We start from the raw sequence: 403,703 nt of genomic DNA on the forward strand, positions 1-403,703 counted from the left end.
AGCAGGCGAAGGAGCTCGGGATCAGCGAAGAGGAAGTGGTGAAGAAGGTGATGCTCGGCAATACGGTCGACGGCGTGTTCACGACCGTTCAGGACGTCGCGCAGACGGTGCTGTTCCTGTCGGCCTTCCCGAGCGCCGCGCTCACGGGCCAGTCGTTCATCGTCAGCCACGGCTGGTTCATGCAATGAAGCCGCACGCCCGCACCGAAAAGCAGGCCGTCGATGCGGCGGACCTGCATCACGAGGCCGGCGCACCAGCCGCCGCGCGCACGCTGCCGTACGAGACGATCGCGCTCGTGCTGCAAGGCGGCGGCGCGCTCGGCGCGTACCAGGCCGGCGTGTTCGAAGGGCTGCACGAGGCGGGCATCCCGCTCGACTGGATCGCGGGCATCTCGATCGGCGCGCTCAACACCGCGCTGATCGCGGGCAATGCGCCCGAGCATCGGGTCGAGCGGCTGCGCGAGTTCTGGGAAACGATCTGCAAGCCGGCGTTCTTCCCGACGATTCCGGCCGCATTCGAGTTCGCGCTGTTCAACAGCATCGACCAGGTCCGTACGTTCTTCACCGCGTCGCAAGCGGCGAGCGCGATGATGCAGGGCCAGCAGGGCTTCTTCGTGCCGCGCTTCCCGCCGCCGCTGCCGGGCGTGTCGGATCACCCGGAGAAGATCAGCTGGTACGACACGTCGCAACTGCGCGCGACGCTGCTGAAGCTGTGCGATTTCGACCGGATCAATTCGGGCGAAACGCGCGTGTCGGTCGGCGCGGTCAACGTCGGTACCGGCAACTTCGTGTACTTCGACAACTCGCGCATCCGTCTCGCGCCCGAGCATTTCATGGCGTCCGGCGCGCTGCCGCCCGCGTTCCCGCCGGTCGAGATCGACGGCGAGTACTACTGGGACGGCGGTGTGGTGTCGAATACGCCGCTGATGGAAGTGCTCCGCGCCCGGCCGCGCCGCGACACGCTCGCGTTCCAGGTCGATCTGTGGAGCGCGCGCGGGCCGCTGCCGCGCACGATGGCCGACGTCGCCGAGCGCACGAAGGACGTGCAGTATTCGAGCCGCACGCGTTTCGTCACCGACACGCTGCAGCGCGAACAGCGCTACCGCAACGTGCTGCGCCACGTGCTCGACCAGGTACCGGAAGCGCAGCGCAAGGCGGATCCGTGGTGCGTCGAGGCCGATGCGATGTCGTGCAGCAAGAAGTACAACATCCAGCACCTGATCTACCAGCAGAAGGCGTACGAGCATCACTACAAGGACTATCAGTTCGGTCTGTCGACGATGCGTGACCACTGGTCCGCGGGTCTCGACGACATCCGCAAGACGCTCGCGGTCAAGGACGGCCTCGCGCTGCCCAACAACGACGCGGGCTTCGTGACGCACGACATTCACCGCAAGCGGTAATGCCGTGTGCGACGGATCGGCGCGATGCATGCGCCGGTCCGTCCTCTTCTCCGTTCAGACATGCCGATTTTCATTGCACTGTTCGCGCTCATCGCTCTCGGATGGGGCGCGGTTCACCTGTTTCACGTCATCGCCGCGCAGTTCGGCCAGCCGGTCGCGATCGCGGCCGCCGTGCTCGCCGCCGCGATCCTGATCGCGCTGGTCGTGTGGTGGATCAAGCGCCGCCGCGATATCGCACCGAATACGAAGGAGGAAGGCTGGACCCACGTCGTGCATCGCGCGTGGGGCGAGTTGCGGCTATCCGCGACGCAGGGGTTGCTGTGGTTGTCGCACGACGGCGCGGACGGCCGCTATACGCTGTCGCAACTCGATGGCTGTCAGGCCGCACCGATCGGCGGCCGCTGGCATCTCGTCGTGCGCGTGCGCGACGCCGTGCGCAGCGAATGGAAGCTGCCGATGACGGACAAGCGCGATGCGCAGCGCTGGGCACGCGTGCTGACGCTCGCGAAGGACAACCGGCTCTGGAACAGCGCGCGGCCGATATGCACGTGCGCCCGGCACGAGCCGCCGCGCCGGCTGTCCCGTCGTGCGCGCGCTAGCGCGCCTTCAGCGCCCACAACGCATCGAGCACGTGCTGGGTCGCCCGCTCGACCGGCCCCGCCCGATGGGCAATCCCCAGCTCTCGCCACAGCGCCGGGCGCAACGCCCGCATGACGATGCGTGCGTCGGGTAGCGGCGCACCCGCCTCGTGCGGCAGCAGCGTCGCGCCGTAACCCGCCGCGACCAGGCTCTTGATCGCATCGTTGTAGTTAAGTTCGATCCGCGGCTCCGGCCGGTGGCCGCCGAGCGCGAACCATTCCGTCGTGAGCCGCGACAGGCGCGTGGTCGCATCGTTGAGAATCAGCGGGCGGGCGGCCAGGTAGCCGGGCGTCACGCGCGCCGGAAGCGGCCAGTCCGCCGGCAGAAACGCCATCACCGGATCGCGCCGCCACGCACGGATCGACAGCCCCGCGACCGCCGTCTGCGGCAGCGCCACCAGTCCGACATCGAGCGTGCCCTGCGCAATGCGCGCCAGCGTGTCGTGCGACGTGAGCACCGCGATCTGGACATCGATGTCCGGATGCGCATCGCGTAACCGGGCCACCGCCTGCGGCAACAGATGCGCGATCGCCCCGGTCGATGCACCGAGGCGTACGCGCCCGGACAGCCCCTGCACCTGCCGCTGCACATCGTCCAGCGTGGATTCGACCTCGGCCAGCAGGCGGCGCGCCCGTTCCACCAGCACTTCGCCGATCGGCGACGGCCGTACGTTGCCACGCGTGCGGGACAGCAATGGTGCGCCGATCCGGCTTTCCAGTTCGGCAATGTGAAGACTGACGGTCGGCGGCGCGAGATGCAGCCATTGCGCCGCCGCGACGAAGGACCCGTGGTCCGCAATGGCGACCAGCGTGCGCAGGCGGTCCAGGCTGATCTCTCGCATCCTTCACCTCTCGTTCAAGAAAACTGAATCTGGCAGTCAGCAAATTCAACTTTTCCTATTCTAGGTGTTCGGCGGACGATACGGCTTTCCCGACGACCGAACCGAAGGAACGCGACCCTCATGAGCCAGCCCATTGTCTACATCGACGGCGATCAAGGCACGACCGGATTGCTGATCCACGAACGCCTGCGCGGGCGTGACGACCTGCAGCTCGTCACACTGCCGGACGCCGAGCGCAAAGACCCCGTTCGGCGCGCCGAAGCGATCAACGCAGCCGACATCGCGATCCTGTGCCTGCCCGACGCGGCCGCGCGCGAGGCGGTCGCCTTCATCCGCAATCCGGCGGTGCGCGTGATCGACGCGAGTTCGGCTCACCGCACGCAGCCGGATTGGGTCTACGGCTTTCCCGAGATGGCCGACGGGCACGCGCAGACGATTGCGCACGCGCGGCGTGTCACCAATCCGGGCTGCTACCCGACCGGTGCGATCGCACTGCTGCGGCCCCTGCAACAGGCCGGCCTGCTGCCGCGCGACTACCCGGTGAGCATCCATGCCGTCTCCGGGTACTCGGGCGGCGGACGGGCTGCCGTCGACGCATTCGAGTCGAACGATGCTTCGCAAGCCAAACCGCTACAGGTCTACGGCCTCGCACTCGCGCACAAGCATGTGCCGGAGATCCAGCTGCATGCCGGCCTGACGAGTCGTCCGATGTTCGTGCCGGCCTACGGTGCCTATCGGCAAGGCATCGTGCTCACCGTGCCGATCGAGTTGCGCCTGCTGCCTGCCGGCGTCACCGGTGAGCAGTTGCATGCGTGTCTTGCGCACCATTACGCCGGCGCGCGTCACGTCGACGTCACGCCGCTCGCGGCGACGCAAGCGATCACGCATCTCGATCCGCAAGCGCTGAACGGCACGAACGACTTGCGGCTCGGCGTGTTCGTCAATGCCGAACACGGCCAGGTACTGCTGTCCGCCGTGTTCGACAATCTCGGCAAAGGGGCATCCGGCGCAGCGGTGCAGAATCTCGACCTGATGCTCGGCGCGGCAAAAGCGGCGTAAGCCGCGTGCGGGCACCATCGTCGGCCGGCCCTACACATCGCGGAAGCGATGCGAGGGTCACCGTTCGACGCGACCGGCTCGCGACGCGATGGTGAGCCGGAAACGGGGCTTGCCGACGTTCCGCACATGCCCCCGTAAAAGCTCACCTTTAGCCGGTTTCAGGCCGTCTCGTCACCCGCGGCGGCATTCAAGCCGGCCAGCGTCTCCACCAGAAAATCCACGCACACGCGCACTTTCGCCGACGCCGCCACGCGTTCCGGATACACGGCCCAGATGTTCGCGGGCTGGATTGCGTCCGGCAGCACGCGACACAGCGCGCCGCGTTCGATCAGCGGCGCGGCTTCCCAGATCGAACGCAACACGATGCCGCGCCCGGCCAGTGCCCACTGCACGGCCACTTCGCCATGGTTCGTCGACAGCGCGCCGCCGACCTTCACCGTTGCCGTTTCGCCGCGCACGTTCAGCCGCCACACGCCGAACGGGTGATCGCGCTCCTTGATGGCCAGACAGTCGTGCGACGCGAGATCCGCGAGCGAACGCGGCGTGCCGCGTCGTGCGAGATAGTCGGGCGCTGCACACAGCACGCGGTAGTTCGCGGCGAGGCGGCGCGCGATCAGATGATCGGCGATCTCGTCGCCGATGCGCACGTCGAGGTCGTAGCCTTCACCCGCGACGTCGACGAGCCGGTCGAACAGATCGAGCCGCACGTTCAACTGCGGAAAGCGTGCGGTGAAGTCGAGCAGCGCCGGCGCGACGATGTGCCGGCCGAAGCCGAAACTGCTCGAAATGCGCAGCGTGCCGCGCGGCACCGTGCGCGTGGTCGACACGTCCTCGACGAGATGATCGACGTCGTCGAGGATCTTCTCGGCGCGCGCGTACACGCGTTCGCCGGCTTCCGTCACCGTCACGCGGCGCGTCGAGCGATGCAGCAGGCGCGTGCCGAGCTGCGCCTCGAGCAACGCGATGCGCTTGCTGACATAGGCGGGCGACACCGCGAGCTGCTCGGCGGCCGCGCTGAAGCTGGTCAGGCGGACAACCAGGCTGAACACGCGCAGGTCGTCCAGATTCGGCGATTTGTTCACGATTCGTGGAAAGTCGATTAACCTTTCGCACGATTTTAATCTGAATGGAAATAAATAGAATGATGTAACGCGCCGCTACCGCCCGAGGCAGCCGGCCGCCCAGCCAAGGAGATTTGCATGACCGACAGGACTTACAAGATCGCCGTGATTCCCGGCGACGGCATCGGCCGCGAAGTGATGCCCGAGGGCCTGCGCGCACTCGACGCCGTGACCGCACGCTTCGGCGTGCGCTTCGACTTCGTCCAGATCGACTGGGCGAGCTGTGACTACTACGCGCAGCACGGCACGATGATGCCGGACGACTGGAAGGCGCAACTGTCGGGCATGGACGCGATCCTGTTCGGCGCGGTCGGCTGGCCGGCGACGGTGCCCGATCACATTTCGCTGTGGGGCTCGCTGCTGAAATTCCGCCGCGAGTTCGACCAGTACATCAACCTGCGTCCCGCACGCCTGTTCGACGGCGTGCCGTCGCCGCTCGCCGGCCGCCGCGCAGGCGACATCGACTTCATGATCGTGCGCGAGAACACCGAGGGCGAATATTCGTCGGTCGGCGGCACGATGTTCGAAGGCACCGAACGCGAGATCGTGATGCAGCAGTCGATCTTCACGCGTCACGGCACCGAGCGCGTGCTGAAATTCGCGTTCGACCTCGCCCAGCGGCGCGCGAAGCGCCTCACCGTCGCGACGAAAAGCAACGGCATCGCGATCAGCATGCCGTGGTGGGACGCGCGCACGGCCGAGATGGCCGAACGCTATCCCGACGTCGCCGTCGACAAGCAGCACATCGACATCCTGTGCGCACGCTTCGTGCTGCAGCCGGACCGCTTCGACGTCGTCGTCGCGTCGAACCTGTTCGGCGACATCCTGTCGGATCTCGGGCCGGCCTGTACCGGCACGATCGGCATCGCGCCGTCGGCGAACCTGAACCCCGACCGCAAGTTTCCGTCGCTGTTCGAACCCGTGCACGGCTCCGCGCCCGACATCGCGGGGCAATTCATCGCGAACCCGGTCGCGATGATCTGGTCGGCAGCGTTGATGCTCGACTTCCTCGGCAACGGCGCGGGCCCCGAACGCGAAGCGCACGACGCAATCGTCGCCGCGATCGAGGACGTGCTGCGCACGGGGCCGCATTCGCGCGATCTCGGCGGCAACGCGGGGACGCAGGAAGTGGGTGAGGCGATCGCCGCGCGGATCGCGGGCTGACGATCGTGCCCGGCGTGATCGCATGCGCCGGGTGGTGACTGCGCGAATCGGCGAGCGGTGATAGGCGAGCGGTGAGCGGTGAGCGGTGAGCAACACGCAACGCATTTGCGCACGCGTGCGAATTTCGTCGCCTGCACTGTGGAGTCGAGTGGTGAGCAACGCCGCACCGCAACGCGCACGGCTCTCGCTATCCGTCGACGTTGACGTCGACACGATCGGTGAGTTGCACACCGCGCGCGTGCACACCGATCGTCAATCCACTGCCGGTGCTGTGCGATCGGTGAGATGCGTCACGCCGTGAAGCACACCGTTGCATGCGGACACGTGCATCACGAGATGCCAACATGTGCGGCGCGTTGGCTTTGCCCGATGCGATGCCGCGTCGAACGGCTCACTACACACAGTCCGACGCGACATTTCACCTCCTCCCGAAAAATCTCACCCTCAGCGCACCGACTCCCGAATTTCCTCACCGTTGCATCTCGGTGACGTGTTCGTCGATCCGCCGAGTCGAGCCGACGCGCGCGTCACAGCCCGAGATCGGACAGCCCCGGATGATCGTCCGGACGGCGGCCGAGCGGCCAGTGATAGAGACGATCCTGCTCGCGAATCGGCAGGTCGTTGATGCTCGCGTGACGATGCGCCATCAGGCCATTCTCGTCGAACTCCCAGTTTTCGTTGCCATACGAACGGAACCAGTTGCCGGCGTCGTCATGCCATTCGTATGCAAAGCGCACCGCGATGCGATTGCCGTCGAACGCCCACAGCTCCTTGATCAACCGGTAGTCGAGCTCGCGCGCCCACTTGCGCTGCAGCAGCCCGACGATCTCGTCGCGGCCGGTCACGAATTCCGCACGGTTGCGCCATCGGCTTTGCGGCGTATAGGCGAGTGACACGCGCTGCGGGTCGCGCGTGTTCCACCCGTCCTCGGCGGCGCGCACCTTCTGGCGCGCCGTTTCGAGCGTGAAGGGCGGAACGGGCGGACGGACTTCAGGGGAAGCGGACATGGGTTGCTCCTGGTCAGGTTCTGGCCACGGACGCCCGCGGCCGGTTCGGATTCGCTGCTTCGACTAGCGGGACACCGTGTCGAGCAGCAGTTCGGCCGTTGCGCGCGCGTCGCGCGCAGCGTTTGCATCGCCGTTTACGAGCGCCACGCCGATTGCACCGTCGATCAGCACGAGCCATTGGCGCGCCAGACGCGCGAGCCCGCGGCGCTCGATGCCGGTTTCGTCGGCATACGCATCGAACCGCTCGCGTACGAATGCCAGCAGGCGTGCCTTGTGCTCGCGTGCGACGACGCGCACGGGGTCATCCGCGTCGGGAATCTCGCCCGATGCGTTCAGGAACGCGCAGCCGTGAAAGTCGGGCTGCCCGAACCAGTCGCGCAGCACGTCGAACATGCCGAGCAACTGCACGCGCGGCGCCTTGCCGCGCGCCAGCGTGGCATCGACGAACCAGCGCATCCAGCGCTCGTCGCGACGTTCGAGCGCGGCCACGACCAGCGCCTCCTTCGATTCGAAATGCGAATAAAAGCTCTTTCGGGCCGCGCCGGATCGCTTGACGATCGCATCGACGCCGGTGGCATGGATGCCGCCCGAATAGATCAGCGCTTCGGCTGCATCGAGCAGCCGGTCGCGAACGCCCGGTTCGGCGGAGGAGTCGTGAGGTGTGTTCATGGGTTTACGGTAGAACGATCGTTCTCCGTCGTCAACACCCGCATGGAAAAGCCCTGTCGGCGAGAGGGCTGAATCGCGGCCTGGCCGCGTGACGTGGCCCGCCGCGTTTACGACATTTTTGCTTGAAGCGGACGCGCGACGCTCACTACACTTCGGTCACCCTGTCTGGGCGAAAGGACATCATGCAGCGACCGGAATCCGCGCGCCCCGCGCGCGCCTATGCGGCTTATGCGAAGCGGCTCGACGGCCGCGTCGTCGTGCGGCGCTTCGACCCGCGCAGCGATTCGTACGACGCGCTGACCGCGCTGCTGCATCGCGCGTTCGCATCGCTTGGCGCACTGGGCTTCAATTGCCCGGGCGTCGATCAGCCGGCCTCGGCGACACGCGAACGCGTGCTCACCGGCGAGTGCTTCGTCACGCTCGGCAATGCGCACCTGGTCGCGACGATGACGATGCGTTCGCACGATCCCGATTCCCGCTGCGATCCGTACCGCAGCCGGCACGTCGCGACGCTCGGCCAACTGGCCGTCGATCCCGTCTGGCAGGATCGCGGCATCGGCCGTTCGCTGCTCGCGTTCGCGCAACGGCGGGCCGCCGCGCGCGGCGCGACACACCTCGCGCTCGACGCGCCATCTGCGGCCGTCCGGCTCATCGATTTCTATCGACGCGAAGGATTTCAACCGGTCGACGTGATGCGCTTTCCGGGACACAACTACGACAGCACGATCCTGTGCAAATCGGTCAGCGTCGGGAGCGGTCGCATCGTTGCCGGCGATACGACGCAGTTCGACGTTACGCGGCACGTCGGAGCCGCTTCGTGAAACACGATATGCCGAAGCGCGAGGGTGACGACGATCACACCGGGCTCGACGTCCGGCAGGCACGGTTGCGAGCGGCGCAGCGGCTGCGCGGCGTGTTGAAGCTGACGCTTCTCACGATCGCGGTCGCCCAAGCGCTGGCGTTCGCGTTCGAAAGCCTGCTGGTGATGGCCGGCTTCGCGCCGGATGCCGCGACGGTGCTGCTGTTCCGCTTCGTCACGTGCGCGCTCGTCAGCTTCTGGCTGCAGGCGGACGCGTTGCGCGCCTATCAATACGCGGCGCAACACGGGTTCGTCACCGTTCCCGGCGCGCACGGCGATCCGGCCGACATCGCGCCGCAATGCCCGAAGCGCTGGCTCGTCATGTTGAGTCTTCAGCTCGACCCGCGAGGGGCGAATGGTGAGCGGATCAAGTAGCGGCCTGCGCACCGGTCGATATCCATCGATGTCGATCGCTTTACGCATGAGTGAGTCGCAACGACGCGTGAAGGCTCACGGTTGATGGTGCGGTTCGGCGAGGCATCGCATGGCGTACGTAGCGAACCATCGCGCCGCAAGCCAGGAGGGAAGTGCCCGGAAGAGGGGGAGCAAGTGCCGAACGGCGTGATGGCGCGTAGCGGGACGACTGCCGACAGGTGAAGTGAACGTGCGATTGCAGGTCACCGATGTGCGACGGTACCGCGATTCGGTGCGCAAACACAGCTCCCGAATAATCTCACCTTGAGCGCGGCTTCGCATGCTTCGACTCGCACACGCAGACGTAAAACAGAAACGGGGCGGGCGGCAAACACGCCGCACCGCCCCTTCTCGGCACTCAGGCCGTCCAGTCGAGAATCACCTTGCCGCTTTCACCCGACAACATCGCGGCGAAGCCTTTCTCGTAATCGTCAGCCGCAAAGCGATGCGTGATGATCGGCGACAGGTCGAGGCCGCTCTGCAGCATCGCGACCATCTTGTACCAGGTCTCGAACATCTCGCGACCGTAGATGCCCTTGATCTCGAGCCCCTTGAAGATCACCTGGTTCCAGTCGATCGCCGTCTGCGCCGGCGGAATGCCGAGCAGCGCGACCTTGCCGCCGTGGTTCATCGCCTCGAGCATGCTCGTGAACGCGCTCGGCACGCCCGACATTTCGAGGCCGACGTCGAAGCCTTCGGTCATGTGCAGGTCGGACATCACGTCGCGCAGAGACTCGCGCGCGACGTTGACCGCACGCGTCGCGCCCATCTTGCGCGCGAGTTCGAGCCGGTAGTCGTTGATGTCGGTGATGACGACGTTGCGCGCGCCGACGTGCTTCGCGATCGCGACGGCCATGATGCCGATCGGGCCGGCGCCGGTGATCAGCACGTCTTCGCCGACGAGGTTGAATGACAGCGCCGTGTGCGTCGCGTTGCCGAACGGATCGAAGATCGATGCGAGGTCGTCGGAAATCTCGGGTGGAATCTTGAATGCGTTGAACGCGGGAATCGCCAGATACTCGGCGAACGCGCCTTCGCGGTTCACGCCGACGCCGACCGTGTTGCGGCACAGATGCCGGCGCCCCGCGCGACAGTTGCGACAGAACCCGCACGTGATGTGGCCTTCGCCGGACACGCGATCGCCGATCGCGAAGCCGCGCACTTCCTGCCCCATCTCGACGATCTCGCCGACATATTCGTGGCCGACGTGCATCGGCACGGGAATCGTCTTCTGCGCCCAGTCGTCCCACTTCCAGATATGGATGTCGGTGCCGCAGATCGCCGTGCGGCGGATCTTGATCAGAACGTCGTTGTGGCCGACTTCGGGGCGCTTCACGCGCGTGAGCGTGAGGCCGGGGCCGCGCTCGAGCTTTGCCAGTGCTTTCATGATCGCGCCTCCGTCAGATGATGCCGAGCGACTTGCCGACGCGCACGAACGCGGCGACCGCCTGGTCGATCTGCTCGGGCGTATGCGCGGCGCTCATCTGCGTGCGGATGCGCGCGCGGCCGCGCGGTACGACAGGGAACGAGAAGCCGATCACGTAGACACCTTCGTCGAGCAGCTTGTCGGCCATGTTCGTCGCGAGCTGCGCGTCGCCGAGCATCACCGGGATGATCGGATGCGCGCCGGGCACGAGCGTGAAGCCGGCTTCGGTCATCTGCTGGCGGAACCGCGCGCCGTTTTCGCGCACGCGCTCGCGCAGCTTCGCGCCTTCGTCGCTGCCGAGCAGCTCCAGCACCTTCAGCGATGCCGCGGCGATGCTCGGCGTGAGCGTGTTCGAGAACAGGTACGGGCGCGAGCGCTGGCGCAGGAGTTCGATGACCTCGCGACGCGCGGCGACATAGCCGCCCGATGCACCGCCGAGCGCCTTGCCGAGCGTGCCCGTGATGATGTCGACGCGGCCTTCGACGCCGCAGTGCTCGGGCGTGCCGCGGCCATGCGTGCCGATGAAGCCGACCGCGTGCGAATCGTCGACCATCACGATCGCGCCGTAACGATCGGCGAGATCGCAGATGCCTTTGAGATCGGCGATGATGCCGTCCATCGAGAACACGCCGTCGGTCGCGATCAGCTTGTGGCGCGCGCCCGCCGCGTCGGCCTCCTTGAGCTTCGCCTCGAGGTCGGCCAGGTCGTTGTTCTTGTAGCGGAAGCGCTTCGCCTTGCAGAGGCGAACGCCGTCGATGATGCTCGCGTGGTTCAGCTCGTCGCTGATCACCGCGTCGTTCTCGTCGAGCAGCGTCTCGAACAGCCCGCCGTTCGCGTCGAAGCAGCTCGAATAGAGGATGCTGTCCTCGGTGCCGAGAAACGCGGCCAGCGCGCTTTCCAGTTGCTTGTGCACGGTTTGCGTGCCGCAGATGAAGCGTACCGATGCCATGCCGAAGCCGTCCTGGTCGAGGCCGGCCTTCGCCGCGTCGATCAGGCGCGAATCGTTCGCCAGACCCAGATAGTTGTTCGCGCAGAAATTGAGCACGCCGGCACCACCGGCGAGCCGCACGTCCGCCGCCTGGGGACTCGCGATCTCGCGCTCGGTCTTGTAAAAACCGTCCGCACGGATCTGGTCCAGCGTCCCGCGCACCTGGGCGAGAAAGGCATCACGCATCGCAAAGCTCCTGACAGGGTTTCGCATTCCGCAACGCGCCACTCGTGGCGGCGGGGCAGCGGCCTGCTACTGTTATAGTCGGTCGTTCGGTTGACCGCATTTATCCGATATTCCGAACTAGAATTCGAAATATCGAACAACTCTAAGCGAACGGAATCCAAATGGCAAGTTCCTCCGGTTCGCGGCGCACGCCCGCCAGCGCCGCCCCGCAACCGTCGGCCGCAACGCCGCCGCGTGTCGGCGAGCAGATCCAGCGGCTGCGCAACGAACGCAAGCTGACGCTCGACGACCTGTCGCGCGCGGCCGGCGTATCGAAATCGATGCTCTCCGAGATCGAACGCGACAAGGCCAACCCGACGATCGCCGTGGCGTGGCGGCTGACGAACGCGCTCGGCATCACGCTCGACGAGCTGTTCTCGCAGCCGAAGGCGCCCGAGACGATCCGGGTAGACGGCCCGCACGACATCCCGACACTCGCCGGCCACGACGGCCGCTACCAGTTGCGTGTGTGGGGCCCGATCGACCTCGCCGGCAAGTTCGAGTGGTACGAGCTGACGCTGCCGGGCGGCGGTGCGCTGGTGTCGAACGCCCACGAACCCGGCACGCGCGAACACCTCACCGTGCTGCAGGGCGCGATGGAAATCGAAGCCGCGGCCGCCAGCCGGCGCCTGAAGGTGGGCGACACCGCGCGCTACCCGGCCGACGAGCCGCACGCAATCCGCAATCCCGGCAAGACCGAAGCGCGGGCATTGCTGATCGTGATCCATCGCTGACGGCGCGCATAGCTGGCCAAACGGCCAAAGGATCTGTTGCAGGCCAGTTGCGGAAAGTACTGTATGTTTGTACAGTATACGGACATTCCGCCATGCATGGGCCGGAGCCGGCGCACCGAGGCGCCAGCCCGGTCGACAGGAGCCTGCAATGACAGAAGAACAAGATTTGGCCGCGCTCAGCTTCAAGGCTGCCGCGCACGACCTCGAGCTGATCGTCCGGCATATCGCCGGGCGCTACATCCACCAGCGCGTCCCGCTGACGTGGCGGCTGCTGCACGCCATCGAGGCCGAGGCGCTTGCCGATCTCGGCTTTGCCAGCCGGCACGAGGCCGGCATGCGTCAATTGTTCGAGCGACCGTTGGACATGACGTTTCCCGAAACGGACGATCCGATCGACTTCGGGCGCTCGAATGCGCTGCCCGCCGTATTTTCGTTCGCGGTTCTCGCGTATGAAGCGGCGTCAGCCGCGTCGAACGACACGGCGGCGCCCGCGCGCGTTCATCGCCCGGCTAAGGCGTGGGGCGACTGATTCCCAGCCCGGGCGCCGCCGATGGCGACCTTGCCCAGCCTCTTGCTGCCCGAGACGTTGCGGAAAGGGCTACCATATACGCAACTAACGGAATAATTCACATGTCTCTTCCCGCCTCTCCCGACACCCCGGCACGCCCGGAAGAAACAGATCTGTTCGACCGCGGCGCATCCGACTGGATCGTCTCGCCGGAAGCCGCATTCGATGCCTGGCTCGCAATGCAGGACTATCGCCGCTCGTCAGCCGACGTCTACCGCGCTCAATGGGGCGCGTTTCTCACCTGGATGCGCGCGCACCAGAAGAATCTGGCCACGGTCGATACCGCAACCATCGCGAATTTCGTCGGCGAACTGCCGATCCGGAAAACCCAGCGAATGCGCTATTTGCGACTGATCGAGCGCGTGCTCGACCACATCCGCCGCACCGAATACGCGTCGACCAACCCGGCCCGGTTCATTGCTCAGGACGGCGAAGCGAACTGGCGCAAGGCGCGCGACAACGAACCGACCGGTTTCCTCACGCCGGCCGAGCGAGCGACGTTGCTCGCGTACCTGTTCTCGCCGATCGGCGTATCCGGTTCCGCGTACTGGAAAGAGCGGCGCGACCGCGCACTCGTTGCCGCCTTTCTCGGTGCCGGCATCAAAACCGGCGAAGCGCGCGCGCTTACGATTAGTTGCATCAATACGAGTGGAACGTCACTGCGGATCGAGTCGACGCATCCGGATTTCGCACGCGAAACCCACCTGGCATCGTTCGCGATCGCCCTGCTGGAAGCCTGGCTCACCGAGCGCAAGCGTCAGGAGATTCCGGGGGAGCTCGTGTTCCCGGCATCCCATGCCGGGCGGCCGATGCACAAGGCGACGATGCTGCGCGCGATCGACGCGATCGTCGAATCCGCCGGGCTCACGTCGTCGCGCACTGCGCGCGCGAGCCCGCAAACGCTGCGCAATACCTACGCGGCCGAGCTGTTCGAACACGACGTGCCGCCCGAACGGGTCGGTAAATGGCTGGGCTTCATGCGGCCGATCTCGTCGAATCGCCTGCATCGTGCATGGAAGAACTGGCGTGACGGTCTGGCCGACGGCAACAGCAACGGTGACGCGTCCGACCGCGACGAAACTCACTGATCACGAATGGGCTGCTCACGCGAAGCGATCCGTGAGCAGCCTTGTGTGGCGTAGCCTCACCGTTTCACAGCTCCCGAAAAACCTCACCTCAAGCTCCCCGGATCGTCTCACCTGTGCCGCACGGCCTGTTCGGGCGTCACGTACGCGCGAATCGCGCGACCGCTTCGAATCGGGACGGCCATGCGCCCGAAGCATGCTCGCACTCGGGGCAGGCCACTTCGAAACCCTCGTCGCCGTGTGACAGCTCCGGCTCACCGTCGCAATGCGGACAATGGGCCGGCACTGGAATCTCCTGATCCAGCGACGTGCCGATCGCGGCAAACGCCTCCGCATCCAGTTGCCCGGCATCGGCCAGACGGCGGATCAGCGCGGCGATTTCCGGACTCATGCCGCGGCTCGCGCGCAACGAACTCACATCGCGCGTCGCACGTTCCAGTTCATCACCCTGGCTGCGCAACTGTTCTTCGAGCCGGTCGGCACGTGCCTTGGCCGAACTCAACTGCTGCAGGAAATCGAACTCCTTGCGCTGAACGTCGCGCAAACCGCTCTGGTAGGTCGACGCCATGCTGCGCAGCGAATCCAGCTCGACCAGCATCGGCTTCACGCGGCGTTCCGCTTCAGCCACGGCGTCCTTGATTTGTTGCGCGTAGTGCTCGGTGCGCTGCTGCAGTTCGGCCTGCAGCGCATCGATGCGGTCGCGCAGCGCCGCATTTTGCGTCTGCTCGGCTTCGACGCGTCCGGCGGCCGCGGCCAGCTCCTTCTCCAGTCGGGCGACTGTGGTGAGCAACGTCGCCTCGCTGGCCGAACCGTGCGTCGTTTGCGACGCGAGCTGGACCTCGAGTTCGGTCACGCGTGCCTGCAACTGCTCGTTTTTCGCTTCGCCACGCGCGAGCGCGGCTTCGAGCGTCTCCTGGCGGACGGTTGCGTCGCGCAACCGCTGTTCGGCGTCGGCAACGCCGGCGCGAACCTGCTCGCGATCTGCATCCAGACTGTCCGTCGCGGCTTTCAACGCTTCTTCATAGAGTGCGCCGAGCAGTGCACCTGCCTTTTCCTCGACGGCTTTCGGGATTGCGGCACCGTCGAGCCTGATTTTGGAGGCGGAACGGATGCGCTCCCAGAAATGGTCGATGTCTTTCGGGATGTCGCTGGCGCTGCCGGTCTGGGTGAGATCGCGGACATTGGCAGCCGACGGCCTGATGCCAAGATCGAAGAACAACCGCTTGCATGCGTGCAGCGACAGTTCCTGCCGTCGCGCACCGTTCGCACGCAGCGATTCCAGTTCGTCCCGAATGGCCTGGCGTATTTCGTCGAGGGTCATCGCTGTGCTCGCAGACATTCAAATGTTGCAATCATAACGAAATACGTATCTATCGATACTTGTTTCGGCTTGCCGTTGTGAATTTACGTCGCTTTGCACAGAAAGCGGGTCTGTGAGCCGATCCAGACGACTGCGGCCGAAGATTCCGTGAAACAAAGCGAAGAAAGTCAGCCAAGTCCTTGTCTTGCAAGCATTTTCCTGCGGACCCCGAATTTCGGCATTTGTTTCACATGACAGCGGATCCGATTGCCTGTCGGTGGTCAGGGGTTGGGGTGTCTGTGGAAAACTCGTCAGCCGATGTCTTGAGAGTATTAGAAGTAAACACCCTTGAACCCTTAGTTAAAAACGTTAACGCCACGGCACAGCCTTATGCGGCAAGGCTTTCCGGCCGACAAGGTGAAGTTTTACGGGAGCCAAGGTGATCTCCTGCGGGAGCTGACGTGATGGGGTTCAGGGAGCTGCGTGAGCCGTTGCGGGAAAGGTCGTGAGCGGATTCGGGATCACAGTGAAACACGAGATTTACCAAAGGTGAGGTTTTTCGGGGCCTCACAGCCACAGAACCCACGCGGTGCCTCGCTGCACAGTTTTCTGCCTGTGCAGACACAGGTGAGAATTTGCGGGACCTTCTTCGTGCCCCGATTCTGCTCATCTTTTAGGCAGTTTTTCTGAAAGGTGAGGTTTCACGGGACTCCACGGGAATTTGGTGTGAGGATTTCCGGGAAACGACCGCCATTTTGCACAGCAAAAGCGCCTGTGGGGGCCTGTGAAGCCCTAAAGGTGAGGTTTTTCGGGAGGGAAATTCGGGTTTTCCTGCCCGGATCTCCTTGAGGTGAGATTTTTCGGGGCCCCGATCACAGGCTGTGATGCCGGCCACAGGTGAGACTTTTCGGGAATGGAATTTGCCCGAAAAATGGGCAAAGGTGAGGTTTTTCGGGACCGGTGAACGGCTGAATTCGTCGAAAAGCCCGCCAGGACTGGAAGAAATCTCGTTTTTGCTGTGCCACTTTTTGGCACAGGTGAGATTTTTCGGGGCCCGACATGAGGTTGTCGTACGAAGGATTTCCGTCGAAAGGTGAGGCTTTTCGGGGGATGTCGGCGGTGCACAGCCAAATGCCATTTGTGCATAAGTATCGGAAGGCATTGGGGTTTTTGATACCGAGGCGGTTACGGTGAGGTTTTTCGGGAGTCGTTTCCCTGCCTGTAGCAGCACAGCGATTTTTGGGTAAGGTGAGCGTTTTCGGGAGGCCTTGGGAGTGAATCCCCCGCGTGTCGGGCATTCGCCGATATCCGGACGAATGCAATCACCGTGCTCAAGGTGAGTATTTTCGGGGCCCGATACGGTTTGTGCGCTGTACAATGCGCGCCCGGCCCGGAAAAGCATGCTTGATCGGGTCGCGCGGGCCGGTTTCGCAGGCGTCTTTCGGGATGTCGGATCCGATTCCGATTTCCTGCCAGGTCACGCCTGTACATGCATACAGGCCGATGGAGGGCGATCGGGGACGCGTGCCGACGTGGGATCGCAACGCTGTGCCGAACGCACAGCTGCGCAGTCGTAAAATTGCGACAAATCGAAAGGTGAGCCGATACGGGAGCTCATTCCGCACGTGTCGTGCACAGGTGAAATTCTGTGAATCGGCGCATCCCGCAGCACGTCTGGACGAGTCCGGAACGCTGTAAATCAGGAGCGGTGAGAGTTTTCGGGAGCGCCTGGGGTGAGTGCCGTTTTGCACGCGCACTTCACCCGCTATGGTGAGCATGTCGTTCTGGACGCACTTCACCGCAGGCGCTATCCTTCCGGAAAACTTCTCCTCCGACCCGACGTATGGCCACGACGAAGCGCGCCAAGAAAACCGATGTGGATGTGGTGAGTGCCAGTTCAGCCGAATTGCGGAAGGCCGTCGAGGCGATCGCAATTCAGCCGAAGAGCGGCAAGATCACGCTCCTCACTCGCAAGCTGTTCAATGTCCTGCTGGCCGTGGCGCAGCAGGCCGACGACTCGGGCGATACGTATCGCGCGCTGCTGTCGGACATCGTCGCCAACTCCGCCTTCGATTCGAACGACACCGCGCTGGTGAAGGAACACCTGCGCCGCATGGTGTCGGTGCAGGTCGAATGGAGCACTGGGACGTCGAGCCAGAAGCCGGGCCGCAAGTGGGGGATCTCGACGCTGATCGCCGACGCGGAAATTCTCGAGGATCCGACCACCCGCCGCGTATGGGTCGAATTCTCGTTCGCGCCGAAGATCAAGAAGAAGCTGCTCGACCCGGTCCAGTACGCGCGCTTGAGCCTGCAGTTCCAGAGCCAGCTGCGCAGCAGCGCCGGTCTCGCGCTGTACGAAATCTGCGTGCGCTACCTGACGAACCCGAGCCACCTGACGATGCGCGAGCCGTGGGAATGGTGGCGGCCGATCCTGTCGGGCACGCCCGACACGGAAGCCGGCGACGAGGCGAAGCGCGAGTACAAGTACTTCAAGCGCGACTATCTGCGTCCCGCGATCGCGGAAGTCAACGCAGTCACCAACATCTTCGTCGAGCTGATCGAGCACCGTGAAGGGCGCCGGGTCGCGGAGATCCAGTTCCGCGTGACCGAACGCAAGCAGCCGATGCTCGCGCTCGACGAACACCCGAACGTGTTCGACAGCACGCTGGTCGACCGGATGGTGAAGCTCGGGATCCCGTTGAAGGAAGCGCAGACGCTCTATGCGGACAGCGAGGAGAACCGCATTCGTGCCGCACTGCAGATGACCGAGCAGCGGATGCGCAGCACGACGCTGCCGCCGGTGCGCAGCGCGCCGGCGTTGTTCAAGGATGCGCTGAAGAAGGGGTATGCGCCGCCGGTCGAGTCGGTCGACACGCTGCCTGCCGGCACGCCGTCCCCGAAGATTGCCGCGGCCCAGCCGGACGATCTGAAGGCACGCCTGCTGAGCGAGTTCGCGGCGTTCCGCCGCAAGGAAGCGAAGGTGCTGTACGAAGAGCAGGGCGACGCGGAGCGCGAAGTGGCGCGCGAGTCGTTCGAATCGGAGGCGCTGCCGACGATGGGCACGCATCTGCGCGATGACTGGCGCAAGCGCGGCCTCGATTCCAAGCTGGCCGAGACGGCCTTTTTCGACTGGCTGGCCCAGAGGACCTGGGGCGAGCCGACGGACGGCGACCTGCTGTCGTTCACGCTGAATCAGTCGCGGGCCGCCTGAGGCCCGCTCGGGCCCGCTGACGGGCCGCCGCCGGCCCCGCCCTCGATGGCGGGCCCGGCGTCCTCACCAGGCCCTGCCGGCCGTTTCCATCACTCCGACAACAGCATCCGCTCGAGCTGCTCGAGGATCGCGTCGCGCTTGTCCTTCGGGAGACCGCGCAGGCGCAATTCGATGCGATCTTCACCATACGACTTCAGGTCGCCGACCGACTTGCCGCCGAGCTTGATCTCGAGACGCTGCGCATAGCGCTGACGGCCCGCGGCCTTCGGCGTTTCCTGCGCCGCGACGCGGCCCTTGACGATGTCCGACACCTGGCGCGTGCTGAGATCGTCGGACACGATCTTGTTGATCAGCCGCAGCGTCGCCTCGGTGCCGCGCGCATTGTGATAGCGGCCGACCTGATACGCCATGTTCGAACCGAAGCGATCGGGGCGCGCGACCATTTCCTGCATGATCGCTTCCGGCAGCTTGCCGATCGACAGCGCGACGGCCACCGTCGATTCGTCGAGGCCGAGGTGCTCGGAGAGCTCCTTCTGGCTCTGGAAATGCTTGTCGTCGAGGAAACGGCGCCACACGACGGCGTTGTCGAACACCGTTTGTGAATCGCGCTGGACGTTGAGATCGTAGCCGAGCTTGTAGCTCTGGATGCCGATCGGCACGTCGATCACGATCGCCTTGACCGATTCCTTGTTCGCTTCCTTCAGTGCCCGCACGCGGCGGCCGCCGTCGCTGACGAAATACGTGCCCGGGTTCTCGTAGTCCGGAATCACGTGGATCGCCTGCTGCTGTCCTTGCTTGGCGAGGTTGACGGCGAGTTCGGCAATCGACGACTTCAGATAGAAGTGCCGCGGATTGAACGGGCTATGCTTGATCGCCTTCAGCGGCAGTTCGATCACCTGCCCCGGCGCATAGCGATTCTCGAGACGCCACGCGCGATATTGCGCCGATTCATCGATCGACGAATCGAGCGTGAGTTCGGGAGCGGGCGATGGTGCGACGTCTTTCTTCGCGGATTTGGTCGGTGCCGGAGTGGGGGTCTCGGACTTGACGATGCCGTCGATCGCATTGAGTCGATCAAGCGCCGTGCGCTTCTCGCTCGTCGTGATATCCGGGCGCGCTTGGAATCCTTTGGCAAATTGGGAGGGTTTCATGTGACTCCTTTGTGCGCATAAAGTCAGGGCAGCATGGCGACGATTTCGTCGGCGCATGCGCGAATTTCTGCGGCGGCCAGCTTGCCGCCACGATCGTTCATCTGCAGTACGGTCTGACCGAGCGCCATCGCCTGCTTGTACGCCTCCCGGGTCGGGATCTGCGTTTTCAGCAACGGGAAGCCGAGTTCCTCCAGCGCACGCTTGAGCTCGCGGGTCAGCATGCGCTTCTCTTCGGTCTTGTTCAGCAGGAAGACGGCGCGGAGGTCTTCGTTCATGACCTGCGCTTGCTGGATCAGTTTGACCAGCCCGACGCTCGACCAGTAATCGGCCGGCGACGACGACGTCGGGATCACGGCAATCGATGCGGCGAGCAGGACCACGCCCGATACCTTCTCGGTGATCGACGGCGGGCAGTCCACGACGATGATGTCGTAGTCGTTGATGAACTTCTTGATCTCGCGATGGATCTGGCCATCGGCTTCGGCCAGGTTGACGACCGGAAACGGAATGCCGGTGTCGCTGTCGCCGGATGCGCTCGACCAGTGAACCAGCGTGTTTTGACGGTCTGCGTCGATGACGAGGACGCGCTTCCCTTTTTCATGGAACGCGGCACCGAGGTGCATGGCAATCGTGCTTTTGCCGACGCCACCTTTTTGTTGAGTGACTGCAATGATTTCCGCGGCCAATTTTCACTCCTATTTTGGTCGTTGGAATTCTACAGGACGATATTTGGATTTCAATGAAATTGTCGTTCAACAACTACGCATTGGCCGTTTGGACTATCGGTTTATGCGCATAAACGAAGCGACGATGGAAGATGACTCGATCGGATGGTGCAGCGGATGCCTAGGAAGTCGGTGAGCGAGTCGGTGGCATTGCGTGCGGTGACGTCGGTGTGAGTGGCGAGTTGCCGCGCGTGTCGCAGTGCGCTGCCCTATCGTTCGAGGGGGTAAGCCCCGGCTGAGGGCCGCAGAGTTTGTGCGCATAAACTCTCCGCGGAAAGCGTGGCGCGTGATCGTGCCGGGAAGGTAGGCGCTTCTGATCTTGGTTGTGAGTGGTACATCCTGGCTGGGTATGGGCGCATCGAGATATGCCACTTGACCTGCATGAGTCGCCCGAACGCGCTATCGAGGCACCGCGTTTATGCGCATAAACCGCGAGCGATAGACGGCGAGTAACGAAGGCCACCTCCCGGCCGCGCCGAAATCCAGTGCTGGGCGGCCAACCTGCGAGGCAGCGTACCGACGCTTCAATCCCACCGAAGGCAGGCATCCCACCGAAGCGCTGAAGCGTCTGCATTCGCCGCGCCGCGAATCGCGAGATCCCCGTGCTCGCCAGTCGCCCGCTTTATGCGCATAAACCAACCGGCCTGCGGCACCACCGGCTACACGCTTTGCAGACCGAACCCCATCGTATCGGCCAGGCGCGTGGACCTCTGATCACCATCCCGCGATAGAGTCCTACGTGCCTTTATGCGCATAAACCCACCAATTCATTGAAGCGCGTCCCGACCAGCACTCCCCTTTCGCGATCCATCACACCGCATCATCCGTCGGCGTCTACGAAGCTGCGAATCCGTGCCCGATCCCCCGATTCCTCGTCGTCCGCCCCACCAAGCCCCCCAATACAGACTGGCTACAATACAGGGCTCTACCCTTCAGGCCTGAATGATGATCACGATCTACCACAACCCCCGATGCTCGAAGTCGCGCGAGACGCTTGCGTTGGTCGAGTCGCTGAATACCACCGGTGCGCCGTTGAATGTTGTCGAGTACCTGAAGACGCCGCCGACGGTCGAGGAACTGGAAGCGCTGCATCGGCAGCTTGGCCGCCCGGTTCGCGACATGCTGCGCGACGGTGAGGAGCCGTACAAGGCGCTGAATCTGGCCCGCGCCGATCTGACCGATGCGGAAGCCTATGCGGCAATTGCCGCTCATCCGATTCTGTTGCAACGACCCATCGTCGTTTACCGCGGCAAGGCCGCTATCGGCCGGCCGCCCGAATCGGTGCAGGCACTGTTCGAATAATTCTTGCCCGCCGTATTTTTCTGATTGCGTCAGCCCAGCGCAAGCACCAGCAAGAGCGTCGGCAATCGAAACCAGCGCGAGCGCCGGGCAGCATGCCAGCACCGCCCTGACACTTGCCGTCACGCGATCCGCGCCTAGCCTTCCCCGGACACCGCACCGTCATCATCCGGGGCAGGCCCCCGCCCCGCCGCCGCTTTCGCGGCCGTCCGCAGCAGTGCGATCTGCCCGCGGTAGGCTCTGCAGCCACTGCAGGTCGGCAGGTGTACGCGCACCTGCAGGCGCTCATGCAGGGTCAGATGCCGATCGAGCGCATCCGACAGCAGTCGCGTCACGTCAGTACATTTCCCCGGCAGCATCTTCGGTCGTCAGTCCTTGTTCACTCAGGCAGGTTCGCAGGCGCGTGCGCGCCCGGTAAAGCAGCACGCTGCAATGATTCGTCGTCAGCGTCAATTCGCTGCAGATGTCGGTCATTTCGAAGTCGAGGAATTCGCGCATCATGAACACGCGCCCGATCTGCTCCGGCAGGTGGTCGAGGCACGCCTCGAACAGCGTCCAGAACTGCTGCTGCTGCAACAGCGTTTCGGGGCGGGGCCACGGTCGCGGCTTCGCATGCGCGGCCCAGTGCCCGTTTTCCTTGAATAGCTCGCGATCGAGTACCGATTCGCCGTCGAGCTCGGCATCGAGCGCGGACAGGCTCACCGTCCGCTGCCGCGCGCGCAGCACGTCGATCAGCTTGTTGCGCAGGATGCCGAACACCCAGGTCTTGTGCGCCGACAGCCCGGCGAAATCGCCCGCATGCGACCACGCGGCGGTGAGCGCTTCCTGCACGGCGTCTTCGGCCGCATCGGCGTCACGGAGCTGGAGCCGCGCGAAGCGCAGCAGATCGCGCCGCAGTTGCGCGAGATAAACGGGATCGTCGTAGGCGGACGGCATGGATGGGTTGCAAGTGTCTCGAAGCGATCGCGCGTGCGCCACAGGGCGCGCACATCGCAGTGCGAGCAGCTTACTGGGCGCGGTGCCGGCCTGCAATGCATGTTCCGTCACGAATTCACGAAACCGGCCGGCGCGCTGCGCTATGCTTGCCGAACCCTGTGTCGCGGGTCGGCAACGACTCGCGGTAGGCAATCTGTCATGTCGGAACATAACGGCCGAGTTATCCACAATTTCTGTGGAAAACCTTGTGGAAAGTCGGCCGGACGGCCCCGTCGGGCGGTTCGCGGGCTGGCTTGCCTATAAACAGACCTTTGTCGCTCGTTCGGAAGCAATCGATCCGATTCCTCACTCACCGGAAGGAGAATGCCATGTCCTATCGCATCGCTGTGGTGGTCGGCAGCCTGCGTCGCGCTTCGTGGAACCGCGCGCTCGCACACGCCGTGATCTCGCTCGCCCCCGCCGATTTCTCGTTCGAGTTCGTCGAGATCGGCGAGCTGCCGCTGTACAGCCAGGACTACGACGCGGATTTCCCGGAAGTCGCGAAGCGCTTCAAGCAGTCGATCGAGGCCGCCGACGCGCTGCTGTTCTTCACGCCCGAATACAACCGCTCGATTCCGGGCGTGCTGAAGAATGCGCTGGACTGGGGCTCGCGCCCGTGGGGTTCCAACTCGTGGTCGGGCAAGCCGGGTGCCGTGCTCGGCACGTCGCCGGGTGCGACGGGCACCGCGCTCGCGCAGCAACACCTGCGCAACGTGCTCGCGTATCTCGACGTGAAGACGCTCGGGCAGCCCGAGATGTTCATCAAGCACGATCCGGCGCGCATCGACGACCAGGGCCAGATCGTCAGCGAAGACACCCGCAAGTTCCTGCAAGGCTTCGTCGATCGCTACACGGGCTGGGTGCGCTTGCTGAAGTCGGCCTGAGCGCCCCACCCGATCACGCCGGCGGCACCGGCGCGGGCCCGCACGCAGCGGGTCACGTGCCGGTGTGCCGCGCGTGTCGTGCATCGCGCGCTTCACGGATGCCCAGCAGGATCTCGTCGAGCAGCGCGATGTCGAACGGTTTCGACAGCACGCGGACGTTGACGGTGCGCGTGCGGTCGAGCTCCTCCGCGTACCCCGTGACGAGTATCACGGGCAGTTTCTCCGGCCGTTGTTCGACCGCTTCGGCGAGGTCGATGCCGTTCAGGCGGCCTGGCATGTGGATATCCGAAATCACGAGATCGAACGCGTCGTTCGCGGCCGCGCCTTCGATCAGGCGCAACGCGTCGTCGGCGGTGGGCGCGTAGGTCACGCGGTGCCCGAGCAGCGACAGCAGCGCTTCGGTGCCGGCCGCGACTTCGCTGTTGTCCTCGACGAGCAGCACGTGCAGCCCGGCGAGCGCCCCCGCTCCCGCATCGTGCACGACCGCCGGCGGCCGCGCGACGACATCCTCGACGCGTGCGCGCGGCAGGTAGAGGCGCACCGACGTGCCGGCACCGACCGCGCTGTCGATCGTCGCGAGGCCGCCCGAGCGTTCGCAGAACGCGAACACCTGCGGCAGGCCGAGCCCGGTCCCCATCCCCTGCGCCTTCGTCGTGAACAGCGGCTCGAACGCGCGCGCGAGCACGTCGGGCGCCATGCCCGAACCCGTATCGTCGAGCGAGATCTGTACGAAATCGCCGGTGAGCGGAAAACCGTCCTCGCGACGCAGCGTCACGTTGCGCGCGCCGACCGTGAAGCGGCCGCCGGTCGTCATCGCGTCGCGCGCGTTGACCGCGAGGTTGATCACCGCGAGCTCGAGCTCCGCGACGTCGACGCGGATCGGCCAGACACCGGGCTCGATCGCGACGACCAGCGACGATTTCGAACCGAGCGATGTCTTCAGCAGTTCGCGGCACGTGCCGAGCCATTGCCCGACGTCGATCGTTTCGTTGTGCAGCGGCTGCTTGCGCGCGACACCGAGGAGCTGGCGCGTGAGCGACTGCCCGTTCTTCAGCGCGCGTTCGATCGCGCCGAGTTCCTTGTCGAGATGCTGGACCCCGCGCCGCCGCGCGATCTGCACGTTGCTCGAGATGATCATCAGCAGGTTGTTGAAGTCGTGCGCGACGCTGCCGACGAGATTGCCGAGCGCCTGCATCTTGCGCGACTGCCGGTACGCCGATTCGATCGAGCGCCGCATCGACGCTTCGGCCTGCCAGCGGTCCCACGCTTCCTCTTCCGCCTTCAGCCGCTTGAGCGACAGCCAGATCACGGACCACAGCGCGACCGACGGGGCGAACATCGAGATGAACAGCACGCTCAGGTGTTCGTACCATTCATGCCAGATCGCCGACGTGCGGTACGCGCACGTCACGTAGACGGGATAGCTGCCGACCTGGCGATACGCGACGATCTCGCTGCTCGCGCCGTCGTGGCGCACGCGCACGACGCCGGCGCGCGGATCGTTGCGCGCGTCGCCGAACGTGACGGTGCGATCGGTGTGCGCGAGTGCCGGCGGCGGCGGATAAGACGCGATCACCGCGCCGTCCGAGCGCGCGAGCGCCATCGTCATCGGCGTGCTCGCGCCGCCGAGCAGGTCGCGGTAGAACGCGTTGAAATACGACGACTTCAACGCGATCGACACCATCCCGGCGAACGAACCGTCGCTATGGCGTCGCGCGACGCCCGTGTTGAACACGGGAATGTTCTCGAGCTTGAGCGGCCCCATCATCAGCCGCGAGATGTGTTCGATGACCTTGCCGTCGCGGATGCCGGCGAAGTCGTCGCGGTTCGCGATCGACGCATAGGGCGCCGGATAGTAGAGGCTGTTCGCGAGCAGCATCCCGCTCGCGCCGAAGATCGACACGGCGGCCACCTGCGGATAGCCGCCGCCGATCGTGTTCAGCGCTTCGTGGATGTCGGATTCCCGGTTGCGCACGGTCGCGTCGTCCATGTCCTGCACGAGATCGACGATGCGCGCATCGAGTGTCTCGCTCAGGTCGAACACCTTGAGCGCGTGCTCCTCGGCCACCCGCACCGTGCGCATCGTCACGTCGCTCGCGGCGGCCTCGCGCGTCTTCAGGTCGTTGTACGCCATCACCACGACGTAGATGCACGGCAGCACGATCGCCGCGACGAGCAGCACGATCAGCGTCATGCGACGCACCGCGAAATCGTGCTCGGGCGCACCGGCCGCATAGTTGCCGTCGTCCTGCCAGTCGTCGGCGGGCGGGGAGGCGGGAGCGTGGGAATCGGCGGGCCGGTCGGACGTCATCGAGGAAGCGGGTGAGGCAGAGGTGCCTGCCATCATAAACGAGTTGCGACGGGCCGCCGCACGGCCCCGGACGCCAGCCATCCTGTCGATTTCGACAGGGGGAAATTGTCAGATTGAAAACGCGACGAATCCGGCAGCGCAAACGTACACAAGGAAAAATTTTGCGTGCTTATCTCGAAAATGCTCGGGGCTATTTTCGGAATGGCGCGTGTTTGGACCAATTTTGTTCGAAATGCTGAAAATGGCGAGTTGCATCGCCTCCGGTTTACTCAGAGAATCGCGCCTTGCTTTCCCTATGACAGATATATGCGCCCGCCGGCGTTCGCCGCGCGGTGCGTCGCGCGCACCTGCGTCGCGGCGCCCGCGCACGGCTGCCGGACGGTTGCCCGCACCCGAACGCATGGCGCCTAAAGAAGTGCGCCGCGCGGTCGTTAACGCGAGAGAGACCATTCCGTATACCGCATCGCCCCATGCCTTTGCCGATTGTAATTGCCGACGATTCGCTGCTCGCTCGCAAACTTCTGACAAAGGCGCTGCCGGGAGGCTGGGACGTCGAAGTCGCGTATGCCGCGAATGGTCGAGAGGCCTTGGCGCTCTATCGTGACGGCAAAGCTTCCGTAATGTTTCTGGACCTGACGATGCCCGACATGAGCGGATATCAGGTCCTGGAGACACTGCGCCACGAAGATCTGAACACGTTCGTGATCGTGGTATCCGCCGATATTCAGCCGCAAGCGCAAGCTCGCGTGCGCGAATTGGGCGCGATCGCATTCGTAGCCAAGCCCGTGACGTCGGAGGCATTGCTGCCCATTCTCAAGGAGTATGGGTTGTATGCCTGACTCGGTGTTCACGGCGGAGCAACGCGACGCGTTGCAGGAGATCGCCAACCTCGCAATGGGCCGTGCCGCCGCGCGGCTCGCGTTGTTGCTCGGGCACTTCATCGAGCTGTCGGTGCCGCGCGTGCGGGTCGTGAAAGCGACCGACGCGGGTGACGCGCTGCGCGAGATGACGGGTATTCACGACAACGTGACCGCCGTGCGCCAGGGTTTTCGTTCCGACATCAAGGGCGAAGCGATCGTGTTGTGCCGCACCGCGAGCATCGCGCGGCTCATGTCGGTCGTCGACCGGACGTTCGGCGATGGCGTGTACGGCGGGATGGCGTCCCCCGACGAAGTCGTGTTCGACGTCGCGAACGTGCTGATGGGCGCGTGCGTCGCGTCGATCCTCGACGAGCTCGGCCGCAAGCCGGTGTTCTTTCCGCCGGGGCTGCTCGGCGCGAACGTGTCGTTCGACGACGTATTCCAGCCGACCGAGCTGGCCTGGAGCGTGGCATTGCTGCTGGAAGTGAACTTCGGGCTCGAGGACCACGCGTTCCGCGCCCACTTCGTGATGCTGATGGCCGAGGATTCGATCCGGCTGATGGGCGACGCGCTCGACGCGTTGCTGTCCGCGCTATGACGGCCGCCACCTCGTCGCTGAGCGACCTCGTGATCGAGCGGGTGGGCTTCGGCCTGTTCGTGCTCGACCGCGCGATGACCGTGCTGATGTGGAATCGCTTCATGCAGGACCACAGCGGCATCCCCGCCGCGGACGTGATCGGCCGCAACCTGTTCGACTGTTTTCCCGACCTGCCGCGCGCGTGGCTGTCGCGCAAGCTCGAGAGCGTGTTCCAGCTCGGCAGCTTCGCGTTCAGCTCGTGGGAGCAGCGGCCCTACCTGTTCCGCTTCGAGCACGACCGGCCGATCACGGGCGGGGTCGACTACATGCAGCAGGACTGCACGTTCATGCCGCTCACGCGCGGCCGCGACGTCGAAGCCGTGTGCGTGACGATCTCGGACGTCACGCATGTGAGCGTGATGCAGCGCGAGCGCGAGGAAGCGGTCGCGAAGCTGCGCGAGCATGCGAATCGCGATGGCCTGACCGGCATCGCGAACCGGCGCTTCTTCGAGGCGCGGCTCAGCGACGAATTCGCGCGCTGGCAGCGCTATGGCGGCGACCTGTCGGTGCTGCTGTTCGATCTCGACCATTTCAAGACGATCAACGACCGTTTCGGGCATGCGGCCGGCGATGCCGTGCTGCGCGAGACCGCGCGTCGCGTCGCGTCGATCGTGCGCGCGCAGGATACGTTCGGCCGCTTCGGCGGCGAGGAATTCGCGCTGCTGCTGCCGTGCACGACGCTCGACGAGGCGATGCTCGTGGCCGACAAGGTGCGCGATGCGATCGGCAGCGTGCCGGTCGATGCCGAGGGGGTCAGCGTGCCGGTGACGGCGAGCGTCGGCGGCGCGTGTGCGAAGGCGGGCGCGCCGACCAGCGACGTGCTCGTCAACGAGGCCGATGCCGCGCTTTATCGCGCGAAGCGGCTCGGGCGCGACCGCTCGGTCGCGTATGCATAGGTAGCGTATCCGCCCCGCTGTTCGTGGAGCGGATGCGCCGGGCGCGTATCGCGCTCAGATTTTCGCGATGTCGGCCAGGACGCCGGCGAGCACGGCCGGCTGCGACATGAACGGCGAATGGCTGCTGTCGAGCTGGTGCACGTGGGTCGGGTTGCCGGGCGCGAATGCGTCGGCTTCGTCGATGAAGCGCTGCTGCAGCGCGGGCAGGACCACGCGATCCTGCAGGCACTTGATGTAGTGACGATCGATCGCGCCCCAGCGCGCGGCGGTCGTCGGGATCGCGGTCGCGAACGGCGCGGCCGGCACGTCGCAGCTCATCAGGTTCGCGACGGCCTCGAAGTCGGCCTGCGGCACGTCGTCGTACAGCGCGCGCTTCGCGAGCTCGCGATACGCGGTGTCGCCGCTGCGCGGATCGATGCGCAGCGCACCGGCAACGCGCGGGCTGGCCAGCATCAGCGGGCCGAGCATTTCACCCTTGTTTTCAGGTGCGCGCACGTAATCGAGGCCCGGCACGCCCGACGCGGGCATGAAGGCCGCGAGATAGACGATCTTCGCGATCTTGTCCGGCGCGCGTTCGGCGGCCGCCGTGATCGCGAGGCCGCCCATGCTGTGCCCGACGAGCACGACCTTGCCGCGCCCGAGTGCGTACGCGTCGTCGACTGCCTGCATCACCTGCGTCGCGTAATCGTCGAGCGTCGTGTTCGCGACCGGCGACGGCTCGGCGCCGAACGCGTCCTTGTCGAGCGGGCGCGCGAAGTAGGAAGCGGGAAAGCGGGCGTTGATGCCGTGCGCGGGCAGGTCACGCGCGATCGACAGGTGGCCGCGCGCGGCCAGCGCGGCCGCGACGTGCGCGTAGCACCATGCGCCGTGCCAGGCGCCGTGCACGAGCACGAAAACGGGATGATCGGACTGCGGGGTGGCGCTTGCGTTCGTCTCCATGGTGTCCGGGTCTTCAGATCTTGAGAAAGGTGTCATCTTAGACGAACCTGTATAGGCCCAGACGGACCGAATTCGATCTGTCCCTCTTGTCTCGTACAGGCCACATTTCGTTCGTATCCGATTTGAATTTATCGCGAAGCACGCTAATTTGTTGCTTTGCCTGCGATTGCGCCCCATGAACGTCGACTACCTCTTCTACCGGAGGCCGGACAAGCCCGGCCCCTATTCGCTCGACGACCTCGGCGACATCGCGCCGCCGATCGGCCCGGGCGACCTGGTGCGTGCGGGCATCGCCCGCGTGTTCGCGCAGATCGACTGGCAGGAATCGCCCGATGTGCCCGGCGCGTGGTTCGGCACGGGCGGCGCGACATTCCAGTTCACCGCGGAGCCCGACGGCCGCGTGACGAGCTTCATGGGCTCGCGCCTCGAACGCCGCTCGATGCTGCAGCTCACCCGCGAAATGGGGCTCATTGCGCTCGACCTGCAACGCGACATCGTCTACGGCTGACGCGCCGCCGGCGCCGGGGCCCGCCCGGGCCGGCCGCGCTTGCCGGTCAACGGCTTCCGGCCTGCCGCCGCATGCGGCGCGTGTCCGCCATCGAACTTCAAAGATTGCTATACTTTCGCCCAATTCCGGCTTCCGGCCGGCAATTTGTGCCTGTCTGTGTCGATCGTTCGCATATCTCGCACGCATTTGACACCCTGACCATCCCAGCCGGGCATGGCTTCTTCAATCGCCCCGCGTGGGTGTCTCCGTGGAGCTCGTCTTGGCCGTTTCCCATTCCGTCGTGAACGAACAAGAAACCGACGCCGCTGCCGTCACATCGGGCAGTTCTTTCTATCTTGCGATGCGCATCCTGCCGGCTGCGCAGCGCGATGCGATGTTCCAGGTCTACGCGTTTTGCCGCGCGGTCGACGACATCGCCGACAGTGACCTGCCGCGCGCCGAGCGCCACGCGGGCCTCGACCGCTGGCGCGCGGACATCGACGCGTGCTTCGCCGGCCGCCCGCCGCGCCACTTGGCCGCGCTCGATCGCGAGATCCGCGCATTCAACCTGCAGCGCGACGACTTCCACGCGATGATCGACGGGATGGCGATGGATGCGGTCGAAGACATCTGCGCGCCCGACGAACCGACGCTCGACCTCTTCTGCGATCGCGTGGCGAGCGCGGCCGGCCGGCTGTCGGTGAGGATTTTCGGGATGCCGGAAGCCGAAGGGATCAAGCTGTCGCATCACCTCGGCCGCGCGCTGCAACTGACGAACATCCTGCGCGACATCGACGACGATGCGGCGATCAACCGTTGCTACCTGCCGCGCGAGCTGCTCGCGCGCGAAGGCATCGCGATCACCGACCCGGCGACGATCGTGCGCGATCCGGCGCTGCCGCGCGTGTGCGCGACGCTCGTCGAGCGCGCGCTCGAGCACTTCCGCCAGGCCGACGCGGTGATGGACACCTGCGCGCGTGCGCAGGTGAAGGCGCCGCGCATCATGTCGGGCGCGTATCGCTGCATCCTCGAAGCCGCGATCGCACGCGGCTTTGCGTTCCCGCGCGCGCCGCTGCGCAAGCCGAAAGCACGCATGCTGATGATCGCCGCGCGCTACGCGCTGTTCTGAGCCGACCGAGTCGATGCCCAGGACCGTCCACGTGATCGGCGCCGGCGTTGCCGGCCTGTCGGCCGCGGTCGAACTGCAACGCCGCGGGCGACGCATCGTGCTGCACGACGCGCACGCGCATGCGGGCGGCCGCTGCCGCTCGTGGTTCGACGGGACGCTGAACACGACGCTCGACAGCGGGCTGCACACGGTGTTCGCGGGACAGCCCGCGACGCAGCGCTACCTGCGCGCGATCGGCGCGGCCGACCAGCTCACGGGGCCCGCACTGCCTGAATTCCCGGTCGTCGACGTCGCGTCGCAGCAGCGCTGGACGCTGCGCTTCGGCAACGGGCGCTGGCCATCGTGGCTGTTCGATGCCGCGTCGCGCGCGCCGGACACGACGCCGCTCGACTACCTCGCGCTCGCCCCGCTCGCGTTCGCGCGCATGGGCCGCTCACTCGCACAGACGATGCGATGCGACGGCATGTTGTGGGAACGTTGGCTGCGGCCGTATTTCCTCGGTGTGCTGAACGTCGAGCCGCGTCACGCGAGTGCCGAACTCGCGCGCGCGGCGCTGTGCAGCACGTTTTCCGCGGGCGGCCCCGCTTGCCGTCCGCTCGTCGCGCGACACGGCCTCGGCAGTGCATTCGTCGAACCGGCGCTGCGGATGCTGCAGCACGGCGGCGCGCAGATCCGGCTGAATTCGAGGCTCGACGCATTCGAATTCGGCGCGCACGGCAACGCGGTCGATGCGGTTTCTGTCGGCGGCGAGCGGATCGATCTCGCGCCGGGCGACGCCGTCGTGCTGGCCGTGCCACCCGAGGTCGCGCAGCCGCTCGTGCCCGAACTCACCGCGCCCGACACGTTCAGTGCGGTCGTGACCGCGTATTTCGCGGTCGAAACCCCGGCCGGCAATCCGCTGCAGACCACCGTCATCAACGGCGTTGTCGATACGGTGCGCACCGGCGGCGGCCAGCTCGCGGCGACGATCCGCGACGCGGGCCGCTGGCTCGACACGCCGCGCGACACGCTCGCGCGGCGCATCTGGGAAGACGTCGCGCGCGTGACCGGCGCGAACCCGGAAACCATTCCCGCGTGGCAGCTCGTCGTCGAGCCGCGCGCGGGCTTTGCGGCGGTGCCGTCGCAGGAAATGAAACGTCCGGCCGTGCGTACGCGCTGGACCAATCTCGTGCTGGCGGGCGACTGGATTGCCACCGGCTTGCCCGCCACGATCGAGGGTGCGATCCGCTCCGGCCAGCTGGCCGCGGACGTGCTCCAGACACAGTAAGTAAAAGAGGGACCGATGAACGATCTCACCGAAATGGCTACCCTGTCCGCCGGCGCCGTGCCGGCCGGCGTCGATACGGCCGTCGTGCGTGCGACCGACGCGCTGCTGGCCGCGCAGAACGCGGATGGCCACTGGGTCTACGAACTCGAAGCCGATTCGACGATTCCCGCCGAATACGTGCTGCTCGTCCACTATCTCGGCGAGACGCCGAACCTCGAGCTCGAACAGAAGATCGGCAAGTATCTGCGCCGCATCCAGCAGGCCGACGGCGGCTGGCCGCTGTTCACCGACGGCGCGCCGAACATCAGCGCGAGCGTGAAGGCGTATTTCGCGCTGAAGGTGATCGGCGACGACGAGAACGCCGAGCACATGCAGCGTGCGCGCCGTGCCATCCACGCGATGGGCGGCGCCGAGATGTCGAACGTGTTCACGCGCATCCAGCTCGCGCTGTACGGCGCGATTCCGTGGCGCGCAGTGCCGATGATGCCGGTCGAGATCATGCTGCTGCCGCAGTGGTTCCCGTTCCATCTATCGAAGGTGTCGTACTGGGCGCGCACGGTGATCGTGCCGCTGCTCGTGCTGAACGCGAAGCGCCCGCTCGCGCAGAACCCGCGCGGCGTGCGCATCGACGAACTGTTCATCGATCCGCCCGTCAACGCCGGGCTGCTGCCGCGCCAGGGCCACCAGAGCCCCGGCTGGTTCGCGTTCTTCCGCGTGGTCGACCATGCATTGCGCGCGGCCGACGGCCTGTTCCCGAACTACACGCGCGAACGCGCGATCCGTCAGGCCGTGTCGTTCGTCGACGAGCGCCTGAACGGCGAGGACGGCCTCGGCGCGATCTATCCGGCGATGGCCAACGCGGTGATGATGTACGACGCGCTCGGCTACGCAGAAGATCACCCGAACCGCGCGATCGCGCGCAAGTCGATCGAGAAGCTGCTCGTCGTGCACGATGACGAAGCGTATTGCCAGCCGTGCCTGTCGCCGGTGTGGGACACGTCGCTCGCCGCGCACGCGCTGCTCGAAACGCGCGACGCGCGTGCCGAGGATGCCGCGATCCGCGGCCTCGAATGGCTGCGTCCGCTGCAGATTCTCGACGTGCGCGGCGACTGGATCTCGCGCCGCCCGCACGTGCGGCCCGGCGGCTGGGCGTTCCAGTACGCGAACGCACACTACCCGGACGTCGACGATACGGCGGTGGTCGCGGTGGCGATGGAGCGCGCGCAGCAACTCAAGCAGAACGACGCGTATCGCGATTCGATCGCGCGGGCGCGCGAGTGGGTCGTCGGGATGCAGAGCAGCGACGGCGGCTGGGGCGCGTTCGAACCGGAAAACACGCAGTACTACCTGAACAACATCCCGTTCTCGGATCACGGCGCGCTGCTCGATCCGCCGACGGCCGACGTGTCGGGCCGCTGCCTGTCGATGCTGTCGCAGCTCGGCGAGACGCCGCTGAACAGCGAGCCGGCGCGTCGCGCACTCGACTACATGCTCAAGGAGCAGGAACCGGACGGCAGCTGGTATGGCCGCTGGGGAATGAACTACGTGTACGGCACGTGGACGGCACTGTGCTCGCTGAACGCGGCCGGCCTGACGCCGGACGATCCGCGCATGAAGCGCGGCGCGCAGTGGCTGCTGTCGATCCAGAACAAGGACGGCGGCTGGGGCGAGGACGGCGACAGCTACAAGCTGAACTATCGCGGTTTCGAGCAGGCGCCGAGCACTGCGTCGCAAACCGCATGGGCGCTGCTCGGCCTGATGGCGGCCGGCGAGGTGAACAACCCGGCGGTGGCGCGTGGCATCGACTACCTGATCGCCGAGCAGAACGACGAAGGCCTGTGGGACGAGACGCGCTTCACGGCGACGGGCTTCCCGCGCGTGTTCTACCTGCGCTACCACGGCTATCGCAAGTTCTTCCCGCTGTGGGCGCTCGCCCGCTATCGCAACCTGAAGCGCGACAACACCACGCGCGTGACGGTCGGGCTGTAACGGGTGGCGCCGCAATCCACCGGCTCGCTGCCCGTCATCGCCGTGACGGGGATGGCGTTCGAGGCGCGCATCGCGCGCGGCGACGGCGTCGAAGCCGTCTTTGCCGCACGGGCCGACCGCCTCGAACGCGCGCTGACCGAGGCGACCGCGCGCGGTTGCGCGGGCATCGTGAGCTTCGGCACGGCGGGCGGGCTCGCACCCGACCTGGCGCCCGGCGCGCTCGTGGTCGCGAGCGCGATCGACGGGCCGTTCGGCCGTGTCGAGACCGACGCAGGCTGGAGTGCACGGCTCGTCGCCGCGCTGCACGACACGCCCGTCTGGGCGCGCGTCACGCGCGGCACGATCGCGGCCGTCGGCGCACCGGTCATCAGCGAGCAGGACAAGACGTCGCTGCATCGCGCGAAGGACGCGCTCGCCGTCGACATGGAGTCGCATATCGCGGCGGCCTTCGCGGCGGCGCGCGGCGTACCGTTCGCGGTGTGCCGCGCGATCGTCGATCCGGCGTGGCGCACGTTGCCGCGCGCGGCGACGGCCGGCCTGCGCGACGACGGCAGCACGGCGATCCTGCCGATCCTGCGTGAACTGCTGAAGCAGCCGTCGCAGCTCGGCCCGCTGCTGCAGGTCGCGAGCGATGCGCGCGCGGCGCGCACGACGCTGATCCAGGCGCGACACGCGTTCGAGCGTGCCGGTGCGATGCGGATCGCCTGAGCGGCGCGCGCCGCCCGTCTCGCCCTTCTCCCCCGGTTTTCCGTTTCTCGCGGACAAAAAAAGAGCGCTGCATTTGCAGCGCTCTTTGTCTTTGCGGCGGTGGCCGCTGCAACGTTACTGCTGCACGGCCGGCGCGCTCGCAGGCGTCGCGGGTGCGGCCGTCGATGCCGCAGCAGGCGCAGCAGCAGGCGCGCTCGCGGGCATCGCGTTGTCCGCGCCCGGATCGTCGTACTGCGGCAATCCCGGCGCGGCCGGTGCATTGTTCGGCGTGGCGCCCGATGCGCCGCCCGACTCGCCCGGATCCTCGTAGTTCGGCAACCCCGGCACGGCCGGCGTCGCGGCCGGCACGGCGCCCGCTTCACCCGGCTCGTTGTAGGTCGGCAGCGCGGCCGACGACGACTGGCTGCGATACGTCAGCGACTTGCGCTGCTGCAGGTACGCGTCGCGCACGAACGAATACGGATCGAGCGCGGCCTGTTTCAGCAGGTCGGTTGCACCGAGCAGGTCCGAACGCGCGCTGATGAACTGCGCGATGTACATCGGGTTGCGTGCGGCCGGCTCGATGTAGTTCAGCAGGTTGAAGCGCACGTCCACCGCGCGGCCGACGCCGTCGCGGATCGTGCTCGGCCCGAACACGGGCAGCACGAGGTACGGGCCCGACGGCACGCCCCAGCGCGCCATCGTCAGGCCGAAGTCCTGGTGATGCTTCGGCAGCCCGGCGGGCGTCGCGATGTCGATCAGGCCGGCGACGCCGAACACCGAGTTCATCGCCACGCGCATCAGATCCTCGGTGGCATCGGTGATGCGGAGCTGCAGCAGGTTGTTCGCGATGTTGCCGAGATCGCCGAGGTTCGAGAAGAAGTTGCTGATCGCGGTGCGCACGGGCGTCGGCGTGACCTTCTGGTACCCCTTCGCGATCGGCTGGGCGATGTTCGTGTCGACGGTGTCGTTGAACTTGTACATCGCCCGGTTCATCGGCTCGAGCGGGTCGTTGGGGTTGCGGTTCGGCCCCGTCGCGCAGCCGGTCAGCGCCGCGCTGGCGGCAACGGTCGCCGCAATGATTCGCACCTTATTCATTGATTCCTTGCGATTGGTTCTTGGCGCGTTTGACGCGCGGTTTGCCCATCAGGACAGGCTGGAACACCACGGCGCCGATCAGCGTGCAGGTCAGGGCCAGCGCGAGCAGCTTGCCCATGCTCGACGTGCCCGGGTGGTGCGACAGCCACAGGCTGCCGAATGCGGTCGCCGTCGTCGCGGCGCTGAACAGGACGGCATGCGTGAGGCTCGAGTGCAGCAACCCGGTTTGCCCCGCGCGCCACGCCATCACGAAATACACCTTGAACGCGACGCCGACGCCGAGCATCAGCGGCAGCGCGATGATGTTCGCGAAGTTGAGCGGCATGCCGAGCACGACGCACAGCTCGAGCGTCACGACGCCCGACACGAGCAGCGGCACCAGCGTGCGCAGCACGTCGCCGAAGCGGCGCAGCGTGACCCACAGCAGGACCGTGATCGAGATGATCGACCACAGCGCCGCATGCAGGAACGCGTTGATGATCGTGTCGGCCGAATGCAGGATCGAGATCGGCCCGCCGGTCGTGCCCGGCTCCGCGGCTTTCACGGCCTTCGCGAAGCGGCGCAGCATCGTGTCGTCGCCCGGGTCGACGCCCTTCGGCACCTTCGGCGAGATCTGCACGAGCGCATGGCCGTCCGGCGCGACCCAGTCGCGCACCAGCTGCGGCGGCAGCGATTCGCGCGTGACGTCCTGCGGTTGCAGCAGCGACGCGAGCTGGTTCAGCGCGATGCGCAGCGTGTCGGAGAACGCGCGTTCGGCGCGGTCGCGCGTCGCGGCATCCGCGGCGGCGAGCTTCGCGAGCGACGCGGACAGGTGCTGCGCGGCGGCCGCGCCCGGGCCCGGGTGATCTTCGGCCGCATAGCTCAGCAGGTCCGACACGCGCTTGAGCGCGGCGACGCGCTGCGCGTCGGTCGCGGGCGGCGCGGGCGGCTGCGTCAGCGCGGGCAGCAGGTCGCTCGCGGCCGCGGCGATCGCCGCGCGCTTGGCCGGCTGGTCGGCGGGGATGAAGGTCGACAGCGTGGTCGTGCGGCCGACTTCGGGCAGCGCGTCGAGGCGCTTCGCGGCCGCATCGGCCTCCGCGAGCGACGGCGCGAGCAGCGTGACGTCGTTGACGGCGGCTTCCGGCGAATCCTTCAGCGCGAGCAGCGTCGCCATCGATTCGCTGTTCGGATCCTTCAGGTGCAGCGGGTTGAAGTCGAAGCGCAGGAACGCGAGCAGCGGCAGCGCGCCGATCACGACCACGAGCGTGCCGATCAGGATCGGCTTGCGATGGCGGTCGAGGTAATCGTCGACCGGCGCGAGCCACGGAAAGCCCGGCGTCTTCGATTCGCCCGGCGGCGCGAACAGGCGCAGCAACGCGGGCAGCAGCGTGAGCGTGGTGAGCAGCGCGACGAACATCCCGACGCCCGCGATCAGGCCGAGCTCGGACACGCCGCGATAGGCGGTGGGGATGAACGAGAAGAAGCTCGCCGCGACGGCCGCGGTGGCCAGCGCGAGCGGCATGCCCATCGAGTGCGCGGCGCCGATCAGCGCGTGGTCGATGCGCGGATCGCGGAAGCGCTCCTCGCGGTACTTCACGCCGTACTGGATCGAGAAATCGACGCCGAGGCCGACGAACAGCACCATGAACGCGACCGAGATCATGTTCAGCGAGCCGACCATCGCGAGGCCGAGCGCGGCGGTCACGACGAGGCCGACGAACAGCGTGACGAGCACCGAGCCGATCATCCGCTTCGAGCGCAGCGCGAGCCACAGGATGACGAGCACGGCGAGCAGCGTGAAGACGCCGTTGAGCGCCGCGCCGTCCTCGACCGACGCGAATTCGTCGTCGGCGAGCGGCTGTTCGCCGGTCAGGCGCACGACCGCGCCGTAGCGCTTCTCGAGGTCGATCGAACGGGCCGCGTCGCGGATCACCTGGCTGGTTGCCGCGCCGGCCTTCAGCGCGCCGTAGTTGACCACGGGCTGCACGGTGACGAACGCGCGCGCGGGCTGCCGCGCGGCATCGTTGTCGACCAGCGCGCGCCACGAGAACGCGGCCGGCTTGCCGGCCAGCACGTCGTCGACCGTCGCGGCGCTGCGCGCGAGCAGCTTCGCCATCGCGGGCAGTTTCACCTGGCCGGTCAGCAGCGGCTGGCCGAGCGTGGTGGAGAGCGTCGTGGCGAGCCCGGTCAGGCTCGGGTTCTTCGCGAGTTCGTTGACGAGCGGGCGTGCGCTCGCGAGCTGCGCGGTCGTGTCGGTGACTTCCTGCGGCGACAGGAACAGCAGCCCGTTGTGCTCGAAGAACGGCCCGCCGCCGGGCTCGGCGACCTGGCCGATGCGGCCGGCGGCGGCATCCTTCTGCAGCGCGTCGGTCAGCGCCTGCGCGGCGGCATTCGCGAATTCGGGCGCGGGCGCCTCGACGACCGCGAGGATCGTGCCGTTGCGTTGCGGGAACGCTGTGTCGACCGCGTGGCCGAGCGCGGCAAATTGCGGTTCCGCATCGACGAGCTTGCTGATGTCGGTGTTGATCTTGAAATGCTGCGCGACATAGACGCCGCTGAGCGCGGCGATGATGAGCGACAGCACGACGACCCAGACGGGCCGGCGTACCGACCATGCAACGAGTCGGACGATGAGAGATGTCACCATGTGGCGGTGGGGAGCGGCTGGAAAGGGCAAAGTAGCCAAGTATACCGGCGCAGCGTGGCGGCGGTCGTGACGTTGGGGGTTACGAGAAGGGAAGGAGAATTGTTCGTGGCGGCGGAATCGATACCGATGGCCGGCCGGTTTGTAAGGGGATATTTACATAAACGGCGCCGCGCTGCTTCGACGCCCCGCCGCGGGCCTGTGACAAAGGATCTGAAAGGTAACAGTCGGTCACGGCGGCGCACCGAGGCGTCGAGCCCGGTATACTTTGCTCCGTCGGCCGGTGCAATGAACCGGTCGTTTTTTCTCATCGAGCGATATTCGTATGAAACGTCATCTGTTTGCTTTCGTCGCGGCGGCCGCCGTGTCGGTTTCCGCTTTCGCGCAGAGCGCGCCGGTCGATATCGTCCGCAATGCGGTCGAGGGCACCGTCAACGCGATGAAGGCCGATCCGGCCGCACGCGGCGGTGACATGGCGAAGGTCTCGGCGGTCGTCGAGCAGCGCTTCCTGCCCGCGACCAACTTCGAGCGCACGACCCGCATCGCGGTCGGTGACGCGTGGAAGCAGGCCACGCCGCAACAGCAGCAGGAGCTGTACAAGCAGTTCAGGCTGCTGATGACGCGCACCTACGCCGCGTCGCTCGCGCAGCTCGGCAGCCAGGACGCGAAGTTCTCGTTCAAGGCGGGCGGCGCGTCAGGCGCCGACGCGCTCGTCCAGTCGACGGTCACGACGCCGGGCGACAGCCAGTCGGTCGGCTATCGTCTCGGCAAGGTCGGCAACGACTGGAAGATCTACGACATCGACATGTCGGGCGCGTGGCTGATCCAGGTCTACCAGGGCCAGTTCAAGAGCCAGCTCGCATCGGGCGGCATCGATGGGCTGATCGCGTACCTGCAGAAGCACAATTCGCGGACGAACTGATCGGCCGCTGAGCGATCCGGATTCCGGATGCACGAAGGGCGCCCTCGGGCGCCCTTTTTCATGGCGGTGCGCTGGCGGCGCGTTACGCGCCGACGCCGAGCATCCGCAGGCAATCGTCGACGACCGCATCGACGAACGCGGCACGATCCGCTTCCGGCGTCGCGATGATGTGATCGGTCGCACCATGCACGCCCGCATAGATCAGCAGCGCGGTGACCTGCGGGTGCGCGAGCCGCCAGGTGCCGGCCCGTGCGCCGCCGTCGAGAATCGCGCCGAGCTGGTCGAGGATCGCGTTCTTGTCGGCATTCGCGCGATCGTGGTGATGGTGGTTCGTATAGACGATGTCGTGCGTGCGGTAGGTCGCCGCGTAGGTTTCGATGTTGGCGCGGATCCACGCGCGCAGGCGCGCGAGCCAGTCGTCGGCGTCGCACGAGTCCACCGCGTGCTGCAAACGGCCGAGGAACGACGCCGTGTAGCGCTGCGCGAGCGCGGCGAGCATGTCGGACTTCGATTCGAAGTAGTGATAGAACGTGCCCTTCGCGACCTGCGCGTGTTCGACGATCTCGCTGACGGTCGTCGCTTCCACGCCCTGCGCGAGAAACAGCGTCTCGGCCGCCGCCATCAGTTCCTCGAGGCGCACTTCCGCCGGCTTCGTGCGCGGCTTGCCTGCCGGCGTGTCGTCTTTCACTGTCCTGTGTCCTGCCTTGGTCCTGTCCGTCATCGCGCGGCTCGACGCCCGTTCATGCAAAGCCCGCAGTTTAGGCCAGCGTCCTGCTCACCGCCAACGCAATCCATTGACCGACGGTCGGTCGATATATATGATGAGAATCATTCTCATCTCGATGCCCGTCAAGGGCTGACCACCATGCCTCGCTACCGTCGCGCCGCACTCGTCCTGGCCGCCTGTCTCGGCACCTTTCTCGCCACGCTCGACATCAGCATCGTCAACGTCGCGCTGCCGACGCTGCAGACGGCGCTCGATACCGATATCGGCGGCCTCCAGTGGGTCGTCAATGCGTATGCGCTGACGCTGTCCGCATTCATGCTGTCGGCCGTGCCGCTTGGCGATCGCTACGGACACAAGCGCGTGTGGCTCGCCAGCGTCGTCCTGTTCACGGTGGGGTCAGTGGTGTGCGCATGCGCGGGCAGCACCGAGCCGCTGCTGATTGGCCGCGCGATCCAGGGGCTCGCCGGTGCGTTGCTGATACCGGGCGCGATGCCGATCCTCACGCATGCATTTCCCGATGCGCGCGAGCGTGCCCGCGCGATCGGCGGGTGGTCCGCGTTCAGCGCGCTCGCGCTGATCCTCGGGCCGCTGGTGGGCGGCCTGCTCGTCGAGCATGGCGGATGGCAGAACATCTTCCTCGTCAACGTGCCGATCGGCGTCGTGACCGTGCTGCTCGGCGCATGGGGCATTCCGGAGCGCCGGCATCCGCAGCATGCGGCGTTCGATCCGCTCGGCCAGGCGCTGAGCGTGATCTGGCTCGGGTTGCTCACGTACGGGCTGATCGGTATCGGCGAAGCCGGCGCGTGGCACGCGAAGGTGCTCGCGCCGCTGGCGGGCGCCGCGGTGGCGTTCGTCGTGTTCGTGCGAGTCGAGACGCGTGTCGAGCGGCCACTGCTGCCGGTCTGGCTGTTTCGCGATCGGCGGCTGGTGCGCGCCAATCTCGCGTCGTTCGTGCTCGGGTTCTCGGGGTACAGCAGTTTGTTCTTCCTGTCGCTGTTCCTGCAGCAGGCGCAGGGGCGCACGCCGGCCGAGGCCGGCTGGCAACTGATGCCGCAGTTCGTGATGACGGCGATCACGTCGATGCTGTTCGGGCGCATCGCGGCGCGTATTCCGTTGCATGCGCTGATGGTGGGGGGATACGGGTTGATCGGCGCGATGCTCGCGGTCATGGCCGGCTTCGGTGCGGGCACGCCGTATGGGCCGGTCGGTGTCGCGCTGGCGGTGCTCGGCGTCGGCATGGGGCTCGCGGTGCCCGCGACCGGCATGACCGTGATGGAACGGGCGCCGGCCGAACGCGCGGGCATGGCGTCGGCGACGATGAACGCGTTGCGCCAGACGGGGATGAGCATGGGCATCGCGGTGCTCGGCAGCATGATGAGCGTCGGTGCGCTGCACCGGATGACGGCCGCGATGCAGGCGGCGGGTAGCGCACAGGCGGATACACTTGCGCGGCAGGCGGTGATGGAGCATGTGTTTGCTGCGGGGCGGCCGGCGCAACTCGGTGCGTATCGGGACGCGATGGCGCACGGGTTTTCGATCGCGGTTTTGTGTTCCGGGATCCTCAGTATTGTAGTTGCGGTAATGCTGATGATGCGGCGTGAAACGGAGAAGCAGCCGGGACGCGCGGCGGCGTGCGTGACGTCGTCACAATCGGAATGACAGTGGTCGATCAACTTTTCATGCGTGTCACGACACGCACGGCGGCGGCAAGAACGGCTTTCAGATCACGTCATCCGACGAAGAGCGCATTCTCACCGCTGTTCATTCGACCAAGCTATCGAATGACATATGTGCCGATGTACATGAGCATCGTGGGAACTGCCAAGGCGACCAACGAAGATGCCAATTTTTTTGCCGTGACGCGGTGGCGACTGATTCTCCAACCCGTGAAGGCGAATGCAAGTGATGGCCCGATCAGAAACGCAATGAGCAGAATGGTAGTCGGCCACGGCGGAGAGCAGAGATCGATTTCATGGCAAGAATTCCGATCGGAAGGCCACTGCAAACCGGTATGAATGCGCCAGCCGATTCGGCTCCCGATCCAGCATGCAAACCAGGTCGTGATCAGGCCCGCGGTCCAGTACGCAAGTGAAAATCCGGCGCGTTTCACCTGATCTCCCAGAAAAGGATGGTTTTCGATTTTGCCAGATCGGAGTAGCCGAGATCCGTGAGTGGAATCTGCAGGCTGGATATTCCGATTCGTCGACCTATCGACGCGAAGATACCTCTCGTACTGGATACCGGGAGGCGAGAACCGTTCCAGAGGTCGATATGTCCGCCGCTAAAGTCGTCGGCAGCGTCGCCCTGTTGTTGCCAGTACCCGAAGAAGAAAATGATGCCGGTGCGATTTCTGACCCGGTTTTCCCAATCGGGGCCGGTCACGTTCTCCGGAGCGGGTAATCCTGCAATCGGGCGCAGCTTTAACCATTCAGCAAACTCGTATGCGCGTGTGGCCGTCGATTTGCCGTTGAGCTAGAGGCGGCCCAGTGTCGGCTTGCCTGGCATTGGCCGGACCCGTTTCTGCGAAAACGACTTCATCTCGATGCCGACGTTGTGCAGCGTTACACTCATCCGGATGGCGCACTGGTTCTGGTACTGTCCGTTTGGATCGGCGTACGGATTCCCGTGAGCATAGTTGTTCCAGAGTTCGGAAAACGTCACCGACTTCAGTTGGACTTCCTTGTGCGAGTTTTGCAGGGTGGTCGTCCTCACGACTGTTTTTGCGTTTGGCATTACGCATCCTCGCTCAGTCGTGCGAGCGCTTCGTCGCCCCAATAGACCGTGTACGTGCCCTCATGGCTCGTATGAACACGCGGCAGGTATCCGGTGGCATCGAGTCGGCCCGAGTGAACACGCCCGTCCGATGTTTCGATGATGTACGGATAATCCGGCACTGCGCCGTTTCCGACGGCGCGAACGCATTCGTCATAGACGCCCACGGCTATGGCCGCCGTATTGCGTTGCGGATTCGATCCGGAAGAAACGACGCCTTCCGTTTCCGCTTCGTCATCGCACCATGAATTGCCGGAGAGCACCGCAACGATGCGTGGCGGTGTCGCACATCGACATAAAACGACGTCGCCATCGGCTGCCGTTTCGCGCATGAATTTGATGCGCTTCGGTCCGCCAGCCTTGGCAATCTGTCCAGTACTTCCGCATGCTTCGCAGAACGCGAGGCCGCCGATCAGCGCAACCTGATGGCCAGCGTCGCCAAACGTGAATCGTGGCCCTGCGTAGGCAATGACGTGTCCCCCGGTTTCCAACTCGTCGCCGACAACGGCGATACGGCGCATCATGATTTCGCTCCTTGGTCCAGGTCACCGATATCTGCCGGTGATGCCGGTTGCCGCGCAACGAGTTCATGCAGGCGTCATGCGAATCACGAGCACGATGCTCGTTCCGGCAAGCGAAAGGATTCCATCGACCCGGGGAGCGGTCGATTGGACGAGTATGAAATTGGACGGCGAATCGTGAGGTGGGCGCCGTTGACGTGCTGGCCTACCTCCGCCGATGCTCCACCGCGAACTTGATCAGCTCCGCCTGCCCTTCGATTTCCAGCTTGCGCTTCAGATTGAGCCGGTGCGTCTCGACCGTGCGCACCGACAGCCCCGTCTGCTGCGCGATCTGCTTGCTCGACAGCCCTTCCGCCAGCGCGTCGAGGATGTCGCGTTCGCGTGGCGTCAGCCGGTCGAGCGGCGATGCGGTCGCGCTCGCGTGGATCATCCGCGCGGCGAGCCCTTCGCTGAAGAACGTCTGGCCTGCCAGCACCGCGCCGATCGCGCGCACGATCTCGCTCGCGGGCGAATCCTTCAGCAGGTAGCCGCTCGCGCCGGCACGCACGGCCTGCGTCACGTATTCGATGTTGTCGTGCATCGACAGCATCAGCACGCGGATGCCCGGAAAGCGCTCGTGGAACACGCCCGCGAGCGTGATGCCGTTCATCCCGTTCATGCCGACGTCCATCAGCGCGAGATCGGGTTCGAGCGACGCGGCGAGCGCGAGCGCCTCGTCGGCGTTGCCGGCTTCGCCGACCACGGACAGGTCGGCCGCTTCGAGCCGCATCCGCAAGCCGTCGCGCACGAGCGGGTGGTCGTCGACGAGCAGCAGTCGGGCGACGGGCCGGGCGGTGTCGGGGGCGCTCATGCGTGAAAGGTCTCCTGTGATGGGGCGCGTCATGACGCGGCGCCGGGCAGCGGCACGTGCGCGCCGACGACCGTGTGGCCGACCTGCGACGTGATCGTCAGCATGCCGCCGAGCGCGTCGAGGCGCTCGCGCATGTTGCGCAGGCCGATGCCGCGTCGCGCGTCGGCCTGCGAGCGTTCGGCGTCGAAGCCGCAGCCGTTGTCGGCGATGGTCAGCGTGACGGATTGTGCGCCGACGTCGAGCGTGACGGCCGCGCGCGACGCCTGCGCATGATGCACGATGTTGCTGAGCGCTTCCTGGGCGATCCGGAACAGCGCGGTGTTGACGGCTTCGGGCAGCGGCCGGGCGCCGCTGTGCGCGACCTGCGTATAGCCGATGTCGATGCCGCTTTCGGCGCCGAGCTCGCGCACCAGTTGCTCGAGCGCGGCTGCCAGGCCGAGGTCGTCGAGCATCGACGGACGGAGCGCATGCGAGATGCGCCGCACTTCGCGCAGCGTGTCGCCGAGCCGCCCGACGCCCGATGCCAGCGCCTGCTCGGCTTCGGGCAGGCGCGCCGTGCCGCGTTCGAAACGGGCGAGCGCGGATTCGAGCATCAGCTTCGCGGACACCATCATCTGGCTGATCCCGTCATGCAGCTCGCGCGACAGCCGCGCCCGCTCCTGCTCCTGCGATTCGACGACACGCTGCGCGAGCAGCTTGAGCTTCGCGTCGGCGCTGCGCGACTCGCTGACGTTCAGCACCAGCGCGCACACGACGATCGCCGCCGCGCCGGTGAGCGCGATCGCGGTCAGCCAGCTCATCGTGCGCTCGATGTTCGCGGACGCGCGTGCGTCGATGCGCTGCAGTGCGGTGTCGACGTCGTCGAGATAGATGCCGGTGCCGACCATCCAGCCCCAGCGCTCGAGCGCGACGACGTAGCCGAGCTTCGGCGCGACGCGGCCCGTCGACGGCCGCTGCCACGCGTAGCGCACGTAGCCGCCGCCGCTCGATGCCGCGCCGATCAGCTTCTGGATCGTCAGCGCGCCCTGCGGGTCGCGCATCGACCAGTAGTTGTGGCCGACGCGCTCGGGCTCGCGCGGATGCATCAGCGAATTGCCGTGCAGGTCGTACACGAAGAAATAGCCGTCCGGGCCGAAATCCATCTTCTGCAGCATTGCGAGCGCCTGCGTGCGCAGCATCGCGTCGTCGCGCGCGTTGCGGCCGCTCGCGTCGTAGAGCGGCATGATCGCGCTGGTCGCCAGCTCGACGTAGTGCTTCAGTTCGACTTCCTTGCTCGACAGGTACGCGGCCTGGATCGTCGCATGCTGCGTGCGCGCGAGGGACGTCGCCTGCTGGCGCACGCCGAAGCCGATGCCGGCGATCGCGAGCAGGAACGGCACGATGGCCAGAAGGAAGATCTTTGCCTTGAGTCTCATGGTGGTGCGAAGCAGCCGCGCACCCGCGCGGACGGGCCGGGTGCGTCAGCCGTGCGGCGGCAGGTCGAGGCGACATTGTCGGCGATTTTGCGCACGGGCGGCGACGGCGGGCCGGCGGCCGCCCGGCCGTCGCTTGGCCGTTGCTCGGCCGTTGCTTGGCCGTCTCGGCGGCGCGGCGTGTCCGGCCGTTCAGGCCTGCCGCGCCGCGAGGCCGCCGGACGCGGCCGGGTGCACGACGATGCGGTTGCGTCCGCCTTCCTTCGCGCGATACAGCGCGTCGTCGGCGAGCTTCAGCGCGCCCTGCATGTCGTCGTCGTGTTCGGGGTAGCTGGTCGTCACGCCGATGCTCACCGTCAGGCGGCCGGCGGCACCGGCGTCGTGCCGGATGCCGAGATCGAGGATGCCGGTGCGGATCGTCTCGGCGATCGTCACCGCGCCGTCCGTGTCGATGTCGGGCAGCACCACGACGAATTCCTCGCCGCCGTAGCGCGCCGCGTAATCGGCCGGGCGGCGCAGGCAGCCGGCGATGCAGTGGCCGACCGCGGCCAGCGCGTCGTCGCCGGCCTGGTGCCCTTGCGTGTCGTTGTAGCGCTTGAAGTAGTCGACGTCGATGAACAGCAGCGACAGCGCATGCTGCGAGCGCGCGGCACGGCGCCATTCGCGCGCGAGCGTGACGTCGAGCATCCGGCGGTTGTCGAGGCCCGTGAGGCCGTCGGTGCGCGCGAGCGCCTGCAGTTCGGTTTCCGCGCGGTGGCGCTTGCGCAGCTGCACGTCGAGCAGCAGCGACAGGCCGACGAAGCCGATCGCGAGCGCGGCCATCGCGGAGCCGATCGGAATCGCACGGTCGTACCACGCGGCGTAGGTATCGGCTTCCGAGCGCGCGACCATGATGATCAGCGGCAGGTTCTCGAGGTGCCGGAACACGTACAGGCGCCGCACGCCGTCGATCGACGCGGTGTCGGCGAAGCTGCCTTCATTGGCGGTCATGAACCGCCGGAACGTGCTGGCACGGCTGATGTCGCGGCCGACGATCTTAGGGTCGTACGGCTCGCGCGCGAGCATCCTGCCGTCCGTGTTGATCAGCGCGATCGAGCCGCGATCGCCCAGCGACAGGCGCGAGAACAGGTTCTGGAAATATTCGAGCCGGATCGACATCACGGCGACGCCGCCGAACGAGCCGTCGGGCCTCGTGATCCGCCGGCTGAGCGCGATGCTCGGCGAGCCGCCGCGCATCCGCGAGCGATACGGGGGGCTGACGTACAGGCCGGCGTCGGGGTGATCGCGGTGCACGACGAAGTAAGGTTCGTTGCTGAAGTTGGCCTTGCGCGGCACGTCGCTCTTGCCGTCGACCGCGATGTCGCCCTTCGCGTCGAGCACGTAGATCCCGCCGAGGTACTTCGCCGTCGTCGCACGGTCGAACAGCACCTGGCGGCGCAGCGGCATCGGCAGCTTGACGACCTCGGGGTCGTTCTCGCCTTCGACGACGGCCTGCAGCGACAGCGAATAGATCTCGATGTTGCGCTCGATGTCCCACGACGCCATCAGCGCCAGATTCTGCTGCATCGCGATCGAGCGGTCGCGCGCATCGATGCGGCCTTCGTACAGCACGACCCCGCACAGGAGCAGCAGGACCAGCGCGATCAGCAGCCCGGTATAGAAGATCAGGTGCGGCAGCAGGAACCGGCGCAGATGCGCGGCGACGCGGCTCGTCAGGCCGGATTCGCTGGGCATTGCGTAGTCGGTTTCTGCCATGGTCGGTGGATCGGTGGGCATTGCCGCCGGGAGGCGGGCCGATGCGATTGTTCGTATGTCGTGCCGGCGGCGATCCGGTACGCGGCCATTCCGACGCCTTCCTGCCGGCCGGCGGGGAAAATGGACGCCGATTATCGTTAATCGCGGCCAGATATACCGGTAAATCACGCATTCACCGGTGACATCTGCGCCGATTCAACGATCCGACGAATCGGGCAACGCGAATTCAACGGAGTATAACGCGCGCGTCCGAACGCGCGAGAAATGTTGCGGACGGTTGATCCCGATCAAATTACCGTGTAATCCCGTGCTTGCGGATTCCGGGCAGAGCGTTGCTGCACAAGGCTTTGCGGCATGAACGGTCGTGGCGTGCGACATGCAGCCGCCGATTCCCGCCGGTGAGCGACACACACACGCGAAAAATGAAGGTATGCGATAGGCGCCGATTATTCGTTTCAACGGCCGGGCGAACGTGAAAACGAAAAACGGGCGGCCGTGGCGGCCGCCCGTTTCGTGAAGCACGCCTGCGCTTAACCGCCGTGCTGCTGTGCCTTGAACGCGAGGCGGAACTGGTGCAGCAGCGGCTCGGTATAGCCGCTCGGCTGCGACGTGCCCTGCAGCGCGAGCGCGCACGCGGCCTTGAACGCGGTCGACTGATCGTAGCCGGGCGCCATCGGGCGATAGTTCGGGTCGCCGGCGTTCTGCTGGTCGACGACGCGCGCCATCCGCTTGAACACGTCGAGCACGAACGCCTCGGTGATCACGCCGTGGCGCAGCCAGTTCGCGATGTGCTGGCTCGAGATGCGCAGCGTGGCGCGGTCTTCCATCAGGCCGACGTCGTGAATGTCGGGCACCTTCGAGCAGCCGACGCCCTGTTCGACCCAGCGCACGACGTAGCCGAGGATGCCCTGCGCGTTGTTCTCGACTTCGCTCAGGATCTCGGCCTCGCTCCACGCGGCGCGCTCGACGACCGGCACGGTCAGCAGGCCTTCGAGCAGCGCGTCGCGTTCGCTGGCGTACGGCGTCTTCTCGAGCTCCTGCTGGACGGCCTGCACGTCGACGAGGTGGTAGTGCAGCGCGTGCAGCGTCGCGGCGGTCGGCGACGGCACCCATGCGGTGTTCGCGCCGGCGCGCGGATGCGCGATCTTCTGCTCGAGCATCGCGTGCATCAGGTCCGGCATCGCCCACATGCCCTTGCCGATCTGCGCGCGGCCGCGCAGGCCGGCCGACAGGCCCGCGAGCACGTTGTTGCGCTCGTACGACTGGATCCACGCCGACGACTTCATGTCGCCCTTGCGGATCATCGGGCCCGCTTCCATCGCGGTGTGCATCTCGTCGCCGGTGCGATCGAGGAAGCCGGTGTTGATGAACGCCACGCGTGCGGCGGCCGCGGCGATACATGCGGCGAGGTTCACGCTGGTGCGGCGCTCCTCGTCCATGATGCCCATCTTCAGCGTGTTGCGCGGCAGGTGGTACAGATCCTCGATGCGCGCGAACAGCGTATCGGCGAACGCGACTTCGACCGGGCCGTGCATCTTCGGCTTCACGATGTAGATCGAGCCGGTGCGCGAGTTGCGCTTCGCCTTCAGGTCGTGCAGCGAGCACAGCACCGTGACGACACCGTCGAGGATCCCTTCCGGAATCTCGTTGCCGTCGCGGTCGAGCACCGCGCCGTTGGTCATCAGGTGGCCGACGTTGCGCACGAACAGCAGCGAGCGGCCGTGCAGCGACAGCGTGCCGCCGGCGGGCGTGGTGTACTCGCGATCGGCGTTCAGGCGGCGCGTGAAGGTCTTGCCGCCCTTCGCGACTTCCTCGACCAGCGTGCCCTGCATCAGGCCGAGCCAGTTGCGGTAGAGCTGGACCTTGTCTTCCGCGTCCACCGCCGCGACCGAATCCTCGCAGTCGATGATCGTGCTGACCGCGGCTTCGAGCACGACGTCCTTCACGTTCGCGAGATCGGCGCGGCCGATCGGCGTCGATGCGTCGATCTGGATCTCGAGGTGCAGGCCGTTGTGCTTCAGCAGGACCGCGGACGGCGCGTCGGCCGCGCCCTGGTAGCCGACGAACTGCGCCGGCTGCGCGAGGCCTACGATGCCCTTCGCGGTTTCGACGGCGAGCTGGCCGTCCTGCACGCGGTAGCGCAGTGCGTCGCGGTGCGAGCCGCTCGCGAGCGGCGCCGCGTTGTCGAGCACGTTGCGCGCGTAGTCGATCACGCGCTGGCCGCGCGTCGGGTTGTAGGCCGTGGTGCGTTCGGCGCCGCCGTCTTCAGGCAGCGCGTCGGTGCCGTACAGCGCGTCGTACAGGCTGCCCCAGCGGGCATTCGCGGCGTTCAGCGCGTAGCGCGCGTTCGACAGCGGCACGACGAGCTGCGGGCCGGCCTGCGTGGCGATCTCGCTGTCGACGTTCGCGGTGGCTGCCGCGACGTTCGACGGAGCCGGCACGAGGTAGCCGATCTGTTCGAGGAACGCGCGATACGCGGCGTGGTCGCGCACGGGGCCGGGGTGCGCACGGTGCCAGGCGTCGAGTTCCTGCTGCAGGCGGTCGCGTTCGGCGAGCAGCTCGCGGTTGCGCGGCGCCAGGTCGTGCACCAGGGCCGAGAAACCGCTCCAGAACGCGGCCTTGTCGATGCCGGTGCCCGGCAGCGCTTCGTTTTCAATGAACTGGCTCAGCGCTGGCGCGACTTGCAGTCCTGCTTGGTCGATCATCGTTAATCCTCCCGGGGAAAAAATCGCGCGCGGCTTTGGCTGGTTACGCTGCGACGCTTTGTGTGCCGGCGCGGGCGATCTGCGCGTCCTGTTCGGACTTTACGCCAGACACGCCGATCGCGCCCGCGATCCGGCCGCCGACCGTGACGGGCACGCCGCCTTCGAGCAACCCCGTCAGCGGCGCGCTGAGAAACGCGGTGCGGCCACCGTTGATCATATCCTCATACGCCTTCGTCTCGCGCCGGCCGAGCGCTGCCGCGCGCGCCTTGTCCTGCGCGATATACGTGCTGGCCGGCGATGCACCGTCCAGGCGCGCAAAAGCGAGCAGGTGGCCGCCGTCATCGACGACGGCGATCGACACCGCCCAGCCGTGGCGCTCCGCTTCCGCGCGGGCGGCGGCGAGCATGCGGTCGGCATCGGCGAGTTCGAGTTCGGGTTTCGTCTGCATGGCAATCCTCCGGAATCCGGTCAGTTGACGAGGTGGTTGTCGACGAGCTCGATCCAGTGGCGCACAGGCGTGCGGCCCGCGCCGTTCAGGTGAGTCTGGCAGCCAACGTTGGCCGTGACAATCAGGTCCGGCCGTGCGGCCTCGAGCGCGTCGAGCCGGTTGTCGCGCAGTTTCGTCGCGAGTTCGGGCTGTGTCAGCGCATACGTGCCGGCCGAGCCGCAGCACAGATGGCCGTCGGCGACATTCGTCAGATCGAAGCCGAGCTGCGTCAGGATGCGCTCGACCGCGCCGCCGAGGCGCTGTGCGTGCTGCAGCGTGCACGGGCAGTGCACCGCGATGCGGCGTGGCGTCGACCCCGCCAGCGCGTCGAGCGGCTCGGCCGCGATCACTTCGGCGAGATCGCGCGCGAGCGCGCTGACGCGCTGCGCCTTCTCCGCATAGACGGGGTCGGAGCGCAGCAGGTCGCCGTATTCCTTGACGAAGGCGCCGCAGCCGCTCGCCGTCAGCACGATCGCTTCCGCGCCGGCTTCGATCGCGGGCCACCAGACGTCGATGTTGCGGCGTGCGCGGGCGAGGCCGGCCGCCTGCGCGTTCAGGTGATATTCGGTCGCGCCGCAACAGCCGGCTTCGCGTGCCGGACTGACGCTGATGCCGAGCCGGTCGAGCACGCGCGCGGCCGCCGCATTGGTGTTCGGCGACAGCGACGGCTGCACGCAGCCTTCGAGCATCAGCACGCGCCGTCCATGGCGCACGGGCGGGCGCGGCGCGGCCGCGGGGACGGCGGCCGGGATCTTGTCCTGCAGCGTGCCGGGCAGCAGCGGGCGCAGCGCACGGCCGGCCTTCAGCAACGCGGCGAACGTCGCCGGGCGTGGCACGACATGCCGCAGCCCGGCGCGCAGCAGGCGCTCGCGCGAGGGCCGCTGCACGCGCTTCTCGGCTTCCGCGCGGCCGATGTCGAGCAGCGTGTGATAGCGCACGCCGGACGGGCAGGTCGTCTCGCAGTTGCGGCATGTCAGGCAGCGGTCGAGATGCTGCTGCGTGCGCTCGCCGCACGGCTCGCCTTCGAGCAGCTGCTTGATCAGGTAGATGCGCCCGCGCGGCCCGTCGAGCTCGTTGCCGAGCACCTGGTAGGTCGGGCAGGTCGCGTTGCAGAAGCCGCAGTGCACGCACGCGCGCAGGATCGCTTCCGCTTCGTCGGCCCGGGCGAGGGCCTTGCTTGCTTCGCTGAGATTGGTTTGCATTGGCGGGTCGGGATCGGGTCGCGTCAGAAGTCGGCGTACAGGCGGCCGGGATTGAAAATCGCATGCGGATCGAGCTGCGCCTTGAGCTGCCGGTGTACGCGCAGCAGCGCCGCCGGCAGCGGCTGGAACGGCTCGCGCGTCGCGCCCGGCGTGAAGCAGGTTGCATGGCCGCCCCACTGCGCGGCGAACCGCTGTACGTCGGCCGGCGCGGCATCGCTCTTCAGCCAGCGCTGTGCGCCGCCCCAGTCGACGAGCTGCGCGCCGGGCAAGGCGTCGAGCGGTGCGGAGGCCGGCACCGACACGCGCCACAGCGGGCGCGGATCGTCGAAGAACGGCAGCGCCAGGTCGCGCAGCCGAGCCCAGAACGCATCGTCGCGATCATCCATGCGCTCGCCGCCGATCGTGTCGCGCGCGGCCTTCACCGAGCCCTCGCCGCCTTCGATCCGCACGCGCAGCACGCCGTCCGCGTGGCATGCGCCGGCGAGCGGCAGCCCCGCGCGCCGCCAGGCGGCGACGCGCTGCACAGCTTCGTCCACGCCAAGCTGTAACGCGAGATCGCCCGTCGCGCGCGGCTTCGGCAGCACCTTCAACGACACCTCGGTCACGACGCCGAGACAGCCGAAGCTGCCTGCGAGCAGCCGCGAGACGTCGTAGCCCGCGACGTTCTTCATCACCTCGCCGCCGAAGCGCAGGTGCTTTGCGTGGCCGGTGATCACGCGGCAGCCGAGCACGAAGTCGCGCACCGCGCCGGCCCACGGGCGGCGCGGGCCCGACAGCGCCGCCGCGAACATGCCGCCGACCGTGGCCGAGCCGCCGAACGTCGGCGGCTCGCACGGCAGCATCTGGCCGGCCGCGTCGAGCATCGCTTCAAGATCGGCGAGCGGCGTGCCCGCGCGTGCGGTGACGACGAGCTCGGTCGGGTCGTACGACACGACGCCGCGATGCGTGCGCACGTCGAGCGTGCGGCCTTCGACGGGGCGGCCGAGGAACGCCTTCGTGCCGGCGCCGCGGATGTGCAGCGGCTGGCGATCGTGGATCGCCGCGTCGACCTGCGCGACGAGCGCCGCGCTGTCGTCGATCGATTCGATTTCGCGTCGCATCAGAAGCGCTCCAGTTCGGGAAACGGCAGCTTGCCGTGATGGACGTGCATGGCGCCGAATTCGGCGCAGCGGTGCAGCGTCGGGATGTTCTTGCCGGGATTGAGCAGGCCCTGCGAATCGAACGCGGCCTTCACCGCGTGGAAGAACGTGATTTCGTCGGCATTGAACTGCACGCACATCTGGTTGATCTTCTCGCGGCCGACGCCATGCTCGCCGGTGATGCTGCCGCCCGCCGCGACGCACAGCTCGAGGATCTTGCCGCCGAGCGCTTCCGCGCGGTCGAGTTCGCCGGGCCGGTTCGCGTCGAACAGGATCAGCGGGTGCATGTTGCCGTCGCCCGCGTGGAACACGTTCGCGACCGGCAGCCCGTATTCGGCGGACAGCGCGGCGATGCCTTCGAGCACGCGCGGCAACTCGCGGCGCGGGATCGTGCCGTCCATGCAGTAATAGTCCGGCGACATGCGGCCGACTGCCGGGAATGCGTTCTTGCGGCCGGCCCAGAAGCGCTGGCGCTCGGCTTCGTCGCGTGCGACGCGGATCTCGGTTGCGCCCGCGTCGCGTAGCAACGTGGCGACGCGTTCGGCGTCTTCGTCGACGTCGGTCGGCGAGCCGTCGAGCTCGCACAGCAGGATCGCCTGCGCGTCGACCGGGTAGCCCGCGTGGATGAAATCCTCCGCCGCGCGGATTGCGAGGTTGTCCATCATCTCGAGGCCGCCGGGGATCACGCCCGCGCCGATGATTCGCGCGACCGCCGCGCCGGCTTCCGCGACGTCGTCGAAGCTCGCCATCAGCACCTTCACGCTCGGTGGTTTCGGCAGCAGCTTCACGGTGACTTCCGTGACGATGCCGAGCATCCCTTCCGAGCCGGTGAACAGCGCGAGCAGGTCGAAGCCGGGCGCGTCGAGCGCGTCGGCGCCGAGCGTGAGCGTCTCGCCGTCGATCGTCAGGATCTCGACCTTCAGGATGTTGTGCACCGTGAGGCCGTATTTCAGGCAGTGCACGCCGCCCGCGTTCTCGGCGACGTTGCCGCCGATCGAGCAGGCGATCTGCGACGACGGATCGGGCGCGTAGTAGAGGCCGTAGGGCGCGGCCGCCTGCGAGATCGCGAGGTTGCGCACGCCGGGCTGTACGCGCGCGATGCCGGCATCGGGGTCGATGTCGAGAATCCGGTTGAACTTCGCCATCACGAGCAGCAGGCCTTTCTCGAGCGGCATCGCGCCGCCCGACAGCCCGGTGCCCGCGCCGCGCGCGACCACCGGCACGCCGAGCGCGGCCGCGACGCGCAGCACCGCGCGCACCTGCTCGACCGTGTCGGGCAGCACGACCGCGAGCGGCACCGTGCGGTACGCGGCGAGGCCGTCGCATTCGAACGGCTTGAGCGCCTCGCGCTCGTGCAGCACGTCGAGGCCGGGCGCCGCCGCGTGCAGCGCGGCGACGAGTGTGTCTCGGCCGACGGTCGCCAGCGGGCCGTCGATCCGTTCGTCGTAGATGAAACTCATCGGGGTTGTCTCCACCATGCAGGCGGCTGCGCGAGGCGCGGCACGCCGGAAGGGAGGGATTCTTGGCGGGCGGCGCGTGTGTGTCTAGATGTGGCGCCAGTGGTCATACCAGTTTTTATGGGGCGGCCGGAAAGTGGCTGTATCGGTCTCCGTAAAACTGAATGGGTACAAGGGTTTGTGGGAAAATCGCCGATATCCTTCCGAGGTGGTCATACCAGTATGGAAATACAGGAACAGGCAGGCCCGGCGCGGAACGTGGCCGACGTCGTCGCCGAGCGCATCGAGCAGCTGATCGTCGACGGCGTGCTGAAGGCCGGGCAGGCGCTACCGTCCGAACGGCGGCTGACCGAGAAGCTCGGCGTGTCGCGCACGGCCGTGCGTGAAGGGATGAAGTTGCTGCGCGCGCGCGGGATCATCGACACCACGCACGGCAAGGGCTCGTTCGTGGCGAGCCTGACCCCGCAACGCGAGATCACGCCGATGATGCATCTGCTCGGCTCGCAGCCGCGCACGCTGTACGACCTGTTCGAGGTGCGCGGGATGCTCGAGACGGAGGCCGCGCGGCTCGCGGCGCTGCGCGGCACGCCGGCCGATTTCATCCTGATCAAGCGTCGCTATGAAGAGATGACCGCGGCCGATGCGCAGGATCTCGACCCGGCCGCGCGCGCGAAGCTCGATCACGCGTTTCATCTCGCTATCTGTGAGGCTTCGCATAACCCGGTGCTCGTGAATACGCTTCAGTCGTTGACGGATTTGTTGCTGAGTTCGGTGTTTGCGTCCGTGAACAATCTCTATCACCGCGAGCCGTTGAAAAAGCAGATCGATCGGCAGCATGCAAGGCTCTATAACGCGGTGACGGGGCGGTTGCCCGATCAGGCGCGCAAGGCGGCGAGCGAGCATATCCGGCAATGCGTCGAGTATCTGCGGGAGATCGAGCAGGAGGAGCAGCGGTTGGTGCGGTCGACGTTGAGGCTCGAAGGGTGGACGTGAGGTCGGCTGTGCGTGGCGGTGTGTGTTGATGCGCATCACGCACAGCGGGTCGGCTGCAGACGCGTGTCACGGAGGCATGTCAGACTGTGAGCCATTCTTCGTGTGGCCCCCGCTGCTGCCTGCCGTGATGCGTGGATGCCGTCGGGTGTGCAGTGCCTGACGGAACCACGCCGGACGAACCGGTGCGCCACGCTTCCTGAAACGGAGGACATCGCATGTCGAACCGGACCCACGACGACGGGCACGACGCCCGTCCCGCCAAAGCAGCGGACGAATCCGCGGATGCGCAGCGCGACGCGTTGCTCACGTTGCTGAATGAGCTGCTGGAAGCCGAGCGCGCAGGTGCGCGGGTTGCATCGGAGACGGCGGCGGAAATCGACGATCCCGAACTTCATCGGCTCGTGGCTGGGATTCGCCAGGATGAGGCGCACTGGTGTGCGGTGCTGGTCGATGCGATTCGGTCGCTCGATGCGACGCCGACGCATGCCACCGGGGCGTTCTATGAGAAGGCGATGGCGATCGATGGTCTGCCGGAGCGGTTGGCGTTCTTGAATCGCGGGCAGCGCTGGGTCGTGCGGAAGCTGCAGGCGTTGCTGCCGACGCTGGCGCAGCCCGACATGCACCATGCGCTCACGCAAATGCTGGTGTCACATGAGAAGAACATCGGGTCGGTTGATGTGCAGTTGCGGATAAAGGGTGGTGGCCCGAGCGCGGCATAGCGACGATGGTGCGAAAGACGTTGTTTGCGGATGCCCGCCGATGTCGGACCCGCAAGGAACGGTCGCCCATATGCAACGCGGCCGTTCAGACAGATTCCGCCGGGCGCAGTGTTCAACGAAATGCCTGCCGGATTCCCAGCGCAATCATGAGCCCGCCACATGTGAGGTCGATCCACGCCTTCGCGCGACGATATGCGGTCGCGATCGCCGCGTGCGACAGAACGAGCGCGACTGCTCCGTACCAGCACGTCGCCGATGCACCGACAGTAGCCAGCATCGCGACGAACGTCGGCGTGGAAACATGGGAGGGCACCGCTGAGGAAAACACCGCCGCATAAAAGGCGATGGACTTCGGGTTCGCGATATTTGTCGCGATGCCTTGCAGGAACGCGCTGCGAAACAGCGGCGCCTTCGTTGGGTGACGTGACGCTGGCGGGGTTGAACGTGCCGACGCAACGAGCCGTAGCCCGAACCAGATCAGATAAGCCGCGCCAGCAAGCCTGACGCCGACAGCGAGCCACGGGAAAATGGCGAACACCATTCCGAGACCCAGGATGGCGCAAGTCGCCCAGAACAGATTTACCGTCACGATTCCGGCGACAAGCGCGAGCGCATCGGCGCGTGTGCCAGTTACCGCCTTGTGCGTGATTGCGACGAAGTTCGGCCCGGGTACGACGGCCCCTGCAGCATAGACAGAAGCGACCGTCGCAATAGCAGATCAATCAACCATTTGACGCCTCACTGAAATGGGGTCGTACAAAACGTGGCGTTGCTTCATCAGCCGGTATTCTGAAGCAATTCACGACGGACCGCTGGTGGCAGCCGACATCTGGCTAATTTGCGTTGCCGAAAAATTGCTGACGCATTTTCGAGAATGCAGTGGGGTTGGGTCGAGTCCGCAACCATGCCAGTACGGACTGGCCGCACTCGAGTGCGTTTGTGAACGACGTATCGATGACGTGATCGTAGTGCCGGTCAGCATGAATCGAGTGGAATTGAGACTTTGCCAATCCGATCTTACGGTCGCCACGGGCAAGCTCGCGCTCGATCAGAATCTCGAGCGAACAAAAGACTCCGACGATGAAGACCGGGAGACCGACCAAGTCTTCGAGCATGTAGTGCCATGCATCGGATGAAAGGACATGGTCAACGATCACTAGCTGACCATGCCTGGAAAAAGTCGCGGCAGTGGCATTGATTGCTCGGCACAGCGCGGCCATACGAATCTCTATTTCCTGCTTCTCAACTTCCCAGTAGTTTGCTGGCTCCATGTGTCGGAACACGTCCAACTCCACGTGCAAATGATGCTCAATCAAGTTCTCGCATAAATACCTGGCCAGCGTACTTTTTCCTGCACTACTCGGACCGTTGAGCACAACGACGGCCCCGTATGGTCGATGCGGCAATTCCGTGATCGGCATAGAGGTACCCGTCAGTGGTCCGTGAATGCAGGCGGCGCTCAATTGTCGGCGAACCGAGATGCGATGTCGAACGGCTGCTTGCGGTTGAAAATGAGCGCATATACCGCGCTCCCAGTCAATTTACGCCAACAAAAAAAGCCCGCCGAAGCGGGCAACCTCACGATGCGGAGGGGGAGATACGAATAAGCGTGGCCGCGTGCTTAACCTTTGGTCGCACCGAACGTCAGCCCCGCCACGAAATGCTTCTGCATTGCGAAGAACATCGCGACGGACGGCAACGCCGCCAGAATCGACCCGGCGGACACGAGGTTCCACGACGTCGTCCATTGCCCCTTCAGTGCGGCAACGCCAGCGGTAATCGGCGCAGCCTCATCCCCTTGCGTGAGACACAGCGCCCAGAAGTAGTCATTCCACACGAACGTAAAAACGAGAATCGCCAGCGCGGCCAACGCGGGCCGAATCAACGGCAGCACGATCCGGTAAAACACCGTCCATTCCCCCGCCCCTTCGATTCTTGCCGCCTCGATCAACTCGAACGGCAACTGCTTGATGAAGTTGCGCAAAAACAGCGTGCAGAACCCCGTCTGAAACGCGACATGAAAGAGAATCAGCGCCTCGACCGTATTGAACACACCGAGCCTGAGCGACAAATCCCGCACCGGAATCATCAACACCTGCACGGGCACGAAGTTACCGGCAACGAACGTCCCGAACAGCGCCGTACTCCCGCGAAACTTGTAGGTCGCCAGCGCAAAGCCCGCCATTGCCGCCAGCGCAATCGACCCGACCACGGAAGGCACCGTGATCTGCACGCTATTCCAGAAGTAATGCAGCATCGGCGATGTCGTGAGCGCGTCGCGATAGTTCTCGATCATCGAGAAGTGCCGTGGCCAGCCCCAGTAGTGGCCCTCGACCAGTTCCTCGGTCGAGCGCACCGACGTGACGAACACCGCGATCATCGGCAGCAGCCAGATCAGCAGCGCAACCGGCAACGACAGCTTGTACAGCCTGCGCGAGACAGGCTTCCATTGAGCAACGGGAGTCGGAAACATGATGGCCACCGGTCAGGTTATTGCTCGTTGCGCAGCAGGCGGCGCAACTGGAACACGATGTAGACGAGCATGATCGCGAACAGCACGACCGCAATCGACGCGGAATAGCCGAGCCGGTAGTACTTGATCGCCTGGTCGTACATGTAATACGCGAGCACGGTCGAGCTCTCGAACGGGCCGCCGCTCGTCATCACCGAGATCAGGTCGAAGCTGCGCAGCGCGCCGATCACCGTGACGACGATCGCCATGAAGGTGGTCGGCCGCAGTTGCGGCAGCACGACGTGCCACAGCAGCGCGAAGCCGCGCGCGCCTTCCATCCGGGCGGCTTCGATCTGTTCCGGGTTGAGCGACGTGAGGCCGGTGAGGTACAGGATCATGCAGTACGCGGTCTGCGGCCACAGCGCGGCGAACACGATGCCGAACGTCGCATAACGCGCGTCGCCGAGCACCGGGATGCCGTGCCCGGCGATCAGCGCGAGCAGGCCGAACGTCGGATCGTAGAACCACGAGAAGATCAGCCCGACGACCACGCCGGACAGCACGAACGGCGCGAAGAACAGGGATTTCACGAGCCGGATACCGGCCACCACCTGGTTCAGGTACAACGCGAGCGCGAGGCCGAGCGGCGGCGCGAGCATGAAGAGCGCGAGCCAGATCACGTTGTTGCGCAGCGCGGTGTAGAACGTCGGCGCATGCAGCAGTTCGACGTAGTTCGCGACCCCGACGAAGGTGCGCTCGGTCATCCCGTCCCAGTTGTACAGGCTCAGCCACAGCGTCGACAGGATCGGCCAGATCACATAGACGGCCACCATCGCGCACGCCGGCGCGAGAAAGAGCCACGCGGCGCGCTGTTGCCGCCGCACGGCAGGCGAGGGGCGACGCGCGGGCAGGGCGGTGGCGGCGGATGCGCTGCGCGGCGGCGGCGCGGCGCCCGCGCCGGCGCCGGCGGGCGGGGGGGACGTGATCGGACTGGACACGGCAAGCCTCCTGAACGGGCACGGCGGCACGGGGCCGCCGGTTGGGTCACACGGTCACTTCTTGTAGATGCGCTTGCGGGTCTGTTCGAGTTGCGCGAGCACGGTATCGAGCTGCGCGGGATTCGCGACGAACTGCTGCATGCCCTTCATCCCCTCGTCCGCCATTTCCTTCGTCATGTCGCGGTCGTAGAACTGCGCGACGCCGCCCTTCGTGTCCGCAAGGATCCGGAAGCCGATGCGCGAGATCGGATCGGCCGGCTCGGGCGACTTGCTGTTGGCCGACAGCGAGCCGAGCCCCTCCGCGAGCTTCGCGCCCATCTCGGGCGTTTCGACGAACGCGAGGAACGTGTGCGCGTCGGTCTTGTTCTTCGCCTTCGCCGGAATGTGCAGCGATTCGACCGGGCCGTCCTCGGCGGTCGGTACCTTCGGGTCGATGATCGGGAAGCGGTAGTAGCCTATTTCCTGCTTCACGTTCGGCGGAAAGCCCGCCGCGATGAAGGTGCCCATCAGCATCATCGCGGCCTTGCCCTGGAACAGGAACGGCTGCGCGCCGTCGAGATCGTAGGACAGCGCGTTGTCGATGAAGTAGCCCGCATCGATCAGCGATTTCCACGTCGTGTAGACCTTCTTCACGCGCGGGTCGGTGTACGGCACGTCGCCGGCCATCAGCTGCTGGTGGAACACGTTGCCGTTCACGCGCAGGTCGAGATAGTCGAACCAGCCGGCGAGCGTCCATGCGTCGCGACCGCCGACCGCGATCGGCGTGATGCCGGCCGCCTTCAGCTTCTTGCACGCGTCGAGAAACTGGTCCCACGTCTTCGGCTCGTCGGCGATGCCGACCTTGTGGAACAGATCCTTGCGGTAGAACAGCCCCCACGAGTAGTAGACGGTCGGCGCGGCGTACTGCTTGCCGTTGTACGAGGATGCGTCGCGCGTCGACGCGTACATCGCGCCCCAGCCGTTCTTCGTCCAGTCGCCGCTCAGGTCCTCGAACAGCCCGCGCTTCGCGTAGTACGCCATCCGTTCGCCCGCGTGCCAGTTGACGACGTCCGGTGCGACGGTCGTGAGCCAGGCGGGGAGCTGCACCTTGTACGCTTCCTCGTCGACGAAGGTCGCCTTCACGTCGATGTCGGGATGCGCCTTGTGGAACGCTTCGATCGTCGACTGCCAGACCGCGCGCTGGCTGGCGCCCTTGAACGCGATGTTGATCGTCAGCGTGCCGGCATCGGCGGGCGCCGTCATGCCGAGCGATGCCAGTGCGACAGCGGCGGCCGTGGCGAGCCGGGCGGCGGTGCGAAGGGGGCGATGGGTCATACGTGTCTCCAGTCCTGGGTGTCGTTGTGCGTGACCGGCGCGTCGTGGCGCCGGTCGCGGTTGCTACGAACGGCTTCGATACACGGCCACGTCCTGCGGCCCGACTTGCGCCGCGCCGAGCACGAACGCGGACGGCGGCACCCCGTCGATCGTGTGCGGTGCGTCGCCGTAGTTGAAAACGTAGGTCAGGCCGCCGCGGCGGCTCACGCGCACGCCGTCGCCGAGCGGTGCGGGCGCGAGGCCGGCTTCGGCCGCGACATCGGCGAACAGCCGAACGGTGGTCGCGTCGTCGAACAGCGCGGCCCAGTAGTGCAGCGTGCCGTGCGATATGCAGGCCGGGTGACCGTCGGCGAAGCGCGCACGCACGACGCTGTGCGTATCGTCGTGCAGCTCGACGAAGTCGCGCCAGTGGCGTGCGTTGCCGGTGAGCCGCGCGCCGTCACGCAGCGTGCCGTCGACCCGCTCGGTCACGTTCGGCCGCAGCGATTCGACGCGCCACACGCGCACCGGCAGGATCGACGCCAGCGGGCCGGGCGGCAGCGTCGGCGGGATCTGCAGGTCGACGGTCTTCGAACCGGTGCGCGGGCCGAACACGACATGCGCGCCGGAGGCGGCGAGCCGCGCGGCGAAATCGCTCGGCACGACCGGCAGCGGCGGCACGACGACGAGGCGGTAGCCGTCGAGCGGCGCGTGCGCGGACACGATGTCGACGTCGAGGCCGAGCGAGCGCAGCGCCGAGTAGTACTCGAACGCGAAGCGCGGGTAATGGAAGTCGGCGCCCTGCGGCTGCACTTCGAACAGCCACTTCGCTTCGTAATCGAAGATCAGCGCGACGGGGGCGCGTACGTTACCGTCCGCATCCGCGCCGGCGTCGTGCACGGTCGCGATCTCGTGCGCGACGCGCTGCGCCTCGCGGCCGCCTTCGTCGAGCTGGTCATCGGGGGTATGCAGGCCCGCATGCATCTGCTCCTGAGCGAACGGCGCCTGCCGCCAGCGGAAGTACGACACGCAGCCGGCGCCGTGCGCGAACGCTTCCCAGCTCCATAAGCGCACCATGCCCGGCAGCGGTGCAGGGTTCCACTGCGCCCAGTTCACGGGGCCCGGCTGCTGCTCCATCACCCAGAACGGCAGCTTCGACATGCCGCGATAGAGGTCGTGATTGAACGACGCGAAATCGGGATGGCCGGTGCGCAGCCAGCGCGCCTTCACGTCGGGTGCGAACCACTGCTCCTCGAGCGCGCCGAGCGGATAGCTGTCCCAGGTCGCGATGTCGAGGTCGCGTGCCACCTTGTAGTGATCGAACTCGGTGAACAGCTGCATGAAGTTGTGTGCGACCGGGCGGCCCGGCGAGTGCGCGCGGATCACGTCGACCTGCATCCGGTGATAGCGCGCGACTTCGTCCGACGCGAAGCGTCGGTAGTCGAGGCGGTGCGACGGGTGGGCCTCGGTCACGGTGCCGACAGGCGCATCGACTTCATCGAAATGGCGATACTCCATGCTCCAGAACACGGTGCCCCACGCGCGGTTCAGCGCGTCGATCGTGCCGTAGCGCGCCTTCAGCCACGCACGGAAGCGCACGAGCGCGGCCGGCGAGTAGCTGACGACGGTCTGGTGGCAGCCCAGCTCGTTGTCGGTCTGCCAGTAGCGCACGGCCGGGTGGCGGCCGTAGCGTTCGGCGACCGCCGTGCAGATCTGGCGCGACGCGTCGAGATAGGTCGGCGACGAGAAGTCGTAGTGGCGGCGCGAGCCGAACGTGCGCGGCCGGCCGTCCGCACCGATCGCGAGGATGTCGGGGTGGCGATCGACCAGCCATTTCGGCGGCGTCGCGGTGGGCGTGCACATCACGATCTCGAGGCCGGCCGCGCCGAGCACGTCGACCGCGCGATCGAGCCAGTCCCAGTCGTATTCGCCCGGCGACGGCTCGATGCGGCTCCACGCGAATTCGGCGATCCGCACCTGCTCGATGCCGAGCGCTTTCATCCGGCGGGCATCGTCGGCCCACATCGTTTCCGGCCAGTGTTCCGGGTAGTAACAGACTCCGAGGCGCATGCCCGATCCTTATGCGTAATGGTGAACGTGGACGTCGGCGCACGCGGGCACCGCGCGGCCGTCTTCGGTGAAGAGATGGCAGGCCGCGGCCGGCGCATGCACGCGCACGCGTTCGCCGCTGCGCACCTGCGCGTCGCCGGGCACCTTCGCGATGATCGAGTGGCCGCCGGGCTGGTCGAGATGCACGTAGGTCTGTTCGCCGAGACGTTCGACGAGTGCGACGTCGCGCGCGAGCGACGTCGCGTCGTGCGCGGCGCCGAGCGTCAGGTGTTCGGGGCGAATGCCGAGCGTCACGGTGGCGCCCGCGCCGAGCGCCGAGCCATCGCGTGGCAGTACGAAGGTTTCGCCGGACGGTGTGAGCGTGACGGTCGTGCGACGCGCATCGCAGGCGGTCACGACGGCCGGCAGGAAGTTCATGCGCGGCGAACCGATGAAGCCCGCGACGAAACGGCTCGCCGGGTGGTGGTAGAGGTCGAGCGGCGCACCGACCTGCGCGATGCTGCCGTGCTGCGCGGTATCGGCGCCGGCGTGCAGCAGCACGATCTTGTCGGCGAGCGTCATCGCTTCGGTCTGGTCGTGCGTCACATAGACGACGCTCGCGCGTTCGAACTGGCGGTGCAGCTTCGCGATTTCGATGCGGGTCTGGCCGCGCAGCGCGGCGTCGAGATTCGACAGCGGTTCGTCGAACAGGAACACGCCGGGCTCGCGCACGATCGCGCGGCCGATCGCGACGCGCTGCCGTTGCCCGCCCGACAACGCCTTCGGCTTGCGATCGAGCAGCGTGTCGAGCTGCAGGATGCGCGCGGCATCCCGCACCTTCCGGTCGATCTCGGCCTTCGGCACGCGCGCGAGCTTCAGCCCGAACGCCATGTTCTCGTAGACCGTCATGTGCGGAAACAGCGCGTAGCTCTGGAACACCATCGCGACGCCGCGTTCGGCGGCCGGCACGTCGTCGTCGACGCGGCGGCCGTCGATCGACAGCTCGCCCGCGCTCAGATCCTCGAGCCCGGCGATCATCCGCAGCAACGTCGACTTGCCGCATCCGGACGGCCCGAGGAACACGCAGAACTCGTGCGCGCCGATCTCCAGATCGACGTCGCGAATGACCGGCGCGTGGTCGCCATAGGCTTTCTGCACGCGCCGCATCGAGATGCTCGCCATTGTCTCCGCTCCATGTTCTAATGCGCTTTCATCAGTGATTAAGCGCTTAATCATCGCGATCAAAAAAAGAGGCGATACGATCGCGGCCGAGTCGCGCCCGTCGGTCGGGCGGCAGGGTGTGCGGCGATAGTGCGCCGCTTCGGTGAGCGAAGCAAATACTGGATAGACGTCTCATATAGTGAGCAAGCAATGGCAACCCTGGATGAAGTGGCGCGACGCGCCGGCGTGACGGCCGCGACCGTGTCGAACGTGCTGCGCGACCGCGGCCGGGTGGGTGAGGCGACGCGGGCGCGGGTGCTGGAGGCCGTGGCGGCGCTCGGGTATCGCCCGCATCTCGCCGCGCGGGCGCTGGCGGAGGGGCGTGCGCCGACGGTCGCGCTGATGGTGTCGAGCATCGCGAACCCGTTCTACCCGGAGTTCGCGCTGGCGGTCGAGCGCGCGGTGCGGCGTAACGGGCAGTTCCTGATCGTCTGCAACACGAACGAAGATCCGTTGCAGGGGCGTGCATATCTCGACCAGATCGCCGGCACGATCTCCGAAGGCATTCTTGTGACGAATGCGAACCTGCATCTGCCGGATCTGCTCGATGTGGCGGCGCGTGGCGTGCCGGTCGTGCTGTGCCTGTGGGAGCGGCCGGAGGCGCCGCCCGATGGATTGCCGTGCGTGGCGGTGGACTTCCGCGAGGCGGGGCGGATCGCGACGCGGCACTTGCTCGAACTGGGCCACGAGCGCATCGGCGTGATCATCGGCGGGTCGGCGAGCGGCGTGCAGGCGGCGCGCTACGACGGCTTCGTCGACGTGATGCGCGAAGCGGGGCTCGATGCGTCGATCGTCGCGGCCGAGCCCGATTCGATCGAAGGCGGCGTGCGCGCGGCCGGGTGGTTGCTCGATGCGCACCCGCGGTTGACCGCGCTGGTCGCGACCAACGACCTGCCGGCGATCGGCGCGATGCATGCGGCGGCCGATCGCGGCCGGCGTGTGCCGGATGATCTGTCGATCGTCGGGATTACCGACATTCACCTGGCGAGCGACACGCGGCCCACGCTGACGACCGTCGCGATCCCGACCGCCGAGGCCGCCGGGCTCGCGGTCGAGCTGCTCAATGCGCTGCGCGAGGCGGGTGGCCAGCGCGACGGGGCACCGTGCGTGCGGATCGCGCCGCGACCGAGGCTGGTGGTGCGGGGGACGACGGGGCGTGTGGCGGGCGGGGGCGCGGCGCCGTCGACATGATGCGTGGTGGGATGAGTACGTCGAGGTCGCCGACGTGCTCAACGCGATCCGACATGGCGTTGCGCACGCTGTCGCGAACGGCGAACCTCCCCTGTCTCACCCGCCTTCGACGAGCCGCATCACGATGCTTCTGGCCGATTCCAGATGCGCGACCGTCATCGAGCGCGCCGCGCGCGCATTGCGTTCGCGGCACGCCTGCAGGATCTCCTCGTGCTCGACCTGGAACGACGGCGTATCCGCAAGCAGCGTGGCCTGCAGGCGCTCGTACCGTTCGACCTGGCTGCGCAGCTCCGCGATCGTCTTCAACTGCCGCGCGTTGCCGCAGCACGAATACAGCAGCGCGTGGAATTCGCGGTTCAGTTCGCCCTGCCGGCGCGGCACGGCCGCGTCGCCGAGCAAACGATGGACGAGCTCGGCGCGCGCGAGCGTCTCGTCGTCGAGCCGCTTCACGCTCCGGTAGATTGCGTCGCCTTCGAGCAGCGCGCGCAGGTCGTAGATTTCCCGCACGTCAGACGCACTCAGCATGCGCACGACGGCGCCGCGATTCCTGAAGATGTCCAGCAAGCCTTCGCGCTCCAGGCGTTGAATCGCCTCGCGCATCGGAATCCGGCTGATGCCGAACCGGTCGGCCAGGTCGCGCTCGACGAGCCGCTCGCCGGCTTCCAGCTCGCCGTTGATGATCATGTCCCGCAACGAGGCGGCGACCGCGTCCGCGGTGGAATCGAGTTTGGCTTCCATGCCTGCATGTTCCTTCAATTTGGAATAATGGTATACCAAACGGGAATCCGGTGCCAAAATGGCGAGCGCAGGCGGGCTTCGCAAAACGACATCCGGCCCGGCCGAAGCAACCCACATCAATGGAGAGCGAGATGGCATCTGGCGAACACAAGTATCGCGTCGCAGTGGAATGGACAGGCAATCGTGGCACCGGCACGTCGGGGTATCGCGAGTACGGGCGGGATCATCTGATCCGGGCCGGTTCCAAGCCGGATATTCCCGGTTCGTCGGACGCGGCGTTTCGCGGCGATGCGTCGCGCTGGAATCCCGAGGATTTGCTGCTCGCGTCGGCGTCGGCGTGCCACAAGCTTTGGTATCTGCATTTGTGCTCGGAAGCCGGTATTCGCGTGCTTGCGTATGTCGACAACGCGGAAGGCACGATGGTCGACAGCGCCGATGAAGGCCGTTTCACGGAAATCGTGCTGCGCCCGCACGTGACGATCCAGGCCGGCGACGATCGCGAACGGGCGGAGCATCTGCATCACGATGCGCACGCGAAGTGCTATATCGCGAACTCGGTCAATTTTCCGATTCGCTGCGAACCAGTGATCGAGTTCGCCGCCGCGTAGTCGACTGGAACCGCCGCGGCGACGTCACAGCGCGACACCGTAAACCTCCCGCGCCGCCGCGCGAATCGCATCGGCCATCATCGCGACGGCCGGCGAATGCAGCCGGTCGGTGCGCGTGATGATCCCGAAGTCGTCCATCCGGCAATCCATCTCCAGCGGCAGCACCGTGACGATCCCGTGCCGCGCGTAGTAACGCGCGACGTCCTCGGCCAGCACCGCGATCATGTCGCTCTGTTCGAGCAGTTGCGTGATGAACAGCAGCGCGGACGTCTCGACGAGGTTCGCCGGCGGCGCGAGACTCGCGCGCTGGAACACGAGATCGAAGCGGTGGCGCAGCACGCTGCCGGCCGGCGGCACGACCCATGCGGCGCGCTGCACGTCCGCGAGCGACAGCGGCGCTTGTGCGAGCAGCGGATGGCCGGGCCGCACGACCGCGGCCACCGGCTCGCCGGTCAACGGCTCGTAGCGCAGCCGCAGCTTGTCGTGTTCGGCGGAGAGCCGGCCGATCACGATGTCGATTTTTTCCTGCGCGAGATGTTCGAGCAGCACGTTGCTGGTGTCGATCTCGACCGACACGTGCAGGCCGGCATGCGTGCCCTTCACCGCGGCGACGGCCGGCGGCACGAGCCGCAGGCCCGGTGACGTGATCGCCCCCACCGCCACGTGCCCGAGATGGCCGGCCTTCAACGCGGCCAGTTCCTCGTGCGCCTGGTCGAGGCTGCCGAGCGCCGCGCGCGCATGGCGGATCAGCGCGTCGCCGTAGAGCGTCGGCCGCATCCCGCGCGGCAGGCGCTCGAACAGCACCGCGCCGATCGATTCCTCGAGTTCGCGCAGCAGCTTCGACGCGGCCGGCTGCGTCATGTTCAGCGCGGCCGCCGCGCGGTGAATGCTGCCTTCGTCGGCGAGCGCGACGACCAGCAGAAGCTGGCGCGTCTTCAGGCGGCCACGGTTTCCCCACGGGCTGGCTTCGGGCATCGTACGGGTTTATATCGATATCGGAATCGATATCGTAATCGCCAAAAACGTCATTAGCCAGTTATCAAAATTCTGCCTAGACTGCGCCGGTATCCCGTCACCACAGGACTGACGATGTCGGCAACGAAACCCAGGCTGCGCTCCACCCAATGGTTCGGCACGAACGACAAGAACGGCTTCATGTACCGGAGCTGGATGAAGAACCAGGGCATCCCCGATCACGAGTTCGACGGCCGGCCGATCATCGGCATCTGCAATACGTGGTCCGAACTGACGCCGTGCAACGCGCACTTCCGCAAGCTCGCCGAGCACGTGAAGCGCGGGATCTCCGAGGCCGGCGGCTTCCCGGTGGAGTTCCCGGTGTTCTCGAACGGCGAATCGAACCTGCGCCCGTCGGCGATGCTCACGCGCAACCTCGCGTCGATGGACGTCGAGGAGGCGATCCGCGGCAACCCGATCGACGCGGTCGTGCTGCTCGCCGGCTGTGACAAGACGACACCCGCGCTGCTGATGGGCGCGGCGAGCTGCGACGTGCCGGCGATCGTCGTGTCGGGCGGCCCGATGCTGAACGGCAAGCTCGAAGGCAAGAACATCGGCTCCGGCACCGCCGTGTGGCAACTGCACGAAGCGCTGAAGGCCGGCGAGATCGATGTCCATCACTTCCTGTCGGCGGAGGCCGGGATGTCGCGTTCGGCCGGCACCTGCAACACGATGGGCACCGCGTCGACGATGGCGTGCATGGCCGAGGCGCTCGGCGTCGCGCTGCCGCACAACGCGGCGATTCCGGCCGTCGATTCGCGTCGCTACGTGCTCGCGCACATGTCCGGCATCCGCATCGTCGAGATGGCGCTCGAAGGGCTCGTGCTGTCGAAGATCCTCACGCGCGCGGCGTTCGAGAACGCGATCCGCGCGAACGCGGCGATCGGCGGCTCGACCAACGCGGTGATCCACCTGAAGGCGATCGCGGGCCGCATCGGCGTGCCGCTCGAACTGGAAGACTGGATGCGCATCGGCCGCGACACGCCGACGATCGTCGACCTGATGCCGTCCGGGCGTTTCCTGATGGAAGAGTTCTATTACGCGGGCGGGCTGCCGGCGGTGCTGCGCCGGCTCGGCGAAGGCGGGCTGCTGCCGAACCCGGATGCGCTGACCGTGAACGGCAAGTCGTTGTGGGACAACGTGCGCGAAGCGCCGAACTATGACGACGAAGTGATTCGCCCGCTCGACCGGCCGCTGATCGCCGACGGCGGCATCCGCATCCTGCGCGGCAATCTCGCGCCGCGCGGCGCGGTGCTGAAGCCGTCGGCGGCGAGCCCCGAGCTGCTCAAGCATCGCGGTCGCGCGGTCGTGTTCGAGAACCTCGACCACTACAAGGCGACGATCAACGACGAGGCGCTCGACATCGACGCAAGCTCGGTGATGGTGCTGAAGAACTGCGGGCCGCGCGGGTATCCGGGGATGGCCGAGGTCGGCAACATGGGGCTGCCGCCGAAGCTGCTGCGTCAGGGCGTGAAGGACATGGTGCGGATTTCCGACGCGCGGATGAGCGGCACCGCGTACGGCACGGTCGTGCTGCACGTCGCGCCGGAAGCCGCTGCCGGCGGGCCGCTCGCGGCCGTGCGCAACGGCGACTGGATCGAGCTCGACTGCGAGGCCGGCACGCTGCATCTCGACATTACGGACGACGAACTGCAGCGCCGCCTGTCGGACGTCGATCCGACCGCGGCGCCGGGCGTGGCCGGCCAGCTCGGCAAGGGCGGCTACGCCCGGCTGTACATCGATCACGTGCTGCAGGCGGACGAGGGGTGCGACCTCGACTTCCTGGTCGGCACGCGCGGCGCGGAGGTGCCGAGCCATTCGCATTGAGCGGCTGCGCGGCAGCCGGTTGCGGGCTCTCCCGGCCCGCGCAACGTGAAACCGTAAACGCATGACGGCCGGTCGTCACCGAGGCCGAAGCAGGACGCGAACCATGACATCGAGCAGCACGCCGCGTTATCGCGGCATTTTCCCCGTCGTTCCGACGACGTTTACCGATACCGGCGAACTCGATCTCGCGAGCCAGAAGCGCGCGGTCGATTTCATGATCGACGCGGGCTCGGACGGGCTGTGCATCCTCGCGAACTTCTCCGAGCAGTTCGCGATCACCGACGACGAACGCGACGTGCTCACGCGCACGATCCTCGACCATGTCGCGGGCCGCGTGCCGGTGATCGTCACGACGTCGCACTACAGCACCCAGGTGTGCGCGGCGCGCAGCCTGCGCGCGCAGCAGCTCGGCGCGGCGATGGTGATGGCGATGCCGCCGTATCACGGCGCGACGTTCCGCGTGCCCGAAGCGCAGATCTTTGATTTCTATACGCGCGTGTCCGACGCGATCGCGATCCCGATCATGGTCCAGGACGCGCCCGCGAGCGGCACCGCACTGTCGGCCCCTTTCCTCGCACGGATGGCACGCGAGATCGAACAGGTCGCGTACTTCAAGATCGAGACGCCGGGCGCCGCGAACAAGCTGCGCGAGCTGATCCGGCTCGGCGGCGATGCCATCGAGGGGCCATGGGACGGCGAGGAGGCGATCACGCTGCTCGCCGATCTGCACGCGGGCGCGACCGGCGCGATGACGGGCGGCGGGTTTCCGGACGGCATCCGGCCGATCCTCGAAGCGTGGCGCGAAGGGCGCCATGACGACGCCTACGCGCGCTACCAGGCCTGGCTGCCGCTGATCAACCACGAGAACCGCCAGTCCGGGATCCTCACCGCGAAAGCGCTGATGTGCGCAGGCGGCGTGATCGCGTGCGAGCGGCCGCGGCATCCGATGCCGGAACTGCATCCGGACACGCGCGCGGAACTGCTCGCGATCGCGCGCCGGCTCGACCCGCTCGTGCTGCGCTGGGCGCACTGAACGGTTACCGAACGATTCGCGAAGGAGGCATGCACGATGAGTGATCAGGTTTCGCTGGGGGTCGTCGGCATCGGCAAGATTGCGCGCGACCAGCATCTGCCGGCGATCGACGCCGAACCGGGTTTCAAGCTGACCGCGTGCGCGAGCCGCCATGCGGAAGTCACCGGCGTGCGCAACTATCGCGATCTGCGCGCGCTGCTGGCCGCCGAGCGCGAGCTCGACGCCGTGTCGCTGTGCGCGCCGCCGCAGGTGCGCTACGCGCAGGCGCGCGCCGCGCTCGAAGCCGGCAAGCACGTGATGCTCGAGAAGCCGCCGGGCGCGACGCTCGGCGAAGTGGCCGTACTGGAAGCGCTCGCGCGCGAGCGTGGCCTCACGCTGTTCGCGACCTGGCATTCGCGCTGCGCGAGTGCGGTGGAGCCCGCGCGCGCCTGGCTCGCGACGCGCGCGATCCGCGCGGTGCAGGTGCGCTGGAAAGAGGACGTGCGGCGCTGGCATCCGGGGCAGCAATGGATCTGGGAGCCGGGCGGCCTGGGCGTGTTCGACCCGGGCATCAACGCGCTGTCGATCGTCACGCGCATCCTGCCGCGCGAGCTCGTGCTGCGCGAGGCGACGCTCATCGTGCCGAGCGACGTGCAGACGCCGATCGCTGCCGAGCTCGATTGCGCGGATACCGACGGCGTGCCGGTGCGTGCGGAATTCGACTGGCGGCACGGCCCGGTCGAGCAATGGGAGATCGCGGTCGACACGGCCGACGGCGTGCTCGCGATCAGCCGCGGCGGCGCGCAATTGTCGATCGCGGGCGAGCCGATCGAGCTCGGCCCCGAACGCGAGTATCCGGCGCTGTATGCGCACTTCCATGCGCTGATCGCGCGTGGCGAAAGCGACGTCGACGTGCGGCCGCTGCGGCTCGTCGCCGATGCCTTCCTGTTCGGCCGGCGCGTGCAGACCGACGCGTTCGGGCGCTGATCACGCGGTCGCGCCGCGGCGCGATCGCATACGACGAATCATTACGGCACGAGCCGACACAAAGGAGACACCGCATGAACCGCACGACTCACACGATTCGCCGCCATACCCTGCGCGCGCTGCTGGCCGCGCTGTGCATCGCGCCGCTCGGCATGCAGGGCGCCGCGCGCGCCGACGCGCCGCTGAAGATCGGCTTCCTGGTGAAGATGCCCGAGCAGGCGTGGTTCATCAACGAGCAGAACGCGGCGTCCGCGCTCGGCCAGAAGGAGAATTTCTCGGTCGTGAAGATCGGCACGCCGGACGGCGAGAAGGTGCTGGCCGCGATCGACAACCTCGGCTCGCAGGGCGCGCAGGGCTTCGTGATCTGCGCGCCGGACGTGCGCCTCGGCCCGGCGATCGCCGCACGCGCGAAGCGCTACAACATGAAGTTCGTGACCGTCGACGACCAGCTCGTCGATTCGACCGGCAAGCCGTTGCCGAACGTGCCGCACCTCGGGATGTCGGCGACCAAGATCGGCAACCAGGTCGGCCAGGCGATCGCCGACGAGATGAAGCGGCGCGGCTGGAAGCCCGAGGAAGTCGGCGCGCTGCGGATCACGAACTACGAGCTGCCGACCGCGAAGCTGCGCACCGACGGCGCGACGCAGGCGCTGCTCGCGAACGGTTTCCGCAAGGAGAACATCTTCGACGCGCCGCAGAAGACGACCGACGACGAAGGCGGCTTCAGCGCGGCCGCGCCGGTGCTCGCGCGCCATCCGAACGTGAAGAAGTGGGTGGTCTACGCGCTGAACGAGGAAACCGTACTCGGCGCGGTGCGTGCGACCGAGCAGCTGCATATCCCGGCGGCCGACGTGATCGGTGTGGGCATCAACGGCGCGGGCGAGGCGTTCGCCGAATTCCAGAAGAAGGAGCCGACCGGTTTCTACGGGACGATCGCCGTCAGCTCGACGAACCACGGCAAGGACAGCACGCAGAACCTCGTCGACTGGATTCGCGGCGGCAAGACGCCGCCGGCCGACACGCAGACGAGCGGCAAGCTGATGACGCGCGCGAACTGGCAGGCGGTGCGCGCCGAGCTCGGCATCTGAGCGCACGAGGCGAGAACGCGATGACGACGCAGACGATGACGGCCGTATCCGGCAACGATGTCGCCGAGACGCCGCCGGGCGGCCCGCTGCTCGCGCTCGACGGCATCACGGTGACGTTCCCGGGCGTACGTGCGCTCGACGCCGTGTCGCTGTCGGTGCGCGCGGGCGAGGTGCACGGGCTGATGGGTGAGAACGGCGCGGGGAAGTCGACGCTGCTGAAGGTGCTGTCCGGCGTGAACCAGCCGCAGGCCGGCACGCTGACGCTGAACGGCACCGAGCAGCGCTTCACGTCGACGCGCGCGGCGCTCGAGGCCGGCATCGCGATCATCTACCAGGAACTGCATCTGGTGCCCGAGCTGACGGTCGCCGAGAACCTGATGCTCGGGCAACTGCCGAGCCGGCTCGGCGTGGTCGACGAACGCACGCTCGCCGCGCGCGCGCTCGACGCGCTGGAGCGGCTCGGCGAGCACATCGATCCGGGCATCCCGGTGAAGTACCTGTCGATCGGCCAGCGCCAGATGATCGAAATCGGCAAGGCGCTGATGCGCGACGCGCGCGTGATCGCGTTCGACGAGCCGACGAGTTCGCTGTCCGCGCGCGAAACCACGCAACTGTTTCGGATCATCCGCGCGCTGCGCGCGGAAGGGCGCGCGATCATCTACGTCACGCACCGGATGGAGGAAGTGTACGAACTGTGCGACCGCGTGACGGTGTTCCGTGACGGCCGCCGCATCGACACGTTCGATGCCGTGACCGATCTCGACCGCGACCGGTTGATCGGCTGCATGGTCGGCCGCTCGATCGAGGACGTGTACGGCTACCGGCCGCGCCCGGCCGGCGACGTGCTGATCGAGGCGAAGGGGCTGGCGGGGCCCGGGTTGTCCGAGCCCGTGTCGTTCACCGCGCGGCGCGGCGAGATCGTCGGTTTCTTCGGGCTCGTGGGCGCGGGCCGCTCCGAGCTGATGAAGCTGCTGTACGGCGCCGCGCGGCCGAGCGCGGGGCACGTCGAGCTGAACGGCAAGCGCGTGGCGTTCGGCAGCCCGCGCGACGCGGTGCGCGCCGGTCTCGCGCTGTGCCCGGAAGACCGCAAGCAGGAAGGCATCGTCGCGATCGCGTCGGTGGCCGACAACCTGAACATCAGCGCGCGCCGGCATTTCAGCCCGGCGCGGGTGCTGCTCGACGGGCGGCGCGAACGCGAACTCGCGCAACGCTACATCGAGCGGCTCGCGATCAAGACCCGCGACGGCGACACGCCGATCGGCGCGCTGTCCGGCGGCAACCAGCAGAAGGTCGTGCTCGCGCGCTGGCTGGCCGAGCGCATCGACGTGTTCCTGATGGACGAGCCGACGCGCGGCATCGACGTCGGTGCGCGCGCGGAAATCTACAACCTGTTCTACGAACTCGCGGAAGCGGGCCGCACGGTGATCCTCGTGTCGAGCGACCTGGCCGAGGTGATCGGCGTGTCGGACCGGATCATCGTGATGAAGGAAGGGCGGATCGCGGGCGAGGTCGCGAAGGCGCAGGCGACGCCCGACGCGCTGATCAAGCTCGCGCTGCCGCGCTAGCGCCCCGCAACGATCAACCGGATGCAAACGACATGAGCCAGGCAATGCAACCCCAACGCACTTCCCCGTCCCCCGATGCCGCCGTCGTACCTGCGCGAGCGCGCGGCGGCGTGTGGCAGCTGATCAACCGCTCCGGCATCGTGATGGTGTTTGTCGTGCTGTTCGCGACGCTGTCGCTGACCGTGCCGGACTTCCTCACGCCGCGCAACATCCAGGGCCTGCTGCTGTCGGTCACGCTGATCGGCTCGATCGCGGTGACGATGATGTTCGTGCTCGCGCTCGGCGAGGTCGACCTGTCGGTCGCGTCGATCGTCGCGTTCTCGGGCGTCGTCGCGTCGACGCTGATCACCGCGACGCACAGCGTCGTGCTCGGCGTCGCGGGCGGCGTGCTCGCGGGCGGGGCGGTCGGGCTCGTCAACGGCGTGCTGATCGCGCGCTGGCGGATCAACTCGCTGATCGTCACGCTCGCGATGATGGAAGTCGTGCGCGGGCTCGCGTTCATCACGTCGAACGGCGACGCGGTGATGATCTCCGAGGAACGCTTCTTCGATCTCGGCGGCGGATCGTTCCTCGGCATCTCGTATCCGATCTGGAGCAACATCGTCGGCTTCGTCGTGTTCGGCTTCCTGCTGCGCAAGACGGTGTTCGGCAAGAACGTGCTCGCGGTGGGCGGCAACGGCGAGGCCGCGCTGCTCGCGGGGCTGCCGGTGATGCGCATCAAGATCACGGTGTTCGTGCTGCAAGGGCTCGTGACGGGGTTTGCCGGCGTGATGCTCGCGTCGCGGATGAGCCTGGGCGACCCGAAGACGTCGGTCGGGCTCGAGCTCGGTGTGATTTCCGCGTGCGTGCTGGGCGGCGTGTCGCTGACGGGCGGCGTCGCGACGATCTCCGGCGTGCTGGTCGGCGTGCTGATCATGGGCTCCGTGCAGGATGCGATGAGCCTGCTGAACGTGCCGACGTTTTACCAATATCTGATACGCGGCGGAATTCTGTTGCTCGCGGTGCTGTTCGACCAGTATCGTCGCAACCAGCGGCGCGCGATGAAGATCTGACCCTGGCGAACGCGCGGCCGCCTGCATAAGCGACAGATATCGGGAGACGGCATGCAACAGATTCATCCGGCCACGCAGGCGACGCTGCTGGCGGACACCCGCAACACGCTCGGCGAAGGCGCGACGTGGTGCGACAGGACGCACGCGCTGTATTGGGTGGACATCGAAGGCGCGCAACTGTGGCGCTGCCGTGGGGATGGCTCCGACCTCACGCCGTGGGCGATGCCCGAGCGGCTCGCGTGCTTTGCGCTGACCGACGACCCGGATGTGCTGCTCGTCGGGCTCGCGACGCATCTCGCGTTCTTCAATCTGCGCAGCGGCGCGTTCACGCGGATCGTCGACGTCGAGGCAGAGCTGCCGACGCGGCTGAACGACGGGCGCTGCGACGGCTCCGGCGCGTTCGTGTTCGGGATGAAAGACGAAGGCAGCGAGCCGCCGCGCGCGGTGGGCGGGTTCTATCGGCTCAATGCCGATCTCACGCTCGAACGGCTGGCGTTGCCTGTGGCCGCGATTGCGAACAGCATCGGGTTCTCGCCGGATGGCGCGAAGATGTATTTCTGCGATTCGCTGGTGCGCGAGATTTTCGTGTGCGATTACCGTGCGGGCGGCGATGTCGCGAACGTGCGGTCGTTCGCGCGGCTCACCGATGCCGACGGCGACCCGGACGGCTCGATCGTCGATCGCGACGGCGGCCTGTGGAATGCGCAGTGGGGCGGCAGGCGGGTGGTGCGCTACGGGCCGGACGGTGTCGAAACGGATCGCATTGCGGTGCCGACCGCGCAGCCGAGTTGCACGGCGCTAGACGGCGAAGGCCGCCTGTACGTGACGAGCGCGCGCATCGGGTTGAGTGACGGTGCGCTGGCCGACGACCCGCATGCGGGCGGCGTGTTCGTTGCGCAGACGCGGCACGCGGGGTTGCCGACGGCGCGGTTTGCAGGGACACCGCGCGGCTGATCGCTTACGGGATGCCGTTCATGGGATGCCGCTGACGCAGCGGGTTTCGCGGCCAGGCCGGCGGTCCGCCACGCGCGCGTGAGTGCGCAGCGGCTGTCCGGCATGCCTGGCACCCTCCGTTCGCCTCCCGACGTGCTGGTAAGATGGCCCGCAATTCCATCCTGCCCGCACCATGAGTTCCGCACCAACCAAACCCGCGAATCCGAAGCCCGCCACGAAGCCCGCCACCCGCGCGACCGGCGACAAGCCGAAGGCGCGCGTGCAGCAGCGCCTGACCTACGTGATCGGCGGTCTCGACCGGCTGCTGCGCCGCCACATGACCGACGCGCTCGCCCCGCTTGGCATCACGCTCGCGCAATACACGGCGCTGTCGGTGCTCGAGGCGCGCGGCGCATCGTCGAACGCGCAACTGGCCGAGCGCTCGTGGATCACGCCGCAATCGGCGAATGAAGTGATGAGCGTGATGGCCGCCCGCGGTTTCGTCACGCGTGAAGCGGACCCGTCGCACGGCCGCATCATCCTGCTGACGCTGACCGACGAAGGCGCGGCGATGCTGCGTGAATGTGAAGCCGTGCTGCGCCCGCTCGAGACGCGCATGCTCGGCGACGTCTCCGCCGACACGGCCGCGGACGTGCAGCGCGCGCTCGAACTGTTTTCGCGCAACCTGCGCGGCTGACCGTTTCCCCGATTTCACGACACGGGCCCGCCGGGCCCGCGCTCGCTTCGTCCGCGCCATCGACGGCCGGCCGACCGCTCCCTGATTTCCCCGCCGCTTTCTCCGCTTTCCGCTCCGGGTTTACACCGGCGCTCGTGCCGCTTGCAATATCAGGTAGCCTGATATTAAATGAAGCCGTCCGCAGCAGGAATGCTGCGCACCGAATCGCACAGGAACGAACGACAGGAACCGATATGAGCAAGTACGACAACCGCTGGCAGACCGTTGAAGTGAAGGTGGAGGCCGGCATCGCGTGGGTCACGCTGAACCGTCCGGACAAGCGCAATGCGATGAGCCCGACGCTCAACCAGGAGATGCTGCAGGTACTCGACGCGGTCGAATTCGACGACGAAGCAAAGGTGCTCGTCCTCACCGGCGCGGGCGCTGCATGGACGGCCGGCATGGATCTGAAGGAGTACTTCCGGGAGATCGACGGCGGCTCCGATGCGCTGCAGGAAAAAGTGCGCCGCGACGCATCGGAATGGCAATGGCGCCGCCTGCGGATGTACAACAAGCCGACCATCGCGATGGTGAACGGCTGGTGCTTCGGCGGCGGTTTCTCGCCGCTCGTCGCGTGCGACCTCGCGATCGCGGCCGACGAAGCGGTGTTCGGGCTGTCGGAGATCAACTGGGGCATCCCGCCCGGCAACCTCGTCAGCAAGGCGATGGCCGACACGGTCGGGCACCGCCGCGCGCTGCACTACATCATGACCGGCGACACGTTCACCGGCGTGGAAGCGGCCGACATGGGCCTCGTGAACAGCAGCGTGCCGCTGGCCGAACTGCGTGACGCGACGATCGCGCTTGCGGCCCGCCTGATGGACAAGAATCCGGTCGTGCTGCGCGCGGCGAAGCACGGCTTCAAGCGCGCGCGCGAACTTACGTGGGAACAGTGCGAGGATTACCTGTACGCGAAGCTCGACCAGGCCCAGCTGCGCGATCCGGAACATGGCCGCGAGCAAGGGTTGAAGCAGTTCCTCGACGACAAGACGATCAAGCCGGGCCTGCAGGCCTACAAGCGCTGATACAAGCGCGGACGCAGCCGCCGGCTTCCCCGCCGGCGTATTCGCAAGAGACAGGCATGGCAGGAGACAACATGACCGACAGACGGATGCTGATCGCGGGCGAGTGGTGTGCGGCCCGCGACGGGCGCACCTTCGACCGATTCAACCCCGCGACGGGCGCGCTGGCGTCACGGGCGCCGGCGGCCGGCCTGGCCGACGCCGACGCGGCGATCGACGCCGCGCACCGCGCGTTTCCCGCCTGGTCGGCGCTCGCGCCGACCGAGCGTCGCCGGCTGCTGCTGAAGGCGGCCGACCTGATGGACGCGCGCATCGACGCGTTCATCGCGACGGGCGTGGCCGAAACCGGCGCGACGCCGGGCTGGATCGGCTTCAACGTGACGCTCGCGGCGAACATGCTGCGCGAGGCCGCGTCGATGACGACGCAGATCGCCGGCGACGTAATCCCGTCCGACGTGCCCGGCAATCTCGCGCTGGCGATGCGCGTGCCGTGCGGCGTCGTGCTCGGTATCGCGCCGTGGAACGCGCCGGTGATCCTCGGCACGCGCGCGCTGGCGATGCCGCTCGCGTGCGGCAACACGGTCGTGCTGAAGGCATCCGAAGCGTGCCCCGGCGTGCATGCGTTGATCGGCGCGGTGCTGGACGAAGCGGGGCTCGGCGCGGGTGTGGTCAACGTGATCACGCACGCGGCGGCTGACGCACCCGAACTCGTCGAGCGGCTGATCGCGCATCCGCACGTGAAGCGCATCAACTTCACCGGGTCGACGCATGTCGGGCGCATCATCGCGCGTCACGCGGCCGCCCACCTGAAACCGGTGCTGCTCGAACTCGGCGGCAAGGCGCCCGTGCTCGTGCTGGACGATGCCGATCTCGATGCAGCCGTCGATGCGATCGCGTTTGGCGCGTTCTTCAACCAGGGGCAGATCTGCATGTCGACCGAGCGCGTGATCGCGGCGCGGCCGATTGCCGACGCACTCGTCGAACGCCTCGCCGCGAAGGCGCGCACGCTGGTCGCGGGCGATCCGCTGGCCGGCCATCCGCTCGGCACGATGGTCGACGCGTCGGCCGCCGCGCGTGCGGCGTCGCTCGTCGAGGATGCGCGTGCGCATGGCGCGCAACTGCCGCTCGGCTGTCGCGTCGAAGGCGCGACGATGCAGCCGGCGATCGTCGATGGCGTCACGCGCGACATGCGGCTGTATCGCGAGGAATCGTTCGCGCCGGTTGTCGCGATCCTGCGCGCGGACAGCGACGACGAAGCGGTCGCGCTTGCGAACGACAGCGAGTTCGGGCTGTCGGCAGCCGTGTTCAGCCGCGATGTCGAGCGCGCGATGGCGGTCGCACGACGGATCGAATCGGGGATCTGCCACATCAACGGGCCGACCGTGCACGACGAGGCGCAGATGCCGTTCGGCGGCACGAAGGCGAGCGGCTACGGCCGCTTCGGCAGCCGTGCGTCGATTGCCGAATTCACCGAACTGCGCTGGATCACCGTGCAGACAACGCCGCGGCACTACCCCATATGAGCGAGGCGACGATGAATGATGCGATGCTCGCCAGCGGGCCGGTGAACGACACGGGCGGCGTGCGCTATCGCGCCGCGGCGGTCGCCGTTGGTGCGGCAGAGATTCGTCGCGCGGAAAACGGCGCGTGGTACCTGCGTTCGCGCGAACCGCTCGGCGACTACCCGACGCGCCTGACCGACTGCCTCGTGAACGGCGCGCAAGCGCATCCCGATCGCGTGCTGGCCGCGAAGCGCGGCGACGACGGCCGCTGGATCGAGATCACCTACGCGCAGATGCTCGAACGCGCTCGCGCGCTCGGACAGGGCCTCGTCGATCTCGGGCTGTCGGCCGAGCGACCGCTCGCGGTGCTGTCCGGCAACGATCTCGAGCATCTGCAGCTGATGTTCGCGGCGATGCTGGCCGGCGTGCCGTACTCGCCGATCTCGCCCGCGTATTCGCTGGTATCGACCGACTACGGCAAGCTGCGTCATACGCTCGGTGTGCTGAAGCCGGGTGCGGTGTTCGTCGCCGAACGCGCGCCGTTCGTGCGTGCGCTCGACGCCGTGTTGCCGGCCGATGCGGCGCTGATCGTCGCACGCGACGACGATGCCGATGTCGACGCCGACGGAAAGGGCCGCGCGGTGCCGCTCTCGCGCCTGCTCGCCACCGCCCCGCGCACGATCGACGCGATCCACGCGGCGGTCGGCCCCGATCATCTCGCGAAGATCCTGTTCACGTCCGGTTCGACGAAGCAGCCGAAGGCCGTGCCGACCACGCACCAGATGCTGTGCAGCAACCAGCAGATGCTGCGCCAGACGATGCCCGAACTGACGCGCGAACCGCCGGTGCTGGTCGACTGGCTGCCGTGGAATCACACGTTCGGCGGCAGTCACAATCTCGGCATCGCGCTGTACAACGGCGGCACGCTGTATATCGACGATGGCCGTCCGATGCCGGGCCGCTTCGACGAAACCGTGCGCAACCTGCGCGAGATCGCGCCGACGATCTACTTCAACGTGCCGAAAGGCTGGGAAGAACTGACGGCCGCACTCGAACGCGATGCCGAGTTGCGCGACACGTTCTTCTCGCGCGTGAAGCTGTATTTCTTCGGCGGCGCGGGCCTGTCGCAGGCCGCGTGGGACCGGCTCGACCGCGTGACCGAAGCGCATTGCGGCGAGCGGATCCGGATCATGGCCGGCCTCGGGATGACGGAGGCGTCGCCGTCGTGCCTGTTCACGACGGGGCCGCTGATGCGCGCCGGCTATATCGGGCTGCCTGCGCCCGGCTGCGACGCGAAGCTCGTGCCATGCGGCGGCAAGCTGGAACTGCGTTTCAAGGGGCCGAACGTGATGCGCGGCTACTGGCACGCGGACGTCGATCCGCGCGACGTATTCGACGACGAGGGCTATTACCGCAGCGGGGACGCGGGCGTGTTCGCCGATCCGGCGCGGCCGGAGCTCGGGCTGCTGTTCGACGGGCGGCTGACCGAGGATTTCAAGCTGAGCAGCGGCACCTTCGTGAGCGTCGGGCCGTTGCGCGCGAACGCGGTGTCGAGCGGCGCGCCGTACGTGCAGGACGTGGTCGTCACCGGGATCAATCGCGACGACATCGGGCTGCTGGTGTTTCCGCGCGTCGACGCATGCCGTGCGTTGGCGGGGCTCGCCGCCGATGCGTCGGTGACCGACGTGCTGCGCGCGCCGGCCGTGCGCGCGGTGTTCGAGCAATGGCTCATCGAGCTGAACCGGCAGGCGAGCGGCGGTTCGACGTTCGTCGCGCGCATCCGGCTGATCGACACGCCGCCGTCGCTCGACCTCGGCGAAGTGACCGACAAGGGTTCGTTGAACCAGGCGGCCGTGCAGCAGCATCGCGCGGCGACGATCGACGCGCTGTATGACCCGGCACGGCGCGATCCCGACGTGATTTACGCGTAACCGGAAGCACATCGCATCACGCAGACACAACGACCTGCCGGCCACGATACCGGCAGGCATGCTTGCGGCCAGTGAATCAGGCTGCCTGATAAAGGCGGCCGTTCGGACGACACCTTGCGCGCTGCTTCGCCACTGGCCGGCGACGGCGCGCGGCGGCCGTTAGCGGGCCGACCGACTACAAGACATGGGACTGGAGACAGGATGAACACTTACGTTGCCGAAAAACCCACGGTCGCGACCACGCTCGCGCTGTGTTTCGCGATCGCCCTCCTCGAGGGGCTCGACCTGCAGTCGGTCGGCGTCGCCGCGCCGCGCATGGCGCGCGAATTCGGGCTGTCCGTATCGCAGATGGGCATCGCATTCAGCGCGGGCACCTTCGGGCTGCTGCCGGGCGCGATGCTCGGCGGCCGGCTCGCCGACCGGATCGGCCGCAAGCGCGTGCTGATCGCATCGGTCGTGCTGTTCGGGCTGCTGTCGATCGCCACCGCGCAGGTATCGACGTTCGCGATGCTCGTCGTCGTGCGCGTGCTGACCGGCATCGGCCTCGGCGGCGCGATGCCGAACCTGATCGCGCTGTCGTCCGAAGCGGTCGAGCCGCGCTCGCGCAGCAGTGCGGTCGCGACGATGTACTGCGGGATCCCGTTCGGCGGCGTGATCGCGTCGCTGATCGGCGTGCTGCTCGCCGGCGACACCGAATGGCGGCACATCTTCTACGTCGGCGGCGTGGGGCCGTTGCTGCTCGTGCCGCTGCTCGTGTGGTTCCTGCCGGAATCGCGTGCGTATCTCGACGTAGCGGGCACGCAGGCCGCGCGCACCAGCGTCGCACGCACGCTGTTCGGCGACGGCCGCACCACGTCGACGGTCGCGCTGTGGGTCAGCTACTTCTGCACGCTGATCGTCCTCTACTTCCTGCTGAACTGGCTGCCGTCGCTGATGGCCTCGCGCGGGCTCGATCGCGCGCACGTCGGCCTCGTGCAGATCGCGTTCAACGTCGGCGCGGGGCTCGGTGCGCTCGGCATCGGGGCGGCGCTCGACCGGATGCGCGCGTCGCGCGTGGTGGGCGGCATGTATGTCGGGATCGTGCTGTCGCTCGCCGCGCTCGCGGCCGCGCCCGGCTTCGCGTCGCTCGCGGCGGCCGCGTTCGCGGCCGGGATGTTCGTGGTCGGCGGGCAGTCGGTGCTGTACGCGCTCGCGGCGATCTACTACCCGACCGCGATGCGCGGCACGGGTGTCGGCGCGGCGGTGGCCGTCGGCCGGCTCGGCTCCGTCGTCGGGCCGCTCGCGGCCGCGACACTGCTGGCCGCCGGCCGCAGCGCGCCGGTCGTGATCGGCGCGAGCATCCCCGTCACGCTTGTCGCGGCCTTCGCTGCGTTCGTGCTGATTCGCCGCCCGCAGGCAGGCGACTGATGGTTCGATTTTTTCAATGCGCGCCGTCAGAGCGCGCTTACTCAAGGTCTGGAGACGCAACGATGAAGACGAAGACAAGGAACGGCCTGCTGGCCGCCGGCGCGTGCTGCGCGCTCGCCGCGCCCGGTGCGTATGCGCAGTCGAGCGTGACGCTATACGGGATCATCGATACGGGCGTCGAATACGTGTCGCACGCGAACGCGGCAGGCGACCACGTCGTGCGGATGCCGGGCGTGACGGGCGAGCTGCCGTCGCGCTGGGGGCTGCGCGGCACCGAGGATCTCGGCGGCGGCTATCAGGCGGTGTTCACGCTCGAAAGCGGCTTCAACGTGCGCGGCGGCGATCTCGGCCAGGGCGGTCGGCTGTTCGGGCGCCAGGCGTTCGTCGGGCTGAAGAGCGGCTTCGGCACGCTCGCGTTCGGGCGCCAGTACACGATGACCTATCTCGCGCTGCAGGGCGCGGACATCATCGGCCCCGACATCTACGGGCTCGGCTCGTTCGACGCGTACGTGCCGAACGGCCGCGCCGACAACGCGGTGACCTACGTCGGCGCGTATCGCGGCGTGACGTTCGGCGCCGCATATTCGTTCGGCCGCGACGGCGCGGGCACCGGCAACTCGCCGGGGCAGGGCACGTGCGCGGGGCAAGTGCCGGGCGACGCGGTGCAGTGCCGCAACTGGTCGGTGATGCTCAAGTACGACAGCGCGTACTTCGGTGCGGCGGCGTCGTACGAGGAACAGCGCGGCGGCACCGGCGCGGCCGCGAACTTCTTCGACGGCGTGGCGCCCGTTCCGTTCACCAGCAGCGGCGGCAAGGACGCACGCACGCACGTGAGCGCGTATGCGCAGGCCGCCGGCGCGAAGATCGGCGCGGGCTGGATCGGGCGGCGCGTGTCGACCGGTTCGCCGGCCGCGCCCGGCGCGCATTCGGATTTGTTCTTCGTCGGCGCGTCGTATGCGGTGAAGCCCGATTTCGTCGTCGACGGCGAAGGCTACCGGATCGTCAACAGCGCGCACGACACGCGCGCGACGATGGCCACGCTGCGCGCGACCTATCTGCTGACGAAGCGCACGGCGGTCTACGCGCAATCGTCGTATCTGTGGAACAGCGCGCATGCGCGCTACTCGGTCAGCGGCGGCGGGCCCGGCACGACGCCCGGCGAAGGGATGGGGCAGCTCGGCGCGATGGTCGGCGTGCGGCACATGTTCTGATTCACCGGCGTGACGAACCGAACGGGAGTTATCTTGAACAGGAAATCTGCATTCCTCTGTATTGCGCCGCTGTCCGCCGCCGCGATGCTAGCCGGTTGCGGCGGCGACGATTCGGTGAATTCCGCACCGACGCACCTGAGCGCCGCGACACCGGCCGCGATGGCGCAGACCTGCGACGCGCTCGCCGCGAAGCTCGCGTATGCGAACACGTCGTTCACGTCGGTGACGACCGCGGCTGCCGGCGCGCTCACGGTGGCCGGCAAGCCGATCGCCGAGCACTGCGTGATCGAAGGGAAGATGAACGAGCGCGTGAGCCCGGTCGACGGCAAGACCTATGCGATCGGCTTCGAAATGCGCTTGCCGAAGGCGTGGAACGGCCGCTTCTTCTACCAGGCGAACGGCGGCCTCGACGGCAACGTCGTGACGGCGACCGGCGAGATCGGCGGCGGCGGGCCGCTGACCGATGCGCTGAACCAGGGCTTCGCGGTGATCAGCTCGGATTCCGGGCACAGCGCCGCGCAGAACCCGCTGTTCGGCCTCGATCCGCAGGCGCGCATCGACTACGGCTACGGCGCAGTCGATGCGCTCACGCCGATGGCCAAGCAGGTGATCCGGCTCGCGTACGGCAAGGCGCCCGACCGCAGCTATTTCGGCGGCTGCTCCAACGGCGGCCGTCACGCGATGGTCACGGCGGTGCGCAACCCGGCGGACTACGACGGCATCATCGCGGGCGATCCGGGCTTTCACCTGCCGAAGGCGGCCATCGGCGAGATGTACGGCGCGCAGCAGTTCGCGAAGATCGCATCGGCGACCGGCTCGAACGGGCTGCCGGATATCCGCAGCGGCTTCACCGACGCGGAGCGGCAGTTCGTCGGCGCGAAGATCCTCGAGAAATGCGATGCGCTCGACGGCGCGGCCGACGGGATGGTGCAGGACGTCGCCGCGTGCCAGGCGCACTTCAGCGTCGATGCGGACATTCCGACCTGCGCGAACGGCACGCGCACGGGCGCGTGCCTGACGACCGCGCAGAAGACCGCGCTCGAGAACGTGTTCACGGGCGCACGCAACAGCGCGGGCACGGCGCTTTACGCGGGCTTTCCGTACGATCCGGGCATCGCCGGCGGCGGCTGGGCCGCGTGGAAGCAGTCGAATTCGATCACGCTCGACCCGGCCGCGATGGCGTTCACGTTCATGTCGCCGCCGAAAACCGCCGCGGCGCTCGCGAACCTGCCCGGCTTCGCGCTCGGCTTCGACATGGACAACGACGCGCCGGCGGTCTTCGCGACCAGCGGCGTGTACACGCAATCCGCATGGACGTTCATGACGCCGCCCGACGAGACCAACCTGTCCGCGCTGAAGACGCGCGGGGCGAAGTTGCTCGTCTATCACGGCACCGGCGATCCGGTGTTCTCGTTCGACGATACGCGCGACTGGTACTCGCGGGTTGCGCAGACGAACGGCGGCGATGCGTCGGATTTCGCGCGCTTCTATCCGGTGCCGGGGATGAACCATTGCTCGGGCGGGCCGGCGGCCGACCAGTTCGACCTGCTGACGCCGCTCGTCGCGTGGGTCGAGCAGGGGCGGGCGCCGGGTGCGGTGGTGGCCGCCGCGCGCGATGCGACGAACGCAGTGCCGAATGCGGATGTGCCGGCGTCATGGGGCGCGGGGCGTACGCGGCCGTTGTGCCCGTACCCGCAGGTGGCGCGCTACAACGGATCGGGCGACGTGAATTCGGCGGCAAATTTCAGTTGTCGCTGACGTAGCCGTCGATGGGAGGCGGCCGGCGCATGCATTCGTGCGCCGGTCGCCTCATGTGTGCAACCGCTCACTTACTCGCCCGGTTCGACCGGCACCTCGAGCCCGACCTTCACGCGGCTCATGCTCACCAGCGTCTTGAACCGCTTCACGTTGTTGTTCGCGAAGAACAGCTCGCGCGTGAGCGCGTTGTACTGATCCATGTTGCGCACGGCCAGGATCAGCACGAAATCCCATTCCCCCGTCACGTAGTAGCACTGCTGGATCTGCGGGCAGCGCTCGAAGGTGCGCTTCATCGCGTCGAGCTGGTCGATCTGCTCGCTTTCGACCTCGACGTTGACGACGATCGTCAGCGGATGATCGACCTTGTCCGGCGCGACGACAGCGGTATAGCGCTCGATCACGCCTTCGTCCGCGAGACGTTTCAGGCGCCGGTTCACGGCCGCGGTCGACAGGTTGACGCGCGCGCCGAGCTCGCTTTGCGGCGTTTGCGCGTCGCGCTGGATTTCCATCAGCAGCTTGCGATCGAACGCATCGAGTGGGGTGGTCATGATGGCGCGTGAAGCCTCGGAGGAATGAGAAATTTTTGCGTGGCGGCCGCCGATTTGGCGATTTTATTGACCGGCGTGCGCAATATTATTTTTCGAACCGGCGGCGCGTGCAACCCGTGCGCGCCCGACCCGAACCGACTCACGGAGCGCTGCCCCCATGCTGATCGCCAACCCCCGCGCCTCGCGCGTCGCCTATCCCCACGCACTGCGCCGCGTGATGAACATCGCATCGGCCGACGAAAGCGGCGCGTGGCTGTCGCACTGGCCGCTCGTCGGCAACCTGCGCACGCCGCTGCGCGCGCTGCCGGATCTCGCCGCACGGCTGGGTGTCGCGTGCGTCAGCGTGAAGGACGAGTCGTGCCGCTCGCCGCTTGGCAGTTTCAAGGCGCTTGGCGCGCCGATCGCGCTGGTGCGGCTCGTGAAGCGGCTGCGACGCACGCAGGATCTCGATCCGCAACGGCTCGTCACCGGCCGCTACGCGGCGGAACTGGCCGACCTGACGGTGATCAGCGCGACCGACGGCAATCACGGCCGCGCGCTGGCCGCCGCCGCGCGGGCGATCGGCTGCGGATGCGTGATCGTGCTGCACGCGCACGTCGACGCGGAGCGCGAACGCGCGATCTCCGCGTACGGCGCGCGGATCGTGCGCATCGAGGGGAACTACGACGAGTCGGTCGTCTGCGCGGCGCAGCTCGCACAGGCGAACGGCTGGTATGTCGTGTCGGATACGTCGTACGACGGCTACGAAGCGATTCCGCGCGACGTGATGCAAGGCTATGGCGTGATCGCCGCCGAGGCGGCCGCGCAGGCGGCTGAGGACGACGGGCGGCCGTTCACGCACGTGCTGCTGCAAGGTGGCGTGGGCGGCCTCGCCGCGGGCGTCGCGAGTTACCTGTGGGAGCGCGACGGCGTGCAGCGGCCGCGTTTCATCGTCGTCGAGCCGCGTCAGGCCGACTGCCTGTACCAGAGTGCGCTCGCGGGGCGCGCGTCCAGGGCGACCGGCAGCGTCGATTCCGTGATGGCCGGGCTCGCGTGCGGCGAGGCGTCGCCGCTGGCATGGGACTTCCTCGAGATGTGCATCGACTACTTCATGCTGATCGACGACGAAGACGCGGTGCAGACGATGCGCGGCCTCGCGGCCGGCAGTGAACGCGACGTGCCGCTCGTGGCCGGCGAATCGGGCGCGGCCGGCGTCGCGGGGCTCGAGGTGCTGATGCGCGACCCGGCGCTCGCGCGGCAGGTGGGGCTCGATGCGCACTCGCGCGTGCTCGCGATCAATACGGAAGGCGCGACGGCGCCCTCCGTGTACCGGAACTGCGTCGGCGAAACGGCCGACGCCGTGCTCGCGCGGCAGCGCGCCTGGCTGGACCGCACGGCAGTGGCGGCCTGAACGACATCCCGACCGATCCCGATCGATCCCGATCGACTACGACTGACGAGGCCAACGCGATGGACGCAACCGAAGAAAGCACGCTGCAGGGGCAACTGAAGGCCTGGCGCCGCCACTTGCACCAGCATCCGGAGACGGGTTTCGAAGAGGTGAACACGTCGGACTATGTCGCGCGCATCCTGACGACGCTCGGGCTCGACGTGCATCGCGGGATCGGCGGCACGGGGCTAGTCGCGAACCTGACGGCCGGCACCGGCAAGCGCGCGATCGGCATCCGCGCGGACATGGACGCGCTGAACATCGCCGAGCACGCGCCGGGCCGCGAACACGCGTCGCGCACGCCCGGCAAGATGCATGCGTGCGGGCACGACGGCCACATGTCGATGGTGCTCGGCGCTGCGCAGCTGCTGGCCGAGCGCAAGGATTTCGACGGCACCGTGCGTTTCATCTTCCAGCCGGCCGAGGAGCACGGCCGCGGCGCGAAAGCGATGATGGCCGACGGGCTGTTCGAGCGCTTTCCGGTCGACGCGATCTTCGGCGCGCACAACATGCCGGGGATGCGCGCGGGCACGTTCTCGACGCGTGCGGGCGGCATCATGGCGAGCGAGGACAACTTCGTGATCCGAATTGACGGGCGCGGCACGCACGCGGCGCGCCCGCACATGGGCATCGATCCGATCGTGATCGGCGCGCAGGTCGTGCTCGCGCTGCAGACGATCGTGTCGCGCAATCTCGATCCGGGCCAGCAGGCCGTGATCTCGTGCACGGAGTTCATCACCGACGGGCTGCGCAACGTGCTGCCGTCGACGGTGACGATCAAGGGCGACACGCGCAGCTACTCGCGCGACGTGCAGGCGCTGTTGGCCATGCGGATGCGCGAGATCAGCGAAGGGATCTGCCGCACGCACGGCGCGACCTGCGCGTTCGAGTACACGCACGAGTTCGCGCCGACGGTGAATTCGCCGGAATGGGTCGACACGGTCGTGCGGGCCGCGGCACAGGTGGCGGGCGCGGAGAACGTGGACGCGAACGTCCAGCCGATGATGATCTCGGAAGACTTCGGCGCGTTCCTGCAGGCGGTGCCCGGCAACTTCGTGTTCATCGGCAACGGCGAGGCCGCCGGGCGCGGCGGCGTGCCGCTGCATAACGCGGGCTATGACTTCAACGACGAGATCCTGTCGATCGGCGCGCGGTATTTCGCGGAAGTGGCGCGGCGGGCGTTGACGGCGGCGTAGCGCATCGCTGCATGATGCGGATGCGACGGGAAACGGCTCGCTGTGTGGCGGTCCGTTTCACTGTCAGGCGACACGAGCGGCGCCGCAGCCGCAGGCAACACATCGTGGCCGCGCTCGCGCGATGTGTTGCCTACCGCGAATGTCACTGCATCACACCAGTTCGCCCAGACACGCGTCGAACTGCGCGACGAGCCGGTCGACATCATCGGCCGTCGTCTGCGGACACACGAGCATCATGTTGTGGAACGGCGTGATCAGCACGCCGCGATTCAGCAGGTACAGGTGCACGATGTGCTCGAGTTCGCTGTCGAGCTGCGCACCGGCGATCGTGCCGTTGCGCGGCGGCGTGGGGGCGAACTGGAACTCGGTGCGCGCGCCGATGCGCGTCACGCACCACGGCAGTCCGTGTTTCGCGATCGCCTGCTCAAGCCCCGTCGCCAGCCGCGCGGCGAGTTCGAACATATGCGCATAGGCCGCGTCGGTCGCGACTTCGGCGAGCGTCGCGCGCATCGCATGCATCGCGAGCATGTTCGCGGTGAGTGTCGTACCGATCCCCGAATGGCCGGGCGGCGCGTTCAGCTTCGCCTGCTTCGCGCGTTCCGCGAATTCGGCGCTGAACCCGTACACCGCGCACGGCACGCCGCCCGCGATCGGCTTGCCGACCACCAGCATGTCCGGCTCCAGATCGTGTGCGACCGCATAACCGCCCGGGCCGCTGCTGATCGTGTGCGTCTCGTCGATCACGAGCAGCGTGCCATGGCGGCGCGTCAGTTCTCGGGCCGCCTCCCAGAAGCCCGGATCGGGCAGCACCATCCCGATGTTCGTCATCGCGGGCTCGGCGAGTACGCAGGCGACATCGCCGCCTTTCAGCGCCGCTTCGAGCGCGGCGAGGTCGTTGAATTCGACGACGCGCGTGTTCGCGAGCAGGTCGTACGACTGCCCGAGCAGGCTGTCGCGCTGCACGGGGCGGCCATCGACGAGATCGACGAACACGTCGTCGACCGTGCCGTGATAGCAGCCGTTAAACACCACGATCGTGTTGCGGCCGGTGGCCGCGCGCGCCCAGCGCAGCACGAAGCGGTTCGCGTCGCTCGCGCTCAATGCGAACTGCCAGACCGGCAGACGGAAGCGGCGCGCGAGTTCGCGCGACACCCACGCGGCATCCTCGCTCGGCAGCATCGTCGTGTAGCCGCGCATGGCCTGCTCGATGAGTGCCCGCGCGACGGGTTCGGGAGCATGGCCGAACATCGCACCGGTGTCGCCGAGGCAGAAGTCGGCGTAGCGGTGGCCGTCGACGTCGGTGAAGGTCGCGCCGCGCGCTTCTTTCACGTATAGCGAGAACGGCGTCGACCAGTCCTGCATCCAGTGCAACGGCACGCCGAACAGCAAGTGCTCGGACGCTTCCGCGGACAGGGCGCGGGAGACCGGCATGGCTTCGGTGAATGCGCGGCGCTCGCGATCGAACAGCGCGCGGGCGCGGATGAGGTCGACTCCGTGGCGGGAAGGCAAAGGCAGCTCCTGGGCTGTGAGGATGACGAAGACGATAGCGCGGAGCGCGGGGGGCTGAATAGAGGCGGAATTACCGAGGCGGACGCAGGTGCTCGGACGCGGCGATTCAATGATGCGCACGTTGACATGCGAGCAGCACGACGACCCGGCTCAGGTTTCCATTCGATGCAATTTGATTGAGAGATAGCATAGGTAAATAAAAAACGGAAATCGGCATAAAGGTTTCCATGTATTTGATTCCGGTTTTTCGCAACCTATCGTTGACGCATGTCGTTGCGTGAATATGTCCACATGGCTAGGTGAATACTGCCTTAATGGAGGATGACGGCAGGGTGGGCAGGCCGGCGAAAGGGCATTGCCGGCCCCATGCGCGCAATGGCGTAAATGGCATTCCATGGGGATATTGCATTCAAATTTCGAGATACTGGAATATCGAATTTGAATGGAATGGGCGGAATGTTTTGTCCGAAGCGAACCGCTAATGGGCGGCGTTCGGATTTCACGAAACGGCCTGAATACGGAATAGAAAAATGAAGATCGGCAAATACATCATCGCGGCGGGCGCATGCATTGCATTCACCGGCCTCGCCCAGGCGGGCCCGACGGCGCCGCACGCCGTCGTCAAGACGATCCGGCTGACGGCGCACATTGGCGACAGCCTGTTCGTGTCGACCTCGGGCGGTGCGGCCGCCCATGGCGTGGTCGAGCTGAATGCGACGGACGGCTCGCCGCAGACGTTCGGCGCAACGTTGCCGATCCGCGTCTACACGACGAATCCCGACGTCCGCGTCGCGCTGCTGCAGCCGCTGAGGCTGTCGAACGGCCGCTACGACATGACCGACGCAAAGGTCGTGCTGGCGGACAAGGCCGGCGGCGCGGACATCGCGCACGACGGCGCGCGCACGCTCACCCTGGTCAAGCCCGGCATCAATGGCTACGACGAAACCCGCAACCTGACGATCAGTGCCAATGCGCCGGCTACGCGCGGGGCAGCCGGGGTCAACGGAAGCTACCGGGGCGATCTGGTGCTGATGTTCGAACCGGTCGCGTCGGCGGGGGACGATACGGTACCGGGCGGCAGGGTGGCAGCGGTAGACAAGTAAGGATCTGGCCGGCCGGGTTGCTGCAATAAAAGTTTTTGCGCATAAACCGACAGCGGCACGACTGGCCGCTGTCGTATTGCATGGAAAGTTAGTGGACGCTCACACTTGGGCCGTTTCGGTCGGCGTGCGTTCGACGCCGGTCCATGGTGTGCCGACGTCGCTGCGAATGACGGGAGCGCCGACGCGCGGTGCCGGTGAGTAGGCGCTCGCCTGGCGGTGCCTGGCGCTTCCCGTTCGCAGCAGCGGCACGCTACGCCAGCGTCTTGACCATGTGGTGTTCGTCGTAGAAGCGGCCATCGACGAACATCGAGCGCGGTTCCGTACCGAACCGCACGAACCCCTGCGATGCATACAGCCGCTCCGCGGTGGCGTTGACCTCGTTCACGCACAGCATCAGCTGCTTGCAGTCCCATTCCCGCGCCGCGTGCGCGGTCGCGCTTTCGAGCAGCGTTTGCGCGATGCCTCGCCCGCGATACGCGGGATCGACGAACACGCCCCAGATCGTCGCCTTGTGCGCGATTTTCACGCGCGCATCGCGGCGCACGCCGGTGATGCCGACGAGCGTATCGCCGTCGAACGCGCCGAACACCGCACGTTCATGGGTCGGCGTGATGCGCGTCGCGAATTCGTCGACCGGCACCTGCGATTCTTCGTCGAGCGTCGGCAGGAAGGAGGTGGGGGCGGTGTCGACCGCACGCAGGCGAACGGTCTGGAAACGGGCGGCGTCGGCCGCATCGAGCAGGCGGGTGGTGATCGTCATCGGGGGCGTTCCGGTTGAAGGTCGTGCATGCCGGCGCGAGCCGCTGGGGCCGCGGGATGCATCGTCCTTATCGTAATAGGAATCCCGGTGTTGCGCGGTGGCGTTCGGCACCGCCGCGTGATCGCATTCAGACCGTCAGATCGTCAGATCGCGTCGCGCGGCCGCCTGGCATCGCCGTCGACGCAGCACGCGAGCACCTCGGCATCGGTGTCGCCGAGGCTCAGGTACACGTGGCCGACCGCGCTGTCGAGCTTCAACGGCATTGTGTTTAGCGGCGCGCGCGTGCTGTCGGGCATGGCCGGCAACGGCGTCACACGCGTGTCGGGCCCGGCGTCGAGCGTGTGTGATGGCCAGCGGTCGGGGCGCGGCAGTCAGTACTGCAGGAGAGAGGTCGTGCGACGGGGGGCGTTGGAGACGGAGGAGTGGTATCGCGGGAATATCGGCTGGCGTGATGCGCGCCGCGGCATAAAGAACAGGAACGAGGTGCAACTGGCGCGCCGTCGCGCCGAACCGGTGCCCGACGTCGAACGCGCGACGAGGCGCCCGATCAGCTCAGGCGCGCCGCATCCGAATCAATACCGCGCCAATTGATTGCCGTTGATCTGCACGCGATCGCCCGGACGCAGGTTGCCCGGCGACTGCACGTCGAACGAGCGCATGGAGCCGTCGCTGACCTGCACGTCGATCCGGTAGCTGCTCGGGCCCTGCGCGGCGCCCATCTGCTGGCCGATCTGGTTGCCGGCCACCGCACCGCCGAGCGCACCGATCACGGTGGCCGCATCGCGGCCGTGACCGCGGCCGAACTGGTTGCCGACCAGGCCGCCGACCAGCGCACCGACGACGGTGCCGGCGACGCCCGACGGGCCGACCGAGCCGTTGACCGGCTGGATGTTCGAGACCGTGCCGTACTGCGTGCCGTAGCCGTTGCCGTACTGCTGCTGATTGCCGTACTGGTCATACGGCTGCGACCCGTATTGCTGCGGGTTGCCGTACTGATCGTACGGCTGCGGCGCCTGGTTCGGATACGGCTGTTGCTGCTGGACGTAACCCGGTTGCGAATACGCGGGCTGCGCGTAGCCGGGCGTCGCGTATTGCTGCTGTTGCGGATACCCCGGCTGCGCGCCGTAGTAACCCGGCGCGACGCAGGCGGTCAGCGGAAGCGCCGCGACGGCGACGAGCGAGGCGAACAGAACGGTCTTCGTGGAAGGCATGCGCATCATGATGATTCCTGCATCGGCAACGGGTTCGCCGACGAATGCCGGAACGGGTGGCGAACTCGGCGTGAGTATAAGGAATGGCCGGAGGCGCGTCCGGTGCGGCCGGGTAACAACGTGTAAAGTCTGTTGCCGCGTAAATCGCCGCGCGGGCGGCGCGCGAAAGCGACGCCCGGCAAGGGCGCGACGCGGCTTCCCGACGCCCGCCTTCCGGCGATGCCGATGCCGCGCGGTCGTCGGTTTTTCCGTCACATTTCCCGCGATCCCGCCCCATCGCCGTGCCGGGCCCGGCGGCCGCGCGCGCCGCGCATCGCGAAATCGAATGCGCGGCATCGCGACATTTAATTGGCCTCGGGCGACGGCGTCCGATATCGTGGCCGGATTCCCTGCCAACGGTCGCGCCGTGCCGGCTGCGGTGCCTTCCCCTGTCCGCGCCGGTGACGTGCCGCGACCGCCCCACATTCCGAGCCATGACCGATCGTCTCTTCATCAACGCCGTCGACACCGGCGGCCAGCCCATCCAACTCGTCGTCCGTGACGGCCGCTTTGCCGCGATCGGCGCCGCTTGCGCCGCCGCGCCAGGCGCGAAAACGATCGACCTCGACGGCCGCGTCGTGCTGCCCGGCTTCGTCGACGGCCACATCCACCTCGACAAGAGCTTCGTCGGCGATCGCTGGGTGCCGCACGAACCGGTCGGCACGCTGCGCGAGCGTCTCGCGGTCGAAAAGCGCCAGCTCGCGGCCGCGCCGCCGATCGTCGAGCGTGCGAACGCGCTGATCGCGCAGGCCGCCGCCTTCGGCACGGTCGCGATGCGCAGCCACGTCGACGTCGATGCGACCACCGGTCTGTCGAACCTGCAGGCCGTGATGGCCGCGCGCGAGCAATGGCGCGGCATCGTCGATATCGAACTCGTCGCGTTCCCGCAGGCCGGCGTCGTCACGTGCCCCGGCACCGCCGAGATTCTCGATGCAGCCGTGCGCGAAGGCGCGGACGTGGTCGGCGGGATCGACCCGACGACGCTCGACGGCGATGCGGACGGCCAGCTCGACATCGTGTTCGGTATCGCCGAGAAGCGCGGCGCGAAGATCGACATCCACCTGCACGAGCCCGGTGAAGCGGGCATCGCGCAGCTGCTGCGGATCGCGGCGCGCACGCGTGCGGCGGGGCTCGGTGGCCGCGTGAACGTGAGCCATGCGTACGCGCTCGGCCAGGTGAGCGATGACGACGTGCAGCGCACCGCGGCGGCACTGGCCGACGCCGGCGTGTCGATCCTGACGAATGCGCCGGGCGACTGCGCGTTTCCGCCGGTGCAAGCGCTGCGCGACGCGGGCGTGCACGTGTTCGCGGGCAACGACAACATCCGTGACGCCTGGTGGCCGTTCGGTAACGGCGACATGCTGCAGCGCGCGATGATGGTCGGCTATCGGTCGGGCTTCTACACCGACGAAGCGCTCGGCATCGCGCTCGACATGGCGACGCACGCCGGCGCACGCGTGATCGGCAAGGAGAACTACGGAATCGCAGTCGGCTGCGATGCGACGTTCGTCGCGGTGCGCGCGCCGAATGCGGCGGCGGCCGTCGCGGGCGTGCCGGCCGAGCGCTGGGTGTTCCGTCGCGGCGAAAGCGACACCGGCGCACCGTTCGCTCCCGCGCTGCGCTTCACGCGCTGACCCATCTGACCGGCGGCACGGCGTGCGCCGTGCCACCTTCGCACTGACCGCACTGACCGCACTGACTGCACTGGCCGACCTCACCGGAACCGACATGACGAACCTGCTGATCCGCAACGTCCGCCCGAACGCCGACGCCGCGCTCGACATCCTGATCGAAGGCGATCGCATCGTGCGCATCGGCCCGTCGCTCGACGCGCCCGCCGGCTGCGCGATCGAGGACGGCGCGGGCGCGCTCGCGCTGCCCGGCCTCGTCGAAGGCCACACGCACCTTGACAAGACGCACTGGGGGATGCCGTGGTATCGCAACCAGGTCGGGCCGCGCCTCGTCGACCGCATCGAGAACGAGCGCCACTATCGCGCGACGAGCGGCCATGACGCCGGCGCCGCGTCGCTCGCGCTGGCGCGTGCGTTCCTCGCGGCCGGCACGACGCGCATCCGCACGCACGTCGACATCGATACCGAAGCCGGGCTGCGGCATCTGCACGGCGTGCTCGCGACGCGCGAGACGCTGCGCGGGGAAGTCGAGATCCAGATTGTCGCTTTTCCGCAATCGGGCGTGCTCAAGCGGCCGGGCACCGCTGCGCTGCTGTCCGAAGCGCTGGCCGCCGGGGCCGATCTGCTCGGCGGGCTCGACCCGTGCGCGATCGAAGGCGATCCGGTCGAGGCGGTGGACGTGCTGTTCGCGATCGCCGAGCGCCACGGCCGCGGGCTCGACGTTCATCTGCACGAACGCGGATCGATGGGCGCGTACTCGCTCGACCTGATCCTGCAGCGCACGGCTACGCACGGCATGCAGGGCAAGGTGACGATCAGCCACGGGTTCTGTCTCGGCGATATTGCCGAACGCGAGCGCGATGCGCTGCTCGCGCGGATGGCCGAACTCGGCGTCGGGCTCGTCACGACCGCGCCCGCGGCGGTGCCCGTGCCGCCGGTGGCCGCGTGCCGCGCGGCGGGCGTGACGGTCATCGGCGGCAACGACGGCGTGCGCGATACGTGGACGCCGTATGGGTCGCCCGACATGCTCGAACGCGCGATGCTGATCGGCATGCGCAACGATTTCCGCCGCGACGATGCGCTCGAGGTCGCGCTCGACTGCGTGACGCACGGCGCGGCGCGCGGTTGCGGTTTCGACGGTTACGGGCTGCAGCCGGGCAGTCGCGCGGACGTCGTGCTGGTCGACGCGCTGACGTTCGCCGAGGCTGTCGTCGCGCGGCCGGTGCGGCGGCTCGTCGTGTCGTCGGGGAAGATCGTTGCGCGCAACGGCGCGCTGGTCTGAGTGAAGCGTGAGCGCAGCGTCGCCCCGGTATGATCGGGTTTTCAGCGGGATTTCCCGGGAGACGACGATGCGACGCACGACAGCGGCACGGGCCGCACGATGGATGGCGGCGGCCCTGTTCGCCGTGACCACCGCGCACGCGGTGGCGGCCGGGGCAACGGACGCGCAGCAGGAAGCCAACCGGCGGACGGTGCTCGCGTTCTACGAAAAAGGCCTGAACGAGAAAGATGCCGACGCCGCGCTCGCGTACGTCGGCGATCGCTACGTGCAGCACAACCCGAACGCGGCCGACGGCCGCGACGGCTTCCGCAAGTTCGTTGCGTTCCTGCGCGACAAATATCCGCAGTCGCATAGCGAGATCAAGCGCTCGTTCGTCGACGGCGACTACGTGATCCTGCACGTGCATGCGGTGCGCGAACCGGGCACGCGCGGCAGCGCGATCATGGACATCTTCAAGCTCGAGAACGGCAAGATCGTCGAGCATTGGGACGTCAATCAACCCGTGCCCGAGCAGACCGCGAACGGGAACACGATGTTCTGACGGGGGGCGGGCGCGCGGGCGTGTCGACGTGCCCGCGGTCTCGTTGCATCGGCCGTGCCGCGGCGTCCTTCATATTGCCGCCGCATCCCGCCTGCTCGCTACTCCTCCAACTCCAGCATCGTCGCCAGCGCCTTCGTCAGTTCGCTGACCATCGGGTCGGCCGTCGGCCGATGCAGGATCGCGATGTCCATGTGCTCGATCGGCGCGAAGCCCTGCTTCGCGGTCAGCACGACGTGCTCGTCCGTCACCACGCGCGCGGGCAGCACGCTGATGCCGAGCCCGTCCGCGACGGCGGCCTGGATGCCGCTCAGGCTCGACGTCGTGAAGCTGATCCGCCAGCGGCGGCCGCGCTCCTCGATCGCCTTGATCATGTCGTCGCGATAGAGCCCGCGCGGCGGGAAGACGACGATCGGCACCGGGTCGAGATCGATCGTCGGATGCTTCGCGCTGTCGATCCAGCGCAGCTTCTCGGGCCAGCGCACGACGGCCTCGCGGCTGTCGCGTCGCTGCTTGATCAGCACGAGATCGAGCTCGCCGCGGTCGTATGCCGCGCTGATGTCGCGGCTCAGCCCGCACGTCACTTCGAGCTTCACCTGCGGATGCGCGCGCTTGAACGCCGCGAGCGCATGCGTCGTGCGGCCTGCCGCGAAATCGTCGGGCACGCCGAGCCGGATCGTCAGCGCCACCGTGGCGCCCGACAACGCTTCCAGCATCTCGTCGTTCAGCGCGATCATGCGCCGCGCATAGCTGAGCACCGTCACGCCCGCGTCGGTCGGCCGCACGTCGCGCGTGCCGCGGTCGAGCAGGCGGTGCCCGGCGATTTCCTCGAGCCGGCGCACCTTCTGGCTGACCGTCGACTGCGTCGAATGCAGGCGCGCGGACGCCGTCGTGAAGCTGCCGCAGTCGGCGACCATCACGAGCGCGCGCAGCAGGTCGAGGTCGAACAGGGGTCTATTCATTTATGCACTTCTGCGGATTCGAACATTTCATTTCCAAATGCGTGCGACGACTTTTAACATGGCCGGACGGAGTGGGCAATCGCGGTTTCGCCGGACGCGGCGCGGCGTTGTGCGGGCTGTTGAGGCGTCTGGCGCATACTCCAGTGGCGGTATAGGTCGCTTTACTGGAGCGATCTGAACCGCGCTTGGAAAGTGCTGCGCCAATCGCCCGTGTAGACGTCGCCGTTCGCGAATATCCGGGGAAATACGCTGTGTGTCGGATGTGCATCGCGCAGAGTAAACACGAAAAAGTCATTGTTTTAGCCGTAGATCAGCCACTGCACTAGCCTTCAGGCTCGCCTCCGCCTTCACCGCCTTTCTATTCCCATTCCCCCCGCTTGCGCTCAAAAATAGAGCGGTCTAGACTGCATCGCAGTTTCATCGAAGTCCCTGTCTTTCGCGCACCGCGCCGGGCGATCCGGCGCATCGCTCCCCACCGGACGCCGGCGTTCGCCCGCCGCGTCGAGACCTACAAGGACGCACCATGAACCGCATTGCAAAGCTCCTCGTTACCGCGCTCGCGTTCGCGCCGCTCGCGTCGTTCGCCCAGGACACGTCGACGATCCGCTGGGGCATCGACCCCACGTATCCGCCGTTCGAGGCGAAGCAGCCCGACGGCTCGCTCGCCGGCTTCGACATCGACCTGCGCAATGCGATCTGCGAGCAACTGCATGCGAAGTGCGTGTGGGTCGAGCAGGGCTTCGACGGGATGATCCCGGCGCTGCGCGCGCGCAAGTTCGACGTGATCATGTCCGCGATGACGGCCACCGACGAGCGGCTCAAGCAGATCGACTTCTCGAACAAGCTGTATGCATCGCCGGGTGCGCTCGTCGCGCCGGTCGGCTCGACGCTGCTGCCGACCGCCGCGTCGCTCGCGGGCAAGCGCGTCGGGATCGACCAGGGCACGACGCAGGAGGCGTACGCGAAGGCCGAATGGGCGACCAAGGGCGTGACGATCGTCTCGTACCAGAACCAGGACCAGGTGTATCAGGATCTCGTCAACGGCCGCCTCGACGCGACCTTCCAGGACAAGACGCAGGCCGGCTACTCGTTCCTGAAAACGCCGCGCGGCAAGGGCTACGCGTTCGCGGGCCCCGACGTGACCGACGTGCGGATCACCGGCTACGGCGTCGCGATGGGCGTGCGCAAGGGCGATGAGGCGATGAAGAAGCGGCTGAACGACGCGATCGTCGCGATTCGCGCGAACGGCACGTACCAGAAGATCGCCGCGAAATATTTCGACTTCGACATCTACGGCGCGAAGCAGCAACTGACTTCCGCACCGTGAATCAGTGATTCCGTGATTCATTCCATCGACAGGCACACCATGACGAGTATCCAGGACCGCGTCGCGCAAGCCGTGACCCCCGAACTGATCGCCGCGTTCCGCGAGGAAGGCGCGGTCTGCATCAAGGGCATCTTCTCGCCCGACGAAGTCGCCGCGCTGCGCGCCGGCATCGACACGAATCTCGCGCACCCGAGCGAGCGCGCGAAAGTCGCGAGCCGGCCCGACGATCCAGGCTGGTTCTTCGAGGATTTCTGCAACTGGCAGCACAACGACGCGTATCGCGACTTCATCGTGCGCTCGCCGGCGCCGTCGGTCGCCGCCGCGCTGATGGGCACCGAGCACGTGCGGCTGCATCACGACCACCTGCTCGTGAAGGAGCCCGGCACGCGGCAGCGCACGCCATGGCACCAGGACCAGCCGTACTACAACATCGAAGGCGACGACAACGTCAGCATGTGGATTCCGGTCGATCCGGTGCCGCTCGAATCGACGCTGGAATTCGTCGCGGGCTCGCATCTCGGGCCGTGGCTGATGCCGCGCACGTTCATGGACAAGGAAGCGAAGTGGTTCCCGGAAGGCAGCCTGGCTGACCTGCCGGACATCGAGGGCGACCGCGCGGCGTTTCCGATCCGCCGCTGGGCGCTCGAGCCCGGCGACATGGTGTGTTTCCGGATGCTCACGCTGCACGCGTCGGGTGGTACGCAGAACCGTCGGCGCGCGTTCTCGATCCGCTTCGTGGGCGACGATATCCGTCACGCGGCGCGCCGCTGGAAGACGTCGCCCGATTTCCCGGGGCTCGCCGAGCAGCTGCCCGACGGCGCGCCGCTCGATCACCCGCTGTTTCCGGTCGTGTGGTCGCGTGACGCGGGGCAGGCCCGCGCGATCTGACGTGGGCCGCTGTACATGACGAACGCGGCGGCCGTTTCCTGACGAAACGGCAGCCGCGTGCTTTTGTACGTGGGAAAAGGGATCAGGTCGGGTGGCGTCCGGCGCCAGGCTTGAAACGCGAGCCGAGCCGGTATCGGTTGCCCGGATGCAGGAAGTGCACGAACGTGACGGGCTGCCCGTTCGTCCAGGTGCGGCGCGTGAGCGTGAGGCACGGCTCGTCGGCGCGCATGTCGAGCAGCCGCGCCTGTTCGCCGGTCGGCAGCGACGCATCGACCACGTGTTCGATCTCCAGTTCGTCGTGCGACACGTTGTTGAACAGGTACTCGGACGGCGGCTCGACCTGGAAATCCTGGTCGATGAACCCGGGCGCGGCGGCCGGGTTCACGTAGCGATCCTCGAGCTGGATCGGGCGGCCGTTTTCCTCGTGCACGCACACCACATGAAACACCGGCGTGTTGACCGGCAGGCCGAACGCGGCCGCGACGTCGAACGATGCGGGCTCGCTCGACTGGCTCAGCACGCGGCAACGATATTCGTGCCCGCGCGCGCGGATTTCGTCGCGGATGTGCGCGATCATCAGCAGGTTCGACTGCGGCTTCATTTCGGCGACGAACGTGCCGACGCCCGCGATGCGCTTCAGCACGCCTTCCTCGGTCAGCTCGCGCAGCGCGCGGTTGACCGTCATGCGTGCGACGCCGAACTGGGCGGCGAGATCGAGCTCGGACGGGATGCGATCCCCGGGGCGCCAGTCGCCCGCTTCGACGTTCTGGCGAACGAGCGTCTTGATCTGCTGGAACGGTGCGGTGGCCTTCGTGACCATCGGGGATCCTTGCGCGAAAAGGTGACGATGCTAGTCGTCGTGACTGACGATGACCAGGATCTCCGCCTGCGCGGTGCCGAGGCTGCGCGTGCGGTGCGGGATGAGTGCGTTGAAATAGACTGAATCGCCGGTCTTGAGTTGCACTGTCTCGTTCGGAAATTCGATTTCGACGCGACCCTTGTGCACGAACAGGAATTCCTCGCCTTCGTGCTCGCGGAACGTCGACGCGACGAATTCATGCGGCGGATGCACGACGAACGGCAGCATCTTCTTCGGCGCGACGCCGGCCGCGATGCTTTCGAAGCGGTGGGCCTGGCTGTCGGCTGCCGCGCCCATCGCCGTGCGCTCGCCGGCGCGCGTGACCGTGATCAGCTCGCGGTTGTGGCTTTCCGAGAACAACTGCTCGACGTCGACGTTCAGTGCCTTCGACAGCTTCAGCGCGACCGCGATCGACGGCACGCTCAGGCCGCGCTCGACTTTCGACAGGTAGCTCTTGGTGAGGCCCGTCTCGTCGGCCAGCACGTCGAGCGTCCAGCCCTTCTGTTTTCTGAGCAGCTTCAGGCGAATCGTCATGGGGCGCCAGGTGTCCTTCGAAAAACCGATTGTAACGCATGACACAATGTGTCCTGTGGTGTATTGTGTGTCATGTATTGCCGGGGAAACGGCCGCGGACGGCGCGACCGACCCGATCCATTCAGGAGGTGAACATGGCGGAAACGCTGAATCTGACGAAGGAGGCGCTGGTCGCGCTGGCGGAGCGGCGTCTGGACGACGCGGTGGGCGACAGCGGCTGGTCCGCGCGGCAGAAGCTCGCGCTCACGTGCCGCATCCTGTTCGATGCCGGCCACGACTCGGGTCTGGCCGGGCAGATCACCTGCCGCGCGGGCGAGGCCGGCACGTACTACACGCAGCGGCTCGGGCTCGGTTTCGACGAGATCTCGGCGGCGAACCTGCTGCGGGTCAACGAGGATCTCGACGTCGTTGACGGCGAGGGCATCCCGAATCCGGCCAACCGGTTCCATACGTGGATCTACCGCGAGCGCCCGGACGTGAACTGCATCATCCATACGCATCCGGCGCATGTCGCGGCGCTGTCGATGCTCGAGCAACCGCTCGTCGTGTCGCACATGGATACCTGCCCGCTGTACGACGATTGCGCGTTCCTGAAGGACTGGCCCGGCGTGCCGGTCGGCAACGAGGAGGGCGAGATCATCTCGAAGGCGCTCGGCAGCAAGCGCGCGATCCTGCTGTCGCATCACGGCCAACTCGTGGTCGGCAAGACGATCGAGGAAGCGTGCATCCTCGCGCTGCTGATCGAGCGGGCCGCGAAGCTGCAACTGCTCGCGATGGCGGCCGGTGAAATCAAGCCGGTGCCGCCGGCGCTGGCGCGCGAAGCGCACGACTGGATTTCGAAGCCGAAGCGCGATGCGGTGACGTTCGACTACTACGCGCGCCGGGCATTGCGGACGCATCAGGATTGCGTCGCATGAGCGGGCGATTCGTCGTTCTTGTCCCAGATCATCATTGAGGAATACGTATCGTGTCCATCTTGCTGAAAGGCATCATTGCCTATCCGGTGACGCCGTTCTCCGCTGACGGCGGCGTCGACCTGAAAACACTCGAAGCGCTGATTGAACGGCTGATTGCCGACGGCGTCCACGCGATCGCCCCGCTGGGCAGCACCGGCGAAAGCGCGTACCTGTCCGACGCCGAATGGGAGGCGGTCGCCACCGCGTCGATTCGCGCGGTGCGCCGGCGCGTGCCGACCGTCGTCGGCATCTCCGATCTCACCACGGCGGGCGCAGTGCGCCGCGCGCGCTTCGCGGAACAGGCCGGCGCCGATGCGGTGATGGTGCTGCCGGTGTCGTACTGGAAGCTCGCCAACGACGAGATCGTCGCGCACTATCGCGCGATCGGCGCTGCCATCGGTATTCCGATCATGCTGTACAACAACCCCGCGACGAGCGGCGTCGACATCTCGCCGGACCTGATCGCGACGATCTACCGGACCGTCGACAACGTGACGATGGTGAAGGAGAGCACCGGCGACATCGGGCGGATGCACCGGCTCGCGCAACTGAGCGACGGCGAGATTCCGTTCTACAACGGCAGCAATCCGATGGCGCTCGCCGCGCTCGCGGCGGGTGCGGCCGGATGGTGCACGGCCGCGCCGAACCTGAATGCGGCGTTGCCGCTGGCGCTGTTCGACGCGATGCAGGCGGGCGACCTGGCGCGTGCGAGGACGGTCTTTCATGCGCAGTTGCCGCTGCTGCAGTTCATCGTCAACGGCGGATTGCCGGTGACCGTGAAGGCCGGGTTGCGCCTGCGCGGCTTCGATGCCGGCGAACCGAGAAAGCCGCTGATGCCGCTCGGCGACGCGCGCACGCGCGAACTCGAACGCCTGCTCGCGGCGCTGCCCGACGGTGTGACGACATGATCGATACGGCACGACCGCTGGTCTCGGCCGCCATCGGCGCGGTGCGGGTCGGCAAGCGCCGGCCGCTGGCCGGCACGCCGCACGCCAGCGCGATCGACAAGCAGCCTGTCGACACGCGTCTGTGGCTGGGTACGCTCGGCTTCGCCGGCGACGAGCAGGCCGATGCACGGCATCACGGCGGGCCTGACAAGGCGGTGCACCACTATGCGCGCGATCACTATGCGTGGTGGTCGGCGCAGATCGGCGCGCGCGACGTGCTTGCGCAACCGGGCGCATTCGGCGAGAACCTGTCGACGCACGACGTGACCGAGCGCGACGTGTGTCTCGGCGACGTATTCACGCTGGGCGGCGCCGTGCTTCAGGTGTCGCAGTCGCGGCAGCCGTGCTGGAAGCTGAACGCGCGCTTCGATCATCCGCGGATGGCCGCGCTCGTGCAGCAAAGCGGCCGGACCGGCTGGTACTACCGTGTGCTGCAGGAAGGCTGGGTGGAATCGGGCGACGTGCTGACGCTGCAGGCGCGCCGCCACCCGCAATGGCCGCTGGCGACGGTGCTCGACGTGCTGTACCGGCGCACGCTCGACATGGTCGCGCTCGATGCGCTGTGTGACGTGCCGAACCTGCCGCCCGCCTGGCGCACGATGCTCGAAAGGCGCCGGACGGAGCGGCAGGTCGAAGACTGGACAAAGCGGCTAGAAGGGCGATGATGTGCCGCGTGCCGCGTGCCGCGTGCCGCGTGCCGCGTGCCGCGTGCCGCGTGCCTCAGTGGCTCGGCAGTTCCCGCACGTCGGCTGTCGGCACCGAGCCGAACGCGTCGCTCAGCGCATAGCCGATCAGCTGTCGCGCGGCCGCCTCGGGCGTCGCGAGTGCGCCGCTCGACTTCAGCTGGTCGAATTTCTCGCGCATCGGGAAGTTGTCCTCGCTGGTCGAGCGGATCGTCGCCTGCATGCCCGTATCGACGACGCCCGGCGCGACGCTGCAGATCCGCAGCGCGCGGTTTGCGTCGAGCGCGACTGCGCGCGCATGGTGATCGAGTGCGGCCTTGGTCGCGCAGTAGACGCTCCAGCCCGCGTATGCGTTGCGTGCCGCGCCGCTCGACACGTGCAGGATCCGGCATTCGGTCGTGGCCCCCGCTGCTTGCGTGAGCGCGGCGGACAGCATCAGCGGCGCCGCGACGTTCACGCCGACCGCGCGTGCAACGATCGCCGGGTCTTGCGCAGCGAGCGGGCCGATCGGGTCGACGATGCCCGCGTTGTTGAACAGCAGCACGATCGACGCGCCGTCGACGAAGCGGCGCAGCGTGTCGCCGGCCAGCCAGGCCGCGACGGCCGCCGGGTCCGACAGGTCGAGTTCGATTTCGGCGAAGCGGTCGCCGGCTTGCGACGCGAGCGACGGATGGCGGCTGCGCGACACGCCGAGTACGGCGACGCCTTCCAGCAGCAGTTGTTCGGCGAGCGACGCGCCGAGGCCGCGCGTGTGTCCGGTGACGATGGCGCGTACGTGCGGGGCGGAGGAGGATACGGTCATGGCGATGAACGGAGCGAAGGGGTGAACGGGATGAGCGGCGTCGACGAGCGGTGCGCATGCGTGGCGGCATGGCGTGCGTGACGGGCGATGCGTGGTATTGCGTGCGAAGGCGGTCGCGCGGCGCCGCGGGCGTCAGGGTGACGCATATCGTAGCGCTCGCCTGCGCGGCTTGCAAACGCGGAATCCCCGGTGCCATGCGTATCCCTCGCCGCGCGGCACCCACTCGCCGATACGTTGGACGAAGCCCTGCTGCGGCAAGTGCGCGCGCCGGCACGCCGCGCGGCGCCGGGCCACGCGACGCGAGCTATCATATGGCTCGCCCGTGCGCGATGCCGGACGGGCCGCGATCGTTTCCCTTCACCTGCTTCACGCTGCGACGCCACCATGAACACCACGCCGGATACGCCCACGCCACGCGCCCTTCGCGAACTCACACCCCTCGAGGCCCGCATTCTCGGTGTGCTCGTCGAGAAACAGCACACGGTGCCGGACACCTATCCGCTGTCGCTGAACGCGCTGACCGCGGGCTGCAACCAGAAAACCGCGCGCTCGCCGGTGATGAACGTCAGCGAGGATGAGGTCACGACCGCGCTCGACGGACTGAAGCACCTGAGCATCGTGATGGAAGGCAGCAGCAGCCGCGTGCCGCGTTTCGAGCACAACATGAACCGCGTGCTCGGCATTCCGAGCCAGGCGATCGCGCTGCTGACGATCCTGCTGCTGCGCGGCCCGCAGACGGCCGCCGAGTTGCGCCTGAACAGCGCGCGCCTGCACGGTTTCGCAGACATCTCGTCGGTCGAGGCGTTCCTCGACGAACTCGCGGCGCGTGCGCAGCCGCTCGTCGTCCGGCTACCGCGTGCGCCGGGCGCGCGCGAGAACCGCTGGATGCACCTGATGTGCGGCGAAGTGAACCTGGCCGACTTCGCGAGCACGGAGGCCGGCGGCGCGGATTCCGTGCCGCCTTCCGAATTCGAAGCGCTGAAGGCCGAACAGAAGCGCCTCGCGGATGAAGTGGCGCGGCTGAATGCGCTGGTTCTGCGGATGGCCGGCGAACTGGGCATCGACGTCGACGCGCAAGGCGCGTCCTGACATCAGCGGCTGCGGTGCGTATGCATCGCCCGGCCCCGTCGCCACACGGCCGGGCCGGTGCGCGATGCGGGTACCGCCACGCACCGCCGCGTTACTTCAGCCTGACACCCGGTACGAGATAACGCGAACCGCCCGGTTTCAGGATCGGCGCGAGCGCCGCAAAGGGCGCATCGAGTTGCGGCCCGAGACAGGCACCCATCGCGTGCCCGATGCCGGAGACGCTGAACGACAGCTTGCCGGGGGCATCGAATTCGAACGCCAGATACTGCGGGAACACATCAGCACACGCCATCGAATCGCCGTCGCCGTCCGTCGGGTGAGCGCTGGATTCGGCCTTGTCACGCAACCGCGTAATGAAGTTCACCAGCGCGGGGCTCGTACCCGAGTCGCCGTCTTTGCTCACCGTCGTTGCGTCGATCACGCGATTCCAGTCGAGATACGTACCGCGCAACAGGTCGAACGTGACCGGATCGTAGTGATTGTTCGGATGGGCGCCGCCGCAGTACGTACTACCCGATTCCACGATGCCGAGTGCCGCAGGTGACAGCCACGTGACCCTCACCTGTTCGTCGTCGAAGCCGCCGAGCGAACCGGCGGCCGGCCCGTCGTCGGAATAGCGGGTCGACGCGCATTCGAGCGCGGCGAGATTCATCTGCCAGTGCTGTTGCTCGAGCAGGCGGTTGACCCGTGCCATGACCGTCGGATCGGGATGACGGCTCAGACGCGGATACATGAGCTTCGTGCGCGGGTCGCTCCACATCCGGTACGCAACGGTGCCGTCGCCGATCTCGGGGCCGGCCGGCTGCGCGTGCCCGGCAAGCTTCAGCGTGGCATAAGGCGCCTGCCGCATGTCGATGACCACGCCGCTTGCGATACCGCTGCCGACGCCGCCGGCGATGCTGTTGGTGACGGCTTCGACGGGGCCGGGCGCAACCGCGTCGGGATCGTATTCCGCAACGCGCCGCAGCGTGAAGCTGCGCGTCTTGCCGGAGCGCGCATCGGTCCAGCGGCCGCGATAGCCGGCCTTGTCCCGCGTGCCCTGCCAGGTGGCCGCGGCATGATCGAAATTGGCCTGCTCGCGGAATCCCAATGGCGTGCGCGCGTCGTCCGGCAACTGCGTTCGCACGAGCGGCTCGGTCAATTCCGCGGGCGTGCCGTGCAGCGGAATGTCGATGCCGTGCTGCGCATAGAAGTAGCGGCCCGAGATCGAACCATCCGCAGCCGGGCGATCGTCGAGTTCCATCACGACGGCGCCCGCACCTTGCAGCGTTCCTTCATAGACCGTGCGCGGCGCGGCATCGACACAGCCCGAGCGCAGCGCGATCATCACCAGCACGATCCGGATCAGCGGGCGCATCACCAGCGGCACCCGGTTTGTTCGGACGCGTCGACGTCCAGTACCCTGCCGAACGCGGTCTGCTTGCCGGTGCGCGCGCTGGTATAGGTCATCGAATAGATCATCGCGCCTTGCGACATCATCTCGTACCGTCCGTTGATTCTGCCGTCGACCATCTCGACCCAGGTCGTCGTGAACTGGTGCGGGCGCCCCTCGGCGAGCACTTCCTCGTCCACGTGCTCGACCACCAGCGGCAGCGCCGTTTTCGCTTTCGCGTAGCGGACCATGCCGCCCGACCAGTCGACGGCGTCGTCGTAGTAGGTGCGCATCTCGAAGCGTACGGGTTTGTCGCTGTCCGACTTGAAGCAGTACACCTCGGTGGAGACCTTCGCGAACGCGGGCAGCGACGCGCAGAGCAGCAGGGTGGCAGAGATTTTTTTCATGATGAGCCGGTGAAGAATGAAGTGCGGCATCAACCTAGCACGATCCGCGTCGCGCCTGCATCGACGAGCCGGAACAGCAGATCCTCGACGGCCGTCTCGGGCGCGGAGCCGAGATCCGCATTGACGCGCCACCCCTGTTCCGTGCGAACCGGTTCCGACAGGTAGTGAGCGATGCCGTGCAGGCCGTCTTCGGCCGGCGTGTTCTCGTCGTCGACATCGAACCACGCGAAGAACCACGCTTTGAACGCCTCGACGGCCGCGCTTTCGTCGAGACCGCCGGCCTCGATCGCGGCCCAGTCCCACACGAACGGGCGGATCGACACGGCCGCTGTTTCGAGGTCGAATTCCAACGGCTCGAACGCCAGCTGCGTGGCGGAATCGACCATCGCCGGCTGGCCCGCCGATTTGCCTTCGGTGGCGATGAGGTCGGCCCGGCACGGCAACGCGAGCGCCCCTTCGGTGGCGAGCGTGCCGTCGGCCCGCCGGTAGGCCGGTTCGACGATCACGGCCGGTTGCGCCGCCGCTTTCGCGAGCAGGTCGGCATACGGTTGGCGGATGGCGTGGAGCAGTTCTGAGACGGTCATCGTGGCGTATCGGTTGGGCAGGGAGCGATCGTTGCAGACAGCCAGTGTGCGGCGCGGCCGGCATCGCACGACGTGGCCTGCGGTACCGGACAGACTTGATCGTACGGCACTTCGGCAACACGCGGACAGTCGGCCAAATGGCCTGCGCAACCCGCATCGTGCGCAACCGATTTAGACGTTTACCTTCAAACAATCGAAATCGCCCGTCGAGCGCGCGCGCGTTGTGCTTCAATTCATCCGGTTTGTAGTCCTACTAAAAATTAAAGGTTCAGAACAGGCCGGATTACTCATTCACAGGAGACAGTCGATGGCTCGGAAACCGTTTTGAAGCGGCACACGCGATGGTCTGCAACACCGCCGAACTTCCTTCGATGAAAGCAGGTTATCCCAGGGGCCCCCACCATGTCCTCGAGACGTTTCATGATGGCCGCGGCAGCGATGTCCGCCACGTTGGCCATTACCGCGCCGGCAGCCAGCGCCGGCGCGCCGACCCTATCCGACCCGTTCTACACGTACACCGGCACCACGCCGTTGGCATCGATTCCACCGGGCACGGTGCTCAAGACGCGCAACGTGACCTATCACGTGGCCGGCATCCCCACCGCGCTGACCGCGCAGCAGTTGCTGTATCGCACCCTTAACGCGCTGAACCAGCCGGTCGTCAACGTGACGTCCGTGATCCGGAGCCCGGTTAGCAACGGCCAGGCCATCTCGTACCAGTCGGCCTACGATTCGCTGAACCCGTACGACGAGCCGTCGCAGGTGATCGCCGGCGATCGTGACGTGACCAAGGTCATCAACGTCGGCACGCTGCTCTACAGCGCGGAATCGATTCCGCTGTCGACGCTGCTGCTGCTCGGCTACAACGTCATCGTGCCCGACACGGAAGGCCAGACGGCCGATTTCGCCGCCGGCCCCGAATACGGGATGACGACGCTCGATTCGATCCGCGCGGCGCTCAATACGCCGTCCACGGGCTTGAACCCGTCGAGCAAGGTCGCGATGATCGGCTATTCCGGCGGCGCGATCGCGACGAACTGGGCCGCGCAGCTCGCGCCGAGCTATGCGCCCGAGATCAACAAGCAGCTCGTCGGCGCGGCGGAAGGCGGCGTGCTGGTCGACCCCGCGCACAACCTGCGCTACGTCGACGGCAGCATCGTGTGGGGCGGCGTCGCCGCGGCCGCGCTGGCCGGGCTGTCGCGCGGCTACGGCTTCGACCTGACGCCGTATCTCAGCGATACCGGCGTCGCCGTGTTCAAGGACATCCAGGGCCAGTCGCTCGCCTACATCCTGCCGAAGTACACGGGGCTGCGCTGGGGCACGCTGTTCAAGCCGCAATACGCGAACGACATCAACAGCATTCCCGTGTACGTGACGTATGCGAACAAGGTGAATGCGGGGCTGGCCGTCTCGCCGACGATCCCGATGTTCATCGGCCAGGGCACGGCGGGTGCGCTGGACGGCACGTTCAGCAGCCAGGTGGGCGATGGCGTGATGATGGCGTACGACGTGCGCGCGCTGGCGCAGAAGTTCTGTGCCAGCGGCACGCCGGTCACGTACAACGAGTATCCGCTCGAACATGCGGGCGCGATCGTGCCGTGGGTGGCCGGCATGCTGCCGTGGCTCTACGACCGCTTCAACGGGAAAACCGCGCCGAGCAACTGCTGGCTGACGTCGCTGCTGCCGAGCAATTCGCTGGCGCCCGAGACGCTGCACTAGCCGTAACGCCGCGCGTGATGCGGCACATGGCCGGGCGACCCTCCGCGGGTCGCCTTTTGCTTTTTGGCTTTTGATCTGCGTCGCGCTGCGGCAAGGCCGCCGCGTCGGTCCCCCCGCCGCGAGCCGTCACCGTCCCGTCCGGGTGCCATAATCGAGTCTGCCCATCATTCCAGACGTCCCCCGGAGAATCACCATGCAGAACCTCGACAATCCTTCCCACGATCGCGAGGTAGGCAGCGCCGACGCGACGCAGGACACCACGCGCATTGACGACGTCCGCATCGGCGCCGTGCGCCCGCTGATTTCGCCGGCGCTGCTGCTGGACGAACTGCCGGTGCCGGCCGCCACGCAGACGCTCGTCGAGGATACGCGCCGCGCGATCGGCGACATCCTGCACGGCCGCGACGACCGGCTGCTGCTCGTCGTCGGCCCGTGCTCGATCCACGATCACGACCAGGCACTCGACTACGCGCGCCGCCTGAAGATCGCCGCCGATGCGCTGAAGGACGACCTGCTGATCACGATGCGCGTCTACTTCGAGAAGCCGCGCACGACGGTCGGCTGGAAGGGCTACATCAACGATCCGCGCCTCGACGGCAGCTTCCGCATCAACGAAGGGCTGCGCGCCGCGCGGCAACTGCTGCTCGACATCAACGCGCTGGGCCTGCCGGCGTCGACCGAATTCCTCGACCTGCTGAGCCCGCAGTACATCGCCGACCTGATCGCGTGGGGCGCGATCGGCGCGCGCACGACCGAGAGCCAGAGCCATCGCCAGCTCGCGTCGGGCCTGAGCTGCCCGATCGGCTTCAAGAACGGCACCGACGGCGGCGTGCAGGTCGCGTCCGACGCGATCGTCGCAGCAGCCGCGAGCCATGCGTTCATGGGGATGACGAAGATGGGGATGGCCGCGATCTTCGAGACGCGCGGCAACGATGACGCGCACGTGATCCTGCGCGGCGGCAAGAACGGCCCGAACTACGACGCCGAGCATGTCGAGGCGAGCTGCGCGGTGCTGCGCAAGGCCGGGTTGCGCGAGCAGGTGATGGTCGACTGCTCGCACGCGAATTCGAACAAGTCGCACGAGCGGCAGATCGAGGTCGCGCAGGATCTCGCGCGGCAGCTGTCGCAGGGCGAGCAGCGGATCGTCGGCGTGATGGTCGAGAGCCATCTCGAGGCCGGGCGCCAGGACCTGAAGCCGGGCGTGCCGCTGAAGTACGGCGTCTCGATCACGGATGCGTGCCTGAGCTGGACGCAGACGGAGCCGGTGCTCGACGTGTTGGCGGAGGCGGTGCGGCAACGGCGCGCGCAGTCGCGCAGCGCGTGACGAGGGCGATGTACGCGATTCGCTGCGGTGTCCGTAATGTCGCGATGGCAAGAGACGCCTGACAGCGGCTGCGTCATCACGTCCGATGCAGCGTTTCGCGAGTGGCGCTAACATGGGCCGGTGTGATGCGTCGTACAAAGGCCTTCCCGTTTCACGCGACGCATGCACGGAGGCGGCTTGGCCGGCCGCCGACACCGACAACAATTCACCGGAGTGCATAACAGCATGGCTTTCTACAAGACCCTCATCGCAGCAACCGTCCTCGCCTCGAGCGTCAGCGCACACGCGCAGATCGCGGGTGCGCAGCCGATCAGCGTGACCGTCGAGCAATCGCAGGCGCTGCTCGAAGGCTGGAGCGTGAAGAAGAGCGTGCTCGGCAAGGCCGTCTACAACGACGAGAACCAGAAGGTCGGCACCGTGCGCGACCTGATCGTCGCACCGGACGGCTCGGTATCGGCGGCGATCGTGTCGGCCGGCGGCTTCCTCGGCGTGGCCGCGCACGACGTCGCGGTGCCGATCGCATCGCTCGACGTGCGCAACGGCAACATCTACCTGCCGGGCGCGACGAAGGATGCGCTGAAGGCGACGCCCGCGTTCCAGTACGCGAAGGTGCCGTCGCCGCCGAAGCCGAAGAAGCTCGACGACAAGCACTGAGCAAACATTGATTTGCTCGGCCCGGCGTGCAACGCGCCGGGCCTGGCCCGGCCGGCCGCACGCCCGAGAGGCTCGCGCGTCGGTCCGGACACTCAGGCCGCGGGCGTCTGCTCGCCCGGCCAGTTTCCGCTGAATCCGAACACGACCGGCCCGCTTAACAGCACGCTACCGGCGCCATCCCAACGCACCGTCACGTCGCCGCCGTCGCATTCGACCCGCACCGACGCATCCAGCAGCCCGCGCCGGATGCCATTGACGACCGCCCCGCACGAACACGATCCCGAACCGAGCGGCACGCCGCCGCCGCGCTCCCAGATGCGCAGGCGAATATGCGTGCGATCGATGACCTGAACGAAATGCACGTTGGTTTTCTGCGGAAACAGCGGATGCGTCTCGATGGCCGGGCCGAGCGCCGCGACATCGATCGTGCCGAGATCGTCGACGAAGAAGGTGCAGTGCGGATTGCCCATGTTGCACGCGGCCGGCGCGCCGGGCAGCGGCAGTGCGAGGGTGTCGAGTGCCTCGGCGAGCGGCACGTCCCGCCAGCCGGTGAGCGGCCTGCCCATCTCGACGGTGATCAGGCCGTTCGCCTCCGTCGAGCACACGAGATACCCGCGGGGAGTCCGCAGCACGAGCGACGACAGGCCGGTTTCCCGCATCAGTTGCCACGCGACGCCGCGCGTCGCGCTGCCGCAGGTGTCGAGCGGCGAGCCGTCGGCGTTCCAGAACGCGACGCGGGCCGCCGCGTCGTCGCAGTCCGACACGATCGCGAGCTGGTTGAAGCCGATGCCGCGCTTGCGATCGCCCATGCGCCGCGCGAGGTTGCCATCGATCGCGTATGCGTGATCCTGGCCGCGCAGGTCGACGATGGCGAAATCGTCGCCATTCGCGTTCATCTTCTGAAATCCGAGCGGCATGACAGTTCCGGAAGGGAGGCAGGCGAACACTGTACGTGGCTCGCCGTTCGCGATCAATCGCCGCACGATGCCGTGCTCGCGCCGCGCATCTACGTAATTCTACGTAGCTCCGCATACGTAGTTATCCGCTTGTAAGCCGCCCCGGTCGCGCGGAATACTACGGCCCATCGCCGCGACCTCTGCGAGGCTGCGGCACGACGCATCGACGTCACGCGGGTTCGGCCCCTCGCCGCATCCACTCAAAAACACATTGGAGACCAGGAGACGCCATGAATCGGGCTTCCAGTACCCTGCTCTGGATCGCGGTCGCGCTGCTCGGCGCGTTCGCGTTCGGCACGATCGCACTCGCACACGGCGAGCGCGTCAGTGCCCTCTGGATCGTGATCGCCGCAGTCTGCGTGTATCTGATCGCGTATCGCTTCTACAGCCGTTTCATCGCCAGCAAGGTCATGCAGCTCGACGGGCTGCGGATGACGCCGGCCGTCAAGTACAACGACGGCCTCGACTACGTGCCGACCAACAAGTACGTGCTGTTCGGCCATCACTTCGCCGCGATCGCCGGCGCCGGCCCGCTCGTCGGGCCCGTGCTCGCCGCGCAGATGGGCTACACGCCCGGCATGCTGTGGATCCTGGCCGGCGTCGTGTTCGCCGGCGCGGTGCAGGACTTCATCGTGCTGTTCATCTCGACGCGCCGCGACGGCCGCTCGCTCGGCGATCTCGTCAAGATGGAGCTCGGCACGGTGCCCGGCGTGATCGCGCTGTTCGGCGCGTTCCTGATCATGGTGATCATCCTCGCGGTGCTCGCGCTGATCGTCGTGAAGGCGCTGACGAATTCGCCGTGGGGCACGTTCACCGTCGCCGCGACGATTCCGATCGCGCTGTTCATGGGCGTCTACACGCGCTACATCCGTCCGGGCCGCATCGGCGAAGTGTCGATCATCGGCTTCGTGCTGCTGATGGCATCGATCGCGTTCGGCCAGCACGTGCACGATTCGCCGACGCTCGCCGCGTGGTTCACGTTCACGGGCACGCAGCTCACGTGGATCCTGATCGGCTACGGCTTCGTCGCGTCGGTGCTGCCGGTGTGGCTGCTGCTCGCGCCGCGCGACTACCTGTCCACCTTCCTGAAGATCGGCACGATCCTCGGCCTCGCGATCGGCATCCTGGTCGTCGCGCCGGAACTGAAGATGCCCGCGCTGACGAAGTTCGTCGACGGCACGGGCCCGGTGTGGTCGGGCAACCTGTTCCCGTTCCTGTTCATCACGATCGCGTGCGGTGCCGTGTCGGGCTTCCATGCGCTGATCTCGTCGGGCACGACGCCGAAGCTGATCGACAACGAAACCAACGCGCGCTTCATCGGCTACGGCGCGATGCTGATGGAATCGTTCGTCGCGATCATGGCGCTGGTCGCCGCCTGCGTGATCGAGCCGGGCATCTACTTCGCGATGAACGCGCCGGCCGCCGTGCTCGGCTCGACGCCGGAAGCGGTGGCCAACACCGTCACGCAATGGGGCTTCGTGCTGACGCCCGACATGCTGACGCAGACCGCGAAGGCCGTCGGCGAAACGACGATCATCGCGCGGGCGGGCGGCGCACCGACGCTGGCCGTCGGCATGGCGCACATCCTGCACCAGGTGATCGGCGGCGAAGCGATGATGGCGTTCTGGTATCACTTCGCGATCCTGTTCGAGGCGCTGTTTATCCTGACGGCCGTCGACGCCGGCACGCGCGCGGGCCGCTTCATGCTGCAGGACCTGCTCGGCACGTTCCACCCGGCGCTCAAGCGCACCGAGTCGCTGCCCGCGAACCTGGTCGCCACCGCGCTGTGCGTGGCCGCGTGGGGCTACTTCCTGTACCAGGGCGTGGTGGATCCGCTCGGCGGCATCAACACGCTGTGGCCGCTGTTCGGCATCTCGAACCAGATGCTCGCCGCGATCGCGCTGGTGCTCGGCACCGTCGTGCTGTTCAAGATGAAGCGCGAGCGCTATGCGTGGGTGACGATCGTGCCGACCGTGTGGCTGCTGATCTGCACGCTGACCGCCGGCTGGCAGAAGATTTTCGACGCGAACCCGAAGGTCAGCTTCCTCGCGCACGCCGCGAAGCTGCAGGCCGCGGTGGACGAAGGCAAGGTGCTCGCGCCGGCGAAGTCGATCGCGCAGATGAAGCGGATCATCTTCAACGACTACATCGATGCAGCGCTGGCCGGGCTGTTCATCTTCGTCGTCGTGGCGATCGCGGTGTACGGCGTGATCGCCGTGCTGCGCGCGCGCCGCGAGTCGAAGCCGACGGTGCGCGAGACGCCGTACGAAGCGATGCCGGCCGCGCAGGCGCTCGGCAGCGGACGTTAAGGGGAGGCCGCGATGTTCAGCGATCTTGGCAGCGACCTGCGCAGCGCGGGGCGTTACCTCGGGCAGGCGTTGCGGCTGATGGTCGGCCTGCCCGACTACGACACCTACGTCGCGCACATGCGCGCGACCCATCCGGACCGCGAGCCGATGACGTATGAGGAATTCTTCCGCGAGCGTCAGAACGCGCGGTACGGGTCAGGCGCGGGGAAGTGCTGCTGAACCGGGCTGCCCAGGCCGTTCGGTCATCGAAAGGGAAGCGCCGCGATGCATGTCGCGGCGCTTTTTTCTTTGGCGGGCCGGCGGCGTGCTTCGCCGTTTGCCTGAACGCAGCACGGCAAATTCCGCCGGCCGGTATCATAGGGTTTCCTCTTTTCCCGATGGACCCGCAGGAGAACACGTCGTGCATGTCGGTGAGCGTTTCAACAGCATTTCCCATCTCGTCGGCGCGGTGCTGTCGGTGGTCGGCCTCGTCGCGCTCGTGACGATGGGCGCGCTCGAAGGCGATCCATACAAGGTGGTGAGCTTCAGCGTGTATGGCGCGATGCTGATCCTGCTCTATGCGATCTCGACGCTGTATCACAGCGTGCGCAATCCGCGCCTGAAAGCGATCCTGCAGAAGTGCGACCACTCGGCGATCTACCTGCTGATCGCCGGCAGCTATACGCCGTTCACGCTGGTCACGCTGCGCGGCCCGTGGGGCTGGTCGCTGTTCGGCGTGAGCTGGGGGCTGGCCGTGTTCGGGATCGTGCAGGAGCTGACGCTCGGGCGGCGCACGCGCCTGCTGTCGATGATCCTGTACGTGGCGATGGGCTGGCTCGCGCTCGTCGCGGTGCGTCCGCTGATCCACGCGCTGCCGCCGGTCGGTACCGCGTGGCTCGTGGCCGGTGGGTTGATCTACAGCGCGGGCATCTACTTCTTCATCAACGACGAGCGCATTCGCCACGGGCACGGCATCTGGCATCTATTCGTGCTGGCCGGGAGCCTGTGCCAGTTCGTCAGTGTCGCGATGTATGTCGCGTGAGCGACGGGCGGCGTTGAGACAATGACGGCGCGCAGCGCCGCCGCGCGTGCACCTGCCGGAGCATGCGTTACCGGCGCGTGGCGGCCCGCAGCTGCGCGGCCGGTTCGCCGGATGCCGGTGTCGGCCTCGCCGTGATCCACCACGTCGCGGCGGCGAGCGCCGACAATCCGGTCGCGATGCCGAGCGCCACCCGCATCGCCGCCGGAAACGGCTGCAACGTCGCGATGCACGCACCGAAAATCGCCACCCCGAGCGCCGATCCACTTTGCCGCGCCGCGTTCAGCGCGGCCGCCGCCACGCCGGCGCGGCGCCGGTCGACCGTCCCGAGCGCCGGCGACGTCGCAGCCGGCGAGATGAATCCCGATGCGAAGCCGATCGCGAGCATCGGCGCGATGGCGAGCCACGCGGGTGTCGTCGCGCCGATGCCCGTCATGCCGAGCGCGCCGGCCGCATAGAGCCCAAACGCCGCGCACATCGTGCCGCGCGCGCCAAAGCGTGCAACCAGCTTGCCCGAACCCAGCCCGCCGAGCGCGACCATCGCGGTCATCGGCAGGAACGCGAGCCCCGTATCGAGCGGGCTCGCGCCGCGGACCTGCCGATAGAACAGGCTGAACACGAACAGCAGGCCGTAGAACACGAACGCCGACGCCATCGACACGAACGTCGAGCCGGCGAACAGCCGGTTGCAGAAGAACGCGAGCGGCAGCATCGGTTCGCGGCGCTGCGCTTCGATCACGATGAACGCGCTCCACGCGACGACGCTCGTCACCGCACCGCCGATGATCGGGCCCGAGCGCCAGCCGAGCGACGGGCCTTCGATCAACGTGCCGATCAGGGCCGCGATCGCAACGATGGCCGCGGCCTGGCCGCCCCAGTCGAAATGCCGCGAGGCGTCGACGACGGCGGCGCGCACGACAGAGCGGCCGAGCCAGATGCCGGCCAGCCCGAGCGGCAGGTTCACGAAGAAGAGGCTGCGCCACCCGAACAGATGGATCAGCAGGCCGCCGATCAGTGGGCCCGACGCCATCGCGATGCCACCGCAGCCCATCCACAGGCTGATCGCCGACGCGCGCGCGGCCGGTTCGGGGAACGCGCGGTTGAGTAGCGCGAGCGAGCAGGGCACCAGCATCGCGCTGCCGACGCCTTGCAGCACGCGGGCGATCGCGAGTGCCGGGAGCGTCGGCGCGACGCCGCACAGCGCCGACGCGGCGACGAAGACCGCGAGCCCGGCGATATAGACGTCGCGATCGCCGAGCCGGTCGCCGAGCGTGCCGCCTGTCATCAGCAGACTCGCGAACGCGAGCGTGTACGCGTTCACGATCCACTGCAGGCCGGCCACGCGGCTGCCGAATGTCTGGGCGATGTCGGTGAGCGCGACGTTGACGATGGACGCGTCGAGCAGCACGAGCGTGTAGCTCACGCAGGTCGCGGCGAGCACGCGGCGCGCGGCGACCCGATCCAGTGCGGCGGCCGTCATGCGCGTTCGGGCGACGGTGTGGCGGCCCGCAGCGCATTGAACCCGACCCATCCCCAGTACACGCGATGATGCGCGATCAGCCCGTCGCGCAGATCCATCACCTCGACGAGATCGACCTGGTCGCCGTCCGGCGTGGCGCGCGGATATTCCCACGTGAGCTGGCGGCCGTTCGAGAAGAACAGCCCGGTGCGGTACCAGCGCCCGAGCTGGCTGCCCGGGTTGCGTAGGCCCGCTTCGAAGAATGCGCCGATCGCGGCCTTGCCGTGCAGCACGCCGGAACCGTGAGCGGGCAGCGTGACGACGATCAGCGGCGTTTCGAGCACCGCGTCGTCGGCATACAGCGCCATCAGCGCATCGATGTCGTGCGCGACGACGGCCGCGTGCCAGCCTTCATAAATGTGCCGGGCATCGGCGTCGGTCTGTGACATGGCGGGTTCCCTGAAGCATCGATAACGGAACCCACTGTATGGCCGCGCCGCCGCGGGACGTTTCACGTCGACCCGAAACGTGGATGTCGCCGCGCCGCAGGCGGCCGCGTGACGGCCGTTATCCGGCCAGCGCGTCGAGATTCAGCTGATACGACTTCCCGATCCACACCGCGCAATCGCGATGGTCGCGCAGTTCGTCGTTCGTATTCGGATGCAGGAAGATATCGAGCGCGCCATGGTTCAGCACGAGCCACGGCACGATTTCGTCGAAGCGCGCGGCGTCGAATGCGATCTGGTACGACCAGGCCGGATGCGGGCCGACGAGGCGTTCGTGAAAGCGGCCGAGTTCGATGACCGCGCCGAACCGTTCGTCGACGACCTGGCGAAACGCCCAGGCCGCGTCGCGGCTGGCCGCATCGAAATAGACGTGGGCGTGCCAACTGTGGATGGCGGTGATGTCGAGGGCGGCCATGGAAGGACTCGATGAAAAGGGAATGCATGAGGTGCCGTGCGAAACGGCCGATGCATGATTATCGCGCGTCCTTGCCGTGCGCGTCGTGTCGCGATCCGGCAATCCGGGTGCGATGACTTGTCCTGAATCACGAAAAACGTTCACTTCGATTGGGCCGGCGATTGGGGGTCCGCACGCGCGATATCACGCCGGAAGCCTTGTCGGCGGGTGCGCCGGTGGTGATCGCATCGGCAACATGTCATTTCCGAAATTGAAAAAGCGCGGCGTGCGCTGCTTCGGATCGTCTGAACAAACGCGATCAGGGCGTTGAATGAAATAAAGAAATGCCTGTTTGGCGGGATTCGCGCATGACGCGGTTTGCGCACCGGGTGTCGACACCGAAAATATCAATTGCGGAATCGGCTATTCATACGGAATGCGGCGCGTCATACGATGGTTTCAACGCATCGTCGATCATGATCGATGCGGGGACAACCATCTGGAGGCCACTATGCGATCCCTCGTTCCCGTTGCGGTACTTTCCTGCGCACTCGTTGCGCTGCCCGCTGTCAGTTTCGCTCAGTCTGCCGTGACCGACGGCGCATCGAATGCGTCGCTGTCGAGCTGGTCGGCGGCGCGTGCCGAAACCGACGCGCAACTGCTGCAGATGACGCGCGCCGGTTATCGCGCAACGTCGGCCGGCAACCAGAACTATCCGCTCGCGATGCAGCGCGCGCTCGAACGTATCCACAACCCGGTGCCGGACCGGTCGCGCGAAGCGCGTGCCGAGATGGAAGCGCGCGCCGCGCGCGACGTGCAGGGCGGCCATCCGGTCAAGGCGTTCTTCGTGAAGACCGCGTACTACCTGAAGGGCGAGAACACATTCTGATGCAGGAGGCGAGCATGGCTTGCACGATCCGATTTGCAGGCGTCGCTCGCGCGTCGGCGCCGCGCCGGCCGCCGGACACACGAGCGACGCCACGGCGCGACGATGGGCACAACGCGCGGCGTCGTGCGAAGCATCTGCGCGATGCGCACCGCGACGCCGTTGCGTGCCGCCTCGCATGGCCGGCTTTCGACGCGAGCGATGCGCCCGTCGACGGGAGCCCATCATGAAAGGCACCCGGAAGCACCGTCGCCACGTGCCGCTGACCCGCGAGTGGCTGCTGCCGCTGCCGCCCGTGCATGCGCGCGACATTTCGCTGAAATGCCACATGGCGCTCGTCGCGCTGCGTAGCGGGCATGGCAGCGAGGCGCTGCTGATGCGCTTGCGCACGAGCGTCTACCTGGTGTTCCTGGCGCTCGACGATGCGGTATGCGCGGACGCGGACATCGACCTGTGCGTCGATGCGGAACGTGCGCTCGACGCGGGTGTGGCGCGCGCGGTGCAAAGCGGCGCATGGGCGCTGCATGACGACGAATGCGCGGTACTCGAGCATGTGCTCACGGCGCACGACACGTGCGTCACGACGCTCACGCGGCATCGGCTGGCCGAGCTGTGGGAGCACGTCTGCGCGTTCGCATCGAGCGGCCAGCCGGCGCTCGTCGCGGGCGCGGCGCAGAAGATGCGCGTGCATGCGGCCGAATCGCTGGCCGCGTAGCGTCGCACCGGTTTCGCAGGGAGGATGGAGGAGACAGGGCCGGCCGCACCGGCGCAGCCGACACGGTCGCGTTGATTCAGCGCAGGCGTGGCTGTCGCGGCAATCGATACGGCGGCGGCGAAATGCGATGCAAAATCGCGGCCCAAAACAAAAGCGCCACGGAGCGGACTCCGTGGCGCTTCATCTTTTCCCGCCGGCGCGGAGGCGTGGCCTCCGCGTGGCGAAACGCGCTTAAGCGGCTGCTGCCGGCTTCGCCGCCTTTTGCAGCTTGCCCTTGCCGGCGCGCTGGATTTCCTCGAGCTTGATCTCGACGTGACGCGAGAACACGTACTCGGCCGGGCGCTGCTTGTCGATCGGAATGTCCGGAGCGAACGGGCCGTCGGTCTTGATGCCCTTGCGGCTCACGGCGAACGCCTTCAGCGGATGCGCCATCGTGTCCATCACGGCGGTCGCTTCGAAGCCGCAGTGGACCATGCAGTCCGCGCACTTCTCGTAGTTGCCGACGCCGTAGTTGTCCCAGTTCGTGTCTTCCATCAGTTCCTTGAAGGTCTTCACGTAACCTTCGCCGACCAGGTAGCACGGCTTCTGCCAGCCGAACACCGTACGCGCCGGGTTGCCCCACGGCGTGCACTTGTACGTCTGGTTGCCGGCCAGGAAGTCGAGGAACAGCGACGACTGGCTGAACGACCAGCGCTTGCCGCCTTCGCCGCGCTTCAGGATTTCGCGGAACAGGTTCTTCGTCTTGTCGCGGTTCAGGAAGTGCTGCTGATCCGGCGCGCGCTCGTACGCGTAGCCCGGCGACACGGTGATGCCGTCGACGCCGATCGGCTTCAGCGTATCGAAGAACTTCGCGACGCGCTCGGGGATCGCATCGTTGAACAGCGTGCAGTTGATGTTCACGCGGAAGCCGCGGCGCTTCGCTTCCTTGATGGCCGCGACCGCCTTGTCGTACACGCCTTCCTGCGACACCGAGTGATCGTGCATCTGCGCGTCGCCGTCGAGGTGGACCGACCAGACGAAATACGGGCTCGGCTGGTAGTCGTCCATCTTCTTTTCCATCAGCAGCGCATTCGTGCAGAGGTAGACGAACTTCTTGCGCTTCATGATGCCGCGGACGATTTCCGGCATTTCCTTGTGCAGCAGCGGCTCGCCGCCCGCGATCGACACGATCGGTGCGCCGCACTCGTCGACCGCTTCCAGGCATTCCTGGACGGACAGACGCTGGTTCAGGATGGGGTCCGGGTAATCGATCTTGCCGCAGCCGTTGCACGCGAGGTTGCAGCGGAACAGCGGCTCGAGCATCAGCGCGAGCGGATAGCGTTTGTTGCCGGACAGGTGTTGGCGCGTGATGTACGCGCCGACGCGGACTTGCTGGAGCAGCGGAATAGACAAGAGATGTCCTCCTTAAACTTCGCGGGCGACAGCTTGCGTGAGCTTCGCCGGCAGCTTGAATTCGACTTTTTCCTCACGGCCCGCCATCGTCGTGACGTCGACGGGACCCAGCGCGCGCAACGCGCCGATGACATCTTCGACCATCTCCTCGGGCGCGGACGCCCCGGCGGTCAGGCCCACGGTTTTCGCATTCGCGAACCATTCGGCCTTGACTTCCGAACCGTCGGCGACGAGGTAGCTCGGCACACCGCTTTCGGTGCCGATCTCGCGCAGGCGGTTCGAGTTCGAGCTGTTCGTCGCACCGACGACCAGCAGCACGTCAACCTGTTCGCTCAGCTCGCGCACGGCGGCCTGGCGATTTTGCGTCGCGTAGCAGATGTCGCGCGTGTCCGGGCCGACGAGGTCGGTGAACCGGCGCTGCAACGCTTCGATGATGCCGCGCGTATCGTCCACCGACAGCGTGGTCTGCGTAATGTACGCGACCGGCGTGTCGACGGGCAGCGTCAGCGTATCGACTTCGGCTTCGCTCTGCACGAGGATCACCTCGGCCGGAATCTGGCCGATCGTCCCCTCGACTTCCGGGTGGCCCGCATGGCCGATCAGGATCAGCCGGCGGCCCGCCGCGACATACTGGCGGCCTTGCACGTGCACTTTCGTGACGAGCGGGCAGGTGGCGTCGAGCACGTCGAGCCCGCGCGTTTGCGCGTCGCGCTCGACCGTCTGGGCGACACCGTGCGCGCTGAAGATCGCGACAGCGCCGTGGGGCACCTCGTCGAGTTCCTCAACGAATCGGGCCCCTTTATTACGCAGATTTTCGACGACATGCCGGTTATGCACGATCTCATGACGCACATAGACCGGCGCACCGTGCTGTTGCAGCGCGCGATCGACGATCTCGATCGCCCGGACAACCCCCGCACAAAAGCCGCGGGGCTGGGCAAGGATGACTCGCATAAGTGAGCGAACTCCGACGACAGACGCCGGGGTTCGAGGAGCTGGCACTCGCTCGCTCGCCCCGGCTTGATGTTATGAAGGCAGGAACGAACCGGCCGGCCAGGCCCCGGAACCCCGAATTAGTCGCGCATTTTAACTCTATCGGGAAGTCCTTGCTCTGGTGCTGTTTCCGGCGTGTTGCATTTGCGGGAGAACCGCGTCGGCGCTGGCGCGCGCGGAACCCAGTAAACTACGCGGTTTCGCGGGCAGCCGCTCCGGCTGCCCGGCGTCGCGCTCATTTCAAGGCCATTCGATGACCGTCGATTCTTACGCGTATTGCCCGGCCGCCCATGCGGTTTCGGGCGTTGTGTTCCTGACCCTTATTGATTTCGCCGATGCCGGCGCCCGACAGGAGGCGCGCCGATGATGCTGGTGCTTGCATTCCTGGTGTCCGGCCTGTCGCTGATGATCTGGATCGTGCTGCTCGTCGCGCGCGGCGGCTTCTGGCGCGCGGTGCCCGCGCGGCCGCTGCCGCCCGAGGCGCGCGGCGCGGCGGCCGAGGCCGGCTGGCCGGCCGTCGTCGCGGTCGTGCCGGCGCGCAACGAGGCCGACGTGATCGCCCGGGCGGCGACTTCGCTGCTCGAGCAGGATTACCCGGGCGACTTTCATCTGATCATTGTCGACGACCACAGCGACGACGGCACCGCCGACGCGGCCCGCGCGGCCGCGCTCGCGATCAACCGCGCCGACCGGCTGACGGTGCTGGCCGCGAAGCCGCTGCCGGCCGGCTGGTCGGGCAAGGTATGGGCGCAGTCGCAGGGGATCGCCGCGGTGCAGACGCTCGGCCTGCCGGCCGACTACCTGCTGCTGACGGATGCCGACATCGGCCATCCGCCCGACGCCGTCGCGCAGCTCGTCACGCGCGCGCAGGCCGAGAACCGCGATCTCGTGTCGCTGATGGTGCGGCTGCGCTGCGATTCGTTCTGGGAAAAGGCGCTGATCCCGGCGTTCGTGTTCTTCTTCGCGAAGCTCTACCCGTTCTCGTGGATCAACAACCCGCGCAACCGGACGGCCGGCGCCGCGGGCGGCTGCATGCTCGTCAAGCGCACGGCGCTCGAGGAAGCGGGCGGCATCGAGTCGATCCGCGGCGCGCTGATCGACGACTGCAGCCTTGCCGCGCAGATCAAGCATCGCGGCGAAGGCCGCCATCCGATCCGGCTCGACCTGGCCGACCGCAGCGTGTCGCTGCGCCCGTACGACAGCTGGCGCGACATCTGGAACATGATCGCGCGCACCGCGTTCACGCAGCTGCACTATTCGCCGCTGCTGCTGGCCGGCACGCTGCTCGGGATGACGATCATCTATCTCGTGCCGCCCGCCGCGGCGCTCGTGTACGGCGCGCGCGCATGGCCGGCATGGCTCGCGTGGGCGTCGATGTGCGCCGCGTATGCGCCGATGCTGCGCTACTACCGGCGCTCGCCGCTGTGGGCGCCGGCGTTGCCGCTCGTCGCTCTGTTCTACGTCGGCGCGACGTTCGCGTCCGCGTGGCGCTACTGGCGCGGCAAGGGCGGCCAGTGGAAGGCGCGCGTGCAGGCGCCGGTGGATCGCTGAGTCTTGCCCGGGAGGCGTGCCTCCCGGCAGCCGGAAAGCACACAGCCCGATCGGTGGAATCCGGTCGGGCTGTTTCGTTTTCGGCCGTGCCTGTCCGGCGGGCGGTGCGGCTTGCCGGCGTTCAGCGCTGCGTCAGCATCATGTACATCTGGACCACGACGTCCGGCGAGAACGTGAACGGCACCCAGCCGTAGCCCGTGTGGCGGGCCACCAGCAGGCGGTCGCCGTTCGACTGTTTCTGCACGGCCATCATCGGGTTCTTCGTCGTCACGAAGCGCCAGCCGGCCGGGATGCCGGGCGGCGGCTCCGGCTGCATCGACGCACGCGCATGCGCGAGTTCCTCGATCAACTGGCCCAGTTGTTCCGGGTGCAGCGTGATCGATTCGCCGTTGATGGTCAGCGTGAGTTCGTTCTGCGTCGGGCGCGACACGTGCAGCGTCGCTTTGTCGGACGGGGCCGGGGCGGTGTCGACGTCGGCTTCGGCTTCAACCGGCGTTTCGGCTTGCGCCGTCGCGACGATGGCCGTGTCAGCGTCGGCCGTCGCATCCACCGTGTCGGCCGCGGCAGGCGCGGGCGCGATCACGGCCGGTTCCGCCGCCGGCGTACCCGCCGGTGCAGGTTCGACGACTTCGGCTGCCACTGCCGTGGCGGGGACTGCGCCCGTCGCGGCTTCCTTGACGACGGCCTCGACCAGCGCCTCGGCGTCGGCGATGGCCTTCGCGTGGTGCTGCGCCGCCGCTTCGGCTTGTGCGATCGCTTCGGCATGACGCTGCGTGACGGCCTCCGCCTGCGCGGTGGCATCGGCGTGGCGCTGCGCGGCGGCCTCGGCCTGCGCGATCGCTTCGGTATGGCGTTGCGTGACGGCTTCGGCCTCGGCGGTCGCCTCGGCATGACGCTGCGCAGCGGCCTGCGTTTCCGCGATCGCCTGCGTGTGCTGCTGCGAGAGCGCTTCGGCTTCCTTGATCGCAGCCGTGTGGCGCTGCGCGGCGGCTTCGGCTTCGGCGATGGCAGCCGCGAGACGCTGCGTGGCCGCTTCGGCTTCGGCAGTGGCTTCCGCGTGCCGCTTCGCGGCGGCCTCGGCTTCGACGGTCGCGGCTGCATGGCGCTGCGCGGCCGCTTCGGCTTCGGTGGCTGCCGCGTGATGGCGCTGCGCGGCGGCCTCGGCTTCGGCGATCGCTGCCGCGTGGCGTTGCGACGCCGCTTCGGCATCCGCGTGACGCTGCGCGAGCGCTTCGGTCAGCGCGGTGGCTTCCGCATGGCGCTGCGACGCGGCTTCGGCTTGCGCGGTGGCATCGGTATGACGCTGGGCGGCGGCTTCGGCCGCGGCGGTCGCGCTGGCGTGGCGCTGCTGCGCCGCCTCGGCATCGGCTGCTGCTGCCGTGTGGCGTTGTGCGGCGGCCTGCGCTTCGGCTTCCGCGGCGGCGTGACGCTCGGCCGCGGCCCGGGCCTCCGCTGCCGCGGCGCGCGCGAAGGCTTCCGCGCTGCGGGCCGCCTGCTGCGCGGCGTGGTGATCGTGGAGGAGCTGATCGACGCCCGTGGCGAGCGAAGCGATCTGATCGTTCAGGTTCATGCGTGTCTTCTCTGCGTAAGACCCGCGATTTTAACCGCTGCGCCGGTAGCGGGCCGCCCGCGACGTGTAACAAAGTGCGCAAAGCGGCGTGAAGCACGCCGCTTTGTGTTACTTCAGGTAGCCCGCGGAGCCGAACCAGTCGAGCGCATCGCGCAGCCCTTCGCGGTACGGACGCGCCCGGTAGCCGAGTTCGCGCTCGGCTTTCGCGGACGTGAAATACATCTTGTTCTTCGACATCCGCAGCCCGTCCACGGTGACGAACGGCTCCTTCTTCGTGAACTTCGCGACCGCTTCCGCACCGACCGCGAGCGGGTAGAGCGGCCAGCGCGGCAGCGCGATCGTCGGCGCCTTGCGGCCCGTCATCTGCGCGATGTCGGCCAGCATCTGCTGCAGCGGCAGGTTCTCGCCGCCGAGGATGTAGCGCTCGCCGATCCGGCCGCGCTCGAGCGCGAGGAAGTGGCCGTGCGCGACGTCGTCCACATGCACGAGGTTCAGCCCCGTGTCGACGAACGCGGGAATCTTGCCGAGCGCGGCTTCGACGATGATGCGGCCGGTCGGCGTCGGCTTCACGTCGCGCGGGCCGATCGGCGTCGACGGATTGACGATCACGGCCGGCAGCCCTTCGTCGGCGATCATCCGCTCGACCGCGCGTTCCGCCAGCACCTTGCTGCGCTTGTAGACGCCGATCGCCTGCTCGGCCGTGAGCGGCCGGTTTTCGTCGGACGGATCGCCGGCGCTCGTCACCTTCAGCGTCGCGACGCTGCTCGTATAGACGATCCGCTCGACACCTTCCGCGCGCGCGGCGCGCATCGTCGCGACCGCGCCCTCGAGGTTCGCGCGCTCGATCTCGTCGGGGTCGGGCGCCCACAGCCGGTAGTCGGCTGCGACGTGCAGCAGGTAGCGCACGCCGTGCAGCGCGGCGCGCATCGACGCCTCGTCGCGCATGTCGCCGGTGACGATCTCGGCGTCGAGATTCGCCACGTTCGTGCGCGGGCTGGTCGGGCGCACGAGCACGCGCACCGCATAGCCCTTCTGCTGCGCAATGCGCGCGACGGCCGAGCCGACGAAGCCGGATGCGCCGGTGACGAGAACGAGATCGCGGGAGGTATCAGTCATGCGTTTCCTTCAGGGCCGCGCGCGGGCGGCGCGGCGGTTGAGCATCGGCGAGATTGTACGTGGTCGGCGCGGGCGGCGACGCCAGGCCGCGACGGGCGTGAAGCGGCTCCGGCCCGTGTGCGAAGCGGCCGACGCGACTACAATGCCGGGCTTGAATGCAACGGGAGGGCGACGCGATGAGCCGCAATGAACTGGACGAACGGATCGAGACCTACTACGTGCGGGTGCGCGGCGTCGTGCAGGGCGTCGGCTTCCGTCATGCGACGGTGCGCGAGGCGCATGCGCTGAAGCTGCGCGGCTGGGTCGCGAATCTCGAGGACGGCACCGTCGAGGCGATGATCCAGGGCCCCGGCGCGCAGATCGACCGGATGCTCGCGTGGCTGCGCCACGGGCCGCCGGCCGCGCGCGTGACCGAGGTGACGTTCGAGGAACGCAAGACCGAGAAACGCTTCGAGCGCTTCCAGCAGCAATAAGAAGAGGCGCGGAACGATCATGACGGGGTATCCGGAGGCCGGGCGCGGCCTCATGTTGTCGGTGATGGCGTCGACACTGTTCGCGCTGATGTCCGTCTACGCGAAACTGCTGGCGCCGCTCACGGGGCTCGACATCTTCGCGTGGCGCGTGTTGTGGACCGCGCCGGGCGCGCTCGCGCTGATCGCGTTGCGCGGCCGCTGGCCCGCGCTCGTCGACCTCCTGCGGCGCAGCGTGCGCGACTGGCGCCTGCTGATTGCGCTGCCCGTGAGCGCCGCGCTGCTCGGCGTGCAGTTGTGGCTGTTCCTGTGGGCGCCGCTGCACGGCCGCATGCTCGAAGTGTCGCTCGGCTATTTCCTGCTGCCGCTGACGATGGTGCTCGTCGGCCGCTTCTACTATCACGAACGGCTCGATCCGCTGCAATGGGCGGCGGTCGCGTGCGCGGCGCTCGGCGTCGCGCATGAAGTGTGGGCGACGCGCGCGTTCGCGTGGCCGACGCTCGTCGTCGCGCTCGGCTATCCGCCGTATTTCGTGCTGCGCCGGCGGATCAACGCCGATTCGCTCGCCGCGTTCGCGGTCGAGATCGTGCTGCTGTGCCCGGTCGCGTTCGCGATGGTCGCGACGAGCACGACGCAGGTGGCCGACCATCCGGTGCTGTGGGCCGCGCTGCTGCCGGGCCTCGGCGTGCTCAGCACGCTCGCGCTCGCGAGCTACCTGAAGGCGAGCCGGATGCTGCCGATGGCGCTGTTCGGGATCCTCGGCTACGTCGAGCCCGTGCTGCTCGTCGCGGTGTCGCTGCTGCTGCTCGGCGAGACGCTGAGCATCGCGGAGCTCGCGACCTACGGGCCGATCTGGGTCGCCGTCGCGCTCACCGCGTGGCACAGCGCGATGCTGATGCGGCGCCTGCCCGCGCGCGGATAAACGTCGATAGCGAAGCGGCGGCGCATGCGGCGTGCCGCGTCGCGCATCGCAAAACACCCGCGCCACAGCGGTCGAACCCATCGATGCTGACCGCAAACTGGCATCGCGCTGACGCGAGTCTGGCGACGCTGCCTGCCTTGCGCGACAAGGCTCGCGCCTGTAATCGAACAGAAGATTCGGTTGCACTTTGTTACTTAGGGTCTCCCCGGATCGGCCATTAGACTGGCCTTACCGACTTCCCTTCGTATGCAGCCTTTCAATGAACGGTCATCTCCGTGCCTGGCCGGCCGGGTTGGCGCGATGCGGGCATACGCGTATCGCCGCTGATCGCGCTCGCCTGCTTCTCCCCGATCCATTCTCCGGTGCGTGCCGCACCGCCGTCGTGCAGGGGGGCTCATGTCGTTGAGCCCGCCGCCTTCCGCCACGTTTGCGCCGCCGCGCAGCGGCCGCCTGATCGAAGTCGATTTCTTCCGCGGCATCGTGCTGTTGATGATCGTCGTCGATCACATCGGCGCGAGCGTGCTGTCGCGCGTCACGCTGCACGCGTTTGCGCTGTGCGATGCGGCCGAGGTCTTCGTCTTTCTCGGCGGCTTCGCGACCGCGAGCGCCTATGGCGCGATCGCCGAACGGCACGGCGCGCGCGCCGCGCAAAAGCGCTTCGTGCGCCGCGCGATGCAGATCTACCGCGCATTTCTCGCGACCTCGACGCTGATGCTCGTCGTGTCGGCCGTGCTCGACCACTACGGGATCGATGCGCCGAACCTCGCGCTCGACGACGTCAGCGTGATGCTCGCGTCGCCGCTCACGGGCGCAGCCGAGCTGCTGACCTTCCAGCGCCAGCCCTATCTCGCGTCGGTGCTGCCGATGTACGTGCTGTTCGCGCTCGCGTCGCCGGTGCTCGTGCCGTTCGCGCGCCGGCATCCGTGGCTGCTGGTCGCGCTCAGTATCGCGTCGTGGCTGACGGCGGGCTGGCTCGGCCCCGAGCTGCTGGATGCCGACGGGTTCCGCTGGAGTTTCAATCCGTTCGCGTGGCAGCTGATGTTCGTCGCCGGCGTGCTCGCACGCTGCCAGCCGTTCTACCGGCGCATCGCGCTCGGGCGCTGGGGGGCCGCCGCGACGGGGCTCGCATGCGCGGTCGTGCTCGGCTGCGCGAGCTACAAGCTGTTCTCGGGGCTGCCGCTGCCGGAAGGCGTGTTCAAGCGCGATCTCGCGCTGCCGCGTGTCGTGAGCTTCGCGGCCATCGCGTGGCTGATGGCCGATTGCGTGCGCTTCGGCTGGATCGCGCGGATCGCGCAGGGTGTGCGGCCCGTCGTGGCCGTGGGCCAGCGCGGGCTGATCTGCTTCGTCGCGGGCGCGGCGATCTCGCTCGTCATCGATTCGCTGCTGCATCCGGTCGTGCGCAGCGCGGATCTGCGGCACGTCGGCGTAGGCCTCGTGGCCGACGCATGCGCGCTCGGGCTGATGATGGCCGTGGCCGGTTCGGGAACGTGGATCGCGCGGTGGCGCGGCGCGGCCGCATGAGCGGCGCGTGCGGCACGGAATGTGCCGCGCGACGTCAGTGAGGTGAGTCGATACGGGAGCGGGGAACGGGGGTGGCGTCGTCGGATTCGGCGTCGTCGCGTTCGTCGGGCGCCGGATCGTCGCGTTCCGCGAGTACCGCGTCGGCTTCGGCCGCGGCGCGCGCGGCACGTATCGCGGTGCAGCGCTGAGCGTGCCGGATGTCCGACAGTATCCTCAAGAGCCGCGTTGCTTTGCTTTTCATCGTCTTCTCCCGCCAGTGCGCCTCTCGCGATGCGGATGCGCTTCCTGCAACCAGTGTAGGACGCGTTCGCGTGCCTGGCGGGAGAATGTGGCGTGCACGCCGCACGCCGAGGGATATTACTTACTGCGCGGTGGCGACGCCCTGCGCCTGCGGCGCTTCTTCGCGGCGCTCTTCCGCACAACGCTGGTGCTGGCGCGACAGGCGGTTCATCAGCGGCAGCAGCAGCAGTGCGAGCACCATGCCGATCGCGGCGAGCCAGCCGAGCTTCTCGAACAGCGACAGGTACAGCGGCAGCGATTCGGTGGCCGGCAGTTCATGCGACGGCATCTGCGCGAAGTTCGCGACGACGCTGCCCAGATACTGAGACACGCCGGTCGCGACGAAGTACGCACCCATCATGAAGCCGCTCATGCGCGCCGGCACGTAGCGGGCGATCATCGCGAGGCCGAGGCCGCTCACCAGCAGTTCGCCGAGCGAGTAGAGGCCATAGCCCCACACCATGAACCACGACGACACACGGCCATCGACCGCGTAGCGGCCGCTGATCGTGAACACCAGGTAGCCGGCGGCCACCGCGCCGAAGCCGAGCGCGTACTTCGCGGCGACCGGCAGGTCGCGGCCGCTCTTCGCGACGGCGTTGTACACCCACACGAGCACCGGGCTCAGCAGCATGATCCAGATCGGGTTCAGCGCCTGGAACTGTGCGGCGCTCCACGTGAACAGCGTCGTGTCGAACAGCATGAAGCGCGGATCGACGTTGCGCAGCGCGAACAGCGTCAGCGACGTCGACATCTGCACGTAGAAGATGAAGAACAGGATCACCTGGCCGATCAGCACGAGCGCCGCGATCAGGCCCGCGCGCTCCGAGCGCTCCGACTTCGCGATCATGTACGCGAAGATCGCGAGGATCGCGAACGCGGCCGTCCACACGCTGGCGACGGCGAGCTGCTTGTGCTGCAGCACGTACAGCGTGATCAGCGCGAGCCCGACACCGCCCAGCGCGACCGCGCCGAGGCGCTTCCAGCGGATCGGCTGGTCGTCCGGCAGCGAGCCGACGTGCGCGAGCGTGCGATGCATCAGCATGAAGTTGAGGATCGCGAGCAGCATGCCGCCGCAGCAGACCGCGAACGCGGCGTGCCAGCCCCAGTGATCCTTGATCCACGGCGTCGCGAGCATCGACACCGTCGAGCCGATGTTGACCGCCATGTAGTAGATCGTGAACGCACTGTCGATGCGCGCGTCGTCGCCTTCATAGATGCGGCGCACGAGGTTGGCCGCGTTGGCCTTGAACAGGCCGTTGCCGACGACGATCACGCCGAGCGACGCGTACATGTACGTCAGCTGATCGTTCGGGACCGACAGCATCAGGTAGCCGGCGCACAGCACGGCCGCGCCGATGATCATCGTGCGACGGGCGCCGAGCACCTTGTCGCCGATCCAGCCGCCGATCGACGGCGCCGCATAGACGAGTGCGGTGAACGCACCCCAGGTCAGGTTCGCATGGCTGTCGGTGAAACCGAGCCGGTCGACCATGAAGAGGACCAGGAGCGCGGCCATGCCGTAGTAGCCGAAGCGCTCCCACATTTCGATGAGGAAGACCGTCGTGAACGATCGGGTTTGTGAAACGGGTGGTTGCATCATCAATCTCGTTTGAAACGGACGGCACGGATCACGCGTCGTCTTTTTGGGGTCGAACTGGCGCCGGTGCACAATGGGGCCGGGTAGGCTTCGTGCTGGCGGTGGAACAGTCGGGCGGTTAGCCCGGGCCGGGGTCTGACTCCACCAGGAATGGCGGAGAGGGGCCCCGACCGGCGCGCGCATGGTAGCGGCTACCGGTCCGGTGCGTCACGTATCTGCCACCTAGGGAAACTCCCAATGTGGCAGCAGCTTTCAGGAACATTCGTCTCATCATCTATTTGTAAGCTTTCGTGCAGGCCCTCCGAAGATTCCCGGAGAGCCGCTTGCAGCTTGCCTGTGAAGCCGGCGAGTCTGGCAAGATAGCGCGTCGTTTCGCTCGCTTCGTGTCCCGTTTAGTGCACCGGGCTCGACACCGAAGAGGTGGGCGAACCCGAAGACTAAGCTATATCGTTCTAACTTAGTTATTTTCCATCAAACATTTTTTGACGATCACTTTTCGGCCTGCTATGGTTCCCCCCACTGAAAACTCGCGGGCTGCAGATGCTGCCGCGCTGGGCAGCAAGATTCGCGCGTTGCGCCAACGACTCAAGCGCACGCTCGACGACACCGCTACCGCCGCGGGGATTTCGAAGCCGTTTCTGTCTCAAGTCGAACGCGGGCTCGCGTCGCCGTCGCTGACATCGTTGGCCGGTATCGCGCACGCGCTCGGTGTGACGGTGCAGTACTTCGTGGATACGCCGAGCGAGGAACGCTCGGTTTGCCGAGGCGAGCAGCTGCGCTTCTTCGGGTTTGCCGATTCGGCGAACCTGTTCGCGCGGCTGACGAACGTGTCCGAAGGGCGCCAGCTGGAGGCGATCCTGGTGAGGATGCCGCCGGGGCAGAAGCGGTCCGAGGTGACGACACATGCAGGAGAGGAGTTCCTGTATGTGATTGAAGGGGAAGTGTCGCTGACGCTGGAAGGCAAGACGTTCGTCCTGCAGGCCGGCGACAGCTCGCACTATCAGTCGACGGTCCCGCACAGCTGGGTCAACACCGCGAAGATCGAGTCGGTGGTGGTCTGGGTCGGTACACCGAGGCTGTTCTAACGCACAGGTATTCCTTCGTTTCGAAGACGGAATACCTGTCGAAAGAAACGTAAGGAATACTAAAATGCAATACGAGAATCACGGGCCTCCTCAATCGCTGCGCCCGTCAGCGTCTCAAGCGTAATCCGCGGCATCCGCCGCGCGACGCTCACCGAACAACCTTTCTCAAGACTGCCACGATGAAATCCTTGCATGCCATGTCGGCCGTGCTGGCCGCGCTCGCCCTGACGCCTGTCGCCCACGCCGTTACCGTTCCGTCGAACGTCGCGCTCGCGCCTCAACAGGACCTGACGCGACAGGTGCCCGCCGAAGTCGAGTCGCTCGACCCCGCGCACATCGAGTCTTGGACCGGCAACACGATCGGCCTCGACCTGTTCGAAGGGCTGGCCCGCATCGATGCGGCCGGCCAGGTCGTGCCGGGCGTCGCGCTGTCGTGGGAGCGCAAGTCGCCGACGACGTGGATCTTCAAGCTTCGCCGTGACGCGAAGTGGAGCAACGGCCAGCCGGTGACGGCCGCCGATTTCGTCTATTCGTGGCAGCGCCTCGTCGATCCGAAGACGGGCTCGAAATACACGATCCTCGTCGAGTTCATCAAGAACTCGAAGGACATCATCGCGGGCAAGGCCGCGCCGTCGACGCTCGGCGTGCGCGCGGTCGATCCGTACACGCTCGAAGTGACGACCGACGTGCCCGTCGCGTTCTTCCCCGAGCTGACCGCGATGGCGCCGCTCGTGCCGGTGAACAAGGACGTGGTCGCGAAGTTCGGCGATGCATGGACGCGCCCGGGCAATATCGTCAGCAACGGCGCCTACCAGCTCGTCGACTGGCAGCCGAACAACCGCATCGTCGTGACGAAGGACGCGAAGTACTGGAACGCGCCGAAGGTCGTGATCAACAAGGTCACGTACCTGCCGATCGAAAGCGACGAAACCGCGATGCGCATGTACCAGGCCGGCCAGATCGACTACAGCTACTCGATCCCGTCGGGCATCTTCCAGCAGGTCAGCAAGCAGTTCGGCGGCGAGCTTCGCCAGGGCCTGCAGCTCGCGACGTACTACTACTACCTGAACAACAGCGACGCGGCGCTGAAGGACAAGCGCGTGCGCCAGGCGCTGTCGATGGTGATCGATCGCGACGTGCTCACGTCGAAGCTCACGCAGGCCGGCGAGAAGCCGATGTACGGCCTGATGCCGAACGGCACGAAGGGCGTGCAGCAACCGTTCACGCCGGAATGGGCGTCGTGGCCGATGGCCAAGCGCGTCGCGGCCGCGAAGGATCTGCTCAAGCAGGCCGGTTACTCGGACGCGAAGCCGCTGTCGTTCACGCTCACGTACAACACCAACGACCTGCACAAGAAGGTCGCGCTGTTCACCGCATCGGAGTGGCGCACGAAGCTCGGCGTCAACACGAAGCTCGAGAACGTCGAATTCAAGGTGCTGATGAAGCAGCGGCATGACGGCAAGGTGCAGATCGCGCGCGACGGCTGGTTCGCCGACTACAACGACGCGATGACCTTCTTCGACCTGATCCGCTGCGGCAGCGCGCAGAACACCGTCGGCTACTGCAACAAGCAGGTTGACACGCTCGTCGACGAAGGCAACCAGAAGCTCGACGACCAGGCGCGCGCCGCGCTGCTCACGCAGGCGCACGACACGGCGCTGAACGACACGCCGATGGTGCCGCTGTTCCAGTATTCGGCCGACCGTCTCGTGAAGTCGTACGTGGGCGGCTACTCGCTGAAGAACGTGATCGACATGCGTGCTTCGCAGGACATGTACCTGATCAAGCACTGAGCGGAGCGATCATGCTGGCCTACGCACTGAGGCGCACGTTGTGGGCGGTGCCGACGATCCTCGCGGTCGTCACCGTCTGCTACCTGCTCCTGCATTTCACGCCCGGCGGCCCGTTCGATACGGAGAAGCAGCTGTCCGCGGCCACGCTCGCGAACCTGAACGCGAAGTACCACCTCGACGAGCCGCTGTGGAAGCAGTACCTGCTGTACCTGAACGCGCTGCTGCACGGCGATCTCGGCCCGTCGTTCCGTTACGTCGACTGGTCGGTGAACGATCTCGTGAAGAAGGCGCTGCCTGTGAGCCTCGGCGTGGGCGGCGTGTCGATCCCGATCTCGATCGTGTGCGGCGTGCTGCTCGGCACCGTCGCGGCCGTGCGCCGCGACAGCTTCATCGACCGCTTCGTGATGCTGATCGGCAACTTCGGCAACGTCATCCCGCCGTTCGTGCTCGGCCCCGTGCTCGTGTGGATCTTCGCGATCCTGCTGAAGACGTCGTCCGGCAACGGCTGGCTGCCCGCGGGCGGCTGGGGTGACGGCGGCTGGGAGTACCGGCTACTGCCGATCGTGCTGCTGACCTTCATCAACATGTCGCTGCTCGCGCGCGTGATGCGCGGCTCGATGATCGAGACGCTGTCGAGCAACTACATCCGCACCGCGCGCGCGAAGGGCCTGCCGGGCTCGACGATCGTGCTGCGCCATGCGCTGAAGCCCGCGCTGATGCCGGTCGTGTCGCTGTTCGGCACGGTCTGCATCACGTCGATCACGGCGGCCGTCGTCACCGAATCGGTGTTCGCGCTGCCGGGGCTCGGGCAGCTCGTCGTGAACGGTGCCATCAACCGCGACTACACACTGGTGCTCGGCCTCGTCGTGCTGACGACCGTCTGCGCGGTGCTGTTCAACCTGCTGGTCGACCTCGCGTACGCGTGGCTCGATCCGCGCATCCGTTATTGAGCGAGGCACAGCGATGACTCCGACTACACCTGTCGTCGGCCTGCCCGTGCAGACCGACTCGCCGCCGCGTTCGCGCTCGCCGTTCGCGCTTGCGATGGCGCGCTTTCTTCACAACCGTGCGGCCGTGTTCAGCCTCGTGCTGCTCGCGCTCATCACGCTCGCCTGTTTCGTCGGCCCGTGGCTGCTCGCGGCCGATCCTTCGGCAAGCGACTGGGGCTCGATCAGCCTGCCGCCGACCTGGGCGAACCAGCACTGGTTCGGCACCGACGAACTCGGCCGCGACCTGCTGGTGCGCACGCTGATCGGCGGGCGCGTGTCGATCGAGGTCGGCCTGCTCGGCACGCTCGTGTCGGGCCTGTTCGGCGTCGCATGGGGCGCGACCGCGGGCTTCGCGGGCGGCCGCGTTGACTCCGTGATGATGCGCATCGTCGACATGATGTACGCGATCCCGTACCTGCTGATCGCGATCCTGATGATGACCCTGTTCGGCCGCTCGTTCATGCTGGTCGTGCTGACCATCAGCGCGTTCTCGTGGATCGACATGGCGCGTGTCGTGCGCGGCCAGACGCTGTCGCTGCGCAGCCGCGAGTTCGTCGATGCGGCACGGGCGATCGGCGTGACGCCCGCGTCGATCGTGCTGCGCCACATCGTGCCGAACCTGCTCGGCGTGGTCGTCGTGTACGCGACGGTCTCGGTGCCGGGCATCGTGCTGACCGAATCCGTGCTGTCGTTCCTCGGCCTCGGCGTGCAGGAACCGATGACGAGCTGGGGCGTGCTGATCCAGGACGGCGCGCAGAAACTGGAATCGACGCCGTGGCTGTTGCTGGCCCCGGCCGTCATGCTGTGCGTGACGCTTTACTGCGTGAACTTCGTCGGCGATGGCCTGCGTGACGCGCTCGACCCGAAGGATCGCTAAAGATGGTCGCACTGCTTGAAGTAGACAACCTCGGCGTGCGCTTCACGCGCAAGGACGCGCCGCCGGTGGACGCCGTGAGCGGCGTGTCGTTCTCGCTCGAAGCCGGCAAGACGCTCGGCATCGTCGGCGAATCGGGCTCGGGCAAGAGCCAGACCGTGATGGCGATGCTCGGCCTGCTGGCCGGCAACGGCGCGACCACCGGCGCCGCGCGCTATCGCGGCGACAACCTCCTCGAGATGGATTCACGCGCGCTGAACAAGATACGCGGCGACCGGATCGCGATGATCTTCCAGGATCCGATGACGTCGCTCAATCCGTTCCTGACGATCGAGCGCCAGATGACCGAGACGCTGCAGCTGCATCGCAAGCTGTCGCGCAAGGAAGCCACGAAGCGCGCGATCGAGGCGCTCGAATCGGTACGGATCCCGGACGCGGCACGCCGCATCCGCATGTATCCGCACGAGTTCTCGGGCGGCATGCGCCAGCGCGTGATGATCGCGATGGCGCTGCTGTCCGAGCCGGAAATCCTGATCGCCGACGAGCCGACCACCGCGCTCGACGTGACCGTGCAGGCGCAGATCATCGACCTGCTGCGCGAGCTGAACCGCGAGCGCGGCACGGCGATCGTGCTGATCACGCACGACATGGGCGTGGTCGCGGGCCTCGCGGACGACGTCATGGTCATGTATGCGGGCCGCACCGTCGAATACGCGCCGGCCGAATCGATCTTCGCGGCGCCGTCGCATCCGTACACGATCGGCCTGCTCAACGCGCTGCCGCGCCTGACCGACGCGGACGATGCACCGCTCGTCGCGATTCCCGGCAATCCGCCGATGCCCGGCACCGCGCCGGCCGGCTGTGCGTTCGCGAAGCGCTGCACGTATGCGGAAGAACGCTGCGGCGGGGCGCGCCCCGCGCTCGAAACCTATGGCGCCACAGGCGCGGTGCGCGCGTGCCACCGTCCGGTGGCCGATCTGACGGGAGGTCTGCGATGAGCGTCGATGAACGCCGCCAAGCCGGCGCGACGGACGACACGCTGCTGTCCGTCGAAGGTCTGAAAGTGCATTTCCGCGTGCCGCTCGGCGGCTATCCGTGGTCGCCAAAGGGGACGCTGCGCGCCGTCGACGGCGTGTCGTTCGACGTGAAGCGCGGCGAGACGGTCGGGCTCGTCGGCGAATCGGGCTGCGGGAAGTCGACGCTCGCTCGCGCGCTGATCGGCCTCGTGCCGATGACGGCCGGCACGGTGAAATGGCGCGGCGAAGCCGTCGCGCCCGACCACCTGCGCGGCACCGCGATGCGGCGCGAAGTGCAGATGATCTTCCAGGATCCGCTCGCGTCGCTCGATCCGCGCATGACGATCGAACAGGTCGTCGCGGAGCCGCTCGTCACGCACCAGGCCGGCCTCGGCCGCACCGAGGTGCGCCGCCGCGTGGTCACGATGCTCGAACGCGTCGGCCTGAACGCGCATCACCTGCTGCGCTATCCGCACGAATTCTCCGGCGGGCAGTGCCAGCGCGTCGGCATCGCACGCGCGCTGATCGGCGAGCCGAAGCTCGTGATCTGCGACGAACCCGTCTCGGCGCTCGACGTGTCGATCCAGGCGCAGATCGTGAACCTGCTGCGCGACCTTCAACGCGAACTGTCGTTGTCCTATCTGTTCGTTGCACACGATCTGGCGGTGGTGAAGGCCATCAGCCAGCGTGTGCTCGTGATGTATCTCGGCCGCGTGATGGAGTTCGGCACGCGGCATGACGTGTACGGCGTGCCGCAGCATCCGTACACGAAGGCGCTGCTCGACGCGGCGCCGACGCCGGAGCCGGCGCGCGAGCGTGCTCGCCGTCCGATGCTGCTGGCGGGCGAGATGCCCTCGCCGCTCAACCCGCCGTCCGGCTGCGCGTTCCGCACGCGTTGCCCGGTCGCAATCGACGCGTGCGCGCAGGACGTGCCGCTGCCGGAAGTTCGGCAGGGGTCGGCCGCGCGTGTCGCGTGCATCCGCGCGGGTGTGGCGTGAGCTGAAGTGACGCAGCAAACATAACCAAGGCAGGTCAACAGGGGTAGGTGCGGCGCGAACGATCTTCGCGCCGCGGGTACAGGCGCGTCCTTGATCGGGCGCGCCGGGGGGCCGGGCGCTGATCGCAACCGGCGTGGACGATATCAACACAAGACGAGAATTACGATGAAAAAACAGAAGACGATCGGGACGGCATCGAAAATGCTGCTTGCCTGGGGGCTGCCGGCACTCGCCGGTGTCTCGCTGACGGGCGTCGCGCACGCCGACGACGCGGCCCCCGCACCGCTGACGCTCGCGCAGGCCGCACCGGGCACGACCGTTGCGCAGGCAACGACCCCGAACGCCGTCATCAACGCCGAAGCGAACCAGGCCGTCACGCCGCCCGACGAGCCGTCGGCGCAGTCGCAGTCGAAGGGCTTCATCGCCGACAGCCATCTCAACTTCCTGTTCCGCAACTACGCGGACGTGCTCGACGCCAAGGGCGGGCCACATCGCCACGCGTGGGTCCAGGGCGCGATGGCGAACTTCGAGTCGGGCTACACGACGGGCCTGATCGGCATCGGTTTCGACGCATCGCTGTACGCGGCGCTGAAGCTCGACGGCGGCCAGGGCGCCGGCAGCATGGTGCACATCGCGAAGGGCGGCGGTGGCGGCAACCAGCTCGCGTGGGCCTATCCCGGCATCTACGACGTGAAGGCGCGCATCTCGAACACGGTGGTCAAGTACGGTCTGCAGGCCGTCGACAACCCGTTCATGGAACAGCACGACAACCGTGCGCTGCCGCCGACGTTCCTCGGTGCGACGCTCGTCAGCAATGAATTCAAGAACGTGATGCTCGAGGCCGGCAGCTTCACGAAGACCGACGCGCGCGGTCACACGACGCTCACGAACCTGACGACGCAATACGGCGGCACGCGCATCAACCGCCTGTCGTACGTCGGCGGCACGTGGGACTACTCGCCGAACGGCGAAATCGCGCTGTACGCGAACCAGGCCGACGACGTGTGGCACCAGTACTACGCGTCGGTGAAGCACAGCATCGGCAGCCCGCAGACGATCAAGTGGACGGGCTTCGGCAACGTCTATTCGACGCACGACACGGGCGATGCGCTGCAAGGCAAGATCAACAACAACGCCTACAGCCTGTCGCTGGCCGCGCAGCACGGCCCGCACGAGCTGCTGCTCGGCTTCCAGCAGGTGCTCGGCGACCAGTTCTTCGACTACCTGAACGAAACGAACGGCATCTTCCTGACCAACTCGATGGACGTCGACTACAACGCGCCGCACGAAAAGTCGCTGCAGCTGCGTTACACGTTCTACGGCAAGGAAGCGGGCCTGCCGGGCTTCAAGGCGATGGTCTGGGGCGTGACGGGCTGGGGGGCCGACGGCAGCGCGGGTGCGGCGAACGACCCGAGCAAGTCGAGCATCTACTGGAGCAACGGCGCGCCGGTGCAGGGCCGTCACCACGAGTTCGGCTTCATCCCGTCGTACACGTTCCAGAGCGGCAAGCTGAAGGACACGAAGGTCACGTTCATCGCGATGTGGCACGCCGGCTCGGCACACTACTCGGATGCGACGAACACCGAGTACCGCCTGGTCGTGAACCTGCCGCTGCACGCGTTCTGATCGAAGGGGGCGCAGGCGCCCCCGCCTCGCACGGCCGGCCTTCGATCGACGCGATCAGGCCGGCTTGTGCAGCCCCGCGACCGGATCGTTCGCAGCGGGCATCTCTTCCACGAGCGACGTGAGCTGGCGGCCGGTATCGCGCCATGCATCGAGGCCGCCGCGCAGCGCGAGCGCATCGGTGAAGCCGGCGTCGAGCAGGCGCTTCGCCATCAGCGCGGCCGTGAACTCGTTCGGGCACGAGCAGTACACGACGAACTTCTGCGAGAACGGATAACGCGCGACGATGTCGCCGACCTGGCGTTCGTCGGCGAACTGCGCGCCGGGAATCGTGAACGGGTCGAGCTTGCGGTGCTCGGGCGAGCGCACGTCGAGGATCACCGGCGCGGCCGTATCGTGCAGCATCGCGTCGAGCTCGTCGACGCCGACCCGCGCGCTCGCGAGCTGGCGGATCAGCGCGCGGCGGCGCATCCAGCGGATCGCCGCGTACACGGCCAGCACCGCGACGGCCACCAGCAGCGCCGCGCGGCCGAGCTGGCCCGCACCGGCGAACAGCCAGTCGATCTGGCGAGCGAACATCAGCCCGACCATCAGCCCGACGATCGTCCACAGCGCGGCGCCGAGCGCGTCGTAGCCGAGGAACGTGCGATAGCGCGTGCCGAACGCGCCGGCCATCGGCACCGACACGAGCGACAGCCCCGGAATGAAGCGCGCGACGGCGAGCACGCGCACGCCGTAGCGGCCGAAGAAGCGTTCGGTTTTCTTCACGCAGCTGTCACGCGACAGCGACAGGCGGCAGATCGTCTTCAGCGTCGTGCCGCCGAAGCGCCGGCCGGCGAGGTACCACACCGTGTCGCCGATCAGCGCGCCGAGCACCGACAGCACGACCACCGTGACCAGTTGCGAGCCGATCATCGCCGGATGCATCGCGGACATCGCGCCGAACAGCACGAGCGTCGGCATCGCGGGCACCGGCAGCCCGATGGCCGCCGCGAGCACGTTGGCGAAGACGAGAAGCGGCCCGTATTGGGCGACGAGGTCGCGGAGGAGCATGACGGCTGGCCGAAAAGGAAGCGCGCGCGGAAAGCACGCAGATGGGCCGATTATCGGCCTTTTTCAAGTCAGCGGCGGGAATAACGCAAAGTGCCTGACGGCGGCGGCGGGTGCGGTGAGCCGGCGCGTTGCGCGCGGCTCACCGTTCGAAATCAGGAGGAGGTGCGGGCGAGCGACGCGGCGCCGTGGTTTTCGCCGGGGAGCTCGGCGCCGTGCGAGCGGATCGCCGCGATCAGTTCGGCCGGCGTGATCTCGTAGCGGACTTCGCGGTGGATGCCCGGCTTGCGTTCGTCGATCTCGATCAGCAGCACGCTCTTGCCGTCGCCGGTTGCTTCGAGCCGGAGCGAGCGCAGTTCGCGACCGTCGGTCGGGTCGTGTTCGGTGAGCAGGGTCATTGCCCCGGATGAGCCGGTAGTGCGCATCGAACCTATCCTCGTATCGTGGATGCCGTAGTGGCGAAGATGTCTTTGTTGAAGGCAGCTTGGCGCAGTTTAACGCGAACGGGCCGCAATTCGGAGCAATTTCGTTGGGGGGAATTGAGGGCTGAACCAGGGATCCATCTGATGTTTGAGCCGCGCGGGGCGGGCGTTTGCGCCGGATCGGGCACAGCCGCGGCCGGCGCCTGACCGCCGTTCGCGGCCGGGCCGGCCCGGGCGGCGACACGCGGTGCAGCGCGGGTCGCCGCGGCGGCATCAGAAGCGGTCGGCGAGCCCCATCGCCGGGTCGCTGACCGAGTGGCGGCCGGTTTCGACACGGCCGGCGACGCGGCGCGAGAAACTCGCGTCGCTGTCCGCGGTGACGATGAAGTCGTACCAGTGGCCGGTCGAGTCGAGTTGCCAGTGCAGCTCGGCCTGGTCGCCGGCGCGCACCGTGACCGTCCACGTGGTGCCGGTACGGTGGCCATGACCCTGGCTGTTGCCGTCCTCGTTGCCGTGGCCACGACCGCGATCGTCGTGCGCACCATGGCCGGACAGCGGCCCGTAGACCTGGTTCGACTTCACGGTGAAGCGCACCGTCCCGCCGCCGTGGTTGCGCAGCTTCAGGTGGAGGTTGCCGCTCGCGCCCGCATAGCCGACGCGCACTTCCGGCTGCGGCGCGTGTGCACCGGCCAGGCGGCTGAGGTCGCCGGTGAAGCGGCGGTGATAGCCGTTCGGGCCCAGCACCCACAGGTCATATTTACCGCCGTTGTCGGCGCGCGCGACCCAGTCGCCGTGCAGCGTCTTGCCCGGTTCGACGACGTAGCGCCGCGGCAGGCGGTCGAGGTGCAGCTTGTCATAGACGTGAAACACGGCGGCGGCGCGGCCCGTGTTCGCGAACTTCAGCGTGACCGTGCCGGCGCCGGCATCGGTACGCGCGCTGGCATGCAGTTCGTAAGGCAGCGCGCGCGACGGACGCACGCCGCTCGCCTGGGCGGGCAGCGACGGCGCGGCCGGCGGCACGATCTTCGGCGCGGCCTGTTGCGCGGCGCTCAGCGCGTCGACCTGGCTTTTCGTCGTATGGCCCGCGAGCGTCGGCAGCGGTTCGTGGTTCGGCGAGCGGAAGTTGAACGCGCTCGTCAGGTCGCCGCACACCGCGCGGCGATACGCGCTGATCTGCGGCTCCGCGACGCCGAAGCGCTGTTCGAGGAAGCGCAGCGTCGACGTATGGTCGAACACCTGCGAGTTGACCCAGCCGCCGCGGCTCCACGGCGACACGACCCACATCGGCACGCGCGGGCCCGGGCCGTACGGGCGGCCGTCGGTCGCCGGCTGGCTCGACGTGGCCGGCGTGAAGTCGTGGTACTCGGCGGCGACGTCGGCGTCCCGCAGCGTATGGCCGCCCGCGAGCGTGCCGTCGGCGTTGCGCGACGGCACGGCCGGCGACGGCATGTGGTCGAAGAAGCCGTCGTTCTCGTCGTAGTTCACCAGCAGCACGGTCTTGCTCCACACCTCCGGGTTCGCCGTCAGCGCATCGAGCACGGCCTGCACGTACCAGCCGCCCTGCGCGGGGCTCGACGGCCCCGGATGTTCGCTGTACACGGACGGCGGGATGATCCACGACACCTCGGGCAGCGCGCCGTTGCGGATGTCGTCGCGCAACGATTCGAGGAAGCCGTACGGCATCGTGTTGCCGAACCCCTTCGCGAGCGGGCTCAGCGGATCGTCGATCGCCGGATCGTAGAACGCGCCGGCCGCCGTCACCGGCTGCGTGATGTCGGTCGACGCGACGTACGCGGGCCGGCGCGCGGGCGGCATCTGCTCGATCGCCGCGCGCCAGTGGCGGAAGCTCATCATCTCGTTGCAGCCGAAGTTGTCGATCAGGCTCTGGTAGACCTTCCACTTCACGCCGGCCTGCTGCAGCCGGTCGGCGTAGGTGGTCCAGGTCCAGCCCTGGCTCGACGGGCCGATGTCGTTGCCGCCGTTGAACTGGTTGTTCAGCGCGGCGATCTTCACGCGGCTGCCGTCGGCCGGGCTGATGCCGTTCGGGCCGTTGGTGCCGCTCCAGTAGAACAGGCGGTTCGCGATCGTGCCCGTGTGCATCCCGCAGTGGTAGTGGTCGCACAGCGTGAACGCATCGGCGAGCGCGCGCTGGAACGGTACTTCCGCCGCGTCGTAATAGCCCATCGACAGCGGCGTCTTTGCGTCGGGCCAGCGGTTCATCCGGCCGTGGTCCCACGCGGCCTGCGCATCGGCCCACGTGTGCGGCGTGCCGCCCGCGCGCTGCGCGTTGCCCTGGTTTGCGTCGAGGTGATACGGCGTGACGGTGGTGGCGGGCGTCGCTTTCGTGTACGTCTGGTAGAACACGTCGCGGCCGTTCGGCGACGGCACCGCGAAGCGGTCGCCGTAGCCGCGCACGCCCTTGAACGTGCCGAAGTAGCTGTCGAATGCGCGGTTCTCCATCATCAGCAGCACGACGTGCTTCACGTCCTGGATGGTGCCCGTTTCGTGAAACGCGGGAATCGCGAGCGCGCGGCGGATGCTCGGCGGAAACGCGGACAGCGCGGCGGCGGCGAGGCCGGAAGTGGCGGTTTGCTGGAGGAATTTGCGGCGTGACGTCATGGCGTTCGGGTCCTGTGATGATGGGAGCGTTCGTGACTTCGTCTGGCGGCGCCCGTGCATCGCCCCCCTGGGACGATTCGCGCGGCGTGTGCGTTCGAGTGCATCGGCCGCGCGTGGCGGAGGTGCGCGCATCGCGCGCGATGCGTGGTGGCGCGCGGATGCCTTGGCCGTCGCCGCGATCCCGTGCAACGCGCGCTCGTGATGCGCGGCCAGGATGTCGGCACACGCCGGCCCGGCGCATGCCGGGTTGGGCGGCGCCCAGTCTAGGGAGGCGGCGTGACGTCGACGTGATGAAGACATGACATCGCATGTCGCGCGTATGACGTTGTGTGCGCAACGATTAATCGGGAAGCGATGCGCGACGGAATGGGTCAGGAATTACCGACTGCGGTATGAGAATCGGTCAGTTTTTTCCGGTTCGCGATGGCTTGGCGTGGCGTGATCGCGCATCGTTGCGGGTGCAACGGCATCGCATGACGCCCATGTTTCAAATGCGTGAAATCGGATAAGCTCGACACGTTGCTGCGCAGGTGCGCAGCCCGCGCGACTGGCGCGACTTTTCGGACCCGGCCCACCCATGACCGACATCACGATCCGGCACAGCGAGACGCACGACGTCGACGCGATCCGGCAAATCGCCGCGCATCCCGCGGTGTACGCGAATACGTTGCAGCATCCGTTTCCGTCGCTCGAGAAATGGCAGAAGCGGCTCGACGGCGTGCGCGAGCACGGCGTGAGCCTCGTCGCCGAAATCGACGGCGTGGTGGTCGGCCATCTCGGCCTGCACCCCGAACAGAATCCGCGCCGTCGCCACGCGGCGGGGCTCGGCATGATGGTCGACGCGACGCACCATGGGCGAGGCGTCGGCAGCCGGCTGCTCGCGGCCGCGATCGATCTCGCGGAAAACTGGCTGAACGTCACGCGTCTCGAGCTGACCGTGTTCACCGACAACCGCGCGGCCGTCGCGCTCTACGAGAAGCATGGCTTCCGGGTCGAGGGTGAATCGCCGGGCTATGCATTGCGCGATGGCGTGCATGCGTCCGTGTATCACATGGCGCGGATCAAGGCACGGCAGTGAAGGCCCGGCCGACACGTATCTGACAGCACGCGCGGCTGCGATGCCGCGCGTCATATTCATTTGAGAATTCGTTCGTTTTCTCCCGGCTGTGCCCGTCGTATCGTCGAAGGATTTGCCGGCAGCCTCGGCCGGTGTGCGTTTTCCGAAACGATCATGCGCGGCGTTGCACGTCGGCAGGCTTCATCGTCATCGCTTCATGGTTGTGACTTCGCAGCCATCGCTTCGCGCGCCGCACCTTCCCGCAACCGTCTCTTTCAACGGACCCGCTTCGATGAAAACTGCTCTCCGGAATCTGACTGCCGCCTGCCTGCTTGCCGCCGCGGGTGCGGCGCTTGCCGCTGCCACGCCCACAAACGCCCCGGCGGCGAGCGCCGCGCCTGATGGCGCGCACCTGCCGCCCGGCATCGCGTGGCAGCACGGCGACGTCGACGCCGCCTTCGCGCTGGCGAAGCGCACCGGCAAGCCGCTGCTGCTCTACTGGGGCGCGGTGTGGTGCCCGTCGTGCAACCAGGTGAAGTCGACGATCTTCAGCCAGCAGGCATTCAAGACCCGCTCGTCGTTCTTCGTGCCCGTGTATCTCGACGGCGATACCGAAAGCGCGCAGAAGCTCGGCGAGCGTTTCAAGGTGCACGGCTACCCGACGATGATCCTGTTCCGTCCCGACGGCACCGAAGTGACGCGGCTGCCGGGCGAAGCCGATCTCGATCGCTACATGCAGGCGCTGTCGCTCGGGATGACGGCCGCGCACCCGGTGCGGCAGACGCTCGCGACCGCTTTGAAGAATGGTGCGTCGCTGACGCCGGACGAATGGCGCCTGCTGGCCGACTATTCGTGGGATACCGACGGCGCGCTGCCGGTGGCGACCGATCGCGTCGCCGAGACGCTGCAGTCGCTCGCGCAACGCGCACGCGCGGCCGGCGCGAAGGCCGAATCGGCGCGTTTTGCGCTGAAGTCGGCCGTGGTCGCCGCTTCCGACGATCCGACGCAGGCCGGCGCACTCGACAAGGCGGCGCTTGCCGATTCGTTGCGCACGGTGCTGCAGGATCCGGTGTTGTCGCGCGCTGATTCGGACGTGCTGGTTGCGGCGCCCGCGCGCGTGGTCGCGTATCTCGGCGGCGACGACGCGCAGCGCGCGAAATTGCGCGGCGCCTATGACACGGCCCTCGCGCGCTTGTCGACCGATACCACGCTGTCGTCGATCGACCGGCTGATGGCGCTGCACGGCCGCGTGCTGGTCGCGCGCGGCGAAGCACGCAAGGGGGCACCGCTGGCCGCGCCGGCGCTGGTCGACGCGGCGCGCAAGCAGATCGCCGCGTCGGTGCAGGGCGCCGCGAATGCCTATGAGCGGCAGGCGCTCGTCAGCGAAGGGGCCGACACGCTGACCGACGCGGGGCTGTACGACGAGTCGGATGCATTGCTGAAGACCGAGCTGACGCGTTCGTCCACGCCGTACTACTTCATGTCCGGGCTGGCTGCGAATGCGAAGGCGCGCGGCGACAAGGCCGCGGCGCTCGACTGGTACCGCAAGGCCTATGACGCGGCGAGCGGGCCGGCGACGAAGCTGCGCTGGGGCGCGACCTACTTTGCGAATGCGGTCCAACTGGCGCCGGACGATTCGGCGCGCATCGAAGGGATTGCCGCGAGCGTGCTCGCGCAGGCCGACAAGACGCGCGATGCGTTCTACGGCGCGAACCTGCGCGCGCTGACCAAGGTCGTCACGCAGCTGAACCAGTGGCGCGGCAGCGGTGCACACGAGGCATCGGTCAAATCGATCGCGAAGCAGTTCGACGGCATCTGTGGGAAACTGCCCGCCGGCGATCCGCAGGCAAGCGCCTGCGCGCGCCTGATCCAGCCGGTCAAGGCATAGATCCGGTGGCACTGCGTGGGCTGTCGGGATGCCTTCCGGCGCTTGTCCCGATACCCACGAGGCCACCGACACCATGCCCCACCTGACGCTCGAATATTCCGCGAACCTCGACGGGTTCGACGCCGGCGCGACCTTGCGCGCGCTCAATGCCGCGCTTGCCGCGTCCGGTCATTTCAACGAGCTCGACATCAAGAGCCGCGCGCTGCGCTTCGATGCCTTCGCGGTCGGCACGTCGCCGGCGCCGCGCGCGTTCGTCCACGCGAAGCTTGCGGTGCTGAGCGGCCGGACGACCGACGTCAAACGTGAATTGTCGGAGCAGGTGCTGGCGGAACTGAAGCGGCACGTCGTTGCGCCGCCCGGCACGCACCTGCAGCTGAGCGCGGAAATACTCGACCTGGAACGCGAGTCCTACGCGAAAGCGAGCATCGAGCCGCGCTGAGCGGACGGTGCGGTGCGTGCTCCGTGAGCCGCGAACGAGGCGCTGATGCGCGCACGGCCGGCGGATTCGAAATCGGACTATTGACCCGTGGAGTACGTGCCGCGATTGCCGTCGCCGGCGCCCGCGGCCCGCGGCGCACCCTGCTGCCGCGCGATCTTCGCTTTGGCGGCCTGAATGCTGGCCGGGTAGAACCAGTCGCTTGGCTGGAAGCCGGCCTTTCTCAGTGCAACCACTTCGGCATGAACTTCTGCGCGCGTGAGCGGCTGGCTGGTTTGCGCCTGTGCGGCGAGCGGCGCGGCGAAGGCGGCAGCGACGGCGATGGTGCGGATGAGCGGGTTCATGAGCGGATACCTCCAGGTTTTCGACGGTGCCGATCGCATGCGGTCACCGTTGAAAGCAGTGTAGGCCTCGCCCGACGCGCGAAAAATGCCGCTGCGACCAACGTAGTGTTCTGCTGCGGATAACAATGCGTGAGCCGGCGAGCGCGCGTGGGCGGCGTGCGGCGAAAGGGGGGCGGAGTGGAGAGTGGAGGAGCGGCCGGCCGCATCGACGCGGCCGGCGGGCGGCGGCCCGGAGACGGGCCGCCGTGGGGTGTTACACGAGCCCCGTCGTGTAGTACACGGCGATCACGAAGAACACCGCGAGCGTCTTGATGATCGTGACCGCGAAGATGTCGCGATACGACTCGCGGTGCGTGAGGCCCGTGACCGCGAGCAGCGTGATCACCGCGCCGTTGTGCGGCAGCGTGTCCATGCCGCCGCTGGCCATCGCGACGACCCGGTGCAGCACGTCCAGCGGGATATTCGCGGCTTGCGCACCCTTGATGAACAGATCCGACATCGCGGCGAGCGCGATGCTCATGCCGCCCGATGCCGAGCCCGTGATGCCGGCGAGCGAGCTGACCGACACGGCTGCGTTGACGAGCGGGTTCGGGATGCTCTTCAGCGCATCGCTGACGACGAGGAAGCCCGGCAGCGCGGCGATCACGCCGCCGAAGCCGTATTCCGACGCGGTGTTCATCGCGGCGAGCAGCGCACCGGCGACGGCGGCCTTCGAACCCGCCGCGAAGCGGCCGCTCACGCGCTTGAATGCGGTCAGCACGACCAGCACGATGCCGAGCAGCAGCGCAGCCTCGACCGACCAGATCGCGACGACCGTCTTGATCGACGTCGTGACCGGCGCGTGCACGCCGGGCAGCACGTCCGGCGCGACCGTGTACGACGCGGCGCCGTACCACTGCGGAATCAGCTTCGTGAACGCGAAGTTCGACACGCCGACCAGGATCAGCGGCAGGATCGCGAGCGCGGGATGCGGCAGCGACGTGGTCTCGACGCGTTCCGGCTCGTTGACGAGCGACGTGCCGTAGCCTTCACCCTTCGCCATCGCCGAACGGCGGCGCCATTCGAGATACGTGAGGCCGACGACGATGATGAACAGCGAGCCGATCGTGCCGAGCACCGGCGCGGCCCAGGCAGTCGTCTTGAAGAACGTGGTCGGGATGATGTTCTGGATCTGCGGCGTGCCGGGCAGCGAATCCATCGTGAACGAGAACGCGCCGAGCGCGATCGCGCCGGGCATCAGCCGTTTCGGGATGTTGCTCTGGCGATAGAGTTCGGCCGCGAACGGATAGACCGCGAACACCACGACGAACAGCGATACGCCGCCATAGGTGAGCAGCGCGCACACCGCGACGATCACCGCATTCGCGCGCGATCGGCCGATGTAACGGATCGCCGCATGGACGATCGACTCGGAGAACCCGGAGAGTTCGATCACCTTGCCGAACACTGCGCCGAGCATGAACACCGGGAAGTACAGCTTGACGAAGCCGACCATCTTCTCCATGAAGATGCCGGAGAAGACCGGTGCGACGGCGGCGGGTTCGGTCAGGAGCACCGCGCCGAGCGCGGCGATCGGCGCGAACAGGATCACGCTGTAGCCGCGATACGCGGCAAACATCAGGAACGCCAGCGCGGCGAGGACGATCACGAAAGACAAGGGAGTCTCCTAATGGCTTTGGTTGTTGTTCGATCGCGGGACGCGCCGCGGACCGGCTCAGGTTCGTGCAGGTTTCGTGCCATCGGCCGGAGTGCGCCGCCGGACATGGGTCCGCCGGAGACCGGCGGGCCCGCGCCGGTCGTTGTCTGAGGATTCTACATAAAACGTCTCCATCCGGAGACGAAATGGCCGTTCGGCCAGCCCGCGGAATCGGGCAGGGCTTTCCCGGACAACGCGTTGCGGCGTGTCTCCAGAGTGAGATAATCCGTCTCGATTCGGAGACAACCCGCCCAAAATACACGGAGACGACGACACGATGATGAATGACTGGGCCCGCCTGCCCGTCAACTACGGCGACGTGCTGCGGCGCGCCGCCGAGTCGCTGTTCCGGACCTTCGAGGATTCGAGCGCGGGCACGGTGGTCGTCGATCGCGATGCGCGCGTCGTGTGGATGAACGAGCGGTACGCTGCGCGCTTCGGTTTCGCCGATCCGCAGCAGGCCGTCGGCCTCGACTGCGAGGCGGTGATCCCGAACAGCCTGATGCGCGAGGTCGTGTCGACCGGGCAGCCGATCCTGCTCGACATCATGGAGACGGGCCGCGAGCCGCTCGTCGTCACGCGCCTGCCGCTGAAGAACGAGGCCGGCGAGACGGTTGGCGCGATCGGCTTTGCGCTGTTCGACCAGTTGAAGACGCTCACGCCCATCTTTTCCCGCTACGCCCAGCTTCAGCAGCAGCTGATCGCGACGCAGCGTTCGCTCGCGCAGGCGCGCCGCGCGAAATACACGTTCGCGAGCTTCGTCGGCACGAGCGCCGCGAGCCTCGAAACCAAGCGCCAGGCGCGCCGCGCCGCGCAGGTCGATTCGCCGGTGCTGCTGCTCGGCGAGACGGGCACCGGCAAGGAACTGCTTGCGCATGCGATTCACGCGGCGTCGGCGCGTGCGCTCCAGCCGCTCGTGACCGTCAACGTCGCCGCGATTCCCGACACGCTGCTCGAAACCGAATTTTTCGGCGCGGCACCCGGTGCGTACACGGGCGCCGATCGCAAGGGGCGCATCGGCAAGTTCGAGCTGGCCGATCGCGGCACGCTGTTTCTCGACGAGATCGGCGACATGCCGCTACCGCTGCAGGGCAAGCTGCTGCGCGTGCTGCAGGACAAGGAATTCGAGCCGGTCGGCTCGAACCGGATCGTGCGCGCCGACGTCCGGATCATCGCGGCCACGAGCGCCGACCTGCCGGCGCTGGTCGCGGCCGGGCGTTTTCGCGCGGATCTCTATTACCGGCTGAACGTGCTGACGATCCACGCGCCGCCGCTGCGCGAGCGCGCGTCCGACATCGCGGCGCTCGTCTACGCGACGCTCGAGGAGCTGGCCGCGCAGCACGGGCGTGCCGCCCATTGCGAGCTGACCGACGATGCGCTGCGGATGCTGTGTGTGTATCCGTGGCCGGGCAACGTGCGCGAGTTGCGCAATACGCTCGAACGCGCGCTGATGCTGTCGGACCGGTCGGTGATCGATGCGCGCGCGCTCGCGCCGTTTCTTGGGCCGATGCGCGTATCGCAGGACGCGGCCGCAGCGGCGCAGCCGCCGGCCGTGCCACCGGTCGAACGGCGCGCGGGCGAGCGCCTTGCTGCGCCGGCCGCTTCGTATGCCGATGCATTGGCGGCGTGGGAGCGCCAGTTCCTGACCGATGCGCTGGCGGCCTGCGACGGGAAGGTGGTGGAAGCGGCCGCGCGCATCGGGATCGGCCGCGCGACGCTGTACAAGAAACTGGCGGCGCTGGGCATCGACCGGTAAGCCGGACGGCCAGGCCGACGCGCTCGGACGTGAAGCATCGAACAGGAGATCACGATGAAACGGATCGGCATCGCAGGGTGGCTGACCATGTTGCTGGCGACCGCTGCGTTCGCGCAATCGGGCGACACCGATGCACCCGAGGCGCGGCGCAACTGGTACAACGATCCGTTCATCGCGCTGTCGCGGGACGTGGCCGAATGCCCGTTGCCGCTCGGCCCGTGGATGACCCGGGCCGAGATGACGGACGACGCGCATTACCGCGCCGAACGCGGCACCACCTGCTGGCTCGCGCATCGCTGCACGAAGCCGAATTCCTATATGTATGACGCACCGATCGCCGACGCCGTGAAGGCGCACTTCGCCGGCTCCGATCGGCTGCATGGCACGAGCCTGTGGATCACCGTGCAGCGACGTTTCATTTACGTCGAAGGATGTGCGGATACGGCGTTCGATCAACCGGCGTTGCAGCGCGAACTCGAGGCGCTTCCCGACGTCGAGCAGGTGTTCGTTCGCATCACCGACGATCCACGCAAGCGCTTGCCGTACAAGGCGCGCGGGCAACCCGACCGTACGCCGAACTGACGGCCGACGGGCCGCGCATGGCATACTCGCGACATTCAAAAAAAGGTTGACGGGAACCATAATGAAACACATGCTTGCGTCGGTCTGTCGGCGGCCTCGGGCGGCCGTTGTTTTGGCTCTGGTTGCAGGGCTCGGCGGGTGTGGCGGCAGCGCGCCGCTGTTCACTTCGGACGGGCGTCCGACTACCCAGGTGCAATGCACCGGTAGCGACTGGAGCAATTGCACGGACAACGCGCGGGCGATCTGCAACGGCGATTTCGAAGTGATTCAGCAATCGAGCGATGACGCCACGCGAAATCTTCTCTTCGCGTGCAAGAAAAAGAGCGGTTATTGATCCCGAGATAACCGGCTGAGGCGGTCACGATCGGGCGAAGTGTTTTTCTGTTGGCTGAGCGTCATCTATTTTTCACGAATAACACTCACGGAGTCCCATCCATATGGCGACCTACAGGCAACTGACCGCGCAGCTCGAACGGCTTCAGCAAAAAATCGACAAGGAACGTGAAAAGGCGATTGCCGATGCGATTGCCGAGATCCGCGCGAAAATCGAGGAATACGACATTACGCCGGAAGAGCTCGGGTTTCGTCCGGTGGGCGCAGCCAAGCCGAAGCGTGTGTCGCCGCCGAAATATCTGAATCCGAAGACGGGTGAAACCTGGAGTGGCCGCGGGCGCTCGCCGACCTGGCTCGGCAAGAATCGCGAGCGTTTCCTGATCAAGGACTGACTCCCGAAAAACCTCACCTTTCGCGTACTGACTGACGGTGCGAACGGCCATGCGGCCGTCGCACCGTTTTGTTTTTGTGCATGTCCGGCGCGATTCCCGATGGCGTATTGAACTGCGACGCCGCGCAATGAACGGATCCCGTTTTGTGAATTCGCTGCGATTCGACGGGATATCGCGGCGAATTCCGGTAAACAGCCGTGCAATTGCGCAGCACATGCGCATTGGCCTGCGCGATTCCCGTGGTGCACGCGTGCTGCGAATTCCGATCACCTTTCGTGTGTTGGCGCGTGGCGCCGTGTAATTCCCGAAGAGTCTCACCATGGCTCCTGTAAATCCTCACCTTTGACGAAGCGCACGCAGCGTCGCGCTGCATGCCTGCACCGTGTGCGCCGAGCGAAGGTGCTCGGCCGGCGCGCGGCGACGGCTTCCATACTGGTGTTGCAGGCGCATGATGCGAGCGTTGACGTGGGTCGAACAGTCGGCCGTTCGGCATATAGGCAGCCGCATGCGCTTCGCCTATGCTTGGGGTTCGCGTCGATCGGCGTTTGGCCTGCCCGTGCCGCATGCCGATCGGGTCGTCTTTCGTTACCGCAGGGAGCCGATGTGACCGTTCGCCATCTCGATGCGTTGTTCCAGCCCAAGTCCGTTGCGGTCGTCGGTGCGTCGTCGCGCGCGGGCAGTATCGGCGCGATGGTGTGGTCGCGCGTGCTCGACGGTGCATTCGAGGGGCCCGTGTGGCCCGTCAATCCGAAGTATCGTGAGCTGCACGGGCATCCGGTCGTTGCCGATGTCGGCCGGCTGCCCGCGCCGCCGTCGGTGGCCGTGATCTGCACGCCGCCCGCGACCTGGGCCGGCATCGTGCGCAAGCTCGGCGAGCTCGGCACGCGCGTTGCGGTGATCGTCGGCGAGGCGCGCACCGATGCCGATCGCGCCGCGCTCGATCGCACGCTGAAGGCGGCGAAGCCGTTCGTGCTCCGTATCGTCGGGCCGGGCAGCCTCGGCGTGCTGTCGCCTGCACGGCATGCGCATTTCGGCGCGCCGGCCTACACGGCGCGATCGGGCGGCGTTGCGTGGGTGTCGCAATCGAATGCGCTGACGAACGCGGTGCTCGGCTGGGCCGACGCACGGGGCCTCGGCTTTTCGCATGTCGTCGCGCTCGGCGGCGAGTCCGACGTCGATGCGGGCGACGTGCTCGACTATCTCGCGAGCGATCCCGGCACGCGCGCGATCCTGCTCGAACTCGATACCGTGCGCGCCGCGCGCAAGTTCATGTCGGCCGCGCGCGCGGCCGCACGCAACAAGCCGGTGCTCGCATTGCGCACCGGCCGCGCCGATCCGGGCGACGCGCTCTATACGGCAGCGTTCCAGCGCGCGGGGATGGTGCGTGTGGATGCGCTCGACGATCTGCTCGACGAGATCGAGACGCTCGGCGTCGGCCGCGTCACGGCGCGCGGCGCGGCCACGCTCGTGACGAGCGATGCGGGTGTCGCGAAACTCGCGGTCGATGCGGTGGCCGAGGTGCGCGATGTGCTGACCGACTGGTCGCCCGCGGCCACGTCGGCGGTGGCCGCGGCGCTGCCGCATCTCGCATCGCCCGGCAATCCGCTGACGCTGGGCGACGATGCGCGCCCCGAGCATTTCGCCGCGGTGATCAAGGCGCTCGCGCCGTTCCCGCAAACGGGCACGCTGTTCGTCGTCCATTCGACTTCCCACAGCGCGCCGGCCGAGGCGGTGGCGCATACGCTGATCGAATCACGGCAGTACGCGCATCGCGGCATCCTCGCGTGTTTCTTCGGCGCGGTCGACGCGGCGACGCGCGATGCGCTGCACGCGAACGGCATTCCGGTGCACACCACGCCGCAGCGGCTCGCGCGCGCGTATGCGCGTCTCGTCGACTACAACCTCGGGCGGCAACTGCTGATGCAAACGCCCGAGGGCACGCCGCCGCAGCCGGCCGAGTGCGTGGCATCCGCGCAGGCCGACGCGCGCCGGAAAGTCGAAGCCGGCCAGCATGAACTGACCGGCGAAGCCGCGCTGCACTGGCTGTCTCATTTCGGGCTGCAGGGGGAGCCTGCCGTCGAGCCGGCCGGAAAGAAAGTCGTCGATGTCACCGTCGACATGTACGACGATTCGAACTTCGGCCCGGTGTTTCGCTATGCCGTGCCGCCCGCGGACGGCGTATCGGCGCCGTTCGTCGTCTATGGCCTGCCGCCGCTGAACACCGTGCTTGCCCGCGCGGTGATGGAGCGCTCGCCGTATGCACGCAGCACACCCATCGAGCCGACGCTCGATGCGTTGACGGCGCTGTCGCAGGTCGTCTGCGACGTGCGTGAAGTCGTTGCGATGTCGGTCACGCTGCGCGTGCTGTCCGACCGCGCGCACGTGATCGCGCCGCGCATCACGCTGGCGGCGGGGCGCAGCCGGCTCGCGATCATGCCGTATCCACGCCACCTCGAGCAGACGCTCGAGTGGCGCGGCGAGACGGTGACGATCCGCCCGATCCGTCCGGAAGACGAGGCCGCGCACAACGAACTGCTCGGCGCGATGACGCCGGAGGATTTGCGGATGCGTTTCTTCGGCGCGGTGCGCAGCTTCGATCATTCGCAGGTCGCGCGCATGACGCAGATCGATTACGACCGTGAGATGGCCTTCATCGTGTCGTTCACCGATGTGTCGGGGCGCGACCACACGCTCGCGGTGGCGCGCGCGGTGGCCGATCCCGACAACGAGACGGCGGAGTTCGCGATCGCGGTACGACCCGATCAGAAGGGCAAGGGGCTTGGCCGGCTGATGATGACGCGCATCATCGACTACGCGCGCTCGCGCGGAACCGCCTGGATGATCGGCGAGGCGCTGCGCGAGAACACGGCGATGATCTCGTTGGCGAAGGCGTGCGGGTTTGCGGTGTCGACGACGGAGGAGCCAGGCGTCGTGGGGTTTAGGATGAAGTTGCAGCCGTAGCGCCTGTCGGCGGCCCGACGCCCGGGGGCGCTGCGTGCGGTGGAAGTCTCCGGTCTCCTGGCGCGTTCGGCATGTTGCCGGTCAGGAACGCAGAGCATTCACGCCTGCGTCGCGAGCGAAGCAACCGAGAACGTGTCGGCGCCGGTTCGCAGCGGAAATATCGACGCACGAATGGCACCGATCCGGCACCGCGAGACGCGTACCGCTTGCCGCGATATCCGCCCCGCAGTGCTGTTTCAGACAAGGTGTCCGCACGCATTTACCGCCGCATTCCACCCTCGAAAATTCAAACTTGCCCAAAAGGTGAGACTTTTCGGGAGCTGCCGGTGAGCTTCTCCGGGAAGGTTGGGGTGAGTCGATACGGGAGCGCTTGGTGAGCCGATACGGGAACACTCGGTGAGCCTTCCCGGGAACGGCCGGTGAGCACGTTCGGGAGCCGCCGGTGAGCCTTTCCGGGGCGCATGGGTGAGGCTCTGCGGGAAGTGTCGGTGAGGACATCCGGGACGCTTGGGTGAGAGTCTCCGGGAGCCTGGGTGAGCTTATTCGGGAGGGTCAGGTGAGCGCTTGCGGGATGCAAAGGTGAGGCTTTTCGGGAGCGTCCGGATGCACGTCTCCCGCAAGCGCAACGCCGGCCTGGGCCGGCGTTATGCGGGTGCGGGCACGCATGAACCGTGCCCGTGGCGACATTCAGGCAGCGAGTTTCGACGCTGCGTCGTTCACCTGGTCGCGCGAAATCGCGAGTTCCTCGAGGTGCGGATCGGCATAGACGGCGCCGGTTTCGCGTTCGAGGCGGGCGATCGTCAGCGCACAGCGCGCGGTGTCCTTCGGCATCGCGATGAAGCGCTTGACCGATTCGCCGGACGTGAACGCTTCGAACAGCGCGCCGCGCACGTCGTCCGGAAGCGTCTTGGTCCACTGGTACGGCTTGCCGTTGAACGTGATCGACGGCGGCAGCGTGCGTTCCTTCTTGGTCGCCGTGATGAGCCCGTAGGTGCGAGCCGCGTCGCCGATCTGTTCGGGCGAGAAGAGTTCGTCGGGCGTGATGTCGAACTGCTCGATGTAGCTCTCGATCGCCTGCATTGCAGCGGTACGATCGTCGCGCTTCTTCTGCGCGCGCGCGACGATATCGCGCAGCTCGTCCGCCTCATCGGGCGTGATCGTGAAGCTTGCCTGCTTCTGCTGAAGTTCGGAGAAACGCTGGAATTCTTGATCGTTCAGAAGTTTGGCCATGACATCCATCGGACACGACGGCCGCGACAACCGGCCGCCGTAGTTTTTGAGAGGGCCGCTATTTTAGCGTAGCGCCGTGGGGGCACGATATGGCACCGTGCATCGCGCTCCGCGGAAGGGTTGCGCGCGACCGGGGGCAACGCAATAGCGCCCCCGGTGCGCTCCGCCGAGCCTGCGCGTCAGCAGGTCTCGTCGCGGCACATCGACAGATGGGCGGCCGTCTCGCGCACCCCTTCGACGACCGTGTCGACGGACGGCGCCATATGCGCGTCGATCCGGCGCATGTACGGGCAGGTCAGCACCGCGATCGCATGGCCCGACGGCCCGAGGATCGGTGCGCTCAGGTCGGTCACGCCGTACGCCTGGCGGCTGTCCTCGCGCAGGTAGCCGTCCTGCCGGATGGACTGGCACGCATACGCGAGTTCCTGCTCGTTCAGTGGCGCTTCGCCCTTGACCTTGCGGTGCTCGGCGAGCATGTGCGCGCGCTGCTCGGCACCCTGGAACGCCAGCATCACGCGCCCCGATGCCGTATCGGCGAGCCCGACACGCGAGCCGAGCCGGACCGACACGCCCCACGGGCCTGGCCCGTCGACCTGCGCGATCACGAGCAGGTTGCCGCGATCGTAGACGGACAGGTGGCACGATTGTTCGGAGGCATCGGCGAAACGCTGCATCGGCGGCAACGCCTCGGCGATCAGCCGGCTCATCGGCGGATGGCGGTGCGCGAGCGAGAACAGCTTGAGGCTGAGCGTGTAGCGGTCGCCGCCGGTCGAGCGCATCACGTAGCGGCGCGCGACGAGGCGTTCGAGCATCCGATAGATTTCGCTCGCGTTGCGGCCGAGTTCCTTCGTGATTTCAGTGCGGGTGAGGCCTTCTTTCTGCTCCGACAGGAGTTCGAGAATGTCGAGACCCTTGTCGAGCGCGGGTGCGCGATAGCGGTCGATTGCGCCCATCGATTCCCGTGCGTCGCAGCCGGGAAGCAGGTCGTTGGTTGTTTGCATTGTCGGTGTGAAGTTGGGGGGATTACTTTCGATCGATTGGCGACGCACGCTGACCGATTTTGCAACACGCTTGTGTCGCGCCCGCGTGTGGCGACGAACGCCATCCGTTTGAGCTTAACAACAAACATTTAGTGTGCAATGCAGCGTCTTTTTACCGATCGTTACCGGATAAGAACGGATCGATTCCCGTTCGGGATGACAGGGAAGCCCCGAATACCCGGTATTCATGACAGGTGGCACCGGTTCAAGGTGTTCGAAAGGAAATCGGGCGGTGGCGCTGCCCGCGATGCTGCGCCGCAGCGCCGGCGGGCGCACCAATAGTCGGTATCCGTCGCGCGTCATTTCACGGCGCGCGGCCGATGGTACAAAGGCTGGCGGGCCAGCGACGGTGCGGCCGCGCGTGAAGCCGGCCGGTATCGGCCGGACCATGTCGCGGGTGCCGGGCCGTCGTCGCCGATGCGCAGACCGGCGGCCGCCCGTTCGATGCGCGCCATACTTCCGTGCGGCGCCGCGATCGCTGCGCCCGCGCGACCCTCGCGCGTCGACGGTATGCCGGATGCGGCGTCGACGCGCGCAATCGACGATCGACAATCAGTCCGGCGCGCGGCCGCGAATGGCCGCGTCGGCCGGTATCCTGTCCCATTCGACAACAGAGGTTGACCACGATGAAACTGCTTCGCTATGGCCCGTCCGGCCAGGAAAAGCCCGGGATGCTCGACGCGGATGGCCGGATTCGCGATCTGTCCGCGCAGGTGCCGGACCTGTCCGGCGATGTGCTGTCCGACGCGGGTCTCGCGCGGCTGCGCGCGATCAATCCGGCCACGCTGCCACTGGTGTCGGGCGAGCCACGCATCGGCGCGTGCGTCGGGCAGGTCGGCAAGTTCATCGGCATCGGCCTGAACTACGCCGATCACGCGGCCGAAGCCGGCATGCCGGTGCCGAAGGAGCCGGTCGTGTTCGGCAAGTGGACGAGCTCGATCTGCGGCCCGAACGACGGCATCGATATCCCGAAGGGCTCGGTCAAGACCGACTGGGAAGTCGAGCTGGGCGTCGTGATCGGCGCGACCTGCAAGGACGTCGACGAAGCGCGCGCACTCGATTACGTCGCGGGCTACTGCGTCGTCAACGACGTGTCCGAGCGCGAATGGCAGATCGAACGCGGCGGCCAGTGGGACAAGGGCAAGGGCTTCGACACGTTCGGCCCGATCGGTCCGTGGCTCGTCACGCGCGACGAGGTGCCCGATCCGCAGCGTCTCGACCTGTGGCTCGAAATCGACGGCCACCGCTATCAGAACGGCAACACGCGCACGATGGTGTTCACCGTTGCGCAGCTGATCGCCTATCTGTCGCGCTGCATGACGCTGCAGCCGGGCGACGTGATCACGACCGGCACGCCGCCGGGCGTCGGCATGGGCATCAAGCCGTCGCCGGTATTCCTGAAGGCCGGCCAGACGGTGCGCCTCGGTGTCGAAGGACTCGGCGAGCAACTGCAGCACACGCGCGACGCGCGGTAGCCACGCACCCGGCGATTCCGTCGAGCGACCGCCGCCAGCAGTTCAATAGCAAGGGCCCGATTCCGCATGGCGCGGAACCGGGCCCTTGTCTTTGGTCAGGCGAGCGCGATTACACGACGTTGTCGAGTTCGCAATGCGCTTCCAGCCGATATCCGTCGGGATCGACGACGAACGCCGCGTAGTAGCCGGGGCCGTAGTGGTCGCGCTTGCCGGGCCCGCCGTTGTCCTGGCCGCCGTGCTCGAGTGCGGCACGGTAGAACGCGTCGACTTCGACGGGCGAAGCGGCCTTGAACGACAGGTGCATCCCCGAGTCGGGATCGGGGGCGACAGGGCGACGCGCATATTGCAGCCACAGCTGCGGCTCGGTTGCGCCGTATCCGATGGATTCGTCGTCGGTATGCAGCCGTTTGTAGCCGAGCGCGCCGAGCGTGCTGTCGTAGAAGGCTCGGCTGCGGCCGACGTGTGCAACGCCGAACGAAAGGTGATCGATCATGTGTGGCTCCTTGGACCGAAGAGGGACGTCAGTGCGGCAAGCCTGCTCATAACCACCATGCCAGCCGCTTGTAGCGGAGTGTGCCGAGTGTGCTGTCGTAGAACGCGCGGCCGCGGCGGTTGTGGATAACGCCGGACAAAAGACGATCGATCATCTGTGGCTCCTTGAACTGAGGCGGGTGTCAGTGCAGCAAACCTTTTATAACTACCATGCTGGTTATGTTAGGAATCACTCGCGGGCTTGTCAACCGGCATGGTGGTTAGATACGATCCGGGCATGAGCGATACGCAACCTTCCGTCACGATGGACTGCCTGATTCCGGCGCCGCCCGAAACCCTGAGCATCGATTTCGCGAACACGCTGTACTGGCGCGGCAGCGATCCGCCGACGGAAACCTTCGGCACGATGGACGACCTGCTGGTGTGGTGTCGCGACCACGCCGGCGTGCCGGCCGGGCTGGCGCAAGCGTGTCAGGCGCACGGCGAAGAGGCCGGTGAGCCGGCGATGCTCGCGCACGCGCTCGCGTTGCGCGAGGCGCTGTATCGGCTCTTTCTTGCGCAGGCCGAACAGCGCGAGCCGCAGGCGGACGATCTCGCGCTGCTCGGCGGCTTCCTGGCGGAAGCGGCGCCGCGTGTCGCGCTGGCACGCGTCGATGGCGGTTATGCGTGGCGGATCGGGGAGGGGCGTGCGACGCTGGCCGGGCTGCTGAGCCCGGTATTGTGGTCGGCGATCGACCTGCTCGGCGGTGCGCGGCTCGCGAAGGTCAAGCGTTGCGCGAACGACGCCTGCCAGTGGCTGTTCATCGACGACAGCAAGAACGGCAGCCGCCGCTGGTGTTCGATGTCGTCGTGCGGCAATCGCGCGAAGGCATACCGCCACTATCACAAGGCCGACTGACGGTCGGCCCGTTCACCGCGCGGCAGCCGCCCGAGTTATTTCACCGACAACTTCCGCCACAGCGTCGTCTTGCTGATGCCGAGCATCGCGCACGCGCGGTCGCGGTCGCCGCCGCATGCGTCGAGCACCGCGCGGATCTCGTCGGCTTCCGCGCGACGGCGGCGCGCGTGCAGTGTCTGCGCATCGTCGCTGTCGGCCGCGTCGGGTGGTGCGGCGAACAGCTCGGGTGCGATCGCCTGCAGCGCGTCGGGATCGAGCGCGCCGCACGCGGCGGCCGGATCGTTTTCATCGGCTTCTTCGGCGAGTTCCACTGCGATCCGCTCGATCACGTTCTGCAGTTCGCGCACGTTGCCGGGCCACCGGTAGCGCGCAAGCGCGGCCTGCGTCGCGCCGAGCACGCGCGCGGCATCGGCGGCGTCGCGCAGCCGCTCGGCGAGCCGCGGTTCGCGCCGTGCGGCCTGCACGAGCAGCGTGGCCGCGAGTGCGGGGATGTCGGCGGCGCGCTCGCGCAGCGGCGGCAGGCCGACATTCAGGATGTTGAGCCGGTAATAGAGATCCGCGCGGAACGTGCCGGCCTCGACGGCCACGAGCAGCGGACGGTGCGTCGCGGCGATCACGCGCACGTCGATGCGGATCGGCTCGGTCGAGCCGAGGCGGATCACCTCGCGCTCCTGCAGCACGCGCAGGAGCCGGCTCTGCAGCGACGGCGGCATCTCGCCGATCTCGTCGAGAAACAGCGTGCCGCGGTGGGCGGCTTCGAACAGGCCGGTCTTGCCGCCGCGCCGCGCACCGGTGAACGCGCCTTCCTCATAGCCGAACAGCTCGCTTTCGAGCAGCGCTTCCGGAAACGCGCCGCAGTTGACCGCGACGAACGGGTAGCTGCGCCGCGCGGACAGCGCGTGCAGGCTTTGCGCGATCATTTCCTTGCCGGTGCCGCTTTCGCCGAGCACGAGCACGGTCGCATCGGATTTCGCGTAGCGGCGCACGAGCTCGCGCACACGCGCCATCGGTGCGGATGCGCCCACCACGTCGTCGAGCGCGTAGCGCGCGGCGAACTGCTGCGTGGTGGGCTGCGAACGCAATGCGCGGTCGAGCCGTTCGACCGCGCGCGATTCCTGGAACGTCAGCACGCTGCCCGACGTGACGCCGCGATCGACGAGCGGCCCGCGATGCACGACGTAGCGCACGCCGCGTACGGTCGCGAGCGCGTCGCCGTCCTCGCCGCGCAGCGTGCGCAGCTCGGGCCGCAGGTCGACGAGCGCGCGGCCCACAGCGGCTGCGGGTTCGACCCCGAGCGCCGACGCAAGCCGTTCGTTGATCGCTTCCACGCGGCCGTGTGCGTCGAGCGCGACCACGCCGTCGCGCAGGTGCTGGAGCAGGTTGTCGAGCCGCTGGCGGCGGAACGCCTCGGCGTGCGTCGCATACGCGACTTCGAGCGCGGTCTCGACGGCCTTGCGCACCGACGCATGCGAATACAGGAACACCGCGCCCATGCCGGCGCTGGCTGCGAGATCGGTGACGAGGCCGGGGCCGACGATCGTCTCGATGCCGCGGTCGTGCAGGTCGTGCACGCAGGCTTCCGCTTCCTGCGCGGACTGATATGACGCGAACTGCACGTCGAGGCCATACGCGGCGACGAAGCGGCGCACTTCGGGTGGCGTTTCCCCGGCGCTGACGAGCGCGATGCGCGACGCGTCGCGCCGGGCGCGTGCGAGGGCCTGCATCACGTCGAAACCGGTCGGCGACACGACCACCACCGGCACCTGCGCACGCGTCTTCAGGAAGCCGCCGTTCGAGCCGGCCGCGACGATCACGTCGGGCCGCGCGGTGCCGGCCTCGGCGATCGCGCTGAGCGCATCCTCATAGGCGCGCGTCACGATGCGCACGTCGGCGCGTTCGTCGAATTCGCCGGCGATTTCGCGAAACAGGTCGCGCAGGCGGCTGATGCCCATCGCCCAGATGCGCGGGCGCGCCGCGCGATCGGCCGGGCCGACGGGCTTGGTCGAGGAGAGGTCCATGACGATCGATTATGCGCGCGCGATTTCATTTTTGAAACATGAAATTGCTGAATTGAAATCCCCGGGCACGTCGACGCCCGTGCCGGTTGCTTAAGAATCAGTGGGTTAGCGACGTTGGGCGAGCTGGCCCGGTCCTTGCTGTTAATGGTCGTTCCTTCAGGAGGCCGTTCATGAGCAATACGCATCTTCAGAGCGCCGGCGCGAAATTCCGCGCGGCAGTCGCGGCGGAGCAGCCGCTGCAGGTGGTCGGCGCGATCACCGCCTACGCAGCCAAGATGGCGCAGGCCGTCGGCTTCAAGGCCGTGTACCTGTCGGGTGGCGGCGTCGCCGCGAACTCGCTCGGCATCCCCGACCTCGGCATCAGCACGATGGAAGACGTGCTGATCGACGCGAACCGGATCACCAACGCGACCGACCTGCCGCTGCTGGTCGACATCGATACCGGCTGGGGCGGTGCGTTCAACATCGCGCGCACCGTGCGCTCGTTCATCAAGGCCGGCGTCGCGGCCGTGCATCTGGAAGACCAGGTCGGCCAGAAGCGTTGCGGCCACCGTCCGGGCAAGGAAGTCGTGCCGATCGAGGAAATGGTCGATCGCGTCAAGGCAGCGGTCGATGCGCGCACCGACGACCAGTTCGTGATCATGGCGCGCACCGACGCCGCCGCCGCCGAAGGGATCGACTCGGCGATCGAGCGCGCGGTGGCCTACGTCGAAGCCGGCGCGGACATGATTTTCCCGGAAGCGATGAAGACGCTCGACGACTACCGCCGCTTCAAGGCCGCCGTGAAGGTGCCGATCCTCGCGAACCTGACCGAATTCGGCTCGACGCCGCTGTTCACGGTCGACGAGCTGCGCGAGGCGAACGTCGATATCGCGCTGTACTGCTGCGGCGCGTATCGCGCGATGAACAAGGCCGCGCTGAACTTCTACGAGACGGTGCGCCGCGACGGTACGCAGAAGGAAGCCGTGCAGACGATGCAGACGCGTGCCGAGCTGTACGACTTCCTCGGTTATCACGAATACGAGCGCAAGCTCGACGAGCTGTTCGCGCAGGGCAAGAAGTAAGCGCCTGCGCGCCGGGACACGATTCCGGAGCGTTTTGCATGGGGCTGGACCAGGCGCTGAAGCGCCAGGTCCGGCCGACGGCTTTGCAGCGGTCGGGCCCGGCGCCGAGGCGCCGGTTGAACCGACCTCTGATACCCCCGATACACATTGGAGAGCAGAAACATGAGCGAGACGAAAGACGCAGCAGCACCGGCCGCCGCAGGCGCATTCAAGCCGAAGAAGTCGGTGGCGCTGTCGGGCGTGACGGCCGGCAACACGGCGCTGTGCACGGTCGGCAAGACCGGCAACGACCTGCACTATCGCGGCTACGACATTCTCGACGTCGCCGAGTCGTGCGAATTCGAGGAAATCGCCCACCTGCTCGTGCACGGCACGCTGCCGAACCTGACCGAACTGGCCGCGTACAAGACGAAGCTGCGCGCGCTGCGCGGCCTGCCGAACGCGCTGAAGGCGGCGCTCGAGCAGATCCCGGCGTCCGCGCACCCGATGGACGTGATGCGCACGGGCGTGTCGGTGCTCGGCACCGTGCTGCCGGAGAAGGACGACCACAACCTGCCGGGCGCGCGCGACATCGCCGACCGCCTGATGGCATCGCTCGGCTCGATGCTGCTGTACTGGTATCACTTCTCGCACAACGGCAAGCGCATCGAGACGGAAACCGACGACGACTCGATCGGCGGCCACTTCCTGCACCTGCTGCACGGCAAGACGCCGTCGAAGTCGTGGGTCGAGGCGATGCACACGTCGCTGATCCTGTACGCGGAGCACGAATTCAACGCGTCGACGTTCACCGGCCGCGTGATCGCGGGCACGGGCTCGGACATCTACTCGGCGATCACCGGCGCGATCGGCGCGCTGCGCGGCCCGAAGCATGGCGGCGCGAACGAAGTCGCGTACGAGATCCAGAGCCGCTACAGCTCGCCGGACGATGCCGAAGCCGACATCCGCCGCCGCGTCGAGAACAAGGAAGTCGTGATCGGCTTCGGCCACCCGGTCTACACGATCTCCGATCCGCGCAACAAGGTGATCAAGGGCGTCGCGCACAAGCTGTCGAAGGAAGCGGGCGACCTGAAGCTGTACAACATCGCCGAGCGCCTCGAATCGGTGATGTGGGAAGCGAAGAAGATGTTCCCGAACCTCGACTGGTTCAGCGCGGTGTCGTATCACATGATGGGCGTGCCGACCGCGATGTTCACGCCGCTGTTCGTGATCTCGCGCACGTCCGGCTGGAGCGCGCACATCATCGAGCAGCGCATCGACAACAAGATCATCCGCCCGAGCGCGAACTACACCGGTCCGGAAGACCTGCAGTTCGTGCCGATCGAAAAGCGCTGACATGCCCACCGCGCACACCGGCCTCCCGCGTGACGGGGGCCGGCGTGCGCCGGACGCCATACCCGAGTTCCCCACACCATGAATACCGCCAACCGCAAACCCCTGCCCGGCACGTCGCTGGACTATTTCGACGCGCGTGCCGCGGTCGAAGCGATCGCGCCCGGCGCCTATGACACGCTGCCGTACACGTCGCGCGTGCTCGCCGAAAACCTCGTGCGCCGCTGCGATCCGGCGATCCTTGCCGATTCGCTGAAGCAGATCATCGAGCGCAAGCGCGAACGTGATTTCCCGTGGTTCCCGGCGCGCGTCGTGTGCCACGACATCCTCGGGCAGACGGCGCTCGTCGATCTCGCCGGCCTGCGCGACGCGATCGCCGACGGTGGCGGCGACCCGGCCAAGGTGAACCCGGTCGTGCCCGTGCAGCTGATCGTCGACCACTCGCTCGCGGTCGAATGCGGCGGCTTCGATCCGGACGCGTTCGCGAAGAATCGCGCGATCGAGGATCGCCGCAACGAGGACCGCTTCCACTTCATCGAGTGGACGAAGAAGGCGTTCGAGAACGTCGACGTGATCCCGCCGGGCAACGGCATCATGCACCAGATCAACCTCGAGAAGATGTCGCCGGTGATCCAGGTGCAGGACGGCGTCGCGTACCCGGACACCTGCGTCGGCACCGACAGCCACACGCCGCACGTCGACGCGCTCGGCGTGATCGCGATCGGCGTCGGCGGCCTCGAAGCGGAGAACGTGATGCTCGGCCGCGCATCGTGGATGCGCCTGCCCGACATCGTCGGCGTCGAGCTGACCGGCAAGCGCCAGCCCGGCATCACCGCGACCGACGTCGTGCTCGCGCTGACCGAATTCCTGCGCAAGGAAAAGGTGGTCGGCGCGTACCTGGAATTCCGCGGTGAAGGCGCGGCGAGCCTCACGCTCGGCGATCGTGCGACGATCTCGAACATGGCGCCGGAATACGGCGCGACGGCCGCGATGTTCTTCATCGACGGCCAGACGACCGACTACCTGCGCCTCACCGGCCGCAGCGACGAGCAGGTGAAGCTCGTCGAGACCTACGCGAAGGCGGCCGGCCTGTGGGCCGATACGCTGAACAACGCGCAATACGAGCGCACGCTGACGTTCGACCTGTCGAGCGTCGTGCGCAACATGGCCGGCCCGTCGAACCCGCACAAGCGGCTGCCGACGTCCGATCTTGCCGCACGCGGGATCGCCGGCCAGTGGGAAGAGAAGGCGGGCGAGATGCCCGACGGCGCGGTGATCATCGCCGCGATCACGAGCTGCACGAACACCAGCAACCCGCGCAACGTGATCGCGGCGGCCCTGCTCGCCCGCAACGCGAATGCACGCGGCCTCACGCGCAAGCCGTGGGTGAAGAGCTCGCTTGCGCCCGGCTCGAAGGCGGTCGAGCTGTACCTGGAGGAAGCGAACCTGCTGCCCGAACTCGAGAAGCTCGGCTTCGGCATCGTCGCGTTCGCGTGCACGACCTGCAACGGGATGTCGGGCGCGCTCGACCCGAAGATCCAGCAGGAGATCGTCGATCGCGACCTGTACGCGACGGCCGTGCTGTCCGGCAACCGCAACTTCGACGGCCGCATCCACCCGTATGCGAAGCAGGCGTTCCTCGCCTCGCCGCCGCTGGTGGTCGCGTATGCGATCGCCGGCACCATCCGCTTCGACATCGAGAAGGATGTGCTCGGCCACGACCAGGACGGCCAGCCCGTCACGCTGAAGGACATCTGGCCGACCGACGAGGAGATCGATGCGATCGTCGCGTCGAGCGTGAAGCCCGAGCAGTTCCGCAAGGTCTACGAACCGATGTTCGCGCGTAGCGCGGATGCGGGCGAGCGCGCGGCGCCGCTGTACGAGTGGCGCGCACAGAGCACGTACATCCGCCGTCCGCCGTACTGGGAAGGGGCACTGGCCGGCGAACGCACGCTGCAGGGGATGCGCCCGCTCGCGGTGCTCGGCGACAACATCACGACCGACCACCTGTCGCCGTCGAACGCGATCCTGCTGGACAGCGCGGCCGGCGAATATCTCGCGAAGATGGGCCTGCCGGAAGAAGACTTCAACTCGTACGCGACGCACCGGGGCGATCACCTGACCGCGCAGCGTGCGACCTTCGCGAACCCGACGCTGGTCAACGAGATGGCGATCGTCGACGGCGCGGTGAAGAAGGGCTCGCTCGCGCGCGTCGAGCCGGAAGGCAAGGTCATGCGGATGTGGGAAGCGATCGAGACCTACATGAATCGCAAGCAGCCGCTGATCATCGTGGCCGGCGCCGACTACGGCCAGGGTTCGTCGCGCGACTGGGCCGCGAAGGGCGTGCGGCTCGCGGGCGTCGAGGCGATCGCCGCCGAAGGCTTCGAGCGGATCCACCGCACGAACCTGATCGGCATGGGCGTGCTGCCGCTCGAGTTCAAGCCGGGCACGAACCGGACGACGCTCGGCATCGACGGCACCGAGACCTTCGACGTGATCGGCGAGCGCACGCCGCGCGCCGACCTGACGCTCGTGATTCATCGCAAGAACGGCGAGCGCGTCGAGGTGCCGATGACGTGCCGGCTCGACACGGCCGAGGAAGTGTCGATCTACGAGGCGGGCGGCGTGCTGCAGCGCTTCGCGCAGGACTTCCTCGAATCGTCGCAGGCGGCTTGACCGGGTCACACAGGGATAACGCACACATGGCTCACACTCCTCAAATCAGGATTCCCGCGACCTACATTCGCGGCGGCACCAGCAAGGGCGTGTTCTTCCGGCTGCAGGACCTGCCGGACGCCGCGCAGGCGCCGGGCGCCGCGCGCGACGCGCTGCTGCTGCGCGTGATCGGCAGCCCCGATCCGTACGGCAAGCAGATCGATGGGATGGGCGGCGCGACGTCGTCCACCAGCAAGACGGTGATCGTGTCGAAGAGCGCGCGGCCCGGCCACGACGTCGACTACCTGTTCGGCCAGGTGTCGATCGACAAGGCGTTCGTCGACTGGACCGGCAACTGCGGCAACCTGTCGGCGGCGGTCGGCCCGTTCGCGATCAGCGGCGGGCTGGTCGATCCGGCGCGCGTGCCGCGCGACGGCGTCGCGACCGTACGGATCTGGCAGGCGAACATCGGCAAGACGATCGTCGCGCATGTGCCGGTGACGAACGGTGCGGTGCAGGAGACGGGCGACTTCGAGCTGGACGGCGTCACGTTCCCGGCGGCCGAAGTGCAGCTCGAGTTCATGGACCCGGCTGCCGAGGAAGAAGGCGCGGGCGGGTCGATGTTCCCGACCGGCAACCTGATCGACGATCTCGCGGTGCCGGGCGTCGGCACGCTGAAGGCGACGATGATCAACGCGGGGATCCCGACGATCTTCGTCGAGGCGGAAGCGATCGGCTACACGGGCACCGAGTTGCAGGACGCGATCAACGGCGATGCGAAGGCGCTCGAGAAGTTCGAGACGATTCGTGCGCACGGCGCGCTGCGCATGGGCCTGATCGACACGCTCGATGAAATCGCGACGCGGCAGCACACGCCGAAGATCGCGTTCGTCGCGAAGCCGGCCGACTACGTCGCATCGAGCGGCAAGCGCGTGAACGCGGGTGACGTCGACCTGCTGGTGCGCGCGATGTCGATGGGCAAGCTGCACCACGCGATGATGGGCACGGCGGCGGTCGCGATCGGCACGGCCGCGGCGATCCCCGGCACGCTCGTCAACCTGGCGGCGGGCGGCGGCGAACGCAACGCGGTGCGTTTCGGGCATCCGTCGGGCACGCTGCGCGTCGGCGCGGAAGCGCAGCTCGAGAACGGCGAGTGGACCGTCACCAAGGCGATCATGAGCCGCAGTGCGCGCGTGTTGATGGAAGGCTGGGTGAGGGTGCCTGGCGACGCGTTCTGAGCGTGGCCGGTTCCGGCAAGGCAGCCGCCCCAATCCCTGCGAAGCGGACCCCGCGACGCAGGGATTTTTCATTTGACGCGTTGACGCACGCGTGACAGGTGCGATCCGATGCGAGGCGTATGGCATCGGAGACCGTCGCAATACGCGACACGGACAGGAGAATCGCATGCCGCTCGATGCACCGCTTTCCGGCATCCACATCGTCGAATTCGAAGGTCTCGGCCCCGGCCCGCTTGCGGGCTGGATGCTCGCCGGGATGGGCGCGCGGATCACGCTGATCGCCCGCCCATCCGGCCGCACGAGCGCGCCGGACGCGTTGCAGGCCCGCGATGGCGACCTGCTGCGCGAAGGCAAGACGATCGTCGAACTCGACCTGAAGTTGCCGGCCGGCCGCGACGCCGCGCTCGACCTGATCGCGCAGGCCGATGCGCTGATCGAGGGGCTGCGGCCCGGCGTGATGGAACGGCTCGGCCTCGGGCCCGACGATTGCGCACGCCGTCATCCGACGCTCGTGTACGGGCGGATGACCGGCTGGGGCCAGCACGGCCCGCTCGCGGCCGCGGCCGGACACGACCTGAACTACGTCGCACTGACGGGGCTGCTCTCGCTGTCCGCGCCGCGCGACGGGCGGCCGGGGTTGCCGCCGACCGTCGTCGGCGATGCGGGCGGCGCGCTCGGGCTCGCGTTCGGGATCGTCTGCGCGCTGTTCGACGTGCGCGGTGGCGGGCCGGGGCGCGTGGTCGACGGCGCGATCGTCGACATCGTGTCGATGCTCGGCTCGCTCGTGCTGTGGGCGCGCGCGAACGGGCAACTCGACGGCGCGCAGCCGAGCCCCTTTCACGATGCGCCGTTCTACGACGTGTATCGCTGCGCGGATGGCGAATGCGTGACGATCGGCGCGCTCGAGCCGCCGTTCTATGCGCTGCTGGTCGAACGGCTCGGGCTGACCGACGTCGATCCGGCGTCGCAGTACGACCGCGCGCGCTGGCCCGCGCTGAAGGCGCGTTTTGCAGAGGTATTTGCGCAGCAGCCTTCCGCGCACTGGCGTGCGCTACTCGAAGGTACCGACGCGTGTTTCGCGCCGGTGCTGAATGTGGCCGACGCGGCTGCGCACCCGCACAACGCGGCGCGTGGGATCTATCGGACGGATGAGAACGGCAACGTGCGGGCGCGGGTGGCGCCGCGATTTTTGCCGCTGGCGGGGGACGGGGTGGAGTAGACGGACTGACACGTCGAGGTCGTTGAGCCAGTCTCGAAACGCACTTAAACGAAAGGCTCGCAGAATATTTGGTGCCAAATAGAGCACAATCGATTTCCTGTTGAAGAAGGAGTCGACATGCCTCATACCATCCTGGCCAACGTTGCGGCGAGCGTTTCGGAACTGAAACGGAACCCGATAGGCACGGTTGCGGCGGGAGAGGGTTTCCCGGTCGCGATCCTGAACCACAACGAACCTGCGTTCTACTGCATCCCGGCGAAGATGTGGGAGGCGATGGTCGAACGCTTTGAAGGTATCGAAGACAACGCGCTGGCCGACAAGCGCGCCAAGGAGAAGGTCGTCAAGGTCAAGCTGAATGACCTCTGAGCTCGCCTTTCTCGATCCTATGAAGTGCGCGATTCGGAAGTGCTCGTACTGGTCGTGGCGGTCGGTCGACGCGAGCGCGATGCGGTCTATCTTGCCGCGATGAAGCGTTAGATCCCGATGCGCCGCATGGGGAGCGGCCAGCTTGTCCGCATGTCTGACCGCTTGGCGCGGCTACGCGCTCATCGACTTCTGGAAGGACGGGCGATCCACCAAGTGCGGAGAACCGCTCACGCCGTTTCCTCCGGGGCATCCGGCATCTTGCCGTCGCCGACGCGGTTGATCGTGCCCTGCGCGATCGCGACGAGCCGCTCGTGATCGCCGTCGATGACGAACACATGACACTGGCAGGTTGCCTGATGCCGCCCCGCGTAGACGAGCTTCGCCCGGGCGACGAGCGTGCCGTTCACGGCCGGCCGCAGGTAATTGATCTTGTATTCCGCGGTGATCACGCGTGGGCCGAGCACGAGCGCGCCGGCGAACGTCAGCGCGTTGTCCGCGAGGTAGCTGATGACGCCGCCGTGCACGAAACCGTGCTGCTGCCGCAGTTCTTCGCGCACGGGCAGGCACAGCGACACTTCGTTGTCGCCGATATGCATCAGCTCCGTGCCCAGCAGCATGCTGAACGGTTGCGCGCGCAATGCGCCGCGCGCGTGGTCCGTGATGTCGGTCATCGACTTTCCTCGAAATGAGTGCCCGCTTGCGCTGAACTCTAGGAAGGGGGATGCCGATAAGCAAGGAAATTCGTCCGCGTTTCGTGCAATTTCCAGCGTGATGCGACGCGATTATTGCGTCGAATGTCGTGGATTTCCCTGTTTGCGGGTGATTCCGCTGGAATGCGCGGCCAACGTGAATTTCGTTGCCGTCCGCACCTAAAGTCGGACGAAGAAATGCCGCTAATGCCGGGGCATTGCCTCATCGTCCGCTTTCCAGGAATCTCCCCCATGTTCGGAAAAATCAAGCTCGCGTCGGGTCTGCTCGGCGTGTTGACCGTGTTTTGCGTCTTCCTGTTCGCGATCGAGGCGCTCGGCTTCTGGGCGCTCAAGTCGACGCGCAGCGGCGTCGACGATCTGTCGAACGTCGCGATCACGCAGGTCGAGGCGGCCAGCCAGGCGACCCAGCAGTTGCTCGACGCGCGCATCAACCTGTCACGCGCCGGCACGCGGATGGTGCGCGGCGGCCCGAAACCCGACGACATCATCCGCCATGCCGGCGCGTCGCTCGCGGAAGCCGACAAGGCGTTTGCCGCGCTGACGGCCGCGCAGCCGGTCGACGATGCCAACCGCGCGCGCGTCGCGGCGCTCACCGAGCGCTATCGCGCGCTGCGCGGCGCGCTCGGCGAACTCGTGCAGTTCCTCGACGCCGACAACATCCAGGCTTTCCTCGACCAGCCGACGCAGAGCATCCAGGATGCCTATATCGCCGAGTTGCGCCGCTTCACCGACTACGGCGGCGCATCGAGCCGCACGGCGCTCGACACGATCGACGGCGGCATGCTCTGGTTCAAGTCGGTCGGCATCGTGCTGCTGGTGGCGATGCTCGTGGCGAGCGCGGCGATCTACGCGGCCGCGCGGCGCGCGGTCGTCGCGCCGCTGGAAGAAGCCGGCCGCCATTTCGAGCGGATCGCGCAGGGCCGGCTCGATGAAGTCGTGCGGGCAGGCGGCGTGTTCGAGATCGACCGGATGCTGCGCGGCCTCGCCACGATGCAGACGAGTATCGCGGGCACCGTGCGTACGGTGCGCCAGGCGTCGGATGCGATCCACCTCGGCGCTGGAGAGATCGCGGGCGGCAATGCCGACCTGTCGGCGCGCACCGGCACGCAGGCCGCGTCGCTCGAGGAAACGGCCGCGAGCATGGAGGAACTGACGGCGACCGTCCGGCAGAACACCGACAGCGCGCGTGCGGCGAGCGCGCTGGCCGACGCGGCGCTCGAGGCGACGAGCCACGGCGGCGGCGTGGTCGACAGCGTGATCGATCGGATGCGCGGCATCGCGCAAAGCTCGGGGCGGATCGCGGAGATCATCTCGGTGATCGACGGCATCGCGTTCCAGACCAACATCCTCGCGCTGAACGCGGCCGTGGAAGCCGCCCGCGCGGGCGAACAGGGACGCGGCTTCGCGGTCGTCGCGGGTGAGGTGCGCTCGCTCGCGCAGCGCAGCGCGCAATCGGCGAAGGAGATCAAGGCGCTGATCGAGGATTCGGTTTCGCAGATCAACGGCGGCGCGGAGCTCGTCGAGCGCGCCGGCGACGCGATGCGGACGGTGTCGGCGTCGATCACGCGCGTCGTGCAGACGATGTCCGAGATCACGGCGGCGTCGGTCGAGCAGAGCGTCGGGATCGAGCAGGTGAACCAGGCCGTCACGCAGATGGATCAGCTCACGCAGCAGAACGCGGCGCTGGTGGAGGAGGTCGCGGCGGCGGCCGCGTCGCTGAACGACCAGACCGCGCACCTGATGCAGGCGGTGTCGGTGTTCGAACTGGGCGACGGCCGCGCCGCACGCGGCGAGCGCGCGGCGCCGTCGTTCGACGACGCGGGTTACGCGCCGGCCGGCAGCGCCGCGTAGGCGGTCTCGAGGTGGTAGGGCGTCGTCGACGGCATGTCGGCGCGCGCTACCCGCCCGTCCGCCGTCTTGCACTCGAACCAGCCGCGCGGATGCAGGAAGCGCGCGGCGAAGCGTTCGATCTGCCGCGCGAGCGGCGCGGAGGCCGGCGTGCCGCCGTGCGTCGCGAGCGCGCGCAGGTACTCGGTCTGCGCCCAGATCCGCTGCGTGCCGTCGATGCACGCGCCTTGCGCGTCGAGCGCCGCGCAGACGCCGCCCGTCTGCGGATCGACGCCGTATTGCTCCGCGAACACGAATGCGCGCGCCAGCGCGCCGGGGAGCCCGGTCTGCGCGAGCCGCGCGCCGGCCGCATCGACCAGATAGAACCACTCGAACTGATGGCCGGGCTCGAACCGGTTGTCGGCTGCGCCGAGCGGCAGCTCGGCCACGCAGCCGGTCGCCGCATCGACGAACGTGCGCTCGACGGCTTGCGCGGTGCGCGCGAGCGCGTCGTCGAACGCCGTGTCGCCGAACGCAGCCGCCGCCGCGAGCCACGCTTCGGTCAGGTGCATCAGCGGATTCTGCAGCGCCCCGCTGCCGGATGACGAGAAATCGGCGTGGCGTGCCGCGTCGAGCAGCGCGTCGCCGCGGTGCGGCGCGAAGCGGTCCTGAATCAGCGCGGCGGTCTCTTCGGCTGTCTTGCGCGCGGCGGCGTCGCCCGACGCCGCGTACCACGCGGCGCACGCGAACACGATGAAGGCGTGCGTGTAGAGATCCTTGGTCGTGTCGAGCGGGGCGCCCTGCGCGTCCACGCTGTAGTGCCAGCCGCCGTGGCGCGGGTCGCGAAAGTGGCGGCCGAGCGCGTCGAACAGCGTGGCCGCGTGCGCGGTGTCGCCGGCCTGTGCGAACACGAACAGTTGCCGTGCGCAGGCCATCGCGCGATAACGGGTCACGGGCAGCGGCGCGTGGGTGGTCGGATCGACGGCTTCGAACGGCAACTGTAATGTCTGGTCGAACCCTGAACCCCGCCAGATCGGCAAGACGACGTGCGCGAAATGGTGGCGCAGCTGGGCGGCCTGGGCGGAAGCGGAGTCGGAAACGGACATGACGGGGTTGAGCGCTGGGTTCGAAACGTGTCGGCGCGGCCCGGAGGATCGGCGCGGCCGGGGCCAAGGATAAAACATTCCGCACCGCCGGCACCAAAAAAGGAGATAAATCGCATGCTGAGCAACCTGGAACTCGTGATGCGGCTCGTCCTCGCGGCGGCGCTGGGCAGTGTCATCGGCTTCGAGCGCGAGCGTCTGTCGTGGGCGGCAGGCCTGCGGACGCATATGCTCGTCTGTGTCGGTTCGACGCTGATCATGATCGTGTCGGCGTTCGGGTTCGCCGACGTACTCGGCAGCAGCGAGCACATCGTGCTCGATCCGTCGCGGATCGCCGCGCAGGTCGTGTCGGGCATCGGCTTCCTCGGCGCGGGCTCGATCCTGCTGCGCGGCGAGATCGTGCGCGGGCTGACGACCGCCGCGAGCCTGTGGTCGGTCGCCGCGATCGGCCTCGCGGTGGGCGGCGGGCTCTACGTCGCGTCGATTTCGGCGACGATCGTCATCCTGATCATCCTGGCCGGCATCAAGCCGCTGGAGCGGCGCTACTTCACGGCTCGCCAGCGGCGCCAGCTCGCGCTGACGGTCGTGGGCGGCACGCTGAACTTCGATTCGCTGCACGCGGCGCTGGGTCCGGACAGTGCGCGGGTGAAGCAGTTCATCGTGCAGCGTGCCGACGACACAGGCGAGCACGACGAGGTGCGCATCGCGCTCGCGCGGGTGTCGGAACTCGAATACAGGGCGATCTGCGACAAGCTGCGCGCGCTGAAGGGCGTCACGCGTTTCGAAGAGGGCAACGGCTTGTCGGGCGACGAATAGGCGGAATCGGCGACGGGGCGTGCGACAATGGCCGACCACCGATTCCGTTCGACATCCGGTTCCGCGCTTGTGGGCCTGGCCATCCGATTTTCCTTGATCTCCGCCAAATACGAGTCGAAATTGTCGTGATTTTCAAGGGTTTGCGGAGAATTGCTTTTCGACCCTTCAATCGCGAGAGGCTTTGCTTCAAGTCAGTCGATCCATCTGGGGATGGCCGGAAAGAGGTGAGGGTGGGGCACCGATACGATTCGTCGGGCGTGGGCGACCTTGCGCCAGTCGAGCGCTGTTTGTGGGGCGCTATCATCTCGCCACTTCAAAGACTGGGGTCCGTCCGCATCCAGGTTGCAAGCAATCGCGGGAGATGGGGCGGCGCCGGCACTTTGTCGGCACCTTTCACAAGATCATTCATTCTCAGCCCGATTGTCGTGGCTGGCGTGGCCGCTGCTTCAATCGCTTTGAGGGTTTCATGTCGATCGAGTGCGACTTCCCATTTTGTCGTCGCAAGCATGCACTTGGGAAGTTGTGCGGTCATTTTTTCTTTGGTAATGCGTATCTATTGCTGAATTCGGCGACGTCTTTATATCCATGCCTGGATGCAAGAAAATGCTTAATTCTTGCCTCGGCATCTCGATGTTTGATCGTCCGAAATGAGTGGGTTTCGACGGCGCAACCATAAAAGAACGACATTCAATGGAATCATCGTCTGTCATTTTCGAGTAGAGCGCTTTACTTCGACGTGAGTGGGTTGCCTGCCCGCTTGCGGCGAACTTAAGGTAAGCTGGCGGAGCATGACCGTGCTTGCCGAAAGGCACAGCATGACTGTCGATGTGCTGGATGACGGGCGCCGCCCCAAAGTGGGGCGATTATTCCGAACAGCGTGTGCGGTATGCCCCTTTAAGAGGGAAAGCCGTTCTTCCGCGCCACATTCACAACCCACTATTGCGACACATGTCTTGTCCTTACTCGATTACGGTTCGCGGCGCGTTGAATTCGGCAGGAGCCGAAGTCGTTCGATCCATGCAATTGCCGTCGGGCATAACCCTGTCAGAATGGACAGGTCGCAATACGTTGACCGAATATAAAAGCTCGGCGGAGAACGTGCTGAGTATCTATTTGTCGGGCGGCGAAAATTGTGCACAGGTCGACGGAAGGCAGGTCGTTCGCCGGGGATTCAAAAGTGCAGTCTGTCTGTTTCCGGTTGGTGAAGGCGAATCGCAGTGGCAAATCACCGAGCGCCTCAATTTTCTGCATATCTATTTCGACATGCGCAACTTCGAGCCCAGCCTGCTTCGGGCCTTGCGCCAGCCACCGGAGGCCTACCGGTTCCGCGAGGTCTTCCAGGAAGCCTCCCCCGTCATCAGTGCGGCGGCGCACAGCATTGCGCAGTCCGACTGGAACGACGAGACGCTGTCGCTCGGCATCGATAGCCTGATGAGCTGGATTCTGCTCAACGCGATCCGCGGTTACGCCGAGGCCGATCTGGAGCCCGTGGATACGCGGGGGTGCCTGTCGACGAAGCAGGCCGACATGATCCGCGAGTATTGCAACGCCAATCTCGGCGAGATGGTGCGGCTCGAACATCTGGCGGATCTCGTGAGTCTCAGCCGCTACCACTTTCTGCGTAAATTCAAGAACACGTTCGAACAGTCTCCGCACGCGTTTTTGACCGGATTGAGGATGGCCCGGGCACACGACCTGCTGAGACACACCGACCAGAAGATCATGAGCATCGCACTCGAGTGCGGCTATGCGCAGCACAGCCGGTTCTCGACCGCATTCAAGCGACATTACGGCTATTCTCCCGGCGCGGTGCGCGGAAAGTGATATCGCTCAAGTCAGGGGCCGTTTTGCGCGTCGCGGATCAAGCCGGCCAAGTCGGCTGATCTCAACTTGCGATGCGAGAGGGCGGGGACGCGAAGTTCCTGTGCGAGATTGCGCACCTGCTGCTTGTGGGCAGCCTTGAGGTTGTCGTGAAACGCGATCGCATCGACACCGCCCTTGATCGACCGGGCGCACGCAATCAGGTCCTTCAATCGTTCCGGCGAGTCGTAGTCGTGCGCGACCAGCCAGTGATTGGGAAGCACGTGGGACAGCGCGAGTCCTTGCGTGTCGCCGTAATCGCGCAGCAACTGCGTGAATCCGGGCTCGAAATGGGTTCCGCCGATACAGAGCAGCGAGATCGCCGGTTGAGCCGCGTGTTCCCCCGCCGCCAGCAGTGCACGCACTAGCACGTCGGCGGCATCCGGGTTTGTCCACGCGTCCGCCTTGCTGCCGATTTCCAGATCGATGACCGATGGCGTCACCGCGGAGACGAGGCTGCCGGGCTGGGCGCCGTAGAGCGGGCCGGACCAGTGCGTGGCTTCCATCCACGTCGAATACGAATCCAGGCCCGCTTTCCGACGCTCGTGTTCGACCGCCAGAAACAGGCTGCGCGTGATGGCGGGATCGACCGGACTGAACGTGCCGCTTTCCATGTCGCCGGTCGTCTGGATCGTGAAAATGCGGTCGGGCGCATTTTTCCCTTCATGCCAGTTGACGATAACGATCGCGTCGGCGTCGCCGAAGGCCTCGTTCAGCCGTGGCGCGTAGCGTCGGTAGTCGTGGCTGAGCACCTGGTCGAGCTGCAGCAGGTCGTAGCGCACGCCGCCGGATTGCGCGCGCAGTACCGGATGTCCGTCCAGGGTGCCTTCGGCTTGCCAGTCGATGCCGGAGGCGAGGAGCCGGGCCAGCACGTGCGCCGACACCGGATCCTTGTCGAGATCGGTGCAGAAAGCCAGAACGATGTGCTTCACGGGTGAGTTTTCCTGAAGTGGATCATGGCGAACGTTCAGAACAGCAGAAACGCGATCGAAGAGGCGGACAGCAGGGCCAGTGTTCGTTGGAGTGCCCTGCCGCGCAGGACTTGCGCCATCACGAGGCCGAATACGGCCCAGATCGAGTTGCACGGGAAGAAAATGATCCCGAGCGTGAGCGACAGGAGCGTTGCGTCGACGTACAGGTTGCTGGTCAAGGGCAGGAACGTTGACGTCGCGCTGGCGCCGAGCAGCCAGATTTTCGGATTCAGAATCTGGAGCAGCGCGGCCTCACCGAACGTGATGGGATGCTCGATCGAGAGATTCCCGGCATGCGTCGGCTGCGACGTGTACAGCTTGTAGGCCAGGTACAGGATGTACGCGGTGCCCACCACCTTCAGCGCCGGGTGCAGCAACGGGTATCGGCTCAGCACGCTGGACAGCCCGAGCGCGATGACCATGAACAGGACGAATACGCCAACCGAAATGCCGGTTAGCGACGGCAGCGTGCGTCGATACCCGAACTGCGCGCAGTTGGCGGTCGTCATCAGGTTGTTCGGCCCCGGAGAGATGATCAGCGGGATCGAGAACAGTCCGATCTGGAGCAACTTGGCGACAAGCGCGGCGTCGACGTTCATCTAGCCTCTCACCTTGTCGCGATTCGCGCCTGCCGCTGTGCGCCGTCGGCGAATTGCGCCGAGGTGATGGGCAAGCTCGACGAGCGGGCCGCGGTCGCGCATGCGGTAGGTCGAGCCGACGTCCGGTTGCGGTTCGCTGTGCCACGTCGCGAGATCGGCGTTCTGCTTCAAGCGGGCAACGAGACTGTCCACTGCGGCTCGTTCGGCGCGCGAATAGAGCGTTTCCGAATTGTCGCCGTCGGAGAACCGGACTGGATGACGGCTGATGATGGCGCCCGTATCGAGGCCGGCGGACACGCGATGAATCGTCGTGCTCAGCTTGTCGAATTCGCCGTGATGCAGTGCGAAGAAGAAGCAGTGATTGCCCCGGTAGTACGGCAGGTGACCGCCGTGGATGTTGATGATGCGCCCGGGCGGTACGAGCGACAGCAACGCCTCGCCGATCTTCTTGGTGCCCATCACGATATAGACGTCGGACACGTCCTCGCGCAGTGCGTCGAGCACGCTCGTGTCGTTGATCCACGACGTTTCCAGATATTGAACACCGGCGTGACGTCGAAGTGCGTCCCAGGTCCGCAGTTCGTCGTCGCGAAGAAAATAGCGGCGGCGGTACGCGTCGTATCCTGATAGTCTGCGTCGCCATTCGTGATAGCGAGTCCACAGATACGCACGATAGTTGCCGTTGCGAAACAAGCGAGATGCCTGTTCGCGCCCGGGTTCGACGATGACGCGAACGCGTCCGAACGCGGTAACAAGCTCCGCGGCGAGATAGAGATGATGCGGACCGTCCGAACAGAGCAACGTGACGTTGGTCATGCGAGCATACTCATGAAGCGGCGATCGAGCGCCTGTTGTGTCGCAGCGGTGCGGGACTCGCAGGATCGCTGGCGCCGGCGCTGATCCAGCAGGCGCGTGGCGAGTACTGCTACCGCCGTGTGCGTGTTCCGCGTCGATGGCCCACCGCCGCCGTCGAGCGCGTCGAACACGTTTGCACTTTCCAGCCGGGCATGAACGCGGTCGAGCATCGCTGCCGCCGTGGCGTCGAGCGAATCCGACGTGGCGCCGGGCGCGCCGGACAGTGCGCGTCCGACTGCCGCATGGGCATCCCTGAATGATGCCGCGCGTTGCTGCACGAGCGATTCCGCGACGAGCGTCGCGCCTGCATTCCCGATTTCGATCGCGCGGCGTGCGGCGTCGGCGTCGAACCGGATCTCGTTCATCGCATAGACGAGCACCTTCAGCATGTCGATGACGAGACCGCTCATCTCGGCGACCGTTTCGACCGCGGTGCGGCTGGCCTGATACGAGTTGCCGGTCGGCAGATGCGATAGCGACGACAGTGCCGCGGCGCAATGTCCGACGATGCGGTCGTGACCGAGACGCAGCCATTCGAGCAAGTACGGGTTGCGTTTCTGCGGCATGTTGGACGAGCCGCCGTACATGCCGTCCGGCAATGTGACGAGCCCGATTTCGCGCATCGACCAGAGCTGCAGGTCGGTCGCGATACGGTTCAGATTGCCGCTCAGCTCCGCCAGCAGGCACACGCAGCGCAGTGCCGGATTCTTGTCGGTGATCGCGCTCAGCGAATTGAGCGGGCCTGCCGAAAAACCCAGCAGGGTCGCCGTGCATTGCGGGTCGGTGGCGAACGTCGTGCCCGCGCCGGCGCATGCGCCGAGCGGGGAAACCGTGAGGCCGTCGCGCAGCGAGGAGAGCGCGTCAAGCGTGCCGAGCAGTATTTCGCACTGCGCGACGAGGTAATGCCCTGCCGATCCGGGCATCGCGGTCTGGTACTGGCTATAGATCGGCAGCAGGATGTCGGCCGAATCGGCGGCGCGTCGCATGAGCGCCGTGCCGAGATCGACGGCCTGGCCCGTGACGTGCGATAGCGCCTGGCGAATGGTCAGCAGAAGGTGCGTGCCGTTGATGTCGTTGCGTGAGCGCGCCGCCTGAATCATGCCGCCGGTGTCCCGTCCGCAGCGGCTGATCACATACTGTTCGTAATCGAAGTAGTCGCCGCGTCCGGAAACGTGTTCGAGCAACAGCGCCGGATTCGCTTCGAGTGCCATGACCGCATCGCGCAGCGAGTCGAACTGCTCGGCGTTCAGGATCGATCGTTCGCGCAACATGATCAGATGGGCTTTTTCGATCGCGAGAAGATGGGTCTTGAGCTTGCCGAAGCACGCGGGCGTACGTTCGTAGACGATGTCGTGAATCGTGTCGCGGTTCGGCACCGCCCGATCCGGTTCGTCGTAAAGCACGCGTGAACGCCTCCGGAGCGACAGCGCCTGCCGGAGCACCGAAGCAGCGCTTCGGCCGAACGCAATGACGTAACCGGCGCGATCGGAGAAGTCGAACTTGCCGGCGTTGACGCCTGCTTCGCGAAACAGGCCGGCGTCGGCGCAGTCGTCCGGAAAATCGATGCCGACATAGCGGCGCCCGACCTCCGGCACGACGAACGCGACCGCGCTATGCAACGCGGGCGTCGGCACGACGAACTGGCTGCGGCGCGCAAGATGGCTGCGCACGTACAGATCCGCGATCGACCATCCGTATGCACGCTCCATCAAGCGGGGAATCATCCCGCCGGCAAGGCGCGCGTTGATTTCGATGACGGTGATCGTGCCGTCGTGAACTTTCAGTTCCGTGTGCGCGGGACCGAATGCATAGCCGACCGCATCGAGTGCGCGACGTACCGTATCGACGATGCGGGCATGGGTGGCTGCATCGAGATCCGCCGGCAGGACGTGCGCGAGTTCGAGAAAATGCGGCGGCTTGGTCACGAACTTGCGCGTGACCGCAAGCACATGATGGCCGTCTGCATCGCTGAACGATTCGACCGAGAACTCCGTTCCCGGAATGAAGCGCTGGCAGATGAGCGCGCCATCGGACGCATCCGGAAAATCCGGCGCGTGTTCGACGAGGCGCACGCCGATGCTGCCCGTGCCTTGCCTCGGCTTCACGATGACCGGATAGGTCAGATTGTGCGCCGCCTCCGCGGAATCGATCGCAGCGGTATACGGGTACGGGACGCCGTGGTCGCGCAACACGTCCTGCAGTCGCAGCTTGTCTCGACACAGCGCGACCGTGGCGCCCGGATTGCCGGGCAAGCCGAGCCGCTCGGACAATCGTGCCGCGTTCTCGATGAATGCATCGCTCGTCGATACGACGTAACGTACGTTGTCGATTTCACCGGCGACACGCTCGAGTGCATCGACCGATTGCGTGTCGCAATCGATCACGCGAACGCCGGGCGGCAACCGATCGATAAACGCGTAGCGCGCACGGTCGCGCACGAGGAAGCAGGTTTCATCGTAGTGCAACGACGCGTCGAGCAGCATCTGCCCGAACCCCGTGGTGTTCGATTCGATGTAGATGATCGCCATGATTCACTGAAACCTGTGGATGTCCGAGCGATTCCAGTTCATCCACGCCCATTCCGTCTCCACATCGTAAGCCGTCGGGTGCCCGATCTCGATCGGACGAAGTCGATCGTATGCGGGACTGTCGGGATGCGCGGTGAAGGTCGAGCCGACGTAGCGTGAACCGTCGTCCGGGCTCAGGAAGACGATCGGCGTATCCGGACATCTGTCGCGCACGGATCGGACGACCGCGTAGGCGGCGCCGGTGGTCGGCCCGCGGAAATGTCCGGTGGACGCATAGAGCTTGCGCGTGAAATGATCGGCAAGCTCCGCGCTGACCCAATGTACTTCGTCGAACAACGCATGCTTCAGGTTTCCGGGCATGATCGTGTTGCCGAGACCACGCAGTTTGCGCGGGCCGTCGACCTGGCCGAACAGGACGCTGTTGAAGGTGTCGACGCCGACGAGCGTGCAGTCGGCGCCTGCCGCGCGCAGCGATGTCGCCATGCCGCAGCTCGAGCCGCCGGAGCCGACCGGCGCGACGAGAATCAGGCGGGGGCCGATCCGGTCCAGCAGCTCGTGGGCGATGTTGGCGTAAGCGAGCGCGTTGTTCTCGTTGTCGTACTGGCGGCACCAGAACGCCCCTTGCTCGGCATCGAGAATTTCGTGCAGTCGATCGAGTCGCGCCTTCTGGTACCCCTGGCTACCCTTTTTATCCGTGACGATTTCCACCCGACCGCCCAGCATTTCGAGCTGGCGCTTGAATGTCGGATCGATCACGGGATCGCCGATCGCCACGAAGGGGTGGTTCAAGCGGTTGCACACGATGGCCATCCCGAGCGCGAAGTTGCCGCTCGATGTTTCCACGACCGTTCCGCCCGGCTGCAGTTCGCCGCGGGCGCGTGCCGTGCTGATGATGTAGTTGGCAGGCACGATTTTCATCGCCTTGAACGACACCATGTGCAGCGAACGCTCGATTGGAAACAGCACTGCGTCCTGCATCGCGTCGAGCGACGATTCGTATTGAAGCATGTACGTTTCCTATACCGTTGTGTATTGAGTGGATTCGATTCGAAGTGCGTGCAGTCGCTTCCGTGCATAAGCGGCCGCGTCGGCCGTATCGGCTGCGTTTGCGTCGTAGAGCAAGCCGACACACGTTCCCGAATGCGTCGCGGCGAGGCCGAGCGCGCCGGTCTCGGCGCGCAGCTTGCGCAGGACAGGGATGTGCGGGTGAGGATTGAATGCCTGTGACAGCTCGCAGCTTCGCGTCGCGATCTCGCCGAGCGCGTGCAGATCCGAGGTACGGATCGCTGTTTTCATGCGCGCCAGCATGCTGCGGTATTCGTCACGCACTTCCGCGGGCGGATCGCGTTTCTTCCGGTTGAATTCGATCGTGTCGCATTCTCCGCCGCGATCCGCGCTGACGATCATGAGGGCAGGCGTCTTGCCAAGCTGCTCGTCGAGTTTTACCTCGCGGTGGTAGAACGAGACGATGCCGTCATACATCACGCCGTCCGTCGGTTCGATGAAACGGAGGATCGATTCGATCGTCTCGGGCGTCGGCGTCCGGCCATATGCCGACGCAGCGGCACGGATCGACGCGACCATATCCGCCGACGAGCTCGCCAGTCCCTTGCCGACGGCGAACATCGACTTGAAATGCAGCATGCCGCCCGGCGGCAAGTCGTGAAGCCGCAGGTAGTCCTGAACCGCGCGACACGCCTTGGTCTTGAACCCGACATCGACCGCGACATGATCCGAATGCGTGATCTCGAATTCGACAATGCTCTTCAGGTTGACCGGCAACGTGACCAGGAAGTGCCGGTCGTCCGGCAGCACGCCTTGCATCAGCTCGCCGAAGGTCCCGTGGCATTCGCCTTTGGGAAACGGTGACAGGTGTCCGTCGTTTCGTAGCGCGTCAGCTTGCTCTGAGAGAACGGCCATTTCTCCCCCTCGAAATGAAAAAAATTTTGAGTGTCGAGCTGGAAGCATAGCGACGGCAGCTCCCCATCTTCTTTGCAAAAATTGCTCACTAGTATCGAAATATTGCTCCGGAACAGGGGGGCGGGGAGGGTGCCGACGGCTTGGAAAGTAGCCTCGATTCGATCGGCCGGCCCCGCTCGCAACGTGGTGAAAAAGGCCGCCGGATTGTTGTCGCGAAAGGGTTTGCGGCTGCGTGAACGGCGCGGTATTCGGGCTCGCCGATCGGCGTGCCATTGCGTGGCGATGCGTGTCGAGTCGCGCGATCGCGCGATGGCCCGGCACTTTACGTGCGCGGTGGGGCCGGGATAGAGTATTTCCACGACGATGAGGATGTGCCGGGCAGGGAAACGCGGACCAACAGAATTGGAACCGACGTTCCCTCCTGGAGCCTGTTCCGCAGAACACGGCATCACGTGCCGCCGAAAAATCAATCGCGGCTTCTCCGAATTAAATGGAATCGATGGAATTCGAACGCTCGGTTCGAAAGCCGCTCCATTGATTTGTCATCCTTATCAAGTTTGAAAATCAATCAGACTATCCGGGAAACGTGAAATGGAAACGATGTTCGCTGGCCGGTTCATGACGTTCGACGGGCGGGACGTGAGCAGGAACATGACGCTGCGCGACGCCGTCGAATGCGTGCGCGATCGGGAAGTCGCCGCGGCACTGCTTGACGTGGTTGCGCCCGCCGACATCGATACGTGGTGGAACGATCGCGGCTTTCCCGATATGCGCGGCCACCAGTACCATCGCGCCCTGAATGCGACGGGCATCACGCTCGGCCAGTTGCAACGTTCAGGATCCGAAGCGCTGGTCAGCAATATTGCCGAGTATTTCGGGCACGCCGGCGTGGCGAATCTTCACATGCGCGAGACGCATTTCATTCAGCTGTTCATCAAGGAGTTGGGTGCGGAAACCCTGCGATTCGGCAACTGGAGTCAGTTCATGCTGGCCACGAAGCGTGAATATCCTCCCTTCGAAGGGGATCCGTTCAGCTTTGCGCCGCATTGCGATTGCATCGACTTCGGGCGCGAGGTGGAGCGTTGGCCATTTCGACTCAATCTCGAGCAGCTGGGTGCATTCATCACGATCCAGAAGGCCGAGAACGAAGCGGGCTTCGTTCTGTGGAACATCCGCCCGGAATCGCGTCGTCAGCTCGACCAGTGGGCCGAGGAGTATGCGCAGCACAAGACGCTGGGCGTGCTCGAGGGCGTCGATGCGCTGACCGTGCGGCCGAAGAGTGGCCAGCTCTGCGTCTTCAACAGCCGCAATCTGCATGCGGTCGAGCGATGCTCGTCGCTGCGTCGCACGATCGGTACGTTCCTGGTGTATCACGAGGCAGGCTGGAAATTGCTGCACTAGTCAGGCCGACGCGCATCGTGTTCAGCCGATGGTCGTACGAGGCATCCCATTTCATTCGCAAACCCAGCATATGTACGAATCGTTCGTGACGGCGTCTGACGGAAAGCGGCTGCGAGTATTTCGCGGGGATTGGCGTGAAGCGAAACCGTTCTTGACGCTGATACTACCGTTCGGGCTTCGCCTCGATGCGGCCGGAACACTGTGCGCGATGCTGTCGGGCGAATTCAACGTGGTGACCTGGCAAGGTCGCTCGCTATGCGACCAGCCGCCCGCCGCGCACGAAAGCGGGATGACACCCGAAGTCCATGTTCAGGACATGTGCTCGGTGCTGGACGCGTTGGGCGTACGCAAGACGGATGTGGTCGGATTCTGTTCGGGTGCCGGCATCGCACTCGTCGCTGCGCGCATCGAAGGGCATCGAATCGATCGTCTCGCGCTGGTTTGCGGAGAGTACATGCTGAGTCCCGCGGTCTGCCCTCAATCGAATTTTCAGCGGGAAGTGGACAGTCTGCTGCCGTTGGCGGCGGAAAGCCTGAACTATGCGGCCGCGTTGTGCGAGAAGCTCACGGCGAGCCGGGTAGGGGTTCCCGCCAAGACCGAGTTCGATGAAGAAGTTCTCGTGCCGTTTTCATCGGCCGCTCGCCTGCATCGCCACGGGCTGAACTACCTGTCGTATCGCGGCACCGACTTCATGACGCTCGCCGGCGAAGTCCCGCACCGCACGCGCGTGATTTCGACCGATGGCGACGAGCAGGTCTGCCCTGCCAGCTCGCGGGTCATTGCCGCGCTGTTGCGCAATGCCGAGCGACATGTCGTGGTGCCGGGAGACCACTACGAAATTCTGCGCGAAAAGAACGCCGTCAACGATTCGATCATCGAGTTCTTCGGTCGCCGGGAGGCCGTATGACGGCATGCACCGTGGTTCGCGTCGGGCCGTCTTGCCGCCCGGAGACGAGCGTCTGCCTTGTGTCGACCTGGAGCCGGCGATGAGCATACTCGAGCGATTCGGACAGGTGGTCCGGCTTCATGCGACGCACACGGCGCTTGCCGCGCGAAGCGCGCGTTACACCTACGATCAGCTTGACGCGCTGTCCGATCGGTTGGCGGCCTGTCTCGACGGATTCGACGTGGCCGCCGGTTCGCCGGTCGTGCTGCTTCTGCCGCGCTCGCCCGGTGCGGTGATCGCGATGATCGGGGTGTTGAAGATCGGCGCCTATTACGTTCCGGTCGATCCGGCCGGTCCGACCGCGATAGTGAACGAGCATCTGCGGGAGCTCGGCGCGCGCGTCGTACTGACCTTGCCCGAATACGCCGCGCATCTGCAGCTCGATCCGGATCTCGAAGGCATCGTGCTCGTCGAGGTCGGTCGGGACGGGGTGTTGTGGACCCGGCATGACGTTCTCGACAGGCGTGCATGTTCGCGGGCGGTGGCGCCGGATTCGCCCGCCTACGCAATGTTTACCTCCGGCAGCACGGGCAGGCCGAAGGGCGTGCTCGTGCCGCATCAGGCGATCCGGCGGCTGGTCGTCGAGACGAACTACATCGAGCTGAATGCGCAAGATCGTGTGCTGCAAATGGCGCCGATTACGTTCGATGCGTCGACTTTCGAAATATGGGGCGCGTTGCTCAACGGTGCGACCTTGGTGGTCGAGGAATCGCCGGTGCTGGATCTGAATGCCATGGGCTGTCTCGTACGCGAAGAACAGGTCACGGTCATGTGGTTGACGGCTGCACTTTTCCATCTCGTGGTTCGCAACCGCCTCCCGTTGATGGCGGGGCTTCGCGTGCTGCTGGCGGGCGGCGACGTGCTTCAGCCGGAGTCAGTCAGAACCGTGCTTTCCGCGTTCCCGTCGCTCACCGTGATCAATGGGTACGGGCCGACCGAAAACACGACCTTTACCTGCTGTCATGCGATGACGGCGGCTACGCCACCGGGCGCAACGGTACCCATCGGCAAGCCGATCACGGGTACCACCGTACGCGTACTCGACGAGAACGGGCGGCCGGTACGCCGAGGCGAGGCGGGCGTGCTGTATGCGGGCGGGATCGGCCTCGCGCTCGGCTATCTGAACGATCCGGAACGGACCCGTGCCGCTTTCGTCGACGATCCCGACGGTCAGGATCGGAAACTGTATCGGACGGGTGATCTCGTGCGCGAACGTGACGACGGTACCTACGAATTCATCGGTCGTCTCGACAGGCAGGTGAAGATCCGCGGGTATCGCGTCTCGGTGGAACAGGTGCAGCAGGTGCTCGCGATGGCCGACGGTGTCGAGGACGCGATCGTCGAGGTCGGCCAGGACGAGCTGGGGGAGAAGCGGCTCGTCGCATTCGTACAGTCGCCCGGGGATCCTGCCAAGGTCCGGGCGGCGGTCCGACAGTACCTTCGGCAGCGTCTGGCGGGTTACATGATCCCCGACGTGATTGAAGTGCAAGCGGCGCTGCCGTTGACTGCCAACGGCAAGGTCAACAGGAAGCGTCTGATGAGTTCGCGGGAGACCCGCAACACTGGAGAGGAGCATGAGCGAATCGCTGCAGTTCAAGGAGCCCATTCGGAAACGGCTGGCGGGGTTGTTGAAGGATCGTGAGGTCGGCGACGACGACGATTTTTTTGATCTCGGCGCAAGTTCGCTGTCGATCGTCGAACTGCAAGTCAAGATCGAAGCGGATCTGGGGGTGACCGTACCCACGGCCAAGCTGATGCTGACGCCGACGCTGGCCGGCTGGGCCGAGCTTTATCGCGCGGCGGCCGTCGCTGCGACGGCCGTCGAGAAATAGCACGAAGTGACTCAATCAAGAGGACCGACATGACGCAGTTTTCATTGACTCCGGACGAACTCGCTCAATTCCGCGCACAGGGCTTCTTCGGGCCGTTTCGCGTGTACTCGCCCGAGGAGGCGCGCAAACGCTACAGGGCAATCCGGGCCGAGCTGTTCGACAGGGAATACGCGATTTACGACCTGCCGGCAACCAGCCCCATCGCCAATTACGATCGTCACCTGGACGTGAACCTGCTCAGCGAGCATATCGGCAAGCGTGAGATCGTCGATCGCGTGGCGGGCATGCTGGGCCCGGACCTGCTGTGCTGGCGATCGGAGATGTTTCCGAAGTATCCGGGCGACGAGGGTACGGACTGGCATCAGGCCGACACGTTCGCGCATGCGTCGGGCGAACCGCAGATCGTCTGGCCCGGGGACAGCCGGTTCGGCGGTGCCATTACCGCATGGACGGCATTTACCGACGCGACCGAGGAGAACGGTTGCCTTCGCTTCATCCCCGGCACGCACGAGGAGATGTTCTACGACGAGTCGAAGAAGATGGCCTACGACTCGTCGAAGATCAATAACCAGGAAAAGGACGGGATCAAGCGCGGCTTTTTCGGTTACGACTACCGCACCCTTCAGAAGGATCCGTCGTGGAAGCCGGACGAATCGCAGGCGGTGTCGATCAAGATGCAGGCAGGCGAGTGCGTGATCTTCTGGTCCACGTTGATGCATTCGTCGTTTCCAAATTCGACGACCGACACGACGCGACTTGGATACGCGAGCCGTTACGTTCCGACCGGTGTGAAGGTGTATCCGAATACGGATGTCGTTGAGGAGTACGGCAGTTCCATCTCGCTCGACAAATACGGCGTGGTCCTGGTGTCGGGGGAGGACCACTACGGGCATAACAAGCGTGTCCATAACAATGCGAGAGGGCAGGTGTTCGCCTTCGAGGGTCGCGGCTGACGGCCCGGCACGGGAAATATCCGGAGCGCCGCATCCTGCGGGATGGCAAGGACGGCGGCGTTCCGATCAATGCGACGGAGTGGACATGCAGACAACCAGGGCACTCGTGAAGCGCCTTTTTTCCGAATCGCTCGGTATCGAGCACATCGCTTCCGATGCGGATTTCTTTGTGCTGGGAGGCGGATCGCTGGCAGCGGCGGTGCTGGTGACGAAGGTCGAGCAGGCATGCGGCATCGAAGTATCGCTGCTGGACTTCATGAACCATTCGACGATCGATGGCTTCGCCGGTATCGTCGAACAGCGCCTGAGCAGCGTCGCATGAGCCACGCTACCTGCTCGCCGGCCCTCACGGACGGAATGCGCGGCGCGGTCGATGCGGACGACGTCGAGATACATTACCTGAAGCGAGGCAGCGGCCCGTTGGTCATATGCTCGCATGGCTTTCCCGACAATGCCTTCACTTTCCTGCCGCTGGTCGACGCACTGGCGGAAGCCGGCTTTACCGCGGTCGCTCCGTACCTGCGCGGGTATGCGCCGTCGGGCGCAGCGCCGGTGGATCAGTACCACACCTGCTATATGGCCGGCGACCTGATCGCGCTGATCGACGGGCTTGGCTTCGAGCACGCGATTCTGGTCGGACACGACTGGGGCGCGCAGGCGTCCATCGCGGCCTCGATCCTGTTTCCGGAGCGCGTGACGAAGCTCGTCGCGCTGGGTTGGAGTCGTCCCGATGCCGCGCAGCGATTGCACTACGAATACCTGAAGGGAATCTGGCATACGTTCTTCTTCCAGTCGCCGTCGGCCGAGCAGGTACTGGCCCATGACGATTTCGCCTTCATCGAAGCGTGGTGGCGTGATGCTTCCCGCAACTGGGACGTGCCGCGAGACACGATCGAATCGGTGAAGCGCACGTTTCGCCAGCCGGGCGTGCTCGAGGCTGCGCTCGCGCAATATCGTTGCCGCCACGTCCCGTTGCGTGATCCGCGGCGGCATGCGGAGCAGGCACGCATCGCCGCCGGGCCGGTACCGGTGCCGACGCTGCTGATGCATGGCACGCACGATCGGGAAGGGCGCCTCGACGCCTTCGTCGGCGACGGCGTGCCGGGGTATTTCTCGGCGGCCCTGACACGCAAGGTCGTCGAGGGGGCAGGGCATTTCCTTCACCTTGAAAAGGCAGCCGAGGTGAATCGCTCGATCATCGACTTCATTCTGGCGCAATCATGAACCGGATTCATCTGTCGGATATCCACGTGGACGACTTCATCGAGCAGGACATCGCCCCCTGTCTCGACTACTGGTATCGCTCGCCTTCGGCCCTGATGGAGTCGATGAATGTCGATGTCGACAAGCTGCCGAGCGAGCGCCGGATGCGGGAGCTGCTGACGATTCTGGTGCGATGGAACTGCAGCGGTGCCGCACCTGCGCCGATCCTGGCGATCCGGCACATGGGCCGCGCAATCGGCGTACATGAACTGACGCATCTCAGCCCGGGATGCAGCGCCGTCATGCATGCTCATATCTGGCAGGCCCGGTATCGCGGCATCGGCATCGGGTCGGTTTCGTATCCGGCGGCCATGCGCATTTTCTTCGAAAGATTCTCGCTGAAATGCATCCGCTTCGAAACGCCGATCGACAATCTCTCGGCGCAAAGCGTCAAGCGCAAGCTCGGGATCGAGCCGCAGGGTGAAGGCACCATCGATATGCCAATGCTTCGGACTCCGGTAAAAACGATCAGCTATCGCGTGCTGCGGAAAGAGCTGGAAGAAATCGAGAAATTCGTCAACCCGATCGCAGGTTGACCGCGATTCACGATCAACGCCCGCTGCCTCCCGGCAGCCATTGCAATCCTATCCGTCACGAGGCACTTCATGTCGTTTGCTCTTTCATCAGGGATCGACCAATTCAAACCACTGGCGGTCGCTGCGTATATTCTCGCGTTGTCGATTACGCCGGGCCCGAACAACGTCATGCTTGCTGCGTCGGGGGCGAACTTCGGATTCGTGCGCACGTTGCCCCATCTGCTGGGCATTACGGTGGGCGCGACCGTTCTGGTGATGCTGAGCGCAACGGGGCTCGGGGTCGTCTTCATCGAGTATCCGGCGGCGAGGCTGGCGTTGTTCGTGATTGGCGCGCTCTACCTGGCGTACCTCGCCTACAAGATTGCGAACGCCGGGCGTCCCGCCGCGAAAGAGGCGGAAACGAAGCCGTTTTCGTTCGTTCAGGCCGCCATGTTCCAGTTCGTCAATCCCAAGACCTGGCTCATGGCCGCGAACCTGATCGTTCTGTTCTCGGTCGATGGCCAGGGATTCGTTTCATCAGTGATCGGCATCTGCATCCTGATGATCGTGATCAATTTCCCGGCGGTGTCGGTGTGGGCGGCGCTGGGCGTCGGCATGCAGACCCTGTTGCAGACCGAACGCGCGCGCGTGATCTACAACCGCACGATGGCGCTGCTGCTGCTGGCGTGCGTGCCGTTGCTGTTCTGGAAATAAGCTCGATCGAGCGCATTCGCCATGCCGGAAATCGTCAAGTCGAGCCGCGGTCTCGTGTCTTTTTCCGCGAACGGGAAACCTGACGCGCGGATTTATTGCCTGCCCTACGCGGGCGGCAGCGCCTCTATTTTTGCCGGTTGGCGGCAGGCGCTGCCGGCGAACCTCGAAGTGTGCGCGATCGAGTTGCCCGGGCGGGGGGGCCGGTTTTCCGAACCCGCGCTGACGCACATGGATGCCGTCGTCGATGAACTGGTTCGTGTCGTCGGCGACCGCGCGGACATTCCGTTCGCGCTGTTCGGCCACAGCATGGGGGCCGTCATCGCGGTCGAGCTGGCACGTCGGCTCGTCGACCTGGGACGTCGTCCGACTGCACTCGTCGCGTCCGCATGTGCCGCGCCGCACCTGCCGCTGCGCCGCGAGCACGTGCTGCACGTCCTTCCGCGCGATGCGTTGATCGACGCGTTGATACGTCTCAACGGGTTGCCGGCCGTCGCGCTCGAGCGGAGAGACTTCATCGACACCTTCATGCCGACCATCCGTGCCGATCTGCAGTGTCGGGAAACATGGCGCAGTACGCCGCGCGACCTGGGCATACCGGTCCACGTGCTCGCCGGGAAGGACGACGAACTGGTGTCGGAAGCGGATGCGCTGGCGTGGCAGGTATTCACGTCGACGCAATTTTCGATCACGCGCTTCGACGGTGGGCATTTTTTCATTCAGTCGGCAATGCAGGCCGTACTGGATCACCTGGCCACGATCGTCCTGCGGTCGCTGCAGCCTTGTCACGGCAGCCCGGCTTCGCCCGCACGCGTCACGTGCGCCCTCAATCACGACAGAGGCATGAAGTGACTCACTTTGAAAACTGGCAGATCAGGAAACCCGTGGTTTCGGCTTCCGGCGGCATCGTTGTCAGTCAGCACTACAAGGCATCACGCATCGGGGCAGCGGTGCTGGAGGAGGGCGGAAACGCCATCGACGCGGCGATCGCCGCGAGCTTTGCAATCGGTGTGCTTGAACCCTGGCAAAGCGGCTTGGGCGGCGTGGGGCATATGGTCGTCGCGCCGGCCGACGAAACCGCATTCAATATCGACTTCGCGGCGAGGGCCCCGTTGGCGCTCGAGCCCGACGACTATCGCCTGACCGGAGAATCTGCACGGGGCATGTTCGGGTGGCCAGCGGTCGTCGACGATCGAAATCTCGAAGGCCCGTTTTCAATCGGCGTGCCGGGGCAGGTTGCCGGCATGACGCTGGCCCACCGTGAGTTCGGTTCGCTCCCGTGGCGGCGGCTCGTGGAGCCGGCGGTTCGCTGTGCTCGCGAGGGGCTCGAAGTCGATTGGTATCTGACCTTGAAGGTGGCGTCGGCTGCCCCGGGGCTCGCACGTTATCCGGCGAGCGCGGCATGCTATCTGCCCGGTGGGCACGTGCCCGCGTCGGACTGGTCCGGCGCCGCCCCGCCCATCATGCTCGAGCATCAGGCCGCCACGCTGGAGGCGCTTGCCGAGCGTGGCGGCGAGGATTTTTACCGCGGCGCGCTTGCCCGCCGGATCGCTGCCGATTTCGCGGCGGTGGGATCGCGCCTGTGCATCGACGATCTGGCCGCCTATGGCGCCGAGATCAAGCAGATCGAAGCACTGTGCTACCGCGATGCGGCCATCCTGACCTCATCGGAACTGACCGCGGGGCCCGCGCTGGCCTGCGCGCTATCGCTGTTCGCACGGCAACCGGCCTGCGACGGCATGGCGGTTCCGGACGCGCGATTCTTTTCGCGCATTGCCGACGCGCTGGCGCAGACCTATGCCGAGCGTATCGGCGCCGGGGCACCTACGGACGACGCACGACGCGGTACGTGCACGACGCATATCAGTGTCGTCGACCGACATGGCAACGCGGTCGCGTTGACACAGACGTTATTGTCGATGTTTGGCTCGAAAGTGACGTTGCCGCAAACCGGCATCGTCACGAACAATGCCGTCATGTGGTTCGATCCCCGGCCGGGGACAGCCAATTCGATCAGGCCCGGTGCGGTGCCGCTGTCGAACATGTGCCCGACGGTGATCCGGCGAGCGAGTGGCGACGTGCTTGCGCTGGGCGCGTCGGGTGGTCGACGGATCATGCCGGCCGTCATGCAGCTCATTACGTATCTGGTCGATTGCGGCATGTCGGTCGAGGACGCGATTCACTTTCCGCGCCTGGACGTGAGCGGCGACCCGTGGGTCACGGCCGACGAGCGTATCGAAGCATCGGTCGTGAATGCGATCGGCGCGACGCACGAGGTTCGGCGCGCGGCCAACCTGATCGCGCCGAATCTGTTCGGTTGCCCTAACGTCGTACTGCGCCATGCGGAAACCCGACAGCTGACGGGCGGTGCGTTCGTCTCGTCGCCATGGTCGGCGGCAGCGGCGGAGCGCGACACATGTCGGGACCGCCACGATCCAGTTCATGATTGATCACGCCATGCATGCAGAATTCAACTATCTGACCGGTATTTTGAACGCACCCGTCTACGACGTCGCGGTCAAGACGCCGCTCGAATGCCTGTCCCGGCTTTCCGAGCGTTTCGGCAGTCGCGTGTTGCTCAAGCGCGAGGACATGCAGCCGAGTTTCAGCTTCAAGGTGCGGGGTGCCTACACGCTGATGGCACGGCTGTCGAGCGACGCGCTCGCGCGCGGGGTGGTGACCGCTTCGGCCGGCAATCACGCGCAAGGCGTGGCGCTCGCGGCGCACACGCTGGGCTGCAAGGCCAGCGTGTTCATGCCTCACACGACGCCTGCGATCAAGGTGCAAGCCGTGAAGCGCTACGGTGCCGAGGTGGTGCTGTGCGGTGACAATTTCGACGACGCGTGCGATGCCGCGCTGTCCTGCGCGAACGATCGAAAGCGTACTTTCGTCCCACCGTTCGACCATCCTCATGTGATTGCGGGGCAGGGCACAGTCGGGATGGAGATTCTGCAGCAGACGACCCAGCTCGATGCGATTTTCGTGCCGATCGGCGGCGGAGGGCTGGCTGCCGGCATTTGCGCGTACGTCAAGCGCGTGAAGCCGCAGATCAGGATTTTCGGCGTGGAGCCGAACGATGCCGACAGCATGAGTCAGGCGCTCGCCGGCGGCGCGCCGGTGCGGCTCGCGCACGTCGGTCGCTTTTGCGACGGTGTGGCGGTACGCCAGGTCGGGGCGCACAGTTTCGCGTTGTGCAAGCAGTATCTGGACGGCATCGTGCTGGTGAACAACGACGAAGTCTGCGCGGCGATCAAGGACGTCTTCGTCGATACCCGCTCGATTCTCGAACCGTCGGGCGCACTGGCGCTCGCCGGATTGAAGGCCTGGCAGCAGCGCGAACAGCTGCAGGGGGCGACGCTGGTTGCGATTGCGTCCGGGGCCAACATGAATTTCGATCAGCTGCGCTATATCGCCGAGCGCTCGACGATCGGTGAACACCGGGAGGTGCGGCTTGCCGTATCGATCGCCGAGCGTCCCGGGAGTTTTCGCGCACTCATCGAGCAGCTCGGCGAGCGTGTCGTGACGGCATTCGACTACCGCCGCACGACCGGACGCGACGCGCAGGTTTTTGTGGGGGTGCAGACGCCGTGTGCCGAGAACGCGCAAAGCATCATTCACGACCTGGAAACGGCTGGCTACCGGGCCACGGATCTTGGCGGCAGTACGTTGTGGAAGACGTATGGGCATCAGCTCGTCGGCGCGGACGCATGGCATCTCGAGCAGGAAAGGCTCTTTCAGGTGATGTTTCCGGAGCGCCGCGGCGCGTTGCTGGAGTTCCTGCTGACACTCGACGATGCGTGGGATATCAGCCTGTTCCACTATCGTAACGAAGGGTTCGACTACGGGCGGGTGCTGATCGGGATACGATGCGATCGCGCCGATTCGTCCCGGCTGACCCGCGCACTAGAGGCGACGAATTTCGAGTTCAGCGAACAGATCGATGCGCGACCGTATCTGGCATCGCTTCGTCATCCGGAATACTGATAAAAGGCGGCTAACACGTCGTTCGAGGCTACGTTGAATACTCACCAATTGATCACGATGTGTTTTTACGCGGCTCTGGTGCTGGTTGTCCCGGGGCCGACCAACACGTTGCTGTTTTCATCGGGCATCAGTGTCGGCTTGGCGCGAACGCTGCCGCTTGTGCTTGCCGAGGCGGCAGGCTATGTCATCGCCATCTCCGTGTGGGGATTTTCGCTACTGACGTTCGCGGTGGCGCATCCTCACGTCCTGACCGTGATCAAGGTCGCATGTTCGTCGTACCTGCTGTTGCTGGCGATCAACATGTGGACGCAGGGCCGGATGGAAGAGGACAAGCGCGCGAAGGCCGTAACGTGGCGGAACCTGTTCGTCGCCACGCTGTTGAATCCGAAGGCCTTTCTGCTGGCCAGCACGGCATTTCCATTGCAGGCGTTCCATGATGCCGGCAACGGGGTCGTGGCATTCGGTGCGTTTCTACTGGTGCTCGTGCCTATTGGGACGGGGTGGGCCAGCCTGGGGCGCGTGACGAGCGTCCTGGCATCCGGGCCGCGGCATATTACGACGCTGCTTCGTTCTGCGTCGATGCTGCTGGTGTTGTTTTCCGGAACCCTCCTGTATTCACTCGTCAAATGAGCCTCCGGTGATCGTGCTGCTCGCCATTTAGGGGGGGCGGCCTTTGCGGGTGCAGATGTCCCGGATACCCTGCCGCCCATCCGCGAGCGCTCGCGACAAGGCTTTCGACTGATGCATTGCCTCACTTTGGTATAGACGGAGCGCTGCGCCGGCGTTAGCGTGCGCGCAGTTCGCCCGCCGGCTGGATCAGCCAGGCCCTCGGTCGACATCGGGTTGGTGACATCGTCGACCTTGCGATCGAGCGCCGCACCCATTCCGGCATTGACCTCACGCCGGAAGCAATTTCCTTTTTGATGGTGCCGGCAGGCGGCAGGACGTCGAGTCCTATGGCATGTCGCAGTTGGGTGAAACAGTGCACCTGGATCCGGGCCTTTCGTTCGACCCGGTGTGTGCTGTGCAAGGTGAGTCGCGACGAATTGCGGCACCAGGGGCCACGGCATTGCCGGTTGGTGTGTCGCTTGGGTCGACTGTTTTGGAGGGGTGTAGTCGACTGCCATGACAGGATTCGCTGCGATGTGACCGTGTGCCCGCGTCCACTGCATGACGGCATGCATGCGTTGACGAGTGCGGCTGGCCGTAACAGTCTTCGTCAGCCAGATCGGGTGTAGGGCGTCTGCACAAGTAGCCCGGTCAATCGCGTCGAGCGTCCGGTTGCCGAGCCGGGGAAAGACGTCGCCTTCCAGGCTGCTGATCCAGCGGATTGCATGCTTTTTACTCGTTCACCTGGGCTCACGTTCGTCCTGGACTTGGCGGGCGGCTTGCTCGAACGCAAGGGCCGCCGCAACACTGGCGCCTCTCGATCCCGATTGCGCGGGTCGATGCGGTCTGCGCCGCTCAGTAGTCCGGTCACTTTTCCGGCGAAGCCGGGTTTGTCGGGTGGTTTGAGCGTTTTGGCTTGTTTGTCGGTTAGCATCGGTTTCAGGCCCATCACATCGCCCATCGGAAATCACTGGATAGGGTGGAATTCTGTCAGCGTAAAATGGACAGGTTGATGATGCAAATTATTGATTTGTTTAGAGATAGTTGGAATTCGATAGATGTTCTTGGACAGTAATTTGGCAGAAATGACCGAATCCGTTTCCTCGCCTCGCTTCCGTTCCAATCGTTCGTCGGCCCGTTCGCGCCCGCGCTCGGCTGCTGCCGCGGGCAGTACGTCCGCGAGGGCGACGGTGCGGTCCGGCAGTGCGCCGGCCGGCGACGCGTCGCGAGACGAACGGACGCTCGACCTGTTCGGCGATCCGGTGCTCGAGCCGGGCGAGCGTGTGCCGGCCGCGGCGCGTGACGAAGCGGGCGCGCAAGCCGAGGCGGCTATCGATGTCGCGGACGATGTGGCGTCAGGGCGGCAGGCTGCGCTGGACGGGTTCAGTGCGCCGGATGGAGTCGCCGCGGCAGGGCATGTTGAAGCAGCGGAAGGTGCCGTGACGCCTGGAGACGCGACGGTGGCGCATGGCGTTTCGTCGCCTGAAGGTCGTGGTGACGCAAACGTCGACGTCGCGCCGGCTTCTGGCGCGGCTGCGATGAAGGCGGTCGATATTTCCCTGGGCGATGGCGTCGCAACGAAGGCCGCCGACGGGCCTGCGGGCGATGGCGCCGCAACGGCGGCGACCAAGCTGCAAGCAGATGAGGGTGCTGAGGTGAAGGCGACCGGATCTCAAGCGGCTGATGGCGAAGTAGAGAAGGCTGTTGCTGCTGCCGCCGTTAAATCCCGCGAAGGGCGGTCCTCCGGTGATGCCGTGAAGGAACGCCGTGCGTCGTCGGGCGGCAAACGGCGGGCGGCTGCCGGTGCGGGCGACGCGACAACGGAGCAATCCGCGCCGATCGTGACGAGCGTTGGCACGGCGGCGGAGGCGGCCGGTGCGAGCCCGGTGTCGGACACGGTGACGACGGTCGAGCCGCAAACGTCGGCGCAGCCGGCCAAGCCGGTGATTGCCGCCAACACGGCGAACACGGCGAACACGGCCGACGCCGCGAAGGCCCATGACGCCGCGCCGCGGGCCGACGTCACCGTATCCCCCGTCACCCAGCCGCTGGCTTCCGCTGCCTCCTTTGTCACGAAGCCGTCGGCGGAGCGCACGCAACCGCCCGCGCCGGCCTTCGATCCGGATACGCACCTGCGCCCGCTGACCGACCGGCTGGCCGCCCTGCAGGCCGATGTGGATGGCCTGACGCGCACGGCCGATCGCGAGATGCGCCGCGTCAACCGCCTGCTGCTGGCGTTGGCCGTCGTCGTGCTGGCCGGGCTCATCGCGCTGGTGATGCAGACGCGGCAGATCGCGCACCTGAAGCAGGACGTCGCGACGAAGCAGCAGCGGATCGATCGCCTCGCGGCCGATCTGTCGACGCAGCAGGCAACGCTGATGACGCTCGAGGAGCATCACGAGGCGCTTCTGTCGCAGGTCGACCGGCTTCAGCGCAACGCGAACCGCGAAGCCGCCGTTGCGAAGCGCGCTCGCCGCACGCGGTAATCGTTTCGACCCTATCCTGAGAGCTAGACGGAGCAAGGATCGCCGTGATGTACCGGCGATCCGCCGTCGCGCGCATGCGGCAAACTGATGCGGTGCGCTGGCAGAGTTCAGGGAAAACCCTTAGAATGGAGTCCATCTAAGGGAAAACCCTAGCCACATCTGTCAGGAGTCTCACATGAGCTTCATCCTCGCCCTGCTGCAAAAGATCGACGACCTTTTCGTGTCCCCGCACCTGCCCCTCGACGCCGAATACTCGTACGCTGCGCGTCGTGCCGAAGCCGAGCGCGTGCGTCGTGCGCACCTCGTGCCGATCGTCCTGTACCGTCGCTGATTCGCTGATTCGCTGATTCGCTGATTCGCTGATTCGCTGATTCGCTGATTCGCTGCCAGCGCGGCGCCTGCCGCACCTGCCTGTCCGCTTTCCGCCGCTGCATCGCGCGCCGGCGCGACTGTCCCGCTACACTGGAAGTCCGATTCCGTTCACGGTGACCGCGCCATGCTGCAGATGCGGCCGATGACGGCCAGCGAATTCCACGCGTACCGCACGCGAGCCATCGACGGCTACGCGAGCGATCTCGTTTCATCCGGACAAAATGCTGTCGAAGACGCGGCCAGCCGGGCGCGCGCCTGTTTCGACACGCTGCTGCCGGACGGCCTGCGTACCTCCGGCCAGACCCTCGTCGTGCTCATCGACGGCGCCAGCGGCGACGCGGTGGGCGACCTCTGGTACGCGATCGTGCCTGAAGGGCCGAACCGCACGCTGTTCATCTACGACCTCGACATCACCCCGTCCCGGCGCCGCCAGGGCTGGGCCACGCGGACGCTCGAGGCGCTCGATGCCGAGGCACGTCGGTACGGCGTCACCGAGATCGGGCTGTCGGTGTTCAATCACAACGCGGCGGCCCGCGCGCTGTATCGTGCGTGCGGCTTCGCGCCGATCACGACGACCTTGATCAAGCCAGTCATTTCGGACTGAAGCCACCGGCCGGCGCCGCGTTGTCGTGCGCTGGCGTTTTGACTCGCCATCGGCCAATGCCGGCCGACCTCACGATCCTGCCTGTTTGCCAAGCGCCAAGCGCCAAGTGCCAAGCGCCGAACGCCGAACGCCGAACGCCGAACGCCGAACGCCGAACGCCGAACGCCGAACGCCGAACGCCGAACGGCCGTTCGGCACACGTCACCGGCACACGTCACCGGCACACGTCACCGGCACACGTCACCGGCACACGTCACCGGCACACGTCACCGGCACACGTCACCGGCACACGTCACCGGCACACGTCACCGGCACACGTCACCAGCCCACGCCCTCGCCACACATCACCGCGCGCGCCCCTTCCATCTCCGCAACAGCAACGCGTTGGTCACGACGCTGACGCTGGAAAACGCCATCGCCGCGCCCGCGATCACCGGGTTCAGCCAGCCGAGCGCCGCGAGCGGCACGCCGACCAGGTTGTAGACGAACGCCCAGAACAGGTTCTGCTGGATCTTCCGGTACGTGCGTCGGGAGATGTCGATCGCGTCCGCGACGAGCGCCGGGTCGCCGCGCATCAGCGTGATGCCGGCCGTGTGCATCGCGACGTCCGTCCCGGTCGCCATCGCGATGCCGACATCGGCCGCGGCGAGCGCGGGCGCATCGTTGATCCCGTCGCCGACCATCGCGACGATCCCGCCGTGCGTGCGCTTCAGCTCGGCGACGACGCGCGCCTTGTCGTCGGGCAGCACCTGCGCATGCACCTCGCCGATCCCCAGCGACGCCGCGACGGCGGCCGCGCTGCCGCGGTTGTCGCCCGTCACGAGCACGCTCGCGACGCCGCGCGCCGACAGCGCCGCGATCGCGTCGCGGGCGCCCGGCTTCACGGTGTCGCCGAAAGCGATCAGCGCGAGCAACGCGCGCGGCGCGTCGGCGCGCATCAGCCACGAGATCGTATTGCCCGCGCGCTCGAGCTCCGCCGCGCGTGCGTCGAGCGCGGGCGGCGCCGCGATGCCGAGCTCGTCGCGCCAGCGCGTGCTGCCGAGCGCGAGCAACTGCCCGCCGACACGTGCTTCCACGCCGCGTCCGGCCACCGCACGCGCATCGGCGGCGACAGGCGACGACACCGCACCGCCGCGTGCGGCCAGGTCGGCGTCGTGCGCGGCGACCACGGCGCGCGCGAGCGGATGGTCGCTCTGGCGTTGCACCGCCGCCGCGAGCGCGAGCGCTTCGTCATGCGGTACGTCGACCGCTTCGAACGCGGTCACGGACGGCTTGCCTTCGGTCAGCGTACCGGTCTTGTCGAACGCGATCACGGTCGTGCGCTGCGCGAGTTCGAGCGCCTGCGCATCCTTGATCAGCACGCCGTGCCGGGCCGCGACGCCCGTGCCGGCCATGATCGCGGCGGGCGTCGCGAGGCCGAGCGCGCACGGGCACGCGATGACCAGCACCGCGACCGCGTTGAGGATCGCGGTTTCCGTGCCGGCGCCGGCGATCAGCCAGCCGACCAGCGTCAGCAACGCGATGCCGAGGATCGCCGGCACGAACACCTCGCTCACGCGATCGACGAGCCGCTGGATCGGCGCCTTCTCGGCCTGCGCGGATTCGACGAGGCGGATGATGCGCGCGAGCGTCGTCTCCGCGCCGATCGCGGTGGTTTCGACGACGAGCGCGCCTTCGCCGTTGATCGAGCCGGCCGTGACGGGGTCGCCGTCGTCCTTCGGCACGGGCAGGCTTTCGCCGGTGATCAGCGATTCGTCGATGTGCGAGCGGCCCGACACGATCCGGCCGTCGACCGGCACGCGCTCACCGGGACGGATGCTGACGCGGGTGCCGACGCGTACCTGCGCCAGCGGCACGTCGCGCTCGACGCCGTGCTCGACGACGCGCGCGCGGTCGGGACGCAGCGCGTTCAGCGCGCGGATCGCGTCGGTGGTCTGGCGCTTCGCGCGCGACTCGAGCCACTTGCCGAAGCGCACCAGCGTGACGATGACGGCCGACGCCTCGAAATACAGGTGGCCGGGATGCAGAGGATCGCGCAGCAGCATCCACAGGCTCAGCCCGTACGCGGCCGACGTGCCGAGCGCGACGAGCAGGTCCATGTTGCCGGTGCGCGCCTTCACCGCATGCCAGGCCGCGCGATAGAAGCGCGCGCCGTAGCCGAACTGGACGATCGATGCGAGCATGAGCTGGAGCCAGCCGGGCAGCATCAGGTCGATGCCGAACGGCGCGACGAGCATCGGTGCGACGAGGGGCGCGCTCAGCACGGCGGACCAGATCACGAGGTCGCGTTCGCGAATCGCTTCGAGGTGCTTGCGGGTGTCGGGGTCTTGCGCGGGGCTGCCCGGTTGCGCGTCAGCCCCGGCGGTGGCGCCGGCTGATGAGGCGGCGGAGAGCGACGCGCGGTAGCCGGCTGTGGTGACGGCCGCGATCAGCGCCGCGGCGTCGAGCGCGCCAGCGCCGTGCACCGACGCACGCTCGGTCGCGAGGTTGACGGAAGCGCGCGCGACGCCCGGCACGGCGGCCAGCGCCTTCTCGACGCGGCCGGCGCACGATGCGCAGGTCATCCCGCCGATGTCGAGTTCGAGATCGGCGGGGGCGATGGCGGCTGCCGGCGGGATCGCGGCGCCGGCCACCGGCGTCGCGCCATAACCGGCTTGTTTCACGGCTTCGGCGAGCCGGGCGGCGGTTACATCGGGCGCGGCGTCGACGGTGGCCCGTTCGGTCGCGAGGTTGACCGACGCGCGCGTGACGCCCGGCACCTTCGCCAGCGCCTTTTCGACACGCGACACGCAGGACGCGCACGTCATCCCGTCGATGTCGAGTTCGATGCTGGCGGGCGCGGCAGGCAGCGAAGGCGCGAACGCGGCGACGCCGGCATCCGTTACCGTCGGCGTCGCGCCGTAGCCGGCCTGCTTCACGGTGTCCACCAGTTGCGCGGCGGAAACGTTCGCCGCGGCATCGACGGTGGCGCGCTCGGTCGCGAGGTTGACCGACGCGCGCGTGACGCCCGGCACCTTCGCCAGCGCTTTTTCGACGCGCGACACGCACGATGCGCAGGTCATCCCGTCGATATCGAGTTCGATGGTGGTGCTGTCGGCCGGAAGCGGGTGGCGGGCAGTGGGAGCGGCTGCGGCCAGCGGCGCGGGTGAGGCTTCGACAGGATGGGCATGCGGCGTCGCGGCGCCCCCGAGCAGCGGGTCGCGCACGGCGGCGCGGTAGCCGGCTGCGCCGACCGCCTCGACGAGTTGCGCGGCGTCGACCGTTTCCTGCGCAGTCACCGTCGCGGTGTGCGTGTCGAGGTCAACCGCCGCCTCGACGACGCCAGGCACCGCGGCCAGCGCCCGTTGCACGCGGCCCGTACAGCCGCCGCAATGCATGCCGTCGATGCTCAGCTCGATCGTATGCAGCGCTGCGGAGGCAAGTGGTTCAGTCATGTCGGATTTCCTGAATGCGCGGCTCATGCCGCCAATGATCCCAGTATCAACATTCCCACGATGGTAAGGTCAAGCGGTGGATGATGCATGCGATGCAAGGCGGGCGGATCGGCTCAAGGCCATCCCTGTTCACAGGGTGCCACGGCCCGGAAAAAGCGAACGCCCGCCTTCCACGAGGAAGGCCGGGCGTCACGTGCTTGCACGCGATCGCGTGGCTGGCTACGCGCAGAGCTTGGCGCTGGCGAGACGGTTCAGGCTGACGCCCTGTTCGGCGGCCTGGATCACCAGCGCGCGGTGAGCTTGCGGCGGGATGCGGACCTTGAATTCACCGCTATAGGTTCGGTCGGCGATCGGTTCGGGCACCTTTTCGCCGTTCGCGGTCATGTCGCGCACGACCTCGGCGACGAGTCGGCGGATGCCGGCGAGCGCGCCTTCCGGCGTCGCGTCGAGCCGGTGTCAATAATGACACCATTTGTCCATCCAGATGGCAACTCGAACTCCGCTGAGACAGATCCAAAGCCAGCCGAAACCGCTTTGATGTCGCCCCAATTTCCCTGAAGATCCGACGAATCATTTGGGACCGGTCAGCCCGCGAATACGCGCCACCCGCTAATCGGCATATTGGGGGATGCCCTGAGGCGCTATGATACCGGCCTGACATCAGCGCCCACCGTTATGAACCGTAGCGAGACGGTTGTCCGGGCAGGCTGGGGTGCCTTGCTTTCGCCATTCGCAAGTCGAACAAGGCGTTGACTGAAAAGAATGATATTCGGCCAGTAATCGATGATTGAAAACCAGCAGGAATCAGTTTCTCTGCGGCGCGCGTGCGCGTCGCTCGCCATCATGGCGTTGCTAGCGGGGTGCGCGTCGCAACCGGACGCCATCCAGCGGAAAACCGGCTGGATGCGCGCGGAAGTCGCCGACTCCTACGTCTACGCGTATCCGCTCGTGCTGATGGACGTCGCGAAGGAAGCGGCGACGGGCGGCGACGGTGCGCAGCCGGGGCAGGCGCCGCTCAACACGCTGCGCCATGCGCAGGCGCTGCCGCCCGTCGGCGCGGTCAATCCGCCGCTGCCGGGCGTCGACACGCTCGACTCGACCGGCTGGCTGGACGTCGCGACCGAACCCGTGATCGTCACGTTGCCCGACACGCGCGGCCGCTACTGGGATGCGCGCGCCCTCGACATGTGGACGAACGTGCTGTGGTCGTCGTCGAGCGTGGCCGCACGCGGGGCACGCGGCGGCGCACGATCGCAAACGATTGCCTTCGCCGCGAAGGACTGGCAGGGCACGCTGCCGAAGGGCGCGGTCCGGATCGACGTCCCGTCGGCCAACGCGTGGCTCGAAGTCCGGCTGCAGACGAGCGGCGGGCGCGACCTCACGAACGTGAAGAAACTGCAGCGCGCGATCCGCGTGGTGCCGCTGTCCGTCTACACGGGCGCGGCGCGCGGCGCGTCGGTCGCGGTGCATGCGGGCAGCGCGCCGTCCGAAGCAGTGGGCGGCGGCACGCCGGCCGAGCAGGTGGCCGCACTCGATCCGAAGGCGTTCTTCACGCGCTTCGCGCAGGCGCTGCAGGACAACCCGGCGCCGGCCGACGATGCGCACGCACAGGCACTGCTCGGCGACATCGGCGTGTCGGCCGGCTACCCGGTGCTGTGGACGGGCGACCGCCTCGCGGCCGCGACAGCCGGCGTCGCCGAGGCACGCGCGCGGCTCTCGACCCCGCCGTCGAACCTGCTGAACGCGAACGGCTGGAGCTGGATCGGCGATACGGCCGGCAAGTACGGCCAGGACTACACGCTGCGCGCGTACGCGGCCTACACGCAGTTCGGCACCGCGACGCGCGACGACGAAACGCTCGCGGTCGTCCGCGTCGACAGCGACGGCCATCCGCTGAACGGCGCGAACCGCTACGTGCTGCATTTCGCGCCGGGCGCGCTGCCGCCGGTGCGCGCATTCTGGACGCTGACGCCCTATGCGACCAACGGCGCGCTGCCCGACGTCGGGTCGGCGCGCCGTTCGCTCGGCGATCGCGACCGCCTGCGCCGCAACCACGACGGCTCGATCGACATCGTCGTGTCGGCGTCGCCGGGCGGCACGCAGGCGGCCAACTGGCTGCCGGCGCCGCGCGCCGATTTTGCACTCGCGTTGCGCCTCTATGCGCCGAAGCCGCAGGCGAGCGACGGGTCGTGGATGCCGCCCGTCGTCGTCCGGAAATGAACGGATGACCGGCGGCGTTGTCCGACCGGCGGGCGCGACGGCGCCCGAACCTCGTCCCGTCCCCTCCTGAGCCTATACTTTCGGGATAGCGTGCGCGGCCGCCCGGTTCTCCGGCGCGGCCCGGCATTCCATCCCGAGGCATTCAAGCATGGCAAGCGCAGACAAAGAAACCGTACCCTCCACCCTCCATGCCCTCGGTGGCGTTGCACGCTCGCGCCGGGCCCGGCGCATTGGCATCGGCCTGCTGATCTTCATCGTTTTATTCGGACTGCTCGGGTTCTTCGCGGCGCCGCCGCTGATCCGCCATATCGCCGAACAGCAGTTGAGCAAGCAGCTCGACCGGCCCGCCACGATCCAGCGCATCGCGCTGAACCCGTACACGCTGAACCTCGAAGCCGACGGCATCCATCTCGGCGACAAAGGCGGGCAGGGCGACTTCATCGACATCGCGAAGCTCGTCGTGCGGCCGTCGTGGTCGTCGCTGTTTCGCGGCGCGCCGATCGTCAATGAAGTGCGCCTCGACTCGCCGCGCTTTCATATCGTTCGCTACGACGCCCAACGCTTCAACTTCACCGACCTGATCGAGAAGTTCTCGACGCCGTCGCCGAAACCCGAAAGCAAGCCGACGCAGTTCTCGGTGTCGAACATCCAGATCAACAACGGCCGGATCGATTTCGACGACCGTCTGCTGAACGAACAGCACGTCGTCGACAACTGGACGCTCGGCATTCCGTACATCGCGACGCTGGCCTCGAAGACCGACATCTTCGTGGAGCCGAAGCTGCGCGCCCGCTTCGACGGCAGCCCGATCGCGATCGACGGCAAGACCAAGCCGTTCGCACAGTCGCGCGAATCGGAGATCGCGCTGAAATTCGACGGCCTCGACGTGCCGAAGCTGATCTCGTACGTGCCGGCGAAGCTGCCGGTGGCCGTGACGAGCGGCCTCTTGAGCAGCGACCTCGCGGTCAATTTCGTGATGAGCGGCGAGACGCCCGCGCTGCGCGTGTCGGGCACCGTCGACCTGAAGGACGCGAAGGTGACGGATCATGCGTCCGCACCGTTGTTCGCTGCGCGCGGCGTGCACGTCGCGGCGGCCAGCCTCGAACCGCTGCGCAACGCGATGCATTTCGACGAAATCCGGATCGACCAGCCGGTGGTCGACCTGTCGCGCGACAAGCAGGGCGTGCTGAACGTCGAGAAGCTCGCCGGGCAGCCGGCAGCCGCCTCGAAGCCCGCCGAAGGCAAGCCGGCGGCGTCGGGCGCCGCCGCTTCCGCCGCTGCCGAAGCCACCGCCAGCGGGGCGAAGGCCGAAGCCGGCGCCGGCGAGAAGGAGGCGCCGCCGCTCGACCTGACGATCCGCCATTTCGCGATCGACGGCGGCACGGTCAACGTCGACGACCGCGTGCCGGCGACGCCGACCGCGCTGTCGCTCACGAAGCTCGCCGCGACGCTAGACGGCTTCACGATGCAGGGCAAGACGCCCGCGAAATACACGCTGTCGACGTCGCTGTCGCGCGGCGGCGACGTGACGGCCGAAGGCGCGTTCAATCTCGCGCAGAAACAGGCCGAGAGCAAGCTGACGGTCGCCGCGCTCGCGCTGCCGGCGCTGCAGCCGTACCTCGGCGAGGCGACGCGGGCGCGCGTGCTCGACGGCACGCTCGGCGCGACCGTCAACGCGAAGGCCGACTGGGGCAAGACGCCGCTCGCCGCGCAGGTTGCCGACAGCACGGTCAGCCTGAAGTCGCTGAAGATCGCGACGCCCGACGCGAAGGCGCCCGCGATCGTGCTGCCCGACGCGCACGCGAAGATCGCGAAGGTCGACGTGGCCACGCGCATCGCGGAGATCGCCAGCGTCGACGTCAGCGGGCTCGCGCTCGACGTGCAGCGCCTGAAGGACGGCAAGATCGACCTCGCGGCGCTGGCCGAACCCGCGCAGGCCGCGGTGCCCAAGCGCACGGTCGCGCGCAAGGCCGAGGCCGCCGCGCCGTCGTGGCATTACCGGATCGACGCGCTGAACGTGAAGGATTCCGCCGCGAACTTCACCGACCTGTCGACGCCGCGCCCCGTGAAGCTGGCGATCAAGCCGCTGGACCTGTCCGTGCAGAAGATCAGCGACGACATGACCCGGCCGCTGCCCGTGCAGCTGAAGGCGACGCTGAACCGCAAGGGCTCGCTGAACGTGACGGGCGACGTGACCGCGCAGCCGCTGAAGCTCGGCCTGAAGATCAACGGCAACCGCCTCGACGCGGCCGCGTTCGAGCCGTATTTCGGCAGCGCGCTGAACGCGACGATCGCCAGTGCGCTGCTCAACGCGCAGGGCAACCTGACGTTCGCACAGGTGAAGGGCGCGCCGCGCGCGACCTACCGCGGCGATGTCGCGCTGGTCGACGTGCGGATGCTCGACAAGGCAACCTCCGACCCGTTCGCGGGCTGGCGCTCGCTCGCGCTGACGAACCTGAAGGCGAACTACGACGAGAAGGGCACCGACGTCGATGCCGCGCGCGTGACGTTCTCGAACTTCTACGGCCGCGTGCTGCTCGACGCGCAGGGGCGGTTGAACCTGAAGGACGTGGTCGCGAAGGAAACGGGCCCCGCGCAGTCGCTCACGCGTGACGCGAGCAAGGGCGAGCCGGTGCCGCTGTCGCCGGGCGTGACGCCGCCGGCCGCCGCCCAGGCCGCGTCGGCCGCGGCCGCGCAGCAGGCATCCGCGCCGGCCGCCGCTTCGGCGACGGTGGTCGTGAAGGCCGCGCCGCCGCCGCAGAACCCGGTGCGCATGCATTTCGGCGAGCTGCTGCTGCAGAACGGCCGCGTGACGTACACCGACAACTTCATCAAGCCGAACTACACGGCGAACCTCATTGCGATCAAGGGCACGGTCGGCGCGTTCGGCACGGATTCGACGACGTCCGCGCCGGTCGACGTCGCCGCGAACCTCGCGGGCAACGGGCCGATCTCGATCAAGGGTTCGGTGAACCCGCTGATCGAGAAGCCGGCGCTCGACCTCACCGCGACCGCGCACGACATCGAGCTGACCAACCTGACGCCGTACTCGGCGAAGTACGCGGGCTACCCGATCACGAAGGGCAAGCTCAACGTCGACCTGCATTACGAACTGGCGAACGACCAGCTGAAGGCGAACAACCACATCTTCATCGACCAGCTCACGTTCGGCGACCACGTGGAGAACGACACGGCGACCCGGCTGCCGGTGAAGCTCGCGATCTCGCTGCTGAAGAACACGCGCGGCCAGATCGACGTGAACCTGCCGGTGTCGGGCTCGCTGTCGAATCCGGAGTTCAGCGTCGGCGGGCTGATCTGGCGCGCGGTGCTGAACCTGATCGCGAAGGCCGTCACGTCGCCGTTCTCGCTGCTCGCGCATGCGTTCGGCGGCGGCGGCGAGGATCTCGGCTACGTCGAATTCGCGCCGGGCTCGTACCAGCTCGACGACGCGCAGCAGAAGAAGCTCGACACCGTCGTGAAGATGCTGATCGAGAAACCGTCGATCCGCCTCGACCTGATCGGCCGCGTCGATCCGTCGAAGGACACCTCGGGGCTGGGTGATGCGTACGTCGAGCGGCTCGTGCGCCAGCAGAAGCTGAAGGATGTGATCGGGCAGGGCGAGAGCATCGACCCGATGTCGGTGAAGGTCGAGCCGGCCGAGTACAGCAAGTACCTGACGCGCGCGTACAAGGCCGCCGACTTCAAGAAGCCGCGCAACGTGATCGGCCTGCAGAAGACGCTGCCCGACGCCGACATGAAGAAGGCGCTCGCCGAGCACGCGCCGGCCGACGACAACGCGCTGCGTGCGCTCGCGCAGCAGCGCGCGCAGGCCGTGCGCCAGTACCTCGACGGGAAGATCGATTCGAGCCGTGTGTTCATCGTCGCGCCGAAGCTCGATGCGAAGGGCATCGAGGACAAGGGCGCGACGACCCGCGTCGACTTCGGCCTGCAGTAAGCAGGCCATCCGCTGCCGCGCCCGTTCATCCGTTCGGGCGCGGCGGCGCGTTTCCTTCAGCGCGCGGCGATCGCCGGTTCCTCGCGCTTGCCCAGTTCCTTCTTCGCAGCCAGCGGCAGACGCGCGTCGTCCCACTGCGCCAGCCATTCGACTTCCTTCGCGGTGAACACCTGTCCGTAGTTGCGCAACGCGTACTGCAACGCGTCGACGACGTGGTGGCGAATGATTTCGGGGGTGCGTGCATCGTCCAGCACGAACCGGAGGGCTTCCAGGGTCGACATACTCGTGCTCCGGGTCAGGGAAAACCCTTTATCACACGCCAATAGTCGCGCGCCAAGCCGGAAAAAAAATCGTACGACCGATGACGCCGCGGACGGATCGACCGATGCACCGGCGGCGTGCCGGCAGGCGAGCGCGCCTTTCGCAATGTGCGCCAGGCCACCTTGCTTTGCGACCGATTCGTGTCACTTGCGATTGGTTACGTTTGATAGAAAACAGAAAGCCCCGCTTCATGCGAGCGACCCACGACGCGCCCATATTCTTGCGCGCCTGATGGCAAGTCACGCAGTTCAACGTCAATCGAAGAGGTGGGGTGATCATGTCTTTCCTTGGTAAGCAGCGGAAGGTGGTGGCGATGGTCGCGAGCGCGCTGGCGCTCGCCGGTGCGGGTGCGCACGCCGCGCAGCAGGACGACGACAGTCACGGCGAGGACCGCGGCCACGCGAGCCGCGTCGTGAAGCACGTGCTGCTGATCAGCGTCGACGGCCTGCACGAGCAGGATCTCGCGCGCTGCATCGGCGCGAACACGTGCCCGAACATCGCGGTGCTCGCGAAGAGCGGCGTGACGTACACGAATGCCTATACGCCGGGCCTGTCGGATTCGTTCCCGGGCCTCGCGGCGCTCGTGACGGGCGGCTCGCCGAAGACGGCCGGCCTGTTCTACGACGTGTCGTACGACCGCAACCTGTACGCGCCGGGCGATACGAGCTGCTCGGGCAAGCAGGGCTGGAACGTCGTGTTCGACGAGACGACCGGCATCGATGCCCAGAACGGCGGCGCGCTCGTCCACCTGAACGGCGGCGGCGCGTTCAACCCGCAGGCGATCCCGAACGCGAAGGTCAACGGCAAGTGCGTGCCGGTCTATCCGCACAACTACGTGAAGACCAACACGGTGTTCGAGGCCGTGAAGGCCGGCATCCCGAACGCGACCACCGCATGGGCCGACAAGCACGCGTGGGGCTACGACTGGCTGAACGGGCCGTCGGGCACCGGCGTCGACGACCTGATGCGCACCGAGATCAACTCGATCGACCCGGTGACCAAGACGAACTACACGGACGTCTATTCGCATACCGCGCAGTTCGACAACCTGCACGTGCAGGCGCTGATCAACCAGATCAACGGCCGTGACTCGACGGGCACGAAGAGCGCGCCGGTGCCGACGCTGTTCGGCGGCAACTTCCAGACGCTCAGCGTCGCGCAGAAGGCGCCGGTCGCGAAGGGCGGCGGCTATCTCGATGCGAACTTCACGCCGAACGGCCAGGTCGCGAACGCGATCACGTACGTCGACAACTCGATCGGCCATATCGTCGCGGCGCTGAAGCAGGCGAACCTGTATGCGTCGACGGCCGTGATCGTCACGGCGAAGCACGGCCAGTCGCCGACGGATCACACGAAGCTCGTGAAGAACGGCGACACGCTGACGAAGCTGCTCGAAGCGAACAACTACATCGACCCGAACGGCAACTTCGGCCAGAACAACACGACGACGGGCAACCTGAACGACGGCTCCGGCCTGGTCGACACCGGCTTCGTGCAGACCGACGACGTCGGCCTGATCTGGCTGCGCGACCGCAACCAGCGCACGGCCGTGGTGCAGACGCTGAAGGCGAACCTCGGCTGCAACGCGCCGGGGATCTGCGCGGACGGCCCGCAGGCGTACGTGCTGTACGGCGCGGCGCTCGCCGAGCGCTTCGGCGATCCGGCCAATGGCCGCACGCCGGACATCATCGTCCAGCCGAATCCGGGCGTGATCTACACGTCCAGCACGAAGAAGGACGAGGAGCACGGCGGCAACGCGCCGGACGACAGCCACCTCGGCCTGCTCGTGTCGTATCCGGGCCTGCATCGCGCACGCACGGTGACCGACACGGTCGGCACGAAGCAGGTCGCGCCGACGATCCTCGGGCTGCTCGGTGCCGACCCGCGCCTGCTGCACGCGGTGGTGGCCGAGGGCACGGAGGTGCTGCCGGGGCTCGGCATCCGCCGCTGACGGCGACAGCCGGACGCCGCTGCCCGGTGGTGTCCGGTGGGGCGGCGGGGCGCGCGGCCAAGCGCGTCCTGTCGTCTGACGAATGCGGGCCGGCTTACGCCGGCGCGCATTCGTCCAGCATCCATTCCCTGAAGTGCCGCAATGCTTCGCTCGTCTCGAGGCGTTCCGGCGCATAGCACAGGTAGTGCCCCTGCGCGTCGACCTCGACGGGCGCATCGAACGGTTCGACGAGCGTGCCGGCCGCGAGATTGTCCGCGATCAGGAAACGCGGCACGAGCGCGAGCCCGAGTCCCGCCTGCGCGGCCTGGATCAGCACCGAATACTGTTCGAAGCGCGGCCCGGCGAGCGCGTTCATCTGCGTCGCGCGATGGCGTTCCGCCCACGCAGACCACGCGATTTCCGCCTGCTCGTGCACGAGGCGCGGCGCCGGCGCGGCGTCGGCGGGCGTGCGCAATGCGTGCCGCTCGCCGAATTCGCGCGTACAGACCGGCACGAAGGTTCGTCCGTCCAGGTAATCGCTTCGCACCCCTTCCCATGCCCCGTCGCCGTAGCGGATCGCCGCGTCGAGCCCGAACGGAAAGATGTCGCCGTGCGCGAGATGGCGGCGAAAGCTCAGCGTGACGCCCGGCGCGACGGCCAGGAAGCGCGAGAGGCGCGGCACGAGCCACTTGGTCGTAAACGTCGGCACGCTGGCGATCGTCAGCAGGTCGCCGTTTTCGCGCGCGCTCAGCAGTTCGATCGACGCGTTGCCGATCTCGCGCAGCGGGCCGGCGACGCGCGCGTGGTACACCTGTCCGGCACGCGTGAGCACGAGGCTGCGCCCCTCGCGCACGAACAGCTTCACGCCGAACAGCGCCTCGAGATTCGCGATCTGCCGGCTGACCGCGCTGGGCGTCAGGCCCAGTTCGCGGGCCGCGTACGAGAAATTCAGATACTTCGCAGAACAGGTGAATGCGTGCAGTTCCGAGACGTTCGGATACAGGTGCTTCATCGCGACTATTCCTTCGGCGCACAGATCGATGCGGGCTTTGTACGTTTTTTTCATGACGATGCCATGTCGACTCTGCACACTGCGGCCATCCATAAAACGCGTGACAGCCCCGCCCGGCGGGCGTTGCGCGGTGTCTTCGTCTCTTGTCCGCGAGTGTTTTCATGCCTGCGTCTACCGCCCCGGCCCTGGCCGATGGTGTTCCGATTTCGCGTAACAGGCCGGTGCGTCCGCGTGTCGGACGTCTCTTGCTGCACGCGCTCGTCGCGGTGTTCGGGCTCTACCTGTTGCTGCCGATCGTGCTGCTGCTGATCGGCTCGGTAGGCCAGTCGTGGACCAACACGCTGCTGCCGACCGGCTTCACCTGGCACTGGTTCGCCGATCTCGCCGGAAATCGCAGCTTCACCCGCGCATTCGGCGTGAGCCTGACGGTGGCGCTGGCGTGCTGTGCGCTGAACGCCGCGGTCGGCCTGCCGCTCGCATATGCGCTGCATCACCGTGCGCAGGCCGGGCGCGGCATGGCGACCCGCGTCGTGATGCTGATGCCGGTGGCCGTGCCCGCGCTGACGCTCGGCTTCGGCTATATCGCGATCTTCAGCGGCGACACGCTGCCGTGGCTCGGCACGCTGCCGCTGATGATCGCGGCCCACGCGGTGCTGACGCTGCCGTACCTGCTGCAGACGCTGCTCAGCGATCTGCGCCACCTCGGGCTCGCGCGCCTCGAGGCCTGTGCGGCGACGCTCGGTGCGACGCCGCTGCGCCAGTTCGTCACGATCGTGCTGCCGAACCTGCGGCACAGCCTGTTTTCGGGGCTCGTGATGGTGGCCGCGCTGTCGATCGGCGAATTCCAGATCTCGAACCTGATCGCGGGCTTTCGCTATCGCAACTATCCGATCGTGCTGCTGCAGGCGTTCTACGGCGCGTCGGGGATGGCGTGCGCGGCGACCGTCGTGCTGCTCGTCCTCGCCGTGCTCGCGACGCTCGTATCGGTCGGCACCGTGCAACGTATGAAGTGAGTCCGTCATGAGTCTCGAGTTCGAACACGTCAGTTTCCAGTATCCCGGCGCGCGGCATGGCGTCGACGACGTCACGCTGTCCGCCGCGCAAGGCGAGCTGCTCGCGGTGATGGGGCGCAGCGGCTCCGGCAAGTCCACGCTGCTGCGGCTCGCGGCCGGCCTGCTCGACGGCGGCAGCGGCCGCATCGCGATCGGCGGCGCCGACATGGCCGGCGTGCCGGTGTGGCGGCGCGAGGTCGGCATGGTGTTCCAGCACTACGCGCTGTTCCCGAACCTGTCGGTGGCCGACAACGTCGCGTACGGGCTGAAAATGCGCGGCGTCACGGCCGATGCGCGGCGGCAGCGCGCGCATGACATGCTCGAGCGCGTCGGCCTCGCGGCGCATGCGGAACGCGGCATCGCGATGCTGTCCGGCGGGCAGCAGCAGCGTGTCGCGCTCGCGCGTGCGCTCGTGATCGAGCCGAAGCTGCTGCTGCTCGACGAGCCGCTGGCCGCGCTCGATGCCGGCATCCGCCATCAGTTGCGCGACGAGATTCGCGCGCTGCAGCGCGCGTGCGGCGCGACGACGCTGCTCGTCACGCACGACCAGGACGAGGCGCTGAGCATGGCCGACCGCGTCGCGATCGTCGACGGCGGGCGCGTGCTGCAGGTGGGCGCGCCGCGCGACCTGTACGAGCGGCCTGTGTCCGCGCGGGTCGCGCGCTTCGTCGGGCATTCGACGCTGCTGCGCGGCCGCGTGACCGCGCCCGACACGGTCGACGTGCGGTTCGCGACGCTGCGCGTCGAGACCGGCGGGCACCGGCCGGGCGCCGAGGTCGAGGTGCTGGTGCGGCCCGAGCACGTGGAGGCCGATCCGCCGGCGCACGGCGTGAACCGCATCGACGGCGCGCCGGGCGACGTGCGCTACTTCGGCGCGACGCAACGCTACGACTTCATTCCCGCCGGCTCGGCCGACCCGCTGCTGTGCGAAGGCCGCGTGCCGGCCACCCGGCGGATCGCGATCGACCCGCGCCATCTGCTCGTGCTGCCGGTCGCGCCGGACGCGCAATGACCCCTTTCATTCAACGGAGATCCCCGATGCCTGCAGGCCACCCTCTTGTGAAAACCCTACGCGCCGGCGTGCTGGCGCTCTGCGCGTTCGCGGCGCTGGCCGCCGCGCCGGCGCACGCCGCGCCGCTGTATCCGGGCGAGGACGCGCTGTATGCGAAGGCCGCCGACGAAGGGCTCGTCGTGTCGTTCGACACGGGCCCCGAATGGGCCAACTGGAAGGCGCTGTTCGCCGAGTTCCGCAAGCGCTATCCGAAGGTCGAGATCACCTACAACGACATCGGCTCGGCCGCGACCGTGGTGTCGCTCGACAAGTCGCGCCGCCGTCCGCAGGCCGATACCGCGTACTACTTCGCCGCGTCGGCGCTCGACGCCGAAAGCAAGGATGTCGTCGCGCCGTTCAGGCCGGTCAACTTCGACAAGCTGCCGGACGTGTTTCGCTCGGCGGACGGCCGGTGGTTCGCGGTGCACTCGCTGAACATCGCGTTCCTCGTCAACCGCAAGCTCGTGAAGAACGTGCCGCAGCGCTGGTCCGACCTGCTGAAGCCGGAGTATCGCAACGCGGTCGTCTATCTCGACCCGCGTTCGACCGGGCAGGGGCAGGTCGCCGTGTTCGCGGCCGCCTATGCGAACGGCGGCAGCGTCGAGAACCCGAAACCCGGCACGGAATTTTTCGGCAAGCTGAAGCGTGCGGGCAACGTGCTGCGCGTCGAAGGCACGACGCCTTATGCGAAGTTCGTGAAGGGCGAGATTCCGATCCTGATCGGCTACGAGAACGACGGCCTGAAGGCGAAGTACGTCGACGGCATGGGTGACGCGGCCGACGTCGTGATTCCGCAGGACGGCAGCGTATCGGCGCCGTATGCGATGAGCCTCGTGAAGAACGGCCCGAACCCGTCCGCCGCGCAGCTGTGGCTCAACCTGGTGATGAGCGACGTCGGGCAGGCGCTGTTCGCGCAGGGCTTCGTGCGGCCGGCCGTACCCGGCACGCCGGTCGCGCCGGACGTCGCGGCGAAGCTGCCGAAGGCGCCGCAGGTGCGTCCGCTCGACGTGGCGAAGGCGGCCGCGCGCAAGGCCGAGGTCGACCAGCTCTGGTCGCAGGCGACGCTCGGCCAGTAAGGGGCACGCGATGCAGACCTCCCTGGCGGAACGCGGCGCGCTGCGCCGCTTCGGCGCGGTGCCGGCGGCGGTATTGCTGGCGGTGTGCTTCGCGCTGCCGCTCGCCGCGCTCGTCGGCTCGGCCTTCACGGATGGCGGCCGTGCGTTCGGTGCGGTGCTGCGCGATCCGCTCGTCGCCGATGCGATCGCACATTCGCTGGCACTGGCGGTGGGCGCCGGCACGCTGTCGGTCGGCATCGGCGTGCCGGTCGCATTCGCGCTGGCGGGGCAGTCACCCGCCCGCCGCCACTGGACGCTCGCGCTGCTCGGCGTTCCGCTCGCGTTCTCCGGGCTGGTGATCGCGTACGGCTTCATCCTCGCGTTCGGCCGCGCCGGCTTCGTCACCACGCTCGCGGCGTCGCTGGGCGCTGACCCGACCGTGCTCGGCGGCGCGATCTACACGATGCCGGGGCTGGCGGTCGCGTATGCGTACTACCTGATCCCGCGGGTCGCGCTGATGATCTACCCGGCGCTCGCGAATCTCGACCGGCGGCCGCTCGAGGCGGCACTGACGCTCGGCGCGCGCCCGTGGCGTGCGTGGCTCGACGTCGCGTGGCGCGAACTGTGGCCGTCGGTCGCGTCCGCGTGGTGCCTCGTCACGGCGATCGCGCTCGGCACCTACGGCACGGCGCTCGCGCTGGCCGGCACGCAGATCAACATCCTGCCGCTGCTGATGTATCTGAAGCTGTCGGACGGGCAAACCGATTTCTCGCAGGCGGCCGTGCTGTCGATCGTGCTGACGGCGATCTGCACCTGCGTTCTTGCATTGGGGGAAGGCCTTGTACGGCAACGACGTCATGGATGAGTGGTCGGAAGCGGCGTCCGACGCGCTGGCGCAACTCGCGCAACGGCAGCGCGGCACGCGGCGGCACCGCATGCCGGTCGGCGTGATCGGTCCGCGCGAGGCGACCGACGAACAGATGCGGGTCGCGCAGCGGATCGCGCATGCACTCGCGGCGGCGGGTGTCGCCATCGTCGGCGGCGGCAAGCAGGGCGTGATGGAGGCGGCCGCGCGCGGCGTGCATGCGGCCGGCGGGTGCGCGATCGGGCTGCTGCCGGAGGACGATGCGACGCTCGCGAATCCCTACCTGAGCGTCGCGCTGCCGACCGGGCTCGGCATCACGCGCAACGCACTGGTCGCGCGGGCATCGCTGTGCCTGATCGCGGTCGGAGGCGGGCTCGGCACGCTGTCCGAGATTGCGCTCGGGTTGCAGTGGGGCAAGCCGGTGTTCGCGATTTGCGACGCGCCGCGCGTGGCGGGCGCCGAATGCTTCGATGAAGCGGATCCGCTCGTGGCGCGGGTCGCGCGGTGGCTGGCCGACGCGGCTTAGGTCGATGGGATGAGGTTGAGGCTTCTTGTCCGGGGATCGCCGGCAGCGGACTTGAAATGGCGCGGGCAACTCGCCATATTGGCGATGCGTGAACCTTCAACGACGCCTCGAAAGGAGTCCAGATGCGCCTTCTGCTTGCCCTGCTGCTGCCGTGGTTCCAGTTCTTCACGATCGGCCGCCCGATCGCCGGGATCATCTGCCTGATCCTCCAACTCACGATCGTCGGCTGGCTGCCGGCCGCGATCTGGTCGGTGTATGCGCTGAGCCAGTACAAGACCGATCGGAAGATCGAGGCGGCGTTGCGCGAGCGGCGATAGGTCGTTGAACGAGAATCCGAGCGCTTTCAGCACTGCCTGAAGTAACGGCAAGGATTCATGTTTCGGCAGAAATCTACATAAGTTGTATGTGCTATTCGTTGCAATTTGTATAGATTTCCACCGAAATGACGGTATTTCCAATAATTGACGACTTCTGATTTCAAGCTGGAGCACGATGTCCATGCCTTTCTGAAGCCGGGGCTCGAGCGGCTGGCGCGTGAGCGGGATGCGTTGCGCTAGGCACGGGTGACGCAATGGACAAACGCTATAACGCGCTGCCGCTTCCCGAACAGCTTTCGCTCCGACGACAAGCGATCGAAGACGTGCTCGCGCATCCCGAGTGGTCGTTGCGCGAATCGGTACGTCATCTGAAGAAAGCGATGCGGCTGACCAGCGCGGAAATGGCCAAGCTCGCCGGTGTGTCGACGAAGACGATTCAGGATATCGAGCAAGGCCGCAGCGACGGGACGGTACAGACGATGAACCGCATCTTCGGCATGCTGGGATTGAAGCTCGGTGTGGTGCGACAGAACGCCTAGGTGGACGTGACGGTGCAGCCGCCTTGGGCTGCTTCATCGGTTCCTGCTTTCTACCCCTCGCCGGCTATCCCGGCGGCGCCCCCTCCAGCGCCTCCGCCCGCGCGAACAGCCAGTCGACGAACGTGCGCAGCGACGGATCGTCGTCGTCGCGATACAGGCAATGAAACGGCGGCGCTTCCAGGTGGACTTCCGGAAACAGCGCGACGAGCCGCCCTTGTTCGATGTCGTCGCGCACCACCGCGCGCGGTGCGAGGCACACGCCGAGCCCGCTTGCCGCAGCCTTGATCATCAGGAAGAACTCGCGATAGAACGGCCCGCGCAGCGTCTCGGTGACGACCGAGCCCGCCTGATGGAACCAGTATTGCCACGCCTGCGGCAAACCCGCGTAATGCAGCAGCGGCGCGTTGCGCAGGTCGGCCGGCGTGCGTGCCTGGTCGAGCACCGGGTGGCCGGGCGCGCACACCGGCACCGCGACGGTCGCGAGCAGCGGCCGCGACACGAACCCCTTGCGGCGCAACTCCGGCGTATAGCGACGAACCACGATGTCGCAGGTTTCGTCGAACTGGTCGCGCTCGTTGTCGGGCGTCGTGACGAGTTGCACGTCGATGTCCGGATGGTCGGCCTGGAACGCAGCCAGTTGCGTGAGCAACCATCCGTGCGCGAACGAGATGGACGCGTTGATCCGCACCGGATGGCCGCCGCCGGGTTCGAACATCTGCCCCGTGGCCTGAGCGAGCCGGCCGAGGCAGCTCGCGACGTCGACGAGATAATGCCGCGCGCGCGGCGTGAGCCGCAACGAGCGTCCGTCGCGCTCGAACAGCTTCTGCCCAAAGAACGATTCGAGCACGCGGATTTGCTGCGCGACCGCGCTCTGGGTCACGTTCAGCTCGTCGGCGGCGAGGGTCAGGCTCTGCAGGCGGCCGGCAGCTTCGAAGCTGCGCAGCGCGTTCAGGGGCGGCAATCGGCGCATCGTGAGATCGCGAAGAAAAGCTACACAGTGGGTCAAAAAATGTCGTTTGTGGCGGTCGGGGCGCGTCCCTATGATGGCGCCGACAGGAGAACACCGCGATGACGATCATAGCGCCACCCGATTGCCGATCAACCGGAATTCGCCGCCGACTTCGCGCCCGGCGCGCGATGCGTCGCGAGGCAGCGGTGCCGCCGGCGCGCGGCCGCGGCGCGCTGGCGCTCGCCTGTGCCGGGCTGCTCGCGCTACTGGCCGGATGTGCGTCGAAGCCGGAAAGCGAACGCCAGATCGGCAGCGGCGGATCGCTGGTGCGCTACAGCTCGAGCCAGACCGAAGTCGACCTGTCCGAAAGCGAGCAGCAGACGCTGCGCATGATGACCGATCGCCGCTATGCCGGTGCGACGCAGGGGCGCGCACTCGACGCGGTGGCCGGCGTGCTGCGCGCGCAAGGTTATGCGCCGGTGACGGTCGATCGCGATTCGGGGCTGGTGGAAGCGGGGCGCAGCGATACGCTGATCCCGAAGTGGCGGCAATTGCTGCGCGGCGCGCTGAAGGCGCGCATCGGCGGCTTGCCCGCGAAGCCGGATCACGAGCGGGTGGCCGCCGTCGTCACGGTTCGCGTGACGGCGGCGCACGACGCGATCGTGCGCGCGCGATTCGACCGCACGATATGGGACAGCAACGGCGACTCGCGGATGAAGACCATCGTCGAGCCCGATTTCTACCAGACTTTCTTCAGCGCGATGGACAAGGCGATGGACAAGGCGATGTGCACGACGTCGTGCGAGCGGTGATCGGCACGCAGGTGCCGGCGCCGGGAGCGTAAGGGGGAACGGGAGCGGAGTGCGCGCCGCCGCCGACCGGAGAATGGCCACGGATGCCGGCGCGTCGCCCGGTGCATCCGGCCGGAGCGGCAGCCGTCGACGAGAAAACGGCTGCCGGATCGTCGCCCGACCCGGCAGCCCGCTTCGCCTACTTCACCGCAAACAGCGTCAGGTTCATGAAGATCTTGAACGCATAGCCGAGCGTGACGGCGCCGAGCACGCCGCCCGCCCACAGGACGACGAACCACATCCAGCCGCGCATGCGCGGCTTCGGCGCAGCGGGCTGGCCATCGGCGGAATCAGTGGTGGTAGTAATGCTGGTCTTCATGGCGCACCTTGCCTCGGAATACCCAGTAACCCATCGTCGTGTAGGCGATGATGATCGGGAGGATAACCGCTGCGCCGACCAGCGTGAAGGTCTGGCTGGAACGCGGCGCCGCGGCTTCCCAGATCGTCATCGTCTGGGGAATCGCATACGGGAACAGCGTGACGAGCAGGCCGACGTAGCCGAGCAGCACGAGCGCCAGCGCGAGCACGAACGGGGTCATGTCGTGCCGGGCGCGCACCGCGCGGCGCATCCACACCGCGCAGCCGGCGACCAGGAACGGCACCGGCAGCAGGCGCCAGAACAGCCCCGAGTCGAACCAGCGCTGCGCGATGGCCGGATCCTGCAGCGGCGTCCACAGGCTGACGACCGCGATGAAGCCGAGCAGCACGACCGTCAGCGGCCACACGACGCGATGCAGGCGCCGCTGCAGGTCGCCTTCCGTCTTCGCGACGAGCCAGCAGCAGCCGAGCAGCGCATAGGTCACGATCAGGCCGAGGCCGGTCAGCAGGCTGAACGGCGTGAGCCAGTCGAACGCATCGCCCGCGAACACGCCGTCCTTCACGTTGATGCCTTGAAGGAACGCGCCGAGCGCAATGCCCTGGAAGAACGTCGCGCCGGCCGAGCCGCCGATGAACGCGAGATCCCACAGCTGCTTCGTGCGCCGCGCCTTCGCGCGGATCTCGAACGACACGCCGCGGAAGATCAGGCACACCAGCATGAAGATCAGCGGCAGGTACAGCGCCGACAGCACGGTCGAATAGACGACCGGAAACACCGCGAACAGCCCGGCGCCGCCGAGCACGAGCCACGTCTCGTTGCCGTCCCACACGGGTGCGACGGTGTTCATCATCAGGTCGCGTTCCTTCTCGTCCGGGAAGAACGGGAAGACGATGCCGATGCCGAGGTCGAAGCCGTCGAGCACGACGTACATGAAGAGCCCCAATGCGATGATCGCGGCCCAGATTACGGTGACGTCCATAGGTTTTCTCGTATGCGAAAAGAGTGGGCTCAGACGGTCTCGAGCGGCTCGTCGACGGCCGACATCGGGCGGCGCGCGGTGTGGTCGGGGCGCGTGTCGGGCGTGTCGTCGTGCTTCACGTCGGGCAGCGCTGGGCCCGCCTTCATCAGCTTCAGCATGTAGTACACGCCGGTGCCGAACACGAGGAAGTACACGATCACGAACGTCATCATCGACAGGCTGACCTGCTGCACCGACAGCGGCGATACCGCATGCGCGGTACGCATCACGCCATACACGACCCACGGCTGGCGGCCCGCTTCGGTCGTCACCCAGCCCGCGAGCAGCGACACGAAGCCGGTCGGGCCCATCACGAGCGCGAAGCGCTGGAACCACTTCGATTCATACAGGCGGCCGCGGCGGCGCAGGAACCACGCGAGCGCGGCGAGGCCGATCATCGCGAAGCCGAGGCCGACCATGATCCGGAAGCTCCAGAACACGACCGTCGAATTCGGGCGGTCTTCCGGCGGGAATTCCTTCAGGCCGCGGATCTCGCCGTCCCAGCTGTGCGTGAGGATCAGGCTGCCGAGGTGCGGCACCTTCACCGCGTAGCGGGTCGTTTCCGCCTGCATGTCAGGGATGCCGAACAGGTTGAGCGCGGTACCGCCCTTTTCCGTTTCCCACAGCCCTTCGATCGCGGCGATCTTCGCCGGCTGGTGCTTCAGCGTGTTGATGCCGTGCTGGTCGCCGATCACGGCCTGCAGCGGCGCGAGTACCAGCAGCAGCCACAGCGCCATCGAGAACATCTTCTTAACGCCCTTGTCGCGGCGGCCCTTCAGCAGGTGCCACGCGCCGGTCGCGGCCACGACCAGCGCGGCGACGATGAACGCGGCGATCGCCATGTGGAACAGGCGGTACGGGAACGACGGGTTGAAGATGATCGCGAACCAGTCGGTCGGCACGACGCGGCCGTCGACGATCTCGAAGCCCTGCGGCGTCTGCATCCAGCTGTTCGACGCGAGGATCCAGAACGTCGAGATCAGCGTGCCGATCGCGACCATCAGCGTCGCGCCGAAGTGCGCGCGCGGGCTCACGCGGTTCCAGCCGAACAGCATGATGCCGAGGAAGCCGGCCTCGAGGAAGAACGCGGTCATGACCTCGTACATCAGCAGCGGCCCGGTGACGGCGCCCGCGAAGCTCGAGAAGCCCGACCAGTTCGTGCCGAACTGGTAGCTCATCACGACGCCGGAGACGACGCCCATCCCGAACGCGACCGCGAAGATCTTCGACCAGAACAGGCAGAGGGTTTTGTAGTACTGCTTACCGGTTTTCAGCCAGCGATATTCGAGCACGGCGATGAAGCTGGCGAGACCAATGCTCAGCGCCGGAAAGACGATGTGAAAGGAGACGGTGAACGCGAATTGCAGGCGGGCCAGATCGAGGGCCGAAAGAGCGGTGTCCATACCAGTTGACCGAGGCTGACGATACCCGCCGGCGGGTGCCGGCGGACCCCGGCAGACGGGCGTCGGGGTTGGCTGGAGTATGGGCCGCGATGTTGCACCGCGAAATGCGCCAACTCGTCGCAGATGTCCAGCCCGTCGCGCGCATTTCCGGGGTAAATCGTTGATTCGTATCAAGAAGGCTGCTTGTGATGCGCGCGGCCGCGGCGTGGCGGTCTGACGCACGTGCGGCAATATGGCGCGTCGCGTCATCGGAACGGTTGGGCGCGGGCGCCAACGTTGGGTGACACCGCGCGTCACGGCGACCGCGCGCAGCCGTTCCGTTTCAGTGCGTTATCGCGTAACGCACGCGGTCGTGCCGGCGGGCCGCGGCCGATGGCGGCTGTCACATGGGTAACGCCGCGCAACATTGGCGCGCCGGCCCGTAATGGATGACGGATCGCGCGCGGCGTAGCGTTCGGGATGTGGGTTCGCATCGACGAACCGCCAGCCGGAGAACGTGACGTGAATGGATTGAAGCTCGCACTGGGCGCGGTGGCCGCAGCGGCGATCGCGACGGGCGGCGTCGCGCATGCCGCCCGGGTCGGGGTCTATATCGGCCCCGGCTACCCGTATTACTACCCCGTCGTCCCCGCGCCTTACTACTACCCGCGGCCCGTCGTCGCCGTGCCCGTCGATCCGGGGCCGCCGCCCGAGTACGTCGAGAAGGGGCAACCGCAGGACGAAGGCGACGCGAACCTCTGGTACTACTGCGACGCGTCGAAGCATTACTACCCGTATGTGAAGACCTGCAAGTCGGGCTGGCGATCGGTGCCGGCGCGGCCGCAGTGACGGAGGCGCGACGATGAAATCCGTATTTCGACCGCGGCGCGTGCCGGTCGCGCTGGCGCTGGCCGGCCTGCTCGGCGCGTGCGCATACATGCCGACCGGGCCGAGCCTGATGGCGCTGCCGGGCACCGGCAAGTCGTTCGACCAGTTCCGCGCCGACGATGCGAACTGCCGCCAATACGCGTTCGAGCAAGCGGGCGGCGTGAGCGCCGGGCAGGCGTCGACCGCGAGCGCGGTCGGCAGCGCGGCCGTCGGCACCGCACTGGGTGCGGCGGCCGGCGCGGCGTTCAACGGCGGCACGGGTGCGGCCGTCGGCGCGGGCGCGGGGCTGCTCGCGGGCAGCGTGGTCGGCGCCGGTGCGGCGCAAGGCTCGGCCTACGACATCCAGCGCCGCTACGACTATGGCTACCTGCAATGCATGTACGCGACCGGCAACCGCGTGCCTGTACCGGGCGGGATGAGCGGCGGTGGTGGCAGTGGCGGGTATGGCGGTGGCGGATATGGGGGCGCACCGCGCGCGGCGCCGCCGATGCCGCCGGCGGGCGTTCAACCGCCGCCGCCGCGCTACTGACGGCGGCCCGGACGGCGTCGTACGGCATCGCGCGCACGTGCGCCGGTGAGCCCTACGTGCTTCGACCGTCGATACGCATGCGCTGCATGAATTGCGTACACTCTGAGTCTCGTTTCGGCAGGGCCGGACGCATCGGTTCCGGTCCGCGTTTACCCAGGACTCAGCGATGATCGATTTACGCAGCGATACCGTGACACGTCCGAGCCAGGCAATGCTGGCCGCGATGACTGCCGCCGAAACCGGCGACGACGTATGGGGTGACGACCCGACCGTGCTGCGCCTGCAGGCGGTGACGGCCGAGCGGGCCGGCAAGGAAGCCGGTCTGTTCTTCCCGAGCGGCACGCAGAGCAACCTGGCCGCGCTGATGGCCCATTGCGAGCGCGGCGACGAGTACATCGTCGGCCAGCTCGCGCACACCTACAAGTACGAAGGCGGCGGCGCGGCCGTGCTCGGCAGCATCCAGCCGCAGCCGATCGAGAACGCGCCGGACGGCACGCTGCCGCTCGCGAAGATCGCCGCGGCGATCAAGCCGCTCGACAATCACTTCGCCCGCACGCGCCTGCTCGCGCTCGAAAACACGATCGGCGGCCAGGTTTTGCCGGAAGGCTATGTGCAGGAAGCCACCACGTTCGCGCGCAGCCGCGGGTTGTCGCTGCACCTCGACGGCGCGCGCGTATGCAACGCGGCCGTCGCGTCGGGCCGTTCGATCGCCGAGCTGGGCGCGCCGTTCGACAGCGTGTCGATCTGCTTTTCGAAAGGGCTCGGCGCGCCGGTCGGCTCGGTGCTGGTCGGCAACCGTGCGCTGATCGAGCGCGCGCAGCGCTGGCGCAAGGTGCTCGGCGGCGGGATGCGGCAGTCGGGCATTCTCGCGGCGGCCTGCCTGTATGCGCTCGACCACAACGTCGAGCGGCTCGCGGACGATCACGCGAATGCCGCGCATCTCGCCGAAGGCCTCGCGCGGATCGACACCGTGAAGGTGCTGTCGCACGCGACGAACATGGTGTTCGCGCAATTCCCCGAAGCCGATTGCGCGCCGCTCGAGGCGTGGCTCAAGGAACGCGGGATCCTCACGCAGATGCTGTACGCGTCGCGTTTCGTCACGCACTGCGACGTGTCGCGTGCGGACATCGATACGTTCATCGACGCGGTCGGTGCGTATTTCGCGCAACGTCGCGCGTAAGGTGGAATGCGCCGGCCGGCGGGGACGCCGGCCCGATATGGCGCGAAGCAGGGAGCGGAGAGGCGACGGGGGCGATGGGGCAACCCGTCTGTCGATATCGGGCGAGCCGGCGGATCATGCTTGCCGGGGTGCATCGGCGGGCGGTGTGCCGTCGTGGAACAGCGCTTGCAGTTGCGTGCGCAGTTCGGCGCTGTCGGTGTGCTGGTGAACCTGGACCGCATGTTGCACTGCGGCCTCCAGCAGTTCGTTGTCGGAGTCGGCGGAAATCGCGACCGAGCAATTCATCGTGCTGGGAAACTCGCGGCAATCGATGTAGCGGCGAGACATGACGTTCTCCTTGCGGGAAAGGGCGCGGCCGGACAGGCGTGATCGGCCGCGCGGCGCGTTCGCGAGGCCGATGGAAAAAGTATAGGCGGCGCGGCGGGGATTCTCGTCGTTACTCTTGCCGCAGACGGCATCGGCGGTGCCGCTCAAACACGCGTTACGGCAGCGGCGCGAGCAGCCGCCGCGCAGCTTCGACGACCCGCTCGGACAACGACGCCATCGTCGGCGACTGCACGGTCCACGCGTGCCAGTACAGCGTGACGTCGGTCGGATGCGCGGGCGCGAGATCGACGAGTCCCTGCGTGTCGAGCGGTGCGCTGCCGATCAGCGGCTCCGGCACCATCGCGTAGCCGAGCCCGTGCCGCACCGCCGCGAAATGCGAATGGGTGCCCGGCACGTAGTGGCACGGGTACGCGCCTTCGGGCAACCCGAACTTCTCCTTCAGGAACGACGACTGCAGCGTATCGCGCCGCGAATACGCGACGACGGGCGCCTTGCGCGCGCTCGTCCGGTTCAGCCCGCGCGGAAACCAGCGCACCGCGAACGCGGCGGCCGCGAGCAGCCGGTAGCGCATCGTGCCGAGCGGCGTCGCGAGGCAGCCGCGCATCGGCTTCGGCTCGGTCGTCACGCAGCCGACCGCCATCCCGCTTTCGAGCAACGCGAACGTGTGGTCCTGATCTTCGACGATCAGCTCGAACAGGATGCGCTCGCCGGCGAGCACGGACGTCAGCGCCGGCAGAAACCACGTGCCGAGGCTGTCCGAATTGAGCGCGATCGTCACCGAGATCGGCGATTCGCGCTCGGTTGCGAGCGTGCTTTGCAGGTCGGCCTGCAGCAGCGCGACGCGGCGCAGGTGCTGCAGCACGCGCTGCCCGGCCACCGTCGGGCGGCACGGCCGCGTGCGCAGCACCAGCGGCGTGCCGAGGCTCGCCTCCAGCGCGCGGACCCGCTGCGTGACGGCGGACGCGGTCACGTGCAGGCGCACGGCGGCCTGCTCGAAGCTGCCCGTGTCGGCGACGGCCAGCAGCGCGGCGGCCTGCTTCGGATCGATCGTCATCGACATGTCGGTGGAATTCCTGTGAACGTAAGACGAGAACAGCCGGTAGTGTAAGTCAGCACGTACCGGCGGCCGGGAGCGGCGCAAGGTTCTGCCGCGCCGCATTCATCGTCGGAATGGGCCACGTTACGCAAGCACGCCGTGTGCTCGATACCGGTGGCGCGCGCATTTTGACCTACGCTGTATGAACGCGCGGACCCCGGCATGTGCCATGCCGGCCCTTCGCGCGCGGACGATCGCGCGTCGCGCAAGCCGCGGCGCGGGCGTCGTGACGATTCCCCTTTCACGGAGACGAACATGTCGATTCGACTAGGCGAGGACGCGCCCGATTTCACCGCGGAGACCACCGAGGGAACGATCCGCTTTCATGAATGGATCGGCGACCACTGGGCGATCCTGTTTTCCCATCCGAAGGATTTCACGCCGGTGTGCACGACCGAACTCGGCTACATGGCCGGGCTCAAGCCGGAATTCGACAAGCGCAACACGAAGATCATCGGGCTGTCGATCGATCCGGTCAGCGATCACCGGAAGTGGGTGGCCGATATCGCCGAAACGCAGGGGCATGCGGTCAACTATCCGCTGATCGGCGACGACGAACTGAAGGTCGCGAAGCTGTACGACATGATTCATCCGAATGCGAGCGGCGGCCCGCGCACGGCGGTCGACAACGCGACGGTTCGCTCGGTCTTCATCATCGGGCCGGACAAGAAGGTCAAGGCGATGCTCGTCTATCCGATGAGCGCGGGGCGCAACTTCGACGAGGTGCTGCGCCTGCTCGACGCGCTGCAGCTCAACGCGAAGCATACGGTGGCGACGCCGGTGAACTGGAAGCCCGGCGACGATGTCATCATTCCGACGTCGGTGTCGGACGATGCGGCGAAGCAGAAGTACCCGGACGGCTTCCGGACGTTGAAGCCGTACCTGCGCTACGTGGCGCAGCCGCGTTGACCGCACCGTGCCGGCCGGATGGTGGCCATGCACGACCACGACGCGGCGGCCCGCGCGACGGCGACAGTCGCGGCGCGGGCCGGACCACAGCATCAGGTACGCATCGAACAAGCCTTAACCAGCGACGGAGCAACTTCGCGATGATCTTCCGGCAACTCTTCGACCCGCAATCGTCGACGTACACGTACCTGCTTGCCGACAGCGCGTCGCGCGAAGCGGTGCTGATCGACCCCGTGTTCGAGCAGGTGCGCCGCGACGCGGCGCTGCTCGACGAGCTCGGGCTGCGGCTCGTCGCGACGGTCGACACGCACGTGCATGCGGATCACGTGACGGGCGCATGGCTGCTGAAGCAGCGCACGGGCAGCACGATCGCGATCTCGGCCGCGAGCGGCGCGCAGGGTGCCGACCGCTATCTGAACGACGGCGACCGCTGCGCGTTCGGCGCGCGCTACCTGACCGTGCGCGCGACGCCCGGCCACACGAGCGGTTGCATCAGCCTCGTGCTCGACGACGAATCGATGGCGTTCACCGGCGATTGCCTGCTGATCCGCGGCACGGGCCGTACCGACTTCCAGCAGGGCGACCCGCGCGCGCTGTATCGCGCGGTGCACGGCCGGCTCTTCACGCTGCCGGCCGCGTGCCTGCTGTATCCGGCGCACGACTATCGCGGGCTCACGGTGACGAGCGTCGGCGAGGAACGGCGCTTCAATCCGCGTCTCGGCGGCGACCTGAGCGAAGACGATTTCGCGGGCTACATGCGCAACCTCGGGCTCGCGCATCCGCGCCAGATCGACGTCGCGGTGCCGGCGAACCTGCAATGCGGCGTCGCCGCGAACGCGCCCGATGAGCAGGCCGCGCCCGACTGGGCGCCGCTCGTCTATACGTTCGCCGGGTTCTGGGAAATCGATCCGCAATGGCTCGAGGATCATCTGCCGGCGGTGCAGGTCGTCGACGTGCGCGAGCCGGACGAATTCACCGGCCCGCTCGGCCACCTGCCCGGCGCGACGCCGATTCCGCTCGGCGAACTGGCCGCGCGCGCCGGCGAGATCGCGCGCGACCGGCCGGTCGTGACCGTGTGTCGGGCCGGCGGGCGATCCGCGCAGGCGACCGTCATTCTGCTGAAGGCCGGTTTCGACACGGTGGCGAATCTCGGCGGCGGAATGCTGCGCTGGCGTGCCGAAGGGCGCGTCGTGATGGACGGGCGGTCGTAACGCCCCCAGTCGCACGACAAAGAAATTCCGACTCGCTGTCGAAACGGCCGCGTGCCGTTCGTCGTCAAGGTATCCGATCACGTGGCGCCGCATCACGCGGCGCCGAAACCCAGAGAGACCGCACGATGAAGCCCACGCTCTACGCCCATCCCTTTTCGTCCTACTGCCAGAAGGTGCTGACCGCGCTGTACGAGAACGGCACGCCGTTCGCGTATCGCGTGCTTGCGCACGACGATCCGAAGCCGATGCAGGAGCTGGCCGCGCTGTGGCCGCTGAAGCGCTTTCCGGTGCTCGTCGATGCCGGCCGCACGGTGATCGAGGCGTCGATCATCATCGAGTATCTCGGCCTGAACCATCCTGGCCCCGTGCGCCTGCTGCCCGACGATCCGCACGCGGCGCTCGAGGTGCGGACGATGGATCGTTTCTTCGACAACTACGTGTCGACGCCGCAGCAGAAGGTCGTGTTCGACGCGCTGCGGCCGGAGGCCGAGCGCGATGCGCGCGGGGTGGCCGATGCGCGCGCGATGCTGGAGACGTCGTACGCGTGGCTGGACAAGAAGATGGCCGATCGCGAATGGGCGGCCGGCGACCGTTTCAGCCTCGCCGACTGCGGCGCGGCGCCGTTCCTGTTCTACGCGGACTGGACGCACCGGATCGATCCGTCGTTCGCGAACGTGCTGGCGTATCGCCGGCGTCTGCTGGCGCGGCCGTCGTTCGCGCGCGCGGTCGACGAGGCGCGGCCGTTTCGCCCGTTCTTTCCGCTGGGTGCGCCTGATCGCGACTGATCGGCATGGCCGTCGCGCGGCGCGACGTTGCCGCGCAGGGCCGGCAGCGCGTGCCGGGGCGACGGAACGTAAGCAGCGGCAGCATCGCGGTCTCTCCTCGTCACATCGTGTGGGTGGCCGACTGCGCGAGCGTCAGCAGTTCGTCGAACTGCGTGATCAGCTCGAAGCACAGCAGGAACGCGAGCGTATAGGCGGGCGCGGGGAAGCGCTGGATCGTCGCGAGTACCTGCGGCGCAAAGCGCGAGCGGATTGCATCGCGCGTCAGCAGCCACGCGAGCGCGATGCCGATCGCGGCGCCCGCGATCAGGTCGGTCGGGTAGTGAAAGCCGAGATACGCACGCGGCACGCAGATGAACACGACCGCGTACAGCAGCGCGAACACGCCGACGCGGCGCGCGATGATGAAGATGCCGGTGGCGATCGCCATCCACAGCATCGCGTGATCGCTCGGAAACGAACTCCATGCCTGCAGCGTGGCTGCACGTAATCCTGCCGACGGAAAGTGCAGGTGCAGGTCGGGGTTGTAGATCGGCCGCACGCGGAACGGCAGCACCTGCGCGAGCAGCCGGCCGATCGCGAGCGCGATGAGCCCGCTCGCGATCGTCGCGACGACCAGTTCGCGCTGCCGCTCGCGGTTCGGGCCCGGCTGGAACCACAGCCAGCACAGCACGGGAATGAGCACGAAGCCCTTGAACGTGTACAGGCCCGCGATCACGCGGATCGCGTGATTCATCAGCGGGCCGAACGTGATGTGGGTGAGGAAGGTCTGGATCGGGGTGTCGAAATCGTTCATGTTCTGTGCGACCCGGGCGGACGCTCAGCGCATGACATGCGGCCGGCAGGATCGAAAGGCGCGCTCGTACCGGAGCGCAACGGGGGGCAAGTATGTCACCCGATATTTCGAAGAAAATGCGAAAAAATACCGGGAATCCCCTGATAAAACGGGGCTGTGCGGTGGGGCCGGATGGGCGAGCGCCATGTGGCGGGGCGCGTCGAATCGTCCGACGTTTTCGCGTCGATGCGCACGGCCGCCGGAAAAATAATCGGTTGAACTGGACATTCGTTCGAGCGGGTGCGGACCGTGCGCGGAATGGGAGCTTTTCGTGCCGAATGCGCACGAATCGGCCGGGTTGCGCCGCGTCATGCGTGCGGCGATCGAAAATAAAAGAAAAGGCGGGCAAGCCCTGTGGGCCTGCCCGCCTTGTGCGTGCGATGCGGAATTTCAGCGGCGCCAGATCCGCACGGCGAGCGCGGCGAGCGACGTCACGACGGCCAGCCCGGTCACCGCATTCCAGCCTAGTTGCGCAAGCAACAAACTGCCGATCGCGGCGCCGGCCGCCATCCCGATGAACATGCCGACGAACAGCACCGCGTTGAGGCGGCTGCGCGACGCGGGGTCGATCCGGTAGACGATTGCCTGGTGCGCGATCAGCGTGGCCTGCACGCCGAGATCGAAGCCGATCGTCGCGACCGCGAGCAGCACGAGCTGGGCATGCGCCGACATCAACGGTGCGGCGGCCATTGACGCGAACGACACCGTCGCGATGCCGATGCCGATGCGCGTGACGCGCTCGGGGCCGTGATGGTCGGCCAGGCGCCCGGCAATCGGCGCGGCCAGCGCACCAGCCGCACCTGCGAGGCCGAACGCGCCCGCGGCTGCGCTGCCGAGGTGGAACGGCGCGCCGTGCAGCATCACCGCGAGCGTCGACCAGAACGCGCTGAACCCGACGGCCAGCAGCCCCTGCGCGAGCGCGGCGCGGCGCAGCGCCGGATGCTGGCGCCACAACGCGCCGAGCGACCCGATCAGCGCGCGATACGGCAGGCGCGTGGTCGGCTCGAAGTGCGGCAGCCCGCGCGCGGCCACGACGCCGATCACGGCGACGCTGGCGGCCGCAAGCGCGAACATCGCGCGCCAGCCGGCTGTTTCCGCGACGAACCCGGCCACGACCCGCGACAGCAGGATGCCGAGCAGCAGCCCCGTCATCACCGTGCCGACGATGCGGCCGCGATGCGCGTCGTGCGCGAGCGTCGCGGCGGCCGGTACGACGTCCTGCGCCATCGTCGCCGCGAGGCCGATCGCGAAGCTCGCCGCGAGCAGCAGCCCGAGCGACGGCGCGATGGCGGCGAGCAGCAGCGCGACGACCAGCGTCGCGGCCTTGGTCACGATCACGCGGCGGCGGTCGAACCGGTCGCCGAGCGGCGCGAGGAGCAGGATGCCGAGCGCATAGCCGAGCTGCGTGAGCGTCGGCACGAAGCCGATCGCGCGTGCCGATGCGCCGAGATCGGGCCCGAGCGCGCCGAGCATCGGTTGCGCGTAGTAGAGCGGCGCGACGCCGAGGCCGGCGGCGGCCGCGAGCAGCAGCACGAGCCGGCGATCGGGCATCGAATGGGTGGCCGCCGAGTGGGCCGGGGCGTGGGCGGCGCGGGGCGCGGCATCGAGACGGGACGGGGTGGACATGGCGTGCATCCTGGTTGCGATGAAGGAATGGACGCGAGTGTGGCGGCATGCGGCCGGCCACGGTAGTGCCGCCCTGCGCAGATTTGTTATACGCTCCACGAATGACCGAAAAATCTCCCTTCTCTCCCACTGCTGGCGGGTCTGCGCGCATTCAGGCGGTGCCGGTGGACGGCGCCGGCTATCGTTTCGAGCTGATGGAAACCTTCGTACGCATAGTCGAGGCCGGCAGCCTGTCGGCCGCGGCCGCGCAACTGCATACGACGCAGCCGACGATCAGCCGGCGGCTGCAGGCGCTCGAACGCTCGCTCGGCATGCGGCTGCTGCAGCGGACCACGCACACGATGCGGCTGACCGTCGACGGCGAGCGCTGCTTCAAGCGCGCGAAGGAGCTGCTGGCGAACTGGGCGGCGTTCGAGGCCGATCTGCGCGGCGCGCAGGAGGAGCCCGACGGGCTGTTGCGGGTCGCGGTGCCGCACGCGTTCGGTCAGGAGCGTTTCGTCGAGCCGCTCGCGCGGTTTCTGCGCGACTATCCGCGCGTGTCGGTGGAGTGGCTGCTGCAGGACGAGGTGCGGGACTTCGTCGGCAGCGGCATCGATTGCGCGATCCAGGTGGGCGAGCCGACCGATCCGGCCGTGGTCGCGATCCGGCTCTCGAAGGTGCCGCGCTTCGTGGTCGCCGCGCCGTCCGTGCTGAACGGCGCCGACGTACCGGCCGACCCCGACGCGCTGGCCGGGTTGCCGTGGCTCGCGCTGCGCACCTACTACCGCACGGAGCTGGCGCTCACGCATTCGGTCACGGGCGAGACGCGCCGCATCGCGATTCGCCCGCGTATCACGACCGCGAACCTGTACGCGCTACGCAGCGCGGCGCTGCTGGGGGTGGGCGCGTGCGTCGGCTCGTCATGGATGCTGGCCGACCACCTCGCGCGCGGCGAGCTCGTTCATCTTGCGCCCGAGTGGCAGGCCGCGCCGCTGCCCGTCTACCTGACCTACCCGCATGCGCAGTTCTATCCGTCGCGGCTCGTGCGGTTCGTCGCGATGATGCGCGAGGCCGTGCCGGGGCTCGTCGAAGGGCGCGATACCTGACCTCTGACGCGGGATGTGTCGCAAGCGGAGGGCGGCGGGCGGCCGCAGCGGCTTCAGCCGCGCCGGATCCCTTCGGGCAGCGCGCTGATGCGGCGCACCTCGGGCGAATCGAGCCACGCGCGCGACGTCGCGCAGTCGGCGAACATGTCGGTCGCATCCTCGCCCCAGAACAGGTCGCCGTCGAGTGCGAAGGTCGGCACGCCGAATACGCCGTGCGCGATCGCATCGTCGGTGTTCGCACGCAGTGCGTCCTTCACCGGCTGGGCGTCGACGGCCGTCACGCCTTCCGGAAAGCCGACCGCTGCGCACAGCGCGGCGAAGCCTTCCGGCGTCGACACGTCGTTGCCGTCGCGCCAGATATGCCGAAAGATTCGTTGAATCGCATCGAGTGAATTGCCCATCGCGATCGCGAGGCGCAGCGGCTTGATCGGATTGAACGGGTGCGCGGGCGGCATCCGGAACGCAATGCCGAGCTTGTCCGCGCGGTATTGCGCGTGGCGATAGGTGAAGACGCGTTTCGCCGCGATCTCGGCCGGTGCTTTCTGGCCCCAGTGGGCGAGCAGTGCGCCGAGCACGATGGGCTTCGGCTCGAACGCGGCGGCGGCCGGCAACCGGTCGAATTGTTCCTGCTGCAGATAGGCGAACGGCGAAACGAAATCGAAATACCAGGTAGCGGTGCGCGCGGCGTTCATGGTGGCGGCCCTCAAGCGTGGCTGGTTGGCGGTGGCTCGCGCGGCATGCCAGCAGGCGGCGCGCGACGCATGCATCGGCGGCCAGTGTCGCACGCGGCCGCCTTTCGCGCAGTGGCGTGGCCAGGCGCGCGCTGCTGCCGGTTATGACTCCGCGTCGCCGTGGTCCGCTGGCGATGCGAGCCGCGCGAGGCTGTCGCGCACGGCTGCTGCGTCGTAGCGTGCGCCCGAGCCGCCGAGCGCCACGGTCGCCTTCTGCGCGAGCGGCAACAGCATCGCGAGCGCTGCCGCCATGGCCGGTGCGTCGGCGAGCCGCGATTTCGGGCCCGATACGGTCAGCGCACCGACGCACTCGCCGGCGGCGCCGAACACGGGCACGGATGCCGACGCCGTCTCCGGGTCGCGCTCGCCGTACGACGCGGCCCACAGCTGTTCGCGCACGTCGTGCCATTGCGCATCCTGCATGTCGGTGAACGCCAGCAGCACCTTCCCGGACGCGCCCTGGCGCACCGGAAACTCCTCGCCGACCCGAATCGACACGCGCACCGCACGGGCGGGCTCGACCCGGTACAGCACCGAGCGCATGTCGCCCTGGCGCACGTAGAACGACGCCGTTTCGCCGAGTTCGCGGCTCAGCGTCTCGAGCAGCGGCTCGACCACCGGGCCGACCCGGAACGAACGCTGATACAGCGCGGCGAGCCGCAGCGGCTCGTGTCCGATCGCGTACTGGCCGTCGTCGAGCTTGCGCATGAAGCCGCCATGTTCGAGCGCCGTGAGCAGGCGCAGGATCGTGCTCTTGTACAGCCCGGTGCGGCGCGACAGCTCCGCGAGCGACAGCCGGTCGTCGGTCGGCCCGAACGCACGGAGGATCGCGAACGCGCGATCGAGCACGGCGACGCCGCTGGACGCTTCTTCGGCCGGCGAATCGGGCTCGCTGCCGGCGTGATCGGTGTGAGTCTTGGGCACTGCGTGCTTCCTTCTGAGGATGATCGATCGACTATATCGTTCTGTCTGGCAGAACTCAAGTTCCAAAAAATCGCAATTTCACGGGTATACCCCGCTTACAGCCCATTCGATGCGCGCATAGAGTTCTATCAAGCAGAACGATGTTCTTTCAGATAGAACAATGGAGTGTCAAATGAGCGTTTCCGAATATCCGAAGGTGCTGGTCAGCGAGGTCGGGCCGCGCGACGGCCTGCAGAGCATCCAGGCCGTGATGCCGACGGCCGGCAAGCTGCGCTGGATCACGGCGCTGGCCGCGGCCGGCCTGCGCGAGATCGAGGTCGGCTCGTTCGTGCCGGCGAAGCTGTTGCCGCAGATGGCCGATGTGCGCGAAGTCGTCGCGCACGCGCTGGCGATTCCCGGGCTGCATGTCGCCGCGCTCGCGCCGAACCTGCGCGGCGCCGAGGGCGCATTCGAGGCCGGCGTGCACAAGCTGACGCTGCCGGTCTCGGTCACGGAAGCGCATTCGCTGGCGAACATCCGCAAGACGCCCGCGCAGATGATCGACGAGGTGCATGCGATCGTCGCGCTGCGCAATGAGCGGTTTCCGTCGGTGCAGATCGAGGCGGGCGTGTCGGTCGCGTTCGGCTGCACGATCGCGGGCGCGGTGAGCGACGACGAGACGATCGCGATGGCGGTGGCGATGGCCGAATGCGGCGTCGACGAGATCGGGCTGTCCGACACGAGCGGCTATGCGAATCCGGCGCAGGTGCGCCGGCTGTTCCTGCGCCTGCAGCGCGAAGTCGGCGACAAGGCCGGCGGCGCGCATTTCCACAACACGCGCGGGCAGGGGCTCGCGAACGTCGTCGCGGCGCTCGACGCGGGCGTGATGACGATCGACGCGAGCCAGGGCGGCCTCGGCGGTTGCCCGTATGCGCCGGGTGCGACCGGCAACATCGTCACCGAGGATCTCGTGTTCCTGCTCGAGGCGATGGGATTCGACACGGGTATCGACGTCGACGCGCTGCTCGCCGCGCGCGCGATCCTGCACGCGGCGCTGCCGGCCGAGGCGTTGTACGGCCATGTGCCGGACGCCGGGTTGCCGAAGGGCTTCCGTTACGCGGACGGCCGCGCCCCGAGCGCGGTGCAACCGGAAGGATGCCTGACGGGAGTCGCGCAATGAACGACCACCAACCGGCTTCGACGCTGCCGTACGCAGGCACGCGCGTGATCGAGATGACGCACATGGTGATGGGCCCGACCTGCGGAATGCTGCTCGCGGATCTCGGCGCGGAGGTCATCAAGATCGAACCGATCGCGGGGGACAGCACGCGCGCGCTGCGCGGTTCCGGCGCGGGCTTCTTCGGGATGTTCAACCGCAACAAGAAGAGCCTCGCGGTCGACGTGAAGGATCCGCGCGGGCTGGAGATCGTGCTGCGGCTCGTGGCGACCGCGGACGTGTTCAGCGAGAACTTCAAGAGCGGCACGATGGACCGGCTCGGCCTCGGCTATCCGGCGCTCTTCTCGCTGAATCCGCGCCTCGTGTACGTGTCGCACAAGGGCTTCCTGCCGGGGCCGTACGAGCATCGCACCGCGCTCGACGAAGTGGTGCAGATGATGGGCGGCCTCGCATACATGACGGGCCCGGAAGGGCGGCCGCTGCGCGCGGGCGCGAGCGTGAACGACATCATGGGCGGCATGTTCGGCGCGATCGGCGCGATGGCCGCGCTCGCGCAGCGCGAACGCACCGGCCGCGGCCAGCAGGTGCAGAGTTCGCTGTTCGAGAACAACGTGTTCCTCGTCGCGCAGCACATGATGCAGTTCGCGGTGACCGGGCAGGCCGCCTCGCCGATGCCGAGCCGGATTTCCGCGTGGGCCGTCTACGACGTGTTTTCAGTTAAGGATGACGAACAGATCTTTCTCGCGGTCGTATCGGACACGCAGTGGGCGCTGTTCTGCGATGCGTTCGGCCTCGCCGCGCTGAAGGACGATCCGCGCCTCGCGACCAACAACCTGCGCGTGCAGGCGCGTGAGTGGCTGCTGCCCGAATTGCGCGCGCGGCTCGCGCCGCATTCGGCCGCGGAGATCGGCGCGATCTTCGAATCGAACGGCCTGCCGTACGCGCCGATCACGAAACCGCAGGACCTGTTCGACGATCCGCACCTGCTCGCCACGGGCGGCCTCGAGGCCGTGACGTTGCCGGCCGACGCGAGCAGCGCCGGGCGGCCGGTCGACACGCGCACCGCGCTGCTGCCGCTGACGCTTGCCGGCGAACGCCTGCGGCTGCGCGCGGCACCGCCCGCACTCGGCCAGGACACGCGCGCGCTGCTCGGCGAGCTCGGCTATACGCCGGACGATGCGCGTGCACTGATCGAAGCCGGCGTCGTCGCGGGCCAGCAGGGCGCGGACGATGCGGCGCCGGGCGGCGCGCCGTCACCGAACGAACTGGCGAGCGCGTAGCGCGGCCGCGATTCACCGAACGAACAAAGGCGTCCCGGCCGTGCCACGCACGGGCGCGGCCGCCCCTTCCACGGAGACAACCATGACATCCGCTTCCCCGGCACTGGCCGACGATCGCGAGACCGATGCGTCGATCGAGCAACGGGCCGTGCGCAAGGCCGCGTGGCGCTTCATTCCGCTGCTCGCGCTCGCGTACTTCTTCAACTACCTGGACCGCACGAGCGTCGGCTTCGCGGCGCTCACGATGAACCGCGATCTCGGCCTGACCGCGACGCAGTTCGGCTGGGGCGCGGGGATCATGTTCGCCGGCTACTGCTTGTTCGAGGTGCCGAGCAATCTCGCGCTGTACCGCTTCGGCGCGCGGCGCTGGCTCGCCCGCATCATGATCACGTGGGGGCTGATGGCGGCCGCGACCGCGCTGGCGACCGGGCCGACGAGTTTCTACGCGATCCGGCTGCTGCTCGGCATCGGCGAAGCCGGATTCTTTCCGGGCGTGATCTTCTTCCTTGCCGTGTGGTTTCCGGCGAGCTACCGCACGCGCGTGCTGGCGTGGTTCACCGTGTCGACGCCGCTGTCGTCGCTGATCGGCGGTCCGTTGTCGACGTGGCTGCTGCAGCTCGACGGCGTGCTCGGGCTGGCCGGCTGGAAGTGGATGTTCATCGTCGAAGGGCTGCCGGCGTGCGCGCTCGGTTTTCTCGTGCTGAAGCTGCTGTCCGATTCGCCGGCGCATGCCGCGTGGCTGTCCGACGACGAGCGGGCGGCGCTGCAGCGTGCGTTCGAGCGCGACGGCACGGCCGCCGGCCGCAAGAAGCGCTTCGGCGTCGCGCTGCGCGACGTGCGCGTGTACCTGCTCGCGCTGATCTCGTTCGGCTTCACGATGGGGTCCTACGGGATCGGCATCTGGCTGCCGCAGATGCTGAAGGCGCACGGCATGTCGACGATGCAGACGGGCTGGCTGTCCGCGGTGCCGTACTTCTTCGCGACCATCGCGCTGCTGTGGTGGGCGAAGCGCGTGGACCGGCGCGGCGGCCCGGTTGCGAATCTGGCGATCGGGCTGTTCATCGGCGCGGTGGCGCTTGGCGTGTCGACGCACTTCCTGACGCTCGGGCCGGCCCTCGTCGGCATCACGCTCGCGCTGATCGGCACGATCGCCGGCCGCACGATCTTCTACACGCTGCCGTCGCGCTTCCTGTCCGGCCAGGCCGCGGCCGGCGGGCTCGCACTGATCAACTCGATCGGCGCGCTCGGCGGCTTCGCGGGGCCTTATCTCGTCGGCTACCTGAAGGACAGCTTCGGCACCTTTACCGCCGGTATGCTCGGCCTCGCGATCGTGCTCGCGATCACGACGCTGCTCACGCTGTCGCTGGTTGCATTCGACCGGAGCGAATGACATGGACACGACGATGTCGATCAAGCGACGCCGGCTGCTCGGCGCGGCGGCCGCCTCGCTCGCGCTGCCCGCGTTCACCAAGGCGCGCGCGGCCACCCAGGAAGGAGTCTCCCGCATGACGACGCAAAGCAACTATCTCGCGGTCCGCCCCGACTGGCTCGCGTCGGCGCTCGAACCCGCGCTCGAGCCCGACCTGCCGATCGTCGACGCGCATCATCATTTCTATGAGCGGCCGGGCTGGATCTACATGCTCGACGACTATCTGCAGGATGCGCGCTCGGGCCACAACATCCAGGCGTCCGTCTACATGCAGGCGCAGACGCGCTATCGCGACTCGGGCCCGGCCGAACTGAAACCGGTGGGCGAGACGGCCTACGTCGCCGGCGTGACCGAGCCGCTGCAGCACGGCCCGGTGGCGGTCGCGAAAGGCATCGTCGGCCACGCGGACCTGCGCCTCGGCGAACGCGTGCGCGAGGTGCTCGAAGCGCATCTCGAAGCCGGTCGCGGGCGCTTCCGCGGGGTGCGTCACCTGACGACCTGGGACGCCGATCCGACGCTCGCCAATCCGCTGTCGGCGGTGCCGCGCGGGCTGCTGCTCGATCCCGCGTACCGCGCGGGCGTCGCGCAGCTCGCGCCGCTCGGGCTGTCGTATGACGCGTGGCTGTTCTTTCCGCAACTGCCCGAACTGTTCGAGCTGGCGAAGGCGAACCCCGATACGCGCGTCATCGTCAATCACTGCGGCGGTGTCGTGCGGATCGCCAGTTATGCGGACAAGCGGCCGGAGGTGTTCGAGCGCTGGTCGGCGTCGATGCGCACGCTCGCGCAACTGCCGAACGTGTACGTGAAGGTCGGCGGGCTCGGGATGCGCATCAACGGTTTCGATTTCGAGAAGGGCGAACGGCCGCCGTCTTCCGCGCAGCTCGCCGACACGTGGAAGCCGTGGATGATGACCTGCATCGACGCGTTCGGCCCCGGGCGCTGCATGTTCGAGAGCAATTTCCCGGTCGACAAGGGCTCGTATTCGTTCGTGAACGGCTGGAATGCGTTCAAGCGGCTGACCGCGCAGGCGAGCCCGGACGAGCGCGACGCGCTGTTCCGCGGCACGGTCACGCGCGCTTACCGGCTCGGCTGACGCGCGCCGCCGGCCCCGGCGCGGCGCTGGCTCATCCGGCTTCCACCAGCGCCGCGAGCCGCGCCAGCGCCATCTGCCAGCCGGTCTCGTTGTCGGCGGCCGGCACGCCCGGCGGCACCCCGTCGTGCACGGCGTCCACGCGCGTGCCGCCCGCTTCGTCGGATAGCGTGATCGTGATCGTCATGGCGCCGCGCAGCATCGGATCGTCGGTTTCGAACACGTCGATCTCGACGATCTGCTTGTCCGGCACGAGCGTGACGAAGCGGCCGTGATAGGTATCGGTGCGCGCGGTGGTCTTGCCGGTGCCCGCCGACGGCGCGTCGTAGCTCAGCGATACCCGCAGCGCACCGCCTTCGCGTGCGTCGTACGCATGCACGCGGCACGTCATGCCGTCGGGCACCTTCCATTGCTCGACCGCGTGCGGATCGAGCAACGCGCGGTAGACGCGCCCGCGCGGGGCGTTCAGGTGCCGGCTGACCCGGGTCGAATGCGTGTGCGTGTGCAACATGTGGCCTCCCGCGGCGTGCGCACGACGGTGCACGCCGGCGGCTGGCGTGTCGTCATGCTTCCTTCAGGAATCCTAGGCGCGCGAACGGCGGCATGCAATGACCGCACACGCGGCCGCGGCCGGCTCAGCGCAATGCGGCCGCGAATTCGTCGAGCTGCGTGATGCAGGTGTTCCAGCCCTCGAAGAAGCCGAGCGCTTCGTGGCGTTCGCGCGTGGCGGCGTCCGGATGCATCACGCGCGCTTCGTAGCGGCTGCCCGCGTCGTCGTCGGCCATCGTGATGATCGCGGTGAAGCCCATCCACGGCGCCTGCGGCCGCCAGCCGCCCGCGAGCATCGACGTGAACGCGATGCGCGATTCCGGCACGATGTCGAGGAAGCAGCCGGGATTGTCGCTGGTGCCGCCATCGGGGCCGCGCATGTACGTGTGGAAGGCGCCGCCCGGACGCAGGTCGAACGCGCGCACTTCGGTGGTCCACGGTTTCGGGCACCACCATTGCTTCAGCAGTTCGGGGTCGGTCCAGGCACGCCACAGCGCGTGGCGCGGCGCGCGCAGCGTGCGCGTGATGACGAGATCGTGGGCTTCAACGGGGTCGACGGGGCTGGCTGACATCGTGCTCCTCCTGGTGACGGCGTTCGACGAATTCGACGAGACGATCGGATCGGGCTTCCCATAGCGCGCGCTGCTCGGCGAGCCATGCCTCGGCTTCGGTCAGCCGGCTGCCGACCAGCGTGCAGGTGCGCGAGCGGCCCGCTTTGCGGGTCTGCACCAAGCCGCTGCGTTCGAGCACGGCGACGTGCTTCATGAACGACGGCAGCGCCATGTCGAACGGTTCGGCCAGCGCGGAGACGGTCCGTTCGCCGTGGCCGAGCATGCTGACGATCGCACAGCGCGTGGGATCGGCGAGGGCGTGGAAAACGTCGCTGATGCCGGGTTGAAAGTTAGCCATGTGGCTAAGTATAGGGGAGACGAACGGCGATGCAACGGAATTTTTCGTCGCGTAGGATGATGGGGCGGTAACACGCACCGACCGGGTGCGGCGTTGCCGCGCGCCTGCCGCCGTTGCGCGAGCCGCGATGGCCGGCCGATGTTCCTTCCCATCCGGACGCACGCCGAACCGCGTGTGCGACCCAACTGACTACCGGAGTTGGCATGACCGAATCCGTTACCGTCCGCCGCGTCGGCGCGGGCGAAGCGAAGCGCTGTGTCGAAGCATTGGCCGACGTGCTGATCGATTGCGTCGAGGGCGGCGCGTCCGTCAGCTTCATGTTGCCGATCGAGCGGGCGACCGCCGTCGCGTTCTGGACGAACGTCGCCGACGGCGTCGCGAACGGCGAGCGCATCCTGCTCGTTGCCGAGGACGCGGCCGGCCGGATCGTCGGCACCGTGCAGGTCGTGACCGCGCAGCCCGAGAACCAGCCGCATCGCGCCGATATCTCGAAGATGCTCGTGTCGCGGCACGCGCGCCGGCAGGGCATCGCCGCGCGGCTGATGGCGGCGGCCGATGCGGCCGCGCGCGACGCGGGCAAGACCGTGCTCGTACTCGATACCGTGACGGGCGGTGACGCCGAGCGACTGTACGAGCGGGCCGGCTGGCAGCGTGTCGGAGTCGTGCCGAACTACGCGCTGATGCCCGACGGCACGCTCTGCGCGACGACGTATTTCCACAAGCAGCTCGCGTAACGGCATTCGTCATGCATCCCGTCGCCCCGTCGCTCCTGTTCCTCACGCTCGCGGTGGGCGTCGTGGCGCTGACTGCGCCGGTGTTGCTCGCGGCCGCATGGCGGCGCCGCATGCAGGTGCCGTGGCGGGTGTTTTTCTACGGCATGCTGACCTTTTTCGTGTTCCAGCCGGTATTGCGCATGTCGTGGCAGATTCCGCTGTTCCACTGGCTCGGGAACGATCCCCGCTGGCACCTGGCGATGCTCGTGTTCGCAGCGCTGACGGCCGGGCTCTTCGAGGAGTGCGGGCGCTGGGTCGCTTTCCGGTATCTGCTGCCGAAGCGACATGACGCGCCAACGGCCGTGATGCTCGGGCTCGGGCACGGCGGGCTGGAGGCGATGCTGCTGGTCGGCGTCGGATTCATCGCGCTTGCTACCGCCTACTTGCTCGCGCGAGCAGGCGTCGTGGTGCCTGAAGGTGCGCAGTCGCTGATCGGGTCGCAGTTCTCCGGCATGACACTCGCGTCGCCGTTACTCGCGCTGTTGGAGCGCGCAAGCGCGATGGCCGCGCACGTGGGGCTGTCGCTGATCGTGCTGCAGGCATTCGTCCGCGGCACGAAGCGCTGGCTCGCGTATGCGATCGCGTTTCATTTCCTGTTCGACCTCGCCGCCGTACTGCTGACGCGGTACTGGCATGTCGATACCGTGCTGGTCGAGGTGCTCCTGTTCGTGTGCGGTGTCGCGCTTCTGTGGCTGGGGCTGCGCTGGAGCCGCCGGATGACGGGCGCCGGCGAGGCAAGCACGGGGCATGTTGTCTGATTGGCAGGGCTTCGTCCGGGAATCAAGCAGGGCCGCGGACATCGCCGGTCCGATATAGTCACGCAGGAAGACTTCAGCAGAACGAGAACGCCCCGGAACCACCGCCCCGATGAAACGCTCCCATGTCGCTTTCGCCCTCACGGGCCTGCTCGTCGCGCTGCCGATTGCCGCGTATGCGCTCGTCAAGCCGTTGCGCGTCGTCGCGCCCGCGCTGGTTCCCGGTGTGTCGTGCCCGAGCGCCGATATCTGCACGGACGATGCCGCGAAGCTCGGCGACGCGCAGCAGCTCTATCGCGACGGCTATGCGCGCGCGGCGGCGGCCGTCGGTGCATTCCAGGCGGCGCCGCGCGTCGTGTTCTGCTCGACGCGGGCGTGCGCCGATGCGTTCGGCCTCGGCCCACGCGCGGCGCTGACGCTCGGGAATTTCGGCGTGGTGGTCGCACCGCGCGGCTGGCAGACCTACTTTCTCGCGCACGAACTGATCCATCACCGGCAGGCCGAAGTGCTCGGCAACCTGGCCGTCGCGACCCGGCCGCGCTGGCTGATCGAAGGGATGGCGTATTCGCTCAGCGACGACCCGCGCCACCCGCTCGCGGAGCCGTTCGAAGCGTGGCGCACGCGTTTTGCCGCCTGGAATGCGGCGCGCGGTGCCCAGCCGCTGTGGGATGCCGCACGGGCGGTCGAATAGCGCGGCGAGACGCCGAAACGTCGCCGCACTAGTGAGCCCACTCACACGCAGCGCGAGCCGACACGTCACGACGTCATGGCGCGGCTACGCCGGCGCGCCCGAATCGTCGCGCCCGGCGGTGAGCGTCTCCCGCCCGGCGGCGAGGATCTCGTCGGCCAGCGCCGGATCGGTGCCGGCGATCGCGCGCGACAGTACGAGCGCGCCGACCATCTGGCTGAAGACCGCGACCGCATCGCGACGCGTCTGTGCGGGCGTCGCGCCTTCCGTGGCCACCATCCGTTCCAGCCGATCGAGGTACGTGGCGAGGCCGCGCGCGTAGCACGCTCGCGCCGCATCGGTCAGTCGCGGCGCATCGCCCGCGAAACCGGACAGCGGGCATCCGGCCTCGACGTTGTCGCGATGCGCGGCCGACAGATACAACGCCACCTGCGCGTCGAGACTGCCGGCATTCGGCGAATCCGCACGGTCCTGCATCGCTTTTTCCATCACCTCGGCGACCAGCGCGTCTTTCGACTTGAAGTGGTTGTAGAAGCCGCCCTGCGTGAAGCCGGCTTCCTTCATCAGCTCCGTGAGCCCCACCGCGTCGACGCCGCGCGCGCGGAACAGCCGCTCGGCGGCCGCGACGATCGCACTCCGGTTCTCGGCAGCCTGCTGTCTTGACACGCCCATCGATCCCTCCCTGATTTAGTCGATCGCGTCGATTGGAAAACACAATGGCGATCACCATTGACATGCCCGAGGGGCGAGAACACAATGCACCGCAAAGACAATGGTGATCGACATTGACATCGAGTGTAGCCGACTTGGCGGCGGGAGCAAAGCCGCGACCGGAACACCGGATGGCAAGCAGTCGGGGTCTTGGGCGCCGCCGGGTCACGGGCACCGGGCGGCTCGCCGTCTGCCGGCGGCGGCGCCACGGTTCGGCAAGCAAAGGGCAGGCTGGTTTTCCACCGGATCTCACGCGCGCGGCGAGCCGGCGCGCATGAGATTCATCATGCGAAAGGAACGAACATGAAGATCGAAGGTGCAGTGGTGTTCATCACGGGCGCGAACCGCGGGCTCGGGCTCGAGTTCGCGAAGCAGGCTCTGGCGAGAGGGGCGCGCAAGGTTTATGCGGCGGCGCGCGATCCGGCCACCGTGACGCTGCCGGGCGTCGTGCCGGTGAAGCTCGACGTGACCGATCCGGCGGCCGTCGCCGCGGCGGCCGATGCCGCACGCGACGTCACGCTGCTGATCAACAACGCCGGCATCGCGCGGCTCGGCAGCCTGACCGACGACGGCGCGCCCGACGCGTTGCGCAATCACTTCGAAACCAACGTGTTCGGGATGCTGGCGATGTCGCGCGCGTTCGCGGGCATCCTCGCCGGGAATGGCGGCGGCGCGATCCTGAACATCCTGTCCGTCGCGAGCTGGGTGAACCGGCCGATCCTGGCGGGCTACGGCGTGTCGAAATCGGCTGCGTGGGCGCTGACCAACGGGCTGCGCCATTCGCTGCGCGAGCAGCACACGCAGGTCGTCGGGCTGCATGCGGGTTTCATCGATACCGACCTGACGGCCGGCCTCGACGTGCCGAAGGCCACGCCGGCCGACGTCGTGCGCCAGGCGTACGAAGCGATCGAAGCGGGAGAGGAGGAAGTGTCGACCGACGAGTTCACGCGGCAGGTGAAGGCCACGCTGTCGTCGGGCGTTTATCTGGAAGAACCGGCGCCGCGTTGAAGCCGCCGGTATCCCGAGCCCGCTGCCCTGGCTGCGCGTGCAGCGGGGGCGGCGGGCCGACCCATCAGACGGTGGTGTCGATGATGCCCGGGATCTTCACGTCCGGGTTCACGTCCGCGTCGTAGTCGACGCCGGCGATCTCGAAGCCGAACAGCCGCAGGAACTCGGTCTTGTAGCCGGTGAAGTCGGTCAGTTCGTACAGGTTCTCGTTCGTCACGTGGTTCCACTGCGCGACGACCTTCGCCTGAACTTGCGGATCGAGCTCCTTGTAGTCCGCGCGCAGGCGGCCTTCCTCGTCGACGTGCGGCGTCGCGCCGTACAGGCTGTCCTTGAACAGGCTGTACACCTGCTCGATGCAGCCTTCGTGCGTGCCGGCTTCCTTCATCGTCTTGAACAGCAGCGACAGGTACAGCGGCATCATCGGGATCGCCGAGCTGGCCTGCGTGACGACCGCCTTCAGCACCGACACGCGCGCGTCGCCGCCGTGCGCGGCGAGCTTGTCGCGGATCGACAGCACTTTCTTGTCGAGATCCTTCTTCGCTTCGCCGATCGAGCCGTTCCAGTAGATGTCGTGCGTGATCTGCTCGCCGAGATACGTGAACGCGGTGGTCTTCGCGCCGTCGGCCAGCACGCCGGCTTCATCGAGCGCGTCGATCCACATCTGCCAGTCCTCGCCGCCCATCACGGCGACGGTGCCGTCGATCTCTTCCTGCGTCGCCGGTTCCAGCGTGACGTCACGGATCACTTCCTTGTCGGTGTCGAGGCCGCGGAACGTGACCGTCTTGCCGATCGGCTTGAGCGTCGAGCTGATGGTCTCGCCCGTCTTCGGATGCGTGCGGCGCGGTGCCGCGAGGCTGTAGACGACGAGATCGACCTTGCCGAGATCCTGCTTGATGGTGTCGATCGTGACCTGCTTGACCTTGTCGGAGAATGCGTCGCCGTTGATGCTGCGCGCATAGCGCCCCTTTTCGGCGGCGAATTTCTCGAACGCGGCGGTGTTGTACCAGCCGGCCGTGCCCGGCTTCGTCTCGCTGCCGGCACGCTCGAAGAACACGCCGAGCGTGTCCGCGTCCGAGCCGAAGGCGGCCGAGATCCGGGCGGCGAGGCCGTAGCCGGTCGACGCGCCGATCACGAGCACCTTTTTCGGGCCGTTGGCGATCGGGCCGTGCGAAGTCACGTAGTCGATCTGTTCCTTGACGTTGGCTTCGCAGCCGACCGGATGAGTCGTCACGCAGATGAAGCCACGCACGCGCGGTTTGATGATCATGGAAACCTCTTGTCTGAAAGGCAGAAAACGGCCTGAATTCGGGAAAATCCCGCGCATTGTAAAGGAAGCCGCCGATCGCGGGCGGGAGCCGCCGGAACCGGTCGGGTCGTCCAGTTATTTCTCTCTTGACAGAAATAACTGAAATGCCTAAATTTCACGTCATGGAACTCACACCGATTGCCGAACGATTCATTCTCCACTGGGGCGAAATGGGCTCGCGGTGGGGCGTCAACCGCACCGTCTCGCAGATCCACGCGCTGCTCTATCTGGCCGGCCGGCCGATCGCGGCCGACGAGATCGCCGAGACGCTCAACGTGGCGCGCTCCAACGTCAGCACGAGCCTGAAGGAGCTTCAGGCGTGGCGGCTGGCGAAAGTCGTGCACGTGCTGGGCGACCGCCGCGACCACTTCGAGACGTCGACCGACATCTGGGAGCTGTTCAAGCTGATCGTCGAAGGACGGCGGCAGCGCGAGATCGAGCCGACGCTCACGGTGCTGCGCGACTGCCTGACGAATCCCGAGATCGCGAACGAGAGCCGCGAGACCGAGCAACGCATCCGCGACACGCTGCAGTTCGTCGAGACGCTCACGACCTGGTCGGACGAGATGCTGCGGCTCAAGCCCGATACGCTGATGAAGGCGCTCGGCATCGGCGCGAAGATCAGTCAGACGGTCAGGCGCAAGCCGTCGAAGTAAGCAGGACACGCGGTGCGGGCAGCCAGCCCGCTTTTTTTGGGGTCGTTATTTCTGTCTGTACAGAAATAACTGTAAATAGAGGATGAAAATGAACACCGTCTTGCCGTCGACCTGCCCGCCTGGCCGCACCGGGGGGCGCAGCATGACCGTGCTCGTGTGCGGGGCGAACGGCTTCATCGGGCGGGCATTGTGCGCGCAGCTCGAAGCCGGCGGCCATCGCGTGCTGCGCGGCGTGCGTCAGGTGGCCGGCTCGTCCGACGTCGCGATCGACTTCGTGAAGGACATCGACCCGGACGCATGGCTCGCGCGGCTGGAAGGCGTCGACGTAGTGATCAATGCGGTCGGCATTCTTGCCGATCAGCGCGGCGCGACGCTCGACGCCGTGCATCGCGCCGCGCCGTGCGCGCTCTTCACCGCGTGCTGCCGCGCCGGCGTGCGGCGCGTGATCCAGATCTCGGCGCTCGGCGTCGAGCGTGGCGATACGCGCTACTTCGCGAGCAAGGTCGCGGCCGACCGCTTCCTGCAGACGCTGCCGATCGACTTCCGGATCGTGCGCCCTGCGCTCGTCTACGGCACGGACGGCGCGTCGGCGCGGTTTTTCCGGATGCTCGCGAGCCTGCCGGTGCAGGTGCTGCCGGCGGGCGGCCATCAGCGGCTGCGCCCCGTGCACGTCGACGATCTCGCCGAAGTCGTCGCGCGGTGCGTCGATGCGCCGGCGGCCGGCCACCCGGTGATCGACGTGGTCGGCACCGACGAAGTCGAATACCGCGAGATGCTGGCCCGCTACCGCGCCGCGCTGGGGTTTGCGTCGGCCGTTCGCATCGGATTGCCGGGCCCGCTGGCCGGTGTGGCGGCCGTGCTCCTCGGCACGCTGCCGGGCGCGATGTTCACGCGCGATACGTGGACGATGCTGCGTGGCGGGAACACCGGCGATCCGGCTGCCGCCACGGCGATGCTCGGCCGGCCGCCGCGCGGGATCGACGGTTTCATCGGCGCGGACGCCGCGGCGCTGCGTCGCGACGCGCTCGCGATGTGGCGTCGCCCGCTGTTGCGTGGCGCGCTGGCGATCGTGTGGATCTGGACGGCCATCGCCAGCGCCTTCATCCATCCGCTGCACGCGAGCCTCGCGCTGCTTGCACCCGCGCACCTGACGGGGCTGCCTGCGCTGATCGCGCTCTATGCGGCCAGTGCGCTGGACTTCGCGTTTGGCGTCGCAACCGTCGTCGCGCCGTCGCGCCGCCTGTGGGCCGCGCAAGCCGCGCTGATCGTCGCGTATTCGGCCGTCATCGCGGTCACGATGCCGGCCCTGCTCGCCGAACCGTTCGGCCCCGTGCTCAAGAACGTACCGATTCTCGCGATCCTGTTGATCCTTTTTTCAGAAGAAGAACACGCATGAATACCTATCTCGTCATCAAGGCGCTTCACATCCTGTCTTCGGTGCTGCTGGTCGGCACCGGGTTCGGCACCGCGTTCTACCTGTTCTTCGCGAACCGCACACGCTCGGTGCCCGCGATCGCGGCCGTGTCGCGCCTCGTGGTGCGCGCGGACTGGTGGTTCACGACGCCGGCCGTGATCTTCCAGCCGGCATCGGGGCTGTGGCTCGCGCACACGGCCGGCTGGCCGTGGGATACGCCGTGGCTCGTCGCGTCGATCGTGCTGTATGCGATCGCCGGCGCGTGCTGGCTGCCGGTCGTATGGCTGCAGGTCGAGCTGGCCGCGATGGCGAAGCTCGCGCATGCGAATGGCGATGCCGCGCTGCCGGAACGGTACTGGCTTTACGCGAAGCGCTGGGAGCTGCTCGGCTATCCGGCGTTCTTCGCGATGCTGACCGTCTACTTCCTGATGGTGCTCAAGCCGATGTAAGTGCGCTGCCGCCGCTGCACAGTAGCGGCGTTGTGGCACAGCGGAGAGCAGTCGATCGATTCGTGAAGCACGCGACGGGTAATAAGAAGGAATGCGAATCATGGAATCAAGTGAACTGGTGCTGTACTTCGACGGACGATGTCCGTTATGCGTGGCGGAGATCAAGCGTCTCGAGGCCCGCGACGCGCGACGCCGGCTGGCCTTCGTCGATATCGCCGAGCCGGGTTTCGATCCCGCGCCGCTGGGCGTCGACCTGCCCGCGCTGAACCGCGAATTGCACGCGCGTTTGCCCGACGGACGCATGCTGACCGGCGTGGACAGCATCCTGGCCGCCCAGGCGCTGACCGGCCGCCGCTGGGTCGTCCGGCTGCTGCGCGTGCCGGCCGTGCGCGGTGCGTTGGCGCTGCTATATCGCCGCTTTGCGCGCAACCGGCATGTGGTATCGCGCTGGCTCGGCTATCGCGCCGAAGCGCCGTGCGACGGAGCGGCGTGCGGTAGCGGTCGCGACCTTACTGCCGCACCCACGGCGGATCGTCCGGCGGGCGGCGCGGCGCGCCGCCTCGTGGTGACCTGGATGTACTGCGCGGCGCTTGCGCACCTGCTCGTCGGCGTTGCCGTTCCTTGGGTTGCAAGCGCGCCGTGGCTCGACGCGTATCACCGCGCCATCGAGCTGCATTTCTGGACGGGAACGGCGCCGCACCCGGCGCGTGCGCAGCAGATCTGGTGGATGTCGCTGATGGGCGCGACGGTGCAATGCGCGTCGGTCTGGATGCTGGCGCTCGTGCACCTCGGCAACAGGTTGCAGAAACGGGAAGTGTGGGGATGGCTGCTGGCCGGCCTGCTGATCTGGGCGCCGCAGGACATGCTGTTTTCATTGCAGGCCCGGGTATCGGGCCACGTGGCGATCGACGCGGCGGCACTCGTCGCGATGGTGCCGCCGCTTGTCTGGCTTTGGAGGAGGGACGCGGTATGAACACCCTGGCTGCTTACGACTGGGCGCTCAACCTGCTGATCGTGCAGGGCGCGATGGGCGCATTCGACACGCTCTATCACCATGAACTCACGCAGGATCTCCCGCACAGCCCGCGCGCGCGGCTCGAGCTGGGAATTCACGCAGTGCGCTCCGTGCTTTACGGTCTCGTGTTCGCATCGATCGCGAACGTCGCCTTTCACGGCGCGTGGGTCGCGGCTCTTGCGGCGGTGGTGGTGGTCGAGGTGGTGCTGACGTTGTGGGATTTCGTCGTCGAGGACCAGAGCCGCAAGCTGCCCGCGACCGAGCGCGTGCTGCACACGCTGCTGGCCGTCAACGGCGGCGCACTGTTCGGGATGATCGCGATGCAGCTGGCCGCGTGGGCGCACGAGCCGACCGCGCTGCAGGCGATCGACCTCGGCTGGCGCGGCTGGTTGCTGAGCCTCTTTGCCGTCGGTGTAACGGTATCGGGGATCCGCGACGGAATTGCGGCCTGCCGGATCGCGCGACGCGAGCCGGTCGTCAATCCGTTCGCGGGGCAACTGCCGGGGAACGTGCTCGTCACCGGCGGGACCGGCTTCATCGGCGAAACCCTCGTGAACCAGTTGCTCGATGCGGGGAATACGGTCACGTTGCTGGCACGCGATCCGCTGCGCGCGGCCTACCAGTTTCACGGCCGCGTGCGCAGCGTCACGTCCGTCGAACAGCTGCGGCCGCACGAGCGTTTCGACACGGTCATCAATCTCGCGGGGGCGCCGGTGCTCGGCGCACGCTGGAGCAAGCGCCGGCAGGCGGTGCTGCTCGCCAGCCGCGTCGGCGTGACGGAATCGCTGATGCGCTGGGTCGAGACCGCCGAGGTCAAGCCGCGCACGTGGATCCAGGCATCGGCGATCGGTTACTACGGCGTGCGTCCTTCGGACGAGCGGCTCGATGAAAGCAGCAGCGCCGGCACCGGCTTCATGTCGGCGCTGTGCCGGCAGTGGGAGCAGTCGGCACAACCGCTCGAGCGTCATGGCGTTCGCTCGGTCGTGCTGCGGCTGGGCGTCGTGTTCGGCCCCGGCGGTGCGCTGCGCCCGATGCTGCTGCCGCACTACTTCGGGATGGGCGGGCGCTTCGGCGACGGCGCGCAGGTGATGAGCTGGATCCACCGGGACGACGTGCTGCGGATCATCGCGCGTGCGATGGCGAACCCGGGCATGCACGGCGTCTACAACGCGGTCGCACCCGCGCCGCTGACCCAGCGCGAGTTCGTGCAGGTCGTGTCGAAGGTGCTGCGCCGCCCGGCCTGGCTGCACGTGCCGGCCGCGCCGCTGCGCGTTGCGATGGGCGAGATGGCCGAGCTGCTGCTGGACGGCCAGCGCGTGATGCCGGCGCGGCTGCATCAGGACGGATTCATGTTCCGGTTCCCGACGGCCGAGCATGCGCTGCGTGACCTGACGAATCGTCCGCATGCGGATTTTCCGCGTGCGGCCTGTCGTTTGCCCCGAGGTCGCGTATAAACTCGGCGTGAACGCGTTCGGCGCGTGTCGTGCGTCCCGAATGCTCCGCATCCGACCTCACAAGGAGACTGCATGCTGCACATCCTCGGCAAGATCCCGTCCATCAACGTCCGCAAGGTGCTGTGGCTGTGCACCGAGCTGAACCTGCCGTTCGAACAGGAAGACTGGGGCGCGGGCTTCCGCACAACCAACGATCCGACCTATCTCGCGCTGAATCCGAACGGTCTCGTGCCCGTCATCAAGGACGACGATTTCGTGCTCTGGGAATCGAACACGATCATCCGCTACCTCGCGAACCGCTATGGCGGCGACGCGCTGTATCCGGCCGAGCCGCAGGCGCGCGCGCGGGTCGATCAATGGATCGACTGGCAGGGTGCGGACCTGAACCGTTCGTGGGTGGGTGCGTTCCTCGGCCTCGTGCGGAAGTCGCCCGACCACCAGGACCCGGCCGGCATCGCGCAGTCGATCGCAGGCTGGACGAAGCACATGCAGGTGCTGAACGCGCAGCTCGAAGCGACCGGTGCGTACGTGGCCGGCAACAGTTTCACGCTCGCGGACATTCCGATCGGCCTGTCGGTGAACCGCTGGTTCGGCACGCCGTTCGAGCATCCGGATTTCCCGGCGGTGAAGCGCTATATCGAACGGCTCGCGACGCGCGAAGGCTTCCAGAAATACGCGGGCAGCGCGAACCCGTGATGTGTCGCAGGTAGTGTGCGGTGTGGCGGCGAGGCAATCGCATCGTCGCCGCGTTCGCGTCACGACCGATATGCACGGGCCCGCGGGCCGGTTTTCATGCGCCGGGCGCCGGTATCGCGTCGAGCACGCGCGCAAGAAACGCCTCGTGATTCCACGCGGATTCTGGCCGCGACAGCCCGAGCCGCACGACCACCAGCTGCCGGCTTGGCACCACGCTCACGAACTGGCCTTCATGGCCGACCGCATGAAACGCGTCGGCCGGCATCGCGACCGCATGCGGATCGCGATCGTTGAACGGCTCCGGCACCTTGACCCACAGCTGCGCGCCATATTCCTGTTGCTCCGACTGCGGCGTCGTGCGCGTCAGGTAGCGTACCCAGCCTTCCGGCAGCAGCCGCTGCCCGTCCCACACGCCGTCCTGCAGCAGCAACTGCCCGAAGCGCGCCCAGTCGCGTGCGCTCGCATACATGTACGACGGGCTGACGAGCGTGCCGGACGCATCGGGTTCGAACACCGCGCTGCGCATCCCGAGCGGCGCGAACAGCGCGCGGCGCGGTAACGCGAGGTAGTCGGCGTCGTTGCCGCCCAGTGCCTCGCGCATCACGCGTGCGAGGATCGCGCTCGTGCCGCTCGAGTAGGACCACCGCGTGCCGGGTGTCGCGGCGAGCGGCTTCGCCGACGCGAACCGCGCGGTATCGGGTTGCGCATACAGCATCAAGGCGACGTCGGATAGCGGGTCGTCATAGTCCTCGTTGAATTGCAGGCCGCTCGTCATGCGCAGCAGCGCGTCGAGCGTGATGGCCGCGCGCGGATCGCCGCTGCCGCGCCATTCGGGGAGCAGCGCCGACGCATCGGGCGACAGCTTGTGCTGCGCGACGAGCGTGCCGACCAGCGCGGCCGTGACGGTCTTCGTCATCGACCAGCCGGGCAGCGGTGTGTCGGCGGTGAAGCCGGGCGCATAGCGTTCGGCGATCACCTGGCCGCGCCACATCACGACGACCGCGCGCGTGCGCCGCGGCCGCGCCGGATCGGGTTCGTCGAACGCGCGGTCGAGCGCGGTCTGCAGCTTCTGCGCGTCGATGCCGGCCGGCAGCGTGGCCGGTGCCGGCCGGGTGGACGGCGGATCGGGGAGCGGCGGCAGCGCGGCCGGCAACGCGCCGGGCGACGGCCCAAGCGCGAGCGTGCAGCCGAGCCCGGGCCGGAAGTCGGCTTCGCGTTCGGCGAAGCCGGCGAAGGTCGCCGTCGCGCGATGATGGTCGGGATCGATCGACGGGTGTACCAGTTTCAGCAGCGGATGCACCCCCGCCATGATGTCGACGTCGATCACGGACGCGGCCGGGCGGCCCGACACGTACACGCCGGAACACAGCGCCTTCGCCGCATAGCCGGTCGCGATCGGCGCGAGCCGGGACAACATGTAGCCCGTGTAGCCGACCGCTGCGACGACAGCGAGCGCGACGCCGCGCAGGATCAGCTTCTTGAAGGGGATCGTCATGCGCGAGCGTCCTCGGTGGCGTGCCGGCAGGCAGCGATGCGGCAGTGTCTCAGGTTCGGGCGATGCGTTGCAATCGCGGTGGCCTGACGCGCGATGGCGACCGGGCGGTGGCCCGTGCGTTACGCGTCCTGTGCCCTGCTCGACGATTCGGCCGTCACCGCACGGTGAACGAGTTGAAAACGGCCCCGCCGTCGGCCGATAATCGTCCGGCATCGCTTTCCTTTCCCATTCTCCCAGTCCAACCGTCATCGGAAAACGCCATGTCCTACGACAACAACAACCCGTTCGCCAAGATCCTGCGCGGCGAACTGCCGTGCGTGAAAGTCGCGGAAGACGACGCGACCCTCGCGATCATGGATCTGATGCCGCAGGCCGACGGCCACGTGCTCGTGATCCCGAAGGAGCCGGCCGCGCAGATCTTCGAGTTGTCCGGCGATGCCGCCGCGGCCGGCATTCGCATGACGCAGCGCGTGGCGGCGGCGGTGCGCGCGGCGCTCGAGCCGGACGGCGTGTTCATCGGCCAGTTCAACGGCGCGGCCGCCGGCCAGACGGTGCCGCATGTGCACTTCCACGTGATCCCGCGCTGGGAAGGCGCCGAGCTGCGGATGCATGCACGCGAGATCGCCGACGCGGCGACGCTCGAAGCGCTCGCGCAGCGCATTCGCGCGCGTTTCGTGTAACGCGTCGATTGCACGCGGCGACGGCACGGCTTGACGCACCGGCCAGCCGTCGTGCCAACGCCTGTTTCAGCGGTCATGCGAGGTAACACGTGTAACCGCCGGCGAAACTCGGCCCGGCCCACCCGGCGCTAGACTCCGCGCATTGCTTCACCGAGCGACAGGAAGGGCGGATCGCCTCTTCGTGCCGGCCGCCGCCCTTCACGGCGGCAAGGCTCTTCGCGAGGTGCCATTCGTCTTTCGCGCCGGGAATCGAGCCATGACCAGACTTCTCATCACGCTTGCCCTGATCGGCGGCCTGTCCGGCTGCTATGTCGCGCCGCCGTACGGCTACGCACCCGCGCCGGCCTACTACGGCTATGCGCCGGCGTATTACGCGCCGCCCGTCAGCGTCGGCATAGGCGGCAACTTCCGCATCCGCTGATCGGGCATTGGGCGCAGGTGCTGGCCGCGTCGGTCAGCGCCGACGCGTTGCGCCGGAGACGCGCGCGGAGTTGCGTATCGCATGACGGCGGTGTGCTGCGCAGCGCGGCGTGCGCGCGCTTCCTATACTTCACAGGAAAGCGCATTCCGCGTTCCGGTGAGGCAGCCATGGCAGTCACCCGCAAGATCGCAGTCGCGTCGGCCCTCTCCACGCTCGTCTACCTCGGGCTCGCGGTGCTCGGCAGCGGCGGATTCGCGGCGTTCTTCTCGCATCCACAGCTGACCGTCATCGTCGTCGCGACGCTTGCGATGGCCGTCGCCGCGCTGTTCACGGAAGGAAACCTGAGCAGCGGCGAGCGCGAGAATCGCGACAACCGCTGGGTGCTCGCGGCGTTCGGGGTGAGCGGGTTCCTGCTCGCATACCTGCCCGCGCTGACCGACCGGCTCGACTTCTGGACCTTCGGCGGCGACGCGGTGCGGTGGACCGGCGTCGTGCTGTACATCGTGGGCGGTGCGCTGCGCATCTGGCCCGTATTCGTGCTCGGCAAGCGCTTCAGCGGGCTCGTCGCGATCCAGCCGGGCCATACGCTCGTGACCGACGGCATCTATCGCCGCATCCGCAATCCGAGCTATCTCGGCCTGGTCGTCAATTCGGTCGGATGGGCGCTCGCATTCCGATCGGGTGTCGGCTTGCTGCTGGTCGTGCTGACGATGGTGCCGCTCGTCGCGCGTATCCGCTCCGAAGAGGCGCTGCTGCGTGCGCAATTCGGCGCCGAATACGACGCGTATTGCGCGCGGACCTGGCGTCTGCTGCCGGGCGTGTACTGACCCTCTTCATTGCTTCCCCACGCCGTTTTCGGGCGCCGCCCACGATTCGTTCCCGATGTGTTGCCACGTGTGTCGCAAACGTGCGACGCCGTGCATCGGCGGCCTGTCGTTCCACAGGGCCGGACCGGCGGCGGAGCCAATGCTGGCGCGGGTTTGCGGGCGTTCGGGTGCAGCCGTTCGAACGCGCTTATTCGTAAACAACTTGTTACCAGAATGTCCACGGCAAGGATGTGGGACCGGTGCTATTCTTCGCCGCAAGCTCAATGAAATGAATTGGTCCGCGGTTCGGCACAATGCCTGACACGACGTCGATCGATTCAGATCGTCGTACCGAGCGGACCTTCAATAACCAGATTGCGAACAAGGAAGAATACGGGAATGTGGAAGAAAATCGCCCCCGCTCTCGTCGTCGCCGCTTTGACCGGCGCGACTGCACTGCCGGCCATGGCAGGTGACATGAACAACGCGCTTGGCGGCGCGCTCGGCGGGGTAGCCGGCGCAGCGGTCGGCGGTGCGCTCGGTGGCAGCACGGGCTCGGTGATCGGCGGCGCCATCGGCGGCGGCGCGGGTGGCGCGGTGACGTCGAACCGTCACGAGCGCACCGGCGCGATCATCGGCGGCGCCCTCGGCGGCGGCGCAGGTACCGCGGCAGGCAACGCGATGGGCGGCCGCACGGGCGGCCTGCTGGGTGCGGCGGTCGGCGGCGGCGCCGGCGCGGCGCTCGGCGGCAACATGTCGCGCAGCTCGTACGAGCGCGATTACGGCGGCCGCGGCGATCGTGGCTACCGCCACCGCAAGCATCACCATCACCGCGACTGGGACTGATCGTCGCTGGCGAAGCCCGGTGCGTGAACCGCGCACCGGCGCGCCGACGGCGTCGGCACCCGACGCGAGATTCGGCCCGGCGGCCTGCCGGGCCGTCATCGCCGGCCAGACCGGCGAATTCCTTCCGGCTTCGTCAGCCGCGACCCGATGCCCGATCGACGGGCCGGCAAGTTTCTCTCCTCGTTCTATTTCCCCGTTTTCCGACTACATCGCCTGTCGTGACTGAATACGTCCGGGGCGTGCCGATATCGTTCGCGTTCCGTTCGATTTCCGTTGGCCTCGTTGTGTGGCCAGACGACGGCTCATGATTGGCGTGGTGCGGCTGGCCGCCGTGCGCACGTTGGCGCGATCCAGTCTGCGTAACCAGAGGTATCGCGCACCGCGTGTGTCGCTGCAACTGCAGCGGCTTTTCACTTGCCCCTCCAGCGTCCCGGCGAACGAGCGCGTTGCCTTGCCCGTCAGGATTTCCCTGATAGCCAGACCGTCGCTTCGCACTTCGTCACCGCGTATCACGGCTGCCGGCTGGTAGTGGGAAATCGAATGGAATCCATCGCAACATTTAATTGGTCGATTGCGAACGACTTCGCTATCGTCGGCGATGCTCGCGTACGGCATTGCACCGTGCCGCTGGCCGCGCCTCGCCGCATGATCGCGAGCGCCACGGCCCGGTCGCCGGCCCCACAAGCACGGGCCGACGCCGTCCGATGAACCGGACGAACCCGTCGCGAAGCCTGGCCGACCGAACGAAGGCGCATGCGCCTTCAAGCCACCCCGGCAACGATGTCCCGCCGCCGCATGCGTGCCCCACGCGCGTACGTGCCGCCCGATGCCGTTGGCACCCGGGGCCGGACCAACCCATTGCCTGGATGCACTATGTCTAAGACAACGTATTACGCGCCGCACGGCGGCCACCCGCCGCAGACCGATCTGCTGACCGATCGCGCGATGTTCACCGAGGCGTACGCGGTGATCCCGAAGGGTGTGATGCGCGACATCGTCACGAGCTGGCTGCCGTTCTGGACGAACACGCGCCTGTGGGTGATCGCCCGCCCGCTGTCGGGTTTCGCGGAAACCTTCTCGCAGTACATCGTCGAAGTGAACCCGGGCGGCGGTAGCGACAAGCCCGAGCAGGACAAGAACGCCGAAGCCGTGCTGTTCGTCGTCGAAGGCGAAGCCGAGCTGACGCTGCAAGGCACGAAGCACGTGCTGAAGCCGGGCGGCTACGCGTTCATTCCGCCGGGCGCGGACTGGACGCTGCACAACGTCAGCGATGCCGCGGTGCGTTTCCACTGGGTGCGCAAGCACTATCAGGCCGTCGACGGCATTCCGCTGCCGGAAGCCTTCGTGACCAACGAGCAGGACGTCGAGCCGATCCCGATGCCGGGCACCAACGGTGCATGGGTGACGACGCGCTTCGTCGACATGAGCGACATGCGCCACGACATGCACGTGAACATCGTGACGTTCGAGCCGGGCGGCGTGATTCCGTTCGCTGAAACGCACGTGATGGAGCACGGGTTGTATGTGCTCGAAGGGAAGGCTGTTTATCGACTGAACCAGGATTGGGTCGAGGTCGAGGCCGGTGACTTCATGTGGTTGCGTGCGTTCTGCCCTCAGGCGTGCTATTCGGGTGGGCCTGGGCGGTTCCGTTATCTGCTGTACAAGGATGTGAACCGTCACATGAACCTGTTGCTGAATCCGGCGCGGTAAGCGTCGTTCAGGCAGTTGGATGTGAAAGCCCGCCGGTGAATGCCGGCGGGTTTTTTTTCGGGTTCCGTGGATTTCTTTGACGGTCGATTGACGGCCCGAAGCGGGCAATTGCGGTCTATCTTATGCGGCTCCTCCGAAGCATAAATCGACGGTCCGGTAGCTCGCTCAATAGTGACAATACACGCGAGAGTCATCAGTAACCGCTACTTCAGATGTGGAGACACTTTTCAACAGTGCGGAAACGGGCGGCTGTTGGCCAGCGAAAAACGCTGGTGGCAGCGACGGGTGCCGGGTACGTAGGAAATGCGATGAAGGGGGGAAACGCAACGAGCCCGCCATGTGGCGGGCTCCTGGGATGGGTCGGGGAACAGAAAATGTAGCGGGACACCGCCCAGACCTACACCCCTGACCCCTTGATAACCATGCCGTCAAAAAACAAACGCGACGGACTTGCTAGAGTGGGACGTACTATAGACGGCCAAAGTTCCCCGGTCAACAAAAAGTCGCTGCAGAACGGGGACAGGAAAGGCGAGCGTCAAAACAGTGCGCAGAAAGCGCGTGCCAAAAAACTGCACAAGAACAGAAGCAATGAAACACGATCCCAGACTAGCGCAGTATCCGCTCACCCGTGAACAGTCCGTATTTGCGAGCGTCTGGTACAACATGACGTATGCGTATTCCTTGGACTCGCATCGGGTGCGTGTCATGCATGCGGTCAACATCCTCGAAGAGCTGATGCGGCTGACCACTTTGCCCCACGCCAGCAACGAGGACCGCTGGATGGTCGCCCGTGAGGCGATCGGAATTCTGGAGAGTGAAGCGGCATTGAAACGTGAGGCGCTCAATGCGGCGACCACTGGAATCCGCACCCTGTTAGGCAAGTCATTTGGCGAGAAATTCGACAAAGGCGCGATCGAGAAAGGACGTGCTTTGCTCGAATCGCACCTGCGCGAGTACGTCGACCTGCTGCGCCGCTATTATGTCGATGAGGTGATACAAGGCCTGCATGACGCGGTGCTTGCCCCGGATGCGCGGCCCGAGCCCGAGCGTTTCAAGGAAATCCGGTCCCTAACCGGCAGTTTGATCAGTTGCCTGATTGCACGCGGCCAGAGCATTGAAGGTCTCTACCAACTGTACCGTCAGGTTCTGGTGCCGATCAAGCCGCAGAAGAAGGCATACGTCTTTGCGCAGCGCTTTGACCTGCTCAAGAAGCTGATCACATCAGAGAGCCGCGCCTGGCGCGCGTGCTTTGCGATCGACGGAGTTACCGACACGAGGTCGTTTCCGCCGCAGATCGGCGACATCGTGTTCAATCCGGAGGCTCCTGAGGAGATGGGCGCACTCCCCGGTATGAAGGAACAGGGACACCGCCTCTTTGCCTACGGCTGGGCGGACGCGATTGACGCGCGTACCGCGGGCCAGCTAGTGCACGACCGCATCAACCGGGTGCTTGACTTGGTGCGTTTCGAATACGACAGGGCCAACATTGTGGTCTCGGACCAGTTTGCAGTACCGAAGCCGACAGGTCCAGACTGGCGACTGCTGCCGATCCCGAAGGTGGTGCCGAATCCGCAGTCGTCGGTCAGCCCAGAGGAACTCGACGCGTTCGCCCGGAACGTCGGTCGGCTCGTCACCGGTGAGCGCTTCTCGCGGGAAGGGCGCGATCGCGTGCTTGCAGCCTTCCGGCTCTACCGCATGGGGGCCGACACCACCAGTTTCGAGAACAAGCTCGTAAACTGGTGGACCGGACTGGAATTTCTCGCCAAAGGCATGAGCGGCTCGGGACCGATCGGTGACGCGGTCGAAGACAGTGTCACGCCGGTCCTGATGGGGGTCTCGGTAATTAATCATCTGACAGCCTATCGCGAGGTCCTGCTCGAACACTCGGTGGAACTCGTCGACACACCGAGCGGGCAACCGATTGCGCTCAAGGAGTTGGATTGCGCGCAACTCTACGATGTCCTCGCACAACCGGCGCACCGCCGGACAGTCAATGACCGGTTGCGGGACGTGCCGCTCACACAGATGCGCTTCGACCAGTTCATCGGGTTTCTCGCTTCTCCGGGCGACATGAACACATTTCTCGGGCGGGCCGAACAGGGGCTGCGCTGGCACCTGCAGCGAATCTACCGCGCCCGCTGCGATATCGTACACAGCGCGGGCCGGATGGTGAACATCGCGCTGCTGTGTGCGAATCTGGAGGCGTACCTAAAGTCGGCGCTCACCGCGCTGCTGGCCGCGTTCGGGCGCATTCCGACGCTCGCGAGCCCAACGGAATTTTTCATCCGGGCCGAGCACAGCTACGCGAACGCGCGCGAGACGTTAGGCCGTGGCAATACGGGCGCACTCAAGGCGTTTCTGACGGAACTGAAGCCGCAGCAGGTGTAGCCTGCTGCTCAGGCCTCCATCTCACGTGTCCGCGTCCACCGCCCACACAGAGATCCTCAATGGAGTTTTTGAACAGAGGCTGATCTGCGAATTCGCCTGCGTGCCGAGCACGCATCGCTGTTCCGGCTTGCTGAAGTGCCGGCCCACGGAGTGGGAAAGGCGCCACGACCGAGATGACCGTTGGTCGCTCATCAGCAACCGTTTGCCAAATCGATCATGGACGGCGGTTCATGACTGAAAGACACGGATCTTCACGCATTCTTCGGCTGTGCATGATGAATCCGTTCCCACCGCCGACGCATATTGCTATAGACCGAGCGCAGCCGCCGCGAGCGTCGCGACCTGCGATCGCGTATCAGCCGGCAGGCCATCTTCCATCAGCCACACCGCCGACAGACCCGACCACGCGAGAATCCACTGCAACAGCCGGCGCCTGTCGAGCTTCGCCGCATCGGCCACGAGCGTAACGCGCCGCTCGAACCGCACCGGATCGACCGCAACGTCGTGCGAAGGATTGCAGAACAGGTTCGCGTAGTCGAATGCGCGATCGCCGCGCAGCCCTTTCGGATCGATCGCACGCCAGCCGCGATCGCCGAAATGGAGGATGTTGCCGTGATGGATGTCGCCGTGCAGGACGACTTCGTCGACGGGCGGCCCGTCCAGCAGCTGGCGCGCGACCGTTCCCGAGCAACGAAGCACGTCATTGGCTGAAGCGTCAGACAGCAGCGCCTGAAACCAGTCATGCAGCGCCACGACCGAAGGCGGCTCCGAAGCACGATACGCATGCAGCCTCGCGACGACATCGCACGCGATGCGCATCGCATCGTCGTCATGCCCCGATGCCGAAAAACCCGCCAGCGTCGGTTCCGGCTGTGCCCGTTCGAGCAGGACCGCATCGCCGTCGTGCAGCCACACCTGTGCGGCGCCTTGCCCGTTCCACCAGGTCATCAACGCATTACCGCGACGCTCTTCGTCGCACGTAGCGACCTTCAACATCGCCGGCCGCGATTGCCAGACGACCGGCAACAGGCCGCCGCTCGCGGTCAGGATCGGGCCGCCGTCGGGAATGAGGCCCCACAGGCCGAGGTATCGATCGAACATCACCCGATGCTACCGCCGAACCGGCTCGCGCGCAGCACGGTTCGTCCATCGGTGCGTCACGCGGTCGCAGATGCGACGTGAACGGCCCCGGCGCACTTTCCTAAATAAAATTTAGCCAGCCAAACTTTGGCTAAAGAATGTTCCGGTTTCGCGCCATCCCTTCGACAATGCGCGCCTTTCGTGACGGTCGGCGTCTCTCGAACGCAGCCCGTCGCAGCATCGAAGAAGGAGCCCGACATGACCGACCACACCGCATCCCCGCCGCCGCCATCGGCGCCACCGCCACGCCGCCGCCGCGTGTGGCGCACGCTTGCGGGCGCCCTGTTCGGCCTGACGGTCGCCTGCGCCGGCATCGGCGCATGGACGATCCAGCGCATCTGGACGCAGTTGCCGTCCGTCGAGCACCTCGCCGTCTATCGTCCCGCGCTGCCGCTGCGGATCTTCTCGCGCGACGGCGACCTGCTGGCCGAATACGGCGTCGAGCGGCGCGAGTTCGTGCCGCTCGAACGCATCCCGCCGCTGATGCGGCAGGCGCTGCTCGCGGCCGAGGACGCGAAGTTCTACCAGCACGGCGCGGTCGATTTCAACGGCCTCGCGCGCGCGACGTTCGCGAACGTCGTGACGGGGCAGCCGGGGCAGGGCGGCAGCACGATCACGATGCAGGTCGCGCGCAACTTCTACCTGACGCGCGACAAGGTGCTGAGCCGCAAGCTCGCCGAGATCCTGATGGCGACCAAGCTCGAACGCGAATACAGCAAGGACAAGCTGCTCGAGCTGTACATGAACGAGATCTATCTGGGCGAGCGGGCCTACGGTTTCGCGGCGGCCGCGAACGTCTATTTCGGCAAGCCGCTCGACGCGCTGAGCGCGGGCGAGGCGGCCGTGCTCGCGGGGCTGCCGAAGGCACCGTCCGCGTTCAACCCGGTCGTCAATCCGGCACGCGCGACCGCGCGCCGCAACTACGTGCTCGGCCGCATGCATGCGCTCGGCCAGCTCGACGACGCGACGTATCACGCGGCCGTTGACGCACCGATCGCGCTGGCCACCACGCCGCCGCCGGGGATCATCGCGGCGCCGTACGTCGCCGAGCGCGCGCGCCGGATGATGGTCGAGCGTTTCCACGACGATGCCTATACGCTCGGCCTCGACGTGACGACGACGATCTCGATGCGCGACCAGCGCGCGGCCGAATCGTCGCTCGCCCGCACGCTGAGCCGCCAGCCGCGCGCGAAACGCGATGCGCGCAACGGGCTCGAGGGCGCACTGGTGTCGCTCGACGCGGCAACGGGCGACATGCTCGCGCTCGTCGGCGGCGCGGACTTCAACCGCAACGTGTTCGACCATGCGCTGCAGGCGTATCGCCAGCCGGGGTCGAGCTTCAAGCCGTTCGTCTATTCGGCGGCGCTGGAAAAGGGCTACTTCCCGGGCGTGCTCGTCGACGACACGCAGCGCACGCTCACGCATGAGGAAACCGGCGCACGGCCGTGGCGCCCGCGCAATTTCGCCAACAACTACGAGGGCTTCATCCCGGTGCGGCGCGGGCTCATGCGCTCGAAGAACCTGGTGGCGGTCAGCCTGATGCAGGCCACCGACGCGCGCTACGTGCAGCAGCACGCGGTGCACTTCGGCTTCGACGCGCAGCGCAATCCGGCGTCGCTGCCGCTCGCGCTCGGTGCGGGCGCCGTGACGCCGCTCGAACTGGCGAGCGCGTACAGCGTGTTCGCGAACGGGGGCACGCGGATGGAGCCGCGCCTGATCCTGTCGGTGAAGCAGCGTCACGGCGGCGCGATGTACGAGGCGACGGTGCCGGCGGGCGAGCGCGTCGTGTCGGCGCGCAATGCATTCGTGATGGACAGCATGCTGCGCGACGTCGTGAAGTCCGGCACCGCGCGCGGCGCGCTCGCGCTGCGCCGCGACGACGCGGCCGGCAAGACGGGCACGTCGAACGGGTCGAAGGATGTGTGGTTCGCCGGCTACTCGTCGGGCGTCGTCGCGGTCGCGTGGCTCGGCTACGACACGCCGCGCCCGATGGGGCGTGCGACCGGCGCGACGCTTGCGCTGCCGGTCTGGCTCGACTACATGAAGACGGCCGTCGACGGGCGTACGCCGGTCGAGGCGACGCCGCCGCAGGACGTCGCGCTCGTCGACGGCGACTTCGTCTACGCCGAATACACGCGCGGCACGTGCACCGCCGACGTGCCGTCGTACATCCGCAGCCGCTTTGCGTGCGGCGGGGCGGCAGCGGCGGCGGTGGCTGGTGCGTCCGACGTGCGGGGCGACAACGGCAAGCCCATCGAATCGACACCTGCCGCGGTCGATGCGGCCGAGCGCGAGCGCGTGCTCGATCTGTTCCGCACGGATGACTGACGCGCACCATGCATACGCTTTATCTGATTGCAATCGTCGCGGAAGCGATGTCGGGGGCGCTGATGGGCATGCGCCGCGGGATGGACCGTTTCGGCCTCGCGCTCGTCGGCGCGGTGACGGCGCTCGGCGGCGGCACCGTGCGCGACGTGCTGCTTGGCCACTATCCGCTCGGCTGGATCGCGCATCCCGAGTACCTGGTGATCACGCTGGTCGCGGCAACCGTCGCGTCATGGGCCGCACGGCATGTCACGCGAATGAAGACGCTGTTCGTCACCGTCGATGCGATCGGCCTCGCGGCGTTCACGATCATCGGCTGCGACGTCGGCGCGTCGACCGGCACCGCGCCGATCATCGTCGTGCTGGCCGGCGCGATCACGGGCGTCTGCGGCGGGATGCTGCGCGACCTGCTGTGCAACGAGATGCCGCTGATCCTGCGCGAGGAACTGTATGCGAGCGTCGCATTCGTCACGGGCGGGCTCTATGTCGGGATGCAGCATCTCGGCGTCGATGCGGGCTTCGCGACGGTCGTCGCGCTGGCGGCCGGCTTCTCGATGCGGATGCTCGCCGTGCGGCTCGGCTGGAAGATGCGGACCTTCGGCGCGGCGGATCTCGAGCATTGAGCGGGGCGGCGCGCCGTTCGCGCGGCGCTGGGCGACGGCGATGCCGGCCGGGGCGTTTGAGTGAACGCCTCGGCCGAACGGAACGTCAGTCGGCCTGCATCACCTGGAAGACATTGCCTTCCGGATCGATGCCGTCGTACATCGTGTACGCGAACCCGTCGTAGCGCTTGAGATCGCGCACCGTCACGCCGCTGCCGGCCAGTCGATTGCGATGTGCGGCGATGTCCTGGCCGATCGAGAACACGAACTTCACGTGGCTGGTTTCCGCGCGCGCTTCCGTGTGAGCCGCCACCGCGTGGCGGAACGCCGGGCCGGCGAGATGCAGCGCAAGCTCGATGGCGCCTGCGCCGAGCACGACCCACTCGTGTTCGATTTCCTCGATGACGGGTAAATCGAAATACCGTTGGTAGAACGTCTTCAGTGTTGCGACGTCCTGGACATACAGGATGATGCGGGTCATCGGAAGTGGCACGTGGGTCTCCTTGAAGGGAATGCGCGAAGCGCGAATGACGCGTCGTAAAAGTCGTTGCTATCGATCATGCGATGACATCGCGCGGCGCAATGCGCACGCCACACGCGCTACGCCGGCACCATCACCGGCGGCGTACCGTCGCCGGTTTCCACCATCTTCACCGCGAATCCGTAGCACCGCGCGATATGCGCCGGCGTCATCACGTCGCGCGGCGTGCCGTGCGCGACGATCGTGCCGTCGGCGAGCATCGCGATCGTATCCGCATGCCGCGCGGCGAGGTTCGGATCGTGCACGATCGCGAGCACGCCGAGCTGCCATTCGCGTGCCACGGCGCGTACGGTTTCGAGCAGGCGGTGCTGATGCGACAGATCGAGTGCGGCGGTCGGCTCGTCAAGCAGCAGGTAGCGCGGGCCGCTTTCCATCGCATCGTCATCCGGCCACAGCTGCGCGAGCACGCGGGCGAACTGCACGCGCGCGAGTTCGCCGCCCGACAGCGTCGTGACGTCGCGGCCGACGAGCGCCTCGGCGCCCGCGCGTTCGAGCGCGCACCACGCGATGTCGCGATCGCGATGCGACGTCGCACCGCTGCGGCGCGCATGCGGATAGCGGCCGAGCAGCACGATTTCGTCGACGCTGAACGGGAACGCCGGCTGCGCGGCCTGCGGCAGCACCGCGCGCAGGCACGCGAGCCGCGGTGCGTCGATGCGTGCGAGCGGTTCGCCGTTCAGCGTGATGTCGCCGGTCACGCGCACGCCGTTCGGCGCGGCGCCGCCGGTGAGTTCGCCGGCGAAGGTCTTCAGCAGCGTGCTCTTGCCCGCGCCGTTGCGGCCGAGCAGTGCAGTCACGCGGCCGGGTTCGATCGACAGCGACAGGTCGCGCAGGATCGCGTTGTGTCGACGGGCGACGTCGAGGTGATGGGCGGTCAGCATGATCGTCGTGAAAGAAGGGTTAGCCGCCGAGCGCGCCGCGGCTCTTCCACAGCAACCCGAGAAAGAACGGTGCGCCGAGCAGCGCGGTCAGCACGCCGAGCGGAATTTCGGCGGGCGCGGCAACGGTGCGCGCGGCGAGATCGGCGGCGAGCGTCAGCAGCGCGCCGAGCAGCGCGGCGCCCGGCAGCACGACGCGCTGGTCGGGGCCGCACGCGAGCCGCACGCAATGCGGCGCGACGAGCCCGATGAAGCCGATGATGCCCGCGCACGATACCAGCGCGCCGACCGCGAGCGCGACCGCGACGAGCACGCGTCGCTTCAGCCGCTGCACGGGCACGCCGAGGTGCAGCGCCTCGGTTTCGCCGAGCTGCAACGCGTTCAGCGCGTCACGTTCACGCGCGAGCATTACACCGCCGATCGCAACGCACGGCGCGACGGCCGCCAGCGCGGACCATTGCGCGCCGCCGAGGCTGCCGAGGCTCCAGAAGGTCAGCGAGCGCAATTGCGCGTCGTCGGCGACGAACGTGAGGAGCCCGATCGCCGCGCCGACCAGCGCGTTGATCGCGATGCCGGCGAGCAGCAGCAGCGGCAGCGCGAGCCGGCCGCGCGACGCGGCGAGCCGGTAGACGAGCGCGGCGACCGCGAGCGCGCCTGCAAACGCGGCGATGGGCAGCGCGGCCGCGCTCACGTGCGCGGCAAAGAGTGCGGGGCCGATCACGATCATCGTCGTCGCGCCGAGCGCGGCGCCGCTCGACACGCCGACGAGCCCCGGATCGGCGAGCGGGTTGCGGAACAGCGCCTGCATCGCGGCGCCGGTCGCGCCGAAGCCGCCGCCAACCAGCAACGCGAGCGCGACGCGTGGCGCGCGGATGTCGAACAGCACCGCGCGCGCCTGCTGCGCGGCCGCGTCGCCGGTCAGCGCGGCCCAGGCTTCCGCGAGCGGAATGCGATAGGCACCGACGCACAGCGCGACGACGGACATCGCGCACACGAGGCAGGCGAGCGCGGCCAGCGCGAACGGCGCGAAACGGCGTGACGTGCCGATGCGCGCGGCACCGGCGCTTGACGCGGGCGACGATGCGGGGAACGGCGAAGCGTGAGCGGGCATCGGGGCAGTCCGGAATCAGGCGAGCGCATCCGACAGGCGTCGGTGCAGGGTCGTGACGGCGAGCGGCAGGCGCGGGCCGAAGCCGAGCAGGAACAGCGCGTCGAGCGCCACCACACGCTGCGCGCGGCCGGCCGGCGTCGCGCCGAAGCCGGGTGTCGCGAGCAGCGCGGCGCGGCCGCCGACGGCCGCGAGCCCTTCGTCTGAGATCAGCACGATGTCGGGCGCGGCGGCGGCCAGCGCTTCGGTCGTCAGCGGCTTGTAGTGATCGAAGCCCTGCATCGCGTTGCGCGCGCCCGCGTAGCGGATCATCGCGTCGGCGGCCGTGCGCTGGCCGGCGACGAGCGCCTGGTTGCCGGTATGGTTCAGCACGAACAGCACGCGCGACGGCTGCGCGCCGCCGGGCGCACGGACGGCGACCGCCTCGCGCGCGGCCTGCCAGTCGCGGTCGAAACGTTGCAGCAGCGCGGTGCCCGCGTCGCGCACGTCGAGCGCCTGCGCGACGCCGGTGATCTTCGCGCGCACCGATTCGACGTCGTGGCGTTCATCGAACGTCGTGACGGCAACGCCGGCGTGCTTGACTTGCGCGATCGCGGTGGGCGGGCCGGCTTCCGCCGACGCGAGCACGAGATCGGGCCGCAGCGACAGCAGCCCCTCGGCCGACAGCGCGCGCTGGTAGCCGACCTTCGGCAGCCGCTTCGCGGCGTCGGGGTACGTGCAGGTCGTGTCGGCGCCGACGAGCCGGTAGCGCGGCGTTTCCGCGCCGCCGAGCGCGAACGCGGTTTCCGCGAGCGCACCGCCGATCACGACCACGCGTTTCGGCGCGGCCTGCGCACCCTGGGCGAGCACGCTGCCGGGCAGCGCGCCCGCGAGCGCGCCGGCCGCCGCGCTCGCCAGCACCGCGCGGCGGCGCGGATCGAACGGTCGCGCGCTCACCGCGCGCCTCCGCGTGCCGCGGCCGGCAGCGTCGCGACGAGCGCACGCCAGTCGTCGCGTTCCACCTTGCCGGGCTTGCGTTCGCCGAACAGCAGCGCGACGTGGTCGCCTTGCCGATCGAACAGCTCGAGCGACGTGACGATGCCGTCGCTCGTCGGCTTCTTCACGACCCACGCGGCGGCGATCAGGTCCTCGCGCACATGCAGGTTGAAGCCCGGATCGAGCACGTTGATCCAGGCGCCGACCTCGCGTACGTTCGCGACGGGGCCCGTATGGATCTGGATCATCCCGGCATTGCCGACGAACACCATGATCGGCTGGCCGCTCTGCGCGGCCTGCTGGAGCACGTGGCGCAGCGCATGCGCGGTTTCGACCGGATACGCGTGTTGCGGATCGGCGAGCCGCAGCGCCTGCATGCGGCTCACGCCGAAGCGCTGCGTGATGCCGAAGAACTGGTGCGTGTCGGTCATCGCGTCCCACGCGGTGCGGAAACCCGCGACGTCGATCTCGGAGTCGGCGCGCTCGGGCGTTTTCGGCGCGGCGGGCGCGACCTCGAGGCCCGGCTCCTGCGACGGCGCACGCCAGCGCTCGACGAACGCGTCGTACGCGGCGTGGTCGCTGTGCGCGCGCAGGTAGACCTTGTGAATCGCATGACCCTGCGCGTCGAAGAACTGCAGGCTCTTCAGCGGGCCGTGCGCGGTCTCGTCGCGCACCGCGAACGCCGATACCCAGTGACGATAGAAGATGCGCAGGTCGATATCGCCGAGCGCGAGCCCGACGGGGCCATCGTGGCTCATCTGCGCGTATTCGCCATCCTTTTCGTGGACGGCCGTGTCGTTGCGCGTGAGCGCCATCACGCGGCCGAGGCGCGGCATTTCCTCGAACATCGCCGGAAAGCGCGCGTCGAGCCGCACCACGTGCTCGCCGACGAACGCGGCGAGCGCCTCGCCTTCGCTGACGCCGAGCGCCTGCGCGACGTCGCGGTTGCGCAACTGGCGCTCGGTCTTGAGCTTGATGAACGCGTCGCGCAGTGCAGCGGCTGCGCGGGCCGGCGTGGCCGGTTGACCGGGAAGGGCGGATTGCATCATGTCGGACTCCTTCAAGTAACGGTTGGGGTGGCAGCGCGGGCGGTGCGCATCAGAAATCCACTTTCATGCTGACGGCGACCGTGCGACCGGACGACGTATACGCGTCGAGTACCTGCGAATCGGCGGCGATGCCGCGCACGTCCGACCAGTTCCAGTACTTGCGGTCGAACAGGTTGCGGATGCCGATCGTCGCGCTCACGTGCTTGTTGAAGCGGTAGCCGCCGCGCAGGTCGACGACGAACGACGACGGCGGCGAGAAGCACGCCTTGTTCGAGCAGTCGGACTTGTCGATGTCCTTGTCGCGTTTCGCGGCCTGGAACAGCAGGTCGGTCTGCACGTACCAGCGCTCGGTCGGCTCGTAGCGCACGCCGAACACGGCCGAGAACGGGTTGACGGTGTTCAGCGGCTGGCTGGCCGCGCCGTCGTTCTGCGTCGAGCCCTTCGTGAACGCCATCGCCGTCTTCAGCGTGATGCCGTTCGGCATCACCCACTCGGCGCGGCCTTCGAGGCCGTGAATGCGCGCGTCGGCGAAGTTCACGTACTGGAACACGAACGGGTCGGTTGGCCGGCCGCTGCCGGCGATCGTCGTGCGCGAGATGAAGTTGCGGTAGCGGCCCGTGAAGGCGGCGGCGCTGTAGCGCACGACGCCGTAGCCGGTGCCGGCCTTGCCGCGCAAGCCCGCTTCGAACGTGTCGCTCGTCTCCGGCTTCAGGTTCGGATTGCCGATCGACGTGTAGCCGTACACCGGGTTCGAGAAGCTGCTGTTCACCTGGTCGGGCGTCGGCGCGCGGAAGCCGTGCGCGTACTGCACGTACGGGATGACCGCGGGCGTGATCTCGTAGAGCACGGCGACGCGCGGCGACAGTTCGTTCGCGCTCGTCGACACGGCCTTGCCCGTGAACAACGGATCGTTCTCGGTCGGGCTCAGCCGGTACGTGTCGAAGCGCAGGCCCGGCGTGACGAGCAGGCGGCCGTAGCCGATCTGGTCCTGCACGAACGCGCCGAACAGCGTGTAGTCGGTGTCGGGGAACGCCTTGTTCGGGAATGCCTCGCCGACGCCCGGCACCGTGCCGTCGCGCAGGTTCGTCACGCGCGACACGCTGCCGTCGACGCCGTAAAGCAGCTTGTGCGCGAACGGGCCGGTCGCGAAGCCGCTTTCGGCGAACGCGGAGCCGCCGAACGTGCGTTCCTTGTACTGGTTGTCGCGCGAACGCGAAGCCGCCCGGCCGCGCGTCTCGAACGCGTACTGGTCCTGCTTCGCGTCCTGGTAGTAGAACTGCACGTGCGCGGTCTGGAACCAGCGGAACGCATCGTCGCGGAAATCGTAGTCGACGCTGAAGCGGTTGCGCTCGAGCCGGTCGTAGGTCGTGAGGCCGAGCGTGGTTGGCGGGCTGATCGCCGACAGCACGTCGGTGCTCACGCGGCGCTGCACCGTTTCGGCGGCGAACTTGATCGTGTCGCGCGTGGTCGGTGTCAGCACGAGCTTGCCGAGCAGCGATTCCGAATAGACGTCCTGCGGGTTCGACGTGGTGCGCAGCGTGCTCGCCGAGTTGTTGCTGCCGCGCGTGTCGACCTCGTGGCCGCGCCGGCCGTCGGCGATGATCATCCCCTGCACGCGATCGTTGCCGCCCGCGGCCGACACGGTCGCGCCGACGCTGCGGTCAGCCGAGTCGTAGCTCGGCCGGAACGAGAAGTAATAGGGCTTGTTGTAGATCGACAGCAGGTCGCGCGGGTCCTTCGTGATGAAGTTCACCGCGCCGGTCAGGCCGTCGCTGCCGTACAGCGCCGACGCCGGCCCGCGCAGGATCTCGATGCGCTTGAGCGTGTCGAGATCGGCGTAGTCGCCGCGGCCCGCTTCGAGCGGCCCGAACGAAAACGCGTTCGGCAGGCGGATGCCGTCTTCCATCAGCAGCACGCGATTGCCCTCGAGGCCGCGGATGTTGATGCTCGAATCGCCGTCGCGGCCGCCGCCGAGCGCGGCGTTGCCGGGCCGGTACGCGGTGCGGCGCACGGTGACGCCCGGCTCGTAGCGCAGCGCGTCCTTGATGTTGGTGGCCTGCTGTTCTTCCAGATCCTCGTCGGTGATCACCGACACGGACGCTGCCGTGCGGCTCGCGGCCGTGGCGGTGCGGTTGGCCGTGACGGTGACGGGATCGAGCAGCGCCGCGTCGCCGCGCGTGGACGCGGCGACGAGGAGGGTGGCAGGCGGGTTGGCGCCTTGCGGCGTCGAATCGGCGTGAGCCGTGGCGGCGGACAGGCCGAACGCGCCGAACAGCGCGGCACAGATCGGCCGCCGCGCCAGCGTATAGCAATGCACAGGTGGTCTCCCATTGATGATGACAAGCCCGAAGGCTGGCTGGGTGACGCGTTCACCTGGCTGGCCCGCCCGCGCACGGAAGGCGGCGAGCGGCGAATTGAAAGGCAACTGATAACTTTACCAGTGTAAATGAGAATTATTATCAATACAAGAACGGAAAGCGGCTCGCGTGGGTGAGCGCTTACCTGCGCGGCTCGGGCGAGCCACGGCGGGAAATTCGGGAAAAACGCAGGCCCTAGGCCAGCGCTTCGATGCGAATCAGCAGGTTGCGCGCATGCGTGATGAACGCGTCATGCGTCGCGCGATCGCCGTGGCCTTCGAGGCCGGCCTGCTCGGCGAACGCGATCTGTTCGGTGTAGAGGTCGACGAGCGCTCGGCGTGTGTCAGGGGGAAGCGCGCGGATCATCGACACGATCAGCAGTTCCTGCGCGCGAAGCGTGCCGGACAGCGTCTGGACGTTCATGCTGGCCTCCATCGGACAATGCGGCGGCGAGCCGCTCTTTCCATACTAGGCGGTCGGCGGTCGCCGCGCAGGCGCGGTGTGGGCGACGGGGAGGCGGAATGCGATTCGACGGGGCAATCGACGCTGCCGTTGCGCGGCGCGAAACGCGCCACGCGTGGCCGGCGCACCGCGAATCGAAGCGTGCCGGGAAGCGAACGGAATCAGCCGGCGGCTTTCGCGGCCTGCGCATCGCGCACGACCTGCGCGACGCGTTCGACGAACTCGACGTCGACGCTCGACAGCGCTTCGCGCTTGCCGTCGGGCATCTCGACCATCAGGCGATACGTGACGTCCTGCGTGGCCCACGCAAGGTAGCCGACGACGACGAGCATCACGCCGATGACGAGCGCGGCGCTCGATCCGGCGATGCCGCCTGCGACGGCGACGGCCGCGCCGATCAGCGAGATCAGCGACGGCACGAGGCGGTTCTTCGGAATCTTGACGACGTCGACCTGGCGGATGTCACGGAGTGCGAATACCTGCCCGGCGGCCGACAGGCCGTTGCGCGTGATCATCACGCCCCGTTCGTTGAATGCGTTTTCCATCGTGTGTTGCGTGGACGAAAACGCGCAGCGTAGCAGGTTTCGTTGCGGTATCAAACGAGACCGACTGCCGCACGATGCGTGCGGCGCGAGTGATACCAGGGAAGCGGATGAAGCGGGAAGGCGCTCAGAACTGCAGGCGGCCGTCGCCGTAAAGCCTGCCCGGCACGTGCGAGGCGACGACCTCGGCGATCTCTTCGTCGGTCGATTCGGCCGGCACGATCTGGCGCCGCGCGGGCGCGTCGAGATGCATCGTCCATTCGACGAGGCGATACGGCCGGCCCCACGGGCGCTGCATTTCGACCGATACGCGGCAGCTCTGGACCGGCATCGAGTGTTGGCACGTCAGAATCGCGTGCAGATGGCTGAAAACGGTATCTTCGATCATCATGGCCTCCGATCCTGTCTTGTCTTGTGGGCAATCGATGGCGGCGCCGTCGGCGGTTCAAAAAAAAAGCCGCCGATGTTCAGGCGGCCAACAGGGGGGGTGAGAGCATCCTCTCAGCCCAGAATTAAGCGAAACTTAAAAGCCCATAAAAAAGCGCCCCGCGTGGAGCGGGGCGCTTCTTGCCGTCGTGATCCGCGAGTTAAGCGGATGCTTTAGAACTTGTGACGGATACCGATACGTGCGGCGATCTGGTTCTTCGAACCCGTGCCCGACGTATTGAAGTAGCTCGTGCTCGAGCCGATCTGCGCTTGCACGCCCTTGCCCGACGCTTGCTGGTACACGACCAGGCCGTACACGTCCGTACGCTTGCTGAGTGCGTAGTCGGCGATACCGTTGACCTGGTTCCAGTGCCACGAGTTGCCGCTTTGCGTCGCGTTCGTGTACGTGTAGCCGAGGCCACCCGACAGCGCCGGCGTGAATGCGTACTTCGCGCCTGCTTCATACGCGTTGTAGAACGTGCCGCCCGCGCCCGACACGGTCGAGAACTGCGTACGCGTCCACAGCAGCCATGCCGTTGCCGGGCCCCAGACGTAGCGGCCACCGACGCCGTACGTGCGCAGGTCGCGGACGTTGCCCGTTGCGATATTCGCGATCGTCGTCGAGAAGGCCGGCGCCGACTGGCTCGGGAAGCGGATGTCCGTGTACGCCGCGCCCAGCGAGAACGGGCCGTTCGCGTAGTTCAGGCCGAAGCTGTATGCGCGCGACGAGCCTGCCGTCGTCGTCGTGCCCGTCGTCGTCGCCGGTGCGCCTGCGAAGTCCGTCGAGTTCGAGAAGCCGTACAACGCGCCGAACGTGAAGCCCGAGTAGTTCGCGCTCTGGAACTTCACGGCGTTGTTGATGCGGCTCGACGTGAGCTGGTCGAGGTCGTTCACGTGGTACGCGTAGTTACCCGCGACCGTGTTGCCGCCCGTCGAGTAGTTCGAGCCGAGGATGTCCGTCGAGAACGAGTACTGGCGGCCGAACGTGACCGTGCCGTATTGCGACTGGCTCAGGCCGACGTAAGCCTGGCGGCCGAAGATCGCGCCGCCCTGGCCGAGCGTGCCGTTACCGCTGTTGAAGCCGTTTTCGAGCACGAAGATCGCCTTCAGGCCGCCACCGAGGTCTTCGGTGCCGCGCAGGCCCCAACGGCTGCCCTGGGCAACGCCGTCGTCGTACTTGAACAGCTTGCCCGTACCGCCGTTGGCGGTCTTGCTGTGGTTCACGTAGCTGATACCGGCATCGATGACGCCGTACAGGGTCACGCTGCTTTGTGCGTGTGCGGTGCCGGCCGTTGCTGCCAGAACGGCGATGGTCAACAGTTTCTTGTTCAAAGGATTCTCCGAGCGAATAAATGGCGTGTCCAGTTGCGGTTCCGGCGCTCTCTATGGGCGCTTTCACGGACCGGCGGCAACTTTATCGAGGGGCCACGTAATGAATATGACAGCGACTGTCATATGAAGAATCTGTGGCGTCGATGCGACACCGAATTCTGCCCGGTTGTATAGTCGGTGGTTATACCGATTCAGACTGAGATTCGTCCGAAATCAGGAATATGTACATGAAATAAGCTTGGTTGGCGGCGTTCCGGCCCCATGCCACGATCCGTGTTCCAACAAACGACACGGGACAAGAGGTCACCATGCGACGTTCATTCCTGACCGGCCTCGGCGCACTTGCCGCCGCGCTGGCATTCGCGGCGCCCGGCGCCCACGCCGACTCCCAAACGCTGAAAATCGGCACGATGAGCGGCCCCGACGCGCAGATCTGGACCGAGGTGACGAAGGTCGCCGCGCGCGAAGGTCTCGCGATCAAGGTCATCGAATTCAACGACTACGTTCAGCCGAACGCGGCGCTCGATGCCGGCGATCTCGACGCGAACGGCTTCCAGCACCAGCCGTTCCTCGACAGCCAGATCAAGCAGCGCGGCTACAAGATCGTCAACGTCGGGCTCACGTACACGGCGCCCATGGGTTTCTACTCGAAGAAGATCAAGTCGCTGAAGGACTTGCCGGTGGGCGCGAAGGTCGGGATCCAGAACGATCCGTCGAACGGCAACCGCGCGCTGTTGCTGCTGCAGAAGTACGGGGTGATCAAGCTGAAGCCGGGCGTCGGCGCGAACGGCGTGAATGCGACGCCGCTCGACATCGCCGAGAACCCGAAGAAGATCAAGATCGTCGAGCTCGATTCCGCGCAGCTGCCGCGCGCGCTGCCCGACGTCGATGCCGCGTCGATCAACACCGACTACGCGGTGAAGGCCGGGCTTACGCCGGTGAAGGATGCGATCGCGATCGAGGATCTGCGCGGGCCGTACGCGAACCTGATCGCGGTGCGCGCACAGGACAAGGACAAGCCGTGGGTGAAGAAGCTCGTCGCGGCCTATGAATCGGACGACGTGCGCAAGTTCATCGACCAGAAGTTCGGCGGCGCGATCATCCCGGCGTTCTGAACGTTTTCACGTACCGGATGGCCGAAGATCGACGATCCGGAAAGCCAATCGCCCGCGCAAGCGGGCGATTTCGTTGGTGCGGGCGGGTATGCGCGATACGTGCGCGCCGTGCTCCGGCGCGCACACCGGCCGCTCAGGCCGACAGCAGCGAACCCGTGCGGATCGCGGTCGCGCCGGCAATCCGCGCGACTTCCATGCCGGCCGTCGCGAAGCGTACGATCTGGCGCGCGTACAGCACGCCCGACACGCTGCTCTTCAGCGTGACGACGCGATCGGTCAGCGGATCGACGATGTCGGCCACGGCCTGGCCGGCCTCGATCATCACGCCCACCGGCGTGCGGAACACGATCACGCCCGACACCGGCGCGACGAGCGGATCGGTGCCCGCGAGCGGCGTGGCCGGATGCGCGAGCGGCGGCAGCGGCGCCGGCGTGCCGTCGACGATCCCGCGCTCGGTCAGGTATTCGACGATCGCCTGTGCGTCCTTTTCGGCGAACTCGTACGACACGTCGCGCTCGCTGCGCAGTTCGATCGTGACGGAAATCGCGCCGTTCGGGATCGGGAAGCGGTCGCCGAAGCGGTTGCGCAGGTCCGACCAGCAGAAGCTGTGGATTTCGTCGAACGGGTTGCCGACCGAATTCAGCGCGAGCAGCGACGCCTGTGCGTCCAGGTAGCGCGACAGCGGCTCGACGTCCGGCCACAGATCGGGATTCGTGTAGAGGTGCATCACCGCATCGCTGTCGCAGTGCAGGTCGAGCACGATGTCGGCGTCGAACGACAGCTTCTGCAGCGCGAGGCGCTGCGAGTCGAGCTCGGTGCGCGGCTTCTGCTCGTCGAGCGCTTCGCGCATCGCGGCGCGCACGGCGACGAGGTTGTGCTGCGCGTCGTTCGTGAGGCGGTGTTCGACGCGCGGCAGCACGAGCGCCGCGAGATCGTAGAAATTGCGGTTGAAGTTCTGCATCGAGCCGAGCTCGAAGCGGCCGAGGTGATCGCCGAACACGTGTTGCGACAGGCCGATCGGGTTTGGCACCGGCACGATGACGACTTCGCCGCGCAGCTTGCCGGCCGTCTCGAGCGCGGCGATCTTGCGGCGCAGCAGCGTGGCGACCAGCATGCCGGGCAGTTCGTCCGCGTGCAGCGACGACTGGATATAGACCTTCTTGCCGCCGCGCGGGCCGTAGTGAAAGCTCGCGATCTGGCGTTCGGTACCGACGGCGGGGGAAATCAGCGGATGGGTCTGCGTTTGCATGATGGGGGAGTGCGGCGCAGCCGCGAATGATCCGGTGTGCGTGGAAGATCGATTGTACGTTGCCTTCCTCGCCGCCATCAAACCGGCGCCAGAACACGCCGTTTCCCTTTGAGAATCATCAGGTTGGGGCGGAAAAAATAACGCTGCCGGCACGGGCCCGCGCAAAAAAACGGGCTCCTTGCGGAGCCCGTTCGTGCCGAGGCGAAGCGTATGCTTGCCGGGCGGATTACTTGCCGTAGACGTCGAAATCGAAGTACTTCTTCGCGATCTTGTCGTACGTGCCGTCCTTGCGCATGCCGGCGATTGCGCCGTCGATCTTCGCCTTCAGGTCGGTGTCTTCCTTGCGCAGGCCGATGCCGGCGCCGTTGCCGAGCGTCTTCGGATCGTCGATGTCCTTGCCGGCGAAATCGAAGTTCGCGCCGCGCGGGGTCTTCAGGAAGCCGATTTCAGCTTGCACCGCGTCCTGCAGCGCGCCGTCCAGACGGCCCGAGATCAGGTCGGCGTAGACCTGGTCCTGGTTCTGGTAAGGCACGACGTTCACGCCCTTCGACGCCCAGTACGTCTTCGCATAGGTTTCCTGGATCGTGCCCTGCTCGACGCCGACCGACTTGCCCTTCAGCGATTCGGCCGTCGGCTGCAGGTTCGCGCCCTTCTTCGTGACGAGGCGCGTCGGCGTGTTGAACAGCTTCGCCGAGAAGGCGATCTGTTCCTGACGCGCCGGCGTCATCGACATCGACGACAGCACGCCGTCGAACTTGCGGGCCTTCAGCGCGGGAATCATCCCGTCGAAGTCGTTTTCGATCCACACGCACTTCGCGTTCATGCGGCGGCAGATTTCGTTGCCGAGGTCGACGTCGAAACCCACAACCTTGCCGTCAGCGCCTTTCGATTCGAAAGGCGGGTAGCTTGCGTCGACGCCGAACCGCACGGTCGTCCAGTCCTTCGCATACGCGGTGCCTGCCGATACGGCGAGCAGGGCTACGGTCACAGCCGCAAGAATCTTTTTCACTCGGTGACTCCTCGTTTTGTTCGATGGGTGCGCGGTTGTGCCGCGCCGTAAGCCTTCGGCCCGGCGCGGCTTCGCGTCGGACAGTCCGTTTCGCCCGCCCGATGGGGGCGCGCGACGTGCGGAAGATTATCAAGACAAAATACCGGCGGGGCGCCTAGGACAAGCCCCGATACCGGGCCCGGCGGCGGCGCATGAGGGGCGACGCCGTTTCAGACACAGGAACGATTCAGCCGAGCGTTTCGTTGACCGCGCGCTGCAGGCACGTGACGAATTGCGTGACGGCGGGCGTGGGCAGCAGGTCGCGCCGCGCGATGATCGACAGGTCGAAGCGCGGCATGGTTTCGTCGAGTTCGGCCGTGCGGATGCCCAGCGGCGCGACCATCGCGGCGAGCGGGCGCGTGAAGCAGCCGATCACGTCCGAGCGCGCGACGAGCCCGAGCGTCACCGCGAACGACATCGGCGAGCGCAGCAAACGTTTGGGCAGCGGCAGCCCGTGCGCCTCGAACATCCCGACCATCACACTGTGCGGAAACTGCTCGGCGCCGACGGTGACGATCCACTCGGCATCGAGTAATTCCTCTAACCGGCGCGTATGCGCAAGCGGGTGGCCTTCGCGCATCACGACGGTGAATTCGGTCGACAGCAGCGGCAATTGCGTGAAATCGCGGTCGAGCGCGGGCACGTGGTGCATCGCAGCGATGTCGAGCGTGCCGTTGCGCAACTGCGCGAGCGCGTCGGGCACCGTCACTTCCTCGAGATGCAGGCTCACGTTCGGCATCGACTGGCGGAACGCCGTCACCGCGTGCGGCAGCGCGGTGAGCGCGATCGACGGCATCGTGCCGACCGCCACGCGCCCCGACATCTCGCCTTTCACCTGCTCGACGGCCTCGACCGTGCGGCGGATATCGCCGAGCAGTTGCTCGGCGCGCGGCAGCAGCGCATGGCCGCACGCGGTCAGCTCGACGCCGCGCACGCTGCGCGCGAGCAGTTCCGCGTTGAGCGCCGTTTCGAGCTCGCGGATCGTATGCGTGACCGCGGGCTGCGTGACGCCGAGTTCGCGCGCGGCGGCGCGCAGGCTCTTGTGATGCGCGGCGGAGACGAACGCCTGGAGCTGCGCGAGGTTCAGGGGGTTGCGGATGCGGGTCATCGATCGGGTCCGGTTGGCGCGATGCTGTGGCGGAAGACGGGTTGCGGCGGAATTTGATGGCAATCCTGACGGTTGCGTGCGCATGGGTTTACGGCGCCGTGGCTCGGGCAGGCGGCAGGTGCGGTCGAGGCCGCGACGGCGCTCGTCGCCGGGTTGGTCGTGATCAAGCCGTGTTGATGCGGATAGCCTGCACGTGCCGCAATGGCAGGTGCGGCGACGCCCTACGCCAGCGCCATTTCGACAGCCGTCAGCGTGCGGCGTCGAATCCAGCCGCTCGCCATCCGGATCGCGAGCCAGTACGGCATGAACAGCAGCCGCGTGCGGGCGGTCGGGCAATGCACGAAGGTTTCGGTGCGCAGCAGGTGCGCACCCGACGCGAGCCCGACGACTTCGAAGCGGAGCACCAGCTTCGCATCGCGCGGATCGTCGTGCCGCACGAACGCCGCCGCGTCGGCGATCTTCAGCACGCCGAGGTCCGGGCGCCAGAAGCGGCCGACGAGGCCGAGCGACAGCGACGTTTCGTCGCGATGCAGCGGCGTGAACGCATGGAGGCCGAAGCGTTCTCGTTCGACGCGTGTGGCGCCGGAGCGCAGCGATGCGGCAACGGCTGCCGGGAATTCGCGGACGTTGAGCAGCGCGTCGACGATCGGATCCGTGCGCATGTCGAGCGTGGCGACCGTGTCGATGATGCGCGCCGGCGCGGCATCGATCGGCTTCGATTCGTGCACTTCGTGGAAGCCGAACGACGGGATGAACGGCGGCTTGCGCGCCGACGTCCGGGTGCTCGATTCGGAGACGATGCCGAGCGCGTTCATGGGGGCTCCCGAAGGCAAAGCCCGATCGTAGCACCGGGGGCGGATTCACGCCGCACCGTTTCCGCGATGCGCGCCGCACTGCGCCCCATCAACAAAAAAAGCCCGGAAACTTGCGTTCCCAGGCTCGGAGACCATCAACGATGATGGTGGAGGAGACGATGTCGTCCCGATGCGCGCCGTCCTTCTGCCGGCGACGTCGCGCACGATTCGCTGATCAGATCGCCCAGCCGCCGAGATAGAACGTGACGAGCACGGCCGCGATGAGCACGGTGCCGACGTTGAGCTTGCGGAATTCGCCGCTGGCGATGCGGCCGATCACGAGCGTCGAGAAGCCGAGCATGATGCCCGTCACGATGTTCGCGGTCAGCACGATGAACACCGCGCACACGAGGCCCGACATCGCGTCGACCATGTCGTCCATGTGCAGCTTGCTCACGCTGCCGAGCATCAGCAGGCCGACGTACATCAGCGCCGGTGCGGTGGCGTACGACGGCACAAGGCCCGCGAGCGGCGAGAAGAACATCACGACGAGGAACAGCAGGCCGACCACGGCGGCCGCGAGGCCCGTCTTCGCGCCGGCGGCCACGCCGACGCTCGACTCGATGTAGGCTGCCGCCGGCGCACCGCCGAGGAAGCCGGAGAAGATCGAGCTGAGCGAATCGGCGGTCAGCGCACGGCCGCCGTTGATGATGCGGCCGTTCTCGTCGAGCTGGCCGGCCTGGCCCGCGACCGCGCGGATCGTGCCGGTCGCGTCGAACACGGCGGTCATCACCAGCGCCAGCACGCTCGGCAGCACGGCCATCGACAGCGCGCCCTTGATGTCCATCGCGCCGATCAGCGACGCATGGCCGGGTGCGCTCAGCGACGGCAGTGCGAAGATGCCGTGGTATTTCACGCTCGGATCGAAGATCAGGCCGAAGATCGAGATCGCGATCACGACGAGCAGGATGCCGCCCGGCACGCGACGCTTCTCGAGGCCGAAAATCGCGGCGAGGCCGACGATCGACATGATGACCGGGAACGCGGTGATCTGGCCGAGCGAGACCGGCAGGCCGGCGCCCGGGTTCTTGATCACGAGGCCCACGTCGTTCGAGGCGATCAGCAGCAGGAACAGGCCGATGCCGATCCCGGTGCCGTGCGCGACGCCCGCGGGCAGGTTGCGCAGGATCCACGAACGCACGCCGGTGACCGAGATGCCGGTAAACACGAGGCCCATCAGGAACACGGCGCCGAGCGCGACCGTCGGCGACAGCCCCTTGCCGAGCACGAGGCCGAACGCGGTGAACGCGGTCAGCGAGATCGCGCAGCCGATCGCGATCGGCAGCTTCGCCCACAGGCCCATCAGCAGCGAACCGAACGCGGTCGTGAGGCACACCGCGACGAACACGGCGCTCGTGTCGAAGCCGGCCTTGCCGAACATGCCGGGCACGACGAACACGGAATAGACCATCGCGAGGAAGGTCGTGACGCCGGCGATGATCTCGCGGCGCTGCGTGCTGCCGCGCGACGAAATGTCGAAGTACCGGTCGATGACTCCCTTGGTGCCAAAGTCAGTTTCTTCCGCGCCGACGCCGACCGTCGGCTGCACCGGGGTATCACTCATGAGCTTGCTCCTTTATCAGCATGCTGAAACGGCCCGTAGCGAACCGTCGTCAGGGTGTCTCGTATCTAGTTGGGATTGTCGGCAACGTCGTGGGGACGAATGACGCGTGATCCGTGTCGTTACGTGCGAATCGAAACGATCGCGAGGGTGTCGCGTCGTGCGACGCGTGGTGGGCTCGACCCCGTCACGTGTGCTTTGCCGTAGCGAAGGTTAGGCGAACCGCCCATCACGTCCCATTGGGGGAAGAGCATGCAGCGCATGTCTCAGCGCTTATATCGGCGTGCAACGGGGCTTCGTCGTGTCGACACGCGTGTATACGCCTAGTTCGAATCCGTTAAGGCGATTATTTGAATGCGGAGTCGGCGGGCAGGGGGAAGCGGAAGAGGCATCGAAAATTACAAGTGTCTTTCATGGTGACTGGGCAGGCCGGCGGAAACAGGGGCCGGTGGCGGGGGCCGCCGCCGCGCGCAACCTGCATTCGGACGATGGCGCTGTCGCGCCGAGGCGATTTTCGTCGTCGCCCCGGCCTCAATTGTGCGCGAGATGGTCGAGATAGGCGCGGAACATGTCGGCCATCGCGTTCGAATACGCGTCGATTTCATCGGGCGAGCGCTCGCTTTCCGAAAACGCCTTGCCGGCCGCGGTGAGCGTGGTGACGATCAGGTCGCAGGCCAGTTCGCGCGTGGCGTCCGGTGCATCGGGCAGCGCCTCGCGCATGAACGCCTGGAAGATGCGGTTGCCGGCCGCCTTCGCTTCGTGTGCCTCGGGCGCGTTGCGATAGAGCGGCGCGGCGTCGTCGAGCGCGATGCGCATCCGCGCCTCGTCGCATTCCGAACGGATGAATGCGTGAACGGCCGTGCGCAGCCGCTCGGGCGGCGTGCGGTTCACGTCCTCCAGCATCCCGCGCAGCATCTCGGCCGTCTGCCGCCACTCGTCATGCTGCAGCCGGAACAGCACGGCCGCCTTGTTCGGGAAGTACTGGTACAGCGAGCCGACGCTCACGCCGGCGCGCTCGGCGACGCGCGCCATTGTGAAGCGCTGCGCGCCTTCGGTCGCCAAAACCTGAACAGCGGCCTGGAGGACGGCCTCGACGAGCTGGGTCGAGCGAGCCTGCCGAGGCTGCTTGCGCGTGGCAATCCGGGCGTTCGAGCGGTCGGTCATGCGTGGCTGGCCAATGCGAATAGTAAAACCTGAATAGTTCGTCATATTCTAGCCAGGTGCACCGACGCACTCAACCTGAACCCGGAGATACGCATGACCACCCTGACGCTCGACCCGCTGGCCTCGCTGCTGGCACGCCTGTTCGACGAAGCCGACGCGTCGTCGCCCGCGACGAGCCCGGACTTCGCCAGCCTGTCGCGCGACGAGCAAGCGCGGCTGATGCGCAGCAGGACCGACTACACCGACTTGTATGCGCGCCTGAAGGACTATCCGCTCGCGGTGTCGCGCGAGACCGGCACGCTGCTGTACATGCTTGCGCGCAGCGGCGGCGCGCGGTCGATCGTCGAATTCGGGACGTCGTTCGGCATTTCGACGCTGCATCTCGCGGCCGCGCTGCGCGACAACGGCGGCGGGCGGCTGATCACCAGCGAATTCGAGCCGTCGAAGGTCGTGCGGGCGCGGGCGAACCTGGCGGAGGCCGGGCTGGCCGATCTCGTGGAGATTCGCGAGGGCGATGCGCTGCGCACGCTGGCCGCCGATCTGCCGGATTCGGTCGACCTGCTGTTGCTCGACGGTGCGAAGGCGTTGTATCCCGCGGTGCTTGCTCTTGTCGAACAGCGGTTGCGGCCCGGCGCGTTCGTCGTTGCCGACAATGCCGATTTCAGCCCCGACTATCTCGCTTACGTGCGCGTACCGGAGAACGGTTATTTGTCGGTACCGTTCGGCGGCGATGTCGAGTTGTCGATGCGGATCGGCTGAGCTTCGCAGTACCTGATGACGGCAGGCATCCTTTCATCAAAAATAGGATAACTGATCAATGTGATACGAGAGGATGCCGCCGCTGCGACGGCACCCGGTGCTTCGGGCGCCGCCATGCGTTACTTCAGGAACACGTAGCGCGCGAAATACGGGAAGCGGCCGACCGCATGCTCGGTCGAACACGCTGCATCCGGCGGCATGCCGCCCGCGGTATCGAGCCGCTGCACGAAGCGCACGCCGGTGAGCGTGCCGGCCGCGGCCTTCGCGTCCGTTGCGGCCGGCGTCGCGGCGAGCAGGAGTTGCGGAATGCTGCCCGGGCGTGCGCTCGGCGCTTCCGCGAGTTTTTTGCCGGTGATGCGGCTGCCGTCGAGCGCCTCCCATGACGGCCCCGTGCCGTGCCGGACGACGAGCGTGCCGCTCGCGTCGAACAGCATCGCTTCCGGGTGCTGGAACACCCATGCGAGCTTGTGTCCGGCATCGTAGTCGCACGTGTAGACCTGTAAGCCAGCCGCGGTCGTCGACAGCACGGGCGTGGCCGGCTGGGGCGGCGCGAGGCCGGCGGCGTCGTCGGCGCGGGCGGACGACGCGCAGAAGGCGAGTGCAACGCAGGCCGCGGCGGCCGGCAGCATGGGGCGTTTCGGGAAGCGGCTTCGCATGGCGAGGCATCCTTTCGGGGCGGGTGACGGGTATTCGTCGACGAACCCGTCAACGCTAGACGCTAATTGCACCGGCTGCAATGCGCAAATGGCAATCGTGCCGATAGCCGTTGCGATTGCGCGCGGCCCGGGATGCGCGGCCGTGGGTTGACGCGGCCGCGCCTGCCCGATTCAACCTCAGTCCGAGCCAACTGGCGTTGGTGCCTGCGTGGCCGCGAACGGCAGGATCGCGGCGAGCGCGATCCGGGCGAGCGTTGCTTTCACGTGTGGCCCCAGCGGGTGCGTCAGGCCGCGGCTTGTGCCAGCGTCGGATAGTCGGTCAGCCCGCGCTCGCCGCCGCCGAACAGCGTGTTGCGGTCGTGCGGTGTGAGCGCGGCACCGGTGCGCAACCGCTCGGGCAGGTCGGGGTTCGCGACGAACGGGCGGCCGAACGCGACGAGGTCGGCCCAGCCGGCGGCGATCGCTTCGCGTGCGCGCTCGGCGGTGTACGCGCCGGCGTAGATCAGCACGCCCGGGAACGCGGCGCGCAGTTGCCGCTTGAATTCGACCGGCATCAACGGCGCGTCGTCCCAGTCGGCTTCCGCGATGTGCAGGTAGCCGACGCCGAGTTCGCCGAGCAGCTTTGCCGCGGCGAGGTAGGTCGTTTCCGGATCGTCGTCGACGCAACCGTTCAGCGTCGTCAGCGGCGCGAGGCGGATGCCGACGCGCGATGCGTCGCCCGTGCCTTCGATCAGCGCCTGCGTGACTTCGCGCAGGAAGCGCAGCCGGTTTTCGAGCGAACCACCGTACGCATCGGTGCGCGTGTTCGCATTCGAGTCGATGAACTGGTTCACGAGATAGCCGTTGGCGCCGTGCAGCTCGACGCCGTCGAAGCCGGCCTCGATCGCATGGCGCGCGGCGGCGCGATATTGATCGACGATCTCGCCGATTTCGTCGATCGTCAGCGCGCGCGGTTCGGACGCCTGCACGAAGCCCGGCGTGCTGCCGTCTTCACCCGCGATGAACACGTTCACGCCTGTCGCCTGGAGCGGCGACGACGACACCGGCTGCCGGCCACCGAGCAGGCTCGTGTGGCTCAGCCGGCCGACGTGCCACAGCTGCGCGAAGATCCGGCCGTGCGCGGCATGCACGGCGTCCGTCACCTTGCGCCAGCCGGCGACCTGCGACGGCGTGTGAATGCCGGGCGTCCACGCGTAGCCCTTGCCGAGCGGCGCGATATAGGTGCCTTCGCTGATGATCAGGCCCGCGCTCGCGCGCTGCGCGTAGTACGCGGCCATCAGTTCGTTGGCTTCGTCGCCGGGCTGGCTGGCGCGCGAGCGCGTCATCGGCGGCATCACGATGCGGTTCGGCAGCGTCAGCGCGCCGAGTTGCAGCGGTTGGAAAAGCGGGTCCTGGGTCATGGTGTTGATGTCCTGTCGGTACCGCGGCCCGCGGTGAATCAAAGGGTGAGTGGCGGGTGGCGCGTTCAGTCCCACTTCGGCGCGAGGCCGGCCGGGTCGACTTCGCGGCCGTTGCGTTCGAGCGCGGCGATCTGCGCCATGTCTTCGTCGGTCAGGCGCAGCGTCTGCGCGAGCAGGTTGCTCGCGAGGTTCTCGCGCTTCGTCGACGACGGGATCACCGAGTAGCCGAGCTGCAACGCCCATGCGAGCGCGACCTGCGCGGGCGTCGCGTCGTGACGCCGCGCGATCGCGCCGATCACCGGATCGCCGAGCACCTTGCCGTACGCGAGCGTCATGTACGACGTCACGTGGATGCCTTCGGCGTTCAGGAATTCGACGAGCTTGCGGTTCTGCAGGTACGGGCTCAGCTCGATCTGGTTCGTCGCGATCGCGTCCTTGCCGACGGCTGCGATCGCTTCCTTCGTCAGGGCGATGTTGAAGTTCGAGATGCCGATCCGGCGCGTGAGGCCCTGCGCCTTCGCATCGGCGAGCGCGGTCATGAACGTGTCGAGCGCGACGCCGTTGTCGGGGGCCGGCCAGTGGATCAGCGTCAGGTCGACGTGGTCGGTGCGCAGCTTGCGCAGACTTTCCTCGAGGCTCGGCACGAGCTTGTCCGGCGCGTAGTGGTCGACCCAGATCTTGGTCGTGAGGAACAGCGCGTCGCGATGCACGCCCGACGCGGCGATCGCTTCGCCGACTTCGGCTTCGTTGCCGTAGATCTGCGCGGTGTCGATCGCGCGGTAGCCGACTTCGAGGCCGTTGCGCACCGAGTCGATGACCGTCTGGCCTTGCAGGCGGAACGTACCGAGGCCGAATGCGGGAATCTTGCTCATCAAGTGCTCCTGGGAAAGTGGAACGGGTTTGCCATGGAAGTCATTCTGGCGTGTTGGATTGGTGAGATAAACGCCGTTGCCGGTCAAAAATATTTGATCTGAAATCAAGTATCGGGAGTGGATTCCGCCGGTGTCATGCAGCGCGCGTCCGTGCGTTTTCATCCGCGTGGAACACCGGCAGTACCTCTGCCGCGATCTCGGCCAGCGTCTCGTCGAGCGGACGCAGGTTGCGGCGGAAATGCAGGCCGATGTGCTGCACGCCCGCGTCGCGCATGGCCGCCAGCTCCCCGATGAGCGCGAGACGCCCCGCGCGGGCGCCGAAGCGGTGACGCTGCAGCGGCGCGTGCGGGTCGTCTGCGAGATCGAGGTGGATGAAGCTCACGTACGGCTTGTCGCCGGCCACCGCGCGCCAGTTCGCGGCGCGCTGCCGGTGGTCGTCCGGCGTGCCGGGATACGCGAGGCAGCCGTCCATGTGTTCGCCGATCCACGCGGGCGTTTGCTGCGCGAGACCCGCGACGAGCAGCGGCAGCGGCGCACGGGCGGCGGGCAGCACGTCGAGGCCGGGCGGCAGATGCCCGCGCGCGCCGTCGCGCAGCAGCGCGATCTGGTCGCGGAAATTCGCGCCGCGCGATGCGAAGTCGCGGCCGAACAGCGGATATTCGACGGGCCGGTCGCCGCTGGCGACGCCGAGCAGAAGACGGCCGCCGCTCAGTTCCTGGATCGACGCGGCCGATTTCAGCGTGAGCAGCGGCTCGCGCAGCGGCAGCACGACGGCCGCCGTGCCGAGCAGGATGTCGTTCGTGATGCCGGCGAGGTAGCCGAGATACGAGAAGGTTTCGAACACCTGCGCGGCGTCGCCGAACGCGGGGTCGTACACCGGCACGTCGCGCACCCAGAGCGCACGGAAGCCGAGCCTGTCGGCCCGTTGTGCGAGCGTCGCGTGGCGCGCGAGGTCGGGGACGCCGGGGTAGCGACGGTCGTGCTGGCGCTTCGCGTTGCCGGCCGGCGACCAGTCGTTGTCGAGCGGCAGTTCGAGGCCGATGCTGAAGCCACTGTCGGCGAGCTTGTCGAGTGCGGTGAGGGAAGGGGACATGGTCGGGCTCCGTTCAGTGCGCGAGCTGGACAGGTTCCGCCGTACGTTCAGGCAGGCCTGCGCTGCGGTCGAGGCGACCGCTCAGTGCGGTGAGCGCGAATGCGCCGAGCGTGACGGCTGCCGCGATCCACGGCGTATGGCCGAGGCCGACGTGCGCGACGATCACGCCGCCGAGTGCCGAGCCGCCTGCGACGCCGAGGTTGAACGCGGCGATGTTGAAGCCGGATGCGACGTCGGTGGCGTCGGGCGCGAAGTGCCGTGCCTGCTTCACGACGTACACCTGCAGGCCGGGCACGTTGCCGAACGCCACCGCGCCCCACGCGAGCATCGTCAGCACGGCGAGCCATTTGACGTGGATCGTGAAGGTGAGCGCGAGCAGCACGATCGCGAGCAGCAGGAAGATCCGCTTGAGCGCCTTCACGGGGCCGACGGCGTCCGCGAGCTTGCCGCCCCACACGTTGCCGAACGCGACCGACACGCCGTAGCCGACGAGCACGAGGCTCACTTGCGACGGCGTGAAGCCGGCGATCTGCTCGAGCAGCGGGGCCATGTACGTGAACGCGATCAGCGAGCCGCCGTAGCCGACGGCCGTCATCGCATAGACCAGCAGCAGGCGCGGCTGCGCGAGCACGCGGAACTGGCGGGCGAGCGGCGCGGGCGGCGTTTGCGGCAAGCCGCGCGGCACGAAGGCGACCGCGCCGACGAACGCGACGAGGCCGAACAGCGCGACGACCAGGAATGTCGCGCGCCAGCCGAAGTGCTGGCCGATGAAGGTGCCGAGCGGAATGCCGGCGACGAACGCGACGGTCATCCCGCTGAACATCGTCGCGATCGCGCTGGCGGCCTTCTCCTTCGGCACGAGCGTGGTCGCGATGATCGAGCCGACCGAGAAGAACACGCCGTGCGCGAGGCCGGTGAGGACGCGCGCGACGATCAGCGATTCGTAGCCGGGCGCCTGCCAGGCCACGAGGTTGCCGACGGTGAACAGCGCCATCAGCGCGGCGAGCAGCGTCTTGCGCGGCACGCGGCCGGTGAGCGCGGTGAGGAGCGGCGCGCCGATCGCGACACTCAGGGCGTAAAGGCTGACGAGCAGGCCGGCGGACGGCAGGCTGACGCCGAGGTCGGCGCCGATCGTCGGGATCAGCCCGACGATCACGAATTCGGTGGTACCGATGGCAAATGCGCTGAGGGTCAGCGCAAGCAGGGCGAGTGGCATGACGGGTGCTCCAGGGTCCGGTGAGGATGGAGCGCAGTGTGCCGCCTTTACTTTTGCTGAAAAACAGGTCTATAAACCAAATTGTTTTGATTTGAAATCAAGAATGCAGCGATGAAGATTACGCTCGATGAACTCCAGGCCTTTGCCGCCGTGGTCGACTCCGGTTCGATCACGGCAGCCGCGCAGCAGCTCGATCTCACGGTGTCGGCGACGAGCCGCACGCTCGGGCGGCTCGAGGAGAAGCTGAAGACCACGCTGCTGCGCCGGACCACGCGCCGGCTCGAGCTGACCGAGGAAGGGCGCGCGTTCCTGCAGGATGCGCGCGCGATCATCGAATCGGTCGAGACGGCGGAAGAGCAGATGCTCGCGCGGCGCGAGATGCCGTCGGGGCGGCTGCGCGTGGATGCGGCGACGCCGTTCATGCTGCACGTGATCGTGCCGCTCGTGCGCGGCTACCGCGAACGCTTCCCGAAGGTCGAGCTGGAGCTGAACAGCAACGAGGGCATCATCGACCTGCTGGAGCGGCGCACCGACGTCGCGTTCCGCATCGGCCGGCTGAAGGATTCGACGCTGCACAGCCGCCGCATCGGCGCCAGCCGGATCCGCATGCTCGCGAGCCCGGCGTACGTGGCGGCGCACGGCCAGCCGCGCAAGGTGGAGGATCTCGACAAGCACACGCTGCTCGGCTTCACGCAGCCCGAATCGCTGAACGTGTGGCCGATCCTCGGCACCGACGGCGAGCCGTGCCGCATCGAGCCGGGCATCCGCTCGTCGAGCGGCGAGACGCTGCGGCAGCTTGCGCTCGACGGCGCGGGCGTCGTCTGCCTGTCGGATTTCATGACCGCGCAGGATCGCGAGGCGGGCCGGCTCGTGCAGGTGCTCGCGCGCCAGACGCTCGAGGTCGAGCAGCCGATCCACGCGGTGTACTACCGCAATACCGCGATTTCGTCGCGGATCGCGTCGTTCGTCGATTACCTGATCGAGGCGCTGGGCGGTAGCGGCAACGATGCACCGGGGCGGCGCAAGACGGCGTCGTGGATGGAGCCGCGCTAGGCGGCGGCCGGGACAGCGGGGCGGGTTACGCCCCGTGCGATTTGACGTGCGATCCGGCGTGCCGTACTCCGGCACGCCGTCGCGTGGCGATTACGCCTCTTCGGACCAAGACATCCCGTCGCGCGCGAGCAGCGCCGACGAAGCCGCGGGCCCGAACGTGCCGGCCGTGTACAGGCGCGGTCGATCACCGAGCTGCTTCCAGCCGTCGAGGATCGGTTCGACCCACGACCACGCGGCTTCGAGCTCGTCGCGGCGCATGAAGTGCGTGAGGCGGCCGCGGATCACGTCGATCAGCAGACGCTCGTACGCTTCCGCGCGCCGCTCCGGAATCGCCTGCTGCAGGTCGAGGTTCAGGCTCACGGGCACCATGTTCATCCCGCTGCCCGGTTCCTTCGCGAGCATCTGCAGCTGGATCGACTCTTCCGGCTGGAGCTGGATCACGAGACGGTTGCTGTAGTGGCGCGGGCCGGTCGGGATGATCGAGAACGGCATGTCCGCGAACTCGATCACGATTTCCGACTGGCGGCGCTGCAGCCGCTTGCCGGTGCGCAGGAAGAACGGCACGTTCGCCCAGCGCCAGTTGTTGATGTGCGCGCGCAGCGCGACGAAGGTTTCCGCGCGGCTGTCCGCCGGCACGTTGTCTTCCTCGAGATAGCCCTTCACCGGCTGGCCGTCGACCGCACCGGCCGTGTACTGGCCGCGTACCGTGTCGCGCGCGACGTCGGCCACCGCCATCGGCCGCAGCGAGCGCAGCACCTTCAGCTTCTCGTCGCGCACCGCATCCGGGTCGAGCGACACCGGCGGCTCCATCGCGACGATGCACAGCAGCTGCAGCAGGTGGTTCTGCACCATGTCGCGCAGCGCGCCGGTATGGTCGTAGAAGCCCGCGCGGCTGCCCACCCCGACCGTCTCCGCCACCGTGATCTGCACGCTGCGGATGCTCGGCGCCTGCCACAGCGGCCCGAAGATCGGGTTGCCGAAGCGCAGCACCATCAGGTTCTGCACGGTTTCCTTGCCGAGATAGTGGTCGATCCGATAGATCTGCGATTCCTCGAAGTGCTTGCCGACCGCATCGTTGATCGCCTTCGCGGACGCGAGATCGTGGCCGAGCGGCTTTTCGAGGACGACGCGCGAGTGCTTGTCGACGAGATGCGCGGCCGACAGGTTGTCGCAGATGGTGGTGAACAGCTCCGGCGACGTCGACAGGTAGAACACGCGGATCGCATCGCCGCGCGCCGCTTCCGCGAGGCGCAGGTAGTCGTCCGGTGCGTTCACGTCGATCAGCACGTACTTGAACAGGTCGAGGAAACGGCTCCAGGCCGCCGGATCGAACGCCTTTTCGTCGATGAACGGGCGCGACTGCTCGTCCATGAACTTGCGATAGCCGTCGATGCCCCAGTCGCGGCGGCCGACCGCGATGATGCGCGTCTCGGGCGGAAGGTTGCAGTGCAGGTGCGCCATGTACAGCGCGGGCAACAGCTTGCGGGCGGCCAGGTCGCCGCCGCCGCCGAAGATGATCATGTCGACGGGCCGGTCGGCTCCGGTCTGGGTAGGCTGATTCGTCATGGGAGGTTCGCGGTTTGAAACAGGGAACGTGAAACGAACATCGGCGGCGTCGGGCGCCGGTACGGCAAAACCCTAATAGTGCACGCTTTTGATGGATCGCGTGTGTGTCCGTTTTACGGTCGCGAAGCCGCCGGGCGGCGTATTGCCGTCGAAGGGACAGGAGTGAGCGCTGACATCGGGTTGGCTCGCCGGGCAGAGGCGAGCGGCCCGTCGGCCCCGGCACATGAGGGCGAGCGTCGGCCGGCGCCGCCCGCGTGCTGCGATCGACGGGCGCGGCCGTCGTCTCAACCAGCCTGTTCCACCAGCGCCTGCACGTCCTGCCCGGCCTTCGCGATGGCCGCTTGCACCGCCTCGGCGCCCAATACGGTGCCTTCCACGCGCACTTCGCGGACGTCGGTGATCCCGATGAACCCGAGCAGATGCTTCAGATAGCCGGACTGGTAGTCGAACGGCGCATACGGGCCTTCCGAAAAGATGCCGCCGCTGGCGGTGACCAGATAGACCTGCTTGCCTTCCACCGTGCCGGCGACGCCGCCTTCGACATAGCGAAACGTGACCTGCGGCCAGATCACGCGGTCGAACCACGCGCGCAGCTGCGTGGACGGGCCGAAGTTGGTCATCGCGGAGCCGATCACGACGATGTCGGCGGCGCGCAGTTCGTCGACCAGCGCTTGCGCCAGCTCGACGGCCTCCGCTTGCTCGGCGCTGCGCGCCTCCGGCGGCAGCATGCGGCCGCCGACGTAAGCATCGTCGATATGCGGCAGCGGGTCGGTGGAGAGATCGCGCAAGGTCACGGTGCTGTTTGCGTCGCGCGCTGCGAGTTGCCGCGCGAGGTCGTGCGCGAAGCGCGTGGACAGGCTGTCGGTGCTGCGGGGGCTGGAGGTGATCAGCAGGATGCGGCTCATGAGCGTTCCTTTCGGGATAAGATGAGAACCCGGTAACTTTCAGTGACTGAGTTACCGAAAAGCATGTGGAATGCTAGGGTTCGCGCCCGGGCCCCACAAGAACGCACAGGGTTGTGCCCCAGTTACATCGATGTTCCTGCCACCATGTCCCGACCCAGCGAAGACGACTGCCAGGCGACCCGCCAGATCCTCGATCGCATTGGCGACAAGTGGAGCCTCTACATCATCGCGACGCTGAACGACGGTTCGCGGCGCTTCAACGAGCTGAAACGCGAGATCGAAGGGATTTCGCAGCGCATGCTGACGCTGTCGTTGCGCGGGCTGGAGCGCGACGGGCTGGTCACGCGGACGGTGTTCCCGACGATTCCGCCGCGCGTCGACTACGCGCTCACGCCGCTCGGCGCAACGCTGCTGGAGCCCGTGATGGCGCTCGTCAGGTGGGCGGAGCAAAACAAGCAGCCGATCGCGCAAGCGCGCGAGCGTTTCGACGAGGCGGCCGATGCGGCGCCGACGCCGGGCGAGGGCGTCGTTTACCGCAGTCGATAGGGGCGCGGCCGCCGCGTCCCCGAGCGTCGTGTGCGCTCAGCGCCCGAGCGCGTAGAACTCGGCATTCGGCCGCATGTTCGTCACGTTCGCGATGCGGTTGGACATGCCGAAGAAAGCCGAGATCGCCATGATGTCCCACACGTCTTCTTCGACGAAGCCGTGCGACTCGAGCGCGTCGAAGTCCGCTTCGCCCACCTCATGCGCGGCCTGCGACACCTTCATCGCGAAGTCGAGCATCGCCTTCTGCCGGGCGGTGATATCGGCCTTGCGGTAGTTGGCGGCGACCTGGTCCGCGATCAGCGGGTCCTTCGCGCGAATGCGCAGGATCGCACCGTGCGCGATCACGCAGTACTGGCACTGGTTCGCGCTGCTGGTGGCCACGACGATCATCTCGCGCTCGGCCTTGCTCAGGTTGCCCGGCTTGTCCATCAGCGCGTCGTGGTAGGCCATGAACGCGCGAAACTCGTCGGGACGATGCGCCAGCGTCAGGAATACGTTCGGGATGAAGCCCGACTTTTCCTGGACGGTCGCGATGCGTTCGCGAATGTCCTCGGGCAAGTCTTCGAGCGCGGGCACGGGAAAGCGGCTGATGGGTGCGGTGTGTGCGTCGGTCATGAGGTCTCCTGGATAACGTGGCGCGGGCGTACTCGACGCGCGAGCCGCCGTCCGATTGAAGAAACGCCGGTGGTCGTCGGCGGCGTCATGCGTTGACGTCGACGACGATGCGGCCGCGCACCTTGCCGTTGATCAATTCCCCGGCAAGCGGGATGGCGTCGCCCAGGCCGACCTGGTGACTGATCGCGCCCAGCTTCTCGACGTCGAGGTCGGATGCGAGCCGGCGCCACGCTTCCAGGCGGTCGGCGCGCGGGCACATGACGCTGTCGATTCCGACGAGCGTGACGCCTCGCAAGATGAACGGCATGACGGTCGCGGGGAAATCGAAGCCCGCGGCCAGGCCGCAAGCCGTCACGACGCCGCGGTAGCGCGTGGTCGCGCACACGTTGGCGAGCACGTGGCTGCCCGCCACGTCGACTGCGCCGGCCCAGCGTTCCTTGCCCAGCGGCTTGCCGGGCTCGCTGAATTGCGATCGCTCGAGGATCTCCGCCGCGCCGAGCTGCCGCAGGTAGTCGGCATCGGCGGGGCGGCCCGTTACCGCGACGACGCGGTACCCCAGCTTGGCGAGGATGGCGGTGGCGACGCTGCCCACCCCGCCTGCCGCGCCGGTCACCACGATCTCGCCGTCGTTCGGGCGCACGCCATGTCGCTCCAGCGCCATCACGCACAGCATCGCGGTGTAGCCCGCCGTGCCGATGGCCATCGCCTGTTGCGGCGAAAAGGCGGACGGCAGCGGCACCAGCCAGTCTCCGTCGACGCGGGCCTTTTGCGCGAGGCCGCCCCAGTGCGTTTCGCCGACGCCCCAGCCGTTGAGTACGACCTGGTCGCCGGGGCGATAGTCCGGGTGCGTGCTCGCTTCGACTTTGCCGACCAGATCGATGCCGGGCACCATCGGGAACTTGCGGACCACCGGGCTCTTGCCGGTGATCGCCAGTCCGTCCTTGTAGTTCAGCGTCGAGTAGCCGACGCGGATCGTCACGTTGCCGGCGGGCAACTGCGCGTCGTCCAGCGTCTGGAGCCGCGCGTGCTGGCCGGTTTCGTCCTTGTCGATCACGATGCCTTGAAACATGTGTCCTCCTTTCTAGACCGATCGTCTAATAAATAGCAAAAAAATTTCAGCGTCGAGGCAATCCATTGAAGAAAAACTGCGCGAACAGCACGAGCGGCCCGTCGCTGCGTTCGAGCTTCGCGCGCAGCACCGCGCCTTCCCAGCCGATCCAGAAGAACGCGGCCAGCGCGGCGGGGTCGGCGGAATCCCCAACCTCGCCCGCCTGCTGCGCGGCGCCCAGGCATTCGGCCAGACGGCGCTGCCAGTCTTCGAACGTCGCACGCAGCCGTTCGCGGAAGCTTTCCGGCAGCGTGCCCATTTCCTGTCCGAGGTTACCGATCAGGCAGCCGCGGCTGTACGCATAGCGGGCCATGCCGTCGCGGGCGTCGTCGACGAACGCCCGCACGCGCTGCAGCGGCGAGCGTGCCGGGTCGCTGAAATGGCGATCCAGCTTGCGCGCGAAGAACTCGGCGTAACGGTCGATCAGTTCGAGGCCGAACGCTTCCTTGCTGTCGAAGTAGTGATAGAAGGAGCCCTTCGGCACGCCGGCGCGCCCGAGGATCTCGTCGAGCCCGGTGGCGGAAAAGCCCTTTTCGGTGAGGATCTCGAGCCCGGTGCGCAACAGCATGTCACGCGTGGCGACGAGGTCGTCGTGCTGCTTGGGTGGCCTGCCGCGGCGGCGAGGCGGATCGATTCGAGCGTCCATGGCGGAATAATAGACCGTTCGTCTCAAAAATCAATGGCCCGTGTGCCGGGCCGGTCGGACGGGCCGTCGCGTCGGTGCTGCGCTGCAGGTGTCACGCACCCGGCCCGCGCGTGGCGTCGTGCGAATATGTCCGCGGGCAGGCGACGAACGGCGCGTCGACCTGAACCCGGCCTTTGCCAAAGCGGCGATCAGCTGCCGTACATGTGCTCGCAGAGCGCGACACTCGCGCCCAGCTTCCGCGACAGATCGGCGGCCGCATCCAGCTGTGGTCGATCCAGCTCGCCCGACTCGTGCGCGACACTGAGGCGGGATGCGGGACCGGAAAGCGTCAGCGCCGCCATGAACTTGTCGCCGGCGCCGAAAACCGGCACCGCGAACGCTGCCGTATGCACATCGCGCGCACCCGCGGTGAAGAGGGGCAGTGCCGGCGGCTTGTCATAGATCGGTTCGCCGAGTCCCCAGAAACGGATCACCTGGCTGATGGCCGTGTCATCGAGCGGCAGCATCGTCCCCGCGAGCCGCGTTTCACGCAGGCCTTCGGACGGCTCGACCCGAAACAGGCAGAGCCGGTGCCCGCTGTCGTGCACGTAGTACGATGCGCTTTCCTTCGTCAGCGCGGCCAGCGCATGCAGCGCCGGTTCGACCACCGTGGACAGATGGAAGGACTGCTCGTACAGCTTGCCGAGGTACAGCACGCGGTGCCCAAGCGAATAGTTGCCGGACTGCGCGCGCACGACATAGCCCATTCGCTCCAGCGAGTTCATCAGCCGATAGACCGTCGTCTTGTGCATGCCGGATGCCTGCGACAGCGTCGCGAGCGATTGCGATTCGGCGCCGGGCTTGAAGCAGTCCAGCAGCGAAAGCGCCTTTTCCACGGCAACGACACCGTCGTTTCCCATTCCTTTTCTCCGGTCGACATTCACCCGGAATTGTACAGAGTAAAACGCTGGTTTACCACGTAAAAGGGTAAACGCCAGTGCCATGACGCGTCTCCTCTGGTTATATTGATTTCACCATGTACACCAGTGTTTTACAGAGTACAACGCTTAACCTGAGGTCGAATCATGAGCAACCCATCCGCCAGCCTTTCGCCGATCACCCGCGACATCGAACGCGTCTCGCCGGAACTCGTTCAGGCTGCCGCGCGCTACCAGGCCGCGATCCTGGCCGACGTCGCGGGCCGACGCGGCACGGTGCATGGCCGCGTGCGGCCGTTGTCGCCGAAGATGAAGGTCGCCGGCCCGGCGGTCACGGTCGAAGTCCGCGCGGGCGACAACCTGGCGATCCATGCGGCGCTCGCCGTCGCGAAACCGGGCGACGTCGTCGTGGTCGACGGCAAGGGCGACATCTCGTGCGCGCTGCTCGGCGAAATCATGGCGGCGCAGGCGAAGGCGAGCGGCATCGCCGGCATCGTCATCGACGGCGCGGTGCGCGACGCGCACGAACTGGCCAACGGCGACTATCCGGTCTTCGCGGCCGGCCTCAATCCGTGCGGCCCGACCAAAAGCGTCGCGGGGCGCGTGAATGCGCCGATCTCGCTGGGCGGCACGGCGGTGAGTCCGGGCGACCTGGTGGTCGGCGACGCCGACGGCGTCGTCGTCATTGCGCGCGCCGACGTCGCGCGTATCGTCGATCTGGCGCAGAAAAAGCTCGACTTCGAAACCGCGCGTATCGCAGCGATCCACAAGGGCGACCTTCGTCCGGGCTGGATCGAGAAGGAACTGCGCGCAGCCGGCATGCTGGCCGAAGGCGAGGCACTCTGATGCAGATCGCTTCGCACAAGCCCGTGGTCCTCGTGACCGCCGCCGACCTTGCGCCGCAAGCGCTCGAGATGCTCGCGCAGTTCGACGTCGTGTTCGCCGGCAAGCAACCGACCGAGGACGACATCGTGGCGCTCTGCGCCCAGCACAAGCCGGTCGCGATCATTGTCCGGTACGGCAAGGTCAACGGCCGCATCATGGACGCCGCCGAAAACCTGCAGGTGATTTCGAAGCACGGCAGCGGCATCGACGTGATCGATCAGGACGCAGCTGCCGCGCGCGGCATCGCGGTGCGCGCCGCGGTCGGCGCGAATGCGGCCGCCGTCGCCGAGCACGCGTGGGCGCTGCTGCTTGCCTGCGCGAAGTCGGTTCCGCAACTCGACATCCGCATGCGCGAAGGCCATTGGGACAAGTCGACGCACAAGTCCGTCGAACTCGACGGGCGCACGCTCGGCCTCGTCGGGCTCGGTGCGATCGGCCGGCGCGTGGCCGCGATCGGCACGGCGTTCGGCATGAAGGTGCTCGCGTTCGATCCGTTCGCGAAGGAAGCGCCCGCCGGCGTGAAGCTCGTGCCGCTCGACACGCTGTACGCGGCGTCGGACGTCGTGTCGCTGCATTGTCCGTTGACGGCCGACAACCGCCGGATGCTCGACCGCGACACGCTCGCGCGTTTCAAGCGCGGGGCGATTCTCGTCAATACCGCGCGCGGCGGCCTGATCGACGAAGCCGCGCTGGCCGACGCGCTGGCGAGCGGCCACTTGCGTGCGGCCGGGCTCGACAGCTTCGACGTGGAACCGATGACGGTGCCGCACCCGTTCCAGCAGATCCCCAACGTGATTCTGTCTCCGCATGTCGGCGGCGTGAGCGATGCCGCGTACGTGAACATGGGCAAGGGTGCGGCGGCCAACGTCCTCGCGGTGCTCGACGAACGCGCGCACAGCGCGGCTTGAACCCTGGACATCGAGGTACGCATGTTTTATCTGACGAGCCCCGACGTGCGCGAAGCCGACGTGTTCACGCGCATGCCGGAGAAGTTTCGCAAGCCGGACGTCCGCACGGAATGGGCACGCGCGAATCGCGGCGGCATGGTCACCGATTCGTTTCTCGAAGGGCCGGTGTGGGATCCCGACGGCTATCTGTTCGTGACCGACATTCCGCACGGGCGCATCTTCCGCATTTCGCCGTCGGGAGAATGGGATCTCGTCGTCGAATACGACGGCGAGCCCAACGGAATGAAGCGCTTCGACGCAGCGCACCTGATCATCACCGACTACCGGAACGGCCTGATGCTGCTCGATATCGAGCGCGGTGAAATTCGCCCGTATCTCGAGCGCCGCAACACCGAGCGCTTCAAGGGCGTGAACGACCTGACGTTCGACTCGGCCGGCAACATTTATTTCACCGACCAGGGGCAGACCGGGCTGCACGATCCGACGGGCCGCGTGTATCGGCTCTCGCCCGACGGCAAACTCGACATGCTGCTCGGCACCTGCCCGAGCCCGAACGGGCTCGTGCTGTCGCGCGACGAGAAGGTGCTGTTCGTCGCGATGACGCGCGGCAATGCGGTGTGGCGCATGCCGCTGCAAGCCGACGGATCGGTCACCAAGGTCAGCCCGTTCTTCACGTCCTACGGGCCGAGCGGCCCCGACGGCCTCACCGTCGATCTCGAAGGCCGGCTGTTCGTCGCGAATCCGGGGCTCGGCCGCGTGTGGGTGCTCAACCACTGCGCGGAGCCCGTCGAGATCCTGACCGGGCCGAAAGGGGCGTCGCTCACGAGCGTGTGCTTCGGCGGCGCCGACATGAAGACGCTCTTCATCACCGAATCGACATCCGGTTCGGTCCTGAAAGCGGACATGCGCATTGCCGGCCCGTTGCCAAAACAGGCCGCGAACAAGGACTGACACCCGCGAACCGGGAAGCCGCTCACCGGTTTCCCGCCCGTATGCCGAAAGATCGCGCCGCCAGTCGCGCGACGAAGGAGACAAGCATGACCATTTCGCACGCGCTGCGTGCCGGCGATGACGCACCGCGCGCCGACGCCTCGTCCGCGGAGCGCCTGGCCGGCGACGATTACGCGGCCAGCGAGCGCACGCTCGCGAAGGCGTTCCGGCGCATTCTGCCGTTCATCTTCGTCTGCTACGTGATCAGCTATCTCGACAGGACCAACGTCGGTTTTGCCGCGCTCACGATGAACAAGGATCTCGGTCTGACGGCGGAGCAATTCGGTGTCGGTGCCGGCCTGTTCTTCATCGGCTACTTCCTGTTCGAGATTCCGAGCAACCTGATCATGCAGAAGGTCGGCGCGCGCGTGTGGATCGCGAGAATCATGATCACGTGGGGCCTGTTCTCGATGGCGACGGCGTTCGTCGTCGGACCGAAAAGCTTTGCGGCGGCGCGCTTTCTGCTCGGGCTCGCCGAGGCGGGCTTCACGCCCGGCATCTACCTGTATTTCACGCACTGGTTTCCCGGCAAGTGGCGCGCGAAGGTAACGGCCGCCTTCCTCGTCGGCATCCCCGTCGCGAACATGATCGGCTCGCCGATTTCCGGTGCGCTGCTCGAACTCGGCGGCCTGCACGGGCTGCGCAGCTGGCAGTGGCTGCTGCTGATCGAAGGCGTCCCTGCGGTGATGCTCGGCATCGCGTGCCTGTTCGTGCTCGCCGACCGTCCCGAGAAAGCCGCGTGGCTCAGTGACGAAGAGAAGGCGTCGCTCGCGAAACGCCTCGCGTTCGAGCAGCGCGACATCGGCGCGAAGCACGGCAGCAAACTGCGCGACGCGATGACGAACTGGCGCGTGTTCGTGCTCGCGTTAGTCAACTTCTGCGGGATCGTCGGCTCGCTCGGCGTCGGCTTGTGGATGCCGCAGATCATCAAGCAGTTCGGCGTCGAACACGCGGTGGTCGGCTGGCTGACGGCCATTCCGTATGCGATCGGTGCCGTCGTGATGCTCTGGTGGGCGCGTCTCGCCAATCGCGCGGCCCACCGCATTCCGTATGTCGCAGGCGCACTGGCTGTCGCCGCCGTGGCGTTGTGTGCGAGCGCCTTCATTCATGCGCCGGTTTTCAAGCTGATCGCACTGTGCGTCACGGTGAGCGGGATCCTCGCGTTCCAGGCGACGTACTGGGCCATCCCGTCAGGATTCCTCACCGGCCGCGCCGCCGCGGGCGGGCTCGCGCTGATCGTGTCGGTCGGCAATCTCGGCGGCTTCGTCGGGCCGTCGCTGATCGGCGCGCTCAAGCAATTCTCCGGCGGCTTCACCGCGCCGCTCATCGCCGTGTCCGGCGTGCTGCTGCTCGGCGCGTTGACCATCGCTTGGCTCGGCGATCCGGGCTCGGGCGCCGGCGAAGCGCGTGTTGCCCGCGAGCCCTGAATTTTCCTTCGTCCGACCCATCCATAAAAAACAGTTTGGAGACTCCATGTTGTCGAATCAGGCCAGCCGCAATACCCGCCCGACCTCCCGCTTCGTGCTCGGCGCCATCACCGTCGCGAGCGCGACCTCGTGGTGCGGTGCCGCCCAGGCAGAAAGCAGCGTCACGCTGTACGGCATTGCCGACGTCGGCATCGAGCACATCAACAACACGAGCACCGGCGGCGCGCAGACGCGCGAAGTGTCGGGCAATCTGTCCGGTTCGCGCTGGGGATTGAAGGGCGTCGAGGATCTCGGCGCCGGCATGAAGGCCATTTTCCAGCTGGAAGACGGCTTCAACATCAATGACGGCACGACCGCGCAGTCGACGAAAGGCCTCGGTTCGAATGCCGCCACGACGTCGCGGATTTTCGGCCGGCAGGCGTGGGTCGGGCTGGCGTACCGGGGCCAGCAGTTGACGTTCGGTCGCCAGAATGCGCTCTTCTACGAACAGGCCGTGGCCTTCGACCCGATGGGCGCGTCGTCGCGGTATTCGTTGCTGTCGCTCGACTACGCGGCGGCCGCGCGTATCGACAATTCGGCGAAGTACACCGGCGTGTTCGGTCCGCTCACGGCGCAGGCCATGTACAGCACCCGCTACGACACCGGGTACGGCGCCGAGGTGCCGGGCGCGCAACTCACCGGCCGCTTCTTCAGCGGGGCGTTGACGTTCGCGCAAGGGCCGCTCGCCGCGAGCGTGTCGTACGAGCAGCGCAACAGCAACACCGTCGCGACGAACACGCGCACCGAGCGACGCGCGACGGCCGCCGCGTCGTATGCGATCGGACCGGTGAAGGGATTCGCCGGTTATCGCTATCTTCAGGCGTCGAACGCGTTCCTGCCGGCGAACCCGATCCGTCTCGCGAACGGTTCCGAAGCCAGCGCCGCGAACCTGTACTGGGCCGGCGCGCAATACGCGGTGTCGCCGGCGTTCGTGGTCACGGCAACCGCCTACTACCAGGACGTGCATTCGACCAGCGCCGATCCGTGGCTTGCCGTGCTCTGTGCCGACTATCTGCTGTCGAAGCGCACCGATATCTATGCGACGGCCGGTTTCGCGCGCAACAAGGGCGGCTCCGCGCTCGGCGTGAACGGCTATGGCACGGTCGCGCCCGATCACAACCAGACGGGCGTGGTGATCGGCATGCGCCAGAAGTTCTGAGGCGCGTGCGATGCAGACCGTTCACGCGCCCCATCTGCCCGTCCGGCCCGAGTGGCTCGCCTTGCGCGACGAGCCGGTGCTCGAACCCGAGCTTGCCATCGTCGACGCCCATCACCACCTGTGGGACCGCCAGACCGGTCGCTATCTCGCGGACGAGTTCGGTGCGGACGTGCGCAGCGGACATCGGGTCGTGTCGACGGTCTACGTGCAGTGTCGATCGATGTTGCGTGCAAGCGGGCCCGAGGCATTCAAGCCGGTGGGCGAAGTGGCATTCGCGAGCGGCGTCGCCGCGATGTTCGACAGCGGCGCATACGGCCCCACGCGGTGCTGCGAGGCCATCGTCGGCGGCGCCGATCTGTCGCTCGGCGTGGAGCTCGATGCGGTGCTCGACACGATGCTGCAGGTATCCGGCGGGCGACTGCGCGGGATTCGCAATCCGCTCGCGTGGCATGCGAGCCCCGACGTGCGATCGAGCCCGGTGACGCCGCCGCGCGACCGGATGTCGGATCCGGCTTTCCGGCGGGGCGTGGCGACGCTCGGCCGCTATGGGCTGTCGCTCGACGCGTGGGTCTATCACACGCAGCTCGACGACCTGTACGAACTCGCGCGCGCATGCGAGCACGTCACCGTCGTCATCGACCATTTCGGCGGTCCGCTCGGCGTGGGTCCGCATGCCGGCCAACGCGCGGAAGTCCATGCGCAATGGAAACGGCAACTCGCGCCTCTCGCCGCGCTGCCGAACACGCGCATGAAGCTCGGCGGCGCGGGCATGAGCGTATTCGGCTTCGACTTCGCCATGCGCGACCTGCCGCCGTCGTCGCAGGAACTGGCGGCCGCGTGGCAGCCGTATTTCGACACCTGCGTCGACCTCTTCGGCGTCGAACGCTGCATGTTCGAGAGCAACTTCCCCGTCGACAAGGGGATGTTCGGCTATCGCGTGCTGTGGAACGCCTTCAAACGACTCGCGTCCGCGATGTCGGCCGATGAAAAGGCCGCGCTATTCAGCCGGACGGCCGCATCGACGTATCGCATCACGCTTCCCGGAGACAACCCATGAAGACGAGTGCAACCGTGGCGACACAGGACATGACGTCCGCAGCCGCGGAAAAAGGGCTCACGCGCGTGACCGGTATCGAGTGGCGTTCGCTGTCGCTCGCGGGGCTCGGCTGGACGTTCGAGAGCTACGATTCGTTCCTGCTGTCGCTGCTGCTGCCGACGCTCGCGCTGCAGTTCGGGCTGAGCAAGGCGCAGCTTGGCATGTTCACGAGCGTCACGGCGGCCGGGCAGATCGTCGGCGGCATCCTGTTCGGCTTCGTGTCGGACCGGATCGGGCGCGTGCGCACCGCGCTGCTCTGCGTCGGCATCTACTCGCTGTTTTCCGGCCTGATCGCATTCGCGCCCGATGCGCATTCGTTCGCCGCGCTGCGCTTTTTCGGCGCGCTCGGCATGGGCGGAACCTGGACCGCCGGCGCGGCGCTCGTCGCGGAGACCTGGCACCCGAGCCGGCGCGGCAAGGGCGGCGCGCTGATGCAGATGGGCTTGCCGATCGGCGCGATTCTCGCGATCGCGATCTCGGGCATCGTCGGCGCCGCGCATGACGGATTGGCCGGCGACAGCTGGCGCGTGCTGTTCCTGATCGGCGCATCGCCGTTCTTCATTCTGTTCTGGCTTGCGCGCAAGACCCCGGAATCGCCGATCTGGCTCGAACGCAGGCACGCGAAGTCGCAGGCCCGCACGCTCGACACGGCAAGCCGCGAGAAGCTGAACGTGCGCGGCCTGCTTACCGCTTTCTGCTTCATCTTCTTTCTGCAGTACCTGTACTGGGGCGTATTCACGTGGACGCCGACGTTCCTCATCACGGTAAAGCACCTCGACTTCGTGCATAGCCTGAAGTTCGTGCTGGCGCTGCAGTTCGGCGCGATCACCGGATTCCTGCTGTTCTCGGCATGGGTCGACCGGCTCGGCCGGCGGCCGATGTTCCTGGCCTACCTGCTGGTCGGCGCGATGGCGGTCGGCGTGTATATCGTGTCGGCGAATCCGTTGCTGCTGATGACCGCGATCTTTCTGACCGGATTCAGCGTGAACGGCATCTTCGCGGGCGCCGGCCCGTTCCTCGCAGAGATCATCGGCAATACGGCTTCGCGCGGCTTCTTCATGGGCCTCGCGTACAACGGCGGCCGGCTCGGCGGTTTCATCGCGCCGTTGGTCATCGGTTCGCTGGCGTCGACGTCGGGCGGCTTCGTGCTCGGGCTCGCGACGACGATCGTCGCGTTCGTCGCCGCGGCCGCGGTCGTGCTGGTCGCGCCCGAAACGCGCGGGAAGGCGCTGTCATGAACGTGGCAACGCAAGCGGGGTGGGTGAACAGGCTGTTTCCTGCATTGACCGAGGCGTCGCTGCGGCGCTACCTGAGCGGGCAGGTCGCATCGGTGCTCGGCAGCTGGACGCAGAACGTCACGCTGAACCTGCTGATCTATCACCTGTCCGGCTCGGCGGCGATCCTCGCGCTGCTCAACTTCCTGCTGTACGGGCCGCAGTTGATCGTCGCGCCGGTGGCGGGCTCCCGCATCGGCTCGGCCAACGCGCGGCGCGTGACGCTCTGCGTGCTGGCGACGTCGCTGGTGTTGACGAGCAGCCTCTTCACGTTGTCGCTGCTCGGCCTGCTCGGCGTGAAGCTGATCCTCGCGCATGCGCTGGCGATCGGCGTGTCGAGCGCGGTGGAAACGCCGGCGCGGCAGGTGCTGCTGCTGACGAGCCTTCAGGATGCGACCCACACCTCCAACGCGGTCGCGATGAACACGATGGTCTACAACGTCGGGCGCATGGTCGGCCCGACCATCGCCGGCTTCGTCTATCCGACGCTGGGCCCCAGGACGTCGTTTGCGATCTATGCGCTCGCGCTGTGCTTCATGGCGGCATGCGTGCGGTCGATCCGGACTGCGGCGGCGGGCCGCCCGTCGCGCGCGGAGAGCGGCTTGCGCGACGCGGTCGGCTACGTGCTGTCCGATGCGTTCTCGGCCCGCTATCTGCCGATCCTCGCGTGCATCGGCCTGTTCGCCGGCAGCTACCAGACGCTCGTGCCGCTGCTCGCGGATCAGGGCTTTCACGACGCGGCGCGCTTTACCGGCGTGTTCTTCGCGTGCGCCGGCGCCGGGTCGTTGAGCGCGGCGGTGCTGCTGTCGTCGGCGCTCGGGCCGCGTGCGTCGCACCGGTTCATCGCGTATGCGCCGTGGACGGCCGTCGGCGCGCTGGCCGTGCTGGCCGCGACCACCGATGCGGCGGGATCGATCCCCGCGTTCTATGCACTCGGCTTCAGCCTCACGTTCGCGGCCACGTCGACGAACGCGACCATTCAGCGCCAGTGTCCGGATCACGTGCGCGGGGGGCTCGTCGGGATGTACGGCATGGCCTACAACGGCACGATGCCGTTCGGTTATCTGCTCGTCGGCAGCGCATCCGAGGCGCTCGGCGTGCGACACACCTTCGCCGCCATGGCCGCCGTGCTCGCGTGCGGCGTCATCGCGGTCATCGCGTGGCAACGGTTCACAGGAACGCGCTCAGGCGCACAATAAACGGAGACAACATGCAAACCGGTTTCATGGACGCGTCCGCGATCGAGCGCCGGACCATACGGAAGGTCGTCTGGCGGCTCATTCCCTTTTTGATGATCTGCTACCTGCTTGCCTTCATCGACCGGGGCAACGTGGGGATGGCGTCGCTGCAGATGAACCATGACCTCGGGATGTCGGCGCAGGTGTTCGGTTTCGGCAGCAGCCTGTTCTTCATTTCGTACTTCTTTTGCGAAGTGCCGAGCAATCTCGCGCTGCAGAAATACGGCGCGCGAATCTGGATCGCCCGGATCATGATCACGTGGGGCATCGTGTCGGCGGCGACCGCGCTCGTGCACAACGCGACGACGTTCTACGTGCTGCGTTTCCTGCTGGGTGCGGCCGAGGCCGGCTTTTTCCCCGGCGTGCTGCTTTATCTGTCGTACTGGATTCCCGCGCAGTATCGTGCGCGGATCGTCGCGACGTTCATGGTCGCGATTCCGGCCGCGAGCTTCATCGGCTCGCCGATCTCCGCGCTGCTGTTGCAGATGGACGGCGTGTGGGGCCTGCGCGGATGGCACTGGCTGTTCATCCTCGAAGGCGTTCCGACCGTGCTGCTCGGCATCGCGTGCCTGTTCGTGCTGACGAACAAGCCGGACGACGCGAGGTGGCTCGACGACGACGAGCGCGCATGGCTCACGACCGCGCTGGCCGCCGGCCACAAGGCGCGCAAGAAGGTGCCGTCGCTGCCGCTTACGCAACTGTTCCGCAACCGCTACGTGCTGTGCCTCGCGCTCGTCGACACGTGCGCTTCCGCGGCAGGCAGCACGCTGTCCGTGTGGCAGCCCCAGTTGCTGAAGTCGTTCGGCTTGACCGTCATGGAGACCGGCCTGCTGAATTCGGTGCCTTACGCGGTGGCCTCCGTCCTGATGGTCTACTGGGGCCGTCGCTCGGACCGCGTCGGCGAACGGCGCTGGCACACGGCCGTGCCGATGCTGCTGATCGGCGTGGGCCTGTTCGCGACGTCGCTGAGCGGATCGCTGCTGCCGACGGTCTGCATGCTCTGCGCGGTGCTGGTCGGCGCGTATTCGTTCAAGGGCCCGTTCTGGGCGCTTGCGACCGACATGCTGTCCAACAGCACCGTGGCGGCCGGGCTCGCGACGGTCAACGCGATCGCGAACCTGCTCGGCGGCGGGCTGATGGTGAACGTGTACGGGTGGGTGAAGGCGGCGACGGGCAGCTACGCGCTCGCGTTGATGCCGCTCGCGATCCTCACGCTCGTGAGCGTCGCGACGCTGCTGCTGCTCACGCGCAATCATGCGTCGGGCAAGCTGGTCGGCAAGACGGGGACCATCTGATCATGGCGCGCATCGCGAGACGCGAATTCCTCCGGATCGCCGGCGCGACGCTGGCTTCGGCTGCATTGCCGAGGCTGGCCGCGGCCGACGAAACGTGGTCGAACGGCACCGAGCGGCCGGCGTTCCGGCTGCCCGACGGGGCGATCGACTGCCACATGCACATCTACGACGACCGGTTCCCGGTCGCGCCGGGCACGACGCTGCGCCCGCCGAATGCGACCGTCGCGCAATACCGGGGCGTGCAGACGCGGACCGGCGTGAAGCGCAACGTGGTCGTGACGCCGTCGACGTACGGGACGGACAACCGCTGCACGCTGGCGGCGCTCGCGCAGTTCGGTGACGACGCGCGCGGCGTGGCCGTCGTCGACGGCACCGTGAGCGACGACGAACTTCGGATGCTCGATCGCGGCGGCATCCGTGCGATCCGGTTCAACCTGAGCTATCCGGGCGCGACGACACTCGACATGCTGGCACCGCTCGCCGCGCGCATCGCGAACCTCGGCTGGCATATCGAGCTGGTGGTGCAGGGCGCGCGGCTGCCGGAGCTCGAGCGTCATCTTGCGGTGCTGCCGTGTCCGCTCGTCATCGACCATATCGCGCACGTGCCGCAGCCCGGCGGGCTCTCGTCGGCCGCGTTTCGCACCGCGCAACGCCTCGTCGACAAGGGCCATACGTGGATCACGTTGTCGGGGCCGTACGTCGACAGCAAGACCGGCGCGCCTGTCTACGACGACGTCGCGCCGGTCGCGAAGGCGCTGATCGACATGGCGCCGGAGCGCATGCTGTGGGGCACCGACTGGCCGCACCCGACGCAGAAGACGGACAAGCCGGACGATGCAAGCTTGCTGGACGTGATCGCCGGCTGGATCGGGCGTGCGGACTGGCAGCAACGGATATTCGTCACCAACCCGGCGAAGCTGTACGGATTTGCATAGATCGAAAGCCGCATGGCCAAACCGGGGATCAGCACTAACCCTGATTAAAAAACCTTATCACGGTGAAAAATTCCGCATCTTATTGAACCGATATCGGCTGGATATAGTGGCTCGCTTTCCCGCACGCACCCGTTGCATGCGCAGACAAACAGCCGGAGCCCCTTGATGTCCACCGATACCCGCTTCACCGAAGTCGAGGATCTGATGCCCGCCGCCGGCGGGTTGCGCGAGATCCGTCACCACATCCATCACCACCCCGAACTCGCGTACGAGGAGCACGACACGGCCGCGCTCGTCGCCGAGAAGCTCGAACAGTGGGGCTGGCAGGTAACGCGCGGGGTCGGCAAGACGGGCGTGGTCGGCACGCTGCGCGTGGGCGACGGCACGCGCAGCATCGGCATTCGCGCCGACATGGATGCGCTGCCGATCATCGAGGCGACGGGCCTGCCCTATGCGAGCGGCACGCACGGCAAGATGCACGCGTGCGGCCACGACGGCCACACGACGATGCTGCTCGGCGCCGCGCAACACCTCGCGAAGACCCGCAACTTCTCCGGCACCGTGCACCTGTATTTCCAGCCGGCGGAAGAGCATGGCGTCGACAGCGGCGCGAAGAAGATGATCGACGACGGCCTGTTCGAGCGCTTCCCGTGCGACGCGGTGTTCGGCATGCACAACCATCCGGGCGCGGCACCCGGCGTGTTCCTCACGCGGCGCGGCCCGTTCATGTCGGCCGGCGACAAGGCGATCATCACGATCGAAGGCGTCGGCGGCCACGCGGCCCGGCCGCACCTGACGGTCGATCCGGTGGTCGTCGCGGCGAGCATCGTGATGGCGCTGCAGACGATCGTCGCGCGCAACGTCGATCCCGCGCAGCCGGCGGTCGTCACGGTCGGCTCGATGCATGCGGGCACCGCGAACAACGTGATCCCGAACGGCGCGCGCCTCGAACTCAGCGTGCGCTCGTTCAGCCCCGACGTGCGCGCGCTGCTCAAGCGCCGCATCATCGAGCTGGCCGAAACGCAGGCCGCGAGCTACGGCGCAACCGCGCACGTCGAATACATCGAAGGCTACCCGGTCGTCGTCAATTCGGATGCCGAAACGGATTTCGCCGCGCAGGTGGCGCGCGAACTCGTCGGCGACGCGCACGTGGTCGAGCAGACCGACCTGTTGATGGGCAGCGAGGATTTCGCGTTCATGCTGCAGCAGCGGCCGGGTTCGTTCGTGCGGCTCGGCAACGGCGAAGGCGAAGACGGCTGCATGGTGCACAACCCGAAATACGACTTCAACGATCGCAACCTGCCGATCGGTGCGGCGTACTGGACGCGTCTCGTGGAGCGTTACCTGGGGCAGTGATGCCGGCGGCGGCGCGAGCGGCCGGCGCTTCCGGCCGCGTTGAGAGGAGGCGATAACGATGCAGAAAGACCATCTCGCGCTGCACCACGCGTCGACGGCGGCGGCCGAAGTCAGTCCCGTGCCCGGCGCGCCGGCCGCCACGCGGCGCGGTGCGATCGCCGCGGCCGTGATCGGCAACTGGCTCGAATTCTTCGATTTCACCGTGTACGGCTTCTTCGCGGTGCTGATCGGCAAGCTGTTCTTCCCGTCGAGCGACCCGACCACGTCGCTGCTGCTGTCGGTCGCGACGTTCGCCGCCGGCTTCTTCACGCGGCCGCTCGGCAGCGTCGTGCTCGGCGTCTATGCGGACCGCAAGGGGCGCAAGGCCGCGCTGAACCTGACGATCATGCTGATGGCGCTCGGCACGGGCCTGATCGCGATCGCGCCGACGTATGCGCAGGTCGGCGTGGCCGCGCCGCTGCTGGTCGTGTTCGCGCGGCTGCTGCAGGGCTTCTCGCAGGGCGGCGAATTCGGCGCGGCGACGTCGACGCTGCTCGAACAGGGCGGCACGTCGCGCCGTGCGTTCCGCGCGAGCTGGCAGCTCGCGACGCAGGGCGGCGCTGCGCTGATGGGCTCGGGTTTCGCGGCGCTGATGTCGAACACGATGACGAAGGACGCGCTGGAGAGCTGGGGGTGGCGGCTGCCGTTCCTAGTCGGCGTGCTGATCGCGCCGGTCGGGATGTTCTTGCGCCGCCGGCTCGCCGACGATGCGCCCGGCGAGCGCCATCACGGCATCGAACGCGGCGTGCTGCACGAGCTGTTCTCGAAGCACACGCGCACGGTGGTGCTGCTGATGCTCACGGTGATGGGCGGCACGGTGTCGACCTACATCCTGACGTTCTACATGCCGACCTACGCGATCCACACGCTCGGCCTGCCGATGAAGCTGTCGATGTTCGTCGGCGTCGCGTCGGGCTGCGTGATGCTGGTCACGTGCCCGCTGTTCGGCTGGCTGTCGGACAAGCTCGGCAGCCGGCGCCTGCCGATCTTCGTCGGCCGCGGCGTGCTGGTCGTGCTGCTGTTCCCGGCGTTCTGGCTGATGAATCATCACCCGACGCTGTCGGTGATCCTGCCGCTGACCGCGCTGATGCTGCTGTTCTATTCGCTCGGCTCGGCGTCGGAAATGGCGCTGATGTGCGAGTCGCTGCCGCGCCACGTGCGCGCGACCGGCATCTCGATCGCGTATGCGCTCGCGGTGACGATCTTCGGCGGCACCGCGCAGCTGATCGCGACCTGGCTCGTGAAGACGACCGGCAGCAAGCTCGCGCCGGCCGGCTACGTGGCCGCCTGCGTGGTGCTGTCGTTGATTGCGGTGGCGATGCTGCGCGAGACGGCACGGGATTCGATCGACTGATACGCGTCGCAGCACGGCACGACGGGCGGCGAGCGGCGATACGCGCTTACCGCCCGCGCACCACCCTCAGGTACGACGCGAGCATCGTCGCGAGTTCCTGCGCGGCCGGCGTCAGCGGCACGGCCGCGCGCTGCAGCAGGCAGATGTCCTGCGATTCGGCCTGTTCGCGCACGGGCACCTTCGCGAGCGCGCCGGCAAACGGCCCGTGGCGCGTCACGGCTTCGGTTTCGAGCGACAGGCAATCGGTCTGCGTGACGAGCTGCAGCGTCTCGAACATCCCTTCGACGGTGGCGAGGATCTTCGGCGGCGGCAGGCCGTGCACGTCGAAGTACGCGAGCAGCCGGTTGACGACGGGGTCCGCGCTCAGGTTCGGCGAGCGCGTCGACACCCATGCGTAGTCGGCCAGTTCGGCGAGCGATTGCGCATGCATCGCCGGATGCCCGTTGCGGCACACGACCACCGGCGCGGATGCACGCAGCGACGTAACCGCGAGATCGGTCGTGTCGGTCTGCTTCGCGACCAGCGCGATCGCGAAATCGACCGCGCTTTCCCGCAGCCAGCCGATCATCATCCGCGACGTGCCGGTGCGCAGGTGTACGTCGACCTTGTCGAAGCGCGCGCGGAACGCGCTCAGCACCGGCGCGAACGCGTCGATCAGCGGTTCGGCCACGAGGCCGAGCGTGACGGTGCCTTCGTACGCGCCGCTCAGTTGGCGGATTTCCCGCTCGACCTGCTCGCATTCGCCGAGGATCGACCCGGAGCGCGCGAGCAGCCGCTGGCCGACGGCCGTCGGCACGATCCCGCGATTGGTGCGCGTGAACAGCGTCGCGCCGAGCGTCGCCTCGAGGCTCTGCAACTGCTGCGTGACGCCGCTCTGCGCGAGATCGAGCGCGCGTGCGGCGGCGCGCAGGCTGCCGTGCTCGACGACGGCCTGGAAGATGCGGAGCTGGGAGAGCGTGAACGCCATGGGCAAGCGCGGGGCCGGTGATCGGGAAAAGTGATCATGATAAGTCAGCGGGCGATTCCGGCGGCGGCGCGTGCGCTCTACGATCGCAGGCAGTCCGGCTCGTGCCGTTTGCCCATCGTCCCGCCTTCGTCGACCATGAAACGTCCCTTCCTGCCGCTCGTTTCCCTATGCCTTGCGCTCGCGGCCGGTTCCGCGCACGCACTCGATGCGCGCGCCGTGCGCCTCGGTATCGATCCCACCTATCCGCCGATGGATTCGAAGGCGCCCGACGGCAGCCTGAAGGGCTTCGACGTCGATCTCGGCAACGAGATCTGCCGTCGCGCGCAGTTGCGTTGCCAGTGGGTCGAGCTCGAATTCTCCGGGATGATTCCCGCGCTGCAGGCGCGCAAGATCGACGCGATCCTGTCGTCGATGGCGATCACCGAGAAGCGCGAGAAGCAGATCCTGTTCTCGTCGAAGCTGTTCCGCTTCAAGTCGCGGCTCGTCGCGCGGGCCGGGAGCGGCGTCGACAGCACGACCGCGTCGCTTGCGGGCAAGCGCGTCGGCGTGCAGTCGGGCACGCAGTTCGAATCGTGGGCGCTCGCGCACTGGGCGCCGGCCGGTGTCGGCGTGATGCCGTACAAGAGCCAGGACGACGTGTTTGCCGATCTCGTCAACGGCCGCCTCGACGCGGCCTTGCTCGGCACCGTGGAGGCCGACTACGGCTTCCTGCGCACGCCGAAGGGCAAGGGCTTCGCGTTCGTCGGCGCACCGCTCGACCTGGGCGATCGCGGCGTCGGCATCGGCATGCGGCAGTCGGATACGGCGCTCAAGGCGTCGATCGACGGCGCGATCGCTTCGATGCTGAAGGACGGCACGTACGACCGGATCGCGAAGAAGTATTTCGACTTCAACCCGTACGGCGACTGAGCGCCGAGTCACCTCGACGTTTCACCCGCTTCTTCGTTTTCATTTCGTTCGGGACCACCGATGCAGATTCGCACCACGCCGCTCCTGTCGCCGTCGATCGGCACGCAGCGCACGCTGACGAGCTTTCATTTCGGGCCGGCCGACACCGGCCGCAAGATCTACCTGCAGGCCGCGCTGCACGCGGACGAGACGCCCGCGATGCTCGCGGCGTTCGTGCTGAAGCAGCGTCTCGCGCAGCTCGATGCCGACGGCCGGCTCGCAGCCGAGATCGTGCTCGTGCCGGTCGCCAATCCGGTCGGTCTCAATCATCATCTGCTCGGGCAGTTCATCGGCCGTTTCGATCTCGCGAGCGGCCGCAACTTCAATCGCGGCTTCCTGCCGCTCGCGGAGATCGCCGCGCGTGCGCGCGACCGGCTCGGCGACGACGGCGAGCGCAATCGCGCGATCGTGCGTGAGTGCGTCGGCGCGGCGCTCGACGAGATCGCGCCGCGCACGGAGTTCGATGCGCTGCAGCTCGCGCTGCTGAAGCTGTCGCTCGACGCCGAGGTGGTGATCGACCTGCATTGTTCGCTCGAAGCGGTGATGCACGTGTACACGAGCGATACCGCCTGGCCGGAAGTCGAGCCGCTCGCGCGTTATCTCGGCTCGGAGGTGTCGCTGCTCGCCGAGGATTCGGGCGGGCACGCGTTCGACGATGCGCATCACCTGCTGTGGTCGCAATTGCGGCAGCACTTGCCGGCGGGCACGCCGATGGCGGCCGGCACCGTGGCCGTGACGGTCGAGTGTCGCGGCCAGCGCGACGTGACGTACGACTATGCGGAACGCGATGCCGATGCGCTCGTCGACTATCTCGTCTGGCGCGGTGCGGTGCAGGGCGAACCCAAGCCGCTGCCGCCGCTCGCCGCGCCGGCCACGCCGCTCGCAGGCAGCGAGCAGTTCCATGCGCCGGTGAGCGGGATACTCGTGCACCGCGCGGCGATCGGCGCGACGATCCGCGCCGGCGATCCGCTGTTCGATATCGTCGATCCGCTGACGGACGCGATCACGACGATTTCGAGCGGCACCGACGGCGTGTTCTACATGCGCCGCGCGATTCGGTTCGTCACGGCGGGCGCACCGCTCGGCCGCGTGACGGGCACGGTGCCGGTGCGCAAGGGGATGTTGCTCGGCGCGTGAGCGGCGCAGTGTCCTACCCGTGTGCGACGCGGTTTCGTTCTTGTCAAATTGACCACGGTTCCGTGCGTCACTAAATTGTGCGGCGCGGAGTTCGCTCCGTGTTCCGTGAGAAGAACGTTGTAACCAAGTGGAGTTGATACGGGCAGCCTTGGGCTGCCCGTTTTTTTTGCGATGCGCCTACGGCAACGCGCTGTGGCGAAGGTCGTGAAACAGGTCGTAGACGAGCGTGCGCAACCACTGATGCCCTTCGTCGCGCTGATAGCGTTCATGCCAGAACTGCGCGATGTCGGCTGGCGCCGTGTCGAACGGCAGCGATACGGCGCGCACATCCTGCAGTCGCGCCAGCTCGCGGGCGAGGCGGCTGGGAATGCACGCGATGAGGTCGCTCGACGACACGATGCGTTCCAGCCCGAACGAATGCGCGAGCTGCAGCACGACATGGCGCGTGCTGCCCGCATGCGGCGACAGCGCGTAAAGCGCCGCTTCAAAGTGCGCGTGGCTGCCGGCCGTGGGCGTGTAGCTCACATGGTCGGCCGCGAAGAACTGCTCGGCGGTGAGCGTCGCGCCGATCGTCGGATGGTCGTTGCGCACGAGCGCGACGTAGGTTTCGTGGAACAGGCGCTGCTGATGGAAATCGGCATGCAGCCCGGTGAACATGCCGAGCGCGAGGTCGATTTGCCCGAGCTTCATCATCTGCTGCGCGGCATCGAGCGGCGGATCGGCCGTGACGATCCGGATGCCGGGCGCGACCCGGCGCAGATGCGCGACGAGCGGCGGCATGAAGATTGCCTGCCCGAGATCGCTCGTGTACAGGCGGAAGGTGCGGGTCGACGTGGCCGGGTCGAACGCGCGGCCGGCCTGCAGCGCGGTGCGCAGCGACGCGAGCCCTTCGTCGACGCGCGCCGCGATCGCGTCCGCACGCGGCGTGGGTTGCATGCCGTCGGCCGTCTTCACGAACAGCGCGTCGTCGAACAGCGTGCGCAGCCGCTTCAGCGCGTTGCTGACCGACGGCTGCGTGAGGTGCAGCGCGTCGGCGGCGCGCGTCGTGCTGCGTGTGCGGTACAGCACGTCGAACACGAGCAGCAGGTTCAGGTCGATGTTGCGCAGATCGGGGTCGTGTTCCATCGCGTCGGTCGGTAGGCGGGCATAGATGCCGTGAATGACGGTATTCAACGCCGCAATTTAACAGGGCGCCGCGGCCCTCCTATGCTGGTTCCGACTCGCCGCACCAAGGTGGCGCGGCGGCCCGGATCTCACAGGAGGCAGCATGCGGGACAAGATCGCACTCGAGGAGCACTTTGCCACGCCGGACACGATCGGCGATTCCGAACACTACTTTACCGCCGACATCTGGCCGGCGCGACGCCGTCAGCTGCTCGACGTGCAGGAGGAGCGCATCGAACGCATGGATGCGTGCGGGATCGGCTACGCGATCCTGTCGCTGAACGCGCCGGCCGTCCAGGCGATCACCGATACGGGGCGCGCGATCGACGTCGCGCGGCGCGCGAACGACCTGCTGGCCGAACAGGTCGCGCGCCGGCCCGACCGCTTCGGCGCGTTCGCGGCGCTGCCGCTGCAGGACCCGGACGCCGCCGCGCGCGAGCTGGCGCGGACGGTGACCGAACTCGGTTTCAAGGGCGCGCTCGTCAACGGCTTCTCGCAGATCGGCCACGCCGACAACGCGACTTACTACGACCTGCCGCAATACCGGCCGTTCTGGGCCGAGGTCGCGCGGCTCGACGTGCCGTTCTACCTGCACCCGCGCAATCCGCTGCCGAGCCAGCAACTGGCGATCGAAGGCCATCCGTGGCTGATGGGGCCGGCGTGGGAGTTTTCACGCGAAACGGGCGTGCATGCGCTGCGCCTGATCGGTAGCGGCCTGTTCGACGAACACCCGAACCTGACCGTGATCCTCGGCCATCTCGGCGAGCTCGCGCTGCATAACATCTGGCGCACGTCGCACTGGGCGTCCCCGAACGGCAAGAACCCGATGGGCGTGAAGGCGAAGCGCTCCTTCATCGATACTTTCCGCGCGCATTTCTACGTCACGACGAGCGGCAATTTCCGCACGATCGCGATGCGCAACGCGATCGACGAGATCGGCAGCGACCGCGTGCTGTTCTCGGCCGACTATCCGTTCGAATCGATGGAGGAGGCGAGCGCGTGGTTCGACGCTGCCGAGATCGGCGACAACGACCGGGAGAAGATCGGGCGCGACAACGCGAAGCGCTTGTTCAAGCTGGACTGAGCGGAGCGGGCGCCGCCGATTCGTCGGAACAATCCGGCGATGCATGGCAGCGCGCGGTTCGGTGGTATCGAATGGAGTTCGCAGTACGAATGAGTCGTTGATATTGAACGGGACGATCGGCAACGGCCGCAGCAGACGGGCGTGCCGCATCGTCCGCCGCGCCCGGTGCACGCGGCAGGCACAGGCCGTCCGGCGACGATAAAACGAAGGAGACACCCTCTTGCAACCCACTCCCGCATTCGACGTGCAGCGCTGGATCGACGCGCTGCCGTTCTCACGTTTTCAACTGGCGATTGCCTTGCAGTGTTTCGCCGTGGTCGCGCTCGACGGGCTCGATACTGCGCTGATCGGCTTCGTCGTGCCCGCGTTGCGGGGCGACTGGCATGCCGGCACGACCGGCATCACGCTGTTGCTGGCGTCCGGGTTGGTCGGTCTCGCGGTTGGCGCGTTCTTCGCCGGGCCGCTCGGCGACCGGCTCGGCCGCAAGCGCCTGCTGGTCGGGTCTGTCCTGTCGTTCGGCCTGTTCAGCACGCTGTGCGCGGTCGCGCCGGAAATTCATTCGCTGACGGTGATGCGTTTCCTGACCGGTGTCGGCCTTGGTGCGGCGATGCCGAACGCGATCGCGATGACGTCCGAGTACAGCCCGCGCGCGCGCCGCGCGCTGGTCGTCACGACGATGTTTTGCGGCTTTACGTTCGGTTCCGCGGCGGCGGGGTTCATCGCCGCGCACGTGATTCCGCGTTACGGCTGGCATGCGATGTTCGTCATCGGCGGCGTGCTGCCGATCGCGCTCGGGCTCGTGATGCTCGCCGCGCTGCCCGAATCGATCCGCTTCCTGATTCATCGGCGCGCGCCGGCCGCGCAGGTTGTGGCCGTGTTGCGCCGTATGTCGCCCGGTGCGCCTGATGCACGTGACGGCGCGCAGCGCTTCGTCGCGGACGAGCCGGCGAGCGTCGCGGCGCGCTCGCCGGTGTCGCAACTGTTCGCGCGACCGCTGCGGTTCGGCACGCTCGCGCTGTGGTGTGCGTTCTGGATGAACCTGCTGATCGTCTATCTCGTCACCAACTGGCTGCCGAGCCTGTTTCGCGAAGCGGGCTTCGATCTCGCGCAGGCGGCGATCGTCACCGCGATGTTCCAGCTGGGCGGCACGGTCGGCGCGATCCTGCTCGGGCGCGCGATGGACCGCTTCAACGCGTATGCGGTGCTGGTGGCCGCCTATCTCGCCGGCGCGCTGTGCGTGTTCGTCGTCGCGTGGCGCTACGACGACCTGCCGTCGCTCTGCATTGGCATCTTCGGGATCGGCTTCGGCGTCGCCGGCTCGCAAACCGGGGCCAATGCGCTCGCGGCCGATTTCTATCCGACCGGCAGCCGCGTGACAGGCGTGAGCTGGGCGCTCGGTGTCGGCCGGCTCGGCGCGATCGCGGGCTCGTTCGTCGGCGCGCTGGTGATGGCGAGCGCGATGGGGCTGTCAGGCGTCTTCACGATGCTGATCGTGCCGATCGTTTGCGCCGCTGTCGCGATCGGGGCGATGGGGCTGCGTTACGCCCGTCCCGGTGGCTATGCGAAAGCCGTCGAATAAGCGTGAACGAGCGCATTCCCCATACAACGAGGAGACTCCGATGCAGACGTCGGCACGCCGCCGCCGCGCGGCCATGACTTTCGCGGTATTGAATGCAGCGGCCGCAAGCGCTGCCCATGCACAGAGCAGCGTGACGCTGTACGGCAGCCTGGATGCCGGCGTTGCGTACGTGAACAATCGCGTGGGCAGCCCGCAGGCCGCGATGCTGCAGGGCGTGATGCAGCCCGACCGCATCGGCTTCCTCGGCAATGAGGAACTGGGCGCCGGCTGGCGTGCGGTGTTCCGGCTCGAGAACGGCTTCGCGACCAACACGGGCGCGCTGATGCGCAGCGGTACGCTCTTCAACCGGCAGGCCTACGTCGGGCTGTCGTCGGAGCGGGCCGGCACGATCACGCTCGGCCAGCAGACCGCGTTCAACTACGACTGGCTCGCGCCGATGGGCAACGGCTTTCAGTCGTCGAACCTGCTCGCGGCCCACCCGGGCAACCTCGACGGGCTGGTCGAGACGACGTCGGCGCAGGAGAGCAACGTCGTGAAATACCGCTCGCCCGCGTTGTACGGGTTGAGGGTCGGGCTGTTGCTCGGGTTCGGCGGCGTGCCCGGCAATTTCTCGAGCGGACGCATTGCGGGAGCGGGCATCGATTACGTGAACGGATCGTTCGGGCTCGCTGCCGCGTACGTGAACGAGCACGACCGCGCGCTCGGCCCGATGCTCGGCGATACGACCGCGGGCCTCGGCCTGTCGACGTTCCAGGGGCGTCCGGCACTGTCGTACGTGGCGGACAAGGTCGAGAACGCGGGCATCGGTGCTCGCTACGACTGGGGCAACGTGCGGCTGCACGCGCTGTACACCTACGTGCGGCTGAAGGCCGGCGCGCAGACGGATTCGTATCGCACGTTCGATGCGGGCGCCGCGTGGCAGGCGACACCGGCCAATGCGGTGGCCGGCGGGATGTCGACGACGTCGTTCATCGGCCGCCGCTATCTGTCGGCTTCGCTCGGGGACGTGTATGCGTTGTCGAAGCGCACGCAGGTCTACCTGCATGCGGTTGCGCAGCAGGCGACAGGGAGTGCGGCGGCGCGCGCCGCAATCTTCGCGATCGGTGCGTCGGGCACGCAGCGGCAGCTCGCGATCGTGGCCGGGATTCATCATCTGTTTTGAGTGTGGCGACGGTCGGTGCATCACTGGGACGTGTGATGAGCACGATGCCGGTACGCAAGGGGGCGCCGTTCGTCGCGTGCGCGGCGCGGTGTCCGACAAGCTCGGCGCAGTTTCGTTCTCGTCAAATTGACCGGGCTTTTGCGCGTGACTAAATTGGGTGACTCGGCTTTTGCTCCGGGTTCGGTGAGCAGAACGTTGCAAGGTAATCAGCGTGTGCGGGCAGCGATGCTGCCCGTTTTTCGTTTCACTGCGATGCCGGTCCGGCGCTGGGCCGATGTCGGCGTAGTCGATTCGGTGGCTAGCAGGCACCGAACAATGGCGGGTCGGCGGCATATCGAGGAGGCAACAGCATGACCCGACGCAAGGTTGTCGTTGCGTCGCCAGTCGCGACGCAAACGCTGCTGGGTGACATCCGGGCATTGATCGACGCTGCGCGACAGCGTACCGCCTCGGCAGTAAACAGCGAGCTGACGATGCTTTATTGGCGCATCGGTCAACTCGTTCATATCCGGGTTCTGGCGGGAAAACGGGCCGACTACGGTGAGGAGGTGCTTCCCACGCTGGCCGTGCAATTGACGAAAGACTATGGCAGCAGCTTTGCCGTGAAGAATCTTCGTCGCATGGTGCAATTTGCGGTCACGTTTCCGGACGAGCGGATTGTCGTATCGCTGATACGACAATTGAGCTGGACGCACTTCGTTGCGTTGGTTCCGCTCAAGGACCCGCGCCAGCGTGACTACTACGCGCAGATGGCCAGCGTGGAACGCTGGAGCGTCAGGACGCTGCGCGAGCGTATCGATTCGATGTTGTACGAACGCACGGCACTCTCACGGAAGCCGGATGCGTTGATTGCGGAGGAACTGGCAACGATGCGGGATGCACAACGCATGTCGCCGAGCCTGATCATGCGCGATCCCTATATTCTCGATTTCCTCGGTCTGCGCGACACGTGGCAAGAAGGCGACCTCGAGACCGCGATCATTCGTGAAATGGAGTCCTTTCTGCTGGAGCTTGGCGCAGGCTTTACTTTCGTCGCCCGGCAAAAGCGCATCCAGATCGACGACGAGGATTTCCACCTCGATCTGCTGTTCTACAATCGGAAGCTGCGGCGGCTGGTCGCGGTCGAGTTGAAAGTCGGCGAGTTCAAGGCCGCGTACAAGGGGCAGATGGAACTGTATCTGCGCTGGCTCGACAGGCACGAGCGAGAGGCGGATGAAGCGCCGCCCCTCGGAATCATCCTCTGCACCGGAAAGAAATCAGAGCAGATTGAACTGCTGGAACTGGACAAGTCCGGTATCCACGTTGCGGAGTACCTGACGGCATTGCCGCCGCGAGCGGTGCTGACGGAGCGACTGCAACAAGCGATGCAACGGGCACAGTTGCAGATCAGGCCACGCAGCGCGGCGCCGAACACGCGCTGACGTGTTCCGCGCCTTCGTTGTTTACCCCCGCCGCGCCACCAGCTCCGACACCGTCTGCGCGGCCTGCTGCAGCCACCCGAAAAACTCCTTCACCGTCTGCTTCGCATACAGGTGCAGCGTATTTTCGTTCGTGTCAGATAGACCGAGTCTTGTCCCGTCACTAAATTGTGTTGCGCGGTCATCTCCGTGTTCCGCGGAGGGGATCGCATGGGCAACAGGACGCTTTCTATGACAACCGCGAAAAGATCTGTCGTGCCGGCCGGCTATGCCGACGTCCATAGTGGCATCGTCGAATTGCTCGAGGCCGCACGCCATGCGGTGGCCCGCAAGGTCAATGCGCTGATGACGGCGAGTTATTGGGAAATTGGTCGCCGTATCGTCGAGGCTGAGCAGCAGGGAAGGCGGCGCGCAGGATACGGCGAGCAGTTGATCGAGCGCCTCGCGAACGATCTCACCGGGCGGTTCGGTCGCGGGTTCAGTCGCCAGAACTTGCAGCAAATGCGGTCGTTCTTCGTGACCTGGCCAATTCGCCAGACAGTGTCTGGCGAATCTTCCCCGGCATCGGTCCACCCGAGGCGGCTCGACGAACTGGCACAGTGCTTCACGCTGCCGTGGTCGGCCTATGTGCGGCTGCTGTCGGTCAAGGACGACCAGGACCGCCAGTTCTACGAGGCCGAAGCCCTGCGCGGCGGGTGGAGCGTGCGCCAGCTCGACAGGCAGGTCGGCAGCCAGTTCTACGAACGCACGGCGCTGTCCCGAGACAAGGCCGCGATGCTGGTCAAGGGCGAGAAACGCAAGCCGGCGGACACCGTCACGCCCGACGACGCGATCAAAGACCCTTATGTGCTGGAGTTTCTGGACCTCAAGGACGAGTACTCGGAGTCCGACCTTGAGGGTGCGCTGATCGAGCGGCTGGAAGATCTTCTGATCGAGCTCGGCGAGGAGTTTGCTTTTGTCGGGCGTCAGCGCCGGTTGCGTATCGACCAGACCTGGTATCGGGTGGACTTGCTGTTCTTCCATCGTCGGCTGCGCTGTCTCGTCATCGTCGACTTGAAGCTCGGCAGCCTGACCCACGCGGACGTGGGCCAGATGCACCTGTATTGCAACTACGCCAAGGCGCACTGGACGCTTCCTGACGAGAACCCGCCGGTGGGTCTGATCCTTTGCGCCGACAAGGGACACGCACTTGCGCGGTATGCGCTAGAGGGTTTGCCCACCAAGGTCATGGCAGCAAACTATCGAACCGTGCTACCGGATGCGGAGTTGTTGCAACGAGAGTTGGAGAACACGCGGCGCATGCTGGAGTCTCGCGTCAGGCCGCTCCGAAGATAGCGGAGCACGCCGATACGGGCGGCCGCGTCGGCTTGGCGGAGTGTCTCGGTCTGCATCGGAGCGCCATCTCTGCCGGCGCAGTGTTGACGACGATACCCACAGCGTTGCCGCTCCGCCCACGTCGAAGAACCAGCAGGGCGGCAACGGCTTCATCGTCGCCGTGCGTGGCGGCTTGTACTCACCCCCGCCGCGCCACCAGCTCCGACACCGTCTGCGCGGCCTGCTGCAGCGGCCCGAGAAACTCCTTCACCATCTGCTTCGCGGTATGCCGCTGCGCGTTGCCGCTGATGTTCATCGCCGCGATGATCTGCCCGCGCCGGTTGCGGATCGGCGCGGATAACGACATCAGCCCCACTTCGAGTTCCTGGTCGACCACCGCCCAGCCCTGCTGGCGCACCTGCGCAATCGCCGCCTTCAGTTCGCCGAGGTCGGTGATCGTGCGCGGCGTATGCGCGCGGATGCCGCTTTGCGCGAGCGTCTCGTCGAGCTCGGCGTCGTCGAGCGCGGACAGCAGCACGCGGCCCATCGACGTGCAGTACGCGGGCAGCCGGCTGCCGATCGACAGGTTGATCGTCATGATCTTGCGGGTCGGCACGCGCAGCACGTAGACGATCTCGGTGCGGTCGAGCACGGCCGCCGAGCAGCTTTCGTGGATCTGCGCGGACAGCTGCTCCATCACGGGATCGGCGAGATTCCAGAACGGCATCGACGTGAGGTACGCGAAGCCGAGCTCGAGGATCTTCGGCGTGAGCCGGAACAGCCGGCCGTCGGCCTCGACGTAGCCGAGCGTCTGCAGCGTGAGCAGGATCCGGCGCGCGCCCGCGCGCGTGAGCCCGGTGGCCGAGGCGACCTCGGTGAGCGTCTGCTCCGGACGGGCCGCGTCGAATGCGCGGATCACCGCGAGGCCGCGCGCGAACGACTGGACATAGGAGTCGCCGGGTTTCGTCTGAGTGTCTTCGGTTGTCATGAGCGCCTGGAATATCGTGCAGCCGAGAAGATAGCGCATGGGGCCTGACACGCCAACCGCGCGGCGGACCGCACGCTTGACAGGTCGTCCCCGCACTCCCTATGATGCGGTGAACGTTCGGTACACGATCTTATGTTCGTATATAGAACATTTAAGCGCATCCCGACGGGCAATGCAAGGGGCGCGCCCTGTTCATTCCCCCAGCCTGTCCTGGGACCGGAGACACTGATGACCGAAGCTTTTCTGTGTGATGCGATCCGTACGCCGATCGGGCGTTACGGCGGTGCACTGTCCGGCGTGCGCGCCGACGACCTGGGCGCGGTGCCGCTCAAGGCGCTCGTCGAGCGCAACCGCGACGTCGACTGGACGGCGATCGACGACGTGATCTACGGCTGCGCGAACCAGGCCGGCGAGGACAACCGCAACGTCGCGCGCATGTCGGCGCTGCTCGCAGGGCTGCCGCAGGGCGTGCCCGGTTCGACGATCAACCGCCTGTGCGGTTCCGGGATGGATGCGGTCGGCGTGGCCGCGCGTGCGATCAAGTCCGGCGAGGCCGCGCTGATGGTCGCGGGCGGCGTCGAGAGCATGACGCGCGCGCCGTTCGTGATGGGCAAGGCCGCGAGCGCGTTCGCGCGCCAGGCCGACATCTACGATACGACGATCGGCTGGCGCTTCGTCAATCCGCTGATGAAACAGCTGCACGGCGTCGATTCGATGCCGGAGACGGCCGAGAACGTCGCGGTCGACTACGACATCAGCCGCGCCGACCAGGATCTGTTCGCGCTGCGCAGCCAGCAGAAGGCCGCGCGCGCGCAGCAGGACGGTACGCTGGCCGAGGAAATCGTCGCGGTCACGATCGCGCAGAAGAAGGGCGATCCGCTGGTCGTGTCGCGCGACGAGCATCCGCGCGAGACGTCGCTCGAAACGCTGGCGAAGCTGAAGGGCGTCGTGCGCCCGGACGGCTCGGTGACGGCCGGCAATGCGTCGGGCGTCAACGACGGCGCCGCCGCGCTGCTGCTCGCGAACGAGGAAACCGCGAAGCGCTTCGGCCTGACGCCGCGCGCCCGCGTGCTCGGGATCGCGACGGCCGGCGTCGCGCCGCGCGTGATGGGCATCGGCCCCGCGCCGGCCACGCAGAAGCTGCTCGCCCGGCTCGGGATGACGATCGACCAGTTCGACGTGATCGAGCTGAACGAGGCATTCGCGTCGCAAGGTCTCGCGGTGCTGCGCATGCTCGGCGTGGCCGACGACGATCCGCGCGTGAACCCGAACGGCGGCGCGATCGCACTGGGCCATCCGCTCGGCGCGTCGGGCGCGCGTCTCGTGACCACCGCGATGTATCAGCTGCATCGCACGAACGGCCGCTTTGCGCTGTGCACGATGTGCATCGGCGTCGGCCAGGGCATCGCGATCGCGATCGAGCGCGTCTGACCTGCGTCACACGGCGAAGCGGCAGCGCACGCGCCGCTTCGTCCGATTCGAATGGATGCGCGGCACGAGGTTCTCGTGCCGCGCATCGTCGTTAACCGGCCTGCGACAACTCCTTGAGGCGCGCATCGAGCGCGTCGATCTCGGTGTCCGCGAACACTTCGATGCCATGTTCGCGCAGCAACGCCGCCGTGACACCGGCGCCCGCGTGCCGCCGGTTCTCGAAACTCCCGTCATAAATGAACGTGCTGCCGCACGACGGACTGCCGTCGGCGAGGATCGCGAAGCGGCAATCGTGTGCGCGCGCAAGGGCCAGCGCGGTGTGCGCGCCGGATACGAACGGCGCCGTCACGTCGGTGCCGTTCACGTCGACGATGCGCGCGGCGCCTGCCAGCACCCGCTGCCCCGATTCGCCGCCGGCGATTTCGGCGGGCGGGCGCGGCACGCTGAAGCCGCCGGCCAGTTCGGGGCAGACGGGCACGAGACGCCCTTCGCGCTGCCACCGTTCGAGCGCCTCGTGCGCGGCGGTTTTGGCCGAGCCGTTGTAACGGACCGGATGACCGATCACGCACAGGCTGACGAGGATCTTCGGTATGGCTTGCGGCTGCGCTTCGTTCTGCAATTTCGCTCTCCGTGATGCGGCGATAGCCGATGGCGGCCATGGCAAAGCGGGAAATTCCACGCTTCACCCGCCCGCCGGTGCGTTAGGCCGTCGGTCCTTCCAGATGAATGTCCTCCGGCTCGAGCGCGTACAGCGCCGGGTCGGGCGACGCGCTGACCGTGAAGCCGAGCCGCAGGTAGAAGTCGATCGTGTTCCGCGACGGCGTCGCGGACACATACAGGCGCGCAGCGCCCATCGCGCGTGCCTGCTCGCGGGCCGCGCGGTAGAGCTGCTGGCCGAGCCCGCAGCCGCGCCAGTCGTGGCTCACGTGCAGGAACTTCAACTGCAGCATGTCGCCGTGCGGGCCGAGCGGCTGGCTGTCGACGACGACCGCCGCGACGAGCCGCGCGCCGTCGAACATGCCGAGACACCAGCCGCCGCGATCGTGGCAGTCGAGCAGGATCGGCGTGTAGTGGTCGGCTTCGCCGTCGGGCCAGCCTGCGACGTCATAAAAATCGGGAACGAGATGCAGCGCGCCATCGCGCAGCACGTACAGGTGCTCGATGATCTCGCGCCGGTCGATGGTCCACACGAGCGGCACGTCGTCGCGCGTGAGCAGGCGGGCGGACAGTGCGTCGCGTTCGGCGGCGGTGCGGCGCGTCATGCGGCCTCCCGGTGCGCGGCGATCGCATACATCAGCGGCAGGCGCGGCATGTGATCGGGCGGCACCATCCGGCGGCCGTCCAGCTCGCGCATGCCGTCGAAGCCCTTCCAGCCGTTCGCGTACGGATATTCGGTCAGGCGGTCGATCGCGAGCCCCGCCGATACGAGCGCGTTCACGACTTCGCCGATCCCCCACATGAACTCGTAGCTCGGATGCGGGTTCGCGAAATCGACAACGCCCGGATGGTCGTGCTGCGCGCCGAGCCCCGTGCCGGATGCGGCAACGTAATCGCCGACGCCTGCCGGCTCCTCGGTCGCATCGCCTTTGAAATAGTCGTAGTGCGGCTTCCAGTGTTCGTCGAAATACAGCGCGAACGGATGGAACTCGACCATCGCGAAACGGCCGCCGGGCGCGAGCAGCGCGGCGATCCCGCGGGCCCATGCGTGCAGGTCGGACAGCCAGCAGATCGCGCCGTACGACGTGAACACGCGATCGAATCGCTCGCCGCGCGCGGCGGCCTCGGGCATCCAGTCGAGCACGTCGGCGCGCTCGAAGCGTGCGGGCAGGCCCGCGTCGGCCGACAGTTGCCGTGCGAAGGCGATCGCTTCGTCGGAGATGTCGACGCCCGTCGCGTCCGCGCCGTCGCGCACGAGGCTCAGCGTGTCCTGCCCCGCGTTGCATTGCAGGTGCAGCAGCCGCAGCCCGCTGACGTCGCCGAGCAGTTCGCGTTCTTCCGGGAAGAGCGTCGAGCCGCCTGCGCGGAAAAATGCAGCCTGATCGCCTTTATGACTGTTATGCGCGACTGTCGCCGTATTCCAGGACAGCCGATTCAGTTCGTGCAATGCTTTTTTCATCGAATTCGAATACCGATTGAATGGAGCAGGATAGACGGAATCGTTTCGCCGCGTGCAACGGCCGGCGGCGTCGGCGTGCCGTGCGGCCAGGCTGGGCGGTGCGGCGTGATATGTGGATGAACGCGCGCAGCGAATATTGCCGGATTATTTGATCGAAATCATGGCGGCCGCCGAATTGAATATTTTATGCGATCAAAGGGTAAGGTTTTTCCCCAATATGCCGACAGTAAGTGAAGACCGTCGTAAAGCGATAAACCGTTTTTCGGCTACTGAGCGTGAAGTCAGCGCGACGCGGACGTCAGATCCGCTTTTCGGAGCCTTGCATGCGCAACAACCAGCCCGTTACCCACCAGGAATTCGATTTTCCCGACGACGTCACGCTGATGTCGACGACCGACGCAGACAGCATCATCACGTACGCCAACACGACGTTCGCGCAGGTGAGCGGCTTCACGAACGAGGAACTCGTCGGCCAGCCGCACAACGCGGTGCGCCACCCGGACATGCCGCGCGAAGCGTTTGCCGACATGTGGGCGACGCTCAGGCGCGGCGAGCCCTGGACCGCGCTGGTGAAGAACCGCCGCAAGAACGGCGACCACTACTGGGTGCGTGCGAACGCGATTCCGGTGATGCGAAACGGCGAGCCGCAAGGCTACATGTCGGTGCGGACGAAGGCGCCGCACGACGAGTCCGCGGCCGCCGACGCGCTGTATCGCGCGTTCCGCGAAGGCAAGGCCGGCCAGCGCCGGTTCCACAAGGGGCTGGTGATCCGTACGGGGCTGCTGCGCATCGCGTCGCTGTCGCAGACGATGTCGGTGCGCGCGCGCGTGCACTCGGCGCTATGCGTACTCGCGCCGGCGGTCGTTGGCGCGGGCTGGGCATGCGGGCTGGCGGGCGGCGGGCTCGCGGCGTTTGCCGGCGTGACGGTCGGCGTGGCGGCGGCGGCCGGCCTGTGGCTCGATGCGCAGATCGTACGTCCGCTGAAGCGGCTGCACGACCAGGCGCTGAACGTCGCGACCGGCGAAAGCCGGCGCGGCGTGCGGATGAACCGTGTCGACGAGATCGGCATGACGCTGCGCACGATCAACCAGCTCGGCCTGATGTTCCGCTGGCTCGTCGACGACGTCAGCGAGCAGGTGCACAACGTGCAGCGCGCGAGCAACGAGATCGCGCAGGGCAACAACGACCTGAGCGCGCGCACCGAGCAGGCGGCGTCGAGCGTGCAGGAGACGGCCGCGTCGATGGCCGAGATGACGGCGACCGTCGACAGCAACGCGGAGACCGCGCTGCAGGCGAACCGGCTCGCGATGTCGGCGAGCGAGGCGGCGGGGCGCGGCGGGCAGGCGGTGGGCGAGGTTGTCACGACGATGAGCGACATCACGGCCAGCTCGCGCAAGATCGCCGACATCATCGGCGTGATCGACGGCATCGCGTTCCAGACCAACATTCTTGCGCTGAACGCGGCGGTGGAAGCGGCACGCGCGGGTGAACAGGGGCGCGGCTTCGCGGTGGTCGCGGGTGAAGTGCGGGCACTCGCGCAGCGCAGCGCGAATGCGGCGAAGGAGATCAAGACGCTGATCGGCGCGAGCGTCGAGCGCGTCGAATCGGGCGCACGGCGCGTGGACGAGGCGGGCAAGACGATGGAGGATATCGTCGCGCAGGTAAAGCGCGTGTCGGACCTGATCGCGGAGATCAGCTCGTCGACGGCCGAGCAGAGCACGGGGGTTGCGCAGGTCGACCAGGCGGTGGTGCACCTGGACAACATCACGCAGCAGAACGCGGCGCTGGTCGAGCAGAGCACGGCGGCGTCAGAGAGCCTGAAGCAGCAAGCGACGCGGCTGGTGGATGCGGTGAACGTGTTCCGGTGATCGTCGGGGCGCGCACGTGATGTGCGCGCCAAATCAAACCATCCGGGTTGACGCGCGCAATGCGCGTTCAGATTTTTCGATTCATTGAAAATGCGGAAAACGAGAAATATTCGTATTCAGGATTTCACGTTTTTGATTTGGATCAATTCAGGCGAATTACGTTGAATCGTCAGATGAATATCCACCAAACCGTTGCCAGTCATGGTGTTTAGTTTCATCCATAAACAATGTTTTCGGTAAAAACAAGATAATGCTTTTCTAATGCATATTTTCCCGAATACACCATAATGTTTTCGTGGAATTTGCCGAAAGCGCAGGGGTAAGACCAACGTGCATGCGGACAGGCCGTCATGCGCGGCGTCTCGAATCAATCGACAAGCGGACGCAAGATCCGTTACCCGGAGCCCCACACCATGCGCAACAACCAGCCCGTCACGCAACGCGAATTCGATTTTCCCGATGACGCGACCCTGATGTCGACCACCGACGCGAACAGCTACATCACCTACGCGAACGCGGCCTTCATCCAGGTCAGCGGATTTTCCCCCGAAGAGATCGAAGGCCAGCCGCACAACGTCGTGCGCCACCCGGACATGCCGAAGGAGGCGTTCGCCGACATGTGGGCGACGCTCAAGGGCGGCGAGCCGTGGACCGCGCTCGTGAAGAACCGCCGCAAGAACGGCGATCACTACTGGGTGCGCGCGAATGCGATTCCGGTGATGCGTAACGGCCAGCCGAAGGGCTACATGTCGGTGCGCACGAAGGCGACGCGCGACGAGATCGCGGCCGCGGAGGCGCTCTACAAGGAATTCCGTGAAGGGCACGCCGGCAACCGGCATTTTCACAAGGGGCTGATCGTCCGCAAGGGCGTGGCCGGATTCACGTCGCTGTTCCAGACGATGTCGGTGCGCGCGCGGCTCCATGCGTCGCTGTGCGTGCTCGCGCCGGTCGTGGTGGCCGGTGGCTGGGCGTGCGGGCTGGCCGGCGGCGGGCTCGCGGCATTTGCCGGTGTGACGGCCGGCGCGGCGGCTGCCGCGGCGCTGTGGCTCGATGCACAGATTGCGCGCCCGCTGATGCAGTTGCGCGACGAGGCGCTGCGCGTGGCGACCGGCGAAAGCCGCAGCGGCGTGCGGATGAATCGCGTCGACGAAATCGGCATGACGCTGCGCACGATCAACCAGCTCGGTCTGATGTTCCGCTGGCTCGTCGACGACGTCAGCGAACAGGTGTTGAACGTGCAGCGCGCGAGCAACGAGATCGCGCAGGGCAACAACGACCTGAGCGCGCGCACCGAGCAGGCGTCGACGAGCGTGCAGCAGACGGCCGCGTCGATGGCCGAGATGACGGCGACCGTGTCGAGCAATGCGGAGACGGCGCTGCAGGCGAACCAGTTGTCGGTATCGGCGAGCGACGCGGCCGAGCGCGGCGGGCAGGCGGTGAGCGAGGTGGTCGCGACGATGAACGACATCACGGCCAGCTCGCGGAAGATCTCGGACATCATCGGCGTGATCGACGGCATCGCGTTCCAGACCAACATCCTTGCGCTGAACGCCGCGGTGGAGGCGGCGCGGGCCGGCGATCAGGGGCGCGGTTTCGCGGTGGTCGCGGGCGAGGTGCGGGCGCTTGCGCAACGCAGCGCGAATGCGGCGAAGGAAATCAAGACGCTGATCGGCGCGAGTGTCGAGCGGGTCGAATCGGGCGCACGGATCGTCGATGGCGCGGGCAAGACGATGGAGGACATCGTCACGCAGGTGAAGCGCGTGTCGGATTTGATCGCGGAGATCAGCTCGTCAACGGCCGAGCAGAGCACCGGGGTTGCGCAGGTCGACCAGGCAGTCGTGCACCTGGACAACATTACGCAGCAGAACGCGGCGCTGGTCGAGCAGAGCACGGCGGCGTCGGAGAGCCTGAAGCAGCAGGCGACGCGGCTGGTGGAGGCGGTGAACGTGTTTCGGTGATGAGCGGTGGAAGAAGTGACGCGGGCACGACGGAGAGAGAGGGACGCCGGCCCGCGTCGGACCGCCCGGTTCCGGCCGGGCGGTCAGGGCCTGTCGCCGGAGCGCCAGGCCCCGAACCGTTAGACGGCGAGGCAGAGGTACTTGATCACGACGTAGTCGTCGATGCCGTAGTGCGAGCCTTCGCGGCCGAGGCCCGACTGCTTCACGCCGCCGAACGGTGCGACTTCGTTCGAGATCAGGCCCGTGTTCACGCCGACCATCCCGTATTCGAGCGCTTCCGCCACCTTCCACACGCGGCCGATGTCGCGGCTGTAGAAGTACGCGGCCAGGCCGAACTCGGTGTCGTTCGCGAGGCGGATCACTTCGTCGTCGCTGCCGAACTTGAACAGCGGTGCGAGCGGCCCGAACGTCTCTTCCTTCGCGACCTTCATCGCCGGCGTGACACCCGTCAGCACGGTAGGCTCGAAGAAGCCATGGCCGAGCGCGTGGCGCTTGCCGCCCGTCACGACGGTCGCGCCCTTCGCGAGCGCGTCCTCGATGTGTGCCTCGACTTTCAGCACCGCGGCTTCGTTGATCAGCGGACCTTGCGTGACGCCCGGCTCCGTGCCGCGGCCGACCTTCAACTGGCCGACGGCTGCCGCGAGCTTCTGCGCGAACTGGTCGTACACGGCTTCATGTACGTAGAAGCGGTTCGTGCACACGCAGGTCTGGCCGCTGTTGCGGTACTTCGATGCGATCGCGCCCTGCACGGCCGCATCGAGATCCGCATCGTCGAACACGATGAACGGTGCGTTGCCGCCGAGCTCCAGCGACACCTTCTTGACCGTCGCCGCGCATTGCGACATCAGCAGGCGGCCCACCGGCGTCGAGCCGGTGAACGACAGCTTGCGCACGATCGGGTTCGACGTCAGCTCGCCGCCGATCGCCTTCGGGTCGCCCGTGACGACGCTGAACACGCCCGCCGGCACGCCCGCGCGCTCGGCCAGCACGGCCATCGCGAGCGCGGAGAACGGGGTCGCCTCGGCCGGCTTCACGACGATCGGGCAGCCTGCGGCAAGCGCCGGGCCGACCTTGCGCGTGATCATCGCCGCCGGGAAGTTCCACGGCGTGATCGCCGCGCACACGCCGATCGCTTCCTTCGTCACGACGATGCGCTTGTCGCTCGCCGGCGTCGGGATCGTGTCGCCGTACACGCGCTTGCCTTCTTCCGCGAACCACTCGAGGAACGATGCGGCATAGCCGATCTCGCCTTTCGCTTCGGCCAGCGACTTGCCTTGTTCGGTGGTCAGGATCAACGCGAGATCGTCGGCGTTTTCCATCATCAGGTCGTGCCACTTGCGCAGGACGACCGCACGTTCCTTCGCGGTCTTCTTGCGCCACGCCGGCCAGGCGGCGTTCGCGGCTTCGATCGCGTGACGCGTCTCGGCCGTGCCCATCGCCGGCACCGTGCCGAGCAGGCCGCCCGTCGCCGGATTGCGGACTTCGAACGTCTCGCCGTTCGTCGCGCCTTGCCATTCCCCGTTGACGTACGCCTGCTGGCGGAACAACGACGGGTCTTTCAGTGCCAGGGTTTCCTGAACCGTGCTCATATGAATCACCTGCTTCGAAAAGGACGGATGAAACGGCCGCCGCCGTCATGAAGACGGCGGCGGCGCATTCAGTGGATGAAGTCGACGGACACTCAGGCCGGCACGCCGACCGTTTCCTTCAGCACTTCCTCGAGGATCACGAGCGCTTCGTCGAACACGGCTTGCGGGATCGTCAGCGGGAACAGGAAGCGCACGACGTTCGAGTACACGCCGCACACGAGCAGCAGCAGGCCGCGCTCGAGCGCACGCGCCTGCACGCGCTTCGTGAATTCCGCATCCGGCTCGCCCGAGCCCGGCTTCAGGAACTCGACCGCGATCATCGCGCCCGGGCCGCGCACGTCGGCGATCTGCGGCACGTCGGCCTGCAGGGCGTTCAGCTTCGCCTTCAGCACGTCGCCGAGTTGCGTCGCGCGCTCGCACAGCTTCTCTTCGTCGATGATCTCGAGCACCGCGTGTGCCGACGCGACGGCCAGCGGGTTGCCCGCGTACGTGCCGCCCAGGCCGCCGGGCGCTGCCGCGTCCATCACGTCCGCACGGCCGACGACGCCCGACAGCGGCATGCCGCCGGCGAGGCTCTTCGCCATCGTGATCAGGTCGGCCAGCACGTCGTAGTGCTGCATCGCGAACAGCTTGCCGGTACGCGCGAAGCCCGTCTGGACTTCGTCGGCGATCAGCAGGATGCCGTGCTCGTTACAGATCTTGCGCAGCGCGCGCACGAACTCGGCCGGCGCCGCGTAGAAGCCGCCTTCGCCCTGGACCGGTTCGAAGATGATCGCGGCGACGCGCTTCGGATCGATGTCGGCCTTGAACAGCATCTCGATCGCCTTGATCGAGTCGGCGGTCGTCACGCCGTGCACGGCGTTCGGGTACGGGGCGTGGAACACGTCGCCCGGGAACGGGCCGAAGTTCAGCTTGTACGGCGCGACCTTGCCGGTCAGGGCCATGCCCATCATCGTGCGGCCGTGGAAGCCGCCCGAGAACGCGATGACGCCCGGACGGCCGGTCGCTGCGCGCGCGATCTTGATCGCGTTCTCGACGGCTTCCGCGCCGGTCGTGAAGAACGCGGTCTTCTTCGGGAAATCGCCCGGCGCGCGGTCGTTGATCTTTTCAGCCAGCTCGACGTACGACGCGTACGGGACGATCTGGTACGCGGTGTGCGTGAAGTTGTTCAGCTGATCCGCGATCGCCTTGACGATCTTCGGGTGGCGGTGGCCGGTGTTCAGCACCGCGATGCCGGCGGCGAAATCGATGAAGCGGCGGCCTTCGACATCCCACAGTTCCGCGTTCTCGGCGCGGGCTGCGTAGAAATCGCACATCACGCCAACGCCGCGCGGGGTGGCGGCGTTCTTGCGGGCCTGCAGGTCGGCATTCTTCACGGTCATCTCCTTGATGTTCTTTCCGGTGAGTAGAAATCGGGCGCTTCGACCGCCCATGGAGGCGACTATAATCACATTTGGCTCTGGCAATCAGAGCCATTTCAATAAATATTCAGGAGCCAATCATGCGCGCGAGCGTGTTGTCGGACTGGCTGGCGCAGCGCCTCGTGCGCGGCGGCGAACAGCCGATCTACCGGCAGCTTCACCGGCTGCTGCAGCAGGCGATCCTGTCGCGCGAACTGCCGGCCGGCACGCGCGTGCCGTCGTCGCGGCTCCTGGCCGCCGAGCTCGGGATCGCGCGCAACACGGTCACGCAGGTTTACGAGCAGCTTGCACTCGAAGGCTACGTGAACTCGGCGACCGGCCGCGGCACGTTCGTCGCCGACAGCGCGCCGGACGAGATCGTCGGCGCGCCGACCGACGCGGCCGCCGCGCGCCCGGCGCTCGTGCAGCCGTCCGCGCGGCGGTTGTCCGCGCGCGGCACGCGGCTCGTCGAAGGCGCCGGCGTGTCGAAGCGGCAGGGCGGCGCGTTCATGCCGGGCGTGCCCGATGTGTCGCGATTTCCGGCGCGCGTGTGGACGCGGCTGCACAACAAGTACTGGCGGCGCCTGCGCCCCGACCTGCTGACCTACGCGCCGGGCGGCGGGCTCGCGCTGTTGCGCGAGGCGCTGGCCGACTACCTGCGCACGTCGCGCTCGGTGCGCTGCACGCCCGAGCAGATCGTGATCACGACCGGGATCCACCAGTCGATCGACCTCGCTGTGCGGCTGCTGACCGACCCGGGCGACGCGATCTGGACCGAGGATCCGTGCTACTGGGGCGTGCGCAGCGTGCTGAACGTATCGGGGCTGACGACGCGGCCGATCCCGGTCGACGACGAAGGGATCGCGCCATCGCCCGCCGATCTCGCCGAGCCGCCGAAGCTGATGCTGGTCACGCCGTCGCACCAGTATCCGCTCGGGATGGTGATGAGCCTCGCGCGGCGGCGGATGCTGCTCGAATACGCGCGCCAGCACGGCTGCTGGATCATCGAGGACGACTACGACAGCGAATTCCGCTACGGCAGCCGGCCGCTCGCGTCGCTGCAGGGTCTCGATACGGCCGGGCAGGTGATCTATGTCGGCAGCTTCGGCAAGACGCTGTTCCCGGGGCTGCGGGTCGGCTACCTGGTCGCACCGGAGCCGCTCGCGGAAAGTTTCGCGACCGCCAGCGCCGAGCTGTATCGCGAAGGTCAGTTGCTGCAGCAGGCGGTGCTGGCCGAATTCATCGCGGAAGGGCACTTCGTGTCGCATATCCGCAAGATGCGCACGTTATATGGGCAGCGCCGCGAGGTGCTGCTCGATGCGGTCGCGCAGCGCTATGGCGACACGCTGCACGCGCTCGGCAGCGATGCGGGGCTGCATCTGGTCACGCAGTTGCCGAACGGCGTCGACGATCGCGCGGTCGCGCAGGCCGCGCTCGAACGCAATATCGTCGTGCGGCCGTTGTCGGGGTATTACGCGGATCGCGAACGGGCGGCGTCGGGGTTGCTGCTCGGCTATGCGTGCGTGCCGGAGGACGAGATCGCGACCGCGTTCGCGACGCTCGCCGAGGCGATCGACGAGCGGGCGTTTGGTCGGGTGGTCGAGGTGGCTTGAGCGGTGTATTCGACGGCGGTATCGCGTGGCGATGCCCGCCGTGGCCATCGATACCGGACGGCGGCGTGCGCTGCGCACCACGAAGAGCACGCGCGTTGTGCAGACCCTGCCGTGAACCTCAATACCCGATCCACACCGCGAACGTCAGCACGACGCACGACAGCGCCAGCAGCGTCAGGAACAGCGGCAGCACGAAGCGGATCCACGCACCGAAATCGACGCGTGCGGTAGCCAGATACGCGAGCAGCATCCCGGACGTCGGCGTGACGAGGTTCGTCAGCCCGCCGCCGAGTACGAACGCGAGCACCGACGTCTGGCCGCTCACGCCGGAGAGCTGCGCGATCGGCCCGATGATCGGCATGCTGACCGCGGCCTTGCCCGACACCGACGGAATGAACACGTCGAGCACCATCTGCACTCCCATCAGCCCGTTCGCGACCCACACCGGCGACTGCCCGTCCGCGAGTCGCGTGAAGAAGTGGATCAGCGTGTCGAGCACGAGGCTGTTCTGCAGCAGCAGTTCGACGGACGCGGCGAGCCCCATCAACAGCGCGGCGAGGATCATGTTCTTCATCCCGTCGACGAACGCGTCCGCCGCACTGCGCGAATCGAGCCCGCCGATCACGGCCGTCACGATGCTCACGAACGTATAGAACGCCGCCAGCTCGACGTTGCCCCACTTCAGTTCGCGCGTGCCGTAGATCAGCATCGCGACCGCCGCGGCGAACACGGCCAGCGTCGCCTTGTGGCGCAACGACAGCTTCGCGGTTGTGTGTGCGGCATGGCCGGCGGCGGTCTGCCCGGCGCGATAGCCGGTGCTGCGCACGTAGCGCAGCAGGTACAGGATGCCGATCGTCAGGAAGACGACGAACACGGCCGCGCGCAACGCGACGCCGCTGAACAGCGGCACGCCGACGAGCGGCTGCGCGACGGCCAGCGCGAGCGGGTTCGTCACCGACGCGATATAGCCGATCTTCGCGGCGAGCGCGACCAGTGCGACCGCGAACAGGTCGGAGAGACCCAGGCGCCGCGCGATCACGACCACCATCGGAATGATCACGAGGTACTCGGAGATGAAGCCGAGCAGCGTGCTGCCGAGCCCGATCAGGATCATCAGCATCGGTGTCAGCAGGTACGCATTGTTGCCGGTGAGCTGCAGCAGCCGGTCGATGCCCGCGTCGACCACGCCGGTGCGGCGCATCACGCCGAACATCCCGCCGACGAACATCACCATCACGATCAGCGGCGCGTTCTTCAGCAATCCTTCCGGTATCGCGACGAATGCCGAGACGAGGCTCGCGGGCATCGCATGCGTGGGCGTGCTGTGGCTGACCGCCGGTGCAACGAGCGTCGTGAGCGCGGTGGCCTTCGGCACCACGTGATAGGTGCCCGGCACGACGAGCCGGCCGTTGCGCTCGAAGCGGCCGGAATCGACGCTCCACGTGAGCGCGATCGCGACGGCCAGCACCCACAGCATCATCACGACCGGATGCAGCATCTTGCCGTGCGGATGCGGCGCGCGGCCGGCGTGGGCCGATGCGTCGCCGGGCGCATTGCCGGCCGCGTCGTGGGTCGCTGCGTCAGCCGGTGCCGCGAGCGGGGTGGCGTCGGCGGCGCGTGCGCCGGCAGGGTTCGGAGAAGAGGCGGTCATCGGATCCTCGTCGGAGAAGGAAGCGGGCCGTCAGGCCGGTTGCAGCGCGGCGCGCGCCGGGACGTAGCCGAGTTCGGCGGAAATCGCGAGGCTGCACGCCTGCAGTCGTTCGAGATAGTCGGGAATGTCGGCGTGGCTCACGCGCGCCTCGGGCCCCGTCACGCTGACCGATGCGACTGTCGCCCCCGTCAGGTCGCGCACCGGCACCGCGATCCCGACCGCGCCGGGCGTCACCTCGCCGCTGCTCACCGCGTAGCCTTTGCGCGCGACCGCGTCGAGTTCGCCGGCGAGCTTCGCCGGATCGTCGGCGTGCCCGTTTCGGCGCAGTTGCGCGAGATAGTCGTCGCGCACCGCGTCGGGCGCGAACGCGAGCAGCACCTTGCCCGATGCGCCGAAATTGATCGGCCGGCGGTTGCCGACCGCGCCGACGGTGCGCACCGTGTGCGTCGTTTCGCAGCGCGCGACGCACACGGATTCGAGCCCTTCACGCACGCGCAGCACGATGGTCTCGTTGATCGCCTGGTTGAGCGCGAGCATGTGCCGGTGCGCGGCGCGCACGAGCGCGTTCTGCTGCGACGCGGCCACGCCGATCACGAACGCCTGCGGGCCGAGCGCATAGGTGGACGTGCGCGGATCCTGCACGACGAAGCGGTGCAGTTCGAGCGTGCACAGCATCCGGTACGTGCGCGACTTGTTGATGCCGAGCTGCGACGCGAGCTCGGTCACGCCGAGGTTCGGATGCTCGGCCACGTAGGTCAGCAGCTTCAGTGCGCTGTCGACGGCGTCGACGATGTAGGTCGTCATGCGGTGTCTCCCTGCGGCGCGATGCGCGCGCGGACGTAATCGGCGAGTGCGTCGAGATACGCGTCGACCGAGCGCTTCAGCGTGGCGAAGCCCGCGTGTTTCGCGAACGCGGCCTCATCCATGTACAGCGCGCGGTTGAATTCGATCTGGATGCTGTGGCGCTGCCGCGCGGGATCGGCGAGCGCGGTCAGCAGGTCGCCGCCCTGGTACGGGTCGTTGACCTGCACGCGATAGCCGGCGTCGGCGAACCATTGCGCGGTCCACGTGGTGAAGGCCGGGTCGGCGGTCGTCCCGCGTCGATCGCTGACGACGACGTCCGGCCGCCATGCGCCGGCGTCGACGTTCATCGCGTTGCCGCGCGACTTCATCGAATGGCAGTCGATATGCCACAGCGCGCCGTGCGCGGCGTGCAGCGGCTCGGCGATGCCGGCGAGCGCGTGGCGGTACGGCAGGTAGTACGCGTCGATTCGGTGGCGTACTGCCTCGAGCGACAGCTTGCGGTCGTACAGCGGCACGCCGGGCAGCGCGTCGCGCCGGATCAGCCCCATCCCGCGCTGCGTGTACGGCTGAGGCGACAGCGGCTCGGGCCACGGCTCGGCGAGCAGCGTTGCGTCGATGTCGGTTTCCGCGCGGTTCGGATCGATGTACGCGCGCGGAAACGTCGCGCCGAGCAACGTGCCGCCGCGCGCGGGCGTGCCGGCCCACAGTTCGTCGACGTACGCGTCCCACGTCGTGCGGATCGCGTCATCGGGCGCAACGGTGGCGAAGTCCGGCGGATACGCGATGCCGCTGTGCGGCGAATCGACGACGATCGGCAGGGCCGGCACCGTCGGCGTCGCGACGAAATACGCAGGCGATGCGCCGGCAGTCGCGTTGTTGCAATTAAACGTCAGCATGGGGATCAGGTTCTTTACCTAGTTTCTCGAAGCGTCTCGTGCGTTTGTTTTAATCATTAAAACAGCGTATCAATATTTCACAACGACTGAAAATCGCGGTCAAGGGCTTTTTACGATGCCGGGATTGCGTGTCGTAATCGGGCTGGAATGACCGTGTTTATTGGACTTGTTTCATTCCTTGAAACGCCTGTGGATTCAGGGGTATTCGACTCCCATGTGAGATTTTTGGCATCGCTTGACGCTATAAATCGCCGAATTCGACAATTAATAAGACGATGTTTTATTCAATAAAACACGCGTCGAGCGAAATAAATCGCTCCCCATATTCAATCGATAAAAGGGGTCGGAGATGAAGCGAAAAGGAATGGCGGTCGCGCTGGCGGGACTCGCAACGGTGGCGGGCGCGATGCACGCGCATGCACAGTCGAGCGTGACGCTGTACGGCGTGGTCGATTCGGGGATCACGTATACCAACAACCAGAACGGCCACGCCGCGTGGCAGGCGACCGGCGGCAACGAGCAGGGCACGCGCTTCGGGCTGCTCGGCAAGGAAGACCTCGGCGGCGGCACGCGCGCGGTGTTCCGGCTCGAGAACGGCTTCAACATCGAGAGCGGCGCCGCGAGCCAGGGCGGCCGGCTGTTCGGGCGCCGCGCGTACGTCGGGCTGGAAAACGACCGCTGGGGCACGCTGACGATGGGTCGCCAGTACAACGCGGCGCAGGAAGTGCTGGAGCCGCTGCAGATCGGCGCGACCACCGCGCTCACGCAGTACGCGCTGCACCCGTTCGACACCGACGACCTGAACAACACGTTCCGCACCAACAATTCGGTGCAGTACCAGACGCCCACCTGGTACGGCTTGCGCGCGGTCGGCCTGTACGGCTTCTCGAATTCGACGTCGTTCGCGCAAAACCGTGTGTGGAGCCTCGGCACGAGCTACGAGAACGGGCCGCTGCAACTCGGCGCGGCCTACGTGCGCGTCGATCATCCGGCGCTCGACACCACCGGCGCGGCGGCATCCGACAACTACTACACGTTCATCAAGGGCGTGACGCGCCAGCAGATCTGGGGCGCGGGCGGCGCGTATGCATGGGGCGCCGCGACGTTCGGGGTGCTGTACACGAGCTCGCTGTTCAACCTGCAGACGGGCGGCGCGATGCGCTTCAACAACTACGAGGGCAGCGTGCGCTACCTGATGACGCCCGCATTGCAATTCGCGCTTGGCGAAACCTACACGCAGGTGCTCGCGTCGCAGGGGCCGAAGCCGAGTTCGCACTACCTGCAGACGAGCGTCGGTGCGCAGTATTTCCTGTCGAAGCGCACCGATATCTACGTAAACGCGTTCTACCAGCGTGCGTCGTCGAACACGGTGGCCGCGATCGAAGGCATCTCGAATCCGTCGAGCACGCGCACGCAGATCGTCGCGGTGACGGGCATCCGCCACAAGTTCTGACGCGGCGGCGGGCCGCGGGCGGGCGCTGGTTCTGCTTACAGCCGGATCAGCGCCGCGCCCGCCACCACCAGCGCGCATGCGGCGAGCCGCTGCGCGCCGGGCCGCTCGCGCATCACGAGCCAGCCGATCGCGACCGCGAAGATCGAGCTCGTTTCGCGCAGCGCCGACACCGTCCCGACCGGCAAGTACCGGTACGCGAGGATCACGATCCCGTACGCCGCGAGCGAGATCGTGCCGGCGATCGCGCCCTGCGTGAGCGCGGTGCGCGAGCCGAGCACCGCGCGCGGGCCGCCCCGCACCGCGCAGACCAGCACGAACTGCGGCACGCTCCACAGCACGTACACCCACGCGATGTAGCCGAGCGCGCTGCCGGACACGCGCGAGCCGATGCCGTCGCAGATCGAATACGCGGCGATGAACACGCCCGTGAGCAGCGCAAACGGCACGCCTTCGCCGGAGAACCGGAAGCCGCGCCGCAGCGCGAGCGACATGATGCCGAACGACACGAGCGCGATGCCCGCGAAGCCGAACGGCGTCGGCCGCTCGTGCAGCATCGCGAGCGCGAGTACCGACACGAGCAGCGGAGAAATCCCGCGTGCGATCGGGTAGATCTGTCCGAATTCGCCGCTGCGATATGCGCGCGCCAGCGTGAAGCAGTACGCGACCTCGAGCACGGCCGACCCGGCGATGTACGGCCATGCGGCGGGCGCCGGGGCGGGCAGCAGCGCGGCGCCGGCGACGCCGAACACGAAATACGGCAGCGACATCGTGCCGAGCTGGACGAGCCGGTCTTCGCTCACGTGGAGGAAGGCATTCCAGATCGCGTGCAGCAACGCGGAGCACAGCACGAGGCCGATGAAGAGGTGGTCCATGGACGAAGCGGCGGACAGGGGCGGGAGCGGAGGCGGCGCGATCATTATGTGGGTATCGGGCGCACTCGCAAGGAATTGTCGATAATGGCGTGTTGTTATTCACCGGATGCCGACCATGACCGAAGCCACCCAAGCCCAGCCTGCCGTTCCGCGCCTCACGAGCCTGTCACATGGCGGCGGCTGCGGCTGCAAGATCGCGCCGGGCGTGCTGTCCGAGCTGCTGAAGCGCGCGACGCCGCCCGCGCTGTTCCCGGATCTGCTGGTCGGCACCGAGACCTCCGACGACGCGGCCGTCTATCGCCTCAACGACGAACAGGCGATCGTCGCGACCACCGACTTCTTCATGCCGATCGTCGACGATCCGTTCGACTTCGGCCGCATCGCCGCGACCAACGCGCTGTCCGATGTCTATGCGATGGGCGGCAAGCCGATCCTCGCGCTCGCGCTGGTCGGCATGCCGATCAACGTGCTGCCGCACGAAACGATCGCGGCCGTGCTGCGCGGCGGCGAATCCGTGTGCGCGGACGCTGGCATCCCGGTCGCGGGCGGCCATTCGATCGATTCGGTCGAGCCGATCTACGGACTCGCGGCAATCGGCGTCGTGCATCCGTCGCGTGTGAAACGTAATGCGGCCGCGCGCGCGGGCGACGTGCTCGTGCTCGGCAAGCCGCTCGGCGTCGGCGTGTTGTCCGCCGCGCTGAAGAAGAACCAGCTCGATGCCGACGGCTATGCGCAGATGGTCGCGACGACCACCAAGCTGAACCGGCCGGGCGCCGAGCTCGCCGCGCTGCCGGGCGTGCATGCGCTGACCGACGTGACGGGCTTCGGGCTGCTCGGCCATACGCTCGAGCTGGCGCGCGGCGCGCACCTCACCGCGCGCGTGCACTATGCGTCGCTGCCGTGGCTCGCGGGCGTCGAGGCGTTCGTCGCCGATGGCGTGTTTACCGGCGCATCGGGCCGCAACTGGGCCGCGTACGGCGCGGACGTGCAGCTGGCCGCCACGCTGCCGCCCGTCGCGCAGGCGCTGCTGACCGATCCGCAGACGTCGGGCGGCTTGCTCGTCGCGTGCGCGCCCGACGCCGTCGACGACGTGCTCGCGTGTTTCCGTGCCGACGGCTTCGACCGCGCGGGCGTGATCGGCGAGATGGTGGACGGGCCCGCACGCGTCGACGTCGCGTGACGTTCACGCGCCACACAGGATTTTTTCGCGGTCGCTAGAATCGATGCCTTCCATCGAAGGCATCGACGACCGATGAACGACTTCCTGTTCGGGCTGATGATCGCGCTGTCGGTCGGGCCTGTCGCGCTGATGATCGCGAACTACGGGATGCGCGCCGGCACCGCAAGCGGCGTGCGCGCGGCGGTGGGTGTCGCGACGGCCGACGGCTGCTATGCGGTCGTCGCATTCACGCTTGGCGCGATGCTCGCGAGCACGCTCGCCGCCCATCTGTCGCTGTTTCGGCTGGTCGGCGCGCTCGTGCTGCTCGCAATGGGCGCGCGGATGCTGTGGCAGGCACTGCGGGATCGCCGCCGTACGTTCGACGGTGATGCACGGCCGCCAGGCAGCCGCCCGTTTTCATCGATGTTCTTCGTCACGCTGGCGAACCCGCTCACGATCCTGTTGTTTTATGGCTATGCAACGGCTGCCGCCGGTGCGCATCGACACTGGCTGCTGGGTGCCGCGTGCGTGTTTGCCGGCAGCCTCGCGGGGCAGCTCGTGTTCGCATTCGGCGGCAGCGTGATCGGCCGGATCGTGAAGTCGCCGGCGCTGCTCGCGGCGAGCCATGTGGTCGCCGCGCTTGTCGTGCTGGGTTACGGGGTGGCGGGGCTGGCGCGGTTGTAGCGGTTCGCCGGGTTACGCGCGTGCCAGTGCGATTGACATGTCGGTGTCGAGCAACCGGATAGTAATCCTGATGGTGTGTCGACGCGCGGAGACCATTTCCTTCGTCATTCCCGCGCGTAGCGGACCCGCACCGACGCACCGTCGCCGTTTCGTAGTCGGGTTCCGCATCGGGCACGCGCGTTCTATACTCCGACGCGCAGTCTACGAGAGCCGTTCTCACCCAACATCATCGAAACAAGGAACGCCGATGCTGACTCGCTCCATTCTTTCCGCCGCTGCATTCTCGCTCGCAGCCTGTGCGACCGCGCCGTCGATCGCGCAGGACAACCAGGGCAACAACGCGGGCAACAATGCATTCGCCGAGACCGGTGCACAGGGCCGCCCGGTCAAGGTCATGATCATCACGATGTTCGGTCCGGAGGGCCAGGCCTGGCTCGACCGGCTCGGCCCGTGGCGCGACATCGCCGTACCCGGCCTGTCGCCCGATTATCCGAACGTGCATTGCAACAAGCAGGACGTGTGCGTGGTCACGACCGGCATGGGCTATGCGAACGCGTCGGCGACGATCATGGCGCTCACGTTCTCGCAGCGCTTCGATCTGCGCCGCACGTACTTCCTGATCTCCGGCATCGCGGGTGTCGACCCCGCGCAAGGCACGGTCGGTTCGGCCGCGTGGTCGAAATACCTCGTCGATTTCAGCCTGCAGTGGGAGCTCGATGCACGCGAGATTCCGGCCGGCTGGAATACGGGCTTCCTCGGCATCAACACGAAGAGCCCGAACGACAAGCCGCCGCTCGACTATCGCACCGAGGTGTTCCAGCTCAACCCGCAGCTGACCGACGCCGCGGTCGCGCTGTCGCGCAACGTCGTGCTCGCCGACAGCGCGCAGGCGCAGGCCGCACGCGCGAAGTTCAACTACGCGCCGGCGAACCGGCCGCCGACGGTGATCCAGTGCGACACGTCATCGGGCAACACGTGGTTCTCGGGCACGCTGATCGGCGAGCGCGCGCGCCAGTGGACGAAGATCCTGACCAACGGCAAGGGCACGTACTGCATGACCGCGCAGGAAGACAACGCGACGTATGAAGCGCTCAAGCGCGCGGCGAGCGTGAAGCGGGTCGACCTGTCGCGCGTCGCGGTGCTGCGCACCGGATCCGATTTCGACCGGCCGTATGCAGGGCAGACGAGTGCCGACAACCTGCTGAACTACGCGGACCAGGGCGGCTTCGCCCCGGCGACCGAAAACCTGTATCGCGCGGGCAATCCGCTCGTGCAGGACATCGTGACGCACTGGGGCGAATGGCGCGACGGCGTGCCGCGCCGCTAAGTACCGGCCGACGACTCAGCCGTGATCAATGCGAATGCGGGGCCGAACGGAACGGCGTCCACACCGGCGTGGTGTCGTCCCAGTGATCGAGCGGCGAAGGGAGTTGATCGTTCATCATGTTCTCCTGCAACTAACTATCTAGCTGACTGACTCGGCGAGTCGTCGATGGCGGGCTCGAAACGCCGCGCGCGGGGTAACCCGTTGCGCGGCGTTGCGCGTTTACCGGCCCCCGCCGGCGAGCTGGTTGCTTTCCGGCAACGAGCGATACGGGCCTTGCACCAGTTCGAGCCCTTGCGGATACGAGTTGGCCTTGCGCAGGTACGCGAGCGTGCCGTCCTTGCGAGCCTGCTCGACTTCCGCGCTCACTTCGGCGCGCGTGCGCGGGCCGTTGTGTTGCGAGTACCACGACGTGTTGCCGTAGTCGCCGGCATGCGCGGTGCCGGAATCGGCGAACGCCGGGGCGGACACGGCGAGCGTGAGGGCGAGGGCGGAGAGAAGATGGCGGCGGTTCATGGCGAGACTCCTAGAATGTCGGAGCTGGCGCTGAGCGCTTACTCCGGTCCCATCAAGCGGGATCTGTTCGATGCGCAACGAGGTGCGCGACAGGGTTTACTCTAGGTATCTGTTCCGTCGCGATAAATGCGGCAGATGCGAATTGAATTGTCGTGTCAGTGGAACAATCGCCATCCGTACACCCGGCAGGGTTATGCGGAAATCGCTAGAACCCGCTTGCAGCGGGCCTCGCACGGGAGCGGCGACGGCGCGCGGCGACGCAGGCGGACGATTGCGTCGCACGGCACAAAGGTTTGCTGCGGATTCGGGAAGGATCGGGTGCGCCGGGCGGGAAATGGGGCGCGGAGGCGGGACGACACGCGGGCGGGGCAGCCCGCGTGTGCGGTTCAGTTGCTCAGTTCAGTCGCTTACGCAACCCACTCGTTGATGACCGGCGTGTCGAGCGCGGGCGCGCGTTCGGCTTCCTCGAACGTGCGCTTGCTGCACGTCGCGTCGAGGCTGCCCTTGCCGCTCAGCAGCGGGCAGCGGTCGAACACCTCGGCGATCCAGTCGACGAACACGCGCACCTTCGGCGACAGATGGCGGCTGTGCGGATACACGACCGAGATCGGCATCGGCAGCGGCTTGACGCCCGGCAGCACTTCCTTGAGCCGGCCTTCGCGCAGATGCGGCAGCACCATGAAGAGCGGCGGCTGGATCAGCCCGAAGCCTTCGATCCCGCAGGTCACGTAGGCATCCGCGTCGTTCACCGACACGATGCCTTCCATCTTCATCTCGACTTCCTTGCCGTCGGTCAGGAACGTCCAGTCGATCGTGCGGCCGGTGCGGCTCGAGAAATAGTTGACGGCCTTGTGCTGGCTCAGGTCGTCGATCGTCTGCGGCTCGCCGTGGCGCTCGAGATAGTCGGGCGATGCGACCGTCACGCATTCGAACAGGCCGACCCGGCGCGCGACGAGCGACGAGTCCTGCAGCGCCCCGACGCGGATCACGCAATCGACCCCTTCCTGCAGCAGGTCGACCGGCCGGTCGGACAGGCCGAGCTGCAGGTCGATGTCCGGATAGCGCGTATGAAATTCGCACAGCGACGGAATCACGAGCAGCCGCCCGATCGAACCGGGCATGTCGATACGCAACTTTCCGTGCGGCTTCCGGTTGTTCGCCTGGAAGCTTGCCTCGGTTTCCTCGACGTCCGCGAGGATCCGCACGCATCGTTCGTAGTACGCGGCGCCGTCCGGCGTAAGCGACAGCCGGCGGGTGGTCCGGTGCATCAGCCGCACACCGAGGAACGCTTCGAGATTCTGGATGATCGTCGTGACGGACGCTCGCGGCAAGCTGAGCGTTTCTGCTGCCTTGGTGAAGCTGCTTGTATCGACGACGCGAGTAAACACCTGCATGGCCTGAAGCCGGTCCATCACAACCTCCGCAATTTAATGAGCCTCCGGAACAAGAAGGCTGCGCTACCTCGTGGGTAAACGCAGCCTCGGATTGTTCGGGGGCGTTGAATTGTGTTGCCGGATTATAGGCATTTATCCCAATGTCTGCCGGACCCAGAATTCGTTCCATCTCGAAATGGATGCTGCATCGTCATGGACGCTTCTGAATTCAGCAAATTCCTGAAGGCCGCGTTGCCCGTGCAAGCCACGGCAGGCGCGGCGCTGACGGTCGCCGAAGTCGAAATTCCCGGCTACGCGCAGGACATCGTGTTGCGCCTGTACCGCCGCCCGGACAAGACCGGGTTGCCAGTAGTGCTTTATTTCCACGGTGGCGGCTTCGTTCGCGGTTCGCTCGAAGACGCTGATTTCGCCGCGCGTTTTTTAGCAGAACGCTTACCAGCGCTCGTAGTGTCGGTCGATTATTCGCTCGCACCGGCCTTTCCTTTTCCGGCCGCGCCGGAGGATGCGTATCGCGCTGCCGTATGGGCCGCGACGCGCGCCCGCGCGTTCGGCGGCAACCCGAAGAAGATCGGAGTCGCGGGGCATGACGCGGGCGGCCAGCTCGCGAACTGCCTCGCGTTCATCGCGCGCGATCGCGGCGAAGTGCAGATCGTCGCGCAGGCGCTGTTCGGGCCGATGCTCGACCCGAGCATGACGCGCATCGGCGACGCAGATCGCCTCGCCTCCGACATCACCCCGCGCGAATGCGCGGCCTGTTATCGCGCGTATCTGCCGCAGGCCGCGCAACGCATGCACCCGTACGCGGCGCCGCTCGAATCGGTGCGCCTCGCGGGGCTGCCGCCGACGCTCGTGGTCACCGCGCAGAACGACGTGCTGCACGTCGAGGCGGAGAAATATGCGGGCTGCCTGATCTCGTCGGGCGTGCTCACGCAGGTGATCCGCTATCCGGACATCACGCACGCCGCGCTCGCGACGCACGAAGCCGCCTTCGAGGAAGCCGTGCGCTTCTTCCAGTGCCGCTTCCAGGCGCGCCAGCCGAACCGTTCCGAATAACCAAAACCAATCCACGTTTACTGGAGATCCACATGGCCATCCTACGCACCTCCCGTTCCCGAATCGCGACAGCGGCGATCGTGACGCTCGCCGTCGTCGGCCTCGGAACATTCGGCGCGATGCGCGTGAACGCAAACGCACCGGAGAAAGCGGCAGCACCGCTGCCCGAAGTCGACGTCGCGACCGTCGTGCCGCAGACCGTGACCGACTGGCAGAGTTATTCGGGCCGCCTCGAAGCGGTCGAGAAAGTCGACGTGCGCCCGCAGGTGTCGGGCACGATCGTCGCGGTCAACTTCAAGGACGGCGCGCTCGTGAAGAAAGGCGACGTGCTGTTCGTGATCGACCCGCGCCCGTACCAGGCCGAAACCGATCGCGCAGCCGCGCAGCTCGCGGCGGCACAGGCGCGCAACGGCTACGCGCAGACCGACTGGCAGCGCGCGCAGCGGCTGATCGGCGACAACGCGATCGCGAAGCGCGACTACGACGAGAAGCAGAATGCGGCCCGCGAGGCGACGGCGAACCTGAAGGCCGCCGAAGCCGCGCTGGAAACGGCGCGCATCAACCTCGGCTATACGCGGATCACGGCGCCTGTCTCGGGTCGCGTGTCGCGTGCGGAAATCACGCTCGGCAACGTCGTGTCAGCCGGCGCGTCGGCCGCGCCGCTGACGACGCTGGTGTCGGTGTCGCCGATCTACGCGTCGTTCGACGCGGACGAGCAGACCTACCTGCAATACATCAACGGCGCGCGCAACGGCCGCAAGGTGCCGGTCGAGCTCGGCCTCGCGAACGAAACCGGCTACTCGCGCAGCGGCGAGATCGACTCGGTCGACAACCGCCTCGACACGTCGTCCGGCACGATCCGCGTGCGTGCGCGCTTCGACAACGCCGACGGCGCGCTCGTCCCTGGCCTGTATGCACGCGTGAAGGTGGGCGGCAGCGCGCCGCACGAGGCACTGCTCGTCGACGACGCGGCGATCAACACCGACCAGGACAAGAAGTTCGTGTTCGTCGTCGACCAGCAAGGCCGCGTGTCGTACCGCGAAGTGCAGCAGGGGATGCAGCACGGCAACCGGCGCGTGATCGTGAGCGGGCTTTCCGCCGGCGATCGCGTGATCGTGAACGGCACGCAGCGCGTGCGCCCCGGCGAACAGGTGAAGCCGCACATGGTCCCGATGACGGGCGGTGACGCGCCGTCCGCGCCTTTGGCGGGCAACGCGAAGCCGGCCGCCCCGGCGAAGGCGGATTCGTAAGCGGCTTGCCGCTTCCGATCCGCGTTCAACCAGACAGAGCAACTCATGAACATTTCCAAATTCTTTATCGACCGGCCGATCTTTGCAGGAGTCCTATCGGTGATCATCCTGCTCGGCGGGGTGATCGCGATGTTCCTGCTGCCGATCTCCGAATATCCGGAAGTCGTGCCGCCTTCCGTGATCGTGAAGGCGCAGTATCCGGGTGCGAACCCGAAAGTGATCGCCGAGACGGTCGCGTCGCCGCTCGAAGAGCAGATCAACGGCGTCGAGGACATGCTCTACATGCAGTCGCAGGCGAACAGCGACGGCAACATGACGATCACCGTCACGTTCAAGCTCGGCACCGATCCGGACAAGGCCACGCAGCTGGTGCAGAACCGCGTGAACCAGGCGCTGCCGCGCCTGCCGGAAGACGTGCAGCGGCTCGGCATCACGACGGTGAAGAGCTCGCCGACGCTGACGATGGTGGTCCACCTGATCTCGCCGGACAACCGCTACGACATGACCTACCTGCGCAACTACGCGCTGATCAACGTGAAGGATCGCCTGTCGCGGATCCAGGGCGTCGGCCAGGTGCAGCTGTGGGGTTCGGGCGACTACGCGATGCGCGTATGGCTCGATCCGCAGAAGGTCGCGCAGCGAGGGCTGTCGGCGGAGGACGTCGTGCAGGCGATCCGCGAGCAGAACGTGCAGGTCGCGGCCGGCGTGATCGGCGCGTCGCCGTCGCTGCCGGGCACGCCGCTGCAGTTGTCGGTGAACGCGCGCGGCCGCCTGCAGACGGAAGACGAGTTCGGCGACATCGTCGTGAAGACGACGCCGGACGGCGGCGTCACGCACCTGCGCGACATCGCGCGGATCCAGCTCGACGCGTCCGAATACGGGCTGCGCTCGCTGCTCGACAACAAGCCGGCCGTCGCGATGGCGATCAACCAGTCGCCGGGCGCGAACTCGCTGCAGATCTCGGACGAAGTGCGCAAGACGATGGCCGAGCTGAAGCAGGACATGCCGGCGGGCGTCGACTACAAGATCGTCTATGACCCGACGCAGTTCGTGCGTTCGTCGATCAAGGCCGTCGTGCACACGCTGCTCGAAGCGATCGCGCTGGTCGTGATCGTCGTGATCGTGTTCCTGCAGACCTGGCGCGCGTCGCTGATTCCGCTGATCGCGGTGCCGGTGTCGATCATCGGCACGTTCTCGCTGCTGCTCGCGTTCGGGTATTCGATCAACGCATTGTCATTGTTCGGGATGGTGCTCGCGATCGGGATCGTGGTCGACGATGCGATCGTGGTGGTCGAGAACGTCGAGCGGAACATCGAGAGCGGGATGAACGCACGCGCGGCGACCTACAAGGCGATGCAGGAAGTGAGCGGGCCGATCATCGCGATCGCGCTGACGCTCGTCGCCGTGTTCGTGCCGCTCGCGTTCATGTCGGGCCTGACCGGCCAGTTCTACAAGCAGTTCGCGATGACCATCGCGATCTCGACGGTGATCTCGGCGTTCAACTCGCTGACGTTGTCGCCGGCGCTGTCCGCGATCCTGCTGAAGGGCCATGGCGACAAGGAAGACTGGCTCACGCGCGTGATGAACCGCGTGCTCGGCGGCTTCTTCCGCGGCTTCAACAAGGTGTTCCATCGCGGCGCGGAGAACTACGGCCGCGGCGTGCGCGGCGTGCTGTCGCGCAAGACGCTGATGCTCGGCGTGTATCTCGTGCTGGTGGGCGCGACCGTGCTCGTGTCGAAGGTCGTGCCGGGCGGCTTCGTGCCCGCGCAGGACAAGGAATACCTGATCGCGTTCGCGCAGCTGCCGAACGGTGCGTCGCTCGACCGCACCGAGAAGGTGATCCGCGACATGGGCTCGATCGCGCTGAAGCAGCCGGGCGTCGAGAGCGCGGTCGCGTTCCCGGGGCTGTCGGTGAACGGCTTCACGAACAGCTCGAGCGCGGGCATCGTGTTCGTCACGCTGAAGCCGTTCTCGGAACGGCACGGCAAGGCGCTGTCGGCCGGCGCGATCGCGGGGGCGCTGAACCAGAAGTACGGCGCGATGAAGGACTCGTTCGTCGCGGTGTTCCCGCCGCCGCCGGTGCTCGGCCTCGGTACGCTGGGCGGGTTCAAGATGCAGGTGGAGGATCGCGGCGCGGTCGGCTATGCGCGGCTCGCGGATGCGACCAACGACTTCATCAAGCGCGCGCAGCAGGCGCCTGAACTCGGCCCGTTGTTCACGAGCTACCAGATCAACGTGCCGCAGCTCAACGTCGATCTCGATCGCGTGAAGGCGAAGCAGCTCGGCGTGCCCGTGACCGACGTGTTCAACACGATGCAGGTGTATCTCGGCTCGCTGTACGTGAACGACTTCAACCGCTTCGGCCGTGTGTACCAGGTGCGTGTGCAGGCCGATGCACCGTTCCGCCAGCGCGCGGACGACATCCTGCAGTTGAAGACGCGCAACGACCGTGGCGAGATGGTGCCGCTGTCGTCGCTCGTCACGGTGACGCCGACGTTCGGCCCGGAAATGGTCGTGCGCTACAACGGCTACACGGCGGCCGACATCAACGGCGGCCCGGCGCCGGGCTTCTCGTCGGGCCAGGCGCAGGCCGCGGTCGAGCGCATCGCGCATGAAACGCTGCCGCGCGGCGTGCGGTTCGAATGGACCGACCTCACGTACCAGCAGATCCTCGCGGGCGATTCGGCGATGTACGTGTTCCCGATCAGCGTGCTGCTCGTGTTCCTCGTGCTCGCGGCGCTGTATGAAAGCCTGACGCTGCCGCTCGCGGTGATCCTGATCGTGCCGATGAGCATTCTGTCGGCGCTCACAGGCGTGTGGCTCACGCAGGGCGACAACAACATCTTCACGCAGATCGGCTTGATGGTGCTGGTGGGGCTGTCGGCGAAGAACGCGATCCTGATCGTCGAATTCGCGCGTGAACTCGAACACGACGGCAGGACGCCGCTCGAGGCCGCGATCGAGGCGAGCCGGCTGCGGCTGCGCCCGATCCTGATGACGTCGATCGCCTTCATCATGGGCGTGGTGCCGCTCGTTACGTCGACGGGTGCCGGTTCGGAAATGCGCCATGCGATGGGTGTCGCGGTGTTCTTCGGGATGCTCGGCGTTACGCTGTTCGGGCTGATGCTGACGCCGGTGTTCTACGTCGTGCTGCGCACGCTCGCGGGCGGCAAGATCCACGTCGCCGGGAAGGACTCGGCGGGTTACGGTGTGCCGTCCCAGCACGTGCCGGCTTCGGATGCTTGAGGACAGGAAGATGAATAACTTGCACAACACGAACGGCCTGATGCGCTTCGCGAAGGTGGCGGCCGCGAGCACCCTGCTCGCGACGCTGCTCGCCGCGTGCGCGGTGGGGCCCGACTACAAGCGCCCGGATGTGTCGACGCCGACGGCGTTCAAGGAAGCGCCGACGCTCGCCGCCGGCGAGCAGGCCGGCACGTGGAAGACGGCCGAGCCGGCGGACGGCGCGCATCGCGGCGAATGGTGGAAGGTGTTCGGCGACCCGGTGCTCGATTCGCTCGAGACGCAGGCGCTCGCCGCGAACCAGAACCTGAAGGCCGCGGCCGCGCGGGTCGAGGAAGCGCGTGCGGCGACCCGTACCGCGCGCTCGCAATGGTTCCCGCAGATCGGTGCCGGCTTCGGGCCGACGCGCGAGGGGCTGTCGTCGGCGTCGCAGTTCCAGCCGCAGGGCACGGGGCCGACCAACGCGACGCTGTGGCGCGCGCAGGGCACGGTGTCGTATGAAGCCGACCTGTTCGGCCGCGTCGGCCGCAACGTCGAGGCGTCGCGTGCCGACCAGGCGCAGAGCGAAGCGCTGTTCCGTTCGGTGCAGCTCGCGCTGCAGGCGGACGTCGCGCAGAACTACTTCGAACTGCGTCAGCTCGATTCCGACCAGGACCTGTACCGCCGCACGGTGGAGCTGCGCGAGCAGGCACTGAAGCTCGTGCAGCGCCGCTTCAACGAAGGCGACATCAGCGAGCTCGACGTGTCGCGCGCGAAGAACGAGCTGGCCACCGCGCAGGCCGATGCGGTCGGCGTCGCGCGGCGGCGCGCGGCGTCCGAGCATGCGCTGGCGATCCTGCTCGGCAAGGCGCCGGCGGATTTCGCGTTCAAGGAAACGCCGATCGTGCCGGTCGCGGTGAAGATCCCCGCGGGCCTGCCGTCCGCGCTGCTCGAACGCCGTCCGGACGTGTCGGCGGCCGAACGTGCGATGGCGGCCGCGAACGCGCGGATCGGCCTCGCGAAATCGGCGTACTTCCCGAAGCTCGATATCACGGGGGCGTTCGGGTATGAGGCGTCGACGCTTGGCAACCTGTTCCTGTGGTCGAGCCGCACGTTCCTGCTCGGGCCGTTCGCCGGCACCGCGCTGACGCTGCCGCTGTTCGACGGCGGCCGCCGTGCGGCCGGCGTGCAGCAGGCACGCGCGCAGTACGACGAGCAGGTCGCGAACTACCGGCAGCAGGTGCTCGTCGCGTTCCGCGAGGTCGAGGACAATCTCGCCGACCTCCGCCTGCTCGACGACCAGATCCGCGCGCAGGATGCGGCCGTCAACGCGTCGCGCCGCGCGGCGACGTTGTCGCGCACGCAGTATCAGGAAGGCGAGGTCGCGTATCTCGACGTGATCGACAGCGAGCGCTCGGTGCTGCAGTCGCAGTTGCAGTCGAACCAGTTGACCGGCGCGCAGGCCGTGTCGACCGTGAACCTGATCCGCGCGCTGGGCGGCGGATGGGGGCCGGCACCGACGGCGGTGGGCGATGCGGCGACGGGCAAGGCGGAGGTGGCGGCGCGGTGATGCACCGGCCCGAGACGGGCCGACTTACCGGGTAGTCGATCGAAGCACCCCGATCCGTGGCGACGCGGATCGGGTTTTTTATTGGCGGTTAGTCAGGGCAGTCAGGCCTGTTGCTCCGGTTTCACGTCTGTGCGTTCCGCGATCACCACCGCGTAGCGGCCGACCGCATCGGCGATGCGTTGCGCGAGCTCGGGATCGCGCACCGCGCGCGCAAGCGTGACACCGCCTGACAGCAGCGCGAGGAACGCGATTGCCCGATCGTCATCGGGTGCGCTGTCCATTCCTGCCGACACTTCGTCGACGATCTGCCGCAGTGCCTGCTCGTACGCGTCGCGCGTCTCGTCATCGGCACGCATCACTTCCGGGGACAGGCTCGGCAGCGCACAGCTTTCACCGAGTTCGCAGGTGCGTCGCGGGCCGAGGTAGAACGACACGAACGGGCGCCGCCAACGCGCGCCATGCTCGGCCTTGAACGTCGCGACGCCGTGCCGGAGCTGGGCAAGGCCATCGAGGACGACCTGCCGGAACGCTTCGCCCTTCGTTTTGAAATGGCCGTAGAACGCGCCGTTGGTGACGCCCGCCGCCTTCGTCAGCGGACCGATGCCGGAGCCGCCATACCCCTCCTCGCGGAACAGCCGGCTCGCGGCTTCGAGGATGCGCGTACGGGTTTCGTGCTTGTGCTCGACGGAATAACGCATGACAGGCTCGCTTCAGAGCGATCACTCTTTATCTTGCATAGAGAGCGATCAGTGTCTAATGTATAGAGAGTGACTGGTATTTATATCACGTCACGATCCCGATGACCTGACCTGGAGAAAGTGCGATGCCGATTACGCTGACCGTATCAGAAGGGGTTTTCACGCCGGACGACGAGGGGCCGGTGTTTGCCGAGTTGACCGATGCGCTGCTGGAAGTGGAGGGGCTGACCGGGAATGCGTTCCTGGCGCCGAACGTGGTGGGCACGCTCAACGTGCTGCCGCGACACCGGACCTTCGTGCGGGGGCGCGCGGAGCCCGCTGCGTTCGTCGAGCTGAAGTTGCCCGCCGTGGCGCTCGCGGCGCCCGAGCGGCAGCGGCAATTCGTCGAACGGGCGACCGCGATCGTGCTGCGCCGGGCAGGTGGGCGGCTGACGGCCGCGCAGGTGTGGGTGAACGTCGTCCATGCGGTCGACGGTGGATGGGGCATTGCCGGACGACGCTACGACAACGTGTCGCTCGTCGATTCGATCCAGAGCGCGGCGGCGGCGGCCACGCACTGATCGCAACTAACGGTCAAGCCGTCCGGCGTTGATCGACGGCGTGGCGGCGTTCGCCGCCACGCCGGTCATTTTTCGTCACCCGCCACCCGCAGCGCGCGAACCAGTTCGCTCGCCGCCTTGCCGAGCCCCGAATGCTTCGGCCGGCGCAGGTACACCGGTAGCGGCAACCCGTTGCGGATGTTCGCGAACACGAGCGGCGCGAGCTCGCCGTCGGCGACGTATCGGCCGATCATGGATTCAGGCAGGTTCGCCCAGCCATGCCCGGCCTTCACGAGCGCGATTGCGGTAGCCATGTCGGTCACCTTCCACGTGCGGTTGCCGATCACCGGCCGCACGTCAGTCAGCGGCCGCTCGGGATCGGCGATCACGATCTGCCTGAGGCCCGACAGCCGCTCGATTGCTTCCGGTTGCGCGCATTCGGCGATCGCCGGATGGCTCGGCGCGGCGACCGCGACGAGCGTCTCGGTCCACAGCGCGTGGATCTGCTCCTGCGGATGCAGGTCGAGCCCGCCATACGCGACGCAGAGATCGACGGCGCGGCGATGCAGCGCATCGATGATCACGTCCTGCGGCGCCGTGACGATGCTGATCGCGAGCGCCGGGTATTTCGCGGCGACGGCCGTCAGCGCGCGGGCGACGGGCGCGCCGTCGAGTTCGGCGGCGAGGCCGAGCCGCAACGTATCCTCGACGCCTTCCGACAGGTGCTGCGCATGCGCGCGCAGCGCGTGCAGCCGCTCGGCGATCGACCGCGCGTCGGGCAGCAGCGCCGCCATCGCGGCGGTCGGCGTCGGTTCGCGCGTGCCGCGGTCGAACAGCACGAGGTCGAGTTCGGCCTCGAGGTTCGCGATCGCCATGCTGATCGCCGACGGCGTGCGGCCGAGCGCGCGCGCGGCCGCGGAAAACGAGCCTTTGTCGATGACGGTCAGCAGCATGTCGATGTGGTCGCTGGTCAGCATGCACTGGCCTCCTGTCAGAAAAATTGAAAGGACCTGACTTTGGCGGACGCGCTACCCGCTGATAGTCTCGCCACCTTGTTCGATAGAAGGTGGATGGTGATGCAAGGGTGGAAGAGACGCATAGTCTACGTCGTGATGTTCGAGGTGCTCGGTATCCTGATCGCATCGTCGGTGCTCGGCATGCTGAGCGGCGCCAGCGTGGCGGCGAGCGGCCTGCTGGGCGTGATGATTTCGACGACGGGCGTCACCGTCAATTTCCTGTACAACCTCGTGTTCGAGGCGTGGGAGCGCAGGAGTGCAGCGACGACGCGCACGGTCGGACGCCGCGTACTGCATGCGATCGGCTTCCAGATCGCGCTCGTGACGTTCCTGATCCCGCTGATCGCTTGGTGGCTCGACGTGTCGCTGCTGCAGGCGTTCCTGTACGACGCGGTGCTGATCGTGTTCTTCCCGATCTTCACGTTCACGTACAACTGGGCGTTCGACAGCGTGTTCGGGCTGCCCGATGCGGTCACGCGCAAGGCGGAGCCGGAGCCGGCCGTGTGGTAAGCCGTGCTGACGGAATGGCGCAGGCGGATTGACGGGGCGGACGCGCCGGTGACGCACGGCGGTTGATGAAGCGGCGATGCGGCGCGTATCCGCATCGTCGTTGAACAGCGAGGAGAACGGGCGGCGCGGAAGCCGCCCGGGAGCCTTTACGCGGCGACGAACTCGTGCACGAAGCGGTTGAACACGGCGGGGCTTGCCGCGTTCATCCCGTGCGACGCGCCGGCGACGGTCTGCCGTTGCGCGTTGCCGATCCACTGCGACAGCGTGTCGACGTTGTTGCGGAACATCTTCGGGCTGCGCTGGCCGTCGATCAGCAGCGTGCGGCATGCGATGTCGCCGGCGGTGTGCTGCGAGTACGCGGGCAGGGGGTCGCGCAACTGCTTCGGCAGCGTGCTCGCGTTGTCGATCGCCATCGTGCGGAAACGCGACGTGCTCTTCTTCCATGCACCCGGCAGGCTCACGGAATCGACGAACATCTCGAGGCCCGATTCGACGTCGCCTTGCCCGATCAGGTTCACGGCCTGCGTGCGCAGCGCGATCGCGGCGGCCGGCAGCGCGGCTTCGCGCACGCCCGGCTGTTGCAGCGGGCCGCCCGGATCGGCGAGCGTCAGCGATTCGACGAGATGCGGATGCTGGCGCGCGACGTTGAACGCGACGCTGCCGCCGCGCGAGTGGCCGACCAGGTGCACGGGGCCGAGATCGAGCGCGTCGATGAATTCGGCGAGCTCGTCGACGTGGTTCTGCCAGCTGAACTCGTCCTGGATGCCCGCTTCGACGGCCGGCCAGTAATGGCTGAGGCTCGGCGCGATGCAGCGGTAGTGGGCCGACAGCGCGGCGAGCTGCGGATCCCAGTAGCGGTAGTCGCACAGCGAGCCGTGCACGAACACCATCGGCGCGCCGCTGCCCCGCTCGACATACGGCAGGCTGATGCCTGACGAGAGCGTCGCAAATTGCAGGTCGGGGTTCGCGAGCACGGACGGCTCGATTCGCATGTTCATGACTGAAAGACTCAAAGGTGCGTCAACACGACGCAACTATGCATCACGGCGACCTGCAAGGAAAACGCATAATTTTCATCGTGACGATCAATTTTATTGATGGCTCGGCCGGAAACCCTTGTCGGAAGGGGATGGGTGTCGATGCTTTCAATCATCTGACGATTGGTCGCGGCGCCGGAAAGGCCGGATAAAGACGTGCGGCGACCTGCGCACCTGCACATCGCATCTTTGGAAAACGGGAAGAAAGCGCGCCGCGACAGCGGCCCGCGCGTCAGCGCACCGCCAGCGCGGGTGCGGTCTGAAGCACGACCGGGAGATCGTTGTCGGTCGCGAACTGCATCGCGAAATCGAACGCGTCCGCGCACACGGTGCGCAATTCGTCCGACACGAACAGACATTTGACGTTGCCGTCGACGACGGGCATCGCGAGCCGCGACAGCGCGCACGGATAGCCGGGCCGCCGCTCGCCGACGAACAGCGTGATGACGCCCGCGAGGCGCTCGGGCCAGTCGCTCGGGCGAAAGGTTTTCTGCGCGTGCGTGACGCCGCGGATCAGGTGGCCGGTGACGCGGCCGTGTTCGGTGATGTCGATGCGATCCATGCTGGAGTGCGTGTCCTCGTTCTCGTCATTCGCCGCCATCGGCCGCCGCGTCGCCGCGCGCGGGAATCCGCAGGTTGCGCAGCTTGTGATAGAGCGTTTTCTTCGGCATCCCGAGCGCTTCGCTTGCGTCCGCAACATTGCCGTTGTGACGCTGCAGCATGTCCTCGATCAGCATCCGCTCGAAATACGCGAGCTGCTCCGCGAGCGTGCCGCCTGCGGCCGGCGCGCCGCCGGACGACAGCAGGCTGTCGCCGGTCAGCCCGAGCACGAAGCGGTCGGCCACGTTCTGCAGCTCGCGCACGTTGCCCGGCCATGCATGCGTCATCAGTTCGGACACCTGCGCAGCCGTGACGACCGGCGCCGGCTGCCCGAAGCGGCGCGCGGCCGCGAGCACGAAATGCTCGAACAGCAGCGGGACGTCCTCGCGCCGCTCGCGCAGCGGCGGCAGTTCGATCTGCGCGACGTTGAGGCGATACAGCAAGTCAGCACGAAAGCGGCCGTCGGCCGCGAGCTCGGCAAGATCGGCCTTCGATGCGGCGACCACGCGGCAGTCGACCGGAATCAGCTCGTTCGCGCCGAGCCGCTCGACCACGCGCTCCTGCAGCACGCGCAGCATCTTGACCTGCAGCGGAATCGGCATCGTCTCGATCTCGTCGAGGAACAGCGTGCCGCCGTCCGCCCATTCGATCTTGCCGATACGCTTCTTGATCGCGCCGGTAAATGCGCCGGCTTCATGGCCGAACAGTTCGCTCTCGAACACCTGTTCCGGCAAACCACCGCAGTTCAGCGCGACGAAATGCGCGTCGCGCCGGCCGCCGAAGTCGTGCAGGCTGCGCGCGATCAGTTCCTTGCCGGTGCCCGTCTCGCCGGTGATCAGCACCGACACCGACGTATCGGCGAGGCGCAGGATCTTCTTGCGGACGTCGGCCATCGCGGGCGACTTGCCGAGCACGAACGCCTCGATGCCCTGCCAGTTGTTCAGCGCCGCGCGCAGCCCCTGCACTTCCAGCGTCAGACGGCGCTTCTCGACCGCGCGCGCGACGCGCCCCGCGATCACGTCCGACGAAAACGGCTTCTCGATGAAGTCGTACGCGCCGACCTGCATCGCGCCGACGGCCGTCGAGATGTCGGCATGGCCGCTGATCAGCACGACCGGGATCTGCGCGTCGATGGCCATCACGCGATCGAGCAGCTGCAGCCCGTCGATGCCCGGCATCCGCACGTCGGACACGATCACGACCGGTGCGCCGGGCGCGACGTGATGCAGCGCGTCGGCGGCCGACGCGAATGCGTCCACTGCGAAGCCGGCAAGCGCTACCGCCTGCTCGACGCCGATCCGGACGTTTTCATCGTCCTCGACGACCAGCACCCGAATCTCATCTTCCATGCTCTGTCCTTTGCAGCGTGGCCGCCGCGAATTCGATACTGAACTGCGCGCCGCCTTCGTCGCGGTTCGTCGCGGCGATCTTCGCGCCGAACGCCTCGACGATGCGCGACGTGATCGCGAGGCCGAGCCCGAGGCCCTGGCCGCGCGGCTTGGTCGTGACGAACGGCTCGAACAGGTGCGGCAGCACCTCGGGCGCGATGCCCGCGCCGCTGTCGGCGACGGTGAAGCGCACGCGGCCGGCTTCGTCCGGCCCGGCGGCCGCGATGACGATGCGGCGCACGCTCGCGTCGTGCACCGCGTCGAGCGCGTTGCCGAGCAGGTTCACGATCACCTGCTGCAACTGGCTCGATTCGGCCGATACGGCGGTGCCCGGCGCGATGTTCACGTCGAGCTGCACGCCTTCGTCGCGGATCCGCGCATCGTAGATCAGCCGCGCATGTGCGACGGCCTCGTTCAGCGACACCGCGACGCGTTCGACGTCGGGCTTGCGCGCGAAGGTCTTCAACTCGCCGGTGAGCACCGCCATGCTGTCGACGAGCTTGCCGATCCGTTCGAGATTGGCGAGCGCCGGCGCGGGCTGGCCGCGCTCGAAGAACGTGCGCGCGTTGTCGCACAGCGTGCGGATCGCGACGAGCGGCTGGTTCAGCTCGTGCGTGAGGCCGGCGGCCATTTGCCCGAGCACCGCGAGCTTGCCCGCATGCACGACTTCCTGTTGCGACGCGCGCAGCCGCTGCTCGGTGCGCTCGCGCTCGACGATCTCGCGCTGCATCCGTTCGTTCGCGGTCGTCAGCGCGGCCGTGCGCTGCGCGACGGTCAGCTCGAGCTGGTCGTTCGCGCGCCGCAGCGCGTCCTGCGCGTTCAGTCGCGCGACGATGGCCCGACGGCGCTGGATCGCATAGCCGGCGAGCAGCGCGGCGATCAGGAACGCACCGGTGACGAACACGAAGGCCGTCTGCTGCTGGCGCCGCGCGCCCGCGATGTCGAGCAGCACCATCAGCGAATCGCCGGCCTGCGGCGCGGGGCGCGACATCACGAGATAGCGCGTGGTGCGGCCGCTGTGGCGTGTATCGGGGAAGGTGCCGAACCACGCGGCCGCGCTGCGGTCGCCGATATGGCGGTACGGCAGCGCATCGACCGTGCGGCCTGCGTATTGCCGCGACGCCTGGATGTCGCGCTGCTGCTGCGCGGTGATCGGGCGCAGCGCGGTGAATTTCCACGCGGGTTCGGTCGAGATCACGACCACGCCGTTGCGATCGACGACCATCGCGGCGACGCCCGGCGCGCGCCATGCCGATTCGAGCGGATCGACGCTGATCTTCACGGCGGCCACGCCGATCGGCACGCCTTCGTCGCGCACCGCGCTGGCGAAGTAGACGCCCGGCACGCCGGTGTTGGTGCCGATACCGAAGAAGCGGCCGCTGCCGCGCGCGAGCGCGTCCTTGAAGTACGGCCGGTACGACACGTTGGTGCCGACGAAGCTGAGCGTCTCGTTCCAGTTGCTGGCGGCGATCACGTCGCCCTGCAGGTCGATCACGTCGACCGCGCCGCTGCCCGCGTCGCGGTTCACGGCTTCGAGGTAGGTGTCGACCGTGTGCACGAGTTCGGGAGCCTCATGCGGCGCGGCTTTCAGCATCGCGCGCACGCCGTCCTGCCGCGCGACCAGGCCGGGCAGGATCTCGAAGCGGCCGAGCTCGCTCTTCAGGCTCGACGCGTACAGGTCGAGCCGGTGCGCGCCGGTTTCCTCGAGCGCGTCGATCGCGCGTTCCCACGCGAAATCGACGGCCGCGGCCGCCACGCATACATACAGCACGCTGGCCGATGCCCAGCCCCACCACGGGATGCCCTTGAAGCTCTTCTGCACGTTCGCCCTCATCGAAACCCGCAACCGCCCGCCCGGCGTGACGCCCGAAACGACGCCCCGAACGACGCGCGCCGCGCGCCGGCTGGGCCGGCGGCGGCGCGTGCAAAGCGGCCGGCGCGACGGTGCGCGCGGCGGCGCGTCATCCGAAGTGGGCGACCAGGATCAGCGTGACCGTGACGACGATCGCGCCGCCGATCCGCGTCGCGATCTGCGCGAACGGCATCAGCTGCATCCGGTTCGCGGCAGTCAGGATCGCGACGTCGCCGGTGCCGCCTTGCCCGCTATGGCAGGCGTTCACGATTGCGGTGTCGATAGGGTACATCTTCATCAGGCGGCCGACCACGAAACCGGTGCCCATCAGCGTCGCGACGGTCGACACGATCGTGACGACGTTGACGATCGTGAACGCGGCGGTCAGCTTGTCCCACGGCGTCATCGCGACGCCGATCGCGAACAGCAGCGGGTACGTGACGGCGGTCGAGAAGAACTTGTAGACGACGAACGCGCCTTCCTGCAGCGGCGGCGACACCGCACGCGCGAGCTTCACGAGCACCGCGAGGAACAGCATCGCGACCGGCGCGGGCAGGCCGAACAGCTTGTGCGCCATCAGGCCCACCAGATACAGCGTGATGGCGGTGATGCCGGCGCCCGCGATGTGCGAGACGTCGACGTGGCCGCGGATTTCCTCGTTCTCGGGCGTCATGTCGCCCGATTCGCCGACCTGCAGGCGGCCGTTGCCGGTCAGGTGCGGGAAGCGCTTGCCGAGCATGTCGAGCGCGCCCGACAGGATGATCGCGGTCAGGCTGCCGAGCATCACCGGCGGCAGCACCATTGCGAACATCTCGCCTTGCGGCAGATGCATCAGTTCCGAATAGCCGATCGACAGCGGAATCGCGCCTTCGCCGACGCCGCCGGCCATGATCGGCACGACGATGTACAGCAGCGTGTGGCGCGCGCCGAGGCCGAGCGCGGTGCCGACCGCCGTGCCGACGATCGCGGCCGCGACCGAGCCGGCCGCGAGCGGGATGAAGATCTTCACGAAGCCCTGGATCAGCACGCGGCGATCCATGCTCAGGATGCTGCCGACGATGATCGACGCGATGAACAGGTACAGGAAGTTGGTCGACTTCGTGAACTCGACGGTGAGGTTCAGCACCGGCTTCGGCAGCACGTGGTAGTACGTGAGCGCGGACGGCACGAAGGTCGCGAAGATCGCGGCCGCGCCGATGTTGCGCAAGAGCGGCAGGCGCTTGCCCAGTTCCGCGCAGGTGAAGCCGAAGAACGCGAGCACCGCGATCGCCATCGAGATTTCACCGGGCACCTTGCCGGTCACCGAGAAGCCGACGATCAGCGCGAGCAGGATGAAGTAGACGGGCAGCGGAATGATGCCGATGCGGATTTCCATCAGTTTCCACCAGCCTTCCGGCCAGAAGCGCGCGCGCGGGGCGGCGACGGCGTCGGAAACCGGCTCCGGATGGGACGGGGTATGGATAGAGGTCTGCAAGACGTGTCTCCTGATGTTGGTATGCCTGCATGGCTTCGCGGCATCGTGTGCCGTCTATTACGCAACCCCCGTGCCAGAAATCCCGCTCGCCGGAAGATTTTTAATGCCTTGATTTATAAGGATTTTGTTTCGTCTGCGGAAAGGCGGCCCCGACCGGCTGGCCGAGATTTCGGAATTCGCCCGGCGCCCAGGCCGAGATTTCGGCCTGGCGGCCGACCGGGCGCCCGGTCGCACCTCCGATCCCGCATGGCCGCCCGCCATATCGCCGCGCGCGATTTTCTTCGCACAATCGCTTCGTAGACCGCCCCCGCGCCGCTCTCTATCATCGGCTGATCTTTTCCGATGCGTTTGACCTCTGTCCGGAGAACGCCCGTGCGTTCGCCGCGGCGTCGCTCATCCATCGATACCGTCTTTGGACAGGAGAGTGGTTTCATGCTGCATGCCGTTTTTTCCGCCCGCTTTTCCGCCGGCCGCGTCGCGCGCCTGCTGGCTGCCGCCGTGCTTGGCGTCGCATTGCTCAATGGCGCGCACGCCGACACCGCGCCGCTGAAGGTCGGCATCTCGACCAGCCCGCAAATCGAAGCGCTGAAAGTTGCCGCGAAGGAGGCGAAGGCGCAGGGGCTCGACGTGAAGATCGTCGAATTCACCGACTGGAATACGCCGAACGCGGCGCTCGCGAACAAGGACATCGACGTCAACTACTTCCAGCACATCCCGTTTCTCGAGAACGCGAACAAGCAGGGCGGCTACAACTTCGTGTCGATCGCGCCCGGCACGATCATGAAGATCGGCCTCTATTCGAAGAAGGTGAAAAGCTTCAGCGAGCTGAAGGACGGCGCGAAGGTCGCGATCGCGAACGATCCGGTGAACGGCGGGCGCGGGCTGTTGCTGCTGCAGCGCGCGGGGCTCATCACGCTGACGCCGGGCGCCGACTACCGCGCGACGACGCACGACATCGTGTCGAACCCGAAGCACCTGAAGATCATCCCGCTCGAAGCGTCGCAGCTCGCACGTTCGCTCGACGACGTCGATCTCGCGCAGGGCTACCCGAGCTTCATCAAGCTAGCCGGCACGACCGACCCGAACAGCGCGCTGCTGTTCGACGGCACCGAGAACAAGATCTTCGCGATCCAGTGGGTCGTGCGCCCGGACAGCGTGAACGATCCGCGCATCCGCAAGTTCATCTCGATCTACCAGCACTCGCCGGCGGTGCGCAAGGCGCTCGACAACGCGTTCGGCTCGCTGTACGCGATCGCGTGGTGACGGAGGCGGCATGACGACGGCGAACCGCAAGAAAATCCTGCTCAACGCGTTCAACATGAACTGCGTCGGGCACATCAACCACGGGCTGTGGACGCATCCGCGCGACCGCTCGGCGCACTACACCGATCTCGACTACTGGGCCGACCTCGCGAAGACGCTCGAGCGCGGCAAGTTCGACGGGATCTTCCTCGCGGACATCGTCGGCGTGTACGACGTGTTCGGCGGCGGGCCCGACACCGCGCTGCGCGAATCGGTGCAGGTGCCCGTCAACGATCCGCTGCTGCTGGTGCCCGCGATGGCGCAGGTCACGCGGCACCTCGGCTTCGGCGTGACCGCGAACCTCACCTACGAACCGCCTTACCTGTTCGCGCGCCGCATGTCGACGCTCGACCACCTGACCAAAGGGCGCGTGGGCTGGAACATCGTCACCGGCTATCTCGACAGCGCCGCGCGCGGCATGGGCCTCGCGCAGCAGATCGGCCACGACGACCGCTACGAGCGCGCGGACGACTACATGGACGTCGTCTACAAGCTGTGGGAACAGAGCTGGGACGACGATGCGGTGATCCGCGACGCGAAGGCGCGCGTGTTCGCGCAGCCGGGCAAGGTGCGGCGCGTGAAGCACGACGGACCGTTCTATTCGATCGACGCGATTCATCTGAGCGAGCCGTCGCTGCAGCGCACGCCGGTGCTGTACCAGGCCGGTTCGTCCGCGCGCGGCGTCGAGTTCGCGGGGCGTCACGCGGAATGCGTGTTCGTGAACGGGCAAAGCAAGGCCGCCGCGCGCGCGGCGACACTCGACATTCGCGCGGCCGCTGCACGGCAGGGCCGCGACCCGGCGTCGATCAAGATCTTTGCCGGCGTGAGCGTCGTGACGGCGGAAACCGAACTTCTGGCACGCGAGAAATTCGACGAATACCGGCGCTACGCGAGCGCCGAAGCGGGCCTCGCGCATTTCGCGAGCTCGACCGGCATCGACTTCGCGAAGTACGGCCTCGATGAGCCGATCTCGTACGTGAAGACCGATTCGATCCAGTCGGCCGTCGACGCGATCTCGCGCAAGAGCACGACCGGCACGTGGACCGTGCGCCGCATGCTCGAACAGATGTCGCTCGGCGGCCGCTATGCGCCGATCGTCGGCTCGCCGTCGCAGGTCGCGGACGAGCTGCAGTCGTGGATCGACGAGACCGGGATCGACGGCTTCAACCTGACGCGCACCGTGATGCCCGAATCGTTCGAGGATTTCGTCGACTGGGTCGTGCCCGAGCTGCAGAACCGCGGCGTCTACAAGGAAGACTACGATCCCGCGCCCACGCTGCGCGAGAAGCTGTTCGGCGCGGGCCCGCGCCTGCCCGCGTGGCATACGGGCGCGCAGCACCGGCCGGGCGCCGCCGTGCACGCCGAATCCGCGCATCCCGCGCATGTCTGAACGTGACGGAGCGAAGCGATGACGCAATTGTTCGATACGCTGGGTTTCATCGATACGTCGGCCGTGCGGGCCGCCACGGCTGCCGCGACGCATGACGCAGCGGCTGCGTTGGCCGAACCGGCCGGCGGCGTTGCCGTGTCGCTGGAGCAGGTCGGCAAGGTGTTCGCGACGCCGCGCGGCCAGGCCGCCGCGCTGCGCGACGTGACGCTCGACGTGCGGCGCGGCGAGGTCTTCGGGATCATCGGCCGCAGCGGCGCCGGCAAGTCGACGCTGCTGCGGCTCGTGAACGGCCTCGAACGGCCGAGCTCGGGCCGCGTGCGCGTGCAGGGCGTCGACGTCGGCGCGCTCGACGAGGATGGCCTCGTCGCGCTGCGGCGCCGCACCGGCATGGTGTTCCAGCATTTCAACCTGCTGTCCGCGAAGACGGTGTTCGAGAACGTCGCGCTGCCGCTGAAGATCGCCGGCGTGCCGAAGGCCGAGCGCGTGCGCAAGGTCGAGGCGCTGCTCGAACTCGTCGGGCTCGCCGCGAAGCGCGACGCGTATCCGGCCAGCCTGTCGGGCGGGCAGAAGCAGCGCGTCGGCATTGCCCGCGCGCTCGTGCACGATCCGGAGGTGCTGCTGTGCGACGAGGCGACGTCGGCGCTCGATCCCGAGACGACGCAGTCGATCCTCGCGCTGCTCGCCGACATCAACCGCCGCCTCGGGCTGACGATCGTGCTGATCACGCACGAGATGGAAGTGATCCGCGCGGTGTGCGACACGGTCGCGGTGATCGAACAGGGCGAAGTCGTCGAAACGGGCCCCGTGTGGCGCGTGTTCGGCGATCCGCGCCACGGCGCGACGCGCGCGCTGCTCAGCACGCTCGTGCACGACCTGCCGGCCGAACTGGCCGCGCGCGTGCAGCCGTTGCCGGAACAAGCCGCGTTGCCTGAAGGCGCGCAGGTCGTGCTCGACGTCCGCTATACGGGCGAGAGCGGTGGCGAGCCGGATGTCGGCGCGCTTGCAGTGGCGCTCGGCGGCTCGGTGCGGTTCCTGCACGGCGGGATCGAGCGCATCCAGGGGCACGCACAGGGGCGGCTCGTGATCGCGGCAGCCCTGCGCGCGGAAGATGCCGGCCAGCCGCCGGCCCGCGGCGGTGCAGTGGCCGCGCTGCTCGAACGCGCGCGTCGCCACGCGAACCACGCGGAGGTGCTCGGCTATGTTTGACCTCTGGTGGCCCGAACTGCTCGACGCGATCCGCGACACGCTGTCGATGGTCGCCGCATCGGCCATGATTGCCGCGTTGATCGGCATCCCGCTCGCGGTGATCCTCGTGACGACCGCGCCCGGCGGCATCTACGAGCGGCGCGGCGTGAACGCGGTGCTCGGCGCGCTCGTCAACGTGTTCCGCTCGACGCCGTTCATCATCCTGCTCGTCGCGCTGCTGCCGTTCACGCGCGTGCTGATCGGCACGACGATCGGCGTCTGGGCGGCCGTCGTGCCGCTGTCGATCGCCGCGATCCCGTTCTTCGCGCGGATCGCCGAGGTGAGCCTGCGTGAAGTCGACCGCGGGCTGATCGAGGCCGCGCTCGCGATGGGCGCGAAGCGCCGCCACATCGTCTGGCACGTGCTGCTGCCCGAAGCGCTGCCCGGCATGCTCGGCGGCTTCACCATTACCGTCGTCGCGCTGATCGGCTCGACGGCGATGGCGGGCGCCGTCGGCGCGGGCGGCCTCGGCGATCTCGCGATCCGCTATGGCTACCAGCGTTTCGACACCACCGTCATGGCGACCGTGATCGTGATCCTGATCGCGCTCGTCTCGGCCGTGCAAATCACGGGCGACCGCCTGGTCCGACGTGTGACCCGGCGTACCTGAGCGACGCCACAAGCGTCCGCTCGCTTCATTCATGATCCTGAGAGAAAGAACCTATGACCTTGCCCATCGGCGCGCCGCGCGAATGGAACGGACAATTCGAGGAAGCGTTGTTTCTCGACGTGGCGCGACGCCATCGTCCTGACTTCCCGGCGAAGCTCGCCACGCCGCCGCGCGAGCCGCACAACGACGACGAGCTGGCCGCCGTCGCCGACTACTACACGAAGATGGCGTCGCACGACCTGTTCATCGTGCAGGTCGTCGCGAAGGCGATCGACACGCTGTTCCGCGACGATCCGCATTTCCAGCTGATCCTGTCGCGCCAGCTCGGCGACGACGGCGCGCACGCGGTGATCGGCCGCGAACGCGTGACCGAACTGACGGGGCGCGATCCGCTGCCGGAAGTCGACCGCCTCGTCTCCGCGCACTGGGCGCGCATCGGCGACATCGCGGTGCGCGACATCGCGGGCTTTCTCGCGTTCGAATGGCACTACGAGCTGCACATCCTCGCGAAGCTGTGGATCCAGCGCAAGACCGGCCTCATCGGCGATTCCGCGATGCGCGAGCATGGCGAGAACCGGATCCGGCCGGACGAGGAATGGCATCGCGTGCAGATCGTCCAGTGGTGGTTCGACACGCTGAAGGCGCTGCCGGTGGCCGAACGCGATGCGCTGATCGATCGCGTGATCGCGGCCGACGAGGAAACGCAGGCGCGGCTCGACGGTTATCTGCACGACGAGTACGCGCATACCGCACACGTGTTCGGCGCGGATATCGCCGAATACCGCGCGATCTACGACGACTGGCGGCGCGAGATCCTGTCGCGGCTGACCGGCCGCCAGCTCGACGCGCTGGTGCCGCTGTCGGGTGAAGCGGTTGCGCAGGAAGCCGTCGCATGAACGATCCGCGTGGCCCGGCGACCTTTGCGCCCGATACCGATACGCCTGCTTTCGACCCCGTCGCGCTGGCGCGCGCGATCGACGCGTTGCGCACCACGGCCGCCGCGCGCGACCGCGCGGGCGGTCATGCGGCGCAGGAGAAGCGGTGGCTCGCCGATGCGGGCCTGCTGACGCTCGCGGTGCCGCGTGCGTTCGGCGGGCAGGAAGCCGCATGGCCCGAGATCTACGATGCGATCCGGCAGATCGCGCGCGTCGACAGCGCGCTCGCGCATCTCGTCGGGTTCCAGTGCCTGCAGGTGGTGAGCGTCGACGTGTGGGGCAACGCCGCGCAGCGCGAACGCTACCTGCGCGGCACGGTCGAGCAGCAATGGTGGTGGGGCAACGCGGTCAATCCGCTCGACACGCGGCTCGTGGCCACGGCCACGCCTGACGGCGGCTACCGGCTCGAGGGCGTGAAGGGCTTCTGTTCGGGCACGCGCGGCTCGCAGCGGATGACGGTGTCCGCGCACGATCCGGACACTGGCCGCACCGTGTTCGGCGTGGTGCCGACCGATCGTGCGGGGATCACGGTCAACGAAGACTGGGATCCGATCGGCCAGCGCCAGACCGACAGCGGCAGCGTGCGCTTCGACGGCGTGACGCTTGCGGCGGACGAGGTACTGCACCGTTCCGAGACGCCGCCGACCCCGCGCGCGACACTGCGCACGCTCGTGTCGCAGCTCGTGCTGACCAACCTGTTCGTCGGGCTCGCGGAAGGCGCGCTGGCGGAAGCGCGCGACTACGTGCTGAAGCATGGCCGCCCGTGGATCCAGTCGGAGGTCGCGCAGGCGAGCGACGATCCGTACACGCTGCAGCGCTTCGGCGACATGCGCGTGCGGGCGATCGCCGCGGCGGTGCTGGCCGATCGCGCGGCCGCCGCGTTGCAGCGTGCATGGGCGCGACAGGATGCGCTGACGGCGGACGAGCGCGCCGAGGTGGCGCTCGCGGTATCGGAGGCGAAGATCGTCGCGCAGCGCGCGGCGCTCGAGAACGGCGAGGCGCTGTTCGACGCCTGCGGCGCACGCGCGACAGCCGCGTCGCTCGGCCTCGACCGCTTCTGGCGGAACGCGCGCACGCATACGCTGCACGATCCGCTCGACTACCGGCTGCGGGATGTGGGCCGGTTCGCGTTGACGGGCGAGTTGCCGCAGGCGTCGCTCTATACATGACGGCGTGATGCCGGAGCGGCGCGGTCCGCTCCGGACAAAACCTAACCGGCATGCTGGACGTTTGAAATGATATGTTATATCGTTGCGATACTATGTATCACTCGATGATCGTCCACTCTCCTCCCGGAATCGCCCGATGAGCCCCGCACTCTCCCCGTCCACGCGGCTTCCCGTGACCGTCCTGTCCGGCTTCCTCGGCGCCGGCAAGACGACGCTGCTCAACCACATCCTGAACAATCGCGAGGGCCGGCGCGTCGCGGTCATCGTCAACGACATGTCCGAGGTCAACATCGACGCCGCGCTCGTGCGCGACGGCGGCGCGGGGCTGTCGCGCACCGACGAGAAGCTGGTCGAGATGAGCAACGGCTGCATCTGCTGCACGCTGCGCGAGGACCTGCTGATCGAGGTCGACCGGCTCGCACGCGAAGGGCGGTTCGACCAGCTCGTGATCGAATCGACCGGCATCTCGGAGCCGCTGCCGGTGGCCGAGACGTTCACGTTCGAAGGCGAGGACGGCCGCAGCCTCGGCGAAGTCGCACGCCTCGACACGATGGTGACGGTGGTCGACGCGTTCAATTTCCTGCGCGACTACGCGTCGCGCGACAGCCTGCAGTCGCGCGGCGAATCGATGGGCGAGGAAGATGCGCGCACGGTCGTCGATCTGCTGATCGACCAGATCGAGTTCTGCGACGTGATCGTGATCAACAAGATCGACCTGATCGACGCAAGCGCGCGCGAGCGGTTGGTCGCGCTGCTGCGCGGCTTGAACCCGCGCGCACGGATCGAGATCGCCGAATTCGGCAAGGTGCCGCTCGAGCGCGTGCTCGACACGGGCCTGTTCGACTTCGAAGCCGCATCGCGCGCGCCGGGCTGGCTGCAGGAGATGCGCGGCACGCACACGCCCGAGACCGACGAGTACGGCATCCGCAGCTTCGTCTATCGTGCGCGCCGGCCGTTCCATCCACAGCGCTTCTTCGATCTCGTCGAAAGCGAATGGCCGGGCGTCGTCCGCTCGAAGGGATTCTTCTGGCTCGCCACCCATCCGACCGTCGCCGGCTCGTGGTCGCAGGCCGGCGCGGTCGCGCGGCACGGGCCGGCCGGCTACTGGTGGGCGGCCATGCCGCCCGAGCGCTGGCCGCAGGATGCGGAAGCCGTCGCGCAGATCCGCGCGCGCTGGGACGAGCACGTCGGCGATGCGCGGCAGGAGCTCGTGCTGATCGGCATGGACATGGACGAGCCGGCGCTGCGCGCGCGCTTCGACGCGTGTCTGCTGACCGACGCCGAGATGGCCACCGGCCCCGAACACTGGACCACGTGGGACAACCCGTTTCGCGACTGGCCCTGACCTGACCGCGCTTCCTGCATCGATCCGGATGGAGAAGGCGCTCCACCGGATTCCGAGCATGAACGCACCGCTTCCCGATATTTCCCTGACCGATGCCGCGCCGGGTGGCCGCCCGCTCGAATGGGTCGGCATGCAGGGCATCGACCTGCCCGTTGCAGTGGCCGAACCCGGCTGCCGGCGCGACGTGCATGCGCGCGCCGACGTGCAGGTCGATCTGCCTGCGCCGCACGTGAAGGGCATCCACATGTCGCGGCTGTACCGGCTGCTCGACGGGCTCGATGATGGCGCGGCGCTGTCGCCGGCCGGCCTTCAGCGTGTGCTGCACGCGATGGTCGACAGCCATCGCGACTGCGACACGCGCAGCGCGCGGCTGCGGTTGCGCTTCGACTTGCTGGCACGCCGCGCCGCGCTGGTGACGGACGGGCTGGCCGGATGGAAAGCCTATCCGGTCCGGATCGACGCGATGCTGACCGGCTCCCGGTTCGCGCTGCGCGCGCAGGTGACGGTCGTCTATTCGTCGACGTGCCCGTGCTCCGCCGCGCTGTCGCGGCACTGGGTCGAGCAGGCGTTCCTGGCGGCATTCGGTCGCGACGATCGCGTGGAGCCGGCGGCGGTCGCCGCGTGGCTGAAGCGGCACGCGACGGCGGCCACGCCGCACAGCCAGCGCAGCGAAGCCGTCGTCAGCGTGGCGCTGCCCGCCGATGGCGCGACGCTGGGGCTGATCGACCTGATCGATCGCATCGAGCACGCGCTCGGCACGCCGGTGCAGACGGCCGTCAAGCGCGCGGACGAGCAGGCCTTCGCGGTGCTGAACGGCGGCAACCTGATGTTCGTCGAGGACGCCGCTCGCCGGGTCCAGGCCGCGCTGGACGGCCACCATGCGACCCCGCACGTGCACGTGCGCCATCTGGAAAGCCTGCATCCGCACGATGCGGTGGCCTGGGCCGCGCCGGTGCGCGAAGGCGCCGACGCATGCTGATCCGCAAGCTGTTCCGCTTCGAGAACGCGCACGTCGTGCGCGGCTGCAGCACGCGGCGCTGCTCGCATTCGATCCACGGCCATTCGTACCGCGTCGAGCTGCTGCTGGAAGCGCACGCGCTGGATCACGGGCAGATGATCTACGACTTCGGGCTGCTCAAGGGCGACGTGCGCGACCTGATCGACGCGTTCGATCACGCGGTGACGCTGTGGACGGACGACGACCCGTGTTATGTCGAAAGCATGCGCCGGCATTCCGAGCGCTGGGTGCTGCTGCCCGTGTCGCCGAGCGCCGAGCAGTTCTCGCGCGTGTTCTTTCGCCTCGTCGATGCGGCGCTGTCCAGCACCCGCATGACGAACGGCGAAGCCGACGTTCGGCTGCATTCGATCATCGTTCACGAGACCGAGACCGGTTACGCGCAGTGCTTTCGCGACGATGCGTTCAACCCGCGCATGGGCCGCATCGACCTGGACGACATCGTGTTCGCGCCGGCCATCGCCGCACAGTGGCGCGATCCGGGCCTGTTCGAGCGGATCAAGCGCGGCCGCCCCCTTTCAAGGCAGGAATCCTGATGATCAGAAAGAACCCGCGCGGCGACCTGCCCCAGATTCACCCGAGCGCCTTCGTCGATCCGACCGCCATTCTGTGCGGGCTCGTGATCGTCGAGGAGAACGTGTTCATCGGCCCGTACGCGGTGATCCGCGCCGACGAAACGGATGCCGGCGGCCGGATCGCGCCGATCGTGATCGGTGCGCATTCGAACATCCAGGACGGCGTGGTGATCCATTCGAAGTCGGGCGCGAGCGTCACCATCGGCCAGCACACGTCGATCGCGCATCGCGCGATCGTCCACGGCCCGTGCAAGGTCGGCAACGGTGTGTTCGTCGGCTTCAACAGCGTGCTGTTCAACTGCACGATCGACGACGGCTGCGTGGTGCGCTACAACGCGGTCGTCGACGGCTGCCATCTGCCGCCGGGTTTCTACGTGCGTTCGACCGAGCGCATCGGGCCGGAAACCGATCTCGCCGCGTTGCCGCAGGTGACGGCCGACGCAAGCGATTTCTCCGAGGACGTCGCACGCACGAACAATGCGCTGGTACTGGGCTACAAGCACATCCAGAACGAGTTCTGAGTCATGGACGAGCCTATCCGACGTGAAGCGGGCGTGAGCGATGCGCTGCGGCGACGTCACGCCGGCCTGCTCGTGCACGGCGGCACGGCGATGACGCCCAACGGGGCTGAGCGGATCGACATCGCGTGCGTGGACGGCCGTGTCGTCGCGCTGGGCGCATTGCACGGCACGTGGAGCGCCGACGTCCTGCTGGACGCCGGCGGCCTGCACGTGTTGCCGGGCGTCGTCGACAGCCAGGTGCATTTCCGCGAACCGGGCTTGACGCACAAGGAGACCCTCGAGGCCGGCACGCGCGGCGCGGTGCTCGGCGGCGTCACGACGATCTTCGAGATGCCCAACACGCATCCGCTGACGCTGACCGCGCAGGATCTGCAGGCCAAGCTGGATCTTGCGCGCGGCCGTGCCTGGTGCGACTACGCGTTCTACATCGGCGGCTCGGCCGCGAACGCCGAACGGCTGCCGGTACTCGAAAACCTGCCGGGCTGCGCGGGCGTGAAGGTCTTCATGGGCAGTTCGTTCGGCGACCTGCTGGCCGACGACGAAGCCGTGTTGCGCCGGATCGTGCGCAGCGGGCGGCGGCGCATGGCCGTGCATGCGGAAGACGAGGCGCGGCTGCGCGAACGCCGGGCGCTCGTCGAAGCCAGCGGCGACGTGCGTGATCATCCTCGCTGGCGCGACGAGGAAAGCGCGCTGGCGGCGACGCGGCGCATCGTCGGGCTGGCTGCCGAGACGGGCCGGCGGCTGCATGTGCTGCACGTGTCCACTGCCGGGGAAATGGCGTTCCTCGCGCGGCATCGGCATCGCGTGACCGTCGAGGTCACGCCGCATCACCTGAGCCTGCACGCGCCCGATTGCTACGCGCGGCTCGGCACGTTCGCGCAGATGAATCCGCCGGTGCGCGAGCGGCATCATCAGGATGCGCTTTGGCAGGCCGTGCGAGATGGCGTGGTCGATGTGATCGGCAGCGATCACGCGCCGCATACGCGCGACGAAAAACGCCGGCCTTATCCGCAATCGCCGAGCGGGATGACCGGCGTGCAGACGCTGCTGCCGCTGATGCTCGATCACGTGCAGGCGGGCCGCCTGAGCCTCGCGCGGCTGGTCGACCTGACCAGTGCCGGGCCGGCGCGCATCTTCGGCATCGCGGGGAAAGGGCGGATCGCGGTGGGTTACGACGCCGATTTCAGCATCGTCGACTTGCGAGCGCGTCGCGTGATCCGGGACGAATGGATCGCCAGCGTGAGCGGCTGGACGCCCTATGACGGGTGCGCGGTGACGGGCTGGCCCGTGCATACGGTCGTGCGTGGGCGGGTCGTCGTGCGCGACGGCGCGCTGAACGGGGAGCCGCAGGGGCAGGCCGTGACGTTTCTGGATGCCTAGATCGGCAGGCGAACCGTCTGCTTGATGCGCTTCAGCGGAATCTCGGTTTCGACGTTGCGGACGCCTTCGATCTGCGTGAGCGTTTCCATCTGAAAGCGCTGGTAGTCGTCGAGATCGCGCGCGATCACGCGCAGCAGATAGTCGTAGCTGCCGGCCATCAGATGACATTCGAGTACTTCGGGCGCTTGCTCCATTTCGCGCGCAAAGCGTTCGACGGTGGTCTTATCCTGGCGCTCCAGCGTGACGCGCACGAACGCGGTGAATCGCAGGTCGACGGCAGCCGGGTTCAAGAGCGCGACATACGCATCGATCACGCCTTGTTCCTCGAGCAGATGAACGCGGCGCAGGCATGGCGTGGGCGACAGCCCGGCCTGTTGTGCTAGTTCGGCATTCGTCTGGTTCGAATTCCGTTGCAATGCACGCAGAATGCGCCGGTCGATCGCGTCCAGTTTGATTGGCATTTTTTGCTACCAGAAGCTTGAAAACTAGAGATTAGCTCCAAATCGCGGATCTCACGTAGCCAAATACGCATCCAATCTCCACGGAAGGGCACCGATAATCTGAAGACCGGCCGGGCGATTCCCGCCCGCCGGCTATCCCTTCAGGAGCGCTCCCATGTCACATCTATCCTGGCTGCCGTTCATCGCAACGTCGCTTCTGATCATCGTCACGCCGGGTCAGGACATGGTGCTCGTGATGTCACGCACGCTGTCCGGCGGCACGCGCGCGGGCCTCGTGACGGCCGCGGGCGTCAGCGTCGGGCTGCTCGTTCATACGATGCTCGCGACGCTCGGTCTGGGCGCGCTTCTTCAGGCATCCGAATGGCTGTTCACGGCGCTGAAGGTGATCGGTGCGCTGTATCTGTTGTACCTCGGCATCACGTTGCTGCGTTCGTCGGGCGAACTGACGCTCGCGAGCGGCCGCGACGGTGCGCCGGCATCGCGGCTTCGCACGTTCGCGCAAGGCGCGCTGTCCAACGTGTCGAATCCCAAGGTCGCGCTCTTCTATCTGGCGTTCCTGCCGCAATTCGTGCCGGTGGGCACCGCGCATCCGATGCTGTCGCTGTTCGTGCTGGGCGCGACGTTTGCCGGCCTGACGTTTCTCGTCAAGGGGCCAGTCGCGTTGTTCGCGGGCCTGCTGTCTGCATCGATCCGCCGCAATCCGCGCATCCTGACGCGCATGCATCGCGTCAGCGGGGTGGTGCTGCTGGGGCTCGGCGTGAAGCTGGCGCTCGAGCGCCGCTGATCGCGGCCGCGGCGCCGGCGCGCCGGCCGGCTTTATTCCACCGGCAACGCATCCGCCAGCGCCCGCATGGCCTCCACCGTCTCCGGGTTCGCCGGAAAGAACGCCTCGATCGCGAGTTCCGACAGCGTCACGTCGACCGGCGTGCCGAACACCGTCGTCGTACTGAAGAACGTCAGTTCGCCGGCCGCCGTGCGCAGCCGCAGCGGCACGGCGATCTCCGCGAAGTCGGTGCGCGCCTGCGTGTCGTCGGGCTGGCCGGCCGGCGCCGGATACGCGGCGAGTTCGTCGTGCAGCGTGTGCAGCGTGCGGTCGCCGCTCGCATCGATCTGTCGCTGCAGCCGATGCAGGATGTGCGCGCGCCATTCGTGCCAGTTGACGATCTGCGACGCGAGCCCGTCCGGATGCAGGCTCAGCCGCAGCACGTTGACGGGCGGCTGCAGCAGCGCCGGGTCGGCTTGCGCGACCAGCGCGCCGAGCATCCGGTTCGCGGCGAGCAGCGTCCAGTGGCGGTCCACGGCGAGCGCCGGATAAGGCTCGTGGCCGCGCAGCACGGCTTCGACCGCATGGCGCGCGGCATCCAGTTGCGGATCCGAAAACGGCCGTTCGCGGAATAGCGGCGCGAAGCCGGCCGCGACGAGCAGCGCATTGCGTTCGCGCAGCGGTACGTCGAGACGCTCGGCAAGATGCAGCACCATCTCGCGGCTCGGCTGCGCGCGGCCCGATTCGACGAAGCTCAGGTGGCGCGCGGAGACGTCCGCGTCGAGCGCGAGCGCCATCTGGCTCAGGCGGCGGCGTTGCCGCCACGTGCGCAGCAGCGGGCCGATGCCTGGCGCGCGGCCGGCGGACGGGGAGGGCGAATGGAGGGCGGCGGTCGGGTTCATGTGGCAGATGATAGGCAATCCCGCGTACCTTGGGCATTACCTCGGACGTAAGCATCGCGCCGCTCCCCGGGCGCGTCACCGCGCTGCGTTACCATAGCCCCCGTGCCAACTGAGAGACGACGCCGGACCCGCGATTGAAAACGCCTGGGCCGGTGGCGTGCATATTTACGACAAGGCATTCCAGGGGAATCCAACAATGAAAAAACTTGCCGTCCGGCTCGCCTGCGTGGCGACGCTCGCATTCGCCGCGACCACCGGCCACGCGCAGACCGAAGCTGCGCAGGTGGAAATGAGGGCCGCCGCCGCGGCCGCCAACGACGCGGTCGTGAAGGGCCCGACCGATATCGACGTGAAACACGAAGCCGTGCTGAAGCTGAAAGCCGGCGAATCGTTCGTGCCGGCTGCCGAAGCCGGCCGCTACCTGCGCTCGATGGGCAACTCGATCGACGAATCCAAGCTGGTCGGCCTCGTGCTGCCCGACGATCCCGATGCCGACTGGATTTCGGTCGTGTCGTTCGAGCCGAGCGGCTATATCCGCGACGACGACGCGAAGGACTGGAAGCCCGACGAGCTGCTGAAGAGCCTGCAGTCCGGCACCGAGGAAGACAACCCGGGGCGCAAGGAGCGCGGCCTGCCGGAGACCGAGGTGGTCGGCTGGGCGAAGGCGCCTGCCTACGACGCCGCCACGCACCGGCTCGTGTGGTCCGCGATCATCCGCGACAAGGGTGCAGCCCCGAACGCCGAGAACGACGGCGTGAACTACCGGACGCTCGTGCTCGGCCGTGACGGCTACCTGTCGCTGACGATGGCGTCGACGCTGGCCGACCTGCCGAAATACAAGGCGTCGGCCGACGAACTGCTGTCGAACATCCGCTTCAACGACGGCAAGCGCTACGCCGATTTCAACAAGTCGACCGACCACGTCGCCGAATACGGCCTCGCGGCGTTGATCGTCGGCGTCGGCGCGAAGAAGCTCGGCCTGCTCGCGCTGATCGGCGCGTTTGCGGTGAAGTTCTTCAAGATCGGCGCGGTCGCGCTGCTGGCCGGTGGTGCGGCACTGAAGCGCTTCTTCGGGCGCAAGCCGAAGGCGGCCGCGGTGCCGGCCGTCGCCGAGGCATCCAGCGTCGCCGACGTATCCGGCACGGAGCGCAAGGAATGACGAAGCTGTTGCTGCTGATCTTCGGCGGCCTGAAGCTCGGCAAGGTGCTCATGTCGGCGGGCACCATGCTGGCGTCGATCGCGGTCTACGCGCTGTTCTACGGCTGGCGGTTCGCCGCCGGTTTCGTGGCGCTGCTGCTGGTGCACGAGGCCGGCCACTATATCGCCGCGCAGCGGCGCGGGCTCGACGTCGGGCTGCCGACCTTCATCCCGTTCGTCGGTGCCTGGATCCAGCTGAAGGAGATGCCGCACGACGCGGAAACCGAGGCGTACGTCGGGCTTGCCGGGCCGTTCGTCGGCACGCTCGGCGCGCTGGCCTGCTACGCGGCCGCGCGCCACACCGACAGCAACCTGCTGCTCGCGCTGTCGTACACGGGCTTCTTCCTGAACCTGTTCAACATGATTCCGCTGTCGCCGTTCGACGGCGGGCGGATCACCGCGGTGCTGTCGCCGCGCATCTGGTTCGCGGGCGTGCCGGTGCTGATCGCGCTGTTCGTGTACCGCCCGAGCCCGCTGCTGATCGTGATGGCGATCCTCGCGCTGCCGCAGCTGAAGCGTGCGTGGCGCTACGACCCCGACGCGCCGGAGAACCGCGTGTACTACGCGACGTCGATCGAGACGAAGACGACGTACGCGCTCTGCTACGTGGGCCTGCTCGCGTTCCTCGCGCTGATGACGTCCGGCGTGCACGACATGCTGCGCGTCGCGCATTCATCGATCTGACGGCCGGTACCCGAGGTCGAATGCAACAACGGCGGCCGTTTTCATGCGGCCGCCGTCGTTTTGTCTTGAAGCCGAACGTCAGGCGTCGCGATGACGCAGTTCGACGCGTTTGATGTCCTTCACGATCACGAGATAGCTGAACACGGTGACGAGCGCGTTCAGCCCGACGAACACGAGCGCGCCGTTGAACGAGCCGCTCGCGCCGACGAGGTAGCCGATCGCGATCGGCGCGACGATGCCGGCCGTGTTGCCGAACATGTTGAACAGGCTGCCCGACAGGCCGATCGCTTCCTTCGGCGCGGTATCCGCGACGACGGCCCAGCCGAGCGAGCCGATCCCCTTGCCGAAGAACGACACGGCCATCAGCACGATCACCAGCACTTCGCTGTCGACGTAGTTGCAGCCGATGATGACCATCGACAGCGCCATTCCGCCGACGATCGGGATCTTGCGCGCGAGCGTGAGCGACACGCCGCGGCGGATCAGCCCGTCCGACAGCATCCCGCCGAGCACGCCGCCGAGGAACCCGCAGATCGCGGGCAGCGACGTCATGAAGCCGGCCTTCAGCAGCGACATCCCGCGCGCCTGCACGAGGTAGATCGGGAACCACGTGAGGAAGAAGTACGTGAGCACGTTCACGCAATACTGGCCCAGATATACGCCGATCAGCATCCGGTTCGACAGCAGCTGGCGCACGTAGTACCAGCCGGCCACGCGGCTGCTTTCGGAGCGCGCGCCGTTGCCGCTGCGTGCGGCGGTGCGCACGAGGCCGCCGCCTTGCTCGATATGCTCGAGTTCCGCGCGGTTCACGGCCGGATGGTCGGCCGGATCCTTCATGACCCGCAGCCACAGGAACGCGAGCGCGATGCCCGCGAGGCCGAGCCACAAATACACCTGGTGCCAGCCGTACGCATGCGTCAGCCACGCCATCAGCGGCGAGAACACCACGGCCGCGAAGTACTGCGCGGCGTTGAAGATCGCCGACGCCGTGCCGCGTTCGGCGGTCGGGAACCAGCTGGCGACCACTTTCGCGTTCGCCGGAAAGGCGGGGGCTTCGGCGATACCGACCGCGAAGCGCATCGCGAACAGCGCGGCGACCGCGAACGCGGCGCTGCCGCCGAGGCCGATCGTGCTCTGCAGCAGCGTGAACGCCGACCACAGGAAGATGCTGGCCGCATACACGCGCCGCGCGCCGAAGCGGTCGAGCAGCCAGCCGCTCGGCAGTTGCGCGAGCACGTACGCCCAGCTGAACGCCGAGAAGATGTAGCCCATCGTCACCGGATCGATGCCGAACGCCTTGCGGATCGGCGTGCCGGTGATCGACAGCGTCGCGCGGTCCGCATAGTTGAGCGTCGTGACGACGAACAGCATCGCCAGGATCCAGTAGCGCACGGCGGTCCGGCGCGCGGTGCGCGCGAGGTCGAGCGGAAGCTCGCGAGAAGGGGTTTGATTAGACACTTTAATGTATGTCGTCGTATGACTTGGCGACAGTTTATTGGCAATAATCAGACGCAGAAACCTCGGGTTTTCCCTCTGGATGGTGACGTGAAGGCGTAAAAATCCCAGATATTGGCGCGTGAAATAAGGATTTTGCGCGTGCCGGCACCCGCCCGACCATAGACGCGAATTTGAGTCTTGGTGGGCGGACATCATATCTGTTGAGCTACAATGGACGATCTATTCCCGAACCACGGAGCACACCCCATGCAACTGACTGGAGAGATGCTGATCGGCGCCGAAGCGGTCGCCGGCTCGGCCGGTACCTTGCGCGCGTTCGACCCGTCGAAGGGCGAGCCGATCGACGCGCCGGCGTTCGGCGTTGCGTCGCAGGCCGACGTCGAGCGCGCATGCGAACTCGCGCGCGATGCGTTCGACGCGTACCGCGCGCAGCCGCTCGCGGCCCGCGCGGCGTTTCTCGACGCGATCGCGGATGAAATCGTCGCGCTCGGCGACGCGCTGATCGAGCGCGCGCACGCCGAAACGGGCCTGCCCGTCGCGCGGCTGCAGGGCGAGCGCGGGCGCACCGTCGGCCAGCTCCGGCTGTTCGCGCGCGTCGTGCGCGACGGGCGCTTCCTCGCCGCGTCGATCGATCCCGCGCAGCCGGCGCGCACGCCGCTGCCGCGTTCGGACCTGCGGCTGCAGAAAGTCGGCCTCGGGCCCGTTGTCGTGTTCGGCGCGAGCAATTTCCCGCTCGCGTTCTCGGTGGCCGGCGGCGATACGGCGTCGGCGCTCGCGGCCGGCTGCCCGGTGATCGTGAAGGCGCACGAGGCGCACCTCGGCACGTCCGAGCTGGTGGGCCGCGCGATCCGCGCCGCCGTCGCGAAAACCGGGATGCCGGCGGGCGTGTTCTCGCTGCTGGTCGGCCCCGGCCGCGTGATCGGCGCGGCGCTCGTCAGCCATCCGGCGATCCAGGCGGTCGGCTTCACGGGGTCGCGGCAGGGCGGGATGGCGCTCGTGCAGCTCGCGAACGCGCGCCCACAGCCGATTCCCGTCTACGCGGAAATGAGCAGCATCAATCCCGTCGTGCTGTTTCCGGCGGCACTTGCCGCGCGCGGCGACGCGATCGCGACGGGCTTCGTCGATTCGCTGACGCTGGGCGTCGGCCAGTTCTGTACCAACCCGGGCCTCGTGCTCGCGATCGACGGCCCCGATCTCGACCGCTTCGAAACCGTCGCCGCGCAGGCGCTCGCAAAGAAGCCGGCCGGCGTGATGCTCACGCGCGGCATCGCCGATGCGTATCGCAACGGCCGCGGCAAGCTGGCCGAACTGCCGGGCGTGCGTGAAATCGGCGCGGGCGAGGCGGCGCAGACCGACTGCCAGGCCGGCGGCGCGCTGTACGAAGTCGGTGCGCAGGCGTTCCTGGCCGAGCCGGCGTTCAGCCACGAGGTGTTCGGGCCGGCGTCGCTGATCGTGCGTTGCCGCGATCTCGACGAAGTCGCGCGCGTGCTCGAAGCGCTCGAAGGCCAGCTGACGGCCACGCTGCAGATGGATGCCGACGACAAGCCGCTCGCGCGCCGGCTGCTGCCGATCCTTGAACGCAAGGCGGGCCGCCTGCTGGTCAACGGCTACCCGACCGGCGTCGAGGTGTGCGACGCGATGGTGCACGGCGGGCCGTTCCCGGCCACGTCGAACCCGGCCGTCACGTCGGTCGGCGCGACGGCGATCGAGCGTTTCCTGCGGCCGGTGTGCTACCAGGATTTCCCGGACGATCTGCTGCCGGAAGGGTTGCAGGAAAGCAATCCGCTCGCGATTCCGCGGCTGCGGGACGGGAAGGCGGAGTGATGACGCACCTCGATTGAGGGAGCGTTCCATTGCGACCGGTGAGCCTGGGTGCTTGCGGGTTGCAACAAACGAAAAGGCGGAAGTGGCCGGTAAGCCGCTTCCGCCTTTTTTGCATCGCAGCTTTGGGGCCGGCTTTCCCGCCGCCCGCTTTTCTCCTACAGTACCGAAGCCCCGGGTCGACCGACCTGCAGGCGAAACCTGAGAGATCCAGAAAAAGTCTAAAAGGGTACCGAATCCATGAATATCAACAAACGTGGCGACCACCTGTTCGCGGCCGGATTGTGGAAAGCGATCGGCGACGTCGCAAAATCCGTGCGCACCCAGATTGGCCAGTACAGCGAAGGACGCGTGCTTGCGAATGCACTGCTGGAATTCCAGCGCGACCTGGGCGGCAGCGAATTCGACATCACGATCAACCAGGGGCGGCTCGTCACCGGTTCCGACGCGCATTCGCTCGTGTTCGGTCAAGCCGTTCGCCGCTTCCGGCAGGACATGGAAGCGCTGGTGTTCGCGCTCCAGTACCGGCGCGGCATCGATGAACGCGATCCGGGCCTGCGCACCGAAGCGTTGATGCAGGCGAACAGCCAGCTCGCGACCGCGAAGCAGTCGGCGACGATCACGGTCGGCCGGTTCTTCGACGCGGTCGTTGACCGCGACGTACTCGGGCAGATCCTCGGCAGCGAATCGAATTCGCGCGCGCGATCGGGTGCGCAGGACCAGATCGAGGCGACACGCGTCAAGCTGGGGAACGTGCGTTACCGGATCGTCGGGGTCATCGCGCAGATGTGACGGTGGCGACACGCATGGCGGCGGATGCGTGCGTCATCGCGGAAAGCGCGCAAAAGGGCGCGGCCGGCGAATGCCGGCCGCGATGTAGCACTGCCGGCGCGGTGCCAATGCGACGCGCGCCGCCGACGAACACCGCTTATTGCGGCCCCATCTTCTTGATCAGCACGTCGAGCTCCGCCGCTTCTTCGTCGGTGAGATCGACGAGCGGCGCACGCACCGGGCCTGCGTCGTGGCCCACGAGCCTCGCGCCCGCCTTCACGATGCTGACCGCGTAGCCCGCGCGGCGATTGCGGATCTTCAGGTACGGCAGGAAGAATTCGTCGATCAGGCGGCCGACCGTGGCGTGGTCGTCCTTCGCGATCGCTTCGTAGAATGCCATCGCCGTCTTCGGGATGAAGTTGAACACGGCCGACGAATACACCGGCACGCCGAGCGCCTTGTACGCGGCGGCATAGACTTCAGCCGTCGGCAGCCCGCCGAGGTACGCGAACCGGTCGCCGAGCCGGCGGCGGATCGTCACCATGCTTTCGATTTCGCCCACCCCGTCCTTGAAGCCGATCAGGTTCGGGCAACGATCGGCGAGGCGCTCGAGCATGTCGGCGTTCAGCTTCGAATTCGCGCGGTTGTACACCACGACACCGATCTTCAGCGCACGGCACACCTGCTCGACGTGGTCGGCGATCCCTTCCTGGCTGGCTTCGGTCAGGTAATGCGGCATCAGCAGCACGCCGCTTGCGCCGAGGCGCTCGGCCTCCTGCGCATATTCGATCGCGACGCGCGTCGCGCCGCCCGCGCCGGCGAGGATCGGCACCTTGCCCTTGCAGGTTTCCGTCGCGACACGGATCACGTCCGAATACTCGCGCTGCGTGAGCGAGAAGAATTCACCGGTGCCGCCGGCCGCGAACAGTGCGCTCGCACCGTACGGCGCGAGCCATTCCAGGCGCTCGGCATAGGTGGACGGGCGGAAGCTGCCGTCGGCGTCGAAGTCCGTCAGCGGAAACGACAGCAGGCCGTGGGAAATGATCTGTTTGAGTTCTTGCGGTGAGGTCATGGTTGGGTCGTCCGTCTAGCGCGAGTGCTGGGTTCGTCGGGAACGGCATACGAGCCACATTGGCGATGTCGTTGTATGTCATCGTACAACGAGGGGAGGGGGGACGCAAGCGGTTTGCTGGTAAAGAAATAGTAGGGTCTTTCCGGATAAGGGTTTACGCAGCATCGCCGACTCCGGTCGAATGTCGTATGATGACTAACGATATGGCCGATAGCCTCCAGGAATTCCGATGACTGCTTCCCCGCTCTATATCCGTGTGCATCCGGACGACAACGTCGCGATCGTCGTCAACGACGGCGGCCTGCCCGAGGGCGCGACGTTCGCCGACGGGCTGACGCTGCGCGAAGGCGTGCCGCAGGGGCACAAGGTCGCGCTGGTCGACCTCGCGGCCGGCGACCCGATCGTCCGCTACAACGTGGTGATCGGCTATGCGCTGGTCGAGCTGCGCTGCGGCAGCTGGGTCAACGAGCGCACGATGCGCATGCCCGAGCCGCCGGGGCTCGACGACCTGCCGCTCGCAACCCGCGCCGCGCCGCCGCTGCCGCCGCTCGAAGGCTATACGTTCGAGGGCTTCCGCAATGCCGACGGCTCGGTCGGCACCCGCAACATCCTCGCGATCACGACGACCGTCCAGTGCGTGTCGGGCGTCGTCGAGCACGCAGTGAAGCGGATCAAGGCCGAGCTGCTGCCGCGCTACCCGAACGTCGACGACGTGGTCGGGCTCGAGCACACGTACGGCTGCGGCGTGGCGATCGACGCGCCCGATGCCGACATCCCGATCCGCACGCTGCGCAACATCAGCCTGAATCCGAACTTCGGCGGCGAGGTAATGACCGTGAGCCTCGGATGCGAGAAGCTGCAGCCCGAGCGCCTGCTGCCGCCCGGCACGATTCCGGTCGCGGCCGACGGTGCGACCGACAACGGCGGCGTGGTGTGCCTGCAGGACGCCGCGCACGTCGGCTTCAACTCGATGATCGACTCGATCATGACGATGGCCGAATCGCATCTCGAGCGGCTCAACCGCCGCCGCCGCGAGACGTGCCCGGCATCGGATCTCGTCGTCGGCGTGCAGTGCGGCGGCAGCGACGCGTTCTCGGGGCTCACCGCGAACCCGGCCGTCGGCTTCGCGGCCGACCTGCTGGTGCGCGCGGGCGCGACGATCATGTTCTCCGAGGTGACGGAAGTGCGCGATGGGGTCGCGCAGCTCACGTCGCGCGCGGCGACCGAGGACGTGGCGCGCGAGATCATCCGCGAGATGGACTGGTACGACCGCTACCTGCAGCGCGGCCGCGTCGACCGCAGCGCGAACACGACGCCCGGCAACAAGAAGGGTGGCCTGTCGAACATCGTCGAGAAGGCGATGGGATCGATCGTGAAGTCGGGCAGCGCGCCGATCGCCGGCGTCGTGCGTCCCGGCGATCGCGCGAAGCAGAAGGGGCTGCTGTACGCGGCGACGCCCGCGAGCGATTTCATCTGCGGCACGCTGCAGCTCGCGGCCGGGATGAACCTGCATATTTTCACGACCGGCCGCGGCACGCCTTACGGGCTCGCGCAGGTGCCGGTGATCAAGGTCGCGACGCGCAGCGATCTCGCGCGCCGCTGGCACGACCTGATGGATCTCGACGCGGGTCAGATCGCGACCGGCGCGGCCACGATCGAGGACACGGGCTGGGCGCTGTTCCGGCTGATGCTCGACGTCGCGAGCGGCAAGCGCCGCACGTGGGCCGAGCAATGGAAGCTCGCGAATGCGCTGACGCTGTTCAATCCGGCGCCGGTGACCTGACACGCGCGGCTGTTGCCACCGGACGAAGCGGGCGCCCGAGGGTGCCCGTTTTCATTTCGGTGGAGCAAGTGTCGGCGGGATGTCCATGATGAGGAGAACTTGCAGCATGGCGGATCATGTCCGGCGTGCGAAGCGGCCACTGGCTCGACGCGACCGGCGCGATTTCCTTACCCCGCACGTAATCGACCGCCCGCGCTAGGCAGGCGACGATGACTGCACGCGAACACGAAACACGCCACGTTCGCGACATCGTCTTCTCATCGACACAAGGAGCCTCGCCATGAACACCGCCCAATCCGCATCGTCCGCTTCTTCCGTTCACGCCGACCTGATCGACCGCTACATCGACGCCTGGAACGAACCCGACGTCGCGCGCCGCCGCGCACTGATCGACGCGACCTACGCGAGCGACGCGGCCTATCGCGATCCGCTGATGACCGGCGACGGCCACGCGGGCATCGACGCGATGATCGCGGCCGTGCAGGCGCGTTTCCCCGCGTTCCGCTTCCGCCGCACGACGGACGTCGACGGGTTCGGTCAGCACCTGCGGTTCTCGTGGGCGCTCGTGTCGCCCGACGGCGCGGCGATCGTGAAGGGTTCGGACTTCGGCACCGTCGACGCGTCGGGCCGCCTCGCATCGGTCACGGGTTTCATCGACGAAATGCCGGCCGCGGCGTCGTGACGCGAGCGACGCATGCGCAGTGTCCACCGGGATCGGGTAACGTTATGCGTTCGTTCCTGATCCCGGAGACTAGCCGACATGCTGAAGAATCTCGACCCGCTGCTGCACGCCGACATCCTGCACACGCTGCGCGCGATGGGCCACGGTGACGAAATCGCGATCTGCGATGCGAATTTCCCGGCGGAATCCGTCGCGGAGCACACGGTGGTCGGCCGCGCGTTGCGGATCGACGGCGCCGATTCGGCACGCGTCGTGCGCGCGGTGCTGTCCGTGCTGCCGCTCGACACGTACGTCGACACCCCCGCGTGGCGAATGGAAGTCGTCGGCGACGCAGCCGCGGTGCCGCCCGTACAGCGCGAAGTGCAGGCCGAGATCGATCGTGCCGAAGGGCGCTCGGTGCCGCTCACGGGCATCGAGCGGTTCGCGTTCTACGAGCGCGCGCAGCAGACGTACGCGGTGATCGTCACCGGCGAGCTGCGCGGCTACGGCTGCTTCATCTTCAAGAAGGGCGTGTTGTTGAGCGACGCGGGCTAAACGCGTTTTCATCCCGCCGTCATCGGGCCGCGCGGCGGCCGCCGTGTAAAGATTTGCTACAACCTTTTTCTTGGACACGGCCGAAACTCTGTCTATGCTGGCCCATTTGCCGCAGGCCCCGCAGGGTCGCGCGGCGCCGAGCTGTCCGGGTGTGCTCCGGGCAGCCGGCCGAATTGCATACGAGGAGAGAGGCATGACGCGTTCCGTCGATTCCGGCGTCATTTTTTTCGCGCGCCTGGCGCTGGCGGCGTTGTTCCTGTGGGGCGGCGTGATGAAGCTGCTCGGCTATGGCGATTTCATCGGCTACCTGCATGGTCTGAACGTGCCGTATCCGCAGGTGATCGGGCCGATCGTCGTCGCGATCGAGGGGCTCGGCGGGCTGCTGCTGATCGTCGGCTACAAGGTGAAACCGCTCGCCCTGCTGATGGCGTTCTACACGGTCGCGACCGCGATGGTCGGGCACAATTTCTGGGACGCGACGGACGCCGCGGTCCAGCACGACATGGTGATCCATTTCTGGAAGAACATCGCGATCGCCGGCGGTTTCCTGCTGCTGTTCGTCACCGGCGCCGGCGGCGCGAGCATCGACGGCCTGCGTCGGCCGAGCACGACGTACGGCAGCCTGCGCTGATCGCACCGACTCGGGCCGTTGCCGTTGCGCTGAAGCAAAACAAAAGGGCCGAATCCCGCGGGATTCGGCCCTTTGTTCATGGAGCGCGCGTGCGTCGCGTGTGCGTCCGGTCATTCGATGCGGCGCTGGACGCCGCCGCACGCGCCCCGTCGCCGCTCAGTGCGGCGAATCCTCCTTCGCATCCTTCGAGAACTGCACGGCGATCGCGCCGAGCACGCAGATCGCCGCGACGTACACCACCGGTGCGAGCGGGTTCGACTTCATCATCAGCGACACGATCACCGGCGTGAGGCCGCCGAAGATCGCATACGCGACGTTGTACGAGAACGAGATGCCCGAGAAGCGCACGACGGCCGGGAAGCTCTTGACCATCACGAACGGCACCGCGCCGATCGTGCCGACCATGAAGCCTGCGATCCCGTAGTAGAGCGGCAGCGTCGACGCGTCGGCCGCGACCTGCGCGAACAGGAGGTAGTAGCACGCGGCCAGCCCGATGCCGCCGATGGCGAGCACACGCTTCGCGCCGATCCAGCCCGCGAGCGAACCCGCGGTGATGCAGCCGGCCGTCAGGCACAGCGTCGCGACGCTGTTCGCGAACAGCGTCGTCGCGGGTGTCAGGTGGAACTGCTTCTGCAGCAGCGCGGGCGTCATCAGGATCACGACGACGATCGCGGCCGACAGCATCCACGTGAGCAGCATCGACACGATCACCGCGCGGCCGTGGTCGCGCAGCACGGCCTTCAGCGGAATCTCGGCCGCGAGCGCCTTTTTCGCCTTCATCTCGGCGAACACCGGCGTCTCGTGCAGCCAGCGGCGCAGGTACACCGAGAACAGGCCGAACACGCCGCCGAGCAGGAACGGGATGCGCCATGCGAACGCACCGACTTCGGCGCTCGAGTAACGGCTGTTGATGCCGGCGGCCACCAGCGAGCCGAGCAGGATGCCGGCCGTCAGGCCCGCGGTCAGCGTGCCGCACGCATAGCCGATGTGGCGCGACGGCACGTGCTCGGACACGAACACCCACGCGCCCGGCACTTCGCCGCCGACGGCCGCGCCCTGCAGCACGCGGAACAGCAGCAGCAACACCGGCGCGAGGATGCCGATCGTGTCGTAGGTCGGCAGCAGGCCCATCAGCAGCGTCGGCACGGACATCATCAGCACGCTCAGCGTGAACATCCGCTTGCGGCCGAACAGGTCGCCGAAGTGCGCCATGATCACGCCGCCGAGCGGACGCGCGAGGTAGCCGGCCGCGAAAATGCCGAACGTCTGCAACTGGCGCAGCCAGTCGGGAATGTCGTGCGGGAAGAACAGTTGCCCAATCGCCGGCGCGAAGAACACGAAGATGATGAAGTCGTAGAACTCGAGGGCGCCGCCGAGTGCGGCGAGGCCAAGGGTCTTGTAGTCGCTGCGCGTGAGCGCGCGTTCGGCGGCGCGAGGCACGCCGCTCAATTCGGAAGCTTGCATGGTCAGGACGATCGGTTTTCGAATGTTGTTGTCGGTGCTGCGTCTCCAGGGCCCGCTTTTCGGCATGGACTGACAAGGCGCGGCTTGCGTCGTCGAAGCGTGCGGCGAGCCGGGTGCGGCACGAAACACGCGCCGCCGCACCGGGATGGGGCGCGACGGAGACGAAGCGTCAAAGCGGGTGGGGGGATTCTACAGGAGCGCGAAATGCACGCGCGTGGGGGCGCGCCGAGGAACGGTTCGGATCGCGAAGCCGAAGCAGGCGCAGACGCGGACACAAAAGCGCACGCGGCGCGGGCGGCCGGTGAGCCGCTGACGCGCCGCGCGGGGCAGGGTCTTGCGGATCAGTTGCCGGCGATCGTATCGACGGGCTTGAACGCGCCGTGCTCGACCTTGTAGATCGTCACCGGCGCATCCTTCAGGTCGCCCTTCGTGTCGTACGCGATGCTGGGGGCCGACACGCCCTTGACCGACACCTTGCCGAGATACGGCGTGTACACCTTCGGATCGGTCGAGTTCGCGTCCTTCATCGCGGTGAGCAGCGCGATCGTGCCGTCGTACGCATACGGCGAGTAGGTGATCACGTCTTCGTTGAAGCGCGCCTTGTAGCGTGCCGCGTAACCGGAGAAGCCCGGCATCTTCTCCTTCGGCAGCCCGCCCATGTAGACGATCGCGCCTTCGGCCGCGTCGCCGCCGACCTTCAGGAACGTCGGCGAGCGCGACATCTCGCCCGTCACGAACGCCGACTTCATCCCGAGCTGGCGCATCTTGCGGATCATCGGCGACGATTGCGCGTCGCCGCCGCCGTAGAAGATCGCGTCCGGGTTCATGCCCTTGAGGTTGGTCAGGATCGCCGAGAAATCGAGCGCCTTGTCGTTCGTGAAGTCGCGCTTGATGATCGTGCCGCCGGCCGCTTCGACGGCCTTCGCGAATTCGTCGGCGATGCCCTGGCCGTAGGCCGTGCGGTCGTCGATGATCGCGATGCGCTTGAAGCGCAACGTCTTCACCGCGTACGTGCCGACGATACGGCCCGCCTGCGCGTCGCTCGTCAGCAGCCGGTAGGTCGTCTTGTAGCCGCGCGCCGTGTATTGCGGCGACGTGGCCATCGAGATCTGCGGCAGCCCCGCGCGATCGTACAGGTCGGACGCGGGAATGCTCGTGCCCGAGTTGAAGTGCCCGATGATCCCGCGGACGTTGTCGTCGATCAGCCGCTGCGCGACGGTCGTGCCGGTGCGCGGGTCGGCCTGGTCGTCCTGCGAGTCGAGCTGGAACGTGACGGGCTTGCCGCCGATCGTCGGACGCGTCGCGTTGAAATCGGCGATCGCGAGTTGCACGCCCTTCTGCATGTCCGTGCCGTAGTTCGACTGCGGGCCGGTCAGCGGTGCGGCGAAACCGATCTTGACGACGTCGGCGGCGATGGCGTGCGCGCCCGACAGTGCGCAGGCAGCGGCCAGCGCGACGTGCGATACCTTCAGCTTCACTTTCACTTCCCCTTGATGGCGTGGTTGGGCCGCCGCCGGCTGGCGGGCCGGCGCCGGTAAACCGGGCGAGACGGTTCAGTCGGCAGGCCGATGCGAGGGCCATGCGTGCGTGCCGCGTGCTGCCCGGGCTGTGCCGGAATCGGCGTACCGGATGGCCGATGCCGCAGGCCATGCATGCCGATTGCTGCCGCGGCGTGAGGTCGTCTCGTGACCGTGAAGCGAAGTCTAGATAGCGAAAATGCGTGCGTCTTGCGCGTTCGATGCGCGGCCGGCGACGATATCGGCATATCGTCGATAACCCTGATATATGCCGAAATCGTCATGCCGAATGCGCAAACGCGCCAAGACGCTGCACGTTCGCATTTTTATGCTGGCGAGTTCAGGCGTACCGTGCCGGCGTGCGAGTGCGCCAGTCCGCGCGGCGTGCCGGCACCGGCGCACGCGAGGTGGCTCCGTCGACACAAGCGGAGTCGCGGCCGGCCGCCGCACGCTCGACGCAGTGGTTGCGCACGCAACATATGTCGCATGACGATGCCGGCCGATCGGCGGCGCGTTGCGACGGCTGCCGCCAACTTGCCCGCCTTTGCGATCGGCGCGACGCGATCGAAGGGCGCTTCTATAATCGACGCCATCTGCCACTCGCATTGCGGTTGCCGGGATGACGCCCTTGCTTGCCGTACCGCCCATGAGCCTGTCCGAACCGTTGCGCTACCAGCCCGACAATGCCGATTTCGGCGCGATGCTTGCGCACTTCCGCCTGCTCGAACCGGTGTTCGACGCACTGCCGGACGTCGCGTTCTTCGTGAAGGATGCGAGCGGCCGCTACGCGATCGTCAATCGCACGCTGGCGATGCGCTGCGGCTACAAGGACAAGCGCGACCTGCTCGGCAAGACCGCCGACGAAGTGTTTCCGCGCCGCTTCGGCCGCAGCTATTTCGAGCAGGACATGGCGACGATCAACGCCGGCCAGCAACTGACGGACCAACTGGAGCTGCACCTGTATCCGGGCCGTCAGCCGGGCTGGTGCCTGACCTGCAAGGAGCCGCTGCGCGACGCTGCGGGCAGGGTGGTCGGCCTCGCGGGCATCTCGCGCGACCTGAAGGCGCACGAGGGATCGCACCCGGCGTACAGCCGGCTCGCCGACGTCGTCCAGCACATCCAGGATCACTACGTGCAGCCGCTGAACCTGAAGCATCTCGCGCAGATGGCGGGGATGTCGGTCGCGCAGCTCGAACGCTACTTCCACAAGGTGTTCCACCTGACGCCGCGCCAGGTGCTGCTGAAGGCACGGCTCGATGCGGCCACCGCGCTGCTCGTCACGCACGACAAGGTGACCGACGTCGCGGCGCTATGCGGCTATACGGATCACAGTGCGTTCACGCGCCAGTTCAAGGCGACGGTCGGCGTCACGCCGACGGAATACCGGTTGATGCTGCAGGAGCGGGCAGGGTGACGCGACACGCCGACAGGGCCGGCGGGTCGCTGGGAATCGGGGTGATGCGGGAAAGCGGGAAAGGGATGAAAACGTCGGCTCAGCGGTAGCCGAGCCCTTTCAGCACGGCGGTGCCGTCTTCGGTCAGCCGGAAGCTGGGTGCCGTTTCGGTGTCGAGCTTGACCATCTCGACGAGACCGGCTTCCTGCAGCGCAGGCAGTTCGGGTTTGGCATTGGCGCCGATCGGTGCGTGCAGCAGCACGAGCAGCGTCGCGATTTCGTGATGACTGAGCAGGCGGCGCAGCATCGTCTTCTTTGCAGGGGGCGCGGCCGGGCGGCCCGCGGGTGCTTCTACGGCGCTCATCGCTTTCCTCCTTTTCGAGATAACCATCGGGTACTGGTTGCGGATGGTGCCGTCGAAGACTTAAGCGATTCTTAAAACCGCACGGGGCGACGCGATGCTGCGCTGCGGTACGGGTTACCGGATGTAACGCCCGATGGAATACGGTTTCCGGCCAGATCGCGGCGAGCCGTGCGGGCGGGGGCGCGGCCGAGCGATTCACCACGATCGTGCGCGCCGGATGTGGCCCTTTGAGGCGGCCGCGGGGCGCGAATGTGATGCGCCCCTTGAATCCCTGTCGGCTTCCTTCCCTTATTTTCTGCGCTGCGCCTGGGCGGCGAGCCGCACGGCCGCATTCGTCGCGCCGTAGCCGTCGTATCCGCCGCGCCGCTCGACGATCTCGAGCGAGAAGCGGTTGTCGACCAGTTCTGTATACGCATGCAGGAATTCGCCGCCGTGTTCGTCACGGTCGTACAGCAGGTGATGCGTGCTCAGCGTGTCGATCAGGTCGTCCGGCAGCGCGTAGCGTGCGGCGAGATCGTCGTAGTAGTTCGGCGGAATGCGCAGGAACGGAATGCCGTCGGCCGCGAACGCGGCGATCGTCTTCACGATGTCGTCGGTGCGGAACGCGACGTGGTTCAGCCCCGTGCCGTGATAGCGGTCGAGCGATTCGGCGACCGCCGTGTGCCGGTCGACCGACGCGTTCAGCGCGATCCGCACCGAGCCGTCGGCGCTGCGCACCGCGCGGCTGCGCATCAGCCCGTACGGGTCGGGCACGAGCCAGCTGCGCTCGGCCTCGAAGCCGAATGCCGTCTTGAAGAACAGGATCCACGTATCGAGCGCGTCGGCCGGCAGTGCGAGGCACACGTGGTCGATACCCGTGAGCGGGCCGACTTCGCTCGGGCCGTCGATGTCGGTCAGCACGAAGTCCGATTCGTACAGCGTCGGCGCGTTCGGCGCTTCGTCGACGAAGTATTCGAGGCTGCCGTCCGGCGCCTGCACGCTCGGCAGCACGCGCTCGTTCGGCCCGACGCGGCCGGAGAACGGCGCATAGCCGAAGCCGGCCGCCCGTTCGAACGCCACTTTCGCGTCGTCGACACGGAATGCCGATGCGCACAGCGACAGTCCGTGCTGCTGGAAGAACGCGTCGGCGAACGAGTCGCGCTCGGCGTTCAGCACGATCGACGCGGCGCCGTGCTGGAACAGTGTCACGTCCTTCGAGCGATGGCGGCCCGCGAGCCGGAAGCGCATCCGGCCGAGCCATTCGCCGACGGTCGCCGCCGCCTGCGCGTCGACCGCGAATTCGATGAACTGGAACCCGACGTGCGCGGGCGGCGCCGGCGGCGCGAACAGCGGCTGGTCGGCGGCCGGCGCGCGGCCGTCCTGCGCGAGCCGTTCGCGCGTCAGTTCTTCCAGATAGAGCAGCGAGCGATGGCCGTCGGCCGCCGTGATCGCGGTCGGCGCCGCGCGGAAGCCGTCGTTGAAGATCTCGAGCGACAGCGGCCCCGTATAGCCCGACTCGATCACGCGCGCGGTGAAGCGTGCGAGGTCGAAGTCGCCCTGGCCCGGGAACGAGCGGAAATGGCGGCTCCATTCGAGCACGTCCATCGCGAGCTTCGGCGCATCGGCGATCTGCACGAACGCGATCCGGTCGCCGGGGATGTCCGCGATCGCGTCCGGCGAATCGTCGAGCGACAGCGTGTGGAAGCTGTCGAGCGCCAGGCCGAGATGCGGGCTGTTCACCGCATTCACGAGTTTCCACGCATGGCCGTAGCGCTTCACGACGCGGCCCCACGCGAGCGCTTCGTACGCGGCGACCACGCCGGCCTGCCGCGCGGCTTCGGCGAGCGCGCCGAGCTGGTCGACGAGCAGCCCGTCGTCCGCGATCGTGTCGGCCGATACGTTGCTGCACACCAGGATGCGGTCGGTGCCGAGCGCATGCATCACGTCGAACTTGCGCTTGATCCGGTCGAGATTGCGGGCGAGCTGGGCCGCGCTCACCCCCTCGAAGTCGCGAAACGGCTGGAACAGCACGATGTCGAGGCCGAGATCGGCGGCCATGCGCCGGACGTCGGCCGGCGATCCATCGAAGTAGACGAGGTCGTTTTCGAAGATTTCGACGCCGTCGAAGCCTGCGGCCTGGATGGCGGCGAGTTTCTCGGCGAGCGTGCCGGACAGTGACACGGTGGCGATCGAGCGCTGCATGGGCGATTCCTGAGGATGAGCGGGCATGGCGTTGGCCGAACCGGCCCTGAATGAACCAGTCGTTGAGTTCATGACAGGCGCCATATCCCGAATTTACTAGGCGGGTGATGCATATTGTACAAACTAACTAGATGGTACAAATTAGCGAAAACCCGAAAAGACAGCCCGCTTGCACGGGCGCACACTAGCGCCACATTCCGATGTCTTCGGGGCGGCGCCGATCGTGGTCTGCCCCTGTTTCAGGAGCAGAAACACGATGAGCAAGCACAAGGTGCTCGTGCTGAACGGCCCGAACCTGAATTTGTTGGGCACCCGCGAGCCCCATATCTACGGCGCGGAAACGCTGGCCGACGTCGAGCAGCGCTGCCGTACGGCGGGCGAGGCGCTCGGGCTGGAAATCGACTTCCGCCAGTCGAACGCCGAGCACCAGTTGATCGACTGGCTGCACGCCGCGCGTCACGACACGCACGGCATCGTGATCAACCCGGCCGCCTATACGCATACGTCGGTGGCGCTGGCCGATGCGCTTTCCGCGATCGCGAAGCCGGTGATCGAAGTGCATATCTCGAACGTGCATCGCCGCGAGGCGTTCCGGCACCATTCCTATGTGTCGGCGCTCGCCGAAGCCGTGATCTGCGGCTGCGGCACCGAGGGCTACCTCTTCGCGCTGCAGCGCCTGGCGACGCTGTTCGCGCAGGGAGCCGCACGATGAGCCGCCCGTCGTTTCTGATCGGCCTGATCGGCCAGGGCATCGGCGGCTCGCTGTCGCCCGCGATGCACGAGGAAGAAGGGTTCCGCCAGGGGTTCGGTTATGTCTACCGGCGTATCGATCTCGACGTGCTGGGCGTGACCGTCGACGCGCTGCCGCAACTGCTCGATGCCGCGCAGCGGATGGGCTACAACGGCCTGAACATCACGCACCCGTGCAAGCAGCGCGTGATCGAGCACCTCGATGAACTGTCGGACGATGCGCGCGCGCTCGGCGCGGTGAACACCGTGCTGTTCAAGGACGGCAAGCGGATCGGCCACAACACCGACTGGTCCGGTTTCGCGAAATCGTTCCGCCGCGGGTTGCCGGGCGCGTCGCTCGAACGCGTCGTCCAGCTCGGCGCGGGCGGCGCGGGCGCGGCCGTCGCGCACGCAGCGCTGCAGATGGGCGCGGCCGAACTGACGATTTTCGATGTCGACGGCACGCGCGCCGCCGCGCTCGCCGCCGAGCTGCAGCAGCGTTTCCCGGCGGCACGCGTCGTGCAGGGCGACGATCTCGCGGCCGCGATGCGCGCGGCGACCGGCCTGATCCACTGCACGCCGACCGGCATGGCCAAGCATCCGGGCCTGCCGCTGCCGGCCGAACTGCTCCACGCGGGCATGTGGGTGGCCGACATCGTGTACTTCCCGCTCGAAACCGAACTGATCCACGCGGCGCGCGCGGCCGGCTGCGCCACGCTGCCGGGTGGCGGGATGGCCGTCTACCAGGCGGTCGACGCGTTCGAGATATTCACCGGACGCACGCCCGACGCCGAGCGGATGTTCGAACACTTTCAGTCGCTCGTCGCGCGCTGACCTATTCCAGAAAGAGAGACCAGGAGACGACCATGCAGCACACCACTCACACGAGCGCCGCGCCGGCGCAGGCGTCCGGCACCGTCCGGCGCACTTCGGCGCGCTACAAGATTCTCGCGCTGCTCGCGATCGGCACGATGATCAACTATCTCGACCGCACCGTGCTGGGGGTGGCTGCGCCTCAGCTCACCAAGGAGCTCGGCATCAACGCGGCCGTGATGGGCATCATGTTTTCCGCGTTTTCGTGGACGTATGTCGCGATGCAGGTTCCCGGCGGCCTGTTCCTCGACCGCTTCGGCAGCAAGATCACCTATTACTGGTCGATGACGCTGTGGTCGCTGTGCACGTTCCTGCAAGGCTTCGTGCCGGGCGTCGCGACGCTGCTCGCTTGCCGGCTCGGCCTCGGCGTGACGGAAGCGCCGTGCTTCCCGACCAACAGCCGCGTCGTCGCGACGTGGTTCCCGCAGAACGAGCGTGCGATGGCGACGGGTACCTACACGGTCGGCGAGTACATCGGCCTCGCATTCTTCAGCCCGGTGCTGTTCGCGCTGATGGGGGCGTTCGGCTGGCGCTCGCTGTTCTGGGTCGTCGGCGCGGTCGGCATCGTGTTCGGCCTGGTCTGGTGGAAGTTCTATCACGAGCCGCGCAACCATCCGGGTGCGAATTCGGAGGAGCTGGCCTATATCGAGGCGGGCGGCGGTCTCGTGCACGGTGCGCGCAAGAGCGGCGACAAGGGCGACAAGCCGGCGCAGGCCAAGTTCAGCTGGGCGATGGTCGGCCAACTGGTGAAGAAGCGCCAGCTCGCGGGCATCTGCCTCGGCCAGTTCGCCGGCAACTCGACGCTCGTGTTCTTCCTGACCTGGTTCCCGACCTACCTCGCCACCGAGCGCCACATGGGCTGGTTGAAGATCGGCTTCTTCGCGGTGATGCCGTTCATCGCCGCGTCGGTCGGCGTGATGTTCGGCGGGATCTTCTCCGACTGGCTGCTGCGTCGCGGCAAGTCCGCGAACCTCGCGCGCAAGCTGCCGATCATCGCGGGCCTGCTGCTCGCATCGACGATCATTCTCGCGAACTACGTGCAGAGCAACGAGGCCGTGATCGCGATCATGTCGGTCGCGTTCTTCGCGCAGGGGATGGCTGCTCTCGGCTGGACGCTCGTGTCGGACATCGCGCCGGACGGCCTGCTCGGCGTCACGGGCGGCATCTTCAACTTCGCGGCGAACCTGGCGGGCATCGTCACGCCGCTCGTGGTCGGCTTCATCGTCGCGTCGACCGGGTCGTTCGTCGGCGCGCTCGTGTTCATCGGCGTGATCGCGCTGGTCGGCGCGGCGTCGTACATCTTCGTGGTCGGCGACATCAAGCGGATCGAGCTGTAAGCACCGGCTCCACGCAGATCCTGTGCGTTAGCCCGGCAGCCGCAAGGCCGCCGGGCTTTTTTGCGTGCGCGCGCCGGCGGATGAGTCGGCTGGCTTGGTATGGCGCTTACGCGCGCTGCACCGCGATGCCGAGCGATTCGACCGCCTGCGCAATGGCCGCGACCGCGCGGCGGATGTCGTTCGAGTCGATCGCGCCGATGCAGCCGACACGGAACGTCTCGAGCTGCGTGAGCTTGCCCGGATACAGGACGAAGCCCGCGTCGCGCACCGCGTCGTAGAAGCGGCGGAAATCGTAGGCCGGGTGGTCGGGCGCGTGGAACGTGACGATCACCGGCGCCTGCACGCGCGCATCGAGGAACGGCGTGAAGCCGAGCGCGTGCATCGACTCGACCAGCGTCCGGCAGTTGTCTGCATAGCGCGCGCCGCGCGCCGGCTGGCCGCCTTCGGCGAGGTACTGATCGAGTGCGGCGCGCAGCGCGGCGATCACGTGCGTCGGCGGCGTGAAGCGCCACTGGCCCGTCTTGCGCAGGTACGCGTATTGATCGTGGAGATCGAGCGCGAGCGACGGCGAGTTGCCTTCGCTCGCGTCGAGCGCGTCGCGCCGCACGATCGCGAACCCCATCCCCGGCACGCCTTCCAGGCATTTGCCGCTCGCCGAGATCAGCGCATCGATGCCGCTGCCGGCCAGCGTGATCGGCAGCGCGCCGAACGAGCTCATCGCGTCGACGATCAGCCGCTTGCCGTGGCGCCGGCACACGGCGGCGATGTCGTCCAGCGGGTTCAGGATCCCGGCGCTCGTCTCCAGATGCACCTGCGCGACGTGCGTGATGCGCGGCTCGCGCACGAACGCGGCTTCGATCGCGGCCGGATCGACGGCCGCATCTTCACCGAACGGCAACGCGATGGCTTCGATACCCAGCCGGCCGAGGATCTTCAGGATGCGCGCGCAGTACGCGCCGTTGTCGGGCACCAGCACGACGCCGTCACGCGGCACCAGCGTGCCGAGCGCGGCTTCGACGGAGAACGTGCCGCTGCCCTGCATCGGCACGCACACGTATTCATCGCCACCGTGCGCGATCGCGACGAGATCCGCACAGACGCTGGCCGTCAGTTGATTGAACGCGGCATCCCACGAGCCCCAGTCGTGTTGCATTGCGTGGCGCGTTGTGGCGGACGTGGTGAGCGGGCCAGGCGTAAGAAGAATCGGATCGGACATGGTTTTCCTCTGCAAAGGTCGGAAGAAACGCCGTGCGGCATTTCTGAATGACTTGCATGATATTGGCAAAATGTGTCATTTTTTGGAAATTGCCGCATTCGTCACGGGTTTGTCATCGAACGCTGTGATCCTTCGCTTGCCGCGCGAAACCTCACCTCGGCGCGGTAGCGAGGCGGGCCGTCGATCGGCCTTGCCCGGAGATAACAGGAGAGCCGGATCGTGCCCCGGCCATTTGGTGTTCCGCCTACGGAGAAGTCAGATGACACTGCAGAAACCCTCGCGCGCCGCTGCCGGCGCGTTCCGCAAGCTTGCGCTGGCCGCCAGCGTCGCCGGCCTGATGGGCGCCGCGCTGCCCGCCCATGCGGCGAGCGCGGTCGTGCTGTATACGGCAGACGGTCTCGAGAACCTCTATCGCGATGTGCTGCCGGCTTTCGAGAAGAAGGAAGGCGTCAAGGTCAACATCGTGACGGCGGGCAGCGGTGAAGTCGTCAACCGCGCGAACATCGAGAAGAACTCCCCGAAGGCCGACGTGATCGTCACGCTGCCGCCGTTCATTCAGCAAGCTGGCCAGATGGGCCTGCTGCAGCCGTACCAGAGCGTGAACTACAAGAACGTGCCGGCCATCGCGAAGGCTGAAGACGGCACGTGGGCGACGTTCGTGAACAACTACTTCTCGTTCGCGATCAACCCGGATGTCGTGAAGAACCAGCCGAAGACGTTCGCCGACCTGCTCGCGCCGGCCTACGCCGGCAAGGTCGCGTACTCGAACCCGGCTACCGCCGGCGACGGCATGGCCGTGCTGATCCTGACGACGTCGCTGATGGGCGAGGACAAGGCGTTCGACTACCTCGCGAAGCTGTCGCAGAGCGTGAAGTTCCACACGAAGGGCACCGGCTACCTGAACGTGCTGCTGTCGCGCAACGAGATCAGCGTCGCGAACGGCGACCTGCAGATGGACCTCGACGACGCCGAACACGGCGCGCTGTCCGTCAAGCCGATCTTCCTGGCCGCGAAGGAAGGCGACCAGCCGACCACGTTCCAGCTCCCGTACGGCATCGGCCTGATCAAGAGCGGCCCGAACCAGGACGCCGGCAAGAAACTGATCGACTACCTGATGTCGACGGACGTGCAGTCGAAGGTGCCGGACATGTACGGCATCCCGGGCCGCACGGACGTGCCGCTGGCCGGCAAGAACGGCGAGGCGGTCAAGAAGGCGATTTCGGGCGTGAAGCTGATCCCGGTCGACTGGACCCAGGTGATGGCGAAGAAGCCGGTGTGGATCGAGCGCTGGAAGAAGGACGTGATCGGCAGTTCGGGCAAGCAGCTCGACGTCGTCAAGCCGAAGTGATCGGCGCACGCCGCCTGTATTTGTGAGCAAGAGGATGAACCCGGTGGACACCACCCTGACCCATCCCGGCGCATTCGGCGCCGCCGAACCGCAGGCAACGCTGCGGTCCGGCGCGCCGGGCGGCGTGCAGATCGAACACCTGAGCGTGCGCTACGGCGCACGCACGGTGCTGGAGGATCTGTCGCTGTCGATCGGTGCCGGTGAATTTCTGACCGTGCTCGGCAAGAGCGGTTGCGGCAAGACCACGCTGCTGCGCTTCATCGCCGGGTTCGTGAAGGCCGACGGCCTGACCGGCACGCTGACCGTTGCCGGACGCGACCTGACCTACGCGCCGCCGCACAAGCGCAATCTCGGTCTGCTGTTCCAGAATTACGCGCTGTTCCCGCACTTGTCGGTGTTCGAGAACGTCGCATTCGGGCTGCGCGCACGCGGCATGGCGTCGTCGGAAGTGACGCGCCGCGTCGCCGATGCGCTGAAGCTCGTGCAGCTCGGCGATGCGGGCCATCACCTGCCCGCGCAACTGTCGGGCGGGATGCAGCAGCGCGTCGCGCTGGCGCGCGCGCTCGTGATCGAGCCGGACGTGCTGCTGCTCGACGAGCCGCTGTCGGCGCTCGACGCCAACCTGCGCGCATCGGTGCGCAGCGAACTGAAGGCGCTGCACGAGCGCCTGCCGAACCTGACCGTCGTCTGCGTGACGCACGACCGCGACGACGCACTCGTGCTGTCCGATCGCGCGCTGCTGATGCGCGACGGCCACATCGCGCAGCTCGGTACGCCGCAGCAGCTGTACGACGCGCCGCAGGACGGCTACGTCGCACGCTATCTCGGCCCGGCGAACCTGCTGCCGCCGCACGTGATCTTCCCGCTCGGCGATCCGCGCCACGAAGTGCGCGGCAAGGTGGCCTGCGTGCGCCCCGAGCGCCTGACCCTGATGCCGCCCGCCGCGGGCGGGCTGCACGGCACGGTATCGTCCGTCGAATGGCAGGGCGCGGACCTGTCGATCGCGGTCACGATCGATGCGGCCCCCGACGAGCCGGTGCGCGTCACGATGCAACGCGGCCGCGGTGCGGCTCCCGAGCGCGGTGCGCGCGTTTCCCTGCATTGCGAGGCAGACGATGTCGTCCTTATCGAGCCCTGAAGCCGGCCTGCCGCCGCACGTGCTCGCGTCGGCCGCCGCGCACGCCGCCGCCGCGCGGCGCCGCAAGCGCATGGGTGATCTGCACCTGGCCGCGCTCGCGACCGTCCTGCTGGGCCCGCTCGTCGTCTATCCGCTGGTGCGGCTCGTGCTGCTGAGCGTGTCGGGCGACCACGGGCTGAGTTTCGCCGCGTACCGCACGTTCTTCGGCAACCCCGACACGCGCAGCGTGATGCTGACCACACTCGGCGTGCTGTTCGCGAGTGCCGGCACCGCGTCGGTGCTCGGCGTACTGCTGGCCGCGCTGCTGTTCTTCAAGCCCTTTCCGGGCGCGTCGCTCGTCACGCGTTTCCTGGAGCTGTACGTCGCGTTCCCGTCGTTCCTCGTCGCGTTCACGCTGATCTTCCTGTACGGCTCGCAAGGGTCGATCAGCATCGCGCTGCAGCACCTGTTCCATCTGGAGGAGCCGCCGCTGAACTTCCTGTTCGGCATCGGCGGCGTGATCCTCGCGCAGACCGTGTTCTATACGCCGTTCGTCGTGCGGCCGACGCTCGCGTCGTTCGCGACGCTCGATCTGCGGCTGATCGAAGCCGCGCGCAGCCTCGGCGCGTCCGGCTGGATGCTGGCACGTCGCGTCGTGCTGCCGATCGCGTGGCCGGGCATCGCCGCCGGCACCGTGCTGTGTTTCCTGCTGACGCTGAACGAATTCGGGATTCTGCTCGTGCTCGGCAGCGCGCGGCTCGTGACGCTGCCGGTTGCGATCTACAGCAGCGCGACGGTCGACCTCGATCTGCCGACCGCGTCGGCCGGCGCGGTCGTGATGCTCGCGCTGTCGCTGGCGCTGTATGCGGTTTATCGCCGGGTGAACCGGCGTGCGACGGGAGGAAACGATGTCCGCTGAATTTCGTATCGGGCAAGCCGTGCCGCGCCACCAGATCGGCTGGGGCGACACGGTGCTCAAGCATGCGTCGCGCGCGGCGCTCGCGTTGGCTGCGTTCGCGTGCTTCTGGCTGTTCGTGTTGCCGGTCATCGTCGTCGCGCTGTCGAGCGTGTCGACGCAGTGGTCGGGCACGATTCTGCCGGCCGGCTACAGCCTGCGCTGGTTCGAGCGGCTCGGGTCGCCGGAATACGATGCGCTGCTGACGAGCCTGGAAATCGGCTTCGGCGTGTCGGCGGTAGGCACGGTCCTCGGGCTGTGGCTTGCACTGGCGCTCGAAGGGCGCGACCGGCGCGGCCTCGGCGCGGTGGTCGATGCGCTCGTGATGGTGCCGAACGGCGTGCCGAGCGTCGTACTGGGGCTCGCGGTGCTGATCGCGTATCACCAGAAGCCGGTCGACCTGTCGAGTTCGGCGGCGATCGTCGTGCTCGTGCAGCTCGCGCTGATTTTGCCGTTCTGCTATCGCTGCGCGGCCGCCGCGCTGCGTCCGGAACTGACCGTGCTGCGCGAGGCGGCGGCAAGCCTCGGTGCGCCGCCCGCGATGGTGCTGCGCCGCGTGCTGCTGCCGCAGCTCGTGCCGGCGCTGCGCGCGAGCCTCGCGCTCGGGTTCGCGCTGTCGCTCGGCGAGCTCGGCGCGACGCTCACGGTTTATCCGCCCGGCTTCGCCACCGTGCCGATCGTCGTGATCGGCCAGGTGGAGCGCGGGTATTACCTTCCGGCATCGGCCCTGTCGCTGCTGATGCTCGGCGCGTCGCTCGCGGCGCTGCTGCTGATCGCTGCGCGCGTGCCGCGCGGCAAGCGGGTGGCATCATGAACGCCGCGTTCGCCTTGCGCCAGCCTGGTGAAGCGTCGGCAGCCGGCGCATCGACGGGTCTCGCGGGACGTTCCGTCGACGTCAACGGCCGTCACTACCGGCTGCCGGTCGAGCCGACCGTCGTCGTCTGCGTCGACGGCTGCGAGTACGACTATCTCGAACGGGCGGTGGCCGCGGGCGTCGCGCCGTTCATCGGCCGGATGATCGCGGAAGGCACGGCCTGGCGCGCCGATTGCGTCGTGCCGACCTTCACCAACCCGAACAACTTGTCGATCGTCTGCGGCGTGCCGCCGTCGGTCCACGGGATCTGCGGCAACTATTTCTGGGATCCGGCCGCCGACGGCGGACGCGGCGCGGAAGTCATGATGAACGACCCGGCCTACCTGCGGGCCGGCACGCTGCTCGCGGCGGCCGCCGACGCGGGTGCGCGGGTCGCCGTCGTGACGGCGAAGGACAAGTTGCGCCGGCTGCTCGGCTGGCAGCTGAACGGCATCTGCTTTTCGGCCGAGAAGGCCGCGCAGGCGAATCTCGCCGAAAACGGGATCGTCGACGTGCTCGACTGGGTCGGCCTGCCGTCGCCGGACGTCTACAGCGCGGCGTTGTCCGAATTCGTGTTCGCGGCCGGCGTGCGGCTTGCGCAGACGCGCCAGGTCGACCTGATGTACCTGTCGACCACCGATTACGTGCAGCACAAGTGCGAGCCGGGCAGTGCCGGCGCGAACGCGTTCTACGCGATGATGGACGGCTATCTTGCGCAACTCGACGCGCTCGGCTGGGCGATCGGCCTCACGGCCGACCACGGGATGAACGCCAAGCACGATCCTGCGACAGGCCGGCCGAACGTCATCTATCTGCAGGATGCATTCGACAGCTGGTACGGCGTGCAGGCCGCGCGCGTGATCCTGCCGATCACGGATCCGTACGTCGTGCACCACGGCGCGCTCGGCTCGTTTGCGACCGTCTATCTGGCGCCGGGCGTCGACCGGGCCGAGGCGATGTGGCGCGTCGGCGGCCTCGACGGCGTCGAGCTCGTGCTCGACAACGCGGAAGCCGCCGCCCGTTTCGAGTTGCCGGCCGACCGGATCGGCGATCTCGTCGTGATCGGCCGCCGCGACATGACGCTCGGCACGCGCGAGCGCGAACACGATCTGTCGGGCCTCACGGTGCCGCTGCGTTCGCATGGCGGCGTGTCGGAGCAGGAAGTACCGCTGCTGTTCAATCGCCGTATCGAGCCGATCGATCCTGCGCGTCGCCCGCGCAACTTCGACGTGTTCGATTTCGTGCTGAACCGGGTCGCGACATGATGGCTCATCCCCGACACGATCATCCGGCGTTTCGTGCGGAGGCGCTGCGCTGGTGCGGCACCCGCGCGACGCGGGAACGCACGCTCGATGTCATGGACCCTTACACCGGCACGCGCGTCGGGACGGCGCCGCTGGCGAGCGTCGACGATGTGCGCACGGCATTCGACTACGCGATGGCGTACCGGCCGACGCTCACGCGGTACGAGCGTTCGCAGATCCTCGAGCGTGCGGCCGCGCTGCTGCGCGAGCGCACCGAGGAAGCTTCCGACCTGATCACGCTCGAATCGGGGCTGTCGAAACAGGATTCCCGCTACGAGATCGGCCGCGTGGCCGACGTGTTGAAGTTTGCGGCGGTCGAGGCGTTGCGCGACGACGCGCAGAGTTTCTCGTGCGATCTGACGCCCCATGGCAAGGCGCGCCGCGTGTTCTCGCAGCGCCAGCCGCTCGACGGTGTGATCGTCGCGATCACGCCGTTCAATCATCCGATGAACCAGGTGGCGCACAAGATCGCGCCGGCGATCGCGACCAACAACCGTGTGATCGTGAAGCCGTCGGAGAAGGTGCCGCTGTCGGCGTTCTACCTGGCCGACCTGCTGTACGAAGCCGGTTTGCCGGAGCCGATGCTGCAGGTGCTGACCGGCGATCCGCGCGAGATCGCGGACGAACTGGTCACGCACCCGCACGCGTCGCTGATTACCTTCACGGGCGGCGTGGCGATCGGCAAGGCGATTGCTGCGCGTGCCGGCTACCGCCGCATCGTGCTGGAACTGGGTGGCAACGATCCGCTGATCGTGCTCGACGATGCCGATCTCGATCGCGCAACGTCGCTGGCGGTGCTCGGCTCGTACCGGAATTCGGGGCAGCGCTGCACGGCCGTCAAGCGGATGCTGGTGCAGCGCTCGATCGCGCCCGCGTTCACCGAGTTGCTCGTCGAGAAGACGCGCGCATGGAAGTACGGTGACCCGTTCGATCCCGCGAACGAGATGGGCACGGTGATCGACGAGGAAGCGGCGCGGCTGTTCGAGGCGCGAGTGGAGGAGGCGGTCGCGCGGGGCGCGCGCCTGCTGACCGGCAACGTGCGGCGCGGCGCGCTGTATGCGCCGACGGTGCTCGACAACGTCGACCCGTCGATGACGATCGTGCGCGAGGAGACCTTCGGCCCGGTATCGCCGGTGATCACGTTCGACACGATCGAGGACGCGATCCGGATCAGCAACGGGACGGCGTTCGGGCTGTCGTCCGGCGTCTGTACCGATAGCACGGCAGCGGTCGTGCGGTTCGTGAACGAGCTGAACGTCGGCACGGTGAATGTATGGGAAGTGCCCGGATACCGGATCGAGCTGTCGCCGTTCGGCGGGATCAAGGATTCGGGACTCGGTTACAAGGAAGGCGTTCAGGAGGCGATGAAGAGCTTCACGAACCTGAAGACGTTTTCGCTGCCTTGGGAGTGAGTGAATGGCATTGACGGTGGAAGAGATCCACGGGCTGTATCGCGAGCATGGCCATGTGGCCTATAGCGGCGAGCCGGTCACGCAGCTCGAGCACGCATTGCAGAGTGGATTGCTGGCCGAAGAGGCGGGGGCTGACGAAGCGCTGGTCGCGGCCGCGTTCCTGCATGACCTCGGGCATCTGCTGAATCGCCAGGGCGAGACGCCGAGCGCGCGCGGGATCGACGATCTGCATCAGTATTACGTGCTGCCGTTCCTGCGGCCGCTGTTTTCCGACGCCGTGCTGGAGCCGATCCGGCTGCACGTCGACGCGAAGCGCTGCCTGTGCCGCACGGACGCCGGCTACTTCGAGAGCCTGTCGCCGGACTCGGTGCGCAGCCTCGCGCTGCAGGGCGGCATCTTCAGCGAAGAGGAGACGGCGGCGTTCCTGCAGCGCCCGTTCGCGGAGGCGGCGCTGCGTCTGCGCCGCTGGGACGATACGGCGAAGGAGGAAGGCAAGGTGACGCCGGATCTTGATCACTATATGGAGATCGTCGCGCGCCAGGTGCGCGCGGCGGCCTGACGGTTCGGCTGCTTCCATATAAGGCCCCGCACGCGGCAGCGTGCGGGGCCTTATATTTTTCGAGAAACCCCTTGCGCAGATCGAAGAGGCTGCCTACAATCACGCCTCTTTCGCGCTAACGGAAACGCGGCGCGGGAGAAGGGAAGCAGGGCGGGTGGTGCGCAGCAGTCTGGAGCGCGCCACTGGCCTGGAAGTTGAGCCCCGCAGTCGCAACGATGGTGTTAAAAAGTTGTTGACGAACTGCGAAACACGGTTCATAATCTCGCTTCTCTGCTGCTGAAAACGCAGCGCTGCCGGGAAACACGAAGTTCCTCGCAGAATGCTCTTTAAAAATTAACAGCCGATAAGTGTGGGCGCTTGATGAAAGCGAGCTGATCCTCGGATCAGATAGCGAAAGTATCAAGAGTCTCACACTAAAGTAAGTCAGGTTTATGAAGTGATTCATATTCCTGTCAGCTTTGAGTGAGCGACCGGTTCTTAACCGAACCGAAAACAGTAACAGGTTTAAACTGAAGAGTTTGATCCTGGCTCAGATTGAACGCTGGCGGCATGCCTTACACATGCAAGTCGAACGGCAGCACGGGTGCTTGCACCTGGTGGCGAGTGGCGA

363 protein-coding genes, 1 rRNA gene and 8 pseudogenes are annotated in these 403,703 nt (G+C 67.1%); 217 read left to right on the forward strand and 155 right to left on the reverse strand.

Annotated elements, in window-relative coordinates; all coding sequences use genetic code 11:
• From CFB47_RS18055 to CFB47_RS18065, 3 genes and pseudogenes are all read left to right on the forward strand, one after another.
• Positions 1–188: pseudogene (locus CFB47_RS18055) on the forward strand (3-hydroxybutyrate dehydrogenase); the annotation flags it as partial.
• Positions 185–1,402, forward strand: coding sequence for a patatin-like phospholipase family protein (locus CFB47_RS18060; protein ID WP_179243675.1), 1,218 nt, complete (start codon positions 185–187; stop codon positions 1,400–1,402). The pseudogene CFB47_RS18055 and the gene CFB47_RS18060, both read left to right, overlap by 4 nt.
• Positions 1,403–1,462: 60 nt before the next feature.
• A pseudogene (locus CFB47_RS18065) lies at positions 1,463–1,924 on the forward strand (signal peptide protein); the annotation flags it as partial.
• Positions 1,925–1,997: 73 nt separating this feature from the next.
• On the opposite strand, the gene CFB47_RS18070 reads toward CFB47_RS18065, so the two are convergent.
• Positions 1,998–2,882 carry a LysR family transcriptional regulator gene (locus CFB47_RS18070; protein WP_089443708.1) on the reverse strand — a complete coding sequence of 295 codons (885 nt, stop codon included), beginning with the start codon at positions 2,880–2,882 and terminating at the stop codon, positions 1,998–2,000.
• Positions 2,883–3,002: 120 nt separating this feature from the next.
• Between CFB47_RS18070 and argC the strand changes: the two genes are divergently transcribed.
• A complete protein-coding gene (gene argC, locus CFB47_RS18075) occupies positions 3,003–3,941 on the forward strand; it encodes an N-acetyl-gamma-glutamyl-phosphate reductase (RefSeq protein WP_089461849.1) in 939 nt (312 codons plus the stop codon).
• Between the two features lie 158 nt (positions 3,942–4,099).
• On the opposite strand, the gene CFB47_RS18080 is transcribed toward argC, so the two are convergent.
• Positions 4,100–5,023: a LysR substrate-binding domain-containing protein gene (locus tag CFB47_RS18080; protein WP_089461850.1), complete on the reverse strand. Its 924-nt coding sequence runs from the start codon at positions 5,021–5,023 to the stop codon at positions 4,100–4,102.
• Positions 5,024–5,140: 117 nt separating this feature from the next.
• On the opposite strand from CFB47_RS18080, the gene CFB47_RS18085 reads away from it, so the two are divergent.
• A complete protein-coding gene (locus CFB47_RS18085) occupies positions 5,141–6,226 on the forward strand; it encodes a tartrate dehydrogenase (protein ID WP_089459277.1) in 1,086 nt (361 codons plus the stop codon).
• A gap of 527 nt (positions 6,227–6,753) precedes the next feature.
• On the opposite strand, the gene CFB47_RS18090 is transcribed toward CFB47_RS18085, so the two are convergent.
• Positions 6,754–7,233 (reverse strand): nuclear transport factor 2 family protein, encoded by a 480-nt coding sequence (locus CFB47_RS18090; protein ID WP_039344601.1) that lies wholly within the window; start codon positions 7,231–7,233, stop codon positions 6,754–6,756.
• 63 nt (positions 7,234–7,296) lie between these two features.
• The gene (locus CFB47_RS18095; protein WP_089459276.1) at positions 7,297–7,902 is read right to left on the reverse strand and encodes a TetR/AcrR family transcriptional regulator; all 606 of its coding nucleotides are present in this window, start codon (positions 7,900–7,902) and stop codon (positions 7,297–7,299) included.
• Between the two features lie 182 nt (positions 7,903–8,084).
• Here CFB47_RS18095 and CFB47_RS18100 point away from each other — a divergent pair, with 182 nt between their 5' ends.
• Together CFB47_RS18100 and CFB47_RS18105 are read left to right on the forward strand one after the other, a co-directional pair.
• Positions 8,085–8,723 (forward strand): GNAT family N-acetyltransferase, encoded by a 639-nt coding sequence (locus CFB47_RS18100; protein ID WP_089461851.1) that lies wholly within the window; start codon positions 8,085–8,087, stop codon positions 8,721–8,723.
• Positions 8,720–9,136 carry a hypothetical protein gene (locus CFB47_RS18105; protein WP_256946706.1) on the forward strand — a complete coding sequence of 139 codons (417 nt, stop codon included), beginning with the start codon at positions 8,720–8,722 and terminating at the stop codon, positions 9,134–9,136. Before CFB47_RS18100 ends, CFB47_RS18105 begins: the two co-directional genes overlap by 4 nt.
• Before the next feature lie 397 nt (positions 9,137–9,533).
• Here CFB47_RS18105 and tdh read toward each other — a convergent pair whose 3' ends face one another.
• The gene (tdh, locus tag CFB47_RS18110; RefSeq protein ID WP_011356765.1) at positions 9,534–10,562 is read right to left on the reverse strand and encodes an L-threonine 3-dehydrogenase; all 1,029 of its coding nucleotides are present in this window, start codon (positions 10,560–10,562) and stop codon (positions 9,534–9,536) included.
• Between the two features lie 13 nt (positions 10,563–10,575).
• Positions 10,576–11,775 (reverse strand): glycine C-acetyltransferase, encoded by a 1,200-nt coding sequence (locus CFB47_RS18115; RefSeq protein ID WP_089461853.1) that lies wholly within the window; start codon positions 11,773–11,775, stop codon positions 10,576–10,578.
• A 161-nt stretch (positions 11,776–11,936) separates the two neighbouring features.
• On the opposite strand from CFB47_RS18115, the gene CFB47_RS18120 reads away from it, so the two are divergent.
• The 3 genes from CFB47_RS18120 (at position 11,937) to CFB47_RS18130 (ending at position 14,204) form a co-directional block, all read left to right on the forward strand.
• Complete coding sequence (locus tag CFB47_RS18120; RefSeq protein ID WP_089461854.1) at positions 11,937–12,548, forward strand: helix-turn-helix domain-containing protein; 612 nt, start codon at positions 11,937–11,939, stop codon at positions 12,546–12,548.
• Between the two features lie 148 nt (positions 12,549–12,696).
• Positions 12,697–13,077, forward strand: coding sequence for a DUF2471 family protein (locus tag CFB47_RS18125; RefSeq protein ID WP_089461855.1), 381 nt, complete (start codon positions 12,697–12,699; stop codon positions 13,075–13,077).
• 101 nt (positions 13,078–13,178) lie between these two features.
• A complete protein-coding gene (locus CFB47_RS18130; protein WP_089461856.1) occupies positions 13,179–14,204 on the forward strand; it encodes a tyrosine-type recombinase/integrase in 1,026 nt (341 codons plus the stop codon).
• Between the two features lie 136 nt (positions 14,205–14,340).
• On the opposite strand, the gene CFB47_RS18135 is transcribed toward CFB47_RS18130, so the two are convergent.
• On the reverse strand, positions 14,341–15,522 hold the full coding sequence (locus tag CFB47_RS18135) for a DNA-binding protein (protein ID WP_089461857.1): 1,182 nt from the start codon (positions 15,520–15,522) through the stop codon (positions 14,341–14,343).
• Between the two features lie 652 nt (positions 15,523–16,174).
• Positions 16,175–16,903: a hypothetical protein gene (locus tag CFB47_RS40500; RefSeq protein WP_143330842.1), complete on the reverse strand. Its 729-nt coding sequence runs from the start codon at positions 16,901–16,903 to the stop codon at positions 16,175–16,177.
• A gap of 441 nt (positions 16,904–17,344) precedes the next feature.
• Here CFB47_RS40500 and CFB47_RS18145 point away from each other — a divergent pair, with 441 nt between their 5' ends.
• Positions 17,345–18,712, forward strand: a complete 1,368-nt coding sequence (locus tag CFB47_RS18145; RefSeq protein ID WP_089443721.1) for a replication initiation protein — start codon at positions 17,345–17,347, stop codon at positions 18,710–18,712.
• Positions 18,713–18,801: 89 nt separating this feature from the next.
• On the opposite strand, the gene CFB47_RS18150 is transcribed toward CFB47_RS18145, so the two are convergent.
• Both CFB47_RS18150 and parA read right to left on the reverse strand, forming a co-directional pair.
• Positions 18,802–19,863, reverse strand: coding sequence for a ParB/RepB/Spo0J family partition protein (locus CFB47_RS18150; protein ID WP_089459271.1), 1,062 nt, complete (start codon positions 19,861–19,863; stop codon positions 18,802–18,804).
• Positions 19,864–19,886: 23 nt separating this feature from the next.
• Complete coding sequence (gene parA, locus CFB47_RS18155) at positions 19,887–20,549, reverse strand: ParA family partition ATPase (protein ID WP_011353621.1); 663 nt, start codon at positions 20,547–20,549, stop codon at positions 19,887–19,889.
• Positions 20,550–21,530: 981 nt separating this feature from the next.
• On the opposite strand from parA, the gene arsC reads away from it, so the two are divergent.
• Positions 21,531–21,890: an arsenate reductase (glutaredoxin) gene (arsC, locus tag CFB47_RS18160; protein ID WP_089428722.1), complete on the forward strand. Its 360-nt coding sequence runs from the start codon at positions 21,531–21,533 to the stop codon at positions 21,888–21,890.
• A gap of 134 nt (positions 21,891–22,024) precedes the next feature.
• On the opposite strand, the gene CFB47_RS18165 is transcribed toward arsC, so the two are convergent.
• Positions 22,025–22,246 carry a zf-HC2 domain-containing protein gene (locus CFB47_RS18165; protein ID WP_089461858.1) on the reverse strand — a complete coding sequence of 74 codons (222 nt, stop codon included), beginning with the start codon at positions 22,244–22,246 and terminating at the stop codon, positions 22,025–22,027.
• Entirely contained in the window at positions 22,224–22,823 is a 600-nt protein-coding gene (locus tag CFB47_RS18170; RefSeq protein WP_011353624.1) for an RNA polymerase factor sigma-70, read from the reverse strand. The genes CFB47_RS18165 and CFB47_RS18170 overlap by 23 nt, the downstream gene beginning before the upstream one ends.
• A gap of 368 nt (positions 22,824–23,191) precedes the next feature.
• Here CFB47_RS18170 and CFB47_RS18175 point away from each other — a divergent pair, with 368 nt between their 5' ends.
• Complete coding sequence (locus CFB47_RS18175) at positions 23,192–23,746, forward strand: NADPH-dependent FMN reductase (RefSeq protein WP_011353625.1); 555 nt, start codon at positions 23,192–23,194, stop codon at positions 23,744–23,746.
• 52 nt (positions 23,747–23,798) lie between these two features.
• Here the strand turns inward: CFB47_RS18175 and CFB47_RS18180 are convergent, their stop codons facing one another.
• Both CFB47_RS18180 and CFB47_RS18185 read right to left on the reverse strand, forming a co-directional pair.
• A complete protein-coding gene (locus CFB47_RS18180; protein WP_089461859.1) occupies positions 23,799–26,057 on the reverse strand; it encodes a hybrid sensor histidine kinase/response regulator in 2,259 nt (752 codons plus the stop codon).
• 108 nt (positions 26,058–26,165) lie between these two features.
• Positions 26,166–26,507 (reverse strand): hypothetical protein, encoded by a 342-nt coding sequence (locus CFB47_RS18185; protein WP_089443727.1) that lies wholly within the window; start codon positions 26,505–26,507, stop codon positions 26,166–26,168.
• 20 nt (positions 26,508–26,527) lie between these two features.
• On the opposite strand from CFB47_RS18185, the gene CFB47_RS18190 reads away from it, so the two are divergent.
• Genes CFB47_RS18190 through CFB47_RS18200 form a run of 3 tightly spaced genes read left to right on the forward strand, consistent with a single transcriptional unit; the run spans position 26,528 to position 28,450 of the window.
• Positions 26,528–26,896, forward strand: coding sequence for a response regulator (locus CFB47_RS18190; RefSeq protein WP_039344648.1), 369 nt, complete (start codon positions 26,528–26,530; stop codon positions 26,894–26,896).
• A complete protein-coding gene (locus tag CFB47_RS18195; protein ID WP_089461860.1) occupies positions 26,889–27,515 on the forward strand; it encodes a chemotaxis protein CheC in 627 nt (208 codons plus the stop codon). The genes CFB47_RS18190 and CFB47_RS18195 overlap by 8 nt, the downstream gene beginning before the upstream one ends.
• The gene (locus tag CFB47_RS18200) at positions 27,512–28,450 is read left to right on the forward strand and encodes a GGDEF domain-containing protein (protein WP_089461861.1); all 939 of its coding nucleotides are present in this window, start codon (positions 27,512–27,514) and stop codon (positions 28,448–28,450) included. The genes CFB47_RS18195 and CFB47_RS18200 overlap by 4 nt, the downstream gene beginning before the upstream one ends.
• Before the next feature lie 54 nt (positions 28,451–28,504).
• Here the strand turns inward: CFB47_RS18200 and CFB47_RS18205 are convergent, their stop codons facing one another.
• Positions 28,505–29,389, reverse strand: a complete 885-nt coding sequence (locus CFB47_RS18205; protein ID WP_089461862.1) for an alpha/beta fold hydrolase — start codon at positions 29,387–29,389, stop codon at positions 28,505–28,507.
• A gap of 175 nt (positions 29,390–29,564) precedes the next feature.
• On the opposite strand from CFB47_RS18205, the gene CFB47_RS18210 reads away from it, so the two are divergent.
• The 5 genes from CFB47_RS18210 to CFB47_RS18235 all read left to right on the forward strand — a co-directional run bounded on the left by CFB47_RS18210 (position 29,565) and on the right by CFB47_RS18235 (position 34,969).
• Entirely contained in the window at positions 29,565–29,897 is a 333-nt protein-coding gene (locus CFB47_RS18210; RefSeq protein WP_046548815.1) for a hypothetical protein, read from the forward strand.
• Positions 29,898–30,156: 259 nt separating this feature from the next.
• The gene (hpnD, locus tag CFB47_RS18220; RefSeq protein ID WP_089461863.1) at positions 30,157–31,005 is read left to right on the forward strand and encodes a presqualene diphosphate synthase HpnD; all 849 of its coding nucleotides are present in this window, start codon (positions 30,157–30,159) and stop codon (positions 31,003–31,005) included.
• A 13-nt stretch (positions 31,006–31,018) separates the two neighbouring features.
• Complete coding sequence (hpnE, locus tag CFB47_RS18225; RefSeq protein ID WP_089443731.1) at positions 31,019–32,272, forward strand: hydroxysqualene dehydroxylase HpnE; 1,254 nt, start codon at positions 31,019–31,021, stop codon at positions 32,270–32,272.
• Between the two features lie 15 nt (positions 32,273–32,287).
• Positions 32,288–34,261, forward strand: coding sequence for a squalene--hopene cyclase (gene shc / locus CFB47_RS18230; protein ID WP_089461864.1), 1,974 nt, complete (start codon positions 32,288–32,290; stop codon positions 34,259–34,261).
• Positions 34,262–34,312: 51 nt separating this feature from the next.
• Positions 34,313–34,969, forward strand: coding sequence for a phosphorylase (locus tag CFB47_RS18235; RefSeq protein ID WP_241022391.1), 657 nt, complete (start codon positions 34,313–34,315; stop codon positions 34,967–34,969).
• Positions 34,970–35,083: 114 nt separating this feature from the next.
• Here the strand turns inward: CFB47_RS18235 and CFB47_RS18240 are convergent, their stop codons facing one another.
• The gene (locus CFB47_RS18240) at positions 35,084–36,046 is read right to left on the reverse strand and encodes a VacJ family lipoprotein (protein ID WP_089461865.1); all 963 of its coding nucleotides are present in this window, start codon (positions 36,044–36,046) and stop codon (positions 35,084–35,086) included.
• Positions 36,039–38,672, reverse strand: coding sequence for an MMPL family transporter (locus CFB47_RS18245; protein WP_089461866.1), 2,634 nt, complete (start codon positions 38,670–38,672; stop codon positions 36,039–36,041). Before CFB47_RS18245 ends, CFB47_RS18240 begins: the two co-directional genes overlap by 8 nt.
• Positions 38,673–38,994: 322 nt before the next feature.
• Between CFB47_RS18245 and CFB47_RS18250 the strand changes: the two genes are divergently transcribed.
• Positions 38,995–39,591 (forward strand): phospholipid-binding protein MlaC, encoded by a 597-nt coding sequence (locus CFB47_RS18250; protein WP_089428733.1) that lies wholly within the window; start codon positions 38,995–38,997, stop codon positions 39,589–39,591.
• 82 nt (positions 39,592–39,673) lie between these two features.
• Here CFB47_RS18250 and CFB47_RS18255 read toward each other — a convergent pair whose 3' ends face one another.
• Positions 39,674–40,312 carry a TetR/AcrR family transcriptional regulator gene (locus CFB47_RS18255; protein ID WP_089459262.1) on the reverse strand — a complete coding sequence of 213 codons (639 nt, stop codon included), beginning with the start codon at positions 40,310–40,312 and terminating at the stop codon, positions 39,674–39,676.
• Between the two features lie 144 nt (positions 40,313–40,456).
• Here CFB47_RS18255 and CFB47_RS18260 point away from each other — a divergent pair, with 144 nt between their 5' ends.
• The gene (locus tag CFB47_RS18260; RefSeq protein WP_089461867.1) at positions 40,457–41,977 is read left to right on the forward strand and encodes an MFS transporter; all 1,521 of its coding nucleotides are present in this window, start codon (positions 40,457–40,459) and stop codon (positions 41,975–41,977) included.
• A gap of 447 nt (positions 41,978–42,424) precedes the next feature.
• Here the strand turns inward: CFB47_RS18260 and CFB47_RS42130 are convergent.
• The 10 genes and pseudogenes from CFB47_RS42130 to glcD all read right to left on the reverse strand — a co-directional run bounded on the left by CFB47_RS42130 (position 42,425) and on the right by glcD (position 54,621).
• Positions 42,425–43,051, reverse strand: a pseudogene (locus CFB47_RS42130) (type VI secretion system amidase effector protein Tae4).
• Positions 43,051–43,614: a PAAR domain-containing protein gene (locus CFB47_RS18270; protein ID WP_089461868.1), complete on the reverse strand. Its 564-nt coding sequence runs from the start codon at positions 43,612–43,614 to the stop codon at positions 43,051–43,053. Before CFB47_RS18270 ends, CFB47_RS42130 begins: the two are co-directional and overlap by 1 nt.
• A gap of 202 nt (positions 43,615–43,816) precedes the next feature.
• A complete protein-coding gene (locus tag CFB47_RS18275; RefSeq protein ID WP_043186307.1) occupies positions 43,817–44,461 on the reverse strand; it encodes a response regulator transcription factor in 645 nt (214 codons plus the stop codon).
• Between the two features lie 29 nt (positions 44,462–44,490).
• Entirely contained in the window at positions 44,491–45,876 is a 1,386-nt protein-coding gene (locus tag CFB47_RS18280; RefSeq protein ID WP_089461869.1) for a cache domain-containing protein, read from the reverse strand.
• Between the two features lie 189 nt (positions 45,877–46,065).
• Positions 46,066–47,628 carry a sensor domain-containing diguanylate cyclase gene (locus tag CFB47_RS18285; RefSeq protein ID WP_089461870.1) on the reverse strand — a complete coding sequence of 521 codons (1,563 nt, stop codon included), beginning with the start codon at positions 47,626–47,628 and terminating at the stop codon, positions 46,066–46,068.
• A gap of 530 nt (positions 47,629–48,158) precedes the next feature.
• Complete coding sequence (locus CFB47_RS18290; protein ID WP_089459257.1) at positions 48,159–50,333, reverse strand: malate synthase G; 2,175 nt, start codon at positions 50,331–50,333, stop codon at positions 48,159–48,161.
• Between the two features lie 43 nt (positions 50,334–50,376).
• Positions 50,377–50,781 carry a heme-binding protein gene (locus CFB47_RS18295; protein ID WP_089443739.1) on the reverse strand — a complete coding sequence of 135 codons (405 nt, stop codon included), beginning with the start codon at positions 50,779–50,781 and terminating at the stop codon, positions 50,377–50,379.
• Positions 50,782–50,801: 20 nt separating this feature from the next.
• Positions 50,802–52,022 carry a glycolate oxidase subunit GlcF gene (glcF, locus tag CFB47_RS18300; protein ID WP_089461871.1) on the reverse strand — a complete coding sequence of 407 codons (1,221 nt, stop codon included), beginning with the start codon at positions 52,020–52,022 and terminating at the stop codon, positions 50,802–50,804.
• 23 nt (positions 52,023–52,045) lie between these two features.
• Positions 52,046–53,122, reverse strand: a complete 1,077-nt coding sequence (gene glcE, locus CFB47_RS18305) for a glycolate oxidase subunit GlcE (RefSeq protein WP_089461872.1) — start codon at positions 53,120–53,122, stop codon at positions 52,046–52,048.
• Complete coding sequence (glcD, locus tag CFB47_RS18310; RefSeq protein ID WP_089461873.1) at positions 53,122–54,621, reverse strand: glycolate oxidase subunit GlcD; 1,500 nt, start codon at positions 54,619–54,621, stop codon at positions 53,122–53,124. Before glcD ends, glcE begins: the two co-directional genes overlap by 1 nt.
• A 219-nt stretch (positions 54,622–54,840) precedes the next feature.
• Here glcD and glcC point away from each other — a divergent pair, with 219 nt between their 5' ends.
• On the forward strand, positions 54,841–55,611 hold the full coding sequence (glcC, locus tag CFB47_RS18315) for a transcriptional regulator GlcC (protein WP_089461874.1): 771 nt from the start codon (positions 54,841–54,843) through the stop codon (positions 55,609–55,611).
• A 275-nt stretch (positions 55,612–55,886) separates the two neighbouring features.
• Positions 55,887–56,330, forward strand: a pseudogene (locus CFB47_RS18320) (DUF6306 domain-containing protein); the annotation flags it as partial.
• Positions 56,331–56,442: 112 nt separating this feature from the next.
• Here CFB47_RS18320 and CFB47_RS18325 read toward each other — a convergent pair.
• The 7 genes from CFB47_RS18325 to CFB47_RS18355 all read right to left on the reverse strand — a co-directional run bounded on the left by CFB47_RS18325 (position 56,443) and on the right by CFB47_RS18355 (position 64,304).
• Positions 56,443–57,042: a LysE family translocator gene (locus tag CFB47_RS18325; protein ID WP_256946718.1), complete on the reverse strand. Its 600-nt coding sequence runs from the start codon at positions 57,040–57,042 to the stop codon at positions 56,443–56,445.
• A 121-nt stretch (positions 57,043–57,163) separates the two neighbouring features.
• A complete protein-coding gene (locus CFB47_RS18330; protein WP_089461875.1) occupies positions 57,164–57,751 on the reverse strand; it encodes a chloramphenicol phosphotransferase CPT family protein in 588 nt (195 codons plus the stop codon).
• Positions 57,752–57,951: 200 nt separating this feature from the next.
• The gene (locus CFB47_RS18335; protein WP_046548796.1) at positions 57,952–58,803 is read right to left on the reverse strand and encodes a carbohydrate ABC transporter permease; all 852 of its coding nucleotides are present in this window, start codon (positions 58,801–58,803) and stop codon (positions 57,952–57,954) included.
• Positions 58,804–58,820: 17 nt separating this feature from the next.
• Positions 58,821–59,780 carry a carbohydrate ABC transporter permease gene (locus CFB47_RS18340; protein WP_089461876.1) on the reverse strand — a complete coding sequence of 320 codons (960 nt, stop codon included), beginning with the start codon at positions 59,778–59,780 and terminating at the stop codon, positions 58,821–58,823.
• Between the two features lie 54 nt (positions 59,781–59,834).
• A complete protein-coding gene (locus CFB47_RS18345; protein ID WP_089443749.1) occupies positions 59,835–61,094 on the reverse strand; it encodes an ABC transporter substrate-binding protein in 1,260 nt (419 codons plus the stop codon).
• Between the two features lie 63 nt (positions 61,095–61,157).
• Positions 61,158–63,143 (reverse strand): beta-galactosidase, encoded by a 1,986-nt coding sequence (locus CFB47_RS18350; protein WP_089461877.1) that lies wholly within the window; start codon positions 63,141–63,143, stop codon positions 61,158–61,160.
• Between the two features lie 9 nt (positions 63,144–63,152).
• Positions 63,153–64,304, reverse strand: coding sequence for an ABC transporter ATP-binding protein (locus CFB47_RS18355; protein WP_089461878.1), 1,152 nt, complete (start codon positions 64,302–64,304; stop codon positions 63,153–63,155).
• Between the two features lie 189 nt (positions 64,305–64,493).
• Here CFB47_RS18355 and CFB47_RS18360 point away from each other — a divergent pair, with 189 nt between their 5' ends.
• Entirely contained in the window at positions 64,494–65,534 is a 1,041-nt protein-coding gene (locus tag CFB47_RS18360; protein ID WP_089461879.1) for a LacI family DNA-binding transcriptional regulator, read from the forward strand.
• Between the two features lie 96 nt (positions 65,535–65,630).
• Here CFB47_RS18360 and CFB47_RS18365 read toward each other — a convergent pair whose 3' ends face one another.
• Entirely contained in the window at positions 65,631–66,272 is a 642-nt protein-coding gene (locus tag CFB47_RS18365; protein ID WP_089459246.1) for a GntR family transcriptional regulator, read from the reverse strand.
• A 131-nt stretch (positions 66,273–66,403) separates the two neighbouring features.
• Between CFB47_RS18365 and CFB47_RS18370 the strand changes: the two genes are divergently transcribed.
• A complete protein-coding gene (locus tag CFB47_RS18370) occupies positions 66,404–66,880 on the forward strand; it encodes an OsmC family protein (RefSeq protein ID WP_089461880.1) in 477 nt (158 codons plus the stop codon).
• A 24-nt stretch (positions 66,881–66,904) separates the two neighbouring features.
• Here CFB47_RS18370 and CFB47_RS18375 read toward each other — a convergent pair whose 3' ends face one another.
• The gene (locus CFB47_RS18375) at positions 66,905–67,855 is read right to left on the reverse strand and encodes a LysR substrate-binding domain-containing protein (RefSeq protein WP_089443755.1); all 951 of its coding nucleotides are present in this window, start codon (positions 67,853–67,855) and stop codon (positions 66,905–66,907) included.
• 114 nt (positions 67,856–67,969) lie between these two features.
• On the opposite strand from CFB47_RS18375, the gene CFB47_RS18380 reads away from it, so the two are divergent.
• From CFB47_RS18380 to CFB47_RS18445, 14 genes are all read left to right on the forward strand, one after another.
• On the forward strand, positions 67,970–69,721 hold the full coding sequence (locus CFB47_RS18380; protein ID WP_069252773.1) for an IlvD/Edd family dehydratase: 1,752 nt from the start codon (positions 67,970–67,972) through the stop codon (positions 69,719–69,721).
• A gap of 103 nt (positions 69,722–69,824) precedes the next feature.
• Positions 69,825–70,754: a dihydrodipicolinate synthase family protein gene (locus CFB47_RS18385; protein ID WP_089443756.1), complete on the forward strand. Its 930-nt coding sequence runs from the start codon at positions 69,825–69,827 to the stop codon at positions 70,752–70,754.
• 36 nt (positions 70,755–70,790) lie between these two features.
• Positions 70,791–71,720 (forward strand): Gfo/Idh/MocA family protein, encoded by a 930-nt coding sequence (locus CFB47_RS18390; protein WP_089461881.1) that lies wholly within the window; start codon positions 70,791–70,793, stop codon positions 71,718–71,720.
• Positions 71,721–71,794: 74 nt separating this feature from the next.
• On the forward strand, positions 71,795–72,808 hold the full coding sequence (locus CFB47_RS18395; RefSeq protein ID WP_089459242.1) for an arabinose ABC transporter substrate-binding protein: 1,014 nt from the start codon (positions 71,795–71,797) through the stop codon (positions 72,806–72,808).
• A 20-nt stretch (positions 72,809–72,828) separates the two neighbouring features.
• Positions 72,829–74,373 carry an L-arabinose ABC transporter ATP-binding protein AraG gene (gene araG / locus CFB47_RS18400; protein ID WP_089443759.1) on the forward strand — a complete coding sequence of 515 codons (1,545 nt, stop codon included), beginning with the start codon at positions 72,829–72,831 and terminating at the stop codon, positions 74,371–74,373.
• 32 nt (positions 74,374–74,405) lie between these two features.
• Complete coding sequence (gene araH, locus CFB47_RS18405) at positions 74,406–75,425, forward strand: L-arabinose ABC transporter permease AraH (RefSeq protein WP_089461882.1); 1,020 nt, start codon at positions 74,406–74,408, stop codon at positions 75,423–75,425.
• Positions 75,426–75,476: 51 nt separating this feature from the next.
• Positions 75,477–76,379 (forward strand): SMP-30/gluconolactonase/LRE family protein, encoded by a 903-nt coding sequence (locus CFB47_RS18410; RefSeq protein WP_089461883.1) that lies wholly within the window; start codon positions 75,477–75,479, stop codon positions 76,377–76,379.
• Between the two features lie 172 nt (positions 76,380–76,551).
• Positions 76,552–77,055 carry a MarR family winged helix-turn-helix transcriptional regulator gene (locus CFB47_RS18415; RefSeq protein WP_089461884.1) on the forward strand — a complete coding sequence of 168 codons (504 nt, stop codon included), beginning with the start codon at positions 76,552–76,554 and terminating at the stop codon, positions 77,053–77,055.
• Positions 77,056–77,288: 233 nt separating this feature from the next.
• Positions 77,289–78,119: a p-hydroxycinnamoyl CoA hydratase/lyase gene (locus CFB47_RS18420; RefSeq protein WP_089441351.1), complete on the forward strand. Its 831-nt coding sequence runs from the start codon at positions 77,289–77,291 to the stop codon at positions 78,117–78,119.
• A gap of 71 nt (positions 78,120–78,190) precedes the next feature.
• Positions 78,191–79,639: an aldehyde dehydrogenase gene (locus CFB47_RS18425; protein ID WP_089461885.1), complete on the forward strand. Its 1,449-nt coding sequence runs from the start codon at positions 78,191–78,193 to the stop codon at positions 79,637–79,639.
• Positions 79,636–81,549 (forward strand): feruloyl-CoA synthase, encoded by a 1,914-nt coding sequence (locus tag CFB47_RS18430; protein ID WP_089461886.1) that lies wholly within the window; start codon positions 79,636–79,638, stop codon positions 81,547–81,549. Before CFB47_RS18425 ends, CFB47_RS18430 begins: the two co-directional genes overlap by 4 nt.
• 201 nt (positions 81,550–81,750) lie before the next feature.
• Positions 81,751–82,956 carry a 3-(3-hydroxy-phenyl)propionate transporter MhpT gene (gene mhpT / locus CFB47_RS18435; protein ID WP_089459236.1) on the forward strand — a complete coding sequence of 402 codons (1,206 nt, stop codon included), beginning with the start codon at positions 81,751–81,753 and terminating at the stop codon, positions 82,954–82,956.
• 62 nt (positions 82,957–83,018) lie between these two features.
• Positions 83,019–84,167, forward strand: coding sequence for a porin (locus CFB47_RS18440; protein ID WP_089461887.1), 1,149 nt, complete (start codon positions 83,019–83,021; stop codon positions 84,165–84,167).
• Between the two features lie 33 nt (positions 84,168–84,200).
• Positions 84,201–85,925, forward strand: a complete 1,725-nt coding sequence (locus tag CFB47_RS18445) for a tannase/feruloyl esterase family alpha/beta hydrolase (protein ID WP_089461888.1) — start codon at positions 84,201–84,203, stop codon at positions 85,923–85,925.
• A 71-nt stretch (positions 85,926–85,996) separates the two neighbouring features.
• On the opposite strand, the gene CFB47_RS18450 is transcribed toward CFB47_RS18445, so the two are convergent.
• Positions 85,997–86,473 carry an Lrp/AsnC family transcriptional regulator gene (locus CFB47_RS18450; protein WP_089428770.1) on the reverse strand — a complete coding sequence of 159 codons (477 nt, stop codon included), beginning with the start codon at positions 86,471–86,473 and terminating at the stop codon, positions 85,997–85,999.
• A 157-nt stretch (positions 86,474–86,630) separates the two neighbouring features.
• Between CFB47_RS18450 and CFB47_RS18455 the strand changes: the two genes are divergently transcribed.
• Both CFB47_RS18455 and CFB47_RS18460 read left to right on the forward strand, forming a co-directional pair.
• Positions 86,631–87,863: a diaminopropionate ammonia-lyase gene (locus CFB47_RS18455; protein WP_089461889.1), complete on the forward strand. Its 1,233-nt coding sequence runs from the start codon at positions 86,631–86,633 to the stop codon at positions 87,861–87,863.
• Between the two features lie 59 nt (positions 87,864–87,922).
• A complete protein-coding gene (locus CFB47_RS18460; RefSeq protein ID WP_089461890.1) occupies positions 87,923–89,098 on the forward strand; it encodes a M20 aminoacylase family protein in 1,176 nt (391 codons plus the stop codon).
• Between the two features lie 150 nt (positions 89,099–89,248).
• On the opposite strand, the gene CFB47_RS18465 is transcribed toward CFB47_RS18460, so the two are convergent.
• Complete coding sequence (locus tag CFB47_RS18465; protein WP_089461891.1) at positions 89,249–90,607, reverse strand: aspartate aminotransferase family protein; 1,359 nt, start codon at positions 90,605–90,607, stop codon at positions 89,249–89,251.
• Between the two features lie 530 nt (positions 90,608–91,137).
• Here CFB47_RS18465 and CFB47_RS18470 point away from each other — a divergent pair.
• Positions 91,138–91,710: a hypothetical protein gene (locus CFB47_RS18470; RefSeq protein ID WP_089461892.1), complete on the forward strand. Its 573-nt coding sequence runs from the start codon at positions 91,138–91,140 to the stop codon at positions 91,708–91,710.
• 250 nt (positions 91,711–91,960) lie between these two features.
• On the opposite strand, the gene CFB47_RS18475 is transcribed toward CFB47_RS18470, so the two are convergent.
• The gene (locus CFB47_RS18475; protein ID WP_089461893.1) at positions 91,961–92,470 is read right to left on the reverse strand and encodes a GNAT family N-acetyltransferase; all 510 of its coding nucleotides are present in this window, start codon (positions 92,468–92,470) and stop codon (positions 91,961–91,963) included.
• 572 nt (positions 92,471–93,042) lie between these two features.
• Positions 93,043–93,690 (reverse strand): glycine zipper 2TM domain-containing protein, encoded by a 648-nt coding sequence (locus CFB47_RS18480; RefSeq protein WP_089461894.1) that lies wholly within the window; start codon positions 93,688–93,690, stop codon positions 93,043–93,045.
• 464 nt (positions 93,691–94,154) lie between these two features.
• Between CFB47_RS18480 and CFB47_RS18485 the strand changes: the two genes are divergently transcribed.
• The 3 genes from CFB47_RS18485 (at position 94,155) to CFB47_RS18495 (ending at position 97,174) form a co-directional block, all read left to right on the forward strand.
• Positions 94,155–95,354, forward strand: coding sequence for an amidohydrolase family protein (locus tag CFB47_RS18485; protein ID WP_089461895.1), 1,200 nt, complete (start codon positions 94,155–94,157; stop codon positions 95,352–95,354).
• A gap of 94 nt (positions 95,355–95,448) precedes the next feature.
• A complete protein-coding gene (locus CFB47_RS18490) occupies positions 95,449–96,633 on the forward strand; it encodes an amidohydrolase family protein (RefSeq protein WP_089462026.1) in 1,185 nt (394 codons plus the stop codon).
• 67 nt (positions 96,634–96,700) lie between these two features.
• Positions 96,701–97,174, forward strand: coding sequence for a nuclear transport factor 2 family protein (locus CFB47_RS18495; RefSeq protein ID WP_089461896.1), 474 nt, complete (start codon positions 96,701–96,703; stop codon positions 97,172–97,174).
• Between the two features lie 98 nt (positions 97,175–97,272).
• On the opposite strand, the gene CFB47_RS18500 is transcribed toward CFB47_RS18495, so the two are convergent.
• Positions 97,273–98,133 carry a LysR family transcriptional regulator gene (locus tag CFB47_RS18500; RefSeq protein WP_069252751.1) on the reverse strand — a complete coding sequence of 287 codons (861 nt, stop codon included), beginning with the start codon at positions 98,131–98,133 and terminating at the stop codon, positions 97,273–97,275.
• Between the two features lie 523 nt (positions 98,134–98,656).
• On the opposite strand from CFB47_RS18500, the gene CFB47_RS18505 reads away from it, so the two are divergent.
• Together CFB47_RS18505 and CFB47_RS18510 are read left to right on the forward strand one after the other, a co-directional pair.
• Positions 98,657–99,460: an ABC transporter substrate-binding protein gene (locus tag CFB47_RS18505; protein ID WP_089461897.1), complete on the forward strand. Its 804-nt coding sequence runs from the start codon at positions 98,657–98,659 to the stop codon at positions 99,458–99,460.
• A gap of 39 nt (positions 99,461–99,499) precedes the next feature.
• The gene (locus CFB47_RS18510) at positions 99,500–100,348 is read left to right on the forward strand and encodes a phytanoyl-CoA dioxygenase family protein (RefSeq protein ID WP_089461898.1); all 849 of its coding nucleotides are present in this window, start codon (positions 99,500–99,502) and stop codon (positions 100,346–100,348) included.
• 82 nt (positions 100,349–100,430) lie between these two features.
• Here the strand turns inward: CFB47_RS18510 and hutC are convergent, their stop codons facing one another.
• Together hutC and CFB47_RS18520 are read right to left on the reverse strand one after the other, a co-directional pair.
• Positions 100,431–101,168 carry a histidine utilization repressor gene (hutC, locus tag CFB47_RS18515; protein WP_089461899.1) on the reverse strand — a complete coding sequence of 246 codons (738 nt, stop codon included), beginning with the start codon at positions 101,166–101,168 and terminating at the stop codon, positions 100,431–100,433.
• Positions 101,169–101,198: 30 nt separating this feature from the next.
• On the reverse strand, positions 101,199–101,741 hold the full coding sequence (locus CFB47_RS18520; protein ID WP_011353691.1) for a helix-turn-helix domain-containing protein: 543 nt from the start codon (positions 101,739–101,741) through the stop codon (positions 101,199–101,201).
• Between the two features lie 134 nt (positions 101,742–101,875).
• On the opposite strand from CFB47_RS18520, the gene CFB47_RS18525 reads away from it, so the two are divergent.
• The 3 genes from CFB47_RS18525 to CFB47_RS18535 are packed head-to-tail and all read left to right on the forward strand — an operon-like array spanning position 101,876 to position 104,309.
• Positions 101,876–102,658 carry an aldolase gene (locus tag CFB47_RS18525; protein WP_089461900.1) on the forward strand — a complete coding sequence of 261 codons (783 nt, stop codon included), beginning with the start codon at positions 101,876–101,878 and terminating at the stop codon, positions 102,656–102,658.
• A 50-nt stretch (positions 102,659–102,708) separates the two neighbouring features.
• Entirely contained in the window at positions 102,709–103,605 is an 897-nt protein-coding gene (locus CFB47_RS18530; protein WP_089461901.1) for a dihydrodipicolinate synthase family protein, read from the forward strand.
• On the forward strand, positions 103,602–104,309 hold the full coding sequence (locus CFB47_RS18535) for an MOSC domain-containing protein (RefSeq protein ID WP_089461902.1): 708 nt from the start codon (positions 103,602–103,604) through the stop codon (positions 104,307–104,309). The genes CFB47_RS18530 and CFB47_RS18535 overlap by 4 nt, the downstream gene beginning before the upstream one ends.
• A gap of 55 nt (positions 104,310–104,364) precedes the next feature.
• On the opposite strand, the gene CFB47_RS18540 is transcribed toward CFB47_RS18535, so the two are convergent.
• Positions 104,365–105,129: an SDR family oxidoreductase gene (locus CFB47_RS18540; RefSeq protein WP_089461903.1), complete on the reverse strand. Its 765-nt coding sequence runs from the start codon at positions 105,127–105,129 to the stop codon at positions 104,365–104,367.
• A 384-nt stretch (positions 105,130–105,513) separates the two neighbouring features.
• Here CFB47_RS18540 and CFB47_RS18545 point away from each other — a divergent pair, with 384 nt between their 5' ends.
• Complete coding sequence (locus CFB47_RS18545; RefSeq protein WP_089461904.1) at positions 105,514–106,218, forward strand: YceH family protein; 705 nt, start codon at positions 105,514–105,516, stop codon at positions 106,216–106,218.
• 91 nt (positions 106,219–106,309) lie between these two features.
• Here CFB47_RS18545 and CFB47_RS18550 read toward each other — a convergent pair whose 3' ends face one another.
• The 3 genes from CFB47_RS18550 to CFB47_RS18560 are packed head-to-tail and all read right to left on the reverse strand — an operon-like array spanning position 106,310 to position 108,581.
• On the reverse strand, positions 106,310–107,575 hold the full coding sequence (locus CFB47_RS18550; RefSeq protein ID WP_089462027.1) for a hypothetical protein: 1,266 nt from the start codon (positions 107,573–107,575) through the stop codon (positions 106,310–106,312).
• A complete protein-coding gene (locus tag CFB47_RS18555; protein ID WP_089462028.1) occupies positions 107,575–107,997 on the reverse strand; it encodes a hypothetical protein in 423 nt (140 codons plus the stop codon). Before CFB47_RS18555 ends, CFB47_RS18550 begins: the two co-directional genes overlap by 1 nt.
• 29 nt (positions 107,998–108,026) lie before the next feature.
• Entirely contained in the window at positions 108,027–108,581 is a 555-nt protein-coding gene (locus CFB47_RS18560; protein ID WP_089459215.1) for a hypothetical protein, read from the reverse strand.
• A gap of 402 nt (positions 108,582–108,983) precedes the next feature.
• Here CFB47_RS18560 and CFB47_RS18565 point away from each other — a divergent pair, with 402 nt between their 5' ends.
• The 3 genes from CFB47_RS18565 (at position 108,984) to CFB47_RS18575 (ending at position 112,278) form a co-directional block, all read left to right on the forward strand.
• Positions 108,984–110,300, forward strand: a complete 1,317-nt coding sequence (locus CFB47_RS18565) for a lipase family protein (protein ID WP_089461905.1) — start codon at positions 108,984–108,986, stop codon at positions 110,298–110,300.
• Positions 110,301–110,493: 193 nt separating this feature from the next.
• The gene (locus CFB47_RS18570) at positions 110,494–111,624 is read left to right on the forward strand and encodes a 3-deoxy-7-phosphoheptulonate synthase (RefSeq protein WP_089441386.1); all 1,131 of its coding nucleotides are present in this window, start codon (positions 110,494–110,496) and stop codon (positions 111,622–111,624) included.
• Between the two features lie 225 nt (positions 111,625–111,849).
• Positions 111,850–112,278 (forward strand): PRC-barrel domain-containing protein, encoded by a 429-nt coding sequence (locus tag CFB47_RS18575; protein ID WP_046548755.1) that lies wholly within the window; start codon positions 111,850–111,852, stop codon positions 112,276–112,278.
• A gap of 92 nt (positions 112,279–112,370) precedes the next feature.
• Here the strand turns inward: CFB47_RS18575 and dapF are convergent, their stop codons facing one another.
• Positions 112,371–113,195, reverse strand: coding sequence for a diaminopimelate epimerase (gene dapF / locus CFB47_RS18580; RefSeq protein WP_089461906.1), 825 nt, complete (start codon positions 113,193–113,195; stop codon positions 112,371–112,373).
• 269 nt (positions 113,196–113,464) lie between these two features.
• On the opposite strand from dapF, the gene CFB47_RS18585 reads away from it, so the two are divergent.
• From CFB47_RS18585 to CFB47_RS18595, 3 genes are all read left to right on the forward strand, one after another.
• Entirely contained in the window at positions 113,465–115,543 is a 2,079-nt protein-coding gene (locus CFB47_RS18585; protein WP_089428804.1) for a carbon starvation CstA family protein, read from the forward strand.
• 12 nt (positions 115,544–115,555) lie between these two features.
• Positions 115,556–115,762 carry a YbdD/YjiX family protein gene (locus tag CFB47_RS18590; RefSeq protein ID WP_011353713.1) on the forward strand — a complete coding sequence of 69 codons (207 nt, stop codon included), beginning with the start codon at positions 115,556–115,558 and terminating at the stop codon, positions 115,760–115,762.
• 181 nt (positions 115,763–115,943) lie between these two features.
• Positions 115,944–116,564 (forward strand): hemolysin III family protein, encoded by a 621-nt coding sequence (locus CFB47_RS18595; protein ID WP_039349524.1) that lies wholly within the window; start codon positions 115,944–115,946, stop codon positions 116,562–116,564.
• 67 nt (positions 116,565–116,631) lie between these two features.
• On the opposite strand, the gene CFB47_RS18600 is transcribed toward CFB47_RS18595, so the two are convergent.
• From CFB47_RS18600 to CFB47_RS18610, 3 genes are all read right to left on the reverse strand, one after another.
• A complete protein-coding gene (locus tag CFB47_RS18600) occupies positions 116,632–118,041 on the reverse strand; it encodes an MFS transporter (protein WP_089461907.1) in 1,410 nt (469 codons plus the stop codon).
• Positions 118,038–118,469 carry a nuclear transport factor 2 family protein gene (locus tag CFB47_RS18605; protein WP_089461908.1) on the reverse strand — a complete coding sequence of 144 codons (432 nt, stop codon included), beginning with the start codon at positions 118,467–118,469 and terminating at the stop codon, positions 118,038–118,040. Before CFB47_RS18605 ends, CFB47_RS18600 begins: the two co-directional genes overlap by 4 nt.
• Positions 118,470–118,587: 118 nt before the next feature.
• Entirely contained in the window at positions 118,588–118,941 is a 354-nt protein-coding gene (locus CFB47_RS18610; protein WP_089459210.1) for a DOPA 4,5-dioxygenase family protein, read from the reverse strand.
• Positions 118,942–119,431: 490 nt separating this feature from the next.
• Here CFB47_RS18610 and CFB47_RS18615 point away from each other — a divergent pair, with 490 nt between their 5' ends.
• Complete coding sequence (locus CFB47_RS18615) at positions 119,432–119,809, forward strand: hypothetical protein (RefSeq protein WP_089461909.1); 378 nt, start codon at positions 119,432–119,434, stop codon at positions 119,807–119,809.
• Positions 119,810–120,032: 223 nt separating this feature from the next.
• Positions 120,033–120,521: a hypothetical protein gene (locus CFB47_RS18625; RefSeq protein ID WP_089459208.1), complete on the forward strand. Its 489-nt coding sequence runs from the start codon at positions 120,033–120,035 to the stop codon at positions 120,519–120,521.
• 231 nt (positions 120,522–120,752) lie between these two features.
• On the opposite strand, the gene hpnH is transcribed toward CFB47_RS18625, so the two are convergent.
• Together hpnH and ispH are read right to left on the reverse strand one after the other, a co-directional pair.
• Complete coding sequence (gene hpnH, locus CFB47_RS18630; protein ID WP_039349540.1) at positions 120,753–121,913, reverse strand: adenosyl-hopene transferase HpnH; 1,161 nt, start codon at positions 121,911–121,913, stop codon at positions 120,753–120,755.
• A 12-nt stretch (positions 121,914–121,925) separates the two neighbouring features.
• Complete coding sequence (ispH, locus tag CFB47_RS18635; protein ID WP_089459207.1) at positions 121,926–122,867, reverse strand: 4-hydroxy-3-methylbut-2-enyl diphosphate reductase; 942 nt, start codon at positions 122,865–122,867, stop codon at positions 121,926–121,928.
• 402 nt (positions 122,868–123,269) lie between these two features.
• Between ispH and CFB47_RS18645 the strand changes: the two genes are divergently transcribed.
• Entirely contained in the window at positions 123,270–124,457 is a 1,188-nt protein-coding gene (locus tag CFB47_RS18645; RefSeq protein ID WP_089461910.1) for a glycosyltransferase, read from the forward strand.
• Positions 124,458–124,578: 121 nt separating this feature from the next.
• Here the strand turns inward: CFB47_RS18645 and CFB47_RS18650 are convergent, their stop codons facing one another.
• Positions 124,579–126,027: a phage tail protein gene (locus tag CFB47_RS18650; protein WP_089461911.1), complete on the reverse strand. Its 1,449-nt coding sequence runs from the start codon at positions 126,025–126,027 to the stop codon at positions 124,579–124,581.
• 108 nt (positions 126,028–126,135) lie between these two features.
• Positions 126,136–127,143, reverse strand: a complete 1,008-nt coding sequence (gene hpnA, locus CFB47_RS18655; RefSeq protein ID WP_089461912.1) for a hopanoid-associated sugar epimerase — start codon at positions 127,141–127,143, stop codon at positions 126,136–126,138.
• Between the two features lie 176 nt (positions 127,144–127,319).
• Between hpnA and CFB47_RS18665 the strand changes: the two genes are divergently transcribed.
• The 3 genes from CFB47_RS18665 to CFB47_RS18675 all read left to right on the forward strand — a co-directional run bounded on the left by CFB47_RS18665 (position 127,320) and on the right by CFB47_RS18675 (position 130,056).
• Entirely contained in the window at positions 127,320–127,616 is a 297-nt protein-coding gene (locus CFB47_RS18665; protein ID WP_069253069.1) for an acylphosphatase, read from the forward strand.
• A gap of 19 nt (positions 127,617–127,635) precedes the next feature.
• The gene (rarD, locus tag CFB47_RS18670) at positions 127,636–128,535 is read left to right on the forward strand and encodes an EamA family transporter RarD (RefSeq protein WP_089461913.1); all 900 of its coding nucleotides are present in this window, start codon (positions 127,636–127,638) and stop codon (positions 128,533–128,535) included.
• A gap of 396 nt (positions 128,536–128,931) precedes the next feature.
• Positions 128,932–130,056, forward strand: coding sequence for an OpgC domain-containing protein (locus CFB47_RS18675; protein WP_089461914.1), 1,125 nt, complete (start codon positions 128,932–128,934; stop codon positions 130,054–130,056).
• 34 nt (positions 130,057–130,090) lie between these two features.
• Here the strand turns inward: CFB47_RS18675 and CFB47_RS18680 are convergent, their stop codons facing one another.
• Positions 130,091–130,297, reverse strand: coding sequence for a hypothetical protein (locus CFB47_RS18680; RefSeq protein WP_089441397.1), 207 nt, complete (start codon positions 130,295–130,297; stop codon positions 130,091–130,093).
• A 120-nt stretch (positions 130,298–130,417) separates the two neighbouring features.
• Entirely contained in the window at positions 130,418–131,938 is a 1,521-nt protein-coding gene (locus CFB47_RS18685; protein WP_089441398.1) for a peptide MFS transporter, read from the reverse strand.
• Positions 131,939–132,441: 503 nt separating this feature from the next.
• On the opposite strand from CFB47_RS18685, the gene CFB47_RS18695 reads away from it, so the two are divergent.
• The 7 genes from CFB47_RS18695 to CFB47_RS18725 all read left to right on the forward strand — a co-directional run bounded on the left by CFB47_RS18695 (position 132,442) and on the right by CFB47_RS18725 (position 140,316).
• On the forward strand, positions 132,442–133,020 hold the full coding sequence (locus CFB47_RS18695; RefSeq protein WP_069252724.1) for a cupin domain-containing protein: 579 nt from the start codon (positions 132,442–132,444) through the stop codon (positions 133,018–133,020).
• Positions 133,021–133,199: 179 nt separating this feature from the next.
• Entirely contained in the window at positions 133,200–134,813 is a 1,614-nt protein-coding gene (locus CFB47_RS18700; RefSeq protein WP_089461915.1) for a peptide ABC transporter substrate-binding protein, read from the forward strand.
• A gap of 11 nt (positions 134,814–134,824) precedes the next feature.
• Positions 134,825–135,763 carry an ABC transporter permease subunit gene (locus tag CFB47_RS18705; RefSeq protein WP_089441400.1) on the forward strand — a complete coding sequence of 313 codons (939 nt, stop codon included), beginning with the start codon at positions 134,825–134,827 and terminating at the stop codon, positions 135,761–135,763.
• 13 nt (positions 135,764–135,776) lie between these two features.
• A complete protein-coding gene (locus CFB47_RS18710) occupies positions 135,777–136,679 on the forward strand; it encodes an ABC transporter permease (RefSeq protein ID WP_089441401.1) in 903 nt (300 codons plus the stop codon).
• 2 nt (positions 136,680–136,681) lie between these two features.
• Complete coding sequence (locus tag CFB47_RS18715; RefSeq protein ID WP_089461916.1) at positions 136,682–137,674, forward strand: ABC transporter ATP-binding protein; 993 nt, start codon at positions 136,682–136,684, stop codon at positions 137,672–137,674.
• Positions 137,671–138,690, forward strand: coding sequence for an ABC transporter ATP-binding protein (locus CFB47_RS18720; RefSeq protein WP_089459197.1), 1,020 nt, complete (start codon positions 137,671–137,673; stop codon positions 138,688–138,690). The genes CFB47_RS18715 and CFB47_RS18720 overlap by 4 nt, the downstream gene beginning before the upstream one ends.
• A gap of 165 nt (positions 138,691–138,855) precedes the next feature.
• Positions 138,856–140,316, forward strand: coding sequence for an OprD family porin (locus CFB47_RS18725; RefSeq protein WP_089461917.1), 1,461 nt, complete (start codon positions 138,856–138,858; stop codon positions 140,314–140,316).
• Between the two features lie 54 nt (positions 140,317–140,370).
• Here the strand turns inward: CFB47_RS18725 and CFB47_RS18730 are convergent, their stop codons facing one another.
• From CFB47_RS18730 to CFB47_RS18745, 3 genes are all read right to left on the reverse strand, one after another.
• The gene (locus CFB47_RS18730) at positions 140,371–141,366 is read right to left on the reverse strand and encodes a DedA family protein/thiosulfate sulfurtransferase GlpE (protein WP_089461918.1); all 996 of its coding nucleotides are present in this window, start codon (positions 141,364–141,366) and stop codon (positions 140,371–140,373) included.
• 152 nt (positions 141,367–141,518) lie between these two features.
• A complete protein-coding gene (locus CFB47_RS18740) occupies positions 141,519–141,788 on the reverse strand; it encodes a hypothetical protein (RefSeq protein ID WP_039349596.1) in 270 nt (89 codons plus the stop codon).
• A gap of 270 nt (positions 141,789–142,058) precedes the next feature.
• Complete coding sequence (locus CFB47_RS18745) at positions 142,059–144,404, reverse strand: phosphocholine-specific phospholipase C (RefSeq protein WP_089461919.1); 2,346 nt, start codon at positions 144,402–144,404, stop codon at positions 142,059–142,061.
• Positions 144,405–144,981: 577 nt separating this feature from the next.
• Between CFB47_RS18745 and CFB47_RS18750 the strand changes: the two genes are divergently transcribed.
• The 3 genes from CFB47_RS18750 (at position 144,982) to CFB47_RS18760 (ending at position 147,788) form a co-directional block, all read left to right on the forward strand.
• On the forward strand, positions 144,982–145,482 hold the full coding sequence (locus CFB47_RS18750; RefSeq protein ID WP_089461920.1) for a GNAT family N-acetyltransferase: 501 nt from the start codon (positions 144,982–144,984) through the stop codon (positions 145,480–145,482).
• Positions 145,483–145,753: 271 nt separating this feature from the next.
• Positions 145,754–147,349 carry a thioredoxin family protein gene (locus CFB47_RS18755; RefSeq protein ID WP_089461921.1) on the forward strand — a complete coding sequence of 532 codons (1,596 nt, stop codon included), beginning with the start codon at positions 145,754–145,756 and terminating at the stop codon, positions 147,347–147,349.
• 73 nt (positions 147,350–147,422) lie between these two features.
• Positions 147,423–147,788 (forward strand): 5-carboxymethyl-2-hydroxymuconate Delta-isomerase, encoded by a 366-nt coding sequence (locus CFB47_RS18760; RefSeq protein ID WP_089461922.1) that lies wholly within the window; start codon positions 147,423–147,425, stop codon positions 147,786–147,788.
• A 77-nt stretch (positions 147,789–147,865) separates the two neighbouring features.
• On the opposite strand, the gene CFB47_RS18765 is transcribed toward CFB47_RS18760, so the two are convergent.
• Positions 147,866–148,129, reverse strand: a complete 264-nt coding sequence (locus CFB47_RS18765) for a DUF4148 domain-containing protein (RefSeq protein ID WP_089462030.1) — start codon at positions 148,127–148,129, stop codon at positions 147,866–147,868.
• Between the two features lie 253 nt (positions 148,130–148,382).
• The gene (locus CFB47_RS18770; protein WP_089428826.1) at positions 148,383–149,786 is read right to left on the reverse strand and encodes a GntP family permease; all 1,404 of its coding nucleotides are present in this window, start codon (positions 149,784–149,786) and stop codon (positions 148,383–148,385) included.
• 316 nt (positions 149,787–150,102) lie between these two features.
• On the opposite strand from CFB47_RS18770, the gene CFB47_RS18775 reads away from it, so the two are divergent.
• The 5 genes from CFB47_RS18775 (at position 150,103) to CFB47_RS18795 (ending at position 155,849) form a co-directional block, all read left to right on the forward strand.
• Positions 150,103–151,581, forward strand: a complete 1,479-nt coding sequence (locus CFB47_RS18775; RefSeq protein ID WP_089461923.1) for a sigma-54-dependent Fis family transcriptional regulator — start codon at positions 150,103–150,105, stop codon at positions 151,579–151,581.
• 54 nt (positions 151,582–151,635) lie between these two features.
• On the forward strand, positions 151,636–152,163 hold the full coding sequence (locus CFB47_RS18780) for a BON domain-containing protein (RefSeq protein WP_089441411.1): 528 nt from the start codon (positions 151,636–151,638) through the stop codon (positions 152,161–152,163).
• A gap of 61 nt (positions 152,164–152,224) precedes the next feature.
• The gene (locus tag CFB47_RS18785; protein WP_089461924.1) at positions 152,225–152,497 is read left to right on the forward strand and encodes a hypothetical protein; all 273 of its coding nucleotides are present in this window, start codon (positions 152,225–152,227) and stop codon (positions 152,495–152,497) included.
• A gap of 103 nt (positions 152,498–152,600) precedes the next feature.
• Positions 152,601–152,888 carry an H-NS family nucleoid-associated regulatory protein gene (locus CFB47_RS18790; RefSeq protein ID WP_089461925.1) on the forward strand — a complete coding sequence of 96 codons (288 nt, stop codon included), beginning with the start codon at positions 152,601–152,603 and terminating at the stop codon, positions 152,886–152,888.
• A 603-nt stretch (positions 152,889–153,491) separates the two neighbouring features.
• Positions 153,492–155,849, forward strand: coding sequence for a GNAT family N-acetyltransferase (locus CFB47_RS18795; RefSeq protein WP_089461926.1), 2,358 nt, complete (start codon positions 153,492–153,494; stop codon positions 155,847–155,849).
• Positions 155,850–156,536: 687 nt separating this feature from the next.
• On the opposite strand, the gene CFB47_RS18800 is transcribed toward CFB47_RS18795, so the two are convergent.
• Complete coding sequence (locus CFB47_RS18800; RefSeq protein ID WP_089461927.1) at positions 156,537–157,088, reverse strand: hypothetical protein; 552 nt, start codon at positions 157,086–157,088, stop codon at positions 156,537–156,539.
• Between the two features lie 170 nt (positions 157,089–157,258).
• Positions 157,259–158,080, reverse strand: a complete 822-nt coding sequence (locus tag CFB47_RS18805; RefSeq protein ID WP_089441414.1) for an IclR family transcriptional regulator — start codon at positions 158,078–158,080, stop codon at positions 157,259–157,261.
• Positions 158,081–158,745: 665 nt separating this feature from the next.
• Between CFB47_RS18805 and CFB47_RS18815 the strand changes: the two genes are divergently transcribed.
• The gene (locus tag CFB47_RS18815) at positions 158,746–159,594 is read left to right on the forward strand and encodes an ureidoglycolate lyase (RefSeq protein WP_089461928.1); all 849 of its coding nucleotides are present in this window, start codon (positions 158,746–158,748) and stop codon (positions 159,592–159,594) included.
• Positions 159,595–159,703: 109 nt separating this feature from the next.
• Here CFB47_RS18815 and CFB47_RS18820 read toward each other — a convergent pair whose 3' ends face one another.
• Positions 159,704–160,087 (reverse strand): VOC family protein, encoded by a 384-nt coding sequence (locus CFB47_RS18820; RefSeq protein WP_089459183.1) that lies wholly within the window; start codon positions 160,085–160,087, stop codon positions 159,704–159,706.
• A gap of 252 nt (positions 160,088–160,339) precedes the next feature.
• Between CFB47_RS18820 and CFB47_RS18825 the strand changes: the two genes are divergently transcribed.
• Positions 160,340–160,984, forward strand: a complete 645-nt coding sequence (locus CFB47_RS18825; protein WP_089459182.1) for an ABATE domain-containing protein — start codon at positions 160,340–160,342, stop codon at positions 160,982–160,984.
• Positions 160,985–161,019: 35 nt separating this feature from the next.
• Here CFB47_RS18825 and prpR read toward each other — a convergent pair whose 3' ends face one another.
• Entirely contained in the window at positions 161,020–163,002 is a 1,983-nt protein-coding gene (prpR, locus tag CFB47_RS18830; protein ID WP_089459181.1) for a propionate catabolism operon regulatory protein PrpR, read from the reverse strand.
• Positions 163,003–163,172: 170 nt separating this feature from the next.
• On the opposite strand from prpR, the gene prpB reads away from it, so the two are divergent.
• The 7 genes and pseudogenes from prpB to CFB47_RS42135 all read left to right on the forward strand — a co-directional run.
• Positions 163,173–164,066: a methylisocitrate lyase gene (gene prpB / locus CFB47_RS18835; RefSeq protein WP_039349639.1), complete on the forward strand. Its 894-nt coding sequence runs from the start codon at positions 163,173–163,175 to the stop codon at positions 164,064–164,066.
• A 162-nt stretch (positions 164,067–164,228) separates the two neighbouring features.
• Positions 164,229–165,401 (forward strand): 2-methylcitrate synthase, encoded by a 1,173-nt coding sequence (prpC, locus tag CFB47_RS18840; RefSeq protein WP_031400290.1) that lies wholly within the window; start codon positions 164,229–164,231, stop codon positions 165,399–165,401.
• Positions 165,402–165,479: 78 nt separating this feature from the next.
• Positions 165,480–168,074 carry a Fe/S-dependent 2-methylisocitrate dehydratase AcnD gene (gene acnD / locus CFB47_RS18845; protein WP_089461929.1) on the forward strand — a complete coding sequence of 865 codons (2,595 nt, stop codon included), beginning with the start codon at positions 165,480–165,482 and terminating at the stop codon, positions 168,072–168,074.
• A 26-nt stretch (positions 168,075–168,100) separates the two neighbouring features.
• The gene (gene prpF, locus CFB47_RS18850) at positions 168,101–169,291 is read left to right on the forward strand and encodes a 2-methylaconitate cis-trans isomerase PrpF (RefSeq protein ID WP_089441419.1); all 1,191 of its coding nucleotides are present in this window, start codon (positions 168,101–168,103) and stop codon (positions 169,289–169,291) included.
• Positions 169,292–169,457: 166 nt separating this feature from the next.
• Entirely contained in the window at positions 169,458–170,510 is a 1,053-nt protein-coding gene (locus tag CFB47_RS18855; protein WP_089461930.1) for a CaiB/BaiF CoA-transferase family protein, read from the forward strand.
• A 117-nt stretch (positions 170,511–170,627) separates the two neighbouring features.
• Positions 170,628–170,876, forward strand: coding sequence for a type II toxin-antitoxin system Phd/YefM family antitoxin (locus CFB47_RS18860; protein ID WP_089461931.1), 249 nt, complete (start codon positions 170,628–170,630; stop codon positions 170,874–170,876).
• Positions 170,877–170,894: 18 nt separating this feature from the next.
• Positions 170,895–170,987, forward strand: a pseudogene (locus CFB47_RS42135) (addiction module antitoxin); the annotation flags it as partial.
• Between the two features lie 116 nt (positions 170,988–171,103).
• Here CFB47_RS42135 and CFB47_RS18870 read toward each other — a convergent pair.
• A complete protein-coding gene (locus tag CFB47_RS18870; protein ID WP_011353771.1) occupies positions 171,104–171,547 on the reverse strand; it encodes a PaaI family thioesterase in 444 nt (147 codons plus the stop codon).
• A gap of 270 nt (positions 171,548–171,817) precedes the next feature.
• Between CFB47_RS18870 and CFB47_RS18875 the strand changes: the two genes are divergently transcribed.
• The gene (locus CFB47_RS18875; RefSeq protein ID WP_089441422.1) at positions 171,818–173,437 is read left to right on the forward strand and encodes a methyl-accepting chemotaxis protein; all 1,620 of its coding nucleotides are present in this window, start codon (positions 171,818–171,820) and stop codon (positions 173,435–173,437) included.
• Here the strand turns inward: CFB47_RS18875 and CFB47_RS18880 are convergent.
• Positions 173,410–174,519, reverse strand: coding sequence for an AGE family epimerase/isomerase (locus tag CFB47_RS18880; RefSeq protein ID WP_089461932.1), 1,110 nt, complete (start codon positions 174,517–174,519; stop codon positions 173,410–173,412). The genes CFB47_RS18875 and CFB47_RS18880 overlap by 28 nt on opposite strands.
• Before the next feature lie 114 nt (positions 174,520–174,633).
• Here CFB47_RS18880 and CFB47_RS18885 point away from each other — a divergent pair, with 114 nt between their 5' ends.
• Both CFB47_RS18885 and CFB47_RS18890 read left to right on the forward strand, forming a co-directional pair.
• A complete protein-coding gene (locus CFB47_RS18885) occupies positions 174,634–175,332 on the forward strand; it encodes an MgtC/SapB family protein (protein ID WP_089461933.1) in 699 nt (232 codons plus the stop codon).
• Between the two features lie 1,017 nt (positions 175,333–176,349).
• Positions 176,350–177,156, forward strand: coding sequence for a helix-turn-helix transcriptional regulator (locus CFB47_RS18890; RefSeq protein WP_242808562.1), 807 nt, complete (start codon positions 176,350–176,352; stop codon positions 177,154–177,156).
• Positions 177,157–177,167: 11 nt separating this feature from the next.
• Here the strand turns inward: CFB47_RS18890 and CFB47_RS18895 are convergent, their stop codons facing one another.
• The 6 genes from CFB47_RS18895 to CFB47_RS18920 form a co-directional block, all read right to left on the reverse strand.
• Positions 177,168–178,124: a D-aminoacyl-tRNA deacylase gene (locus tag CFB47_RS18895; RefSeq protein WP_089461934.1), complete on the reverse strand. Its 957-nt coding sequence runs from the start codon at positions 178,122–178,124 to the stop codon at positions 177,168–177,170.
• 35 nt (positions 178,125–178,159) lie between these two features.
• The gene (locus CFB47_RS18900; RefSeq protein WP_089461935.1) at positions 178,160–178,762 is read right to left on the reverse strand and encodes a LysE family translocator; all 603 of its coding nucleotides are present in this window, start codon (positions 178,760–178,762) and stop codon (positions 178,160–178,162) included.
• Positions 178,763–179,578 carry a formyl transferase gene (locus tag CFB47_RS18905; protein ID WP_089459172.1) on the reverse strand — a complete coding sequence of 272 codons (816 nt, stop codon included), beginning with the start codon at positions 179,576–179,578 and terminating at the stop codon, positions 178,763–178,765.
• Positions 179,575–182,145, reverse strand: coding sequence for a lyase family protein (locus tag CFB47_RS18910; protein WP_089461936.1), 2,571 nt, complete (start codon positions 182,143–182,145; stop codon positions 179,575–179,577). Before CFB47_RS18910 ends, CFB47_RS18905 begins: the two co-directional genes overlap by 4 nt.
• Positions 182,146–182,148: 3 nt before the next feature.
• Positions 182,149–183,081, reverse strand: a complete 933-nt coding sequence (locus CFB47_RS18915; protein ID WP_373453148.1) for a PLP-dependent cysteine synthase family protein — start codon at positions 183,079–183,081, stop codon at positions 182,149–182,151.
• Between the two features lie 81 nt (positions 183,082–183,162).
• Positions 183,163–184,113: a GHMP kinase gene (locus CFB47_RS18920; protein WP_256946710.1), complete on the reverse strand. Its 951-nt coding sequence runs from the start codon at positions 184,111–184,113 to the stop codon at positions 183,163–183,165.
• Positions 184,114–184,656: 543 nt separating this feature from the next.
• Here CFB47_RS18920 and CFB47_RS18925 point away from each other — a divergent pair.
• The 13 genes from CFB47_RS18925 (at position 184,657) to CFB47_RS18985 (ending at position 196,300) form a co-directional block, all read left to right on the forward strand.
• Entirely contained in the window at positions 184,657–185,466 is an 810-nt protein-coding gene (locus CFB47_RS18925; RefSeq protein ID WP_089428860.1) for a hypothetical protein, read from the forward strand.
• Between the two features lie 70 nt (positions 185,467–185,536).
• Positions 185,537–186,373, forward strand: a complete 837-nt coding sequence (locus CFB47_RS18930) for an alpha/beta fold hydrolase (RefSeq protein WP_089461938.1) — start codon at positions 185,537–185,539, stop codon at positions 186,371–186,373.
• A gap of 79 nt (positions 186,374–186,452) precedes the next feature.
• Positions 186,453–188,054 (forward strand): amino acid adenylation domain-containing protein, encoded by a 1,602-nt coding sequence (locus tag CFB47_RS18935; RefSeq protein ID WP_089459169.1) that lies wholly within the window; start codon positions 186,453–186,455, stop codon positions 188,052–188,054.
• A complete protein-coding gene (locus tag CFB47_RS18940) occupies positions 187,987–188,244 on the forward strand; it encodes an acyl carrier protein (RefSeq protein WP_089428863.1) in 258 nt (85 codons plus the stop codon). The genes CFB47_RS18935 and CFB47_RS18940 overlap by 68 nt, the downstream gene beginning before the upstream one ends.
• A 29-nt stretch (positions 188,245–188,273) precedes the next feature.
• Positions 188,274–189,197, forward strand: coding sequence for a chlorinating enzyme (locus tag CFB47_RS18945; protein ID WP_089428864.1), 924 nt, complete (start codon positions 188,274–188,276; stop codon positions 189,195–189,197).
• 85 nt (positions 189,198–189,282) lie between these two features.
• A complete protein-coding gene (locus CFB47_RS18950) occupies positions 189,283–189,519 on the forward strand; it encodes a phosphopantetheine-binding protein (protein WP_089428865.1) in 237 nt (78 codons plus the stop codon).
• Between the two features lie 35 nt (positions 189,520–189,554).
• On the forward strand, positions 189,555–190,421 hold the full coding sequence (locus CFB47_RS18955) for an alpha/beta fold hydrolase (protein WP_256946711.1): 867 nt from the start codon (positions 189,555–189,557) through the stop codon (positions 190,419–190,421).
• Positions 190,418–190,996, forward strand: coding sequence for a GNAT family protein (locus tag CFB47_RS18960; RefSeq protein ID WP_089441432.1), 579 nt, complete (start codon positions 190,418–190,420; stop codon positions 190,994–190,996). The genes CFB47_RS18955 and CFB47_RS18960 overlap by 4 nt, the downstream gene beginning before the upstream one ends.
• A 69-nt stretch (positions 190,997–191,065) precedes the next feature.
• On the forward strand, positions 191,066–191,689 hold the full coding sequence (locus CFB47_RS18965; RefSeq protein WP_089428868.1) for a LysE family translocator: 624 nt from the start codon (positions 191,066–191,068) through the stop codon (positions 191,687–191,689).
• 21 nt (positions 191,690–191,710) lie between these two features.
• Entirely contained in the window at positions 191,711–192,538 is an 828-nt protein-coding gene (locus CFB47_RS18970) for a thioesterase II family protein (RefSeq protein ID WP_089461939.1), read from the forward strand.
• Entirely contained in the window at positions 192,535–194,136 is a 1,602-nt protein-coding gene (locus CFB47_RS18975; protein ID WP_089461940.1) for a gamma-glutamyltransferase family protein, read from the forward strand. Before CFB47_RS18970 ends, CFB47_RS18975 begins: the two co-directional genes overlap by 4 nt.
• Before the next feature lie 7 nt (positions 194,137–194,143).
• Complete coding sequence (gene ilvA, locus CFB47_RS18980; RefSeq protein WP_089459164.1) at positions 194,144–195,670, forward strand: threonine ammonia-lyase, biosynthetic; 1,527 nt, start codon at positions 194,144–194,146, stop codon at positions 195,668–195,670.
• Between the two features lie 57 nt (positions 195,671–195,727).
• A complete protein-coding gene (locus CFB47_RS18985) occupies positions 195,728–196,300 on the forward strand; it encodes a LysE family translocator (protein WP_179250251.1) in 573 nt (190 codons plus the stop codon).
• A gap of 503 nt (positions 196,301–196,803) precedes the next feature.
• Here the strand turns inward: CFB47_RS18985 and CFB47_RS42140 are convergent.
• Positions 196,804–197,004: pseudogene (locus CFB47_RS42140) on the reverse strand (integrase); the annotation flags it as partial.
• 360 nt (positions 197,005–197,364) lie between these two features.
• On the opposite strand from CFB47_RS42140, the gene CFB47_RS18990 reads away from it, so the two are divergent.
• The 3 genes from CFB47_RS18990 to CFB47_RS18995 all read left to right on the forward strand — a co-directional run bounded on the left by CFB47_RS18990 (position 197,365) and on the right by CFB47_RS18995 (position 199,741).
• Positions 197,365–198,765 carry a flagellar hook-length control protein FliK gene (locus CFB47_RS18990; protein ID WP_089461941.1) on the forward strand — a complete coding sequence of 467 codons (1,401 nt, stop codon included), beginning with the start codon at positions 197,365–197,367 and terminating at the stop codon, positions 198,763–198,765.
• A gap of 175 nt (positions 198,766–198,940) precedes the next feature.
• Complete coding sequence (locus tag CFB47_RS41225) at positions 198,941–199,096, forward strand: hypothetical protein (protein ID WP_006481665.1); 156 nt, start codon at positions 198,941–198,943, stop codon at positions 199,094–199,096.
• 165 nt (positions 199,097–199,261) lie between these two features.
• Positions 199,262–199,741: a GNAT family N-acetyltransferase gene (locus CFB47_RS18995; RefSeq protein WP_089461942.1), complete on the forward strand. Its 480-nt coding sequence runs from the start codon at positions 199,262–199,264 to the stop codon at positions 199,739–199,741.
• 344 nt (positions 199,742–200,085) lie between these two features.
• Here the strand turns inward: CFB47_RS18995 and CFB47_RS19005 are convergent, their stop codons facing one another.
• Positions 200,086–203,175 (reverse strand): heavy metal translocating P-type ATPase, encoded by a 3,090-nt coding sequence (locus tag CFB47_RS19005; protein WP_089462031.1) that lies wholly within the window; start codon positions 203,173–203,175, stop codon positions 200,086–200,088.
• Positions 203,176–203,394: 219 nt separating this feature from the next.
• Positions 203,395–203,625 (reverse strand): annotated as a pseudogene (locus CFB47_RS19010) (toxin-antitoxin system HicB family antitoxin); the annotation flags it as partial.
• Between the two features lie 333 nt (positions 203,626–203,958).
• Here CFB47_RS19010 and CFB47_RS19015 point away from each other — a divergent pair.
• Positions 203,959–205,395, forward strand: a complete 1,437-nt coding sequence (locus CFB47_RS19015) for a DUF1254 domain-containing protein (protein WP_089461943.1) — start codon at positions 203,959–203,961, stop codon at positions 205,393–205,395.
• 148 nt (positions 205,396–205,543) lie between these two features.
• Complete coding sequence (locus tag CFB47_RS19020; protein ID WP_089461944.1) at positions 205,544–209,350, forward strand: DUF748 domain-containing protein; 3,807 nt, start codon at positions 205,544–205,546, stop codon at positions 209,348–209,350.
• Between the two features lie 56 nt (positions 209,351–209,406).
• Here CFB47_RS19020 and CFB47_RS19025 read toward each other — a convergent pair whose 3' ends face one another.
• Positions 209,407–209,631: a hypothetical protein gene (locus tag CFB47_RS19025; RefSeq protein WP_027790361.1), complete on the reverse strand. Its 225-nt coding sequence runs from the start codon at positions 209,629–209,631 to the stop codon at positions 209,407–209,409.
• A 317-nt stretch (positions 209,632–209,948) separates the two neighbouring features.
• Between CFB47_RS19025 and CFB47_RS19030 the strand changes: the two genes are divergently transcribed.
• Entirely contained in the window at positions 209,949–211,622 is a 1,674-nt protein-coding gene (locus CFB47_RS19030; protein WP_261316977.1) for an alkaline phosphatase family protein, read from the forward strand.
• A gap of 94 nt (positions 211,623–211,716) precedes the next feature.
• Here CFB47_RS19030 and CFB47_RS19035 read toward each other — a convergent pair whose 3' ends face one another.
• The gene (locus CFB47_RS19035; protein ID WP_089462032.1) at positions 211,717–212,613 is read right to left on the reverse strand and encodes a LysR substrate-binding domain-containing protein; all 897 of its coding nucleotides are present in this window, start codon (positions 212,611–212,613) and stop codon (positions 211,717–211,719) included.
• 161 nt (positions 212,614–212,774) lie between these two features.
• Between CFB47_RS19035 and CFB47_RS19040 the strand changes: the two genes are divergently transcribed.
• The 7 genes from CFB47_RS19040 to CFB47_RS19070 all read left to right on the forward strand — a co-directional run bounded on the left by CFB47_RS19040 (position 212,775) and on the right by CFB47_RS19070 (position 218,018).
• Positions 212,775–213,626 carry an ABC transporter permease gene (locus CFB47_RS19040; protein WP_089459159.1) on the forward strand — a complete coding sequence of 284 codons (852 nt, stop codon included), beginning with the start codon at positions 212,775–212,777 and terminating at the stop codon, positions 213,624–213,626.
• Positions 213,627–213,633: 7 nt separating this feature from the next.
• Positions 213,634–214,677 (forward strand): ABC transporter ATP-binding protein, encoded by a 1,044-nt coding sequence (locus CFB47_RS19045; protein ID WP_089461945.1) that lies wholly within the window; start codon positions 213,634–213,636, stop codon positions 214,675–214,677.
• Between the two features lie 26 nt (positions 214,678–214,703).
• Entirely contained in the window at positions 214,704–215,792 is a 1,089-nt protein-coding gene (locus CFB47_RS19050; protein WP_089461946.1) for an extracellular solute-binding protein, read from the forward strand.
• A 10-nt stretch (positions 215,793–215,802) separates the two neighbouring features.
• Positions 215,803–216,636, forward strand: a complete 834-nt coding sequence (locus tag CFB47_RS19055; RefSeq protein ID WP_089441446.1) for an ABC transporter permease — start codon at positions 215,803–215,805, stop codon at positions 216,634–216,636.
• Complete coding sequence (locus CFB47_RS19060) at positions 216,629–217,162, forward strand: TIGR00725 family protein (protein WP_089461947.1); 534 nt, start codon at positions 216,629–216,631, stop codon at positions 217,160–217,162. The genes CFB47_RS19055 and CFB47_RS19060 overlap by 8 nt, the downstream gene beginning before the upstream one ends.
• Positions 217,163–217,284: 122 nt before the next feature.
• Positions 217,285–217,479: a YqaE/Pmp3 family membrane protein gene (locus tag CFB47_RS19065; RefSeq protein ID WP_089459155.1), complete on the forward strand. Its 195-nt coding sequence runs from the start codon at positions 217,285–217,287 to the stop codon at positions 217,477–217,479.
• 254 nt (positions 217,480–217,733) lie between these two features.
• Complete coding sequence (locus tag CFB47_RS19070; RefSeq protein WP_089459154.1) at positions 217,734–218,018, forward strand: helix-turn-helix domain-containing protein; 285 nt, start codon at positions 217,734–217,736, stop codon at positions 218,016–218,018.
• A gap of 64 nt (positions 218,019–218,082) precedes the next feature.
• On the opposite strand, the gene CFB47_RS19075 is transcribed toward CFB47_RS19070, so the two are convergent.
• The gene (locus CFB47_RS19075; protein ID WP_256946713.1) at positions 218,083–218,988 is read right to left on the reverse strand and encodes a LysR substrate-binding domain-containing protein; all 906 of its coding nucleotides are present in this window, start codon (positions 218,986–218,988) and stop codon (positions 218,083–218,085) included.
• A 167-nt stretch (positions 218,989–219,155) separates the two neighbouring features.
• On the opposite strand from CFB47_RS19075, the gene CFB47_RS19080 reads away from it, so the two are divergent.
• Positions 219,156–219,779, forward strand: a complete 624-nt coding sequence (locus CFB47_RS19080; RefSeq protein WP_256946714.1) for a hypothetical protein — start codon at positions 219,156–219,158, stop codon at positions 219,777–219,779.
• Between the two features lie 178 nt (positions 219,780–219,957).
• On the opposite strand, the gene CFB47_RS19085 is transcribed toward CFB47_RS19080, so the two are convergent.
• The 3 genes from CFB47_RS19085 to CFB47_RS19095 are packed head-to-tail and all read right to left on the reverse strand — an operon-like array spanning position 219,958 to position 222,558.
• A complete protein-coding gene (locus CFB47_RS19085; protein WP_089441452.1) occupies positions 219,958–220,137 on the reverse strand; it encodes a hypothetical protein in 180 nt (59 codons plus the stop codon).
• Positions 220,109–221,116 carry a cytochrome d ubiquinol oxidase subunit II gene (cydB, locus tag CFB47_RS19090; RefSeq protein ID WP_039364378.1) on the reverse strand — a complete coding sequence of 336 codons (1,008 nt, stop codon included), beginning with the start codon at positions 221,114–221,116 and terminating at the stop codon, positions 220,109–220,111. The genes CFB47_RS19085 and cydB overlap by 29 nt, the downstream gene beginning before the upstream one ends.
• Positions 221,117–221,145: 29 nt before the next feature.
• A complete protein-coding gene (locus CFB47_RS19095) occupies positions 221,146–222,558 on the reverse strand; it encodes a cytochrome ubiquinol oxidase subunit I (RefSeq protein WP_089448586.1) in 1,413 nt (470 codons plus the stop codon).
• A gap of 501 nt (positions 222,559–223,059) precedes the next feature.
• Here CFB47_RS19095 and CFB47_RS19100 point away from each other — a divergent pair.
• The 3 genes from CFB47_RS19100 to ltaE all read left to right on the forward strand — a co-directional run bounded on the left by CFB47_RS19100 (position 223,060) and on the right by ltaE (position 225,134).
• Positions 223,060–223,386 (forward strand): hypothetical protein, encoded by a 327-nt coding sequence (locus CFB47_RS19100; RefSeq protein WP_089461950.1) that lies wholly within the window; start codon positions 223,060–223,062, stop codon positions 223,384–223,386.
• 13 nt (positions 223,387–223,399) lie between these two features.
• Positions 223,400–223,954, forward strand: coding sequence for a YMGG-like glycine zipper-containing protein (locus tag CFB47_RS19105; RefSeq protein ID WP_089461951.1), 555 nt, complete (start codon positions 223,400–223,402; stop codon positions 223,952–223,954).
• A gap of 166 nt (positions 223,955–224,120) precedes the next feature.
• Entirely contained in the window at positions 224,121–225,134 is a 1,014-nt protein-coding gene (gene ltaE / locus CFB47_RS19110; RefSeq protein WP_089441456.1) for a low-specificity L-threonine aldolase, read from the forward strand.
• Between the two features lie 114 nt (positions 225,135–225,248).
• On the opposite strand, the gene CFB47_RS19115 is transcribed toward ltaE, so the two are convergent.
• Together CFB47_RS19115 and CFB47_RS19120 are read right to left on the reverse strand one after the other, a co-directional pair.
• Positions 225,249–225,461, reverse strand: a complete 213-nt coding sequence (locus CFB47_RS19115; RefSeq protein ID WP_089441457.1) for a DUF1059 domain-containing protein — start codon at positions 225,459–225,461, stop codon at positions 225,249–225,251.
• A 154-nt stretch (positions 225,462–225,615) separates the two neighbouring features.
• Complete coding sequence (locus tag CFB47_RS19120; protein WP_046548680.1) at positions 225,616–226,521, reverse strand: HTH-type transcriptional regulator ArgP; 906 nt, start codon at positions 226,519–226,521, stop codon at positions 225,616–225,618.
• A 291-nt stretch (positions 226,522–226,812) separates the two neighbouring features.
• Here CFB47_RS19120 and CFB47_RS19125 point away from each other — a divergent pair, with 291 nt between their 5' ends.
• From CFB47_RS19125 to CFB47_RS19135, 3 genes are all read left to right on the forward strand, one after another.
• The gene (locus CFB47_RS19125; protein ID WP_089459289.1) at positions 226,813–227,466 is read left to right on the forward strand and encodes a peroxiredoxin; all 654 of its coding nucleotides are present in this window, start codon (positions 226,813–226,815) and stop codon (positions 227,464–227,466) included.
• Between the two features lie 140 nt (positions 227,467–227,606).
• Complete coding sequence (locus tag CFB47_RS19130; RefSeq protein ID WP_089459144.1) at positions 227,607–228,677, forward strand: MBL fold metallo-hydrolase; 1,071 nt, start codon at positions 227,607–227,609, stop codon at positions 228,675–228,677.
• Positions 228,678–228,802: 125 nt separating this feature from the next.
• Entirely contained in the window at positions 228,803–229,462 is a 660-nt protein-coding gene (locus CFB47_RS19135) for a glutathione S-transferase family protein (RefSeq protein WP_089441461.1), read from the forward strand.
• A gap of 100 nt (positions 229,463–229,562) precedes the next feature.
• On the opposite strand, the gene CFB47_RS19140 is transcribed toward CFB47_RS19135, so the two are convergent.
• Positions 229,563–230,255, reverse strand: coding sequence for a phosphatase PAP2 family protein (locus tag CFB47_RS19140; RefSeq protein ID WP_089459143.1), 693 nt, complete (start codon positions 230,253–230,255; stop codon positions 229,563–229,565).
• Between the two features lie 429 nt (positions 230,256–230,684).
• Positions 230,685–231,920: an MFS transporter gene (locus CFB47_RS19145; protein ID WP_089462033.1), complete on the reverse strand. Its 1,236-nt coding sequence runs from the start codon at positions 231,918–231,920 to the stop codon at positions 230,685–230,687.
• A 101-nt stretch (positions 231,921–232,021) separates the two neighbouring features.
• On the opposite strand from CFB47_RS19145, the gene CFB47_RS19150 reads away from it, so the two are divergent.
• Complete coding sequence (locus CFB47_RS19150) at positions 232,022–233,005, forward strand: LysR family transcriptional regulator (protein ID WP_089459142.1); 984 nt, start codon at positions 232,022–232,024, stop codon at positions 233,003–233,005.
• Between the two features lie 53 nt (positions 233,006–233,058).
• Here CFB47_RS19150 and CFB47_RS19155 read toward each other — a convergent pair whose 3' ends face one another.
• A complete protein-coding gene (locus tag CFB47_RS19155) occupies positions 233,059–233,697 on the reverse strand; it encodes a 2-hydroxychromene-2-carboxylate isomerase (RefSeq protein WP_089461952.1) in 639 nt (212 codons plus the stop codon).
• Positions 233,698–233,838: 141 nt separating this feature from the next.
• The gene (locus tag CFB47_RS19160; RefSeq protein WP_089459141.1) at positions 233,839–234,660 is read right to left on the reverse strand and encodes an IclR family transcriptional regulator; all 822 of its coding nucleotides are present in this window, start codon (positions 234,658–234,660) and stop codon (positions 233,839–233,841) included.
• A gap of 172 nt (positions 234,661–234,832) precedes the next feature.
• On the opposite strand from CFB47_RS19160, the gene CFB47_RS19165 reads away from it, so the two are divergent.
• The 4 genes from CFB47_RS19165 (at position 234,833) to CFB47_RS19180 (ending at position 239,618) form a co-directional block, all read left to right on the forward strand.
• Positions 234,833–235,819: a hydroxymethylglutaryl-CoA lyase gene (locus CFB47_RS19165; protein WP_089461953.1), complete on the forward strand. Its 987-nt coding sequence runs from the start codon at positions 234,833–234,835 to the stop codon at positions 235,817–235,819.
• Complete coding sequence (locus tag CFB47_RS19170; protein WP_089459140.1) at positions 235,816–237,096, forward strand: CaiB/BaiF CoA-transferase family protein; 1,281 nt, start codon at positions 235,816–235,818, stop codon at positions 237,094–237,096. The genes CFB47_RS19165 and CFB47_RS19170 overlap by 4 nt, the downstream gene beginning before the upstream one ends.
• An 82-nt stretch (positions 237,097–237,178) precedes the next feature.
• On the forward strand, positions 237,179–238,486 hold the full coding sequence (locus CFB47_RS19175; RefSeq protein ID WP_089459139.1) for an MFS transporter: 1,308 nt from the start codon (positions 237,179–237,181) through the stop codon (positions 238,484–238,486).
• A gap of 1 nt (position 238,487) precedes the next feature.
• Positions 238,488–239,618 (forward strand): amidohydrolase, encoded by a 1,131-nt coding sequence (locus CFB47_RS19180; RefSeq protein ID WP_089459138.1) that lies wholly within the window; start codon positions 238,488–238,490, stop codon positions 239,616–239,618.
• Positions 239,619–239,649: 31 nt separating this feature from the next.
• On the opposite strand, the gene CFB47_RS19185 is transcribed toward CFB47_RS19180, so the two are convergent.
• From CFB47_RS19185 to CFB47_RS19195, 3 genes are all read right to left on the reverse strand, one after another.
• Positions 239,650–240,126, reverse strand: a complete 477-nt coding sequence (locus tag CFB47_RS19185) for an SRPBCC family protein (RefSeq protein ID WP_089441471.1) — start codon at positions 240,124–240,126, stop codon at positions 239,650–239,652.
• A 124-nt stretch (positions 240,127–240,250) separates the two neighbouring features.
• The gene (locus tag CFB47_RS19190; RefSeq protein ID WP_089461954.1) at positions 240,251–240,736 is read right to left on the reverse strand and encodes an SRPBCC family protein; all 486 of its coding nucleotides are present in this window, start codon (positions 240,734–240,736) and stop codon (positions 240,251–240,253) included.
• Positions 240,708–241,073, reverse strand: a complete 366-nt coding sequence (locus tag CFB47_RS19195) for a helix-turn-helix transcriptional regulator (protein WP_089441473.1) — start codon at positions 241,071–241,073, stop codon at positions 240,708–240,710. The genes CFB47_RS19190 and CFB47_RS19195 overlap by 29 nt, the downstream gene beginning before the upstream one ends.
• Before the next feature lie 203 nt (positions 241,074–241,276).
• Between CFB47_RS19195 and CFB47_RS19200 the strand changes: the two genes are divergently transcribed.
• The 3 genes from CFB47_RS19200 to CFB47_RS19210 all read left to right on the forward strand — a co-directional run bounded on the left by CFB47_RS19200 (position 241,277) and on the right by CFB47_RS19210 (position 243,292).
• Positions 241,277–241,807: a GNAT family N-acetyltransferase gene (locus tag CFB47_RS19200; protein ID WP_089441474.1), complete on the forward strand. Its 531-nt coding sequence runs from the start codon at positions 241,277–241,279 to the stop codon at positions 241,805–241,807.
• Positions 241,808–241,818: 11 nt separating this feature from the next.
• Positions 241,819–242,604 (forward strand): YhfC family intramembrane metalloprotease, encoded by a 786-nt coding sequence (locus tag CFB47_RS19205; RefSeq protein ID WP_089461955.1) that lies wholly within the window; start codon positions 241,819–241,821, stop codon positions 242,602–242,604.
• Between the two features lie 109 nt (positions 242,605–242,713).
• Positions 242,714–243,292, forward strand: coding sequence for a hypothetical protein (locus CFB47_RS19210; protein WP_089461956.1), 579 nt, complete (start codon positions 242,714–242,716; stop codon positions 243,290–243,292).
• An 84-nt stretch (positions 243,293–243,376) separates the two neighbouring features.
• On the opposite strand, the gene CFB47_RS19215 is transcribed toward CFB47_RS19210, so the two are convergent.
• Entirely contained in the window at positions 243,377–243,961 is a 585-nt protein-coding gene (locus tag CFB47_RS19215) for a TetR/AcrR family transcriptional regulator (protein WP_089461957.1), read from the reverse strand.
• A 342-nt stretch (positions 243,962–244,303) separates the two neighbouring features.
• Here CFB47_RS19215 and CFB47_RS19220 point away from each other — a divergent pair, with 342 nt between their 5' ends.
• Positions 244,304–245,008 (forward strand): SDR family oxidoreductase, encoded by a 705-nt coding sequence (locus tag CFB47_RS19220; RefSeq protein WP_089459134.1) that lies wholly within the window; start codon positions 244,304–244,306, stop codon positions 245,006–245,008.
• Between the two features lie 64 nt (positions 245,009–245,072).
• Here the strand turns inward: CFB47_RS19220 and fabV are convergent, their stop codons facing one another.
• Positions 245,073–246,275 (reverse strand): enoyl-ACP reductase FabV, encoded by a 1,203-nt coding sequence (gene fabV, locus CFB47_RS19225; RefSeq protein WP_089461958.1) that lies wholly within the window; start codon positions 246,273–246,275, stop codon positions 245,073–245,075.
• 161 nt (positions 246,276–246,436) lie between these two features.
• Here fabV and CFB47_RS19230 point away from each other — a divergent pair, with 161 nt between their 5' ends.
• From CFB47_RS19230 to CFB47_RS19255, 6 genes are all read left to right on the forward strand, one after another.
• On the forward strand, positions 246,437–246,970 hold the full coding sequence (locus CFB47_RS19230) for a GbsR/MarR family transcriptional regulator (protein WP_011353812.1): 534 nt from the start codon (positions 246,437–246,439) through the stop codon (positions 246,968–246,970).
• Between the two features lie 88 nt (positions 246,971–247,058).
• Entirely contained in the window at positions 247,059–248,366 is a 1,308-nt protein-coding gene (locus CFB47_RS19235) for an SDR family oxidoreductase (protein ID WP_089462034.1), read from the forward strand.
• Positions 248,363–248,833 carry a DUF2269 domain-containing protein gene (locus CFB47_RS19240; RefSeq protein WP_089461959.1) on the forward strand — a complete coding sequence of 157 codons (471 nt, stop codon included), beginning with the start codon at positions 248,363–248,365 and terminating at the stop codon, positions 248,831–248,833. The genes CFB47_RS19235 and CFB47_RS19240 overlap by 4 nt, the downstream gene beginning before the upstream one ends.
• Before the next feature lie 100 nt (positions 248,834–248,933).
• Complete coding sequence (locus CFB47_RS19245; protein ID WP_089462035.1) at positions 248,934–249,806, forward strand: thiol-disulfide oxidoreductase DCC family protein; 873 nt, start codon at positions 248,934–248,936, stop codon at positions 249,804–249,806.
• Positions 249,803–251,302, forward strand: coding sequence for a TIGR01777 family oxidoreductase (locus CFB47_RS19250; RefSeq protein WP_089461960.1), 1,500 nt, complete (start codon positions 249,803–249,805; stop codon positions 251,300–251,302). Before CFB47_RS19245 ends, CFB47_RS19250 begins: the two co-directional genes overlap by 4 nt.
• A gap of 72 nt (positions 251,303–251,374) precedes the next feature.
• Positions 251,375–251,998 carry a glutathione S-transferase family protein gene (locus CFB47_RS19255; RefSeq protein ID WP_089461961.1) on the forward strand — a complete coding sequence of 208 codons (624 nt, stop codon included), beginning with the start codon at positions 251,375–251,377 and terminating at the stop codon, positions 251,996–251,998.
• Between the two features lie 94 nt (positions 251,999–252,092).
• Here the strand turns inward: CFB47_RS19255 and CFB47_RS19260 are convergent, their stop codons facing one another.
• Positions 252,093–253,493, reverse strand: a complete 1,401-nt coding sequence (locus tag CFB47_RS19260; RefSeq protein ID WP_089461962.1) for a serine hydrolase — start codon at positions 253,491–253,493, stop codon at positions 252,093–252,095.
• 260 nt (positions 253,494–253,753) lie between these two features.
• On the opposite strand from CFB47_RS19260, the gene CFB47_RS19265 reads away from it, so the two are divergent.
• The 6 genes from CFB47_RS19265 to CFB47_RS19285 all read left to right on the forward strand — a co-directional run bounded on the left by CFB47_RS19265 (position 253,754) and on the right by CFB47_RS19285 (position 260,344).
• Positions 253,754–254,173, forward strand: a complete 420-nt coding sequence (locus CFB47_RS19265) for an HIT family protein (RefSeq protein WP_043181059.1) — start codon at positions 253,754–253,756, stop codon at positions 254,171–254,173.
• A gap of 256 nt (positions 254,174–254,429) precedes the next feature.
• Positions 254,430–254,594: a hypothetical protein gene (locus CFB47_RS41230; RefSeq protein ID WP_011353821.1), complete on the forward strand. Its 165-nt coding sequence runs from the start codon at positions 254,430–254,432 to the stop codon at positions 254,592–254,594.
• Between the two features lie 167 nt (positions 254,595–254,761).
• Positions 254,762–255,421, forward strand: coding sequence for an isoprenylcysteine carboxylmethyltransferase family protein (locus tag CFB47_RS19270; RefSeq protein ID WP_089461963.1), 660 nt, complete (start codon positions 254,762–254,764; stop codon positions 255,419–255,421).
• Between the two features lie 378 nt (positions 255,422–255,799).
• Entirely contained in the window at positions 255,800–256,246 is a 447-nt protein-coding gene (locus CFB47_RS19275) for a hypothetical protein (RefSeq protein ID WP_039349867.1), read from the forward strand.
• Positions 256,247–257,119: 873 nt separating this feature from the next.
• Positions 257,120–257,956 (forward strand): bifunctional allantoicase/(S)-ureidoglycine aminohydrolase, encoded by an 837-nt coding sequence (locus CFB47_RS19280; protein ID WP_039349877.1) that lies wholly within the window; start codon positions 257,120–257,122, stop codon positions 257,954–257,956.
• A gap of 588 nt (positions 257,957–258,544) precedes the next feature.
• On the forward strand, positions 258,545–260,344 hold the full coding sequence (locus CFB47_RS19285) for a hypothetical protein (RefSeq protein WP_143330845.1): 1,800 nt from the start codon (positions 258,545–258,547) through the stop codon (positions 260,342–260,344).
• 306 nt (positions 260,345–260,650) lie between these two features.
• Here the strand turns inward: CFB47_RS19285 and CFB47_RS19290 are convergent, their stop codons facing one another.
• Entirely contained in the window at positions 260,651–261,445 is a 795-nt protein-coding gene (locus tag CFB47_RS19290; RefSeq protein ID WP_089461965.1) for an aminoglycoside phosphotransferase family protein, read from the reverse strand.
• 237 nt (positions 261,446–261,682) lie between these two features.
• Here CFB47_RS19290 and CFB47_RS19295 point away from each other — a divergent pair, with 237 nt between their 5' ends.
• Positions 261,683–263,812, forward strand: a complete 2,130-nt coding sequence (locus CFB47_RS19295) for a penicillin-binding protein 1A (protein ID WP_089461966.1) — start codon at positions 261,683–261,685, stop codon at positions 263,810–263,812.
• 8 nt (positions 263,813–263,820) lie between these two features.
• Positions 263,821–264,432, forward strand: a complete 612-nt coding sequence (locus CFB47_RS19300; protein ID WP_089441489.1) for a trimeric intracellular cation channel family protein — start codon at positions 263,821–263,823, stop codon at positions 264,430–264,432.
• A gap of 85 nt (positions 264,433–264,517) precedes the next feature.
• Here CFB47_RS19300 and CFB47_RS19305 read toward each other — a convergent pair whose 3' ends face one another.
• From CFB47_RS19305 to CFB47_RS19350, 10 genes are all read right to left on the reverse strand, one after another.
• Positions 264,518–264,904, reverse strand: coding sequence for a VOC family protein (locus CFB47_RS19305; RefSeq protein ID WP_089459125.1), 387 nt, complete (start codon positions 264,902–264,904; stop codon positions 264,518–264,520).
• 107 nt (positions 264,905–265,011) lie between these two features.
• The gene (locus CFB47_RS19310; protein WP_089461967.1) at positions 265,012–265,833 is read right to left on the reverse strand and encodes a heme ABC transporter ATP-binding protein; all 822 of its coding nucleotides are present in this window, start codon (positions 265,831–265,833) and stop codon (positions 265,012–265,014) included.
• A 19-nt stretch (positions 265,834–265,852) separates the two neighbouring features.
• Entirely contained in the window at positions 265,853–266,941 is a 1,089-nt protein-coding gene (locus CFB47_RS19315; protein ID WP_089461968.1) for an iron ABC transporter permease, read from the reverse strand.
• A 15-nt stretch (positions 266,942–266,956) separates the two neighbouring features.
• Positions 266,957–267,874 (reverse strand): hemin ABC transporter substrate-binding protein, encoded by a 918-nt coding sequence (locus CFB47_RS19320; protein WP_089461969.1) that lies wholly within the window; start codon positions 267,872–267,874, stop codon positions 266,957–266,959.
• Positions 267,871–268,962 carry a hemin-degrading factor gene (locus tag CFB47_RS19325; protein WP_089461970.1) on the reverse strand — a complete coding sequence of 364 codons (1,092 nt, stop codon included), beginning with the start codon at positions 268,960–268,962 and terminating at the stop codon, positions 267,871–267,873. Before CFB47_RS19325 ends, CFB47_RS19320 begins: the two co-directional genes overlap by 4 nt.
• A gap of 49 nt (positions 268,963–269,011) precedes the next feature.
• A complete protein-coding gene (locus CFB47_RS19330; RefSeq protein WP_089461971.1) occupies positions 269,012–271,279 on the reverse strand; it encodes a TonB-dependent hemoglobin/transferrin/lactoferrin family receptor in 2,268 nt (755 codons plus the stop codon).
• 235 nt (positions 271,280–271,514) lie between these two features.
• Positions 271,515–271,742 (reverse strand): hypothetical protein, encoded by a 228-nt coding sequence (locus CFB47_RS19335; protein ID WP_039350095.1) that lies wholly within the window; start codon positions 271,740–271,742, stop codon positions 271,515–271,517.
• Positions 271,743–271,942: 200 nt separating this feature from the next.
• Positions 271,943–272,326: a DUF6232 family protein gene (locus tag CFB47_RS19340; protein WP_089461972.1), complete on the reverse strand. Its 384-nt coding sequence runs from the start codon at positions 272,324–272,326 to the stop codon at positions 271,943–271,945.
• A 124-nt stretch (positions 272,327–272,450) separates the two neighbouring features.
• Positions 272,451–272,711, reverse strand: coding sequence for a DUF2866 domain-containing protein (locus CFB47_RS19345; RefSeq protein ID WP_011353838.1), 261 nt, complete (start codon positions 272,709–272,711; stop codon positions 272,451–272,453).
• A 212-nt stretch (positions 272,712–272,923) separates the two neighbouring features.
• Positions 272,924–274,081 carry a porin gene (locus CFB47_RS19350; protein ID WP_089461973.1) on the reverse strand — a complete coding sequence of 386 codons (1,158 nt, stop codon included), beginning with the start codon at positions 274,079–274,081 and terminating at the stop codon, positions 272,924–272,926.
• A 308-nt stretch (positions 274,082–274,389) separates the two neighbouring features.
• Here CFB47_RS19350 and CFB47_RS19355 point away from each other — a divergent pair, with 308 nt between their 5' ends.
• On the forward strand, positions 274,390–275,196 hold the full coding sequence (locus tag CFB47_RS19355) for a MetQ/NlpA family ABC transporter substrate-binding protein (RefSeq protein ID WP_089459118.1): 807 nt from the start codon (positions 274,390–274,392) through the stop codon (positions 275,194–275,196).
• A gap of 133 nt (positions 275,197–275,329) precedes the next feature.
• Here CFB47_RS19355 and CFB47_RS19360 read toward each other — a convergent pair whose 3' ends face one another.
• The 6 genes from CFB47_RS19360 to CFB47_RS19385 all read right to left on the reverse strand — a co-directional run bounded on the left by CFB47_RS19360 (position 275,330) and on the right by CFB47_RS19385 (position 282,180).
• Entirely contained in the window at positions 275,330–276,445 is a 1,116-nt protein-coding gene (locus tag CFB47_RS19360; RefSeq protein ID WP_089461974.1) for a succinylglutamate desuccinylase/aspartoacylase family protein, read from the reverse strand.
• Positions 276,446–276,671: 226 nt separating this feature from the next.
• Positions 276,672–277,454: an ABC transporter substrate-binding protein gene (locus CFB47_RS19365; RefSeq protein WP_089459116.1), complete on the reverse strand. Its 783-nt coding sequence runs from the start codon at positions 277,452–277,454 to the stop codon at positions 276,672–276,674.
• Between the two features lie 226 nt (positions 277,455–277,680).
• Positions 277,681–278,601 (reverse strand): LysR family transcriptional regulator, encoded by a 921-nt coding sequence (locus tag CFB47_RS19370; RefSeq protein WP_179258961.1) that lies wholly within the window; start codon positions 278,599–278,601, stop codon positions 277,681–277,683.
• A 221-nt stretch (positions 278,602–278,822) separates the two neighbouring features.
• Complete coding sequence (locus CFB47_RS19375) at positions 278,823–279,416, reverse strand: hypothetical protein (RefSeq protein WP_089441501.1); 594 nt, start codon at positions 279,414–279,416, stop codon at positions 278,823–278,825.
• A 214-nt stretch (positions 279,417–279,630) separates the two neighbouring features.
• Entirely contained in the window at positions 279,631–281,019 is a 1,389-nt protein-coding gene (locus CFB47_RS19380; RefSeq protein WP_089441502.1) for an NCS2 family permease, read from the reverse strand.
• Between the two features lie 528 nt (positions 281,020–281,547).
• Positions 281,548–282,180 (reverse strand): TetR family transcriptional regulator, encoded by a 633-nt coding sequence (locus CFB47_RS19385; protein WP_242808569.1) that lies wholly within the window; start codon positions 282,178–282,180, stop codon positions 281,548–281,550.
• 93 nt (positions 282,181–282,273) lie between these two features.
• On the opposite strand from CFB47_RS19385, the gene CFB47_RS19390 reads away from it, so the two are divergent.
• A complete protein-coding gene (locus tag CFB47_RS19390) occupies positions 282,274–282,939 on the forward strand; it encodes an O-methyltransferase (protein ID WP_089461975.1) in 666 nt (221 codons plus the stop codon).
• Between the two features lie 119 nt (positions 282,940–283,058).
• On the opposite strand, the gene CFB47_RS19395 is transcribed toward CFB47_RS19390, so the two are convergent.
• The 5 genes from CFB47_RS19395 to CFB47_RS19415 all read right to left on the reverse strand — a co-directional run bounded on the left by CFB47_RS19395 (position 283,059) and on the right by CFB47_RS19415 (position 288,176).
• Positions 283,059–283,595, reverse strand: coding sequence for a DUF3455 domain-containing protein (locus tag CFB47_RS19395; protein ID WP_089459111.1), 537 nt, complete (start codon positions 283,593–283,595; stop codon positions 283,059–283,061).
• 284 nt (positions 283,596–283,879) lie between these two features.
• A complete protein-coding gene (locus CFB47_RS19400) occupies positions 283,880–284,995 on the reverse strand; it encodes an alkene reductase (protein ID WP_089461976.1) in 1,116 nt (371 codons plus the stop codon).
• A 65-nt stretch (positions 284,996–285,060) separates the two neighbouring features.
• A complete protein-coding gene (dkgB, locus tag CFB47_RS19405) occupies positions 285,061–285,867 on the reverse strand; it encodes a 2,5-didehydrogluconate reductase DkgB (RefSeq protein ID WP_089461977.1) in 807 nt (268 codons plus the stop codon).
• Between the two features lie 133 nt (positions 285,868–286,000).
• Complete coding sequence (locus CFB47_RS19410) at positions 286,001–286,960, reverse strand: TIGR03571 family LLM class oxidoreductase (protein WP_089459108.1); 960 nt, start codon at positions 286,958–286,960, stop codon at positions 286,001–286,003.
• A 13-nt stretch (positions 286,961–286,973) separates the two neighbouring features.
• Positions 286,974–288,176 carry an MFS transporter gene (locus tag CFB47_RS19415; RefSeq protein ID WP_089459107.1) on the reverse strand — a complete coding sequence of 401 codons (1,203 nt, stop codon included), beginning with the start codon at positions 288,174–288,176 and terminating at the stop codon, positions 286,974–286,976.
• A 111-nt stretch (positions 288,177–288,287) separates the two neighbouring features.
• Between CFB47_RS19415 and CFB47_RS19420 the strand changes: the two genes are divergently transcribed.
• Positions 288,288–289,229, forward strand: coding sequence for a LysR family transcriptional regulator (locus tag CFB47_RS19420; protein ID WP_089461978.1), 942 nt, complete (start codon positions 288,288–288,290; stop codon positions 289,227–289,229).
• A 90-nt stretch (positions 289,230–289,319) separates the two neighbouring features.
• Here CFB47_RS19420 and zwf read toward each other — a convergent pair whose 3' ends face one another.
• Together zwf and CFB47_RS19430 are read right to left on the reverse strand one after the other, a co-directional pair.
• Positions 289,320–290,795 (reverse strand): glucose-6-phosphate dehydrogenase, encoded by a 1,476-nt coding sequence (gene zwf / locus CFB47_RS19425; protein WP_089441511.1) that lies wholly within the window; start codon positions 290,793–290,795, stop codon positions 289,320–289,322.
• A gap of 284 nt (positions 290,796–291,079) precedes the next feature.
• On the reverse strand, positions 291,080–291,700 hold the full coding sequence (locus CFB47_RS19430; protein ID WP_089461979.1) for an FMN-dependent NADH-azoreductase: 621 nt from the start codon (positions 291,698–291,700) through the stop codon (positions 291,080–291,082).
• Between the two features lie 111 nt (positions 291,701–291,811).
• On the opposite strand from CFB47_RS19430, the gene CFB47_RS19435 reads away from it, so the two are divergent.
• Positions 291,812–292,246, forward strand: coding sequence for a winged helix-turn-helix transcriptional regulator (locus CFB47_RS19435; protein ID WP_373453149.1), 435 nt, complete (start codon positions 291,812–291,814; stop codon positions 292,244–292,246).
• A 36-nt stretch (positions 292,247–292,282) separates the two neighbouring features.
• Here the strand turns inward: CFB47_RS19435 and CFB47_RS19440 are convergent, their stop codons facing one another.
• The 4 genes from CFB47_RS19440 to CFB47_RS19455 form a co-directional block, all read right to left on the reverse strand.
• Positions 292,283–292,861, reverse strand: coding sequence for a peroxidase-related enzyme (locus CFB47_RS19440; protein WP_089461980.1), 579 nt, complete (start codon positions 292,859–292,861; stop codon positions 292,283–292,285).
• A gap of 85 nt (positions 292,862–292,946) precedes the next feature.
• The gene (locus CFB47_RS19445; RefSeq protein WP_089461981.1) at positions 292,947–293,930 is read right to left on the reverse strand and encodes an MDR family oxidoreductase; all 984 of its coding nucleotides are present in this window, start codon (positions 293,928–293,930) and stop codon (positions 292,947–292,949) included.
• Between the two features lie 46 nt (positions 293,931–293,976).
• The gene (locus CFB47_RS19450; protein ID WP_089459102.1) at positions 293,977–294,615 is read right to left on the reverse strand and encodes a TetR/AcrR family transcriptional regulator; all 639 of its coding nucleotides are present in this window, start codon (positions 294,613–294,615) and stop codon (positions 293,977–293,979) included.
• Positions 294,616–294,803: 188 nt separating this feature from the next.
• Positions 294,804–295,514: an IclR family transcriptional regulator gene (locus tag CFB47_RS19455; RefSeq protein ID WP_039349972.1), complete on the reverse strand. Its 711-nt coding sequence runs from the start codon at positions 295,512–295,514 to the stop codon at positions 294,804–294,806.
• A gap of 165 nt (positions 295,515–295,679) precedes the next feature.
• Between CFB47_RS19455 and CFB47_RS19460 the strand changes: the two genes are divergently transcribed.
• The 12 genes from CFB47_RS19460 (at position 295,680) to CFB47_RS19515 (ending at position 309,527) form a co-directional block, all read left to right on the forward strand.
• The gene (locus tag CFB47_RS19460; RefSeq protein WP_089459100.1) at positions 295,680–296,378 is read left to right on the forward strand and encodes a methyltransferase; all 699 of its coding nucleotides are present in this window, start codon (positions 295,680–295,682) and stop codon (positions 296,376–296,378) included.
• Positions 296,378–297,325, forward strand: coding sequence for an NAD(P)-dependent oxidoreductase (locus tag CFB47_RS19465; protein ID WP_039349979.1), 948 nt, complete (start codon positions 296,378–296,380; stop codon positions 297,323–297,325). Before CFB47_RS19460 ends, CFB47_RS19465 begins: the two co-directional genes overlap by 1 nt.
• Positions 297,326–297,346: 21 nt before the next feature.
• The gene (locus CFB47_RS19470) at positions 297,347–298,276 is read left to right on the forward strand and encodes an SMP-30/gluconolactonase/LRE family protein (RefSeq protein WP_089459099.1); all 930 of its coding nucleotides are present in this window, start codon (positions 297,347–297,349) and stop codon (positions 298,274–298,276) included.
• A gap of 86 nt (positions 298,277–298,362) precedes the next feature.
• Positions 298,363–299,742 (forward strand): MFS transporter, encoded by a 1,380-nt coding sequence (locus CFB47_RS19475; RefSeq protein ID WP_089462037.1) that lies wholly within the window; start codon positions 298,363–298,365, stop codon positions 299,740–299,742.
• 46 nt (positions 299,743–299,788) lie between these two features.
• Positions 299,789–300,940: a porin gene (locus CFB47_RS19480; protein WP_089459097.1), complete on the forward strand. Its 1,152-nt coding sequence runs from the start codon at positions 299,789–299,791 to the stop codon at positions 300,938–300,940.
• A 10-nt stretch (positions 300,941–300,950) separates the two neighbouring features.
• Positions 300,951–301,997, forward strand: coding sequence for an amidohydrolase (locus CFB47_RS19485; RefSeq protein WP_089459096.1), 1,047 nt, complete (start codon positions 300,951–300,953; stop codon positions 301,995–301,997).
• The gene (locus tag CFB47_RS19490; RefSeq protein WP_089461982.1) at positions 301,994–303,274 is read left to right on the forward strand and encodes an MFS transporter; all 1,281 of its coding nucleotides are present in this window, start codon (positions 301,994–301,996) and stop codon (positions 303,272–303,274) included. Before CFB47_RS19485 ends, CFB47_RS19490 begins: the two co-directional genes overlap by 4 nt.
• The gene (locus tag CFB47_RS19495) at positions 303,271–304,509 is read left to right on the forward strand and encodes an MFS transporter (RefSeq protein WP_089459094.1); all 1,239 of its coding nucleotides are present in this window, start codon (positions 303,271–303,273) and stop codon (positions 304,507–304,509) included. Before CFB47_RS19490 ends, CFB47_RS19495 begins: the two co-directional genes overlap by 4 nt.
• An 11-nt stretch (positions 304,510–304,520) precedes the next feature.
• Positions 304,521–305,843 (forward strand): MFS transporter, encoded by a 1,323-nt coding sequence (locus CFB47_RS19500; protein WP_089461983.1) that lies wholly within the window; start codon positions 304,521–304,523, stop codon positions 305,841–305,843.
• A gap of 2 nt (positions 305,844–305,845) precedes the next feature.
• On the forward strand, positions 305,846–306,778 hold the full coding sequence (locus CFB47_RS19505; RefSeq protein WP_089461984.1) for an amidohydrolase: 933 nt from the start codon (positions 305,846–305,848) through the stop codon (positions 306,776–306,778).
• A 165-nt stretch (positions 306,779–306,943) separates the two neighbouring features.
• Positions 306,944–308,134, forward strand: coding sequence for a M20 aminoacylase family protein (locus tag CFB47_RS19510; protein WP_089459091.1), 1,191 nt, complete (start codon positions 306,944–306,946; stop codon positions 308,132–308,134).
• 58 nt (positions 308,135–308,192) lie between these two features.
• Entirely contained in the window at positions 308,193–309,527 is a 1,335-nt protein-coding gene (locus tag CFB47_RS19515; protein WP_089461985.1) for an MFS transporter, read from the forward strand.
• 46 nt (positions 309,528–309,573) lie between these two features.
• On the opposite strand, the gene CFB47_RS19520 is transcribed toward CFB47_RS19515, so the two are convergent.
• Positions 309,574–310,494, reverse strand: a complete 921-nt coding sequence (locus tag CFB47_RS19520) for a LysR family transcriptional regulator (RefSeq protein ID WP_089461986.1) — start codon at positions 310,492–310,494, stop codon at positions 309,574–309,576.
• 135 nt (positions 310,495–310,629) lie between these two features.
• Here CFB47_RS19520 and CFB47_RS19525 point away from each other — a divergent pair, with 135 nt between their 5' ends.
• On the forward strand, positions 310,630–311,403 hold the full coding sequence (locus tag CFB47_RS19525; protein ID WP_089459089.1) for a transporter substrate-binding domain-containing protein: 774 nt from the start codon (positions 310,630–310,632) through the stop codon (positions 311,401–311,403).
• Positions 311,404–311,463: 60 nt separating this feature from the next.
• Positions 311,464–312,579, forward strand: coding sequence for a succinylglutamate desuccinylase/aspartoacylase family protein (locus CFB47_RS19530; RefSeq protein ID WP_089461987.1), 1,116 nt, complete (start codon positions 311,464–311,466; stop codon positions 312,577–312,579).
• Between the two features lie 177 nt (positions 312,580–312,756).
• On the opposite strand, the gene CFB47_RS19535 is transcribed toward CFB47_RS19530, so the two are convergent.
• Positions 312,757–313,704, reverse strand: coding sequence for a LysR family transcriptional regulator (locus CFB47_RS19535; protein WP_089461988.1), 948 nt, complete (start codon positions 313,702–313,704; stop codon positions 312,757–312,759).
• Positions 313,705–313,846: 142 nt separating this feature from the next.
• Here CFB47_RS19535 and CFB47_RS19540 point away from each other — a divergent pair, with 142 nt between their 5' ends.
• The 4 genes from CFB47_RS19540 (at position 313,847) to CFB47_RS19555 (ending at position 318,989) form a co-directional block, all read left to right on the forward strand.
• The gene (locus tag CFB47_RS19540) at positions 313,847–314,827 is read left to right on the forward strand and encodes an amidohydrolase family protein (protein ID WP_089461989.1); all 981 of its coding nucleotides are present in this window, start codon (positions 313,847–313,849) and stop codon (positions 314,825–314,827) included.
• 220 nt (positions 314,828–315,047) lie between these two features.
• Positions 315,048–316,406: an aromatic acid/H+ symport family MFS transporter gene (locus CFB47_RS19545; RefSeq protein WP_089461990.1), complete on the forward strand. Its 1,359-nt coding sequence runs from the start codon at positions 315,048–315,050 to the stop codon at positions 316,404–316,406.
• A 40-nt stretch (positions 316,407–316,446) separates the two neighbouring features.
• The gene (locus CFB47_RS19550) at positions 316,447–317,568 is read left to right on the forward strand and encodes a porin (RefSeq protein ID WP_089461991.1); all 1,122 of its coding nucleotides are present in this window, start codon (positions 316,447–316,449) and stop codon (positions 317,566–317,568) included.
• A gap of 350 nt (positions 317,569–317,918) precedes the next feature.
• A complete protein-coding gene (locus CFB47_RS19555) occupies positions 317,919–318,989 on the forward strand; it encodes a YhcG family protein (protein ID WP_089461992.1) in 1,071 nt (356 codons plus the stop codon).
• 21 nt (positions 318,990–319,010) lie between these two features.
• Here the strand turns inward: CFB47_RS19555 and CFB47_RS42065 are convergent.
• Positions 319,011–319,094 (reverse strand): annotated as a pseudogene (locus CFB47_RS42065) (IclR family transcriptional regulator); the annotation flags it as partial.
• Positions 319,095–319,196: 102 nt separating this feature from the next.
• On the opposite strand from CFB47_RS42065, the gene CFB47_RS19560 reads away from it, so the two are divergent.
• Positions 319,197–320,321, forward strand: coding sequence for a YhcG family protein (locus tag CFB47_RS19560; protein WP_256946716.1), 1,125 nt, complete (start codon positions 319,197–319,199; stop codon positions 320,319–320,321).
• Between the two features lie 178 nt (positions 320,322–320,499).
• On the opposite strand, the gene CFB47_RS19565 is transcribed toward CFB47_RS19560, so the two are convergent.
• On the reverse strand, positions 320,500–321,288 hold the full coding sequence (locus tag CFB47_RS19565; protein WP_039367952.1) for an IclR family transcriptional regulator: 789 nt from the start codon (positions 321,286–321,288) through the stop codon (positions 320,500–320,502).
• A gap of 228 nt (positions 321,289–321,516) precedes the next feature.
• On the opposite strand from CFB47_RS19565, the gene pcaF reads away from it, so the two are divergent.
• Positions 321,517–322,719, forward strand: a complete 1,203-nt coding sequence (gene pcaF, locus CFB47_RS19570) for a 3-oxoadipyl-CoA thiolase (RefSeq protein WP_089441529.1) — start codon at positions 321,517–321,519, stop codon at positions 322,717–322,719.
• Positions 322,720–322,810: 91 nt separating this feature from the next.
• Here the strand turns inward: pcaF and CFB47_RS19575 are convergent, their stop codons facing one another.
• The 3 genes from CFB47_RS19575 to CFB47_RS19585 all read right to left on the reverse strand — a co-directional run bounded on the left by CFB47_RS19575 (position 322,811) and on the right by CFB47_RS19585 (position 324,835).
• Positions 322,811–323,338 carry a DUF523 domain-containing protein gene (locus tag CFB47_RS19575; RefSeq protein ID WP_089461993.1) on the reverse strand — a complete coding sequence of 176 codons (528 nt, stop codon included), beginning with the start codon at positions 323,336–323,338 and terminating at the stop codon, positions 322,811–322,813.
• A gap of 82 nt (positions 323,339–323,420) precedes the next feature.
• On the reverse strand, positions 323,421–323,981 hold the full coding sequence (locus tag CFB47_RS19580) for a GNAT family N-acetyltransferase (protein WP_089461994.1): 561 nt from the start codon (positions 323,979–323,981) through the stop codon (positions 323,421–323,423).
• Positions 323,978–324,835 (reverse strand): class I SAM-dependent methyltransferase, encoded by an 858-nt coding sequence (locus CFB47_RS19585; RefSeq protein ID WP_089461995.1) that lies wholly within the window; start codon positions 324,833–324,835, stop codon positions 323,978–323,980. The genes CFB47_RS19580 and CFB47_RS19585 overlap by 4 nt, the downstream gene beginning before the upstream one ends.
• Before the next feature lie 323 nt (positions 324,836–325,158).
• On the opposite strand from CFB47_RS19585, the gene CFB47_RS19590 reads away from it, so the two are divergent.
• Positions 325,159–326,703 carry a PAS domain-containing methyl-accepting chemotaxis protein gene (locus CFB47_RS19590; protein WP_089461996.1) on the forward strand — a complete coding sequence of 515 codons (1,545 nt, stop codon included), beginning with the start codon at positions 325,159–325,161 and terminating at the stop codon, positions 326,701–326,703.
• Between the two features lie 413 nt (positions 326,704–327,116).
• A complete protein-coding gene (locus tag CFB47_RS19595; protein WP_089461997.1) occupies positions 327,117–328,661 on the forward strand; it encodes a PAS domain-containing methyl-accepting chemotaxis protein in 1,545 nt (514 codons plus the stop codon).
• A 119-nt stretch (positions 328,662–328,780) separates the two neighbouring features.
• Here CFB47_RS19595 and gabD read toward each other — a convergent pair whose 3' ends face one another.
• Positions 328,781–330,250 (reverse strand): NADP-dependent succinate-semialdehyde dehydrogenase, encoded by a 1,470-nt coding sequence (gabD, locus tag CFB47_RS19600; protein WP_021156413.1) that lies wholly within the window; start codon positions 330,248–330,250, stop codon positions 328,781–328,783.
• Positions 330,251–330,342: 92 nt separating this feature from the next.
• On the reverse strand, positions 330,343–331,632 hold the full coding sequence (locus CFB47_RS19605) for a 4-aminobutyrate--2-oxoglutarate transaminase (protein ID WP_179254855.1): 1,290 nt from the start codon (positions 331,630–331,632) through the stop codon (positions 330,343–330,345).
• 119 nt (positions 331,633–331,751) lie between these two features.
• Between CFB47_RS19605 and CFB47_RS19610 the strand changes: the two genes are divergently transcribed.
• Positions 331,752–333,263: a PLP-dependent aminotransferase family protein gene (locus CFB47_RS19610; protein ID WP_089461998.1), complete on the forward strand. Its 1,512-nt coding sequence runs from the start codon at positions 331,752–331,754 to the stop codon at positions 333,261–333,263.
• Between the two features lie 118 nt (positions 333,264–333,381).
• Here the strand turns inward: CFB47_RS19610 and CFB47_RS19615 are convergent, their stop codons facing one another.
• Genes CFB47_RS19615 through CFB47_RS19625 form a run of 3 tightly spaced genes read right to left on the reverse strand, consistent with a single transcriptional unit; the run spans position 333,382 to position 336,614 of the window.
• Entirely contained in the window at positions 333,382–334,914 is a 1,533-nt protein-coding gene (locus tag CFB47_RS19615; RefSeq protein WP_089459080.1) for an SLC13 family permease, read from the reverse strand.
• Between the two features lie 30 nt (positions 334,915–334,944).
• Positions 334,945–335,718, reverse strand: a complete 774-nt coding sequence (locus tag CFB47_RS19620) for an IclR family transcriptional regulator (protein WP_089459079.1) — start codon at positions 335,716–335,718, stop codon at positions 334,945–334,947.
• Complete coding sequence (locus tag CFB47_RS19625; RefSeq protein WP_089461999.1) at positions 335,715–336,614, reverse strand: N-formylglutamate amidohydrolase; 900 nt, start codon at positions 336,612–336,614, stop codon at positions 335,715–335,717. Before CFB47_RS19625 ends, CFB47_RS19620 begins: the two co-directional genes overlap by 4 nt.
• Positions 336,615–336,963: 349 nt before the next feature.
• Here CFB47_RS19625 and CFB47_RS19630 point away from each other — a divergent pair, with 349 nt between their 5' ends.
• Entirely contained in the window at positions 336,964–338,067 is a 1,104-nt protein-coding gene (locus CFB47_RS19630; RefSeq protein ID WP_179250244.1) for a porin, read from the forward strand.
• 35 nt (positions 338,068–338,102) lie between these two features.
• Here CFB47_RS19630 and CFB47_RS19635 read toward each other — a convergent pair whose 3' ends face one another.
• A complete protein-coding gene (locus CFB47_RS19635) occupies positions 338,103–338,939 on the reverse strand; it encodes a DMT family transporter (RefSeq protein WP_089462000.1) in 837 nt (278 codons plus the stop codon).
• Between the two features lie 115 nt (positions 338,940–339,054).
• Between CFB47_RS19635 and selD the strand changes: the two genes are divergently transcribed.
• The 3 genes from selD (at position 339,055) to CFB47_RS19650 (ending at position 342,109) form a co-directional block, all read left to right on the forward strand.
• Complete coding sequence (gene selD / locus CFB47_RS19640; protein ID WP_089462040.1) at positions 339,055–340,119, forward strand: selenide, water dikinase SelD; 1,065 nt, start codon at positions 339,055–339,057, stop codon at positions 340,117–340,119.
• A 72-nt stretch (positions 340,120–340,191) separates the two neighbouring features.
• Entirely contained in the window at positions 340,192–340,782 is a 591-nt protein-coding gene (locus tag CFB47_RS19645; protein ID WP_089462001.1) for a LysE family translocator, read from the forward strand.
• Between the two features lie 247 nt (positions 340,783–341,029).
• Positions 341,030–342,109, forward strand: coding sequence for a purine nucleoside permease (locus CFB47_RS19650; protein WP_089462002.1), 1,080 nt, complete (start codon positions 341,030–341,032; stop codon positions 342,107–342,109).
• A 219-nt stretch (positions 342,110–342,328) separates the two neighbouring features.
• On the opposite strand, the gene CFB47_RS19655 is transcribed toward CFB47_RS19650, so the two are convergent.
• Both CFB47_RS19655 and ceoR read right to left on the reverse strand, forming a co-directional pair.
• Positions 342,329–342,622 (reverse strand): DUF4148 domain-containing protein, encoded by a 294-nt coding sequence (locus tag CFB47_RS19655; protein WP_089459074.1) that lies wholly within the window; start codon positions 342,620–342,622, stop codon positions 342,329–342,331.
• A gap of 407 nt (positions 342,623–343,029) precedes the next feature.
• Positions 343,030–344,034: a putative multidrug efflux transcriptional regulator CeoR gene (ceoR, locus tag CFB47_RS19660; protein ID WP_089441543.1), complete on the reverse strand. Its 1,005-nt coding sequence runs from the start codon at positions 344,032–344,034 to the stop codon at positions 343,030–343,032.
• Positions 344,035–344,208: 174 nt separating this feature from the next.
• On the opposite strand from ceoR, the gene CFB47_RS19665 reads away from it, so the two are divergent.
• The 4 genes from CFB47_RS19665 to opcM are packed head-to-tail and all read left to right on the forward strand — an operon-like array spanning position 344,209 to position 351,111.
• On the forward strand, positions 344,209–345,069 hold the full coding sequence (locus CFB47_RS19665) for an alpha/beta hydrolase (protein ID WP_039367881.1): 861 nt from the start codon (positions 344,209–344,211) through the stop codon (positions 345,067–345,069).
• 32 nt (positions 345,070–345,101) lie between these two features.
• Complete coding sequence (gene ceoA, locus CFB47_RS19670; protein WP_039367880.1) at positions 345,102–346,319, forward strand: multidrug efflux RND transporter periplasmic adaptor subunit CeoA; 1,218 nt, start codon at positions 345,102–345,104, stop codon at positions 346,317–346,319.
• Positions 346,320–346,364: 45 nt separating this feature from the next.
• Positions 346,365–349,565: a multidrug efflux RND transporter permease subunit CeoB gene (gene ceoB, locus CFB47_RS19675; RefSeq protein WP_089462003.1), complete on the forward strand. Its 3,201-nt coding sequence runs from the start codon at positions 346,365–346,367 to the stop codon at positions 349,563–349,565.
• Positions 349,566–349,575: 10 nt separating this feature from the next.
• The gene (opcM, locus tag CFB47_RS19680) at positions 349,576–351,111 is read left to right on the forward strand and encodes a multidrug efflux transporter outer membrane subunit OpcM (RefSeq protein ID WP_089462004.1); all 1,536 of its coding nucleotides are present in this window, start codon (positions 349,576–349,578) and stop codon (positions 351,109–351,111) included.
• A 101-nt stretch (positions 351,112–351,212) separates the two neighbouring features.
• Here the strand turns inward: opcM and CFB47_RS19685 are convergent, their stop codons facing one another.
• A complete protein-coding gene (locus tag CFB47_RS19685; protein WP_089462005.1) occupies positions 351,213–351,809 on the reverse strand; it encodes a TetR/AcrR family transcriptional regulator in 597 nt (198 codons plus the stop codon).
• Positions 351,810–351,934: 125 nt separating this feature from the next.
• On the opposite strand from CFB47_RS19685, the gene CFB47_RS19690 reads away from it, so the two are divergent.
• Entirely contained in the window at positions 351,935–352,369 is a 435-nt protein-coding gene (locus CFB47_RS19690; protein ID WP_089462006.1) for a Tautomerase enzyme, read from the forward strand.
• A 65-nt stretch (positions 352,370–352,434) separates the two neighbouring features.
• Here the strand turns inward: CFB47_RS19690 and CFB47_RS19695 are convergent, their stop codons facing one another.
• Positions 352,435–353,325: a LysR family transcriptional regulator gene (locus tag CFB47_RS19695; RefSeq protein ID WP_089462007.1), complete on the reverse strand. Its 891-nt coding sequence runs from the start codon at positions 353,323–353,325 to the stop codon at positions 352,435–352,437.
• A gap of 99 nt (positions 353,326–353,424) precedes the next feature.
• Between CFB47_RS19695 and CFB47_RS19700 the strand changes: the two genes are divergently transcribed.
• Entirely contained in the window at positions 353,425–353,874 is a 450-nt protein-coding gene (locus CFB47_RS19700) for a PACE efflux transporter (protein ID WP_089462041.1), read from the forward strand.
• A 146-nt stretch (positions 353,875–354,020) separates the two neighbouring features.
• Here the strand turns inward: CFB47_RS19700 and CFB47_RS19705 are convergent, their stop codons facing one another.
• From CFB47_RS19705 to CFB47_RS19725, 5 genes are all read right to left on the reverse strand, one after another.
• Positions 354,021–354,872 (reverse strand): alpha/beta fold hydrolase, encoded by an 852-nt coding sequence (locus CFB47_RS19705; protein WP_089433378.1) that lies wholly within the window; start codon positions 354,870–354,872, stop codon positions 354,021–354,023.
• A gap of 271 nt (positions 354,873–355,143) precedes the next feature.
• Complete coding sequence (locus CFB47_RS19710; protein WP_089459283.1) at positions 355,144–355,473, reverse strand: DUF3579 domain-containing protein; 330 nt, start codon at positions 355,471–355,473, stop codon at positions 355,144–355,146.
• A gap of 25 nt (positions 355,474–355,498) precedes the next feature.
• On the reverse strand, positions 355,499–356,860 hold the full coding sequence (locus tag CFB47_RS19715; protein ID WP_089459068.1) for a sigma-54 dependent transcriptional regulator: 1,362 nt from the start codon (positions 356,858–356,860) through the stop codon (positions 355,499–355,501).
• Complete coding sequence (locus CFB47_RS19720; protein WP_089459067.1) at positions 356,850–358,733, reverse strand: ATP-binding protein; 1,884 nt, start codon at positions 358,731–358,733, stop codon at positions 356,850–356,852. Before CFB47_RS19720 ends, CFB47_RS19715 begins: the two co-directional genes overlap by 11 nt.
• Positions 358,734–358,860: 127 nt before the next feature.
• A complete protein-coding gene (locus tag CFB47_RS19725) occupies positions 358,861–360,225 on the reverse strand; it encodes a 2-hydroxycarboxylate transporter family protein (protein ID WP_089433376.1) in 1,365 nt (454 codons plus the stop codon).
• A gap of 432 nt (positions 360,226–360,657) precedes the next feature.
• Here CFB47_RS19725 and CFB47_RS19730 point away from each other — a divergent pair, with 432 nt between their 5' ends.
• The 11 genes from CFB47_RS19730 to CFB47_RS19780 all read left to right on the forward strand — a co-directional run bounded on the left by CFB47_RS19730 (position 360,658) and on the right by CFB47_RS19780 (position 371,712).
• A complete protein-coding gene (locus CFB47_RS19730) occupies positions 360,658–361,488 on the forward strand; it encodes a MetQ/NlpA family ABC transporter substrate-binding protein (protein WP_039367858.1) in 831 nt (276 codons plus the stop codon).
• A 10-nt stretch (positions 361,489–361,498) separates the two neighbouring features.
• Positions 361,499–362,917, forward strand: a complete 1,419-nt coding sequence (locus tag CFB47_RS19735) for an LLM class flavin-dependent oxidoreductase (protein ID WP_089459065.1) — start codon at positions 361,499–361,501, stop codon at positions 362,915–362,917.
• An 18-nt stretch (positions 362,918–362,935) separates the two neighbouring features.
• A complete protein-coding gene (locus CFB47_RS19740) occupies positions 362,936–364,123 on the forward strand; it encodes a methionine ABC transporter ATP-binding protein (protein WP_089459064.1) in 1,188 nt (395 codons plus the stop codon).
• Positions 364,116–364,772, forward strand: coding sequence for a methionine ABC transporter permease (locus CFB47_RS19745; RefSeq protein ID WP_089459063.1), 657 nt, complete (start codon positions 364,116–364,118; stop codon positions 364,770–364,772). The genes CFB47_RS19740 and CFB47_RS19745 overlap by 8 nt, the downstream gene beginning before the upstream one ends.
• 53 nt (positions 364,773–364,825) lie before the next feature.
• A complete protein-coding gene (locus tag CFB47_RS19750) occupies positions 364,826–365,668 on the forward strand; it encodes a hypothetical protein (protein WP_089459062.1) in 843 nt (280 codons plus the stop codon).
• On the forward strand, positions 365,665–366,876 hold the full coding sequence (locus CFB47_RS19755) for an acyl-CoA dehydrogenase family protein (protein ID WP_089459061.1): 1,212 nt from the start codon (positions 365,665–365,667) through the stop codon (positions 366,874–366,876). Before CFB47_RS19750 ends, CFB47_RS19755 begins: the two co-directional genes overlap by 4 nt.
• A 136-nt stretch (positions 366,877–367,012) precedes the next feature.
• On the forward strand, positions 367,013–368,221 hold the full coding sequence (gene zigA / locus CFB47_RS19760) for a zinc metallochaperone GTPase ZigA (RefSeq protein WP_089462008.1): 1,209 nt from the start codon (positions 367,013–367,015) through the stop codon (positions 368,219–368,221).
• Between the two features lie 58 nt (positions 368,222–368,279).
• On the forward strand, positions 368,280–369,200 hold the full coding sequence (gene folE2, locus CFB47_RS19765) for a GTP cyclohydrolase FolE2 (RefSeq protein WP_089459282.1): 921 nt from the start codon (positions 368,280–368,282) through the stop codon (positions 369,198–369,200).
• Complete coding sequence (locus CFB47_RS19770; protein ID WP_089462009.1) at positions 369,194–369,772, forward strand: 6-carboxytetrahydropterin synthase; 579 nt, start codon at positions 369,194–369,196, stop codon at positions 369,770–369,772. Before folE2 ends, CFB47_RS19770 begins: the two co-directional genes overlap by 7 nt.
• Positions 369,772–370,332 carry a carbonate dehydratase gene (locus CFB47_RS19775; protein ID WP_089433370.1) on the forward strand — a complete coding sequence of 187 codons (561 nt, stop codon included), beginning with the start codon at positions 369,772–369,774 and terminating at the stop codon, positions 370,330–370,332. Before CFB47_RS19770 ends, CFB47_RS19775 begins: the two co-directional genes overlap by 1 nt.
• Before the next feature lie 3 nt (positions 370,333–370,335).
• On the forward strand, positions 370,336–371,712 hold the full coding sequence (locus CFB47_RS19780; RefSeq protein WP_089462010.1) for a dihydroorotase: 1,377 nt from the start codon (positions 370,336–370,338) through the stop codon (positions 371,710–371,712).
• Here the strand turns inward: CFB47_RS19780 and CFB47_RS19785 are convergent.
• Positions 371,709–372,173, reverse strand: coding sequence for an Lrp/AsnC family transcriptional regulator (locus CFB47_RS19785; protein WP_089462011.1), 465 nt, complete (start codon positions 372,171–372,173; stop codon positions 371,709–371,711). The genes CFB47_RS19780 and CFB47_RS19785 overlap by 4 nt on opposite strands.
• 154 nt (positions 372,174–372,327) lie before the next feature.
• Between CFB47_RS19785 and CFB47_RS19790 the strand changes: the two genes are divergently transcribed.
• Positions 372,328–372,957, forward strand: coding sequence for a LysE family translocator (locus tag CFB47_RS19790; protein WP_089459056.1), 630 nt, complete (start codon positions 372,328–372,330; stop codon positions 372,955–372,957).
• A 32-nt stretch (positions 372,958–372,989) separates the two neighbouring features.
• Here CFB47_RS19790 and CFB47_RS19795 read toward each other — a convergent pair whose 3' ends face one another.
• Positions 372,990–373,838, reverse strand: coding sequence for a helix-turn-helix domain-containing protein (locus tag CFB47_RS19795; RefSeq protein ID WP_089462012.1), 849 nt, complete (start codon positions 373,836–373,838; stop codon positions 372,990–372,992).
• Between the two features lie 196 nt (positions 373,839–374,034).
• On the opposite strand from CFB47_RS19795, the gene CFB47_RS19800 reads away from it, so the two are divergent.
• Together CFB47_RS19800 and CFB47_RS19805 are read left to right on the forward strand one after the other, a co-directional pair.
• The gene (locus tag CFB47_RS19800; protein ID WP_089441566.1) at positions 374,035–374,997 is read left to right on the forward strand and encodes a DUF2167 domain-containing protein; all 963 of its coding nucleotides are present in this window, start codon (positions 374,035–374,037) and stop codon (positions 374,995–374,997) included.
• The gene (locus CFB47_RS19805; protein WP_089462013.1) at positions 374,994–375,719 is read left to right on the forward strand and encodes a site-2 protease family protein; all 726 of its coding nucleotides are present in this window, start codon (positions 374,994–374,996) and stop codon (positions 375,717–375,719) included. The genes CFB47_RS19800 and CFB47_RS19805 overlap by 4 nt, the downstream gene beginning before the upstream one ends.
• A 78-nt stretch (positions 375,720–375,797) precedes the next feature.
• Here CFB47_RS19805 and CFB47_RS19810 read toward each other — a convergent pair whose 3' ends face one another.
• The gene (locus CFB47_RS19810) at positions 375,798–377,177 is read right to left on the reverse strand and encodes an MFS transporter (RefSeq protein ID WP_089462014.1); all 1,380 of its coding nucleotides are present in this window, start codon (positions 377,175–377,177) and stop codon (positions 375,798–375,800) included.
• A 246-nt stretch (positions 377,178–377,423) separates the two neighbouring features.
• Here CFB47_RS19810 and CFB47_RS19815 point away from each other — a divergent pair, with 246 nt between their 5' ends.
• Both CFB47_RS19815 and CFB47_RS19820 read left to right on the forward strand, forming a co-directional pair.
• The gene (locus tag CFB47_RS19815; RefSeq protein ID WP_089462015.1) at positions 377,424–379,001 is read left to right on the forward strand and encodes an aldehyde dehydrogenase (NADP(+)); all 1,578 of its coding nucleotides are present in this window, start codon (positions 377,424–377,426) and stop codon (positions 378,999–379,001) included.
• 237 nt (positions 379,002–379,238) lie between these two features.
• Positions 379,239–379,790 (forward strand): hypothetical protein, encoded by a 552-nt coding sequence (locus tag CFB47_RS19820; RefSeq protein ID WP_089429010.1) that lies wholly within the window; start codon positions 379,239–379,241, stop codon positions 379,788–379,790.
• A 136-nt stretch (positions 379,791–379,926) separates the two neighbouring features.
• Here CFB47_RS19820 and kdgD read toward each other — a convergent pair whose 3' ends face one another.
• On the reverse strand, positions 379,927–380,841 hold the full coding sequence (gene kdgD / locus CFB47_RS19825) for a 5-dehydro-4-deoxyglucarate dehydratase (protein WP_089441571.1): 915 nt from the start codon (positions 380,839–380,841) through the stop codon (positions 379,927–379,929).
• 229 nt (positions 380,842–381,070) lie between these two features.
• On the opposite strand from kdgD, the gene garD reads away from it, so the two are divergent.
• The 4 genes from garD to CFB47_RS19845 all read left to right on the forward strand — a co-directional run bounded on the left by garD (position 381,071) and on the right by CFB47_RS19845 (position 384,471).
• Positions 381,071–382,624, forward strand: coding sequence for a galactarate dehydratase (gene garD, locus CFB47_RS19830; protein ID WP_089462016.1), 1,554 nt, complete (start codon positions 381,071–381,073; stop codon positions 382,622–382,624).
• A 280-nt stretch (positions 382,625–382,904) separates the two neighbouring features.
• Positions 382,905–383,306, forward strand: coding sequence for a nuclear transport factor 2 family protein (locus CFB47_RS19835; RefSeq protein WP_089462017.1), 402 nt, complete (start codon positions 382,905–382,907; stop codon positions 383,304–383,306).
• Positions 383,307–383,384: 78 nt separating this feature from the next.
• Positions 383,385–383,840: an RbsD/FucU family protein gene (locus CFB47_RS19840; protein WP_089441574.1), complete on the forward strand. Its 456-nt coding sequence runs from the start codon at positions 383,385–383,387 to the stop codon at positions 383,838–383,840.
• Between the two features lie 193 nt (positions 383,841–384,033).
• A complete protein-coding gene (locus CFB47_RS19845) occupies positions 384,034–384,471 on the forward strand; it encodes a DoxX family protein (protein ID WP_069260786.1) in 438 nt (145 codons plus the stop codon).
• A gap of 156 nt (positions 384,472–384,627) precedes the next feature.
• On the opposite strand, the gene CFB47_RS19850 is transcribed toward CFB47_RS19845, so the two are convergent.
• Together CFB47_RS19850 and CFB47_RS19855 are read right to left on the reverse strand one after the other, a co-directional pair.
• Complete coding sequence (locus tag CFB47_RS19850) at positions 384,628–385,935, reverse strand: MFS transporter (protein WP_089462018.1); 1,308 nt, start codon at positions 385,933–385,935, stop codon at positions 384,628–384,630.
• Between the two features lie 341 nt (positions 385,936–386,276).
• Entirely contained in the window at positions 386,277–387,413 is a 1,137-nt protein-coding gene (locus CFB47_RS19855; RefSeq protein WP_089462019.1) for a branched-chain amino acid ABC transporter substrate-binding protein, read from the reverse strand.
• A 658-nt stretch (positions 387,414–388,071) separates the two neighbouring features.
• Here CFB47_RS19855 and CFB47_RS19865 point away from each other — a divergent pair.
• Positions 388,072–388,866, forward strand: a complete 795-nt coding sequence (locus tag CFB47_RS19865; protein ID WP_089462021.1) for an AraC family transcriptional regulator — start codon at positions 388,072–388,074, stop codon at positions 388,864–388,866.
• A gap of 79 nt (positions 388,867–388,945) precedes the next feature.
• On the opposite strand, the gene CFB47_RS19870 is transcribed toward CFB47_RS19865, so the two are convergent.
• Together CFB47_RS19870 and CFB47_RS19875 are read right to left on the reverse strand one after the other, a co-directional pair.
• Positions 388,946–389,209: a hypothetical protein gene (locus CFB47_RS19870; RefSeq protein WP_039367795.1), complete on the reverse strand. Its 264-nt coding sequence runs from the start codon at positions 389,207–389,209 to the stop codon at positions 388,946–388,948.
• 288 nt (positions 389,210–389,497) lie between these two features.
• Positions 389,498–391,390 carry a bifunctional sugar phosphate isomerase/epimerase/4-hydroxyphenylpyruvate dioxygenase family protein gene (locus CFB47_RS19875; protein ID WP_089459045.1) on the reverse strand — a complete coding sequence of 631 codons (1,893 nt, stop codon included), beginning with the start codon at positions 391,388–391,390 and terminating at the stop codon, positions 389,498–389,500.
• 256 nt (positions 391,391–391,646) lie between these two features.
• Between CFB47_RS19875 and aroQ the strand changes: the two genes are divergently transcribed.
• Genes aroQ through CFB47_RS19890 form a run of 3 tightly spaced genes read left to right on the forward strand, consistent with a single transcriptional unit; the run spans position 391,647 to position 394,329 of the window.
• Positions 391,647–392,102: a type II 3-dehydroquinate dehydratase gene (gene aroQ / locus CFB47_RS19880; RefSeq protein WP_089441581.1), complete on the forward strand. Its 456-nt coding sequence runs from the start codon at positions 391,647–391,649 to the stop codon at positions 392,100–392,102.
• Positions 392,099–392,953 (forward strand): shikimate dehydrogenase, encoded by an 855-nt coding sequence (locus CFB47_RS19885; RefSeq protein WP_089462022.1) that lies wholly within the window; start codon positions 392,099–392,101, stop codon positions 392,951–392,953. Before aroQ ends, CFB47_RS19885 begins: the two co-directional genes overlap by 4 nt.
• Before the next feature lie 32 nt (positions 392,954–392,985).
• On the forward strand, positions 392,986–394,329 hold the full coding sequence (locus tag CFB47_RS19890; RefSeq protein WP_089459043.1) for an MFS transporter: 1,344 nt from the start codon (positions 392,986–392,988) through the stop codon (positions 394,327–394,329).
• A gap of 106 nt (positions 394,330–394,435) precedes the next feature.
• Here CFB47_RS19890 and CFB47_RS19895 read toward each other — a convergent pair whose 3' ends face one another.
• Entirely contained in the window at positions 394,436–395,545 is a 1,110-nt protein-coding gene (locus CFB47_RS19895) for a 2-aminoethylphosphonate--pyruvate transaminase (protein WP_089462023.1), read from the reverse strand.
• Between the two features lie 259 nt (positions 395,546–395,804).
• Here CFB47_RS19895 and phnS point away from each other — a divergent pair, with 259 nt between their 5' ends.
• The 8 genes from phnS to CFB47_RS19935 all read left to right on the forward strand — a co-directional run.
• Positions 395,805–396,893 carry a 2-aminoethylphosphonate ABC transporter substrate-binding protein gene (gene phnS / locus CFB47_RS19900; RefSeq protein WP_089459041.1) on the forward strand — a complete coding sequence of 363 codons (1,089 nt, stop codon included), beginning with the start codon at positions 395,805–395,807 and terminating at the stop codon, positions 396,891–396,893.
• Between the two features lie 34 nt (positions 396,894–396,927).
• Positions 396,928–398,031 carry a 2-aminoethylphosphonate ABC transport system ATP-binding subunit PhnT gene (gene phnT, locus CFB47_RS19905; RefSeq protein WP_089462024.1) on the forward strand — a complete coding sequence of 368 codons (1,104 nt, stop codon included), beginning with the start codon at positions 396,928–396,930 and terminating at the stop codon, positions 398,029–398,031.
• The gene (locus CFB47_RS19910) at positions 398,009–398,929 is read left to right on the forward strand and encodes a 2-aminoethylphosphonate ABC transporter permease subunit (RefSeq protein WP_089459040.1); all 921 of its coding nucleotides are present in this window, start codon (positions 398,009–398,011) and stop codon (positions 398,927–398,929) included. The genes phnT and CFB47_RS19910 overlap by 23 nt, the downstream gene beginning before the upstream one ends.
• Positions 398,919–399,779 (forward strand): 2-aminoethylphosphonate ABC transport system, membrane component PhnV, encoded by an 861-nt coding sequence (gene phnV / locus CFB47_RS19915; protein WP_060074338.1) that lies wholly within the window; start codon positions 398,919–398,921, stop codon positions 399,777–399,779. Before CFB47_RS19910 ends, phnV begins: the two co-directional genes overlap by 11 nt.
• Positions 399,776–401,083, forward strand: coding sequence for a phosphonoacetate hydrolase (gene phnA / locus CFB47_RS19920; RefSeq protein WP_089459039.1), 1,308 nt, complete (start codon positions 399,776–399,778; stop codon positions 401,081–401,083). The genes phnV and phnA overlap by 4 nt, the downstream gene beginning before the upstream one ends.
• On the forward strand, positions 401,080–402,534 hold the full coding sequence (gene phnY, locus CFB47_RS19925) for a phosphonoacetaldehyde dehydrogenase (RefSeq protein WP_089462025.1): 1,455 nt from the start codon (positions 401,080–401,082) through the stop codon (positions 402,532–402,534). The genes phnA and phnY overlap by 4 nt, the downstream gene beginning before the upstream one ends.
• Before the next feature lie 4 nt (positions 402,535–402,538).
• On the forward strand, positions 402,539–403,093 hold the full coding sequence (locus CFB47_RS19930; RefSeq protein WP_089441589.1) for a phosphonate degradation HD-domain oxygenase: 555 nt from the start codon (positions 402,539–402,541) through the stop codon (positions 403,091–403,093).
• Positions 403,094–403,599: 506 nt separating this feature from the next.
• A 16S ribosomal RNA gene (locus CFB47_RS19935) occupies positions 403,600–403,703 on the forward strand; the annotation flags it as partial.

It is taken from the genome of Burkholderia sp. AU27893 (genome assembly GCF_002223205.1).
In the GTDB taxonomy this organism is placed as follows: domain Bacteria; phylum Pseudomonadota; class Gammaproteobacteria; order Burkholderiales; family Burkholderiaceae; genus Burkholderia.

Excerpts from the sequence above, each read along its gene's own strand:
- CFB47_RS18060 (WP_179243675.1), top strand. The coding sequence starts at position 185 with ATGAAGCCGCACGCCCGCACCGAAAAGCAGGCCGTCGATGCGGCGGAC.
- CFB47_RS18070 (WP_089443708.1), bottom strand. The coding sequence starts at position 2,882 with ATGCGAGAGATCAGCCTGGACCGCCTGCGCACGCTGGTCGCCATTGCG.
- argC (WP_089461849.1), top strand. The coding sequence starts at position 3,003 with ATGAGCCAGCCCATTGTCTACATCGACGGCGATCAAGGCACGACCGGA.
- CFB47_RS18085 (WP_089459277.1), top strand. The coding sequence starts at position 5,141 with ATGACCGACAGGACTTACAAGATCGCCGTGATTCCCGGCGACGGCATC.
- CFB47_RS18090 (WP_039344601.1), bottom strand. The coding sequence starts at position 7,233 with ATGTCCGCTTCCCCTGAAGTCCGTCCGCCCGTTCCGCCCTTCACGCTC.
- CFB47_RS18095 (WP_089459276.1), bottom strand. The coding sequence starts at position 7,902 with ATGAACACACCTCACGACTCCTCCGCCGAACCGGGCGTTCGCGACCGG.
- CFB47_RS18100 (WP_089461851.1), top strand. The coding sequence starts at position 8,085 with ATGCAGCGACCGGAATCCGCGCGCCCCGCGCGCGCCTATGCGGCTTAT.
- tdh (WP_011356765.1), bottom strand. The coding sequence starts at position 10,562 with ATGAAAGCACTGGCAAAGCTCGAGCGCGGCCCCGGCCTCACGCTCACG.
- CFB47_RS18115 (WP_089461853.1), bottom strand. The coding sequence starts at position 11,775 with ATGCGTGATGCCTTTCTCGCCCAGGTGCGCGGGACGCTGGACCAGATC.
- CFB47_RS18120 (WP_089461854.1), top strand. The coding sequence starts at position 11,937 with ATGGCAAGTTCCTCCGGTTCGCGGCGCACGCCCGCCAGCGCCGCCCCG.
- CFB47_RS18125 (WP_089461855.1), top strand. The coding sequence starts at position 12,697 with ATGACAGAAGAACAAGATTTGGCCGCGCTCAGCTTCAAGGCTGCCGCG.
- CFB47_RS18130 (WP_089461856.1), top strand. The coding sequence starts at position 13,179 with ATGTCTCTTCCCGCCTCTCCCGACACCCCGGCACGCCCGGAAGAAACA.
- CFB47_RS18135 (WP_089461857.1), bottom strand. The coding sequence starts at position 15,522 with ATGACCCTCGACGAAATACGCCAGGCCATTCGGGACGAACTGGAATCG.
- CFB47_RS40500 (WP_143330842.1), bottom strand. The coding sequence starts at position 16,903 with ATGCTTTTCCGGGCCGGGCGCGCATTGTACAGCGCACAAACCGTATCG.
- CFB47_RS18145 (WP_089443721.1), top strand. The coding sequence starts at position 17,345 with ATGGCCACGACGAAGCGCGCCAAGAAAACCGATGTGGATGTGGTGAGT.
- CFB47_RS18150 (WP_089459271.1), bottom strand. The coding sequence starts at position 19,863 with ATGAAACCCTCCCAATTTGCCAAAGGATTCCAAGCGCGCCCGGATATC.
- arsC (WP_089428722.1), top strand. The coding sequence starts at position 21,531 with ATGATGATCACGATCTACCACAACCCCCGATGCTCGAAGTCGCGCGAG.
- CFB47_RS18165 (WP_089461858.1), bottom strand. The coding sequence starts at position 22,246 with ATGCTGCCGGGGAAATGTACTGACGTGACGCGACTGCTGTCGGATGCG.
- CFB47_RS18170 (WP_011353624.1), bottom strand. The coding sequence starts at position 22,823 with ATGCCGTCCGCCTACGACGATCCCGTTTATCTCGCGCAACTGCGGCGC.
- CFB47_RS18175 (WP_011353625.1), top strand. The coding sequence starts at position 23,192 with ATGTCCTATCGCATCGCTGTGGTGGTCGGCAGCCTGCGTCGCGCTTCG.
- CFB47_RS18180 (WP_089461859.1), bottom strand. The coding sequence starts at position 26,057 with ATGACGTCCGACCGGCCCGCCGATTCCCACGCTCCCGCCTCCCCGCCC.
- CFB47_RS18185 (WP_089443727.1), bottom strand. The coding sequence starts at position 26,507 with ATGGTCTCTCTCGCGTTAACGACCGCGCGGCGCACTTCTTTAGGCGCC.
- CFB47_RS18190 (WP_039344648.1), top strand. The coding sequence starts at position 26,528 with ATGCCTTTGCCGATTGTAATTGCCGACGATTCGCTGCTCGCTCGCAAA.
- CFB47_RS18195 (WP_089461860.1), top strand. The coding sequence starts at position 26,889 with ATGCCTGACTCGGTGTTCACGGCGGAGCAACGCGACGCGTTGCAGGAG.
- CFB47_RS18200 (WP_089461861.1), top strand. The coding sequence starts at position 27,512 with ATGACGGCCGCCACCTCGTCGCTGAGCGACCTCGTGATCGAGCGGGTG.
- CFB47_RS18205 (WP_089461862.1), bottom strand. The coding sequence starts at position 29,389 with ATGGAGACGAACGCAAGCGCCACCCCGCAGTCCGATCATCCCGTTTTC.
- CFB47_RS18210 (WP_046548815.1), top strand. The coding sequence starts at position 29,565 with ATGAACGTCGACTACCTCTTCTACCGGAGGCCGGACAAGCCCGGCCCC.
- hpnE (WP_089443731.1), top strand. The coding sequence starts at position 31,019 with ATGCCCAGGACCGTCCACGTGATCGGCGCCGGCGTTGCCGGCCTGTCG.
- shc (WP_089461864.1), top strand. The coding sequence starts at position 32,288 with ATGAACGATCTCACCGAAATGGCTACCCTGTCCGCCGGCGCCGTGCCG.
- CFB47_RS18235 (WP_241022391.1), top strand. The coding sequence starts at position 34,313 with ATGGCGTTCGAGGCGCGCATCGCGCGCGGCGACGGCGTCGAAGCCGTC.
- CFB47_RS18240 (WP_089461865.1), bottom strand. The coding sequence starts at position 36,046 with ATGAATAAGGTGCGAATCATTGCGGCGACCGTTGCCGCCAGCGCGGCG.
- CFB47_RS18245 (WP_089461866.1), bottom strand. The coding sequence starts at position 38,672 with ATGGTGACATCTCTCATCGTCCGACTCGTTGCATGGTCGGTACGCCGG.
- CFB47_RS18250 (WP_089428733.1), top strand. The coding sequence starts at position 38,995 with ATGAAACGTCATCTGTTTGCTTTCGTCGCGGCGGCCGCCGTGTCGGTT.
- CFB47_RS18255 (WP_089459262.1), bottom strand. The coding sequence starts at position 40,312 with ATGACGGACAGGACCAAGGCAGGACACAGGACAGTGAAAGACGACACG.
- CFB47_RS18260 (WP_089461867.1), top strand. The coding sequence starts at position 40,457 with ATGCCTCGCTACCGTCGCGCCGCACTCGTCCTGGCCGCCTGTCTCGGC.
- CFB47_RS18270 (WP_089461868.1), bottom strand. The coding sequence starts at position 43,614 with ATGATGCGCCGTATCGCCGTTGTCGGCGACGAGTTGGAAACCGGGGGA.
- CFB47_RS18275 (WP_043186307.1), bottom strand. The coding sequence starts at position 44,461 with ATGAGCGCCCCCGACACCGCCCGGCCCGTCGCCCGACTGCTGCTCGTC.
- CFB47_RS18280 (WP_089461869.1), bottom strand. The coding sequence starts at position 45,876 with ATGAGACTCAAGGCAAAGATCTTCCTTCTGGCCATCGTGCCGTTCCTG.
- CFB47_RS18285 (WP_089461870.1), bottom strand. The coding sequence starts at position 47,628 with ATGGCAGAAACCGACTACGCAATGCCCAGCGAATCCGGCCTGACGAGC.
- CFB47_RS18290 (WP_089459257.1), bottom strand. The coding sequence starts at position 50,333 with ATGATCGACCAAGCAGGACTGCAAGTCGCGCCAGCGCTGAGCCAGTTC.
- CFB47_RS18295 (WP_089443739.1), bottom strand. The coding sequence starts at position 50,781 with ATGCAGACGAAACCCGAACTCGAACTCGCCGATGCCGACCGCATGCTC.
- glcF (WP_089461871.1), bottom strand. The coding sequence starts at position 52,022 with ATGCAAACCAATCTCAGCGAAGCAAGCAAGGCCCTCGCCCGGGCCGAC.
- glcE (WP_089461872.1), bottom strand. The coding sequence starts at position 53,122 with ATGCGACGCGAAATCGAATCGATCGACGACAGCGCGGCGCTCGTCGCG.
- glcD (WP_089461873.1), bottom strand. The coding sequence starts at position 54,621 with ATGAGTTTCATCTACGACGAACGGATCGACGGCCCGCTGGCGACCGTC.
- glcC (WP_089461874.1), top strand. The coding sequence starts at position 54,841 with ATGGAAATACAGGAACAGGCAGGCCCGGCGCGGAACGTGGCCGACGTC.
- CFB47_RS18330 (WP_089461875.1), bottom strand. The coding sequence starts at position 57,751 with ATGCCGATCACGGAATTGCCGCATCGACCATACGGGGCCGTCGTTGTG.
- CFB47_RS18335 (WP_046548796.1), bottom strand. The coding sequence starts at position 58,803 with ATGTTTCCGACTCCCGTTGCTCAATGGAAGCCTGTCTCGCGCAGGCTG.
- CFB47_RS18345 (WP_089443749.1), bottom strand. The coding sequence starts at position 61,094 with ATGACCCATCGCCCCCTTCGCACCGCCGCCCGGCTCGCCACGGCCGCC.
- CFB47_RS18350 (WP_089461877.1), bottom strand. The coding sequence starts at position 63,143 with ATGCGCCTCGGAGTCTGTTACTACCCGGAACACTGGCCGGAAACGATG.
- CFB47_RS18355 (WP_089461878.1), bottom strand. The coding sequence starts at position 64,304 with ATGGCGAGCATCTCGATGCGGCGCGTGCAGAAAGCCTATGGCGACCAC.
- CFB47_RS18360 (WP_089461879.1), top strand. The coding sequence starts at position 64,494 with ATGGCAACCCTGGATGAAGTGGCGCGACGCGCCGGCGTGACGGCCGCG.
- CFB47_RS18365 (WP_089459246.1), bottom strand. The coding sequence starts at position 66,272 with ATGGAAGCCAAACTCGATTCCACCGCGGACGCGGTCGCCGCCTCGTTG.
- CFB47_RS18370 (WP_089461880.1), top strand. The coding sequence starts at position 66,404 with ATGGCATCTGGCGAACACAAGTATCGCGTCGCAGTGGAATGGACAGGC.
- CFB47_RS18375 (WP_089443755.1), bottom strand. The coding sequence starts at position 67,855 with ATGCCCGAAGCCAGCCCGTGGGGAAACCGTGGCCGCCTGAAGACGCGC.
- CFB47_RS18380 (WP_069252773.1), top strand. The coding sequence starts at position 67,970 with ATGTCGGCAACGAAACCCAGGCTGCGCTCCACCCAATGGTTCGGCACG.
- CFB47_RS18385 (WP_089443756.1), top strand. The coding sequence starts at position 69,825 with ATGACATCGAGCAGCACGCCGCGTTATCGCGGCATTTTCCCCGTCGTT.
- CFB47_RS18390 (WP_089461881.1), top strand. The coding sequence starts at position 70,791 with ATGAGTGATCAGGTTTCGCTGGGGGTCGTCGGCATCGGCAAGATTGCG.
- CFB47_RS18395 (WP_089459242.1), top strand. The coding sequence starts at position 71,795 with ATGAACCGCACGACTCACACGATTCGCCGCCATACCCTGCGCGCGCTG.
- araG (WP_089443759.1), top strand. The coding sequence starts at position 72,829 with ATGACGACGCAGACGATGACGGCCGTATCCGGCAACGATGTCGCCGAG.
- araH (WP_089461882.1), top strand. The coding sequence starts at position 74,406 with ATGAGCCAGGCAATGCAACCCCAACGCACTTCCCCGTCCCCCGATGCC.
- CFB47_RS18410 (WP_089461883.1), top strand. The coding sequence starts at position 75,477 with ATGCAACAGATTCATCCGGCCACGCAGGCGACGCTGCTGGCGGACACC.
- CFB47_RS18415 (WP_089461884.1), top strand. The coding sequence starts at position 76,552 with ATGAGTTCCGCACCAACCAAACCCGCGAATCCGAAGCCCGCCACGAAG.
- CFB47_RS18420 (WP_089441351.1), top strand. The coding sequence starts at position 77,289 with ATGAGCAAGTACGACAACCGCTGGCAGACCGTTGAAGTGAAGGTGGAG.
- CFB47_RS18425 (WP_089461885.1), top strand. The coding sequence starts at position 78,191 with ATGACCGACAGACGGATGCTGATCGCGGGCGAGTGGTGTGCGGCCCGC.
- CFB47_RS18430 (WP_089461886.1), top strand. The coding sequence starts at position 79,636 with ATGAGCGAGGCGACGATGAATGATGCGATGCTCGCCAGCGGGCCGGTG.
- mhpT (WP_089459236.1), top strand. The coding sequence starts at position 81,751 with ATGAACACTTACGTTGCCGAAAAACCCACGGTCGCGACCACGCTCGCG.
- CFB47_RS18440 (WP_089461887.1), top strand. The coding sequence starts at position 83,019 with ATGAAGACGAAGACAAGGAACGGCCTGCTGGCCGCCGGCGCGTGCTGC.
- CFB47_RS18450 (WP_089428770.1), bottom strand. The coding sequence starts at position 86,473 with ATGACCACCCCACTCGATGCGTTCGATCGCAAGCTGCTGATGGAAATC.
- CFB47_RS18455 (WP_089461889.1), top strand. The coding sequence starts at position 86,631 with ATGCTGATCGCCAACCCCCGCGCCTCGCGCGTCGCCTATCCCCACGCA.
- CFB47_RS18460 (WP_089461890.1), top strand. The coding sequence starts at position 87,923 with ATGGACGCAACCGAAGAAAGCACGCTGCAGGGGCAACTGAAGGCCTGG.
- CFB47_RS18470 (WP_089461892.1), top strand. The coding sequence starts at position 91,138 with ATGAAGATCGGCAAATACATCATCGCGGCGGGCGCATGCATTGCATTC.
- CFB47_RS18475 (WP_089461893.1), bottom strand. The coding sequence starts at position 92,470 with ATGACGATCACCACCCGCCTGCTCGATGCGGCCGACGCCGCCCGTTTC.
- CFB47_RS18480 (WP_089461894.1), bottom strand. The coding sequence starts at position 93,690 with ATGATGCGCATGCCTTCCACGAAGACCGTTCTGTTCGCCTCGCTCGTC.
- CFB47_RS18485 (WP_089461895.1), top strand. The coding sequence starts at position 94,155 with ATGACCGATCGTCTCTTCATCAACGCCGTCGACACCGGCGGCCAGCCC.
- CFB47_RS18490 (WP_089462026.1), top strand. The coding sequence starts at position 95,449 with ATGACGAACCTGCTGATCCGCAACGTCCGCCCGAACGCCGACGCCGCG.
- CFB47_RS18495 (WP_089461896.1), top strand. The coding sequence starts at position 96,701 with ATGCGACGCACGACAGCGGCACGGGCCGCACGATGGATGGCGGCGGCC.
- CFB47_RS18500 (WP_069252751.1), bottom strand. The coding sequence starts at position 98,133 with ATGAATAGACCCCTGTTCGACCTCGACCTGCTGCGCGCGCTCGTGATG.
- CFB47_RS18505 (WP_089461897.1), top strand. The coding sequence starts at position 98,657 with ATGAACCGCATTGCAAAGCTCCTCGTTACCGCGCTCGCGTTCGCGCCG.
- CFB47_RS18510 (WP_089461898.1), top strand. The coding sequence starts at position 99,500 with ATGACGAGTATCCAGGACCGCGTCGCGCAAGCCGTGACCCCCGAACTG.
- hutC (WP_089461899.1), bottom strand. The coding sequence starts at position 101,168 with ATGGTCACGAAGGCCACCGCACCGTTCCAGCAGATCAAGACGCTCGTT.
- CFB47_RS18520 (WP_011353691.1), bottom strand. The coding sequence starts at position 101,741 with ATGACGATTCGCCTGAAGCTGCTCAGAAAACAGAAGGGCTGGACGCTC.
- CFB47_RS18525 (WP_089461900.1), top strand. The coding sequence starts at position 101,876 with ATGGCGGAAACGCTGAATCTGACGAAGGAGGCGCTGGTCGCGCTGGCG.
- CFB47_RS18535 (WP_089461902.1), top strand. The coding sequence starts at position 103,602 with ATGATCGATACGGCACGACCGCTGGTCTCGGCCGCCATCGGCGCGGTG.
- CFB47_RS18540 (WP_089461903.1), bottom strand. The coding sequence starts at position 105,129 with ATGACCGTATCCTCCTCCGCCCCGCACGTACGCGCCATCGTCACCGGA.
- CFB47_RS18545 (WP_089461904.1), top strand. The coding sequence starts at position 105,514 with ATGAACACCACGCCGGATACGCCCACGCCACGCGCCCTTCGCGAACTC.
- CFB47_RS18550 (WP_089462027.1), bottom strand. The coding sequence starts at position 107,575 with ATGCGCCCGCTGATCCGGATCGTGCTGGTGATGATCGCGCTGCGCTCG.
- CFB47_RS18555 (WP_089462028.1), bottom strand. The coding sequence starts at position 107,997 with ATGAAAAAAATCTCTGCCACCCTGCTGCTCTGCGCGTCGCTGCCCGCG.
- CFB47_RS18560 (WP_089459215.1), bottom strand. The coding sequence starts at position 108,581 with ATGACCGTCTCAGAACTGCTCCACGCCATCCGCCAACCGTATGCCGAC.
- CFB47_RS18565 (WP_089461905.1), top strand. The coding sequence starts at position 108,984 with ATGTCCTCGAGACGTTTCATGATGGCCGCGGCAGCGATGTCCGCCACG.
- CFB47_RS18570 (WP_089441386.1), top strand. The coding sequence starts at position 110,494 with ATGCAGAACCTCGACAATCCTTCCCACGATCGCGAGGTAGGCAGCGCC.
- CFB47_RS18575 (WP_046548755.1), top strand. The coding sequence starts at position 111,850 with ATGGCTTTCTACAAGACCCTCATCGCAGCAACCGTCCTCGCCTCGAGC.
- dapF (WP_089461906.1), bottom strand. The coding sequence starts at position 113,195 with ATGCCGCTCGGATTTCAGAAGATGAACGCGAATGGCGACGATTTCGCC.
- CFB47_RS18585 (WP_089428804.1), top strand. The coding sequence starts at position 113,465 with ATGAATCGGGCTTCCAGTACCCTGCTCTGGATCGCGGTCGCGCTGCTC.
- CFB47_RS18590 (WP_011353713.1), top strand. The coding sequence starts at position 115,556 with ATGTTCAGCGATCTTGGCAGCGACCTGCGCAGCGCGGGGCGTTACCTC.
- CFB47_RS18600 (WP_089461907.1), bottom strand. The coding sequence starts at position 118,041 with ATGACGGCCGCCGCACTGGATCGGGTCGCCGCGCGCCGCGTGCTCGCC.
- CFB47_RS18605 (WP_089461908.1), bottom strand. The coding sequence starts at position 118,469 with ATGTCACAGACCGACGCCGATGCCCGGCACATTTATGAAGGCTGGCAC.
- CFB47_RS18610 (WP_089459210.1), bottom strand. The coding sequence starts at position 118,941 with ATGGCCGCCCTCGACATCACCGCCATCCACAGTTGGCACGCCCACGTC.
- CFB47_RS18615 (WP_089461909.1), top strand. The coding sequence starts at position 119,432 with ATGCGATCCCTCGTTCCCGTTGCGGTACTTTCCTGCGCACTCGTTGCG.
- CFB47_RS18625 (WP_089459208.1), top strand. The coding sequence starts at position 120,033 with ATGAAAGGCACCCGGAAGCACCGTCGCCACGTGCCGCTGACCCGCGAG.
- ispH (WP_089459207.1), bottom strand. The coding sequence starts at position 122,867 with ATGCGAGTCATCCTTGCCCAGCCCCGCGGCTTTTGTGCGGGGGTTGTC.
- CFB47_RS18645 (WP_089461910.1), top strand. The coding sequence starts at position 123,270 with ATGATGCTGGTGCTTGCATTCCTGGTGTCCGGCCTGTCGCTGATGATC.
- CFB47_RS18650 (WP_089461911.1), bottom strand. The coding sequence starts at position 126,027 with ATGAACCTGAACGATCAGATCGCTTCGCTCGCCACGGGCGTCGATCAG.
- hpnA (WP_089461912.1), bottom strand. The coding sequence starts at position 127,143 with ATGACTGATACCTCCCGCGATCTCGTTCTCGTCACCGGCGCATCCGGC.
- CFB47_RS18665 (WP_069253069.1), top strand. The coding sequence starts at position 127,320 with ATGAGCCGCAATGAACTGGACGAACGGATCGAGACCTACTACGTGCGG.
- rarD (WP_089461913.1), top strand. The coding sequence starts at position 127,636 with ATGACGGGGTATCCGGAGGCCGGGCGCGGCCTCATGTTGTCGGTGATG.
- CFB47_RS18675 (WP_089461914.1), top strand. The coding sequence starts at position 128,932 with ATGTCGTTGAGCCCGCCGCCTTCCGCCACGTTTGCGCCGCCGCGCAGC.
- CFB47_RS18680 (WP_089441397.1), bottom strand. The coding sequence starts at position 130,297 with ATGAAAAGCAAAGCAACGCGGCTCTTGAGGATACTGTCGGACATCCGG.
- CFB47_RS18685 (WP_089441398.1), bottom strand. The coding sequence starts at position 131,938 with ATGATGCAACCACCCGTTTCACAAACCCGATCGTTCACGACGGTCTTC.
- CFB47_RS18695 (WP_069252724.1), top strand. The coding sequence starts at position 132,442 with ATGGTTCCCCCCACTGAAAACTCGCGGGCTGCAGATGCTGCCGCGCTG.
- CFB47_RS18700 (WP_089461915.1), top strand. The coding sequence starts at position 133,200 with ATGAAATCCTTGCATGCCATGTCGGCCGTGCTGGCCGCGCTCGCCCTG.
- CFB47_RS18705 (WP_089441400.1), top strand. The coding sequence starts at position 134,825 with ATGCTGGCCTACGCACTGAGGCGCACGTTGTGGGCGGTGCCGACGATC.
- CFB47_RS18710 (WP_089441401.1), top strand. The coding sequence starts at position 135,777 with ATGACTCCGACTACACCTGTCGTCGGCCTGCCCGTGCAGACCGACTCG.
- CFB47_RS18715 (WP_089461916.1), top strand. The coding sequence starts at position 136,682 with ATGGTCGCACTGCTTGAAGTAGACAACCTCGGCGTGCGCTTCACGCGC.
- CFB47_RS18720 (WP_089459197.1), top strand. The coding sequence starts at position 137,671 with ATGAGCGTCGATGAACGCCGCCAAGCCGGCGCGACGGACGACACGCTG.
- CFB47_RS18725 (WP_089461917.1), top strand. The coding sequence starts at position 138,856 with ATGAAAAAACAGAAGACGATCGGGACGGCATCGAAAATGCTGCTTGCC.
- CFB47_RS18730 (WP_089461918.1), bottom strand. The coding sequence starts at position 141,366 with ATGCTCCTCCGCGACCTCGTCGCCCAATACGGGCCGCTTCTCGTCTTC.
- CFB47_RS18740 (WP_039349596.1), bottom strand. The coding sequence starts at position 141,788 with ATGCGCACTACCGGCTCATCCGGGGCAATGACCCTGCTCACCGAACAC.
- CFB47_RS18745 (WP_089461919.1), bottom strand. The coding sequence starts at position 144,404 with ATGACGTCACGCCGCAAATTCCTCCAGCAAACCGCCACTTCCGGCCTC.
- CFB47_RS18750 (WP_089461920.1), top strand. The coding sequence starts at position 144,982 with ATGACCGACATCACGATCCGGCACAGCGAGACGCACGACGTCGACGCG.
- CFB47_RS18755 (WP_089461921.1), top strand. The coding sequence starts at position 145,754 with ATGAAAACTGCTCTCCGGAATCTGACTGCCGCCTGCCTGCTTGCCGCC.
- CFB47_RS18760 (WP_089461922.1), top strand. The coding sequence starts at position 147,423 with ATGCCCCACCTGACGCTCGAATATTCCGCGAACCTCGACGGGTTCGAC.
- CFB47_RS18765 (WP_089462030.1), bottom strand. The coding sequence starts at position 148,129 with ATGAACCCGCTCATCCGCACCATCGCCGTCGCTGCCGCCTTCGCCGCG.
- CFB47_RS18775 (WP_089461923.1), top strand. The coding sequence starts at position 150,103 with ATGATGAATGACTGGGCCCGCCTGCCCGTCAACTACGGCGACGTGCTG.
- CFB47_RS18780 (WP_089441411.1), top strand. The coding sequence starts at position 151,636 with ATGAAACGGATCGGCATCGCAGGGTGGCTGACCATGTTGCTGGCGACC.
- CFB47_RS18785 (WP_089461924.1), top strand. The coding sequence starts at position 152,225 with ATGAAACACATGCTTGCGTCGGTCTGTCGGCGGCCTCGGGCGGCCGTT.
- CFB47_RS18790 (WP_089461925.1), top strand. The coding sequence starts at position 152,601 with ATGGCGACCTACAGGCAACTGACCGCGCAGCTCGAACGGCTTCAGCAA.
- CFB47_RS18800 (WP_089461927.1), bottom strand. The coding sequence starts at position 157,088 with ATGGATGTCATGGCCAAACTTCTGAACGATCAAGAATTCCAGCGTTTC.
- CFB47_RS18805 (WP_089441414.1), bottom strand. The coding sequence starts at position 158,080 with ATGCAAACAACCAACGACCTGCTTCCCGGCTGCGACGCACGGGAATCG.
- CFB47_RS18815 (WP_089461928.1), top strand. The coding sequence starts at position 158,746 with ATGAAACTGCTTCGCTATGGCCCGTCCGGCCAGGAAAAGCCCGGGATG.
- CFB47_RS18820 (WP_089459183.1), bottom strand. The coding sequence starts at position 160,087 with ATGATCGATCACCTTTCGTTCGGCGTTGCACACGTCGGCCGCAGCCGA.
- CFB47_RS18825 (WP_089459182.1), top strand. The coding sequence starts at position 160,340 with ATGGTGGTTAGATACGATCCGGGCATGAGCGATACGCAACCTTCCGTC.
- prpR (WP_089459181.1), bottom strand. The coding sequence starts at position 163,002 with ATGGACCTCTCCTCGACCAAGCCCGTCGGCCCGGCCGATCGCGCGGCG.
- prpB (WP_039349639.1), top strand. The coding sequence starts at position 163,173 with ATGAGCAATACGCATCTTCAGAGCGCCGGCGCGAAATTCCGCGCGGCA.
- prpC (WP_031400290.1), top strand. The coding sequence starts at position 164,229 with ATGAGCGAGACGAAAGACGCAGCAGCACCGGCCGCCGCAGGCGCATTC.
- acnD (WP_089461929.1), top strand. The coding sequence starts at position 165,480 with ATGAATACCGCCAACCGCAAACCCCTGCCCGGCACGTCGCTGGACTAT.
- prpF (WP_089441419.1), top strand. The coding sequence starts at position 168,101 with ATGGCTCACACTCCTCAAATCAGGATTCCCGCGACCTACATTCGCGGC.
- CFB47_RS18855 (WP_089461930.1), top strand. The coding sequence starts at position 169,458 with ATGCCGCTCGATGCACCGCTTTCCGGCATCCACATCGTCGAATTCGAA.
- CFB47_RS18860 (WP_089461931.1), top strand. The coding sequence starts at position 170,628 with ATGCCTCATACCATCCTGGCCAACGTTGCGGCGAGCGTTTCGGAACTG.
- CFB47_RS18870 (WP_011353771.1), bottom strand. The coding sequence starts at position 171,547 with ATGACCGACATCACGGACCACGCGCGCGGCGCATTGCGCGCGCAACCG.
- CFB47_RS18875 (WP_089441422.1), top strand. The coding sequence starts at position 171,818 with ATGTTCGGAAAAATCAAGCTCGCGTCGGGTCTGCTCGGCGTGTTGACC.
- CFB47_RS18880 (WP_089461932.1), bottom strand. The coding sequence starts at position 174,519 with ATGTCCGTTTCCGACTCCGCTTCCGCCCAGGCCGCCCAGCTGCGCCAC.
- CFB47_RS18885 (WP_089461933.1), top strand. The coding sequence starts at position 174,634 with ATGCTGAGCAACCTGGAACTCGTGATGCGGCTCGTCCTCGCGGCGGCG.
- CFB47_RS18890 (WP_242808562.1), top strand. The coding sequence starts at position 176,350 with ATGCAATTGCCGTCGGGCATAACCCTGTCAGAATGGACAGGTCGCAAT.
- CFB47_RS18900 (WP_089461935.1), bottom strand. The coding sequence starts at position 178,762 with ATGAACGTCGACGCCGCGCTTGTCGCCAAGTTGCTCCAGATCGGACTG.
- CFB47_RS18905 (WP_089459172.1), bottom strand. The coding sequence starts at position 179,578 with ATGACCAACGTCACGTTGCTCTGTTCGGACGGTCCGCATCATCTCTAT.
- CFB47_RS18910 (WP_089461936.1), bottom strand. The coding sequence starts at position 182,145 with ATGGCGATCATCTACATCGAATCGAACACCACGGGGTTCGGGCAGATG.
- CFB47_RS18915 (WP_373453148.1), bottom strand. The coding sequence starts at position 183,081 with ATGGTGTCGTTCAAGGCGATGAAAATCGTGCCTGCCAACTACATCATC.
- CFB47_RS18920 (WP_256946710.1), bottom strand. The coding sequence starts at position 184,113 with ATGCTTCCAGCTCGACACTCAAAATTTTTTTCATTTCGAGGGGGAGAA.
- CFB47_RS18925 (WP_089428860.1), top strand. The coding sequence starts at position 184,657 with ATGGAAACGATGTTCGCTGGCCGGTTCATGACGTTCGACGGGCGGGAC.
- CFB47_RS18930 (WP_089461938.1), top strand. The coding sequence starts at position 185,537 with ATGTACGAATCGTTCGTGACGGCGTCTGACGGAAAGCGGCTGCGAGTA.
- CFB47_RS18935 (WP_089459169.1), top strand. The coding sequence starts at position 186,453 with ATGAGCATACTCGAGCGATTCGGACAGGTGGTCCGGCTTCATGCGACG.
- CFB47_RS18940 (WP_089428863.1), top strand. The coding sequence starts at position 187,987 with ATGAGCGAATCGCTGCAGTTCAAGGAGCCCATTCGGAAACGGCTGGCG.
- CFB47_RS18945 (WP_089428864.1), top strand. The coding sequence starts at position 188,274 with ATGACGCAGTTTTCATTGACTCCGGACGAACTCGCTCAATTCCGCGCA.
- CFB47_RS18950 (WP_089428865.1), top strand. The coding sequence starts at position 189,283 with ATGCAGACAACCAGGGCACTCGTGAAGCGCCTTTTTTCCGAATCGCTC.
- CFB47_RS18955 (WP_256946711.1), top strand. The coding sequence starts at position 189,555 with ATGCGCGGCGCGGTCGATGCGGACGACGTCGAGATACATTACCTGAAG.
- CFB47_RS18960 (WP_089441432.1), top strand. The coding sequence starts at position 190,418 with ATGAACCGGATTCATCTGTCGGATATCCACGTGGACGACTTCATCGAG.
- CFB47_RS18965 (WP_089428868.1), top strand. The coding sequence starts at position 191,066 with ATGTCGTTTGCTCTTTCATCAGGGATCGACCAATTCAAACCACTGGCG.
- CFB47_RS18970 (WP_089461939.1), top strand. The coding sequence starts at position 191,711 with ATGCCGGAAATCGTCAAGTCGAGCCGCGGTCTCGTGTCTTTTTCCGCG.
- ilvA (WP_089459164.1), top strand. The coding sequence starts at position 194,144 with ATGCATGCAGAATTCAACTATCTGACCGGTATTTTGAACGCACCCGTC.
- CFB47_RS18985 (WP_179250251.1), top strand. The coding sequence starts at position 195,728 with ATGTGTTTTTACGCGGCTCTGGTGCTGGTTGTCCCGGGGCCGACCAAC.
- CFB47_RS18990 (WP_089461941.1), top strand. The coding sequence starts at position 197,365 with ATGACCGAATCCGTTTCCTCGCCTCGCTTCCGTTCCAATCGTTCGTCG.
- CFB47_RS41225 (WP_006481665.1), top strand. The coding sequence starts at position 198,941 with ATGAGCTTCATCCTCGCCCTGCTGCAAAAGATCGACGACCTTTTCGTG.
- CFB47_RS18995 (WP_089461942.1), top strand. The coding sequence starts at position 199,262 with ATGCTGCAGATGCGGCCGATGACGGCCAGCGAATTCCACGCGTACCGC.
- CFB47_RS19005 (WP_089462031.1), bottom strand. The coding sequence starts at position 203,175 with ATGACTGAACCACTTGCCTCCGCAGCGCTGCATACGATCGAGCTGAGC.
- CFB47_RS19015 (WP_089461943.1), top strand. The coding sequence starts at position 203,959 with ATGATTGAAAACCAGCAGGAATCAGTTTCTCTGCGGCGCGCGTGCGCG.
- CFB47_RS19020 (WP_089461944.1), top strand. The coding sequence starts at position 205,544 with ATGGCAAGCGCAGACAAAGAAACCGTACCCTCCACCCTCCATGCCCTC.
- CFB47_RS19025 (WP_027790361.1), bottom strand. The coding sequence starts at position 209,631 with ATGTCGACCCTGGAAGCCCTCCGGTTCGTGCTGGACGATGCACGCACC.
- CFB47_RS19030 (WP_261316977.1), top strand. The coding sequence starts at position 209,949 with ATGTCTTTCCTTGGTAAGCAGCGGAAGGTGGTGGCGATGGTCGCGAGC.
- CFB47_RS19035 (WP_089462032.1), bottom strand. The coding sequence starts at position 212,613 with ATGAAGCACCTGTATCCGAACGTCTCGGAACTGCACGCATTCACCTGT.
- CFB47_RS19040 (WP_089459159.1), top strand. The coding sequence starts at position 212,775 with ATGCCTGCGTCTACCGCCCCGGCCCTGGCCGATGGTGTTCCGATTTCG.
- CFB47_RS19045 (WP_089461945.1), top strand. The coding sequence starts at position 213,634 with ATGAGTCTCGAGTTCGAACACGTCAGTTTCCAGTATCCCGGCGCGCGG.
- CFB47_RS19050 (WP_089461946.1), top strand. The coding sequence starts at position 214,704 with ATGCCTGCAGGCCACCCTCTTGTGAAAACCCTACGCGCCGGCGTGCTG.
- CFB47_RS19055 (WP_089441446.1), top strand. The coding sequence starts at position 215,803 with ATGCAGACCTCCCTGGCGGAACGCGGCGCGCTGCGCCGCTTCGGCGCG.
- CFB47_RS19060 (WP_089461947.1), top strand. The coding sequence starts at position 216,629 with ATGGATGAGTGGTCGGAAGCGGCGTCCGACGCGCTGGCGCAACTCGCG.
- CFB47_RS19065 (WP_089459155.1), top strand. The coding sequence starts at position 217,285 with ATGCGCCTTCTGCTTGCCCTGCTGCTGCCGTGGTTCCAGTTCTTCACG.
- CFB47_RS19070 (WP_089459154.1), top strand. The coding sequence starts at position 217,734 with ATGGACAAACGCTATAACGCGCTGCCGCTTCCCGAACAGCTTTCGCTC.
- CFB47_RS19075 (WP_256946713.1), bottom strand. The coding sequence starts at position 218,988 with ATGCGCCGATTGCCGCCCCTGAACGCGCTGCGCAGCTTCGAAGCTGCC.
- CFB47_RS19080 (WP_256946714.1), top strand. The coding sequence starts at position 219,156 with ATGCGTCGCGAGGCAGCGGTGCCGCCGGCGCGCGGCCGCGGCGCGCTG.
- CFB47_RS19085 (WP_089441452.1), bottom strand. The coding sequence starts at position 220,137 with ATGAAGACCAGCATTACTACCACCACTGATTCCGCCGATGGCCAGCCC.
- cydB (WP_039364378.1), bottom strand. The coding sequence starts at position 221,116 with ATGGACGTCACCGTAATCTGGGCCGCGATCATCGCATTGGGGCTCTTC.
- CFB47_RS19095 (WP_089448586.1), bottom strand. The coding sequence starts at position 222,558 with ATGGACACCGCTCTTTCGGCCCTCGATCTGGCCCGCCTGCAATTCGCG.
- CFB47_RS19105 (WP_089461951.1), top strand. The coding sequence starts at position 223,400 with ATGAAATCCGTATTTCGACCGCGGCGCGTGCCGGTCGCGCTGGCGCTG.
- ltaE (WP_089441456.1), top strand. The coding sequence starts at position 224,121 with ATGATCGATTTACGCAGCGATACCGTGACACGTCCGAGCCAGGCAATG.
- CFB47_RS19115 (WP_089441457.1), bottom strand. The coding sequence starts at position 225,461 with ATGTCTCGCCGCTACATCGATTGCCGCGAGTTTCCCAGCACGATGAAT.
- CFB47_RS19120 (WP_046548680.1), bottom strand. The coding sequence starts at position 226,521 with ATGTCGATGACGATCGATCCGAAGCAGGCCGCCGCGCTGCTGGCCGTC.
- CFB47_RS19125 (WP_089459289.1), top strand. The coding sequence starts at position 226,813 with ATGTCGATTCGACTAGGCGAGGACGCGCCCGATTTCACCGCGGAGACC.
- CFB47_RS19130 (WP_089459144.1), top strand. The coding sequence starts at position 227,607 with ATGATCTTCCGGCAACTCTTCGACCCGCAATCGTCGACGTACACGTAC.
- CFB47_RS19135 (WP_089441461.1), top strand. The coding sequence starts at position 228,803 with ATGAAGCCCACGCTCTACGCCCATCCCTTTTCGTCCTACTGCCAGAAG.
- CFB47_RS19140 (WP_089459143.1), bottom strand. The coding sequence starts at position 230,255 with ATGAACGATTTCGACACCCCGATCCAGACCTTCCTCACCCACATCACG.
- CFB47_RS19145 (WP_089462033.1), bottom strand. The coding sequence starts at position 231,920 with ATGTCCACCCCGTCCCGTCTCGATGCCGCGCCCCGCGCCGCCCACGCC.
- CFB47_RS19150 (WP_089459142.1), top strand. The coding sequence starts at position 232,022 with ATGACCGAAAAATCTCCCTTCTCTCCCACTGCTGGCGGGTCTGCGCGC.
- CFB47_RS19155 (WP_089461952.1), bottom strand. The coding sequence starts at position 233,697 with ATGAACGCCGCGCGCACCGCTACCTGGTATTTCGATTTCGTTTCGCCG.
- CFB47_RS19165 (WP_089461953.1), top strand. The coding sequence starts at position 234,833 with ATGAGCGTTTCCGAATATCCGAAGGTGCTGGTCAGCGAGGTCGGGCCG.
- CFB47_RS19170 (WP_089459140.1), top strand. The coding sequence starts at position 235,816 with ATGAACGACCACCAACCGGCTTCGACGCTGCCGTACGCAGGCACGCGC.
- CFB47_RS19175 (WP_089459139.1), top strand. The coding sequence starts at position 237,179 with ATGACATCCGCTTCCCCGGCACTGGCCGACGATCGCGAGACCGATGCG.
- CFB47_RS19180 (WP_089459138.1), top strand. The coding sequence starts at position 238,488 with ATGGACACGACGATGTCGATCAAGCGACGCCGGCTGCTCGGCGCGGCG.
- CFB47_RS19185 (WP_089441471.1), bottom strand. The coding sequence starts at position 240,126 with ATGTTGCACACGCACACGCATTCGACCCGGGTCAGCCGGCACCTGAAC.
- CFB47_RS19190 (WP_089461954.1), bottom strand. The coding sequence starts at position 240,736 with ATGTCAGCCAGCCCCGTCGACCCCGTTGAAGCCCACGATCTCGTCATC.
- CFB47_RS19195 (WP_089441473.1), bottom strand. The coding sequence starts at position 241,073 with ATGGCTAACTTTCAACCCGGCATCAGCGACGTTTTCCACGCCCTCGCC.
- CFB47_RS19200 (WP_089441474.1), top strand. The coding sequence starts at position 241,277 with ATGACCGAATCCGTTACCGTCCGCCGCGTCGGCGCGGGCGAAGCGAAG.
- CFB47_RS19205 (WP_089461955.1), top strand. The coding sequence starts at position 241,819 with ATGCATCCCGTCGCCCCGTCGCTCCTGTTCCTCACGCTCGCGGTGGGC.
- CFB47_RS19210 (WP_089461956.1), top strand. The coding sequence starts at position 242,714 with ATGAAACGCTCCCATGTCGCTTTCGCCCTCACGGGCCTGCTCGTCGCG.
- CFB47_RS19215 (WP_089461957.1), bottom strand. The coding sequence starts at position 243,961 with ATGGGCGTGTCAAGACAGCAGGCTGCCGAGAACCGGAGTGCGATCGTC.
- CFB47_RS19220 (WP_089459134.1), top strand. The coding sequence starts at position 244,304 with ATGAAGATCGAAGGTGCAGTGGTGTTCATCACGGGCGCGAACCGCGGG.
- fabV (WP_089461958.1), bottom strand. The coding sequence starts at position 246,275 with ATGATCATCAAACCGCGCGTGCGTGGCTTCATCTGCGTGACGACTCAT.
- CFB47_RS19230 (WP_011353812.1), top strand. The coding sequence starts at position 246,437 with ATGGAACTCACACCGATTGCCGAACGATTCATTCTCCACTGGGGCGAA.
- CFB47_RS19235 (WP_089462034.1), top strand. The coding sequence starts at position 247,059 with ATGAACACCGTCTTGCCGTCGACCTGCCCGCCTGGCCGCACCGGGGGG.
- CFB47_RS19240 (WP_089461959.1), top strand. The coding sequence starts at position 248,363 with ATGAATACCTATCTCGTCATCAAGGCGCTTCACATCCTGTCTTCGGTG.
- CFB47_RS19245 (WP_089462035.1), top strand. The coding sequence starts at position 248,934 with ATGGAATCAAGTGAACTGGTGCTGTACTTCGACGGACGATGTCCGTTA.
- CFB47_RS19250 (WP_089461960.1), top strand. The coding sequence starts at position 249,803 with ATGAACACCCTGGCTGCTTACGACTGGGCGCTCAACCTGCTGATCGTG.
- CFB47_RS19255 (WP_089461961.1), top strand. The coding sequence starts at position 251,375 with ATGCTGCACATCCTCGGCAAGATCCCGTCCATCAACGTCCGCAAGGTG.
- CFB47_RS19260 (WP_089461962.1), bottom strand. The coding sequence starts at position 253,493 with ATGACGATCCCCTTCAAGAAGCTGATCCTGCGCGGCGTCGCGCTCGCT.
- CFB47_RS19265 (WP_043181059.1), top strand. The coding sequence starts at position 253,754 with ATGTCCTACGACAACAACAACCCGTTCGCCAAGATCCTGCGCGGCGAA.
- CFB47_RS41230 (WP_011353821.1), top strand. The coding sequence starts at position 254,430 with ATGACCAGACTTCTCATCACGCTTGCCCTGATCGGCGGCCTGTCCGGC.
- CFB47_RS19270 (WP_089461963.1), top strand. The coding sequence starts at position 254,762 with ATGGCAGTCACCCGCAAGATCGCAGTCGCGTCGGCCCTCTCCACGCTC.
- CFB47_RS19275 (WP_039349867.1), top strand. The coding sequence starts at position 255,800 with ATGTGGAAGAAAATCGCCCCCGCTCTCGTCGTCGCCGCTTTGACCGGC.
- CFB47_RS19280 (WP_039349877.1), top strand. The coding sequence starts at position 257,120 with ATGTCTAAGACAACGTATTACGCGCCGCACGGCGGCCACCCGCCGCAG.
- CFB47_RS19285 (WP_143330845.1), top strand. The coding sequence starts at position 258,545 with ATGAAACACGATCCCAGACTAGCGCAGTATCCGCTCACCCGTGAACAG.
- CFB47_RS19290 (WP_089461965.1), bottom strand. The coding sequence starts at position 261,445 with ATGTTCGATCGATACCTCGGCCTGTGGGGCCTCATTCCCGACGGCGGC.
- CFB47_RS19295 (WP_089461966.1), top strand. The coding sequence starts at position 261,683 with ATGACCGACCACACCGCATCCCCGCCGCCGCCATCGGCGCCACCGCCA.
- CFB47_RS19300 (WP_089441489.1), top strand. The coding sequence starts at position 263,821 with ATGCATACGCTTTATCTGATTGCAATCGTCGCGGAAGCGATGTCGGGG.
- CFB47_RS19310 (WP_089461967.1), bottom strand. The coding sequence starts at position 265,833 with ATGCTGACCGCCCATCACCTCGACGTCGCCCGTCGACACAACGCGATC.
- CFB47_RS19315 (WP_089461968.1), bottom strand. The coding sequence starts at position 266,941 with ATGCCCGCTCACGCTTCGCCGTTCCCCGCATCGTCGCCCGCGTCAAGC.
- CFB47_RS19325 (WP_089461970.1), bottom strand. The coding sequence starts at position 268,962 with ATGATGCAATCCGCCCTTCCCGGTCAACCGGCCACGCCGGCCCGCGCA.
- CFB47_RS19335 (WP_039350095.1), bottom strand. The coding sequence starts at position 271,742 with ATGAACGTCCAGACGCTGTCCGGCACGCTTCGCGCGCAGGAACTGCTG.
- CFB47_RS19340 (WP_089461972.1), bottom strand. The coding sequence starts at position 272,326 with ATGGAAAACGCATTCAACGAACGGGGCGTGATGATCACGCGCAACGGC.
- CFB47_RS19345 (WP_011353838.1), bottom strand. The coding sequence starts at position 272,711 with ATGATCGAAGATACCGTTTTCAGCCATCTGCACGCGATTCTGACGTGC.
- CFB47_RS19355 (WP_089459118.1), top strand. The coding sequence starts at position 274,390 with ATGCGACGTTCATTCCTGACCGGCCTCGGCGCACTTGCCGCCGCGCTG.
- CFB47_RS19360 (WP_089461974.1), bottom strand. The coding sequence starts at position 276,445 with ATGCAAACGCAGACCCATCCGCTGATTTCCCCCGCCGTCGGTACCGAA.
- CFB47_RS19370 (WP_179258961.1), bottom strand. The coding sequence starts at position 278,601 with ATGACCCGCATCCGCAACCCCCTGAACCTCGCGCAGCTCCAGGCGTTC.
- CFB47_RS19375 (WP_089441501.1), bottom strand. The coding sequence starts at position 279,416 with ATGAACGCGCTCGGCATCGTCTCCGAATCGAGCACCCGGACGTCGGCG.
- CFB47_RS19380 (WP_089441502.1), bottom strand. The coding sequence starts at position 281,019 with ATGAGTGATACCCCGGTGCAGCCGACGGTCGGCGTCGGCGCGGAAGAA.
- CFB47_RS19385 (WP_242808569.1), bottom strand. The coding sequence starts at position 282,180 with ATGACCGACCGCTCGAACGCCCGGATTGCCACGCGCAAGCAGCCTCGG.
- CFB47_RS19390 (WP_089461975.1), top strand. The coding sequence starts at position 282,274 with ATGACCACCCTGACGCTCGACCCGCTGGCCTCGCTGCTGGCACGCCTG.
- CFB47_RS19395 (WP_089459111.1), bottom strand. The coding sequence starts at position 283,595 with ATGCGAAGCCGCTTCCCGAAACGCCCCATGCTGCCGGCCGCCGCGGCC.
- CFB47_RS19400 (WP_089461976.1), bottom strand. The coding sequence starts at position 284,995 with ATGACCCAGGACCCGCTTTTCCAACCGCTGCAACTCGGCGCGCTGACG.
- dkgB (WP_089461977.1), bottom strand. The coding sequence starts at position 285,867 with ATGAGCAAGATTCCCGCATTCGGCCTCGGTACGTTCCGCCTGCAAGGC.
- CFB47_RS19410 (WP_089459108.1), bottom strand. The coding sequence starts at position 286,960 with ATGTCCCCTTCCCTCACCGCACTCGACAAGCTCGCCGACAGTGGCTTC.
- CFB47_RS19415 (WP_089459107.1), bottom strand. The coding sequence starts at position 288,176 with ATGCCACTCGCCCTGCTTGCGCTGACCCTCAGCGCATTTGCCATCGGT.
- CFB47_RS19420 (WP_089461978.1), top strand. The coding sequence starts at position 288,288 with ATGAAGATTACGCTCGATGAACTCCAGGCCTTTGCCGCCGTGGTCGAC.
- zwf (WP_089441511.1), bottom strand. The coding sequence starts at position 290,795 with ATGACGAATCAGCCTACCCAGACCGGAGCCGACCGGCCCGTCGACATG.
- CFB47_RS19430 (WP_089461979.1), bottom strand. The coding sequence starts at position 291,700 with ATGAGCCGCATCCTGCTGATCACCTCCAGCCCCCGCAGCACCGACAGC.
- CFB47_RS19440 (WP_089461980.1), bottom strand. The coding sequence starts at position 292,861 with ATGACCGACGCACACACCGCACCCATCAGCCGCTTTCCCGTGCCCGCG.
- CFB47_RS19445 (WP_089461981.1), bottom strand. The coding sequence starts at position 293,930 with ATGTTTCAAGGCATCGTGATCGACAAGGACGAAACCGGCCAGCACGCG.
- CFB47_RS19450 (WP_089459102.1), bottom strand. The coding sequence starts at position 294,615 with ATGGACGCTCGAATCGATCCGCCTCGCCGCCGCGGCAGGCCACCCAAG.
- CFB47_RS19455 (WP_039349972.1), bottom strand. The coding sequence starts at position 295,514 with ATGGGAAACGACGGTGTCGTTGCCGTGGAAAAGGCGCTTTCGCTGCTG.
- CFB47_RS19460 (WP_089459100.1), top strand. The coding sequence starts at position 295,680 with ATGAGCAACCCATCCGCCAGCCTTTCGCCGATCACCCGCGACATCGAA.
- CFB47_RS19465 (WP_039349979.1), top strand. The coding sequence starts at position 296,378 with ATGCAGATCGCTTCGCACAAGCCCGTGGTCCTCGTGACCGCCGCCGAC.
- CFB47_RS19470 (WP_089459099.1), top strand. The coding sequence starts at position 297,347 with ATGTTTTATCTGACGAGCCCCGACGTGCGCGAAGCCGACGTGTTCACG.
- CFB47_RS19475 (WP_089462037.1), top strand. The coding sequence starts at position 298,363 with ATGACCATTTCGCACGCGCTGCGTGCCGGCGATGACGCACCGCGCGCC.
- CFB47_RS19480 (WP_089459097.1), top strand. The coding sequence starts at position 299,789 with ATGTTGTCGAATCAGGCCAGCCGCAATACCCGCCCGACCTCCCGCTTC.
- CFB47_RS19485 (WP_089459096.1), top strand. The coding sequence starts at position 300,951 with ATGCAGACCGTTCACGCGCCCCATCTGCCCGTCCGGCCCGAGTGGCTC.
- CFB47_RS19490 (WP_089461982.1), top strand. The coding sequence starts at position 301,994 with ATGAAGACGAGTGCAACCGTGGCGACACAGGACATGACGTCCGCAGCC.
- CFB47_RS19495 (WP_089459094.1), top strand. The coding sequence starts at position 303,271 with ATGAACGTGGCAACGCAAGCGGGGTGGGTGAACAGGCTGTTTCCTGCA.
- CFB47_RS19500 (WP_089461983.1), top strand. The coding sequence starts at position 304,521 with ATGCAAACCGGTTTCATGGACGCGTCCGCGATCGAGCGCCGGACCATA.
- CFB47_RS19505 (WP_089461984.1), top strand. The coding sequence starts at position 305,846 with ATGGCGCGCATCGCGAGACGCGAATTCCTCCGGATCGCCGGCGCGACG.
- CFB47_RS19510 (WP_089459091.1), top strand. The coding sequence starts at position 306,944 with ATGTCCACCGATACCCGCTTCACCGAAGTCGAGGATCTGATGCCCGCC.
- CFB47_RS19515 (WP_089461985.1), top strand. The coding sequence starts at position 308,193 with ATGCAGAAAGACCATCTCGCGCTGCACCACGCGTCGACGGCGGCGGCC.
- CFB47_RS19520 (WP_089461986.1), bottom strand. The coding sequence starts at position 310,494 with ATGGCGTTCACGCTCTCCCAGCTCCGCATCTTCCAGGCCGTCGTCGAG.
- CFB47_RS19525 (WP_089459089.1), top strand. The coding sequence starts at position 310,630 with ATGAAACGTCCCTTCCTGCCGCTCGTTTCCCTATGCCTTGCGCTCGCG.
- CFB47_RS19530 (WP_089461987.1), top strand. The coding sequence starts at position 311,464 with ATGCAGATTCGCACCACGCCGCTCCTGTCGCCGTCGATCGGCACGCAG.
- CFB47_RS19535 (WP_089461988.1), bottom strand. The coding sequence starts at position 313,704 with ATGGAACACGACCCCGATCTGCGCAACATCGACCTGAACCTGCTGCTC.
- CFB47_RS19540 (WP_089461989.1), top strand. The coding sequence starts at position 313,847 with ATGCGGGACAAGATCGCACTCGAGGAGCACTTTGCCACGCCGGACACG.
- CFB47_RS19550 (WP_089461991.1), top strand. The coding sequence starts at position 316,447 with ATGCAGACGTCGGCACGCCGCCGCCGCGCGGCCATGACTTTCGCGGTA.
- CFB47_RS19555 (WP_089461992.1), top strand. The coding sequence starts at position 317,919 with ATGACCCGACGCAAGGTTGTCGTTGCGTCGCCAGTCGCGACGCAAACG.
- CFB47_RS19560 (WP_256946716.1), top strand. The coding sequence starts at position 319,197 with ATGGGCAACAGGACGCTTTCTATGACAACCGCGAAAAGATCTGTCGTG.
- CFB47_RS19565 (WP_039367952.1), bottom strand. The coding sequence starts at position 321,288 with ATGACAACCGAAGACACTCAGACGAAACCCGGCGACTCCTATGTCCAG.
- pcaF (WP_089441529.1), top strand. The coding sequence starts at position 321,517 with ATGACCGAAGCTTTTCTGTGTGATGCGATCCGTACGCCGATCGGGCGT.
- CFB47_RS19580 (WP_089461994.1), bottom strand. The coding sequence starts at position 323,981 with ATGACGCGCCGCACCGCCGCCGAACGCGACGCACTGTCCGCCCGCCTG.
- CFB47_RS19585 (WP_089461995.1), bottom strand. The coding sequence starts at position 324,835 with ATGAAAAAAGCATTGCACGAACTGAATCGGCTGTCCTGGAATACGGCG.
- CFB47_RS19590 (WP_089461996.1), top strand. The coding sequence starts at position 325,159 with ATGCGCAACAACCAGCCCGTTACCCACCAGGAATTCGATTTTCCCGAC.
- CFB47_RS19595 (WP_089461997.1), top strand. The coding sequence starts at position 327,117 with ATGCGCAACAACCAGCCCGTCACGCAACGCGAATTCGATTTTCCCGAT.
- gabD (WP_021156413.1), bottom strand. The coding sequence starts at position 330,250 with ATGAGCACGGTTCAGGAAACCCTGGCACTGAAAGACCCGTCGTTGTTC.
- CFB47_RS19605 (WP_179254855.1), bottom strand. The coding sequence starts at position 331,632 with ATGACCGTGAAGAATGCCGACCTGCAGGCCCGCAAGAACGCCGCCACC.
- CFB47_RS19610 (WP_089461998.1), top strand. The coding sequence starts at position 331,752 with ATGCGCGCGAGCGTGTTGTCGGACTGGCTGGCGCAGCGCCTCGTGCGC.
- CFB47_RS19615 (WP_089459080.1), bottom strand. The coding sequence starts at position 334,914 with ATGACCGCCTCTTCTCCGAACCCTGCCGGCGCACGCGCCGCCGACGCC.
- CFB47_RS19620 (WP_089459079.1), bottom strand. The coding sequence starts at position 335,718 with ATGACGACCTACATCGTCGACGCCGTCGACAGCGCACTGAAGCTGCTG.
- CFB47_RS19625 (WP_089461999.1), bottom strand. The coding sequence starts at position 336,614 with ATGCTGACGTTTAATTGCAACAACGCGACTGCCGGCGCATCGCCTGCG.
- CFB47_RS19630 (WP_179250244.1), top strand. The coding sequence starts at position 336,964 with ATGAAGCGAAAAGGAATGGCGGTCGCGCTGGCGGGACTCGCAACGGTG.
- CFB47_RS19635 (WP_089462000.1), bottom strand. The coding sequence starts at position 338,939 with ATGGACCACCTCTTCATCGGCCTCGTGCTGTGCTCCGCGTTGCTGCAC.
- selD (WP_089462040.1), top strand. The coding sequence starts at position 339,055 with ATGACCGAAGCCACCCAAGCCCAGCCTGCCGTTCCGCGCCTCACGAGC.
- CFB47_RS19645 (WP_089462001.1), top strand. The coding sequence starts at position 340,192 with ATGAACGACTTCCTGTTCGGGCTGATGATCGCGCTGTCGGTCGGGCCT.
- CFB47_RS19650 (WP_089462002.1), top strand. The coding sequence starts at position 341,030 with ATGCTGACTCGCTCCATTCTTTCCGCCGCTGCATTCTCGCTCGCAGCC.
- CFB47_RS19655 (WP_089459074.1), bottom strand. The coding sequence starts at position 342,622 with ATGAACCGCCGCCATCTTCTCTCCGCCCTCGCCCTCACGCTCGCCGTG.
- ceoR (WP_089441543.1), bottom strand. The coding sequence starts at position 344,034 with ATGGACCGGCTTCAGGCCATGCAGGTGTTTACTCGCGTCGTCGATACA.
- CFB47_RS19665 (WP_039367881.1), top strand. The coding sequence starts at position 344,209 with ATGGACGCTTCTGAATTCAGCAAATTCCTGAAGGCCGCGTTGCCCGTG.
- ceoA (WP_039367880.1), top strand. The coding sequence starts at position 345,102 with ATGGCCATCCTACGCACCTCCCGTTCCCGAATCGCGACAGCGGCGATC.
- ceoB (WP_089462003.1), top strand. The coding sequence starts at position 346,365 with ATGAACATTTCCAAATTCTTTATCGACCGGCCGATCTTTGCAGGAGTC.
- opcM (WP_089462004.1), top strand. The coding sequence starts at position 349,576 with ATGAATAACTTGCACAACACGAACGGCCTGATGCGCTTCGCGAAGGTG.
- CFB47_RS19685 (WP_089462005.1), bottom strand. The coding sequence starts at position 351,809 with ATGCGTTATTCCGTCGAGCACAAGCACGAAACCCGTACGCGCATCCTC.
- CFB47_RS19690 (WP_089462006.1), top strand. The coding sequence starts at position 351,935 with ATGCCGATTACGCTGACCGTATCAGAAGGGGTTTTCACGCCGGACGAC.
- CFB47_RS19695 (WP_089462007.1), bottom strand. The coding sequence starts at position 353,325 with ATGCTGACCAGCGACCACATCGACATGCTGCTGACCGTCATCGACAAA.
- CFB47_RS19700 (WP_089462041.1), top strand. The coding sequence starts at position 353,425 with ATGCAAGGGTGGAAGAGACGCATAGTCTACGTCGTGATGTTCGAGGTG.
- CFB47_RS19705 (WP_089433378.1), bottom strand. The coding sequence starts at position 354,872 with ATGAACATGCGAATCGAGCCGTCCGTGCTCGCGAACCCCGACCTGCAA.
- CFB47_RS19710 (WP_089459283.1), bottom strand. The coding sequence starts at position 355,473 with ATGGATCGCATCGACATCACCGAACACGGCCGCGTCACCGGCCACCTG.
- CFB47_RS19715 (WP_089459068.1), bottom strand. The coding sequence starts at position 356,860 with ATGGAAGATGAGATTCGGGTGCTGGTCGTCGAGGACGATGAAAACGTC.
- CFB47_RS19720 (WP_089459067.1), bottom strand. The coding sequence starts at position 358,733 with ATGAGGGCGAACGTGCAGAAGAGCTTCAAGGGCATCCCGTGGTGGGGC.
- CFB47_RS19730 (WP_039367858.1), top strand. The coding sequence starts at position 360,658 with ATGCTGCATGCCGTTTTTTCCGCCCGCTTTTCCGCCGGCCGCGTCGCG.
- CFB47_RS19735 (WP_089459065.1), top strand. The coding sequence starts at position 361,499 with ATGACGACGGCGAACCGCAAGAAAATCCTGCTCAACGCGTTCAACATG.
- CFB47_RS19740 (WP_089459064.1), top strand. The coding sequence starts at position 362,936 with ATGACGCAATTGTTCGATACGCTGGGTTTCATCGATACGTCGGCCGTG.
- CFB47_RS19745 (WP_089459063.1), top strand. The coding sequence starts at position 364,116 with ATGTTTGACCTCTGGTGGCCCGAACTGCTCGACGCGATCCGCGACACG.
- CFB47_RS19750 (WP_089459062.1), top strand. The coding sequence starts at position 364,826 with ATGACCTTGCCCATCGGCGCGCCGCGCGAATGGAACGGACAATTCGAG.
- CFB47_RS19755 (WP_089459061.1), top strand. The coding sequence starts at position 365,665 with ATGAACGATCCGCGTGGCCCGGCGACCTTTGCGCCCGATACCGATACG.
- zigA (WP_089462008.1), top strand. The coding sequence starts at position 367,013 with ATGAGCCCCGCACTCTCCCCGTCCACGCGGCTTCCCGTGACCGTCCTG.
- folE2 (WP_089459282.1), top strand. The coding sequence starts at position 368,280 with ATGAACGCACCGCTTCCCGATATTTCCCTGACCGATGCCGCGCCGGGT.
- CFB47_RS19770 (WP_089462009.1), top strand. The coding sequence starts at position 369,194 with ATGCTGATCCGCAAGCTGTTCCGCTTCGAGAACGCGCACGTCGTGCGC.
- CFB47_RS19775 (WP_089433370.1), top strand. The coding sequence starts at position 369,772 with ATGATCAGAAAGAACCCGCGCGGCGACCTGCCCCAGATTCACCCGAGC.
- CFB47_RS19780 (WP_089462010.1), top strand. The coding sequence starts at position 370,336 with ATGGACGAGCCTATCCGACGTGAAGCGGGCGTGAGCGATGCGCTGCGG.
- CFB47_RS19785 (WP_089462011.1), bottom strand. The coding sequence starts at position 372,173 with ATGCCAATCAAACTGGACGCGATCGACCGGCGCATTCTGCGTGCATTG.
- CFB47_RS19790 (WP_089459056.1), top strand. The coding sequence starts at position 372,328 with ATGTCACATCTATCCTGGCTGCCGTTCATCGCAACGTCGCTTCTGATC.
- CFB47_RS19795 (WP_089462012.1), bottom strand. The coding sequence starts at position 373,838 with ATGAACCCGACCGCCGCCCTCCATTCGCCCTCCCCGTCCGCCGGCCGC.
- CFB47_RS19800 (WP_089441566.1), top strand. The coding sequence starts at position 374,035 with ATGAAAAAACTTGCCGTCCGGCTCGCCTGCGTGGCGACGCTCGCATTC.
- CFB47_RS19805 (WP_089462013.1), top strand. The coding sequence starts at position 374,994 with ATGACGAAGCTGTTGCTGCTGATCTTCGGCGGCCTGAAGCTCGGCAAG.
- CFB47_RS19815 (WP_089462015.1), top strand. The coding sequence starts at position 377,424 with ATGCAACTGACTGGAGAGATGCTGATCGGCGCCGAAGCGGTCGCCGGC.
- CFB47_RS19820 (WP_089429010.1), top strand. The coding sequence starts at position 379,239 with ATGAATATCAACAAACGTGGCGACCACCTGTTCGCGGCCGGATTGTGG.
- kdgD (WP_089441571.1), bottom strand. The coding sequence starts at position 380,841 with ATGACCTCACCGCAAGAACTCAAACAGATCATTTCCCACGGCCTGCTG.
- garD (WP_089462016.1), top strand. The coding sequence starts at position 381,071 with ATGACTGCTTCCCCGCTCTATATCCGTGTGCATCCGGACGACAACGTC.
- CFB47_RS19835 (WP_089462017.1), top strand. The coding sequence starts at position 382,905 with ATGAACACCGCCCAATCCGCATCGTCCGCTTCTTCCGTTCACGCCGAC.
- CFB47_RS19840 (WP_089441574.1), top strand. The coding sequence starts at position 383,385 with ATGCTGAAGAATCTCGACCCGCTGCTGCACGCCGACATCCTGCACACG.
- CFB47_RS19845 (WP_069260786.1), top strand. The coding sequence starts at position 384,034 with ATGACGCGTTCCGTCGATTCCGGCGTCATTTTTTTCGCGCGCCTGGCG.
- CFB47_RS19850 (WP_089462018.1), bottom strand. The coding sequence starts at position 385,935 with ATGCAAGCTTCCGAATTGAGCGGCGTGCCTCGCGCCGCCGAACGCGCG.
- CFB47_RS19865 (WP_089462021.1), top strand. The coding sequence starts at position 388,072 with ATGACGCCCTTGCTTGCCGTACCGCCCATGAGCCTGTCCGAACCGTTG.
- CFB47_RS19870 (WP_039367795.1), bottom strand. The coding sequence starts at position 389,209 with ATGAGCGCCGTAGAAGCACCCGCGGGCCGCCCGGCCGCGCCCCCTGCA.
- CFB47_RS19875 (WP_089459045.1), bottom strand. The coding sequence starts at position 391,390 with ATGCAGCGCTCGATCGCCACCGTGTCACTGTCCGGCACGCTCGCCGAG.
- aroQ (WP_089441581.1), top strand. The coding sequence starts at position 391,647 with ATGAGCAAGCACAAGGTGCTCGTGCTGAACGGCCCGAACCTGAATTTG.
- CFB47_RS19885 (WP_089462022.1), top strand. The coding sequence starts at position 392,099 with ATGAGCCGCCCGTCGTTTCTGATCGGCCTGATCGGCCAGGGCATCGGC.
- CFB47_RS19890 (WP_089459043.1), top strand. The coding sequence starts at position 392,986 with ATGCAGCACACCACTCACACGAGCGCCGCGCCGGCGCAGGCGTCCGGC.
- CFB47_RS19895 (WP_089462023.1), bottom strand. The coding sequence starts at position 395,545 with ATGTCCGATCCGATTCTTCTTACGCCTGGCCCGCTCACCACGTCCGCC.
- phnS (WP_089459041.1), top strand. The coding sequence starts at position 395,805 with ATGACACTGCAGAAACCCTCGCGCGCCGCTGCCGGCGCGTTCCGCAAG.
- phnT (WP_089462024.1), top strand. The coding sequence starts at position 396,928 with ATGAACCCGGTGGACACCACCCTGACCCATCCCGGCGCATTCGGCGCC.
- CFB47_RS19910 (WP_089459040.1), top strand. The coding sequence starts at position 398,009 with ATGTCGTCCTTATCGAGCCCTGAAGCCGGCCTGCCGCCGCACGTGCTC.
- phnV (WP_060074338.1), top strand. The coding sequence starts at position 398,919 with ATGTCCGCTGAATTTCGTATCGGGCAAGCCGTGCCGCGCCACCAGATC.
- phnA (WP_089459039.1), top strand. The coding sequence starts at position 399,776 with ATGAACGCCGCGTTCGCCTTGCGCCAGCCTGGTGAAGCGTCGGCAGCC.
- phnY (WP_089462025.1), top strand. The coding sequence starts at position 401,080 with ATGATGGCTCATCCCCGACACGATCATCCGGCGTTTCGTGCGGAGGCG.
- CFB47_RS19930 (WP_089441589.1), top strand. The coding sequence starts at position 402,539 with ATGGCATTGACGGTGGAAGAGATCCACGGGCTGTATCGCGAGCATGGC.